This window comes from Asanoa sp. NPDC049475 (assembly GCF_040676915.1).
Classification (GTDB): Bacteria; Actinomycetota; Actinomycetes; order Mycobacteriales; family Micromonosporaceae; genus Asanoa.
On sequence record NZ_JBFAPY010000002.1, the window covers coordinates 331182 to 785422 of the forward strand.

The 454241-nt window shown below is 72.1% G+C and carries 417 protein-coding genes, 10 pseudogenes and 1 riboswitch (2 of these 428 cut by a window edge); of the genes and pseudogenes, 225 read left to right on the plus strand and 202 right to left on the minus strand.

Going from position 1 to position 454241, the window contains the following annotated elements; all coding sequences use genetic code 11:
- From AB0J88_RS07685 to AB0J88_RS07695, 3 genes are all read left to right on the plus strand, one after another.
- Positions 1-1313: the 3' portion of a Na+/H+ antiporter gene (locus AB0J88_RS07685; protein ID WP_364347323.1), read on the plus strand. It extends 265 nt beyond the left edge of the window; only the last 1313 of its 1578 coding nucleotides appear in the window; the start codon falls outside the window, past its left edge; the stop codon is at positions 1311-1313.
- A gap of 53 nt (positions 1314-1366) precedes the next feature.
- Positions 1367-1747 (plus strand): hypothetical protein, encoded by a 381-nt coding sequence (locus AB0J88_RS07690; RefSeq protein WP_364347320.1) that lies wholly within the window; start codon positions 1367-1369, stop codon positions 1745-1747.
- A 171-nt stretch (positions 1748-1918) separates the two neighbouring features.
- Positions 1919-2731, plus strand: a complete 813-nt coding sequence (locus AB0J88_RS07695) for a trypsin-like serine protease (RefSeq protein ID WP_364347317.1) — start codon at positions 1919-1921, stop codon at positions 2729-2731.
- On the opposite strand, the gene AB0J88_RS07700 is transcribed toward AB0J88_RS07695, so the two are convergent.
- Entirely contained in the window at positions 2728-3141 is a 414-nt protein-coding gene (locus tag AB0J88_RS07700; protein ID WP_364347314.1) for an NAD(P)-binding domain-containing protein, read from the minus strand. The genes AB0J88_RS07695 and AB0J88_RS07700 overlap by 4 nt on opposite strands.
- A 145-nt stretch (positions 3142-3286) precedes the next feature.
- Between AB0J88_RS07700 and AB0J88_RS07705 the strand changes: the two genes are divergently transcribed.
- Both AB0J88_RS07705 and AB0J88_RS07710 read left to right on the plus strand, forming a co-directional pair.
- Positions 3287-3565 (plus strand): helix-turn-helix domain-containing protein, encoded by a 279-nt coding sequence (locus tag AB0J88_RS07705; RefSeq protein ID WP_364347311.1) that lies wholly within the window; start codon positions 3287-3289, stop codon positions 3563-3565.
- 34 nt (positions 3566-3599) lie between these two features.
- Positions 3600-4469, plus strand: coding sequence for an alpha/beta hydrolase (locus AB0J88_RS07710; protein WP_364347308.1), 870 nt, complete (start codon positions 3600-3602; stop codon positions 4467-4469).
- Here the strand turns inward: AB0J88_RS07710 and AB0J88_RS07715 are convergent.
- Both AB0J88_RS07715 and AB0J88_RS07720 read right to left on the minus strand, forming a co-directional pair.
- On the minus strand, positions 4466-5419 hold the full coding sequence (locus AB0J88_RS07715) for an NAD(P)-dependent oxidoreductase (protein ID WP_364347305.1): 954 nt from the start codon (positions 5417-5419) through the stop codon (positions 4466-4468). The two genes, AB0J88_RS07710 and AB0J88_RS07715, sit on opposite strands and share 4 nt — an antisense overlap.
- Before the next feature lie 47 nt (positions 5420-5466).
- Entirely contained in the window at positions 5467-6108 is a 642-nt protein-coding gene (locus AB0J88_RS07720) for a tetratricopeptide repeat protein (protein ID WP_364347302.1), read from the minus strand.
- A gap of 83 nt (positions 6109-6191) precedes the next feature.
- Between AB0J88_RS07720 and AB0J88_RS07725 the strand changes: the two genes are divergently transcribed.
- Positions 6192-7031, plus strand: a complete 840-nt coding sequence (locus tag AB0J88_RS07725) for a sugar nucleotide-binding protein (protein WP_364347299.1) — start codon at positions 6192-6194, stop codon at positions 7029-7031.
- 110 nt (positions 7032-7141) lie between these two features.
- Complete coding sequence (locus tag AB0J88_RS07730; protein WP_364347559.1) at positions 7142-7945, plus strand: alpha/beta fold hydrolase; 804 nt, start codon at positions 7142-7144, stop codon at positions 7943-7945.
- 94 nt (positions 7946-8039) lie between these two features.
- Here AB0J88_RS07730 and AB0J88_RS07735 read toward each other — a convergent pair whose 3' ends face one another.
- The 5 genes and pseudogenes from AB0J88_RS07735 to AB0J88_RS07755 form a co-directional block, all read right to left on the minus strand.
- Positions 8040-8378, minus strand: coding sequence for an alpha/beta hydrolase (locus AB0J88_RS07735; RefSeq protein ID WP_364347568.1), 339 nt, complete (start codon positions 8376-8378; stop codon positions 8040-8042).
- Between the two features lie 49 nt (positions 8379-8427).
- Positions 8428-8841 (minus strand): annotated as a pseudogene (locus tag AB0J88_RS07740) (alpha/beta fold hydrolase); the annotation flags it as partial.
- Complete coding sequence (locus tag AB0J88_RS07745) at positions 8730-9089, minus strand: STAS domain-containing protein (RefSeq protein ID WP_364347297.1); 360 nt, start codon at positions 9087-9089, stop codon at positions 8730-8732. The pseudogene AB0J88_RS07740 and the gene AB0J88_RS07745, both read right to left, overlap by 112 nt.
- Before the next feature lie 45 nt (positions 9090-9134).
- Entirely contained in the window at positions 9135-9872 is a 738-nt protein-coding gene (locus AB0J88_RS07750; RefSeq protein ID WP_364347295.1) for an ATP-binding protein, read from the minus strand.
- 21 nt (positions 9873-9893) lie between these two features.
- Positions 9894-10304, minus strand: a complete 411-nt coding sequence (locus AB0J88_RS07755) for an STAS domain-containing protein (protein WP_364347293.1) — start codon at positions 10302-10304, stop codon at positions 9894-9896.
- A 236-nt stretch (positions 10305-10540) separates the two neighbouring features.
- Here AB0J88_RS07755 and AB0J88_RS07760 point away from each other — a divergent pair, with 236 nt between their 5' ends.
- Positions 10541-10777 (plus strand): hypothetical protein, encoded by a 237-nt coding sequence (locus tag AB0J88_RS07760; protein WP_364347292.1) that lies wholly within the window; start codon positions 10541-10543, stop codon positions 10775-10777.
- Positions 10778-10783: 6 nt separating this feature from the next.
- On the opposite strand, the gene AB0J88_RS07765 is transcribed toward AB0J88_RS07760, so the two are convergent.
- The 4 genes from AB0J88_RS07765 to AB0J88_RS07780 form a co-directional block, all read right to left on the minus strand.
- Positions 10784-11620, minus strand: coding sequence for a metal ABC transporter permease (locus AB0J88_RS07765; protein ID WP_364347290.1), 837 nt, complete (start codon positions 11618-11620; stop codon positions 10784-10786).
- Positions 11613-12353, minus strand: coding sequence for an ATP-binding cassette domain-containing protein (locus AB0J88_RS07770; RefSeq protein WP_364347288.1), 741 nt, complete (start codon positions 12351-12353; stop codon positions 11613-11615). The genes AB0J88_RS07765 and AB0J88_RS07770 overlap by 8 nt, the downstream gene beginning before the upstream one ends.
- The gene (locus AB0J88_RS07775; protein WP_364347286.1) at positions 12353-13261 is read right to left on the minus strand and encodes a zinc ABC transporter substrate-binding protein; all 909 of its coding nucleotides are present in this window, start codon (positions 13259-13261) and stop codon (positions 12353-12355) included. Before AB0J88_RS07775 ends, AB0J88_RS07770 begins: the two co-directional genes overlap by 1 nt.
- 137 nt (positions 13262-13398) lie before the next feature.
- Entirely contained in the window at positions 13399-14118 is a 720-nt protein-coding gene (locus tag AB0J88_RS07780) for a sulfite exporter TauE/SafE family protein (protein WP_364347284.1), read from the minus strand.
- 183 nt (positions 14119-14301) lie between these two features.
- Here AB0J88_RS07780 and AB0J88_RS07785 point away from each other — a divergent pair, with 183 nt between their 5' ends.
- The 5 genes from AB0J88_RS07785 to AB0J88_RS07805 all read left to right on the plus strand — a co-directional run bounded on the left by AB0J88_RS07785 (position 14302) and on the right by AB0J88_RS07805 (position 19893).
- The gene (locus AB0J88_RS07785; RefSeq protein ID WP_364347282.1) at positions 14302-14835 is read left to right on the plus strand and encodes a hypothetical protein; all 534 of its coding nucleotides are present in this window, start codon (positions 14302-14304) and stop codon (positions 14833-14835) included.
- Between the two features lie 66 nt (positions 14836-14901).
- Positions 14902-15109: riboswitch (cobalamin riboswitch) on the plus strand.
- A 115-nt stretch (positions 15110-15224) separates the two neighbouring features.
- The gene (locus AB0J88_RS07790; RefSeq protein ID WP_364347280.1) at positions 15225-17597 is read left to right on the plus strand and encodes a ribonucleoside-diphosphate reductase subunit alpha; all 2373 of its coding nucleotides are present in this window, start codon (positions 15225-15227) and stop codon (positions 17595-17597) included.
- A complete protein-coding gene (locus AB0J88_RS07795; protein ID WP_364347278.1) occupies positions 17588-18592 on the plus strand; it encodes a ribonucleotide-diphosphate reductase subunit beta in 1005 nt (334 codons plus the stop codon). The genes AB0J88_RS07790 and AB0J88_RS07795 overlap by 10 nt, the downstream gene beginning before the upstream one ends.
- A 108-nt stretch (positions 18593-18700) precedes the next feature.
- Positions 18701-19420 (plus strand): alpha/beta hydrolase, encoded by a 720-nt coding sequence (locus AB0J88_RS07800; protein WP_364347276.1) that lies wholly within the window; start codon positions 18701-18703, stop codon positions 19418-19420.
- Positions 19421-19572: 152 nt separating this feature from the next.
- A complete protein-coding gene (locus AB0J88_RS07805) occupies positions 19573-19893 on the plus strand; it encodes a nitroreductase family deazaflavin-dependent oxidoreductase (protein WP_364347274.1) in 321 nt (106 codons plus the stop codon).
- Here AB0J88_RS07805 and AB0J88_RS07810 read toward each other — a convergent pair.
- The 4 genes from AB0J88_RS07810 to AB0J88_RS07825 all read right to left on the minus strand — a co-directional run bounded on the left by AB0J88_RS07810 (position 19866) and on the right by AB0J88_RS07825 (position 22260).
- Positions 19866-20135 (minus strand): hypothetical protein, encoded by a 270-nt coding sequence (locus AB0J88_RS07810; protein ID WP_364347272.1) that lies wholly within the window; start codon positions 20133-20135, stop codon positions 19866-19868. The genes AB0J88_RS07805 and AB0J88_RS07810 overlap by 28 nt on opposite strands.
- A gap of 11 nt (positions 20136-20146) precedes the next feature.
- On the minus strand, positions 20147-20704 hold the full coding sequence (locus tag AB0J88_RS07815) for a DinB family protein (RefSeq protein ID WP_364347270.1): 558 nt from the start codon (positions 20702-20704) through the stop codon (positions 20147-20149).
- 132 nt (positions 20705-20836) lie between these two features.
- A complete protein-coding gene (locus AB0J88_RS07820; RefSeq protein WP_364347268.1) occupies positions 20837-21532 on the minus strand; it encodes a TRIC cation channel family protein in 696 nt (231 codons plus the stop codon).
- A 32-nt stretch (positions 21533-21564) separates the two neighbouring features.
- Positions 21565-22260 (minus strand): alpha/beta hydrolase, encoded by a 696-nt coding sequence (locus tag AB0J88_RS07825; RefSeq protein ID WP_364347266.1) that lies wholly within the window; start codon positions 22258-22260, stop codon positions 21565-21567.
- Positions 22261-22418: 158 nt separating this feature from the next.
- On the opposite strand from AB0J88_RS07825, the gene AB0J88_RS07830 reads away from it, so the two are divergent.
- Positions 22419-23075, plus strand: coding sequence for a GntR family transcriptional regulator (locus AB0J88_RS07830; RefSeq protein WP_364347264.1), 657 nt, complete (start codon positions 22419-22421; stop codon positions 23073-23075).
- Positions 23076-23127: 52 nt separating this feature from the next.
- Here AB0J88_RS07830 and AB0J88_RS07835 read toward each other — a convergent pair whose 3' ends face one another.
- Positions 23128-24030 (minus strand): DMT family transporter, encoded by a 903-nt coding sequence (locus AB0J88_RS07835; RefSeq protein WP_364347262.1) that lies wholly within the window; start codon positions 24028-24030, stop codon positions 23128-23130.
- A gap of 540 nt (positions 24031-24570) precedes the next feature.
- Between AB0J88_RS07835 and AB0J88_RS07840 the strand changes: the two genes are divergently transcribed.
- A complete protein-coding gene (locus AB0J88_RS07840; RefSeq protein WP_364347260.1) occupies positions 24571-24777 on the plus strand; it encodes a hypothetical protein in 207 nt (68 codons plus the stop codon).
- 102 nt (positions 24778-24879) lie between these two features.
- Here the strand turns inward: AB0J88_RS07840 and AB0J88_RS07845 are convergent, their stop codons facing one another.
- Positions 24880-25614 carry a cobalt transporter gene (locus AB0J88_RS07845; RefSeq protein ID WP_364347258.1) on the minus strand — a complete coding sequence of 245 codons (735 nt, stop codon included), beginning with the start codon at positions 25612-25614 and terminating at the stop codon, positions 24880-24882.
- Positions 25611-26288, minus strand: a complete 678-nt coding sequence (locus tag AB0J88_RS07850) for a hypothetical protein (RefSeq protein WP_364347256.1) — start codon at positions 26286-26288, stop codon at positions 25611-25613. The genes AB0J88_RS07845 and AB0J88_RS07850 overlap by 4 nt, the downstream gene beginning before the upstream one ends.
- 323 nt (positions 26289-26611) lie before the next feature.
- On the opposite strand from AB0J88_RS07850, the gene AB0J88_RS07855 reads away from it, so the two are divergent.
- From AB0J88_RS07855 to AB0J88_RS07875, 5 genes are all read left to right on the plus strand, one after another.
- Entirely contained in the window at positions 26612-30520 is a 3909-nt protein-coding gene (locus tag AB0J88_RS07855; protein WP_364347254.1) for a ThuA domain-containing protein, read from the plus strand.
- A gap of 59 nt (positions 30521-30579) precedes the next feature.
- Complete coding sequence (locus AB0J88_RS07860; protein WP_364347252.1) at positions 30580-32187, plus strand: SpoIIE family protein phosphatase; 1608 nt, start codon at positions 30580-30582, stop codon at positions 32185-32187.
- On the plus strand, positions 32188-32706 hold the full coding sequence (locus tag AB0J88_RS07865; RefSeq protein WP_364347250.1) for a 2'-5' RNA ligase family protein: 519 nt from the start codon (positions 32188-32190) through the stop codon (positions 32704-32706).
- Positions 32707-32790: 84 nt separating this feature from the next.
- Complete coding sequence (locus AB0J88_RS07870; protein WP_364347248.1) at positions 32791-34236, plus strand: hypothetical protein; 1446 nt, start codon at positions 32791-32793, stop codon at positions 34234-34236.
- 79 nt (positions 34237-34315) lie between these two features.
- Positions 34316-35212 carry an aldo/keto reductase gene (locus AB0J88_RS07875; protein WP_364347246.1) on the plus strand — a complete coding sequence of 299 codons (897 nt, stop codon included), beginning with the start codon at positions 34316-34318 and terminating at the stop codon, positions 35210-35212.
- On the opposite strand, the gene AB0J88_RS07880 is transcribed toward AB0J88_RS07875, so the two are convergent.
- Positions 35207-35785, minus strand: a complete 579-nt coding sequence (locus AB0J88_RS07880; RefSeq protein ID WP_364347244.1) for a cadmium resistance transporter — start codon at positions 35783-35785, stop codon at positions 35207-35209. The two genes, AB0J88_RS07875 and AB0J88_RS07880, sit on opposite strands and share 6 nt — an antisense overlap.
- 40 nt (positions 35786-35825) lie before the next feature.
- Between AB0J88_RS07880 and AB0J88_RS07885 the strand changes: the two genes are divergently transcribed.
- Positions 35826-36188, plus strand: coding sequence for a hypothetical protein (locus AB0J88_RS07885; RefSeq protein WP_364347242.1), 363 nt, complete (start codon positions 35826-35828; stop codon positions 36186-36188).
- A gap of 65 nt (positions 36189-36253) precedes the next feature.
- Here the strand turns inward: AB0J88_RS07885 and aceB are convergent, their stop codons facing one another.
- Together aceB and aceA are read right to left on the minus strand one after the other, a co-directional pair.
- Complete coding sequence (gene aceB, locus AB0J88_RS07890; RefSeq protein WP_364347240.1) at positions 36254-37789, minus strand: malate synthase A; 1536 nt, start codon at positions 37787-37789, stop codon at positions 36254-36256.
- Positions 37789-39054 (minus strand): isocitrate lyase, encoded by a 1266-nt coding sequence (gene aceA, locus AB0J88_RS07895; RefSeq protein ID WP_364347238.1) that lies wholly within the window; start codon positions 39052-39054, stop codon positions 37789-37791. The genes aceB and aceA overlap by 1 nt, the downstream gene beginning before the upstream one ends.
- A gap of 172 nt (positions 39055-39226) precedes the next feature.
- Between aceA and AB0J88_RS07900 the strand changes: the two genes are divergently transcribed.
- Together AB0J88_RS07900 and AB0J88_RS07905 are read left to right on the plus strand one after the other, a co-directional pair.
- The gene (locus AB0J88_RS07900) at positions 39227-40618 is read left to right on the plus strand and encodes a short-chain fatty acyl-CoA regulator family protein (RefSeq protein WP_364347236.1); all 1392 of its coding nucleotides are present in this window, start codon (positions 39227-39229) and stop codon (positions 40616-40618) included.
- A 15-nt stretch (positions 40619-40633) separates the two neighbouring features.
- Positions 40634-42283 (plus strand): RecQ family ATP-dependent DNA helicase, encoded by a 1650-nt coding sequence (locus AB0J88_RS07905; protein WP_364347234.1) that lies wholly within the window; start codon positions 40634-40636, stop codon positions 42281-42283.
- A 48-nt stretch (positions 42284-42331) separates the two neighbouring features.
- Here AB0J88_RS07905 and AB0J88_RS07910 read toward each other — a convergent pair whose 3' ends face one another.
- Positions 42332-43108: a maleylpyruvate isomerase family mycothiol-dependent enzyme gene (locus AB0J88_RS07910; protein ID WP_364347232.1), complete on the minus strand. Its 777-nt coding sequence runs from the start codon at positions 43106-43108 to the stop codon at positions 42332-42334.
- Between the two features lie 97 nt (positions 43109-43205).
- Positions 43206-43352 carry a hypothetical protein gene (locus AB0J88_RS07915; protein WP_364347230.1) on the minus strand — a complete coding sequence of 49 codons (147 nt, stop codon included), beginning with the start codon at positions 43350-43352 and terminating at the stop codon, positions 43206-43208.
- A 181-nt stretch (positions 43353-43533) separates the two neighbouring features.
- Between AB0J88_RS07915 and AB0J88_RS07920 the strand changes: the two genes are divergently transcribed.
- The 6 genes from AB0J88_RS07920 (at position 43534) to AB0J88_RS07945 (ending at position 46945) form a co-directional block, all read left to right on the plus strand.
- On the plus strand, positions 43534-43839 hold the full coding sequence (locus AB0J88_RS07920; protein ID WP_364347229.1) for a hypothetical protein: 306 nt from the start codon (positions 43534-43536) through the stop codon (positions 43837-43839).
- 18 nt (positions 43840-43857) lie between these two features.
- A complete protein-coding gene (locus tag AB0J88_RS07925) occupies positions 43858-44532 on the plus strand; it encodes a hypothetical protein (protein ID WP_364347227.1) in 675 nt (224 codons plus the stop codon).
- 13 nt (positions 44533-44545) lie between these two features.
- Positions 44546-44974 carry a YbaB/EbfC family nucleoid-associated protein gene (locus tag AB0J88_RS07930; protein ID WP_364347225.1) on the plus strand — a complete coding sequence of 143 codons (429 nt, stop codon included), beginning with the start codon at positions 44546-44548 and terminating at the stop codon, positions 44972-44974.
- 3 nt (positions 44975-44977) lie between these two features.
- Positions 44978-45115 (plus strand): hypothetical protein, encoded by a 138-nt coding sequence (locus AB0J88_RS07935; RefSeq protein WP_364347223.1) that lies wholly within the window; start codon positions 44978-44980, stop codon positions 45113-45115.
- 19 nt (positions 45116-45134) lie between these two features.
- Entirely contained in the window at positions 45135-45944 is an 810-nt protein-coding gene (locus AB0J88_RS07940) for an SDR family NAD(P)-dependent oxidoreductase (RefSeq protein ID WP_364347221.1), read from the plus strand.
- Positions 45945-46141: 197 nt separating this feature from the next.
- Complete coding sequence (locus AB0J88_RS07945; protein WP_364347219.1) at positions 46142-46945, plus strand: phosphatase PAP2 family protein; 804 nt, start codon at positions 46142-46144, stop codon at positions 46943-46945.
- Between the two features lie 16 nt (positions 46946-46961).
- Here AB0J88_RS07945 and AB0J88_RS07950 read toward each other — a convergent pair whose 3' ends face one another.
- Both AB0J88_RS07950 and AB0J88_RS07955 read right to left on the minus strand, forming a co-directional pair.
- Positions 46962-47660, minus strand: coding sequence for a suppressor of fused domain protein (locus AB0J88_RS07950; RefSeq protein ID WP_364347217.1), 699 nt, complete (start codon positions 47658-47660; stop codon positions 46962-46964).
- A 30-nt stretch (positions 47661-47690) separates the two neighbouring features.
- A complete protein-coding gene (locus tag AB0J88_RS07955; protein WP_364347215.1) occupies positions 47691-49061 on the minus strand; it encodes an FAD-binding oxidoreductase in 1371 nt (456 codons plus the stop codon).
- A gap of 304 nt (positions 49062-49365) precedes the next feature.
- On the opposite strand from AB0J88_RS07955, the gene AB0J88_RS07960 reads away from it, so the two are divergent.
- The 3 genes from AB0J88_RS07960 to AB0J88_RS07970 are packed head-to-tail and all read left to right on the plus strand — an operon-like array spanning position 49366 to position 52845.
- Positions 49366-50985 (plus strand): ABC-F family ATP-binding cassette domain-containing protein, encoded by a 1620-nt coding sequence (locus AB0J88_RS07960; protein WP_364347213.1) that lies wholly within the window; start codon positions 49366-49368, stop codon positions 50983-50985.
- Entirely contained in the window at positions 50975-52645 is a 1671-nt protein-coding gene (locus AB0J88_RS07965) for an ABC-F family ATP-binding cassette domain-containing protein (protein ID WP_364347211.1), read from the plus strand. Before AB0J88_RS07960 ends, AB0J88_RS07965 begins: the two co-directional genes overlap by 11 nt.
- A 23-nt stretch (positions 52646-52668) precedes the next feature.
- The gene (locus AB0J88_RS07970) at positions 52669-52845 is read left to right on the plus strand and encodes a hypothetical protein (protein ID WP_364347209.1); all 177 of its coding nucleotides are present in this window, start codon (positions 52669-52671) and stop codon (positions 52843-52845) included.
- A gap of 45 nt (positions 52846-52890) precedes the next feature.
- Here AB0J88_RS07970 and AB0J88_RS07975 read toward each other — a convergent pair whose 3' ends face one another.
- Entirely contained in the window at positions 52891-53745 is an 855-nt protein-coding gene (locus AB0J88_RS07975) for an alpha/beta hydrolase (protein ID WP_364347207.1), read from the minus strand.
- A 186-nt stretch (positions 53746-53931) separates the two neighbouring features.
- On the opposite strand from AB0J88_RS07975, the gene AB0J88_RS07980 reads away from it, so the two are divergent.
- Entirely contained in the window at positions 53932-56853 is a 2922-nt protein-coding gene (locus tag AB0J88_RS07980) for a tetratricopeptide repeat protein (protein ID WP_364347205.1), read from the plus strand.
- A 6-nt stretch (positions 56854-56859) separates the two neighbouring features.
- Here AB0J88_RS07980 and AB0J88_RS07985 read toward each other — a convergent pair whose 3' ends face one another.
- Positions 56860-57399, minus strand: coding sequence for a universal stress protein (locus AB0J88_RS07985; RefSeq protein WP_364347203.1), 540 nt, complete (start codon positions 57397-57399; stop codon positions 56860-56862).
- The gene (locus AB0J88_RS07990; RefSeq protein WP_364347201.1) at positions 57396-58646 is read right to left on the minus strand and encodes an ArsB/NhaD family transporter; all 1251 of its coding nucleotides are present in this window, start codon (positions 58644-58646) and stop codon (positions 57396-57398) included. Before AB0J88_RS07990 ends, AB0J88_RS07985 begins: the two co-directional genes overlap by 4 nt.
- 174 nt (positions 58647-58820) lie before the next feature.
- Between AB0J88_RS07990 and AB0J88_RS07995 the strand changes: the two genes are divergently transcribed.
- Both AB0J88_RS07995 and AB0J88_RS08000 read left to right on the plus strand, forming a co-directional pair.
- Complete coding sequence (locus AB0J88_RS07995; protein ID WP_364347199.1) at positions 58821-60377, plus strand: alkaline phosphatase D family protein; 1557 nt, start codon at positions 58821-58823, stop codon at positions 60375-60377.
- A gap of 84 nt (positions 60378-60461) precedes the next feature.
- A pseudogene (locus tag AB0J88_RS08000) lies at positions 60462-60554 on the plus strand (alpha/beta hydrolase); the annotation flags it as partial.
- A gap of 38 nt (positions 60555-60592) precedes the next feature.
- On the opposite strand, the gene AB0J88_RS08005 reads toward AB0J88_RS08000, so the two are convergent.
- Positions 60593-63253: a cellulose binding domain-containing protein gene (locus tag AB0J88_RS08005; protein ID WP_364347197.1), complete on the minus strand. Its 2661-nt coding sequence runs from the start codon at positions 63251-63253 to the stop codon at positions 60593-60595.
- 186 nt (positions 63254-63439) lie between these two features.
- On the opposite strand from AB0J88_RS08005, the gene AB0J88_RS08010 reads away from it, so the two are divergent.
- Both AB0J88_RS08010 and AB0J88_RS08015 read left to right on the plus strand, forming a co-directional pair.
- The gene (locus AB0J88_RS08010) at positions 63440-64255 is read left to right on the plus strand and encodes a cyclase family protein (protein ID WP_364347195.1); all 816 of its coding nucleotides are present in this window, start codon (positions 63440-63442) and stop codon (positions 64253-64255) included.
- A 130-nt stretch (positions 64256-64385) separates the two neighbouring features.
- Positions 64386-65150 carry a PRC and DUF2382 domain-containing protein gene (locus tag AB0J88_RS08015; RefSeq protein ID WP_364347193.1) on the plus strand — a complete coding sequence of 255 codons (765 nt, stop codon included), beginning with the start codon at positions 64386-64388 and terminating at the stop codon, positions 65148-65150.
- Between the two features lie 23 nt (positions 65151-65173).
- On the opposite strand, the gene AB0J88_RS08020 is transcribed toward AB0J88_RS08015, so the two are convergent.
- The gene (locus tag AB0J88_RS08020; protein ID WP_364347191.1) at positions 65174-66382 is read right to left on the minus strand and encodes a M20 family metallopeptidase; all 1209 of its coding nucleotides are present in this window, start codon (positions 66380-66382) and stop codon (positions 65174-65176) included.
- A 162-nt stretch (positions 66383-66544) separates the two neighbouring features.
- Between AB0J88_RS08020 and AB0J88_RS08025 the strand changes: the two genes are divergently transcribed.
- Complete coding sequence (locus AB0J88_RS08025; RefSeq protein WP_364347189.1) at positions 66545-67321, plus strand: hypothetical protein; 777 nt, start codon at positions 66545-66547, stop codon at positions 67319-67321.
- On the opposite strand, the gene AB0J88_RS08030 is transcribed toward AB0J88_RS08025, so the two are convergent.
- Positions 67290-67553: a hypothetical protein gene (locus AB0J88_RS08030; RefSeq protein ID WP_089244473.1), complete on the minus strand. Its 264-nt coding sequence runs from the start codon at positions 67551-67553 to the stop codon at positions 67290-67292. The genes AB0J88_RS08025 and AB0J88_RS08030 overlap by 32 nt on opposite strands.
- A gap of 105 nt (positions 67554-67658) precedes the next feature.
- Positions 67659-68573, minus strand: a complete 915-nt coding sequence (locus AB0J88_RS08035; RefSeq protein WP_364347187.1) for a DMT family transporter — start codon at positions 68571-68573, stop codon at positions 67659-67661.
- Positions 68574-68643: 70 nt separating this feature from the next.
- On the opposite strand from AB0J88_RS08035, the gene AB0J88_RS08040 reads away from it, so the two are divergent.
- From AB0J88_RS08040 to AB0J88_RS08050, 3 genes are all read left to right on the plus strand, one after another.
- A complete protein-coding gene (locus AB0J88_RS08040; protein WP_364347185.1) occupies positions 68644-69561 on the plus strand; it encodes a LysR substrate-binding domain-containing protein in 918 nt (305 codons plus the stop codon).
- Positions 69562-69580: 19 nt separating this feature from the next.
- Positions 69581-70372 carry a methyltransferase domain-containing protein gene (locus AB0J88_RS08045; RefSeq protein WP_364347183.1) on the plus strand — a complete coding sequence of 264 codons (792 nt, stop codon included), beginning with the start codon at positions 69581-69583 and terminating at the stop codon, positions 70370-70372.
- Between the two features lie 186 nt (positions 70373-70558).
- Positions 70559-76021: a biotin carboxylase N-terminal domain-containing protein gene (locus AB0J88_RS08050; protein ID WP_364347181.1), complete on the plus strand. Its 5463-nt coding sequence runs from the start codon at positions 70559-70561 to the stop codon at positions 76019-76021.
- A 234-nt stretch (positions 76022-76255) separates the two neighbouring features.
- Here the strand turns inward: AB0J88_RS08050 and AB0J88_RS08055 are convergent, their stop codons facing one another.
- Together AB0J88_RS08055 and AB0J88_RS08060 are read right to left on the minus strand one after the other, a co-directional pair.
- Complete coding sequence (locus AB0J88_RS08055; RefSeq protein ID WP_364347179.1) at positions 76256-77050, minus strand: maleylpyruvate isomerase family mycothiol-dependent enzyme; 795 nt, start codon at positions 77048-77050, stop codon at positions 76256-76258.
- A 34-nt stretch (positions 77051-77084) separates the two neighbouring features.
- Positions 77085-77999: an arginase family protein gene (locus AB0J88_RS08060; RefSeq protein ID WP_364347177.1), complete on the minus strand. Its 915-nt coding sequence runs from the start codon at positions 77997-77999 to the stop codon at positions 77085-77087.
- 144 nt (positions 78000-78143) lie between these two features.
- Here AB0J88_RS08060 and katG point away from each other — a divergent pair, with 144 nt between their 5' ends.
- A complete protein-coding gene (gene katG, locus AB0J88_RS08065; protein WP_364347175.1) occupies positions 78144-80375 on the plus strand; it encodes a catalase/peroxidase HPI in 2232 nt (743 codons plus the stop codon).
- A 145-nt stretch (positions 80376-80520) separates the two neighbouring features.
- On the opposite strand, the gene AB0J88_RS08070 is transcribed toward katG, so the two are convergent.
- Both AB0J88_RS08070 and AB0J88_RS08075 read right to left on the minus strand, forming a co-directional pair.
- Positions 80521-81237, minus strand: a complete 717-nt coding sequence (locus tag AB0J88_RS08070) for a VOC family protein (protein ID WP_364347173.1) — start codon at positions 81235-81237, stop codon at positions 80521-80523.
- A 34-nt stretch (positions 81238-81271) separates the two neighbouring features.
- Complete coding sequence (locus AB0J88_RS08075) at positions 81272-81853, minus strand: helix-turn-helix transcriptional regulator (RefSeq protein ID WP_364347171.1); 582 nt, start codon at positions 81851-81853, stop codon at positions 81272-81274.
- A 47-nt stretch (positions 81854-81900) separates the two neighbouring features.
- On the opposite strand from AB0J88_RS08075, the gene AB0J88_RS08080 reads away from it, so the two are divergent.
- The gene (locus AB0J88_RS08080) at positions 81901-82686 is read left to right on the plus strand and encodes a class I SAM-dependent methyltransferase (RefSeq protein ID WP_364347170.1); all 786 of its coding nucleotides are present in this window, start codon (positions 81901-81903) and stop codon (positions 82684-82686) included.
- Position 82687: 1 nt separating this feature from the next.
- Here AB0J88_RS08080 and AB0J88_RS08085 read toward each other — a convergent pair whose 3' ends face one another.
- On the minus strand, positions 82688-82897 hold the full coding sequence (locus tag AB0J88_RS08085; protein ID WP_364347168.1) for a hypothetical protein: 210 nt from the start codon (positions 82895-82897) through the stop codon (positions 82688-82690).
- A 111-nt stretch (positions 82898-83008) separates the two neighbouring features.
- Here AB0J88_RS08085 and AB0J88_RS08090 point away from each other — a divergent pair, with 111 nt between their 5' ends.
- The gene (locus AB0J88_RS08090) at positions 83009-83524 is read left to right on the plus strand and encodes a nitroreductase family protein (protein ID WP_364347166.1); all 516 of its coding nucleotides are present in this window, start codon (positions 83009-83011) and stop codon (positions 83522-83524) included.
- A gap of 6 nt (positions 83525-83530) precedes the next feature.
- Here the strand turns inward: AB0J88_RS08090 and AB0J88_RS08095 are convergent, their stop codons facing one another.
- The gene (locus AB0J88_RS08095) at positions 83531-84328 is read right to left on the minus strand and encodes an SAM-dependent methyltransferase (RefSeq protein WP_364347164.1); all 798 of its coding nucleotides are present in this window, start codon (positions 84326-84328) and stop codon (positions 83531-83533) included.
- 85 nt (positions 84329-84413) lie between these two features.
- Positions 84414-85388 (minus strand): saccharopine dehydrogenase NADP-binding domain-containing protein, encoded by a 975-nt coding sequence (locus tag AB0J88_RS08100; RefSeq protein ID WP_364347162.1) that lies wholly within the window; start codon positions 85386-85388, stop codon positions 84414-84416.
- 98 nt (positions 85389-85486) lie between these two features.
- On the opposite strand from AB0J88_RS08100, the gene AB0J88_RS08105 reads away from it, so the two are divergent.
- Both AB0J88_RS08105 and AB0J88_RS08110 read left to right on the plus strand, forming a co-directional pair.
- Complete coding sequence (locus AB0J88_RS08105; protein WP_364347160.1) at positions 85487-86425, plus strand: helix-turn-helix domain-containing protein; 939 nt, start codon at positions 85487-85489, stop codon at positions 86423-86425.
- 31 nt (positions 86426-86456) lie between these two features.
- Positions 86457-86798, plus strand: coding sequence for a VOC family protein (locus tag AB0J88_RS08110; RefSeq protein WP_364347158.1), 342 nt, complete (start codon positions 86457-86459; stop codon positions 86796-86798).
- Here the strand turns inward: AB0J88_RS08110 and AB0J88_RS08115 are convergent.
- Positions 86795-87484: a GntR family transcriptional regulator gene (locus tag AB0J88_RS08115; protein WP_364347156.1), complete on the minus strand. Its 690-nt coding sequence runs from the start codon at positions 87482-87484 to the stop codon at positions 86795-86797. The genes AB0J88_RS08110 and AB0J88_RS08115 overlap by 4 nt on opposite strands.
- A gap of 47 nt (positions 87485-87531) precedes the next feature.
- On the opposite strand from AB0J88_RS08115, the gene AB0J88_RS08120 reads away from it, so the two are divergent.
- From AB0J88_RS08120 to AB0J88_RS08155, 8 genes are read left to right on the plus strand one after another with little or no spacing between them, the layout of a single operon-like run.
- The gene (locus AB0J88_RS08120; RefSeq protein WP_364347154.1) at positions 87532-88332 is read left to right on the plus strand and encodes an FAD binding domain-containing protein; all 801 of its coding nucleotides are present in this window, start codon (positions 87532-87534) and stop codon (positions 88330-88332) included.
- Between the two features lie 14 nt (positions 88333-88346).
- Positions 88347-88844, plus strand: coding sequence for a (2Fe-2S)-binding protein (locus tag AB0J88_RS08125; RefSeq protein ID WP_364347152.1), 498 nt, complete (start codon positions 88347-88349; stop codon positions 88842-88844).
- On the plus strand, positions 88844-90220 hold the full coding sequence (locus AB0J88_RS08130) for a molybdopterin cofactor-binding domain-containing protein (protein ID WP_364347150.1): 1377 nt from the start codon (positions 88844-88846) through the stop codon (positions 90218-90220). The genes AB0J88_RS08125 and AB0J88_RS08130 overlap by 1 nt, the downstream gene beginning before the upstream one ends.
- Entirely contained in the window at positions 90217-91236 is a 1020-nt protein-coding gene (locus AB0J88_RS08135; RefSeq protein WP_364347148.1) for a molybdopterin cofactor-binding domain-containing protein, read from the plus strand. Before AB0J88_RS08130 ends, AB0J88_RS08135 begins: the two co-directional genes overlap by 4 nt.
- On the plus strand, positions 91236-92102 hold the full coding sequence (locus AB0J88_RS08140) for a MoxR family ATPase (RefSeq protein ID WP_364347146.1): 867 nt from the start codon (positions 91236-91238) through the stop codon (positions 92100-92102). The genes AB0J88_RS08135 and AB0J88_RS08140 overlap by 1 nt, the downstream gene beginning before the upstream one ends.
- On the plus strand, positions 92089-93219 hold the full coding sequence (locus AB0J88_RS08145) for a VWA domain-containing protein (protein ID WP_364347144.1): 1131 nt from the start codon (positions 92089-92091) through the stop codon (positions 93217-93219). The genes AB0J88_RS08140 and AB0J88_RS08145 overlap by 14 nt, the downstream gene beginning before the upstream one ends.
- Positions 93212-94123 (plus strand): amidohydrolase family protein, encoded by a 912-nt coding sequence (locus AB0J88_RS08150; RefSeq protein WP_364347142.1) that lies wholly within the window; start codon positions 93212-93214, stop codon positions 94121-94123. Before AB0J88_RS08145 ends, AB0J88_RS08150 begins: the two co-directional genes overlap by 8 nt.
- Before the next feature lie 22 nt (positions 94124-94145).
- Positions 94146-94421: a YciI family protein gene (locus tag AB0J88_RS08155; protein WP_364347140.1), complete on the plus strand. Its 276-nt coding sequence runs from the start codon at positions 94146-94148 to the stop codon at positions 94419-94421.
- Between the two features lie 5 nt (positions 94422-94426).
- Here AB0J88_RS08155 and AB0J88_RS08160 read toward each other — a convergent pair whose 3' ends face one another.
- Genes AB0J88_RS08160 through AB0J88_RS08170 form a run of 3 tightly spaced genes read right to left on the minus strand, consistent with a single transcriptional unit; the run spans position 94427 to position 96771 of the window.
- On the minus strand, positions 94427-95362 hold the full coding sequence (locus AB0J88_RS08160) for a DUF1152 domain-containing protein (protein ID WP_364347138.1): 936 nt from the start codon (positions 95360-95362) through the stop codon (positions 94427-94429).
- Positions 95363-95407: 45 nt separating this feature from the next.
- Positions 95408-96025, minus strand: a complete 618-nt coding sequence (locus AB0J88_RS08165; RefSeq protein ID WP_364347136.1) for a GNAT family N-acetyltransferase — start codon at positions 96023-96025, stop codon at positions 95408-95410.
- Between the two features lie 44 nt (positions 96026-96069).
- Positions 96070-96771 carry a hypothetical protein gene (locus tag AB0J88_RS08170; RefSeq protein ID WP_364347134.1) on the minus strand — a complete coding sequence of 234 codons (702 nt, stop codon included), beginning with the start codon at positions 96769-96771 and terminating at the stop codon, positions 96070-96072.
- 181 nt (positions 96772-96952) lie between these two features.
- Here AB0J88_RS08170 and AB0J88_RS08175 point away from each other — a divergent pair, with 181 nt between their 5' ends.
- The 5 genes from AB0J88_RS08175 (at position 96953) to AB0J88_RS08195 (ending at position 100963) form a co-directional block, all read left to right on the plus strand.
- Entirely contained in the window at positions 96953-97504 is a 552-nt protein-coding gene (locus tag AB0J88_RS08175; RefSeq protein ID WP_364347132.1) for a sigma-70 family RNA polymerase sigma factor, read from the plus strand.
- Positions 97488-98549, plus strand: a complete 1062-nt coding sequence (locus tag AB0J88_RS08180) for a hypothetical protein (protein WP_364347130.1) — start codon at positions 97488-97490, stop codon at positions 98547-98549. Before AB0J88_RS08175 ends, AB0J88_RS08180 begins: the two co-directional genes overlap by 17 nt.
- Positions 98546-99484: an ABC transporter ATP-binding protein gene (locus AB0J88_RS08185; protein WP_364347128.1), complete on the plus strand. Its 939-nt coding sequence runs from the start codon at positions 98546-98548 to the stop codon at positions 99482-99484. Before AB0J88_RS08180 ends, AB0J88_RS08185 begins: the two co-directional genes overlap by 4 nt.
- Entirely contained in the window at positions 99481-100320 is an 840-nt protein-coding gene (locus AB0J88_RS08190; protein WP_364347126.1) for an ABC transporter permease, read from the plus strand. The genes AB0J88_RS08185 and AB0J88_RS08190 overlap by 4 nt, the downstream gene beginning before the upstream one ends.
- Positions 100321-100750: 430 nt before the next feature.
- Positions 100751-100963 carry a hypothetical protein gene (locus AB0J88_RS08195; RefSeq protein ID WP_364347125.1) on the plus strand — a complete coding sequence of 71 codons (213 nt, stop codon included), beginning with the start codon at positions 100751-100753 and terminating at the stop codon, positions 100961-100963.
- Here the strand turns inward: AB0J88_RS08195 and AB0J88_RS08200 are convergent.
- Positions 100960-101610: a hypothetical protein gene (locus AB0J88_RS08200; protein ID WP_364347123.1), complete on the minus strand. Its 651-nt coding sequence runs from the start codon at positions 101608-101610 to the stop codon at positions 100960-100962. The two genes, AB0J88_RS08195 and AB0J88_RS08200, sit on opposite strands and share 4 nt — an antisense overlap.
- A gap of 259 nt (positions 101611-101869) precedes the next feature.
- Here AB0J88_RS08200 and AB0J88_RS08205 point away from each other — a divergent pair, with 259 nt between their 5' ends.
- Both AB0J88_RS08205 and nudC read left to right on the plus strand, forming a co-directional pair.
- Positions 101870-103099: a hypothetical protein gene (locus AB0J88_RS08205; RefSeq protein ID WP_364347121.1), complete on the plus strand. Its 1230-nt coding sequence runs from the start codon at positions 101870-101872 to the stop codon at positions 103097-103099.
- Between the two features lie 21 nt (positions 103100-103120).
- Positions 103121-103990 carry an NAD(+) diphosphatase gene (nudC, locus tag AB0J88_RS08210; protein WP_364347119.1) on the plus strand — a complete coding sequence of 290 codons (870 nt, stop codon included), beginning with the start codon at positions 103121-103123 and terminating at the stop codon, positions 103988-103990.
- 37 nt (positions 103991-104027) lie between these two features.
- Here nudC and AB0J88_RS08215 read toward each other — a convergent pair whose 3' ends face one another.
- Positions 104028-104414, minus strand: coding sequence for a nuclear transport factor 2 family protein (locus tag AB0J88_RS08215; protein ID WP_364347117.1), 387 nt, complete (start codon positions 104412-104414; stop codon positions 104028-104030).
- A 68-nt stretch (positions 104415-104482) separates the two neighbouring features.
- On the opposite strand from AB0J88_RS08215, the gene AB0J88_RS08220 reads away from it, so the two are divergent.
- On the plus strand, positions 104483-105067 hold the full coding sequence (locus tag AB0J88_RS08220) for a TetR/AcrR family transcriptional regulator (RefSeq protein WP_364347115.1): 585 nt from the start codon (positions 104483-104485) through the stop codon (positions 105065-105067).
- Positions 105068-105085: 18 nt separating this feature from the next.
- Here AB0J88_RS08220 and AB0J88_RS08225 read toward each other — a convergent pair.
- The 5 genes and pseudogenes from AB0J88_RS08225 to AB0J88_RS08245 form a co-directional block, all read right to left on the minus strand.
- Positions 105086-105242: pseudogene (locus AB0J88_RS08225) on the minus strand (ADP-ribosylglycohydrolase family protein); the annotation flags it as partial.
- Positions 105243-105289: 47 nt separating this feature from the next.
- Positions 105290-106219, minus strand: coding sequence for an NAD(P)-dependent oxidoreductase (locus AB0J88_RS08230; protein WP_364347113.1), 930 nt, complete (start codon positions 106217-106219; stop codon positions 105290-105292).
- 51 nt (positions 106220-106270) lie between these two features.
- Positions 106271-107062, minus strand: coding sequence for an NAD(P)H-binding protein (locus AB0J88_RS08235; protein WP_364347111.1), 792 nt, complete (start codon positions 107060-107062; stop codon positions 106271-106273).
- A gap of 10 nt (positions 107063-107072) precedes the next feature.
- The gene (locus AB0J88_RS08240; RefSeq protein ID WP_364347109.1) at positions 107073-107837 is read right to left on the minus strand and encodes an SDR family NAD(P)-dependent oxidoreductase; all 765 of its coding nucleotides are present in this window, start codon (positions 107835-107837) and stop codon (positions 107073-107075) included.
- 116 nt (positions 107838-107953) lie between these two features.
- Positions 107954-108505 carry a TetR/AcrR family transcriptional regulator gene (locus tag AB0J88_RS08245; protein WP_364347107.1) on the minus strand — a complete coding sequence of 184 codons (552 nt, stop codon included), beginning with the start codon at positions 108503-108505 and terminating at the stop codon, positions 107954-107956.
- A 118-nt stretch (positions 108506-108623) separates the two neighbouring features.
- Here AB0J88_RS08245 and AB0J88_RS08250 point away from each other — a divergent pair, with 118 nt between their 5' ends.
- Together AB0J88_RS08250 and AB0J88_RS08255 are read left to right on the plus strand one after the other, a co-directional pair.
- The gene (locus AB0J88_RS08250; protein ID WP_364347105.1) at positions 108624-110795 is read left to right on the plus strand and encodes an MMPL family transporter; all 2172 of its coding nucleotides are present in this window, start codon (positions 108624-108626) and stop codon (positions 110793-110795) included.
- 100 nt (positions 110796-110895) lie between these two features.
- Complete coding sequence (locus tag AB0J88_RS08255; RefSeq protein ID WP_364347103.1) at positions 110896-111165, plus strand: hypothetical protein; 270 nt, start codon at positions 110896-110898, stop codon at positions 111163-111165.
- Positions 111166-111301: 136 nt separating this feature from the next.
- Here AB0J88_RS08255 and AB0J88_RS08260 read toward each other — a convergent pair whose 3' ends face one another.
- The 6 genes from AB0J88_RS08260 to AB0J88_RS08285 all read right to left on the minus strand — a co-directional run bounded on the left by AB0J88_RS08260 (position 111302) and on the right by AB0J88_RS08285 (position 116333).
- Positions 111302-112696, minus strand: coding sequence for a hypothetical protein (locus AB0J88_RS08260; RefSeq protein ID WP_364347101.1), 1395 nt, complete (start codon positions 112694-112696; stop codon positions 111302-111304).
- Positions 112693-113184, minus strand: coding sequence for a SigE family RNA polymerase sigma factor (locus AB0J88_RS08265; RefSeq protein WP_364347099.1), 492 nt, complete (start codon positions 113182-113184; stop codon positions 112693-112695). Before AB0J88_RS08265 ends, AB0J88_RS08260 begins: the two co-directional genes overlap by 4 nt.
- A gap of 154 nt (positions 113185-113338) precedes the next feature.
- Positions 113339-113935 carry a hypothetical protein gene (locus AB0J88_RS08270; protein WP_364347097.1) on the minus strand — a complete coding sequence of 199 codons (597 nt, stop codon included), beginning with the start codon at positions 113933-113935 and terminating at the stop codon, positions 113339-113341.
- A complete protein-coding gene (locus tag AB0J88_RS08275) occupies positions 113928-114494 on the minus strand; it encodes an RNA polymerase sigma factor (protein ID WP_364347095.1) in 567 nt (188 codons plus the stop codon). Before AB0J88_RS08275 ends, AB0J88_RS08270 begins: the two co-directional genes overlap by 8 nt.
- 193 nt (positions 114495-114687) lie before the next feature.
- Positions 114688-115302: a DAK2 domain-containing protein gene (locus tag AB0J88_RS08280; RefSeq protein WP_364347093.1), complete on the minus strand. Its 615-nt coding sequence runs from the start codon at positions 115300-115302 to the stop codon at positions 114688-114690.
- A gap of 14 nt (positions 115303-115316) precedes the next feature.
- Entirely contained in the window at positions 115317-116333 is a 1017-nt protein-coding gene (locus tag AB0J88_RS08285; protein WP_364347091.1) for a dihydroxyacetone kinase subunit DhaK, read from the minus strand.
- Positions 116334-116501: 168 nt separating this feature from the next.
- Between AB0J88_RS08285 and AB0J88_RS08290 the strand changes: the two genes are divergently transcribed.
- From AB0J88_RS08290 to AB0J88_RS08305, 4 genes are all read left to right on the plus strand, one after another.
- Positions 116502-118076 (plus strand): glycosyltransferase 87 family protein, encoded by a 1575-nt coding sequence (locus tag AB0J88_RS08290; protein ID WP_364347090.1) that lies wholly within the window; start codon positions 116502-116504, stop codon positions 118074-118076.
- Between the two features lie 358 nt (positions 118077-118434).
- Positions 118435-118956, plus strand: coding sequence for a PadR family transcriptional regulator (locus AB0J88_RS08295; protein WP_364347088.1), 522 nt, complete (start codon positions 118435-118437; stop codon positions 118954-118956).
- A complete protein-coding gene (locus AB0J88_RS08300; protein ID WP_364347086.1) occupies positions 118953-119630 on the plus strand; it encodes an ABC transporter ATP-binding protein in 678 nt (225 codons plus the stop codon). The genes AB0J88_RS08295 and AB0J88_RS08300 overlap by 4 nt, the downstream gene beginning before the upstream one ends.
- A complete protein-coding gene (locus AB0J88_RS08305; RefSeq protein ID WP_364347084.1) occupies positions 119627-121864 on the plus strand; it encodes an FtsX-like permease family protein in 2238 nt (745 codons plus the stop codon). Before AB0J88_RS08300 ends, AB0J88_RS08305 begins: the two co-directional genes overlap by 4 nt.
- Here AB0J88_RS08305 and AB0J88_RS08310 read toward each other — a convergent pair.
- A complete protein-coding gene (locus tag AB0J88_RS08310) occupies positions 121833-122513 on the minus strand; it encodes an SDR family oxidoreductase (RefSeq protein WP_364347082.1) in 681 nt (226 codons plus the stop codon). The two genes, AB0J88_RS08305 and AB0J88_RS08310, sit on opposite strands and share 32 nt — an antisense overlap.
- Before the next feature lie 60 nt (positions 122514-122573).
- Between AB0J88_RS08310 and AB0J88_RS08315 the strand changes: the two genes are divergently transcribed.
- Both AB0J88_RS08315 and AB0J88_RS08320 read left to right on the plus strand, forming a co-directional pair.
- Positions 122574-123338, plus strand: coding sequence for a YaaA family protein (locus AB0J88_RS08315; RefSeq protein ID WP_364347080.1), 765 nt, complete (start codon positions 122574-122576; stop codon positions 123336-123338).
- Positions 123339-123423: 85 nt separating this feature from the next.
- A complete protein-coding gene (locus tag AB0J88_RS08320; protein WP_364347078.1) occupies positions 123424-125595 on the plus strand; it encodes an MMPL family transporter in 2172 nt (723 codons plus the stop codon).
- On the opposite strand, the gene AB0J88_RS08325 is transcribed toward AB0J88_RS08320, so the two are convergent.
- Positions 125592-126410, minus strand: coding sequence for a peptidoglycan-binding domain-containing protein (locus AB0J88_RS08325; RefSeq protein WP_364347076.1), 819 nt, complete (start codon positions 126408-126410; stop codon positions 125592-125594). The genes AB0J88_RS08320 and AB0J88_RS08325 overlap by 4 nt on opposite strands.
- 76 nt (positions 126411-126486) lie before the next feature.
- Between AB0J88_RS08325 and AB0J88_RS08330 the strand changes: the two genes are divergently transcribed.
- A complete protein-coding gene (locus AB0J88_RS08330) occupies positions 126487-127485 on the plus strand; it encodes a hypothetical protein (RefSeq protein ID WP_364347074.1) in 999 nt (332 codons plus the stop codon).
- Here the strand turns inward: AB0J88_RS08330 and AB0J88_RS08335 are convergent.
- The 4 genes from AB0J88_RS08335 to AB0J88_RS08350 form a co-directional block, all read right to left on the minus strand.
- Entirely contained in the window at positions 127475-128605 is a 1131-nt protein-coding gene (locus AB0J88_RS08335; RefSeq protein WP_364347072.1) for a Gfo/Idh/MocA family oxidoreductase, read from the minus strand. The two genes, AB0J88_RS08330 and AB0J88_RS08335, sit on opposite strands and share 11 nt — an antisense overlap.
- The gene (locus AB0J88_RS08340) at positions 128602-130986 is read right to left on the minus strand and encodes a hypothetical protein (RefSeq protein ID WP_364347070.1); all 2385 of its coding nucleotides are present in this window, start codon (positions 130984-130986) and stop codon (positions 128602-128604) included. The genes AB0J88_RS08335 and AB0J88_RS08340 overlap by 4 nt, the downstream gene beginning before the upstream one ends.
- Positions 130983-132857, minus strand: coding sequence for a beta-L-arabinofuranosidase domain-containing protein (locus AB0J88_RS08345; protein WP_364347068.1), 1875 nt, complete (start codon positions 132855-132857; stop codon positions 130983-130985). Before AB0J88_RS08345 ends, AB0J88_RS08340 begins: the two co-directional genes overlap by 4 nt.
- 73 nt (positions 132858-132930) lie before the next feature.
- Entirely contained in the window at positions 132931-133977 is a 1047-nt protein-coding gene (locus tag AB0J88_RS08350; RefSeq protein ID WP_364347066.1) for a LacI family DNA-binding transcriptional regulator, read from the minus strand.
- 259 nt (positions 133978-134236) lie between these two features.
- Here AB0J88_RS08350 and AB0J88_RS08355 point away from each other — a divergent pair, with 259 nt between their 5' ends.
- Genes AB0J88_RS08355 through AB0J88_RS08380 form a run of 6 tightly spaced genes read left to right on the plus strand, consistent with a single transcriptional unit; the run spans position 134237 to position 143149 of the window.
- A complete protein-coding gene (locus AB0J88_RS08355) occupies positions 134237-135640 on the plus strand; it encodes a sugar ABC transporter substrate-binding protein (RefSeq protein WP_364347064.1) in 1404 nt (467 codons plus the stop codon).
- Positions 135637-136587: a sugar ABC transporter permease gene (locus tag AB0J88_RS08360; protein WP_364347062.1), complete on the plus strand. Its 951-nt coding sequence runs from the start codon at positions 135637-135639 to the stop codon at positions 136585-136587. The genes AB0J88_RS08355 and AB0J88_RS08360 overlap by 4 nt, the downstream gene beginning before the upstream one ends.
- 15 nt (positions 136588-136602) lie before the next feature.
- Positions 136603-137454, plus strand: a complete 852-nt coding sequence (locus AB0J88_RS08365) for a carbohydrate ABC transporter permease (RefSeq protein WP_364347060.1) — start codon at positions 136603-136605, stop codon at positions 137452-137454.
- A 3-nt stretch (positions 137455-137457) separates the two neighbouring features.
- Positions 137458-139497 carry a hypothetical protein gene (locus tag AB0J88_RS08370; RefSeq protein WP_364347058.1) on the plus strand — a complete coding sequence of 680 codons (2040 nt, stop codon included), beginning with the start codon at positions 137458-137460 and terminating at the stop codon, positions 139495-139497.
- Complete coding sequence (locus AB0J88_RS08375; RefSeq protein ID WP_364347056.1) at positions 139494-142097, plus strand: hypothetical protein; 2604 nt, start codon at positions 139494-139496, stop codon at positions 142095-142097. Before AB0J88_RS08370 ends, AB0J88_RS08375 begins: the two co-directional genes overlap by 4 nt.
- Positions 142094-143149, plus strand: coding sequence for a glycoside hydrolase family 172 protein (locus AB0J88_RS08380; RefSeq protein ID WP_364347055.1), 1056 nt, complete (start codon positions 142094-142096; stop codon positions 143147-143149). The genes AB0J88_RS08375 and AB0J88_RS08380 overlap by 4 nt, the downstream gene beginning before the upstream one ends.
- Here AB0J88_RS08380 and AB0J88_RS08385 read toward each other — a convergent pair.
- Entirely contained in the window at positions 143146-145074 is a 1929-nt protein-coding gene (locus AB0J88_RS08385) for a glycoside hydrolase (protein WP_364347053.1), read from the minus strand. The genes AB0J88_RS08380 and AB0J88_RS08385 overlap by 4 nt on opposite strands.
- 151 nt (positions 145075-145225) lie before the next feature.
- On the opposite strand from AB0J88_RS08385, the gene AB0J88_RS08390 reads away from it, so the two are divergent.
- A complete protein-coding gene (locus tag AB0J88_RS08390; protein ID WP_364347051.1) occupies positions 145226-146167 on the plus strand; it encodes an NAD(P)-dependent alcohol dehydrogenase in 942 nt (313 codons plus the stop codon).
- 44 nt (positions 146168-146211) lie between these two features.
- Here AB0J88_RS08390 and AB0J88_RS08395 read toward each other — a convergent pair whose 3' ends face one another.
- Complete coding sequence (locus tag AB0J88_RS08395) at positions 146212-146772, minus strand: dihydrofolate reductase family protein (protein ID WP_364347049.1); 561 nt, start codon at positions 146770-146772, stop codon at positions 146212-146214.
- 52 nt (positions 146773-146824) lie between these two features.
- On the opposite strand from AB0J88_RS08395, the gene AB0J88_RS08400 reads away from it, so the two are divergent.
- Positions 146825-147760 carry an RNA polymerase subunit sigma-70 gene (locus AB0J88_RS08400; protein WP_364347047.1) on the plus strand — a complete coding sequence of 312 codons (936 nt, stop codon included), beginning with the start codon at positions 146825-146827 and terminating at the stop codon, positions 147758-147760.
- Between the two features lies 1 nt (position 147761).
- Here AB0J88_RS08400 and AB0J88_RS08405 read toward each other — a convergent pair whose 3' ends face one another.
- Entirely contained in the window at positions 147762-148400 is a 639-nt protein-coding gene (locus tag AB0J88_RS08405; RefSeq protein WP_364347045.1) for a maleylpyruvate isomerase N-terminal domain-containing protein, read from the minus strand.
- Positions 148397-149239: a PhzF family phenazine biosynthesis protein gene (locus AB0J88_RS08410; protein WP_364347043.1), complete on the minus strand. Its 843-nt coding sequence runs from the start codon at positions 149237-149239 to the stop codon at positions 148397-148399. Before AB0J88_RS08410 ends, AB0J88_RS08405 begins: the two co-directional genes overlap by 4 nt.
- A gap of 72 nt (positions 149240-149311) precedes the next feature.
- On the opposite strand from AB0J88_RS08410, the gene AB0J88_RS08415 reads away from it, so the two are divergent.
- Complete coding sequence (locus AB0J88_RS08415; protein ID WP_364347041.1) at positions 149312-150145, plus strand: LysR substrate-binding domain-containing protein; 834 nt, start codon at positions 149312-149314, stop codon at positions 150143-150145.
- Here the strand turns inward: AB0J88_RS08415 and AB0J88_RS08420 are convergent.
- Together AB0J88_RS08420 and AB0J88_RS08425 are read right to left on the minus strand one after the other, a co-directional pair.
- Positions 150138-150608: a PPOX class F420-dependent oxidoreductase gene (locus tag AB0J88_RS08420; RefSeq protein WP_364347039.1), complete on the minus strand. Its 471-nt coding sequence runs from the start codon at positions 150606-150608 to the stop codon at positions 150138-150140. The genes AB0J88_RS08415 and AB0J88_RS08420 overlap by 8 nt on opposite strands.
- A gap of 9 nt (positions 150609-150617) precedes the next feature.
- Positions 150618-151628, minus strand: a complete 1011-nt coding sequence (locus tag AB0J88_RS08425; protein ID WP_364347037.1) for an aldo/keto reductase — start codon at positions 151626-151628, stop codon at positions 150618-150620.
- 55 nt (positions 151629-151683) lie between these two features.
- Here AB0J88_RS08425 and AB0J88_RS08430 point away from each other — a divergent pair, with 55 nt between their 5' ends.
- The 3 genes from AB0J88_RS08430 (at position 151684) to AB0J88_RS08440 (ending at position 153605) form a co-directional block, all read left to right on the plus strand.
- Complete coding sequence (locus AB0J88_RS08430) at positions 151684-152364, plus strand: TetR/AcrR family transcriptional regulator (RefSeq protein ID WP_364347035.1); 681 nt, start codon at positions 151684-151686, stop codon at positions 152362-152364.
- A gap of 27 nt (positions 152365-152391) precedes the next feature.
- The gene (locus AB0J88_RS08435; protein ID WP_364347033.1) at positions 152392-153231 is read left to right on the plus strand and encodes an aldo/keto reductase; all 840 of its coding nucleotides are present in this window, start codon (positions 152392-152394) and stop codon (positions 153229-153231) included.
- 155 nt (positions 153232-153386) lie between these two features.
- Complete coding sequence (locus AB0J88_RS08440; RefSeq protein ID WP_364347031.1) at positions 153387-153605, plus strand: hypothetical protein; 219 nt, start codon at positions 153387-153389, stop codon at positions 153603-153605.
- Here the strand turns inward: AB0J88_RS08440 and AB0J88_RS08445 are convergent.
- Positions 153602-154630: an aldo/keto reductase gene (locus tag AB0J88_RS08445; protein ID WP_364347029.1), complete on the minus strand. Its 1029-nt coding sequence runs from the start codon at positions 154628-154630 to the stop codon at positions 153602-153604. The genes AB0J88_RS08440 and AB0J88_RS08445 overlap by 4 nt on opposite strands.
- Positions 154631-154722: 92 nt before the next feature.
- Here AB0J88_RS08445 and AB0J88_RS08450 point away from each other — a divergent pair, with 92 nt between their 5' ends.
- Positions 154723-155280 (plus strand): TetR/AcrR family transcriptional regulator, encoded by a 558-nt coding sequence (locus tag AB0J88_RS08450; protein WP_364347027.1) that lies wholly within the window; start codon positions 154723-154725, stop codon positions 155278-155280.
- A 28-nt stretch (positions 155281-155308) separates the two neighbouring features.
- Positions 155309-156466 carry a hypothetical protein gene (locus AB0J88_RS08455; protein ID WP_364347025.1) on the plus strand — a complete coding sequence of 386 codons (1158 nt, stop codon included), beginning with the start codon at positions 155309-155311 and terminating at the stop codon, positions 156464-156466.
- Here the strand turns inward: AB0J88_RS08455 and AB0J88_RS08460 are convergent.
- Positions 156441-157007: a TetR family transcriptional regulator gene (locus AB0J88_RS08460; protein ID WP_364347023.1), complete on the minus strand. Its 567-nt coding sequence runs from the start codon at positions 157005-157007 to the stop codon at positions 156441-156443. The two genes, AB0J88_RS08455 and AB0J88_RS08460, sit on opposite strands and share 26 nt — an antisense overlap.
- A gap of 79 nt (positions 157008-157086) precedes the next feature.
- Between AB0J88_RS08460 and AB0J88_RS08465 the strand changes: the two genes are divergently transcribed.
- Positions 157087-158001 carry an SDR family oxidoreductase gene (locus AB0J88_RS08465; protein WP_364347021.1) on the plus strand — a complete coding sequence of 305 codons (915 nt, stop codon included), beginning with the start codon at positions 157087-157089 and terminating at the stop codon, positions 157999-158001.
- Here AB0J88_RS08465 and AB0J88_RS08470 read toward each other — a convergent pair.
- Positions 157983-158825 (minus strand): sigma-70 family RNA polymerase sigma factor, encoded by an 843-nt coding sequence (locus AB0J88_RS08470; RefSeq protein ID WP_364347019.1) that lies wholly within the window; start codon positions 158823-158825, stop codon positions 157983-157985. The genes AB0J88_RS08465 and AB0J88_RS08470 overlap by 19 nt on opposite strands.
- 94 nt (positions 158826-158919) lie before the next feature.
- On the opposite strand from AB0J88_RS08470, the gene AB0J88_RS08475 reads away from it, so the two are divergent.
- A complete protein-coding gene (locus AB0J88_RS08475; protein WP_364347556.1) occupies positions 158920-159357 on the plus strand; it encodes a carboxymuconolactone decarboxylase family protein in 438 nt (145 codons plus the stop codon).
- 1 nt (position 159358) lies between these two features.
- On the opposite strand, the gene AB0J88_RS08480 is transcribed toward AB0J88_RS08475, so the two are convergent.
- The 3 genes from AB0J88_RS08480 to AB0J88_RS08490 are packed head-to-tail and all read right to left on the minus strand — an operon-like array spanning position 159359 to position 163191.
- Positions 159359-159538 carry a hypothetical protein gene (locus AB0J88_RS08480; protein WP_364347017.1) on the minus strand — a complete coding sequence of 60 codons (180 nt, stop codon included), beginning with the start codon at positions 159536-159538 and terminating at the stop codon, positions 159359-159361.
- Positions 159539-159586: 48 nt separating this feature from the next.
- Positions 159587-162352 carry a glycoside hydrolase family 2 TIM barrel-domain containing protein gene (locus AB0J88_RS08485; protein ID WP_364347015.1) on the minus strand — a complete coding sequence of 922 codons (2766 nt, stop codon included), beginning with the start codon at positions 162350-162352 and terminating at the stop codon, positions 159587-159589.
- Entirely contained in the window at positions 162349-163191 is an 843-nt protein-coding gene (locus AB0J88_RS08490) for an SMP-30/gluconolactonase/LRE family protein (protein ID WP_364347013.1), read from the minus strand. The genes AB0J88_RS08485 and AB0J88_RS08490 overlap by 4 nt, the downstream gene beginning before the upstream one ends.
- A 50-nt stretch (positions 163192-163241) precedes the next feature.
- Between AB0J88_RS08490 and AB0J88_RS08495 the strand changes: the two genes are divergently transcribed.
- Positions 163242-163892 (plus strand): class I SAM-dependent methyltransferase, encoded by a 651-nt coding sequence (locus tag AB0J88_RS08495; protein ID WP_364347011.1) that lies wholly within the window; start codon positions 163242-163244, stop codon positions 163890-163892.
- 78 nt (positions 163893-163970) lie between these two features.
- The gene (locus AB0J88_RS08500; protein ID WP_364737837.1) at positions 163971-164939 is read left to right on the plus strand and encodes a hypothetical protein; all 969 of its coding nucleotides are present in this window, start codon (positions 163971-163973) and stop codon (positions 164937-164939) included.
- Between the two features lie 78 nt (positions 164940-165017).
- On the opposite strand, the gene AB0J88_RS08505 is transcribed toward AB0J88_RS08500, so the two are convergent.
- The gene (locus tag AB0J88_RS08505) at positions 165018-166418 is read right to left on the minus strand and encodes an OFA family MFS transporter (RefSeq protein ID WP_364347553.1); all 1401 of its coding nucleotides are present in this window, start codon (positions 166416-166418) and stop codon (positions 165018-165020) included.
- A gap of 179 nt (positions 166419-166597) precedes the next feature.
- Here AB0J88_RS08505 and AB0J88_RS08510 point away from each other — a divergent pair, with 179 nt between their 5' ends.
- Positions 166598-167683: a pyridoxal phosphate-dependent aminotransferase gene (locus tag AB0J88_RS08510; protein ID WP_364347007.1), complete on the plus strand. Its 1086-nt coding sequence runs from the start codon at positions 166598-166600 to the stop codon at positions 167681-167683.
- 17 nt (positions 167684-167700) lie between these two features.
- On the opposite strand, the gene AB0J88_RS08515 is transcribed toward AB0J88_RS08510, so the two are convergent.
- On the minus strand, positions 167701-169476 hold the full coding sequence (locus tag AB0J88_RS08515) for an MFS transporter (protein ID WP_364347005.1): 1776 nt from the start codon (positions 169474-169476) through the stop codon (positions 167701-167703).
- An 84-nt stretch (positions 169477-169560) separates the two neighbouring features.
- Between AB0J88_RS08515 and AB0J88_RS08520 the strand changes: the two genes are divergently transcribed.
- Positions 169561-170412, plus strand: a complete 852-nt coding sequence (locus AB0J88_RS08520; RefSeq protein ID WP_364347003.1) for an arylamine N-acetyltransferase — start codon at positions 169561-169563, stop codon at positions 170410-170412.
- Here AB0J88_RS08520 and AB0J88_RS08525 read toward each other — a convergent pair.
- Entirely contained in the window at positions 170365-171225 is an 861-nt protein-coding gene (locus AB0J88_RS08525; RefSeq protein ID WP_364347001.1) for a DUF4328 domain-containing protein, read from the minus strand. The genes AB0J88_RS08520 and AB0J88_RS08525 overlap by 48 nt on opposite strands.
- A gap of 143 nt (positions 171226-171368) precedes the next feature.
- On the opposite strand from AB0J88_RS08525, the gene AB0J88_RS08530 reads away from it, so the two are divergent.
- Complete coding sequence (locus AB0J88_RS08530) at positions 171369-172595, plus strand: EAL domain-containing protein (protein ID WP_364346999.1); 1227 nt, start codon at positions 171369-171371, stop codon at positions 172593-172595.
- Between the two features lie 312 nt (positions 172596-172907).
- On the opposite strand, the gene AB0J88_RS08535 is transcribed toward AB0J88_RS08530, so the two are convergent.
- Positions 172908-173450 carry a lamin tail domain-containing protein gene (locus tag AB0J88_RS08535; RefSeq protein WP_364346997.1) on the minus strand — a complete coding sequence of 181 codons (543 nt, stop codon included), beginning with the start codon at positions 173448-173450 and terminating at the stop codon, positions 172908-172910.
- 203 nt (positions 173451-173653) lie between these two features.
- On the opposite strand from AB0J88_RS08535, the gene AB0J88_RS08540 reads away from it, so the two are divergent.
- Entirely contained in the window at positions 173654-174838 is a 1185-nt protein-coding gene (locus AB0J88_RS08540; protein WP_364346995.1) for a cytochrome P450, read from the plus strand.
- Positions 174839-174850: 12 nt separating this feature from the next.
- Here the strand turns inward: AB0J88_RS08540 and AB0J88_RS08545 are convergent, their stop codons facing one another.
- The 4 genes from AB0J88_RS08545 to AB0J88_RS08560 form a co-directional block, all read right to left on the minus strand.
- Entirely contained in the window at positions 174851-175237 is a 387-nt protein-coding gene (locus AB0J88_RS08545; protein WP_364346993.1) for a VOC family protein, read from the minus strand.
- A 35-nt stretch (positions 175238-175272) separates the two neighbouring features.
- Positions 175273-176046, minus strand: coding sequence for a D-Ala-D-Ala carboxypeptidase family metallohydrolase (locus AB0J88_RS08550; protein ID WP_364346991.1), 774 nt, complete (start codon positions 176044-176046; stop codon positions 175273-175275).
- Positions 176047-176154: 108 nt separating this feature from the next.
- Positions 176155-177738 carry a non-homologous end-joining DNA ligase gene (gene ligD / locus AB0J88_RS08555; RefSeq protein ID WP_364346989.1) on the minus strand — a complete coding sequence of 528 codons (1584 nt, stop codon included), beginning with the start codon at positions 177736-177738 and terminating at the stop codon, positions 176155-176157.
- The gene (locus tag AB0J88_RS08560; RefSeq protein ID WP_364346988.1) at positions 177732-178091 is read right to left on the minus strand and encodes a DUF3040 domain-containing protein; all 360 of its coding nucleotides are present in this window, start codon (positions 178089-178091) and stop codon (positions 177732-177734) included. The genes ligD and AB0J88_RS08560 overlap by 7 nt, the downstream gene beginning before the upstream one ends.
- 32 nt (positions 178092-178123) lie before the next feature.
- Between AB0J88_RS08560 and AB0J88_RS08565 the strand changes: the two genes are divergently transcribed.
- Positions 178124-178693: a GNAT family N-acetyltransferase gene (locus tag AB0J88_RS08565; protein WP_364346987.1), complete on the plus strand. Its 570-nt coding sequence runs from the start codon at positions 178124-178126 to the stop codon at positions 178691-178693.
- Here the strand turns inward: AB0J88_RS08565 and AB0J88_RS08570 are convergent.
- Together AB0J88_RS08570 and AB0J88_RS08575 are read right to left on the minus strand one after the other, a co-directional pair.
- Positions 178690-179454 carry an isocitrate lyase/phosphoenolpyruvate mutase family protein gene (locus tag AB0J88_RS08570; RefSeq protein ID WP_364346986.1) on the minus strand — a complete coding sequence of 255 codons (765 nt, stop codon included), beginning with the start codon at positions 179452-179454 and terminating at the stop codon, positions 178690-178692. The genes AB0J88_RS08565 and AB0J88_RS08570 overlap by 4 nt on opposite strands.
- 52 nt (positions 179455-179506) lie before the next feature.
- Positions 179507-180112 (minus strand): DUF998 domain-containing protein, encoded by a 606-nt coding sequence (locus AB0J88_RS08575; protein ID WP_364737840.1) that lies wholly within the window; start codon positions 180110-180112, stop codon positions 179507-179509.
- 147 nt (positions 180113-180259) lie between these two features.
- On the opposite strand from AB0J88_RS08575, the gene AB0J88_RS08580 reads away from it, so the two are divergent.
- On the plus strand, positions 180260-182485 hold the full coding sequence (locus tag AB0J88_RS08580; protein WP_364346984.1) for an MMPL family transporter: 2226 nt from the start codon (positions 180260-180262) through the stop codon (positions 182483-182485).
- A gap of 40 nt (positions 182486-182525) precedes the next feature.
- Here AB0J88_RS08580 and AB0J88_RS08585 read toward each other — a convergent pair whose 3' ends face one another.
- The gene (locus tag AB0J88_RS08585) at positions 182526-183956 is read right to left on the minus strand and encodes a caspase family protein (RefSeq protein WP_364346983.1); all 1431 of its coding nucleotides are present in this window, start codon (positions 183954-183956) and stop codon (positions 182526-182528) included.
- The gene (locus AB0J88_RS08590; RefSeq protein ID WP_364346981.1) at positions 183953-184327 is read right to left on the minus strand and encodes a hypothetical protein; all 375 of its coding nucleotides are present in this window, start codon (positions 184325-184327) and stop codon (positions 183953-183955) included. Before AB0J88_RS08590 ends, AB0J88_RS08585 begins: the two co-directional genes overlap by 4 nt.
- 211 nt (positions 184328-184538) lie before the next feature.
- Between AB0J88_RS08590 and AB0J88_RS08595 the strand changes: the two genes are divergently transcribed.
- The 4 genes from AB0J88_RS08595 to AB0J88_RS08610 all read left to right on the plus strand — a co-directional run bounded on the left by AB0J88_RS08595 (position 184539) and on the right by AB0J88_RS08610 (position 189705).
- The gene (locus AB0J88_RS08595; protein WP_364346979.1) at positions 184539-186071 is read left to right on the plus strand and encodes a DHA2 family efflux MFS transporter permease subunit; all 1533 of its coding nucleotides are present in this window, start codon (positions 184539-184541) and stop codon (positions 186069-186071) included.
- Between the two features lie 126 nt (positions 186072-186197).
- Complete coding sequence (locus AB0J88_RS08600) at positions 186198-187076, plus strand: expansin EXLX1 family cellulose-binding protein (RefSeq protein ID WP_364346977.1); 879 nt, start codon at positions 186198-186200, stop codon at positions 187074-187076.
- A 132-nt stretch (positions 187077-187208) separates the two neighbouring features.
- Positions 187209-188210, plus strand: coding sequence for an LCP family protein (locus AB0J88_RS08605; RefSeq protein ID WP_364347551.1), 1002 nt, complete (start codon positions 187209-187211; stop codon positions 188208-188210).
- A 25-nt stretch (positions 188211-188235) separates the two neighbouring features.
- A complete protein-coding gene (locus AB0J88_RS08610; RefSeq protein WP_364346975.1) occupies positions 188236-189705 on the plus strand; it encodes a sugar transferase in 1470 nt (489 codons plus the stop codon).
- Here the strand turns inward: AB0J88_RS08610 and AB0J88_RS08615 are convergent, their stop codons facing one another.
- The 9 genes from AB0J88_RS08615 to AB0J88_RS08655 form a co-directional block, all read right to left on the minus strand.
- Entirely contained in the window at positions 189706-190962 is a 1257-nt protein-coding gene (locus AB0J88_RS08615) for a DUF1501 domain-containing protein (protein ID WP_364346973.1), read from the minus strand.
- Positions 190962-192230, minus strand: a complete 1269-nt coding sequence (locus AB0J88_RS08620; RefSeq protein WP_364346971.1) for a DUF1800 family protein — start codon at positions 192228-192230, stop codon at positions 190962-190964. Before AB0J88_RS08620 ends, AB0J88_RS08615 begins: the two co-directional genes overlap by 1 nt.
- The gene (locus AB0J88_RS08625; protein WP_364346969.1) at positions 192230-193402 is read right to left on the minus strand and encodes a glycosyltransferase family 4 protein; all 1173 of its coding nucleotides are present in this window, start codon (positions 193400-193402) and stop codon (positions 192230-192232) included. The genes AB0J88_RS08620 and AB0J88_RS08625 overlap by 1 nt, the downstream gene beginning before the upstream one ends.
- On the minus strand, positions 193399-194223 hold the full coding sequence (locus AB0J88_RS08630; RefSeq protein WP_364346967.1) for a glycosyltransferase family 2 protein: 825 nt from the start codon (positions 194221-194223) through the stop codon (positions 193399-193401). Before AB0J88_RS08630 ends, AB0J88_RS08625 begins: the two co-directional genes overlap by 4 nt.
- Positions 194220-195335 carry a glycosyltransferase family 4 protein gene (locus AB0J88_RS08635; protein WP_364346965.1) on the minus strand — a complete coding sequence of 372 codons (1116 nt, stop codon included), beginning with the start codon at positions 195333-195335 and terminating at the stop codon, positions 194220-194222. The genes AB0J88_RS08630 and AB0J88_RS08635 overlap by 4 nt, the downstream gene beginning before the upstream one ends.
- Complete coding sequence (locus tag AB0J88_RS08640; protein ID WP_364346963.1) at positions 195332-196429, minus strand: polysaccharide pyruvyl transferase family protein; 1098 nt, start codon at positions 196427-196429, stop codon at positions 195332-195334. The genes AB0J88_RS08635 and AB0J88_RS08640 overlap by 4 nt, the downstream gene beginning before the upstream one ends.
- Positions 196426-197769: a polysaccharide biosynthesis C-terminal domain-containing protein gene (locus AB0J88_RS08645; RefSeq protein WP_364346961.1), complete on the minus strand. Its 1344-nt coding sequence runs from the start codon at positions 197767-197769 to the stop codon at positions 196426-196428. The genes AB0J88_RS08640 and AB0J88_RS08645 overlap by 4 nt, the downstream gene beginning before the upstream one ends.
- Entirely contained in the window at positions 197759-199033 is a 1275-nt protein-coding gene (locus AB0J88_RS08650) for an O-antigen ligase family protein (protein WP_364346959.1), read from the minus strand. Before AB0J88_RS08650 ends, AB0J88_RS08645 begins: the two co-directional genes overlap by 11 nt.
- A gap of 84 nt (positions 199034-199117) precedes the next feature.
- Positions 199118-200269 carry a hypothetical protein gene (locus AB0J88_RS08655; RefSeq protein ID WP_364346957.1) on the minus strand — a complete coding sequence of 384 codons (1152 nt, stop codon included), beginning with the start codon at positions 200267-200269 and terminating at the stop codon, positions 199118-199120.
- 135 nt (positions 200270-200404) lie between these two features.
- On the opposite strand from AB0J88_RS08655, the gene AB0J88_RS08660 reads away from it, so the two are divergent.
- Complete coding sequence (locus AB0J88_RS08660) at positions 200405-200950, plus strand: septum formation family protein (protein WP_364346955.1); 546 nt, start codon at positions 200405-200407, stop codon at positions 200948-200950.
- Positions 200951-200954: 4 nt separating this feature from the next.
- On the opposite strand, the gene AB0J88_RS08665 is transcribed toward AB0J88_RS08660, so the two are convergent.
- Positions 200955-202712 carry a discoidin domain-containing protein gene (locus AB0J88_RS08665; protein WP_364346953.1) on the minus strand — a complete coding sequence of 586 codons (1758 nt, stop codon included), beginning with the start codon at positions 202710-202712 and terminating at the stop codon, positions 200955-200957.
- A 187-nt stretch (positions 202713-202899) separates the two neighbouring features.
- Here AB0J88_RS08665 and AB0J88_RS08670 point away from each other — a divergent pair, with 187 nt between their 5' ends.
- Positions 202900-205959: a discoidin domain-containing protein gene (locus AB0J88_RS08670; RefSeq protein ID WP_364346951.1), complete on the plus strand. Its 3060-nt coding sequence runs from the start codon at positions 202900-202902 to the stop codon at positions 205957-205959.
- On the opposite strand, the gene AB0J88_RS08675 is transcribed toward AB0J88_RS08670, so the two are convergent.
- Positions 205956-206321, minus strand: a complete 366-nt coding sequence (locus AB0J88_RS08675) for a VOC family protein (protein WP_364346949.1) — start codon at positions 206319-206321, stop codon at positions 205956-205958. The two genes, AB0J88_RS08670 and AB0J88_RS08675, sit on opposite strands and share 4 nt — an antisense overlap.
- A 55-nt stretch (positions 206322-206376) precedes the next feature.
- Here AB0J88_RS08675 and AB0J88_RS08680 point away from each other — a divergent pair, with 55 nt between their 5' ends.
- The 3 genes from AB0J88_RS08680 to AB0J88_RS08690 all read left to right on the plus strand — a co-directional run bounded on the left by AB0J88_RS08680 (position 206377) and on the right by AB0J88_RS08690 (position 209432).
- Complete coding sequence (locus AB0J88_RS08680; protein WP_364346947.1) at positions 206377-206793, plus strand: hypothetical protein; 417 nt, start codon at positions 206377-206379, stop codon at positions 206791-206793.
- 871 nt (positions 206794-207664) lie between these two features.
- Entirely contained in the window at positions 207665-208555 is an 891-nt protein-coding gene (locus tag AB0J88_RS08685; protein WP_364346945.1) for an SDR family NAD(P)-dependent oxidoreductase, read from the plus strand.
- 16 nt (positions 208556-208571) lie between these two features.
- Positions 208572-209432: a fumarylacetoacetate hydrolase family protein gene (locus AB0J88_RS08690; RefSeq protein ID WP_364346943.1), complete on the plus strand. Its 861-nt coding sequence runs from the start codon at positions 208572-208574 to the stop codon at positions 209430-209432.
- Here the strand turns inward: AB0J88_RS08690 and AB0J88_RS08695 are convergent.
- The 3 genes from AB0J88_RS08695 to AB0J88_RS08705 are packed head-to-tail and all read right to left on the minus strand — an operon-like array spanning position 209429 to position 211608.
- On the minus strand, positions 209429-210160 hold the full coding sequence (locus tag AB0J88_RS08695; RefSeq protein ID WP_364346941.1) for an SRPBCC domain-containing protein: 732 nt from the start codon (positions 210158-210160) through the stop codon (positions 209429-209431). The two genes, AB0J88_RS08690 and AB0J88_RS08695, sit on opposite strands and share 4 nt — an antisense overlap.
- A complete protein-coding gene (locus tag AB0J88_RS08700) occupies positions 210157-210762 on the minus strand; it encodes a helix-turn-helix domain-containing protein (RefSeq protein ID WP_364346939.1) in 606 nt (201 codons plus the stop codon). Before AB0J88_RS08700 ends, AB0J88_RS08695 begins: the two co-directional genes overlap by 4 nt.
- A gap of 57 nt (positions 210763-210819) precedes the next feature.
- Positions 210820-211608: an endonuclease/exonuclease/phosphatase family protein gene (locus tag AB0J88_RS08705; RefSeq protein ID WP_364347548.1), complete on the minus strand. Its 789-nt coding sequence runs from the start codon at positions 211606-211608 to the stop codon at positions 210820-210822.
- A 47-nt stretch (positions 211609-211655) separates the two neighbouring features.
- Between AB0J88_RS08705 and AB0J88_RS08710 the strand changes: the two genes are divergently transcribed.
- Both AB0J88_RS08710 and pgm read left to right on the plus strand, forming a co-directional pair.
- Positions 211656-212171 (plus strand): DinB family protein, encoded by a 516-nt coding sequence (locus AB0J88_RS08710; protein ID WP_364346937.1) that lies wholly within the window; start codon positions 211656-211658, stop codon positions 212169-212171.
- Between the two features lie 73 nt (positions 212172-212244).
- Positions 212245-213888, plus strand: coding sequence for a phosphoglucomutase (alpha-D-glucose-1,6-bisphosphate-dependent) (gene pgm / locus AB0J88_RS08715; protein ID WP_364346935.1), 1644 nt, complete (start codon positions 212245-212247; stop codon positions 213886-213888).
- Here pgm and AB0J88_RS08720 read toward each other — a convergent pair.
- Entirely contained in the window at positions 213885-214313 is a 429-nt protein-coding gene (locus AB0J88_RS08720) for a DUF1810 domain-containing protein (protein WP_364346933.1), read from the minus strand. The two genes, pgm and AB0J88_RS08720, sit on opposite strands and share 4 nt — an antisense overlap.
- Positions 214314-214438: 125 nt before the next feature.
- On the opposite strand from AB0J88_RS08720, the gene AB0J88_RS08725 reads away from it, so the two are divergent.
- Positions 214439-214915, plus strand: coding sequence for a GNAT family N-acetyltransferase (locus AB0J88_RS08725; protein ID WP_364346931.1), 477 nt, complete (start codon positions 214439-214441; stop codon positions 214913-214915).
- On the opposite strand, the gene AB0J88_RS08730 is transcribed toward AB0J88_RS08725, so the two are convergent.
- The 7 genes from AB0J88_RS08730 to AB0J88_RS08760 all read right to left on the minus strand — a co-directional run bounded on the left by AB0J88_RS08730 (position 214912) and on the right by AB0J88_RS08760 (position 219899).
- A complete protein-coding gene (locus AB0J88_RS08730) occupies positions 214912-215487 on the minus strand; it encodes a TetR/AcrR family transcriptional regulator (protein ID WP_364346929.1) in 576 nt (191 codons plus the stop codon). The genes AB0J88_RS08725 and AB0J88_RS08730 overlap by 4 nt on opposite strands.
- Before the next feature lie 44 nt (positions 215488-215531).
- On the minus strand, positions 215532-216770 hold the full coding sequence (locus tag AB0J88_RS08735; protein ID WP_364346927.1) for an MFS transporter: 1239 nt from the start codon (positions 216768-216770) through the stop codon (positions 215532-215534).
- A gap of 83 nt (positions 216771-216853) precedes the next feature.
- Positions 216854-218038, minus strand: a complete 1185-nt coding sequence (locus AB0J88_RS08740; RefSeq protein WP_364346925.1) for a PP2C family protein-serine/threonine phosphatase — start codon at positions 218036-218038, stop codon at positions 216854-216856.
- Positions 218035-218337 (minus strand): STAS domain-containing protein, encoded by a 303-nt coding sequence (locus AB0J88_RS08745; protein ID WP_364346923.1) that lies wholly within the window; start codon positions 218335-218337, stop codon positions 218035-218037. The genes AB0J88_RS08740 and AB0J88_RS08745 overlap by 4 nt, the downstream gene beginning before the upstream one ends.
- A 4-nt stretch (positions 218338-218341) precedes the next feature.
- Positions 218342-218866: an SsrA-binding protein SmpB gene (smpB, locus tag AB0J88_RS08750; protein ID WP_364346921.1), complete on the minus strand. Its 525-nt coding sequence runs from the start codon at positions 218864-218866 to the stop codon at positions 218342-218344.
- 44 nt (positions 218867-218910) lie between these two features.
- Positions 218911-219117, minus strand: a complete 207-nt coding sequence (locus AB0J88_RS08755) for a hypothetical protein (RefSeq protein WP_364346919.1) — start codon at positions 219115-219117, stop codon at positions 218911-218913.
- A complete protein-coding gene (locus AB0J88_RS08760) occupies positions 219117-219899 on the minus strand; it encodes an oxygenase MpaB family protein (RefSeq protein ID WP_364346917.1) in 783 nt (260 codons plus the stop codon). The genes AB0J88_RS08755 and AB0J88_RS08760 overlap by 1 nt, the downstream gene beginning before the upstream one ends.
- A 263-nt stretch (positions 219900-220162) precedes the next feature.
- On the opposite strand from AB0J88_RS08760, the gene AB0J88_RS08765 reads away from it, so the two are divergent.
- The 4 genes from AB0J88_RS08765 to AB0J88_RS08780 all read left to right on the plus strand — a co-directional run bounded on the left by AB0J88_RS08765 (position 220163) and on the right by AB0J88_RS08780 (position 225274).
- Positions 220163-220345 (plus strand): hypothetical protein, encoded by a 183-nt coding sequence (locus AB0J88_RS08765; RefSeq protein ID WP_364346915.1) that lies wholly within the window; start codon positions 220163-220165, stop codon positions 220343-220345.
- Positions 220346-220386: 41 nt separating this feature from the next.
- Positions 220387-222789 carry an ATP-dependent helicase HrpB gene (hrpB, locus tag AB0J88_RS08770; RefSeq protein ID WP_364346913.1) on the plus strand — a complete coding sequence of 801 codons (2403 nt, stop codon included), beginning with the start codon at positions 220387-220389 and terminating at the stop codon, positions 222787-222789.
- A gap of 68 nt (positions 222790-222857) precedes the next feature.
- Positions 222858-224255 carry a M1 family metallopeptidase gene (locus tag AB0J88_RS08775; RefSeq protein WP_364346911.1) on the plus strand — a complete coding sequence of 466 codons (1398 nt, stop codon included), beginning with the start codon at positions 222858-222860 and terminating at the stop codon, positions 224253-224255.
- Positions 224252-225274, plus strand: a complete 1023-nt coding sequence (locus AB0J88_RS08780; protein ID WP_364346909.1) for a nitronate monooxygenase — start codon at positions 224252-224254, stop codon at positions 225272-225274. The genes AB0J88_RS08775 and AB0J88_RS08780 overlap by 4 nt, the downstream gene beginning before the upstream one ends.
- 497 nt (positions 225275-225771) lie before the next feature.
- Here the strand turns inward: AB0J88_RS08780 and AB0J88_RS08785 are convergent, their stop codons facing one another.
- The 5 genes from AB0J88_RS08785 to AB0J88_RS08805 all read right to left on the minus strand — a co-directional run bounded on the left by AB0J88_RS08785 (position 225772) and on the right by AB0J88_RS08805 (position 231363).
- Positions 225772-226854: a hypothetical protein gene (locus tag AB0J88_RS08785; protein ID WP_364346907.1), complete on the minus strand. Its 1083-nt coding sequence runs from the start codon at positions 226852-226854 to the stop codon at positions 225772-225774.
- Positions 226855-226879: 25 nt separating this feature from the next.
- Positions 226880-228328, minus strand: a complete 1449-nt coding sequence (locus AB0J88_RS08790; protein WP_364346905.1) for a DHA2 family efflux MFS transporter permease subunit — start codon at positions 228326-228328, stop codon at positions 226880-226882.
- Positions 228325-229083: a glucose 1-dehydrogenase gene (locus AB0J88_RS08795; RefSeq protein WP_364346903.1), complete on the minus strand. Its 759-nt coding sequence runs from the start codon at positions 229081-229083 to the stop codon at positions 228325-228327. The genes AB0J88_RS08790 and AB0J88_RS08795 overlap by 4 nt, the downstream gene beginning before the upstream one ends.
- 157 nt (positions 229084-229240) lie before the next feature.
- Positions 229241-229840 (minus strand): helix-turn-helix domain-containing protein, encoded by a 600-nt coding sequence (locus AB0J88_RS08800; RefSeq protein WP_364346901.1) that lies wholly within the window; start codon positions 229838-229840, stop codon positions 229241-229243.
- 74 nt (positions 229841-229914) lie between these two features.
- Positions 229915-231363 (minus strand): alkaline phosphatase PhoX, encoded by a 1449-nt coding sequence (locus AB0J88_RS08805; protein ID WP_364346899.1) that lies wholly within the window; start codon positions 231361-231363, stop codon positions 229915-229917.
- A gap of 191 nt (positions 231364-231554) precedes the next feature.
- On the opposite strand from AB0J88_RS08805, the gene AB0J88_RS08810 reads away from it, so the two are divergent.
- The 6 genes from AB0J88_RS08810 (at position 231555) to AB0J88_RS08835 (ending at position 239887) form a co-directional block, all read left to right on the plus strand.
- Positions 231555-232160, plus strand: a complete 606-nt coding sequence (locus AB0J88_RS08810) for a VTT domain-containing protein (RefSeq protein WP_364346897.1) — start codon at positions 231555-231557, stop codon at positions 232158-232160.
- Between the two features lie 129 nt (positions 232161-232289).
- Positions 232290-234737, plus strand: coding sequence for a glycoside hydrolase family 97 catalytic domain-containing protein (locus AB0J88_RS08815; RefSeq protein WP_364346895.1), 2448 nt, complete (start codon positions 232290-232292; stop codon positions 234735-234737).
- A gap of 30 nt (positions 234738-234767) precedes the next feature.
- Complete coding sequence (locus AB0J88_RS08820; protein WP_364346893.1) at positions 234768-236024, plus strand: sugar ABC transporter substrate-binding protein; 1257 nt, start codon at positions 234768-234770, stop codon at positions 236022-236024.
- Positions 236021-236950 (plus strand): sugar ABC transporter permease, encoded by a 930-nt coding sequence (locus AB0J88_RS08825; protein ID WP_364346891.1) that lies wholly within the window; start codon positions 236021-236023, stop codon positions 236948-236950. The genes AB0J88_RS08820 and AB0J88_RS08825 overlap by 4 nt, the downstream gene beginning before the upstream one ends.
- Positions 236943-237767 (plus strand): carbohydrate ABC transporter permease, encoded by an 825-nt coding sequence (locus tag AB0J88_RS08830; RefSeq protein WP_364346889.1) that lies wholly within the window; start codon positions 236943-236945, stop codon positions 237765-237767. The genes AB0J88_RS08825 and AB0J88_RS08830 overlap by 8 nt, the downstream gene beginning before the upstream one ends.
- Positions 237764-239887, plus strand: coding sequence for an alpha-galactosidase (locus AB0J88_RS08835; protein WP_364346887.1), 2124 nt, complete (start codon positions 237764-237766; stop codon positions 239885-239887). The genes AB0J88_RS08830 and AB0J88_RS08835 overlap by 4 nt, the downstream gene beginning before the upstream one ends.
- Before the next feature lies 1 nt (position 239888).
- On the opposite strand, the gene AB0J88_RS08840 is transcribed toward AB0J88_RS08835, so the two are convergent.
- On the minus strand, positions 239889-240752 hold the full coding sequence (locus AB0J88_RS08840) for an AraC family transcriptional regulator (protein WP_364346885.1): 864 nt from the start codon (positions 240750-240752) through the stop codon (positions 239889-239891).
- A gap of 101 nt (positions 240753-240853) precedes the next feature.
- On the opposite strand from AB0J88_RS08840, the gene AB0J88_RS08845 reads away from it, so the two are divergent.
- The 7 genes from AB0J88_RS08845 (at position 240854) to AB0J88_RS08875 (ending at position 247365) form a co-directional block, all read left to right on the plus strand.
- Positions 240854-241573: an SDR family oxidoreductase gene (locus AB0J88_RS08845; protein ID WP_364346883.1), complete on the plus strand. Its 720-nt coding sequence runs from the start codon at positions 240854-240856 to the stop codon at positions 241571-241573.
- Complete coding sequence (gene dgoD / locus AB0J88_RS08850; RefSeq protein ID WP_364346881.1) at positions 241570-242727, plus strand: galactonate dehydratase; 1158 nt, start codon at positions 241570-241572, stop codon at positions 242725-242727. Before AB0J88_RS08845 ends, dgoD begins: the two co-directional genes overlap by 4 nt.
- On the plus strand, positions 242721-243542 hold the full coding sequence (locus tag AB0J88_RS08855; protein WP_364346879.1) for a hypothetical protein: 822 nt from the start codon (positions 242721-242723) through the stop codon (positions 243540-243542). Before dgoD ends, AB0J88_RS08855 begins: the two co-directional genes overlap by 7 nt.
- On the plus strand, positions 243542-244159 hold the full coding sequence (locus tag AB0J88_RS08860; RefSeq protein WP_364346877.1) for a bifunctional 4-hydroxy-2-oxoglutarate aldolase/2-dehydro-3-deoxy-phosphogluconate aldolase: 618 nt from the start codon (positions 243542-243544) through the stop codon (positions 244157-244159). Before AB0J88_RS08855 ends, AB0J88_RS08860 begins: the two co-directional genes overlap by 1 nt.
- Positions 244156-245091 (plus strand): sugar kinase, encoded by a 936-nt coding sequence (locus tag AB0J88_RS08865; protein ID WP_364346875.1) that lies wholly within the window; start codon positions 244156-244158, stop codon positions 245089-245091. The genes AB0J88_RS08860 and AB0J88_RS08865 overlap by 4 nt, the downstream gene beginning before the upstream one ends.
- A 226-nt stretch (positions 245092-245317) precedes the next feature.
- Positions 245318-247201, plus strand: a complete 1884-nt coding sequence (locus tag AB0J88_RS08870; protein WP_364346873.1) for a Xaa-Pro dipeptidyl-peptidase — start codon at positions 245318-245320, stop codon at positions 247199-247201.
- Positions 247202-247212: 11 nt separating this feature from the next.
- Positions 247213-247365, plus strand: a complete 153-nt coding sequence (locus tag AB0J88_RS08875) for a hypothetical protein (protein ID WP_364346871.1) — start codon at positions 247213-247215, stop codon at positions 247363-247365.
- Between the two features lie 35 nt (positions 247366-247400).
- On the opposite strand, the gene AB0J88_RS08880 is transcribed toward AB0J88_RS08875, so the two are convergent.
- Positions 247401-249734, minus strand: coding sequence for a bifunctional salicylyl-CoA 5-hydroxylase/oxidoreductase (locus AB0J88_RS08880; RefSeq protein ID WP_364346869.1), 2334 nt, complete (start codon positions 249732-249734; stop codon positions 247401-247403).
- The gene (locus AB0J88_RS08885) at positions 249731-251338 is read right to left on the minus strand and encodes an AMP-binding protein (protein WP_364346867.1); all 1608 of its coding nucleotides are present in this window, start codon (positions 251336-251338) and stop codon (positions 249731-249733) included. Before AB0J88_RS08885 ends, AB0J88_RS08880 begins: the two co-directional genes overlap by 4 nt.
- Before the next feature lie 60 nt (positions 251339-251398).
- Between AB0J88_RS08885 and AB0J88_RS08890 the strand changes: the two genes are divergently transcribed.
- Positions 251399-252241, plus strand: coding sequence for a PaaX family transcriptional regulator C-terminal domain-containing protein (locus AB0J88_RS08890; RefSeq protein WP_364346865.1), 843 nt, complete (start codon positions 251399-251401; stop codon positions 252239-252241).
- Here AB0J88_RS08890 and AB0J88_RS08895 read toward each other — a convergent pair.
- From AB0J88_RS08895 to AB0J88_RS08915, 5 genes are all read right to left on the minus strand, one after another.
- Entirely contained in the window at positions 252238-252615 is a 378-nt protein-coding gene (locus AB0J88_RS08895) for a RidA family protein (RefSeq protein ID WP_364346863.1), read from the minus strand. The two genes, AB0J88_RS08890 and AB0J88_RS08895, sit on opposite strands and share 4 nt — an antisense overlap.
- Before the next feature lie 11 nt (positions 252616-252626).
- The gene (locus AB0J88_RS08900) at positions 252627-253379 is read right to left on the minus strand and encodes an SDR family NAD(P)-dependent oxidoreductase (protein WP_364346861.1); all 753 of its coding nucleotides are present in this window, start codon (positions 253377-253379) and stop codon (positions 252627-252629) included.
- On the minus strand, positions 253379-254215 hold the full coding sequence (locus AB0J88_RS08905) for an enoyl-CoA hydratase family protein (RefSeq protein ID WP_364346859.1): 837 nt from the start codon (positions 254213-254215) through the stop codon (positions 253379-253381). Before AB0J88_RS08905 ends, AB0J88_RS08900 begins: the two co-directional genes overlap by 1 nt.
- Positions 254212-255360, minus strand: coding sequence for an acyl-CoA dehydrogenase family protein (locus AB0J88_RS08910; RefSeq protein WP_364346857.1), 1149 nt, complete (start codon positions 255358-255360; stop codon positions 254212-254214). The genes AB0J88_RS08905 and AB0J88_RS08910 overlap by 4 nt, the downstream gene beginning before the upstream one ends.
- 66 nt (positions 255361-255426) lie before the next feature.
- Complete coding sequence (locus tag AB0J88_RS08915) at positions 255427-256179, minus strand: hypothetical protein (RefSeq protein ID WP_364346855.1); 753 nt, start codon at positions 256177-256179, stop codon at positions 255427-255429.
- A gap of 94 nt (positions 256180-256273) precedes the next feature.
- On the opposite strand from AB0J88_RS08915, the gene AB0J88_RS08920 reads away from it, so the two are divergent.
- Positions 256274-257017, plus strand: coding sequence for a methyltransferase domain-containing protein (locus AB0J88_RS08920; protein ID WP_364346853.1), 744 nt, complete (start codon positions 256274-256276; stop codon positions 257015-257017).
- Here the strand turns inward: AB0J88_RS08920 and AB0J88_RS08925 are convergent.
- Both AB0J88_RS08925 and AB0J88_RS08930 read right to left on the minus strand, forming a co-directional pair.
- Positions 257014-257691: an amidase family protein gene (locus tag AB0J88_RS08925; protein WP_364346851.1), complete on the minus strand. Its 678-nt coding sequence runs from the start codon at positions 257689-257691 to the stop codon at positions 257014-257016. The genes AB0J88_RS08920 and AB0J88_RS08925 overlap by 4 nt on opposite strands.
- Positions 257606-258238, minus strand: a pseudogene (locus AB0J88_RS08930) (amidase family protein); the annotation flags it as partial. The pseudogene AB0J88_RS08930 and the gene AB0J88_RS08925, both read right to left, overlap by 86 nt.
- Positions 258239-258333: 95 nt before the next feature.
- Here AB0J88_RS08930 and AB0J88_RS08935 point away from each other — a divergent pair.
- Positions 258334-258885: a TetR/AcrR family transcriptional regulator gene (locus AB0J88_RS08935; protein ID WP_364346849.1), complete on the plus strand. Its 552-nt coding sequence runs from the start codon at positions 258334-258336 to the stop codon at positions 258883-258885.
- A gap of 30 nt (positions 258886-258915) precedes the next feature.
- A complete protein-coding gene (locus AB0J88_RS08940) occupies positions 258916-259314 on the plus strand; it encodes a VOC family protein (RefSeq protein WP_364346847.1) in 399 nt (132 codons plus the stop codon).
- Here the strand turns inward: AB0J88_RS08940 and AB0J88_RS08945 are convergent.
- Both AB0J88_RS08945 and AB0J88_RS08950 read right to left on the minus strand, forming a co-directional pair.
- Positions 259309-259758 (minus strand): VOC family protein, encoded by a 450-nt coding sequence (locus AB0J88_RS08945; RefSeq protein WP_364346845.1) that lies wholly within the window; start codon positions 259756-259758, stop codon positions 259309-259311. The two genes, AB0J88_RS08940 and AB0J88_RS08945, sit on opposite strands and share 6 nt — an antisense overlap.
- A gap of 81 nt (positions 259759-259839) precedes the next feature.
- Positions 259840-260547 (minus strand): GntR family transcriptional regulator, encoded by a 708-nt coding sequence (locus AB0J88_RS08950; RefSeq protein WP_364346843.1) that lies wholly within the window; start codon positions 260545-260547, stop codon positions 259840-259842.
- A 336-nt stretch (positions 260548-260883) separates the two neighbouring features.
- Between AB0J88_RS08950 and AB0J88_RS08955 the strand changes: the two genes are divergently transcribed.
- The 9 genes from AB0J88_RS08955 (at position 260884) to AB0J88_RS08995 (ending at position 272386) form a co-directional block, all read left to right on the plus strand.
- On the plus strand, positions 260884-262005 hold the full coding sequence (locus AB0J88_RS08955; RefSeq protein WP_364346841.1) for a mandelate racemase/muconate lactonizing enzyme family protein: 1122 nt from the start codon (positions 260884-260886) through the stop codon (positions 262003-262005).
- 40 nt (positions 262006-262045) lie between these two features.
- Positions 262046-263605: an ABC transporter substrate-binding protein gene (locus tag AB0J88_RS08960; RefSeq protein ID WP_364346839.1), complete on the plus strand. Its 1560-nt coding sequence runs from the start codon at positions 262046-262048 to the stop codon at positions 263603-263605.
- The gene (locus tag AB0J88_RS08965) at positions 263602-264603 is read left to right on the plus strand and encodes an ABC transporter permease (protein WP_364346837.1); all 1002 of its coding nucleotides are present in this window, start codon (positions 263602-263604) and stop codon (positions 264601-264603) included. The genes AB0J88_RS08960 and AB0J88_RS08965 overlap by 4 nt, the downstream gene beginning before the upstream one ends.
- A 70-nt stretch (positions 264604-264673) precedes the next feature.
- Positions 264674-265564 carry an ABC transporter permease gene (locus AB0J88_RS08970; RefSeq protein ID WP_360149370.1) on the plus strand — a complete coding sequence of 297 codons (891 nt, stop codon included), beginning with the start codon at positions 264674-264676 and terminating at the stop codon, positions 265562-265564.
- Positions 265561-267420, plus strand: coding sequence for an ABC transporter ATP-binding protein (locus AB0J88_RS08975; RefSeq protein ID WP_364346835.1), 1860 nt, complete (start codon positions 265561-265563; stop codon positions 267418-267420). Before AB0J88_RS08970 ends, AB0J88_RS08975 begins: the two co-directional genes overlap by 4 nt.
- 2 nt (positions 267421-267422) lie before the next feature.
- On the plus strand, positions 267423-268514 hold the full coding sequence (locus AB0J88_RS08980) for an aminotransferase class V-fold PLP-dependent enzyme (protein ID WP_364346833.1): 1092 nt from the start codon (positions 267423-267425) through the stop codon (positions 268512-268514).
- Positions 268511-269491, plus strand: coding sequence for a C-terminal binding protein (locus AB0J88_RS08985; protein WP_364346831.1), 981 nt, complete (start codon positions 268511-268513; stop codon positions 269489-269491). The genes AB0J88_RS08980 and AB0J88_RS08985 overlap by 4 nt, the downstream gene beginning before the upstream one ends.
- Positions 269491-270603 carry a zinc-binding alcohol dehydrogenase gene (locus AB0J88_RS08990; RefSeq protein WP_364346829.1) on the plus strand — a complete coding sequence of 371 codons (1113 nt, stop codon included), beginning with the start codon at positions 269491-269493 and terminating at the stop codon, positions 270601-270603. The genes AB0J88_RS08985 and AB0J88_RS08990 overlap by 1 nt, the downstream gene beginning before the upstream one ends.
- Positions 270596-272386: a S9 family peptidase gene (locus AB0J88_RS08995; RefSeq protein ID WP_364346827.1), complete on the plus strand. Its 1791-nt coding sequence runs from the start codon at positions 270596-270598 to the stop codon at positions 272384-272386. Before AB0J88_RS08990 ends, AB0J88_RS08995 begins: the two co-directional genes overlap by 8 nt.
- Here AB0J88_RS08995 and AB0J88_RS09000 read toward each other — a convergent pair.
- Positions 272371-273225, minus strand: a complete 855-nt coding sequence (locus tag AB0J88_RS09000; protein ID WP_364346825.1) for a fumarylacetoacetate hydrolase family protein — start codon at positions 273223-273225, stop codon at positions 272371-272373. The genes AB0J88_RS08995 and AB0J88_RS09000 overlap by 16 nt on opposite strands.
- A 165-nt stretch (positions 273226-273390) precedes the next feature.
- Here AB0J88_RS09000 and AB0J88_RS09005 point away from each other — a divergent pair, with 165 nt between their 5' ends.
- Genes AB0J88_RS09005 through AB0J88_RS09020 form a run of 4 tightly spaced genes read left to right on the plus strand, consistent with a single transcriptional unit; the run spans position 273391 to position 277807 of the window.
- Positions 273391-274656, plus strand: a complete 1266-nt coding sequence (locus AB0J88_RS09005; protein ID WP_364346823.1) for an amidohydrolase — start codon at positions 273391-273393, stop codon at positions 274654-274656.
- Positions 274653-276941: a 1-deoxy-D-xylulose-5-phosphate synthase N-terminal domain-containing protein gene (locus AB0J88_RS09010; RefSeq protein WP_364346821.1), complete on the plus strand. Its 2289-nt coding sequence runs from the start codon at positions 274653-274655 to the stop codon at positions 276939-276941. The genes AB0J88_RS09005 and AB0J88_RS09010 overlap by 4 nt, the downstream gene beginning before the upstream one ends.
- Positions 276934-277269, plus strand: a complete 336-nt coding sequence (locus tag AB0J88_RS09015) for a hypothetical protein (RefSeq protein WP_364346819.1) — start codon at positions 276934-276936, stop codon at positions 277267-277269. Before AB0J88_RS09010 ends, AB0J88_RS09015 begins: the two co-directional genes overlap by 8 nt.
- Complete coding sequence (locus AB0J88_RS09020; RefSeq protein WP_364346817.1) at positions 277229-277807, plus strand: dihydrofolate reductase family protein; 579 nt, start codon at positions 277229-277231, stop codon at positions 277805-277807. The genes AB0J88_RS09015 and AB0J88_RS09020 overlap by 41 nt, the downstream gene beginning before the upstream one ends.
- 38 nt (positions 277808-277845) lie before the next feature.
- Here the strand turns inward: AB0J88_RS09020 and AB0J88_RS09025 are convergent, their stop codons facing one another.
- The 5 genes from AB0J88_RS09025 to AB0J88_RS09045 form a co-directional block, all read right to left on the minus strand.
- On the minus strand, positions 277846-278865 hold the full coding sequence (locus tag AB0J88_RS09025; protein WP_364346815.1) for a LacI family DNA-binding transcriptional regulator: 1020 nt from the start codon (positions 278863-278865) through the stop codon (positions 277846-277848).
- Between the two features lie 79 nt (positions 278866-278944).
- Positions 278945-281320 carry a DUF3376 domain-containing protein gene (locus AB0J88_RS09030; protein ID WP_364346813.1) on the minus strand — a complete coding sequence of 792 codons (2376 nt, stop codon included), beginning with the start codon at positions 281318-281320 and terminating at the stop codon, positions 278945-278947.
- Positions 281321-281405: 85 nt separating this feature from the next.
- A complete protein-coding gene (locus AB0J88_RS09035) occupies positions 281406-281591 on the minus strand; it encodes a UBP-type zinc finger domain-containing protein (protein WP_364347545.1) in 186 nt (61 codons plus the stop codon).
- A 208-nt stretch (positions 281592-281799) separates the two neighbouring features.
- Positions 281800-282267: a hypothetical protein gene (locus AB0J88_RS09040; protein ID WP_364346811.1), complete on the minus strand. Its 468-nt coding sequence runs from the start codon at positions 282265-282267 to the stop codon at positions 281800-281802.
- A 16-nt stretch (positions 282268-282283) separates the two neighbouring features.
- Positions 282284-283525 carry a beta-ketoacyl-[acyl-carrier-protein] synthase family protein gene (locus tag AB0J88_RS09045; protein ID WP_364346809.1) on the minus strand — a complete coding sequence of 414 codons (1242 nt, stop codon included), beginning with the start codon at positions 283523-283525 and terminating at the stop codon, positions 282284-282286.
- A 29-nt stretch (positions 283526-283554) separates the two neighbouring features.
- On the opposite strand from AB0J88_RS09045, the gene AB0J88_RS09050 reads away from it, so the two are divergent.
- The gene (locus AB0J88_RS09050; protein WP_364346807.1) at positions 283555-284133 is read left to right on the plus strand and encodes a TetR/AcrR family transcriptional regulator C-terminal domain-containing protein; all 579 of its coding nucleotides are present in this window, start codon (positions 283555-283557) and stop codon (positions 284131-284133) included.
- A 47-nt stretch (positions 284134-284180) separates the two neighbouring features.
- On the opposite strand, the gene AB0J88_RS09055 is transcribed toward AB0J88_RS09050, so the two are convergent.
- From AB0J88_RS09055 to AB0J88_RS09075, 5 genes are all read right to left on the minus strand, one after another.
- Positions 284181-284957 (minus strand): ABC transporter permease, encoded by a 777-nt coding sequence (locus AB0J88_RS09055; protein WP_364346805.1) that lies wholly within the window; start codon positions 284955-284957, stop codon positions 284181-284183.
- Positions 284954-285901 (minus strand): ATP-binding cassette domain-containing protein, encoded by a 948-nt coding sequence (locus AB0J88_RS09060; protein ID WP_364346803.1) that lies wholly within the window; start codon positions 285899-285901, stop codon positions 284954-284956. The genes AB0J88_RS09055 and AB0J88_RS09060 overlap by 4 nt, the downstream gene beginning before the upstream one ends.
- Before the next feature lie 89 nt (positions 285902-285990).
- Complete coding sequence (locus tag AB0J88_RS09065; protein ID WP_364346801.1) at positions 285991-286833, minus strand: DUF4097 family beta strand repeat-containing protein; 843 nt, start codon at positions 286831-286833, stop codon at positions 285991-285993.
- 31 nt (positions 286834-286864) lie between these two features.
- Entirely contained in the window at positions 286865-287383 is a 519-nt protein-coding gene (locus AB0J88_RS09070) for a toxin-antitoxin system HicB family antitoxin (RefSeq protein WP_364346799.1), read from the minus strand.
- Between the two features lie 65 nt (positions 287384-287448).
- Positions 287449-288627 carry an FAD-dependent oxidoreductase gene (locus tag AB0J88_RS09075; RefSeq protein WP_364346797.1) on the minus strand — a complete coding sequence of 393 codons (1179 nt, stop codon included), beginning with the start codon at positions 288625-288627 and terminating at the stop codon, positions 287449-287451.
- Positions 288628-288740: 113 nt separating this feature from the next.
- Here AB0J88_RS09075 and AB0J88_RS09080 point away from each other — a divergent pair, with 113 nt between their 5' ends.
- Both AB0J88_RS09080 and AB0J88_RS09085 read left to right on the plus strand, forming a co-directional pair.
- A complete protein-coding gene (locus tag AB0J88_RS09080; RefSeq protein WP_364346795.1) occupies positions 288741-289706 on the plus strand; it encodes a Ku protein in 966 nt (321 codons plus the stop codon).
- 25 nt (positions 289707-289731) lie between these two features.
- Positions 289732-290703: a Gfo/Idh/MocA family oxidoreductase gene (locus AB0J88_RS09085; RefSeq protein WP_364346793.1), complete on the plus strand. Its 972-nt coding sequence runs from the start codon at positions 289732-289734 to the stop codon at positions 290701-290703.
- Here the strand turns inward: AB0J88_RS09085 and AB0J88_RS09090 are convergent.
- From AB0J88_RS09090 to AB0J88_RS09105, 4 genes are read right to left on the minus strand one after another with little or no spacing between them, the layout of a single operon-like run.
- Positions 290700-291341, minus strand: a complete 642-nt coding sequence (locus AB0J88_RS09090; RefSeq protein ID WP_364346791.1) for a response regulator transcription factor — start codon at positions 291339-291341, stop codon at positions 290700-290702. The genes AB0J88_RS09085 and AB0J88_RS09090 overlap by 4 nt on opposite strands.
- A 1-nt stretch (position 291342) precedes the next feature.
- Entirely contained in the window at positions 291343-292566 is a 1224-nt protein-coding gene (locus AB0J88_RS09095) for a sensor domain-containing protein (protein WP_364346789.1), read from the minus strand.
- Positions 292563-293852: an ABC transporter permease gene (locus AB0J88_RS09100; protein ID WP_364346787.1), complete on the minus strand. Its 1290-nt coding sequence runs from the start codon at positions 293850-293852 to the stop codon at positions 292563-292565. Before AB0J88_RS09100 ends, AB0J88_RS09095 begins: the two co-directional genes overlap by 4 nt.
- Positions 293849-294538 (minus strand): ABC transporter ATP-binding protein, encoded by a 690-nt coding sequence (locus AB0J88_RS09105; protein WP_364347542.1) that lies wholly within the window; start codon positions 294536-294538, stop codon positions 293849-293851. Before AB0J88_RS09105 ends, AB0J88_RS09100 begins: the two co-directional genes overlap by 4 nt.
- 138 nt (positions 294539-294676) lie before the next feature.
- Here AB0J88_RS09105 and AB0J88_RS09110 point away from each other — a divergent pair, with 138 nt between their 5' ends.
- Entirely contained in the window at positions 294677-296005 is a 1329-nt protein-coding gene (locus AB0J88_RS09110) for an AI-2E family transporter (RefSeq protein WP_364346785.1), read from the plus strand.
- 26 nt (positions 296006-296031) lie between these two features.
- Here the strand turns inward: AB0J88_RS09110 and AB0J88_RS09115 are convergent, their stop codons facing one another.
- Positions 296032-296679, minus strand: coding sequence for an NAD(P)H-binding protein (locus AB0J88_RS09115; RefSeq protein ID WP_364346783.1), 648 nt, complete (start codon positions 296677-296679; stop codon positions 296032-296034).
- 173 nt (positions 296680-296852) lie between these two features.
- Between AB0J88_RS09115 and AB0J88_RS09120 the strand changes: the two genes are divergently transcribed.
- From AB0J88_RS09120 to AB0J88_RS09130, 3 genes are all read left to right on the plus strand, one after another.
- Complete coding sequence (locus tag AB0J88_RS09120; RefSeq protein WP_364346781.1) at positions 296853-297215, plus strand: hypothetical protein; 363 nt, start codon at positions 296853-296855, stop codon at positions 297213-297215.
- Positions 297212-297526: a hypothetical protein gene (locus AB0J88_RS09125; protein WP_364346779.1), complete on the plus strand. Its 315-nt coding sequence runs from the start codon at positions 297212-297214 to the stop codon at positions 297524-297526. The genes AB0J88_RS09120 and AB0J88_RS09125 overlap by 4 nt, the downstream gene beginning before the upstream one ends.
- A 97-nt stretch (positions 297527-297623) precedes the next feature.
- Positions 297624-300581: a glycosyl hydrolase gene (locus AB0J88_RS09130; protein ID WP_364346777.1), complete on the plus strand. Its 2958-nt coding sequence runs from the start codon at positions 297624-297626 to the stop codon at positions 300579-300581.
- Between the two features lie 21 nt (positions 300582-300602).
- On the opposite strand, the gene AB0J88_RS09135 is transcribed toward AB0J88_RS09130, so the two are convergent.
- The 4 genes and pseudogenes from AB0J88_RS09135 to AB0J88_RS09150 form a co-directional block, all read right to left on the minus strand.
- Positions 300603-300941, minus strand: coding sequence for a DUF952 domain-containing protein (locus AB0J88_RS09135; RefSeq protein WP_364737859.1), 339 nt, complete (start codon positions 300939-300941; stop codon positions 300603-300605).
- A gap of 21 nt (positions 300942-300962) precedes the next feature.
- A pseudogene (locus tag AB0J88_RS09140) lies at positions 300963-301496 on the minus strand (GNAT family N-acetyltransferase); the annotation flags it as partial.
- 46 nt (positions 301497-301542) lie between these two features.
- Positions 301543-302373 carry an ABC transporter permease gene (locus tag AB0J88_RS09145; protein WP_364346775.1) on the minus strand — a complete coding sequence of 277 codons (831 nt, stop codon included), beginning with the start codon at positions 302371-302373 and terminating at the stop codon, positions 301543-301545.
- A complete protein-coding gene (locus AB0J88_RS09150) occupies positions 302370-303209 on the minus strand; it encodes an ABC transporter ATP-binding protein (protein WP_364346773.1) in 840 nt (279 codons plus the stop codon). The genes AB0J88_RS09145 and AB0J88_RS09150 overlap by 4 nt, the downstream gene beginning before the upstream one ends.
- A 124-nt stretch (positions 303210-303333) precedes the next feature.
- Here AB0J88_RS09150 and AB0J88_RS09155 point away from each other — a divergent pair, with 124 nt between their 5' ends.
- The 3 genes from AB0J88_RS09155 (at position 303334) to AB0J88_RS09165 (ending at position 306525) form a co-directional block, all read left to right on the plus strand.
- On the plus strand, positions 303334-304275 hold the full coding sequence (locus tag AB0J88_RS09155; RefSeq protein ID WP_364346771.1) for a helix-turn-helix domain-containing protein: 942 nt from the start codon (positions 303334-303336) through the stop codon (positions 304273-304275).
- 100 nt (positions 304276-304375) lie between these two features.
- On the plus strand, positions 304376-305278 hold the full coding sequence (locus AB0J88_RS09160; protein WP_364346769.1) for an MHYT domain-containing protein: 903 nt from the start codon (positions 304376-304378) through the stop codon (positions 305276-305278).
- Positions 305279-305298: 20 nt separating this feature from the next.
- The gene (locus AB0J88_RS09165) at positions 305299-306525 is read left to right on the plus strand and encodes an FAD-binding protein (protein WP_364346767.1); all 1227 of its coding nucleotides are present in this window, start codon (positions 305299-305301) and stop codon (positions 306523-306525) included.
- Here the strand turns inward: AB0J88_RS09165 and AB0J88_RS09170 are convergent.
- From AB0J88_RS09170 to AB0J88_RS09180, 3 genes are read right to left on the minus strand one after another with little or no spacing between them, the layout of a single operon-like run.
- On the minus strand, positions 306515-308749 hold the full coding sequence (locus AB0J88_RS09170) for an FUSC family protein (RefSeq protein ID WP_364346765.1): 2235 nt from the start codon (positions 308747-308749) through the stop codon (positions 306515-306517). The genes AB0J88_RS09165 and AB0J88_RS09170 overlap by 11 nt on opposite strands.
- 21 nt (positions 308750-308770) lie before the next feature.
- Complete coding sequence (locus tag AB0J88_RS09175; RefSeq protein ID WP_364346763.1) at positions 308771-310267, minus strand: GMC oxidoreductase; 1497 nt, start codon at positions 310265-310267, stop codon at positions 308771-308773.
- Between the two features lie 38 nt (positions 310268-310305).
- On the minus strand, positions 310306-311499 hold the full coding sequence (locus tag AB0J88_RS09180; RefSeq protein ID WP_364346761.1) for an MFS transporter: 1194 nt from the start codon (positions 311497-311499) through the stop codon (positions 310306-310308).
- An 18-nt stretch (positions 311500-311517) separates the two neighbouring features.
- On the opposite strand from AB0J88_RS09180, the gene AB0J88_RS09185 reads away from it, so the two are divergent.
- Positions 311518-312081, plus strand: a complete 564-nt coding sequence (locus tag AB0J88_RS09185; RefSeq protein WP_364346759.1) for a CGNR zinc finger domain-containing protein — start codon at positions 311518-311520, stop codon at positions 312079-312081.
- Here the strand turns inward: AB0J88_RS09185 and AB0J88_RS09190 are convergent.
- The 5 genes and pseudogenes from AB0J88_RS09190 to AB0J88_RS09210 form a co-directional block, all read right to left on the minus strand.
- Positions 312048-313025, minus strand: coding sequence for a Gfo/Idh/MocA family oxidoreductase (locus AB0J88_RS09190; protein WP_364346757.1), 978 nt, complete (start codon positions 313023-313025; stop codon positions 312048-312050). The two genes, AB0J88_RS09185 and AB0J88_RS09190, sit on opposite strands and share 34 nt — an antisense overlap.
- Positions 313026-313034: 9 nt before the next feature.
- Positions 313035-314258: an MFS transporter gene (locus AB0J88_RS09195; RefSeq protein ID WP_364346755.1), complete on the minus strand. Its 1224-nt coding sequence runs from the start codon at positions 314256-314258 to the stop codon at positions 313035-313037.
- A 71-nt stretch (positions 314259-314329) separates the two neighbouring features.
- Positions 314330-316033, minus strand: coding sequence for a glycerol-3-phosphate dehydrogenase/oxidase (locus AB0J88_RS09200; RefSeq protein ID WP_364346753.1), 1704 nt, complete (start codon positions 316031-316033; stop codon positions 314330-314332).
- A gap of 69 nt (positions 316034-316102) precedes the next feature.
- Positions 316103-317620 (minus strand): glycerol kinase GlpK, encoded by a 1518-nt coding sequence (gene glpK, locus AB0J88_RS09205; RefSeq protein ID WP_364346751.1) that lies wholly within the window; start codon positions 317618-317620, stop codon positions 316103-316105.
- A 273-nt stretch (positions 317621-317893) separates the two neighbouring features.
- Positions 317894-318658 (minus strand): annotated as a pseudogene (locus tag AB0J88_RS09210) (MIP/aquaporin family protein); the annotation flags it as partial.
- Positions 318659-319228: 570 nt separating this feature from the next.
- Here AB0J88_RS09210 and AB0J88_RS09215 point away from each other — a divergent pair.
- The 7 genes and pseudogenes from AB0J88_RS09215 to AB0J88_RS09245 all read left to right on the plus strand — a co-directional run.
- A pseudogene (locus AB0J88_RS09215) lies at positions 319229-319552 on the plus strand (response regulator); the annotation flags it as partial.
- A 59-nt stretch (positions 319553-319611) separates the two neighbouring features.
- On the plus strand, positions 319612-321111 hold the full coding sequence (locus tag AB0J88_RS09220; RefSeq protein WP_364346749.1) for a HAMP domain-containing sensor histidine kinase: 1500 nt from the start codon (positions 319612-319614) through the stop codon (positions 321109-321111).
- An 84-nt stretch (positions 321112-321195) separates the two neighbouring features.
- Positions 321196-321573: a DUF1622 domain-containing protein gene (locus AB0J88_RS09225; RefSeq protein ID WP_364346747.1), complete on the plus strand. Its 378-nt coding sequence runs from the start codon at positions 321196-321198 to the stop codon at positions 321571-321573.
- Positions 321570-321860, plus strand: coding sequence for a hypothetical protein (locus tag AB0J88_RS09230; RefSeq protein ID WP_364346745.1), 291 nt, complete (start codon positions 321570-321572; stop codon positions 321858-321860). The genes AB0J88_RS09225 and AB0J88_RS09230 overlap by 4 nt, the downstream gene beginning before the upstream one ends.
- A gap of 73 nt (positions 321861-321933) precedes the next feature.
- A complete protein-coding gene (locus tag AB0J88_RS09235) occupies positions 321934-323256 on the plus strand; it encodes an N-acetylmuramoyl-L-alanine amidase (RefSeq protein WP_364346743.1) in 1323 nt (440 codons plus the stop codon).
- A 46-nt stretch (positions 323257-323302) separates the two neighbouring features.
- Positions 323303-323617 (plus strand): annotated as a pseudogene (locus AB0J88_RS09240) (heavy metal-binding domain-containing protein); the annotation flags it as partial.
- A 184-nt stretch (positions 323618-323801) separates the two neighbouring features.
- Positions 323802-324257, plus strand: a complete 456-nt coding sequence (locus AB0J88_RS09245) for a hypothetical protein (protein ID WP_364346741.1) — start codon at positions 323802-323804, stop codon at positions 324255-324257.
- Here AB0J88_RS09245 and AB0J88_RS09250 read toward each other — a convergent pair.
- Positions 324238-325578 carry a diacylglycerol kinase family protein gene (locus AB0J88_RS09250; protein ID WP_364346739.1) on the minus strand — a complete coding sequence of 447 codons (1341 nt, stop codon included), beginning with the start codon at positions 325576-325578 and terminating at the stop codon, positions 324238-324240. The genes AB0J88_RS09245 and AB0J88_RS09250 overlap by 20 nt on opposite strands.
- Before the next feature lie 665 nt (positions 325579-326243).
- Here AB0J88_RS09250 and chvE point away from each other — a divergent pair.
- The 7 genes from chvE (at position 326244) to araA (ending at position 335145) form a co-directional block, all read left to right on the plus strand.
- Positions 326244-327374 carry a multiple monosaccharide ABC transporter substrate-binding protein gene (gene chvE, locus AB0J88_RS09255; protein WP_364346737.1) on the plus strand — a complete coding sequence of 377 codons (1131 nt, stop codon included), beginning with the start codon at positions 326244-326246 and terminating at the stop codon, positions 327372-327374.
- A gap of 71 nt (positions 327375-327445) precedes the next feature.
- Complete coding sequence (gene mmsA, locus AB0J88_RS09260) at positions 327446-328984, plus strand: multiple monosaccharide ABC transporter ATP-binding protein (RefSeq protein WP_364346735.1); 1539 nt, start codon at positions 327446-327448, stop codon at positions 328982-328984.
- Positions 328981-330222, plus strand: a complete 1242-nt coding sequence (gene mmsB, locus AB0J88_RS09265) for a multiple monosaccharide ABC transporter permease (protein ID WP_364346733.1) — start codon at positions 328981-328983, stop codon at positions 330220-330222. The genes mmsA and mmsB overlap by 4 nt, the downstream gene beginning before the upstream one ends.
- A gap of 17 nt (positions 330223-330239) precedes the next feature.
- Positions 330240-331286 carry a LacI family DNA-binding transcriptional regulator gene (locus AB0J88_RS09270; protein ID WP_364346731.1) on the plus strand — a complete coding sequence of 349 codons (1047 nt, stop codon included), beginning with the start codon at positions 330240-330242 and terminating at the stop codon, positions 331284-331286.
- A 3-nt stretch (positions 331287-331289) separates the two neighbouring features.
- Positions 331290-332942, plus strand: a complete 1653-nt coding sequence (araB, locus tag AB0J88_RS09275) for a ribulokinase (protein ID WP_364346729.1) — start codon at positions 331290-331292, stop codon at positions 332940-332942.
- A 2-nt stretch (positions 332943-332944) separates the two neighbouring features.
- Positions 332945-333622 carry an L-ribulose-5-phosphate 4-epimerase gene (locus tag AB0J88_RS09280; protein ID WP_364347539.1) on the plus strand — a complete coding sequence of 226 codons (678 nt, stop codon included), beginning with the start codon at positions 332945-332947 and terminating at the stop codon, positions 333620-333622.
- A gap of 11 nt (positions 333623-333633) precedes the next feature.
- On the plus strand, positions 333634-335145 hold the full coding sequence (gene araA, locus AB0J88_RS09285) for an L-arabinose isomerase (protein ID WP_364346727.1): 1512 nt from the start codon (positions 333634-333636) through the stop codon (positions 335143-335145).
- A 36-nt stretch (positions 335146-335181) separates the two neighbouring features.
- Here the strand turns inward: araA and AB0J88_RS09290 are convergent, their stop codons facing one another.
- On the minus strand, positions 335182-336000 hold the full coding sequence (locus AB0J88_RS09290; RefSeq protein ID WP_364346725.1) for an SDR family NAD(P)-dependent oxidoreductase: 819 nt from the start codon (positions 335998-336000) through the stop codon (positions 335182-335184).
- A 71-nt stretch (positions 336001-336071) separates the two neighbouring features.
- Between AB0J88_RS09290 and AB0J88_RS09295 the strand changes: the two genes are divergently transcribed.
- The 7 genes from AB0J88_RS09295 (at position 336072) to AB0J88_RS09325 (ending at position 341729) form a co-directional block, all read left to right on the plus strand.
- On the plus strand, positions 336072-336974 hold the full coding sequence (locus tag AB0J88_RS09295) for a LysR family transcriptional regulator (protein WP_364346723.1): 903 nt from the start codon (positions 336072-336074) through the stop codon (positions 336972-336974).
- A gap of 82 nt (positions 336975-337056) precedes the next feature.
- Entirely contained in the window at positions 337057-337506 is a 450-nt protein-coding gene (locus AB0J88_RS09300) for a nuclear transport factor 2 family protein (protein ID WP_364346721.1), read from the plus strand.
- Between the two features lie 65 nt (positions 337507-337571).
- The gene (locus tag AB0J88_RS09305; protein ID WP_364347536.1) at positions 337572-338471 is read left to right on the plus strand and encodes a zinc-binding dehydrogenase; all 900 of its coding nucleotides are present in this window, start codon (positions 337572-337574) and stop codon (positions 338469-338471) included.
- A 93-nt stretch (positions 338472-338564) separates the two neighbouring features.
- Positions 338565-338948 (plus strand): MerR family transcriptional regulator, encoded by a 384-nt coding sequence (locus tag AB0J88_RS09310; RefSeq protein WP_364346719.1) that lies wholly within the window; start codon positions 338565-338567, stop codon positions 338946-338948.
- Positions 338927-339259 carry a thioredoxin domain-containing protein gene (locus AB0J88_RS09315; protein ID WP_364346717.1) on the plus strand — a complete coding sequence of 111 codons (333 nt, stop codon included), beginning with the start codon at positions 338927-338929 and terminating at the stop codon, positions 339257-339259. The genes AB0J88_RS09310 and AB0J88_RS09315 overlap by 22 nt, the downstream gene beginning before the upstream one ends.
- 152 nt (positions 339260-339411) lie before the next feature.
- The gene (locus AB0J88_RS09320; protein ID WP_364346715.1) at positions 339412-341361 is read left to right on the plus strand and encodes a translation factor GTPase family protein; all 1950 of its coding nucleotides are present in this window, start codon (positions 339412-339414) and stop codon (positions 341359-341361) included.
- Positions 341362-341426: 65 nt separating this feature from the next.
- Complete coding sequence (locus AB0J88_RS09325; protein WP_364346713.1) at positions 341427-341729, plus strand: hypothetical protein; 303 nt, start codon at positions 341427-341429, stop codon at positions 341727-341729.
- On the opposite strand, the gene AB0J88_RS09330 is transcribed toward AB0J88_RS09325, so the two are convergent.
- From AB0J88_RS09330 to AB0J88_RS09345, 4 genes are all read right to left on the minus strand, one after another.
- A complete protein-coding gene (locus tag AB0J88_RS09330) occupies positions 341730-342263 on the minus strand; it encodes a hypothetical protein (RefSeq protein WP_364346711.1) in 534 nt (177 codons plus the stop codon).
- Between the two features lie 62 nt (positions 342264-342325).
- On the minus strand, positions 342326-343780 hold the full coding sequence (gndA, locus tag AB0J88_RS09335) for an NADP-dependent phosphogluconate dehydrogenase (protein WP_364346709.1): 1455 nt from the start codon (positions 343778-343780) through the stop codon (positions 342326-342328).
- Positions 343781-343896: 116 nt separating this feature from the next.
- Complete coding sequence (locus AB0J88_RS09340) at positions 343897-345777, minus strand: 4-alpha-glucanotransferase (protein ID WP_364346707.1); 1881 nt, start codon at positions 345775-345777, stop codon at positions 343897-343899.
- The gene (locus AB0J88_RS09345; RefSeq protein WP_364346705.1) at positions 345777-346127 is read right to left on the minus strand and encodes a hypothetical protein; all 351 of its coding nucleotides are present in this window, start codon (positions 346125-346127) and stop codon (positions 345777-345779) included. The genes AB0J88_RS09340 and AB0J88_RS09345 overlap by 1 nt, the downstream gene beginning before the upstream one ends.
- 147 nt (positions 346128-346274) lie before the next feature.
- Between AB0J88_RS09345 and AB0J88_RS09350 the strand changes: the two genes are divergently transcribed.
- The 9 genes and pseudogenes from AB0J88_RS09350 to AB0J88_RS09390 all read left to right on the plus strand — a co-directional run bounded on the left by AB0J88_RS09350 (position 346275) and on the right by AB0J88_RS09390 (position 353312).
- Complete coding sequence (locus AB0J88_RS09350; protein WP_364346703.1) at positions 346275-346766, plus strand: Asp23/Gls24 family envelope stress response protein; 492 nt, start codon at positions 346275-346277, stop codon at positions 346764-346766.
- A gap of 11 nt (positions 346767-346777) precedes the next feature.
- Positions 346778-347083, plus strand: a complete 306-nt coding sequence (locus AB0J88_RS09355; protein ID WP_364346701.1) for a hypothetical protein — start codon at positions 346778-346780, stop codon at positions 347081-347083.
- Between the two features lie 5 nt (positions 347084-347088).
- Positions 347089-347304, plus strand: coding sequence for a hypothetical protein (locus AB0J88_RS09360; RefSeq protein ID WP_364346699.1), 216 nt, complete (start codon positions 347089-347091; stop codon positions 347302-347304).
- A complete protein-coding gene (locus tag AB0J88_RS09365) occupies positions 347301-347759 on the plus strand; it encodes an Asp23/Gls24 family envelope stress response protein (RefSeq protein WP_364346697.1) in 459 nt (152 codons plus the stop codon). The genes AB0J88_RS09360 and AB0J88_RS09365 overlap by 4 nt, the downstream gene beginning before the upstream one ends.
- Before the next feature lie 11 nt (positions 347760-347770).
- Positions 347771-348304, plus strand: coding sequence for a DUF6286 domain-containing protein (locus AB0J88_RS09370; protein WP_364346695.1), 534 nt, complete (start codon positions 347771-347773; stop codon positions 348302-348304).
- On the plus strand, positions 348304-348876 hold the full coding sequence (amaP, locus tag AB0J88_RS09375) for an alkaline shock response membrane anchor protein AmaP (RefSeq protein ID WP_364346693.1): 573 nt from the start codon (positions 348304-348306) through the stop codon (positions 348874-348876). Before AB0J88_RS09370 ends, amaP begins: the two co-directional genes overlap by 1 nt.
- A 123-nt stretch (positions 348877-348999) precedes the next feature.
- Positions 349000-351579 (plus strand): rifamycin-inactivating phosphotransferase, encoded by a 2580-nt coding sequence (rph, locus tag AB0J88_RS09380; protein ID WP_364346691.1) that lies wholly within the window; start codon positions 349000-349002, stop codon positions 351577-351579.
- Between the two features lie 27 nt (positions 351580-351606).
- Positions 351607-352886, plus strand: a pseudogene (locus tag AB0J88_RS09385) (AMP-binding protein).
- 6 nt (positions 352887-352892) lie between these two features.
- Entirely contained in the window at positions 352893-353312 is a 420-nt protein-coding gene (locus AB0J88_RS09390; RefSeq protein ID WP_364346689.1) for a hypothetical protein, read from the plus strand.
- A 51-nt stretch (positions 353313-353363) separates the two neighbouring features.
- On the opposite strand, the gene AB0J88_RS09395 is transcribed toward AB0J88_RS09390, so the two are convergent.
- Both AB0J88_RS09395 and AB0J88_RS09400 read right to left on the minus strand, forming a co-directional pair.
- Positions 353364-354347 (minus strand): sporulation protein, encoded by a 984-nt coding sequence (locus AB0J88_RS09395; RefSeq protein WP_364346687.1) that lies wholly within the window; start codon positions 354345-354347, stop codon positions 353364-353366.
- A gap of 134 nt (positions 354348-354481) precedes the next feature.
- Positions 354482-355318: a L,D-transpeptidase family protein gene (locus tag AB0J88_RS09400; RefSeq protein WP_364346685.1), complete on the minus strand. Its 837-nt coding sequence runs from the start codon at positions 355316-355318 to the stop codon at positions 354482-354484.
- A gap of 29 nt (positions 355319-355347) precedes the next feature.
- On the opposite strand from AB0J88_RS09400, the gene AB0J88_RS09405 reads away from it, so the two are divergent.
- Positions 355348-356070: a M15 family metallopeptidase gene (locus AB0J88_RS09405; protein ID WP_364346683.1), complete on the plus strand. Its 723-nt coding sequence runs from the start codon at positions 355348-355350 to the stop codon at positions 356068-356070.
- Here the strand turns inward: AB0J88_RS09405 and AB0J88_RS09410 are convergent.
- Positions 356067-356699, minus strand: a complete 633-nt coding sequence (locus tag AB0J88_RS09410) for a winged helix-turn-helix transcriptional regulator (protein WP_364346681.1) — start codon at positions 356697-356699, stop codon at positions 356067-356069. The genes AB0J88_RS09405 and AB0J88_RS09410 overlap by 4 nt on opposite strands.
- 71 nt (positions 356700-356770) lie before the next feature.
- Between AB0J88_RS09410 and AB0J88_RS09415 the strand changes: the two genes are divergently transcribed.
- Genes AB0J88_RS09415 through AB0J88_RS09435 form a run of 5 tightly spaced genes read left to right on the plus strand, consistent with a single transcriptional unit; the run spans position 356771 to position 360335 of the window.
- Positions 356771-357493, plus strand: a complete 723-nt coding sequence (locus AB0J88_RS09415) for a hypothetical protein (RefSeq protein ID WP_364346679.1) — start codon at positions 356771-356773, stop codon at positions 357491-357493.
- A 25-nt stretch (positions 357494-357518) separates the two neighbouring features.
- A complete protein-coding gene (locus AB0J88_RS09420; RefSeq protein WP_364346677.1) occupies positions 357519-358166 on the plus strand; it encodes an NIPSNAP family protein in 648 nt (215 codons plus the stop codon).
- 40 nt (positions 358167-358206) lie between these two features.
- Entirely contained in the window at positions 358207-359235 is a 1029-nt protein-coding gene (locus AB0J88_RS09425) for a hypothetical protein (RefSeq protein WP_364346675.1), read from the plus strand.
- A gap of 36 nt (positions 359236-359271) precedes the next feature.
- Entirely contained in the window at positions 359272-359823 is a 552-nt protein-coding gene (locus AB0J88_RS09430; RefSeq protein WP_364346673.1) for a class E sortase, read from the plus strand.
- Positions 359820-360335 (plus strand): LPXTG cell wall anchor domain-containing protein, encoded by a 516-nt coding sequence (locus tag AB0J88_RS09435; RefSeq protein WP_364346671.1) that lies wholly within the window; start codon positions 359820-359822, stop codon positions 360333-360335. Before AB0J88_RS09430 ends, AB0J88_RS09435 begins: the two co-directional genes overlap by 4 nt.
- Here the strand turns inward: AB0J88_RS09435 and AB0J88_RS09440 are convergent.
- The 3 genes from AB0J88_RS09440 to AB0J88_RS09450 are packed head-to-tail and all read right to left on the minus strand — an operon-like array spanning position 360294 to position 363480.
- Positions 360294-361070, minus strand: a complete 777-nt coding sequence (locus AB0J88_RS09440; protein ID WP_364346669.1) for an ABC transporter permease — start codon at positions 361068-361070, stop codon at positions 360294-360296. The genes AB0J88_RS09435 and AB0J88_RS09440 overlap by 42 nt on opposite strands.
- The gene (locus tag AB0J88_RS09445; RefSeq protein ID WP_364346667.1) at positions 361067-362560 is read right to left on the minus strand and encodes an ABC transporter permease subunit; all 1494 of its coding nucleotides are present in this window, start codon (positions 362558-362560) and stop codon (positions 361067-361069) included. Before AB0J88_RS09445 ends, AB0J88_RS09440 begins: the two co-directional genes overlap by 4 nt.
- Positions 362557-363480, minus strand: a complete 924-nt coding sequence (locus tag AB0J88_RS09450) for an ATP-binding cassette domain-containing protein (RefSeq protein ID WP_364346665.1) — start codon at positions 363478-363480, stop codon at positions 362557-362559. Before AB0J88_RS09450 ends, AB0J88_RS09445 begins: the two co-directional genes overlap by 4 nt.
- A gap of 111 nt (positions 363481-363591) precedes the next feature.
- Here AB0J88_RS09450 and AB0J88_RS09455 point away from each other — a divergent pair, with 111 nt between their 5' ends.
- Complete coding sequence (locus tag AB0J88_RS09455) at positions 363592-364686, plus strand: sensor histidine kinase (protein WP_364346663.1); 1095 nt, start codon at positions 363592-363594, stop codon at positions 364684-364686.
- Positions 364683-365354, plus strand: coding sequence for a response regulator transcription factor (locus AB0J88_RS09460; protein ID WP_364346661.1), 672 nt, complete (start codon positions 364683-364685; stop codon positions 365352-365354). Before AB0J88_RS09455 ends, AB0J88_RS09460 begins: the two co-directional genes overlap by 4 nt.
- Here AB0J88_RS09460 and AB0J88_RS09465 read toward each other — a convergent pair.
- Positions 365349-366143: a helix-turn-helix transcriptional regulator gene (locus tag AB0J88_RS09465; RefSeq protein WP_364346659.1), complete on the minus strand. Its 795-nt coding sequence runs from the start codon at positions 366141-366143 to the stop codon at positions 365349-365351. The genes AB0J88_RS09460 and AB0J88_RS09465 overlap by 6 nt on opposite strands.
- Positions 366144-366236: 93 nt before the next feature.
- On the opposite strand from AB0J88_RS09465, the gene AB0J88_RS09470 reads away from it, so the two are divergent.
- Positions 366237-366950, plus strand: a complete 714-nt coding sequence (locus AB0J88_RS09470; protein WP_364346657.1) for an SDR family oxidoreductase — start codon at positions 366237-366239, stop codon at positions 366948-366950.
- A 31-nt stretch (positions 366951-366981) separates the two neighbouring features.
- Here AB0J88_RS09470 and AB0J88_RS09475 read toward each other — a convergent pair.
- Positions 366982-367212 (minus strand): annotated as a pseudogene (locus AB0J88_RS09475) (SAM-dependent methyltransferase); the annotation flags it as partial.
- Between the two features lie 160 nt (positions 367213-367372).
- Here AB0J88_RS09475 and AB0J88_RS09480 point away from each other — a divergent pair.
- Both AB0J88_RS09480 and lysA read left to right on the plus strand, forming a co-directional pair.
- Positions 367373-367705, plus strand: coding sequence for an Lrp/AsnC ligand binding domain-containing protein (locus AB0J88_RS09480; protein WP_364346655.1), 333 nt, complete (start codon positions 367373-367375; stop codon positions 367703-367705).
- On the plus strand, positions 367641-368993 hold the full coding sequence (lysA, locus tag AB0J88_RS09485) for a diaminopimelate decarboxylase (RefSeq protein WP_364346653.1): 1353 nt from the start codon (positions 367641-367643) through the stop codon (positions 368991-368993). The genes AB0J88_RS09480 and lysA overlap by 65 nt, the downstream gene beginning before the upstream one ends.
- Here lysA and AB0J88_RS09490 read toward each other — a convergent pair.
- The 3 genes from AB0J88_RS09490 to AB0J88_RS09500 are packed head-to-tail and all read right to left on the minus strand — an operon-like array spanning position 368990 to position 371146.
- Positions 368990-369418 (minus strand): hypothetical protein, encoded by a 429-nt coding sequence (locus tag AB0J88_RS09490; RefSeq protein ID WP_364346651.1) that lies wholly within the window; start codon positions 369416-369418, stop codon positions 368990-368992. The two genes, lysA and AB0J88_RS09490, sit on opposite strands and share 4 nt — an antisense overlap.
- The gene (locus AB0J88_RS09495; protein WP_364346649.1) at positions 369415-369984 is read right to left on the minus strand and encodes a sigma-70 family RNA polymerase sigma factor; all 570 of its coding nucleotides are present in this window, start codon (positions 369982-369984) and stop codon (positions 369415-369417) included. Before AB0J88_RS09495 ends, AB0J88_RS09490 begins: the two co-directional genes overlap by 4 nt.
- Positions 369974-371146 carry a S8/S53 family peptidase gene (locus tag AB0J88_RS09500; protein WP_364346647.1) on the minus strand — a complete coding sequence of 391 codons (1173 nt, stop codon included), beginning with the start codon at positions 371144-371146 and terminating at the stop codon, positions 369974-369976. The genes AB0J88_RS09495 and AB0J88_RS09500 overlap by 11 nt, the downstream gene beginning before the upstream one ends.
- A gap of 124 nt (positions 371147-371270) precedes the next feature.
- Here AB0J88_RS09500 and AB0J88_RS09505 point away from each other — a divergent pair, with 124 nt between their 5' ends.
- Positions 371271-374030 carry a CHAT domain-containing protein gene (locus AB0J88_RS09505; protein ID WP_364346645.1) on the plus strand — a complete coding sequence of 920 codons (2760 nt, stop codon included), beginning with the start codon at positions 371271-371273 and terminating at the stop codon, positions 374028-374030.
- Positions 374030-374659, plus strand: a complete 630-nt coding sequence (locus tag AB0J88_RS09510) for a LysE family translocator (protein ID WP_364346643.1) — start codon at positions 374030-374032, stop codon at positions 374657-374659. Before AB0J88_RS09505 ends, AB0J88_RS09510 begins: the two co-directional genes overlap by 1 nt.
- A 1-nt stretch (position 374660) precedes the next feature.
- Here AB0J88_RS09510 and AB0J88_RS09515 read toward each other — a convergent pair whose 3' ends face one another.
- A complete protein-coding gene (locus AB0J88_RS09515) occupies positions 374661-375614 on the minus strand; it encodes a LysR family transcriptional regulator (RefSeq protein ID WP_364346641.1) in 954 nt (317 codons plus the stop codon).
- 57 nt (positions 375615-375671) lie between these two features.
- Between AB0J88_RS09515 and AB0J88_RS09520 the strand changes: the two genes are divergently transcribed.
- The 7 genes from AB0J88_RS09520 (at position 375672) to AB0J88_RS09550 (ending at position 387445) form a co-directional block, all read left to right on the plus strand.
- Positions 375672-376553 carry a serine hydrolase gene (locus tag AB0J88_RS09520; RefSeq protein ID WP_364346639.1) on the plus strand — a complete coding sequence of 294 codons (882 nt, stop codon included), beginning with the start codon at positions 375672-375674 and terminating at the stop codon, positions 376551-376553.
- A 122-nt stretch (positions 376554-376675) separates the two neighbouring features.
- Entirely contained in the window at positions 376676-377629 is a 954-nt protein-coding gene (locus tag AB0J88_RS09525; protein ID WP_364346637.1) for an MBL fold metallo-hydrolase, read from the plus strand.
- Positions 377626-378171 (plus strand): DUF4232 domain-containing protein, encoded by a 546-nt coding sequence (locus AB0J88_RS09530; RefSeq protein WP_364346635.1) that lies wholly within the window; start codon positions 377626-377628, stop codon positions 378169-378171. Before AB0J88_RS09525 ends, AB0J88_RS09530 begins: the two co-directional genes overlap by 4 nt.
- Positions 378172-378180: 9 nt before the next feature.
- Positions 378181-378810: a LysE family translocator gene (locus AB0J88_RS09535; RefSeq protein ID WP_364346633.1), complete on the plus strand. Its 630-nt coding sequence runs from the start codon at positions 378181-378183 to the stop codon at positions 378808-378810.
- A gap of 323 nt (positions 378811-379133) precedes the next feature.
- A complete protein-coding gene (locus AB0J88_RS09540; protein WP_364346631.1) occupies positions 379134-382232 on the plus strand; it encodes a family 16 glycoside hydrolase in 3099 nt (1032 codons plus the stop codon).
- Positions 382233-382247: 15 nt separating this feature from the next.
- Positions 382248-383438 carry a multicopper oxidase domain-containing protein gene (locus AB0J88_RS09545; RefSeq protein ID WP_364346629.1) on the plus strand — a complete coding sequence of 397 codons (1191 nt, stop codon included), beginning with the start codon at positions 382248-382250 and terminating at the stop codon, positions 383436-383438.
- Positions 383439-383473: 35 nt separating this feature from the next.
- The gene (locus AB0J88_RS09550) at positions 383474-387445 is read left to right on the plus strand and encodes a ThuA domain-containing protein (protein WP_364346627.1); all 3972 of its coding nucleotides are present in this window, start codon (positions 383474-383476) and stop codon (positions 387443-387445) included.
- A gap of 42 nt (positions 387446-387487) precedes the next feature.
- Here AB0J88_RS09550 and AB0J88_RS09555 read toward each other — a convergent pair whose 3' ends face one another.
- Positions 387488-388621 carry an anhydro-N-acetylmuramic acid kinase gene (locus AB0J88_RS09555; protein WP_364346625.1) on the minus strand — a complete coding sequence of 378 codons (1134 nt, stop codon included), beginning with the start codon at positions 388619-388621 and terminating at the stop codon, positions 387488-387490.
- 87 nt (positions 388622-388708) lie between these two features.
- On the opposite strand from AB0J88_RS09555, the gene AB0J88_RS09560 reads away from it, so the two are divergent.
- Entirely contained in the window at positions 388709-389257 is a 549-nt protein-coding gene (locus tag AB0J88_RS09560; RefSeq protein WP_364347533.1) for a carboxymuconolactone decarboxylase family protein, read from the plus strand.
- 68 nt (positions 389258-389325) lie between these two features.
- On the plus strand, positions 389326-390162 hold the full coding sequence (locus tag AB0J88_RS09565) for an NmrA family transcriptional regulator (protein ID WP_364346623.1): 837 nt from the start codon (positions 389326-389328) through the stop codon (positions 390160-390162).
- On the opposite strand, the gene hpxZ is transcribed toward AB0J88_RS09565, so the two are convergent.
- From hpxZ to AB0J88_RS09600, 7 genes are all read right to left on the minus strand, one after another.
- A complete protein-coding gene (gene hpxZ, locus AB0J88_RS09570; protein WP_364346621.1) occupies positions 390120-390539 on the minus strand; it encodes an oxalurate catabolism protein HpxZ in 420 nt (139 codons plus the stop codon). The two genes, AB0J88_RS09565 and hpxZ, sit on opposite strands and share 43 nt — an antisense overlap.
- A 7-nt stretch (positions 390540-390546) precedes the next feature.
- Positions 390547-392121, minus strand: a complete 1575-nt coding sequence (locus AB0J88_RS09575; RefSeq protein WP_364346619.1) for a regulator — start codon at positions 392119-392121, stop codon at positions 390547-390549.
- Positions 392118-392798 (minus strand): cysteine hydrolase, encoded by a 681-nt coding sequence (locus tag AB0J88_RS09580; RefSeq protein ID WP_364346617.1) that lies wholly within the window; start codon positions 392796-392798, stop codon positions 392118-392120. Before AB0J88_RS09580 ends, AB0J88_RS09575 begins: the two co-directional genes overlap by 4 nt.
- Before the next feature lie 10 nt (positions 392799-392808).
- Positions 392809-393498, minus strand: a complete 690-nt coding sequence (locus tag AB0J88_RS09585) for an isochorismatase family cysteine hydrolase (RefSeq protein WP_364346615.1) — start codon at positions 393496-393498, stop codon at positions 392809-392811.
- A gap of 16 nt (positions 393499-393514) precedes the next feature.
- On the minus strand, positions 393515-394831 hold the full coding sequence (gene atzF / locus AB0J88_RS09590) for an allophanate hydrolase (RefSeq protein WP_364346613.1): 1317 nt from the start codon (positions 394829-394831) through the stop codon (positions 393515-393517).
- Positions 394832-394897: 66 nt separating this feature from the next.
- On the minus strand, positions 394898-395542 hold the full coding sequence (locus AB0J88_RS09595; protein WP_364346611.1) for a GntR family transcriptional regulator: 645 nt from the start codon (positions 395540-395542) through the stop codon (positions 394898-394900).
- A gap of 22 nt (positions 395543-395564) precedes the next feature.
- Positions 395565-395936 (minus strand): hypothetical protein, encoded by a 372-nt coding sequence (locus tag AB0J88_RS09600; protein ID WP_364346609.1) that lies wholly within the window; start codon positions 395934-395936, stop codon positions 395565-395567.
- A 339-nt stretch (positions 395937-396275) separates the two neighbouring features.
- On the opposite strand from AB0J88_RS09600, the gene AB0J88_RS09605 reads away from it, so the two are divergent.
- Positions 396276-396965 carry an arylsulfotransferase family protein gene (locus tag AB0J88_RS09605; protein ID WP_364347530.1) on the plus strand — a complete coding sequence of 230 codons (690 nt, stop codon included), beginning with the start codon at positions 396276-396278 and terminating at the stop codon, positions 396963-396965.
- A gap of 44 nt (positions 396966-397009) precedes the next feature.
- Here the strand turns inward: AB0J88_RS09605 and AB0J88_RS09610 are convergent, their stop codons facing one another.
- The 7 genes from AB0J88_RS09610 to AB0J88_RS09640 all read right to left on the minus strand — a co-directional run bounded on the left by AB0J88_RS09610 (position 397010) and on the right by AB0J88_RS09640 (position 405529).
- Positions 397010-398842, minus strand: coding sequence for a xylan 1,4-beta-xylosidase (locus AB0J88_RS09610; protein WP_364346607.1), 1833 nt, complete (start codon positions 398840-398842; stop codon positions 397010-397012).
- Positions 398839-400377, minus strand: a complete 1539-nt coding sequence (locus AB0J88_RS09615) for a glucoamylase family protein (RefSeq protein ID WP_364346605.1) — start codon at positions 400375-400377, stop codon at positions 398839-398841. Before AB0J88_RS09615 ends, AB0J88_RS09610 begins: the two co-directional genes overlap by 4 nt.
- An 8-nt stretch (positions 400378-400385) precedes the next feature.
- Positions 400386-401225: a carbohydrate ABC transporter permease gene (locus AB0J88_RS09620; protein WP_364346603.1), complete on the minus strand. Its 840-nt coding sequence runs from the start codon at positions 401223-401225 to the stop codon at positions 400386-400388.
- Positions 401222-402181: a sugar ABC transporter permease gene (locus tag AB0J88_RS09625; protein WP_364346601.1), complete on the minus strand. Its 960-nt coding sequence runs from the start codon at positions 402179-402181 to the stop codon at positions 401222-401224. Before AB0J88_RS09625 ends, AB0J88_RS09620 begins: the two co-directional genes overlap by 4 nt.
- Position 402182: 1 nt before the next feature.
- Complete coding sequence (locus AB0J88_RS09630) at positions 402183-403448, minus strand: sugar ABC transporter substrate-binding protein (protein WP_364346599.1); 1266 nt, start codon at positions 403446-403448, stop codon at positions 402183-402185.
- Entirely contained in the window at positions 403445-404491 is a 1047-nt protein-coding gene (locus AB0J88_RS09635; protein ID WP_364346597.1) for a LacI family DNA-binding transcriptional regulator, read from the minus strand. The genes AB0J88_RS09630 and AB0J88_RS09635 overlap by 4 nt, the downstream gene beginning before the upstream one ends.
- 117 nt (positions 404492-404608) lie before the next feature.
- Positions 404609-405529, minus strand: a complete 921-nt coding sequence (locus AB0J88_RS09640) for an endonuclease/exonuclease/phosphatase family protein (RefSeq protein WP_364346595.1) — start codon at positions 405527-405529, stop codon at positions 404609-404611.
- A gap of 115 nt (positions 405530-405644) precedes the next feature.
- Here AB0J88_RS09640 and AB0J88_RS09645 point away from each other — a divergent pair, with 115 nt between their 5' ends.
- From AB0J88_RS09645 to AB0J88_RS09660, 4 genes are read left to right on the plus strand one after another with little or no spacing between them, the layout of a single operon-like run.
- Positions 405645-406469, plus strand: a complete 825-nt coding sequence (locus tag AB0J88_RS09645) for an ABC transporter ATP-binding protein (RefSeq protein ID WP_364346593.1) — start codon at positions 405645-405647, stop codon at positions 406467-406469.
- Positions 406466-407449: an iron-siderophore ABC transporter substrate-binding protein gene (locus tag AB0J88_RS09650; protein ID WP_364346591.1), complete on the plus strand. Its 984-nt coding sequence runs from the start codon at positions 406466-406468 to the stop codon at positions 407447-407449. Before AB0J88_RS09645 ends, AB0J88_RS09650 begins: the two co-directional genes overlap by 4 nt.
- On the plus strand, positions 407449-409545 hold the full coding sequence (locus AB0J88_RS09655; protein WP_364346589.1) for an iron ABC transporter permease: 2097 nt from the start codon (positions 407449-407451) through the stop codon (positions 409543-409545). The genes AB0J88_RS09650 and AB0J88_RS09655 overlap by 1 nt, the downstream gene beginning before the upstream one ends.
- Positions 409542-410423 carry a siderophore-interacting protein gene (locus AB0J88_RS09660; RefSeq protein ID WP_364346587.1) on the plus strand — a complete coding sequence of 294 codons (882 nt, stop codon included), beginning with the start codon at positions 409542-409544 and terminating at the stop codon, positions 410421-410423. Before AB0J88_RS09655 ends, AB0J88_RS09660 begins: the two co-directional genes overlap by 4 nt.
- A gap of 51 nt (positions 410424-410474) precedes the next feature.
- Here the strand turns inward: AB0J88_RS09660 and AB0J88_RS09665 are convergent, their stop codons facing one another.
- Both AB0J88_RS09665 and AB0J88_RS09670 read right to left on the minus strand, forming a co-directional pair.
- A complete protein-coding gene (locus tag AB0J88_RS09665; protein ID WP_364346585.1) occupies positions 410475-411596 on the minus strand; it encodes an epoxide hydrolase family protein in 1122 nt (373 codons plus the stop codon).
- Positions 411597-411670: 74 nt separating this feature from the next.
- Positions 411671-412645: a winged helix-turn-helix domain-containing protein gene (locus AB0J88_RS09670; RefSeq protein WP_364346584.1), complete on the minus strand. Its 975-nt coding sequence runs from the start codon at positions 412643-412645 to the stop codon at positions 411671-411673.
- 164 nt (positions 412646-412809) lie between these two features.
- On the opposite strand from AB0J88_RS09670, the gene AB0J88_RS09675 reads away from it, so the two are divergent.
- On the plus strand, positions 412810-413370 hold the full coding sequence (locus AB0J88_RS09675) for a hypothetical protein (protein WP_364346582.1): 561 nt from the start codon (positions 412810-412812) through the stop codon (positions 413368-413370).
- A 9-nt stretch (positions 413371-413379) separates the two neighbouring features.
- Here the strand turns inward: AB0J88_RS09675 and AB0J88_RS09680 are convergent, their stop codons facing one another.
- Positions 413380-413745 carry an MTH938/NDUFAF3 family protein gene (locus AB0J88_RS09680; protein ID WP_364346580.1) on the minus strand — a complete coding sequence of 122 codons (366 nt, stop codon included), beginning with the start codon at positions 413743-413745 and terminating at the stop codon, positions 413380-413382.
- A gap of 123 nt (positions 413746-413868) precedes the next feature.
- Between AB0J88_RS09680 and AB0J88_RS09685 the strand changes: the two genes are divergently transcribed.
- A complete protein-coding gene (locus AB0J88_RS09685; RefSeq protein ID WP_364346578.1) occupies positions 413869-414492 on the plus strand; it encodes an HAD family phosphatase in 624 nt (207 codons plus the stop codon).
- Here the strand turns inward: AB0J88_RS09685 and AB0J88_RS09690 are convergent.
- From AB0J88_RS09690 to AB0J88_RS09700, 3 genes are read right to left on the minus strand one after another with little or no spacing between them, the layout of a single operon-like run.
- A complete protein-coding gene (locus AB0J88_RS09690) occupies positions 414486-414995 on the minus strand; it encodes an SRPBCC domain-containing protein (RefSeq protein ID WP_364346576.1) in 510 nt (169 codons plus the stop codon). The two genes, AB0J88_RS09685 and AB0J88_RS09690, sit on opposite strands and share 7 nt — an antisense overlap.
- A complete protein-coding gene (locus AB0J88_RS09695) occupies positions 414985-415311 on the minus strand; it encodes a metalloregulator ArsR/SmtB family transcription factor (protein ID WP_364346574.1) in 327 nt (108 codons plus the stop codon). The genes AB0J88_RS09690 and AB0J88_RS09695 overlap by 11 nt, the downstream gene beginning before the upstream one ends.
- A gap of 58 nt (positions 415312-415369) precedes the next feature.
- On the minus strand, positions 415370-416296 hold the full coding sequence (locus AB0J88_RS09700) for an NAD-dependent epimerase/dehydratase family protein (protein ID WP_364346572.1): 927 nt from the start codon (positions 416294-416296) through the stop codon (positions 415370-415372).
- 135 nt (positions 416297-416431) lie between these two features.
- On the opposite strand from AB0J88_RS09700, the gene AB0J88_RS09705 reads away from it, so the two are divergent.
- Entirely contained in the window at positions 416432-417379 is a 948-nt protein-coding gene (locus AB0J88_RS09705) for a TAXI family TRAP transporter solute-binding subunit (RefSeq protein ID WP_364346570.1), read from the plus strand.
- On the opposite strand, the gene AB0J88_RS09710 is transcribed toward AB0J88_RS09705, so the two are convergent.
- Complete coding sequence (locus tag AB0J88_RS09710) at positions 417376-418770, minus strand: HAMP domain-containing sensor histidine kinase (protein ID WP_364346568.1); 1395 nt, start codon at positions 418768-418770, stop codon at positions 417376-417378. The genes AB0J88_RS09705 and AB0J88_RS09710 overlap by 4 nt on opposite strands.
- A 6-nt stretch (positions 418771-418776) precedes the next feature.
- On the minus strand, positions 418777-419460 hold the full coding sequence (locus tag AB0J88_RS09715) for a response regulator transcription factor (RefSeq protein WP_364346566.1): 684 nt from the start codon (positions 419458-419460) through the stop codon (positions 418777-418779).
- A 142-nt stretch (positions 419461-419602) separates the two neighbouring features.
- Between AB0J88_RS09715 and AB0J88_RS09720 the strand changes: the two genes are divergently transcribed.
- Genes AB0J88_RS09720 through AB0J88_RS09730 form a run of 3 tightly spaced genes read left to right on the plus strand, consistent with a single transcriptional unit; the run spans position 419603 to position 422615 of the window.
- Positions 419603-420625, plus strand: a complete 1023-nt coding sequence (locus AB0J88_RS09720) for a tripartite tricarboxylate transporter substrate binding protein BugD (RefSeq protein WP_364346564.1) — start codon at positions 419603-419605, stop codon at positions 420623-420625.
- A gap of 2 nt (positions 420626-420627) precedes the next feature.
- On the plus strand, positions 420628-421089 hold the full coding sequence (locus tag AB0J88_RS09725; protein ID WP_364346562.1) for a tripartite tricarboxylate transporter TctB family protein: 462 nt from the start codon (positions 420628-420630) through the stop codon (positions 421087-421089).
- A gap of 20 nt (positions 421090-421109) precedes the next feature.
- Entirely contained in the window at positions 421110-422615 is a 1506-nt protein-coding gene (locus AB0J88_RS09730; RefSeq protein ID WP_364346560.1) for a tripartite tricarboxylate transporter permease, read from the plus strand.
- 141 nt (positions 422616-422756) lie between these two features.
- Here the strand turns inward: AB0J88_RS09730 and AB0J88_RS09735 are convergent, their stop codons facing one another.
- Positions 422757-423299, minus strand: coding sequence for a hypothetical protein (locus tag AB0J88_RS09735; RefSeq protein WP_364346558.1), 543 nt, complete (start codon positions 423297-423299; stop codon positions 422757-422759).
- A 126-nt stretch (positions 423300-423425) separates the two neighbouring features.
- Here AB0J88_RS09735 and AB0J88_RS09740 point away from each other — a divergent pair, with 126 nt between their 5' ends.
- Positions 423426-426863 (plus strand): NACHT domain-containing protein, encoded by a 3438-nt coding sequence (locus AB0J88_RS09740; RefSeq protein ID WP_364346556.1) that lies wholly within the window; start codon positions 423426-423428, stop codon positions 426861-426863.
- Between the two features lie 152 nt (positions 426864-427015).
- Positions 427016-427708, plus strand: coding sequence for a type 1 glutamine amidotransferase domain-containing protein (locus AB0J88_RS09745; protein WP_364346554.1), 693 nt, complete (start codon positions 427016-427018; stop codon positions 427706-427708).
- 441 nt (positions 427709-428149) lie between these two features.
- Here the strand turns inward: AB0J88_RS09745 and AB0J88_RS09750 are convergent, their stop codons facing one another.
- Together AB0J88_RS09750 and AB0J88_RS09755 are read right to left on the minus strand one after the other, a co-directional pair.
- Entirely contained in the window at positions 428150-429094 is a 945-nt protein-coding gene (locus AB0J88_RS09750; protein ID WP_364346552.1) for a hypothetical protein, read from the minus strand.
- Between the two features lie 22 nt (positions 429095-429116).
- Complete coding sequence (locus AB0J88_RS09755; protein ID WP_364346551.1) at positions 429117-430121, minus strand: Gfo/Idh/MocA family oxidoreductase; 1005 nt, start codon at positions 430119-430121, stop codon at positions 429117-429119.
- Between the two features lie 131 nt (positions 430122-430252).
- Here AB0J88_RS09755 and AB0J88_RS09760 point away from each other — a divergent pair, with 131 nt between their 5' ends.
- Positions 430253-431596, plus strand: coding sequence for an FAD-binding oxidoreductase (locus tag AB0J88_RS09760; protein WP_364346550.1), 1344 nt, complete (start codon positions 430253-430255; stop codon positions 431594-431596).
- Positions 431597-431601: 5 nt separating this feature from the next.
- Here the strand turns inward: AB0J88_RS09760 and AB0J88_RS09765 are convergent, their stop codons facing one another.
- Together AB0J88_RS09765 and AB0J88_RS09770 are read right to left on the minus strand one after the other, a co-directional pair.
- Complete coding sequence (locus tag AB0J88_RS09765; protein WP_364346549.1) at positions 431602-433932, minus strand: M20/M25/M40 family metallo-hydrolase; 2331 nt, start codon at positions 433930-433932, stop codon at positions 431602-431604.
- Positions 433932-434573: a response regulator transcription factor gene (locus AB0J88_RS09770; RefSeq protein ID WP_364346548.1), complete on the minus strand. Its 642-nt coding sequence runs from the start codon at positions 434571-434573 to the stop codon at positions 433932-433934. The genes AB0J88_RS09765 and AB0J88_RS09770 overlap by 1 nt, the downstream gene beginning before the upstream one ends.
- A 313-nt stretch (positions 434574-434886) precedes the next feature.
- Here AB0J88_RS09770 and AB0J88_RS09775 point away from each other — a divergent pair, with 313 nt between their 5' ends.
- The 5 genes from AB0J88_RS09775 to AB0J88_RS09795 are packed head-to-tail and all read left to right on the plus strand — an operon-like array spanning position 434887 to position 446073.
- The gene (locus tag AB0J88_RS09775) at positions 434887-437328 is read left to right on the plus strand and encodes a thioesterase domain-containing protein (RefSeq protein WP_364346547.1); all 2442 of its coding nucleotides are present in this window, start codon (positions 434887-434889) and stop codon (positions 437326-437328) included.
- Positions 437325-439451, plus strand: coding sequence for an AMP-binding protein (locus AB0J88_RS09780; RefSeq protein WP_364346546.1), 2127 nt, complete (start codon positions 437325-437327; stop codon positions 439449-439451). The genes AB0J88_RS09775 and AB0J88_RS09780 overlap by 4 nt, the downstream gene beginning before the upstream one ends.
- Positions 439451-442864 carry an AMP-binding protein gene (locus tag AB0J88_RS09785; RefSeq protein WP_364346544.1) on the plus strand — a complete coding sequence of 1138 codons (3414 nt, stop codon included), beginning with the start codon at positions 439451-439453 and terminating at the stop codon, positions 442862-442864. The genes AB0J88_RS09780 and AB0J88_RS09785 overlap by 1 nt, the downstream gene beginning before the upstream one ends.
- A gap of 2 nt (positions 442865-442866) precedes the next feature.
- Entirely contained in the window at positions 442867-443859 is a 993-nt protein-coding gene (locus AB0J88_RS09790) for a GNAT family N-acetyltransferase (RefSeq protein WP_364347527.1), read from the plus strand.
- 9 nt (positions 443860-443868) lie between these two features.
- The gene (locus tag AB0J88_RS09795; protein WP_364346542.1) at positions 443869-446073 is read left to right on the plus strand and encodes a lantibiotic dehydratase; all 2205 of its coding nucleotides are present in this window, start codon (positions 443869-443871) and stop codon (positions 446071-446073) included.
- An 18-nt stretch (positions 446074-446091) separates the two neighbouring features.
- Here AB0J88_RS09795 and AB0J88_RS09800 read toward each other — a convergent pair whose 3' ends face one another.
- On the minus strand, positions 446092-451476 hold the full coding sequence (locus AB0J88_RS09800; RefSeq protein WP_364346541.1) for a type I polyketide synthase: 5385 nt from the start codon (positions 451474-451476) through the stop codon (positions 446092-446094).
- Positions 451473-453143 (minus strand): condensation domain-containing protein, encoded by a 1671-nt coding sequence (locus AB0J88_RS09805; RefSeq protein ID WP_364346539.1) that lies wholly within the window; start codon positions 453141-453143, stop codon positions 451473-451475. The genes AB0J88_RS09800 and AB0J88_RS09805 overlap by 4 nt, the downstream gene beginning before the upstream one ends.
- Positions 453144-453256: 113 nt before the next feature.
- On the opposite strand from AB0J88_RS09805, the gene AB0J88_RS09810 reads away from it, so the two are divergent.
- Together AB0J88_RS09810 and AB0J88_RS09815 are read left to right on the plus strand one after the other, a co-directional pair.
- Positions 453257-453874 carry a GNAT family N-acetyltransferase gene (locus AB0J88_RS09810; protein WP_364346537.1) on the plus strand — a complete coding sequence of 206 codons (618 nt, stop codon included), beginning with the start codon at positions 453257-453259 and terminating at the stop codon, positions 453872-453874.
- 51 nt (positions 453875-453925) lie between these two features.
- Positions 453926-454241: the 5' portion of an amino acid adenylation domain-containing protein gene (locus AB0J88_RS09815; protein ID WP_364346535.1), read on the plus strand. 1136 nt of this gene lie beyond the right edge of the window; the window shows 316 of its 1452 coding nt (coding positions 1-316); it begins with the start codon at positions 453926-453928; its stop codon lies beyond the right edge, outside the window.

Genomic DNA, 454241 nt, shown 5'->3' on the forward strand with positions numbered 1-454241 from the left:
TGCTGGTCATCGTCACGATGGTCGGCGTCTCGTACACGCTGCAAGGGATCGGCCTGGTCGCGTCGGCGGCCTGGATCCTCGGCGCGGTGCTGGCGCCCACGGACGCGGCCGCGGTGGCCGGTCTCGCGAAGCGGATGCCGCGCCGCGCGCTGACGACGCTGCGGGCCGAGAGCCTCATCAACGACGGCACCGCGCTGGTGCTGTTCGCCGTCGCCGTCGGCGCGCTCGTCGACGGACACGTGCCGGGACCGGCCCTCCTGGTCGGCGAGCTCATCTGGTCGTCGGTCGGCGCCGTCCTGGTCGGGACCGTCGTCGGGTACGCGGTCGTGCTGATCCGCCGCTACGTCGACGACCCGCAGCGCGAGGGCGGGCTGAGCATCCTCACCCCGTTCGTCGCGTTCCTGGTCGCCGAGGTCGTGCACACCAGCGGGGTCGTGGCGGTGGTCGTCGCCGGTCTCGTGCTGTCGTGGGCCGGCCCGCGGGTCATTCGCGCCCGCTCGCGCCTGGAGACGTACTCCTTCTGGGACCTGGGCACGTTTATGCTCAACGGCAGCCTGTTCGTGCTGGTGGGCGTGCAGTTCCCGGCCGCCGTGCGGGGCATCACGAGGTCGTTCGGCCACGCGGTCTGGATCGCATTGCTGACGGCCGCGACCGTCATCGTCATCCGGCTGGCGTGGTCGCACGTCGCGGCGATGGTCATCCGGCTCGTCGACCGGCGCCCGGTGCAACGCACCCGCCGGGTCAACTGGAAGGTCCGCACGGCGAGCGGCTGGGCCGGCTTCCGCGGCGCGGTCTCGCTGGCGGCCGCGCTGGCCGTGCCGGCGACCCTCGACGACGGAACGCGGTACGCGGAGCGCGACCTGATCGTGTTCGTCACCTCGGTGGTCATCGTGGTCACGGTGCTGGTCCAGGGCCTGACCCTGCCGATGGTCGTGCGGTGGGCCGGCCTCACCAGCGACGAGGAGCGCGAGGTGGAGACCCGCAACGCCCGCATCCGCGCGACGGAGGTGGCCCTGGCGGCGCTGCCGGACATCGCGACGCGGTTCGGCGCGCCGGACGAGGTTGTGGAGCGGATCCGCGACGAGTACCAGGGACACCTGGACCAGCTCCGCGCGGAGGGCACGGAACACGCGGTGCAGTCCTGGCAGGACCAGGTCGACCGCCGGGTACGCCTGGAGGTGCTCGACCGCAAACGCCGGGCGGTCACGGCGATGCGCGACGACCGCGAGATCGACGACATCGTCCTGCGCGACCTCCAGGCGTCCATGGACATCGAAGAGGTACGCCTCCTCGGCCCGGCACCCACGGACTAGCGCCGGGCCGCGGTCGCGGGTACGCCGAGCGGTCCCCGGGTATCAGTGCGGCCATGCGTAAGGTCGCCAGTGGCTCGGCGCTCACACTCTCCATGCTGGTCTTCCCGCTCGGGCTGGTGGTGCTCCTCGTCTCCGAGCAGGGCTACCGGGTCTGGGGCGTGCCGATGATGCTGGCCGGTGTGGGCCTGGCCTTCGGATGGTGGTTTCTCGTCGGCCAGACCGACGGGACGCGGGGCAGGGTTTCGCCGCGACGACACATGCTGCTCACCGTCGGCGCGATCTTCGCCGTCCAGTTCTTCCTCATCGGTCTGGGTTGGCTCGCCGTCGACAGTTGGACACAGGGCGTCGGACTGCTCTGGATCGGCGCCGCGATTCTGCTCGGCGTCGCCTATTGGCGGGGCGTCGTCCGGCACTATCCGGATTCCGACGACTGACCTCATTTGTCGGCATCAGGTGCACGCCCGCACCTCCCGGTGAGGGTAATCCCTCGACTACACCCCACTCCTTCGCCTGAGGGCCGATCTGGCGTGTCGTTGCCGCGCGTGGTGGCGCTGAGCCAACTGGGGGGACCTTCTCCCCAAGTCGTGAGCGAAGGGACCGTGCCCATGAAACGACTGCTCGCACTGCTGGCCGTTCTGGCCGCGACGCTGCTGGTGGCCTCGCCGGCGCAGGCGGTGACCAACGGTCAGCCGGACAACGGCCGTCATCCGTACGTCGGTCTGGCGGTCTTCGACACCCTGGTGGCGGGCCAGCCCGCGCCGTCCTGGCGGTGCAGCGGCACGCTGCTGTCGCCGACCGTGTTCCTCGTCGCCGGACACTGCACCGACGGCGCCGTCCGGGCGCGCGTGTGGCTGTCCGAGGACGTGCAGAACAACACCGAATACCCCAACGGCGGTGCCACGTCGTACGAGGGCACGCCGTACACGTACCCCGGCTACTGCAACTCGCCGTGTGGCTCTGGCCTGCCGAACTTCGCGCACTTCGACGTCGGGCTGATCGTGCTGTCCGAGCCGGTGCCGACGTCGGTGGTCAGCCGCTACGGGCAGCTTCCCACCGTCGACCTGGTCGACACGCTCGCTACGGGCACCGACGTCGCCATCGTCGGCTACGGCGTGCAGGTCAACCAGCGCGGCGGGGGCAAGCCGGTCTGGACCGGGCCGCGGGTCCGGCTCTACGCGCCGAGCGAGGTCTTCGGCGGCCAGGAGCGCACCGGCGACGAGTTCCTCAAGTTGAGGGCGAACCCGGGCGGCGGGAGCGGCGGCACGTGCTTCGGCGACTCGGGTGGACCGATCCTGCTCGGTGACACCGTGCTGGCGGTCAACTCGTTCGTGACCAACAACAACTGCACGGGCGTGACGTACGCGGCCCGCGTCGACCTGGCACCGGTGCTCGCCTGGATCGACTCGTTCCTGGACTAGCACCCCTTCCCCGGCCGCTCACCAGGAAGCGGGCGGCCGGGGGTGCCGCCGCCGTCCGCGAGTGGGCCGGTCCCTCGCGGTCGGGCTTGATCAGCCCTTCGGCGGTGAGCCGGTCCCGTCGGCTCCTGCGCCAGGTTGGGACACAGCCGGCGGGACGCGAACCCGTCCGGCCCGATCTCGACGGCGTTGGACACGTCGACCAGCACCTTGCCGGCGAGCGCCGCCCGGAGTGGACCGATCGTGTCGACGGACACCGCGCCGGGCAGGGCGTTGACGACGACCTCCGCCGCGGCGGCGGTGGCGGTCAGGGCGGTGCGGCCGCCGACGCGGACGTCGTGGCCGGCCGCGGACAGCGCCGGTGCCAGCGCGCGGGCCACGTTACCGGCGCCGAGGATTCCGATTACAGTCACAGCCCGAACGTAGGTTCGCCCGGCCGGTGCCGGTAGTACGCACTTCAAGGTGCCCGGAGGTCCTCATGCACGACAGGGCGGCCTACCTGGGCCGGATGGCCGACTGCCCGACGCACCGGGTGCTGGACCGGCTGGGGAGCGGTGGGTGAGCCTGATCCTGAACCAGCTCGCGACCGGCCCGCAGCACCACGGCGAGCTGGGCCGCTCCGTCGCGGGCGCCAGCCAGAAGATGCTCACGCAGACGCTGCGCGCCCTGGAGCGCGACGGCCTGGTCGCGCGAGCGTCCGGCGACCGCCGCGTCGAGTACCGCCTGACCGCGCTGGGCGAGAGCCTGATCCCCGTGATGGCCGCCGTGACCCGGTGGGCCGAAGGCCACATCGGGGACATCGACGCCGCGCGCGCGTCCTTCGACTCGCACGTTTGAAGCTCCCGTCCGCGGTGAAAGAAGGCCGCGGAGGTTGATCAGATTGTTCGACGGTTTCGCGCTCGACCAGGTGGACGTCGGTGAGGTGACGTTGCGGGTCAGGCACGGCGGTACCGGCTCGCCGGTCGTCCTGCTGCACGGCCACCCCCGCACCCACACGACCTGGCACGCGGTCGCACCCGAGCTCGCCCGCCGGCACTTCGTGGTGACCCCCGACCTGCGGGGGTACGGCGGGTCCACCCTTCCGCCCGATGCCCCGGACCACGCGCAGTCGAGCAAGCGGGCGATGGCCCGCGATGTCGTGGCGCTGATGGCTCACCTCGGCCACGAGCGGTTCGCCGTCGTGGGTCACGATCGCGGCGCCCTGGTGGCTTTCCGCACCGCGATGGACCATCCCGACGTCGTCTCGCAGCTCGTCGTCATGGACGGCCTGCCGGTCGTCGAGCACCTCGAACGCACCGACGCCGTCTTCGCGCGCGCCTGGTGGCACTGGTGGTTCCTCGGCCAGACCGAAAAGCCCGCCGAGCGGGTCATCTGCCCCGACCCGGACGGGTGGTACCGCACCCCCGACCCGGCCGAGATGGGGGAGGGCAACCACGCCGACGTCTGGGCGGCGTTGCGCGACCCGGCGGTCGTGCACGGCATGTGCGAGGACTACCGGGCCGGCCTCGGAGTCGACCGCGACCACGACGAGGCCGACCGGGCCGCCGGACGGCAGGTCGCCTGCCCGACGCTGCTGCTGGAGTCCGCGGACGACGACCTGGACCTCCAGGGGGACCCGGCGGCGATCTGGGCACCCTGGCTCGCCCACCCGCTGCGCCACCGCGTCGTCGACAGCGGCCACCACCAGGCGGAGCAGGCACCCGCCCAGGTGGCCGCCGCGTTGCTCGACTTCCTCGTCTAGACCGTCAACGCGACGTCGAGCTCCTTGTGGTCGACGAGCCAGCGCACCGACTCCAGGATCGCGTCCTCCGGCTCGTACCGCGGCGCGTAGCCGAGTACCCGCCGGGCCTTCTCGATGCTGAAGTAGTGGTCGCGGACCAGGTGCTCCCAACTGACCTGGGCGGCCTCCTCGCCGGCGCTGGCACGGAACTCGTCCCACGTCACCGACCGCAGCTCCGCCCGCTGGCCGAACCACGACGCCGCGATCTGGGCATAGCCGCGTACGTTCAGGGCCGACGGCGCGACCACGCTGAAGTCCTCGCCGGCAGCCGCGTCGCGGCGAGCCAGCGCCGCCTCGAAGGCCTGCGCCACGTCGTCGGCGTGCACGTGGTGCATGAACTCGGCGCCGATGCCCGGCACGTCGAGCGGCTGCCCGGCCGCGAGCCGCTGCCACACCGTGGGGTCGAGGTTGCCGAGCGGACCGATCGGGTGCCAGCCGGGGCCGACGATGTGCCCGGGGTGCAGCGACGTGGTGACCAGCCCACCGGACCGGGTCTCCTCCTTCAGCATCCGCGCGATGGCGGCCTTGGCGATGCCGTACTCGCCGACCGGCGGTGTCGCGGTGTCCTCGGTGACCGGCACCTTCACGCTCGGCCCGCTGCGCCAGATGGTGCCGCAGTGCAGCAGGTGCCCGGTCACGCCACGCAGCCGCTCGACCAGCGCGGTCGCGGAGTCCAGGTCGAAGCAGATGAGGTCGACGACGGCGTCCGGCGCGAGACCGGCGACCAGGTCGTCGAAGCCGTCCGCGCCGCGGTCCGCCGTCAGCTGCCGCACCTGCTGCCAGGCGGGGTCGTCGACATAGCCCGGGTGCTGCCCGCGACTGATGCTCACCACGTCATGACCGGCGCGGACCAGCCGGGGAACCAGGAACGTGCCGATGTGCCCGCTGCCACCGATGACGACAACTCTCATGGCGCCAGGCTAGCCGCGCCGCCCAAGCCTCCGTCGCAGGAGGGCGCTCAGGAGGCGATGGCCGCGTGTGCCTCCTCAATGGACCGCAGCGTGCCGTGTGCCTCGCTGGCCACCGCGATGGCCCGCGCCTCGTCGATGATCGCACGGGCGTCGTCGTGCCTGCCCTGTCCCGCGGCGATGTACGCCAGCCCCACCATGTTCGCGGCGACGCCCGGCAGGTGCCCCAGCTCCTTGCGCAGCCTGATCGACTCTTCGAGGTGCGCGCGGGCCGTGTCCAGCCGTCCTGCGGCGTGCGCGGCGATGCCCAGGTGCCGCAGCGCGTACGACATCGTCCGGCGGTCGTCGATCTGCTTGGCGAGCGTGTGCGACCGCTCGAACGCCGGGACCGCGGCGTGCTCGTTGCCCTCGACGACCTGGTGGTAGATGCCGATCCAGAAGTGCGACTCGGCCTCGCCGCGGACGTCACCGATCGCCTGGAACAGCACCAGCGCCTGCTCGAAGAGAGCGAGCTCGCGCGGGTCCACGTCGCCCTTCTCGAGGAACCGCCCGTGGACGATCCGGCCGCGCGCGAGGGCGAGATCGGCCCGCACGGCGTCGAGCTGCTTCTCGGCGACCCCGAGCGCCCCGGCGTCACCGCCGAACACGAAGCTGTCGTAGAGGTTCCTGGTCTGCTCGATCCGGTCTTCCATGCCGCCGCCCCCGTCAGGAAAGAGAATGAGGAACCTTAACGTCTTGATCGGACAGAGTCGGACCCGGGCAGTACGGTGGCCGAGTGGATCTTCTCGTGGTGGGCGGCAGCGGCCTTCTCGGGCGTGAAGTGAGCCGGCAGGCGCGGCACGCGGGTCAGCGGGTCGCGGCGACCTTCCACCGCCGGCGTCCGGACGCCGACGCTCACCAGCTCGACATTCGCGACCGCGACGCCGTCATCGCGCTGGTCGACGCGCTCAGGCCGACCGTGGTGGTCAACGCCGCCTACCAGCAGTCGGACTGGGCTACCACGGCCGACGGTGGCCTGCATGTCGCGCTCGCGGCGGCCGCGACCGGTGCCCGGCTCGTGCACGTGTCCAGCGACGCCGTCTTCTCCGGCGCGGCCGGACGCTACGACGAGACGGCCGTGCCGGATCCGACGACGGCGTACGGGGCCGCCAAGGCCGCCGCCGAGACAGCGGTCAAGGGCATCGCCCCGGCCGCGGTCATCGCGCGGACCTCGCTGATCATCGGCCATGGCGACTCCCAGCACGAGCGCCAGGTGCACGCGCTGGCGGGCGGCGCACCAGGCGCACTGTTCACCGACGACCTGCGCTGCCCGGTGGACGTCGGTGACCTCGCGTCCGCGGTGCTGGAACTGGCCGCGTCGCCGCACGCCGGGGTCCACCACGTCGCCGGTGCCGATGCCGTCAGCCGCCACGAGCTCGGGGTGCTCATCGCAAGGCGGGACGGCCTGGACGAGACCGCGCTCCCACGCGCACTGCGCGCGGGCAGTGGCATCCCCGGACCGGTCGACGTGCGGCTGGACAGCACCAAGACCCAGGCGCGCCTGACAACCCGCTTGCGTGGCGCCCACGAGTTCCTCGATCACGAGGGCAGGGTTCAGTCGGGCTCTGGCGGGTAATGGCTCGTTTCAGGCCCCAGCCCTCGTAGGAGAACGCGATCGCCATCGTCGACCGGGTCAGCGGCAGGCTGACCTACACCTTCGCCGGCAGTGGCGAGCCTCTGTTGCTCGTGCACGGTCTCGGCGGCAACCGGCACACCTGGCGTCAGCTCGTCGACACCCTCGCGCTGACGCACACCGTCATCGCCCCCGACCTGCCCGGACACGGCGACTCGGGCCCGCCCGAGGGCGACTACTCGATCGGCGCCCATGCCACCGCCCTGCGTGACCTGCTCGTCTCGCTCGGAGTGCCGTCGGCGACGATCATCGGCCACAGCCTGGGCGGTGGCATCGCCCTTCAGTTCGCCTACCAGTTTCCCGAGCGGACCCAGCGGCTCGTGCTGATCAGCAGCGGTGGGCTCGGCCCGCAGCTCACCCCGGCGCTGCGGGCCACCACCCTGCCGGCCGCGGAGACCGTCGTCGCGGCGCTGGCGCGGATCCCACCCGCCCTGACCGAGCGGGTGTTGCCGGCACTGCCGGCGCTGATCGCCCGCCAGGACGCCACCTCCGTGGCGGCGGCCCTGCACGAGCTCACCGACGCCCGCCGGCGCCGTGCGTTCATCCGCACGGCCCGCACCGTGATCAACTGGCGGGGCCAGACCGTCAGCGCCATCCGGCACCTCAAGGTGTTGGGCGGGCTGCCGATCCTGGTGACGTGGGGGAGTGACGACCGAACCATCCCTCCGCAGCACCACCGGGCGATCGCGGCCGCGACACCCTCGCTGCACACCGCGGAGATCGCCGACGCGGGCCACTATCCACATGAGACGGCACCGGAGCGGCTGTTGCCGGCGATCCAGTCCTTCCTGAGCGCCACCAGGCCTTTCCGGTACTCCGAGGCCGACTGGCGCGACGTCGTCGATGCGGCCGCCTGACCCGCGGGCGGCCCCGGCCGACCGGGACGGGTTCACGAGCGCCTGGACGCGCGTGCGGGGGATGCGGCCGCACGCGCGCCGACGCTCCGGCGCGCTATGCGCCCCCCATATGCCGGAGCAAGCTGGCGGCGACCCGGTCCGCGGCCTCCTCGGGCAGCCAATGGGACACGCCTTCGAACACCTCGAACCGGTAGGGGCCCCGCACGTGGCGCCCGCACCTCAGCGCTGCCGCCCGCGTCACGAACCGGTCACCGTCACTCCACACGAAGAGCGTCGGCACGTCGACGGGGCCGCCGCCGGCCTGCCGACGCTGGAGCGGGATGGCCCGGTACCAGGCGAGCGGCCCGCGCAGGGCGGACGGTTCCGCGGCCCGTGCGGCGTACCGCGACGCGTGGTCCCCGTCCAGCCCGGAGCGCCGCAGCAGCGCGTGCAACCTCGCCGCCGCCGCGGCGGGCGAGCGCGCGCTCGGGGAGGAAGGGGACCTGGAAGGCGGCGATGTAGGAGGACCGCAGCGCCTGTCCGCTGACGAACATCGCCCTGCGCAGCGCCGCGGGGTGCGGCACCGAAAGGCAGGCCACCGACAGCAGGCGGTCCGGGTGGCGGGCCGCCACCTGCCAGGCCACGGAGGCGCCCAGGTCGTGCCTGACCAGGTGGAACCGCTCCGCACCGGCCGCGTAGCCCAGCGCCAACACGTCGTCGGCGAGTGGGTGCGACGCGTACGCCGACCGGGCATCGGTGACGGTGAACGTGAGCCCGTCGTTGGCGAACCGCTCCAGCTCCGTGGTCAGGTGGTCTCCTCCAGCGACTCGGCCAGTTCCCGCATGAGGCCAAGCTGTCCGGTGACCGCCAGGACGCGTCGGACGATCGGCCGCGGGTTGGCGATCGCGAACCCGCATCCGTTGGCGCGCACGGCGAGTCGCAGTCGCACCAGGGCGGCGACGCCGCCACAGTCCATGAAGGTCAGTCGCGACAGGTCGAGGGTGACCTGCTGGAGACCGTTGTCCACCGCCTGGCTCGCGACGAGGTCGAAGAACGCCTCCGCTACGTCGAAGTCGAGCTCTCCGCCCACGACGACGCGCAGGGTGGCTCCCGCCCGGTCGAAGTTCACGACCAGGGGATCGGTGCCAGCCAGGGGTTCGTCCATCAGGATCCAAGTTACATGCTCGCCGACAAGTAACTGGACAACGGCCTAGGCACGCAGCGCGGCCCAGACGACCTTGCCGCCGTCGGTGGGGAGCCAGCCCCACCGGTCGGCCGTCACGTTGATCAGCGGAATCCCGCGTCCCGACCCGGTGTCCGTGGCGTCCGGCATCGCACGGGTCGTCGGCGGTGCGGTGCTTCCGTCCTCGACCGCGATGAGCAGGTAGCGGCTCCGGTAGGACAACCGCAGCGACATGGTGGTGTTCGCGTGCCGGGAGGCGTTCGAGACGAGCTCGGAGACGACGACGCAGGCCGCCGGGAACAGATGCTCGAGCTCCCAGCGCAGGCAGGCGTCAGTGGTGACGGTGCGGGCATGTCGGGCGGCGCCGGCCACGGGCGGAAGAAACTCGCGTACGGTCGGCGACGCCCCACCATCGCGGGCCACCGCCAAGGCTTCACCGGTCGTCGCCAGCAACGGAAAAGTGCGGCCGGCACCGAGCCGGTTGATCGCGTCGCTCACCACACCCCGGGACGCGGCGACCGCGAAGGGCACACCGGGCCAGATGCTCGCCTGACGTGCGACAGCCGGAACGACGGCCAGCGCCGCCTCCTCCACGACCGTGATCTCGAACAGTTCGAGGATCAGTGCCTTCGGCTCGTCGACCAGGCATTTCAACAGCACCCTGCGCAGCCCGGGTGCCGCCGGCCCGTCGAAGGGCCCGGACGCTGAGACGACCGTCGCCTCGGGGAGTTTGTCGATCCGGCAGTCGAGTCCCTGGTGCTTCATGATGGTATGAGTGTGCCCGCGCTAGGCCTGGATTAACATACCGAGCCCGGCCGCCCGCAGCGTCCGACTGACGGTCCTGGTGGCATTGCGGATCTGGAACGGGGCCCCTCGGGCGTGGGCGATCCGGAACGCGCCCGCGACCACCGCGACGCCGGCGGTGTCGATGAACGGCGCCCGCCGCAGGTCGATCGCGCAGCCGCTGTGACACCGGCGTGCGTACAGCTCGAGCGGCGACCTGAGCTGCCGCGCGGTGTCGTGGTCGATCTCACCGCGCACCTCGACGCGGGTCCAGCCACCCTCGGTCGTGCCGGTGATGTCGAGGTCGCCGAGCGGCTCGTCCGCGTCCTGGGTGGGCCATGGCGGCACCACGTCGCTCAGCAGCGCTTTCCGCAACCAGGTCAGGCTCTGGTGCAGGAGCCGGGAGACGTGCATCTGCGACAGTCCGGTCTCGCCGCGATCTCGATCTGGCTGTGGTTGCCGAAGAACCGCAACGTGAGAATCCGCTGCGCTCCCGACCTCGCCCTGGTCGATTCGCATCTGGCGGCGCCGGGCACCATCCGGGCGATCGTCGCGATCCGGGACGCGCAGCCGCGGCTGGTCGTCGCGATGCCGGGGCAGGACGGGCACGATCAGGCTCTGGCGGCTCTGCCGCGGGCGCCGACGGGTTCTTGCCGAAGGCACGTGAGCCGGAGGACGTCGCGCCGATGCTGCGGACGGTGCTTGACGGCTGGTCCGTGTTCCCGACCGACCTGAGGTCGACGGTGCTGGGCCTCGGCGAGCCGCGCTCCTGCTGGTCCCCCTTCTGCCGGGACCACAAGCTGATAGGCCCGCTGGTCAACGCGCGCGCGACGACCTACATCGCCGGCGCGGTGGTCGTGGGCGTCCCGGTGATGGTGGTCCTCTAGTCCAGCTCAGGCTTCCCGGGCCACGGTGCGGCGGGCGCCGATGATGCGACAGGCCACGTAGATCAGGAACGAGATCGTCGTGACGTACGGGCTGATCGGGATCGTGCTGCCCAGCGCGAGCAGGATCCCGCCGACCACCGAGCCCACCGCGAACACCACGCTGAGCGCCGTGACCAGCACCGGGGACGCGGTGACCCGCATCGCGGCGGCGGCCGGGGTGCAGACGACGCTGAGCACCAGCAGCGCGCCGACGATCTGCACCGACATCGCGACCGTCAGGCCCAGCAACACCATGAAGACCGACGACAGGGCAGCCACGGGTACGCCGCGCGCCGCGGCCTGTTCCGGATCCGTGCTCGCGAACGCCAGCGGCCGCCACACCACCACGAGGCCGATCAGCACCACGGCCGAGGTGACCAGCAGCCACGACAGCTGCGGCGTGTCGACCGCGACGATCTGGCCCGTCAGCAACCCGAACTTGTTCGCCGACCGTCCCTTGTAGAGAGCCAGGAACAGCACACCCAGGCCGAGCCCGAACGGCATCAGCACGCCGATGGCCGAGTTGCGGTCGCGCGCCCGGCTGCCCAGCAGCCCGATCACCAGCGCCGCCAGGATCGATCCGGTCAGCGAGCCCAGCACCACGTTGGCGCCGAACAGCAGCGCGCCGGACGCCCCGGCGAACGACAGCTCGCTGATGCTGTGCACGGCGAACGGCATGTCGCGCATCATCACGAACACGCTGATCAGGCCACCGACCAGGCCCAGCACGGCGCCGGCGGCGATCGAGTTGTGCACGAGCGCCAGCAGCTGCCCGTAGTCGGCGAAGTTGAAGATCTCACTCATGGTGCGCCTGCGGGATGCCGGCGACCAGGATCCGGTCCTTGACGGTGACGACCTCGACCGGCACGCCGTACAGGTCGGACAGGGTCTGCGACGTGAACACCTCGTCGACCGTGCCGACCCGGAACCGGCCGCCGGCAAGGTAGAGCACGCGGTCCACATAGGGCAGCACCGGGTTGATCTCGTGCGTCACGAACAGCACCGCGGTGCCGGCCTCCCGGCGGCGCCGGTCGACCAGGGCCGTGACGGTGCGCTGGCTGCGCAGGTCGAGCGAGAGCAGCGGCTCGTCACAGAGCAACAGTCGCGGGCCGGCGACGAGCGCCTGCGCGACGCGTACCCGCTGCTGCTCCCCGCCCGACAGCAGACCGACCGGCCGGTCCGCGAGCTCGGCCGCGTCGACCGCCTCCAGGGCGGCGGCGATCCGGGCGGCCCGCCCGGCGGACCGGCCAAAGCCCCAACGGTGTCCGTCGAGACCTTGGCCGACCACGTCGCGGGCGCGCAGCGGCGTCAGGGGGAGGATCCGGCGCTGCTGCGGCACGTACCCGATGCCGTCGGTCACCCGAACCGTGCCTTCCGACAGCGGCTGGAGCCCGAGGATCGCGCGCACCAGGCTCGTCTTGCCGGAGCCGTTGGCGCCCAGGACCGCGACGAACTCGCCGGGGGAGACCCGCAGCGAGAGCCCGGACCACAGGTGCCGCGACCCGTAGGCGAGACCGGCGTCGACGAGCTCCAGCATCAGCGCAGCGCGGTCTCGATGGCGGACAGGTTGCCGGTCATCCAGGTCAGGTAGTCCTTGCCGGCCGGCAGCGTCTCGGTCACCGGGACCACGTCGACCCGGTGGTCCTTCGCGGCCGCCAGCACCTTCTCGGTCTCGGGGCCGGAGGTCTGCTCGTTGTAGGCGAGCAGCTGGACCTGCTTGCCGGCGAACAGGTCGAGGGTCTCCTGGAGCACGGCGGCCGGGACGTCGGTGCCCTCCTCGATCGCCTCGCTGAACTCCTCGGGCGTCTTGTTGGCAAGTCCGCACGCTTCGAGCAGGTAGAGCGGCACGGGCTCGGTGATGGCCACGCCGGCGCCGCCGTGCGCGTCCCGGATCGCCGCCGACCGCTGCTCCATCCCCGCGAGCTTCTGCTTGAACGCGGTCGCGTTGTCGCTGAAGGTCGTGGCGTTGCCCGGGTCGGCCTTCGACAGCGCGGTGACCAGCTGGTCGGCGAGCTTGCTCATGCTCGGCAGGTCGTACCAGACGTGCTCGTTGAGCTCTTCGCCCCCGGTGGCGGTCCGGCCGGAGATGGTGACGGCGTTGAGCACCGTCGCGTCGCTGCCGGCCGACTCGAGCATCGTGTCGACGAAGTCGTCGTAGCCGCCGCCGTTCTCGATGACGACGTCGGCCTTGGAGAGGTCGAGCTGGGTGCGGGTGTTGGCCTCGTACGAGTGCGGGTCCGCCGACGGGTCGCTGATGATCGAGGTGATGGTGGCCTTGTCGCCGGCGATCTGCTTGGCGATGTCGCCGTAGACGTTGGTGGAGGCGACGACGGACACGCCGGCCGGGGCCGCGGTCGCTTGGTCCGACGACGAGCCGCACCCCACCCCAAGCACAGCGACCGACAGCAGGGCGGCACCGAGGAGAGCCGCGCGTTCATGACGCATGAGCGGCGCCACCTTCCTTGTTGAAAACGAGATTCATTACAGGAAGGAAGCTAGGTGAGGGCGTACGGACGGCACAAGAGACCTGAGAGTGATTTCCGTCAATTTATGGCGGTATCGTGATATCCGCATACCCGCACTCACCGAAGCGCGCTGACGCCCATCCCGACCGCGGCGGCGACGAGCACGACGTCGACGAGCACCGCGAACCGTCGCGGGCTCACGTCCCGCAGAATCCGCCGCGCGACGAACGACCCGGCGAGCAGGGCGGTGCCGATGACGAGACCGCGGGCGAGAACATCGGCCCCGAGTGCCCCGGCGCCCTGGAACGTCGCGAGCTTGCCGGCGTAGAGCAGCAGGGCGCTGGCCGCCTCGGAGCCGAGGAAGGCGCCACCGGTCAGCCCGTACGCGGTGAAGATCGGGACGCTCAGCGGCCCGGTGGACAGGACCAGGCCGGTCAGAAACCCCACGACCGCGCCGGCGACCGCCAGGTGCCACAGGCGCACGCGCGCCCGCACCGCGACCCGACGCAGCGGCACCATTGCGACGAAGAACGCGGCGAGGCACGCGTCCATCAGTCGCGGTGGGACGGTCAGCAGGGTCTGCGCGCCGAGCACGGCGGCGGGAATGCCGGGCAACGCGTACGCGACCACGGGCGGCCACTCGATCCGGCCCCACCAGGCGGCCACGCGGCCGACGTTGCCCATGACCGCGGCCACGGCCATGACGGGCACGGCGACCCGCGGGCCGTAGCAGATGACCAGCGGTGGCAGCAGGATCATCGAGGACCCGGTGCCGACAACACCGCCGAGGACGCCGGCCACGAGGGCGAGCGCGAAGAGCAGGACATGGACGAGCACGCGCGGGACCACCTCACTCCGGTGCGGGCGCACCGGACGGGGATCCTCAAGGCTTTTGTCCCTTTAGATGACCGCGCCCGGTCGGGTGGGGCACGGTGGCGCCGCTCGGACCAGGCGTGCCGCAACGGACACCGGAACCCTAGGCGCTGTCGTTGATCATCTTAGCGCCATATCGTCGTACGCGTGGCGATCGCGTTCGAGCTGGTGGTGAACTTCGGCTCCGAAGGCGATGCGGCGCGTGCGGCCTGCGACCTGGCCCGCTCTGCCGCGGCCATCCCCGTCGGGGAGCGCACCATCCGGCTGCACGAACCGCTCCTCGCATCGACCGCCGGCAGCGACGGCGGTTCCTACCTGGAGCTGAGCGTCCTGCCCGTTGGTGTGGGCTGGGGCGTCGTGCTGGATCGCGGGCACGAGCCGGTGCGGCTCTCGGCCGCCGAGCTCACCACCCTCGGCCGCGCCCTCTATGACCTGCTCGCCACGTTCTCCGGCTACCAGGCGGCCAAGGTCGGATGGGATCCGGAGTGGCAAATCGACCTGGCGGAGCTGCGACAAGACTGGGCCGACGAGCTCGCGACCGGCGACCCCACCTTGTCAGGCCTGGTGCTCGCCGAGGCGGTCCTCGCGGACCTGCGCGGCCGCCGCTTCGTGCCTTTTAGCCCCGGCTTTCGGTGGATTCCGTACCTCGGCGAGCTGTCCTCGACCTTGACGGCCGGTTGAGCGACACACATCACGCGACACGCCGGCACACCATCTGGTGTTGGTGTTTCGGCCCGGCACCCATATATGGTGTTGATCGCAGCTGGTTCGGCCGTCCTTAGCGGAGGGTCGAGGCAACAGGGAACCCGGTGCGAACCCGGGACTGCCCCGCAGCGGTGAGTGGGAACGACCGCCGTCAACGAAGCACTGGGCCTCGGCCTGGGAAGCGACGGCCAGTAGGAGCGTGCACCAGCGCCCACGAGTCCGAAGACCTGCCAGCGCGCCGCACGCCGCCCGGCGTGTGGCGGTCGAAGGCCGCGTGGGACGGCCGACGCCTGCACCGGGCCCGGAGTTCGCACGGGGCCGGTGGCGTCCCCCTGCGCGTCCGCCGAGGTCGTGAGGAGGGGGACATGACGGTCACCCAGGAGAAGGCACCTGCCGCCGTGCCGGAGCAGCGGCGGCACGCGATGCGGGTACGCAAGCGCAACGGCGACCTCGAGGCGGTCGACGTCAACAAGATTGTCCGGGCGGTCGAGCTGTGGGTAGGTGACCTCGACGAGGTCGACCCGCTGCGGGTCGCGACCAAGACGATCAGCGGCTTGTACGACGGTGCCACCACCGCCGAGCTCGACAAGCTGTCGATCCAGACCGCGGCCGAGCTGATCGGTGAAGAGCCGCAGTACTCGCGCCTGGCCGCACGTCTGTTGGCGGCCTACGTCGACAAGGAGGTCCGCGGCCAGGGTGTCGCGAGCTTCAGCCAGTCGATCCGTTACGCGTACGACCTGGGCCTGATCGGTGACGAGACCGCGGCCTTCGTGGCCCGCAACGCCCGCAAGCTCGACGACGCCGTCGACCCCGACGGTGACCGGCGCTTCGAGTACTTCGGCCTGCGCACGGTGGCCGACCGCTACCTGCTGCGCCACCCGCAGACCCGGCTCGTGGTCGAGACACCGCAGTACTGGCTCCTGCGCGTCGCATGTGGACTGTCGACCAACCCGGCCGAGGCCATCGCCTTCTACCGGCTCATGTCCAGCCTCGCCTACCTACCCAGCTCGCCCACCCTCTTCAACTCCGGCACCCGGCACACCCAGATGTCGAGCTGCTTCCTGGTCGACTCGCCGCGTGACGAGCTCGACTCGATCTACGAGCGCTACCACCAGGTCGCGAAGCTGTCGAAGTTCTCCGGCGGCATCGGCATCTCGTGGTCGCGGATCCGCGGCCGGGGCGCGCTCATCCGGGGCACCAACGGCAGGTCCAACGGCATCGTGCCGTTCCTCAAGACCCTCGACGCGGGTGTCGCCGCCGTCAACCAGGGCGGCCGCCGCAAGGGCGCGGCCTGCGTCTACCTCGAGCCGTGGCACCCCGACGTCGAGGAGTTCCTGGAGCTCCGCGACAACACCGGCGAGGACTCGCGGCGTACGCACAACCTCAACCTGGCCAACTGGATCCCCGACGAGTTCATGCGCCGCGTCGAGGCCGACGAGGACTGGTCGCTGATCGACCCGTCCGACGCGCCGGAGCTGCCCGACCTGTTCGGGGAGGCGTTCGACGAGGCGTACCGCGCCGCCGAGAAGAAGGCGGTCAGGACCGTCAAGGCGCGCGACCTGTACGGGCGGATGATGCGCACCCTCGCGCAGACCGGCAACGGCTGGATGACGTTCAAGGACCCGTCGAACAGGCTGTCCAACCAGACCGGCGCGCCGGGCAACACCATCCACCTCTCGAACCTGTGCACCGAGATCCTCGAGGTCAACTCCGACGACGAGACCGCGGTCTGCAACCTGGGCTCGATCAACCTCGGTGCGCACCTCGGCGCGGACGGCGTCGACTGGGACAAGCTGCGCGCGACCGTGCGTACCGCCGTGGTGTTCCTGGACCGGGTCATCGACATCAACTACTACCCGTCGACGCAGGCGGCAACGTCGAACCCGCGCTGGCGGCCCGTCGGGCTCGGGCTGATGGGCCTGCAGGACGCGTTCTTCGCGCTTCGGCTGCCGTTCGACTCGGACGCGGCCCGCGAGCTGTCGACGCGCGTACAGGAGGAGATTCTCCTGACCGCGCTCGAGACGTCCGCCGGCATGGCCGAGCGGTTCGGGGCGCACCCCGCGTTCCCGGAGACGCGCGCCGCGAACGGTGACCTGCACCCGGACCTGTGGGGTGCCACGCCCACCCAGACCGCGCGCTGGAACGCGCTGCGGACCCGGATCGCCGCCACCGGACTGCGCAACTCGCTGCTGGTCGCGATCGCCCCGACGGCGACCATCGCGTCGATCGCCGGCTGCTACGAGTGCATCGAGCCGCAGGTCTCCAACCTGTTCAAGCGCGAGACCATGTCCGGCGAGTTCCTGCAGATCAACACCTATCTGGTACGCGAGCTCAAGGCGCTCGGCCGCTGGACGCCGGAGGTGCGCGACCAGATCAAGCGGTCCGAGGGCTCCGTGCAGGGCATCGACAGCCTGCCCGCCGACGTCCGCGAGCTGTTCCGCACCGCGTGGGAGCTGCCGCAGCGGGCGCTGATCGACCTGGCCGCGGCGCGGGCGCCGTACATCGACCAGTCCCAGTCCTTGAACCTGTTCCTGAGCGCGCCGACCATCGGCAAGCTCTCCTCGATGTACCTCTACGCCTGGAAGTCCGGGCTGAAGACCACGTACTACCTGCGGTCGCGACCGGCGACCCGGATCCAGCAGGCGACGGTCTCCATCGCTCCCGTCGTGGCCCTCCCCGACGCCGAGGCATTGGCCTGCTCCCTCGAAAACCCCGAAAGCTGCGAGGCGTGCCAGTGACCCTGCTCAACCCCGGACTCGACCTGACCCTGCGGCCGATGCGCTACCCGGCGTTCTTCGACCGCTTCAAGGACGCGATCAAGAACACCTGGACGGTCGAGGAGGTGGACCTGCACACCGATCTCGCCGACCTGGCCAAGCTGTCGCCCGCTGAGCAGCACCTCGTCTCACGGCTGGTGGCGTTCTTCGCGACCGGCGACACGATCGTCGCCAACAACCTGGTCCTCAACCTCTACCAGCACGTCAACTCGCCGGAAGGGCGGCTCTACCTGTCGCGCCAGCTCTTCGAGGAGGCCGTGCACGTCCAGTTCTATCTCAACCTGCTCGACACGTACGTGCCGGACGAGCAGCAGCGCTTCGAGGCGTTCGCCGCGGTGGAGAACATCCCGTCGATCCGGCGCAAGGCGGAGTTCTGCTTCAAGTGGATCGACTCGATCTTCGAGCTGCGCGAGCTGAGGACCCGCGACGACCGCCGGGCCTTCCTGCTCAACCTGATCTGCTTCGCGGCCTGCATCGAGGGCCTGTTCTTCTACGGCGCCTTCGCGTACGTGTACTTCCTGCGCTCCCGCGGCGTGCTCCACGGGCTGGCCAGCGGCACCAACTGGGTGTTCCGCGACGAGTCGATGCACATGGCGTTCGCGTTCGACGTCGTCGAGACGGTGCGGCGGGAGGAGCCGGACCTGTTCGACGAGGACCTGGAGAAGCAGGTCACCGCGATGCTGGAGGAGGCGGTGGACTGCGAGGTGCAGTTCGCGGAGGACCTGCTGGAGCAGGGCGTCAGCGGCCTGTCACTGGCCGACATGCGCGCGTACCTCGAGCACGTGGCCGACCGCCGCCTCGCGGTACTCGGCATCGCGCCGCGGTACGGCAGCAAGAACCCGTTCGCCTTCATGGAGTTGCAGGACGTGCAGGAGCTGTCCAACTTCTTCGAGCGCCGGGTGTCGGCCTACCAGGTCGGCGTCACGGGCACGGTCGCCTTCGACGACGAGTTCTGATCGATCGCACGGGCGCCCTTTCCCGGGGCGCCCGCCGCGGTTCAGTCAACGTCAAGTCGGCGGCGCTACGTTCGCCCCGCAGGTGACACCGCGACAGGGGAGACAGACATGACCCGACCGACCATCGTCCTCGTCCACGGCGCGTGGGCGGACGCGTCGAGCTGGAACGCGGTCGCGCCGGCGTTGCGGGAGCAGGGCTTGCGCGTCCTGGCACCACCGAACCCGCTGCGCGGCCTCGCCGTCGACGCGGCCTACGTCTCGTCGTTCCTGGCCCAGCGCACCAGCGGACCGGTCGTGCTCGTCGGCCACTCGTACGGCGGGTTCGTCATCACCAACGCCGTGACCGAGAATGTGCGCGCTCTGGTCTACGTGGACGCGTTCATCCCCGACGAGGGCGAGACCGTCTTCCAGATCCTCGGCGGCTCGGGCTCAGCGCTCGCCGTCGCCGACCCGACCACGGTGCTCGACATCGCCGGCTACCCGGGAGCACCGGAGGGCGACGCGGAAGCCTTCCTGAAGCCCGACACGGTGCACGGCGCCTTCGCACAGGACCTGCCCGAAGCGGACCGCTGGCTGATCGCCGAAGGCCAACGCCCGATCACGCTGAGCGCGAACTCGACCCCGTCCGGCCCACCGGCCTGGCTGAACCAGCCGAGCTGGGCCGTCGTCGGCACCGAGGACCGCGTCATCCCGCCGGACACCAAGCGCCGGATGGCCGAGCGCGCGAAAGCCACGATCACGGAGGTAGCCGGCTCACACGTCTCCATGCTCTCGCACCCGCAGACCACCGTCACCGCGATCCTGGCCGCGGCGGCCGAGCAGGCCTGACCGCCGGGTCGGCCTTCGTCATTCCTCCGTGACCGCGGGCGCCGTCCGGGATAGCGTTTCAGGAAAGCCGCCGTCGTGTCGGGGAGGCTCCTGTGCCGGTGCCGCGTTCGTTCCGCAACGTGGGTAGGACGGTCAACCCATTCATCGTGCCGATGGCGCGACGTGTGCCGCCGCTCGCGGTCGTCCACCATGTCGGCCGACGGTCCGGACGGTCGTACCAGACGCCGGTCATGGCCTTCCCGACGCCGGAGGGCTGGATCGTCGCGCTTTTCTACGGCGACGACGTCCAATGGCTCCGGAACGCGCAGGGACCCGGGAAGGTCGAGCTGACCCGTTCCGGCACGCGACACGAGCTGAGCCAGGTTCGGCTCCTCGACGCGGCGGCGGGGGAGCCGCTGATCCCCGCCTGGGCCCGCGCGGTCGTGCGGCCCGTACGCGTCCGCGACTACGTGTCGCTCGTCGCGACCCGCTGACGATCCAAGCGCGCGAAACCGCCGGCGTACCGCACGGTGTGCCCGGCCCGCTCGAGCAGCGCGCGCACCTCGCCGACGTAGAGCTGCACCAGGTTGCGCGCGGTCCGCGGTGGCTGGTCGCCCCACAGCGCCTCGACGATGTCGTCGACCGGAACGCCATCGGGACCTGATCGAAACTGGACGTCGCCGCCGATGCGCTGACCAGCGCGGCCGCCCGGCAACGAGCAACCGACCGGCAGCATCAGCGGCAGTTCTAGAAGGTGAAGCCTTCCGGCGCGCCTTCGCCCACGCGGCCATCCACGGCCTCGCGCAGGACGTCCGCATGGCCGGTGTGGCGCGCGTACTCCTCGATCATGTCCAAGATCATGTCGCGGACGGTGGGGGTGCGGCCGTTCGGCCAAGTGAAGGACGAGGGTCCGTCGAGTCCACGGTTCGCGACGACCTCGGCGACCAGCACGCGCGACCGCTCGACGGCGCTCCGCCAGGTTCGGTAGAGGTCCTCGGGAACGTCCGAGCTCGCGGTACGCCATTCCCAGTCAGGATCGGCGTCGAAGTCCACCGCGTCCCAGGGTGCTCCGTACTCCTGGCCGGCAAGCTTCACGGCGAGCCAGTCCGCTTCGACCAACGCCAGATGCTTGATCAGGCCGCCGAGCGTCATCGCACTGGCAGCCGTCGTCGCGCGCAGGCCGTCCTCGTCCAGCCCTGAGGTCTTCCACGCGAAGGTTCGCCGGTTGCGTTCGAGAACTGACAGCAGAGCCTCCGCCTCGGTGCGAGCCGCCGGCGGGTCGAGCTGTGAAGCCGCTTCGGTCATCGACGCAGCTTAGGTCGGAGCTGCTCGGACCGCTCGGTCGAGGCCCGCGGAACGGCGCCGGGGTGACGTCGTCAGGCCGGTACTCCGCTTCCCGGAGCCCTGGGTGGCCCGGGGTGACGCTGAGGTCGCGGTTCACGCGTGACCGTGACGATCGTCCGCGGCACGCGGTGCGTTTCGTCCGTTCGGACGTCGAGGCTGTAGCGCGCGCTGTTCGGGGAACGTCCAGCCGAAGCGGACCGCACCCAGACGCACGGCGGTGGTCACGGCCACGCAGGCCAGACCCGCGGCCAAGGTCGGCGTGCCGAGCTCAGCGAGCAGGACGAAGGTCCCGGCGCCGGCCCCGGCGGCCACGGCGCACAGGGTGCCGACCTTGAGGAACGAGATCGGCAGGTTCAGGATGATGTCACGTAGCATCCCGCCGCCGATGGCTCCGACGACACCGACGGCCAGTGCCCCGGCTTCGCCGACGCCCAGCGACAGGGCCTTGGAGGCCCCGATCGCGCCGAAGAGTCCCATGACGACCGCGTCGAGCGCGGTGATCAGCCAGGCCGCTCGTGTTAACGCGGGGTGCAGCAGCATGCCGAGGATGGCTGAGGCGCCGGCCACCAGCAGGTACGTGTTCTTCCAGACCACGACGGGCGGCTGGTCGAGGATGACGTCGCGCAGGAGGCTCCCGCCGAGCGAGACGGCGAGCCCGATCACGATGACGCCGAGCACGTCGATGCGGCGGTGTCGTCGTCCCGCGGCGAACAGGGCGCCTTGCAGGCCGCCGAGTGCCGCGGCCAGCAACTCGATCCACAGCGTCACCTGGAACGGGGCGATGGACATGCGGTCACGCTCCGGGACGGTCCGGGGCCGGCTCAGCGCGTGTCGCGTGCGGCGGTCACGATGACATCGGCGACGACGCCGGGCTGTGTCACGTAGAGGGCGTGGCTGGCCGGGACGGTGGTGATCTTCGCGTCGATCCGGTGGGCCATGTACAGCAGCATCGCCTGGTCGAATGCCATGTCCTGCGTGGCGATGACGGCCCAGCTCGGCTTGTCGCGCCAGGCCGCGTTCTTCACGGGCGTCGCGAATACGGCCATGTTGATGGGCACCTGGGTGTCGCGGAGGAAGGCGGCGTCGGCGTCGCTCGCGTCCGCTGCGAAGCCGGCCTTGAACTTGTCGCGGTTGAGGAAGCCGTACCCGTCCTCGACGTCGATGACGAACTCGGGCGTCGGGGCGAATCCCTCGTACTGCTGGGCGGTGGTCTCGCCCGCGTCGGGCGCCAGGGCCGACACGTAGACCAGCCCGGCGACGTTCGGATGAACGCCCGCTTCGGTGATCACGGTGCCGCCCCAGGAGTGGCCGACGAGGATTGTCGGGCCGTTCTGCTGGTCGAGCACGCGCGTGGTCGCCGCGACGTCGTCCTCCAGCGAGGTGAGCGGATTCTGCACGATCGTGACCCGGTATCCGCGCGCTGTCAGCCTGTCGTACACGCCTCGCCAGCCCGAGCCGTCGGCGAACGCGCCGTGCACCAACACGACGTTCCTGATCTCGTGACCAGTGGTGCTCATGTGGCTGTCCTTCCGCTGCCGCACCCGGCGCCGGCCGGAGCGGGGTTGAGGTGGTTCGGCGATTGCCGGCCCCGATACGCAATATATTGCACATCGGAGGCGTCAGCAAGGCCGGAAGCGGAGTTGTGCCAGGAGGAACAATGTGTGCAATATGTTGCATGCCGATTCCCTCGGGTGTCTCCGCCGTAGACCGCTCACTGCTTCGCGACGACGTCTACCGGCGCCTGCGCGATGCGATCGTCGACGGCACCTTCCTGCCCGGGGAGCAGCTCAGGGACGGCGAGCTCGCGGAATGGCTGGGGGTGAGCCGGACCCCGGTGCGCGAGGCACTGCTGCGCCTGGCCGGCAGCGGACTCGTGGTGGCCCTGCCAGGCCGATCGACAAAGGTCAGCATCATCGACCCACAGGCGGTGCGGGATGCGCGCGATGTCATCGCCGCCATGCACGAACTGGCCGTACGCCAAACCACGGGCCGGCTTCCCGAAGCGGACATCGACCGCATGCGGGAAGCGAACGACCGCTTCGCCGACGCGGTGACCTCGGGTGACATCGCCGCGGCCCTGGACGCCGACGAGGAGATACACCGGATCCCGGTCGCGGCGCTGGGCAATCACGCGCTGGCGGCCGTGCTCGACCAGTTCGATCCGCTGGTACGCCGCGCGGAACGGCTGCGCTTCAGCACGGACGGCCACGCGTCCGTAGACCTCCACACGCAACTGATCGACCTGATCGCAGCCGGCGACGCACAAGCAGCCGCGTCCGTAGCATTCGACATCTGGCACACCCTGCCGGCCGAAGACAGCGCAAACAGCTAAGCCAGGTCCTCGGAATCGGCCGACGGTCGGAGGTCTGGGCTCCCACGGTCCGTCAGGTGTCGGATCGGCTGGTGCGGGTGGCGCCGGCTGACGCGATCACCACGCAGAGCACGGCGATCCACTGCGGCAGGCGCAGCGCCTCTCCGAGCACCAACAGACCCACGAGGGCCGCCACCGCGGGTTCCAGGCTCATCAGGATCCCGAAGACGCGCGCTGGCACTCTGCGGAGTGCTTCGAGGTCCAGCGAGTACGGGATCAACGACGAAAGCACCGCGACGCCGAGCCCCGCGACCAGCACCCACGGCGTGAACAACGCGGTGCCGCTGTCGGCCACCCCGACCGGTACGACGACCAGAGCCGCGACGGCCATGCCCAACGCCAGGCCGTCGCCCTGGGTGGTGCGGCGGCCCAATGCCGCGCCGACAAGGATGTAGATGCCCCAGAGCACTCCTGAACCGACGGCGAACAGCACGCCGACGAGGTCGAGGTCGCCGCCTCCCTTCGTGAGCAGGACCACACCAGCGGCGGCGAGCAGGGCCCAGACGGCATCCAGCCACCGCCTCGAGCCGGCCAAGGCCACCGCCAGCGGCCCGAGGAACCCGATCGTCACCGTGATGCCCAGTGGAATGCGGTCCAGCGACAGGTAGAAGCACAGGTTCATCGAACCGAGGACGATGCCGTACGCGACGATCACCATCCAGGTAGGACGGTCGAACCGGAGAGCCGGCCGCCACAGCAGCATCAGCATCGCCGCCGCGAAGAACAGCCGTAGGGCAACGGTCCCGAAGCTGCCCGCGGTGTCGAAGAGATGCTTGGCCAGGGCCGCTCCGAACTGGACGCTGCCGATACCGAGCAACACCAGAGCCGGCGCCGGCACCGCGTCGAGGGCACGTCGTCGCGGCACCGTCACGTCGCCGCTCGACGTCGGATCGGCCCCGGTCCCCTCGATGTCCATGGCCCCCCGTGGCTTGGCTCCGGCGGACGGCACCGCTCCGTGACGCTTCTCGGCGCCCCTCTGGTCAGACAGCGGATGGCGCCCGCAAGAGACTAGCCTCTCTCTTGCCGTCGCGCCGCCCGCGGCATCGTCCTGACAGGCCTCCAGCTAGCCGCCTGCGCTAGTCACGCGTCGGGCTGCAAGCGAGAGCATGAGCCGGATCGCGCCGGACGGTCCGCGTTGACGAGACTGGGGTCGCGGAACCGCCAGAATCGTTCGCGCCCGACCCGCCCCGAGGTATCGGTCATGACTCGCAAGCGCCTCATGCGGAGGACAGCCCTCCACCCGTTGCGAACGGCTGCTGCCTCAGGGCGGGCAGGCACTACCTGGCCCTGCGATACCTGACCGAGCGGAGGCGCTGCCGCCGCGGACCAGCCGGCATACCCAAGCATGGTTCCGACCCTGGCCGTTCGGCTGACCCCTTGACCGTCGTCCACCCCGCCGAAGGCGCGAACCCGTCGCCCGATCCCGTGGACGGGACCCGATGGACAGAATCGGTCCATGCTGAAGTACACCCCGGACATCGGACTCCTCAAAGCGCTGATCGCCATGAACGACGGGAAGACCAACGTCATCCACACCCCGCCGGACCAGCAGGTTGTGGCGTGGGTGCACAGGCAGGGCTACAACGTGACCCTCGTCGAGGGAACAGCCGAGATCCGGCCGGGCGAGGTCATGAACGTCCCGCTGCATCCGCTGACGTTTTGACACCCGACCGCCGCGACGGAGTGCGCCTGGTCGCGCCGCGTGCAGGCACGCGTTCAATTCGGGCACGAGCCGAGCCGGTGGTGGCTGCCCCGTCGCACACGTCTAGCTGACGGTCGCGAGGTGGACCGCGGCCACCGTGACCAGGCCCGCGCCGAACAGGGTGACGCCGCCGGCGGCCACGACGGGGGTCACCCGGCTCGCGAGCTCGAGGGCCTTGACCGAGCGGGCGCTGCGGTGCACGAGGGTGCTGCCGGCGACGGCGAGGACGCCGACCGCGAACAGCACGACCGCCATGCCGATGCCGAAGACGATGACCAGCAGCAGGGCGAATGCGCCGCGGCCGAGGAACAGGCCGGTGGCCAGGACCAGGAACGCGGCCGGCGACGGCGTGAGCCCGCCCGAGATGCCGAGCAGGAGGATGCCCGGCCGTTTGGACGGCTCGTGATGATGATGATGGTGATGGTGGCGGTGTCCACGCAGATGTCGCCGCAGCATCCAGATGCCGGTGCAGGCCACGAGCACGCCCGCGACGATCTGGAGGGCGGTGGTGAGCTGCTCCATCCGCACCAGGTCGGACAGCGACAGGAACGTCCAGGCGACACCGATGACCAGCACGGAGACGGTGTGCATGATCGCCACCGAGCAGCCGAGCCAGGCCGCGTCGCGGACCCGTCCCTTGGAACCGGCGAGGTAGGCCGCGGCGAGCGTCTTCCCGTGGCCGGGCATGACGGCGTGCCAGGCGCCGGCGAGGAACGCGAACACAAAGGCCACCGCGGGTACGCCCGGCGTGTGGATCAGATCCTGAAGTCGGTCCGAGACGGACGCGGCCGCGCTCATGCCGCGACCCTCCGGCCACGCGCGCGGCGCACCCGGCGCACCGTCAAGAGGCAGGCTCCCGCGACGACGAGGATCAGACCGACCACGGCGCCGAGCTGCACGGCGGCGCTGCGACCCCGGCCGGCATCGGCCTGCGGTGGCGCACCGGCGAGGGTCCAGTCGTGCGTCTCGGCCGACCCGTCGTACACCGCCTTCTGTCCGTCGGGTCCGGTCGCGAGGGTGCGGTACGCAGGATTGAGGTCGGTGAGCATCCGGACCGCGACGGTGGCCGTGGCGACGGGTCCGGCGCAGACGAAGTCGGCGGTGGCGCCCTTGAGCCCGAGCGAGAGCACGGGCGCCACGGTGCCGACGCACGGCCGGCCGTCGCTGGTGATCGTGATCCGGTCCAACAGGTAGCGCCGGAACTCGTCCGACTTGGCGAGGACTCCCGGGTCGGTCGACCGGTAGTCCACCGCGCCGTCGATCATGATGCGGTCCTCGGGCAGCAGCCCGAGCGCGACGCCGAGCACCGTGAGGTCGTCCGGCCCGCCGACCCGCCACGTCACGTGGACGGCGTCGCGGCGCTGCGCGTCGAGGCTGATGGCCACCGTCTGCGGGTCGCCGAACGGGTGCGCGGAAGCGGGGCGCGGGACCAGCATGACCCCGACGGCAGCGGCCGAGAGGACGGTCGTCACCGCACGGGCACGTAACGAGAACACGAACAGACAACTCCGAGTGGCGCGGGCCTGAGGAACGGCCCAGTCTCTCCGCCGTCGCCGACCCGCGCAGGATCTCGAAGGTGTCCGCCGCGTGAACACGTGCCGGCGGAACGGCCGGCACAAGCTCGGCGATGGGCACGTCGTGGCGAAGAGTTCCCGGTGGTCGCCCCCTCGCGGCAAGGAGTTTCCGCTGACGCGGGCGTTCGAGGGATTGACGGAGAGCGCTCTATCGGCCATCGTTTCAGGCACGGCGTGGTCGGCGCACGCTTCATGACCGTCCCCATGAGAAAGGTCCGATCATGTTGCGCAGAGCGCTGCTCTGCGTCGCCCTCGTGGCAGCGGCACTCGTCGGTATACCGGCGACACCCGCTCTCGCGGCCGACTTCTCCGTGCTGGTTTTCAGCAAAACGGCGGGGTTCCGGCATGACTCGATCCCGGTGGGCATCACCGCGATCCAGCAGCTGGGCGCGCAGAACAACTTCACTGTCGAGGCCACCGAAGACGCTACCGCCTTCACGACCGCCAACCTGGCCCGCTTCCAGGCCGTCATCTTCCTGTCCACCACCGGCGACGTGCTCAACGCGTCCCAGCAGACCGCGTTCGAGAGCTACGTCCGTGCCGGCGGCGGCTACGCGGGCGTCCACGCCGCGGCCGACACCGAGTACGACTGGTCCTGGTACGGCAGCCTGGTCGGCGCGTACTTCCTCCAGCACCCGGCCATCCAGCAGGCCACCGTGCGCGTGGAGGACAGCAGCCACCCGTCGACGGCCGGCCTGCCGGCCAACTGGGTGCGCACCGACGAGTGGTACAGCTACCGCACCAACCCTCGCGCCAACGTGCGGGTGCTGGCCAACCTGGACGAGTCGACGTACTCCGGCGGTGGCATGGGTGACCACCCGATCGCCTGGTGCCGCGCCTACGACGGCGGCCGTTCCTGGTACACGGGCATGGGCCACACGCAGGAGAGCTACGCCGACACGAACTTCCGGAACCACCTGCTGGGCGGCATCCGGTACGCCGCACAGGGCACCGGCAACTGCTCGGTGGGCTCGGGACCGGTCGACCCACCGGGCGCCTTCGCCCAGGTGACGCTGGCCAAGGGCGTCGCCGAGACCGGCGAGCCGATGGGCCTGACCGTGCTGCCCGACCGCGGCGTGCTGCACACCTCGCGCGACGGCGTCGTCCGCTACACCGACGCCGCCGGCAACACCAAGGTGGCGCTGACGCTCGCGGTCTACAGCCACGACGAGGAAGGCCTGCAGACCATCAAGGCCGACCCGGCGTTCGCCACGAACCGCTGGGTCTACATCTACTACGCGCCGCCGCTGTCCACACCGGCCGGTGACGCGCCGACCACCGGCACCGCCGCGCAGTTCGCGCCGTTCGACGGCGTCAACCGGCTGGCCCGGTTCACCGTGCGGGCGGACAACACGATCGACCCGGCGTCCGCGGTCACGGTCATCGACGTGCCCGCCAGCCGCGGCCAGTGCTGCCACGTCGGTGGCGACATCGACTTCGACGCCGCCGGCAACCTCTACCTGTCGACCGGCGACGACACCAACCCGTTCGACTCGGGCGGCTACGCGCCGCTCGACGAGCGGACCGACCGCAACCCGGCGTTCGACGCGCAGCGCTCCTCCGGCAACACCAACGACCTGCGCGGCAAGGTGTTGCGGATCAAGCCGTCGGCGTCCGGCGGCTACACGATCCCGTCCGGCAACATGTTCGCGCCGGGCACGGCCAACACCAAGCCCGAGGTGTACGCCATGGGCTTCCGCAACCCGTTCCGGATGAGCGTCGACAAGGCGACCGGCATCGTCTACCTCGGCGACTACGGGCCGGACGCGGGCACGGCGGACCCGAACCGCGGGCCGGCCGGCACGGTCTCCTACGAGCGGATCACGCAGCCCGGCTTCTACGGCTGGCCCTACTGCTCCAACTACAACACCCCGTACCACGAGTACACGTTCCCCAGTGGACCGTCGCTGGGCCAGTACAACTGCGCGGGTGGGCCGACCAACAACTCGCGCAACAATACGGGTCTGACCACGTTGCCGGCGTCGCGGGCGGCATGGCTGCCCTACGGCGGCGGCCAGGACCCGCCGGGCATCTGCTGTGGCAGCCTCTCGCCCATGGGCGGCGCGGTCTACCGCTACAACGCCGGGCTCAACTCGAGCGTGAAGTTCCCGCCGTCGTACGACGGAAAGTTCTTCGCCACCGAGTTCGGCCGCCGGTTCATCAAGACGATCAACATCAACACCAACGGCACGCCGGGTACGATCACGAACTTCCCGTGGACCGGCACGCAGGTGATGGACTACGAGTTCGGCCCGGACGGCGCGCTCTACGTGCTCGACTACGGCACCGGCTGGTTCGGCGGCGACGCCAACTCGGCCGTCTACCGCATCGAATATCAGGTGACCGGCGGCAACCGGCCACCGGTGGCGGTCGCGTCGGGCAGCCCGACCGGCGGCACCGCACCGCTGACCGTGCAGTTCTCCTCGGCCGGCTCCACCGACCCCGACGGCAACACGCTGACGTACGCCTGGGACTTCCAGACGAACGGCTCCGTGGACTCGACGGCGGCGAACCCGACCTTCACCTACACCGCCAACGGCCAGTACACGGCCACCCTGACGGTGCGCGACCCGTCTGGCGCCTCCGCGACGGCCAGCGTGGTGATCGGCGTCGGCGGCCCGACGATCAGCGTGTCGTTGCCGCAACCCGGCCGGCTGTTCAGCTTCGGTGACCAGGTGCCGTTCACGGTCAACGTCACCGACCCGGCCAACCCGACGATCGACTGTTCCCGGGTCACGGTGACCTACGTGCTCGGGCACGACTCGCACGGCCACCCGATCACCAACGGCACGGGGTGCAGCGGCAACATCCAGACGACGGTGGACGGCGAGCACGACGTGTCGGCCAACATCTTCGGGATCATCAACGCCGCGTACACCCCGCCGGGCTCGACCACCGCGATCAACGCGACCCCGGTGGTCCTCCAGCCGCGATCGCGGCAGGCCGAGCACTACGGCAACCAGCAGGGCGTCAGCATCGTGACGTCGACGGCGGCGCAGGGTGGCAGCGCGGTCGGCAACATCGGCAACGGTGACTGGATCTCGTTCAACCCCTACTACCTGTCCGGACTGGCCACCGGGTTCACCGCCCGGGTGTCGGCGCCGGCGGGTGGCGGCGGGACGATCACGATCCGGTCGGGCTCGGCCACCGGCACGGTGGTCGGCACGGCCACGGTCGCGGCGACCGGGTCGTTCGACACGTTCGCCGACGTGAGCGGCACGATCACCGCTCCGACCACGTCCGGGCCGCTGTTCCTGGTGTTCACCGGCGGGTCGGGCACGGCGCTGTTCAACGTCGACTCGTTCACGTTCACCAACGGTGGCACCCCGCCGACCGGCACCAACCTGGCGCTGAACAAGCCGGCGACGGCGTCGAGCCTCGAGGACCCGGTCTACCCGGCGTCGAACGCCGTCGACGCGTCACCCACCACCCGCTGGGCCAGCGCGTTCGCGGACCCGCAGTGGATCCAGGTCGACCTCGGTGCCACGTACTCGATCGACCGGGTGCGGTTGCTGTGGGAGGCCGCGTACGGATCGGCGTACCGGATCGAGACCTCGACCAACGGCACCACCTGGACCGTCGCACGGACGGTCACTGGCGGCAACGGCGGCGAGGACGACAACACGGGCCTCGGCGCCAGCGGCCGGTACGTCCGGATCTACGGCACGGCCCGCGGCACGGCGTGGGGCTACTCGCTGTTCTCGTTCGAGGTCTACGGCGGTGGCGGCCAGCCCCCGACGGCGACCAACGTGGCGCTCAACAAGCCGGCGACAGCCTCGAGCGTTGAGAACGCGGCGTTCCCCGCCTCGCTCGCGGTGGACGCGTCGACCACCACCCGGTGGTCCAGCGCGTTCGCCGACCCGCAGTGGATCCAGGTCGACCTGGGCCAGACCTACTCGATCAGCCGCGTCAGGCTGCTCTGGGAGGCCGCGTACGGATCGGCGTACCGGATCGAGACCTCGACCAACGGCACCACCTGGACCGTCGCACGGACGGTCACGGGCGGTAACGGGGGCGAGGACGACAACACCGGGTTGTCGGCAAGTGGCCGATACGTCCGGATCTACGGCACGGCCCGAGGAACGGCGTACGGCTACTCGCTCTTCAACCTGGAGGTGTTCGGAAGCTGACCTTTCGGTGGGGGGTGCGGTGCCGCGCCCCCCACCACGGTCGGAGTTAGGCTGTGCGCGTGATCGAAGGGGCCGCTGACAGCGACGAGCGCCTGCGAGGCCTCGAGGCCGTCACCGACGCCGTCCTTTCGCACCTCAACGTCGACGAGCTCCTCAGCGAGCTGCTCGACCGGGTCTTCGACCTGCTCCAGGTCGACACCGCGGTGATCATGCTGCTCGATCCGCACGCCCGGCAGCTCGTCGCCACCGCCGCCAAGGGCCTCGACCAGGAGTTCCGACCAGGCGTACGCGTGCCGGTCGGCCGCGGCTTCGCGGGTCGGATCGCCCGTGACCGGCGGCCGTTGATCATGGACGACATCGCCGAGGAGACCGACACCAGCGCCCTGGTGCGCGGCGGGGGAGTCCGGTCGCTGCTCGGCGTGCCGATCTTCGGCGGTGGCGAGCTCGCCGGTGTGCTGCACGTCGGCAGCGTGCGGCCCCGCGCGTTCACGGGCAACGACGTGCGCCTGCTGGAGATGGTCGCCGACCGGGCCAGTGTCGCGACCCACACCCGCGCGGGCACGGTCGACCGCGACACCGCCCTCGCCCTGCAGCGCAGCCTCCTCCCGACTGCCCTGGCAACGGTGCCGGGGGTGGAGATGGCCGCCCGCTACCTGCCCGGCCACGACTCCGGCGTTGGTGGCGACTGGTACGACGTGTTCACCCTCCCGTCCGGCTGGCTCGGCGTGGTGGTCGGCGACGTGTCCGGTCACGGTCTCGCCGCCGCCGTGGTGATGGGGCGACTGCGCAGCGCGCTGCGGGCGTACGCCCTGGTGTGCTCCGACCCGTCCGACGCGCTGACGCACCTCGACGCGAAGGTCCACCACTTCGAGACCGGCAACCTGGCCACCGTGCTGTACGCGATGATCCCGCCCGCGCGGGACAGCATCCACATCTCGCTGGCCGGCCACCCACCGCCGGTGCTGGTCAGCGCTGACGACCATGTCGAGTTGCTGGCCGCGCACACGGACGTCCCGCTCGGCATGGGCCGCCCGGCCACCGACCGGCGCACCACGGTCGTCGACTTCCCGCCGGGCGCCCTGCTGGTCTGCTACACCGACGGCCTGATCGAGCGCCGCCGCGAGTCGATCGACGTCGGCCTGGACCGGCTGCGGGAAACCGTCTGGCCGGGTGAGCCCGACGAGGTGTGCACCGCGCTGATGCTCGTCGTGGGCGAGGAGCGCCCGACCGACGACACCGCCCTGCTCGCGATCCGTCGATCCGGCCCGCCGCCGCGACCGGAGCCTCGGGTGCTGCTCGACGAGGCGTTCGACCGCGCGGGTGTCGCGGCGCTGCGCCGCCGCGTCGCCGACGAGGCCTCGCGGCACGGGATGCCCGACGAGGAGGCTGACGACTTCGTGGCCGCGGTCAACGAGGTCATGACCAACGCGATCCGGCACGGCGGCGGCGCGGGCACCCTGCGCCTGGTCACCGACGGCGGCGGCCTGGTGAGCGAGGTCCGCGACCGCGGCACGGGCTTCCCGGCCGCGGCCTTCCTCGCCCGCGAGGAACGACCGACCCCGTCGTCGACCGGCGGCATGGGCCTCTGGATCGCCCAGCAGACGAGCCACCTGCACATCGAGAGCGGCCCGACAGGCACGCTGGTGCGCATCACCGCGGCCGGCTGAATGGTCGCGGCGCTGGAGCTCTACCTGGACAGCGACGCGACCCGGCGCTTGCGCGCGCTCTGGAAGGCGCTGGAGGCGGAAGGCATCCCGACGCTGGCGTCGCTGCAGGACTCCAAGCACCGCCCGCACGTGTCCCTGGCAGCCGCTTCGCGGCTGTCTCCGGCGGCGGTCGCCGCCGCGCTGGGTGACACCCCGGTCGGCCGGGGTCTGGAGGTGGACCTCGACTTCGTGGGCCAGTTCGTGGGCCGGGTGCTCTGGCTGGGCGTGACGCCGACGGAGCCCCTGTTGGCGCGGCACCGGGAGGTCCACGACCGCTTGGCCGCCGGCGGTGTCGAGGTCTGGGACCACTACCGACCGGGCCTCTGGGTGCCGCACTGCACGGTCTCGCTGCGGGTGCCGAACCCCCTGATGGGCGCGGCGGTCCGGCGCTGCCTGGAGATCCTGCCCCTACGGGCGACCGTCACCGGCGCCTCGGTCACGGACCACGCCAACGACATCGCCCACCCGCTGCCGGGCTGACCCAGCCGACCGGACGCATATCTCGGTCGCCGCCGTCGTATGCCGCAGCGCACAATGGCCCCTGTCAGAAGCGGGGGAGGGCGCATGTCGGGTCCGGGCAGGACGACGGAGACGAGCGAGCTGGCGCAGAGCCTGTTGGAGCTGCCCGCAACCGGTGCCGAAGCCGAACGGGACGCCGCCCTGCGCACCCTGGACGCGGCCGACGCCCGTTGGTGGCTGGGGTTCGACGAGTCGCTGCGGTCGCACTGGTCCTGGGCGTTCCACGGTTCCTGGCCGGTCGTCGCGCGGGTCGCGCGCGGTGGTTTTGACGCCCTGGACGTGGTGCTGGCGGGCTGCCACGCGGACGGTCGGATCCGGGAGGCGGTGCTGGCGCGGTTGGCCACCCTCGGCAGCCCGGCCGCGACGACGCTGCTGGCGATCCGCACCGGCGACTGGGTCCCGCAGGTGCGCGACCGAGCCCGACGCGAGGTCGACGCGCTGCTGCCGACGGCAGGCGAGCGGTCGCTGCTCGCACTGGCTACCACCGCGACCGCGACCCGCAGGCGATTCAACGGTGGTTGGCTGGCCGCTCGGATCGACGGACACGTCACGGGCCTGACCGCCGAGCGGCTCGAGCCCTTGCTGCGGCTCGGGGACTCCCGCCTTCGACGGATCGCCTACCGCACCGCGATCGACCGCCACCTGATTGACGCGGACCACCTCGCCAGGGCCGCCACCAAGGACCACGACCAGGCGATCCGCATCATGGCGGCCCGGGCCGCCGTGGCCGGTGCCAGGAGCCTCGCCACCCTGCACCGGTTGGCGGCGAGCCGGACCGCCGTGGTCCGGGCGGAAGCACTGACCGCCCTGGCGGCCGGGGGCGACACAGCGGCCGCGATCGGCGCGCTGCCGGACCGGCACCCGGTCGTCAGAGACGTCGCCCAGGACGCTGTTCGCGCCACCGGCGGCGACCCCGCCGAGCACTATCGACGTCTCCTCACCGGGAGCGTGCCGCCGCCGGGGGCGGTCGCCGGCCTTGGTGAGACCGGCGGTCCGGCCGACGCTCCCGCGCTGCGCGCGAGCCTGGCCCACCCGCGCGCGCGTGGCCGCGTGGCGGCTCTGCGCGCCCTTCGCCGGCTCGGTGGCCTGACGACCGACGACGCCGTGGCGCTGTTGACGGATCCGTCGAGCGCCGTCGTCAAGAACGCCGTCGCCGCGCTGGTGCCGGCCGCGGCGACGCTCGACGCCGGGTTGCCGGAGCGGTTGCTCGCGCCCGGGCAGGCTCGGCATGTGCGGCTCGCCGGCTACCGGCTCGCCGTCGCGCGCGGCCCGTGGCAGCGGCTGATCGCCGATCTTCGCCTGCTCGACGACCCCGACGAGCAGTTGAACCACGTCGCGCGGGTCGATATCCACGGGTGGTTGTCCCGAGCGGCGACTGTCTACCGGACGCCGACCTCCGCGCAGCGCACCGAGCTGGCCGCCCTGCTCGACCGCGCCGTACCCACGCTCGGGTCCGCCGGTGTGCTGCGCTTCCACGCCGGGCTGACCTGATTCATCCTAGGATGCCTTATGGGATGTGGCGCGGGTGGGTTGGGGTCGGTGCCGGCTGGTCAGGGTGCATGCTGTCTGGGTGGGTTTTGATCGACTGGATCTGACGGTGCCGGTGCACCGGCTCGGGCTCGGGCTCGCGGCGCTCGGCCGGCCCGGCTACATCAACCTCGGCCGCGACCGGGACCTGCCCGCCGAGCGCACCGTCGACGCCATGCGGCGGAGGACCCACGAGGTGCTCGACGCCGCGTACGCCGCCGGCATGCGCTATTTCGACGCCGCGCGCAGTTACGGTCGTGCCGAAGAGTTTCTGGCCAGTTGGCTCGACGGGCACGACGACGTCGTGGTCGGGTCGAAGTGGGGCTACACCTACGTCGCCGGCTGGCGGGTCGACGCCAAAGTCCACGAGACCAAGGACCACAGCGTCAAGACCTTCGACCGGCAGGTGGCCGAGTCGCTGGCCCTGCTCGGCACGCGGCTCGACCTCTACCAGATCCACTCGCTCACGCTGGAGAGCACCGCCCTGACCGACTCCGAGCTGCACCGACACCTCGCCGACCTCGGTGCCGCCCGCGACGTGACCATCGGCGTGTCCACCAGCGGCCCGCGACAGGGGGAGGCCATCCGGGCAGCCATGGAGATCGAGGTCGACGGCGCGCCGCTGTTCCAGAGCTTCCAGGCCACCTGGAACCCGCTCGACCCGTCGGCCGGGCCGGCTTTGAAGGACGCCCACGACGCCGGGCGGCACGTGATCATCAAGGAGGCCGTGTCCAACGGCCGGCTCGCCGACCGGGATGCCGACGTGCTCGCCCACGCGCTCGCCCAGCCGTGGGTCGACGTGGTGCTCTCCGGCGCCGCCACGACCGGGCAGCTCGCCAGCAACCTGCGGGCGCTCGACGTCACCGACCCGGGAAAGCTGCCGAGCCCGGAGACGCCCGACGAGTACTGGCGGAACCGGGCCGCACTGCCGTGGTCATAGCAGTTGCGACAGGATCACGAGGCCGATCGCCACGAAGACCAGCGGCACCAGAGCGTGCCCGAACCGGCCGAGCGCGGCGATCACGCGCCGGTGGCCGCCGAGCCACGAGGCCGCCAGGCACCACACCGCGACCAGCACCGCGAAAACCGCGATCGTGACCAGGCTGTCGACCACCCCGACGGTACGGAACACCGGCGTGTAGACGGCGATGTTGTCAGCGCCGTTGGCCATCGTCACCGCGGCCACCGACACCAGGCCGCTCGCGACCGGCGGTGCGGCGTCGCCGGGGGAGCGGACGGTGGCGATCAGCCCGCGTACGCCCAGCGCCAGCGGGATCAGCCCCAACAGCCCGACCCAGCGGTCCGGCAGCAGCGTCAGCCCGAGGGCCGCCGCGCTGGCGATCGCGACGAGGGCGGCGATGCCGGCGTACTGGCCCGCCCAGATCTGCCACGGTCGCGGCTTTCCGGCGGTGCGGGCCGCGAGGAACAGCACGGTGAGCACGATCAGGTCGTCGACGTTCGTGCCCGCGAAAATGCCGGCGGCGGCCGCCACGGTCCCCGCTAGATCCGTCACCCGACGGACCTTACGCCACGCGGCGCGTACTCTCGGATCCGTGGCCTTTGCCCTGCTCGCGCTCGTGGCGGCCGTCGCGGTGAGCATCGCGGTGGCGGCCTGGCGCAAGGGCGCCGCGGCCCGGCGCTGGCACCTGCTGCGCGCCTGGGCCGACGGCGCGGGCTGGCAGCTGCGCCTGTCCGCGGCCGAGGTCGGCTGGCTGCCGGCGGTCAACCTGCCGATCGCGGTCGTCGACGGCCGGCACGAGCAGCACGAGATCGCCGTCGTCTGGTCGGCAGGCAAGGGCGCGACCACGACCGTCTATCTGCGCGTGGCCGACCACGGTGCCGCGGTCGCCTCGTACCAGCGCTGGCTGGACCCGACGGAGCTCGACGAGGCGGTCCTCACCGCCCTGCCCGGCTGACCACGCGACGGTGCCCCCTGCGGCTGCCGTGTTCCGCAGGGGGCACCGTCGCCGGTGTTGCCGGCTCAGACGAGATAGCGCGCGTACGCCTCCGGCGTGAAGAACGCCGGTAGTTCCTCGGCCAGCGCCGTCTCCAGGAAGATCCGCGCGGCCGCCGGCCGCAGCCCTGCCTCCTCGTCGTCCACGATGGACCGCACCAGGTCCTCGGTGACCACGTCGCCGCCGGCCAGCGGCGTGCGGTGGTGCACCCACTGCCACACCTGGCAACGCGCGATCTCCGCGGTGGCCGCGTCCTCCATCAGGTCGAAGATGGCCGCCGCACCGGTGCCGCGCAGCCAGCTGTCGAAGTAGCGCAGCGCGACGGCCACATTGGACCTCAGCCCTTCGGCCGTGACCGCGCCCGGGGTCAGGTCGACCGCGAGCAGGTCGTCGGCGTTGACCGCGACCTCGTCACGTCGGCGGTCGAGCTGGTGCGGCCGGCTGCCCAGCACGGCGGTGAAGGCGGCCTCGCACGTCGAGACCAGGCCCGGGTGCGCCACCCACGAGCCGTCGAAGCCGTCGCCGGCCTCGCGCTCCTTGTCAGCGCGGACCTTGCCGAACGCGACCTCGTTGACCGCCGGGTCGCGGCTCGGGATGAACGCCGCCATGCCGCCGATCGCGTGCGCGCCGCGCTTGTGGCAGGTCTTGACGAGCAGCTCCGTGTACGACCGCAGGAACGGCACGGTCATCGTCACGTCCGCGCGGTCCGGCAGCACGAAGTCGGCGCGCTGGCCGAACTGCTTGATGATGCTGAAGATGTAGTCCCAGCGACCGGCGTTGAGCCCGGCGGCGTGGTCGCGCAGCTCCCAGAGGATCTCGTCCATCTCGAACGCCGCGGTGATCGTCTCGATCAGCACGGTGGCCCGGATGGTGCCCTGCGGGATGCCGAGGTAGTTCTGCGCGAAGACGAACACGTCGTTCCACAGCCGGGCCTCGCGGTGGCTCTCCAGCTTCGGCAGGTAGAAGTACGGACCCTTGCCCGCGTCGAGCTGCCGCTGCGCGCAGTGGAAGAAGTGCAGCCCGAAGTCGACCAGGCTCGCCGAGATCGGCCGGCCGTCGACCACGATGTGCTTCTCCGCCAGGTGCCAGCCACGCGGCCGGACCACGATGGTCGCGGGGTCGGGGCCGACGACGTAGCGCTTGCCGGAAGACTCGAAGTCGAGCTCGCCGTCCAGGGCCGCGATCAGGTTGGCCTGGCCGCCCATCAGGTTGTCCCACGTCGGTGCCAGCGCGTCCTCGAAGTCGGCCAGCCAGACCCGCGCGCCGGAGTTGAGCGCGTTGACGGTCATCTTCCTGTCCGGCGGGCCGGTGATCTCGACCCGCCGGTCGACCAGGCCGGGCGCGGGCGGCGCCACCCGCCAGCTCGCGTCCTCGCGGATGTGCGCCGTCTCCGGCAGGAAATGCGGCAGCTGTCCGGCGGCGTAGCGTGCCCGCCGAGCCCGCCGGGTGTCCAGGAGCGCCACCCGGCGGCCGGCGAACTCGCTGTCCAACGCGACCAGGAAGTCGAGCGCCTTCGGGTCAAGGATCTCGTCGTACCCCTGACCCAGAACCTCGATCCTCATCAGAACTGCTCCTCTTCGGTCGAGCCGCGCAGCGCGGTGGTCTCGGCGGCGGGGTTGAGCACCGTGCTGATCAGGTCGAAGTAGCCGGTGCCGACCTCGCGCTGGTGCTTGACGGCGGTGTAGCCGTGCTCCTCGGCCGCGAACTCCTTCTCCTGGAGCTCCACATAGGCCGGCATGCCGTCGGCGGCGTACCCGCGGGCCAGGTCGAACATCGAGTAGTTGAGCGCGTGGAAGCCGGCCAGGGTGATGAACTGGAACGCGTACCCCATGTGGCCCAGCTCCCGCTGGAACTTGGCGATGGTGGCGTCGTCGAGGTGCTTGCGCCAGTTGAACGACGGCGAGCAGTTGTAGGCCAGCAGCTGGTCGGGATACCGCTGCTTGATCGCCTCGGCGAACGACCGCGCCTCCTCGAGGTCAGGCGTGCTGGTCTCCATCCAGATCAGATCGCTGTGCGGCGCGTACGCCAGACCGCGCGCGATGCACGGCTCGATGCCCGCGTGGACCCGGTAGAAGCCCTCGGCGGTGCGCTCGCCGGTCAGGAACCGCTGGTCGCGCTCGTCGATGTCGGTGGTGAGCAGGTTCGCGGCGTGCGCGTCGGTGCGGGCCACGATCAGGCTCGGCACCCCGGCGACGTCGGCGGCGAGCCGGGCGGCCTCGAGGGTGCGGATGTGGTGGCCGGTCGGGATCAGCACCTTGCCGCCGAGGTGGCCGCACTTCTTCTCGGACGCGAGCTGGTCCTCCCAGTGCACGCCGGCCGCACCCGCGTTGATCATCGCGCTCATCAGCTCGTAGGCGTTGAGCACGCCGCCGAAGCCGGCCTCCGCGTCGGCGACGATCGGGGCCAGCCACTCGGTGTCGTCGTTGCCCTCGGCGTGCGTGATCTGGGCGGCCCGCAGGAGCGCGTTGTTGATCCGGCGGACCACGGCCGGCACCGAGTTGGCCGGGTAGAGGCTCTGGTCCGGGTACGTCTGGCCGGCCAGGTTGGCGTCGGCCGCCACCTGCCAACCGGACAGGTAGATCGCCTTGAGCCCCGCCCGCACCATCTGCACCGCCTGGTTGCCGGTGAGGGCGCCGAGCGCGTGCACGTAGTCCTCCTCGTGCAGCAGGCTCCAGAGCCGTTCGGCGCCCCGGCGGGCCAGCGTGTGCTCCTCCTGGATCGCCCCGCGCAGCCGGACCACGTCCTCCGCGCTGTAGGTGCGCTCCACGCCACGCCACCGCGGCGCGGTCGCCCACTCCTGCCGCAACTGCTCCGCCGAAATGGTCATCGCCGACTCCTTAAGTCGAAAAGCCTCTGCGGCCACGGTCGCACAGCGCTAAATGAGCCCGCGAGATACGGAACGAGCCAATTGTTGAAAAGTCCGGACCCGGTTTTTGCGAAGTTGCGAATGGCGATTTAGCAACGTGCTAACATCGCGTCAGATGTGGGAGGAGAGGCGCATGGCGACAAAGACCTTCGCGGGTGCGCGGCTGCGCCGGCTGCGCGAGGACCGCAGCGTCTCCCAGATCGACCTCGCCCGCCAACTGGGCATCTCGCCGAGCTACCTCAACCAGATCGAGCACGACACGCGGCCGTTGACCGTGCCGGTGCTGATGCGGATCACCGAGGTGTTCGGCGTCGACCCGGCCTTCTTCGCGCCGCACGACACGCCGCGCCTGGTCGCCGACCTGCGCGAGGCGCTGCCCACCCGGGCCAGCCTGCACGACCTGACCGAGCTCGCGACCAAGCTGCCCGACGTCGCCGAGGCGGTGATCGACCTCTACCGGCGCTACCGGCAGACCGACGACCAGCTCGCCGAGGTGGTCGGCGACCGCGACGTGGTCGCCGGCCGCAGCCCGCACGACCAGGTCAGCGACTTCTTCTACCGCCGGCAGAACTACGTGCCCGCACTCGACGAGGCGGCCGAGGATCTCGCCGGGCGCCTCGGTGCCCGGCGCGGCGAGATCCTCGAGACGCTGCGCGACCGGCTCTCCACCCGGCACGGCGTGCGCATCGTCCGCGAGGACCACGACCGGCTCGGCGGCGACCTGCACCGCTATCATCCTCAGACCCGCACGTTGCATTTGTCACTGTCATTGCGACCGGGCCAAATGGCGATTCGGATGGGCGCCCAGATCGGCATGTTGGAATATGCCGACATCATCGACGAAATCATCGAGGAAGAGAAGTTCGATGACGTCCAGACGCAGATTCTCACGCGGGTCGGCCTAGCCAGCTATTTCGCCGCCGCGTTGATCCTGCCGTACGGCGTCTTCCTCGCCACGGCCGAGCGGATGCGCTACGACATCGGCCTCCTGACCGAGCACTTCGGGATGGGCTGGGAGAGCGTCTGCCACCGGCTCTCGACGCTCCAGCGGCCCAAGGCACGCGGGGTGCCGTTCTCCTTCGTCCGGGTCGACCGCGCCGGCAACATGTCCAAACGCCAGTCGGCCACCGGTTTCCCGTTCTCCCGCTCGGGCGGCACCTGTCCACTCTGGAACGTCTACGAGGCGTTCAACGCGCCCGGCCGCGTGATCACCCAGATCGCCGCGATGCCCGACGGCCAGCGCTACCTGTGGATCGCCCGCACGGTCATCCACCAGCACGCCGGCTACGGCCAGCCGGGCAAGGCGTTCGCGATCGGTCTCGGCTGCGAGATCCGGCACGCGGGCCGGCTGGTCTACTCGGCCGGCATGGACCTCGACGCGGTCGACGGCGCGACCCCGATCGGCCCCGGCTGCAAGACCTGCGAACGGCTGACCTGCCCCCAGCGGGCCGCGGCGCCGATCGGCCGCCGCCTCGATCTCGACGAGAATCGCAGCACGTTCATCCCGTACCCCCTGATGGGCTGAGTTAGCCTCGGGTTGATGGAGGCAGTCGATCAGGTCACCCGCGCGGTGTTCGGCTTCGACCTGCGGCCGGGCCAGCGCGCGGCCGCCGAGTCGATCGTCTCGGGCCGCGACACCCTGGCGGTGTTGCCGACGGGCAGCGGCAAGAGCGCCATCTACCAGGTGGCCGGTCTGGTGCTCGGCGGGCTGACGGTGGTGGTGTCGCCCCTGATCGCCCTGCAGCGTGACCAGGTCGCCGCGCTGTCGCGCCGGCACAAGCCGTCCGGTGAGCCGGTGCGGGCGGTGGCGCTGAACTCGGCGCTCCACAAGGCCGACCGGGCGGCGGCGCTCGAGGGCCTGCGCGCTGGGCAGATCGACTTCGTGATGCTCGGCCCCGAACAGTTGGCCAACGAGGAGGCGATCTCCGCACTGTCGGGGGTCACGCTGTTCGCGCTCGACGAGGCGCACCTCATCAGCCAATGGGGACGCGACTTCCGGCCGGAGTACCTGCGGCTCCCGTCGGTGCACGAGAAGCTGGGCAGCCCGCCGATGCTGGCGCTGACCGCGACCGCGGCGCCGCCGGTGCAGGCCGACATCACCCGCGAGCTCAACATGCGCGAGCCGCGGATCGTCGTCACCGACTTCGACCGTCCCAACATCCATCTGGCGGTCCGGCGTACGCGGCACGACCTGCCCGAAGACCAGGCCATCGACGACCGCACGGTCGAGGTCGTGCTGGCCCACGACGCGCCGGCTCTGGTCTATGCGTTGACCCACGCCCGCTGTGAGTCCCTGGCGGAGCGGCTGTCGCTGGACGCCTACAAGGCCGCGCCCTACCACGCCGGTCTGCCGGCGGCGCAGCGCTCGCAGACGCAGGACGACTTCCTGGCCGGCCGGCTCGACGTCGTGGTGGCCACGAGCGCGTTCGGGATGGGCATCGACAAGCCGGACGTACGCACGGTCGTGCACGCGGGTGTGCCCGGCAGCCTGGACGAGTACTACCAGGAGATCGGCCGAGCCGGTCGCGACGGCCAGCCGGCCCGCGCGGTGGTCGTCTACGACCCGCGCACCATCCGCATCCCGCGCCTGCTGGCGGCCCGCTCCCGGATCGCGGCGGACACCGTGCACGCGGTCATCGACGCCATCGAGGCGGCCCCGGGCCGGGTGGCGGTCAAAGAGGTGGTCAAGGCCAGCGGCGTGAGCCGCCAACAGGTGCTGCGGGTCATCCAGGAGATCGAGGACCTGGGCTTCCTGGAACCGGACGGTAGCGACGGCCTGGTCCGCCCGGACGACCTGCCACCGGACACGTTCGCGCTGGTGTCCAAAGAGGGCGGTCGCCAACAGTCGATCCTGCGATCCCGCATCGAGGCGGCGCGCGAGTACGCGGAGACGATCCGCTGCCGCCGGGCCGAGCTGTTGGGCTACTTCGGCGAGCACTACGACCCACCGTGCGGCGCGTGCGACAACGACGAGGCCGCCGCCGCGGCGAAGACCCAGCCGTCGAAGGCGCAGGTCGGCCGGCGCCACCAGCCGGACCCCTCAGCGCCCCGGGTACGCCACAAACTGTGGGGCGAGGGAACGCTGCTGTCGCGTGACGACCACGAGCTGACGGTCGCCTTCGACACGGTCGGCTACCGCCACCTGACGCCGGCGGTCCTGGAGAACGGCATCCTGACGCTAGAGAAATAGCGGAGCCGAAGGGCGCATCCCGACTGCGTCGCCGGCACCGCTCTTGCGTTAGTCCTCCGGCTCCCAGGCGATCAGCTGGTCGAAGATGCCGCGGTCGCCGGCCAGCCGCAGCGAGTCCATCAGAATGCGGCCGTAGCAGAACATGACCAGCTCATTGGCCGTGCCCCAGGCGGAGACGTCGGCCACCTCCGGCCCTTTGCCGGCCGCGGGCCGCTCCAGGCGGGCGGTCCGTGCGCCGTCGGCGGACAGCCAGATCCGCCAGGAGCGGCCCTCGGTGGCGTGGTAGTCGATGACCGCGGGCTTGTGGGGCCACGCGGCCGTCGTCGCGACGCAGGTGGTCAGGAACTCGTCGACGCCGTCGAGCGCCACGTCGCGCGGCAACGGCTGCGGGGCGCCCACGGCGACCTGGGCGTCATAGGTGTGCACCGCGACCTGCTGGAGCTGGTGCCGGGCGACGGCACCACTGGTCTGTGGCGACTGCGACGAACCCCACCACGTCCAGCAGCCACGGTCGGGGCCGGCCTCCCGCAGGGCGGTCAGCAGCTCCGCAGTCGACTCGGTGAACCAGTCCAGCAGGGCCGCACGCTCCTGGGGCACCACCGTAGCGGGCACGGCAGCAGGAGCGTCGGCAGGCCCTGCGGCGACCATGGCCGCCCACCTGCGCCGCCCCTCGCCGAGGTGCCGCACCAGGTCGAACAACGTCCACTCAGGGCAGGTCGGCACCCGCACGTCGAGGCTGGGCGCGGAGGTCACCGCCGCCCGGAAAGCGGTCGATCGTTCGTCCATCAACCGCAACAGGTCGCCGAATCCCAGAGTCTCTTCCACCGCGGCTTTGTAACACCCGAGCCCGGTAACCGACAGCGGATTTCGCCGCCGCGGCGGCGTCCGGGCGAGCCCACAGCTCGCCCGGGACGATGTCCGACTAGCAGCACTCGAGCCCGTGGCTGACCGAGGCGGCCCACGGCATGTTCGCCGCGGCGGCCGGTGCGGCGAACAGCGCCACCGCGGCCGCGCCGCCGAGGATCACGATCGCCAGGCGGCGGGCCAGGTGCGTGCGGAACCGTGCCATTGGCGTCTCCTCGCGACAAGGGCCAGCCCCCGCTGACCCGGTGACCGCCACCGTGCCAGCGATGCGTGGAAGGCCGGTGGAAACGGCGCTGACGGCGGTCGCTTGCTGACCGGACATCGCGATCGCGGCTCGACCGGTACGGTGGGTGCGACATCGCCGCGAAGGGGAGGGGCGTCGGTCGATGACCAAGCACATCTCGTCCGAGGCGATCAACGCTATCGCCGATCACCTGCGTCAACAGGTCGCCAACGGGCCCAACGGGGTGGCCGAGATCGAGGCGCGGCTGCCCGACACCGAGGTGGGTTTTCCGGGCTTCGGCATCGTGGGCATCCCACTCGACATCGCTTATTCCGGGTTCCGCGACAGCTTCGTCGACTCGCTCGGTGCGGTAAAAGCGTCCGTCGACGACTACATCGCCGAGCTCGGTCGCGCGCGCGACGCATGGGTCGAGGCCGAGAACGCCAACACCGTCGTGGTGTCGGACTGACGGAGAGGACACGGAGCCGTGCCGGGTCTAGAAGGCGCGCTGCTGTACGGCGTGATCATGACAAAGCTGCGGATCAGCGCGAGCCTCGCGCCGACCGCCGTGCTCGGTGTCGCGATGGCCGCCTCGCTGGCCACCAACCCGCTCGGCATGTACGACGCCAAGAGCGAGGGCTGGGACCAGATCTCCAAACGGCTCGGTGGCATGCTGGCGCAGATCGACCAGGCGATGGCGCAGGGCGACGACTGGATCGCCGACGACAAGGACGCGTTCGAGACGTCCATCGTCAACTTCAAGACCGAGCTCGAGGCGTTGAAGAAGGCCGCCGAAGACGCCGGCGGCATGCTGGTCGTCACCGGCACCGCGTTCATCACGATCTACATCGCGATCGTGACGTTCGTCGGCGCGATCCTGGTCTCGCTGATCGCCCTCGCCGTGATGCGGCTCAACCCGTTCACCGCCGCACCGGCGACCGCGCTGACGATGCAGCTCGGCCTGATGATCAATTTCTTCATCGGCAAGGTGACGATCATGTTCGCGGGCCTGGCGACCGCGGCCGCCGCGGGCCTCGCCGCCGTGGGCGTCGGCATGCTGGAGACCAAGTCGGCCCGCAACACGTTGCCCGCGCCCTCGCGGCTGGAGCAGCTGCGCATCGACTACAAGAAGCCGGCCGTGTTCGAGGCCAAGAGCGTCTGAGCGGAGGAGCCACGTGGACAACCCCCAGCTGGAAGATCTCGACCGTACGATCCGCGAGACCGAGCAGCGCATGCAGGGCTTCGGCGACCTGCAACGCACGCTGGAGGAGACGCGCGGGACCTACGTCACCGAGTCCGGCCTGGTCACCCTGACGCTCGGCGCCGACCAGGTGGTGCACGGCATCGAGATCCACCCCGCGGCGATGCGGCTCGCGCCCGAAGACCTGGCGGGTGAGATCGTGGCCGCCTTCGCCGGCGCCCAGGCCGAGCTGGCCCAGGCACTCAACCGGGCGATGGCCGGCGTGCTCGGCAGCGAGTCCCCGGAGGACGTCCTCGCCGACGCCGCCCGCCTCGAGCACACGATGACCGACACCCTCGGCGAGCTGACGCGCTCGATGAACGACGCGATCGTCGCCGTCAGCCGCCTGCGGTCGCGGAGCTAGGCGATGAACGGTTGGGTCGTCTACCTGTGGCCGGTCCTGGTGCTGGTGGTGTGCGTGTGCCTCTGGCTCGCCGTCGCCACGTACGTCAGCTCCCGGCGCAAGGGCAAGCCACCCTCCAAACGGCGCCCGTGGCGGCCGTGAGCCGCTAGCTTCGAAAGCTATGGAGCTGGTCGGCCGCACGGTGGTGTTGACCGGGGCCACCGACGGCATCGGCCGTGCCACGGCGGTTCGCCTCGCGGGCCACGTCGGCCACCTGATCCTGCACGGCCCGCAACCGCGGGCCGAGGAGGCAGGCTTCCTCGAGACGCTGACAGGCCGGGTCACCTACCTCTCCGCGGACTTCGGCCACCTGGACCGGCTCGCCCGGCTCGCCGAAGACATCAGGCAGGCCACCGACCGGGTCGACCTGCTGGTCAACAACGCTGGCCGACCCGGCGCGCCGCGGCGGGAGGTCACCGCCGACGGCATCGAGGCGACGCTGCAGACCAACTACCTGTCCACGGTGGTGCTGACCACGAGGCTGCGCGACCGGGTCGGCCGGATCCTCAACATGGCCTCCGCGACCCACGCGTCCGAGCACCTCGACCTCACGGACCTCGGCCTGGCCCGCGGCACCTACGACGGCGTGACCGCGTACGCCCGGTCCAAGCTCGCCGTCGTCACGTACACCTTTTGGCTTGCCGCCCGGCTGGACCCCTCGACCGCGCAGGTGGCCAGCATGCACCCAGGTGTCATCCGTTCCAGCCTGCTGGCCAGCATGTTCGCGATCGAGGGCCAGCCGCCCGAACGCGGCGCCGCCAACGTCGTGCATGTCGCCACCCGGCCGGGCTCGATCAACGGCCGCTACTTCGACGAGCGCACGCCGTCGCGCCCCAACCCGGAGGCCGAGGACCCGGCGGTCCAGGACGTCCTGCTCGACCGGACCGCGGAGCTGTTGTCCCCGATCGGCATCGACCCACGACAACTGTGAGCGCCGTCGCGCCCTGTGACGAAGGACAAACGCGAACGTTCCTGCTTGATCGGTGACTGCTGAGCTGCGATGGTCGAGGGCGAAGATCCATTTTCAGAGGTGAGATGACCAGCCCGACCGCTGCCGCAGCCGAACAGGGCGAAGACGGGCGAGAGCCCGCGCGGCGGCGCACCGCACGGGTGCCGTGCAGGACGGGCATGCGGGCTCACCGAGCCGGAGGCACAGATTCCCGCCGGGGTCCACGACCCGTCACGGAGCACGAGGCGAGCCCGGGGAGGCTGCGCGCCGCGATACGGGAGCTGATGCTGGTCGCGGTGCTCTTCCTCGCGTACAAGGTCGGCCGTCAGGTCATCTCGGGTCATGTGGGCGAGGCCACCGCGAACGCGACGTCGGTCTGGCACCTCGAGCGTTGGTTGCGCCTGCCGAGCGAGCTGAGCGTCCAACATGCGCTGCTCAGCCATCACTGGCTCGTCGTCGCGGCCGACAGCTACTACGCCTACGTCCACTTCCCGGCGACGGCTGCCGTGCTGATCTGGCTGTACGTGTTCCGCTCGCGGCTCTATCGCAGCACCCGGCGGACGCTGGCCTGGCTGACGGCGGCCGCGCTGGTCGTGCATGTGTGGTTCCCGCTCGCCCCCGGGCGGCTGGTCCCGGCGACCGGGCTGGTCGACACGGGAGCCGTCTACGGCCCGAGCGTCTACGGGCCGCCGGACACGGACACGCTGACGAACCAGTACGCCGCGATGCCGTCGCTGCACGTCGGGTGGGCGCTGGCGGTCGCGGTGGCCCTCGTCGTCGCGACGAGGGGGAGATGGCGGTGGCTGTGGCTCGCCCACCCGCTGACAACCCTGCTGGTGGTGGTGTCGACCGGCAACCATTACTGGCTGGACGCGGTCGTCGCGGTGGCCATGCTCGGCGTGACAGCCACCCTCGTCCTCCCGCACCGCGGCCAGCGCGCGACTCTCGTCATACCGGCCCAGCGACAAGCGCCGTCGGGGTAGCACGTCCGCACGACGATCAGGCGTACGAAGGCCGCCCTGGTTCCAAAAGCTCGGTGATGCGACCGCGATCCAGTAGTTCGATGAGGGCGTTCGTTCCGCGCTCGATCTTGACTGCCAGCTCGTCGGGGTGCAGCGGTATCAGTGCCAGCAACGCGATGTCGACCCCGTCGCGGACCGTGATGGTGCGGGCCTCGGCCGGCACCCGGAGCATCGGCGTGACGACGACGCCGGCGAACGGGGTGTCCGAGGCGTACGACTCCGCGGGATCGCCGTTCGGCACCGAATGCCATTCGCCGATCCAGGTCCCGTACTCGTGCGGCAGCCTGGCGACCTGTTTGAGGACCCGCAGCGGCCAGCCGGCCGGATCGTCGTCCAGCCCGGTGCGCTCCGTCAGGTTCCAGTCCGCCGGCAAGCTGAGCATCAGTTCGGCGTACGGGCTGATGCCGTGGCCTTCCGGGACCGTCATCGGGAGCTCGCTCATCCCCGACGTGATCAGCGTCCGATAGGGGCGCCGCTCGGTCGGTTCGACGACGTAGACATGGACACCGACCAGGTGCGACGCGATCTCGTGATAGACGAACTCGACGGGACCGAAGTGCTCCTCGATGTGCCGGTCGATGGCGTCGGCGAAGCCCTCTTCCGGCCCCGACGCCGGCACGAACCCGTCGTGCGACGGCTGATGCCGGAGGACACCTGACCCGCGCGGATCGCTCATGTCGAGCGAGCCTAGGCCACCCGACAACCGTCAGGCGGTCGGCATCGCGATGTGGCCGACCCGGAACAGGTTGCCGGGGTCGTACGCCCTCTTCACGGCCAGCAGGCGCTCGAACCGCTCCGGCCCGTAGATCGCCGAACCGTCCGTCGCCTCCTCGGGCGCGAGGTTGTTCACCACCCGCCGATCGCCCTTCCACGGCGCCAGTCCGTCCAGAAGCTCGGCGACCGGCTCCGCAGCACCCGACGCGACCCCCAGCATGACGTACGGCAGCCCGCGGGTGGCCACGGCGTTCGGCACCGCCGGCTCCCTGTCCCACGCTCCGCCTAGGGCGCGCAGCTCGGCGAGAACCAGCGTGGTCTCCGAGCCGGGACCGACGAGCGAGACCAACGCGTCCTGCGCCGCCGCCGGGAACTCCCGCAGCGTGATGCTCCGCTCGTAGTAGGGCAACGGCTCGGTCGGCTCACTGTGGATCGACGCGACCTCCGTGTACGGCATGTCCCGCACGGTGTCCAGCACCGCCGGAGCGACCGCCCGCAGCGGCGCCACCAACCGCTCGCCGTCCGCCGTCGTGCCGTTGTAGGCGATCCGCACCGACACGACGAACTTCCCCGCGAGCGTGTCGGGCAGTTCGGGCAGCTCCGGCATCCGCATCACGGCGAAGGACGAGACCATCGTCTCCGGCGTACGCGGATGCCAGGCGCTCCAGGCGCGCAGCACCTCGGCCATCCGGTCACCGGGGAAGTAGAGGGCACCCGCGTAGAGGCGGGGCACCGGGAACAGGTCGAACTCCAGCGCCGTCACCACGCCGAAGTTGCCCTTCGCGCCGCGCATCGCCCAGAACAGGTCCGGCTCGGACTCCGCGTCGACGTGCCGCAGCCGGCCGTCCGCGGTCACCACCTCGAGCGAGCGCACATGATCGGCGGCGTAACCGAGCGAGCGCCCGAGGGTCGGGCTGAGTCCGCCGCCCAGCGTGTAGCCGGTCACCCCCACGGTGGGATTCGACCCGTTCAGCGGAGCTAGCCCGGCCTTGGCCGCCTCGGCGATGACCTCGGACCAGACCACACCCGCTCCGACCCGGGCCGTGCGAGCGGCCGTGTCGACGGTCACGTCGTTCATCCGATGGGTGGAGATCACGACGGCGCCACGCGCCGTGCCGACCATCTGGTGGCCCGTCGTCTTCACCAGGACCGGACGGTCGTGCCGCGCGGCGAAGGTGACGGCGACCTGGACGTCGACCGCGTTCTCCGGCACCACGACCACCGCGGGCATCAGCTCGTGGCTCGTATTGAAGACTGCGCGTTCGTCGTCGTACCCCTCGTCGCCCGCCAGCAGAACAGCACCTGACACCGTGGCCACCAGGGGCGCGGCCTCCTCCGGAGACAGCGAGTCAGTCAAGGTCATGATCTCCACGGTTCCACCGGCCGACCCCGCCTGACCACGACAATCCGGCCCACAAGCACTCCGATCCAGACCCTTGGTCCCTTGTGGAGCGAAGCAGGCCCAGCCCGGGCGGTGCTAGGGTGGTCGAGCAGACAAGCGGAGGAGACGAGACATGGTGGGTGACGACGACATCTCCGGGTGAGACCGGACATGTGATCGACCACAGGAGCGCGCGGCGCCGTGGTCGTTTCGTCGTATCTCCAGGCCATGTCCCCCTGTCGGGCGGCTGAGGTCCGCTCGTCCGCACATCTGAGGTTCTTCCCAAATGTCAAATATTGTCTGTTCCAACCTGTCCTTTTCGTGGCCGGACGACACCCCGGTCTTCGAGGGGCTGTCCTGCACGATCGGCGGCGGCCGCACCGGCCTGGTCGCTCCCAACGGTGCCGGCAAGAGCACGCTGCTCAAGCTGATCGCCGGCGAGCTGCGCCCCACGGCCGGCTCCGTCTCCGTCGAGGGGGTCCTCGGCTACCTGCCGCAGACCCTGCCCCTGGTCGGCGACCTGACCGTGGCCGAGGTGCTGGAGATCGCTCCGCTGATCGCGGCGCTGCACGCCATCGAGTCCGGAGACGCCAGCGAGGAGCACTTCACCACCATCGGCAACGACTGGGACATCGAGGAGCGCACGCGCGCCGAGCTGGACCGGCTCGGGCTGGGCGACCTCGCCTTCGACCGCCGTCTGGACACCCTCAGCGGCGGCCAGGTCGTCTCCCTCGGCCTGGCGGCGCAGCTCTTGAAGCGGCCCGACGTGCTGCTCCTGGACGAGCCGACCAACAACCTCGATCTCGGGGCCAGGCACCGGTTGTACGACGTGCTGGAGCAGTGGAACGGCTCGCTGCTGCTGGTCAGCCACGACCGCGCCCTGCTCGACCGGATGGACCGCATCGCGGAGCTCGACCGCGGCGAGATGCGGTTCTACGGCGGCAACTTCACCGAGTACGAGGCAGCGGTGCGCGCCGCGCAGGAGGTGGCCGAGAAGAACGTCCGCAACGCCGAGCAGGAGCTCAAGCGCGAGAAGCGGGAGCTGCAGGAGGCCCGCGAGCGGGCGGCCCGCCGGGCCAGCAACGCCTCCCGCAACCTCAAGAACGCCGGCCTGCCGAAGATCTTCGCCGGCACCATGAAGCGCGACGCCCAGGAGTCCGCGGGCAAGGCCAACGAGATGCACGCGTCACGGGTCACCGAGGCCAAGGCGCGGCTCGACGAGGCGGGGCGGGCGCTGCGCAACGACCAGAAGATCTCGTTGGAGCTGCCCGGCACGCACGTGCCCGCGGGGCGCACCCTCCTCGCCGGCGAGCGCATGCAGGCGCGGTCGCTGTTCGCCGGCGACGGCGTCGACCTGACGATCCGGGGGCCGGAGCGGATCGCCCTGCTCGGTCCCAACGGCGCCGGCAAGTCCACGCTGATGCGGATGGTCAACGGCGACCTGGAGCCCGAGGGCGGCCAGGTCAAGCGGGCCGACGGCCGCATCGCGTACCTGTCGCAGCGGTTGGATCTGTTGGATCTGGACCGCACCGTGGCCGAGAACCTCGCCGCGTTCGCGCCGCAGACCCCGGACGCTCAGCGGATGAACCTGCTCGCCCGCTTCCTGTTCCGCGGACCGCGTGCTCACCTGCCGGTCGGCGTGCTGTCCGGCGGCGAACGGCTGCGTGCGACGCTGGCCTGCGCCCTGGGGGCCGAGCCGGCACCGCAGCTGCTGCTGCTCGACGAGCCGACCAACAACCTCGACCTGGTCAGCGTGGCGCAGCTGGAGAGCGCGCTGAACGCGTACGAGGGAGCGTTGCTGGTGGTCAGCCACGACGAGCGGTTCCTGCGGGAGATCAAGGTCGACCGCTGGCTGCGGCTGACCGACGGTCGCCTGCTGGAGACCAGCGCCCCCGATGGCGACTGAGGTCGCCCTGCTCGCCCACGATCTGGTCCGCACGCTCGGTGTCCGCCGGGTGCTCGACGGTGTCTCCCTCACCGTCGCACCCGGCCAGCGGATCGGGCTGATCGGCGAGAACGGCACCGGAAAGTCCACTTTGCTGCGTCTGCTCGCGGGGACCGACGAGCCCGACGCCGGCTTCGTGACCCGCCCACCGGAGCTGGGTTTCCTGCACCAGGAGCTGCCCTTCGACCCATCGTCCACAATCGACGACGTGCTCGACGACGCGCTGCGCGAGGCCCGCACTCAGCTCGCCGAGCTCGACCGGGTCAGCGAGGCGTTGGCCGAGACCCCGGAGGACGCGGACCTGCTCGCCGCGTACGGAGCCCGCCTCGACCGCGCGCAGGCCGGCGACGCCTGGGACGCCGACCGGCGCGCGAAGCTGATGCTGGCCGGTCTCGGCCTGGGGACGGTGCCACCTTCCCGCACGCTCGCGTCGCTGTCCGGCGGGCAACGCGGCCGGGTCGCGCTGGCCGCCCTGCTGGTGCGGCGGCCGACGGCACTGCTGCTCGACGAGCCCACCAACCACCTCGACGACGCCGCCGCGGCCTTTCTCGAGGAGCAGCTGCGTGACCTGCCCGGGGTCGTGGTGGTGGCGAGCCACGACCGGGCGTTCCTCGACGCCGTCTGCACGGACGTGGTCGACCTCGACCCGGCGGTGGACGGCCCGACGCGCTACGGCGGCACCTACACGGACTACCAGGCTGCCAAGCGGGCGGAGCGCGAACGCTGGCAGCGCCGCTACGCGGAGGAGCAGGAGGAGCTCGCGGCCCTGCGCGGCTCGGTCGCGATGACCGCGCGCGAGGTCGCGCCGGACCGTGCCCCACGCGACAACGAGAAGATGGGCTACGGACATCGCGCCGGACGGGTACAGAGCCAGATCTCGCGACGGGTACGCAACGCGGCCCGCCGCCTTGACCAGCTGGAGCGCGAGCAGGTCGCTCCGCCGCCGGAACCGCTCCGGCTCCGCGTCCGCTCGGTGGCGGGCAGCGCCGAGGACGGGATCCTGGTGTCACTGCGGAACGTCCGCGTGCCCGGGCGGCTCATGCTCGACGAGCTGGAGGTCCCGGCCACCGACCGGCTCCTCGTCACCGGGCCGAACGGGACGGGCAAGTCGACGCTGCTGGCGGTGCTGGCCGGCCGACTCGACGCGGTCGGGGAGGTGCGCCGGCGGCGGGACCTGCGGGTCGCCCTGCTCGCCCAGGACACCGCCTTCGACCGACCGGGCCGCACCGCCCGGGAGACCTACGAGGCCGTGCTCGGTCCGGAGCGGGCGGATTCCGTACCCCTGCTCTCGCTCGGGCTGCTCGCCGCCGCGGACCTGGATCGCCCGGTCGCCCAGCTCTCGGTCGGCCAGCGACGACGGCTCGCCCTCGCGTTGCTGGTGGCCGACCCGCCCGAGTTGCTGCTGCTGGACGAACCGACCAACCATCTCTCACCGCGACTCTGCGACGAGTTGGAGGACGCGCTGGGCACGGGACCCGGCGCCGTCGTGGTCGCGAGCCACGACCGCTGGCTCCGCGCGCGCTGGCCAGGACGCGAGCTGCGGCTCTCACCCGCCGCTGACATCGACCCTTCCGGCAATCCCGGCCAGGTGTTCACCGGCTCGTTTCCCGAGTGCACCTAGCGTCGGGCGACGAGGGAGGGCCGATGGTTGTCGGCGGCGGCGACGGCTCGGAGATCGGCGGGAGCGCGCAGGTGTGCGGCGCCGAACCGACGACGTACGCGATCTCCGGCGACGCGCGCGACCACCGGGGCACCCGCTTCTTTCTCAACGGACCGACGAAGGCACCTTCGCCGCCGCCTGTGCCGCCTGAGCCGACCTAGGTAGACCGACCCGTAGAGGTCCGCGATCGGCTGGACGCCCGAGCGCTAGACCTGGGCCAGCAGCCGGCTGATCGCGTCCAGGAACCCGTCCGGCTCCTCGATCTGGCCGAAGTGGCCGCTGTTCTCGAGGATCACCAGCTCGGAGCCGGGGATCCCCGCATGCAGCAGTTCCGCCCACACCGGTCCGCAGATGAAGTCGTGGCGGCCCGTGAGCACGACGGTGGGAGCGGTGATCTCCTTGAGGTCCGGGCGGTAGTCGACGTTCTTCGAGTCGAACGGCGTGTGCCACGCGCGGACGTTCTTCCGGAGCGCGTCGAACTCGGCGCGCCGGCGCCAGAAGTCGGCGAAGTAGACGGGCAGGAAGGTACGCAGGATCGCGGTCTGCTGCTCGTCGGTCTTCACCTCGTCCCACTGGCCCACGGCCGCCACGATCTCGGCCGCCTCGGGGACGTCCGGGTGGCGCTCGGCGTACCCGGCGGCGTTGGCCTCCTCGGCGACCCAGAACTCGTCCGTCGTGCACGGGGTCGCGCTGTAGAGGAAGAGGCCGGCCGTTCGAGCCGGGTGCAGCAGCGCGAAGCGCACCGCGACGATGCCTCCGTGGGAGTGGCCGAGCAGGAACGCCCGGGCCACGCCGAGGTGTTCGACCAGGGCGTGCAGGAAGTCGACGTACGTGTCCACATAGGTCGCGCCCGCCGGAAGCGGGCCGGACGCGCCGGTGCCGACCGGCTCGACGTACACCATGGTGAAGCGCTCTTCGAGGCGCGGTGAGCGCAGGTAGGAATAGTCGACGCCCGGTCCACCTGGGTGGGCGATCATCACCGGCCCGGTGCCGGCCACGTGGTAGACCTGGCGCGTCCCGTCCACGGTGAAGCTGTGCGTACCAGGGCTGAGGTTCGTCATGACGTCCGATCTCCTGTCGTTTCGGTCGACACAGGGATGCGGATCTCAGCCGGAAAGTTCGATGCCCGGACGGATCACCTTCCGCGCGTGTCGGTTCCGAGGTGATTTCTGACCTACTGGGTGATCCCGCGTCGGCTACGTGGAGTGAAGTCTGGAGTCGGCTGGTAGTCGGTCGAGGAGTCGCGGATGAATCCGACATGGGCGCGGCACGGGACGCCGGTGGGGGTGTCGACGCTGCTGGCCGTCGTGGTCGGCGCGTTGACCAACCTCGCGACCTCGAAGCCGTCCTGGGCGCTGGTCTTCGGCCTCGTGGTCGCGGCCGGGTGCTGGACGGTCTGGGAGATGCGGCTGCGGCAACGGGACCACCGCGCGGCCGCGGTCGAGGCACGCGCGCGGGTGCTGGCTCCGCTCGACCGGGTCGAGGCCGCGGAGGGTGACGTCTTCGGGCTGCTGGTGGCGGCCCGGCGGGCGCTTCCGCTGCAGGGCCGTCGCGGCGAGCTCGACGAGCTGCTGGCGTGGTGCGAGGGTGACAGCCCGGTCTCGGTGCTGGTGGTCAGTGGGCCGGCGGGGGTCGGCAAGACCCGGCTCGGGCTCGAGCTCGCCGACGAGCTGGCGCCGCGGTGGTTCACCGGGTCGCTGGTGCCGGGGCCGGCCGAGCAGACGCTGCCGGCGATCGTGGCGTGCGGCGATCCGGCCCTGATCCTGGTGGACGACGCCGACACCCGCGTCGACCTGCCCGCTTTCCTCTCGACCCTGTCTGGACACCGCGGCGCTCCGCCCGTGCGGGTCCTGCTGATCGCCCGCGACGGCGCCGGGCTGCTGGCGGGCCTGCGTCCCCTGGTGCCGGACACCACGCGGTCGCTGACCCGGGGTCCGATCCTGGAGCTCGGGGCATACGGCGGGCCGGGGGACCGGGAGCGGTGGTACGTCCAGGCCGTCGGCCGGTTCGCCCGGGACCTCAAGGTCCTCGCGCCGCCCGCGACGCTGCTGGCCGGCCGGGTCGGCGACGACCACGAGACCATGCTGATGATCATGGCCCGGGCGCTGCTCACCGCGCTGGCCGCCGATGCCGGGTCGGTCCGGCGCCTGCCGGTCGACGACGTGATCGGAGAGCTGTTCACCCACGAGGAGGCGTGGTGGGAGTCGGCCGCGACGCCGTCGACGTGGGGCGTGTCGTCGCTCACCTCGCTGACCAGGCAGCGCTGCATCCTGGCGCTGGCCCTGCGGGGCGCCGCCGACGAGGACGCCGCCGTGCGGGTGCTGCGGCGGATCCCGGACCTGTCCGACGCGGCCGAGGAGAAGCTGCGCAACGTCGTGCGGTGGGTCGCGCACCTCTATCCCGATGGCGTACGCATCAAGCCCGACCTGTTCGGCGACTGGTTCATCGCCGACCGGCTGGCCCGGCAGCCCGACCTCGCCGCCAAGCTGCTCGCCGACCTGGACCCGCGTGAGCGCCAATGGGTCACCACGGTGCTGACCCGGGTGGCGAGCGTCTTCCCGGCCGCGCTCCCGGCACTTGTGCAGGTCTGGCGAGACGGGGGTACGGCCGTCGCGTTCCTGGCGATCCGGCTCGTCGCCGTGCAGCACACCGCGGCGCTCGACCAGCACCTCGCCGCGTTCATCGCCGACCTGGACGCCGACCTGCCCACCCTCGAAGCGCTCGACGAACAGGTGACCGACTTCCAACTGCCACGCACGGCGGTCGCCCTGGCGCGGCGCGTGGTCGCCTGCCTGCGCGCGTCCGACGCCGACGACCCCACGCACCGGGACAACCTCGCGATGGCCCTGAACAGCCTGGGCATCCGGCTGGGTGACCTGGGCGCGCACCGGCAGGGCCACGCCGCGACCGAGGAAGCGGCCACCCTCTGGCGGGCACTCGCGGCCGACGACCCCGGCTACCAGGGCAACCTCGCCAGCGCCCTGACCAACCTCGGCACCCGCGAGTGGGCGCTGGGCGAACACCGGCGCGCGCACGCGACCACGGCCGAAGCCGCCACCTTGTGGCGCGCGTTGGCCGCCGGCAGCCCGGCCCACCGACCGAGCCTCGCGGGCACGCTGACCAACCTCGGCACCCAGCTCGCCGCGTTGGGCCAGCACCGGGAAGCCCACGCCATCACCGACGAGTCCGTGACGCTCCGGCGAACCCTCGCGGCGGAGGACCCGGCGCACCAGCCCAACCTCGCCGCGGCCCTGAGCAGCCTCGGCGTCCGCCTGGGCGCGTTGGGCGAGCACCGGCAGGCGCACGTCGTCACCGAGGAGTCCGTCGCGCTGTGGCGCACCCTCGCGGCGGACAACCCGATGCACCAACCCGACCTGGCCATGGCTTTGGACAACCTGGGCATCCGCCTGGGGGCGCTGGGCGACCACCAGGAGGCCCGCACGGTCACCGCGGAAGCCGTAACGCTGCGGCGCGCCCTCGCAGCCGACAACCCGGTGCACCAACCGAACCTGGCGATGGCCCTGACCAACCTGGGCGTGTGCCTGCGGGAGCTGGGCGAGCACCGAGAGGCCCACGCGGCGACGGACGAAGCCGTGACCCTGTGGCGCGCGGTGGCGGCGGACAACCCCGGCCACGAACCGAAGCTCGCCAGCTCCCTGACCAACCTCGGCACCAACCTCGGCGCGTTCGGCGAACACCGCCAGGCCCACGCGGCCACCGCTGAGGCGGTCGCCCTCTACCGGACGCTGGTCGTCGACAACGCCGTGCACCAACCGGACCTGGCGATGGCCCTGACCAACCTCGGAGTCTGCCTGCGGGACCTGGGCGAGACCGCGCAGTCCCACGCCGCCACGACGGAAGCCGTCGCCCTCTGGCGGACGGTCACCGCCGACAACCCGGCCCACCAACCCAACCAGGCGCTGGCGTTGGCGAACCTGGCGATCCAACTGTGCGAGCGCCGAGACCACAAGGCCGAGTTCAGCGCCCGGCAGGAGGTGGTGGAGATCTACCGCGGTTTGGCGGCGACGGACACGGAGCTCTACGACCGCGCCCACCGGCGGGCGGTGGCACAGCTACAGGCGGCCTACTCCCGCCACGGCCGAGACGAGGACGCGATGCGCGTCGGCCTGCGCCCGTACTCGGACGAGATCGAAAGACCCCGCCTCTAGAACCGGTCAGTGATGCGGCGGCGGGGGTGGAGGCGCTGCCTTGTGGGGTGGTGGGGCTGCCTTGTGGGGTGGGGGTGGCGGGATCGTGTCGACCCGGGGTGGGGCTGTCGGCCAGACCAGCAGGACCGCGCACGGGGCGTGGTCGACCACGAACCGGGTCGGTGGGTTCAGGCTGCGCGGACCCAGCCTCGTGACCGGGCCGTCGCGGGCCACCACCAGCAGGTCCGCTCCGTCCGCCGCCGAGACGACCTCGCGTTCCAGGCGTCCGCGTCGTCGCATCGGTGACGACGGGCGGTCGAGTCGCGCGGCCGCCGCCGTGAGCATGGCCTCCGCCGCGTGTGCGGCGGCCGAGTCGACGGCGACGCCGGGATCCCGACCTCCCGAACCCCGACCGACCATCCCCGCGTACGCGTCCGACACGTCGGAGGCCAGCGCCGGGTCCGTGACGTGCAGCAGCGTGATAGACGCGGACGGTGGGGCCACCTCGGCGGCGGCGTCGACGCACGCCTGCCAGGTGCCCTCGGCCAACCAGACGACGACCTTCATAACACTGTGGATAGTTTCAGAGCCACCCATAGCCCCACAACCGCCGCGAGCAGACACGCCGGCACCGAGATCGCGCCGAGGCGCAGGAAGGCCGACGTCGACGGTGGCTCGTCGCGGGCGTGCAGGATGCGCCGCCAGAGCAGGGTGGCCAGCGATCCCACGTACGTGAGGTTCGGTCCGATGTTGACCCCGATCAGCGCCGCGAGCACCAGGCCGGGGGTGTGGGCCACGACCGGCACCAGGACCAGGGTCGCCGGGACGTTGTTGACGATGTTGGCCAGGAGCGCGGCCAGGGCGGCGACCGCGAGCAGGCCCAGGAAGTCGGCGCTGCTCGGGGTCAGCGCCGCGATCAGGTCGTCGAGGCCGTTGCGGCGCAGCGCCAGCACCACCACGCCGAGCCCGAAGACGAAGAAGCAGAACAGCGGGTTCGTCGACAGGGCGATGTCGCGGGCGGTGCGGCGCCGGTCGGTTGCCCGAAGAACCAGCGGCACCGCCAAGACGATCGCGCCGCCGGCGGCGACCCAGGCCGGCGCCACCCCCATCGGCTCCGCGGCGGCGAAGCCGGCGAGCGTCAGCGCGAGCACGACCAGCGCGAACCGGGGCGCCGGGACCGAAGGCACCGGCTCCGGCCGCGCGGGGGTGGCCAGGTCGCCGGCGAAGAACCACCGGAAGACCGCGTACTCGACGGCCAGCACCGCCAGCCACGGCAGCGCCATCATCCCGGCGAAGCCGAGGAACGTGAGCCCGGTCGCGCCGAACGCCAGCAGGTTCGTCAGGTTCGCCACCGGCAGCAGCAGCGAGCCCGCGTTGGCCAGGTGCGTGCACGCGTAGACCTGCGGGCGCGCCCGGACCCCGGCGGCCGCCGCCGTCGCGAACACCACCGGCGTGAGCAGCACGACCGTGGCATCCAGGCTCAGCACCGCGGTGACCGCCGCCGCGATCCCGAAGACCACGGTGAGCAGCCGGGTCGGGCTGCCGCGGGAGGCCCGCGCCGCCAGCGCGCCGGCATAGCCGAACACGCCCCACGAATCGGCCAGGTGGGCCAGGGCCAGGATCGCGGCGAGGAACCCCACCGTCGGCCCGAGCATGATCATCTCGTCGCGGGCGGCCGACCACGGCACCAGGCCGCCGCCGATGGCGATGGCGGCGGCCGGCACGGCGGCGGCCGCCTCCGGCAGGCCGCGCGGGCGGACCACAGCGAACGCCAGCACGACGGCCAGCAGTAGCACGGCCCACACGGTCGACACAGAGCGCCAGGGTACGGCCGGCGCACCCGGTGCGCCCGCTCCGCCCGGCGGCGGCGCGCCGGAAACGGACAGGCGGTCGCCAACCGATGCTCAACCGGACGCAACCCGGCAATCATCTAAGTCTTGATCATCAATGGGGTACGCGTTGTCAAACGGAAGGGCGAACCCCGACCCATGTCGTACCGTATCGACCGACGCCAGCTCCTCACTCTCGCCGGCGCCGGTGGCGTCGGACTGGCCGCGACGATCGCCGGTGTCAGCGCCGCCCCGGTCATGGCCGATCCCAAGCACCACCTCGACCCGTTCACCCTCGGCGTCGCCTCCGGTGATCCGCTGCCCGACGGCGTCGTGCTCTGGACCCGGCTCGCGCCGGAGCCGCTGGTCGCCGACGGCCTCGGTGGCATGAGCCGGCACGTCGTGCCGGTGCGCTGGGAGGTCGCCGAGGACGAGCGTTTCCGGCACGTCGTCAAGCACGGCGTCGAGCGCGCCACCCCGGAGCTCGGCCACGCGGTCCACGCCGAGGTGCACGGCCTGCGGCCCGACCGCGAGTACTTCTACCGGTTCCGCACCGGCGACTCCACGAGCCCTGTCGGCCGCACCCGCACCGCGCCCGCCGCGTCGGCCCGTCCCCGCGAGCTCGCCTTCGCGTTCGTGTCCTGCTCGAACTACCCGACCGGCTGGTTCACCCCGTACCGCCACCTCGCCGCCGAGAACCTCGACCTGGTCGTGCACCTCGGCGACTACATCTACGAGGGTCCGGCCGCGGGAACGCTCGGCCGGGCGCACCTGCCGGCCGCGGAGATCTTCTCGCTCGCCGACTACCGGGTGCGGCACGCGCAGTACAAGACCGACGCCGACCTCCAGCTCGCGCACGCCCGCTTCCCGTGGGCGGTCACCTGGGACGACCACGAGGTCGAGAACAACTACGCCGACGAGAACTCGGAGGACGCCGCGCAGGACCCCGAGTCGTTCCTGCGCCGGCGGGCCGCCGCCTACCAGGCCTACTACGAGCACATGCCGCTGCGCCGCTCCGCCGTGCCGCACGGGCCGGACATGCGGATCTACCGGCGGCTGCGCTACGGCCGGCTGGCCGAGTTCAACCTGCTCGACGGCCGCCAGTACCGCGACGACCAGACCACCGACCCCGCCCAGCTCGACGACCCGGCCCGCTCGATGCTCGGCGCCGACCAGGAGCGCTGGCTGATCGACGGCCTGAGCCACTCGGCCGGCACCTGGAACATCGTGGCGCAGCAGACCGTGATGGCCAAGGCCGACCGCGACCCCGGCCCGGGCGAGCTGCTGCCGAACGACAACTGGAACGGCTACGAGCCGGCCCGCCAGCGCCTCTTCGACAGCGTGGTCCAGCGTCGGGTGGAGAACCTGGTGGTGATCACCGGGGACGCACACTGCGGCATGGTGGCGGACCTCAAGCAGAACTTCGACGACCCGGCATCGCGTACGGTCGGCACGGAGTTCCTGGGCACCTCGGTGACCTCGGGCGGCGACGGCGCGCCGATGGACACCCGCGGCACCGAGTGGCTGGCCTCGAACCCGCACATGAAGTTCTACGACGCCCGCCGCGGCTATGTCCGGTGCACAGTGGACAACCACACCTGGCGCAGCGACTATCGCGCCGTGGCACAGGTGTCCACTCCGGACGCTGCCGTATCGACGATCGCCAGCTTCGTGGTCGAGGAGGGCCGTCCCGGCGTGCACGCCGAGACCGCGTAGGGAACGTGCGGGGTGCGTCGCCGGTGCGGGACGGCGCACCCCGCACCCATGGCCCGTATCACATAGCCACCCGACCGTGCCGCTGGTTACCCGCTGAACGGCGACTCGTGGGAGCGCCAGGAACGCGAGCTGTTGGCTCGCGGCTTCCGCGTGATCACCTACGACCGTCGGGGGTGGATGGGGTGCGCAACGCCGGCGCACCCCATCCGGCGTGTTCAGCTCCGCTGACAGGTGACCGTCGGCGGGGCGCCGGCGGTGCCGCTGCCGAGGAAGCCGAACGTCGTCGTCGCGTTCGGTGCGAGGGTGCCGTTCCACGACGCGTTGCGCACGGTCACGGCCGCACCGGACTGGGTGTACTCGCCTCCCCAGAGTTGGGTGATCCGCTGCCCACCGGCGTAGCTCCAGGCCACCGTCCACGTGCCGGTGGGGGTGCTGCCGGTGTTGCGGACCGTCACCTCACCCTGGAAGCCGCCGGTCCACGAGCCGGTCACCTGATAGGTCGCGCTGCAACCACCGGGGCCGGCCGTGGGAGTGGCGGTCGGCGTCGGTGTCGCCGTCGGGGTGGCCGTCGGCGAGCTCGTCGGCGAGGCCGTCGGCTCCGGGCCGAGGCGGTCGGCGACCAGGATGCCGCGGCCGTTCGTGCCCAGGTAGACCCGCCCGAACACCCTCGGGTCGCCGGTGATCGCCTCGCCCGCGTTCCCGTACTGGTGCTGGTCGTCGTTGATCCGGACCCATGACGCGCCCGTGTCGTCCGAGCGGAACACGCCCGTCACGCCGTCGACCGTGCCGACCAGGAAGACCGCCGGGTACGAGCGGCCCGGTGCCGCCTTGCCGAAGCCCACGTTGACCGCCGCGGTCACGGAGCTGAGCCGCCCGAACGTCGCACCGTTGTCCGTCGACCGGTAGAGGCCGCCGGAGCCCGCCACCCAGACGTCACCACCGACGGTCCGCAGCTTGCCGCCGTCCGGCAGGCCCGACGCGGCGCCGCTGAAGGTCCGCCCGCCGTCCGTGCTCGCGTAGACCCGCCCGGACGCGTACCCGAAGAAGCGCCCAGGGCTCACCCGGCTGGCTTCCACGGCCGCGCCGGCCGGGATGCCCGACGACGCGGTCCACGAGCTTCCCCGGCTCGTCGAGTAGTGCACGCCCGCGCCCTGCGGGCTCCACACGACGGAGCCGGCGTCGGTGGACAGCGCCACCGTGCCGCCGCCGGTCACGCCGCCCGGCTCCTGGCCCTGGTACCACGTCCGGCCGCCGTCCGTGGAGACGCCGATGCGGTTGAGGTTCGGGTTGGCCGCCCGGTCGCCGTTGCCGACCCGGACCATCACCGACGGGTTCGCCTCGGCGAAGTCCAGGCTCGTGTTGCTGCTCAGGTTCGGTGTGTCGTGGAAGCTGGCCGGCACCGCCGTCAGGTCGTCGTGCCGGAAGCCACCGATGTCGCCGAGCGCACTCACCAGCGGCGCACCCGAGGGCGGGCTGGCCAGGTCGAGCACCGCCGTCTCCTCGATGCCACGGGCCATCGGCCGGACCGTGAACGTGCCGCTCGCGGTGTCCCACGCGGTCAGGTTGGTGGTCGCATAGAGGGTCGCACCGGTCCCGTACAGCAACCGGTCCGAGTTGAACGGGTCGATCTCCAGCGACTCCGTCATCCAACCCAGCTTCGGGGTCTGCTCAGGCAGGGACGGCGCGGTGTTGAAGTCCAGCCACGGGTTCGCGGAGATGTCCATCGTGTAGCGGTTGACCCGGTTGGGATAGCTGCTGAAGTCCCACACCCGGGACCACGTGGCGCCACCGTCGCGGGTCCGGAAGAAGATGACGTCGGGCCACCACGAGATCTGCGTCGCCACCACCAGCGTGCCCGGGTGCTGCCTGTCGATGGTCAGTCCACTGTAGCCGAAGTAGTCGTCGGCACTGGTCGACGGCACCGGGCTGATCCGGGTCCAGGCGCCGGTCGACCGGGACAGCTTCCAGACGTCACCTTTGGCCCCGTCGTACGGGCCGCCGGTGTCGCTGGTCGCGATGTAGAGGAAGCCGCCGGCGGGGTCGACGACGGCCTTGTGCGCCAGGTATCCGGTCGGCTGGTCCGGGATCCGCTGCCACGTGGCACCGGCGTCCGTCGAGCGGTAGACCGGGTTCTGCTTGTCGGCCACGCCGACGTAGATGGTCCGCGTCGGCGAGCCGGACGTGCCGGTCGACGAGTCGAAGTCGACCCACGTGACGCCCTGGTTGCCGGTGAGGTAGCCGTTGGGGTCCGACGGGTCCTGCGCGTAGTTGCCGGCGTTGGGGAACGCGGTCACCCGCGCCCAGGACGCGCCGTAGTCGGTGCTGCGCCACAGCCCGTTGCCGCCCTCGGCGCCGTAGTAGAGGACCCGGCCGTCGTTGGGGTCGACGGCGAGCCGTTCGCCCTGACCACGACCGGGCATGTTGCCACCGACCTTGAACGGCAGGTGGTACGCCTGCCAGGTGGTGCCCCGGTCGGTGGAGCGCAGGATCGCCCCGTTGTTCGGGTCCCAGCTGTTGGTGTACATGCCGACCGCGGCGTACACCCTGTTGGTCTGCACGGGGTCGGCGGCCATGCTGAGCACGCCGTTCCAGCCCCACCGGTCCCAACCGACCCAGTCCAGCAGCGGGACCCAGGAGCCCGCGGAGGCGTTCCAGCGGTACGCGCCGCCGATGTCGGTGCGCGCGTAGATCAGGTCGCGCTGGCCCGGGTTGAAGACGATGCCGGAGATGAAGCCACCGCCGTCGATCCGGACGTTCTTCCAGGTGTACGAGTCGGCGGCGGCCGCGGTGGACCGCACCGGCGCGAGGACGAGGGTGGCCGCCGCGGCGAGCACGGCCGCGAGCAAGGCGGGCCACCAGGTTCTGAATGAGCGCATGTCTGCCTCTCGGAGATGTGCGCACTCCGGAGGGCAAGAGGCCGCCGCCACCCGACATGCGCGAAGGAGCGGAACGGTCGCGCGGCGCGCCTGCCCTGTCGCCGCACCCGGCCCGGCTCCCACGCCTCGGCCTCGCCGGTGAGGTTCACACGTGCTATCGGGACCTGTCAATGGTGTGATGTCGGCATGTGTACGACGCAGGAGTGTCCGACACCGACCACCAACTCCGTCACGCGACGGGCCGCCCTGTTCGGGGGTGCGCTGGTCGCCGCCGGCGCGGCCCTCGCGCCAGCCGCCCCGGCGCGGGCCTCGGGCCGGCGCGGCATCGCCGACCTGACCTATCCGCTCACGACTTCGTTCCCGGCGTTCGCACCGGGGGAGGAGGCGGCCAGGCGGACCTACGTGACCATCGAGGACAACGGCTACTACATGCAGGAGTGGCGGATCCTCGAGCACTACGGCACGCACGTCGACGCACCCGGGCACTTCGTCGCCGGCGGCCGGCTGGCCACCGAGATCGGCATCGAGGAGCTCGTCGCGCCGGTCGTCGTGGTCGACATCGCCCGGCGGGCCGCACGCGACCCGGACACCACGGTGACGGTCGACGACCTCGTCGCGTACGAGCGCCGCTACGACCGGATCCCGCGGGGCGCGGCGGTGTTCATGTACTCCGGCTGGGGCGCGAAGGTCGGCGACGCGGCCGCGTACCGGGGAACGGACTCCTCGGGCACGTTGCACTTTCCGGGTTTCAGTCCGGAGGCGTGCGAGTGGCTGTTGCGCCGCAGGGGCATCCGGAGTCTCGGCGTGGACACGCTCAGCATCGACCCGGGTTTGTCGGCCACCTTCGACACCCACCTGGTGCTGCTCGGCGCCGACCGTTACGGGGTGGAGAACGTGGCCAACCTGCACCGCCTGCCCCGCCACGGAGCCACGGTCAACGTCGGGCTCATCCCGTACGAGGGCGGTTCCGGCGGTCAGGCCCGGGTCTTCGCCACGTGGTGAGGGCCCATTTTCTCATTTGAGCACCCTTGATCGCCCTCCTGCGGCGAACTTCGGGAATTTCCGTCATCTCGTGGGAAGAGGTGGTTTTTCGCAGGTCGCGGGTACCGGCGGTGAGAGAGGAGTTGGGCAAATGATCACCAGTCAAGAAGCCGCCAAGCTGGCCGGCCGGGATGTGTTCGGCAGCAACGGCGACAAGATCGGCACCGTCGGTCACGTATGGGGCGACTCTGCCGGCGCACCGGCATGGGTCAGCATCAAGACGGGCCTGTTCGGAGCGAAGGAGTCGATGGTTCCGCTCTCGGACGCGAACCTGCGGCGGGGCCGCCTCATGGTGCCGTTCAACAAGTCGCAGGTGAAGGACGCACCGCGGATCGAGGGTTCGAGCACCGAACCGCTCGCGGCCAACGAGTTCGCCCGGCTGCACGAGTACTACGGCCCGCAGGGCGCGAGCAGGTCGTCCGCCACCACGAGCGGCGGCTACACGGCCGACGACGTGGTCGTCGAGGACAGCGCCACCGGCACCGCCGACTTCCTGACGCGCTCGGAGGAACGACTGACGGTCGGCACCGAGCGTGCGCCGATCGGCCACGCCCACCTGCGCAAGTACGTGGTGACCGAACAGCAGCAGATGACCGTGCCGGTCTCGCACGAGGAGGTCCGCCTGGTGCGGGAGCCGATCACGGGCACGACGGCCAGTGCCGCCGAGCTGATCGACGCCGAGCTCGACGTCGAGCTCTTCGCCGAGCGCGCCGTGATCAGCAAGGAGACCATTCCCGTCGAACGGGTACGGATGGTCAAGGAGACCGTGACCGAGCAGCAGACGGTCAGCGGCGAGGTCCGCAAGGAGCACATCGAAGCGGCCCTGCCGAACGAGGAGAAGCGCGAGCTCGACTGAAGGCTTTCGGTCGGGGCCCGCGCCTAGCCGGACCCCGACCGTTCGCCTTCGCCGTGTCGGCGCAGGGCGCGGATCGCGAGCTCCGCGTGGACGAGCGCGCCGTCGGCGAGCACTCGGTCGTCGAACACCGCCCTCGGGCTGTGGTTGACCGGTGCCGTCGCCGGATCGGCGGAGGCGCTGGCGCCCAGGTGGAGATAGCAGCCGGGCACCCGGTCGAGCACCTCGGAGAAGTCCTCCGCGGCGCTGATCGGATGCTCCAACGGCTCGAACCGGTCCGCGCCGAGCACGTCGGTGACCACGGTGCGGGCGAACGCGTACTCCTGCTTGTCGTTGACCGTCACCGGGTAGCCGTCGACGTAGTCGACCTCGGCGGTCAGCCCGTGCGCCTCGGCGATGTGGAGGCACAACCGGGTCACCTCGGTCCGTAGCCGCGCGTGGTTCGCCGCCGAGAACGCGCGTACCGTCGCCTCGATCACGGCCGTGTCCGGAATGATGTTGGACTTGGCGCCGGCGTGGATCGACCCGACGGTCACGACGACGGGGTCGAAGACGTCGAACCTGCGGGTGACCATCGTCTGCAAGGAGGTCACGATCTCCGCGGCGACGGTCACCGGGTCGAGGCCCAGGTGCGGCATGGAGGCGTGCGCCCCGGCTCCGCGCACGGTCACCGTGAGGTCGGCCGTGGCCGCCATCAGGGTGCCGGGACGGCTGCCGAACCGCCCGGCCGGCCCGTTCGAGCTGACATGCATGCCGTACGCGGAGGAGACCCGCTGCCCAGCGGCGTCCAGGACCCCTTCGGCGATCATGCGGGCCGCGCCGTTCCACCCCTCCTCTCCCGGCTGGAACATGAACACCACGTCGCCGGCCAACTCGTCGCGGTGGGCGCTCAACAGCCGGGCAGCGCCGATGAGCATCGCCGTGTGCAGGTCGTGGCCGCAGGCGTGCATGGCGCCGTCGACCTGACTGGCGTAGTCGAGCCCGGTCGCCTCGGTGATCGGCAACGCGTCCATGTCGGCCCGCAGCAGCACCGCCGGCCCGGGCCGGCCGCCGCGCAGGACGGCGGTCACGGAACTCAACCCTGTGCCCAGGGTGATCTCGAGGCCGCTCAGCTCGTCGAGCACGGCCCGTTGCGTGCGCGGCAGGTCGAGCCCGACCTCGGGGTGCCGGTGCAGGTCACGCCGCACCCGCACCAGGTCGTCCTGGAGCGCCGAGGCGTCGTCGCGAAGAGCCATGTCGTACCCCCATCGTCAGCGTCACCCAAGCGGCGTAGCCGAGGGCCGCACAACCTGTTCGTGGCGCACGTCGCACGGCTAAGCCAGTGTGCGGGTGAGCATGGCCCGTCAGGCGCCGGTCGGGGACGGCGAGTCGGGCGCGGGCGGGCTACCGTGCCTCGGGTGGATGTCGCCCGTACCTTCCTCACCGAGATCGACGCCCGGCAGCCCGGCGGACTCACCGGCCTGTTCCTGCACGGCTCGCTGTGCTGGGGCGAGTTCTTCCCGGGCAGTGACGTGGACTTCGTCGGCGTATGGGGCTCGCCACCCGACCACGTGGCGCTGGCCGAGGCGCACGAGGCGACCAGGGCGCGCCACCCGGACGTGACCTTCGACGGCTTCCACTGCTCGGCGGCCGACCTGGCCGTCTCGTCCCAGACCGTCGGCAAGCGGCCGGCGTTCTATCAAGGCACGCTCGATCCGGCCGGCACGATCGACATCAACCCGGTCACCTGGCACGAGCTGGCCGAGCGCGCCGTGGTGATCCGCGGCTCGCTGCCGCCGGTGCACACCGACCGGGCCGAGCTGCGCGAGTTCACCCGCTCCAACCTCGACACCTACTGGCGGTCCTACCTCCCGCGGATCGAGGAGGCCGGCGTCGCCGCGGTCGGCGGGCACGAGGCGTCCGTCGCGTGGATCGTGCTGGGCGTCGCGCGCCTCCACCATCTGCTGGCCAAGGACGAGCTGACGTCCAAGAGCGGAGCCGGCCGGTACGTGGCCGAGGAGCTGGACCCGCGATGGCACCGCCTGGGCACCGAGGCTGTGCGGATCCGCGAGAGCCCGCAGCGGCCTTCCGCCTACGCCGACCCGGTCGACCGTGGCCAGGAGACGTTCGACTTCCTGCGCTGGGCGGTCGAGGACGGGGTGGCTATTCGACCGGGCGGCGCAGCGAGTACGTGACGCCGTACAACCGATGGGGTTCGTTGGGAAAGTAGGTGGCGCTGCGGTCGTAGGCCTGCCAACCCGCGGCGCCGGCCCGGTTCAGGTGGCGCATGTCGTTGAACCGCTCGTCGGTGCCCCACCGCTGGGCGCCACCGGAGTGGTGAAAGGTGGCGTTCCAGTCCATGAACTGGTCCTCGCCGTAGGTGCCGGCGGCCCGATACTCCAACCGGGCGTACTCCCATGTGGTCACAGCGAGGATTCTGCCCGTCGACGCGCGCCGGGGGCCAGCGCCGCAGGGGAGCAGCAGCCGCCCAGGCCCGTCGATGTCGGCGACGGGCCTGGGCGGCGGCAGGGCTCAGCGACTCGCGGTGGCTAGCTCTACGGGCCTGGCTGGTTGGGGCGTGGGCTCCGGGGTCGCGGTCCGGGTCGGGCGGGTGGAGAGCCAGCAACCCGCGACGATCAGGAGGAAGCCGAAGATCGTGCTGGCGTGCAGGGGCTCGTCGAGGATGGCCACGCCCAGCAGGACAGCGACCACCGGGTTCGCGTAGGTGACCAGGCCGGCCCGGGCCGGGCCGGCCTCGCCGATCAGGCGGTAGAAGGCGAGCAGGGCCACCGCGGTGCAGAGTAGGCCGAGCGCCAGCAGGGCAGCCCACGAGCCGCCGCTGACCGTCATCGTCGGCAGCGAGAACGCCGCGAACGGAGCCAGCACGACCGTGCTGACCGTGGTCGTGCCGGCGACCAGCGCCGTCGGGGGCACGTCCGCCGCCCGTCGTTGCACGTAGACCGTGGCCACCGCGTAGAGCAGCGTCGCCAGCAGGACCATGCCCGCGCCGAGCAGGCCCAGGCGGTCGCCCGAGATGTCGAGGCCGACCAGCACCGCCACGCCCACTAGGCCGAGGGCCAGGCCGGCGCCGCGTACGCGGGTCAGGGGCTCCGCGCGCAGCATCAGCAGCGCGATCAGCACGGGCTCGATCGCGATCAGCAGGCCGGTCAGCGACGAGCTGATGTGCACCTCGCCGTACGTGATGAGCAGGAACGGCCCGACGATGTGGACGAGGCCGAGGAAGGTGAGGGGCCCCAGGTTGCGGCGCAGCGACGAGAGCGTGCCTTGCGCGGTGGCGACCGGCACCAGCACGAGGGCCGCGATGGCCACCCGGCCGAACACGACCAGCAGCGGGGACAGGTCCTCGATGGCGATCTTGATCAGCAGGTACGGGATGCCCCAGAGGACGGCGACCAATGCGAAGAGGATCCAGGCTCGTCTGTTCACACCTTGAGCCTCGTCCCGTACCGTATTCAGCGGTAGTGATGATTTGGGCTGCTCGTGTTAAGGAAAACTGATGATTGATGTGCAGCGGCTCCGGGTCTTCCGGGAGGTTGCCCGGCAGGGCAGCTTCAACCGTGCGGCGGCGGCGCTCCGGCTGACCCCGTCGGCGGTCTCGCAACAGATCAGCGCGCTCGAACGGTCACTCGGCGCCAGCGTGGTCTGCCGCAGCACCCGTGGCATCGAGGTCACCGAGGCCGGCCGGATCCTCGTCGACGCGGCCGACGTGATCGCCGCCGAGCTCGAGAACGCCGAGCGGGAGATCGCCAGGCTGGCCGATGTGGGTCCGCGGCTGACCATCGCGACGTTCGCCAGCGGTGGCCAGCGGCTCCTGCCCGGGGCGCTGACGCGGTTCTCCGCCCTGCACCCCGAGGTGTCGATCACCGTGCTGGAGAGCGAGCCCGACGAGAGCCTGCTCCAGGTGCGCGCGGGCGCGGCCGACCTCGCGCTGAGCTACCACTTCGACGGTCCGGCGCCGGTCAGCCCCGACGACCGGTCCGGCCTGACCTGGACCCCGTTGCTCGACGATCCGATGTGGGTCGTGCTGCCGGCGGGGCACCGGCTCGCCGGCCGCGACGAGATCGCGATGGCCGACCTCGCCGGCGAGCGCTTCGTGCAGGGCTGCCTCACGGCGACCGACATGATCGGCCACCACGCCGCCCTCGCCGGCTTCGAGGTCGACGTGGCCTGCCGCAGCACCGACTACGTGTTCGCCCAGGCGCTCGTCCGGGTCGGGGTCGGCGTCAGCCTGATTCCGCAGACCGCGCTTCTCGCCGACGCCGCCGGTCTCGAGATGGTGCCGCTCGCGCCGCCGCGGCCGTCGCGCCGGATCGGCGTCGCGACCGCCCGACGGCGTTCGCGGGACCCGTTGACCCAGGCCCTGCTCGCGGCGCTGTCCCAAGAGGTAGGAGTGCCCTCCCGGATCGCGGGATGACCGGCGTACGGTCGGCGGCATGGCCGTCTACACCCACGGGCACCACGAGTCCGTGCTGCGCTCCCACCGTTGGCGCACCGCCGAGAACTCCGCCGCCTACCTCCTGCCCGCGTTGACCCCTGACACCCGGCTGCTCGACGTCGGTTGCGGTCCCGGCACGATCACCGCAGACCTGGCCGCCCGCGTCGGGTCGGTGACCGCGATCGAGACGGCACCGCCGGCACTCGACGCCGCCCGGGCGGTCGCCGCCGAACGCGGTGTCGACATCGACTTCGCCGTCGAGGACGTGCACGCGCTCAGCTTCGACGACAACTCCTTCGACGTCGTCCACGCCCACCAGGTGCTCCAGCACGTCGCCGACCCGGTGACCGCCCTGCGTGAGATGGCCCGCGTCTGCCGCCCCGGCGGTGTGGTGGCGGCGCGCGACAGCGACTACGCGGCGTTCACCTGGTGGCCCGAGGTGCCCGCATTGTCCGAGTGGCTCGACCTGTACCGCAGGGTCGCCCGCGCCAACGGCGGCGAGCCCGACGCCGGTCGCCGGCTGCTCTCCTGGGCGCGGGCCGCGGGCCTGCACGACGTCACCGCCACGTCGTCGACGTGGACGTTCGCCACCCCGGAGGACCGTGCCTGGTGGGGTGGCATGTGGGCGGACCGGGTGGTCGGCTCGGCCATCGGCTCGCGGGCGGTCGAGCTGGGCCTGGCTTCCCCGGCCGACCTGGACAGACTGGCCGCCGGCTGGCGGCGGTGGGCCGAGGCCGAGGACGGCTGGTTCGTCGTGCTGCACGGCGAGATCCGCTGCGCGATCTCCTGATCGTCATCGGTTCGGCACGCAGCGTGAGTCGGTCGTTGTTGGATCTCCACAACATGTCGGCCACGCCATGCGCGAGGTGGCGCGTTGGTGTACCGGAGGGTAATCGGGCAGGGTAAGGGCGAGTGTGGGTGTCGGCCCGAGATCCGGGCTTCGCTTTCGCGCATTCGTCAGTGGGAGGCTCAGCCGGTGTTCAGTCGTGTCGCCATCGTCAACCGTGGAGAAGCCGCGATGCGGCTCATCCACGCCGTCCGGGATCTGTCCGCTGAGACCGGAGCGCGCATCGAGACGGTCGCCCTCTACACCGACGCCGACCGCAACGCGACGTTCGTGCGGGCCGCTGACATCGCGTACCCGCTGGGTCCGGCATCCGCCCGTCCGTACCTGGACCATGCCGTCCTGGAACGCGCCCTCGTCGAGACCGGCGCCGACGCCGCGTGGGTGGGTTGGGGCTTCGTCGCCGAGGACCCGGCGTTCGCGGAGCTCTGCGAGAAGCTCGGCGTCACCTTCGTCGGCCCGAGCGCCGACGCGATGCGCAAGCTGGGCGACAAGATCGGCGCGAAGCTGATCGCCGAGGAGGTCGGCGTCCCGGTGGCGCCGTGGAGCCGCGGCGAGGTGGCCACCCTCGAGGACGCGCTGGCCGCGGGTGAGCGGATCGGCTACCCGCTGATGCTCAAGGCGACGGCCGGTGGCGGCGGGCGCGGCATCCGGATGGTGGCGTCGGGGGAGGACCTGGCCGACGCGTACGAGCGGACCAGCCAGGAAGCCCTGCGCGCGTTCGGCTCCGGCGTGGTCTTCCTGGAGCGCCTCGTCACCGGCGCCCGGCACGTCGAGGTGCAGGTCATCGCCGACGGCCAGGGCACCGCGTGGGCGCTGGGCGTCCGCGACTGCTCCGTGCAGCGCCGCAACCAGAAGATCATCGAGGAGTCGGCGTCGCCGGTGCTGTCGGCGTCGCAGGCTCTGGAGCTCAAGACCTCGGCCGAGCGGCTGGCGGTGGCCGTCGGCTACCGCGGCGCCTGCACCGTCGAGTTCCTCTACCACCCCGGCGACAAGCTGTTCGCGTTCCTCGAGGTCAACACCCGCCTCCAGGTCGAGCACCCGATCACCGAGATCACCACCGGCACCGACCTGGTCCGGCTCCAGCTGCACGTGGCCGGCGGTGGGCGGCTGACGGGCGAGCAGCCGACCGAGTCCGGACACGCGGTCGAGGCCCGGCTCAACGCCGAGGACCCCGACCGCGACTTCGCTCCCGCGCCGGGTCGCATCGCGCGGCTGGTGCTGCCCGCCGGCCCCGGCATCCGCGTCGACACCGGCGTCAGCGAGGGCGACACGATCCCGGCCGACTTCGACTCGATGATCGCCAAGATCATCGCGTACGGGCGGGACCGCGAGCAGGCCCTCGGCCGCCTGCGCCGCGCGATGGCCGAGACCACCGTCATCATCGAGGGCGGCGCCACCAACAAGAGCTTCGTGCTCGACCTGCTCAACCAGCCCGAGGTCGTCGACGCGAGTGCCGACACCGGCTGGATCGACCGGGTACGCGCCCAGGGCCGCCTGGTCAGCCACCGTCACTCGGCGGTCGCCCTGGCCGCCGCCGCGATCGAGGCGTACGAGGACGAGGAAGAGGTCAGCCGCCGCCGGCTGCTGTCCACCGCGCACGGCGGCCGCCCGCAGGTCCACCACGACCCGGGCCGCCCGCTCGACCTCAAGCTGCGCGGCAGCGGCTACCGGGTCAGCGTCGCCCGGGTCGGCGCCAAGCGGTTCCGGGTCGGCATCGGCGAGGACTGGGCCGACGTCGAGCTCGACCGCTTCGACGAGCACAGCGGACAGATCGTGGTCAACGGCAACCGGTTCCGGATGGTGTCGGCGACCCACGGCCCGGTGCACCTGGTCGAGGTCGACGGCGTCACCCACCGGATCAGCCGCGACGAGGGCGGCGTCGTCCGCTCGCCCGCGCCCGCGCTGGTGGTCGCCACCCCGCTGGCCGTCGGCGACGAGGTCGAGGCCGGTGCGCCGATCCTCGTCCTCGAGAGCATGAAGATGGAGACGGTGCTCCGCGCGCCGTTCCGGGCGCGGGTCCGCGAGTGCCCGGTGTCCGTCGGCAGCCAGGTGGAGACCGGCGCGCCGCTGATGCGGCTGGAGCCGCTCGGCGGTGAAGAGGCCGTGGCCGCCGCTTCGTCGCCCGCGGTCGAGCTCGAGCTGCCCGCACCGCCGGGCAACGGTTCCGCCGCTGCCCGCGTGACCCGCGGCCTGCAGGACCTGCGCGGCCTGCTGCTCGGCTTCGACGGCGACGCCGGCGACCACAAGCGGGTGCTGGCCGCCTACCTGGCCGCCCGCGCCGAGCAGGGTGGCCAGCCCGTCGAGGGCGAGCTCGGCCTGCTCACCGTCTTCGCCGACCTGTCGGAGCTGAGCCGCAACAAGCCCGGCGGCGAGCTCGACGCCGAGCCCGACAGCCCGGTGCACAGCCCGCGCGAGGCCTTCCACAGCTACCTGCGGAGCCTCGACATCGAGCGGGCCGGCCTCACCGAGAGCTTCCAGGCCAAGCTGGCGACTGTCCTGGCCCACTACGGGATCGACGGCTTCGACCGTACGCCCGAGCTCGAGTCCGCCGTCTTCCGCATCTTCCTGGCCCAGCAGCAGATGACCACGTCCGTCCGGATCGTCTCGGAGGTGCTGCGCCAGTGGCTGGTCGGCACCCCGCCGGCCGAGGCGCTCACCGAACGCGTCGGGCTCACGCTCGAACACGTCATCGCCGCCACCCAGGTCCGCTTCCCGGCCGTCTCCGACCTGGCCCGCGGCGTGGTGTTCCGCTGGTTCGCCCAGCCGCTGCTGCGGCGCAACCGCGCCAAGGTGTACGCCGCCGTCCGCGCCGACCTGCGCTACCTCGACCAGAACCCGTCCGCGCCCGACCGCGCTTCGCGCATTCAGGCGATGGTCGCGAGCAACGAGCCGCTGGTCCGGCTGATCGGCCAGCGCGCGGGCCGGGCCGGTCTGGACCACGCGCCGCTGCTGGAGGTGCTGACCAGGCGCTACTACGGCAACCGGGCGCTGTCGTCGGTGACCGTCCGGGAGACGGCCGGCTGCCGGTTCGTGACCGCGTCGCACACCGGGCCGCACGGTGCCACCCAGGTCGTGACGACGGCCGTCGACATCGCCGCGCTGCCGTCGGCGTTGGGTGCGGTGGCCGCGTTCGCGGCCGACTGCCCGCCGCACGGCCTCGTGGCCGACCTCTACATCACGTGGGAGGACCAGCCCGACGGCGACGCCGTGGCGGCGCGGCTCGGTGAGCTGGTGGGCGCGGCGTCGCTGCCGGCCGGCGTGCGCCGGATCACGACGACGATCGCCGGCACCAGCGGCGCGGTGGTGCACCACCACTTCACCTTCCGCCCGGCCGAGGGCGGCGGCTCTGGTTTCGTCGAGGACCGGCTGATACGTGGCCTGCACCCGCAGATCGCGCAGCGGCTTCAGCTCCAGCGGTTGCGCGAGTTCCACCTCACCCGGCTGCCGTCCGCCGACGAGGAGATCTACCTGTTCAAGGCAGCCGCGCGCAGCAACCCGGCCGACGAGCGGCTGATCGCGATGGGCCAGGTCCGCGACCTGACGCCGCTGCGGGAGGCCGACGGCCGGCTGGTCGCGCTGCCCGCGCTGGAGGACGCGATCACCGCGGGCCTCGACGCGATCCGCAACATCCAGGCGCAGCGGCCGCAGAACAAGCGCTACGACACCAACCGCATCATGATGTACGTCTGGCCGTCCACCGAGCTGACCATGGACGAGCTGCAGGCGCTGGTCGCCCGCATCCTGCCGACCACGGCCGGCGCGGGCCTCGAAGAGGTCCAGTTCATCGCCCGGCAGCGCAACGCCGCGGGTGAGTTGGCCGAGGTGGCGGTGCGGATCACGCTCGACCCGGGCCACGGCTCGACGTTGCACGTCGACAAGCCGACGACGGAGCCGTTGCGGCCGCTGGACGACTACCGGCAGAAGGTGCTCCGGGCGGCCCGGCGGGGCAACGTCTACCCGTACGAGCTGACCGGTCTGCTCGGTTCTTTCGTGGAGCACGACCTCGACGCTTCCGGCGCGCTCGTGCCCGTCGACCGGCCGAAGGGGCGCAACACCGCCGCCATCGTGGCTGGTGTCGTCACGACCCCGACGGAGCGGCACCCGGAGGGGATCACCCGGGTGGTGCTGCTCGGCGACCCGACCAAGGCGCTCGGTGCGTTGTCGGAGCCGGAGTGCGCGCGGGTGATCGCGGCGCTCGACCTCGCCGAGTCGATGGGGGTGCCGCTGGAGTGGTTCGCCCTGTCGGCCGGCGCGCGGATCTCGATGACCTCGGGCACCGAGAACATGGACTGGGTCGCCGCCGCGCTCAAGCGGATCGTGACGTTCACCCAGGCCGGCGGTGAGATCAACGTCGTCGTCGCGGGCATCAACGTCGGCGCGCAGCCATACTGGAACGCCGAGGCCACGATGCTCATGCACACCAAGGGCATCCTGGTCATGACGCCGGACTCGGCGATGGTGCTCACGGGCAAGCAGTCGCTGGACTTCTCCGGCGGTGTGTCGGCCGAGGACAACTTCGGCATCGGCGGCTACGACCGGGTGATGGGTCCCAACGGCCAGGCGCAGTACTGGGCGCCGAACCTGGCCGCCGCCCGCGACGTGCTGATGGCGCACTACGACCACACGTACGTGGTGCCCGGCGAGTCCGGCCCACGCCGCGCCGCGACGACGGACCCGACCAACCGCGACGTGTCGGACTTCCCGCACGTGGTCGCGGGTAGCGACTTCACCACGGTCGGCCAGATCTTCTCCCCGGCCCACAACCCGGACCGCAAGAAGGCGTTCGACATCCGCACGGTGATGCGCGCGCTGTCCGACCAGGACCACGCGGTGCTGGAACGCTGGGCCGGCATGGCGGACGCGGAGACCTCGGCGGTGCAGGACGTCCACATCGGCGGCTGGCCGGTGTGCCTCGTAGGCATCGAGTCCCGCTCGGTCCCACGGCGCGGCTTCCCGCCCACCGACGGCCCGGACACGTACACGGCCGGCACCCTGTTCCCGCGCTCGTCGAAGAAGACGGCCCGAGCGATCAACGCGGCCTCGGGCAACCGCCCACTGGTGGTGCTGGCGAACCTGTCGGGCTTCGACGGCTCACCGGAGTCGATGCGCAACCTGCAGCTCGAGTACGGCGCCGAGATCGGCCGAGCGATCGTCAACTTCAAGGGCCCGATCGTCTTCTGCGTCATCTCCCGCTACCACGGCGGCGCGTTCGTGGTCTTCTCGAAGGCCCTGAACCCGAACATGACGGTGCTGGCGCTGGAGGGCTCGTTCGCCTCGGTCCTGGGCGGCGCCCCCGCGGCCGCGGTGGTCTTCTCGGGCGAAGTCAACAACCGCACGGCAACGGACCCACGCGTCACCGACCTACAAGCCGCGGTGTCATCCGCGAGCGGAGTGGAACGGGCGGCCCTGAACGCACGCCTGGCGGAGGTCCAGTCGGCAGTGCGCGCGGAGAAACTGGGCGAGGTGGCCGCGGAGTTCGACCGAGTCCACAGCATCCAGCGCGCGGTCGAGGTCGGCTCGGTAGACGCCATCATCAGCGCGGCCGAACTACGCCCAAAGATCATCGAAGCGATCGAACGCGGCCTGGCCTAACCCAGGCGTCACGAGCCCGGCCGGGCTCGGCCCGGGTCTGACCCTGGCCTGGCCTGGCCTGGCCTGGCCTGGCCCAGCCCAGCTCAGCCCAGCCCAGCTCAGCCCAGCCCAGCCCAGTCCAGCCCAGTCCAGCCCAGCCCAGCGCATTGTCACGGCGTCGGGCCAAGCACGGGTGTCGTCCGCGTGGGCTTGGTAGCGCGATGACCGAAGCGGGCGAACCTGGCGTGCGCGGCGTCAGTCAGCGACGTGGGCGGTGTTGTCCAGCCAGTGTCGGACCAAGGCTTGGTCGCCCTCGATGTTGATGTCGCCGGCTGTGCCGTCGGTCAGTGGTAGTCGTCGGACCAAGGTCAGGAACAGCGAACCTGCCGGTCCCGACACCGTGACGTCGGCCGGCTGGCGTCCGTGCTGCCAGGTCGCGCCGTCGGGTCGGCGTTCGACGAACCAGGCTCCCGCGTCGTCTGTGGCCAGCCACTGCAAGGTCTGGCCGGTGCCCCGGATCGCGTGGGCCGATGCCGATCGCCGCAGCTCCCACGTAGGCGAGGTGAGCATCGCGAGGTGGTTGCTGATGAGCGCGACCGCGATGTCGGCCTCGACGTCGGCCGGCCTGCCCGCCGCCTCGGCCGCGTCGAAGCCGTGGACCACCGCCTCGTTGAGGCTGCTCGCCAGCCAGAAGCGCGTGCCCGATCGCTCGTCGCCCGCGGCGTTGAACACCGGTGCGTCGAGCGCCTCGTCGGAGCACGCGCTCGCGACGCGCCGCGCGGACTCCGACAGCCACCCCTGCCACGCGGCGGGGTCGGCCGGGAAGGCCGCCATCTCCGTGGGCAGCTTCGTGGGATCGGTGATGCGCTGTTCGACCATCTCGGCTACCCAGTGCTGGGTCTGGCCCACGTGCGCGACCAGCTCAGCGACGGTCCACTCCGGCGTCGTGGGCACGGCGGCGCCGGGTCCGGCGGCGGTGGCTGATGCCGCCAGCCGCCGGCTGTGCTCGATGATCGCCTGGCGGGCACGCTCCGCGTTCAGTTCGGTCACTGGGTCGTCCTTTCCGGTGAGTCGGGCTCGAACGTCATCGTGCCCGGCTCACCTCCGACCCGGTGAGGGACGCGGCCAGCGTGGCCGAAAACCGGGGAAGGAGGTCCGGTTCTGGCGCATGGTCGGGGTTGACCTCGGTCAGCACGAACCCGGCGAACCGCGGGCTGGACGCGAACACGGACAGGCTCGCCGCCAGCTCGGGTAGTCGCAGGCCGATCGGCTCGTCGCCCGAGTCCGGCACGTCGGCCAGGGGAGTGTCGTTGAACGACAGCACGTCGACGTCGCAGTGCACGACGAACCGCGGCCCCGCGGACTCGATCGTCGCCAGTGCCCGCGAGGCGGCCCGCACGGGGTCGGCGTGCACTTCGTCGGCATGCAGGTGGCTGATGCCGAGCTGATCGAGGAGGCCCCGCTCTTGGTCGACCGCCGGCAGTGAATGTCCGAAACACACCACATCCGAAGCGGCCAGCAGCGGCACCGGCCCGACGCCCGCCACAGCGGGGACATGACCGGGGATAGCCAGCAGATGGGCCAGGCCCATCGAGTCGAGGTTGCCGTTGGCCCGCGTAGCCGGCGTGTAGAGATCAGGCCCACCATCGACATAGAGCAACGCCGGAGGCAGACCGGCCCGGACGAACCCGGCCACCACCCCGACCGTTATCGAACAGTCGCCACCGATCACGAACGGCACCTGACCCGCGGCCAGGATGCGCGAGACGCCCGAGGCGGTGTCGGCTGCGACGCGGGCCACAACATCCGCGTGCTTGGCGGTGGGCCGCGACACATCGGGTCTCCAGCGGAACCCCGGCACGTCGCCGAAGTCGCGCACGCCGCCGCGCAGGAGCGACGCCAGGCCCGCGGCACGGATGGCCGCCGGCCCCTTCTCCAGGCCGGGTGTGTGCGCACCGGCACTGGACGGCACACCGAGCAGTCCCCACCGTTCATCCATGTCCATGATGCTCACACCCGCGTACGACACTTTCCGGGTCTGAACCAACGCCGCGAGTAATCTTGAATTGTTCCAGAATGTGCCCTAACGTCATCGCGTGATGGCGATCGGCCTCGTCAAGGCGCGGCTGTGGGAAGGATGCAGATGAGCGACACGAACCAGACCGGCTGCCCGGTCGCGCACGACTCCGTGACCGCGCACGGCAGCGAGAGCGAGAACCCGGCGATCGACTCGCCCACCCCGAAGAACACCAGGCCGCACACCAACCGCGACTGGTGGCCCAACCAGCTCGACCTCTCGGTGCTGCACGCCCACTCGGCCAAGGGCAATCCCCTCGGAGAGAACTTCAGCTACGCCAAGGCGTTCGCGGAGCTCGACGTCGACGCCCTCAAGCGCGACATCACCGACGTGCTCACCACCTCGCAGGACTGGTGGCCCGCCGACTTCGGCCACTACGGCGGCCTGATGATCCGGATGAGCTGGCACGCCGCCGGCACGTACCGTATCCATGACGGTCGTGGTGGTGCCGGCGACGGCGGTCAGCGGTTCGCGCCGCTCAACAGCTGGCCCGACAACGCCAACCTCGACAAGGCCCGCCGTCTGCTGTGGCCGGTCAAGCAGAAGTACGGCCAGCAGATCTCCTGGGCCGACCTGCTCGTGCTCGCCGGCAACGTGGCCCTGGAGTCGATGGGCTTCAAGACCTTCGGCTTCGGCTTCGGCCGCCAGGACGTGTGGGAGCCCGAGGAGATCTTCTGGGGTCCCGAGGACACGTGGCTGGGCGATGCCCGTTATGTCGACGACACCACGATGGCCGACAACGTCGGCGCGACCGAGATGGGCCTCATCTACGTCAACCCGGAGGGTCCCCGCGGCAACGCCGACCCGGCCGCGGCGGCGCATTTCATCCGCGAGACCTTCGGTCGCATGGCGATGAACGACGAGGAGACCGTCGCATTGATCGCCGGCGGCCACACCTTCGGCAAGACCCACGGCGCCGGCATCGCCGACGACCACGTGGGCGCCGAGCCCGAGGGCGCGTCGATCGAGGCGCAGGGCCTGGGCTGGCTGAGCACCCACGGCACCGGCAAGGGCGCCGACACGATCACCAGCGGCCTCGAGGTCACCTGGACCGACAAGCCGACCCAGTGGAGCAACCGCTTCTTCGAGATCCTCTTCGGGTACGAGTGGGAGCTCACCACCAGCCCCGGCGGCGCCAAGCAGTGGGTGGCCAAGGACGCCGAGGCGATCATCCCCGACGCGTACGACCCGGCGAAGAAGCACAAGCCGACCATGCTGACGACCGACCTGTCGCTGCGCGTCGACCCGGCGTACGAGCGGATTTCCCGTCGTTTCCTCGAGAACCCGGACGAGTTCGCGCTGGCGTTCGCCAAGGCCTGGTACAAGCTGCTGCACCGCGACATGGGTCCGGTCAGCCGCTTCCTCGGCCCGTGGGTCGCCGAGCCGCAGCTCTGGCAGGACCCGGTGCCGGCCGTCGACCACGAGCTCGTGGGTGAGGCCGACGTCGCGACGCTCAAGGCGATGGTCCTGGAGTCGGGCCTGACCACGGCCCAGCTCGTCTCGACCGCGTGGGCCTCGGCCGCGAGCTTCCGCTCGACCGACAAGCGGGGCGGTGCCAACGGCGCCCGCATCCGCCTGGAGCCGCAGCGCGGCTGGGAGGTCAACGAGCCCGAGCAGCTGGCGACCGTCCTCGACACCCTCGAGGGCATCCGGCGCAAGTTCAACGAGGCCGGCGGCGCGAAGATCTCGATCGCCGACCTGATCGTGCTGGCCGGTTCGGCCGCCGTCGAGAAGGCGGCGCGCGACGCCGGCGTCGAGGTCACCGTCCCGTTCCGCCCGGGCCGCACCGACGCCACCGCGGAGCAGACCGACACCGAGTCCTTCCGGGTGCTCGAGCCCCGCGCCGACGGGTTCCGCAACTACCTGCGTGCGGGCGAGAAGACCCCGCCGGAGATCCTCCTCGTCGACCGCGCGTACATGCTGAACCTGACCGCTCCCGAGATGACCGTCCTGATCGGCGGCCTGCGCTCCCTCGGGGCCAACGTCGGTGGCGCCAAGCACGGCGTCCTCACCGACCGGCCGGGCCTGCTCACCAACGACTTCTTCGCCAACCTGCTCTCCCCGGGCACGCGGTGGAAGGCGTCGGAGACCGACGAGCACGTGTACGAGATCCGCGACGTGACCACCGACGAGGTCAAGTGGACCGCCACCGCGGTCGACCTGATCTTCGGCTCCAACTCGCAACTGCGGGCGCTGGCCGAGGTCTACGCCAGCCAGGACGCCGGCGAGCGGTTCGTGAACGCCTTCGTCGCGGCCTGGACGAAGGTCATGGAACTCGACCGGTTCGACCTTTCCTGATCACTGCGATCAACGAGCCCGGCCGGTCCCAGCAGGGGCCGGCCGGGCTGGAATGACCCGCCCGGTGTTGCCGACCTGACACACACCGCGCCGATCGTCCAGTCAACGGGACATGAACGGCGGCTGCGCGACCTGGCCCGAGCTACTAGGTCAGCACGATGTCGACGCCCAGGTGCGGGTCGCGGAACGGGATTCCCGCGCCGCCGGCGTACGCCACCCGGGTCACGGCGTCCGTGCCCGTGAACTCCAGGCGGGCCGGCCCGGGCTCCGCGAGGATCCGCAACCGCACGCCCGGGCCGCGGAAGCTGAGCTCATCGGTGCCCGTGACCTGGCCTCCCAGCAGGCGGAGCAACCCCACCATCCGCGAGACCTCGGTGGCCGGCACGGTGACCACCCGCAGCGCGGCCGTCGTCGCACCCGCCGGCGGCAGGTCGGCGGGGGCGGCCGGCAGTGGCGCCGGCCCGGCCTGGGCCAGCTGCACCAGCGTCCCGCCGGCGTCCTTCGGATGGATGAACGCCTCACGCCATGACGGGTCGACGGTGCGTACGCCGAAGCAGGGGTAACCGGCCGTCGTCGCCGCATCGACCGCGGCCTCCAGGTCCGGCACCTTGAACGTCACATGGTGCAGCCCCGGCCCGCCGCGCGAGAGGAACCGCTCCACGAACGGGTTCTCGTCCGTCCGATGTGGCTCCAGCAATTCCAGGCACATGCCGTTCGCGTACCGCAGCGTGCTGAACGTGAATCCCGGCGCGGTGCCGCTGATCGCCCACTCGCCGCCGAGTTGGCCACGGAACAGCGGCCACGCCTGCCGGCCGTCGGTCACCGCGATCGAGACATGGTCGAGCAGGGCGGGTGGCATCATCCCGACAGCTTTCCCGACGGGTCGCCACGCCGCATCAACCGTGTGCCTCGTGCGAAGCCTCGCCGTGGTGGCCCAGGTGGGTGCGTTCGCCTTCGTGGTCGAGGATGCAGAGGATCTCGGCCGGGCCGCCGTGGGCGCCGAAGGCGTGGGGGACCAGCGTCGAGAACTCGGCCGCCTCGCCCGGCCCGACCAGGATCGTGCGCTCGCCCAGCCGCAGCAGGATGGTGCCGGAGAGCACCGTGAACCAGTCGCGGCCCGGGTGCACGCGCAGGTCGTCCGGGACCTTGCGGGTGACCCGCATCTTGCTGACGGTCTGGCCCTTGTCGCGGGAGAGCAACCAGGTGGTGATGCCGCGCGCGTCGTCGCGGTGGGGGCGGATCACCACGTCGTCGTCGCTGTCCGACTCGACCAGGTGGTCGAGCGTGGTGCCGAGTGCCCGGGCGATCGCGGTGAGCTGGTCGAGGGCGATGCGCCGGTGACCGGTCTCGATGCGGCTGAGGGTGGAGGGACTGAGCAGGCACGCGGCGGCCAGCTCGTCCAGCGACCAGCCGCGGGCGACCCGCAGGCCGCGGATCCGCTGCCGGACGCGTACCTCCAGATCATCGTCTTGCTTCATACGCAAGATGCTATGCCATTGGCGCAAGAGACGGCTACCGTCGTCGCATGGCACACGACCACCTGATCGAGATGCTGGACCTGGACGCGTCGGTCCTGCACGAGTACCACCGCGAGTTGATCGCCTGGGTCGGCCGCGAGGCCGGCGACCGTCCCCGGGTCGTCGACATCGGCGCCGGCAGCGGCACCGGCTCCCTGGCCCTCGCCCGTGAGCTGCCCGGATCGATGGTCACCGCGGTCGACGTCGATCCCCAGATGCTGGCCCATCTGCGCCACCGGGCGTCGAGAACCGGCCTCGCGGGTCGGATCCACACCGTCGAGGCCGACCTCGACCAGCCCTGGCCCGCGCTCGGCCCCGCCGACGTGGTCTGGGCCGCCTCCTCGATGCACCATATGGCCGACCCGGGGCAGGCGCTCGCGTCGGCGCACGCGACCCTGAGAGACGGCGGCCTGCTGGTGATCGCCGAGCTCGACTCGTTCCCGTTGTTCCTCGCGGGGACCGCCGACGAGGAGGTCGAGCAGCGCGGGCACACTGCGCTGGCCGAGCTTCGCCACGAAGCCGGCATGCACATGCACGAGAACTGGGGCGACCGCGCCACCCACGCCGGATTCAGCGCGGTGACGGAGCGCCGGTTCGACATCGAGCTGCGGCCGCCGCTGCCTCCGAGGGCCGCGCGTTATGCCGAGATCACCCTGTCTCGCATGCGTGAGCGCCTCGACGGGCGGCTCCCGGCGTCAGACCTGGCCGCCCTGGAGAAGGCCGTCGCGGGCCTGGACGGTCGAGAGGACCTGACCGTGCGTACGACCAGAACGGTGTGGCTGGCCCGGCGCTAGCTCAGCCGCTGCGGCGGCTGCCGTAGTTGCGCGGAGGCTGGAAGCTGCCGCCCTTGCCGGTGAACCCGCCGCCCGAGCCCTGCTGGTGCGCCTGGCCGCCCTTGCCCTTGCCACCCTTGCCCTTGGCGGCGCGCCGCTCGGCCCGGTTGGCGAAGGTCGGAGTCTCCTCCTCCGCCGTCTCGTCCGGCGTGGTGTTCTCGTCGTCGGACATGAGACTCTCCCGGGTCATCGTGGTGCTCGGTCAGCGACAGCGTAGCCCGCGAAGGCTCCTCTGCCACGGTTGGGACACCTGCGGGCGACCGGCGAAATACAGTGGGACCTGATGGAGACTTGGGATGCGATCCGGGCCAGGCGCAACGTTCGCGTTTACACGGCCGACCCGGTGTCCGACGAGCAGTTGACGCGGATCGCCGAGGCCGGGTGGCGGGCGCCCTCGGCGTCCAACCGCCAGCACTGGGACTTCGTTCTCGTGACCGACCGCGAACGGCTGGCCGAGCTCGGCACGGTCTGGCACGCCGCCAGCCACATCGCCAGCGCCGCGGCGGCCATCGCGCTGGTCCTGCCCGTGCCGGTCGACGAGCGCCAACGGCTGCTGGACCAGTACGACCTGGGTCAGGCCACGTACGCGATGATGCTGGCCGCGACGGACCTCGGCATCGGCACCGGGCACTCGTCGGTCGGCAACCAGGGCCGGGCGCGCGCGATCCTCGGCGTGCCGGAGACGCACGAGGTGGCCTATCTCCTCGGGGTGGGCCACCCCGCCGATCGTCCGCTGCGGCCGGTCAAGCGACCCAACCGCAGGCCGTTCGACGAGGTGGTCCACCGCGGCCAGTGGTGAGCGCGGTCAGGGCTTGCGGGCCACCCCGCCGAAGGCGTCGGTCCGCACCGGGTCGGCCTCGTCCGAGTGCCAGGCGGTGATCTGCGCGAGGCCCGGCTCGACCAGGTCGAGCCCGGTGAAGACGGAGTTGAGGTCGGCGAGGCTGCGCAGGTGGTACTCGGCGCCGCCGCTCTCCACCAACTTCTTCGCACCCTCCACGACCGACGGTGTGGTGTCGGTGCTGTCCCAGAAGACCAGGTAGCTCCCGGAGGCCGTCGCGGCGACGACCCGGTCGATGATGGACCGGACCACCGCCAGGTCGGGCTCGTAGCCCATCACGCCCATGAACATCACCGCGATCGGCTGCGTGAAGTCGAGGGTCTTCGCGGCCTCGGCGAGGATCTTCTCCGGCTCGTAGTAGTCGGCGTGCAGATAGGTGACCTGGTCGTTCGAGCCGGCCTCACCGAGCAGCGCCCGAGCGTGCACGAGCACGAGCGGATCCTTGTCGACGTAGACGATCCGGCTCGAAGGCGCGATCTCCTGCGCGATCTGGTGGGTGTTCTGCATGACCGGCAGGCCGGTGCCGATGTCCAGGAACTGCCGGATGCCCTGCTCGGCGGCCAGGAAACGCACGGCGCGGGCCAGGAACTGGCGGGACTGGCCGGCCATGAGCCGGATCTCCGGATACACCGCGGCGACGGCGTCACCGGCGGCCCGGTCGGCGGGGTAGTTGTCGGTGCCACCCATCCAGTAGTTCCACATGCGCGCGGCGTGCGGGATGTCGGGAGCAAGCTGTGCCGTGAGGTCGGCATCCGAGATCGTCATGCACAAACTCCTATGCGAAGGCTCCGCCGATCGTACGGTCTCGGGGCCGAAGCGCAACGTCCTCAATGGATGGACTGCGGCGTCCTCAGGAGACGCGCAGGTGCGTGGACAGGGCGCGCAGGAAGTCGGGCGCGTCGAACATGGCGCCGGCCGAGGCGACGCCGCGCGCCCGGGTCCGGCCGTCGAGGATCCGAGCGACCGCCTCGACCGCGAGCGGTGCGCTGACGGCATAGATGTCCCGGCCGCTGGCAACCATGCGGCGTGACTCGTCGCCGCGCCTCACGACGACGTCGACCGTGAACGTCTGCACCGCGCTGTCGACGGAGGCCGAGGCGGCGGCCAGGTCGGCGGCTGCGACCGCCGTCATGTGCGTGCGGACCTCGGGGACGCGCAGGTGGCTCGGCACGGTGACGACATCGGCCATCGTGAAGCCGCGCAGGACGGTGCGGCGGCCCAGCGGCGCCGGGAAGTCCCACTCCTGAGCGGGCAGGTCGCCCGCCGCGACGTAGTACTCCAGCTTGCCTCCCGTGAAGCGGACCCGCTGGCCGGCGCGCCGGTCTCGCGAGACGGTCCCGGAAGCCAGCGTGCCCGCGGTCGGATACCAGCTGCTCAGCCCGTACGCGACGTCCACCGAGTCGGCCTCCGCCCAGTCGCCCATCGCGGTCGTGGCGAGCAGGTCACCGAGCCCGCCGAAGAACGCCATGGCGGGCACCACGGGGACGCCGGCGCTGTCGGCGAACAGCGCGAACGTGTCGACGTTGGCCTCGATCTCGGCCGCCACGTCGACGTACGGGATCCCGGCGCGCAGGGCCGCGGAGATCACGGGCGCGGCGGTCGAGGCGAACGGACCGGCACAGTTGATGACCGCCACCGCACCCTTCAGGGCGGCATCGATCGAGGCCGGGTCGTCGACCGACGCCACCCGGTGGTCCAGCCCCGACGCGGCGAGCTTCGACGCGTCCCGGCCCAGCAGCAGCGGGACGAACCCGCGCGAAACCAGCTCCGACACCACGAACCGACCGGTGTGACCGTATGCACCGAAGACCGCGACCGTACCCATCAGAATCTCCTCCCAACAAGATCGAACAAGGAAGATCTTCCGGCAGTCGCCGGCCCCGGGGGAGTGTCTGGAACGACAGGCACCGTACAGTTTCGGACATGACCACGATCGCCATCGCCGCCACTGACGGCATGCTGCACTTCGAGATCGCGATGGCCTGCGAGATCTTCGTGCGCGACCCGTCGGGCCTGGCCGACCCGTGGTACGACCTGCTGGTCTGCGGCCCCGGCCCGGTCGGCGTCGGCCGCTTCCGCCTGGATCCCGACGCCGGTCTGGACCGGCTCGCCGACGCCGACACGGTCATCGTCCCGGCCGTCGAGGACGTCGACGCGGAGCTGCCACCCGACCTGGTCGACGCCGTCCGAGCCGCCCGCGCCAACGGCAGGAGGATCGTCTCGCTCTGCACCGGCGCCTTCGTGCTGGCCGCCGCCGGAGTGCTCGACGGGCTCCGCGCCACCACCCACTGGGCCCACACGGACGTGCTGGCCCAACGCTATCCGCGGGTCACGGTCGACCCGGACGTGCTCTACGTCGACAACGGCGACGTGCTCGTCTCCGCCGGCAAGGCCGCCGCGATCGACCTGTGCCTGCACCTCATCCGGCGTGACCACGGCTCGACGGTCGCCAACGCCGTCGCCCGCCGCCTGGTCGTGCCGCCCCACCGCGCCGGCGGCCAGGCCCAGTTCGTCACCACGCCGGTGCCCGCCCGCGACGACCACCCGCTGGCCACCCTCTTTCCGTGGGCGATGGCCCGGCTCGACCACCCGCTGACCGTCGAGGACCTGGCCCGCCAGGCCAACATGAGCTCGCGCAACCTGGCCCGCCACTTCCGGTCGGCGACCGGCACGACGCCGCTGCAATGGCTGTCGACGCAACGCATCCGCCGCGCCCAGGAGCTGCTGGAGAACACCGACGCCAGCATCGACGCCATCGCCGAGGCGGCGGGCATGGGCACGGCCACCACGCTGCGCCGGCACTTCCACCGCACGGTCGGGGTGGCGCCGGACGCCTACCGTCGTACGTTCCAAAGCACCTGACGGGGTGCCGACTAGAGGGAGCCCAATGTCCGTGAGCAGGATCGTCCCGGATCTGAAGACCACCTCGATGGAGCAGGCCAAAGCCTTCTACACGCGGGTGCTCGGGCTGGAGGTGGTCATGGACCAGGGTTGGATCGTCACGCTCGCCGACCCCGCACGTCCCCAGGTGCAGCTCAGCCTCATGACCCACGACGCGACCGCGCCGGTCGTCCCGGTCGCCTCGATCCAGGTCGACGACGTGGACGCGAGCTACCGGGCCGCGCTCGCCGCCGGCGCCGAGATCGTGCACGAGCTGACGGACGAGCCGTGGGGCGTGCGCCGCTTCTTCGTGCGGGACCCCGACGGGCACGTCGTCAACGTGCTGGCCCACTAGCCCGGGAAGCGCACCGCCCGCGCGGTGCCGTGCATGTCGTGGGGGAGGTCCGCGTACGCCCATTGGTGTGCCCGCGTGTGCAGGCAGGCCGCCTCGACGTCGCCGGCTTCGAGCACCCGCAGAAGCTCCGCGTGCTCGTCGGCGACATGTGACAACCGGGGCCTCGTCACCACCAGAGCGATCGCGGTACGCGCCTCGATCTGCAAGCCCTCCCACGCCCGCTCCAGCAGGAAGTTGCTGCCGGCCAGCACCACCCGGCGGTGGAAGCGCGCGCTGGCCAGACCCATGGCGCGCACGTCGTCCGCCTCCGCGCATCGGTACATGTCCGCCACGTCGCCGCGCATCTTGTCCAGGGGGAGCCGGTCGTTCAGCATCGCGAGCCGGGTCGCGGCTTCCTCCAGCGCCGCCCGCACGACGTACGCCTCCCGGATCGTCTGTTCGACGAACGGCAGCACGTGACGCCCGCGCCGGGGGCGGCTCTCGACCAGCCCCAGGCCTTCCAACTCGCGCAACGCCTCGCGCACGGGCGCCTGGCTCGTGCCGAAGTCCGCGGCGATCCGGGTCTCGATGAGCCGTTCGCCGGCCTTGAGCTCACCCGAGACGATCAGCTCCACCAATCCGTCCCGGATGCTCTCGCTCAGGGTCGGCTTCGACGGGCGGGCCGCGGAAGACTCGTTGACCAACATAGAGAGACCGTATACGTTCATTATCGATATCGATAAAGGGGGCGCGCATGTTGACCGAGGTTCACGTCCCCGACGACGTCTCGGCCGCGGTGCGGCTGATAGCCGGGGGAGCCACGGCGATCGGCGGTGGGACCAGCGTGCTCCCGTGGCTCAACGACTACGCGTCGCCGCCGACCGAGCTCGTCAGCCTGCGCCGCACGGGGCTGGCCGGCATCCGGGTGGACGGCACGACCGTCGAGCTCGGCGCGGCGACGACCCTGGCGCAGGTCGAGCACGACGACCGACTGGCCGCCCTGAACCCGGTCGTTCGCAGCATCGCCTCGACGCCCGTCCGCACCCTGGCCACCGTCGGCGGCAACCTCTTCGCCCGCCAGCCGCACGGCGACCTGGCGGTCGCCCTCGTAGCGCTGGACGCCCGGGTGACCCTCGTCGACAGCGCAGGAGCCCGCGAGCTTCCCGTAGCGGAACTCGTCGCGGGCGGCCGACCTTCCGGGCTTGTCACCGCGGTCGGATTTGAGCTCCCGCAGCCCGGCACGTTCAAGTACGTCAAGGCCGCCCGTCGCCGCTACAACTCCGCGTCCCTGGTCACGGTCGCCGCGACCATCACCGAAGCCGACGGGCTCGTCACCGCCGCCCGTGTCGCGCTCGGCGGCGTCGGCCCGCGCGTCATCCGCGCGCACGCCGTCGAGACCGCCCTGATCGGCAGTCCACTCACTGCCGAGACGGTGCGCGCCGCGGGCGAGGCCGGCCGTGGCGAGATCGAGCCGGCCGATGACGCCTACGCCTCCGCGTGGTACCGCACCCGCGTCTTCCCCGTCCACCTTCGCCGAGCCCTGCTCGGCCACTGATAGGGAACAGGACCATGCCGGTCAGGATCGTCAATCTCAAGGTCAACGGCGTCGACCAGGCCTTCATGGCCAAGCCGGAAACCACCCTGCTGCTCGCCCTGCGGGAACAGCTCGGCCTGACGGGTGCCAAGCGCGGCTGCGCGCAGGGCGCCTGCGGCTCGTGCACCGTCCTGCTCGACGGCGCGCCCGTGGTCTCCTGTCTCGTGCCAGCGGCCACCGTCGACGGCTCGGCCGTGGCGACGGTCGAAGGCCTGGCCGACGGTCAGGAGCTCAGCGACGTCCAGCAGGCGTTCATCGACGGGTTCGCTACGCAGTGCGGCTTCTGCACCCCCGGCATGATCATGTCCGCCGAGGCCCTGCTGGCCCGCAACCCCGACCCGACCGCCGACGAGGTCAACGAGGCGATCAGCGGCAACGTGTGCCGCTGCACCGGCTACGCGCCGATCGTCAGCGCGATCCTCGACGCGGCGCGGCGGCGCCGCGAACGCGCAGGACAGGAGGCCACCCGCTGATGGCACGCATCGACAGCGAGTATTTCCGGGACGAGCGCACCTCCGACTTCAAAGTCATCGGCACCGCGGTCCAGCGCTCGGACGTGCTCGGCCACGTCACCGGGCGCACCGAGTTCATGGAGGACCGGACCTTCCCGAACCTGGCCCACCTCAAGATCCACCGCTCGCCGCACCACCACGCGCTCATCGACGACGTCGACTGGTCCGAGGCGCTCAAGGTCCCCGGCGTCCTGCGGGTCATCACTTACAAAGACGTTCCGGAGAACTGGTACGGCGTCCTGCGCCTGATCGGCATCGGACCCGACGACGAGCCCGTCCTGGCCGAAGACCGCGTCCTCTACAAGGGCGAGCCGATCGTCGCTGTGGTGGCCGACTCGGAGGCCGCCGCGCTCGAGGGCGCGAGCAAAGTGAAGGTCAGCTACACGGAGCTCCCAGCCGTCCTCGACGTCGAGGAGGCGATGCTCCCGGAGACGCCGGTCATCAAGCGGGCGGGCACGAACTATTTCGTGTACGAGGGGCACCACGCGCGCCGGATCCGCTTCGGCGACGTCGAGGCCGGCTTCGCCGAGGCGGACCACATCTTCGAGTGGCGCTACAGCTCGGCCCCCATCGAGCACGCGCCGACCGAGACCACCGGCTGCATCGTCGTGCCGCAGAGCAGCGGGCGCCTGCTGATCCACAGCAACACCCAGGCCGCGTTCTTCACCCTCGACAACACCGCGCTGACGCTCAAACGGCCGTTCACCGACCTGCAGGTCAAGGGCGGCACGGTCGGCGGCGGGTTCGGCGGCAAGGTCGACGTCATGGTCGAGCCGCTCGCGTGCATCGCGGCCACGCTCACGAACCGGCCGGTGAAGTTCGTCTACACGCGTGAGGAGGAGATGCAGGTCTCCTCGCCCCGGGCGGCCGAGCGCATCTACATCAAGGACGGCGTGATGAACGACGGGCGGATCGTCGCCCGCAAGATCATGCTCTATGTGGACGCCGGCGCGTACGCCCGCCACTCGCCCTACGGCGCCACCAAGGCCGCCGCGCACCTGCCCGGCCCGTACACGATCCCCAACGTCTACGCCGACTGCCACTGCGTCTACACCAACCGGACCCCGTCGAGCGCGATGCGCGGCTTCGGCGTCACCATCGCCGACTTCGCCATCGAGTCGCAGATGGACCAGGTGGCGCGGGCACTGCGCATCGACCCGCTGGAGTTCCGGCTGCGCAACGCGTACCGCGACGGTGATCTGAAGGCCCACCGCAAGGTCGCGTCCGGCACCGCCCTCATCGAGGTCATCCAGCGGACCGCCGACCTCGTCGGGCACGAGCTTCCCGAGGAGTATCGCTCCATGTCGTCGTCCACACCGAGAGGAGCCGGAGCATGACGCTGCTGTACGGCCGCGGCTACGCCTCCGTCAACTACCCCACGGGGATGAACCTCGGCGGCGACCCGTCGCAGGCCCTGATCCACGCGACCACCATGGGCGGCTTCGTGATCAGCCTGTCCTCCGTCGACCTCGGTCAGGGGCTCAAGACCGTCGTCGCCCAGTGCGCGGCCGAGACCCTGGGCATGCCGATGGAGCAGATCATCGTCGACACGGCGGACACCGACACCGGACCCCATTGCATGGGTACGTTCGCCAGCCGCGGCACCCACCGGGTCGGCAACGCCGTCATCATGGCCGCCCGCGAGGCCCGCGAGGTGATGCTCCAGGTGGCGGCCGACGAGCTCGAGGTCGACGCGGGCGACCTGGAGACCGACGGCTCCGGCTACGTGCGCCTCAAGGGCAGCCCGGCCAAGCAGATCCACATCTCGGACATCGCCCTCGCCGCGCACTTCAAGCAGGGCAAGTCGATCTCGGGTCGGGGCATGTTCCTCAAGGAGCGCAGCTACCCGGTCCCGGAGACGGGCGAGATGGACCCGGACTCCTGCCAGGCACACGCGTGCACGGTCGCCGACGTCGAGGTCGACGACGAGACCGGCGTCGTGCGGGTCCTGCGCCTGCACAACACGTACGAGATCGGTCGCGCCTTGAACCCCGCGATGGCCACGCAGCAGGTCGAGGGCGGCGCGTGGATGGGCGTCTCGCACGCCATCTTCGAGTCGACGGAGCCCTACTACCCGGAGTCGCGGGCGCACGGGCCGGTCGACTTCTCGGAATACCTGATGCCCGGCTCCGGCGAGATCCCGGAGCAGACCAGCGTGATCCTGGAGCGTCCGGCGTCCAACGGACCGTTCGGTGCCAAGGGCATCGGCGAGATGACGGCCAACGCCCCGATCCCGGCGATCGCGAACGCCATCTTCGACGCCTGCGGCGTGCGCCTGACGACGATGCCGTTCACCCCGGAGTCGGTCCTACGTGGACTCGACGCCCTGCGCGACGGCGAGCCTGTCGCCTGATGCTGCTCGACCACGCCGCCCTGAGTCAGCAACTCAAGGACCGCCGGTACTTCGCCGACGAAGGACTGCTCACCGCGGTCCGACTCGCGATCGCCCTCGGCCGGCCGTTGCTGCTCGAAGGCGAGCCCGGCGTCGGCAAGACGCAGATCTCGCACGTGCTGGCCGACGCCCTGAGCCGCGAGCTGATCCGGCTCCAGTGCTACGAGGGCATCGACGTCTCGCAGGTGCTCTACGAGTGGGACTACCCCAAGCAGCTGCTGAGCCTGCGGGCCGCCGAGGTCGAGGGCACCCCGGTCGGCAACCTCTACGCGGGCGAGTTCCTGCTCGAACGCCCGCTGCTGCGCGCCCTGCGCAGTGACGCCGGCGCCGTGCTGCTCATCGACGAGATCGACCGCGCCGACAGCGAGTTCGAAGCGTTCCTGCTGGAGTTCCTCGACACCTTCCAGATCACCATCCCTGAGGTCGGCACCGTGGCGGCCGCCGTACCCCCGCTGGTCGTGCTCACGTCCAACCGCACCCGCGAGCTGCACGACGCGCTCAAGCGCCGGTGCCTCTACCACTGGATCCCGTTCCCGGACCCGGAGCGCGAGCGGGCGATCGTCGAGGCGCAGACACCGGGGCTCAGCGCCCGGGCCGCCGCGCGACTCGTGCGGTCGGTCAACGTCATCCGCTCCCTGAACCCGCTCAAGCGGCCCGGCATCGCCGAGGCCATCTCGTGGGCGCAGGGATCGCTCGCGCTGGCCGACGAGGGCGCGGAATGGACCGACGCGCTGCGCGCGTCGCTGGGGCTGGTGCTCAAGAACGCCGAGGACGGCGCCCTGGTCGCGGCACACGCAGTCGAGGTGTTCGGCGATGACGACCGCTGAGGACCATCTGTTCGGTTTTCTCCGGGGTCTGCACGAGGGCGGGCTGCGCGTCCCGGCCAACAAGCAGAGCGAGTTCTTCGCCGGCATCGAGACCCTCGCCCCGTCGACGGTCGGCCAGCTCTACTGGATCGGCGCCGCGACCCTGGTCACCTCGGAACCCGAGCGACACGTGTACGACGACGTGTTCCGGCGGTTCTTCGGCCTGACCGAGGCCCCCGCGCTGGTGGTCACCGACGAGCCGGCCGACGACACCGCGGACGAGGACGAGCCGACCTCCATGCCCGGATCGGGCGAGGCCGAGTCGGTCGTGGCGGACGCCACCGGCGGGTCCGGGCTCGCGGCCAGCACCGTCAGCCCGGAGAACGTGCGTCGTTTCCCGGCCACCACGCCGCGCGCCCACGAGCTCATCCGCGAGCTGTGCCGCGAGCTGCCCAGGGCCGTCCCCAGCGTCCGGTCCCGGCGCACCCGCCCCGGCGGACGGCGGCAGCGCGTCGACCTGCGTGCGATCTACCTGGGCTCCCGGCGTACCCGCGGCGAGATCATGCGGCTGTACTGGCGCCACCGACCACCGCGCTCCCGCCGGCTGCTCCTGCTCGTCGACGTGTCCGGCTCGATGAAGCAGCACAGCGCGGACTACCTGCGATTCGCGTACGCGGTCGTCGCGACCTGTCCCCGGGCGGAGGTCTTCACCTTCGGGACGCGGCTCACCCGCGTGACGCCGCACCTCCGACTCTCCGATGTGGACACCGCGCTCGCCGCGCTGGCCGAGGTCGTACTCGACGCCGACGGCGGCACCCTGATCGGGACGAGCCTGGCGGCGTTTCTCGATGACCACGCCGACCTCGCCCGCGGCGCGCTCGTGCTCGTCCTCTCCGACGGCCTCGAGCGCGGCGACTGCACGGCGATGGTCGCGGCCACCCGCCGGCTGTCGCTGCTGGCCGCGCAGCTGCACTGGTGGTCGCCGCTGGCCTGCGACCCGGCCTACCGGCCGCTGACCCGCGGCATGTCGGCCGTGCTCCGGGACCTCGATGCCCTGACCGGGGTCGACGATCTCGACACGGCCCTGACCGCGGTACGCGGGAAGTTCGCGACGACGCAAAGGAGCGCGCATGTCTGAGGGCTCGCTGTACGCGGGCGACATCGTCGACTCGCACCACCACGTCTGGCGGCAGGCCGACATGCCGTGGCTGTCCGGCCCGATGGTCCCGCGCATCTTCGGCCCGTACGAGCCGATCCGGCGCGACTACCTGATCGACGAGTACCGAGACGACGCCACCGCGGCGGGCATCAGGACGTCGGTGTACGTGCAGCCGAACTGGCCGCTGGAGCGCGTCGTCGACGAGGTGCGCTGGATCGCGGAGCTCAACGAGCGCACCGGCTGGCCGATGGCGATGGTGGGCTGCGCGGACCTGTTCGCGTCGAACGCGGTCGAAGTCATGCGGGAACAGCAGGCGATCAGCCGCCTGGTGGTCGGCACCCGCTTGCAGCTCCACTGGCACGAGCGTCCGGAGTTCCGGTTCGCCTCCGGCCCGGACACGATGAAGGACCCGGTCTTCCGTGCGAACATCGCCGCCCTCGCCGATCTGGGCTGGCTGTTCGAGCTCCAGGTCTTCTCGGGCCAGATGCACCACGCCGCCGAGCTCGTGGCGTCGAACCCCGCGGTGACGTTCGTGCTCGTGCACGCCGGCATGCTCACAGACCACGAGGACCCGGAGGAGGTGGCGTCGTGGCGGTCCGGCATGCGTGCGCTGGCGGCGCTCCCGAACGTGGTCGTCAAGCTGACCGGCCAGGGCACGTTCGTCCACCGGGTCGACCCGTCCCTGATCCGGTTCGTGGCGGACGAGGTGCTCGACCTGTTCGGCTCGCCCCGGGCGATGTTCGGCACGAACCTGCCGGTCGAGAAGCTCTGGACGACCTCGGCGGAGCTGACCCACGCGTGGAGACAGGCCCTGTGCCACCGCACCGAGGACGAACAAGCCGATGTCTTCTCCCGTACGGCCCGCCGGGTCTACGGGCTCTGACCCCCGCTATCGAAAGGCGACCATGCCCCACTTCATCCTCACGTACGGCTACAACGACACCCCGCTGCGCGCCGAGAAGCGCCCGGACCACCTGGAGCACCTGGCGAAGCTGAAGGCGGACGGCGCACTCGTGCTGGCCGGCCCGCTGGCCGACCTCAGCGGCGGCATCATCGTGCTGGCCGCCGACGACCTCGAGTCCGCGGAGGCCCTGGTCGCGCAGGACCCATACACGCAGCTCGACGTGACCAAGGACCGCGACCTGAAGGAATGGAAGATCACGATCGGTCTCCCGGACTGACCGCGTCAGTGTGGAAAGGCCCGGGGAGTGCGGTGCGCGCCCCGGGCCCGGAACTCCTCGATGCGGCTCCACACCTGCCGCATGCCGACGGTGTCCTCGATGCGGTCGAGGTAGAGGTTCTGTTTCGCCAGCCCCGGCAGGTCGAAGCTGAAGTAGACCGCCATGAGCGGGTTGACGAACAGCACGCTGTCGCGGGTGCGGCGCGTGAACGGCACGTTGCCGTGGCGCCCGTCGAGCGCGGCGGCGATCTGCCCGTTGACGATGCTCGGCCGCAGCGGCGTCAACGCCTGGGCGTGCGCGACCGCGGCACGGTACCGGGCGGCCTCGGCGGACCGGCTCGGCACGGAGAAAGCGCCGAGGTACGCCCCGGCCGCGTCCAGCTCCGCGATGTTCTCCAGGACCTGCGTGTGGTTGACACCGTGGTAGGCGTCGATCCCGAATCCGATGCAGGCCACGAGCCGCACGGGCACGGCGTCGAGCCCCGCCACGGCGGCGAGGCTGGTCATGTCCTCCGCCGGCGTGCCCAGCGCGGCCTCGTCACCGCGCAGGAGGATGTCGGTGCCGCCGTCGACGAGCACGACCGCGTCGATCCCGAGTCGGTCGACCAGCGTCGTGTACGCCGCCCGCAGCGGTCGGACACCGGTCTGCGGGAACGCGTACACGGTCGAGGGCAGGTTGTCGGTCTCCAGCCACACCGACAGCGCGCGTTCGGGAAAGTAGTCGTCGAGGCCCTTCGTGGCGGGGGTGACCGCGGCGATGTTCTCGTCCAGCCAGACGTCGGGATCGAGCAGGTGAAGCTCGGCGAACGACAGGTTGGCCAGGTGGACCCGCTTGCCGTCGGCCATGAGTGACAGGGCGAGCGGCAGGCCGGCGTACACGTCGAACCCACCCCCGGCGCCGGCGATCAGGATGCGCTCGGCCCCTTCGAGGGCGGTGAACAAGGCGTTGGTCTTGATCTCGTGGCTCCTCGTCTAGGCCAGGCCGAATCAGGGCAGGCAGGGCGCCAACCCGTCGACGGCCGTCTCGCCGCCGTGGCGCCACCGCTCGGCGGTCAGCCGCACGTGCTGGAGCCGGAAGACGCCGGTGGTCGAGTCGCTCAGGCTGACCCCGTTGTCGGTGTAGCCGAGGCGCTTGGAAACGCCGAGCGAGGCCGCGTTGTCGTGGCGGGCGGAGCTGATCGCGGCCAGCGCGCCGAGGTGGTCGAAGGCGAGCCCGAGCACGGCCAGCCGCATGGACACCCCGAGGCCCCGCCCCCTGACCGTGGGGACGAGCCAGGACCCCGAGTCGACGGTACGCAGGGTCGGAAAGTCCTCGGCCTCCAACGACTGCACACCGACGAGGGTTCCCTGATGTTCGACGGCGAAGTCGAGCTGCCACTTCGCGGGCGACCAGGTCCCGAGCGACCGCCAATGGCTCTGATAGACGAGCCGGGCACGGTTGGCCGCGAGGTCGAGACCGTCCAACATCTCGGCACGCGGGTCGTGCTCGTAGTCGTCGGGCTGGATCGCGGCGAGCAGCGGCAGGTCGTCGTCCCGCACGGGCCGCAGCCCCACGTCACGACACCGCAACCGAAGCCCGAACAACGGCCAGTGCGAATCACCCATGCCGGCGAGTCTCGCACCGCCCGCTCACGCCCCGCACGCGAGATTCACGCACCTGTGACGACGACCAGGACGACGGACGCGGCAACCGTCGCACGCGCGACCATCGCGCCGCGCGGGTCGAACCAACCGGCCAACGCGAGCGCTGCTCCCCACGGCAGCGAGTAGGTCAACGCGTACTGGCCGACGCTTGTGATGTCCGCGTCGCGGTAGGTCGCACCGAGCAGGAGCGGCACACCGACCGCCACCACGACGCCGAGGACCACGGATCGAGGTCGCGCCGGTCGCAGGAGGATGCGCCAGTCGCCGGGTGCACGCCAGAGCAGCCCGACGGCGACGCAGGTAGCGACCGTGGCGCAGAGAGCGACCGAGGCAGCGAACGTAACCACGGTCGCGAGGTTGTGCGACGCCATGCCGGCAGCACCTCTGGCGTTGAACCAGTCCCGGACGGCCACGACGCCATAGCCCGCGACCTGTGCGGCCACGATCGCCGCCACCAGCGCGGACTCGCGGACCCACGCCGGTCGTCGTGCGATTACCAGCCCGCACCCGACCAGCGCGGCCAACATAGGCCACACCGCCGCCGGATAGATCCAGTCGAGCGGCATGCCGAGGGTGTGGATCTTCGTTTCGTCCCGGTCCGGCACAGCGGCCGAGCCGGCGGCGCCCAGCGCGCAGACCACGATCAGGCCACCGGCCAGCGACGTCGTCACCGACAGTTCGCGCCGCGCCTCCCGCGTCATCTCCATACCGGGACTAACGGCCCGCTGTGCGATCCTGTCGCGGCCGGCGATCGTCAGCTGGCCATTTCCGCGGTTGTCGCCAGGGTCCTGCTGCTGTTTCGCCGGCTCGGCTCGCTCGCCTGGAATAGGCGCTCAAAAGCGGGTGGCCCGAGTGTCACATTCGGCGTCGCGGCGGTGCTATCTGGGTGTGGACGTTGACGTGCTGGTCGGGTGGAAGGGCGGCGTAGTGGTGTCGAGGCCCCAAGCCGTTCGGGCCGACCTCGAACAGGTGTTCCGATCCGCGTATCCCCGGGTCGTGGCCGTCGCGGCTCGGGTGCTCGGGTCCCGGAGCGAGGCCGAGGACGTCGCTCAGGAGGTGTTTCTGACCTTCGGGCGTTCGGCCGTGCCGGCCGGAGAGGCGCTCGGCTGGCTGTCCGTCGCCGCCGCCCACGCCGCGCTCAACCACCTGCGGACCGGGCGCCGGCGGGCGGCGCGCGAGGTGGCCGCCCGTGACAGCGCGAGCTCCGTGCCGGACGTCGCCGACGCGGTGGTCACCCTCGACGAGCGTCGCCGGGTGCGCGCGGCGTTGGCGCGCCTGCCCCGCAAGCAGGCCGTCGCCCTCGTCCTGCGGCACAGCGGCCTCAGCTACGCCGAGGTCGCCGCCGCTCTCGATCTTTCGCCCGGCAGCGTCGGCACCACCGTGCGGCGCGCCGAGGCCGCCCTCAGGGAGGAGTTGAACCGTCATGCGTCATCCGAATGACGGCACGCTGCGCCGGCTCCTGGACGAGCCCGCCGGTGTCGCCGACGCCGACCGTGCCCACGTCGCCGGCTGCCCGCGGTGCCAGGCGGGACTGGCCGCGGTCCAGCGGGATGCGGACGTCGCGAGCGCCGCGCTGCGTGATGAGCCCGGCGTCGATGTCGACGCCGGCTGGGAGCGGCTGTCGGCGACGCGGGCACGACCCGGCAAAGCAGCCGCGCGCCGTTGGCGCCTGCGCAGTCCGCTGGTCGCCGCGATCGGGGTCGCCGCCCTGCTGGCCGGGGCCAGCGCCGCGGCCGCGGGTGACTGGCTCCAGATCTTCCGCACCGAGCGGATCGCGCCGGTCACCGCGCCCGAGGCCGACCTGATCAAGCTGCCCGAGCTCGACGAGTTTGGTGAGCTCGTGCCGATCGAGCCGATCCGCATCCGCCAGGTCGCCGACGCCGACGCCGCGGCCAAGGCCACCGGGCTGGTCGTGCCGCGGGTGACCGACCTGCCCAAGGGGGTCAGCGGTCAGCCGACCTACCACGTCGGCGCGCGGGCGAGTGCGCTGTTCACCTACTCGGCCGAGCGGGCGGAGCAGACCGCGCGCGCCAAGGGCCAGACCCTGCCGCCACCGCCGCCCGGTCTGGACGGCAGTCAGTTCCGGCTGACCGCCGGTCCCGGTCTGGCCGCCGTGTGGGCGGAGGGCCGCCCCGTGCCCGGTCTCGTCGTGGCCCGCGCGGTGACGCCCACGGCGTACTCCACCGGATTCCCCTTCGAAACCGCCCGCGACTATCTGCTGTCGCTGCCCATCCTGCCGGCGAACGTCGCCGCGCAGCTACGGAACTTCTCACCGGAGGGTACGACCTTGCCGCTGTTCATGTCGGTCGAGCACATGACCAGCACGGCCACCGACGTCGGTGGGGTGCCGGCCACGTTGCTCACGTCACGGGACCGCACGATGGCCGCCGTGCTCTGGTTGGACGGCACCGTCGTGACCGCGGTGGCCGGCCCGCTGCGCGCCGACGAGGTGCTCGCGGTGGCCCGCGGGATGGGTTCACGATGACCGCCGTCGAGCAGGTCCTGGCACCCAGCGCCGCCGTCTGGTGCTCGGGCCTGCGCAAGCGCTACCGCAAGCGGACGGCCGTCGACGGCGTCTCGTTCACGGTCGCCCGGGGCGAGGTGCTCGGGCTGCTCGGCCCGAACGGGGCCGGCAAGACCACCGTGATCAAGATGCTGCTCGGGCTGGTCCGCCCGGACGCGGGGGAGGTGCTGCTGCTCGGCCGGCCCTCCCGCGACCCGCGCTCCCGGGCCAAGGTGGGCTATCTGCCCGAGCTGTTCCGCTACCAGCCGTGGCTGACCGCGGCCGAGGTGCTCGACCTGCACGTCCGGCTCGCCGGCGCCTCCGTGCCCGTGGCCGAGCGCCGTGAGTGTCTCGCCCTCGTCGGCCTCGCGGACCGGGCCGGCGACCGGGTCGGCGGCTTCTCCAAGGGCATGCAGCAGCGCCTGGGGCTCGCCGTGGCGCTCGTGGCCCGACCGGACTTCGTCGTCCTCGACGAGCCGACCAGCGCCCTCGACCCGATCGGTCGCGCCGACGTGCGGGACCTGCTGCTCTCGCTGCGGTCCCGGGGCGTTGCCGTGCTGCTCAACTCGCACCTGATCGGCGAGGTGGAACGCGTCTGCGACCGGGTGGTCATCCTCGACAAGGGGCGAATCGCCGCCGCCGGCACGCTCACCGAGTTGCTCGGGCAGCGCGAGCTCAGGCTGCGCCTCGACAAGGTGGACGACGCCGCGACGGCCCGGCTCGCCGCGGCCGGCGAGCTCACCCGCGACGGCGACCTGTTCACGGTCGCACTCACCGAGGACCCGGGCACCGTGCCGGACCTCGTCGCCGACCTGGTCGAGCTCGGCGTGCGGGTGCACGCCGTCGAGCCAGGGCGGATCAGCCTCGAGGAGCGCCTGCTCGACATCCTGCGTACCGGCACCGAGGAGCACCGATGATCGTCCTGTCCGTGGCCGCCCTGACCCTGCGGGAGGCGGCCCGCCGCAAGGTGCTGCGGGCGCTGGCCGTGATGACCCTCGTGCTGCTGGGCCTCAGCGCCTGGGGCTTCTACCGGCTCGACGCCGAGTTCGGCGGGCTCACCAGCGGCGAGGCCAGGCTCGCGGCGTCCATTGTGCTCAATTTGGTGATGTTCGGGTTCAGCCTGATCGCCGCGCTCGGCACCGCGTTCCTGGCCGGTCCGACGCTGTCCGGCGAGATCGAGTCGGGTGCCGCCTTGGCGATGCTGGCGCGCCCGGTGCGGCGCGGCTCGGTGCTGGTCGGCAAGTGGCTGGGCCTGGCGGTGTTCGGCAGCGGCTTCGTCGCCGTGGCCGGGCTGGCCCAGTTCCTGATCGTCTGGTTCACCTTGGACTACTGGCCGCCGGCGCCGGTGACCGGGTTGGCGTTGCTCGCGGCGCAGACCACCGCGTTGCTCACCCTCGGGCTGCTGCTGTCGGCCGTCATCTCCCCGATGGCCTCGGGCATCGTCGCGGTCGGCCTGTTCGGCGCCACCTGGATCGCCGGTGTGGTCGGCGGGGTCGGGCAGGCGCTCAACAACGAGAGCGTGGAGCGGATCGGCGCGGTGTCGCGGGTGCTGCTGCCGACCGACGGCCTGTGGCGCGGCGCCATGAACGCCTTCCAGGACCCCGCCGTGCTGCTGAGCCTCGGCCCGGGGATGAAGGGGCACCCGTTCATGAGCGAATCCTCGCTCACCTGGACCTATCTGGCGTGGACGGCCGTCTGGGTGGCCCTCGTGCTGGGTCTGGCCGGGCTCGCCTTCCAGCGGCGGGACCTGTGAGGCAATCCGCCCCGGAGGCGGCGGCGAATAAGGGTTAGGCGCGATGCGATCGGCTCGCCGCCCCGGACGGGATTGCGAGGCGGACGATGGTCGCGAACCGCTTCAACCGCTGTCTGGCCACGCTGGGAATGGTGGCCGGCCTGGCCTTCGCTGCGGTGGACATCGCGCACGGACTGCACGTGGTGCAGTTGAACCTGTGCAACAGCGGCTGGGCCGGCTGCTACACCGGCCGCGCGGTCGATCCGGGTGCCGCCGTCTCCTTCCAAGCCCGCCGTCGACCGGCGCGTCGGCGACCCGATCCGGTGCCGCGACGGCGAGCCGTACGGGATCGGGCTGCTCGTGAGACGGCCGACCGATCGCGTCGCGCGCGGGGGCACGTACCCCGTGCAGGATCTGATCGCGCCGGCAGTGCCGGCACTTCTTCACCACGGTGGCGGCGGCGTTCCCGGGCCGGGTGGTCGTCGGCGGCGACTTCAACCTCGGAAGCCTGTCGACCTGCCTGCCGAGCGCCTACGCGGACGGCTCGGACGGCGGCCTTCAGCACGTGGCCGTCGCCGGCGCGGGTGGACCGAGCTGGCGCACCGTCATCGACATGGCCGGCACGACGGACCACCCGGCGCTGTCGGTGACGCTGGCAGGCTAGACCAGCTTGCCCAGCACGCCTTCGAGGGTGCCGGGCTTGAAGTCCTTCACCTCCACCTCGTCCGGGGTGTACCCGCGCTTCTTGAGCCAGTGCTGGAGGTTCTCCAGGTCGTCCCTGGTCGCGATGTGACGCCGTGTGACGCCGTTGCCGACGTACACCTTCGTGTCGCCAGTCTCCTGGGCGATGATGAGCCTCATGTCGTCCTCCGGGAGTCGGCGGCGGTCCACGAACGGGTTGTAGCGGCCGATGCTCTTGGCGATCCAGTCGGTGCGGACCGACTCGTGAATGTGGTCGAAATGGTCGTCGGCATCGGCGGGCTGCCAGTCGTTGCGGACGCTGTAGCTCTTGGCCCGCCAGATCAGATACTTCGTCCACGGCCGTCGACCGGCTTTGCAGTCCTCGAGCCACCGTTTGAACAACGTCGCGCAGTCGACGCCGCCAATGCCGTCCATGTAGTCGATCGCGCACACCACATAGCCGTCCGGTTTCGGTGGCAGCGCATCCGGCCACGCCGTGAACGAGAACGGCGTGTGGTCCTCGGGAAACGAGCTTTCCAAATGGGAGGCGTTGGTCTGGATTCCGCCTTTGGTGAGTTTCAGCGCGGGAACACCGACCACCGCGTTCGGGTGAGCGGCCTTGAGCAGCACCTTGGTCTCGGCGATGGGGCGGGCGTCCCGCCATGGCCGGCCATCTTGGACCCATTTGTGGAATGCGGCAGTGGCCACGGGACCTCCTTCGCCTCGAGACAGAATGCGCGGCGCTGACCGGTGTGGCAACCACCATCGGCGGTTCGTCGGGCGCCCCGTCCACCGATCTCATTAATCCCAATGAGGGACAGTCGCGGCGAATTCGAATTCCCCATGAAAATGGGCCGACTAGTCTGGCTGCGCCGGCGAAGGAGTGGAGATGGCCGATTCACCAAAGGTGCCACCGCAGCGGCGATCCGCGGCACCGCCTGTCGCCCTCTTCCTGCCCGGGATCCGCAAGTCGCCACGCAACTCGGCGGCCCGCGTCGCCGAGTTGATCGCCATCAAGGCCAGCAAAGGCCCCGGCACGTACGCGGCACAGGAGCTCCCCAGCGCCAGCAAGCGCATGACCGAGGGCCGACGGATCGTCGACGCGTCCGGCGGCGTGGTTCTCGACATCTACACCGTCGACTACCATGCGGCGCTGGACCTGCCCGACGCGTCCGGCACCGGCGTGACACAGAGCCTGCGCCGGTTCGGAAGGGCGCTGGGGCATCTGCTCGGCGCCGTGCTCATGCTGCTGTCGGCCCGCAAGCGCGCGAAGTCCACCGTGGCCAAGCTCCAACTCGTCATCGGGCTCGGCGCGGTGGTCCTGCTGATGCTGTCCGCGGTGTTCACCGGGCTGGCGATCCTGGTCGCGCTCGGCATCTGGAACGAGCCCGACGTCCCGGACACCGCCGCGGACGCGCTCGCGCTCGGCGGCACCGCCCTGACGACGTGGCTGTTCTTCAGCGTGCGGCCCGCGGTCGCCCGCGGTGCCAAGCTGCTCGAGCAGGTGCTGGCGTACGCGCAGGACGAGCGGCACGCCGCCGGCGTCACCGGCCTGGTCGACAGCGCCCTCGACGACCTGCTGGAGAAGGACCCGGGTCGGAAGGTCCACCTCGTCGGCTACAGCATCGGCGCGCTCATCGCGATGGACTTCGCCTTCCCGCGCCGGTCGTTGGCGCAGCCGCTGGACCCTCGCCACCGCACGTCCGTCGCCGGCCTGGTCACCATCGGCTGTCCGCTCGACTTCGTGCGGCTCTACTTTCCGACCTACGCCGACGACCGCGAGCAACGCGTGCCGGACCTGCCGTGGACGAACATCTACATCCCGGCCGACATCCTCGCCTCGAACATGGTGGACGGCGACGACTACGGGTACGCCCCGGCGGGGGAGCAGGGTCGCGACGTCGTGACGGTGGCAGGTGCGCGGCCCGTGTGCCGTCGCTACACCAGCCAGACGCTGACCTATCGCAACGTCTGGACGCGCACCGGCCTGCTGACCCACGCCGGCTACTGGGACGATCCCGAGCGCGAGAACTGCCTGCACCTCGTCATGCGCCAGATCTGCCCGTCGACGCTCGCGGACGCCGCGCCCGAGCCCGTTGCCGGCGGTTGGCCGCGATGACACGTGGGGGAGGATCCCCACATGAGCTTGGCCTATACCTCGACACCGGGCGACCGGGCGGCGCGGCTGCGGGCCGACCCCGAGTGGGTCGCCGAACGGTTGCGTGCCGGCGATACCCGGATCATCCCGATGTGGCGTGACCGGCCGCTGCTGACGGCCGACGGTCTCCCGGTCACGCTGGACGTCGGCGCGGCACCGGGGGAGACCGCGCTGCTGAGCGTCGACGGGACGACGGCCGTCTTCGCCGCCGACCTCAGCGGCGTCGACGAGGCCGAGGCGCTGCGCCTCACGGCCGCACACGCCACCGCGGACCTGCGGAGTCTGGCGAGCGCGTTGCCAGATCCGGTGCTGGCGACCTTGGCGTACGCGCGCGGCCTGCTCCACTGGAACCGCCACGCCCGGTTCTGCGGCTCGTGCGGCGGCCGGACCGAGAGCGGCCAGGCCGGCCATGTCAGGATCTGCACCGGCTGTGGGCGCGAGCTGTTCCCGCGCATCGAGCCCGCGATGATCGTGCTGGTCGAGCGGTCGGACCGGTGCCTGCTCGCCCGCCACGCCGGCGCCGGCCCGGACGGCTTCTCCCTGCTGGCCGGTTTCGTCGAGATCGGCGAGAGCCTCGAGGGCGCGGTGCGCCGCGAGGTCGCGGAGGAGGCCGGCGTGACGGTCGGCGCGGTGACGTACCGGGGCTCGCAGGCGTGGCCGTTCCCGGCCGGCCTGATGATCGGGTTCCTCGCGACGGCCACCTCCGACGCGATCACGGTGGACGGCGAGGAGCTGCTGGAGGCCCGCTGGTTCACCCGCGCCGAGGTCGTCGCCCGCATCGTCGACGGCCCAGGCTCAGGCCCGGTGGACTCCATCGGCGGCCACCTGCTGCGGTCGTGGGCGGGTCTGTAGCGCTCAGCGCATCTCTTGGGCCGCTGAGACAGGGTGGTCAGGACGCCGGCTCCGAGCGGGTCAGCATGTGCGCTTCGCGCATCCGGCCGTCTGCGGCGAACCGGCCGAAGAAGTGCACGTCGAGCGCGAAGCGACGGCCGCGGTCCTCGACGTGCATGGTGTAGCGGGCGGCGATCCGATCCGCCTGTGCCACCGCCTCGTGCACCTCCAGCCGGGTGCTGGGCCGGCGTTTGCGGATCGGCCGGGTGTGTGCGATCAACTTCTCCCGGTCCATCCGGTGACCGTCGGCGACCTGGACGACGTCGGGGGTGTGGAACCGGTCGACGATCGCCGCGGCGTCCTCGTCGCTGTGCAGGATCGCCTGGCCGAACGAGGAGAAGAAGTCGAAGACGAACCGCTTCGGGTCCGCGCCGAACACCGTCATGCCCCACCTCCGCTATCTTTGACACCTGTAAGATATCCACGATCGCCAACCTTTACAAGGTGTAAAGATTGCCCAATCACCGATCCGACGCCCGGCGCCGTCGACTGTCCATCCTGGATGCCGCCGTCGAGCTGCTGAACGCCCCGACGGACCCCAGCCTGGAGGCCATCGCCGCGGCGGCCGGCGTGACCAGGCAGACGGTTTACGCGCACTTCCCGTCCCGTGAGGTGCTGCTGGCCGCCGCGCTGGAGCGGGTGACCGCCGAGGCGATGACCGAGCTCGACGCGGTGGACCTCGACGCCGGCCGCGCGACCGACGCCCTCCTGCGCCTGCTGGACACGAGCGCCCGCGTCGCCGCCCAGCACCGGCTGCTCTTCCAGCGCACCACGGCCGTCCCCGTGACCCCCGCGCAGGACCAGGAGCGCCACGAGCCGGTTGCCGCCCGGCTCAACCGCGTGATCAGCCGCGGCCAGCGCTCCGGCGAGTTCGACGACCGGCTGCCCGCGGGTTGGCTGGCCACCCTCACCATCCGGATCGGCCACGCCGCCGCGGAGGAGGCCGACGCGGGCCGGATGTCTCGCACCGACGCGGCCGCGGCACTCCGGGTCAGCCTCCTGCGCCTGCTCGGAGCATCGTCATCCGACGAGCAGTGAGCAGTGGTGACGCACTCCCTAATAGGTGGGCACCGGCTCGCGGCTCCGAAGCCACGCCGGCGGCACGCGTCGCGACGATCCCGCCGACGATGGCCGCGGTGGTGTCGACGTCGCCGCCCGCCTCGACGCAGGCCGTGACCGCGGCGGCGTAGTCGTCGAGATGCGTCGCGGCGACCCCCGTTGCCCATGGACCCGCTGCCGTCGAACGCGGCCCATCGACGGTTAGGCGGCGACCCAGGCCCGGAACCCTTCCCGCCAGCTCGGGTAGCGCGGCTCCCAGCCCAGCTCCGCCCGCGCCTTGGCGTTGGAGCAGCCGCGGGCCTCGGTCATCTGCGTGACGACGAACTCGCCGGCCAGCACGCGGCCCAGCCAGGCCGGCACCCGCATCGGCGGTTTCGCTCCCGTCAGCTCGGCCAGGTACGGCAGCCACTCCGAGACCGGCGCCGGCTCGTCGTCGGCGACGTTGTAGACGCCCGGCGCGCCGCGTTCGACCGCCGCCTGCGTCGCCGCCGCGCCGTCGCTGGTCTCGATGAACGACCAGACGCCCGTACCGCCGCCCACCACCGGCATCTGTCGCTTCCGGACGGCGGTGAGCATCGGGTCGACGGCGGGATCGCCGCCGTAGAACGTGCCGTAGCGCAGCACGACGCCCTCCGGCACCGCGCGCGGCACGGTCGTGTCCACGTAGCGGATCGCGGCCATCGCCTGTGCCGCCGAAGGGACCGGCCGCGGGTCGAGGTCGTCCTCCTCTGTCTTCACCGGGCCGCCGGAGCGCGCGTAGACGAAGTTGTGGCCCTGCGCGACGACCCGGCGGGTGCCGGCCCGCTCGGCGGCGGCGAGCAGGTTGTCGGTGCCGCGCGTACGCAGCTCGTTGGTGGCCGCGAACTCCTGGTCGAGCTTGCGCAGGCTGTGTGCGTTGGCCAGCGCGGTCATCTGGTGCACGATCACGTCCGGCGCGGCGGCCACCACCGCCGCGATCACCGCCTCGCGGTCGAGGCCGTCCACGACCACCGGTTCGGCGCCCGCTTCCCGAAGCCTGTCGACCTTTTCCTGCGTACGCGTGGTCGCGGTGACCTGATGCCCCGCACCCACCAGCCCTGGCACGAGGTGCTGACCGAGTGCGCCGGTCCCGCCGGTGACGAAGACTCGCATGGGGTCCGCTTTCCCGTCACGCACCGCGTCAACCGGCCCCTGCGTCAGGTTTTATGCGATGTTTGTCGGGTTCCAGGGAGCCGGGACGGCCGGGTGGCCGGTGAGCTCCAGAACGGCGTCGGAGGTCCGCGACCACCGGCCCTGGCGGATCGACGCGAACATCGAGCAGTAGGCGTAGACCCACCACGGCTCCTCGCCGAGCCGCGCGAGCGTCGCCGCGAACTCGGCGGGGCTGGCGTCGGCATAGCCATATCCGGCCGCCTTCGCGACCTCCGCGACCGGCAGGCTCTCCGGCCCGGTCACGTCGTGGTGGCCGTTGGTGGGCTCGCGCATCGCCAGCGCGGCCAGGCACCGCGCCACGTCGTCGCGGGCGACCAGCGAGATCCGGCCGTCGCCGGCGGGCAGCGCGACCGAGTCGGTGCCGGCGCTGGCCTGGCGCAGCAGGTCGAGGAAGAACTCGGCATAAAGACCGGCCCGGGCGATCGAGTACGGGATGTCGCCGGCCCGCAGGAGCCGCTCGGTGTCGCCGTTGGTGAACGCGTAGCAGAACGGCGAGTCGAGCGCCACGTCCAGCCCGCTGAGCAGCACGACGTGCTCGACCCCGCGGTCGGCGGCAGCCGCGAGGACGTTGCGGTGGTGCACGACCACCCGGGCGGCCTCGCCGTCGCTGGACACGAACACGAGCCGCCGCACGCCGTCGAGCGCGGCGCGCAGGGCGACCGGGTCGTCATAGGGCGCCGTGCGGCTCGACAACGCCACCACCTCGTGCCGACCCGACTCGGAGAGCAGCCGCACCACCTCGCCGCCGACCCGGCCGGTGCCACCCGTGACAGCGATTCTCATCCGTATAGAACTACCAGGCGCTGGCGCCGCCCTCGACGGCGTAGTTCGCGCCTGTGATGAAACCCGCCCGGTCCGAGGCCAGGAAGACCGCGAGCTCCACGACCTCCTCGGGCTTGGCGAACCGCTTGAGCAGCGTCTTGGCGGTGATCGCGTCGCGGGCCGCCTGGTTGTCGCCGAGGTCGCGGTCTGCGGCCGGGGTCAGTGTCGGGCCGGGGCTGATCGTCACCGCCCGGATCCCCACCCTGGCGCCTTCCAGGGCCAGCTGGCGGGTCATACCGATGATGCCGGCGTTCGCCGCGCAGTGACCGACCATCGGCGGGTTCTCGCCGGCGATCATGCCGGCCATCGAGGCCGCGTTGATGATCACACCGCCGCCGCGCTTGACCAGGTGCGCCCACGCGTACTTCGAGACGAAGAACGGGATGTCGAGCTCGCCGGCGATCGTGTAGCGCCAGTCCTCGACCGAGAAGTCGGGCATCGGCCCGAAGCGCAGCGCGGCCGCGTTGTTGTAGACGACGTCGAGGCCGCCGTACGCGCCGGCGGCCTGCTCCACGAACCGGTCGACCTGCTCGGGGTCGGTCAGGTTCACGGGTGCGACGCCGGTCATCTGCCCGCCGGCGCGCCGGACGAGCTCGACCGTCTCGTCGTTGCCAGCGACGTTGAGGTCGCAGCCGACCACCTTCGCTCCCTCGCGGGCGAAGGCCAGCGACGCCACGCGCCCGATGCCGCTTCCGGTGCCGGTGATCAGCACTACCTTGTCGTCGAGAGTCGCCATCGTGGTGCTCAGTCCTCCCACTCGCGGCCCGGGGGAGCGCCTTCGCACCACGCTACGCCGGCCGTCGGTGGCGGCGGATCGAACGTGTGTTTCTGTGGCGGGCGGGGCAGGAGGAGCTAACGGCGCACGGCCAGCACGAGCTCGGCCGACTCGAGCAGGGTCTGGCGCACCAGGGAGTCGGGCACGTCGCCGAGGGTCGCGCCGGCGGTCAGGGCCACGCGGAGCAGGTCCAGCACGACGACCGCGCGGATTCTGGCCACTTGCGACGGTGCCGGGCCGGCGAGCCAGTCCCGCAGGCGCCGGTTGGTCTCCACCACGTCGTCGATCAGCGGTGCCAGCGCCGGCAGGATGCCCGCCGTGTCGCGCAGGAACAGGTTCGCGACGGTACGGTGCGCCAGCAGCGTGTCGACGCACCGGCACAGGGTCCGCCGCACCGTCTCGGGGGAGTGCGGGCTCGCCTCGGCCGCCAGGACGACCTCGCGCCACTGGGTGAGCAGCGGTTCGACGACCGCGACCAGCAGATCCTGTTTGGACGCGTAGTGGTAGTAGAGCGACGCCTTGGTGATGCCCACCCGGTCGGCGATCTCCCGGAGGCTCGCCGTCGCGTACCCCCGGTCGGTGAAGAGAGCGAGCGCCTGCTCGCGAATCCGGTCGCGGGTCGCGTCCACCTGTCACCCTCTTCGCTCAGCCGGCTCTCAGCGCGGCCCGGCGAGAATAACGGGCGGCGCGGGGTGGCGCACCCGGCGTACGCTCTGTCACCTACCGTCCGGCAGGTTGGGGGGAACGATGTTCGAGCGGTTGGGGCGCTTCGTCGTCTACAAGCGATGGTGGGTGATCGTCGCCTGGTTGGCGGCCGCCGCGGCCTCGGTGGTCTTCGCGCCGTCGCTGGTCACGACGTCCGACCAGGCCAACTTCCTGCCGAACAGCTACGAGTCGATCCGGGCGACCGAGATCTCGCAGGGTGCCTTCGGTTCGTCCGACGGCGCCACCGCGACCGTCGTGGTCAAGCGCTCCGACGGCGGTGAGCTGACCGAGGCCGACCAGGCCACCGTCGGCCGGCTCGCCGAGGCGATCTCCGCGGCCGGCATCGACAAGGTCACGGGCGCCGTCACCGCGCCGCAGGCCGTCTCGCCGAACCGGCTCGTCCAGCTCGTCACCGTCGGTCTCGGCGACAACCCGCAGGACCCGGCGCTGACCGCCGCGATCAGAGAGATCCGCACCGCCAGCGACCCGGTGCTCGCCAACACCGGTCTCGAACGCCTGGTCACCGGCGACATCGCGATGTACGCCGACAACGAGGACGCCTTCAACGACGCGCTCGTCATCGTCGGTGCGGCCACCCTGATCCTGATCGTCGTGCTGCTGCTGATCATCTACCGCAGCCCGCTCGCCGCGATCCTGCCGCTGATCACGGTCGGCATCGTCACCGTGGTCTCCACCGGGCTGATCGCCACGATGGCCGACGTGTTCGGCATGGACGCCGACCCGTCGATCGAGATCATTCTGACCATCGTGCTGTACGGCGTCGGCACCGACTACATCCTGTTCCTGCTCTTCCGCTTCCGGGAGCGGCTGCGCGCCGGTGACGAGACGAAGCCGGCCCTCGTCACCTCGGTGCACCGCGTCGGCGAGGTGATCGCGTCCGCCGCCGGCGCCATCGTGATCGCGTTCCTCGCGCTGCTGCTCGCCGTCTTCGGCGCGTTCCGCAGCCTCGGCCCGGCGCTGGCCATCGCGGTCGTGGTGATGGGCCTGGCCGCGGTCACGCTCGTGCCGGCCATCGTGTCGCTGTTCGGCACCGCCGTCTTCTGGCCGTCCAAGAGCTGGAAGCGCACCCCGAAGGGCACCACCTTCCAGCGTCTCGGCCGGTTCACCGGCCGCCGGCCCGCGGTCGTCGCGCTGGTCTCCGGCGGGTTGATGGTCGCACTGGCGGCGGGCGCCCTGTTCATGAAGACCGACTACGACCAGAACGCCCAACTGCCCGGCGGCACGGAGTCGGCCGAGGGCTACGAGGCGTTGCAGGCCGGCTTCCCGGCCGGCGCACTGGCGCCGACGCAGGTCATCCTCCAGGCCGACGGCGACGGCCGGATCGACGCGGCCTCGCTGCCCGCCGTGGCCGACCGGCTGCGCGCCGTGGCGGGCGTCGGCAGCATCATGCCCGGCCCGCAGGGCAGCCCGGCGACGCTGAGCGAAGACGGCTCGGTCGCGCGGTTCGACCTGCTGCTGGCCGGCAGTCCGTACTCGAACGAGGCCCTGGCGCTGGCCGGTGGCGAGCTGCGCGACGTGGCGCACGCGGCGGCGCCGCCGGGCACCCGCGCCTACGTCGGCGGGCTCAGCTCCGTCTTCGCCGACATCAAGGACGCCAACGACCGCGACCTGCGGGTCATCTTCCCGGTCGCCGGCCTGCTGATCGCGGTGATCCTCGCGCTGCTGCTGCGCAGCCTGGTCGCGCCGCTCTACCTGATCGTCGCGGTGGTCCTCGGCTTCTTCTCGACGCTCGGCGCCACCGTGATCGTCTTCCAGGGCCTCGCCGACCGGCCGGGCCTCTCCTTCTCGCTGCCGATCATTCTCTATCTGTTCGTGGTCGCCATCGGCACCGACTACAACATCCTGATGATCGCCCGGCTCCGCGAGGAGGCACGGCTCGGCAACGACCCGCGCACCGCCGCCGATCTGGCCGTCGAGCACGCCGGCCCGTCCGTCGGCGCGGCCGGCCTGATCCTCGCGGGCACGTTCGCCTCGATGCTGCTGGCCGGCGTCTCGTTCCTGATGGAGATGGGCTTCTCGGTCTCGGTCGGCATCCTCATCGCGGCGTTCGTGATGGCGATGTTCCTGGTGCCGAGCGTGACGGCACTGGTCGGCCGCCGCGCGTGGTGGCCGGGCCATGGCGACACGGCCGCACCCACCACCGTGGAGGTCGACCGAGCCCCGGACGAGGCGGTGCTGGCGGACCGGCCATAACCCTGGACGGCGCCGATGGGACGCATTGACAAGTGTCGCGGAACCTGGGACACATGTCAGGTCCATCGGCGCCTTCTAGGAAAGAAAGGCTGTATCCGACATGAATTTCCTCTTCGCCGTCATCATCGGCGTGGTCGTCGGGGTGGTGGGTGGGTTCGCCCTGCGGGGCCGGCAGCCCAACGCCGTGTGGCTCGCACCCGCGCTCGCCGTCGCCGGCGCACTGATCGCCGCGCTGCTCGCGTTGATGTTCGGCGACGACCGTGACTACGGCTGGAAAGAGATCACTCTGCAGATCGTGCTGGCCATTGCCGGCGTGGCCGTGACCTACTTCCTCGGCACCCGTAAGCCCTCGGCGACAACCGCTCCGTGACGACCGTGGCGGCCCGAGCCATCGGGCCGCCACTCCTCCGAGCGTGGCATCAAGCCGACCGGGGACGTCGCCGCCCGGACCGTCTGACCGCGTGCCGACGCCGCGGCGCTTGGTCACCGCGGCGTCGGCGTGACGATCACCAGGTGTTGACCTCGAGGTCGATGCCGAGCGGCGGCTCCGGGGGCATCGTCGCGGTGGTCAACACGCTTCCGTTCCGGTCGAGGGCCTCGAAGGTGAGGTCGGGAGCGTCCGGCGCGTCGACGACCGCGGCCTGGCCGCTCACGTCCGCCGTGTCGATGACCGCGCCGGCGCGTATCGCCCGCACCCGGGTCGCGCCGTCGGGCACGACGACGAGTACCGACACGCTCTCCCCGAGCCGGACGGGCAGCGCGGCGTCCGGGTCCTTCGGGTCGGCGGGCAGCATGCGCCGCACTCCGGTGCCGATGCTGCCATTCGGTTGCTCGGCCGCGTACCGGATGTCGACGGCCAGGGACCATCTGTCGCGTATCCACGGCGCCACCGTCATCACGGCACGGCCGTCGAATGAGACGCTGTTGTCGGGCTGTGCTCCGGTGATCTCGCCACCCCACACGACGCGGGCCGGACCGGTCGCGAGGTTGCGGCCCTCCCAGGTCGCGGAGTGGAGGGCGTCGCGGGCCGCGGTTTCGTCGACCGGGCCGCGGGCGCCCCGCAGTGCGGCGTCGACCTGGTCGTCGGTCAGCGGCTCCTCGCCCGGGATCGGTCTGGCCGGCCCGGCCTCCTTCACGACGCCGGCACACACCACGCGCCACCATTCGGAGCGTTCGGTGTCGCGGGTGCGCAGCACGTAGGACCCGGTGGGCTCCGGCGTCCACACGTCGAGCGCGGGCAGGGGCGCGCTCTCGACGACACACTCGGCCGGAGCCACCGCGAGGGCGACATCGGCGACCGCGTTGCTGTCCTGGCCGCCGAAGTTGGTCAGCTCCGAGAACGGATCGAGCCCGTCGCCGAGGGCGGCAGTCGACGCGCTGACGAGTTCCGCCGCCGAGGCGCCCGGCGGGGCGGTGAACCAGCCGCTGGCGTTCGTCCACTGCCTGACCGGGTCCGGCGTCGCGAGGTGGAACGCCACGAACGCGACCCGCGCCCGATCGACGTCGTCGAGATAGATCACGTTGACCTCGGTCACCGGGGCGTTCATCCGGTACGCGCCCGCGCGCTGCTGTTCCAGGGCGAGGCGAGCCACCTCGTCGACGTAGGCCGGATTGGCCTCGCCGAACGCCCCGCGGACCGGGGAGAGCCGAAGCCGGTCGCCCCACTCGTTGATGCCCTGGACGGTGGTCTGGTCGGTGATCGTCGAGCCACCCCGGTCGGGAAGCAGGGGGAGGGTGGTCGCCACGACCGCGATCAAGGCGAACGCGGCGCCGGCCGAGACCGCACGCCGCTTCCGGACCCGCGAGCGCCGCGCCCGTAGCCGACCGTACGGGTCAGGTGCCGGCCGCACCTCGTCGGCGAGGTCGACGAGGGCCGCGTGAACGCGTTCGTCCACGGTCATCGCTGGTTTCCCTTCATGAGTTCCTGGTCGCCGAGGGCGACGCGCAGCCGGGCCAGGCCGCGGGACGCGTGGCTCTTCACCGTGCCGACCGGCCAGCCCAACATGGCCGCGACGTCGGCTTCGGGCAGGTCGTCGAGATACCGCAGGACCACCACCACCCGCGTACGCGGCGGCAGTGCGCGCAGCGCCGCGACCATGGCCTGGCGCCGCACCACCCGGTCGGCCGGGTCGTCGCCTCCGTGCTCGGGCAGCGAGGTGCCGACGTGCTCACGCGAGCGGACCCGGTGCCACAGACTGATGTGCTGGTTGGCCATGGTGCGGCGCAGGTACGCGAACGGCTCGTCCACCCTGCTCCAGCGCCGCATGACCTTGAGCAGCGCGGACTGCACCAGGTCCTCGGCGTCGTGCGCGGAGCCCGTCAGCAGGTACGCGATCCGCAACAGGTCGGCGTACCGCAACTCCACGAACTCCCGGAAATCCTCCGCCACCCGTGCTCCCTCTCGGCCGTCGCTACCTTCACGACCCGGGCGGCACCGGAAACGTTGCGGGTCAGTCCGACATTCTCGTGGCGAGCAGGAACCTCAGCACCGATACGGTCGCGGGCACGGTCCTCAGTGGAGATCCGCGCCGCCATGCGGCAGGTTAGCCGGTCGGCGCGTCGTCCGCCGGCTTGGGCTCCTTCGTCTTCTTCGGCTTCTTGGTCGGCTTGGGCGACTTCGACGGCTTGCCGGTGCCATGACCTTGGCCCCAGCCGTTGCCGTTCCCGTTGCCGTTCCCAGGACCCGCGCCGGGAGACCCGGGCGCCCCGGGCGACCCGGGTGCTCCGGGCGACACAGGCGGCGCGGTCGTGGCCGGCGCTTGCGGCGCCACGGTCGGCCGGTCTTCGTGCACGACGCCACCCGGCCGGCCCGGCGCGGGCTGGTCAGAGGTCGGCGGCCGGTTCGAGGACGGCGTCGGCAGTGTCCCCGTCGCGGCGGCGACGGCGAGCCCGCCGCCGGCCAGCACCGCGCCGGCGACCGCGACCTTGACGACGAGCGCACGGCCGACGACGCGGGCCTTGCGCCCGGCCGGCAGCGGCGTCGGAACTCGCGCGGCACGGAACGCCGCCAGCGCGGCCTCCTCGCCGCGTAGCTCCGCCGGCTGGGCCGGGGACCGCAGCGCGGCCAGCGCGGGCGGCAGCGGACCGCCGTCGAGCATCCGCTCGAGCTCCGCGTCGGTGAGCGGTTCGCGATCAGCCATGGTGCTGCTCCAGCATCTCGGCGAGCCGGCGCAGCCCGCGGTAGGCCGCCGTGCGTACCGCGCCGGCTCGCTTGCCCAGCACCCGGCCGGCGCTGACCGCGTCGAGCCCGACCACCACGCGCAGCAGGACCGCCTCGGCCTGGTCGCGGGGGAGGGTCGCGATCAGCGCCAGAGCCCGCTCGGTGTCGATCGCGTCGGTCGCCGCACCCGCGGTGTCCGCGGTGGCGGCGAGCGCGGCCAGGTGCGTCTCCGCGGGCACGGTCTCCGGCCGGCGCCGGACGCGGCGCAGGTGGTCGAGGGCGCGGTGCCGGCCGACGGTGGCGCACCACGCCCGGAAGCCGTCGAGGTCGCCGGTGAACGACGGCAGGTCGCGGCAGACCTGCAGCCAGGTTTCCGAGGCGACGTCCTCGGCGTCGGCACCGACGAGCACGCGCAGGTAGCGCAGTAACCCAGGGTGCACGAGCCGGTACAGCGCGCGGAACGCGTCGTCGTCACCGGCCAGGGCCGCGGTCAGCGGATCCGGTTCGGTGGGCGACGAGCGCCGGGCCGCTAGGACCACGGCATGGAGTCGGGCCGCACGGAACGCTCCTCCCCGAGTGGACGCCGGACGCGTGGTGACGATTCCACCACGACGCCCGGCGCACAACCCGGGGGACCCGGCCATGCCCCTCCGCCGGGTCACAACGGGTCCGCTCAGCCCGGCCCCGGGTCGTGATCCCACGACTGGAACAGCGTCGGAGCGGTGCCCCGTGTCACACGAGCCGTGCGGGGTCGGGGAGCTGCGCACGGCCGGCCGGGTCGCGGAACACCGCCAGCGCCCAGAACAGCAGCGCCATGCCCATCGCGCCGGCGTCGGGGGTGCCGACCGCCCGCTGTCCGACGTACGAGGCCCGCCCCATCCTCGGCAGCAGGTCGGCCGTCGCGCGGGCATGGTCGAACGCCTGGTTGGCCACCATCGTCCAGTCGACCGGCGGCCGGGCGGCGCGCAGGTCGTCGACGGTCGGGCCGAGGCAGTCGAGCATGGTCCGGTCGCCGACGCTGGCCTCGCCGACCCGCGAGATCGCCGCGGTGCCCGCCGCCAGGCCGTCGACCAGCGCGTCGTCGCCCTCACCGCCGCGCTCGAGGCTGCCGCCGACGTCGTTGAACAGCAGCCCGATCAGCGGCCCGCTGGTGCCACCGACCTCGTCGAGGAAGTACGTGGCCGCGGTCTCGAACTCGGTGGCCAGGTCCGCGTCGGTCGGGATGCGGGCGACGGTGCCCCGCAGGCCCTCGCGCAGGTTGTCGCCGTAGTCGCCGTCGCCAGCGGCCTGGTCGAGGCGGGTCAGCTCGCCGTACGCGCTCTCCGTGGCCTCCAGGTAGAGGCTCATCAACATGGCCGACCTCACTTCCGGAGCCCTGTGGTCCAGGCCGGCGCGTCGAACAGCCCGGTCCAGCCGCCGGACGGATGCGTCTCGACGGACGGCTCCAGCATGGTCATGGTGATCGAGAAGCCCTTCATGTCCAGCGCCGGCGTGTACGGCCCGACCAGGCTGCGCTCCACCGCGATGTCCCGCGTCGCGAGCGCGTCGACCGCCTCGGCGAACACGTTGTAGAGCTCGATGTACGTGGTCCCGCCGAGCCCGTTGACGAACAGGAACACCGACCGGCCACCGGGCAGGTGGTTGATCACGTCCTCGACCATCCGGGCGACCAGCTCCTCCAACGACGGCCGGGTGATCGTGTGCTTGGCGCGTTCGCCGTGGATGCCCACGCCGTACTCGAGCTGCCCGGGCTCGAGCGCGAAGCCAGGCTCGCCGGTGACCGGCGACGTCTGCGCGAGCGACGCGACCGCGATGCTGCGCGACCGTCCGACGATCGTCTCGCCGAGGGCGACGAGCTCGTCGAGCCCGGCACCGCGGTCCGCGGCGGCGCCGAGCAGCTTCTCGACGAGCACGGTGGCGCCGGTGCCGCGCCGCCCGGTCGCGGTCTCCTGGCTCTCGGTGGCGACGTCGTCGTCGACCAGCACCCGCGCGACCGGGATGCCGTCGTGCCGCAACCGCTCGGCCGCGATGCCGAAGTTGATCCGGTCACCGGTGTAGTTCTTCACGATGTGCAACACCCCGCCGGGTCCGGCGGCCGCGCGGCTGCCTTCGTACACCTGGCGGTTGTGGGGTGAGGCGAAGACCCGACCGGGCGCGGCCGCGTCGAGCATCCCGCGACCGACCAGGCCGACGTGCATCGGCTCGTGCCCGGAGCCGCCACCGGAGAGCAGCCCGACCTGCCGGCGCGGATCCCGGTCGACCGAGCGGACGTAGACGGGATCGGTGCTCAGCTCGACCACGTCGGCATGGTCCCGCGCGAAGCCGAGCAGCGCCCGGTCGACGTACTCGTTCTTGGAGGCATAGAAAGGTTCCGCCATCGGCCTTCTCGATTCCTGGTCGGTATCGGTCACCGGTGCGTTCCCCCCATCATGCGACGGCCGCCGCCGCCCGTCCGGGGATCGGCCGCCAACCGGGGGTGATCTCCACGGCGAAACGGCGCACGGAGGGCACAACCGCGCGAAGCGCGCGGGCGCTAGATTGCCGGCATGCTCCTCACGGGGACGAAAGCGATGGGTAGTCCGGCCCGGCGTGCGGCGGCTCTCTGGGTCCTCTTCGGACTCGTCGCGCTGGTGTCGTGCGCGCTCGTGCTGCGTAGGCCGGACCGCCTCTCGGACCTGCACATCTACTACGGCGCGATGCGGCAGCTGTGGGACGGGCGGCCGCTCTACGACTTCGTCGCCGAGAACGGTGGACCGTTCACCTACCCGCCGTTCGCCGCGTTGGTGCTCGGGCCGATCGCCTTCCTGCCCGAAGGGGTGCTCCAGGCACTGTGGCTGGTCGCGACGCTGGCCGCGCTGGCGGCGATCGCCGCGGTGGTCGGCCGGGGAAGACCCGACCTCGTCGCCGCCGTCGCGTGCGGGCTGCTGCTGTCGGCGCCGGCCCAGAGCAACCTGCGGTTCGGCCAGGTCAGCGTCTTCGTCGTACTCCTGGCCCTCGTCGACGCGGTCGGGCTGACACCGGCCCGGTGGCGTGGCTGCCTGGTCGGCCTGGCCGCGGCGGTCAAGCTCACCCCGCTGCTGTTCGTCGTCTACTTCCTGGCCGTCGGCCGTTACCGGGAGGCGGGGCGGGCCGCCGGTGCGTTCGTGGCCGCCGCGGCGGTCGGCGCGTTGGTGCTGCCGGGGGAGAGCTGGACCTACTGGACCGGCACGGTGCTGGAGACGTCGCGCATCGGTGACCTCGCGTCGCTGGGCAACCAGTCGGTGCAGGGCATGCTGTTGCGGGTCGGCGTGCCGACCTCGGGGCTGCCCCTGGTCTGGGCCGCGCTGGTCGCGGTCGTCTGCGTGGTCGCGCTGCTGCGCGCCCGCCGGCTGTTCCACGACGGACACCGGACCATGGCCGCGGTGCTGGTGGGCTGCGCGACCGTGGCGGCCTCACCCGTCTCCTGGACCCACCACCAGCTTTGGCCCGTGCTGGCCGCGATGCTGCTGATCGGCACGCGCGGCGCCGTGCACCGGGCGGCCGGCGGCGCGCTGCTGACCGCGATGGTCCTCTCGCTCGGCGTCGTGCTGGCCGAGGTCTCGTTCACACCGGGCGTGCAGTTCGTGCTGGAGAACGCCCGCGCCATCGGCACCGTCGGGGTCTGCGTGCTCGGCTTCGGCGCGGCCGTGGCGATGCGCCGCACGGCCCGGCGTTGGACGCTGGTCGGTGCCGCCGCGGTGGCGGTCGCCGTGGTCGCGGTGCAGCCGCTGCCGGCCTCCGCCGACCCGACGTTCAAGGCCTATCGGCTCGCCGACACGGCCAACCCGCGCTACTTCTACGTCTGTCGCGACGAGCCGACCTGCGCGGCGTTCATCGGCGGCCTGTCGATCCGGTTCGGCGTGGTGGCGGAGAAGACCAAGGTCCGGGTCAACGGAGTGGTCGGGCCGGCCGTCGCCCGCCTGGAGTACCGGTCCGCGCCCGGCGGTCGGCCGCGGGAGATCCCGCTGCTGGACGTGTACGCCGCCGGGCGGGTCTTCTCGTTCCGGTCGGCCAGCCTGGCGCACGGTGAGCTGGTCGCCTACGACCCCGCCGGCAACGCGATCGCCAGCTACCGTCGCGAGCTGACCCCCACTCCGGCGTGAGAGCCCGCGCGCCCCGCGCCAGATGACAGGGGGATCATCCGGCGTCGAGGCCCGCAGGCTCCGCAAGGGACCGGCACGCCGGTCCAGGTCCGATCCCGCGGAACCTGGCCGGCGCCAGGCGGACGCCCGTCACGACGTTTTCCGCCTCCCCCGCTCGGCCCGGGCTGACTCTAGGAAACCGTGCCGTCACCCCGACAGGGCAGCGGGACGCATCGCTGCCCCGCTTTCGTGCCCGCACGGCGGTGAGCTGGTCTTTCGTGGCGCCTTCAAGATCACAGACGGATGGCAGCCGGATGGTGCCGCAGGAAGACACTCGGCGTATACCCTCAGCGTATACATGTGGTGTATGGTCCTCGGCATGAGCGTTCCCCTGACCTTGCTCGGCCTGCTCGAGCGCGAGCCCAGCCACGGCTACGACCTGAAGCGCGACTACGACACCTTCTTCGGTCGCGGCAAGCCGCTGCCGTTCGGGCAGGTCTACGCGACGCTGGCCCGGCTGGCCCGCGACGGCAAGGTGGTCATCGCGACCGAGCCCGGCGACGGGCCGGAGCGCAAGCGCTACATCATCACCGAGACCGGAGCGTCCGAGGTGGACGCCTGGCTGGTCGAGCCGCTCGAACCGGAGCCGCACCTGCAGACGGTGCTGTTCGCCAAGGTGGTGCTCGCGATCATGCTCGGCCGTCCGGCGGAGGAATACCTCGACACCCAGCGCCGTGCCCACCTGGCCCGCATGCGCGAGCTCACCGAGGTCAAGCGCGGCGGCAACCTGGTCGACGCGCTGCTCGCTGACCACGGCCTGTTCCACCTGGAGGCCGACCTGCGGTGGATCGACACCACCGTCGCCCGGCTCGACGCGCTCACGAAGGCGGTGACCCGATGATCGAGGCACGCGGAGTGACCCTGTCGTTCGGCGAGACCCCGGCCCTGCGCGGTGCCGACCTGCGGGTGGCCGAGGGCGAGATCCTCGCCGTGATGGGTCCGAGCGGCTCCGGCAAGTCGACCCTGCTGCACTGCCTGGCCGGCATCCTGGTGCCCGACTCCGGCGAGATCCACTTCGCCGGGCAGCGCGTCGACACGCTCGACGAGGGTGCCCGCAGCGCCCTGCGCCGCGACCGGTTCGGCTTCGTCTTCCAGTTCGGCCAGCTCGTCCCGGAGCTCACCGCCGTGGAGAACGTGGCGCTGCCGTTGCTGCTGGCGGGCACCCGGCGGCGCGCGGCGGTGGCCGAGGCGAGCACCTGGTTCACCCGGCTCGACCTCGACGGCCTCCAGGAGCGCCGGTCCGGCGAGCTCTCCGGCGGTCAGGCTCAGCGGGTCGCGCTGGCCCGCGGGCTGGTCGCCCGGCCGCGGGTGCTGTTCGCCGACGAGCCGACCGGCTCGCTCGACTCGCTGACCGGCGAGCACGTCATGGACCTGCTGGTCGGCTCGGCCCGCGAGCAGGGCACCACCGTCGTCGTGGTCACCCACGAGGCCCGGGTCGCCGCGTACGCCGACCGCGAGGTCATCGTCCGCGACGGCAAGGTGACCAGCCTCGACGCGGAACCGGCGCTCTCGTGATCGCACTCGGACTGCGCCTGGCCGTCGCCGGCGGTCGGGAGGCGGCGACCCGGCTCGTCGTCGTCGCGCTCGCGGTCGCCCTCGGCACCGGCCTGCTGCTCGCCACCCTGGCCGGCATCAACGCCACCAAGACGCAGAACCTGCGCTACACCTGGCTCAACAGCGGCGTCGCCGAGGCATCCACCGCCGCGCGGCCAGGCGTCGACCCGGTCTGGTGGCTGGGCCGGGAGAACTACTTCCGCGGCGAGGAGCTGCTGCGGATCGACGTGGCCGCCACCGGCCCGGCCGCGCCGGCGTTTCCGGGCATCCCGGCCGTGCCCGGCGCGGGGGAGTTCTACGTCTCACCGGCGCTGCACGACCTGCTGCGCACGGTGCCCGCCGGCGAGCTCGGCGACCGGTTCCCCGGCCGGGAGATCGGCGTGATCGGCGACGCCGCCCTGCCCTCGCCCGACACCCTGCTCGCCGTGGTGGGGCAGGCGCCCTCGTCACTGGAGGTGCTGCCGTCGGCCGCCAAGATCAGCTCGGTGCTGTCGGGCGACACGACCACCTGCATGCGCTGCATCGTGGGGCTCAACGACACGATGTTCACGGTCTCGCTCTCGGTCATCGCCGCCGCGCTGATCTTCCCTGTGCTCATCTTCATCGGCACCGCGACGCGGCTGTCGGCCGCCCGCCGCGAGCAGCGGTTCGCGGCGATGCGCCTGGTCGGCGCCACACCGCGACAGGTCTCGGTGCTGGCCACCGTCGAGTCGACCGTCGCCGCCTTCGCCGGCGCGCTGCTCGGCTTCGGCGTCTTCTTCGCGCTGCGGCCCGGGCTCGCCACGATCCCGTTCACCGGCGCCACCTTCTTCCCGAACGACCTGGCCCTGACCTGGGTCGACGTGCTCACGGTCGGCGTCGGCATCCCGATCGGAGCGGCGGTCGCCGCCCGGCTGGCGCTGCGGCGGGTGCGCATCTCGCCGCTGGGCGTCACCCGCCGCGTGACACCGAAGCCGCCGCGCGCGTGGCGGCTGATCCCGTTGCTGGCCGGCGTCGCCGAGCTGGCCTGGTTCGTCGGACGCCGGCCCGAGACGACGAACGGGCAGACCTTCGCCTACCTTGCCGGCGCTGTCCTGATGGTCGCCGGCCTGGTGCTCGCCGGTCCCTGGCTGACGATGCGGATCGCCCGGCTGGTGGCCGCCCGCGCTCAGCGACCGGCCGCGCTGATCGCCGGGCGCCGGCTGGCCGACGATCCGATGGCGGCGTTCCGGGCGGTCAGCGGCCTGGTGGTCGCGCTGTTCGTGATGACCGCCGCCAGCGGCGCGATCACGTCGTACGTGGCCGAGCGGGCACGGCCGGCCGCGGACTCGGCCGCCGCCACCTCGCTGACGGAGCACTTCTGGGCCGAGGACCTCGTGCCCGGCGCCCCGGTGCCGTCCGTCTCGGACATTCCCGCCGAGCTGTCCACGATCCAGGGCGTGCGCGCGGTCCTCGCCGTCCGGGAGGGCGACCTGCAACGCGCCCGAAACGGCGACATCCCCGAAGGTCCCGGGGTGATCGCCTGCACCGACCTGGCTCGCTTCCCGGAATACGGCGCGTGTGCGCCGGGCGCCGTCACCGCGGCGGTGTGGCCCGACCTGATCGGCCCGCGCACACCCGGCTACTCACGCGCCCAGCAGCGGGTCTGGCCCGCGTCGACCATCACCGACCTCGACTCGCGGCGGCTGCTGTCGGTCGTGGTGCAGACCGACGGCTCGGACGCCGCGAAGGAACGTGCCCGTACGGTGCTGGCCACGATGCGGCCGTGGGGCTGGTACCCGGCGACCGAGGCGGAGTTCGAGTCCGACTCGGCGCGGACCCTCGTGCAGTTCCAGCGCCTGGCCGACGTGGTGATCCTGGCCAGCCTGCCGATCGCGGGGTGCAGCCTCGCGGTCAGCGTGATCGCCGGCCTGACCGACCGCAAGCGCCCGTTCAGCGTGCTGCGGCTGACCGGCGTGCGGATCCGGATGCTGCGCGCCGTGGTCGGCCTGGAGACCGTGGTGCCGCTGCTGGTGGTGGCCGCGGTGGCGATCGGCGCCGGCCTCCTCGCGGCGACCCTGTTCCTGCGGGCGCAGCTCGACTATCCGCTGCACGCGCCGGGGGGTGGCTACTACGCGATCGTCGGCGGCGGGTTGGTCGCCTCGTTCGCGATCATCGCGGCCACCCTGCCGTTGCTGCGCCGGATCACCGGCCCCGAGACGGCGAGGAACGAGTGAGCAGGGACACCTCGGCGAGGTAGGCGTCCGGGGGAGCGTCCAGGATGGACAGGATCACGGCGGCCAGCGTCTCGGGTCGGATGCTGGCCGCCGGGTCGTACGGTCGCCCGAACGCCGCGCGGACGCTGCGCAGCAGCGGGGTGGCCGTGCCGCCGGGATAGACGGTGCTGACCCGCAACCGTGCCTCCTCCTCGCGGAGCGTGTCGGCCAACTCGCGCAAGGCGGTCTTGCTGGCGCCGTAGGCCGACCATCGGGGCACCCCGCGCACCCCCGGCGCCGCGTTGACGAAGACCACATGGCCACGGGACGCCCGCAGCGCCGGCAGCAACGCCCGGGTGAGCTCGGCCGCTCCGATCAGGTTGACCGCCATCGTCCGCTGCCAGGTCTCGATCGACGTCTCCGCGACGGGCGCCACGTCGGCGACGCCGGCCGCGTGCACCACCGCGTCCAGCCGGTCGATCGGGACCGGCAGCGGCCCGGGTGCGGTCAGGTCGAGCGGCAGCGCGGTGACGTTGGGGCCGACCAGCGCGTCCAGGCGTGGACCCGGCCGGGCGGCCGCGAGCACGTGGTCGCCCCGGGTGGCGGCGGCGCGGACCAGCGCCCCACCGATGCCACCGGTGGCGCCGGTCACCAGCACGCTGCGGCCCACTCGACGATGCTGGCACGGCCCGCCGCCGCTCGCGTACCCCGATGCGGGCAAAATGGGCGGGTGATCATCCTGATGCACAGCTCGAAGACCATGCGGCGACCGAGCGCGGGTAACCGGCCGACGGGCACGCCGGCGCTGGTCGAGAAGGCGCGCGAGCTGGTCGACGAGCTGCGGGCGCTGCCGGCGGCGAAGCTGGCGAAGATCATGAGCGTCTCGCCGGACCTGGCGGACAGGACCCGCCAGCTTTACGCCGATTGGACCACGGACCCGGCCGAGCTCTCGCCGGCCGCCGAGTCGTTCGTCGGTGACATCTACAGCGGCCTCCAGGTCGACACGTTCACCGCCGCCCAGCGCCGCTACGCCGACCAGCACCTGCGAATCCTGTCGGGCCTCTACGGGATCCTGCGCCCGTTCGACGGCATCGCGCCGTACCGGCTGGAAATGGGCTACAAGCTGCCGAGCGGAAACCTCTACCAGTTCTGGGGCCGGTCGATCGCCGACCAACTGCCGGCTCGCGGGCCGATCGTCAACCTGGCCGCCGTCGAATACAGCAAGACCGTCACGAAGTACGTCGACCCCGAGCGCCTGGTCACGCCGAAGTTCCTGACCGTCGACCCGAAGTCCGGCGAGCCGAAGTTCGTCACCGTGCATGCGAAGATCGCCCGGGGTGCGTTCGCCCGCTGGCTGGTCACCAGCGGCGGCAAGGAGCTGACCTCGTTCGAGGAGATCGGCTACCGGCACTCGCCCGAGCATGGGGGTGAACGCGAGCCGGCCTTCGTCTGCGCCGAGTTCGGCGGCAAGGGCCTGTCCATCCGGCTAACCTGACCATTTCCCGGATCTGTGGGTCGGGGTTCGCGTCCGGGCGGGTCCCGGAGGTGTCGAGCGTGGACTCCGGAGCAGGATCTCGGATATGACGCAGACGACCCCGGCCACCACGCGGCCCGACACGACGACGCCGCCGGCGCGGACCACCATGCTCGGCCGGCTCGGCCGCCGGTGCTTCGAGCACCGCTGGACCGTCGTCGGCCTCTGGCTGGTCGCCGTCGTGGCCGGCGGGTTCGCCGCCGGGCCGGTCTTCGCCGGGCTCGACGACGACCGCGGCCCGTCCTCACTGGAGTCGGTGGCCGGCAGCGAGGTCATCTCCGACGCGTCCACGTCGGCCGGATCGATCATCGGGGTGATTCGGGGAGTCGACCCCACTTCGCCGGCGGTACGCGCGGCGGTGACCGACGCCGCTGGCAAGCTCGGCGCCGTCTCCGGCATCACCGGCGTGGTGACGCCGTACGTCGAGAGCCCGGCTGCCGCGGCGCTGCGCGCGACCGACGGACGCGGCCTGCTCGTCCAGGCCCGGCTGGCGGACCTCACCGGCGACGACCTGGACGCCGCGACCGACGGCGCCGTCGCCGAGCTTCGCGCGCTCGGCCCGGCCTTGCGCTCCGCCGGCCAGCCCGACGCCACCGTCGAGGTCGGTGGCGGCCGGCTGGTCAACCGGCAGGCCAACGAGCAGGCGCGGAAGGACCTGTCCTTCGCCGAACAGCTCTCCCTGCCGATCACGCTGCTCGTGCTGGTCTTCGTCTTCGGCGGCCTGCTCGCCGCCGTGATTCCGGTGCTCGGCGCGATCGTCTCGATCGCCGGCTCGTTCTCCGTGCTACTGTTCTTCGCCAATATCACCACCCTCGACCAGAACGCGGTCACCGTCGTGACGCTGATGGGCCTCGGCCTGTCGGTGGACTACGGCCTGCTGCTGGTCGCCCGCTACCGCGACGAGCTGGCCGCCGGCCGCTCGCCGGTCGAGGCGGTCACCGCGGCCTGGGCCACCGCCGGGCGCACCATCTTCTTCTCCGCGCTGACCGTCGCGGCGGCCCTCGCCGGGCTGCTGGTGTTCGGCGTGACGGCCCTGTCCGCCCTGGGCGCGGCCGGCGTCTCGATCGCCCTGGTGGCGATGCTCGTGGCCCTGACGTTCAGCGCGGCCCTGCTGGGCCTGTTCAAGCGCTGGATCAAGCCCGCGAAGCGCGCCGCCCGACGGGACGGCGGCTTCTTCTACCGGCTGGCCCGCGGCGTGCAGCGCCGGCCGCTGGTGACCGCGCTGGCCACCGCGGCGGTGCTGCTCGCCGCCGGCCTGCCGTTGCTGACGATGACGGTCAAGGTCGACGACCTCGACGGTCTGCCGCGCTCGCTCGAGTCGGTGCGGGTGCTCGACGTCCTGGCCGCCGACTTCGCCCGCCCGGCCCAGCCGGCGGTCACGGTGGTGGCCCGCACCGACGCCGCCACGCTGGACTCGTGGGCGCGGTCCCTCGGCTCGGCGGACATCGCCGGCGTCCGTCCGGCCGATCAGATCGCACCCGGGGTCGCGACCGTCGACATCGACGCGGTCGGTGACCCTGAGGGCGAGGCCGCGCTGCGCCTGGTCGACGCCGCCCGCGCCGACCGCCCCGACGGCGTCGAGTCGTGGGTGACCGGCATCGCCGCGATCCACCGGGACCTCAACGACCTGTTGCTCTCCCGCCTCCCGTACGCGATTGCCCTGACCCTGCTCGCGATGGTCGTGCTCCTCTGGGCGATGACCGCCTCGCTGGTCGTGCCGATCAAGGCGGTGCTGATGAACGTGGTCTCCCTCGGAGCCACCTTCGGCGTGCTGAACGCGGTCTTCGAACACGGCTTCCTCGCCGGCGTCCTGCACACCCACGTGGTCGGCGGCCTGAGCCCGTTCGTACTCGTGACGGTGTTCGCGTTCGCCTTCGGCCTGTCGATGGACTACGAGGTGTTCCTGCTCGCCCGGATCAAGGAACACGTGGACCAGGGCGAGCCGAACGACGTGGCGGTGCGCCGCGGCCTGCAAAGCTCGGGCCGCATCATCACGTCCGCGGCCCTGCTGATGGTGGTGGTCTTCAGCTGCTTCCTGACGGGCCGCATCGGCACGGTGCAACAGATCGGCCTGGGCCTGGCGGTAGCGGTGGCGGTGGACGCGACCCTGGTCCGCTGCGTCCTGGTCCCGGCGACGATGACCATGCTGGGCCGCTGGAACTGGTGGTCGCCGCGCCCGCTGGCCCGCCTCCACGCCCGCCTCGGCCTGCGCCACTAGAGGCGCTGGTACTCCTCCCACGTGCGCTTCGTGACCGCCGGGCCGTCGTCGGGGCCGCGGTTGGCCAGGCCGTTCTGGCCGAGGTAGTAGTCGCCAGCCTGGTGTTGGGCGCCGGTCGACTGGTCCGTGTCCGAGATGGCGATCGCGTGGATGTGGTACGGCCAGTCGCCCTGCGAAGGGTTGCGCAGCCACGCCGCGAAGCCCACCGTGCGGAGCTGGCGGACCACCGTCGTGCGGACGGTCGTGGTCAGGCCCGTCACCGAGATGTCCAGCGCGCCGCCACCGTCGTGGGTGCCGGCCGAGGCCGGGGTTCCCGTGTTGTAGGAGCCCTGGGTCAGGGTCAGCGTGCGGCCCAGCAGCCGCTCCGCCTCGTACAGCATCGTGCGCGTGCGGGTGTTGACCTGGACTCCGCGCAGCGTCACGACGCTGCCCGGTGCGATCGCCCGCACCACCGTGTAGCGGCCGTCGCCCAGCGACCGCAGCGAGGTGGGGCCGGGCAGGCCCGTGGCGTCCAGGCCCGTGTAGCCGAGTGACCGCTGATAGGCCGCGTACGCCGCGATCGTGCTCGTGCCGAAATGACCGTCCACATAGGTGGAGGACAGGAAGCCGCGCGCCTGGAGCGCCCGTTCGACCGCGAGCACGCTGTCCCTGGCGCCCGGCGTCAGTGCGGTGTCCGGTCGGCGTGGGTCGATCTGCGCGGCCTTGATGACCGCCTCCATGTCGACCTCCGGCAACGCCCCGTGGGCCGTCTCGGGCAGGGCACCGGCCGCGAGGACGGCGGCGGCGGTGGCGAGCAGGTTCCTTCGGGTCAGCATGGCTGCAGCATAGATCGGCAACCATCGAAGTCGGTAGTATTTTGCGGAACATAGACGATCAAGGGAGCTTTTCGCCATGCGTTTCAGGACTGTTCACGGTGCGGGGCTGGCGGTCGCCATGCTCCTGTCCACTCTGGTGGTTAGCACCCCCGCCGTGGCCGCTGTCCGCACGTTGCGGGTCTACAACAACAACATCGAGAACCTGGTCCGCAACAACGCCGACGGCACGTGTACGCGGGTCTCCGGCCCTGACCACCTGACCTCGATGCTCGTCGACGACGCGGGCCAGACCGGTACCGCCGGCGTGCAGGCGCCGGACATCCTGATCGTCCAGCACGTCCGTGGCACCGGGCAGGCGACCGCGTACGCTGACCAGCTCTCGGCGAAGTTCGGCCTGCCGGCCGGCACCTACAAGGCGATCGTGGCGTGGGACGACCCCGAGCCGTGGGGCGGCACGCACAAGTGCAGCCAGCAGGACCTCGGCGACCTCAAGAAGAAGCAGACCAACGGGATCATCTACAACTCGCAGCGGCTCAGCCTGGCGGCGGGTGACGTCTCCAAGTACTGGAGCGCGGGCTGGCTCAAGCCCGGCACCGCCTACTCCGACGGGGCCGGCTGCACGCTCTACAAGCCGCCGAACAACGACGACGGCAGCACGTACGAGTACAAGTGGAAGCGGACCAGCGCCATCGCGGCCCGGTTCACGCTGCGCGACTCCGGCACGAGCGTGTTCGCCGCCACGATGCACCTGCCCGAGGAGAACCGGCAGAACGCCTGCGCGGGCGACGGCGACAAGGGCCTGGGCTCCACGGGCATCCACCTCGGCGCCGACGCGACCAGCCTGCTCAACGCCTCGACGATCCGGATCGTCGGCATCGACGCGAACCGCACGGGCATCCCGGCCAGCACGCTGTCGAGCTACGGCATGACCGGGTACGGCACGGCGGCCACCAGCGGCTCAAGCAAGATCGACTACCTGTTCGTCCGGGGCACGGTGCAGTCGTCGCCGGTGGGCCACACGGTCGCGGGCACCAAGTCCAACCACAAGGCGTTGTACGGCTTCGTCAGCTACTGACCCGCTCCACCAGCGAGACCACGTCGACCGGGGCCCCGCCGGCCAGTGCGGACCGGCGGACCGCCTCCATCAGGCAGAACGTCTCGATGCCCTCGACCAGGTCCGGGGAGTGGTCGGCACCCGAGACCAGCGCGTCGGCGAAGTACTGGAGGTAGTTGGCGAACTCCCCGTAGTGCATGCCGTGCACCTCGTTGTTGAAGTGGTAGTGCCGGTACTCGTAGAGCATGTCCTCCACCACCTCGGTGCCGTCCGGCGCGGTGTGCAGGTACCGCATGTCGTGGTACTGCGCCATGGACGTGCCGGCCGACCCGTACAGCAGGCATTCGATCGAGTTCCGTGCGCGCGGAAGTTCGTGCATGCCGTAGTGGCCGAACACCCGGCCGATCCGCCCGTCGGCGGTCGTCGCGTTGACCGAATAGATGTCGTACGACGCACAGCCGTGCGCCCGTGCCAGCGCCGACCGGGAGCCGACCGCCGACACCGTCGCGATCGGACCGAGGTACCAGCGCAGCAGGTCCAGCGGGTGGCTCAGCCCGAGATAGACCCAGTCGGTGCCGTCGAGGATCCACGGCGCCCGGTCGTAGTACCAGTCCATCCGGTGCGTGTAGTGGGCTTCCACCACCTCGACCTCGCCCACCTCGCCCCGCTCGAACGCCGCCCGCTGCCGGCGGAACGACTCGAAGAACCGGGTCGACTGCCCGACCAGCAGCCGCCGGCCCGTGCGCCGGGCCGCCGCGAGCACCGACCGGGCCGCGTCGAAGTCGTTGACGATCGGCTTGGTGCACACCACGTCCTTGCCCGCCTCGAAGGCCGCGACGATGTGCTCGGCGTGCAGGTGGTCCGGCGTGTAGACACCGACGATCCGCACGTCGTCCCGGGCCAGCAGGTCCGCGTACGAGGCGGTCATAGCCACCTCCGGCACCTCCGCGGCCACCTCCGCCCGGGTGGCGGGATCGAGGTCGCAGCCGGCCACCGGACGCACGCCGCGGGTCCGGTACGCGGCCAGCAGCGCGGTGCGGCCCTCGTGCAGGCCGATCACCCCGAGCCCGAGCGGTGCCGGATCCGAGTCGTCCCGGGGGTACGAGTGCACGCCGCGGGCGACGCGGGGAAAGTGGCTCACGACGGCTCCTCGGTGCGGTGGACGGTCGCCCACACCTCGCGGTGGGCGTCCAGGTCCCGGGACTGCTTGCCGGCCTCGACCAGGTCCAGCACGACGGTGGTGATCTCGAACGGCCGCAGCGTGACCGTGACCCGCGATCCGGCGACCGGCAACACCTCGCGCAACTCGCCGAGCGTGCTCGCCCGCCAGGCACCCGCGACGGTGCCGGAGACCACGAGCTCGGCCTCACCCGCAACACCGGCGAACTCGACGAGCCGGACCAGGACCGGCCGGTCCAGCCTCGCCGTTGCATGCCCGGGCAGGCCGGTCCCGGCGTACCCCGTCTCCCGGTAGACGGCCGTGACCACGGCGCCGGGCAGGCCGTCCAGCCGCAGCAGCGAATAGACCGGGGGTTGGTCCCCGTCGGTCCGGTCCGCGCCGGCGACCAGGACCGGCCGGGTGAACTCCTGCGCCAGTCGCCAACGGGTGGCGGAGTCCAGGCCCTGGTGCGGCACCAGCCGGACCCGGGCGTGCAGCTCAGCCGAGAACTGTTCCTCGTCCCAGGGATCGCGCATGGACAGCACGTTCCAGAAACCGGTTTCGGCCCGCAGGAACCCCTGGCTGCCGTCGTGCAACCAGAGCAGCCCAGCGCCGTCCGCGTCGAGCAGGTCGACGAGCTGCAGCCCGGTGAACGGGTCGACGATCTCCTCGAACTCCTGGTGCGAGGTCATCCAGTCGCCGGTCGGGTACTTGCGCTGGTAGCGGCCGCGACCGGTGACCGGGGTGACCGCATACGGCGTGTCGTGCAGCACGGTCCGGACGTCCAGGTCCGGCTCCACCAGCGTCATCAGGCTGGCGTGGTGCCGGCCGTCCGGCGGTGCGATCGCGTCGGAGTCGAAGGACAGGTCGACCGCGTCGAGCTCCGGCGCGAGCGCCACGGTCAGCTGGATCTCGTCACCGGCCGGCGATCCGAGCCGCACCAAAACCCGGTCGCCTTCGAGGTCGACCGAGACCGGTGTGTAGGAGACCTCGGCGCGGCGCAGCCCGCCGACCCCAGAGGGTCCACAGTCGAGCGTGTCGATCCGGGCGACCACACCGCGTCGCCGGTCGACGGTCACCGCGAAGTCGCCCCGGCGCAGGGTCACGGCGTCGTCGGACTCCTCGACCGTGACGGCCGGTGCGGCCGTCCCGGCGAGCACCGTCCACCCGAGCGCGGGCACCGTGACGCGACGGCCGGAGACCACCGCCGACCGCTCCCAGCCGAGCGGGTTGACCACCACGGTGCGACCGACCCGCGCGGCGAGGTGGGCCACGGTCCGGTCCAGCACCGCGCGGCCCAGCGCGTGCCCGCGCTCCAGACCGGCGTAGCCCACGTGGCCGCACAGCCCCTCGCACTCGTCGTTGTCGTGGTGCTGGAACGCGAGCAGCTCCCGCCAGCCCTCCTCGAGCTCCCAGACGGGATAGACGTCCCAGTGCGGGTACGGCCGCCCGAGCCGCCCGGCGAGCACGCTCAACGACTCGCCGGACAGCAGCACCTGCTCGGTCTCCCGGCTGCGCCGGTGGCCACGGTCGCCGTTCTTGCCCAGGCTCATCCCGTGGAAGACGTCGTCCATCGTGTACGCCCGCACCGGCGCGTCCGTGCCGACCGCGTCGAGCACCTCCGACAGCGTGCCGAACCGCACGTCGAAGCCGGGCGTGGCGAGCAGCTCCTTCATCCCGTCGAGCAGCAGCTCGGACCGGCACATCCAGTCGGTCGACGGCAGCAGCTCCAGCCACTGCTGGATGACCGGCGCCGGCGACTCGGCGAGCAGGGGGTTGGCCCGGAGCGCGGCGAAGTCCTCCGGCCACTGGTGCAGATTCAACGGGCCGCGCGGGGTGCTGAGGATCCGCGTGCCGTCCAGACCCTCCCACCGGATGGCGGGGGCGTCCTCGACGGGCACGTGCGGGGTGTGCCAGGTCCACTGGAAGAACAGCGACGCGTAGCGGTATCCGGTGTCGGCGAGCAGCTGCGGCAGTTGGGGATAGAAGGAGAACTCCTCCTCCCAGAAGCTGACCGGCCGCACGCCGAGCAGCCGCTGGACCGCGCGGATCCCGTAGGTCAGCTGCCGCACCGCCGACTCGCCGTGGTGGAACAGCGGGTACGGCTGCCCGTAGCTGGCGCCGACGATCTCCACGGTCCCGTCGGCGACCGCGCCGCGCAGCACCGCCAGCGCTTCCGGCTCCTCGGCCGCCATCCGCTCGAAGCCCACGCCGTCGACGTTCAGGTTGCCCCGGGCGCCGGTGGCGGCGGTGAAGGCGAGCATGTCCCGGACGGACGCGCCGAGCACGCCGTACCCCCACAGCCATTGCATGTCGACCCAGTGGAAGTGGTTGCCGAACGTGTACCAGACCGGCCGGCTCACCGCGCCGCCAGGGGAATGAACACCCGCATCTCACCGGGCTCCCGGTTGGCCCACGCGTAGTAGGGGACGGCCGTCACCGGTGCGGGCGAGGTGGGTTCCGGGTTCCCGGAGTAGGGCCGGTACAACGGTCCGTCCTCGACCGCCGCGGCCGCGCCGACCGTGGTCAGCGTGGTGACCCCGCCGAACAGGTCCGGCCGGTGCTCGGCGGCCCATTCCTCGTTGCCGTGCAGCCGGATGGCCGCGACCGCGGTGTCGTGGTCGGCCTGCTCGACGCAGTAGACGAGCGGCCCCCGGGCCAGCGCGACCCGGTGGTGGGTGGCCGCCACGCGCGGGTGGGCGACGAGCGCGCGGACCTCGGTGCCGAACGTCAGCTCCACGGTGTCGCCGGCTGCCCAGGTGCGCCGCAGCGCGACCTGTCGCGACCCGGCCGGCACCGTGACGTCGTCGCCGTTGACCCGGACCGTCACGTCGTCCCCGGCCCACCCGGGCACGGGGAGGAAGAGCGTGAACTCGGTGGGCGCGGCCGGCGACACGGTCACGCCCACCGCGCCCCGCCAGGGCAGCCCGGTGCTCAGCTCCACCCGCACCGGCGTCCCGTCGGCCAGCCGCAGGTCGGCCTGGTTGGCGATGTAGAGCTGCACCCACAGCCCCTCGTCGCTGGTCGTGTAGAGGTAGCCCGGCAGCGAGGCGAGCAGCCGCGCGATGTTGGGCGGGCAGCAGGCGCAGCTGAACCACGGCTCCCGGCGGTGCCGGCCGGCGTCGGCGAGCGGGTTCTGGTAGAAGAACTCCGTCCCCGACTGCGACAGGCCGGGCAGCACCCCGTTGTGCAGCGCGGTCTCGACCACGTCGCGGTACTGCGGCTCGCCGGTGAGCAGCAGCAGGCGCCAGGCCAGGAAGATGTGGGCGATCGCCGCGCACGTCTCGTTGTAGGCGCGGTCCGGAAGCTCGTACGCGTCGCCGAATGCCTCACCGTCCCAGCGCGCGCCCACCCCGCCGGTGACCGCGGTCTTCCCGCCGGACAGATCGGCCCAGAGCCGCTCCAGCGCACCGCGAAGCTCCGCGTCACCGGTCTCCAGCACGACGTCGGCCATCCCGGCGTAGAGGTAGAGCGCCCGGACGGCGTGCCCGGTCACCCGCGACTGGGTCCGCACCGGCTCGTGGTCGATCAGGTACTCGCTGCCGTCCAGCACGCCGGCCCCGCGCGAGTCGAGTTGCCAGGTGGCCAGCGTCAGCCAGCGCTCGTCGCCGGTGGTCCGGAAGAGCTCGACCAGGGCCATCTCCAGCCCGGGGTGGCCGCACGTGCCGGGCACCTCGCCGGGCGCGAACCGCTCCGCGATGTGCGTGCACGCCCGCAGCGCCACGTCGAGCAGCGCGGTCTGGCCGGTGGCCCGCACGTGCGCCACGGCCGCTGCCACGAGGTGCCCGATGCAGTACATCTCGTGCCGCACCACGAGGTCGGTCCAGCGCTCGCCGACCCGGTCGACCGAGAAGTAGGTGTTGAGGTAGCCGTCGGTGTCCTGCGCGCCGGCCACCAGCTTGATGACCGCGTCGAGCCGGTCCGCCACCTCCGGCGACGGGTCGGTGGCGAGGCTCCAGGACGCGGCCTCGATCCACTTGTAGACGTCGGAGTCCGAGTAGTAGCGGCCGCTGAAGTCGCCGCCGACGCTGCCGGCGGCGCGGGCGAAGTTGCGCAGCGCGCCGGTCGTCTCGCACTGCTCGTGCTGCGCCGGGATGGTCACCTCGCGGTTGCGACGCAGCCGGGGCGCCCAGAAGTCGTCCGTGACCCGCACGTCCTGCGGCGCGACCGGCCGGAGCCGCGCGTGCCGGCTGGCCGAGGTGTCGACGACGGGTCCATGGCGGTTTTCAGACATGCGGAGCTCCAAGCGCGGTGAGGTGCCGCCGAGCCCGTGCGGGCCGGCGTGAGGTGTGACAGGCGGAGAGGGTCTAGGCGTCGGGGACCAGAGGGCTGTCGTCCAGCCACTCGGTGGTGTCGGTGATCGGGGCGGGACAGGAGGCGCGGATCGCCAGCGAGCACGGCAGCCGGCGGATGCCCGGCTCCGGGTTGCCGTCGATGGCGCGCAGCAGGCTCTCGGCGGCCAGCCGGCCCAGCCGGTAGAGGTTCATGTCGACCGAGGACAGCCCCGGCCGGGTGGCCTTGGCGATCAGCGTCCAGTTGTCGAAGCCCACGAGGGCCACGTCGTCCGGGATCCGCACGCCCATGCCGCCGAGCGCGTCCGCGACGCCGCGGCCGATCTGGTCGCTGCCGCAGAAGATGCCGTCGACCTGCTCGTTGGCCATCAGCTTCTGCGCGGCCTGGAAGCCGGTGTGCTCGGCGAACGGTCCGTACGTGACCAGGTTGTCGGGCAGCTCCAGGCCGGCCTCGGCCAGCGCCCGCCGCGCTCCGGCGATGCGCTCCCGCACGGCCAGCACCGAGACGGGGCCGGTGATGTGCGCGATCCGCCGGCAGCCCTGGCGCAGCAGCTGCCGCGCCGCCAGCCAGCCGCCGTGCTCGTCGTCGACCGTGATGCTGCTGTCGTCGGGGTTGCTGGACGTCGTGTACGCGTACAGGACCGGGAACGGCAGGGTGCGCGGCAGCGGTGGGGCCGGGTCGGTCGCCCGGCCGGTGACGATCAGCCCGTCGACCCGGCGGTCCGCCAGGACGTCGAGGTAGTGCCGCTCGCGTACGGCGTCGCGACGGGCGTCGCAGAGGAGCAGGCTCGCGGTGTCGACCGACAGCGAGTCCTCCACGCCGCCGAGCAGCGGCGGCGTGAACCGGCCGTAGCCGTCGCGGGTCAGCAGCCCGACCGTGTACGTGCGCCCGGTGGTCAACGAGCTCGCGTTGCGGTTGGGCCGGAAGTCGAGCTCCCGCGCGGTGTCGAGGATGCGTTGCCGGGTCTCCGGGCGCATCCGGCCCTTGCCGTTGAGCCCCTTGGACGCGGTGGCCACCGAGACGCCGGCGGCGCGGGCGATGTCACGGATCGTTGGCGCCACTACCACCCCTTCAGGCCAGTGCGGGAAACCCCTTGCGCACGCTCGGCGCCGGTTGGCTATCGAACGTAGAGGCGCCGAGCAGGGAATGCTAGAGGGTCGCAGCGGTTCAAATTGAGAAACTGGTTTCCCACAGCTCAACCATTGACGCAGTTTCCCTGCGGTGGTTACGTTCCCTGCCAAGTTTCCGACGGAACGCTTCTGGCGACAGGCGAGGAGTCGGCCCTCGTCGCGCCCCCCAAATCCCCCCGGCAGGAGCGAGATGAACGACAACGACGTGCGTAGCTCGGTGAACCGCCGAGCGCTGTTGCGCTGGGGACTCGGCGCCGGTGCCGTGGCCGCCGCCGGTCCGTTGCTGGCCGCCTGTGGCTCCGGCGACGACGAGGCCACGGCCGACGGCGAGGTCACGCTGAAGGTGGTGGGCTTCCAGGTACCGCCAGAGGAGAAGGGCTCCGAGCTCGACAAGGCGTACCAGAAGTTCCTCGCCGATTTTCAGACCGCGAACCCCAAGATCAAGATTGACCCGATCCAGGCGCCGCCGAACTTCGACACGCAGATCATCGTCGACCTGGCCTCCGGCAGCGCCCCTGACCTGTGGTCCCAGGACGCCTCCAGCCTGGCTCCGCTGATCAAGCGCAACCTGCTTCTCGACATGCGCAAGGTCACCGAGGCGCTGCCGGCGCTGACCACCGACCGGTTCTTCCCGCAGGTGCTCGAGATCCACAAGGGCGAGGACGGCGGCATCTACGGGCTGCCGAACGACTTCACCCCGATGGTCGTCTACTACAACCCGACGCTGTTCACCAAGGCCGGCATCACGCCGCCGCAGCGCGGCTGGACCTGGGACGACCAGCTCGCCGCCGCGCAGAGGCTCACGCTCGACAAGAACGGCCGCAACCGGCTCGACCCGGCCTTCGACGAGGCCAACGTCGTGCAGTGGGGCTACCGCCTCAGCCAGTACGCGTACCAGTGGGTCTACCGGATCTGGCAGAACGGTGGCGACGTCGTCTCGCCGGACCAGAAGACGGCTACCGGCTTCCTGGACGCACCGGCGGCGGTCGAGGCCATCCAGTGGTACGCCGACCTGGTCCTCAAGCACAAGGTGGCGCCGTCACCGTCCACACTGGAGAAGATGACCAACGCGTCGGACGCCAACGCGCTGTTCCTCGACGGCAAGTTCGCGATGTACGACAGCGGCCACTGGGCACTGGTCGGCCTGACCGGCGCCAAGGGCTACTCGGCCGACAAGGTCGGCGTGGTGCCGCAGCCCAAGCGGGCGACCGAGGCCACCGCCCTCTACGAGTCGAGCTTCGTGCTCCGGCACGACCTGCCGAAGGCGAAGTACAAGGCGGCCGCGCAGTTCATCGAGGCGGCCACGAACCGCGGCTACCAGGACACCAAGGCGATCACCGGCATCGCGATCTCGGCCAACTCCCAGGCTGCCAGCGGCTCGCTGACGAGCGCCGACGCCAAGTTCGCCGCGCTCGACAAGGTCTTCGTCGACGCGACGACGGCCGGCCGACCGCCCTACGGCTCGAAGATCGGCGTCTACCCGACGATCGAGAAGGCGCTGGACGGGATGATGGAGAAGATCCTCCGCGGTGCACCCGTCGCCGGCACGATCGGCGAGACGATCACCGCGATCAACCGTGAGCTAGCCAAGTGACCAGCGCCGTCGAGGCCGCTGCCGGGCTGGACGTCCCCTCGGGGCAGCGTCCGGCCCGGCGCCGCCGGCGCCGGCGCAACGAACGGGTCGGCTACCTGTTCATCCTGCCGGCCACCGCCCACCTGGTCCTGTTCGCCCTGGTGCCGATCCTGTTCAGCCTCTATCTCTCCTTCCACGAGTGGACGTCGCCGAGCTTCCTCGACGCGCCCTTCGTCGGGCTCGACAACTACGTCTCGCTGTTCAGCGACGACCCGTTCTGGCACGCGATGTACAACACGGCGTACTACACGGTGCTGTCCGTGCCGATCGGGATGGCGGTCAGCCTCGCCCTCGCGGTCGTGGTCAACCAGAAGCTGCGCGGCGTCAACGTGTTCCGCGCGGTCTTCTTCATGCCGGTGATCACCTCGTGGGTGGCCGTCTCGGTCATCTGGATCACGCTGCTGTCGCCGGACGCCGGCCTGGTGAACTACCTGTTCCGGCTGCTGCACCTGCCGCAGCAGAACTGGCTCGACGACCCGCACGCCGCCATGTTCGCGATCGTCCTGATCAACACGTGGAAGACGGCCGGTTTCAGCATGGTGATCTGGCTCGCCGGCCTGCAGGCCGTGCCGCGCGAACTGCTGGAGGCCGCCTCGATCGACGGCGCCGGCAAGTGGCGGCAGTTCTGGAACGTGACGCTGCCCCTGCTGGCCCCCACCACCATCTTCCTGGTCATCACTGGCGTGATCGGCGGGTTCCAGGTCTTCACCCCGATGTACGTGATCACCGAAGGCGGTCCGCTCGGCGCCACCGACGTCGCGGTCTACCACATCTACCAGCGGGCCTTCGAGGAGTTCTCGATGGGCTACGCCTCCGCGCAGGCCTGGGTGCTGTTCGCGGTGATCTTCGTAGTGACCCTGCTGCAGCTGTGGTTCATCCGCCGGCGCGGCGAGTCGAACCTGATCTGACGACGGAGAACCCAGATGTCCCGACGCAAGACCCTGCTCGGTGCGCTGCGCGCCCTGCCGACCTACGTGATTCTGGCGGGCGTCGGTGCCTTCATGCTGGTGCCGTTCCTGTGGATGGTCACGACGTCGCTGAAGCCGTCCGGCACGACGTTCTCGTACCCGCCGGACCTGATCCCGGACACGTTCGACTTCGGCAACTACGTCAACCTGTTCACGCTCGCGCCCTTCGGCACCTACGTGCTCAACAGCGTCGTGGTCACCACGTTGACGGTGGTCGGGCAGGTGGCGTTCTGCGCCACGGCCGCGTACGGGTTCGCCCGGCTCAGCTTCGCCGGCTCGAAGTCCATCTTCGTGCTGTTCCTGGCCACGATGATGATCCCGTTCCAGGTCACGATGATCCCGCTGTTCCTGATCGTCTTCAAGCTGGGCTGGGTCAACACGTACCAGGGGCTGATCGTGCCGGGCATCTCCAGCGCGTTCGCCATCTTCCTGCTGCGCCAGGCGTTCCTGACGATCCCGCGCGACTACCAGGACGCCGCCCGCATCGACGGCGCCGGCGAGTTCACGGTGTTCTTCCGCATCTTCCTGCCGCTGGTGAAGCCGGCCCTGGCCACCGTCGCGGTGTTCGCCTTCATGGGCACCTGGAACGACCTGCTGTGGCCGCTGCTCATCGGTCGCGACGAGAACATGCGGACCGTCGAGCTCGGTCTGGCCTACTTCAACGTCACCTCCTCGGCGTACGAGCAGCCGAACTGGCCACTGATGATGGCCGCCTCGGTCGTCTCGCTGCTGCCCGTCGTCGTGGTCTACCTGTTCGCGCAGCGCTATTTCGTCGCCGGCATCTCGCTGTCCGGCGTGAAGGGCTGATCCTTGTTCCCGATCGACGACTACACCCCGCACGGCTACCTCGACATCCCTACCCACACCCGCAAGCTCAGCCCCCAGGGCGTGGTCCGCTCGCACGACATCGGCTTCCGATGGCATTTCCCGGCGTACGCGCGTGCGTACGGCGGTCGCCGGGAGGTCTACCGGGCCGGCGTGCGGATCGCGGCCGACGGGGTGACCACCCCCGAATTCTCGCCGTACCACTCCAAGGACCGCGTGGAGCTCCGGGCCGGTCCGCTTTCGGTCGAGTTCCACCTGGCCGGCCCCGACGTGCTGGTCGCGCGGGTGCGCGGCCGGGTCGCCGAACGGCTGACGATTCGGGCCGACTACACGCGGCAGATCGGTGCCGACCTCGGCTGGGGCGAGTCGGGGCTGGTCGGGCGGCAGGACGGCGACACCGTGCTGCTCCAGGGATTCGAGGACGGCGAGGCGTTCGCATTGTGGGTGTCGGAGCCCGGCGGCACGGTCGCCGTCACGAGCTCAGAGGTCCCGGATTCCGCACCCGGCCCCGTCACCGCGCTCGGCTCGCGGGGCGAGCGGGTCAGCCTGGCCGCGGTGGTGGAGCTGCCGGGGGCGCGCGACCACGACCTGACGGTGCTGCTGGCCCGCGGGCACACCGCGTCGTCGGCCCGCGAGCGGCTGGCCGAGGCCCGCCAGTGCCACGCCACGGTCCGCGCCGCCCTGGTCGAGGAGGACCGGCGATTCTGGGCGACCGCGCCCGTGCTCTCCGGCGACTGGCCGGACCACTGGCGGCGCGGGCTCGTCTACGACCTCGAGACGCTGCGGATGATGCTCAAGCCGCCGGTGGGCATCTACTCGCAGCCATGGGACGCCATGCAGGTGCAGGCTCCCCGGGTCGTGCTCGGCGAGGCCGCGATCGACGCGCTGCTGCTCGGCTATGCCGACCCCGCGCTGGCCCAGCGTCTGCTGCTCGGCACCTTCGCGGACGCGCCTGAGCCCAACGTGCCGTGCTCGCGTGAGGACGGCAGCTACAACATGGTCTCCGCCGACGGCAGCGTGTGCGGCACCGGTCCACAGTGGGGTTACCCGTGGCTGGTTCTCGAACACCTGTGGGACGCCAACCCTGACCGGGACTGGCTGGAGCGGATCTACCCGCACCTCGCCTCCTACCTCGACTGGTGGCTGGCCCACCGTTCCGACGACGCCGGTTGGCTGTCGCACGCGTGCAGCTGGGAGTCCGGCCAGGACCTCTCGCCGCGGTTCGGCGACCAGCCGCTCGGCGGCGGGCACCCGACGCGCCATCTGCGCCCGGTCGACCTGCACGCCTCGGTAGCACATGCCGCCCGGACGATGGCCCGGTTCGCCCGCGTCCTGGGCCGGGACCGCGACGTGGCCGGCTGGGACAACCTCGCCGCGCGATACACCGATGCGACCGAGGCGTTGTTCACCGGCACGCGGTACGCCGACGTGGACGCCGGCACCGGGAAGCCGACCGAGGTCGACGACGTCATGCTGTGGTCGCCGCTGGCCCTCGGCCTGGCCGGCCCGTCGCAGACCGAGGCCCTGCGCGCCGCTGTCCGGGCCGTCGACCCCGCCGACCTCGTGTGGCCGATGTTCGTCTGGACCGTCGTCGACGCCGCCCGCGCGGCCGGCGAGCACGAGACCGCCGCGACGGTGGCCGCCGACATCGTCGACCGGGCCTACACCTTCTGGGACGCGCGGACGACCGACGACGACCGGACCCTGCCCGGGATCGCCTGCGAGTACTGGCCGCTGTCGGGACGCTGCGGCGGCGAGGGCTACGGCTGGGGCGCCTTCGGCGTGCACCTGCTGCTCGGTGTCCTGGTCGGAGCCCGGTTCGTCGGTGACCGTCTGCTGGTCCGCCCGAACCTGCCCGACTCCCTCCGGGTGCCCGGGAAGTCGTACTCGGTGCGGCTGAGCCATCGCGGGCGGCCGGTCACGGTCACGCTGCGACCCGTCGCCGACGCGTGCCAGGTGGAGGTGGCCGGCCGGACCGTCTCGCTGGCCTGGGCCGACGAGGACAGTTGGGAGCTGGGGTCGTGAGCCTCGTATCCGGTTGGGAATGCCGGCTGGTCGGCACCGACGACTGGCGTGCGGTGCCCGTGCCCGGCTCGTGGGAGCAGGCCGGCATCCCGTTGGACCACCCCGGACCGGTGGAATACCGCGCCAGCTTCGTGGCGCCGCCCGGTGACCGGATCCGGCTGCGGTTCGGCGCCGTCAGCTACGCCTGCGAGGTGCTGGTCGACGGTCGGTCGGCGGGTCGGCATGTGGGCATGTGGGACAGCTTCGACGTCGACATCACCGGGCTCGTGACCCCGGGCCGGCCTTTCGAGCTCGTCGTCGTGGCGGAGAAGCCGGCCAGCCTCACCGGCGGGCCGGACGCGCCGCCGGTGCCGGGGACCTATCCCGCCCGCGAGACGCTCGCCGGCTTCCTGCCGTACGTCTGGGGTCATTCGCACGGCGGCGTCTGGCAGCCGGTCGAGCTGCTGGTGACCGGCGCGTGCGCGCTGGGAGCCGTCGACGTGGCCGGCACCGCCGACGGCTCCCTCTCGGTCTCGGCCGAGCTGCTCGCGCCGGGCTCGCTCACGGTCGAGGTGCACGACCCGGACGGCAAGCCGGTCGCGTCGGAACATCGGGACGGCGGCGGCTCGATGACCCTGAGCATTCCCGACCCGCGGCCCTGGTCGCCGGACGACCCCGCGCTCTACGCGGTTACCCTGCGCACCTCCGACGGCGACGAACGTACCGTCCACACCGGACTGCGCACCTTCGCCGCCGACGGCTCGCTGCTGCGGCTCAACGGTGACCCGGTCTTTCCTCGGATGATCCTGTCCTGGGGCTGGTATCCGGACCGGCTGCACCCGGACCCCGGCCCGGACCAGGTGCGGGCGGACCTGCTCGAGTTGCGCCGGCTCGGCTTCAACGGCGTCAAGCTGTGCCTGTGGTTCCCGCCCGACTACTACTTCGCGCTCGCCGACGAGCTCGGGATGCTGCTCTGGGTCGAGCTGCCGATGTGGCTGCCGCACCCGACGTCGCACTTCCGGGAGCAGCTCTTCGCCGAGGCCGAGCGACTGGTCCGGGCCGCCGCCAACCACCCGTCGGTCGTCCTGCTCACGCTCGGCTGCGAGCTTTCCGCCGCCGTCGGGGCCGACGTGCTCGGGCCGCTCTACGACCTGGTCAAGCGGCTCGCACCGGGCACGCTGGTGCGCGACAACAGCGGCTCGGGGGAGGCGTACGGCGGGCTGCTCGACGAGTTCGCCGACTTCGACGACCACCACTTCTACTGCGAACCGGCGTACTTCCGGTCGACCCTCGAGCATTTCGCGCCGCGATGGCGTACCCCCCGGCCGTGGTTGTTCGGTGAGTTCTGCGACCTGGACACGTTCCGCGACCTGCGCCGCTTCGACGCCGTAGGCCGGCCGTGGTGGACCAGTGCCGACCCGGCGGTCAACCCGCAGGGCGCCCGCTGGCAGTACGACGTGCCCGCCCACGAGGAGACGCTGCGCGCCAACGGCTTCTGGGAGCGGGGCGAGGAGCTGGAGCGCACCTCGGCCCGGCAGGCCGTGCTGCACCGCAAAGTCACCCTGGAGGCGGTCCGGGCGCGGGCCGACACCAGCGGTTACGTGATCACCGGGGAGCGCGACACCCCGATCAGCACCGCCGGCCTCTGGGACGACCTCGGCGTGCTCAAGGTGTCGCCGGCGGAGTTCGCGCAGTTCAACGGCGACCTGGTGGTATCGCTCGACTGGGACCGTCGGCGGGCCTGGGTCGCGGGCGGCGACCGGCCGGCACCCTGGGACACCTGGAGCTACGTGGCCGGAGCGCCGGTCCGGCCCCATCTCGTGCTGGCCAACCACGGGCGCCGTGGCGGTCCGGCCGAGGTGGCATGGCGGCTCGAGTTCGTCGACGGGGCGCGGGTCGCGTCCGGGCGGCTGGCGGCCGTCGCGGCGCCGGGCAGTGTGACCGGCCTGGGCATCGCCGAGTTCGTCGCGCCCGAGGTGGACCACCCGCGCCGGGCCGTGCTGCGGGTCGACGTCGACTGCGCCGGCCAGCACACCTCCAACAGTTGGTCCTTCTGGCTCCTGCCGGACAACGGCTGGACCGACGCCGGGCCGGTCGCGGTGGTCGACCCGGCCGGCCGCCTGGTCGACCTGCCCGTGGCCGCGGTCGACGCGGTGGACTCCCCGGAGGCGGTGCTGCTGGCGACCGCCTGGACCGAGCCGGTGCGCCGGCACGTCCGGGTCGGTGGCAACGCCGTGCTGCTGGTCGACGCCGCGTGCGCCAACCCGCCGCTGCCGGTCGCGGAGATGCCCTTCTGGCGCGAGGCGGTCAAGGTGATCGAGCCGCACGAGGCATGGGGCGACTTCCCGCACGACGGCTGGACGGACCTCCAGTTCGCCGGGCTGGCCCCGGACCTGGCTCTTTCCACGGCGGCGCTGCCGGTCGGCGCCCGGCCGCTGCTGCGACGGGTCGACACCCGCACGGGCGTCCTGCACGACTACGCGGTGGAGGTGCCGCACGGCGCCGGTCGGCTGCTCGTCACCACGCTGCGCTTCGACGGCTCCCGCGGCGACCAGCCGCTGGGGCTGCGCCGCAACACGGGTGCGGCCTACCTGCTCGGGCAGTGGGTGAGCGCGCTGTGACCCTGGGTCCGTCGCTGCTGACCACGGGCCGGACCCGGTCCGTCAGTCCCGAGAACCCGACTGGCGGCAAGGGCGCGGGCGGCGGCGCCACCACCGGCACCGGCGCGGCGGCGGCCCGTGACCTCGGCCCCGGTTGGAAGATCTCGCCGAGCGTCGAGGTGCCGGCCGGAGCCACGCATCTGCTCGGCGACCTGCCCGGCCCGGGTGTGATCCGGCACCTGTGGTGCACCACGCATCCCCGGCACTGGCGGTCGCTGATCCTGCGGATCCACTGGGACGGCGCGTCGGAGCCGGCGGTCGCGGTGCCGCTCGGTGACTTCTTCTGCTCGGGGTGGGGCGAGTTCGCCCAGGTCAGCTCCGTCCCGGTAGCGGTCAACCCGCACGGCGGGTTCAACGCGTACTGGGAGATGCCGTACCGGGCCGGTGCCCGGTTGACGGTCGAGAACCTCGGACCCGACCCGGCGCTGCTGTTCTACCAGATCGACTACGAGCTCACCGACGTGCCGGAGGACGCCGCGTACCTGCACGCTCTCTGGCGGCGGAGCAACCCGCTGCCTGACCGGGCCGTGCACACCATTGTGGATGGTGCCACCGGCCCCGGGCACTACGTCGGCACGTATCTGGCCTGGGGCGTCAACAGCTCCGGGTGGTGGGGCGAGGGCGAGGTCAAGTTCTATCTGGACGGTGACGACGAGTTGCCTACCATCTGCGGCACCGGCACCGAGGACTACTTCGGCGGCGCCTGGAACTTCGACGTTCCCGGGCAGGGGTACACCGCGTACAGCACGCCGTACCTGGGAATGCCGCAGGTGCTCCGCCCGGACGGCCTTTACCGCAGCCAGCAGCGGTTCGGGATGTACCGCTGGCACCTGCCGGACCCGATCCGCTTCTCGGAGGACCTGCGGGTCACCGTGCAGGCGCTCGGCTGGCGCTCCGGCGGTCGCTACCTTCCGTTGCGGGACGACATCGCCTCCACGGCCTGGTGGTACGCCGCCGGGCGCGACCACGGCCCGGTGCCGTCGTTCGACCCGGACCACCTCGAGGTCGTCTAGTCGCTGAAGCTGGCCTGGTCCACGTCGAAGAGCTCGCCGCGGCCGCCGCGGAACACGAGGTACAGGTCGTGGAAGCCGTTGGCTGCCCCGGGACTCGTGTCGACCCACGTGGTCGCCGTGACCCGGGCCGCTCCGTCGCCCGCGGGCACGGTCATCGAGCCGACCACCTTTCCGTGTGGGCTGTCGACGCGGGCCTCGATGACGCCGCCCGCCCGCGGTGCGACGGTGGCGTGCAGGCGGAGCTGGCCTTTCTGGTCGGCGAAACCGGCCGCCGAGCCGTCGGCGAAGTTGACGTTCGCCCACCGCAGGTAGCTGCCGTCGCGTACCCCCGTGATGGTCTGTCCCCGGGCGCGCAGGCCGTGTGACTGGCCGTCGTTCTCGGTGGCGGGATAGGTCGAGAAGACGTCCTTGCGGTCCGGCAGCGCGGGCAGCGCGGCCTCCGCGGGCACGAACGTCGTGACGCTCCCGCCGCGCAGCGTGGCGGTGAACGTCCGGTCCCGCACTCCGATGGCTTTCAGCTTCCTCATGTTCTCGCTGGCCGAGGTGCGGTAGGGCACCACCTTGGCTCCGCGCGGGAACCCGCCCCTGAGGTCGACGTCGATGGTGACGTCGGCGACGTTGTCGTTGACCACGACGACGGTGAAGTCACGCCGTCCTTTGTAGGCGGTGACGGTCACGCCGGGGGCCGGTGACTTCGTCGCGCCGATCATCACGTCGCCCGGGTCCAGGAACCGGCTGTACTGGCCGATCGTGTAGTAGCGCTTGAAGATGCGGTACTGGCCGTTCTCGGTCGGGTTGCCACTCTGCGGCGTGCCGGTGTTGACCAGCCGGATCAGGTCGGAGCCGTCCGCGCCGTTGTTGGCCGCCGGCCACCACCAGAAGTACGCGTTGAGCCGGGTCTCGTCGAACAGGTTGCCGATCAGCTTGGCGTAGCGGAGCCCGTCGCTGATCGTGTTGTTCACGAAGAGCCGGTCCCGCGGCGCGCCCTGGTTCATGTACTCGGTCTGCCAGAGGGTCTTGCCCAGCGCGTGCGTGTTCGTGAACGCGTCGGGTGCCGCCCGCGTCGCCTCGTCGACCAGGCCGGCGTAGCCGTGCGCGGCGACGACGTCGACGTGCTCGTTGGCGGCCGGGTCCGTGATCGCCGGCAGGGCGAACCGCTCGTCGAACGCCACGCCCTCACCGAGCACGATCTTGGCGCGTACCCCGCGGCGCTCGAACGTCGGGCCGAGGTGGTCGCGCACCAGCACCCGCAGCTCCTCGGCGGTCCACTGGCTGCTCGAGTAGCCGGTGGTGACGTCGGGCTCGTTGGTCGGTGAGACGTGCGTGATCCGGATGCCGAACTCGCGCTCGTAGCCGATGACGTACTCGGCCAGGTAGTCCGCGTACGCCTGGAGCATGTCGGGCCTGATCTTGTTGGGTGGACCGTCCGCACCGGACGAGACCACGCTGTTGTTCTGCTTCATCCACGCCGGCGGGCTCCACACGCTCGCCAGGAACGTCGTCACGCCCCGCGCCTTCGCCTGGCGCATCAACCAGATCTGGTCCGTGTCGAAGGCGGCCTTCGCCTGCTCCCAGCCGGGCTGGTCCCAGACGAAGACGCCCGGCTCCGGTTCGATCGTCTGGGTCGGGCCGTCGTAGAGCGGGTCGCCCCAGGTGCCGCCGTCGCCGACCATGACGCGCACGATGTCGAGTCCGATGCCCTCGCGGTCGTCGAAGATCATGTCGAGCACCTGCGAGGTGAGCGGCTCACCCAGACGGCGGATCGCGCCCGCCTTGTGGAACGCGAAGCTGCCGCCGAAGCCGTCGATGGTCTGGCGCTCGACGCTCCAGTCGACGACGGCGGTCGGCGTTGATTGCCGTGCGGCGGCGGTGGTGGTGGTCAGGAGGGCGACGGCGCTGATCACCGCGGTGATGGTCCGTCGCATGTGCCGACCTCCCGGTCGATTCATTAACGTCTATGAGTCAACCTAGGAGCGGGTTCGGCTGGCCGGCAATACTCCCGGGTTGTCTAACATTTCCGGAAATCGGACGTTCCAGGACGTCCGCGGGTTGCGGGCGGGGTGAATACTGCGTGCCATGAAAGCGGTGACGTACGACGCGTACGGCCCACCTTCGCTGTTGCGCTTCGTGGAGGTCGACCGGCCGGTGCCGCGGGCCGACGAGGTGCTCGTGGCGGTCCGCGCGGTCTCCGTCAACGCCTCCGACTGGGAGACGCTGATCGGCCGCCCGCTCTACTCGCGGATTGGCGGCCTGCGCCGGCCGCGGTTCCCGACGCTGGGCTCCGACATCGCCGGCGTGGTCGAGGCGGTCGGTCCGGAGGTCACCCGCTTCCAGGTCGGCGACGAGGTCTTCGGCGACAACCTCGAGCGCAAGGGCGGTTTCGCGGAGTACGCCGTCGCGCGCCAGCGGGTGCTCGCCCGCAAGCCGCCCGCCCTGACGTTCGACGAGGCGGCCGCGATGCCCCAGGCGGCGGCCATCGCCCTGCAGGGCATGCGCGACGCGCGGGCCGGCCAACGGGTGCTGGTCAACGGCGCGGGTGGTGGCGCCGGCGCGTACGCGATCCAACTGGCCAAACGCGCCGGCGCCGAGGTGACGGGCGTCGACAACGGCTTCAAGCTCGACTTCATGCGCGCGGTGGGCGCGGACCACGTCCTGGACTACACGGTCACCGACTTCACCCGCGCCGGCGTGCGCTACGACCTGGTGCTCGATCTCGCCGGCCACCACTCGGTGCTGGCGCACCGCCGAGCACTGACCCCCGGAGGCCGCTACCTGTGGGTGGGCGGCGCGGTCGGCACGCTGTTCCAGGTACTCCTGGCAGGTCCGCTGGTCGGCAAGCAACGGCTGCTGGTGGTCCGCAACAACCCTGACGACCTGCTGGCGATGGCGGACCTCTGCCTGGCGGGCACGCTCGTCACCCACATCGACCGGCGCTACCCGCTGACCGAGGTGCCGGCGGCCCTGACCCACCTCGGCGAAGGCCGAGCCCTCGGCAAGGTCGTCGTGACGGTCAGCTGAGTGGAGGCTCGTGACAGGTACTGACCGTGGAGGGTGGCGGCATCCTAGAAACGGACAGTTCGATAGGTCAGGAAGGTGAGGTCGGTGCCGAGCCGGCGGGCTGCCACCAGGCGCAGGGAGTGCGCGGTCTCGCCGAAGATCCGGTCGCCGGCGCCGAGCACGAACGGGAACACCGTCAGGCGCACCTCGTCGACCAGGTCCTGTTCGAGCAGGGTGTGCACCAGGTGCCGGCTCGCGTACACGACGATGTCTCCGTCCACGGTGTCCTTGAGCTTCGCGACCTCGGTCGGGGTGACGACCGTCGAGTTGGCCCAGCTCGGCTCGTGCAGCGTGGTGGACACGACGTACTTCGGCATGGTGTTGAGCCGGTCCGCCCACTCTCCGGTGCGGCTCGCCCAGCGGGTCGCGAACCAGTCGTGGCTGCGCCGGCCCAGCAGCAGCGCCGTGGCGGCCATCGCCTCCGCCTGCTCGGCCTCGGTCCACGCGGACCGGTCCGCGTCCGAGATCCGGGTGAACCAGCCGCCCCGGTCGAAGCCCTCCTCGCCGGTCGGATCCTGTCCGACACCGTCGAGCGTCACGTTCTCACTCACAATGATCTGTCCCATGCTGGTACCGACACCGTTGCGGCCGGAAAGGGGGCGGTGGAGGGTGGGAGACATGACAGCCCCGGCCGGCGACGACGCGGCGTTCCGGGAGCTGACGGACCCGTACCGGCGGGAGTTGCTGGTCCACTGCTACCGGATGCTGGGTTCGTTTCAGGACGCCGAGGACGTTCTGCAGGAAACGCTGCTGGCGGCGTGGCAGGGCCTCGCCGACTACGAGGGCCGCGCGGCACCGCGCACCTGGCTCTACAAGATCGCGACCAACCGGTGCCTGAACGCCCGCCGTGCGGCCGCCCGGCGCCCGGCCAAGGCATGGGACGTGCCGCAGGTCGACCCGCCCGAGCCCACCCGCCTGGGCGAGGTCGTCTGGCTGGAGCCCTTCCCGGACGCCATGCTGCCGGAGGCGAGCGTCGAGCGGATGGAGTCGGTCTCGCTGGCCTTCGTCACGGCGCTGCAGACCCTGCCGCCACGCCAGGTCGCCGTGCTCATCCTGCGCGACGTCCTCGACTTCCGGGCGGCTGAGGTGGCGCAGATGCTCGACACCAGTGTGGAGTCGGTCAAGAGCGCCCTGAAGCGAGCCCGGGCCGCCCTGCCCGCGCCTCCGTCGTCGGCCCATCCGGTCGTCGAGGACGCGGTGGTGGCGCGTTTCGTCGCCGCGTGGCAGTCGGCCGATGTGGACGCTCTCGGGGCGCTGCTCACCGACGACGTGTTCATGTCGATGCCGCCGATCCCCTTCGAGTACGTGGGCCGGGACGCGGTGGCCCGCTTCAGCGCCACCATCTTCGGCGCGGGCCGCCGCTTCTACCTGGTGCCGGCACGAGCCAACGGCCAGCCGGCCTTCGGCGCCTACCTGCGCGGCACCGACGGCCTCAGCCACGGCGTCGGCCTCTACGTGCTGACGCTGGCCGGCGACAGGATCAGCGCCCTGACCCGCTTCGAAAACGGCGTCCTGCCCCGCTTTGGGTTCTCTCGCTCGATCCCGACCTCCTAGGTCACAACGCGGCGACGGTGTCCGGCGCCCGTTCCGCGCGGCTCAACGTGCGCAGCAGCGCGACCGGGCCGTGCCTGCGGACGGCCAGCCGCGAGAGCAGGTCGAGCACCGGCTCGGTGACCCAGGGTGGCAGCGGCGGGGTGGGTAGGTCCACGCTCACTGCCAGGTCGTCGATGTGGACCGCCAGCTCCACGAGACGGCTGCGCAGAAAGTCGTCGAAGGTCAGCGTCCATCGCCACGTCGGCAGCTGGACCAGCCGGGAGGCAGGAGTCGCGGCGAAGAGGTCCGGCAGGCGGTCGACGGCGGCGGCGGCACGCGCCGCCAGGTCGGCGGGTCCGGCGGCGGCCGCCTGTTCGCTGCCGCGCCGGATGCGCACGTGTTCCGGACTGTCGTGACCGGTGGTCATCCACGCCACGCGCGCGTAGTAGTCGAGGATCGCGAGGGGAGCGGTCCCGGGCTCCGGCCCCGCCAGCGCCCGCTCGGCGAAGAAGATCTGGCCACCGAGGTGCCCGGCCAGCCCGCTGACCGCGTAGCGCTCCAGCGCGCTCGGCCGGTCCCAGCCGGCGGCGACGGCGGGCGAGGCCAACAGCATGGCCGCGGTGCGCGCGGCGACGACGTACGCGGCCCGGACGTCGGTCATCGGGGAAGCTCCCGCAGCCGTCCGTCGGCGAGCAGGACGACCTCGCCACCGACCTCGATCGACCGGATGTCGTCCGGTCGACCGTGCGCGGTGACGGTCAGCTCGCTCGGACGGCCGGCGAACCGGCCCTGCCGCAGGATGGTCGGCACCGCGTCCGGGATGCGGTCGTGGCGCCGCAGATAGGCAGCCGCGCAGCCGCCCCCGCTTCCGGTGGCCACGTCCTCCACGACCCCGTCGTTGTTCCAGTGCCGCCCCTCAAGGCCCGCGGCGTCGAGCAGGTAGGCGAACTCGGCGCCGAGGGCGGCCAGCGGCGCGGTGAGGTCCGTGGTGATCCGGGCGCGGGCCAGCGCCTCGCCCCGGACGGGCAGCACCAGGTAGGCCAACCCGGTCGACACGATCTCCGGCGCCAGGGTCGGGTCGAGGTCGTCCGGCAGCAAGGAGAGCCTCGGCAGGATGTCGGCGACGTCGGCATCGCCCAGGAATGCCGGCCGACCCTGGTCGAGAACGCCGTTGTACCGACCGGACGCGAGCCGCCTGGTGGTCACGCGGACCGCACGGGTGGGCAGGCGCAACGTCCAGGTCGCGTCGGCCGCGCCGCCCCGCAGGGCGTGCAGCACACAGGCCGCGCCGATCACCGGATGGCCGGCGAAGTCGAGCTCGCCGTCGAGGTCGAACACCCGGGCCGCTTCGCCGACCAGGAAGATCGACTCGAAGTGGCGCAGCTCCTTGGTGATCGCGGCCATCTGCTCCGGGCGCAGCCCCGCCGCGTCGGGGAACACCGCGAGGCTGTTGCCGCTGTACGGGCCGTCCGCGAACACGTCGACATGGTGGAATCGCACGGCGCCGACGCTAGGCGGCCGGCGAGCGGATCGGAACCGCGCTTGTTCGGCGAGCCCCTATAAGCTCACGTTATGGCCGCCGATCTTGAGACGGCGCTGCTGCGGGCGTTCCTGACCGCTGCTCGCGCCGGCAGCATCAGTCGGGCCGCGGTGGCGCTGGGCCATACCCAGCCGGCGTTGAGCCAGCAGCTGCGGCGGCTCGAGCGCGCGGTCGGTGAGCCGCTGCTGCACCGCACCGCCCGCGGCGTCGCGTTGACGAGGGCCGGTGAGACGCTGCTCCCGTACGCCGAGCGGATCCTGGCCCTGTCGGCGCAGGCGCTGCGGGCACCGCGCCAGGCCTTGACCGGACACTGTGGAGTCGGCCTGATCGAGGACCTGGCGGGGGCGCCGCTGTCGCTGGCCCTGGCCGACTTCGCCCGGCTGCATCCAGGCGCCACGCTGGAGGTCTTCACGGCGCCTGGTCCGGCGACTCACAAGGCGTTCGCCACCGGGCGTCTGCACCTGGCGCTGTGCGACCCGTCCTATTTCCCCGACCCGCCACGGTGGATGGTCCGGCTGCCGCTGACCTGGGTCGGCGGTCCCGACCTCGACGCGGACGCCGAGCCGCTGCCGTTGGTGCTTTTCTCCCATCCGTGCCGGTGGCGGGCGCCGCTGCTCGACACCCTGGAAGCGGCGGGCCGTCGTTGGCGGATCGCCTTCGAGAGCACGAGCCTCGCCGGTGTGCTCGCCGCGGTCCGGGCCGGGCTCGGCTTCGCCGCGGTGCTGCCGGCCGTCGCCGATCCGGGCACGGTGGTGTCGGGCCTGCCGGATCTGCCCGACGTCGAGCTCGGCCTGGTCCGCCGGCCGGGCACCGAGGGCGACCCCCTGGTCGACGCGGTCGAAGGGGTCCTGCGCCGGCTCAGCTAGGCGCGCGGTCGGCTGGGAAGCCGCCGGTCGCGATCGGACCCCACGAGTCGATGGTGATGCGGATCAGGGACTTGCCCTGGCGGCGCATCGCCTCCCGGTACTCCGCCCAGTCCGGGTGTTCGCCCGCGATGCAGCGGAAGTACTCGACGAGCGCGTCCTCGGTCTCCGGCGACGGCATGTCGAGGACCTCGGCCGTGCCGTCGACCTGGACGTACGGGTCGTTCCAGTCGTCGGAGTGCACAAGCACGCTGGCGGCCGGGTTGCGGCGCAGGTTGACCGCCTTCGCGCGGTCCGGGTAGGTGGAGATCACGATCCGCCCGGACTCGTCGACGCCGCCGCTCACCGGGGAGAGCTGCGGGCGGCCGTCGCGGCGGATGGTGACCAGGGTGAGCCGATGCCGGGTGCGGACGAACTCGATCAGCTCGGCCCGCCCGACCCGGTCGGCGGTTGCGATCTTAGGCACCGAGCAAGGCTAGCGCTCGCTGTCCAAGAGGTGCAGCTGCTGGTCCATGTAGCGGCCGCCGGCGGCGGAGCCGGCCGGGATCGCGGCCTCGATCCGGGCCAGCACCTCGGGGGAGAGGGTCAGCTCGGCCGCGCCCAGTGACTCCTCGAGCCGGTCCCGGCGGCGGGCGCCGACCAGCGGGACGATGTCCGTGCCCTGTGCCGCGACCCAGGCGATCGCGACCTGGCTGGTGGTCGCGCCGAGCTCCGCGGCGACGCGGCCGAGCTCTTCGACCAGCCGCAGGTTGGCGGCCAGGTTCTCGCCGTTGAACCGGGGCAGCGCGGCCCGGAAGTCCCGGGCGCCGACCTCGCGGTCGACCGACCAGTGACCGCTGAGCAGGCCGCGGGAGAGCACCCCGTACGCCGTCAGCCCGATCCCGAGCTCGCGCAGCGTGGGCAGGATCGCCTCCTCCGGGCCGCGCGACAGCAGTGAATACTCGATCTGCACGTCACTGATCGTCGCGACCGCGGCCGCCCGGCGAATGCTCTCGGCGCCCACTTCGGACAGTCCGATGTGGCGGATGTAGCCGGCCTCCTGCATGTCCTTCAGCGCACCGACGGTCTCCTCGATCGGGATCGACGGGTTGAGCCGCGAGGGCCGGTAGATGTCGATGTAGTCGGTGTCGAGCCGGCGCAGCGACTGGGCGAGCCGGTCGCGCACCGCCGAGGCGGACACGTCGTACGGGACCGGCTGGAAGGTGCCGTCCGGGTTCTTACGGCTGCCGAACTTGACGCTGATCACGACGTCCTCGCGGCGCCGGCCGCGCAGGGCGCGGGAGACCAGGAGCTCGTTGTGGCCCGATCCGTAGAAGTCGGCGGTGTCGATGAGGTTCATGCCGGCGTCGAGGGCGGCGTGCACGGTGGCGATGCTCTCGTCCTCGTCCGCCGGGCCGTACATGTCAGACATGCCCATGGCGCCGAGGCCGAGGGCGCCCACGACCGGTCCGGTCGTGCCGAGCTTGCGGGTGCCGATTGTCGTCATGCCACCGACGTTAGCACCGATCACACGCTGGCGTGATCGATGCTAACATGTGGTGATGACAACACCGCGGCAACGGATCCTCGACGCGACGGAGGCCCTGCTGTCCCGCGGCGGTCGCGACGCCGTCTCGACGAGAGCGGTCAGCGCGGCGGCCGGCGTGCAGGCGCAGACGATCTATCGCCAGTTCGGCGACATGGCCGGGCTGTTCGACGCGGTCGCCTACGAGGCGTGGACCCGCTACCTGACGCTCAAGCAGGCCGAGGAGCACCGCGCCGACCCGGTCGAGGACCTGATCGCCGGCTGGAACCTGCACGTCCAGTTCGCGCTGGACAACCCGGCGCTCTACAAGCTGATCCACGGCGACCCGCGCCCCGGCCAGCCCTCGGCGGTCAGCGGCAAGGGGCACGAGCTTCTCAGCGGCATCCTGCGCCGGGTCGCGGACGAGGGCCGGCTGCGGGTCCCGGTCGAGTCCGCCGCGCCGATGGTCTACGCGGCCAGCGTCGGCGCCGCGCTCGCGCTGATCGCGGCCCAGGGCGACGGCACCCTGGAGGCGCACGCCGGCCTGTCCGCCGACCTGCGCGACGCCGTGCTGGCCACCGTGCTGACGGGATCAGTGCCGCAGGGCGCGCAGGAGCGCGCGGTCGCCCTCAAGGCCGCCCTGCCCGCCGTCGCCGACCGGTTCAGCGCGGCGGAGCGGGTGCTGCTCGGCGAGTGGCTGGACCGGATCGCCCGCTGACGCACCCCTGGTCCTACGCTGGGGATCATGGCACCGATCTCCATTCCGACCCGCACGCTCAACGACGGCCGGGAGATGCCCTGGCTCGGGTTGGGCACCTATCCCGCGAAGGGCCGAAAGGCGACCGAGGCGTTCCTCGTCGCGATCGAGGCCGGCTACCGGCTGCTCGACACGGCCTACAACTACGGCAACGAGGACGCGGTCGGCGCCGCCATCCGGGAGAGCGGGCTGCCCCGCGAGGAGTTCTTCGTCACCAGCAAGCTCGCGGGCCGGCACCAGGGCAAGCCCTACGTCCGGGATGGCTTCTCCGCCTCGCTGGAGCGGCTCGGCCTCGACTACGTCGACCTCTACCTGATCCACTGGCCGCTGCCGAAGGTCGGTCGCTACGTCGAGTCGTACGTGGAGATGGTGGCGCTCCAGCAGGAGGGCCTGATCCGCTCGGTCGGTGTGTCGAACTTCCTCGACGAGCACATCACCGCCGTGGTCGCGGAGACCGGCGTCGTGCCGGCCGTCGACCAGCTCCAGGTCTCGCCGACGCACGCGCAGGTCGACGTCGTCGACGGTGTCACCCGTCACGGGACGGTCGTGCAGGCGTGGAGCCCGCTGGAGCGCAACAGCGGCATCCTCGAGCACCCCACCGTTCTCGACATCGCCGAGCGGCTCGCCGTCGCGCCGCCGCAGGTCGTGCTGCGTTGGCTCGTCGACCGCGACATCACCAGCGTGCCGGCGTCGACGAACCCCGACCGGCAGCGGCTCAACGCCGACATCTTCGGCTTCGCGCTCGCGCCCGCCGACGTCGCGGCCATGACGGCCATCGACGTCGGCAAGCCCGTCAAGCAGGACCCGCGCACCTGGGAAGAGTTCTAAGGACGCAGCGTCTTCGTCCAGAGCACGGCGCCCTCGAGGTCGCGTGGAATAACGCATCCGCAAGTCTGGATTAGATGACTGTTAATTCGGCGTCGGTCGCCGCGCCGCCCGGTTAGCGTGAGCGCGTACCCCCGGACGCCCACCGGAGGCCCGCTATGTCCCCCCTGGTTCGCCGGCTGCTCCGCGCCGTGCCCATCGCGATCGTCGTGGTCGCCGTAACCGTGCTGTTCTTCGCGCCGTCAGCCGAAGGGCGCGCCCGCCCCGCGGCCGTGCCGCCGTCGGAGTGGCCGATGGTCTCGTTGGTCGCCCTCGCCGTGCTCGCGCTCGTGGTGCCGACCGGCGCCGTCGTGCTGTTCCTGCGCCGCCGCTACTAGCCGGCCACGCGTCGCCGCAGGGCCTTGTCGAGCAGGGCCGGTGGTGCGTCGAACTTCTCGTGCGCGGCCAGGTCGACCCCGGGTGCGACGACCGCGTCGATGGCGTCGAGCACGTCGGGCGGGAGCACGGTGTCTGCGGCGGCGAGGTGCGAGCGCAGGTGCTCCAGCGTGCGCGGGCCGATGATCGCGCTGGTCACCGCCGGGTGCGCGGTCACGAAGCCGAGCGCGAGCTGGACCATGGTGAGGTCGGCCTCGGCGGCGATGCCGGCCAGGCGCTCGACGGCGTCGAGCCGGGCCTGGTTGGCGGGGCGGGTGAGGTCGAAGCGCTCCGGCAGGACCGTCGAGCGGCTCGTGTTGATCTCCTGGCCGGCCCGGATCGCGCCCGACAGCCAGCCCGAGGCCAGCGGGCTCCACGCCAGCACGCCGAGGCCGTACTGCTCGGTCACGGGCAGCACATGGCCCTCGATGCCCCGCTGGAGGATCGAATAGCTGGGCTGCTCGGTGACATAGCGACCCAGGTGGTGGTCGCGGGCGGCCCATTGCGCCTGGACGATCCGGTACGCGGGGAACGTCGACGAGCCGAAGTAGCGGATCTTGCCCGCCGTGCGCAGGTCGGTCAGCGCGGCGAGGGTCTCCTCGTCGCTGGTCCGCGGGTCCCAGCGGTGCATCTGGTAGAGGTCGACGTGGTCGACGCCGAGCCGGCGCAGGCTGTCGTCGAGGGCGGTGACGAGCCAGCGGCGGGAGCTGCCCTGGTGGTTGCGCTCGTCGCCGATCGGCATCGTGGCCTTCGTCGCCAGCACGAGGTCGTCGCGGCGGCCGGCGATGGCCTTGCCGACCATCTCCTCCGACACGCCGGCGCCGTACATGTCGGCGGTGTCGATGATGTTGATGCCCGCATCGAGGGCGGCGTCGACGATGGCGGTGGCCTCGTCCTGGGTGGTGCGGCCGATCGGGCCGAAGTTCATGGCGCCGAGGGCCAGCGTGCTGACCTGGACGCCGGTCCGGCCCAGGGTGCGGTACTGCATGATTCCTCCGGGGTGTGGCACGATGGCAAACGGAACGTTGCTCCGTTAACGATACGGAGCTCTGTTCCGTTTAGCAAGGGAGGCTGGAGACGATGCCGAGGGCGGACGCCCGGCGCAACCAGAAGACGCTGCTCGACGCGGCCGCCGCGGTCTTCGTCGAGTCGGGCGTCGACGCGCCGGTACGCGAGATCGCGACCCGGGCGGGCGTCGGGATGGGCACGATCTACCGCCACTTCCCGACGCGGGCGGACCTCATCGTGGCGGTCTACCGGCACCAGGTCGACGCCTGCACCGAGGCGGGCCAGGCGCTGCTGGCCGGGCCGGCCGACCCGTACGACGCGCTCGGGCAGTGGATCGACCTCTTCGTCGACTTCCTCGTGACCAAGCACGGGCTCGCGGCCCTCATGCGGTCCGACAACACCAGTTTCGAGGCGTTGCACACCTATTTCCTGGATCGGCTGGTGCCGGTCTGCGCCGACCTCCTGGCCGCGGCGGCCGCGGCGGGCACGATCCGCGCCGACGTGGCGGCCTACGAGCTCCTGCGCGGTGTCGGCAACCTCTGTGTCGGCGCCGGCCGGGACCCGGGCTATGACGCACGTCGCCTGGTCACGATCCTCATCGCGGGACTGCGTCACACTCCCGTCGCATGATCTTGGGTTTTGTGATGATGTTGCCGTTGTGATCGTGATCCGACGGCGGTTGGTCGGCGGTGCCGTCGCCGCGGCCGTGACCGGGGTGTTCAGCACCGCCGGCGCCGGCTACTACTTCTCCGGTGAGCTGCTCGGTGTCGACCGGACCCGGGACCTCGCGGTGCGGGTGCTGGCGGTGGACGGCGACGAGGTCACCCTCAGCCGCGACCTGGACACGGCGAAACCCATCGAGCTCGGCCTGATGTGGCCCGAGGGCGCCGCCCGGCTCACCACGTCGGTCCGGGTGGTCGGCGACACCGTGGTCCGCGAGATCGCCGAGCGCGAGCTCGGCCACCTGCGGCCCGGCCTCGCGGTCCACGTCGACTACAACGTGTTCAGCACCGACCCCAAGGCCGCGTTCGGGCTGGACTACGACACCGTGCCGGTGCCCGGTGAGCTGGGCGACCTGCCCGCGTGGCTGGTGCCGCCGCCGGGTGCCGAGCGGCCGGGCCACTGGGCGAACCAGCGGCCCGGCCGCTGGGCGATCGCGATGCACGGCCGGGGCGCGAGCCGGCACGAGGCGCTCCGGGTGCTGCCGACCGTGGCCGGCGCGGGGCTCACCACGCTGGTGCTCGGCTACCGCAACGACCCGGACGCGCCCGCCAGCCCGGACGGCTACTACCACCTCGGCGACACCGAGTGGCGCGACCTGGCCTCCGGCATCCGCTACGCGCGCGAGAACGGCGCGACCGAGGTCGTGCTGCTCGGCTGGTCGATGGGCGGCGGCGCCGTCCTGACCGCGCTGCGCCGGCTGCCGGTGGCCGACGCGGCGCTGGTCCGCGGCGTGGTGCTGGACAGCCCGGTGCTGTCCTGGGACGCGGTGATCGACTTCCAGGCCGCGCTGCGCCACCTGCCGGCCCCGATCACCTGGTCGGCGAAGCGGTTCACCGAGTGGCGCGGCGGCCTGTCGCTGGCCAGCCTCGACCAGGACCCCGCCGAGCTGACCGTGCCGGCGCTGATCTTCGTCGACGAGTCCGACCAGCTGGTCCGCACCGACCGGGCACACGCGTACGCGTCGGCCCGCCCGGACCTCGTCACCCTGGTCTCGACCCGCGACGGCGGCCACGTCGCGTCGTGGAACGTCGACCCGCGGGGCTACGCGGCCGCGGTGACCGCCTTCCTCAGCCGGGTCGCGTCAGCGTCCTGAGCTCGTCGAACGACTCCCGCACGAGGTCCGGCAGGCTCCGTCGGCCGGTGTCGCCGATCCAGCGCTCGAACGCGACCCGGAAGACACCGATGCCGGCCTGGGCGGCCAGGCTCGCCGCCGGCTCGGTGATGCCGCGGTCGCGCAGAGCCGACGTGACCGCGTTGGCGAGCGTCGCGAGCTTGACCACCTCGCGCTCCTGAAGCTCCGGGTTCGCGTCGATGACGACCTGCCGCGCCCGGGCCAGGTCACGGCGCTCCTCGAGCAGCGCGCCGGCCGCCGCCAGGGCCGTGCCGACCACGTCGATCGGTGCCGCGCCGTCGGCCGCCTCGGCGACGCCTTTGACCAGGACCTCGCGGAGCAGGCTCGAGCCGGCGAACAGCACCTCGCGCTTGTCGGCGTAGTGGCGGAAGAAGGTCCGCTCGGTCAGCCCGGCCCGCGCGGCGATCTCGGCCACGGTGACCTGTTCGTACCCGCGTTCGCCGTACAGCGCGAGTGCGGCCTCCTCCAGCCGCCCGCGGGCGTTCGGCTCCCATCGACCCATGCCTCGATCATAGGTGATGGCAGCCGCTGACATCACCGTGCTAGCGTCCATGTCAGTCACTGACATGGAGGTACCGCTCATGCGGGTTTTCGTCACCGGGGCGTCAGGCTGGATCGGGTCCGCCGTCGTTCCCGAGCTCCTCGGCGCGGGTCACCAGGTCGTCGGGCTCGCCCGCTCGGCCGACTCGGCCACGGCCCTGACCGCCGCCGGCGCGGAGGTGGTCCGCGGCACCATCGACGACCTCGACGTCCTCGGGGCCGCCGCGGCCGACTCAGACGCCGTGATCCACCTGGCGTTCAAGCACGACATCGCCTTCGCGGGCGAGTTCGCGGCGGCTGCCGCGGCCGACCGCCGTGCGGTCGAGACCTTCGGCACGGCGCTGGCGGGTTCCGGCCGACCGCTGGTGATCGCCTCCGGGCTGGTCGGGCTTTTCCCGGGCCGGGTGGCCACCGAGCGTGACAGACACGCCGCCGCCATGGGTGCCGGCGGCGGTCCGGGAGTGCGGCAGGCGACCGCCGACCTGACGCTCTCGCTCGCCGAGCGGGGCGTGCGCTCGACCGTGCTGCGGCTGCCCCCGACCGTCCACGGCGACGGCGACAACGGCTTCATGGCCGCCATCGTCGGCATCGCGCGGGCGAGGGGCGTTTCGGGCTACCTCGGCGACGGTGCCAACCGCTGGCCCGCCGTCCACCGCCTCGACGCCGCGCGGTTGTTCCGGCTCGCGCTGGAGGAGGCTCCGGCCGGGTCGGTGCTGCACGCCGTCGCGGACGAGGGCGTGCCGATCCGGGCCGTCGCCGAGGTGATCGGCCGACAGCTCGGCGTCCCCGTCGCCGAAGTGACCGAACCCGGCGCTCACTTCGGCTGGCTGGCGCACGTCATCGGGCTGGACAGTCCGGCCTCCAGCGCCCTGACCCGCGACCTGCTCGACTGGCGGCCGATGCGGCCGGGGCTGCTCGAGGACCTGGAGAAGGGTCACTACTTCCAGGCCGGCTGAGCCGGCAGGTCGAGGGCCGCGAGCCGGGCCGGGTCGCTGATCGCCGTGATGGCGGTGATCCTCCCGTCGGCCACCGTGAACGCGAGGAGGGTCAGCGGGCTGCCGTCCGCATGCCAGGCCAGGAAACCCGGCCGGCCGTTGACGAGCACCCCGCGCCCTCGCGCCCCGTCCCGCGCGCCGAAGCGCGCCCCGGCGGCGACCGACGTGGCGCCGATGGTCACGGTCACGCCGTCCGCGGTGTCGGCGGTCAGCCGCACGTCCGGGTCGAGCACCCGGAGCAGCGCGGCGAAGTCGCCACCGCGGGCGGCGGCCAGGAACGCCCTGACCACCTTGCGCTCCGCCGGCCCCGCGGGATGCGACGTCCCGCCCACCTTGCGGCGCGCGCGGCTGGCCAGCATCTTGGTCGCGTCGGTGGATCTGCCGATGATCTGGCCGATCTCGTCGAACGGCACCGCGAACAGGTCGTGCAGCACGAACGCCAGCCGCTCGCTCGGCGACAGCGACTCCAGGACGACCAGCAGCGCGAGGCCGACCGAGTCGGCCAGCACGGCGTCGTCCGCCGGCTGCGGGCCGCCGTCGTCGACCGTCACGACCAGCTCGTCGTACGACGCCGACGGGCGCCGCGACCGCAGGACGTCGAGGCTGATCCGGCCCACGACCGTGGTCAGCCAGCCGCCGAGGTTGTCGATCGTCGCCGGGTCCTGGCGCCAGAGCCGCAGCCAGGCCTCCTGGACCACGTCCTCGGCGTCGGCGTGCGAGCCGAGCATGCGGTAGGCGACCGCGTGCAAGCGGTCGCGCTGGGCTTCGAACGCTTCGGCCGTCATGGCTGTTACCTTCCCTCGCGCTGCTCCGTCATGGGTGATGACGGGCCCGGGAGGGCGGAGGTAACCGATCAGGGGGAAACCCGTGCCAGCACGCATGAAGAGCCGGAGCGATCCGGCCGTCGTCAGCGCGATCCAGCAGCTCGTCAAGGCGATCCACGCCGGTGGCGCCGACCCGCTCGTGCTCGAGCTGGTCCACCTGCGGGCCAGTCAGATCAACGGCTGCAGCCCGTGCGTGTACGCCGGTGTCGCGTCGGCGAAACAGCACGGCGAGACCGACGAGCGCCTGCACAGCGTGGTCGCGTGGCGCGAGACCGCGCTGTTCACCGAGGCGGAGCGGGCGGCGCTCGCGCTGGCCGAGGCCGCGACCCGGATCCAGGACGGTGCACCGGGCGTGACCGACGAGGTCTGGGACGCGGCGGCCGCCCACTTCGACGAGGCGCAGCTGTCGGCGATCGTCACGGAGATCGCGCTGACCAACTTCTTCAACCGGATCAACCGGACGCTGCAGGAGCAGGCCGGCAGGACGTGGTGACCTAGGACGACCGCCAGGCGTCGTCGTCGGGGTGGTGGTCGGGCCGGAGAGGGCGGGGCTCGGTCTCCTGAAGCTCGACCAGCTCGTCGGGGAGCACCCTGGGCGGCAGCTCGCCGAACCGGGCGTGCCGCAGGAAGGCGGCCTCGTCGTCGGTGAACACCACACGGTCGTCGTCTTCCATGCCCACATGATGCATCCGCCGGCCACCCGTGGGCGGCCCGGCGGAGGATCAGATCGCGCGCAGGGTGACCATCAGGTCGAACGGCTCGGCGCGCAGCCAGGCCTCGGGCGCCGGCGGCGGGCCGCAGGCGGCCGTGCCCAGCCCGTGGTGGCCGTGGTCGAGGTGGAGATGCACGTCGCGACCCGGCGCGAGGTCGTCGGTGTGCCGGGCCGCGGTCAGCTCGGCCGTGCTCCACCGGCGGGCGGTCAGCTCGAACGTCGGATGCCCGGTGATCTCCAGGCCGGCACCGGTCGGGTCGGTGAACGAGGCCTGCCGCACCCTGGTCCGGTTGCCGTTCTCCTGCGGCCGCACATAAGGGGTGTGCAGCCCGTCCACCGTGGACGCATAACGGCCGACCAGCGCCGCGGCGTGCGAGTCCACATAGGCCTCGCCCGGCCCACCGCCGAACCATTCCACCTCTCCGAGGCGGCCCGGGATCGCCATGGACACGCCGGCGCGGGGGAGGGGGAACGACCAGTCGCCGGCCGGCTCGACGTGCAGGGCGAGCGTGACCGCGTCGTCGTCGGCCGTCCAGGAGGAGGTCGCCAGCAAGGCCCGGTCACTGCCGGCCGGCGCGACCCGGCTGGTGACGACGAGGGCGTCGGTGGTGCCCGCGACCTCCAGCACCCGGTGCGTCATCCGGTGCAGGCCGGCTGCCCGCCACCGGGCGGCGACCGGGTCGGGACCGAGCTCGTCGTTGTCGATCGGCGCCCGCCACACGTCCAGGCGTGGGCCGCGCAGCGTCAGGTCGCCGAGCGAGACCAGCTCGCCGTCGCGGAACCGGGCCGGGCCGAGGGCGGAACCCGCGGGCCGTCGACCGGTCCGCGGCGGGCGCGGCGCCGCCTCGCGCAGCAGGAGCTGGCCGGCACCGACGGTCGTGCCCCCCAGCCGAGCGGTCACGGTCAGCCAGGCCTCGCCCTTGCCCGCGGGAAGGACGGCGTCCGGCGGGGCCATCGGGGCCGACGCGGCCGGTTCGAGAGAGGGCGCCGCTTGGGAACCGGCGGCGACCGTCGTCCCGTCCACCTCGATCGTCCAGTCGAGGGTGACGCCGGTCAGGTCGCGGTGGTCGTAGCCGTTGCGGACGGTCAGCTTGTCGCCCTCCGGCACGAGCCGGACCGGCGCGAAGACGGCGCCGAGCTCGGTCAGTCCTGGCGACGGGGTGCGGTCCGGGAAGACCAGGCCGTCGATGACGAAGTTGCCGTCGTGCACCGGCTCGCCGAAGTCGCCGCCGTACGCGAAGTGGTTGCCCCTTCGGATGCCGTGGTCGAGCCACTCCCAGATGAAGCCGCCCTGGCAGCGCGGGTAGCGCTCGAACAGCTCGCGGTAGGTGCTCAGCAGACCCGGGCCGTTGCCCATCGCGTGCGCGTACTCGCACAGCACGAACGGCAGCCCGTCGGGCGCGGCACCGATCTCGGCCACGTCGTCCGGCGTCGCGTACATCCGGCTGTGCACATCGGTGTGCTCGCACGAGCGGTCGCCCTCGTAGTGCAGCGGCCGGTCAGGGTCGAGCTCGCGCGCCACGGCCGCCATCGACGCGAGGTTGCGGCCCACGCCGGCCTCGTTGCCCAGGGACCACATCACGACACTCGGGTGGTTCCTGTCGCGGTGCACCGTGCGCCGCATCCGGTCGACCAACGCGTCCGTCCACCGTGGATCGTCGGTGGGGTTGTCCCGCCAGCCGTTCTGCTCGAAGCCGTGCGTCTCGAAGTCGTTCTCCACCAGGACCCAGAAGCCGAGCTCGTCGCAGAGGTCGAGCACGGCGGCGTCGGGCGGATAGTGGCTGGTCCGGATCGCGTTGACGTGGTGGGTCTTCATCAGCTCGAGCTCCGCGCGGACCACGTCCTGCGGCACGACCCGGCCCAGGTCGGGGTGGAACTCGTGCCGGTTGACGCCGCGGAAGAAGATCCGCTGGCCGTTGGCGGTCAGCAGGCCGTCGACGACCGCGACGGTGCGGAAGCCGATCCGCAGCACGACCGACTCGGACCCGGTCGACACCGTTGCCTCGTACAACGTGGGTGTCTCGGGTGTCCAGGGTGCGACCGTGTCGAGCGCGTGGTCGGTGTTGACGGCGACGTTCTGCAGCCCGAGCTCCGGCACCGTCAGCAGCGCGCCCTCCGGCGCGTCGACCCGGAGCGTGCCGCGCCCGCCGTCGTACGACGCGTGCACGAACAGGTCGTCGATCCCGCCCGCCGGTCGCACCTCCAGCGTGACGGCGCGGAAGATGCCGGGCAGCCACCACATGTCCTGGTCTTCGAGGTAGCTGCCGGCCGACCACTGGTGCACCCGCACCGCGACGAGGTTGGCCTCGCCGGGCCGCAGGTGCGCGGTCACGTCGAACTCGTGGGTGAGCCGGCTGCCCTGGGTCGAGCCGACCTCGGCGCCGTTGACCCAGACCCGCCCGTGCGAGTCGACGCCCTCGAAGCGCAGCAGCACCCGCTGCCCGGCCCAGCCGGCGGGCACCTCGACGACGCGGCGGTGGTCGCCGGTCGGGTTCTCGGTCGGCACGTGCGGCGGGTCGACCGGGAACGGATAGGTGATGTTGGTGTATGCCGGCTGCCCGTACCCGTGCATGGGCCAGCTCGACGGCACGGGCAGCGCGTCCCAGCCGGAGTCGTCGTAGTCGACGGCCCAGAACTCGTCCAGGCCGGTCGCGGTGGGGGACAGCCGGAACCGCCATGCCCCGGACAGGTCGATCGACGGCGCGTCGCTGTGCAGCGCGGCCCGGGGCGGAACGGTGCCGTGCGGCCGGCCGAAGTCGCCGAGGTGCCCGGTCATCCGGCGAAACCGTAGTCCGCGAAACCGGAAACGCCCGGCCGGGCGCGGAACAGGGCACCGCTGGGCGCCGGGTCGTCGTCCGACGGACGCGACGTGGTGATGTAGAGGTCGGTCAGGTCCGGGCCGCCGAACGCGCAGGCGGTCGGGCGGCCCACCGGCATCTCGACGACCGCGTCGAGCGTGCCGTCGGGACCGTAGCGGTGCACGGCGGCGCCGTCCCAGAGCGCCACCCAGACGCCGCCCTCGGCGTCGAGGCACAGCCCGTCGGGGGTGCCGACCTCGGCGGGCACGGTCACGAACGGGCGCCGGTCGGAGAGATCGCCGTTGAACAGGTCGATCCGTTGCGTGCCGGAGTCGACGTAGTAGGCGGTCCCGCCGTCCTGCGACCAGGCCAGCCCGTTGGAGATGGTCACGTCTTCCAGCACGACGGTCACGGTCAGGTCCGGGTCCAGCCGATAGAGCTTGCCGGCGCCCTTCGACTCGTCGGTCGCCATCGAGCCGCAGTAGAACCGGCCCTGGGGGTCGCAGCCGCCGTCGTTCATGCGGACCGGACCGGCGGGCCACAGCTCGGGCAGGATCCTCGGCCCGTCCGAGCCCGCGTCGAGCAGCGCGAAACCGCGTTCGACGGCCAGCACGAGGCCGCCCGCGCGGCGCGGGCGGATGGCGCAGACCACGGACGAGACGGGGGTACGCGTGACCGCGCCGCTCTCGGGATCGAGCGCGAGCATGTCGCCGGCCAGCATGTCGACCCAGCGCAGGCGGCCGGTCGCGGCGTCCCACGCCGGACCCTCACCGTGCCCGGCGATCCGGTCGGTGACCTGTTCAACGTTGATCTTCATAACCGCCTCATCCTGTCACCCTCGGCCCCGCACGATCTAGGCTGGAGATCATGCCCGACATCACCAGCCCAGCCATCAGTGACTACCTGCTTGCCCACTCCTCGCCGGCCGACAACCTGCTGCGCGAGCTCGCGATCGAGACCACCCGCGCGTTTCCCGACGCGGCCGGCATGCAGATCTCGCACGACGAGGGTGAGCTGCTGACCATGCTGGTCCAGCTCGTCGGCGCCACCCGCGCGGTCGAGGTGGGTGTGTTCACCGGCTACTCCTCGATCTGCATCGCCCGCGGGCTGGCGCCGGGCGGCTCGCTGCTGGCCTGCGACGTGAGCGAGGAGTGGACCTCGATCGCGCGGCGCTACTGGGACCGGGCCGGCGTCGCCGACCGGATCGACCTGCGGATCGCGCCGGCGCTCGAGACGCTGCGGGCGCTGCCGGCCGAGGAGAACATCGACTTCGCCTTCATCGACGCCGACAAGCCGGGCTACCCCGCGTACTACGAGGAGCTGGTCACCCGGTTGCGCCAGGGCGGGCTGATCGTGCTCGACAACGTGCTGCGCGGCGGGCGGGTCATCGACCCGACGGCCACCGGCGAGGCCGACCTCGCGATCCGCGAGATCAACGATCGCGTCGTCGCGGACCCGCGCGTCAGCGTCGCCATGCTGCCCGTGCGCGACGGCGTCACCCTCATCCGCAAGCGCTGACCGGCGGCTGCTCGACCGTCCATCGAGGATGCCGGATGCTGCCACGTGAGGAAACCCCGAACCGGTAACCTCGCAAACGTGGCAGGCCCGGTCAAAATGCCAGCAAACCTCTTCAGCACGGCGTTCGGGTTGACCGGCCTGGCGGGGGCGTGGTCCACGGCGCACGGGTACGGCATCTCGCCGCGCGGCGTGACCGACGCCTTGCTGGTCCTCGCCGGCGCCGTCTGGGTGTTGTGCTGCGTGCTCTACTTCCGGCGCCCCCGGTCCGTGCGCGCCGACCTGACCGACAACATCTTCTCGCCGTTCATCTCGCTCGCGCTGATCACACCCCTGCTGCTGGCCGTCCTCGGCCTGCAACCCCGGGCGCACACGGCGGCCGTGGTGGTGGTCGACGTCTTCATCGGCCTGACCGTGCTCTACGGCGGCTGGATCACCGGACAGTGGATCTACGGGCCGATCGAGGCCGGGAAGATCCATCCGGGTTACTTCCTGCCCACCGTCGCAGGCGGGTTCGTCGCGTCGATCGCGGCGACCGGGGTCGGCCAGCGCCGGCTCGGCGAGTTCCTGTTCGGCCTCGGCGCGATCTGCTGGCTGGTGCTGGGGTCGATCATCATGAACCGGCTGTTCGTCAATCCGTTGCTGCCACCACCCCTGTTTCCGACCCTGGCCATCGAGGCGGCGCCGGCGGCGGTCGCCAGCGTGGCGTACTTCGCGCTCAACGGATCCCGGATCGACGCCTTCGCCGCCCTCCTCGCCGGCTACGGCGTCCTGTTGGTGATCGCACAGTTCCGCTTCCTGCCGGCGTTCCTGCGCCTGAAGTTCAGCCCCGGCTTCTGGGCCTTCACCTTCGCCTACGCCGTCGTCGCCAACGCCACCATCACCTGGATCAACGTCGGCCGGCCGGCCGGGCACCGCGCGCTGACCTGGTTGGTCCTCGGCGCCATCACCCTGCTGGTCGGCGGCGTCGGCCTCCGCACGCTGGTCGCGGTCGCCCGCGGCACCTACCTGCCCAAGCCGACGCCGCCTCCGGTCACTGGAACAGCTTGACCGCGGTGATCACGGTCTCCACCACCCCGTAGCCGAGCAGGATCGCGACGAGCGTCCAGGACACGACCAGTCGTCCGCTCATGCCGCCGCCTCCTTCACCGGCTCGGCCGCCTCGGCCTGCCTGGGTTCGTGATATTGCTCCGGCACCGGCCGGATCAGCAGGTTGGCCAGGAACCCGATCGCAAGCACACCGACCATCGTGAACAGCGCCGGCCGGTACGCCTCGGCGGTCAACGAGCCCGGCTTGCCCTGCGCGTCGAGGAAGCCATTGATGATCAGCGGCCCGGCCACGCCCGCCGCCGACCAGGCGGTCAGCAGCCGGCCGTGGATCGCGCCGACCTGATAGGTGCCGAACAGGTCACGCAGGTACGCCGGCACGGTCGCGAACCCGCCGCCGTAGAACGACAGAATCACGCCGGCGAGCAGCACGAACAGCGCGGTCGCGGTGTGCCCGACCGCGGCCAGCAAGGTGTAGAGCACCATGCCGACGCCGAGGTAGACCATGTAGATCGGCTTGCGGCCGATGAGGTCCGAGGTGGACGACCAGGCGAACCGGCCGGCCATGTTGAACAGCGAGAGCACGCCCACGAAGCCGGCCGCCGCGGAGACGGCGACGGTCGACGTCGTACCCTCCCGGAAGAAGTCCTGGATCATCGGGCTGGCCTGCTCCAGGATGCCGATGCCGGCGGTCACGTTGCAGAACAGCACGATCCAGAGCAGCCAGAACGCGCGCGTCTTGATCGCGTTGGCGGCCGACACGCTGGCGGTCGTGACCAGGGGTTTCGCCGCGACCGTGGCCGGGTCGAAGCCGGCCGGCCGCCAACCCTCCGCCGGCACCCGCACGTTGAACACCCCGAACATCATGATCAGGAAGTACCCGATGCCGAGCGTGAGGAAGAGCGCCACGAGCGCGCCGCCGGACGCGACCGAGGAGCTCACGTTGGGGTCGTAGCCCGCGTCATAGAACGACAGGAGCTGGCGGGAGGCCGGGCCGGCGATCAGCGCGCCGCCGCCGAAGCCCATGATGGCCAGCCCGGTCGCGAGGCCCGGCCGGTCCGGGAACCACTTGATCAGGGTCGAGACGGGGGAGATGTAGCCGATGCCGAGGCCGATGCCGCCGATCACCCCGTACCCGAGGTAGACGAGCCAGAGCTGTTTGGTCGCGATGCCGAGGGCGCTGACCAGGAAGCCGGTGGCCCAGAAGGAGGCCGAGACGAACATCGCCTTGCGCGGCCCGTTGTTCTCGACCCAGGTGCCGGCGACCGCGGCCGACAGGCCGAGCATCACGATCGCGATGCTGAAGATGATGCCGATCGCGGTCTGGCTCGAGCCGAAGTGCGCGACGAACGAGTTCTTGTAGACGCTGGTGGCGTACGCCTGGCCGATGCACAGGTGCACGGCAAGGGCCGCGGGGGGAATCAGCCACCTGCTGAACCCCGGTGGTGCGACGGTGTGCTCACGATCGAGAGCGGATAACAGGGCCATGGGGTGCCTCCTGCCGCATGAATCGTTCTCAATGTAAGGCGATCATGGACGGGCCGCATGTCGAAGCTCGCGGCCGGCGCGCAGCGGTGAGCGGTCACCACGGGTCGCCGACCGGGCCACCGGGCGCCGATTGGCTCTGCCCGTGGTGCTCCGCGGGTGGTCACCATCGTGGGATGGAGCGCTTTCCGCCTACGCCGATGTCCGACCTCGTCGACTCGCCGTGCGTCTACGACCTGGCGGAGAGCACGAGCCCGCCGCTGCTGCTCAGCTCGCTGCCGATGCCGGCGGACCTTTCGCTCGGGTACGGGACGACGCCCGGCTCTCCGGCGTTGCGTACCGTCCTGGCCAAGGACGTGGGGGTCGACCCCGACCAGGTGCTGCTGACACCCGGGGGTGTCGCGGGGATGTTCCTGCTCGGTCTCGTCACCTGCGAGGCCGGCGACCACGCGGTGGTGACGACACCGTGCTTCCCGCCGGCGGTGTCGGTGCTGACGTCGCTGCGGGCCGAGGTGACCACGGTGCCGCTGTCGTTCGACTCGGGCTACCGGCTCGACGTGGCGGCCGTCCTGGCGGCCGTGCGCCCCTCGACCCGGCTGGTCTCGGTCGCGTCACCCCAGAACCCGTCCGGCGTACGGATGGCCGAGCGCGACCTGGCCGACCTCGTGGCCGGGGTGGCGGCGGTGGCCCCGGACGCGGTGGTGCTGGTGGACGAGACGTACCGGGACGGCGCGTACGACGGTGTGCCGGCACCGTCGGCCGCGTCCCTCGGTCCGTCGGTGGTGACGTGCTCGTCGCTGTCGAAGGCCTATGGGGCGCCGGGTCTGCGGGTCGGCTGGCTGACCGCGTCGCCAGTCCTTTACGAACGCCTGCGCCGCGCCAAGTTCACGACGCTGCTCACCGGCTCGGGCGTGGACGAGGCGTTGGCGTTGGAAGTGTTGCGACAGCGGGACGAGGTGCTGGGCTCGCGACGGGTGGGTTTGACTTCGGCCCTGGCCACTTTGACGTCGTGGGCGTCCGGGGTGCCGTCGGTGGAGCTGCTGCGACCGGACGCCGGTGCGCTCTGTTGCTTGCGGTTGCGGCCTTCGGTGTCGGTGGAGCGCTTTTACGCTGCGCTGCCGGCCCTCGACGTACGGGTGGGGCGCGGGTCGTGGTTCTTCGAGTCGGACCGGGTGTTCCGGGTGGGGTTCGGCCACCTGGCGCCGGATCTGTTCGAGGAGGCGCTGGAACGGCTCGGGTCCGCGATCAGCGCGGCCCGCTGACCTTTCGGGTTGGGCGGTCAGCGCGGCATGGTGGCCTCGGTGGTAGCCGGGCGGGCCGCGGCGGCGGTCGCCACATCGGTGCGGTAGGTGCGGCGGGCTCTGAGCAGCAGCAGGCCGTTGAGCAGCAGCGGCACCAGCATGATGAGGAACGCGGCGCGCAGCCCGCCGCCGCGTCCGGCCGCGCCACCGAGCTCGTCCGCGACGAAGCCGAAGGCGATCGGACCGGCCGCTTCGGCGGCGAGCTGGAGGACGGTCCGCACGCTCTCCGCGCGGCCCCACAGCGACGCCGGCACGATGTCGAGCCGGGCGGCGCCCAGCGGCGGGTTGGCGGCGGCCAGGCAACAGGCGCCGAGGGTGAAGAAGGCGATCGACACCCAGATGTCGGCGACGATGAGGCCGGGCAGGAAGAACAGAGCAGCCGCCGAGTACGCGACCGCCGGCACCGTGACCCGCGCCCGCGTGTGGCGACGGCGTAAAGCGAGGTCGGTCAGCCGACCGCCGAACAGGGTGCCGGCCACCGCACCCAGACCGATCGGAATGATCACCAGGCTGACCAGGCCCTGCGACAGCCCGTAGCGGTCGAGAGCGAAGATCAATGCGAAGGTCCGCAGCCCCGCGAAGAAGAAGTAGCCGACAGCGGTAGCGATGATCAACGTCCGCACGGTACGAATGCGAAGCACGAACCGAGCGGCCTGCCAAAAGGTCATGGCGTTCGCGTCGTCGCGCAGCACCCGATCGGGATCGGGCGACACGCCGCCGTCAAGCACCGCCTCCCGCCCGCGGTCGGCCTCTTGCTCCAGGTCGCGGTCGGGCTCCCGCTGGCCCACGGCCCGTCCCGGGCCATGGCCCGGCGCCCGCTCCCGCCCAAGGCTCGCGGTGTGTTCCCGGCTGGAGTCTGGCGTTCGCTCTCGGTCGTGGTCCGCTGGTTGCTCGCGGTCGTGGTCGCGCGTCAGGCGCCGGTCATGGTCCGCGGCCTGTCCGCGGCTGGGGTCGGGCGGCTGTTCGCGGTCGTGGTCTGGCGTCTGCTCTCGGTCGTGGTCCGCTGGTTGTTCCGGATCGTGGTCTCGCGCCAGGCGCCGTTCATCGTCCGGGGTGTGCTTTTGGCCGTGCTCCGGCGTCTGCTCGTGGCCGTGGGCCTGTCTTCTGTGTAAGCCCGCGGCGGGTGGCAACCGGCTTGTGCCGGTGCGGCTGGGTTCTGGCATCAGGCGCCACAGGGCGGCCGCCAACCCGAGGCTGAGCACCGCGAGACCGAGGAAGGGTGCCCGCCAGGACAGCCAGGCCGCGATGTCGCCGCCGATCAGCAGGGCCAGGCCGGCGCCGACCAACTCGCCGGTGAGTACCCAGCCGTAGATCTTCGCTCGTTCGCCCGCCGGGAAGAGGTCGCCGATCAGCGACGCGACGATCGGACCCGAGGCGGCCACCGCGGCGCCGAGGGTGATTCGGGACAGCAGCAGCCAGAGGTAGTCCGGCGCCAGACCACCGACCACCATCGAGATGCCCCAGACGGCGATCGCGGTCGCGAGCAGCCGGACCCGGGCGGTCCGGTCGGCGAGCACGCCGGCTATCGGGGCGGCGACGGCGCCGACCCCGGACGAGACGGTCGCGAAGAGGCCGAGCTGAGCGTGCGAGATGCCGAGGTCGGCCTCCAGCGGCGCGCCGACCGCTCCGATCGTCCCGCTGTCGGCCGAGTTCAGCGCCAGCACCAGGGCCAACAGCACGATGACGCGGGCCCGGACCGGCCCGCCAAGGGCTTCCGACAGTCGGGCGATCAGACGCCTCGGCCCGGCCCCCACGCCTGCCGCATACCCGGCGCACCGCCCGGGATGCGTGCGGCACAGGACAGAAAAACGTCATACCCTCGCGTTAGCGTCAGCGACATGATCGACGTGTCCGCCTACCTCCGCCGGCTGGGCCTGCGTGCGGAGCCGCCGAGCGCCGCCGCCCTCGCCACACTGCACCGCGCCCATGCCGAGCGCATCGCCTACACCACGTTCGACATCCAGCTCGGCCGCACCACGACCGTCGACCCGGTCGAGTCCGCCGACCGGATCGCGCGCCTGGGCCGAGGCGGCTACTGCTACCACCTCAACGGCGGCATGTCCGCGCTGCTCACGGAGCTGGGCTACGACGTGCGCTGGCACCTGGGCGGCGTCCAGGGCCACGCGGCCACCGAGCCGGTCGGTGCCAACGGCAACCACCTGGTGCTGACGGTGCACGGCCTGCCGACACCAGACTGCCCGGCCGGCGTCTGGTTCGCCGACGTGGGCCTGGGCGACGGCCTGCACGAGCCGGTTCCCTTGACACCAGGCCCGATCCGGCAGGGGCCTTACATGTTCGACCTGGGCAGGTCGGTGGTCGAGCCCGACGGCTGGCGCCTGACCCACGCCCCGTTCGGCGCCTTCGTCGGCATGGACTTCCGCGACGCCGAAGCCAAGCCCGCCGACTTCGCGGCCAAGCACGTCGAGCTGTCCACGTCGCCGGAGTCCGGCTTCGTCCGCACGCTGACGGCCCAACGCCGCCACGCGGCCGGCGCCGACATCCTCCGCGGCCTGACCCTGACAACGGTCACCGCGACCGGCGTCGCCCGCCGCGACGTCACCAACCGGGAGGAATGGTGGGCGATGCTCGCAGGCCTGTTCGGCCTAGGCCTGGACGACGTGACGCCCGCGGAACGCACGGCCCTATGGGACAAGGTCCGCGCCACCCACGACTCGCGGGTGACGACCTAGGCCCAGACGGACCTCTCTGATGACGCGCACGCTGCGATTGACCGTTCTCACGAACAGGATGGTGGTGATGGTCCACAAGGGATAGGCCACGAACCGCATGTCCACCTGGGTCCCGTGCAGGGAGCCACCGTTCGCGGTAGCCCGCTCGTAGAGCCACCGCAGCACCGCGAACGCGAGGGTGACGAGGACGAGCGTCCACCAGCGACCGATCCGGACGCGGCGGTCCGGATCTGGCCGGATCGCCCGGCGCGGCCGCGAATCCCACCCCGGGCCGCCTGCGCCGGGCAGTGCGCCGCCGGTACCCGGCAGTGCGCCGGTGGTGTCGGGCAGCGGACCGCTGCGCACCTCTTGCTGTTCGCCGAGGCTGATCCGGTCGACCGTTGACCGCGGGCCGCTGGCGGAGTGCACGTCGCGGACGACAAGGTACGGGATGGCCAGGTTGGCGAACGGGACGAACCAGCCGGCCACCGCCCACCGGGGTGCCCACGCCGACGTGTCGTCGATCCGTTGGGCCGTCCGGGACGCGTCGTACAGCCAGGCTACGAAGGTGGCCCCGGCGACCAGGGCAGCGGCGAGCCACGCCTGCTTGGCCACTGTGGACGGTTCCACGCCGTGGGGAAGGAAGTGGTCCACGAGGAAATAGAGGTACAGGGCGGGTGTGACCGGGTCGGTGTTGCCGTGCGTCACCGATTCGATCCCGTGCTCGTAGCGGCCCATCGCGAGCGCGGTGCGCACGACCTCGGCGACGGCCAGCGTGAACAGCGCCCACACCGCCAGCCGGCTCGTCGTCGTGGGCACGGGCGGGTTCGCCACCGGGCGACACCTCCTTCGCGGGTTCCCGAGAGTATGGCGGTCGTCCCGCTATGGGTTCTTCCTGGCTCTTCGTCGGGATAAAAAGCGGACCCGAGCTACCAGAAGCGGTGGCGGCGACACGGCCTTCCCCGCAGGCTCGAGGTATGGGCTTCGAGGTAGACCTTCCGCTCGACGAAGAGTTCGACGACATCATGCGGGAGCGGCTGATCGAGCCGGTCTTCCAACCGGTGGTGTCGCTCGTCGACCAGCGGCCGGTCGGCTACGAGGCGTTCGCCCGCGGGCCCGAAGGTCGGCTGCGCACACCGGCCGCATTGTTCGCTGCCGCCGCGGAGGCCGGGCGGGCCGCCGAGCTCGACGAGCTGTGCGCCGTCCTGGCGAGCCGGGCGTTCCACGACGCCGGGATGCGGGAGCTCGCGCTGTTCATCAACTTCAACCCCGACACGCTCAGCAATGAGACGGAGGACGGGGTGACGCCCCCGTACGCCGAGGTGATGGGCGACAGCAACGTGGTCGTCGAGATCACCGAGAAGGCGGTGACGCGCCGCCCCGCCGGGCTGCTCGACGCCGTCGGCGACGCGCGCAAACGCACGGCCCGCATCGCGCTCGACGACATCGGCGTCGACCCCGCGAGCCTGGCCGCGATGCCGCTGATCAACCCCGATGTGATCAAACTGGACCGCACGATCATCCAGGACACCACGTCCGACTCGTACGTCATCAACGCCGTACTCCAGGACGCGCTCCTGCGGGGTGCGCAGATCGTGGCCGAGGGCGTCGAGCGGCACGAGCACGTCGACGTCGCCCGGTCGCTCGGCGCGACCCTCGGCCAGGGGTGGCTCTTCGGTCGGCCCGGGCCACTGCCGAACGCCGTCCGCCCGTCGGACCAGCTGCTCGCCCGGGTCGGCCCGCGGCCGGCGTCGCGAACGACCCCGTACGACGTGCTGGCCCGCACCGAACCGGTCAGCCCGATCAGCGCGGACGAGCTGGCCGCGATGTCGGCTCAGATCGAGAACCAGGCCACCCAGGCGAAGGACGCGGCGATCCTCGTCGTCAACATCGGCGACCTGCGATACATGGCGGTCGACAGCCTGATCACGTATGCGTACCTGAACAGCCGCGGTGTCGAGGTCTTCCTGGTCGGCCACGGGGTGCCGTTCACCCCGGGCGGCCGGGTGCGCGGCATCCCGCTGGCCGAGGACGACCCGCTGCGCCAGGAGCGGACGACCCTGCTGGTGGGCAGCAGCTACGGCAGCGGAGTGTTCGCGCGGCGCCAACCCGGCAGCGACTCCTTCGCGGCGGGCACCTGCTACGAGTGGGACCGCGTCGTCGAAGCCACGCTGCCCCTGGTCAGCCGCGTGGAGCAGATCTGAGCAGGAGACCCCGGCGACGTCATCGCCCTGCCCGGCCATTCAGGACATCAAGACCGACCGGGCGCCGCGCCGGAAGGCCCGCCAGACCCGGATCGGCTCGGCAGAGCGTAGGACGGCGGTAGCCGCGGGCGTCGCCACCAGGCGCGAGGCGATCCGCTCCTTGCCGGCGCCGCGCGCATGGTCATCCGCATCCGCCCGGCGGTCCGCCCACGACCCGAGGTCACCAGCCACCTTGCGCCGCCCCAACCCAGCGAAAACGGGGAGAGCCCCGGTGGCAGCAGCCACCGGAGCCCTCCCCGAACCGAGCCTGGGTCAGCAGGCGACCCGGCCCAGCCCGTCCCGGTCGCGCGGGCCGCGGCCGTCGCGACCGTCGCGGCCACCGTCACGACCGTCGCGGACGTTGCGCTCGCGGTACGAGCAGCTGTCGATCGTCCGGCCACGCGGGCCGCTCAGGACGGCCGTGTCACCGTCGTTGTTCCAGATGTGGTTCCCGCTCCGCCAGTAGACGTCCCGGCTGGTGTTCCGGCCGTTGCCGGTGTGCAGCCGGACCGTGCCACCGCGGCCCTCGAGCCACACGTTGCCGAACCTGTAGACGTGGTTCGCCCGGTCGGAGACCTCGTAGCCGTTGAGGTTCACGGCCCGGCGGCCGTGGTTGACCAGCGTGACGAACTCGCCGTTCAGGCTCTGGTTGGTGCGGGTGTCGCGGCCGGGAGCGTCGTACTGGATCGACTGGATCTGCACGACGGCCGGAGCCGGACGCTGCGGACGTGGGGCCGCAGAGGCCGAGGCGGCACCGACGAGGACGGACCCGAGGGCGACCAGTGAAGCGGAAGCGATTCCGACGATCTTGCGCACAACTTCCTCCGAAGATGTCCTTGGTGGAACGGGGATGTTCAGATCATTGCGGACATCCAGCACCAAAAGCACGCGGAAAACCTCCCTCTACGTCCGAATCGTCCTTTTCATCCTATTGCGGTCGTCGGATCAGACATGATCAGCTGGCCGCTCGGCACTGGCGCTCGACCGTTAGGGTGGCTGGCGGCAGGGAAGGGCATGAAATGGACTTGCAGACCGCTGTGACCTCGCTGTTCACGCCGGAGGGGCGCCTCGATCCGTACCCCGCGTACGACGTCCTACGCGCCCACGCGCCGGCCTTCGCCGCTCCGGACGGCCGCTGGTTCGTCACCACCCACGCGCTGACCAGCCGCCTGCTGCGCGACCCGGGCCTGCGTGTCGCGGACGCCGCCGACTACGACGGGTTCTGGCCGACCTGGCGGGACAACCGTGGTGTCGCCTCGATCGTGCTGTCCATGTTGAACACCAACGCTCCGGACCACACGCGGGTACGCCGTGCGGCCGCCGCGACCTTCACGCCCCGGCGTGTCGCGGCCCTCCGCGAGGTCATCGCCGGCCAGGCGGAAGACCTGATCAAGGCGATGCCGAGCCGGGCGGACTTCATGACCGCGTTCGCGTACCCGCTGCCGATCGGGGTGATCTGTGCCCTGCTCGGCATCCCCGAGGCCGACCGCCCGTGGTTCCGCCAGCGGGTCGCCGACCTGACCGTGGTGCTCGAGCCGATCAGCACCGAGGAGGAGATGCGACTCGCCGACGTGGCCGGGCGCGACCTGGAGGACTACTTCATCGGCCTGATCGCCGAGCGCCAGCGGTCACCCCAGGAGGACCTCACCAGCGCCCTGATCGCCGACAGAAGCCTGACCGGTGCGGAGCTACTGGCCAACCTCGTGCTGTTGCTGGTCGCCGGCTTCGAGACGACCACCAACCTGCTCGGCACCGGCATCGCGGTCCTGCTGGAGCGTCCGGACCTGGCCGACCGGCTGCGCACCGACCCGGACCTGGCGCCGGCCTATGTCGAGGAGATGCTGCGGTACGACTCGCCCGTGCAGCTCACGTCCCGCTCCACGACGGAGCCCGTGGACGTCGGTGACGGCCGCACCGTGCCGGCGGGCGTGGAGCTGACCATCCTGCTCGGCGCCGCCAACCGGGATCCGGCCCGGTACGCGGACCCGCACCGCTTCGACCCGGAGCGAACCAACGTCCAGCCGGTGTCGTTCGGCGGTGGCGCCCACTACTGCCTCGGCGCGCCGCTGGCCCGGCTCGAGGCCCAGGTCGCCTTCCCGCTCCTGCTGACCATGCTGCCCCGGCTGGCCCTGGCCGAAGGCGCCGAGCGCCGCGACCGCCTGGTGCTGCGGGGCTACGCCACGCTCCCGGTCACCACCGGCTGACCCGGACGCACGTCAGCGCGGGTCGCGGCGCAGCGGGTGGTCGGCTGGCACCTCGACCAGGACGATCCGCACCCCGTCGGGGTCTGAGATCGACATCTCGACCAGGCCCCAGGGCTCCGTCCGCGGCGGACTGGTCACCGTCACGCCGGCCGCGACCAGACGGGCGTGCTCGGCCCGCACGTCGCGCACCTGGAGCCAGATCTGCACCGGTCCCGGCGGCTCGCCGGGCGAGCCGCCGGACACCTCCAGGAACCCCTGGCCGAGGAAGAAGACCAGCCCCGGATGCGAGGGTGGCCCGAACTCGCGGTAGACCGCGAGTCCGAGCACCTCCCGATAGAACCGCTGGCTGCGCGCGGCGTCGGACGGTCGGAGCAGGACGCGGCTGCTGAGTACCTCCATGCGTCCAACATGCCGTGCCACGGCGCGAAACGGGGTCAGTTGTCGTCGAGCGGGTCCCGCATCGAACGCCCACCGACGCCGCAGTTCGGGGCCGACCAGAACCGGCTCGGGCGTCCGTCGACGTGGGTGTGGTCGTTGTGGTCCGGGTAGCCGGGGCCGAGGATGCCCGCGAACCCGTGGTTGCGGGCCGCCTGCGCGAACGTGCACAGCGAGAGCGGCCCGGCGCCGAGGTCGGCCGCGTCGCCGTACAGGTGCCGGCTGCTGCTCGCGCCGCCGACCGCGGAGTTGCACGCCTGGCTGCGGAAGCCGCTGGTCACCCGGATCTGCTGGTCGCCGAGCGCGTGCCGCATGGCCTGGAGCTTCCACATGGTCACCAGGGCGTTGAACCGCGCCGTGGCCGCCGAGACGTTCCCGCCGGCCCAGGTGGTGTTGCAGTTGTTGAGTTCGGCGTAGGAGAAGTTGACCGGCGTGCAGTCGTCGTCCTGCAAGGCGTAGAACCGGTTGAACGTGTTGGGGCCGGCGATGCCGTCCGCGGCCAGCCCGTACGCCTGCTGGAAGCGGATCACCGCCGACCGGGTCGCCGGGCCGAACGCGCCGTCGATGCCGAGGACCGCGCCGGTGCCGGGGTAGCCGGCGACCCGGATCTGAAGTTGGCGCACGTCTTCGCCGGACATGCCCTGGGACAGCGTCCTGCCCCAGGTGTAGCAGCCGTCGGCCTGCGCGGCGCCCGCGGTGGTGACCAGGCCGACCGTCGTCGACGCGACGGCGAGGGAGAGGACAGCGAGAAGCTTGGTGAGTACGCGGCGCATGGAGCGCCTCCCGTCAAGTGGGAAACATTGACGGATGGAAGTATCTCCATGCGAAGTGACGGCGTCAATAATCGCCGGTTAACGAAGGCAGCGCGGCAAAAAGTTCCGTCAACGCAGCCGGGGCAGCTTCTGCCGGGCCACCAACACGTCGTGGAACGGGTCGCCCTCGGTCGCCAGCCGCCGCAGGATCGTGCGCAGGGTCCACTTGTCCGGCCGCAGCGCCCGATCGGAAAGCTCGTCCCAGTGGATTGGCGCCGACACCGGCGCACCCGCCGCCGGACGCGGGCTGTACGGCGCGACCAGCGTGTTGCCGATCGCGTTCTGCGTGTAGTCCAGCCTCGCCAGACCGTCCCGCTCGGATTTCTGCCACTTCCAGCTGACCAGCTCCGGCGCCGCGGCGGCGACCGTGCGCGACAGCTTCTCCACCCACGCGCGGGTGGTCGCGTACGACGGGCCGCGGGTGATCGGGATCCAGATCTGGATGCCGCGCTTGCCGGTCACCTTGGCCCGGGACAGCACGCCGAGGTGGTCCAGGGCCTCGCGGTGCAGCCGGGCCAGCTCCACCAGGTCACGCCACGAGGTCGACGTGCCCGGGTCCAGATCGATCAGGGCGTACGTCGGCTTGTCCGGCTTGTCCACCTGGGACGCCCAGGGATGCCACTCCAACCCGCCGAAGTTGGCCGCCCACAGCAGCGCCGCCGGCTCGTCCGCGACAAGGTACGTGCGCGACTCGCCTTCAGCGGCGTCGGGGTTGTCCCAGCGTGCGAGCCACGACGGCGCGTGCGCGGGAAGCTCCTTCTGCCAGAACCCCCGGGTGCCCGCGCCGTCAGGATAGCGGTGCAGGTTGAGCGGCCGCCGGGTCAGGTAGGGCAGGACCGTCGGCGCGATCTGCGCCGTGTAGCGCAGGAGCTCCCGCTTGGTGATCGGCTTGCCCCGCCCGCGCCCCGGGAACAGCACCTTGTCGAGGTTGGTCACCCGCAGGTCCCGGCCGAAGACGTGCCAGGTGCCCTGGGTCTTGAGCCGGTCCAGTGCCTTGAGCTCGTCCGGGTCGGCCTCGGTCGCGGCGTCGGGCTTCAGGGCGAGGCTGGCCGTCGCCGCCGGCAGGTCCGACCGCCACAGCCGGTCCGGGTCCGCCTTCACCTCGTCGTTGGTGCGCCCCGACAGCACCGACCGGGGATGCTTCTCCGGATCCCAGTTCGGCTTGGCGTACGCGTCCTTCTTGTGCAGCAGGATCCAGTCGTCGGCCCGGGTGCGCACGAACACGAACCGGCCCTTGAGCTTCTCGCCGTGCAGGTCGGCGTGCAGCTCACCGTCGGCGAGCGCCTTGGCCGGGTCCTGCTCCTGCGGCTCCCAGGTGCCGGTGTCCCAGACGATCACGTCGCCGCCGCCGTACTCGCCGGCCGGGATGACCCCTTCGAAGTCGATGTACTCCATCGGGTGGTCTTCGACGTGGTACGCGCCGCGGCGCACCCCGGCGGAGAGCGTCGGACCCTTCGGCACCGCCCAGCTCACCAGCACGCCGTCGATCTCGAGGCGCACGTCGTAATGGAGGTTGCGCGCGCGGTGCCGCTGCACCACGAAGCGCCGACCGTCCTCGCCTCCGCTGGGCCGGCGTTGCCCCGACGGCTCCGGCGTCCGGCCGAAGTCGCGCTTGCCCCGGTACGGCGCGAGCTTCTCGCGCGGGGTCACCACGGTCGGGACCGTTTGCGCCAGCGCGGGGCGGCGGTGCGGCCGACGAACCAGGTCATCATGGCGAGCGCGGCGACGACACCCAACGCGGCCACGCCGGGTCGGTGCCACATGATCAGCATCAGCGGCGTCAGGGCGAGCAGCGCGACGATGACCGTCAGGGGCACCACGAGCCCCACCCATTGCCGGCTCCGCCCTCGCATCCGTCTGGCGAACCGCGGATCTTCGGCCGCCAGGTGGCGTTCGATCTCGGCCAAGCGCTGCCGGTCGCCCTGACTGAGCACGGCCATCGCCTCCGTACACACCTGAAAGTCATGCCGTACACCCGGGCGCATACCCACCCCGGCCACCTTCATGCCGCCCTTACTAGCGCGGATATCGTCGCCGGGTGCCTTCTCTAGCAACTCCCGCGGTGCCGCCCGGCGCCATGTCCGCGACCCGCCAACCCGAGATCGACGGCGACGGTGTCCGGTTGCGGCCCTGGCGTCCGGATGACCGCGAGGTCGTGCTGGTCGGGTACGCCGACCCGGCGGTCCAGCGTTGGCACTGTCGGTCGATGACACCGCTGGAGGCCGACGCCTGGATCGCGTCGTGGCGGGGCCGGTGGAGCGGGGAGAGCGGTGCCGGCTTCGCGATCGAGCGCGAGGGCGCGGTCGTCGGCCAGATCAGTCTCCGCCGGATCGACCTGGCCGAAGGCCTGGCCGAGGTCTCCTACTGGGTGCTGCCCACCGCCCGCGGTGCGGGGGTCGCCGGGAGGGCACTGACCGCGCTCACGGGTTGGGCGTTCGGCAAGCTCGGCCTGCACCGGGTCGAGGTGGCGCACTCCACCGCCAACCCGGCGTCGTGCGCGGTCGCCGAGCGCGCGGGCTTCGTCCTGGAGGGCACCAAGCGGGCCGAGGCCAAGCACGCCGACGGCTGGCACGACATGCACCTGCACGCCCGCCTCGACACCGACTAGGCCCCGGCGAAGCGGATCAGCCGGTCCTGCATCTCCGCGTACGAGGTCGCGGCCGGGAGCGGCTGGCCGTCGCGTACACCGGTGGCCACGGCGACCGCGGCGTCGAGGGCGGCGCGGTAGGGGAGCGAGCCGGTGCTGACCCGGCGGATGCCCAGGTCGGCCAGGTGCGGCAGGGACAGTTCCGGGATCACCAGCACGTTGACCGGCACCGGCACGTTGACCGCGAGGTCGCGCAACTCGGCCGGATTCGTCGCGCCGGGCACGAAGATGCCGTCGGCACCGGCCGAGACGTACGCCGCGGCCCGCTCCAGCGTCGCCGACAGCGTCGCGTCCTGCCCCAGCCAGTACGTGTCGATGCGGGCGTTGACGTACACGAGCGGGTTGCGGGCCTTGATCGCGGTGAGCTTCTCGACGTGCGCCGCCGGTTCGAGCAGCCGCCCGTCGCTGCTGTCCTCCACGTTGACGCCCGCGACGCCGAGGCTCGCGACGTAGTCGGCCACCTCGCCCGGATCGGTCGAGTAGCCGTCCTCGATGTCGACGGAGACGAAGGCCGGCAGGGCGGACAGGGTGTGGGCGAGGGCGCGGGAGGCGTCGCGGCTCGCGGCTCGGCCGTCGGGCACGCCCAGGCCGGCCGAGATGCCGAAGCTCGTGGTGCCGACCGCGGGGAAACCGGCCTCGACGAACGCGAGCGCCGAGGCGACGTCCCACGCGTTGGGCAGCAGCAGGGGCAACGTACCGTCGTGGAGGTCTCGGAACGTCATGCTCGGACGCTACCGGGCCGGGCTGGGCGGCGCGGCGGCAATCGGAGCGAGCCTAGGTCTTCTCCGAGGCGAGCGCGACGAAGATCGGGTTGAGCTGGCGGGCGTTGAAGACCACCACGACCGGCCACAGGGACTCGGCCCCGGCCAGGAAGCGCTCGGTGAGCCCGATCTGGTCACCCCGGTTGAACAGCTCGTAGGCGAACCAGAACAGCAGCACGATCATCACGCCGACCGCGAGCAGGGACGCGGTCGGCCGCAGCGACCACGGCGCGTACGGCTCCGTGCGAAAGGCGAAGGCCGGCCAGACCATGAGGGCGACGAAGCCCGCGCCGGCGACGAGCCCGTGCATCGCCGAGGTGCCCTGAACCGGCTGCGGGAAGAACGCGGAGGCCAGGGTGACCACGCCGCCGAAGGCCATCACGACGCGGCCGGCCAGCATGGCGGGTCGCAGGCCGATGGCGGTCAGGACGAAGCAGATGCCCATGCCCGTGAAGCCGACCACCATGATCCAGCGGTCGGTGGCAGCCAGCCCGCCGAGCGCGCTGATCGTGTCGCGGGTCGTGCTGTAGCTGGCCGACTGGCGGGCGGTGGCCAGCACGAGTCCACCCAGGAGAAAGATCGGGGCCAGGATCGCCGAGACCACTGCCCACCCCGGCACCGCACGCACCGCGCCAGTTTTGCACGATTTGCACCGATCAGATCCGGTTTCCGATTAGGACGTTTTTCACATCAGGGGCAAGCTGAGAGCCGATAATCAGCTTGGCCAGTCATGGTCCATGCCACCCCCGCCCTTGATGAGGGAGACATGGCTACCGTCCTTTACCGCCTCGGCCGCGCGTCCTTCCAGCGGCGCCGGCTGGTGGTCGCCCTTTGGCTCGTCGTCCTGGTCGCGCTGGGCGGTGCCGCGGCCGCCTTCATGAAGCCCACGACGAACGACTTCACCATGCCGGGTACGGAGTCGCAGCGCGCCATCGACGCCCTCGCCCGCGAGTTCCCGGCGGCGAGCGGCACCACCGGCACGATCGTGATCGCCGCCCCGCAGGGCCGCACCTTGCAGGACGCCGACGCCAGGGCCGCCGTCGAGGCGGTGGTGCGCGAGGCGGGTTCCCTGCCGGGTGCGGTCGCCGCCGTCGACCCGTTCAAGGCCGGCGCGATATCCCAGGACGGCCGCCACGCGCTGGTCCAGGTGCAGTTCGCGGCCCAGGACGACGCGATCACCGACGCGCAGCGCGACGCGTACGCGCACTCGGGCGCGGCCGCCGAGCAGGCCGGCCTGCGGGTCGAGCACGGCGGCGAGGTCATGCACAACGAGCCGGAGATGGGCGGCACCGAGGGCATCGGCGTGCTGATCGCGCTGGCCGTCCTCGTGGTCACCCTCGGCTCGCTGGTCGCCGCCGGGATGACCATGCTGACCGCGCTGATCGGGGTCGGCGCCGGCATGGCCGGACTGTTCGCGCTCAGCGGCGTCGTGGGGCTGACCAGCACCGCGCCCATCCTCGCGCTGATGCTCGGCCTGGCCGTCGGCATCGACTACTCGCTGTTCATCACGTCCCGCTACCGCCAGCACGTCCGCGACGGGGTGCCGCCGCCCGAGGCCGCGGGCCGGGCGCTGGGCACCGCCGGCTCGGCCGTGCTCTTCGCCGGCGGCACGGTGGTCATCGCGTTGGCCGGCCTGGCCCTGGTCGGCATCCCGTTCCTGACCGTGATGGGGCTGGCCGCGGCCGGCACCGTCGCGGTCGCGGTGCTGGTCGCGGTGACGCTGCTGCCGGCGCTGCTCGGCTTCGCCGGCCGGCGGGTGCTGTCCCGCCGGGAGCGTGGGCTGGACCGCGAGACGGGTCATGGGCCGGCCGGGCGATCGACCGCGCGGCACGGTGCGTCCCGCCGCGAACCGGCCGGCTTCCGGTGGGCCGGGCAGGTGATCCGCTTCCGGGTGCCGTTGCTGCTGGTCGGCGTCCTCGGGCTCGGCGCGCTGGCCCTGCCGGCCCTGGACATGCGGCTCGCCCTGCCCGACGCCAGCACCGCGCCGGCCGGCAGCCCGACCCGGGCCGCCAACGACCTGATCACCGAGGGCTTCGGGCCGGGCTTCACCGGGCGGCTGGCCCTCGTCGTCAGCACCGACAGCGCGGCCACCGCCAAGGCCGCGGTGGCGGAGGTCTCCCAGGATCTCGCGGGTACGCCCAACCTGCTGGCCGTGACGCCGCCCAACCTCAGCCAGGACGGGAAGACGGCACTGCTGGGCGTGCTGCCGAAGACCGGCCCGACCGACCCGGCCACCGAGACGCTGGTGCACGACATCCGGTCCACCGCCCGCGGAGTCTCCGGCGCCGACATCGCGCTGACGGGCCAGACCGCCGTCGGCATCGACGTGTCGGCGAAGCTGTCGCGCGCGCTGCCGACGTACCTGCTGCTGGTCGTCGGCTTGTCGGTCCTGCTCCTGGCGGTGGTGTTCCGGTCGGTGCTGGTGCCGGTCAAGGCGGCGCTGGGCTTCCTCCTCACCGTGGGGGCGACGTTCGGGCTGACGACGCTGGTCTTCCAGCAGGGACACCTGGCCGGGCTCGTCGGCCTCGACACGCCCGGCCCGCTGGTCAGCTTCCTGCCGATCCTGCTGATCGGCATCCTGTTCGGCCTGGCGATGGACTACGAGGTCTTCCTGGTGTCCCGGATGCGCGAGGACTTCGTGCACGGCGACACACCGACCCGGGCGACCGTCAACGGGATGGGCCACGGCGCTCGGGTCGTGACCGCGGCCGCCCTGATCATGACCGCCGTGTTCGCCGGCTTCATCCTGCTGGACGATCCCGTGATCAAGTCGATGGGCTTCGCGCTCGCCGTCGGTGTCGCCGTCGACGCGTTCGTCGTGCGGCTGACCCTCGTGCCCGCCGTGATGTCGATGCTCGGCCGGTCGGCGTGGTGGCTGCCGCGCTGGCTCGACCGGATCCTGCCGGACGTCGACCTGGAGGGCGCGAAGCTGCGCCGGCACCTGGACGCGGCGGCGGAGGACCGGGAGCTGGCCGACGCCTCGACGCGCTGACCAGTCTCGCGGCGGGCCGCCGGACACCCTGTGCCGCGTGTCACCCGTCGTTGAACGCGGACCGCATCCGGTCGTAGAACTGGCCCTGCGCGGGTCGCCGGGTCAGCGTCAGGTGCACCCGCCGGACCCAGTCGTCGAGTTCGCCGGCCGACGAGACGACGCCGTCGGCGCCGGACGCCTTGGCCCGGGCGCGCGAGTCGTCGGTGACGCGCGCGGTGAAGAAGACCGCCGGCCCGCCGTAGCCGGTGGCGCGGATCCGGGTCAGGTCGTCGAAACCGACCTCGCGGCCTTTTCGGGTGACGTCCGAGATCAGGGCGTTGAAGCTGACCGCGCCCAGGAGCTGGACGGCCTGGTTCGCGGTCATCGCCGGGTAGACCACGGCGCCGCGCGCGGTGAAGGACCGGATCAGAATCTCGTTGCTCTCCGGCGCGTCGTCGAGCCACAACAGGCGGATGCCGTCGAGATCGTCTTTTGACGGCGGCCGCGCGCCCTGCTCGCCGAGCAGCTCGCGAGCCTTGTCGCCGACCTTGGGCAGGTCCTCGGCGGCGATCCGGTGCAGCTCGGCGCGGGCGGCGAGGATCTGGGCCGGCTGACCGCCGCCGAGCCACTCGCCGAGCGTGTCGAGCGCGGCCGCGCGGATCCCTGGCCGCGGGTGGTCGAGCAGGGCGCGCAGATCCGGCGGGACGGTGGCGGGGGTAACCCGCATGCCGGCCGGGTTGCGGGCCAGCACGATGGGCGCCTCGGTGCCGAACGACCACCGCTGCGGCGTCTGTCCGGGCGTCGTGGCGACCACCCGCCGGTGCGCGAACGCGAACGCCTCGTCGACCGTGATCAGCCCGTCGTCATCGGTGTCGGCGGCACCGGTCCGCAGGCCCTCGACCAGGGCAGCGGTGAACACGGAGGGGTGCGGTTCGAGGGGTTCGCCCTCGAACGAGTACTCGGTGGCGCGGGAGGCGGTGAGCACGACCGTGCCGCGGGCTCTCAGCTGGGCCGCGAGGTCGTCGTCGCCCTTGGCGTTGTGCGCGAACGCGCCGCTGAAGCAGCAGTCGAGGACCACGACCTGCGCCCGCGCGCGGCAGTCATCCATCCGGTCCATCAGCCAGCTCGCCTCCACGGCGGTGGCCGCGAGCTGCGCCTTTACGGTGTCGGAGGACGCGAACCAGAGCCTTCGACGGGCGTCGAGCAGGCCGTGGCAGGACAGGTAGACCAGCGCCAGGTCGTCGCGGTCGCAGCTTGCGGTGAAGTCGACGATCCCCCGGCGTACGTCACCGGCGCCCTGGTCGGTCAGCTCGGTGACCTCGAACCCGCCGGCGGCCGGATCGGCGAGCACTTTCCCGAGTGCGGCCGCGTCGTGCGCGGGGGAGCGCAGGCGGCGCAGCGCCGGGTCGGCATAGGTCGCGGTGGCGACCACCAACGCCCGGCGTGGGCCGGCCGGCAGCGGCGGCGCCGCCCAGGTCCGAGGTGCGGTCATGCCTGGTCGTCGGGGGGTGCCACGCGAGCGAGGTAGGCGTCGACCAGCGCCCCGCGCTGCTTGCGGGTGAACGTGCCGGCGATCTTCTGGCCGTCGATCTCGACGGTGACGTCGGAACGCTGCCGCGACAGCCAGGACGTCACGACCGCCATGACCCCGTCCACGATCGACGGTGCGACGGCGACGAGCAGGGCGCCGACCGCGAGCGCCTCGCCGGCCTTGCTGCCGCCCGGCGGCGGGCCGGTTGGACGGGTGACCGACTCGACATCGAGCTCGAGCAACTCGGCGCGCAGGTCATCGGCCATCCGGGCGAGCAGGTCGTCGTCGACGTCGGCGGCCACGTCGACCCGAATCCGCAAGGTGTCGACCATCGGATCAGGCTACCGCCGAAAGCCCCGGGACTCAGCCCTCGCCATCGATGACGGCGAGTAAGCGGATCAACGCCTTCAATTGTGGATCTAAGCGGCGGCCCAAACGTGAGCGCCGTCACCCAACGTGAAATTCGCTTCGGGATTCGTACGCGTGTCTGGGAACATCGTGGCGCCTCGATCGGGGCAGGTCGATCCTGGGGGGAGATCGCGGATGACAACGCAGGCCGTGCCGGCGGCTGGGTCCGACAAGCTCGACAGCGGTGTGCTCAAGGTAGCCGGCGTGGTGGTGCTCGGCGCCATCATGTCGATCCTCGACATCACTGTCGTCAGCGTCGCCTTGCCGACGTTCCAGCGCGAGTTCAACGCCACGTACGCCACCGTCGCCTGGACGATGACGGCCTACACGCTGGCCCTGGCGACGGTCATCCCGATCACCGGCTGGGCCGCCGACCGGTTCGGCACCAAGCGCCTCTACCTGCTCTCGCTGGTGCTGTTCGTCGGTGGCTCGGTGCTGTGCAGCTTCGCCTGGGACATCGGCCCGCTGATCGTGTTCCGCGCGATCCAGGGCCTGGGCGGCGGCATGCTGATGCCGCTCGGCATGACGATCATGACGCGGGCCGCCGGGCCGGACCGGGTCGGCCGCGTGATGGCCGTGCTCGGCGTGCCGATGTTGCTCGGCCCGATCGGTGGCCCGATCCTCGGCGGCTGGCTGATCGAGGCCGAGAGCTGGCAGTGGATCTTCCTGATCAACGTGCCGATCGGCGTCGTGGCGTTCGTGCTGTCCCTGCGGATTCTGCCGAAGGACCAGCCGCAGCCGTCCGAGTCGTTCGACTTCCTCGGCATGCTGCTGCTCTCGCCGGGTCTGGCGCTGTTCCTCTACGGCGTCTCGTCGATCCCGGGTGAGGGCAAGGTCGGCTCGGCCAAGGTGCTGATCCCCGCGCTCGTCGGGCTGGCGCTGCTGATCGCGTTCGTGCTGCACGCCCTGCGCAAGCAGCACCCGCTGATCGACCTGGGCCTGTTCAAGAACCGCAACCTGACCGTCTCGACGGTCACGCTGACCCTCTTCACGGTCGCGTTCATGGGCGCCATGCTGCTGTTCCCCAGCTACTTCCTCCAGGTGCGCGGCCAGTCGACGCTCGACGCCGGCCTGCTGATCGCGCCGCAGGGCCTGGGCGCGATGGTCACCATGCCGATCGCCGGACGCCTGACCGACAAGATCGGGCCGGGCAAGCTGGTGCTGCCAGGCCTGCTGCTCATCGCGCTCGGCATGGCCACGTTCACCCAGGTGACCCCGGACTCGTCGTACGTGCTGCTGCTCGGCTCGCTGTTCGTCAGCGGCCTCGGCATGGGCATGACGATGATGCCGATCATGTCGGCCGCACTCGCCTCGCTGACTCACCAGCAGGTGGCGCGCGGCTCGACGATGATGAACATCATCCAGCAGACCGCCGGCTCGATCGGCACCGCGGTGATGTCGGTGATCCTCACCAACCGGGTGCTCGACAGCCAGGAGGCCACGGCCTACAGCGCGGTCACGCAGGGCCAGGTTCCGGCCAGCCAGGTGCCGCCGGCGGTGCTCGAGCAGGGTCAGGCGTCGCTGGCCGACGCGTTCGGCCACACCTGGACGATCGCCGTCGTGCTGCTGGTGCTGTGCCTGGTGCCGGCGCTGTTCCTGCCCCGCAAGCGGATCGAGAAGGCGGACACCCCGGACGACGCGCTCGCGGTCCCGGTCCCGATTCACTAGCTGGTCAATGCGGGCGGGACACGTCCGCATTGGCTGGACGACCATCCCGGACGAACCGGGCGGACTACGCCGGGCGGCTGACGCTCGCCTGGCCAGGTCCGCCCGCGTACGGCAGGATCGATCGCCGTGACCGGAGGATGGCAACGGCGCTGGTGGCTGGTGGGCGGTGTGATCGCCCTCGCCGCGGTCGTGACAGGCGTGTTCGCCCTGCGTGGCGCGGGCAGCGCGTGCGCGGCGGCGGCCCAGGCGACCACCGGCAAGGCGACCTTCTACACCGACGACGGCGGCAACTGCTCGTACCCGAGCCCGCCCGCCGACCGGCTCTTCGTGGCTCTCTCGCCGTCGGAGTACGCCGACGGCGCGAAGTGCGGGGGATACCTCGACGTCAAGGGGCCGAACGGCAGCGTCCGGGTCAAGGTGGTCGACCAGTGCCCGCCGTGCACGTCCGGCCACATCGACCTGAGCCGCGAGGCGTTCGCCAGGATCGGTGACCCGGTCGACGGCATCATCCCGGTCACCTACACGTTCGTGGCCAACCCGAAGACGAGCAACCTGACCTTCCGCATCAAGGAGGGCTCGTCGGCGTACTGGTTCGCCGTCCTGGTCGACAACACCGGCAACGCGCTGAAGACGGTCGAGGCCAAGGCTCCGGGCGGCTCCTGGCGTTCCGCGCACCGCGAGCCCTACAACTACTGGCTGATCGACAGCGGCATCGGGTCCGGCCCCTACAGCGTCCGGGTCACGGACGTCCGCGGCCGCTCGGCCACCGCCACCGGCATCAAGCTCGCGCCCGGCTCGACCCAGACCTCTCGGGTGCGCCTGGGCGGCTCGGGCGCGCCAACCGAGTCCAAGACGCTCCCGACGAAGAAGCCCACGCCCCGGCCGAGCGCGTCCGCGACGCCGACCGCGTTGCCGTTGACGACGCCGTCGGCGGGAGCGCCGCCCGAGGCTGCGGTCCTCGCCGACGTGCCGGCCGCGGCGGGCCTAGGGAGCCGCTGCGACTGACCGGGAAAACGTGGCGCGGTTCACTGTGGACGGCCAGTCCAGGGGCGATACATTTCCACGTCCTTGCGTACGATCGGTCCCGTGCCTGGACCGGAGCTCATCGACGTCGATCAGGGGACGACCTCGCCGGTCATGTCCGAAGCGCCCGCACCGCCGAAGCGAAAGCGCCGCAAGCTGCGGCTCTTTCTGCTGATCACCGGTCTGGTCCTGGTGGTGCTCGCCGGTGGCGGCGCGCTCGCCGGTGTGATCTACGTGCGCTCGGTCGAGAAGAGCATCGACAAGGTGGACGCGTTCACCGAGGTTCCGGCGCAGCACCGGCCCGACAAGCTGGTCGCCGAGGCGATGAACATCCTCCTGCTCGGCAGCGACTCGCGGGATCCCGACAATACCGAGGGCTCGCGCAGCGACACGATCATCGTGCTGCACCTGCCGGCTGACCGGGCCACCGCCCAGCTCATCTCGATTCCCCGTGACACCTGGGTGCACGTGCCGGCTTCCAAGGACGGCCGCCACGGCAACCGCGACGGGAAGATCAACGCATCGTTCGCGTGGGGCGGCCTGCCGCTGATGGTGCAGAGCGTCGAAGACTTCACCAAGGTCCGCATCGACCATGTGGTGCTGATCGACTTCGCGGGCTTTCAGCAGATCGTCGATGCCCTGGGCGGCATCGAGGTCGACGTGGACCAGAGCTTCACCTCTCACCACCCGCCCTACCGCAAGTTCACCAAGGGCAGGATGCACATGGACGGCACGGTCGCGCTCGACTTCGCCCGCCAGCGCAAGCAGTTGGTCGACGGCGACTTCGGTCGGATCCGTCACCAGCAGGCTGTGATCAGGGCCATTCTCGACAAGGCGGCCTCCGGCGGGCTTCTGACCAACCCGGGCGGCCTCAACAGTTTCCTTCGGGCGACCGCCGACGCCGTGGCGGTCGACAAGACACTGTCGATCGTCGACCTCGCACCGCAGCTGCGTCACCTGCGCAGCGACAGCCTGGCGTTCCTGACCACGCCGACCAAGGGCACCGGCACAGTCGGCTCGGAAAGCGTGGTGTTCGCCGACGCCACGAAGTCGAAGCAGCTCTATGACGCCGTGCGCCGCGACGCCGTCCGGGAGATCCTGGACAAAGCCAGCTAACCGGGGGACCAGCGGGGGAACGGGAATGGCCACACAGTCGCAGGCCGCGGCCGACAGCGGTGTCGCGGTGTCGGCGCAGCGGCCTGCGGGCGACGGACCGGTGTCCAGCGATGGATGGTCCACGGCGCCGACCGAGGTGCTGCCCTACGTGGGCTCGCCCGCCTCGACCCGCACCCGCGCGTTGCGCGCCTGGATGATGACGGCGCCGATCGACCTCGCGGCGTTGGTGGCCCCGCTGCTCTGGACCGTCCAGTACTGGCGGGGCACGCTCGTGATGGCCGGCCTGACCATCGTGTTCTTCGCGTTCGGCGGCCTCTACGCGGCGCGCCGGCACGTGAGCCTGCTAGACGAGCTGCCGATCCTGGTCGGCCGCATGCTGGCCAGCGGGGCGGTCGTGGCGATCGTCGCGGCGTTGCGGCACGAATCGGTCTACTACGTGGCGGGCTTCGTCCGCGGGCTGGCCCTGGCCGGCTGCCTCGTGCTGGCCGGGCGGGTGGCGTCCCGCTCCCTGATCGTGCTCGCCCGGCGGCGGCGGTGGGTCGAGCACAACACGATCATCGTCGGCGCCGGCCCGACCGCGGTCGAGCTGGCGCGGCTGCTACGCCGCGACACGCGCTACGGGCTGCGCTTCGTCGGCCACGTTGACGACGCGCCGCGGTCTGGCGGCCCGCCGCTGCTCAGTGACCTCGACGGTCTGGAGCGGGCCATCGCGCTCGCGGAGTGCGACGTGCTGATCTTGTCGCACCCCGACTGTCCGGAGTCGACGCTGATGGACACCCTGCGGCGCCCGGCCGCGTCGGCGTGCGACCTGTGGGCCGTGCCGCGGCTCTGGGGCTCCCGGTCCCATGGGGGCGGCATGGCCGACCACATCGGAGCGATCCCGGTCATCCACGTCCGGCACACCACGCTCGCGGGACCGCGCTGGTGGGTAAAGCGCGCCTCCGACATCGTCGTGGCGGTCCTTGGGCTGGTGCTGCTGAGCCCCGTGATGCTGCTCTGCGCCGCCGCTGTCTTCGTCGAGGGCGGTCGCGGGGTGCTGTTCCGGCAGGAACGCCTCGGCCAGCGTGGGATCCCGTTCCAGCTCATCAAGTTCCGCTCGATGCGGCCGGCGGACGAGACCGAGTCGCGCACCATGTGGACGGTCTTCGGCAACGCCCGGATCGGCCCGGTCGGCCGGTTCCTGCGCCGCACCTCGCTGGACGAGCTTCCGCAGCTCTGGAACATCCTGCGCGGCGACATGACGGTGGTCGGCCCGCGGCCCGAGCGGCCGTACTTCGCGGAGAAGTTCACGGCCGAGCACCCGGACTATGCCCGGCGCCATCGCGCGCCGGCCGGCCTCACCGGCCTGGCGCAGGTCAGCGGGCTGCGGGGCGACGTGCCGATCTCCGACCGGGCCCGCTACGACAACTACTACATCGAGAACTGGTCGCTCTGGCTCGACGCCAAGGTGATGGTCCGCACGGTGGGCGAGGTGTTCCGCGGCAGCGGCCGCTGATCAGCTCGCCGGGAAGATCGGCAACGCCTGTTTCGGCTGGTAGCCGTCGAGGTAGCGGGCCGGCTCGACACCCAGCACGGTGGACAGCACCGCGCTCAGGACGTCGCGGAAGTCCACGGTCGCTTTGAGGTCGCCGTCGTCCAGGTCGCGCAGGCTCGGCTGCACCCCGTAGAGGCCTCCGGCGACCCGCGGACCGGCCACGAAGACCGGACCGGCCGTGCCGTGGTCGGTGCCGTCGGAGGAGTTGGCCCGCACCCGGCGGCCGAACTCGCTGTAGACCAGCACCGAGACCTGCTGGCCGTTGGCCGATGCGGTCATCCGGTCGACGAACGAGGTCAGTGCGGTGTCGAGTTCCCGGAGCAGCATCTCGTGCCCGACCCGCTCCTGCGCGTGCGTGTCGAAGCCGCCCAGGCTGACTGAGTAGACGGACGTCGGCACGCCCGCCTCGACACAGCGGGCGACCAGGGAGAGCTGGGCGGCCAGCGAGCTGGCGCCGCCGGTCGCCGTCGCGGGTGGGTGGTCGGCGGCGGCGGCGGGCGAGGTCGTGGCGGCGGAGGCGTCCCGGACCATCGTGTCCATCTTGACCAGATCGGCGTACGAGAGCGCGGCGCGTGCCTGCAACGCCGACTCACCCGGCTCGGGCTGCCCGAGCGCGCCGATCATGCCTGTGGTCAAGCTGGACGGCAGCGCCAGGCCGCCGACGCTGATGCACGCACCGGAGCGGGTCTCCCCGGCCAGCAGTGGCGGCAGCACCGACTCGAAGCTGACCGCGGCCTCCACCGGCGCCGCCGTGCCGTCCAGCCAGCGACCCACCCAGCCCGTCGGGACGGGGCGGACCGGGTTGGCCGTCTGCCAGATGTCCATCGAGCGGAAGTGGCTGCGGTCCGGCCGCGGGTAGCCCACACCGGCGACGATCGCGAGCCGGCGGCTCTGCCACAACCGGTGCAGGCCAGCGAGCATCGGGTTGAGCGCGAGCGCGGTGTCGAGCTGGAGCACCCGCTCCTGCGGGTAGGCCAGCTCCGGTCGGGCGCGGTAGTAGGCGGGATCGGCGTACGGGATGACGGTGTTGAGTCCGTCGTTGCCGCCGTAGAGCGTGACCAGGACGAGCTTCGGGTGCGTCGGGGCCTGCTGCCGCGTCTGCGGGGTCGACGTCGACAGGAGCTCGCTGATGCCGAGGCCCGCGAAGCCGGCGGCCAGCGCGCTCGCGCCCACCACACCGGAAGCCCGGAGGAACCGTCGCCGCGTGATCGGGTCCATCACGTCACCAGGTATTCCGGGCTGACCAGGCCGAGCGTCAACAGGCCGCGGGGGTCGGAGACGCCCTTCAGCGCGGCGTAGGTGCGGTCTGTCCACCCGTCGACGCAGAGCAGCGCGGCCAGCGACTCCGGTGTCAGCGGGCCAATCGGGGCGAGGCTGGCCAGTCGGGCGGCGATGCCGAACCGGACCTGGGCCGTGCCTGGCGTCAGCCACGCGGCGCCGGCCGGCCAGCCTCCGACGCTGGGCGGCGCGAACGGCACCTGCCCGAGCCGGTCGAGGCTGTAGAGGATCTTGTGCAACGTGTCGTCGTCCCAGCTGCCAGGGCGCACGCCGAGTTGCCGGGCGGCTCCCACCAACCACTCGACGGGCTGCTTGACCTGGTGGCCGGCGCTGGCCCGGAAGGCGTCGTCCAGCAGGAGCGCGGCGAGCATGGCGGCTGGGTCGGGGAACCGCGCCGCCACCGCTTCATGGGTGCCGGCCGGTATCGGCTCCTCGGAGGAGCCGTATCGGTGCCACAGTCGCGCGGCGACGAATCGCGGGCACTCCTCTTGCCCCAGCAGGAGGTCGACGAGGCCGTCCGCGTCGAACGCACCGGTCATGCCGAGGATGGTCTTGCGGCCGTGGTCGTGGGCCGTGGGGGACAGCCGGGCGCGGACCTCGTCGTACTCGATCTTCCAACCGGTCAGCGCGCGCCCGGCCTCCTTGACGTCGCGCTCGGTGTAGCTGCCGATCCCGAGGAGGAAGAGCTCCATGAGCTCGCGGCCAAGGTTCTCGTTGGCGGCCTTCCGGTCGTTGAGCTGGCCGTCGAGCCAGTAGATCAGGGCGGGGTCACGGATCATCGCGTGCGCCATCGCCCGAAAGTCGCGGCTGTCCCGCAACGTGCGGTGCTGGTGCAGCATCAACGTCGGGCGGATCACCTTGCGGATCGAGGTCGCCCAGTGGCCGTGCCAGAACCAGATCAGCTTCTCCCGGGCCTGGTGGTCGGCCGCCGTGAGCCGGTCGAGCCACCAGCGGGTGAGCTGCGCGGTCTGCGCCTCGCGCGTCCGGTCGGCCCGCGCGCGCCTGGCGGGCGACGGGTTGGTCAACCCGCTGAGCGGATCGGGGGGCAGCGACGGCAGCGGCGTCGCCGACGCGCCGATGTCGGGTGCCGCCGGCTGGAGCAGGGCGTGGACGGTCGCCTCGTAACCCGATCTCGTCGCGGCCGCCAACTCGGCCGCGGTCGGTCCGAAACCGGCACGCCGCAACAAAAGCGCCACCCCGCCGGACATCACGTCAATGTATGCGATGGCGACGCGACGGGGAAACCGGGCGCGGACAATGTGGAGTACGCGGCGGCGAGCTGGTCCCGCACCGCCGACCGGCCGTGGTGTGCGACCGCCCAGGCCCGACCCGCGTCCGCGAGCCGGCCTGCCAGTGCGGGACTGCCGGCCAGCTCGGCGATCGCGGCCACCCACTCGGCCGGCGTCCCCGCGACGAGCGCGTGCTCGCGATCGCGCACCTCCGCCCGGTCGGCGACGGTGGGCGTGACCACCGCCGGCACGCCCGCGGACAGCGCTTGGATGAGCTTGAGCTGCACACCCGTCCCGCGCAAGATCGGAGCGATCGCGACGGCCGCGCGCGCGTAGAAGGGCGCGACGTCCGGCACGTCCGCGTGCAGCGTGACGTCGCCGCCAGCCCGGCCGGAGAGCTCGGCCGGCGGCTCGGAGCCGACGACGGTCAGCCGCACGCCGGGCACCGCGGCGCGGATGCCGGGCCAGCACTCGTCGAGGAACCAGCGCAGCCCGGCCACGTTGGCCTCGTAGCTGAGCCGGCCCACAAAGAGCACCTCGGGCGGCCCGTCCGGCGGGCCGGTGCGGCGGGGGAGGTCGCAGGGGCTGCGCACCACGTAGGTGCCGGGCCGGTCGTCTCCGGCCGCCGACACGATGATCGGCACCCCCCGACCCACCAGGTCGTCCTCGCGTGCCTTCATCCGGCGGTGCTCGACGCGGCCAAGCGCCCGCCACAGCGGGTTCGAGCCGGTCGCGGCGAGCTGGGCGTAGTAGTCGCTGCGGAACTCGTCGAGGTCGATCAGAACCGGCGTGTCGCCGCACGCCTCGACCAGGTGGGCCGTGCGGAACACGTTGAGGTGCACGACGTCAGGGCGCCACCCGGCGAGCTCGGCCCGCAGAGCGGACCGCAACCCGCGCGGGTCGGCGTACCCCGTCTGCAGCGACCGGCCGGTGACCAGCGCGCGGGCGCTGCGCACGAGGCGACCCCAGCGATTGTTGCCGACCAGGACCGGGTCGGCGACCGGCAGCTCGCGGGCGAGTGCGGCCTCGCCGGCATCGTGCACCAGGCCGAGGAACCGCACGTCGTGCGACTCGGCGAGCAGCTCGAGGATCGTGTGGCTGCGCGGCCGGATGCCAGCCGGGATCCACGGTGCGACGAACAGGATCTTCATCCGGGAAACCTCCGCAGGGCATGGGCCGAGAGCCGTTGGGCGCGGCCACCGTGGAGTCCGAAGTAGACGGCCATGCCGTCGCGATACAGGCGCTTCTTGCCCACGGCCGCGGTGCTGGTGCTCTCCTTGTGCTCGGCGACACTGGCGCCGGCGGCGCCGACCCGCCCGCCGGCCGCCCGCAGCCGCACACACAGGTCGACGTCCTCGAAGTAGAGGAAGAACCGCTCGTCGAAGCCGCCCGCGGCGCGGAACGCGTCGGCCCGGACCAGCATGCAGAACCCGGAGACCCAGTCGACGGCGGTCGTGCCGGCAGCCGGTGCGACGTCGAGATAGGCGAGCATCGGCACCAGGCTGCGCAGCACGCGGGACGCGGCCAGCCGCCGCTTCAGCCCGGCCGGCACGACCTCGTCGAGCCGGAGCGCGGCGATCCACTCCTTGGCCATCGACGGCGCGGACCCGGAGGAGACGCCGAACCGGCCGTCGGGGTAGCGCATCCGCGGCGCGACCGCGGAGAAACCCTCCTTGAGCGCCGCCCGCAGCGCCGCGAAGTCGGCCGGACCGATCCGGCAGTCCGGGTTGAACAGCAGGTAGGCGTCGGCGTCCGGCGCACTGGCGGCGGCCGCGTTGACTCCGGCGCCGAACCCGTCGTTGGCCCGGCGCAGCACGTGTGGCGTGTACGCGGCGGCCACCCGCGCGCTGTCGTCGGTGGAGGCGTTGTCGGCGACAACGACGCGGTCCAACGGCAGCGCCGTCAGGCTGCCCAGGCTGTCCGGGAGGTCGCGCGCCGAGTTGTGCGCGACGACGATCGCGACGACCTTCATCGGGCGGCCGCCGTGGCGTACGCGTCCAGGTAGCCGGCGACGGTATCGTCCCAGCGGAAATGGGCCGCGACGTGCTCCCGGCCGGCCGCGCCGCCGGCCGGGTCCGCGAGAACCGTCTCGACCGCCGCGGCGAGCTCCTCAGGCGTCCGACCGACGACCAGCGGGCCGCCGATCGCGGCCGCCGGCCCGGGCGAGGTGACCACCGGCATGCCGAGCGCCATCGCGTGCAGCACCTTGAGCAGTACTCCGCCTCCAAGGATCGACGGCAGCAGCGCCGCGTGTGCCGAGCGCAGCTCGGTGGTCAGGTCCGGCACGGTGCCGGTGACCACGACGCCTGGCCCGGCGAGGGTCGTCACCTCGTGGCCCGGGCGCGCTCCGACGATCCGTAGCTCGGCTTCCGGGTGGGTGCGCCAGACCAGCGGCATCACGCTGGTCACCAGGTGCCGGGCGACGAGCGCGTTGGCCCGCCGCCACATCGCGCCGCAGAAGACCAGCCGCGGCGGTGTGCCGGGCGCGGGCGGGCGCCAAGGCTCGGTCGGGGGGTCGATGCCGGGTGGGGCCAGCACGACCCGCGGGTTCTCGGCGGCGACCACGGCGCGGTCGGCCGGCGAGAGGGTGACCACCGCGTCCGCCAGGCGGATGGCCGCCCGCTCGAAGCGCCGCGTCCGCAGGAGCTCGGCCATCCGGTACGCGCGCGCCGGACCCGTGGCGGCCCGGACCGATTCGGCCATGACCGAGGCGGTGATGTCGTGCAGCCCCAGCACGGTCCGGGGGAGCCGGCCGACGACCTCAGCCGTCTGGAGGTACTCGGCGTGCACCACGTCGGGACGGAGGCGGTCGACCAGGACGGATACCTCGCGAGTGGCCTGGCGCGGCCAGGCCTGGCGCAGCCAGCCCGGCCGGACGCCGAGCCGGTCGGTGAACCCACCGCCCGGTGCGGCGCCGGGCAGCAGGGTGTAGCCGTCGCGATCGGCGCCCACGGTCGCCTGCGGCGAGTAGACGAACAGCTCGGTCCGGGCAGCCAGCCGCGGCACGAGTTTGACCAGCGTGTCCGCCGCCGCGTGGTCGTGGTCGAGGTCGGGCGCGAACGGCGACAGGAGCAGCACTCTCACCCGCGCACCACCTCCGCGACGAACCGCTTCGCCACCACACCCTGGGCGACGAGCCGCTCGGCGGCGGCCGCGAATCCGGCGGTGTCGCCGGCCGCCCGGAGCGCGATCCGGTGCAGCGTGGCCGGGTCGACGTACGGGTCGACCACATAGCGGCCCAGGCCGAGGTCGACGAACGCGTCGTGCACCTTCCGCTCGTAGGCGATCGCCACCGTCGGGACACCCATCGCCACCGCGAGCAGCACCGCGTGCAGGCGGACACCCAGCACCAGGCGCCGCTCTGCTACCCGGCGCAGCCAGTCGTCGAGGCCCGTGGCGAACGGTGCGGCGCCGTCCAGCGGGTTCGTGACCACGTCGGTGAGGTCGGGCAGGGCGCGGGCGTGCACGGCGTCGTCTTCGCCCCGCGCCCCACGCCCGTACGCCATCGGCAGGAACGCTCCGGACCAGCCGTCGGCGGTCAGGGCACCCACCACGCCGTGGAGTGCGCCGAGCAACGCACGCTCCACCGGTGCGGCGAGTGGACGCATCGAGACCGCGAAGCTGCGGCCGTTCGGAGCGGGCCGCTCGGGCAGCGGCAGCGTGTACGCCAAGTCGCCGATCACCCGCGCGGAGGCGCCGAAGCAGGCGCCGCTGCGGGCATCGCGGACACCGACGGCCGTGCAGGCGGAGCCGATCACCTGCAGGAGTCGCCGGCCGGCCGCGGTGCCACCCTCCCGCACACCGGCACCGGCGACGGCGACCGGGGTGCCGGCGAACCGCGCCATGGCCACGATCCGAGCGAACATCGGTAGCGTGCCGGGCCAGGGCAGATTGGGGGAGCGTTCCTGGAAGACCGTGCCCGGCCCGAGCAGCAGCAGGTCGCTGCCGCGCAGCGCCTGGTGGGCGACGCCCTGCCGGCCCGCCGAGCCCCGGGCACGCAGGGTCGGCAGATGGACGGCGTCGACGCCGTGCACCCGCCTGACCCGCTCCGGCTCGGGGCAGAGCACGACGAAGCCGGCGTCCGGTGCGGCGGCGCGCACAGCGCCCATCAGCGCATGCAGCAAAAGCTCGTCGCCCAGGTTGTCGGAGCCGAACCAGCCGGCGATGGCGATTCTCATGGGCGCACCTCCGGGGAGACAAGAGCCCGCGCCTGCCAGGCGGCCAGCCCCAGCAGCACCCCACCCGTGGCCAGCACCGCCGTGGTCGGGCCGAACCGGCCGAGGACGACCAGCACCGTCGCCGCGGCGGCGACCATGGCGACCCCGGCCACGACCGGCCGCACCAGGGTGCGCTCGCGGATGAACCAGAGCATCGAGCCGGCCACGATCAGCTCTGTGAGGACCGTCGCCCACGCGGCGCCGGTCGCGCCGTACGGGCCGTCGAGGAGCAGGTTGAGCAGCAGGTTCCCGGCCACGCAGCAGACCAGGACGAGCAACCGGGAACCCGCGCCGCCGGCCGCGAGCAGGATCGCCGACAGCCCGTAGTTGGCGAACCGGAGCGCCAGGAACAGCGCGAGGACGGCAGTGAGGGAAAGCACCTCGGGTGCGGAGCCGAACAGGACGGTAACGCCGACCGGCAGGGCGACCAGCAGGAGACCGGCGACGGCGGTCCCGGCGAGCCGGAAGAACCGGTGGATCGCGGCGGGGTCGTCCTCGCCACCCCGCGCCGCGAACGCCAGCGCTCCGACGCCCATCGAGGCCGCGACCTGCACCGCGGGCCCGACGATGCCGGCCGCGGCGACGTACGAGCCGACCTCGGCCGCGGTGACGAACAGCGCCAGCACGAACACGTCGCCGCGGAAGTAGAACAGCCCGAGCAGGTCGGCGGCGAAGTAGGGCAGCGACTCCCGCAGCCGGCGTCGCAGCGCGACCGGGGCCGGACGCACCCGCCACGCGCCGGTCGCGGCCAGCGCGGCCGCGGACCGCACCACCGCGGCCGCCAGCACCAACACGGCCGCCCTGTCGAGCGTGAGTCCGCCGCGGATCGCGGCCAGCCCGCAGCCGGCGACCAGCAGCGCGCCCGCGCCACCGTTGACGGCCGCTTCCCGCCAGGCGCCGCGGGTGCCGCGGACCAGCACCCACGCGGTGTCGTTCCACTGCTCGAGCAGGCTGGCCGCGAAGAACATCAGCAACGCGGGGCCGAGCACCGGCCACGCGCACAGCACCGCGACGGCGAACAGCGCCAGGCGTCCGGCGTGCAGCCGTGCGACCTCGTCGGCCGGCACCTGCCCGGCGGCGGTCTCGCGGGTGAGGTGGGTGACCAGTCCGAAGGACAGCGCCGCCGCGGTGAGCGTGGCCCCCAGCGTGGCCAGACCGTAGCGGCCGACCGCCTCGGCGCCCGCGCCGCGGACCAGCAGCGCCATCACCGCGAGCGTGGCGAGCCGGCTCGCGATGCTGGACAGTCCGAGCAGTCCGGACGCGACGGTCAGCGACGGGCGCCGACCGGCGTCAACGGTCATCCGACCGCAACCATCCGCCGAAGAAGCCGACGACCAGCAGGAACAGCAACAGGTACGGCCCCTGCATCAGCCCCCAGCCGGTCATGCCGATCAACAGGATGCCCGGGGTGGCGCTGACCAGCACCCGCGCCGGCAGGTCGGCGCCCCTGGTCAGCCACGCGCGCCGGACCGCCAGCACCAGCACGGCGACCACCGGTGCCCACCAGAGCAGCGCGCCGGCGATGCCGGTCTCGGCGGCGGTCAGCAGGACGATGTTGTGTACCGGAACGCCGGTCTGGGTGAGCCGGTCGAGGTCGCCGACGACGTCCACGTAGCCGTTGGGGCCAACACCGGCCCACGGGTGCCGGGCGATGGTGTCGAACGCCACGCCGGTCACATGCCCGCGAGCACCGCCGCCGGGATCGGACGCGAAGCGCGCGATCAACCAGGGCAGCGACACCGCGCCGAGGACGGCGGTCATCCCGATCGCGAGGAAGTGCCGGCGCTGCCATCGCCCCGCCGCCACCGACTCCAGCAGGACCGAGCCAGCGACCAGGGCCACCACCGCGACCAGCACCGTGCGGCTCTGGGTCAGCCAGACGCCGGCGAACACGGCGCCGAGCGTGAGCCAGATGGCCCAGCGTTCGAGGCGACCGCGCTGAGGCAGCGCGAGGACGGCGAGGCCACAGAGGAACAACACCTTGGACAGTTCGCCGGGGTGCGCCGTCAGGCCGGTGGCCCGGCCGAGCACGTCGAGCGCCTGAGCACCCTCCACCCGCCGCAGGGGCAGGCCCGCCGCGGCCAGCCCGACGGCGAGAAGTTGCAGCCAGGCGACGGCGGCCAACGCCCAACAGAGCGGCGCGCGGAGGCGGCCCGCAGCGGCGCCGACCGCGAACGCGGCTGCGCCCATGGTGAAGGCCGCCAGCCCGGAGACGGTCAGCGCCGACTTCGGCCAGACCGTGAGCGCCAGGAGGGCGAGCCAGGTCAGGAAGGGTGCGAAGAGCAGCAACGCCCGTCCGACGTCCCGCGGCGCGCGCCAGGCCAGCACGCCGATCGCGACCAGGACGGCGACCGTGTACGTGTGGAGCGTCGGCCGTAGGTTGGCGATGCCGGCGTAGACCGGGCTTTCGGCGGGCAGCAGCGCGACCGGTCCGACCGCGACGGTGGCGACCAGCATGACGACCGCGGCCGCCGCCCAGGGGTCTGTTCGCTGCCACCACCGGGTGCCTCCGTCGGTGGCGACCGCAGGCAGATCGACTATGGCATGCGACGTGCCGGACGGCATGACGAAACTCCCGAGCCCCGTGTGACGCGAGCCTTCCTCGCGCTCAGCGAGTCTGCCACAGCCGTCGATGCCTGCCGGCACCGGTCAGAACTTGGCGGCGCCGCGCAGGCCGTTCGTCAACCGGCGGAGGTCGTCGACCCAGTTCCGAGGCGCGGTCATCCGCAGCACGACCTGCCGGTCGACGGCTCCGCCCGGGGTGCCGGCCCAGTAGCCGATCACTACGAGGCCGTAGCGGTCACCGTCGAGGGTAAGCGTCTCGGCGAGAGTCGCGTTCGGACCGGCGTAGCGCCACTGCGCCCCCCAGGCGTCCTCCACGGACCGCAGTTCGTCGCGATGCGCCTCGTCGCAGATCGGGGTGCAGTTGCGGACGGTGAGCTCGCCGCCGATCGGGCCGTCATCGGTGTTCCGGCCGCAGTTGTAGCGGACACTTCCGGCGCCGACCGCTGCGGCCGCGCAATCCCAGCGGGCCGGGAGCGTCAGCGTGAAGCCCAATCCGTCGAGGTTGACCGGACGCACCGGGTCGGTCGGGCCAAACACCGGCCACTTGTCGGGCCAGTCGCCCGGCCGCGGCGGCTCGATCCCGGGCCGCACGGGCGGTGAGGTCGGCTGGAGCGCGGCCACCGTGCCGCCGCCGCTGAGCGTCGGTGCCGGGTCGTCGCCACCTTCTTCGCCGGCGAGCGCGAACACGACGCCGCCGGCGGCGAGGACGACGACCACGGCGGCCGCGATGCTCACCCAGAGGGCGCGCGGCCGGCGTTTCCTGGTTGCGGAAAAGGCGATCCGCCGGCCGGGCGCGGCGAACGGGTCCGGTGCCATCGGATCGGTCGGCTCCGCCGGGTGTACGACGACGTTGGCCGGCCTCACGATCGGCGGTGGATCCTCGAACACCCCGTCGTCATAGGAGACTTCGCGGGGTGCGTCGGGCCGGTAGTCCCGGCCCAGTGCGACGAACACGCGCTCGGCACCCGGGTCCTGGTCGCCAGGGTAGGCGACCCATGGGGTGGCGCCGGTGAAGTCGGCCCGGAGGAAACCGGTGGGTTGCTCGGGCTCCGTCGAGACGGTGGTGCTGGCCGCGAACGCGTCGCGCCACTGCTGGTCGGCAGCTACCGCCTCGTCGAGCACGGCGACGGTAACGGCGTTGCCGGCTTCGTCGCCCTCGTCAACCGCCAGCCAGACGCTGCCGATGTCGCAGGCGCCCAACCGCCCGATGACGCGAAATGGAATGTCCGGCCGCATGTCCACCCTCCCCGGTAGCCGCAAGGGATGCTAGCGGTCGAGGCCGAGGGTCAGAGATCCGGTCGCGACCGGCCACCGGTATCGACCGAATCGGATGATCCACGTAGCGGCCCCGGCCCGATACCGTGCCGCCTCGTGAGTGATCTTGACGACGGCGCGACAGCGCGGCTGATCGCCCGGCTGGCACCGTGGCGGCTCCACGAGGACGACCCACGGTTTCGGCCCCCACTGCGCCCGGCGGTGGTCGGCCTGGTCGCGGTCCTGCTGGTGGTCCTGCCCGTCTGTGGCTTCCTCTTCCTGCACGGCGAGGACGAGATCGCGGTGGATCGGAGCCGGGTCGGAATCGAAGAGATGCTCACCGGGCGTTGCTTCAACGAGGTCAACGACCGCATGCGCCTCGACAAGGCGATGCCGGTCGCCTGCACGGAACCCCACGAGGTCGAGGTCGTGGCGATCGTGAACCTGCCCTACGGCGGCACCGACCTGGCGATGCGGGACGAGGCGGAGAGCCGGTGCGTCCACGCGTTCGAGGCGTACGCGCCCGCGTTCGTCGACGACCCGGGCATCGAGATCAGCTACGTCTATCCCGACGACCCGTTCATGTGGCACGAAGGGGACACCCGCCGGGTGGTCTGTATCGCGGGCGACCCGGCCCGCGAGCGGGCCGGGTCGCTGCACTGAGCGGTCACCAGCCGACGGCCACCAGGAGCCACTGGGGGCTGCCGTGCGAGATGAACGACGACTGTTCGGCGTAGTCGTCGTACGGGAACCCGTACGCCAAATTGTTGATCGCGCGGTCGTGCCAGAACTTGGCGTAGTAGTTGGCCGGGGCGGCCTGGTAGAAGTTCGCCGGGTTGGACTGCTGCGCCGCCGGCAGGTGCGCCACGTGCCGGTTGAGGGCCGCACAGCCGGCGGCGTTGTTGGCCAGCGGCCCGGCGCACCCGAAGATGTCCGACGTGGCCGCGGGCAGCCCATTCTGCGACGCGTACGCCGACAGGTAGTTCTGGTACTGCCCACCCGCGCGGAACTGGGGCGAGTTCCCCGGTGACGGGATCCGGTACGGCGCCTGGATCGTCGCCAGGTGCTTGAACTCCGCCGGCATCGCGTCGCTGAACCGCTGGAACGTCACCGCCCGGTCCTCGGCGAAGGTGGCCTCGGTCTCGCCCACCGCGGCGTCGTAGCCGTCGCGGGAGTGCAGGCGCATCGCCAGCTTCAGGGCGAACGCGTCGACCCGGGTGGTGTTGCCGTTGAACACGTTCGGCCCGACGGTGAACTCGATGAAGTCGTTGTACTCACTCGTCGGCGATCCGAGGTGGAAGTACATCCGGCCGGCGGTGTTGGCCGGCATGTCGAAGTACGGCTGCTCGGCGATCGAGTGCACCTGCCCGTTGTAGCTCCAGTAGACCTGGCTGTCGGGGTAGCGGCCGTTGGTCCGGTTCAGGATCTTGACCATGACCACGTTCTGCGCGGCGGGGATCGTCGAGGTGTCGCCCCAGAAGCCGCCGGTCGGGGGGTTCGATGTCGGCGGCGGGGTGGGACCACTGCCGGTGGTACGCACGACGAACTCCCACAACGAGTACCCGTACGCGGTGGCCCGCGCGGTGCCGTTCATCCGCACGTAGCGACCCGAGCCGGAGACGGACAGCGTCTGCGTGCCGCCGGTGCCGGTGGTGGTCGAGTAGACCGTGGTCCACGGACCGTCCGGTCCGGAGGAGACCTGGATCTGGAACGCCCGGGCGTACGCCGCCTCCCATTGCAGCACCACCTGGCAGAGCGTCTGGGTGCTGCCGAGGTCGACCCGCAGCCACTGTGGGTCGGCGAAGGCGCTGGACCAGCGGGTCGCCGTGTTGCCGTCGACGGCGGCCGACGCGGGCGACGCGGCGTTCTCGGTCGTCGAGGCGGCCGCAGGCCGGTTGAGCGCCGCGTTGCCCGCGCATCCGGTGTCGATCTGCCCGTAGACCTGGAACTCCCAGAGTGAGTAGCCGTACGGCGTGCCGCGCGCGGTGCCGTTCATCCGCACGTAGCGGCCGGACCCGGTGACGGTGAGGGCCTGCGTGCCGCCGGCCCCGGTGGTGGTCGAGTAGATGGTGGTCCACGGCCCGCCGGCCGCGCCGGACACCTGGATCTGGAAGGCGCGCGCGTACGCCGCCTCCCACTGCAGCACGACCTGGCCGACGGACGTGGTCGCGCCGAGGTCGACCTGGATCCACTGCGGGTCGCCGAAGGCGCTAGACCAGCGGGTGCCGGCGTTGCCGTCGACGGCGGCCGACGCTGGCGACGCGGCGTTCTCGGTCGACGAGGCGGTGGCCGGCTTGCCCTGGGAGACCAGGACGAGGGCGGCGTCCGCGCGCGACCGGGTGGTCACGACGAACAGTGCGGTGACGAGGGTGGCCGCGGCGACCACGGCCAACGCGGCGCGGCGGCGGGACAGGGCATGAGGCATCGCGACTCCTGCGGGGACGGAAGCAGGGTGAGAGAGCGCTCTCAGGCGAGACGCTCGTCCCACCGGGCGGCCTTGTCAAGAACCAATTCGACAACGGCGAATATTCGTGCCCTTGACTGGAGCGGTCCGAGTCGTGACCCTGTGGGAGAGCGCTCTCCAAATCCGACCGTCCCGTATTGGAGTGCACATGCCAGCCCCACCCCGCCGCCGGCTGCTCGTCGCCGGCGCGATCCTCACGCTGCTCCTCGCCGGCACGCTGGTCGCCACCCCGGCCGCGGCCGCCGGCCCCCTCATCTCCCAGGGCAAGACCGCCACGGCGTCGTCCAGTGAGAACGCCGGCACCGCCCCGTCCGCCGCGGTCGACGGCAACGCCGGCACCCGCTGGTCCAGCGCCTTCACCGATCCGCAGTGGATCCAGATCGACCTGGGCGCCACCTACGCCGTCGACCAGGTCGAGCTCGTCTGGGAGACCGCCGCCGCGCGGTCGTTCGAGATCCAGGTCTCCGCGGCGGCCGGTGGCCCGTGGCAGTCGATCTACTCGACCACGACCGGCGCGGGGGGCACGCAGACGCTGGCCGTCTCCGGCTCGGGCCGCTACGTCCGGATGTACGGCACCGCCCGGACCACCGGCTACGGCTACTCGCTGTGGGAGTTCCGGGTCTTCGGCACCAGCGGCGGTGGCGGGCCGACCGACCCGCCACCGGCCGGCGGCACCCCGATCTCGGCGTTCAAGACCGTCACGGCCTCGTCGTACGAGGGCGGCAACGCCCCGGCGGCGGCGCTCGACGGCCGGACCAACACCCGTTGGTCCAGCTTGTTCGCCGATCCACAGTGGATCAGCATCGACTTCGGCGGCACCGCCACCATCAACCAGGTCGTGCTCAACTGGGAGGGCGCCTACGCGTCGGCGTACCGGCTGGAGACCTCGACCAACGGCACGACCTGGACCACCGTCTACTCGACCGCCGCCGGGCGCGGCGGCGTCGAGCGACTCGCGGTCAACGGCACCGGGCGGTTCCTGCGGATGTACGGGACCGCGCGCGCGACCGGCTACGGCTACTCCCTGTGGGAGTTCCAGGCGTTCGGCTCCCTGGACACCAGCGCGACGACCCCACCACTGCTGTCCGGCCCGACCCGGCCGCCCGCGACGACGGGCCAGTTCGCGCTGACGGCCCCCGCCGACGCCGCGATGGTCACCACCACCCGGCGCCCGACGCTGTCCTGGGCCGCGGTCGGGGGCGCCACCAGCTACCAGGTGTGGATCAACGTCAGCCGCACCGACTACGACTTCTCCGCGTCCGGCAACCTGATCGACCTCTACACGAGGGTCGCCACCGCGAGCGGCACCAGCTACACCCCGAGCTGGGACATGGCCGACCGGTGGACCTACAAGTGGTACGTCACCACGGGTTCCAGCACGTCGACCATCCGGCGCTTCAGCGTCTACGTGCCCACGCTGGAGACCGTCGCCGACGGCGTGAACATCGTCGCCGGTGCCCGGGACCTCGACCGCAACGGCTCGATCGCGCCGTACGAGGACTGGCGGCAGCCGATCGAGACCCGGGTCAACGACCTGCTCGGCCGGATGACGGCGGAGGAGAAGGCGTACCAGATGTTCTACAACGCGCAGGCCTTCCCGCGCGCGGGCTGGCACTTCGGCCCGGCCGGCGCGGCCGACCTGCACGCGGCGCTGCTCGGCTCCTCGGGCACGCGGCTGGGCATCCCGTTCGTCTCGGCCGGCGACACGATCCACGGCTACCAGACGACGTACCCGACCCAGAGCGCCCTCGCCGCGGCCCGCAACTACGCGCTGGACTACAAGCTCGGCGACATGCAACGCCGCGAGCAACTCGAGGTCGGCACCCGCGGTGTGCTCGGCCCGCTGGCCGAGGTCGGCACCAAGGTGCTCTACCCGCGCATCCAGGAGGGCAACGGCGAGAACGCGTACGTGGCCGCCGCCCAGACGCGGGCGCTGGTCGCCGGCTTGCAGGGCGGTCCGGAGCTCAACCCGGCCTCGGTGCTGGCGACCGTCAAGCACTGGCCCGGTGAGGGCGCCGGCGGTGAGGCGCTCATCGTCTACGACGGGGTCACGATCAAGTACCACATGATCCCGTTCCGCGCGGCGATGGAGGCCGGCGCGGTCAACATCATGCCCGGGTACGCCGGCTCGTCGCTGCTGGACCCCGGCGGCCCCGGTGCGGGCGACAGCGCGCCGATCCTCGCGTACCTGCGGCAGAACCTGGGCTACCAGGGCCTGATCACCACCGACTGGCTGCCCTGGGGCTCCTGGATCGGCGCGGCCCGCGCGGGCTCCGACGTGATGGGTGGCGCCGACCCGGGCGCGTCAGGCTTCTCGATGACGTCGTTCATCGCCGGTGTCCCCGCCAGTCGGATCGACGACGCCGTGCGCCGGGTGCTGCGCATCAAGTTCCAGCTCGGCCTCTTCGAGAACCCCTACGGCGACCCGGTCAACGGCCCGTACCGGATGCACCAGCCGTCGTACACGGCGTTGGCGAACCAGGCCTCCCGCGAGGCGATGACGCTGCTCAAGAACGACGGCGCGGTGCTGCCGCTGCGGCTGTCGGCGGGCGACACCGTGGTCGTCGCGGGGCCGCGCGCGACCGACACCTCCGCGTGCTGCATCTGGACCAGCTACTTCCACCAGGAGTACGGGTCGCAGACCATGCTGGACGCCATCAGGGCCAGGGGTGCGCAGGCCGGGGTGAACGTGGTCTCCGGCGACGCCCCCAACCCGAAGGTGGCGATCGTCGCCGTGGGGGAGGGGTCCTACACGCACGGGACGCAGTGGGTTAAGGAGCAGCCGTACCTGCCCCCGGACCAGCTCGCCCTGATCCGTGGGTTCCGCGCCCGCGGCATCCCGGTGGTGGTCGCGCTGGTGCTGCCCCGGCCGTACGTGATCACCGACTGGAACGCCGACGCCAACGCGATCGTGGTCACCTACCGCGGTGGCGAGGAGATGGGTCCGGCGCTGGCGAGCCTGCTGTTCGGCGACTACGCCCCGACCGGCAAGCTGCCCTGGCAACTGCCGCGCAGCCTGGGCGACGTGCTCAGGGCGGGCGGCAGTGACGTGCTGGCCGACGCCACCGAGGCCTGGGACCTGCCGTACGACCTGGGTGCCACGGCCGCGCAGCGGGCGACGCTGCGGGCGCAGATCGACGCCGGCCAGCAGCCGACGCCGACCGGCAACCCGCTCTACCAGTACGGAGCCGGACGGACCGGCTTCTAGCGCGTCTGCGTGAGGGCGAGGTTGTGGCCGTCCGGGTCACGGAAGAACGTCATCCACAGCTCGCCCTGCTCGTCCCGGTGCACGACATGCGGCTCGTCGAGGAAGGTGACCCCTTCCTTGACGAGCCGCTCGCGCTCGGCCACCAGGTCGTCGACCGTGAAGTAGAGCGTCACCTTGCTGGCGAACGCCTCGGACTCGGGCACGCCGAGGTAGAGCCGCACGTCGCCGCTCTGGAAGAACGCCATCGACTGCCCGGGCACGTCGAAGAGGAAGGGCACGCCGAGGACGTCCCGGTAGAACCGGACTGACCGCTCGAGCTCGCTGACGCTGACGTGGATCTGCGAAACCGCACCGACCGACATACCCTCAGCTCACCAGCCGTGACCAGGAGTCGCAACCGCACACGATGGTGGCATTGTGGACGATGAGGTGTTCGACCGGACGGTCAAGCGCGCCCTGGCCAGCCCCGAGATCGCGAACGCCCTGGACCGGCTGGCCGTGGGGCGCGCCGACCGGCGAAAGTCGCTCGAATCGGAACTGACCGAGGACCTCAGCGCCCGACGGGCGCAGATGCGCGCGCTCGTCGTAGCCGAGGCCGACGCCTACGAGGCGGCCGACCATGACGACCTGGACGACGCCCTGCAGGATCTGGCCGGGTTCGGCCCGATCATCGAGGTCCGCGACGCGCTGGTCAAGATCGTGCGGGTGTCGGCCCAGTCCGTGATCGCGACGACCTGGCGCCAGTCGGTCTGGGCGCGGGCCGCCGTGCGCAGGGCGTGCAGTTGGGCGCGAGCCTGCTCCGCGCATACCTGGTGGGCGAGATCGCCGATCTGATCGCTGGGTGACCGTTCGCGGGCGGCGACCGTCGCGCGGACCACACGGACGAGACACCGGCGGCGAGCAAGGCGACTCCGCCGGCCGCGGTCAGTATGGCGACGAACACGACGACCTCGGGCGCGACGACCCGGGCATGCCGAGGTGTGTCCGGCTCCTCCGCGTGCGGGTCGACCCGCAGGCAGAGCGAGGCGAACAGGTGCAGGAGGAAGTCCCGGGGGACGTACTCGACGGGCGCCGGGACGAATACCCCGTGGTACCGACGGCCACGGCCGAACCACAGCGGTCCGCAGGCCGATCGGACCAGCGTGGACTTGCCGATGCCGCGCGGTCCGGAGATGCCGATCGCACCGCCGCCGATCTGCCGCATAAGGGTGCGGAGCCGCGTGAACGAGCTGGTGGCAAGCTCGTGTTCCGGCGCCGACATCTGGCGTAGGCCGGACGTGTCGGCGGCCTCGAACCGCGGCCGGTAACGGAGCGCGTGGTCACGCTCCAGCGCGACGTTGATCCACTCGCGTGCGGCTGGCAGCACCGCCCGCTCCAACAGCGCGACGACGTCGCCGAGGTCGCCAACCTGCCGAAGGACGTCGACGACCCGGCGGCGAACGCGCTGCTGCTGGCCCACGCGACCTCCCTCTACCACCTCGCGACCGTGGCCACCTTCCTCGCCACCGCCGACAGCGCCCGCCCGCGAGCGCGGGGAGACCGGCACCGGTGTCGAGACCCTGGCCCTGGCCCGGGCCGAGATGGCGGCGAGCTGGGCCCTGGCCTGGCGGCGCGTCTCGGAGTTCCGTGCCGCGTGGGGAATGCCGGTGATCGAGCCGCCCGAGTCCTGACTGTTTCGATCATCAGAACCGGGGAAGTGCCAGGTATGGCATTCGGGGCGGAGTCCACCGCCGCCGAGGTGGTGGCGGATGTCGACCTGACCGGGCAGCGGGCCGTGGTCACCGGGGGCGGTTCCGGGATCGGGTTGGCCACCGCGAAAGCCCTCGCGAGCGCGGGTGCCGACGTCACGGTCGCGGTGCGGAACCCGGCCCAGGGCCGGGCGGCGGGCCTGCGCTGGGAGCTGCTCGACCTCGCCGACCTGGGCTCGGTGCGGGCCTTCGCCAGCCGCTGGACCGGCCCGCTGCACATCCTGGTCAACAACGCGGGTGTCATGCGTACCCCCGAGGCACACACGCCGCGGGGCTGGGAGCTGCAGTTCGCCACCAACCACCTCGGCCATTTCGCCCTGAGCGTCGCGCTGCACCCGGCCCTGAGCGCGACCGACGACGGCGGGCGGGTCGTATCCGTCACTTCGGCGTCGCATCTGCGCGCGCCGGTCGACTTCGACGACATCAATTTCGCGCACCGGGCGTACGACCCGACCGTCGCCTACGACCAGTCGAAGACCGCGAACGTGCTTTTCGCCGTGGAGGCGGCCCGGCGCTGGGCGCACGACGGGGTCACGGTCAACGCGGTCAACCCGGGCGGCGTACGCGGCAGCCTCCAGCGCCACCTGTCGGCAGCGGAACTGTCCGAGATGGACGCCCGCGCCGCGGCAGGCCCGGGCTGGAAGTCGCCGGAGCAGGGCGCCGCGACCTCGGCCTACGTGGCAACCGCACCCATGCTCGCGGGCGAGTCCGGCCGGTACTTCGAGGACTGCCACGAGGCGGGCCTCAACCAGCCGGGCACCGCGGGCGGCGTCGCGCCGTACGCCGTCGATCCCGCGAACGCCGCCCGCCTCTGGGAGATCTCGGTTGAGGCGGTCGGCGCCGGGTAGCCGTACGCTGCCGGTCATGCACATCGTTCGGTATCGCCGCGAGCACGATGACACCGCCCGCGTCGGTGTTCGCGCCGATGGGGTCGTCCGCGAACTGCCCGTGCCGTCCGTCGCCGCCCTGCTCCACGAGTCGGTGGCCGACCTCCGCGAGCTGCTCGCCGCGCCCGGGAACGTGGTCGACGACGCCCGGCTGCTCGCGCCGGTCGACGGTGCGACCGAGGTGTGGGCCGCCGGAGTCACCTACCAGCGGTCGCGCGAGGCCCGGATGGAGGAGAGCAGCGAGGCCGACATCTACGGCCGGGTGTACGACGCCGCCCGCCCCGAGCTCTTCTTCAAGTCCGCCGCCTGGCGCGTGGTCGTCGACGGCGAGCCGATCGCGATCCGCGCCGACTCCGGCCTCGACGTGCCGGAGCCCGAACTGGCCCTGGTGATCAACCGGTTCGGCGAGATCGCCGGCTACCTCGTCTCCAACGACATGAGCTCGCGCTCGATCGAGGGCGAGAACCCCCTCTACCTCCCGCAGGCCAAGGTGTACGCCGGTGCGTGCGCACTGTCGGCCGGCATCCGCCCGGTGTGGGAGGTCGACGGCAGCGACCTGGCCGTGGCCGTGCGGGTCACCCGGGAAGGCGTGGCGGTCTGGTCCGGCGCGACGTCGACCGCCCGCCTCAAGCGCCCGTTCGCGGAGCTTGTCGACTATCTCTTCCGGGCCGACAACTTCCCGGACGGCGCCGTCCTGTCGACCGGCACCGGGCTGGCGCCCGCGATGGACTTCACGCTGCGCCCCGACGACGTCGTCACGATCACGATCGACGGCGTCGGCGAGCTGACCAACCCGGTCGTCGTCGGCAAGGAGCACTTCGACTTCCAGCGCCCTTAGGCCAGGCCGGTCAACCAGTTCTGCCACGCCGCGGTCTCCGTCGACGGGTCGCGGTCGTCGAAGTAGTGCGCTGTCGCGAAGACCATGTTGTTGTAGCCGTGGATCAGCGTGTAGATCGCGTCGTCGGTGCGCATGCCCACGAAGCTTCGCGGGATCACGACCTCCACGGTGCCGTCGACCGGCGCGATCCCGGGCACGGTGAGCCGCGCCGGTTGGCCGTCGGCCGCGTCCGGGCCGGCGCCGACCGCCGCCGTCATGGCCGCCCACGAGTCCTCGGTGACCGGCCCCGGCAGGAACACCGAGTGCGTGGCGGTGCGGGGCGCGAAGTGCTTCAGATAGACGGCGAGCTTCGTCATGTACGCGCGGTCGCCCACGGACAGGCCGTTGTACTCAGCCTCCCAGTCGTCGCCGAGCTGACCACTGTGGACGAAGCGCACCACGGCACCGCCGCCGTCGCGCGACTCGATGAGCCACTCCATGGCCATGAACGTGCCGTCGGAGTTCTTGTCCTCCTGCGTCGCGAAGTGGCGACCGGGCTCCCAGGCCGTGATGGTGGAGTGGGCCACCTGCCCAAACATGTCGAACGTGCTGGTCTTGGTGGCGCTGTCGATCTCGGTGCGCCCCATGAGCCAGGAGTCGACCGCCGCCCCCGAGGTGATCGCCTCCCAGACCTGATCCGGCGTGGCGTCGACGGTGAACTCTTCGCGTACCTCGAACGGGTGCGTCATGACTGCTGCTCCTTGGCTGGTGGGTCGGCGTCTTCGGTGATGCTGGGATGCACCGCGACGATCAGGCGGTGCGGCCGACCGGTCTCGGTGTGATATTTGCTGATAATTTCCGCGATCGCGTCCGCGAGCTCACCCACGAACGCGGCGCGGTCGGCCGGCTTCGCGAACCGCACCTCGGCATCGAGGCCGAAGGTGGCCAACGGCTTCTTCGCCCGCGCCGCGCCGTTGATCAACGTGCCCGTCTCCCGCACGAGCCGCGCGGCGAGCGCGAGCAACCAGCGCGCGGACAGCCGGTCGGGGGACTGCGCCGGATCAGGGGCGACCGCGGCGAGCGCGGCCGGCGAGATCACGTAGGCGGCCGCGGTGGCCCGTACGACCCGCTCGGTCATGTTGCCCTTGCGACGCTCCTCGACCAGCTCGACCAGGCCGTGCTGCTCGAGGGTCTTGACGTGGTAGTTGACCTTTTGCCGGGCCAGTCCGAGCCGCGCGGCGAGGGTGGTCGCGGTGTGCGGCTCGGCCAGCTCGGCGAGCATCCGGGCCCGGATCGGATCGAGCGAGACCTCCGCGACGGCGGCATCCTCGATCACTGCGACGTCCTGCATGACGTAACAGTGTCACCGACAATTAATTTTGTCAAGGAGGGCGTTGTTGTCCGTGAACTAGTCGCTCAGGTCGGCCACCACCGCGGCGTGGTCGGTGGGCCAGACGCCGTCGACCGCGGTGGTCCCGGCGCGGTGTACGCCGAGCACGCGGCCCGCCCGGTGGGCGCTCTGCAGCACGTGGATGTAGTCGATCCGGCCGCTCGGCGCGACCCAGGCCGCCGCGTGCGGGTTGGCGCGGTCCCAGGTGAAGCCCGGGTCACCCGGTTCGGCGAACCACCAGGCGTCGAGCAGCACCTGGTCGGGCACGAAGCCGACGGTCAGCACGCCCGTGAAGCGGCGCAGCTCGTCGGAGTCCGGCAGCGCGTTCAGGTCGCCGACCACCAGCGGCGGGTGGCCGTCGTGCGGCAGGCCGGCCACGTGGCGGGCGAGCCAGTCGAGCTGGGCCGACCGGCCGGCCGAGCCCGACAGCACGCTCAAGTGGGTGGTGACCACCGGGACGGTCCCCTGCGGAGCGTCGACGAGCACGCTCAGCGCGGCGCGGCTCGGGTCGCCGGGCAGGTCGTACGCCTTCTCGGTCGTGATCGGCCAGCGGCTCAGCACCGCGACGCCGTTGCGCAGGCCCGGGCCGCCGTCGACGCGGACCCGCCAGGTCTCCTGGTCGCTGCCCGTGCCGAAGGCCCAGTGCAGCCCGAGCTCGTCGGCCAGCCAACCCGCCAGGTTCTCGTCGTCGTCGGCCCAGACCTCCTGGAGGCCGACCAGGTCCGGTCGCTGCTCGCGCAGCACCGACAGGATCGCCGCCCGCCGTCGCTCGGGGTCACCGAACCGCCACCACAGGTTCCACGTCATCACCCGCACACCGATCACGGTGCCACACGAGGCGTAACCTGCCCGGCATGAGCTTCAACGGCATGTTCGTCAGCCCGGACGAGGACCCCCGCTCCGACACCGGTTGGGTCTCGGAGCGCGACAACCTCGTCGGCTACCTGCGCGACTACCGCCTGACGCTCGAGCTCAAGTGCGCCGGCCTCGACGCCGCCCAGCTCGCCGCGCGGGCGGTGCCGCCGTCGACCATGTCGCTGCTCGGGCTGGTCCGGCACCTCGCCGGCGTCGAGCAGTACTGGTTCCGGATCTACTTCGACGGCCAGGACGTGGCCAGGCTGTACCGCGCCGACGGCCGGACCGAGTGGGACGTCGAGCCCGAACAGGCGATGGTCGACGAGGCCTGGCGCACGTGGCGCGGCGAGGTGGCGTTCGCGGAGGCGTTCGTCGCGGCGTCGGACCTGGAGATCGTCGGCAAGGGCGGCGAGAACCTGCGGTCGATCCTCATCCACATGATCGAGGAGTACGCGCGCCACATGGGACACGCCGACCTGTTGCGCGAATGCGTGGACGGTCGGGTCGGCCAGTAGATCGCGCACGACGACGCCCGGGCCGGCCCCGCAGATCCCGGCCGGTCCGCTGGACCGGCGATACGATGCGGGCGTGTCCAACAACCCCCGCGCCGGGCAGCCGGCGGAGCCCGGTGACCTGATCGACGTCGCGGCCGTCCTCGCCGCGTACCACGAGGAGCACCCCGACCCGTCGGTTCCCGCGGAGCGCGTCGCGTTCGGCACCTCCGGCCACCGCGGCTCGAGCCTGAAGCGGGCGTTCAACGACGACCACATCGCGGCGACCAGCCAGGCGATCGTCGAATATCGCGCGGAGCAGGGCATCACCGGCCCGCTCTTCCTCGGCCGCGACACGCACGCGCTCTCCGAGCCGGCGACCGAGACGGCCCTCGAGGTGTTCGCCGCCAACGGGGTGACGGTGCTGATCGACAGCCGCGACGGGTTCACCCCGACGCCGGCCGTCTCGCACGCGATCCTCACCTACAACAAGCGCGGCCCGGCCGCCCGCGCCGACGGCGTCGTGGTCACCCCCTCGCACAACCCTCCGGACGACGGCGGCTTCAAGTACAACCCGCCGAACGGCGGCCCGGCCGACACCGACGCGACGGGCTGGATCCAGGACCGCGCCAACGAGCTGCTGGGGGCGAAGCTGGAGGGGGTGCGCCGTATTCCTTACGGCCGGGCGCGGGCGGCCGAGACCACCCAGGAGTTCGACTTCACCTCTTCCTATGTGGACGATCTGCCGTCGGTGGTCGACCTCGTGGCGATCCGCGACGCCGGCGTGCGGATCGGCGCCGATCCGCTGGGCGGCGCCAGCGTGGGCTACTGGGCGGAGATCGCCGAGAAGCACGGGCTCGACCTGACCGTGGTCAACCCGGCCGTCGACCCGCGGTTCGCCTTCATGACGCTCGACTGGGACGGCAAGATCCGGATGGACTGCTCGTCGCCGTACGCGATGGCGTCCTTGATCGCCAAACGTGATCAATATGACGTGGCCACGGGCAACGACGCCGACGCCGACCGGCACGGCATCGTCACGCCGGACGCGGGTCTGATGAACCCGAACCACTACCTGGCCGCGGCGATCGACTACCTGTTCCGCAACCGCGAGGGCTGGCCGGCCGACGCCGCGGTGGGCAAGACGCTGGTCTCGTCGTCGCTGATCGACCGCGTCGCCGCTGACCTCGGCCGCACACTGCTCGAGGTGCCGGTCGGCTTCAAGTGGTTCGTGCCCGGCCTGCTCGACGGCTCGGTCGGCTTCGGCGGCGAGGAGAGCGCGGGGGCGTCGTTCCTGCGTCGCGACGGCGGCGTGTGGACCACCGACAAGGACGGCATCCTCCTCTGCCTGCTCGCCTCGGAGATCATCGCGCGCACCGGGCGCACCCCGTCGCAGCACCACGCCGACCTGGTCGCCCGCTTCGGCAACCCCGCGTACGCCCGGGTCGACGCGCCCGCGACGCGCGAGCAGAAGGCGGTGCTGGGCAAGCTGTCGCCGTCGCAGGTGACCGCGACCAGCCTGGCCGGCGAGCCGATCACGGAGATCCTGACCGCGGCCCCGGGCAACGGAGCGGCGATCGGCGGGCTCAAGGTCACCACGGAGAACGGCTGGTTCGCCGCCCGCCCGTCGGGCACGGAAGACGTCTACAAGATCTACGCGGAGTCCTTCCTCGGCCCCGAGCACCTGGCCCGCATCCAGGAGGAAGCCCGCGGCGTGGTGGGCGCGGCCCTGGCCGCCTAGTGGAGTCGCGCTAGCGTCGCGTCGTCCTCGACCCCGCCGTAGAAGCGGTCGAGGACGGCGCGGAACACCGGCTCGGCCGGCGCGGCGTGCGCGAAGAGCGTCATCGACGAGCGCAGCTTGAGCGCGTCGACGGGGCCGAAGATCCGCACCTCGTCGTTCTCCGCTCCGTCCACGAGGATGCGGGCGCACTCGCGCAGCCGTGGGCCGAGCACCGGGTGGTCCAGGTAGGCGCGGGCCTCGTCGAGCCCGGAGATCGCGTACGCCTGCGCCATGGAACTGCGCCCGAGGCCGGCGATCTGCGGGAAGACGAACCACATCCAGTGGCTGCGCTTGCTGCCGCCGCGAAGCTCGGCGGCCGCGCGCTCGTAGGTGCCGTCCTGCGCCTCGACAAAGCGCCGTAGCTGCCACGGGTCGTCATCGCTCACCGGGCCAGCCTGGCCAGCCGTTGCCGCGAAGGTCAAGCCGCCGCGCTGCGTTGTCAGGTGCGGGCACGCCGCGGGGTGTGATCCACGAATGGCGAGTATCGTGCCCGCACTACCCTCGACGCATCATGACTTTCTCTCTGGTTGCGTTCACGGCGGATCGGGCAGCCATGGTCGCCGGGTGGGTGCGGTCGGCCGACGAGGCCGACAGGTGGTGCTCGCGGGCCGAGCACCCGTTCCCCGCCGAGGTGGTCGCCGACTGGTCCACACAGGACGACGTCGCGGCGTATCTGCTGCTCGACGGCGGTCGGCCGGTCGGCTACGGCGAGGTCTGGTCCGACGACGAGGAGGACGAGGCCGAGCTCGCCCGGCTGCTGGTCGCGCCGGGGGAGCGGGGCCGGGGCGTCGGGAAGGCGCTGACCCGGGCCCTGGCGGCGCGGGCCGGCTTCGACGACGTCTTCCTGCGGGTGAGACCGGACAACGCGGCCGCGCTGGCCACGTACCGGGCCGCGGGCTTCGCCGACGTCGCGCCGGAGCTCCAGGCGGAGTGGAACGCGCCGCAACCCCGCCCGTACACGTGGCTGCGCTGGACCGGAACGCCCTAGTCGAGGGCCGCGGCGAGGAGGGTGCGGACCAGCTCGAGGCCCGCGGCCAGGTTCGCGGTGCGGTCGTGGTCCATGCGCATGCCGACCGCGATCCCGTCGTAGATGACCTGGAGCTGCTGGCCCAGGGACTCGGGGTCGGGCGCGCCGGCCTGGCGGGACAGGTCGGTGAACAGGGCGCGTACCCAGGCGCGGTAGTCGTCGGCGGCGGACACCGACGCCGCGCCCGGGAGGGCCTCCGCCGTGGCCGAGACGAACGGGCAGCCGCGGTACTCCGGGTTCGTGAACCGGCCACCCTGGATATCGAAGACACCGATGATCTTCTCGCGGGGCGAGGCGTACGCGGTGAGTCCGTCCGCGATCCGCTTCTCGATCGCTTTGTGCCGGCCCTGCAGGTAGGCCCGGATCAGCTCGTCCTTGCTGCCGAACGTGTTGTAGAGCGTGGCCTTGGCGACGCCGGCGTGCTCGATCACCCGGTCGATGCCGACGACGTGGACGCCCTCGCGGTAGAACAGCTCGTCCGCCGACGCCAGCAGTCGTTCGCGGGCCGAGGGCCGCCGGGTGGTCACCGCCATCTCACGCACCGCCTTTCACCAAGACCTTCGCCATCGTACGTTCGTCAGCCGGCTGCCTGGATCCTCGGTGCGCGGCGGCGCATCAGCGCCAGGCCGGCGAGCGCCGCCAGCACGATCACCGCGATTCCGTACTCCCGAGCGGTGTCGAGCAGGCCGCCGGCGTGCACCACCAGGTAGCCCGCGATCACGGCTGGGACGCCCAGGCCCAGGTAGGACACCACGTACAGCAGGGCGAGCACGCCGGCGCGCTCGTGCGCGGCGACCAGCGGCACCACGATCCGGATCGCGCCCTGGAAGCCGCTGCCGAAGCCGATGCCGGCCACGCCGGTCGCGATCAGGAAGGCCACGGTGGAGCCGGCGGAGATCGCGAACAGGGAACCCGTGACGCCGACGATGAGGCCCACGATGCCGACCGCGAGCGCGGTCCTGGCCGGGCGCTTGTCGATGGCGAGCACGCTCAGCGCGGCCACCGCCGCCAGCACGAACAGGCCGAGTCCGCCGTAGACCGCCGACGTGGAGCCGGCCAGCCCGCGGACCAGGGACGGGCCGAGCGAGGCGTAGAAGCCGGCCAGCGCCCACACCGCGAACAGCACCGGCGCCGCGATCGCGACCGGGCCGCGGACTTGGCGGGGCAGCTTGACCTCGGGGATCAGCGAGTGCCGGGCGCCGGGGGCGCGGGTGACCGTCTCGGGCATCAGGGCGACGCCGACCGCCTGCACGAGGATCACGCCGAGCAGCGCCAGGTAGATCAGGTGGGTCGGCGCCGGCAGGAACTGGACGACCAGGGCGGACAGAAGTGCGCCGCCGCCGGTGCCGATGCCGGGCGCGACCGCGTTGGCGGTGGTGCCGCGGGCGCGGTCGATGTCGAGCATTCCCGCGCCGAGCGCGGCCAGCGCCGCACCGGTGGCCAGGCCCTGGACGACCCGGGCGGCGAGCAGCTCGGGCACGCCGCCGGCGAACGCGAACACCACCAGGGCGGCCGCCTGCACCAGCAGCGCCACGAGCAGGACCGGCCGTCTCCCGACGTGGTCGGAGAGCCGGCCGAAGACGAGCAGGGACAGCAGCACGGCGACCGCGTACACGCCGAACACGACCGTCGTGGTCATCGGGGAGAAGCCCCACTCGGCCTGGTAGGTCGCGTAGAGCGGGGTCGGCGCGCTGGATGCCGCGAGCAGCGACACGACGATGGACGCGAGCAGGACGAGCGAGCTGGTGCGTCCGAGGCGTCTGATGGCGGGGGGACGGGTCCGTGGCCGCTGCGTGACGGTGACGGAGTGACTCACGGATACTCCCTGGGTAGACCGGTCTGTCTATTGCACGGCCAACGCTAGACAGACCGGTCTACTCCGTCAACGTGATCCCCGTCTTACGGGACGGCCCGGCTGGCGGCCGCCTCCGACCACTCGAGCAGGACCAGGGTGGCGTCGTCATGGGGCGGCCCGGCCTGGTGGTCGATCACCGCGTGCGACAGGCGACGCAACGTCTCCGGCGCCGGCAGGTCGGCGTCGGCCACGCTCTCGGCCAGCGCGACCAGCCGGTCCAGGCCGAACTGAACACCGTCGTGGTCGCGGGCCTCGGTCACCCCGTCGGTGTAGAGCAGCAGCCGGTCGCCGGGCTCGAAGCTGGTCTCCGCCAGGCTCGTCGGGCCCCCGAGGACGCCCAGTGGCGTGCGGCCGCCTCCGTCGAGCGTCCCGACCGCCTGCCCGGCGCGGAACAGGACCGGCGGCGGGTGGCCCGCGTTGACGTAGCGCAACCGGCCGTCGGCCAGGGAAAGGTCGGCCAGGACCGCGGTGACGAAGCGCGCGTCCGTGAACTCGTCGGCCAGGACCCGGTCGACGGCCGTCGCGATCTCGGTGAGGCCGGCGTCGGCGACCCGGTGCGCCCGGGCCGCGCCCAGTGCGGCGGCCGTGGCCAGGCCCGCCCGCATCCCCTTGCCCACCGCGTCGTAGATCGCCAGGCGAACGGTGTCACCGTCCACGGCGTAGTCGAAGGCGTCGCCGCCCACGTCGTAGCACGGCTCCAGCACCGCCGTGATCACCATCTGCCGGTTCGCGAACGTCAGCGGCGGCAGCAGCCTCCACAGCAGCTCCGCGGCCGGTGTCATCGGCGCTGACCGGCGTACCCGCTCCAGGTCGTCGCCGTACTGGGTCTTGGCGGTGATCAGGTGACCGACCATGCCGGCGACCAGGCGGCATCCGGCGAGCACCGGGTACGGGTCCGCGCCGGGCGGTGGCACGACCCGCAGGACGCCGAGCCGCTCGGTGCCGTTGACGACCGGCACCCAGGCCGGCGGCCCCGGCACGCTCCGGCCGATGGTGAACGCCTCGCCGGCCGCGCTGCCGTCGACCGGCTCCGGACCGCCCGGGACGGGCGGCAAGGGCCGCAGGGCGCGCTGTTCGTAGTCGACCAGGTAGAGCACGGCCTGCACGCCGGTCGGCGCCACCGCCTCGGCGACCAGGGCCCCGAGCTCGGCCGGCCCGGTCCGGTGACCGGCCTCGACGAGGGTCGCCAGGACCGTGTGCCAGCTGTCCGGCGCGTTGGCCACCGTCATGCGGACGGGAGGCCGAACAGCGGGGCGACCTGGGTCAGCCGCAGCACCTGGGCGACGATCGGCTGGGGGTCGCGCACGGTCAGCCGGACCTCCAGCCGCAACGCCTCGTTGCGGGCCTGCAGGAGGGCGCGTACCCCGCTCGAGTCGAGGAAGGGCACCTCGGAGAGGTCGACGACGACTGAGTCGGCGCCGGTCTTCAGGGCTGCGACGATCGTGCGCTCCACCTCGAGATGGGTGTCGAGGTCGACATCGCCACGCAGGCGGATCACGGTCTCCTTGTCAGGCTGCTCCTCGGTCACCGGGTCAGCGTAGGTCACCTCGTGCCCGCCGGCCCTTCAACCGTCGCCCCAGTTCGCGGGCGATCTCCCGGTTGGCGTCGCGCTGGGCCAGGACCTGGCGTTTGTCGTATTCGCGGCGGCCCCGGGCGATGCCGAGCTCGACCTTGGCCCAGCCGTTCTCGATATAGAGCGCGAGCGGCACCAGGGTCAGCCCCGGCTCGCGGATCTTGTCGAGGATGCGGTGGATCTCGGACCGGTGCAGGAGCAGCTTGCGGATCCGCCGCGGCCCGTGCGCCGACCAGCCGCGCATGCCGTATTCCGCGATGTGCAGGCCGTGGAGATGCAGCTCACCGTCGCGTTCCTGGGCGAACGCCTCGGCCAGCGAGGCGTGCCCGAGCCGCAGCGACTTGACCTCGGTGCCGAGGAGCACGAGCCCGGCCTCGTACGTCTTGAGGATCTCGTACTCGTGACGGGCCTTCTTGTTCGACGCGACCATCCTGCGTGGCGTCTCCCGGCGCGCCCGCTCCGGGCGTGGCGTGTCGCGGCTCATGGCCGATCAGTCTGCCAGCGGAACACGCCGGGCACCCGTGATTATCAGCGCTCGCGGAAGCCGTCGCGCATGCGGCGGAAGAACCCGCCCTCGCGCGGCAGCGCCGGAGCTGCCGGCACCGGACGGCTGGCCCGGCGGGCCACCGGCTGGTCGTAGTCGGTGTTGGCGATCGCGTCGATGACCTGGGCCTCGGTGAAGTCCTCGGAGCCCGGGATCCTGGGCACGAACCCGACCAGCATGCCGTCGCGCATCACCTGCGCCTCCAGCCCGGCGGTGCCGTCGGTGTCCCAGAGGGCCTCGCGATCGCCAGGCAGCACCACCCGGACGCCGGTCTCGGAACGGCCGGCGCTGGCCTGCGCCATGTGTGCGGGAACACCCCGGTCGCGGAGGGCGTCGACCACCCGGCGGGCACGGTTCTCGTCCATGCCCTGCAACGTAGCGCGGGCCGGTGTGAATCGGCTGAAAGCGGGCCGGTGTGAAGCTGAAGACACCCTGAGGACTCGTCAGTCGCATGAGGCGTGCGCCACTCCCGCTCGATCGCGGCCGCGTGGGCGTCGGGTCGCAGCCGCGTGCGGTCGAACTCGTCGAACCAGCGCTCCAGCGAAGCCAGCGAGTCGGGGATGCCCGCGATGTCCATGTGCTCGCCCAGCTCGCGGTAGAACCGGTAGGTGGCCTCGCGCTCGTGACAGCAGGGCCGGCGCCAGCCGTAGCGGTCGAGCCAGCGCAACGGGACGACGGTCAGGCAGGCCAGGACGTAGACGAACTCCTCGGCCGGGACGCCGCGGTGCGGCCGGTGCAGCTGGTTCATCCGGCGAATCGCGGCCCGGCCGCGCGGGTGCTCGAAGCCGTGCAGCACGATCTCGAACATCAGCAGCGCGGTGTCGTCGACCCGCCGATGCGTGCGCTCGGTCAGCTCGCCGGTGCAGGCGAGAACGGCCGCGACGGTCGGGGTCGAGAACGTGCGGTTGAACGCCAGGTTGAGCGCGAGCTTGAGGTCCCACGGAAGCTCGAGGTCCGCCTTTGACCTGGACAAGGCCGTGATCGACGTGCCGCCCCACCCGTTCGGCCATCGTCTGTCACAATGAGTACGGTCGGCCGACGAAGACGTCGCGCTGCGCAGGACTCCCGCGAGCGCGTCGATGCCCCTTCGCACCCGGAGCCGGCACCTCGCAACGCGACGACGCTGTCAGCAGCAGCGCGACGACCACGGCCACAGCCAACGGCGCCACCAGCACACGCACGGCGATCGCACGCCGGTGGGCCGATCTCCAGTGAAACCACGCAACGAGGACCTTGATGACACCGAACCACGACCACGCGAGTCTCTTCCTGGCGGCGGACACCCCTGCTCCCGAAGCCTCCGACGAGGCCGGGCAGGTTGCCGAAGCCGGGGCCGAGGCGATGCGCCAGCTGCGCGACCCGTTCGCGGTGCGGCCGGAGAAGACCACGGAGCGCGTCACGCCCGCCGCGACCGCCTAGCCGTCCGCCAGGCATGGTCGGGCACCCGACAAGATGGTGCCGTGCTGCCCCCCGAGCCTGACCTGCCGATCCGCCGTGTTCTGCCGCGGGTGCGGGAGGCGTTGGACGGGCACGGCAGTGCCGTGCTCGTCGCGCCGCCCGGCACCGGCAAGACCACGCTCGTGCCGCTCGACCTCGCCGGTCACGGCCGGGTGCTGATCGCCGAGCCGCGGCGCCTCGCTACCCGGGCCGCCGCCCGGCGGATGGCCGCGCTGCTTGGCGAACGGGTCGGCGAGCGCGTCGGGTACGCCGTGCGCGGCGAGCGTCGCAGTGGCCCTGCCACCCGCGTCGAGGTCGTCACCACCGGCCTGCTGGTGCGGCGGCTCCAGCACGACCCCGGCCTGGAGGGCGTCGACACCGTCATCCTCGACGAGTGTCACGAGCGGCATCTCGACTCGGACCTCGCGCTGGCGTTCTGTGTCGACGTGCGCGCCAACCTGCGGCCCGACCTGCGCCTGCTGGCCACCTCGGCGACCGCCGACACGACCCGGCTGGCCGAACTGCTCGGCCCGACCGTCACCGCCGACGACGCGCTGCACCCCGTCGACGTGGTCTTCGTGCCACCGTCCAAGGTGGATCCGCCGCGCGGGCTGCGGGTGGACCCGCGGCTGCTCGACCATGTCGCCGCCACCACCCACCGGGCGTTCGCCGAGCGGGACGGGGACGTCCTGGTGTTCCTGCCGGGTGCCGGTGAGATCGCCTCGGTCGCCGAGCGGCTGCGTGACCTGCCCGTGTGGACGCTGCTCGGCCGCCAGGACGCCGCCGAGCAGGACGCGGTGCTGCGCCCTTCCACGCGACGCCGGATCGTGCTGGCCACCGCGGTCGCCGAGAGCAGCCTGACCGTCCCGGGCGTACGCGTCGTCGTCGACGCCGGGCTCTCCCGGGTGCCGCGCACCGACCACGCCCGCGGGCTGGGCGCCCTGGTCACGGTGCCGGTCTCGAAGGCGGTCGCCGAGCAGCGCGCCGGTCGGGCGGGGCGCGAGGCGCCGGGAACCGTCTACCGCTGCTGGTCGCAGGCGGCTCAGGACCGGCTGCCGGCGTTCCCCGAGCCCGAGATCGCGGCCGCCGACCTCACGGGGTTCGCCCTCGACCTCGCGCTCTGGGGCGCGCCGGGCGGGCAGGGGCTGGCCCTGCCCGAGGCGCCTCCGGCCGGGCCGATGACGGTCGCGACCGAGACGCTGCGGGCGCTCGGCGCGCTCGACGGAGACGGCCGGGTCACCGACCGTGGCCGGCGGATCGCCGGGGTCGGCACGCATCCCCGGCTGGCCCGGGCGCTGCTCGACGGCGCGCCGGTGGTCGGCGCCGACCGGGCCGCCGAGGTCGTCGCCCTGCTCGACCGCGAGAGCGCCACCGAGGACCTGGTGGCGGGCTGGCGCCGCGTGCGCGGTGACGCCGTCTACCAGCGGGAGGTCAGGCGGCTGCGCGCTGACCTCGGCACCGTGCGCGGCGGCTCGCGGCTGCCGGACGACCTCGCCGCCGGGTTGCTGGTCGGGCTGGCCTACCCGGAGCGGCTGGCCAAGGCCCGTGGCGCCGGCGCGTCCGCGTACCTGATGAGTGGCGGGACCGCCGCCGACCTGACGCCGGGTTCGCCGCTGGCCGGCTCCGACTGGCTGGCCGTCGCCGCCGCGGACCGCCCGCCGGGCCGCGCCTCCGCCCGGATCCGCTCGGCCGTCGTCATCGACGAGGCGACCGCGCGGGAGGCCGGCGCGGCGCTGGTCGACACGCGCGAAGAGGTGGCCTGGTCCGGCGGCGACATCGTGGCCCGCCGGGTGGAGCGCCTCGGCGCGATCCCGCTCGTCGAGCGTCCACTGTCGGCAGCGCCGGTCGACCTCGTCGCCGCCGCGCTGCGCGACGGGCTCGCCAAGGAAGGACTCGGGTTGCTGCGCTGGGACAAGGCGGCGGTCGCGCTGCGGCAGCGGCTGGCCTTCGCCCGGCAGGCGCTCGGCGATCCGTGGCCCGACGTGAGCGACACGGCGTTGCTCGACAGCGTCGCCGACTGGCTCGGCCCGGAGCTGGCCCGGGCGCGGCGTCGCGCCGACCTCGCCCGCGTCGACGTCGCCGCCGCTCTGCGCCGGCTGCTGCCGTGGCAGGTCGCCGGTCGGCTGGAGGCGGTCGCGCCCGAGCGGGTCGCCGGGCCGGGGGAGCGCAGGCTGCGCGTCGACTACACCGACCCGGAGGCGCCGGTCGTCGCGCTCAAGGTGCAGGAGGCGTTCGGCTGGCGCGACACGCCGACGGTCGCCGAGGGTCGCGTACCCGTGCTGCTGCACCTGCTCTCGCCCGCCGGCCGGCCCGTCGCGGTGACCCGCGACCTGGCGTCCTTCTGGCGCACCGGCTACCCGCAGGTGCGGGCCGAGCTGCGCGGGCGGTATCCCAAGCATGCCTGGCCGGCCGATCCGACGGCCTGATCGTTGCTGGATTTCTCCTGTGGACCGATGCGAGGATCGGCTGGCAGCTCTCGATGAGGAGGACCGCCTTGCCGTCTGTCCTGTTGCGACGTGCCGCCACCGCTGCCGTCGCCGCCTTGACCGCGCTCGCCGTCGCCACCCCGGCTCTCGCCGGAGGTGGCTCGACCATCGGCTCGCCTGGCCTCGGCGACCCGTACTTCCCGCTGGCCGGCAACGGCGGCTACGACGTGCGGCACTACGCGCTCGACCTCGACTACAACCGCACCGGCAACCACCTCGACGGCACCGCCGTGATCACCGCTCGGGCCACCCAGAACCTCACCCGGTTCGACCTCGACCTGCGCGGCTTCGGGATCAGCTCGCTGCGCGTCGACGGCGCCAGGGCCACGTTCACCCGCGACGGCCAGGAGCTGATCGTCACCCCGAGGAAGATGCTGCGCGCCGGGCGTACGTTCACCGTGCGCGTCGACTACGCCGGTGAGCCGACCGAGGTGATCGACCCGGACGGCAGCAGCGAGGGCTGGGTCACCACGCCCGACGGGGCCTTCGTGGTCAACGAGCCGCAGGGCTCGCCCGGCTGGTACCCGGCCAACGACAACCCCCGCGACAAGGCGACCTACGAGTTCGCGATCACCGTGCCCAAGGGCATCACCGCGATCGGCAACGGCCGGCTGATCGGCAAGCACGACCACAACGGCAGGACGACCTGGCGCTGGCGCGAGGACTCGCCGATGGCGCCGTACCTGGCGACCGCCACCAACGGCGTCTTCGAGCTGCGGGTCAGCAAGGTCGGACGGATCCCGCTCTACCACGCGGTCGACCCCGTCGAGGTGCCCAAGGGCGCGTTCGAGCGGCTCGCGGCCGAGGCCGAGATCATCACGTTCTTCTCGAAGGTGTACGGGCCGTACCCGTTCAGCAGCGGCGGCGGCATCGTCGACCACGCGCCCGAGGTCGGCTACGCGCTCGAGTCGCAGACCAAGTCGCAGTACGACGAGACGCCGGGCGCCGGCACGGTGGTGCACGAGATCGCCCACCAGTGGTTCGGCAACAGCGTGAGCCTGACGGTGTGGCCCGACATCTGGCTCAACGAGGGCTTCGCGGCCTGGTCGGAGTGGTACTACGACGAGCGGCACGGCGGCGACACCGCGCAGCAGTCGTTCGACGCGTCCTTCGCCCGGCCGGCGACGAGCTCGTTCTGGACCCGCCCACCGGCCAACGTCGGCGGACCGGCGGTCATGTTCAGCTCCCCGGTCTACGATCGAGGTGCGATGACACTGCAGGCCCTCCGCGTGAAGATCGGTGACAAGGCGTTCTTCGCCCTGCTCCGCGACTGGTACGCCCACAACCGCGACAGCAACGTCACCACGGCCGACTTCGTCCGGCTGGCCGAGAAGCGCGGCCACCAGGAGCTCGACGCGTTCTTCCAGACCTGGCTCTACGAGCCGTCGAAGCCGACCACCTGGTGAGCACCGCCCTTCCCGACCTGGCCCTGCCGGTCGTCGCGGCGCCGATGGCCGGCGGCCCGGGCACACCGGCCTTCGTGGTCGCCGCCGGCCGGGCGGGCGGGATGGGCTTCCTCGCCGGCGGCTACCAGCCGCCGGAAGCGCTGGCGGCGGAGATCGCCATGGTCTCCGCCACCGGTCTGCCGTTCGGGGTCAACCTGTTCGCGCCGAACCCGGTGCCCGTCGACCCGGCGGCCTACCGGGGCTACGCGACGCTCCTCGCACCCGAGGCGGCCCGGTTCGGGGTGGAGCTTCCGCCGGACCCGGTCGTCGACGACGACGCCTGGCGGGCCAAGCTCGAGGTGCTCCAGCAGTGGCCGGCCCCGCTGGTCAGCTTCACCTTCGGCCTGCCACCCGCGCCCGACCTGGCGCTGCTGCGGGCGACCGGCGCCGTGCTGGCCCAGACGGTGACGTCGGTGACCGAGGCCCGCGCGGCAGCCGCCGCCGGCCTGGACGTGCTGGTCGTGCAGGCCGCGGCCGGCGGCGGGCACTCGGGCACCTTCACGCCGGAGCGGGCCGTGCCGATGGTGCCGTTGCCCGCCCTGGTCGCGGAGATCTGCTCCGCCGTTTCGCTGCCGCTGATCGCCGCCGGCGGTGTGGGCACCGCCGCCGACGTCGCCGCCGCGCTGGGTGCCGGCGCGACGCTGGTCGCGGTCGGCACGACGCTGCTGCGCGCGACCGAGGCCGGCACGTCCGCCACGCACCGCGCCGCTTTGGCCGACCCGGCCCGCACCACGACGGTGGTCACCCGGGCGTTCACGGGCCGACCGGCCCGCGGCCTGCGCAACGACTTCACGGACCGCTACAGCGCCCTGGCCCCGGCGGGCTACCCGGCCCTGCACACCCTGACCCGCCCGATCCGCCGCGCGGCGGCCGCCGCCGGCGACCCGGAACGCCTGCATCTGTGGGCCGGCACGGGCTTCCGGCACGCCACCGACGAACCGGTCGCGACGATCCTGGCCCGACTGGCATCAGCGGCCTAGGTCGTGGCCGCACCGGTCAGCGTCTTGAGGTCGCGGGCGGTGATCGAGAACGAGAGGCCGTTCGACGGCTCGTCGGTGCGGGTCGCCAGGACGGCGTCCGCGGTGCCGAGGAGGGACGTCTCGACGCGGACGATCCGTCGTTCGCCTCTAGGGTCGTCGCGACCACCTCAACGTGACGACGCAGTTCGCCGAGTCGCTGCCGACGGAGGACCAACCCGCGCCGGTCATCTGGTACGACCGGTCGAAGGCCAAGCGGTGAGCGACGCGACCGTCCAGATCGGACTGACGGCGTGGTCGGCCCTGAACCCGTTCGGTGAGCCGACCGCCTTCGTGCTGGTGCACCCGATCTCCGCCGAGGACGACGGGACCTTCGCCGACGCGGTGGCGGGCCTGGGGATGCGGCGCCTGGACTCCGACGGGGACATCCTGCCCATCGGCACCGACACGCTGTACGCGATGCGGGTCGAACTGTGCGGGCCGGACGGCTGTGGCGTTGGTCAAGATCCGGGTTCGGTTCGACCGGAGCTGACCGGCCGCCCGAGCACCAGGGTCGCGGCGGCGAACACCGCCACGCTCGAGACGCACCAGATGGCGAGCTTGCCGGCGGTCCAGGCGGCCGAACCGGCGGGGAAGTAGACCACCGACCGGATCACGTCGGCACCGAGGCCGGGCAGGTCCCACTCGTGGATGCCGCGGAAGAAGCCCGGCAGGAACTCGGGCGGGTAGATGCCGCCGGACCCGGGGTTGCCCAGCACCACCACCAACATGATGATCAGCGTGGTGCCGACGCGGGCGAGCCAGCTCTGCACAGCGGCGGCGAAGAGCGCGGCGGCGAACGCCAGCAGCATCCCGACCGCGAAGAGTCCGAACAGGTTCTGGTGCCAGATGCCCAGTCCCGGACCGACGATCAGGGTCCCGGCGAGCGCGAGCAGCAGCGCGTGCAGAGCGAGGCCGGCGACGCGCACGCCGGCCCGGCCGATGGTCCGCGGCACGGTGCCCAACGCCAGGCTCAGCGCGATGCCGCCGAAGTAGCCGCCGATCACGAGGCCGATCGCGAGGTAGAACGGCACCACGCCGCGTGGGTCGTCCGGGTCGACGGGCACGGCGTCGGTCACGGAGAGCGGCACGCCCGCGCGGCGGGCCGCCACGGCCAGGATCGCGGCCGTCGCGGTGGTGGCGGTCGGCCCGGCGGCGGTGGCCACGGTCAGCGTCAATCCGGCGGGTGCGCTGGTGAGCGCCGAGTAGACGTCGCCGCGGCGCACCGCCTGGTCCGCGTCGCCGGCGGTCCCGTAGTCGACGGCCCGCAGCTGGGGAGCGGTCGCGGCCAGCAGGGCCTTCGCGGTCTGGTCGCCGCGCACCACACCGACGGGCACGCCGTGCGGCTTGGGGTTGTGCAGAGCGCCGACGAACGCGGCGATGAAACCCACCCCGACGAGCAGGGCGAGCAGCAAGGGGCCGGCGCCGGCGATGATCGCCTTCCGCAGCGGCACCAGTGGACGCGGTTCGCGCCGCGGGCGGAACGCACCGACGATCTCCTGGGCGGTGATCCGCCACCACCGGCCCGGCTCAGTCCCGCCCATTTCATGATGATATGGGCGGGATCACCTAATGAACGGCCACGAGGTCCGGAGCGTCTTCCGCGGCCGGGGTGTGCCGTGGCGACCCGGCGTTCACCAGGACCGCGGTGGCCAGGGCCGCGGCGACGACGACCGCGGTGGCCAGCCAGTAGGCCAGCGAGAAGCCGTGCACTTGCGCCTCGGCCGCGGTGGCCCCTCCGTGCGACACCAGGTACGCGGCGGCCGAGCCGGTCGCGACCGTGTTCAGCAGGGCGGTCCCGATCGAGCCGCCGACCTGCTGCGAGGAGTTGATCAGCGCGGACGCCACGCCGGCGTCCCGCGGCGCGACGCCGTGGGTCGCGACGCTCATCGCCGGCATGAGCGCCGTCCCGACGCCCAGGCCGACGACGGCCTCGGCGACCCCGATCTCGAGGAAGCCGCTGCCACTGTCGAGGAGGGCGAGCAGCACTAGCCCGACCGCCGTGACGAGATAGCCGCCGACCATGATCGGCTTCGGAGACACGCGATGCGCGAGCCGCGCCCCGACCTGTGTCGCCCCGACGACCTGTGCCACGGCCATCGGCATGAAGGCCAAACCCGCCACCACCGGCGACCAGCCCTTGACCTGCTGGAAGTAGTAGCTCAGCAGCAGGAACATCCCGAACATGCCGACCGCGACAAGAGCGACCGAGAGGTACGCGGCCGCCCGGTTGCGCTCGGTCAGCACCCGCAGCGGAAGCAACGGCGACGCCACCCTCGCTTGCACGGCGATGAACCCGGCCAGCAGCAGGACGCCGACGGCGAACGACGCGACGGTCATGGCGCCGGTCCAACCGTCACTCTCGGCGCTGCTGAACCCGTAGACCACGGCGACGAGGCCGAAGCTGGCCAGCAGGACGCCGCGAACGTCGAGGCGGGCGCGGTGCCGCTCGGCCGTGTCGTGAACCGTCGGTATGGCGCCGAGGATGCCGATGACGGCGATCGGCACGAGCACGAACATCGAGAACCGCCAGCTCAGGTACTCGGTGAGCAGGCCGCCGGCGATGAGGCCGACGACACCGCCTGCGACGGAGACCGCGCTGAAGACGCCGAACGCCGTCGCCCGTTCCCGCGGCCGGGTGAACGACAGCGAGATCAGCGACAGGGCCGCCGGTGCCAGCAGGGCCGCGAAAACACCCTGCGCCGCCCGGGCGATCAGCAGCATCGGGGCGTTGACCGCGAGGCCACCGATCGCCGAGGCGACCGCGAAGCCGGCGAGGGCGCACAGGAACACCCGCTTGCGCCCGAGCATGTCGCCGATCCGGCCGCCGACGAGCAGGAGCGCGCCGAACGCCAGGCCGTACGCGGTGACCACCCACTGCCGGCTGCCGTCGGAGAAGTGCAGGGCCTGCTGCGCCGAGGGGAGCGCGATGTTCATCACGGCCGAGTCGAGCACGACCATCAGCTGGGCGATGGAAATGAAGAAAAGGGCCTTCCACCGCCGGGAGGCGGGCGTCATGCGGCGGTCAGCCCGCCGTCGATGGCGAGCGCGGCACCTGTGATGAACGCGGCCTCGTCGCTGAGCAGGAAGGCCGCGAACGCGGCGAGCTCCGCCGGCTGGCCGATCCGGCCCACCGGGTGCATCGCGTTGGCGAGCTCGAGGGCCTCCGCGGGGTTCGCGCCCATGTTGCGCCGCAGCAGCGGGGTGTCGACGCCGCCGGTGACCAGCGCGTTGATCCGTACGCCCGTGGTCGCCACGTCGAGTGCGGCCGACCGCGTGAGCCCGACGACGCCGTGCTTGGCGGCGCCGTACGCGGCCAGGCCCGCCACGCCGGTGACGCCGGTGGTCGAGGCGTTGTTGACGATCGCGCCGCCGCCCGCGGCCTGGATCGCGGGAATCTGGTACTTCAGTCCGAAGAAGACGCTGTCCAGGTTCAGCGCGAGCTCCGCGCTCCAGGCCTGGTGGTCGATCTCGGTGATCGGCCCGAGCGCGGTGGCAGCGCCGACGTTGTTGAACGCGCCGTCGAGTCGGCCGTAGTGGTCGAGCGCGCGCCGCACGAGCTTCTCGACCTCGGCCCGGGCGGTCACGTCGGTCGGCACGAAGAGCACGTCCCGCCCCGCTGAGCGCAGCTCGGCCGCGAACGCCTCGCCGGCCTCCTTGCCGCGTGCGGCCAGAACGACCCGCGCGCCCTCGGCGGCGACCCGCTCGACGACGGCCCGGCCCATGCCGGAGGTGGCGCCGGTGACCAGGATGACTTTGTCTGCGAAACGCATGGTGGGGCCCTCGATCTCGAATTCAGGCGGACGACCATCGTCCGGTTCGAGAAGCTACCCCAACGGGACGAGCATCGTCCGCTTAATCTGGGCCTGAATACGAGTGAGCCCAGCCACCCTCGAGTCGGGACGAGGGGACTGGGCGGGCTGGTGGGGCTTACGGTGCCAGCGGGGTGCGCCCGGGGGCCCGCATGCCGTCCAACAGGAGGATCAGGATGCGGCGCCAACCTTCGGGGCCGCCGTCCACACCGAGGCAGTGGTCGGTGTCCAGCGGTGCGCGGGAGCAGAGCAAGAGGTCCTGCCAGGTCACATCCGGGCGCAGGTCACCGGAGTCGTGGGCGCGCTCGGCCAGTAGCCGCACCGCGTCCTGGAGGGCGCGGGTTCGCTGCGCGATGTCGGGCGACTGCCGCTGGTCGTGGGCGGTGAACTCGGCCAGCCCGACGCTGTCGCGGTGGGCCGCGACGAGCTCGGTCATGAACTCCGTGAGTCCGTCCCACGCGTCCGGGCGTTGCAGGCAGGCCGTGGCGAGCTCCACCATCTCGTCGTACAGGCCGATCACCACGGCGTCGAGCAGGGCTTCCTTGGTGCCGAACCGCCGGTAGAGCGTGCCCACACCGACGCCGGCCGCGGTGGCGATGTCCAGCGCGGAGACTTCGAGCCCCCGCGTGGCGATCGCCGCACGCGTGGCGTCGATCAGCTGGCGCCGGTTCTGCCGCGCGTCCGCGCGAATGCTGGGCGACGTGTTCTCATCAGGCATCGGCTGAAAGCTAGCACTCGGGACGGCCCGCCGGCCGAGGGTCGGGACAGGCCCGACCCTCGGCGGCGTTCCGGTCAGCCGAGGTACTTCTCCCACGGGCCGGTGATGGCCAGGGTCAGGCCCGGGTCCTGCATGTTGACGAAGAGCACCTTGCCGTCGGCGGTGAACGTCGGGCCGCAGAACTCCGAGTCGTTGAGCTCGTTGCGGGCGATCGCGTAGGTCGGGCCGCCGGGGAACGAGCTGAGCACGTGCGACGCGCCCTCGCCGTCCTCGGCCAGCACGAGGCTGCCCCACGGCGTCACGGTGACGTTGTCCGGGCCGTCGAAGGTGAGGTCGGTGTACTTCGGCGCCGCGCCCTCCTCGGTCGTGGCCTGGTGCGGGAAGTACGTGACGAGCTGGATGGTCTGGTTCTTGAAGTTGTAGAACCACACCATGCCGTCGTGGGGCGCGGCGTCCTTCGGGAGGTCGCCCTCTTCCCAGGCGTACGAGTTGACGACGTACACGCCCTCGTCGGTCGCCCAGACGCCCTCGAACTTCTTGCCCCGGGTGACCTGGCCGTCGGCGAACTGCTCCCGCACCGGCTTCGACTGCGCGTCGCGCTCCGGCACCTCGATCCAGCGGACCGGGAACGGGCGGCCGAGCTGGGCCGAGGTCAGGTAGGCGACGTCCGGCAGCACCGAGCCGTCGTCCATGATGATCTGCATCGCGGCGAGGGTGCCGGCGTTCGGGGCGAGGCGGGTGAGCACGCCCGGGCCGAGCTTGACCCCGCGCGGCGCGGTCCAGCGGTAGAACAGGCCGTTGGGCTCGCTGGCGTCCTCGGAGAGGTAGACGCTGGCCTTGTCGTTGCCGATCGCCAGCGCCTCGTGGGCGTACCGGCCGAGGCACTTGATCGGGCGCGGGTCCGACTTGCCGTCCGAGGAGACCTCGAAGACGTAGCCGTGGTCCTTCTGGAAGACGCCCTTGCGGCCGCCGTCCGACTCCCACTCGTCGCCGGCCTGGTCGTCCGTCTCCTCGCAGGTCAGCCAGGTGTGCCACGGGGTCGGCCCGCCGGCGCAGTTGGAGACGGTGCCGGAGATGCCGACGAACTCGCCGTAGTTGCGGCCCGCGCGGTCGGTCGTGATGACCGTGCAGCCGCCGGCGTCGATCGCGCCCGGGTCGTAGACGGTGCCCTTGACGTGCGGCACGCCGTGCTCGTCGCCCGGGTCGATCTCGTGGTTCTGGATGATCGTGTAGCGGTCGCGCCCGGCGTCGAAGACGGCCATGCCGTCGTGGGAGCCCGGGGTGCGGCCCTGGCCGTGGTCGAGCTTGCTGACCCCGGTGCGGGTCACGATCGTGTACGTGAAGCCGGCCGGAAGGGCCAGGATGCCGGCCGGGTCCTTCACCAGCGGCGGGAAAGGCTTGTGGTCGTCGGACGGCCGGGGCTTGTTGGGGTGGGCCTGAGCCAGCGACGGCACAGCACCGGCCACAGCAAGGCCGACACCGGCGGCGCCGCCGGCGAGCAGGGCACGACGAGAGGTAGACACGTGTTGTTGCTCCTTGTTCCGGAGGAGAGACAACCTGAGCCAACGCTGGCAGACCGACAGCGCAACGCCATCCAGGTGAGCTGTCGGCAACGCCGACGTGAAGACTCCGGGTCCACCCCGACCGTCAGGTCCGGGGATCGACAGGGACTCTCCCGGTGCCCGGCGGCGCCCGCGTCGCGAAGGGTGGACGCATGGATGTCGTTCTCGACGCTCTGCACGCACTGATGTCCGGACCGTGGCTCTACCTGCTGGTCTTCACGCTCGCGACCCTCGACGGCTTCTTCCCGATCGTGCCGGCCGAGACCGCTGTCATCACCGCGGGCGTGTTCGCTGCGAGCGGGCAGCCCGACCTGCTGCCCCTGATCGCGGTCGCGGCCGCCGGCGCGTTCGTCGGTGACCACGTCTCGTACGCCCTCGGCCGGGCCGCCTGCCGTGGACGTTCGCCTCGGTCACGGGCGCTGACCTGGGCCCGGTCGGCCGTCGCCGAGCGCGGCGGGCTGATCCTCGTGATAGCCCGGTACATCCCCGGCGGTCGGACGGCGGTGACGCTGTCGATGGGCGCGTTACGTTATCCACGGTCGCGGTTCGCCGCGTTCGACGCCGTCGCGGCGGTCACCTGGGCTCTCTATTCGGCGCTGATCGGCTACGTCGGTGGCGCGGCCTTCGAAGACGACCCGCTCCGCGGGCTGCTGCTGGGCCTGGCGTTGGCGATGTCGGTGACCGTGGTGGTCGAGACGGTGCGGTTCGCGCACCGCCGGCGCGGTGCGCCGGCAGTGCCTGGCGCCACCCGCCGATAGGAGGCCGCCAGATCGTCGGATCGTCCATGCAACAAGTAAGAAACCCCATGTGGGCGAGCATGTCGGGACCTATACCGTCGCACCGGAACACGTCAGGTGCACGACCCGGCCGCATCACATGGAGCAGTGTTGAGCGACGAGATACGCCCTCGCCCGGTGGGCGCCGCCGTCCGGAACGCGGACGCCGGCGTGGAGCTGACCGTGACGTGGCACGGCGAGATCGTCCTCGACCGGATCCCGCTCGGCTTCGCCGTCAACGGCGTCGACGTCGGCGCGGACGCCGAGCTCGTCCGGGTCTCGGAGCGCAGGGTCGCCGACCGTTTCCGGCTTCGTTCGGGCAAGTCGGTGGGATGGCACGCGTACGAGCACCACGAGCGCGTGCACACCTTCCGCACGGGCGACGGGCTCGAATGGCAGGTCGTCGTCCGCACCGCGCGGGACGGCGTGGCGGTCCGCTACGTCCTTCCGGCCCTCGACGGCACGGCCCGCATCACGGGCGACCGCACCGCCGTCACGCTTCCGGCGAGCTCCCGCAACTGGGTGCTCGACTACCAGACCTGGTACGAGACGCCCCGATTCGCCGTCGACACGGCCGACCTGGCGCCGGGCGCGTACGGCTTCCCTTTCCTGACCCGCCTGGACGACGACCTCCACATCCTGGTCACCGAGTCCGGCATCGACGGGCGGTTCTCCGGCGCGCACGCGATCGTGGACGGCCGCCGTACGCTGCGGTTCACCCTGGCCGACGACAGCGTGGAGGTCGCCCGCGGCCCGGTCACGCCGTGGCGCGTCCTCCTCGTCGGCACCCTGCCCGACCTCGTGTCCTCGCTCCTGGTCGAGGAGCTCGCGCCGCCGGTCTCGCCGGAGCTCGACGACGCGACCTGGGTCCGGCCGGGTCGGGCCGCCTGGTCGTGGTGGTCGGACTTCTACTCCGGCGCGCAGCTCGACAAGCAGAAGCACTTCGTCGACGTCGCCGCCGACCTCGGGTGGGAGCACCTGCTCATCGACTGCGGATGGGAGGAGACCTGGGTCCCCGAGATCGTCGCCTACGCGAGCCGCCGCGGCATCCAGGTGCACCTCTGGACCATCTGGCGTGACCTCAACAGCCCCGAAGACCTGCGCAAGCTGGCGCTCTGGCGCTCCTGGGGCGTGGCCGGGATCAAGGTCGACTTCATGGAGTCCGAGTCGAAGGACCGTTACCGCTGGTACGACTCGCTCCTCACGGAGACCGCCCGGCTCGGCCTGATGGTGAACTTCCACGGCTCGGTCATCCCGCGCGGTTGGGGCCGAACCTTCCCCCAGGTCATCGGGTACGAGGCCGTCCGCGGCGCCGAGTACTACGTGTTCTTCGAGGACCAGGCGCTGACCGCGGCGCACAACGTGATCCAGCCGTTCACCCGCAACGTGGTCGGCGGCATGGACGCAACCCCGGTCGCGTTCGGCGCCCCGAACCGCACGACCAGCGACGGCCACGAGCTCGGGCTGTCGGTGGCGTTCGAAGCCGGGATCACCCACTTCGCCGACCACGTCGACGCCTACACCGACCGCCCGCTCGCGGCCCGCTTCCTGGCGGAGCTGGCGCCGGCCTGGGACGAGACGGTCCTGCTGGCCGGCGACCCCGACAGCCACGCGGTCATCGCGCGGCGGTCCGGCGACCGCTGGTTCGTGGGATGCGTCGCCACGGGGGAGGCCCGCACGATCGGCGTGCCGCTCGGCCGGCTGGAGCTCGGACCGGACGCCCAGGTGTGGATCGTCGGTGACGACGCGGCGACCGGGCTCGCGGAGCGCACCGTCACCGTCGCGGACGCGTTCACGGTCGAGGTGGCCCGCGACGGCGGCTTCGTCGCCGTGGTGGCACCGGCCGGCACCGAGCTGTTCCGGGCCGCGTCGAGGCCGACCTACGCCCCGCCTGCCGTACACCCCGAGGTGGTCGAGGTCGGCCCGGACGGTACGGCGTCACTCACGACCGACGCGGACGCCCGCCTGCGGCTGCCCCTCGGCTGGTCGGCCGAACGAGCCGGCGGGACCGGCTGGGTCATCCGTCCGGACGCGTCGCCGCGACCCGGCCACCTCGGTGTGGTCACCGTCGAGCGCGTCGGCGACGGGGTGGTTCCCGTGGTCGCTCACGCACGGGTCGTGCGTCCCCTGACGCCGGGGGACCACGCGCTGTCGGACCTCCCGATGCTCTCCTTCGCCAACGCCGACGGGCCCGTCGAGCGCGACCAGTCGAACGGCGGCGGCAACCCCCGCGACGGGCAGCGGATGCGGGTCGCGGGCCAGGAGTTCGAGCGCGGTCTCGGCATGGCGCCGCCCTCCGAGGCCCGCTTCCACCTCGGCGGCCGGGCCGAGATGTTCACCGGCGCCGTCGGCGTCGACGACGAGTCGACCGGACGCGCCAGCGTGACCGTGCTCGCCGACGGGCTCGAGGTCTTCACCGCCGTCGTCGAGGCGGGCAAGCCCGTCACGACCTTCAGCCTCCCGATCGCCGGAGTGCGGACGCTGTGCCTGCGCGGCGAGACCGCGACGCCCGGCGTGCACGTCGACTGGGTCGACACCACCATCCACGTCCCGTTCTGAACCCCTTCCCCCGTTAATCAGAGGAGCACCATGAAACGTAGGTGGATCGCGGCCTCGGCCCTGGTCGCGGCAATAACCCTGCTCACCGCCTGCTCGGGCGGGTCCGGCGAAGCGTCGGGTGAGAAGGTCACGCTCACGTACGCGAACTGGAGCGAGGACCAGACTCCCGCGATGCAGCAGATCGCCGACGAGTTCCAGAAGGCGAACCCGGACATCACAATCAAGATCCAGACGCTGCCATGGACGGAGTACTGGACGACGCTGCAGGTCGGTGCCGCCGGCGGCACCGCGCCGGACGCCTTCTGGATGCTCGCCGACCACTTCCGCGAGTACGCCAAGGGCGGCCAGCTGGTCGACATGTCCGACACCGTGAAGTCGAACAACATCGACCTGGGCGTGTACCCCAAGGCCGTCTCGGACTCCTACACGTACGAGGGGAAGCTCTTCGCCCTGCCGAAGGACTTCGACACCAACGGCATCTGGTACAACAAGGCGTTGTTCGACGCCGCGGGTGTGAAGTACCCGGACGACACCTGGACCTGGCAGGACGCGCAGGACGCGGCGAGGAAGCTGACCGACCCGGCCAAGGGCGTGTTCGGCATCGCGGCGCCGATCGACGCGCAGGGCGGCTTCTACAACACGATCCTGCAGGCGGGCGGCTCCATCATCAACGCCGACGGCACCGCGTCGGACTTCGGCAGCCCGGCGGGCGTCGAGGGCCTGAGGTTCTGGACCGACCTCCAGGCCGCCAAGGCGTCGCCGACGCTGGAGCAGCTCTCGGACACCGAGGCCGTCTCCATGTTCGAGAACCAGAAGGTCGCCATGTACTTCTCGGGTGCCTACTGGGCGCTGCGGTTCCACAACAACGCGGCGCTGAAGGGCAAGGTCGACGTCGCCCCGCTGCCGCAGGGCGTCAAGCGCGCCACCGTCACCAGCGGCATCGGCAACGCGGGCTACGCCGGCAGCAAGCACCCGGAGCAGCTCAAGAAGTTCCTCGCCTTCCTCGGCGGGTCGAAGGCCGCCGAGATCCAGGCGGCCACCGGCACCGTGCTTCCCGCCTACAAGGGCACGCAGCAGCCGTGGCTCGACTCGATGCCGGAGTACAAGCTCCAGGTCTTCATCGACGCCATCGACTACAGCGTGCCGCTGCCCGTCGCGGGCAACGCGTCCGAGTGGCAGGGTCTCGCCACCCAGTACCTCGGCCCGGCGTGGAGCGGTAAGAAGCCCGTGGCGGACGCGGCCAAGGAGTACCAGGCCGCCGTCGACCAGGTGCTCGCCAAGAAATGACGTCCTCGGCAACGAAGCTTCCGCGGCGGCCGTCCGGCCGCCGCGGGGGCGTTTCCACTCCCAGCGGGTGGTGGGCGCTGGCCTTCATCGCCCCGGCGACGATCGGCCTGGTGCTCCTCTACGTGTGGCCGTTCCTGCGCACGGTCGTCGACAGCTTCCAGGACGTGCCGGCGTTCGGGGACGCGACCTGGGTCGGGACCGACAACTACACGGCCCTGTTCCACGACCCGGAGTTCTGGAAGGCGTTCGGGAACTCGGCGCTCTACACCGCGATCGTCCTGCTCGGCGTGCCGGTCGCCATCGCCCTGGCCGCGTTGATCGAGCAGGTCGGGCGGGGACGCGCGGTCTACCGCGTGCTCTTCTTCCTGCCGGTGGTCACCCTGCCCGTCGCGATCGGCATGGTCTGGCGCTTCATCTACAACGGCGACTTCGGGCTCCTCAACACCGTGCTGTCCTGGTTCGGCGTCGACGGCCAGTTCTGGGTGGCCGACCCGCGGTTCACGATCTACGCGTTCGGCGTGGTCGGCATCTGGATGGGCCTCGGCATCAACCTGATCATCCTGGGTGCGGGCCTTTCGGCCATTCCCAAGGCCGTGTACGAGGCGTCCGCATTGGACGGTGCCGGCCGGGTCCGCCAGTTCTTCCGGATCACCGTGCCGCTGCTGAGCCCGAGCATCTTCTTCGTCACCGTGCTGACCGTGATCGGCGCGCTGCAGATGTTCGACCTGAACTTCATCATGCTGCGCGGCGTGAACAACACGGCGCTGGCCGACTCGAAGACCATCGTCTACCTGTTCTACGAGAAGGCGTTCGTCCAGTTCCACCAGGGCTACGGCGCCGCCATCGCGGTGGTGCTCCTGCTCGTCATCATGATCGCGACGGCGCTCCAGTTCCGTCTGCAGAGATCCTGGGTCTTCTATGACTAAGCCCACCGCCCGGCGCTGGCACATCCATCTCTTCCTCGCCGCCGCGGCCGCCTTCATGGTGGTGCCGTTCGTCTGGCAGCTCCTCACGGTGTTCAAGTCGACCGCCGAGGTGACCCGGATCCCGCCGACGATCCTGCCGCACGGCTACAGCCTGCACTCGTTCGAGACGTTCTTCTCGACGGTGCCGTTCTGGTCGATGTTCGCGGTCTCCACCGGCGCCCTCGTGCTGCGGGTCGGCGGGCAGATCATCGTCGCCGCGCTCGCCGGGTACGCGTTCGCGCGCATCCCGTTCCGCGGCCGCGGCATTCTCCACGGCCTGTTCCTGGCCATGCTGATGGTGCCGAGCCAGCTGTTCCTGATCGGCCAGTACGGACTCGTCCGCGACCTGAAGCTGCTCGACACCCTGCCGGCCCTGGCCATCCCCGGCCTGTTCTCCGCGTTCGGCACGTTCCTGATGCGGCAGGCCTTCCTGAGCATGCCCAACGACTACGAGGAGGCGGCGCGGCTCGACGGTGCCAACCCGTTCCAGGTCTTCTGGCACATCATGCTGCCGATGGCCCGGCCGACCGTCGCCGCGCTCGCCGTGCTCACCGGCCTCTACTCCTGGAACGACCTGCTCTGGCCGCTCATCGTCTCGCCGGCGGGGGAGAACCGGCCGCTGTCGGTGGGTCTCGCGGGCCTCCAGGGCCAGTTCGGCACGGACTATCCGACGCTCATGGCGGGAGCGTTCGTCTGCTCGATCCCGCTGATCACCGTCTTTCTCGTTCTCCAACGACAGTTCTTCGCGGGCATCGCGGGAAGTGGGATCAAGGGATGACAGACACCATCCACCTGCGGGCGGGCGGCACCAGCCTGGTCGTCGCCGTCGACGGCGGCCGGCTGCCGCGCATCCTGCACTGGGGGCACGACCTCGGCGCGCTCGACGACCGCGCCCTGGACGACGTGCGACGGTCGGCGCTACCCGCCATCGGGGACAGCGCCGTGACCTACCCGCAGCCGGTGCCGGTGCTGCCGCAGCTCGCGGAGGGCTGGCTCGGCCGCCCCGGCCTGGTCGCCGACAGCGACGGGCGCCGCTGGGCACCGAAGTTCCGGGACGCGACCGCGCGGGTCGACGAGACGCCCGACGGGCCGGTGCTGGTGAGCTCGGCCCAGGACTCCGAGTACGGCCTCACCCTGGAGCTCGAGCTCCAGGTGCTCGCGGCCAGCGGGCTCGTGCGGCAGCGCGCCGTGGTCACCAACGCGGCGGGGGCGGCGTACCGGATCGGCGGTCTCGAACTGGCCCTCCCGGTGCCGTCGGACGCGACCGAGATCCTCGACCTGACCGGCCGCTGGGCGCTGGAGCGGGTGCCGCAGCGCCGTCCGTTCCACGTGGGGGAGTGGGTCCGGACCTCGCGCGGCGGCAAGCCCGGGCTGGAGCACACGCTGCTGCTGGCCGCGGGCGAAGCCGGGTTCGGCTTCCGGCACGGGCTGGTGTGGGCGACCCACCTCGCGTGGAGCGGCAACCAGGTGCTCGCCGCCGAGCGGACACCGGCGGGCACGCGCCACCTGAGCGCGGGCGAGGTGCTGCTGCCGTCCGAGGTCGTGCTCCAGGCCGGCGAGGCCTACCGCAGCCCCTGGCAGTACGGATCGTGGGGCGTCGGACTGGACGACCTCGCGGCGCGGTTCCACCGGCACCTCCGGCGGAACCCTCGCTCGCCTCGCCCGGTCGTGCTGAACACGTGGGAGGCGGTCTACTTCGACCACGACCTCGACACGTTGACAGCCCTGGCCGAACGCGGCGCGGAGGCCGGCGCCGAGCGGTTCGTGCTGGACGACGGCTGGTTCCTCGGCCGGCGCGACGACACCACGTCGCTGGGTGACTGGACGGTCGACCCGGCCGTGTGGCCTGCCGGGTTGCAACCCCTGGTCGCCCGGGTACGCGAGCTCGGCATGGACTTCGGGCTCTGGTTCGAGCCGGAGATGGTCAACCTCGACTCGGACCTGGCCCGCGAGCATCCAGAGTGGATATTCGACGCCGGGCACGGTGCCGGCTTGCCCTCGCGCCACCAGCACGTGCTCGACCTCGGGCACCCAGGCGCGTACGCCCACGTGTTCGAGCGGACGAGTGAGCTGGTCGGGGCGCTCGGCATCGACTACATCAAGTGGGACCACAACCGCTACCTGCTCGACGCCGGCCACACGCCTGACGGCCGGCCGGGGGTGCGGACCCAGGTCGAGCAGGCGTACCGGTTGATGGCGGAGCTCAAGGCGGCCCATCCGGGACTGGAGATCGAGTCGTGCGCCAGCGGTGGCGGGCGGATCGACCTCGGCGTCCTAGAGCTCACCGACCGGGTCTGGCCGAGCGACTGCAACGACCCGCACGAGCGCCTGGAGATCCAGCGCTGGACCGCGCTGCTGGTCCCGCCGGAGATGCAGGGCACCCACCTAGGGGCTGAGGAGTCGCACACCACCCACCGGACGCATCCGCTGGACTATCGGGCCGAGAAGGCGCTGTGGGGTCATCTCGGCATCGAGGTCAACCTGCTCACCGCCGACGACGAGACCCGCGCCGCGATCGCGAGGTGGGTCGCCTTCCACAAGCGGCACCGCTCTCTCCTGCATTCGGGTGACGTCGTCCACGCCGACCTGCCCGACGCCGCGCTGCGCCTCGAGGGCGTCGTGGCGGCCGACCGGGGCGAGGCGCTCTACGCGTTCAGCGTGGTCGAGCGGCCGTCGACCTGGCCGCCCGGGCGGATCCGCCTGCCGGGCCTCGACGACGACCGGTCGTACGCCGTGGAGGCCGTCTACCCGGGCTCCGCACCCGCGGCCGGCACCGTGCTGCCGCCGTGGCAGCGCGACGGCGTGGTGCTGCCCGGCCGGGTGCTGCGGTTGGTCGGCGTCGAGGCGCCGTCCCTGGACGTCGACCGCTCGGTGCTGTTGCACCTGGTCGCCAGGTAGGTCAGCCCTTCGCGCGGTTGCGGTATTCGCTGGGGCTGGCCTCGTGCATCCGCTTGAAGTGACGCGAGAAGTAGAACGGGTCCGGGTAGCCGACCTCGCGGGCGATCGCGGCCACGGTCGCGTCCGTCGTGTCGAGCAGGTTGCGGGCCTGGGCCATCCGGAGGGCGGTGTGGTGGGCGAGCACACCGCCCCCGGTCGCGTGGCGGAACAGCGCGCTGAGGTGGGAGGGCGAGACGCCGACGAGCGACGCCAGGTCGGCCACCCGCACGGTGCTGTCCAGGCGCTCGGCCAGGTAGGCCAGCGCGCGCTGAAGCGGGTCTCCGGGCTGGGGCATCGCGCGGTCGACCACGATCTGCGTGAGGAGCTTCCAGGCTGCCCCGGCCGCGCCGGTCAGGCTCGCCGGCGAGTGGTCCCGCTCCAGGGTGGTCACGATCTCGTCGAGCATGGCGACCGCGCGGTCGAGCCGCCGGATGGGCACCACCGGCCTGGCCGCGCTCGCGCCGATCTCGTCGATCAGCTCGGGGAGGTCGGTGCCGCGCAGGTGACACCACCAGATTGTCCAGGGATTGCCCGCCGAGGCGCCGTATGCGTGTGGCGTCCCGCTGGGGACCACCAGCGCCATGCTCGCCCCGACGCGGTGTCGCTCGCCCGCGACGTTGGCCCAGCCGGTGCCCGCCGCGCACACGATGAGGACCGACTCCTGGATGCCGGAAGGCCGCTCCATCAGGTGATCCGCTGCAGCGGGATAGTAGCCGGTGTCCGTCACCATCAGCCGCCGGGTCACCGGTCGGGCGCCGGTCTCGACCACTACGCGGCGCGGCACGACGGTCAGTCGCTGGTTGCGGAACCCCTCCTGGATCGGCATCGGCCCAGTATTGGCAAACGCCATCGGATTGTCCAGGTAGAGGCGAGCATCCGCCATTCCGCACGCGGCCGCGCGCGGGTTGACTTCGCGGTGTGGGAAACATGTTGTCCGGAAAGGTCGCGGTGGTGACCGGCGCGGCCTCCGGCATCGGCGCCGCGGTCGTCGAACGGTTCGTGGCCGAGGACGCGCGGGTGATCGCCGTGGATGTGGCCGACCGGCTCCCCGACCGCGCCGGCGTCCTGGCGATCACCGGAGACGTCGCGGACGCCGCGACCTGGCGACGGGTCGCCGACACGGCGCGCGGCGAGTTCGGGCGGCTGGACGTGCTGCACAGCAACGCGAGCGTCTCGGTGCGGGCCGCGGCCCACGAGCTGCCGGAGGAGAGTTGGGACCGGCAGATCGCGGTCAACCTCAAGGCGACCTACCTGGCGATGCGCGAGTGCGTCGGGCTCCTCGGTGAGGCCAGGGGCGCCGTCGTGTTGAGCTCCTCCGTGCACGCCCTGGCCGGGCTGCCCGGGCATCCCGCCTACGCCGCGGCCAAGGGCGGCCTGGTGGCGCTGGGCCGCCAGCTCGCGGTGGAGTACGGGCCGCACGTGCGGGTCAACACCGTCCTGCCCGGACCGATTCTCACCTCGGCCTGGGACGGCGTCAGTGAGGCCGACCGCCGGCGCAGCGTTGCCGCCACCGCGGCCGCGCGGTTCGGTCGGCCCGAGGAGGTGGCCGCCGCGGTGACGTTCCTGGCCGGCGACGAGAGCTCGTACATCACGGGCGCGTGCCTCGTGGTCGACGGCGGATGGACGGCCGTGAAGGACTCCGCGTGAGCGTCGCCGGCCGGATCGTCAGCGTCGAGACGTTCGTCGTGCCGCCGCGCTGGCTGTTCTGCCGCGTCGAGACCGACCAGGGCGTCGTCGGCTGGGGTGAGCCCGTTGTGGAGGGTCGGGCCGAGGCCGTGCGCGCGACCGTCTCGGTGCTGGCCGAGTACCTGATCGGTCAGGATCCGCTGCGCATCGAGGACCACTGGCAGGTCATGGCCAAGGGCGGCTTCTACCGGGGCGGGCCGGTGCTGTCGAGTGCCCTGGCCGGCCTCGACCAGGCGTTGTGGGACATCGCGGGCAAGGCGTACGGGGTCCCGGTCCACGCGCTGCTCGGCGGCCCGGTCCGCGACCGGGTCCGCATGTACGCGTGGGTCGGCGGCGACGACCCGAGCCAGCTGGCCGAGAACGTCGGCGCCCGGATCGAGCAGGGCTTCACGGCGGTCAAGATGAACGCCACCGGCCGCATGCCCGCACTGGCGAGCGCCGCCGACATCGCCGCTGTGGTCGATCGGGTCGCGTTGGCCCGGGAGGTGCTCGGCCCGACCCGCGACGTCGCGGTCGACTTCCACGGCCGCGTCGGCGCGGCGGACGCCCGGCGGATCCTGCCGCTCATCGCGCCGTTCCAGCCGATGTTCGCGGAGGAACCGGTCCTGCCGGACCGGCACCACCTGCTGCGCGATGTCGTGACCGCGAGCGCGGTGCCGGTCGCCACGGGGGAGCGGCTGTATTCGCGATGGGACTTCCGTCCGGCCCTGGAGGCCGGGGTGGCGGTGGTGCAGCCCGACCTGTCCCACGCGGGCGGCATCTCGGAGACCCGCCGTATCGCCACCCTCGCGGAGGTGTGGGACGCCAAGCTGGCCCCGCACTGCCCGCTCGGCCCGATCGCTCTGGCGGCCAGCCTCCAGGTCGCGTTCGCGACGCCGAACTTCCTGATCCAGGAGCATTCGATCGGCATCCACTACAACGAGGGCGCCGACCTGCTCGACTATGTGGCCGACACGAGCGTCTTCGCGTTCACTGACGGGCATGTCTGTTTGCCGACGGCGCCCGGGCTGGGCGTCGAGATCGACGAGGCCGCGGTGAGGCGGGCGGACCGGACGGGACACGCGTGGCGCAACCCGGTCTGGCGGCACGACGACGGTGGGTTCGCCGAATGGTGACGATCCCCTTGGTCCCGCGCTTCGACCTGGCCCAGGGTGGTCGCTGGACCTCCCTGGCCGGCGGCGGCCGCGAGTGGCTGTGGTCCCGTACCGACCCCGCGCGGTCCACGGTGCGGCCAGGAGCGTCCTTCGTGGATGCCGGTGGTCTCGAGGAATGCCTTCCGACGGTCCGCGGGCTGCCCGACCATGGCGACGTGTGGAGCCGTCCGTGGACCGGGTCCGCCGCCTGCTCCCGGGTGTCGTGCGACGACTTCGAGCTGTCGCGCGCCGTCGCGGGCGAGGCCGGTGCGGTCGTCGCGACCTACCGGCTGTCCGCGGACCCGGGCTACCGCTTCGTCTGGGCCGCCCACGCGCTGCTCGACCTCAGCTCGCGGGCACGGATCGTGGCACCTGACGGCACCGTGGCACGGCTCTATCCCGAAGCGGCGCCGCTGCTCCCGGGCGCCTGGCCGGCCGGTGCCGCCTACCTGGACAGCTCGTGGCCGGCGCCGCACGGCTTGGAGCTCGACCAGCTCGGCGTCGAGGACGGCACCGCCGTGGGCGCCGTGCTGTTGTGCGCGGCCGCGCGGGTGGTCGACCGGGCCGACGCGCTCGACCTGCGGGTGGAGGCACCGTCGGACGTCCCGGTGGCCACCGCCCTGTGGCGCAACCTCGGCGGCTTTCCCGAAGGCTCGCCATACCGCAGCATCGGCGTCGAACCCATGCTCGGCACCGTGTTCGACCTCGCCCAAGCCGGTCCCGACGACGCGGCGACGGTGCCGGCGTCGGGCGAACTGACCTGGCGGCTCGTGCTGGCCGCGGAACGGATGGAGTGATGGAGCGTTTCCTGGAGACGTTGGCGGACCGCCGGCTGCTGGCGATCGTCCGAGGGCCGGACTCGCGCGCGGCCGTGCGTACCGTGATGACGTTGTTCGAAGAGGGTGTCGACCTGGTCGAGGTCTCGCTGGTGACCCGGGACGCGTTGACGGTTCTCCGCGACGTGCGCGCCGCGCTGGGCGGAAACGTCAACCTCGGTGCCGGCACGGTCGTCACCGCGAACGACGCCCACGCCGCGGCCGAGGCCGGCGCCTCGTTCCTGGTCACTCCGGCCGTGAGCGAGGCGGTGTCGGCGGGGCACGCGCTGGGCCTGCCCGTCCTGGCCGGCGCGCTCACCCCGACCGAGGTGGTGGCCGCGCTCGATGCCGGGGCCACCGCGGTCAAGCTGTTCCCGGCCTCGCTCGGCGGGGTGCGTCACCTGCGCGCGCTGCGCGACCCGTTCCCGTCGGTGCCGTTCGTGCCTGTCGGTGGGGTCGGGGTCGCCGAGGCGAAGGACTACCTGGCCGCCGGCGCGGTGGCGGTCGGGGTCGGCTCGCCGCTGGTGGGCGACGCCGCCGCCGGTGGGAGCCTCGACGACCTGCGCGGCCGGATCCGGGACTTCCGGGCGGCGCTGTGAGCGACGTCGTCACCTTCGGCGAGACGATGGCGGCCCTGCGGGCGGACGGACCGATCCGGCTCGGCGGGACGATGCGGCTGTCGGTCGCCGGTGCCGAGTCCAACGTCGCGATCGGGCTGGCCCGGCTGGGTCACCAGGTTCGCTGGGCCGGTCTGGTCGGAGGAGACGAGACCGGTGAGCTCGTGCTGCGTACGCTGCGGGCCGAGGGGGTCGACGTCGGGCACGCGCGGGTTGACGAGCGAGGGCCGACCGGGCTCATCCTGTTCGAGCGCCGGCTCGGCGACGTCGTCCTGGTCACCTACCATCGAGCGGGTTCCGCGGCGTCGTTCCTGTCGGCCGAGGACGTCCTGCCCGCCCTGGATCCAGCCCCTCGGCTGGTGCACGTCACCGGCATCACCCCGGCCCTCGGCCCTGGACCCGCGTCGGCGGTGCGTGCGGCCGCTCTGAGCGGCGTGCGGGTCTGCCTCGACGTCAACTACCGAAGCCGCCTGTGGGACCGCGAACAGGCTGCCGCCGCTTTGCGTCCGTTGGTGCCGTCGCTGTCGGTGGTCGTCGCGTCCGACGACGAGTTGGAGCTTGTCGCGCCACGCTCGGCCACCACCGAGCGCGACCGGGTTTCGGCGCTGCTCGACGCGGGGGTGGCCGAGGTGGTCGTCAAGCGCGGTTCGGACGGGGCGACCGGCCACACCGCGCAGGCGAGCGTCGACATGCCGGCCCGGCGCGTCCCCGTCGTCGACGTGGTCGGAGCCGGAGACGCCTTCGTCGCGGGCTACCTGTCGGGCGTGCTCGACGACCTGGACCTGGCGGGCCGCCTCGACCGCGCGGTGAGCACGGGAGCGTTCGCCGTGGCCTCACCGGGCGACTGGGAAGGGCTGCCGACGCGGTCCGAGCTCGACCTGCTCGAGGGCGGGCCGGAGTCCACAGTGCGCTAGCGCCCTCTTCCACGAACGGCGGAGAACCGTGCGGTCTGTCGCGGTACGAGTACGGAGAGGAGCAGGTGTACCGCCTCTACGTGTACCGGTTGTAGCCCACGACCGTGATCATCTTCATTTGTCGTAGGACGAGCCAAACGCGAGAACGGGCCTAACATGGCCAGTGGATCATCGTGATCCACCACCGCCGATACCCTCGGTGAGCCCCTCTCGAACGGAGACGTTCATGCGCAGACCTCACAGTCTGGCTTTCCTCGGCGTCGTGATATCCGGCACGCTGGTCGCGGCCGCCGCCTCTCCGGCAGCGGCCGGACCGGCCGCCGGCACCCCGTCCCCCCACATCGTCGTCACGGACGGGATGACCCAGCCGGTCTTCTCGCTCGCCGACGCGATCGAGGAGCGGGTCTACGTGCAGACCCCGACGGACACCGACCACGACGGCAACCTCGACAAGGTCGCGATCGACATCTCCCGCCCGAGGGAGACCGCCACCGAGGGCTTCAAGGTGCCGGTCATCTTCGAGCACAGCCCGTACCGCAAGGACACCTGGGACGACGTGCCGTACCCGAGCGTGCTCGTCGACGACCTGCCGCAGAACGGCCAGTCGAGCCGGTCGCGCGCCCTCGCCGGACCGACCGCCAACCCCAACGCGGCGGCCAAGGCCAACCTGCCCGGCTCGCTCGACGACTACTACGTGCCCCGCGGCTACGCCGTGGTGCTCGGCCAGAGCGTCGGCACCGCCGACTCGGACGGCTGCCCGACCAGCGGCGACCAGGCCGAGACCCTCGGCACCAAGGCCGTCATCGACTGGCTCAACGGCCGGGCCAAGGCGTTCGACGCCTCCGGCGCGCCGGTCCAGGCCACCTGGACCACCGGAGCGGTCGGCATGACCGGCGTCTCCTACAACGGGACGCTGCCCAACCAGGTCGCCACCACCGGCGTCAAGGGCCTCAAGACGATCGTCCCGGTCTCCGCGATCAGCAGCTGGTACGACTACTACCGGGCCAACGGCCTCGTCGTGGCCCCGGGTACGTTCCAGGGCGAGGACCTGGACATCCTGGCGCAGTACACGGCCGGGCAGACCCGGGCCGAGGGCACGTGCCTCGACGAGCTCGCGAACATCACCCAGGAGCAGGACCGGGTCACCGGCGACTACTCCAAGTTCTGGGAGGACCGTGACTACCGCGACGCCAGCGACGTGAAGGCCAGCGTCTTCGTCGTGCACGGCCTGAACGACTGGAACGTCAAGACCGAGAACTTCGCGGGCTGGTGGGACGAGCTGGCCAAGAACGACGTCCCCCGCAAGATCTGGCTGCACCAGGGCGGCCACGGCGGCCCGGGCAACAGCGCGGCGGTGACGCTGCCGAGCGGGCAGACCTGGACGTACAAGCAGACCGAGAACCGCTGGTTCGACTTCTGGCTGTGGAACGTCCAGAACGGCATCATGGACGAGCCGACGGCCGTGGTGCAGCGCGAGGACCGCAACTACACGACGTACGCCAACTGGCCGGACAAGGCCGCCAAGGAGGTCGCACTCCGCTTCGCCGCGACCGACTCCGCGGGGACCGGCACGCTGACGACCGGCAAGGCGCCGAAGGGCAAGGTCGAGCAAAGCTTCGTCGACGAGGGCCGCACGATCGCCCCGCCTACGCTGGTGGCCGGCCCGGAAACGGCGAGCCCGAACCGACTCGCCTACCTGTCGCCGGCACTCGACCAGAGCGTTCGCATCTCCGGCCGCCCCGAGATGCGCCTGAAGATGGCGATCGAGAACAAGCCGGACGCGAACCTGACCACCTACCTGGTCGACTACGGCCAGGCGGGCTCGACCGCCGCGCCGGTCGTGGTCACCCGCGGCTGGATGGACCCCCAGAACCGCAAGAGCGTGTCGCGCAGCGAGAAGCTCAAGCAGGGCAAGATGTACGACTTCACGTGGACGCTCGAGCCGAAGGACTACATCTTCCAGCCGGGCCACCGCATCGGCGTGGTGGTCTTCTCCAGCGACCAGGACTACACCCTGCTCCCGCTGGGCGGCACCGAGCTGACGGTGGCACCGAACGAGAGTGAGCTCCGCCTGCCGGTGGTCGGCGGCAAGGACGCGCTCAACTTCTGAGGTTCGATCGGGTGCCCGGGGTCACCACGACCCGGGCACCCGCCGTACCCCGCAAGGTTAGCTACAACTCCGCCGGCAACCGGTGGTACTCGGTCCGGTACACGGGCGAGTACGAGGTGTACCGCGGGATGATGTACTGCGCGAACCTCACCGCCGGCTGCTGACGAACGGCGGGGATCGAAAGCGACGCTCCGGCATGTCAGCGGTCCGGGCGCCAGCGGCGGTGGCGGGTCTCCGGTTCGCTCGTGCGGATCAGGTCGAGGCGTGGGCGTGGGCCGTCCGTTCGGCCGCTCTGTGGGCGGCGTGCACCCGCCTGCCATGGCTGCGGCCACACCGCGCCCGGGCCCGTGTAGCCCTGTTCCGCCGCCGCGTGCAGCGTCCAGTTCGGGTTGTACAGGTGGGCTCGGCCGATCAGGCACAGGTCCGCGCGGCCGGCCAGCAAGATTGAGTTCACGTCGTCGTACGACGAGATCATGCCCACCGCCATCGTGGCTATGCCTGCCTCGTTGCGGATGCGGTCCGCGAACGGCGTCTGGTAGGAGCGGCCGAAGGCCGGTCGTTCGTCCGGTGTGACCTGGCCCGTAGAGACGTCCACGATGTCCGCGCCGGCGTGGGCGAACGCGCGGGCGATCTCGACCGCGTCGTCGCCGTCGATGCCGTCCGGGCACCAGTCGGTCGCCGAGATCCGGACGCTGGTCGGCAGTTCGGCCGGCCACACCGAACGCATCTCGGCGAAGACCTCCAGCGGGAAGCGCAGCCGGTTCGACAGGGAGCCGCCGTAGGCATCGGTCCGGTGGTTCGTCAGCGGCGAGATGAACGACGACAACAGGTAGCCGTGCGCGCAGTGCAACTCCAACAGGTCGAAGCCGGCGGACGCCGCGCGTCGGGTCGCCGCCACGAACTGGTCCCTGATCACGCCCAGGTCGCGCACCGACAGCGACCGTGGGGTCTGGTTGACACCCGGGCGGTACGGCAGCGCCGAGGGCCCGACCACCTCCCAGTTGCCCGCCGGCAACGGCTCGTCCATCCCCTCCCACATCAGCCGGGTCGAGCCCTTGCGACCCGAGTGTCCCAACTGGACACCGATCTTCGCCGCCGAGTGCTCGTGCACGAACGAGACGACGCGCGACCAGGCGGCCGCCTGCTCGTCCGTGTAGAGGCCCGTGCAGCCGGGCGTGATCCGGCCGCTCGGCGAGACGCACACCATCTCCGTCATCACCAGGCCCGCGCCCCCGAGGGCCTTGCCGCCCAGGTGGGTCAGGTGGAAGTCGTTGGGCAGGCCGTCCCGCGCGCAGTACATGTCCATCGGTGACACGACCACGCGGTTGACCAGCTCGACCCCGCGCAGCCGGAAGGGTTGGAACATCGGCGGGCGGACCTCGCCGTCGCCGGCGAACCAGGCGTCGACGCGGGCCACGAACTCCGGGTCGCGTACCCGCAGGTTCTCGTAGGTGACCCGGCGGCTGCGCGTCATGATGTTGAAGGCGAACTGCCGCGGATCCTGGTCCACGTACTGCCCCAGGTTCTCGAACCACTCGAGACTCGCCTGCGCCGCCCGTTGCGTCGACACCACGACCGGCCGCCGCTCCGCCTCGTAGGCCGCCAACGCCGCGGACACCCCGGGCTGCTCGCGCAGGCACGCCGCCAGCGCCAGCGCGTCCTCCATCGCCAGCTTGGTGCCCGAGCCAATGGAGAAGTGCGCGGTGTGCGCCGCGTCGCCGAGCAGCACCACGTTCTCGTGGCACCACCGTTCGTTGCGGATCGTCGCGAACGTCAGCCACCGCGAGTTGTTGACGTGGAGGGAGGCGTCGCCGAGGACGTCCTGGAACAGCTCGCGGACCAGCTCCACCGACTTCTCGTCGGACTCGCCCGGGGCAAGGTCGTGGTCGACGAACCCGGCGCGGCGCCACACCTGCTCGTTCATCTCGACGATGAAGGTGCTCGACCGCGCGTCGAACGGGTACCCGTGTATCTGCATGACGCCGTGCGGCGTCTCCTTGACGTAGAACTTGAACGCGTCGAAGACCTTGTCGGTGCCGAGCCACATGTAACGGCACCGCCGGGTCTCGACCGACGGCCGGAACACGTCCGCGTACCGGGCGCGCACGGTCGAGTTGACGCCGTCGCTGGCGACCACGAGGTCGTACGAGCGCCGCAGCAACGAGACGTCGGGCGCGGCGGTGGAGAACCGGAGGTCGACGCCCAGCTCGCGGCAACGCTCCTGGAGCACCTCCAGGAGACGCCTGCGGCCCATCGCCGCGAACCCGTGCCCGCCGCTCGTGTGCACCTCGCCGCGGAAGTGGACGTCGACGTCGTCCCAGCGGGCGAACTCCCGCTCCATCCGCGCGAAGATGCGCGGGTCGGCGTGCTCGATGCCGCCCAGCGTCTCGTCGGAGAACACCACGCCGAACCCGAACGTGTCGTCGGCGGCGTTGCGCTCCCAGACGGTCACCTCGTCGGCCGCCGCGAGCTGCCGCACGAGCGCCGCGAAGTAGAGGCCGCCGGGACCGCCCCCGACCACCGCGACCCTCATGCGGGCTCGGTGAAGACGGAGGCGGACGCCTGCCGCAGCACGTACCGCTGCACCTTGCCCGTGCTGGTCCGCGGCAGGCTGGCGATGAACTCGACGGCACGCGGGTACTTGTAGGGCGCGATCTGCCGCTTCGTGAACTCCTGGAGCTCCGCGACCAGCTCAGGTGTGCCTTCCGAACCACCACGCAGCACGACGTACGCCTTGACGATGTGACCCCGCTGCGGATCAGGCGCGGCGACGACACAGCACTCGTCGACCGCCGGATGGCCCGTCAACGCCTCCTCGACCTCCGGGCCGGCGATGTTGTAGCCCGACGACACGATCATGTCGTCCCGCCGCGCGAGGTAGTGGAAATACCCGTCCCCGTCCTGCACGTACGTGTCGCCCGTGAAGTTCCATCCACTCTGGACGTACGTGGCCTGTCGCGCGTCACGCAGGTAACGGCATCCCGTGGGACCTTTGACAGCCAGCCGTCCCGGTGTGCCCCGCGGCACGGGCAAGCCGTCGTCGTCGAGGACGGCGGCCCGGTAGCCGGGCACCTCCAGGCCCGTCGCGCCGGGCCGGATGTCGTCGTCGGCCGCCGAGATGAACACGTGCAGCATCTCCGTGGAGCCGATGCCGTCGATCAGCCGTACCCCGGTCGCGTCGAAGAAGTCGTGCCAGGTGGAAGCGGGCAGGTGCTCGCCGGCCGAGACGGCCCGCCGCAGGCTCCGCAGCCGCTCCAGCCGGCCGGCGCGCAGCATCGCCCGGTAGGCCGTCGGCGCGGTGAAGCAGACGGTCGCCGCGTGCCGCTCGATCAGGTCGGCCAGCTGGTCGGGGGTGGCCTTCTCGATGAGCAACGTCGAAGCACCCACCCGCAGCGGGAAGACCAGCAGGCCGCCGAGCCCGAAGGTGAACGCCAGCGGGGGAGTGCCGGTGAAGACGTCGTCGGGCCGGGGTCGCACCAGGTGTTGGGAGAACGTGTCGGCGATCGCGAGCACGTCGCGGTGGAAGTGCATCGTCGCCTTGGGGCGCCCGGTCGTGCCGGAGGTGAAGGCCAGCAGCGCGACGTCGTCGGCGGAGGTGTCGACAGCCGTGAACTCGTCGCCGGCATCGAGGACGAGCTCGTCGTAGGTGACGACGGGGGCGCCGCCGAGCGAGGCCAGCCGCAGGTCGTCGACGAACCGCGCGTCACACAGGGCGAGATCCACCTGGGCGATCGAGGCGACGGCGGTGAGCTCCGCCGGGCGCAGCAGCGGCATCGTCGTGACCACGACGCCGCCGGCCTTGAGCACGGCGAACCAGCACGCGGCGAGCCAGAGGTTGTTGGGGCCGCGCAGCAGCACGCGGTTGCCGGGCACGACGCCGTGGTCGCGGGTCAGGACCGTCGCGATCCGGTTGGACGTGCGGTCGAGCTCGCCGTAGGTCCACGTCTCACCGGCAGGCGTGAGCAGGCAGCGGCGGTCGGGGTCGGCGGTCAGCAGCTCCACGGCGCAGTTGAGCCGGTCGGGATAGGCCGGGTCGACGAGCATCTCGGGCCACTCGGTGAAGGGCGGGAGATGGTCGCGGCAGAACGTGTCCAGGTGTGCGGACGGTTTGAGCGCGGTCGCATAGTCCCACGTCATTCTCCAAGTATTCGTATTCCGTGACGGCAGTCAAGAGAACGCATCAGATATGGTTTCTCCGTGGTGGTGGAGACGGACGATTCGGGCGGTCGCGGCCAGAAACCCCGAGCGCTGATCGTTTCGGTGTACGGGTTGTACGCCCGCGAGACCGACGGCTGGATGAGCGTCGCCTCGATCATCAGGTTGCTGGCACAGTGCGCTGTGGACGAACCGGTCGTCCGGTCGGCGATCTTCCGACTGAAGCGGCGCGGCCTGCTCGACGCGGTCCGGGTCGACGGGGTCGCCGGCTACGCGCTCTCCGCCGACGGCCGCGAGATCCTCCACGAGGGCGACCGGCGGATCTTCACCCGCCGCCGCGCCACTCCGGCCGACGGCTGGATCCTGGCGGTCTTCAGCGTGCCGGAGAGCAGGCGGGACCAGCGTCACGTGCTGCGGTCCCGGCTTTCCTGGCTGGGGTTCGGCACGGTGTCCGCCGGCGTCTGGATCGCGCCGGCGCACCTCTACGACGAGGCCAGGGAGACGCTCGAGCGCGACGGCCTGGATGTCTACGTCGAGCTGTTCCGCGGCGACCACCTCGCCTTCGGGGACACCGCCGCGCGGGTTTCGCAGTGGTGGGACCTGCCCCGGCTGAGCAAGCTGAACGACGACTTCCTGCAGCGGTACGAACCCATGGCCGCCCGACTCGGCCGGATCGACGACGCACAGGCGTTCGCCGACTACGTCAACGCACTGACGGATTGGCGCCGGCTGCCGTACCTCGAACCGGGCCTGCCCCTGGAGACTCTGCCGGTCGACTGGAACGGCGTCCGTGCGGCCGACGTGTTCTTCGCGCTGCACGACCGCCTGGCCGGGGCGGCACACCGGTTCGTCGACTCGGTGCGGGCGGACGTCCGCCCGGGCTAGACGACCGCGAACCCCTGCACTTCGACGAGCGCCTCGGCATCCCACAAGCGGGACACCCCGATGCCGGCCATCGCCGGGTAGTCGCTGCCGACCAGCCGCCGCCAGACCCGGCCGATCTCGGGGGAGCGGGCGCGGTAGTCGGCCAGGTCCGTCGCGTATACGGTGAGGCTCGCGAGCTGGTCGGGTCGGCCGCCGGCGGCGTCCAGCGCGGTCAACAGGTTGGCCAGCGCCTGCTCGAACTGCGCGACCACGTCCGCCCCGACGATCCGCCCGTGCGCGTCCAGCGCGGTCTGCCCGGCCAGGAACACGACGGTGCCGCGGCCGACGACGGCGTGCGAGAACCCGCGTGGTGCGGCCAGTTCCGATGGGTTCACCCGTTCCAGGGTCACTGCACCGCGCCTCCGTCCACATTGATGGCCTGGCCCGTGACCGCGCCGTTGGCCAGACAGAAGAGCACCGCGTCGGCCACCTCGTCCGGCCGGATCAGCCGGCCGATCGGCTGCTTGCGCTCCAGCAGCCGCCGGGCCTCGTCCGCGCTGCGTCCGGTGGTCGACGCGATGGTCTCGACGGTGGCGTCCGTCATCGGGGTGTCGACGTAGCCGGGCGCGACCGCGTTGACCGTCACGCCCGTCCCGGCGAGCTCGGCGGCCGCGGACCGCACCAGGCCCAGGACACCGTGCTTGCTGGCCGTGTACGCGGCGATGTACGGCTCGCCGACGTGCGCCGCCGAGGACGCGATGACGACCACCCGACCCCAGCCCGCCGCGCGCATCGCCGGCACGCACCGCCGGACGCACCGGAAGGGGGCCGTCAGGTTGAGGTCCAGCATCCGCTGCCAGTCGGCGTCGGACGTGCGGTCGAGGCGGGCCGAGTGTCCCGCGCCGGCGCAGGCGACCAGCATCTCCACCGGGCCCCAGGCCTGCTCGACGGTGGCGTACGCGGACTCGACCTGCGCGGGGTCGGTGACGTCGGCGGGGATGGTCAGCACCGGCCCGGAGCAGCCCGCCGCCGCCTCGTCCAGCGGTCCTTTGTCGCGCGCGACCAGGGCGACCCGTGCGCCGACACCGCTGAGCCGGTGGGCGACAGCGCGGCCGATCCCGCGACTCGCACCGGTGACCAGCGCGACACGACCCTCCATCAGCGCCCTTGCCAGCGCGGCGGGCGCCGCTGCGTGAAGGCGGCGTGGAACTCCGCGTGGTCCTTTGTGGTCATCAGCAAAGCCTGGGTCATGGCGTCGAGCTCCATCGCCGCGGACATGGGCATGTCCAGCTCGCGGGTGAGCAGCGACTTGGTCTGGGCGAAGGCGAGCGTCGGGCCGTCGGCGAGCGTGCGGGCGAGGGTGGCCACCTCGGCGTCCAGGCCGTCGTCGGACACGAGTCGTGACACCAGGCCGTACCGGTCGGCGGTGGCCGAGTCGATGGTGGCGCCGAGCATCAACAGCTCCGTGGCCCGGCCGAGGCCCACCACGCGGGGCAGTAGGTACGCGGCGCCCATGTCGCCACCGGACAGCCCGACCTTCGTGAACAGGAAGGCGAACCGGCCGGACGTGCTGACCACCCGGAAGTCGGACGCCAGCGCCACCACGGCCCCGGCTCCCGCGGCGATCCCGTGGATCGCGGTCACGATCGGGATCGGGCACTCGCGCATCGCGCGGATCACGTCGCCGGTCATCTTGGTGAACCGCATCAGGTCGCGCGGCTCCATCGTGACCAGCTCGCCGATGATCTCGTTGACGTCGCCGCCGCCGCAGAATCCCTTGCCCTCACCCCGGATGACCAGCGCGCGTACGTCCTGGTGGTGTGGCAGTTCGGCGAGCAGGTCCCGCAGGTCCGCGTAGCTCTCGAAGGTGAGCGCGTTGAGCTTGTCCGGCCGGTCGAGCGTCACCGTGGCCACCCCGTCGGCCTTGGTGAACCGGAAGTGCTCCCACGACGTGGTCAGCCGGGGCGAGGCGTGGAACCGGTAGGGCTCGGTCATCCTGTGTCATCCAAGTAGATGAGGTCGCGGGCGATGATGGTGCGCTGGATCTCGGAGGCGCCTTCGTAGATGCGCAGGGAGCGCACGTCCCGGTAGAGCTGCTCCAAGGGGTGACCGCTGCGCAGCGCGACGGCGCCGTGGAGCTGCACGCAGCCGTCGACGATCTGCTGCGCGGCCTCGGTGGCGAACAGCTTGGCCATCGCCGAGCGGCGGCGCTGGTCGCGCGGTTGGTCCCCGGCGTCGTACGCGGCCGCGGCGGCGTAGACGAGCAGCCGAGCGGCTTCGAGCTGGGTGGCCAGGTCGGCGATCCGGTGGGCGACCGCCTGCTGCCGGGCCAGCGGGCCGCCGTGCACCTCCCGGGTCCGGACGTGCGCGACGGTGGCGTCGAGGGCCGACTGGGCCATCCCGACCGCGAAGCCACCGACGCTGGGCCGGAACAGGTCCAGGGTGCGCATCGCCACGGCGAAGCCGCCGTCGACCTCGCCGAGCAGCGCGTCCGGGCCGACGTACACGCCGTCGAAGACCAGCCGTCCGATGGGGTGGGGCGACAGCATGTCGAGCGGCTCGCCGGACAGCCCGGCGCTGTCGCCGGGCACGGCGAACGCGGTGACGCCCTTGCCGCGCGCGTCGGGCGTGGTGCGGGCGAACACCGAGTAGACGTCGGCGTCGGGCGCGTTCGAGATCCACATCTTCTCGCCGGTCAGCCGCCATCCGGCACCGTCACGCTCGGCCCGCAGCTTCAGTGCCGCGGCGTCGGAGCCGGCGTCGGGCTCGGAGAGGGCGAACGCCGCGACAGCCTCGCCCGAGACGACCCGCGGGATCCACCGGGCCACGCACTCGGCCGTGCCCGACTGCAGGATCGGATAGCTGCCGAGTCCCTGCACCGCCAACGCGGTCTCGGCCTCGGAGCTGACCTGGGCGATCGTCTCGCGCAGCAGGCAGAGCTGGAGGGCCGCGGCGTCGCGCGGCTGGCCGCCGACGCCACCGAAAACGGCGCGCAGCAGCCCGAGGTCGCCCATGGCTCGCAGCAGCGGCCGGTTGACGCGGCCGTCGTGCCGGGCCAGTGGGACGAGCCGTTCGGCCGCCGTCGCCCGAGCCCAGCCGACGAACCGCTGATGCTCGGCACTCAGGCGAAACTCGACCATCGGCGTCCCTCCGTAGGGGCGTCGCTAACTCTAATGCATCCGTGACGCCCGTCAACAGACCGCAATCTATGGTGCGGCGGTGACGACCAGAAGCCGGTCGTGCTCCTCGGGCGTCCCGATCGCGGCGCGGTGTTCGGGATGTTCGGCGTAGTACCTGATCGTGTCGGCCAGGAACCAGGGGTGGATGTCGAGCCAGGGGAGCGGGACGAGGGCGAGTCCCCTCCGGCGTGCGCCGTGTCCTCGCTCGACGGCCAGGTGCAGGAAGCGGTCCTTGCGGCCCGGCCGGCGCGGGTAACCAGGTCGCAGCGCGTCCCATGGCACCACCCGGTAGCCGAGCGGGGACCGTAGCCGCACTCCGTGCGTGCTCAGCACGACGGCCGGAAGCCCGGCCCAGAGCGTGTAGAGCTGGACCCCGAGGAATGCGAGGGTCGCCAGGCCGAGCGTTGTCGTGGCCACGACGTCGACCACCGTGAGCTGCCACTCCGCCGGGTCGGTGCTGTCCTCCCATGTGGACGGTGACACGCTCCAGAAGGCGGCGGTGACGCCCACCGCGACGAGGGCGGGCCACCACACGGCTTCCGGCTTCAACCGGGTGCGGAGGGCCTGCTCGTCCTCGACGAGAGCGAACTCGACCGTGCGTGACGGGCGAGCCTCCAGCACCGCCAGGACGACCATCGGCACGAGCAGCAGCGCCCACGGCAGCATCCGGACAACCAGGCTCTCCCACGAGCCGGGTTCACCGGAGTAGGTGAGCTCGAACCACAGCGCCGAGACCGCGACGACACCCGTGCCGACGGCGAGCACCTTCCGGAACACCATCCCGACATCATCGACACCCGCGTGTCGCGCGGGCATGGGCCGGGCGGCGCGAAATCCGTTCGGCAATGGAGCCCCGAGCCGCGAGGATGTCGCCATGCGTACGTTCAACGGGCTGGTCGACGAGGCAGCCGCGGCGGATGTTTCCGGTTGGTCGTTCGACTGGCTCGACGGCCGGGCGACCGAGGAGCGGCCACCGTGGGGTTACGCGCGGTTGTTGGCCGGGCGGCTGGCTCGGGTCGGGTCCGCGCTGGACATCGACACCGGTGGTGGAGAGGTCGTCGGTGAGGCGCCGCGGTTCCCGGCGCGGATGGTCGTCACCGAGGGCTGGGCGCCGAACGCCGAGCGGGCCAAGCGTCTCCTGTCGCCCAGGGGTGTCGAGGTCGTGCTGGTCGAGCAGGGGCGGGCCTTGCCGTTCCGCGACGGCAGCTTCGAGCTCGTGAGCAGCCGCCATCCGGTGAGCCCGGACTGGCCCGAGATCGCGCGCGTGCTCGTCGACCGCGGCAGCTACTTCGCCCAGCATGTGGGGCCGGGGTCAGCCTTCGAGCTCATCGAGTGGTTCCTCGGCCCGCTGCCGCGCGAGGGCCGCGACCCCCAGCGGGAGGCCGCGGCCGCGAGCGCGGTGGGGCTGCGGATCGTCGACCTGCGGACGGCCCGCTGCCGCATGGAGTTCTTCGACGTCGGTGCCGTCGTCTACCTGCTGCGCAAGTGCGTGTGGTGGGTTCCTGACTTCACCGTCGACCGCTACGCCGAGGGCCTCGAGCGACTCGACGCGCACATCCGTGAGCACGGTTCCTTCGTCGCCCACTCCACCCGCACCTTGATCGAGGCCGCGCGCTAGATGGCCGGGTGCAGATCGCGGACCGGGCTCACCGACTCCAGCACCGAGGCCAGGTGCAGGATCGCCGACTCGGCGTGCCAGTCGGCGACGAGTTGCACGCCGATGGGCATGCCGTCGTGGGTCGTGCCGAAGCGCATCGACAGGGCCGGCAGGCCCGTCAGGTTGAACGGGACCGTCGTCGCGCTCACGTGGAACGCGTCCACCGTCCGGCCGTCGACGGTGGTCTTCGTGAGCCCGTGTGCGTGCGCCGGGAACGTCGTCACCGGGAGCAGCAGCAGGTCGTACCGCCGGAAGTAGTCGGCGAAGCCGTCCCGGAGCCGGTCGCGGCCTTCCTCGGCGTCGACGTAGTCGGTCACGGGCGTCTCCGGCAGGTCCATCATGGCCTTGGAGTAGTCGAACATCTGGTCCTCGTGACCCGTGGTCACCTCGCGCACGGCAGGCCTCATCTTCATGACGTGCTCCCGCATCCACAGGTCGAGGGGGTTGTCCCGCTCGAGGGCCGGGATGCTCACCTCGTCGACCTGAGCTCCCGCCCTCCGCAGGGCGTCGGCGGCCGACGCGCCGTTGCCGCGACCTCGGGTCGACCGGGCCGAGTCCCGAGTCGACGAGCCAGCCGACGCGCACGGGGCGGTCCGGCGACGAGCCCAGGCCGGCGTCGAAGTCGCGCGGCACATCGGAGTAGCCGTCAAGACCGTCCGGACCGGACAGCAGCCCGTACGCGAGTCGCAGGTCGCGGATCGTGCGGGCCATCGGGCCGGCGTGCCAGTCGAGCCGCGGCTCCCGCGGCCAGATGCCCGTCATCAGGACGCGCCCGTGCGTCGCCTTGAGCGCCACGATGCCGGTGTCGGCCGCCGGACCGCGCAGCGAGATGGACAGGTCGCTGCCGAGCCCGATCGGGGACATGCCGGCCGCGATCGCCGCGGACTCGCCGCCGCAGGAACCGCCGGACGAGCGGTCGAGGTCCCACGGGTTGTTCGTGCGGCCCGTCAGGAGGTTGTCGGACTCGATCCAGTAGGAGAACTCCGGCAGGTTGGTCTTCGCCAGCAGGATCGCGCCGGCCTGCTTCATGCGGGCCACGGCGGTGGCGTCGGTGTCGGGGACCCGCCCCGCGAAGATCGGCGAACCACGCTGGGTCGCCACTCCGGCGGTGTCGAACGAGCGGACCCACCTCCGCGCCCGACCTGACGGCCTCGTCGGCCGCGCGTGCGGCCTCCAGCGCACCGTCGGCGCGGGTCACGATCGCGTTGGTCTTCGGATCGACGGCCTCGATCCGGTCCAGGTGTGCCCGCACCACCTCGACGGAGGAAACCTGCTTCGTGCGGATCAACTCGGCGATCTCGGTCGCGTCGAGGTGGTCGAGCTCGCTGGTCATGATGATTCCTCCTCGGGTGGTGACGTTGCTGTTCCGTGAGCGCGGCGTGGCCCAGGTGAGCGTCGCCGACGTGATGGCGGGCGCCGGGCTGACGCATGGCGGCTACTACAAGCACTTCGCGTCGAAGGACGCCCTGGCCGTGGAGGCGCTGAACCAGGGGCTGGCCGAGGTCGGCGCGCGGCTGGACGACATCGGTGAGCCCGGCGACGAGAGTGGCCGGGCCGGCTTCCTGGACTACTACCTCTCGGCGGAACACCGCGACTCCCCGGGCGAGGGGTGCCCGCTCGCCGGCTTCGCGCGCGACATGCCCTCGGCCAACCCCGACGTGGCCGCCGCGTATGCCGAAGGAGTGGCGTACTACGCGGGGAAGCTGGGCGACACGGCCGCGGTGAGCACGGCCGTGGGTGCCCTGCTCCTCGCCCGCGCGACCGCCGGCACGGAGCTCAGCGACCGCATCCTGGCCGAGGCCCTCGCCGCGTTGGCGAAGGACCGCTAGCCCGCTCGGCGCCGTGAGAAGGTGTGGTGCATGCCGTTGAGCGCGCATCACGTCAGAGCTTCGGTCGCCGTCTCCGACATCGGTGAGGCGGTCGCCTTCTACGAAGGCAAGCTGGGACTGCGGGCGTTGTGGTCAGGCCCGAGCGCCGCCATCACCGAGGGCAGCCGCGTCTACGGCTCCGGTGGTGGGCCGGCGCTCAACGTCTACCAGTCGACCACCGCCGGGCAGACCGCGGCGACCTTGGCGACCTGGTACGTCGACGACATCGACGAGATCGTCGACGAGCTGACGGCTGCCGGGGTCGCGATCACCCGCTACGAGCAGTTCGAGCACGACGCCAAGGGAATCACCGCGCGCGCCGGTGGTGGACGCATCGCGTGGTTCCAGGACCCTGACGGCAACACCTTCGCCGTCGAAGCCGACTCATGAGGCGGGTGCGCGACCGGCCAGGCGCGAGGTGACCTCCTGGAGCGTCCAGCCGTTCCCGTCGGGATCGGTGAACGAGGCGTACGACTCGTAGCTGTTCCGCTCCGGGTCGGGTCCCGGGATGCGTTTCTCGGGCGCGAACACGCTGCCCGCGCCACCGTGGTAGACCTCGGTGATGTCGACGCCGCGGTCGGCGATCTCGTCACGCGCGGCGACGATGTCCGGAGTCGCCAGTTCGAGATGGCGTAAGGATCCCGCCGGTGCGGGCATGGGCAGGCCGAACACGATCGACGCGTGACCACCGCCGGTCGGCGTGATCTCCACGATGTGGGTGTCCCCGTCCTTGATCTCGATGTCGACGCGCCAGCCGAGCTGGTCGCGGTAGAACTCCACGGCTTTGTCGACGTCCGACACCGGAATGCTGACGACCTCAAGATTCACGTTCATGCTGTTGCTCCCCGTCCGTGTGCCCCCCGGAGCTTTCGGACCCCGTCCAGGCTAGTCCTTCGGCGCGGGGGGCGTGGCGGCTTAGATCGCGTCGGCGGGGGCAGCGTCCGGCGTCGCCATGAGCTCGGCCGGTGCCGAGGCGAGCAGGGCGCTGGTGGTGTACGAGATGTGCTTGGTCAGGGCCGCCACCGCCTGGTCCTCGTCGCGGGCCAGCACCGCGTCGCGCAACGCCCGGTGCTCGCCGGCGATGTCCCGGGTGTCCTCGCTGCCCAGGTGGCGCGACCAGCGCCGGTAGAGCTCCGCGGCGTCGCGCAGCGAGGCCGCGATGTCGCGCAGGCGCCGGCTCGGGCAGCCCTCGAGGACCGCGGCGTGGAACGCGGCGTGTGCGGTGGCCCAGTCCTCGTTGACTGTGCCCGGCTGGACAACCGCCAGTTCCGGCGTGCGGTCCAGCGTGTGGAATGCGGCGACGACGCGGGACTCCCATGCGATGTCGCCTTGGTTGATCGCGTGTCGCAGGCAGAGCGTCTCGATGTCGATCCGCGTGCTCGTCAGGTCGCGCAGGTCTTCTTCCGAGACCGGCGTGACGCGGAAGCCGAGCTGCGGCTCCGAGAGCACGAGGCCCTGCTCGACGAGTCGGGACAGCGCCTCACGGAGGACGCCGACGCTCGTGCCGTAGCGGGCTCCGAGGTCCGCGAACGGCAGTCGCTGACCGGGGAGCAGTCGCCCAGTCAGGATGTCGCCGCGGAGGTTGGCATAGATGCGCTCCGCGCGGGTCTCACCACGTGGCATGGTTGACAGTGTAGGAGAACTTTGAGACATCGGCACAATCTCGAAACCTCAGCCGGATGTCGAACCTTCCTCGCCGGCCGCGCTAGACCCGGTTCAGTGTGCCGAAACCCGCCCTAACGCGCCGTACCGTCCCCGCTGTGCGTCGCCAATCTGACCCTTTCGTGGCCACAAGACCGGCAAACCGGATACCCCACTGTCAGTGAAGGTGAAGGTTGAAGTAACAGATCCCCTCGCGGATTCGAAAATGTATTGACACCTCGAACGTCGGCTGAACATACTCGGCGATCAAAGGGGCCCGCCGACGCGGGCGGCTTTGGCCGACGAGGAGCGTGGGTTGTGGCGATCCAGCGAGTCGAGGTTTTCCAGCTCAGCCAGCCGATCTCCACGCCCACGGGACCGTCCGGCGCCACCTACCGCGAGCGCCGCAGCGTGCTCGTGCGACTCCGCGACAGCGACGGCGGCGGCCTCGACGGCTGGGGCGAGACCTACGCCCGGGCCGGCGTCGCCGCGGTCATCGAAGAGGTCGGCGCGCTGCTGGTCGGCCGCGACGCCACCCAGGCGAGGTCCCTGCTGGACACGCTGCGCGTCGCGACCGGTGACGGCCTCGCGATCAGCGCCCTCGCCATCGCCCTCGACGACCTGCGCGCCCGCCGCCTCGGCGTGCCGGTGTCCACCTTGTACGGTGGCCGCCGCCGTGACAGCGTCCGTGGCTACGCGTCCAGCGGCGGCTACGTCGACGGGGTCGACCCCGAGCAGAGCTGGCCCGCCGAGGTCGCCTCCGCCGTCGCGGACGGCTTCACCGCCTGCAAGATAAGGATCGGCCGGTACGCGCCCACCCGCGAGCTGCCGATCCTCGCGAAGGTCCGCGACCAGGTCGGCCCCGACGTGGAGCTGATGGTCGACGCGAACGGCGCGTACACCGTGCCGCGCGCCCGCGAGGTCGCCCGCGGCCTCGCGGAGCTGCACTTCCGCTGGCTGGAGGAGCCGCTGATCCGGTTCCGCGGCGGCCTGGCGTATCCCGGCTACGAGCACCTCGGTGGCCTCGGCATCGCGATCGCGGCCTACGAGGGCCTGGAGACGCGGGGCGCCTTCGACTCCTACCTGAACCACACGCCGATCGACATCGTCCAGCCGGACGTGGCGATCTGCGGCGGCATCGGCGAGCTGCTGTTCGTCGCCGAGCTCGCCGCCCTGCGCGGCCGGCAGTGCGTCCCCCACGCCTGGGGCGGCGCGGTCCTGCTGGCCGCCACCCTCCAGGCGATCAGCCTCCTGCCCGAACCCTCCGAACTGGACGGACCGGAGTCACCCGTGCTCGAGGTGGACCGGTTCGAGAACCCGATGCGCACCCGGCTCGCCAACGAGCCGCTCACCCTCACCGCCGGACGGATGCCCGTCCCGGACGGTCCCGGCCTCGGCATCACGGTCGACGAGGACTTCGTTCGGCACGCCGCCGGCTGACCAAGTACGCACGAACCTGATCGCGATCGGAGACCCCCTCATGACGAATGTGATCAATCGACGGACGATGCTGAAGACGGGTGCCGGCGCGGCGCTCGGCGTCGGGCTCTTCGGGCTCGCCGCCTGCGGCGACGACGACTCCGGGGCGCCGGTCGCGGCCGGAGCGGCGGGGGCGCCCAAGAAGGGCGGCACGCTGCGTTGGGCCGTCGCCGCCGGCAACGCGACCCAGGTCGCCGACCCCGCCAAGGCCGGCGGCACGATGCCCCTGCTGATCGCCACCAACTGCTACGACACGCTGGTGCGGGCCGACGAGAACTACCAGCTGACCCCGGCGCTCGCCACCGAATGGTCGTCCACACCGGACGCTCTGACGTGGACGTTCAAGCTGCGGCCCGGGGTGAAGTTCCACGACGGGAGCCCGCTGACCGCGCAGGACGTCGTCTACTCCTTCAAGCGGATCCTCGACCCGGCCCTGGCCGCCGTCGGCCTCGCCCAGATCGGGCCCTACCTCCAGGCGTCCGGGATCGCGGCGGCCGACCAGAGCACGGTGAAGCTGACGCTGAGCAAGCCCAACGCGTTCATCCCCGTGATGGTGTCGCACGCCGGCTTCAGCATCGTCAAGGACGGCACCACCGACTTCAGCAAGGGCAACGGCACCGGGCCGTTCACGCTGGCCGGATTCGACGCCGCCGCCCGCACCTCGCTGACCCGGTTCGACGGCTACTGGCAGGACGGCAAGCCCTACCTCGACGCGGTGCAGATCGTCGTCATCGCCGAGGACGCCACCCGCCTGCAGGCGGTCACGTCCGGCAGCCAGGACGTCGTCGACAACATCACCGGCGCCAACACCCTGCTGCTCAAGGGCAGCGTCGAGCCGTACATGCTGAAGAACGGCGGCTGGGTCGGGCTGACCATGTTCGGCGACACCGCGCCGTTCGACAACCACAAGATCATCGAGGCGATGCAGTACGCCGCCGACCGCAAGAAGATCATGTCGGTCGTCGCGCCGGGCATCGACATCATCTCGCCCGACATCCCGATCCCGCCGAGCGACCCGTTCTTCCCGTCCGGCCTGCAGCCGCGTCCCTATGACCCCGACCGGGCCAAGGCACTGCTCAAGGAGGCGGGCGTCAGCGGCAACTTCACCTTCGACGTGTACGCGTACGAGGGCGACAAGCTCGACACGGCGGTGAGCTTCAAGAGCACGGCCGAGGCCGGCGGCATCAACGCCAACGTGATCACCTGGCCGCACGCCACGTTCTTCACCGACATCTTCAAGAAGAAGCCGGCGATCGGCATCAGCGTGGCCCGCCTGCACGTCTCACAGGCCCTGCCCCGGCTCTACAGCAAGGGCGGCGACCTCAACATCACGCACTTCAGCAACCCGCAGTTCGACGAGCTCGTGGCGCAGGCGACCGCGACGGCCGACGAGGCCAAGCAGAAGCAACTCTTCAGCGACGCGCTGACCATCGTCAACGACGGCGCCGCCAACGTGATCCCCGGCTGGGAGGGCCAGGTGTACGGGAAGAACAAGCGTGTCCAGGGTCTTGACGCGTCCAACGGCGCGCACATGTACCTGGCCGGCGCCCACCTGGCATGACGGCAACCGCACAGCAGGCCGGGCGTCCTCGCACGACGAGGGCGCCCCGCCGCCTGCCCTACCTCGTCCGGCAGCTCATCACGCTGCTGGTGACCCTCTTCGCGATCACCATCGTGATCTTCGGGCTGACCGCGATCGCCGGCGACCCGGCGCGTGACATCCTCGGCCAGTACGCGACCGACGAGCAGGTGGTCGCGTTCCAGCAGCTGCACCACCTCGACCAACCGGTCTTCGTGCGCTACTTCGAGTGGCTGGGCGGGGTGCTGACCGGCGACCTCGGCACCTCGTACCAGTCGAACGGCCCGGTCTGGGACGTCATCTCGCCGCGGCTCGGCCCGTCGGTCGTGCTGGTGCTGCTCTCCTGGGTGCTCACCGTCGTCATCTCCGTGCCGATCGGGCTCTGGTCGGGTGTCCGCCTGCGCGGCAAGCGCGACGCCTCGCTGACGTTCGTGACCTTGATCGTCGCGGCGTTCCCGGAGTTCGTGCTCGGCCTGATGCTCGCGATCCTGCTCGGCGTCTGGCTCGCCTGGCTCCCCGTCGACTCGACCGCCGTGAGCTACGGCGGCCTGTTCGACAGTCCCTCCGCCTATGTGCTGCCGGCCATCACGATCGCGCTCGGCACCATTCCGTACATCATCCGGCTCATGCGGGCGAACGCCCGCGAGGTGGCGTCGGAGACCTACGTGCGGGCGGCGGTGCTGCGCGGCGTCACCGAGCCGTCGCTGTCGCTGCGGCACATCCTGCCCAACGCGGCCCCGCCGGTGGTCACCGCGCTGGGCCTCCAGTTCGCCGGTCTGATCGGAGGCGTGGTGGTCGCGGAAACCCTGTTCGGCTTCCCGGGCATGGGCCAGTTGCTGGCCCAGTCGGCGGCCTCCCGGGACGCGCCGGTGGTCGAGGCGCTGGCCCTGATGATCGGCGCCCTGTTCGTGGTCGCGAACCTGGCCGCCGACGCGATCGTGGTCTACGTGACCCCTAAGCTCCGGGACGCCGTCCGATGAGCGAGCGAAGCGAGCGCAGGCAACACAGCGCCTGGCGCTCTTGTGCCGCCGACCGAAGGGAGGTGGCGGCATGAGCGCCGACGTCCTCAACACGGTCACCGCGGCGGACGTGTCACTGCCGAAGCAGCGCAGCCTGCGAGGGTTCCTGGCGATCCCGCAGGGTGGGTTCGGGGTCGGGTTGCTCCTGCTGCTCCTGGCGCTCGTCGTGGTCGGGCCGTTCATCGCGCCCGACTCGCCCAACGAGATCAGCGACCAGCCGATCCTCGGACCGTCGGCGCAGCACTGGCTCGGCACCGACTCCTACGGCCGCGACATCCTCAGCCGGGTGCTGCACGGCGGCGCGTCGGTGATCCTGCTGCCGCTGCTCGCGGTCTCCGCCGCGATGGTGGTGGCCACGCTGGTCGGCCTGGTCTCCGGCTACCTCGGCGGCAAGGTCGACTCGGTGGTCACCTGGGTCATCAACATCGCCCTGGCCATCCCGTCGTACCTGGCGGTGCTGGTCGTGGTCGCGGCGTTCGGCGGTGGCGGGGCGGTGGTGGTCACCGCCGTCGCGGTGGTCTACGCGCCCTACATCACCCGGGTCATCCGGTCGGCCACGCAGGCGATCGCGCCCCGCGAGTTCGTGCTGGCCGCCCGCGCCCGGGGCGAGTCGCTCGGCTGGATCCTGTTCCGCGAGATCACGCCGAACATCGGCCCGACGCTGCTCGTCGAGATCGCGCTGCGGTTCACGTACGCCATCATGTTCATCGCCTCGCTGAGCTTCCTCGGCCTCGGCGTCCAGCCGCCCAGCGCCAACTGGGGCGTGATGGTCGCGCAGAACCGGGCGCTGCTGCTGGTGTCCCCGGTCGGCGTGCTCGTGCCCGCGCTGCTGATCGGCGTGCTGGCGATCGCCGTCAACCTCATCGCCGACGCGCTCACGCAGTTCTTCGGCGACCGCATCCACGAACGGCTGATGGTATGACGACGACGCAGACCGCCCGCCGCGACGGCGACCTGGCCGCCGAGGGCCTGTCCGTCGGCTATCGCGGAAGGGCCGGGCTGACCCAGGTGCTGGCCGACGTCTCGGTCCAGCTCCACTCAGGACGGATTCTCGGGCTGGCCGGCGAGTCCGGCTCCGGCAAGAGCACCCTCGCGCTCTCGCTGCTCGGCTACCGGGTGTCCGGGCAGGAGATCCTGGCCGGACGGGTCGCTTTCGACGGCCGCGACCTCGACCGGGCGTCCGTCAAGGAGCTCCGCAAGGTGTGGGGCGCGCGCCTGGCCTACCTTCCTCAGGACACGGCGACCTCGCTCAACCCGGCCCTGACCATCCGCCGCCACTTCGTCGAGGGGCTGCGCCGGCACCGGGGCCTCGACAACGCCGCGGCCCTGGACCGCAGCGCGCAATGGCTGGCCCGGGTGGAGATCCCCGAGCCGGAGACCGCGCTGCACAAGTACCCGCACCAGTTCAGCGGCGGGCAGCAGCAGCGGATCGCCCTCGCGCTGGCGCTGTCGGTCGAGCCCGAGGTGCTGATCCTCGACGAGCCCACGACCGGGCTCGACGTGGTCACCCAGGCGCACGTGAACCGGCTCATCGTCACGCTGGCCCGGGACGCCGGCATCGCCGCGCTCTACGTGAGCCACAACCTGGCTCTGCTGGCCACGGTCTGCGACGAGCTGGCCATCATGTACGCCGGCCAGATCGTCGAGCAGGGCGTGGCCTCCCAGGTGTACGCCGCGCCGCGGCACCCGTACACGGCGGCGTTGATCGGTGCCGTGCCGACCATCGCGTCGGACCGCCCGCTGCACGGGATCCCCGGCATCCCGCGGCCGTCGGTGCCGGTGCACGCGTGCGGGTTCGCGGACCGGTGCCGGTTCCGCACGGACGCCTGTGACACCGACATCCCGCTGGTCGCGTTGGCCGAGGACCGCGCGGCCCGCTGCATCCGGCTGGCGGAGCTACCGGCGTTCGACCCGGGTGCCGAGCACGCACCGGCCACGGTCGCGGACCGCGCCGCCGTGCCGGCCCGGAACCTCGACGCGATCCTCACCGTCGACAACGTCGGCGTCGTGTTCGCCCGCCCCGGGTCCGGTGAGCCGTTCGTCGCCGTCGACGACGTCTCGGTGCGCGTGCCGGCCGGCCGCGCGCTGGGCATCGCGGGGGAGAGCGGCAGCGGCAAGTCCACGCTGCTGCGGTCGATCGCCGGGCTGGTGCGCCCGTCGTCCGGCTCGATCAGCTACCGCGGCGCGACGCTGGCCGGCACGGCGGGGGAGCGGCCGGTCGCGCTGCGCCGGGCCATCCAGATCGTGTTCCAGAACCCGGACGCCACACTCAATCCGCGCCACACGGTCTACCAGTCGCTGGAGCGGCCGCTCAAGCTGTTCCGGCCCGACATCGCCAGGCGCGAACGGCGCGACGCGGTGGCGGAGATGATGCGCCAGGTGCGGCTCGCGCCGGACCTGCTCGACCGCTACCCGCGCAACCTCTCTGGCGGGCAGCGGCAGCGGGTCGCGATCGGGCGGGCACTGCTGGCCGAGCCCGAGGTGCTGCTCTGCGACGAGGTCACGTCGGCGCTCGACGTGTCCGTGCAGGCCTCGATCCTGGAGCTGCTGGTGGGCCTCCAGGCCGAGCGCGACCTGACGGTGGTGTTCGTGACACACGACCTCGGTGTGCTGCGCGCGGTCGCCGACGAGGCGATCATCCTGCAGAACGGGGCGATCCGGGAGGCGGGGCCGACCACCCGGCTGCTGCGCGAGCCGAGCCACCCGTACACGAAGGAGCTCATCGCGGCCGTGCCCGACCCGGACCGGGCGGCCGAGTTCCTGGGTGGAGGGTCCTGACCGTGCATCCCGCCGCGCGGGCCGAGTTCGCGCCCCTCGACCGCACCTACCTCAACACCGCCGGCTACGGTCTGCCCACCGCGCGCACCGTAGCCGCCCTGACGGACGCGCTCGTCGCATGGCAGGAGGGTTCGGCCGACTGGGTGCGCGACTGGGACGCACCCGCCGAGCGCGCCCGGGCCGCCGCGGCCCCGCTGCTCGGCGCGCCCGTCGACGAGATCGCGCTGCTGCCCGCGGTGTCCGTCGGCGCGGGTGTCGTGCTCGGCTCGCTGAACGCGGGGGACGAGATCCTGGTGCCGGCGGGCGAGTTCGCCTCGGTGCTGCTGCCCGCGCTGGTCGTCGCGGAGGCCCGCGGCGTGCGGGTCCGGCAGGTGCCGTTCGACAGGCTCGCCGACGAGGTCCGGCCTTCGACGACCCTCGTGGCGACCAGCCACGTGCGGTCCGACGACGGGCGGGTGCAGGACCTCGCGGCGGTCGCGGCGGCGGCCCGGGCGGTGGGCGCGGCCGTGCTGGTCGACGCCACCCACGCGGCCGGCGTGCTGCCCGTCGACGCGGCGGCGCTCGGGCTCGACTACGTGCTCGTGGCCGCCTACAAGCATCTCCTCTGCCCGCGCGGTGTCGCGCTGATGCGGGTCGCGCGGGAGCGTTGGGAGCAGGTGCCGGCCCTGGTCGCGTCGTGGCGTTCGGCCGGCGACGCCTACGCGCACTACTACGGTCCGACGCTCGCCGCCCTCGCGCCGACGGCGGCCCGCTACGACGTGTCGCTCGCCTGGCACGCCTGGGTCGGCGCGGTGCCGGCGCTGGAGTTCCTGGCCGGCGTGGCGCCCGGCGAGCGGCGCGACTGGTGCGTGGGTCTCGCCGACGAGGCGGCCAAGCTGCTCGGCCTGCCGCCGACCGGCTCCTCGGTGCTGGCCGTGCCGGTCACCGCCGGTGGCCCGGAGGCCTTGCGGACCGCGAACATCGTGACCTCGGTGCCGCCCACCGGCGCCGCGGCCCTGATCCGGTTGTCCTTCCACCTCTACAACGATCTGTCCCAGGCCCGGCTCGTCGCCGACGTGCTGGCGCCGCACCTGGAAAGAGGGAGCACCCGATGAGCACGGTCGTGCAGCTCGAGTACGTCGGCGACCTGGCACCCTACGACGAGGAGGAGGCCGCGCTCGCCGAGGCCGGCGCCACGCTGAAGGTGGTGCGCGCGGCAGACGGCGACGCCCTCGTCGAGGCCGCCGTCGACGCCGAGGTGATCTGGGTCGAGTGGACGCCGCACCTCACCCGCGACGTGCTGGAGCGGCTGCCCAACCTCGGCCTCGCGATCCGCTGGGGCGTCGGCTACGAGCAGATCGACGTCGTCGCGGCCACGGAGCTCGGCATCGCCGTCGCCAACGCGCCCGCGTACTGCACCGAGGACGTCGCCGAGCACGCCCTCGCCATGCTGCTCGCCGTCTCCCGGCAGGTGGTCTACCGCGACCGCCAGGGCCAGCAGGGCCTGTGGCGGCACGGTCCCGCGCGGCAGAAGCGGCTGGCGGGCAGCACGGTCGGCGTCGTCGGCCTCGGCCGGATCGGCCGCCACGTGGCCCGGGTCGCGGCCGCGTTCGGCGCCACGGTCCTCGGCTACGACCCCGTCGTGCGGTCGAGCGACCCGGCAATCCGGCAGGTCGGCTTCGAGGAGCTGCTGGCGTCCTCCGACTTCGTCAGCGTCCACGTGCCGCTCACCGCCGAGACGCACCACCTGTTCGACGCGGACTCGCTGTCGCTGATGCGGCCGGACGCCGCGCTGGTCAACACCAGCCGGGGCGGGGTGGTCAGCCAGGCGGCGCTGGTGGAGGCGCTCGACGCCGGCCGGATCGGTGCGGCCGCGCTCGACGTCTTCGAGCAGGAGCCGTTGCCCGCCGAGAACCCGCTGCGGGGCCGTGACAACGTCATCCTGACTCCGCACGAGGCCGCCAACTCGCCTCAGTCCGGGCGGGATCTGCGCCGCGCGGTCTACGGCGCCACCGTGGAGTGGCTCCGCACCGGCTGGACCGACGCGATCGTCAACCCGCAGGTCCGTCCCCACGCCCGGGCGGCGCGCTGATGCCCCGCCGAGTGCTCGCCCAGGGCGGCGAGATCATCCTCCGGGAGGTGCCGGATCCCGAGGTCGGGCCGGGCGACGTGCTCGTGCGGCCCCGCTATTCGGTGATCAGCCCGGGCACCGAGCGCTCGATCGTGCGCGCCACCCGCACCAGCGTCGCGGAGGCGCACGAGTACCCCAACGCGTCGTACTCCTGGCGCACGGTCCGGTCCGGTGCCGTGCGGGGCCAGACCCGGCTGCCGGCGATGCCGCCCGACGACGCCGCCTCGCTGGGCTACAGCCTCGCCGGCACCGTCGTCGCGGTCGGTACGGACGTGCTCGACCTGCGACCCGGTGACCTGGTCGCGTGCAGTGGCAGCCAGTGCGCGTACCACTGCGAGCTCGTCGCCGTGCCCCGCAACCTGACCGTCCCGGTGCCGGCCGGCGTCGACCTGGCGGCGGCCGCGCACGTCACGCTCGGCGCCGTGTCGATCGAGGCCCTGCGGCGCACCGAGTGCCGGTTCGGCGAGACCGTGGCGACCTTCGGCAGCGGCATGCTCGGCCTGCTGATCGCCCAGCTCGCTGCGTCGGCGGGCGTCTACGTGGTCGCCCTCGACACGAACCCGGCCCGGCTCGAGCTGGCCAGTGCGCTCGGCGCCGTCGCGACGCTGACCGACACCTCGTCGGAGGCACTTTCCCGGGTACGTGCGCTGACCGGCGGGTTCGGCGTCGACGCCGTGATCGTGGCCGCCGCCGACCCGGGCAGCACGCTGGTGAACTTCGCGTTCGACCTGCTGCGGCCCGGCGGGCGGGTGGTCGCGCTCGGCGACTTCGGGATGGACCTCGACCGGGCACGGTTCTTCGGCGCGCAGGCGACGTTCGTGCCGTCTATCGCGTACGGGCCGGGCCGCTACGACCCGGTCTACGAGGAGAACAACGTCGACCTGCCGATCAGCGTCGTGCGCTGGACCGAAAACCGCAACATGGGCCACTTCGTGCGCCTGCTCGCCGAGGGGCGCATCGACCTCGACGTGATGAAGGCGGTCCGGGTGCCGTTCGCGGAGGCGCCCACGGCCTACCGGGCGCTGTTCGGCGACGACTCGCCGCTGACCGCGGTGCTCGACTTCGGTGACTGACCTACGCTGGCTCGCCGACCCGCGGCCGTCACCCGACGGAACGCGGGTCGCGTACGTCGAGCGCTCCCTCGACCCGGACGCGGACGCGGTGGTGTCGCGCGTCGGCGTGGTGCCGGCCGGTGGCGGACCGACGGTCTGGCTCGGTGCGGGCACGGCGCCGCGCTGGTCGCCGGACGGCCGCCGGCTCGCGGTGTCCCGCGGCGATGGGCTCTGGCTGGTCGACCCCGCGACAGGCGAAGGCCGGGAGCTGGCCCGGCAGGGCGGCGGAGAGGTCACGGAAGCGGCCTGGTCTCCGGACGGGCAGCTTCTGGCGATCGCCCGCTCCGCGCTCGTCGACGCGCTCGACGGGATCCGGGTCGACGGGCTGCCCGGCCTCTACCGCCGCCATCGGCGCGTCCAGGTCGTCGACGTGTACGGCCGTCCGCGATGGACGTTGCCGGGCGACGCGCACTCTCCACAGTGGTCCGGTGAGCGGATCGGCTTCCTGACGGACCGGTTCGGCGGCCGGGAGGACCTGTGCGTCGCGACCGGGCCGGACCGGATCGTCCGGGTCACCGACGGCGCCGGTCCCGTCCGCGGCTTCGCGTGGAGTCCCGACGGCGCCCGGCTCGCGTACCTCGGCCATCGGCACGGCGACGCCGCCGACGTCAACCTGCGGCTGTTCCTGACCGACCCGGGCATGGAGCTGACGGCGGACTGGACCTACGGCCTCGGCAACCCGGTCCGCGGCGACGACCCGCGCGGCACCGGCGCCGCTCCCGTGGTCTGGTCGGCGGCCAGCGATCGGATCTACACCGAGGTCTCGGTCGGCGGGCGCGGCCCCCTCGCCTGGTTCGCACCCTCCTCCGGGCGCGGCGGCCGGGTCTTCGACGGCCCGCACACGTGCCTGTCGCCGGCCGTGGGCGGCGGCCGCGTCACGTTCGTCCGCAGCGACGCGCTCAACCCCGGCGACGTCCACGTGGCCGACGAGCCGACGGGCCGATCGCGGGCGCTGACCGAGGCCAACCCGTCCGCGGTGGCCGCGGCGGCACCGATGACCCCGGTCGCCGTGGAGGGTGTCGACGCGTGGCTGACCGCCCACGACGGCGACCGCCGGCCGCTGCTGGTCAACGTGCACGGCGGACCGCACGGCGCCGTCGGCTGGCGGCACACGGCCGAGGTGCAGCGGTTGGCCGCGCGCGGCTATGCCGTGCTCACGCTCAACCCCCGGGGCAGCCAGGGCTACGGCGAGGCGTTCGCGACCGCGATCCGCGGCGACTGGGGCGGCGCCGACTGGCAGGACGTCACGGCCGTGGTGAACGCGGCGGCGGCGCTGCCCGGCGTCGACCGGGAGCGGATGGCGATCTGGGGCGTCAGTTACGGCGGGTTCATGGCGCAGTGGGCGATCGCGCACACGAGCCGCTTCGCCTGCGCGGTCAGCGAGAACGGCATCAGCGACTTCGTGGCCGCCTGGCGCTCGCCCTTCTGGGACCTGCCGATGGGCGGCGCGCCGTGGACCTCACCGCGCTATGTGGACCGGTCGCCGCTCATGAAGGCCGACCGGATCCGCACACCGTTGCTGCTGGTGCACGCCGAACACGACCAGGTCTGCCCGGTCGCCCAGAGCGAGCAGCTGCACGCGGCGCTGCGCGCGCTCGGCCGCGACGTCGAGCTGGTCCGGATCCCGGGCGAGGGCCACCTGATGAACCTGCACGGCCGCCCCTCGCACCGGGCGCGCCGGGCGGCGGCGGTCGACGCGTTCCTCGACCGCCACCTGAAGCCCCAGGCTCAGACGAACACGTGAGCGGCGGCCACGCACCGCTGGCGGATCGCACCGATCCGCTCGATCGTGCTGACCACCTCGTCGCCGGGGCGCAGGAAGACCGGTGGCGTGCGTCCGGAGCCGACGCCTTCGGGCGTGCCCGTGAAGATGAGGTCTCCCGGCAGCAGCGGGCAGACGGCCGAGAGGCGCGAGACGAGGCCCGGCACCGAGACGATCATGTCGCGGGTGCGGCCCGACTGCATCAGCGCGCCGTTGACGGTGCACTCCAGCAGGAGGTCGTCGACGTCGTCGAACTCGTCGGGGGTGACCAGCCACGGGCCGGTCGGGCCGAAGCCAGGGAACGACTTGCCGAGGCTGAACTGCGGCGTCTGCCCGAGGGTCTGCACCCGCCGTTCCGAATAGTCCTGCCCCACGGTGAGCCCGGCGATGTAGGACCAGGCGTCGTCGACCGCGACGTTGCTGGCGCGCCGGCCGACGACCGCGACGAGCTCGACCTCCCAGTCGACGGTGTCGCCCGGGATCGGGAGCTCGCCCTGCGGGCCGGTGATGCAGGTCGGGAACTTGGTGAACGTGATCGGCACGTCCGGGACGTCGTAGCCGGCTTCGAGCGCGTGCGCGCCGTAGTTGAGGCCGATCGCGAACACCTGCGCCGGCCGGGGCGACGGAGCGCCGAGGGCGTCCTCGTCGATCGGCGTGGCTCCCGCGGTGTCGAGCCCGTCGGCCCACGCCGTGAACTCGGCCCAGCGCGCGTAGACCGCGGCGGGATCCGCGGAGAAGTGTCCGGCGCTCGCGCGCTCGACGTCGATGCCGCCGAGGGGCGTGAGGACGGTCAACCGGCCGGCGACGTTGGCAATCCGCATGTGCCGCTCCTTGCTTCCCGGGCCGGCCACCCGGCCCGCTTCAGCATCAGGCCCGAGTGTTCGACTCGTCAATAGAGTTTCGAAATTGAGCGACTCTTTCCTTGAGCACGCCGGAGAGCGAAAGCTAGGCTGTCGCTCGAACTCGTTCCACAGGGGAGGCATCCGATGGCCACCGACTCACCGCAGGAGGCAGCCGGCCGGGCGCGCGCGGTCCTCGCCGGCCTCGACGGGCTGATGCCCGAGGTCGACGCCCTCTACCAGGACCTGCACACGCACCCCGAGCTGTCCGGTGCCGAGGTCCGCACGGCCGGCGTCATCGCCTCGCGTTACGCGGCGGCGGGGCTCGAGGTGACGGCCGGCGTCGGCGGTCTCGGCGTCGTCGGCGTGCTGGCCAACGGCCCGGGGCCGGTCGTCGCGGTCCGCGCCGACTTCGACGCCCTGCCGATCGTCGAGGACACCGGGCTGCCGTACGCGAGCACCGCAACCGGGGTCATGCACGCCTGCGGCCACGACCTTCACACCGCGAGCCTGGTCGGCGCCGCGCGGCTGCTCGCCGAGCACCGCGACCGGTGGCGCGGCACGCTGCTGCTGATCGCGCAGCCCGCCGAGGAGACCATGCAGGGTGCCAAGGCGATGCTGGGCGACGGGCTCTACGACCGCTTCCCGCGGCCCGACGTGGTGCTGGCCCAGCACTGCGCGGTCACCCGCACCGGCATGGTGCACCACAAGGCGGGGATCGCGTACTCGGCGTGCCGGAACTTCCGGATCACCATCCACGGGCGCGGCGCGCACGGTGCCGCGCCGCACTGGTCGGTCGACCCGGTGCTGCTGGCCGCGCAGACGATCGTGTTGTTGCAGGGCATCGTGGCCCGCGAGGTCGATCCTGACGAGATGACCGTGCTGACCGTGGGTTCGGTGCACGCCGGAACCCGGCCCAACATCATCCCGCCCGAGGCGGTGCTCGAGGTGACGCTGCGCGCGACCAGCGAGCGCGTCATCGAGGTGCTCCAGGCCGCCATGGAGCGGGTCGTCAACGGGGTGGCGGCGACCGGCCGCTCACCCCGGCCGCCCGAGATCGAGCTGTGCGAGCACACGATCGCGGTGGACAACGACGCGGAGGTGACGGCCCGCGTCCGCGCCGTGCACGCCGAGCTGTTCGGGGAGGACGACGTCATCGACCTGCCCGAGGCCAACAAGGGCAGCGAGGACTTCGCCTACCTCGGGCGCGGCATCCCGGCCACCATGTGGTTCTACGGCAGCACGGCGGCGGCGCTGTGGGATGCCGAGACCGGCGAGTTGCGCGAGCGGATGGCGAAGATGCCGGGCCAGCACACGCCGTTCTACGCCCCGGACCGACTGCCCACCCTGCGCCGTGGGGTCGAGACCCTGGTCGGCGCCGCGCTGGCGTACCTGCCGGGGCGGCCGGCATGAGCGCTTCGCTTCGGGAGATCGAGCGGCGGGTCCTCTGGCTCGCCGTGCGGATGGTGGACGCCGCCAACCGCGAGCGCGACACCGGCGACGGCGTGAAGGTCGGCGGCCACCAGGCGTCGTCGGCGTCGCTGGTGTCGGTGCTCACCGCGCTCTACTTCGCGCACCTGCGGGCCGGCGACCGGGTCTCGGTCAAACCGCACGCGGCGCCGGTGTTCCACGCGATCGCCTATCTCCTCGGGAACCTGGACCGGTCCTACCTGACCCAGCTGCGGGCCAAGGGCGGCCTGCAGGCGTACCCGTCGCGCACCAAGGATCCCGACGGCGTGGACTTCTCCACCGGGTCGGTCGGGCTGGGTGCGGCCGCGCCGCTGTTCGCCGCCGCGACCCGGCGCTACGTGGACGCGCACTTCGGCCCGCGCTCGCCGAGCAGGTTCGTCGCCGTCCTCGGTGACGCGGAGCTCGACGAGGGCAGCGTCTGGGAGGCTGTCGCCGACCCCGCGACGGCCGGCCTCGGCAACGTCATGTGGGTGGTCGACCTCAACCGGCAGTCGCTCGACCGGGTCGTGCCGGGCATCCGGGTGGCGCAGTGGGCCGGACAGTTCGCCGCGGCCGGCTGGCACGTGGTCGAGGTCAAGTACGGGTCGAAGCTGCGCGCGGCGTTCGAGGGCGGGCCGGAGCTACGGGAGTGGCTCGACCAGATGCCCAACGAGCACTACCAGTCGCTGTTCGGGCTGACCGGTGAGCCGCTGCGCAAGCAGTTCCTCGACGGGGCGCCGGCGCCGGTGGTGGCGGCGATCGCCGACGTTCCGGACGACGAGCTGGCCGCGCTGCTCCAGGACCTCGGCGGCCACGACGTCGACGCGCTCCTGGCCGCCTTCGCCGAGTGCGACCGGGTGACGGACCGGCCGAGCGTCGTGTTCGCGTACACGGTGAAGGGTTGGCACCTGCCGGCCGCCGGCCATCCGCGGAACCACTCGGCGCTGCTGACCGGCGAGCAGATCGACACGCTGCGGGCCGTGAGCGGGCTGACGGAGTCGACCGAGTGGGACCGGCTCGACCCCGCGACACCCGCCGGCGCACTGGTCGCGGAGCGGCAGGCCGCGCTCGCCCGGCCGGTGCCGCCGGCGCCGAAGCGGCCGGTCGTGCCCGCGCGGTCCGGCGTGCGGGTCGGCGCGCGAGCGTCCACCCAGGAGACCTTCGGCCGGGTGCTCACCGACCTCGCGCGGGACCCGGCGGTGGCGCCCTTCCTGGTGACCACCGCACCCGACGTGGCCACGTCGACCAACCTCGCCGGCTTCATCAACCGCACGGGCATCTTCGCGCCGGACGCGCGCACGACGTGGTCCACCGACCCGGTGCTGCGCTGGGTCGAGGGGCCGCAGGGGCAGCACATCGAGCTCGGCATCTCCGAGATGAACCTGTTCATGCTGCTCGGCCAGCTGGGCCTGGCCGGGGACCTGTCGGGCCAGCCGCTGCTGCCCGTCGGCACGGTCTACGACCCGTTCGTGCTGCGCGGGCTGGACGCGTTCATCTACGCGACCTACAGCGGTGCCAGCTTCGTCGTCGCCGGCACGCCGTCGGGCGTCACGCTGGCGCCGGAGGGCGGTGCGCACCAGTCGACGCTGACCGCCTCGGTCGGGCTGGAGCTGCCGGGCGTGACGTTCGCGGAGCCGGCGTACGGCGCCGCGCTCGACTGGCAGCTCTGCCCCGCACTGGGCGAGGTCGCGGCCGGCCGCGGTGCCTTCTACTTCAGGCTCACCACCCGCCCGATCGACCAGGCACCGTTCGAGGCCGCCCGGGCGCGGCTGGGCGACGTGGTGCTGCGGCGACAGGTGCTGGCCGGTGCCTACCGGCTGCGTGACGCCGGCGGGCCGGCCGCGGTCCAGCTCGCCGCCAGTGGCGCCGTGCTGCCCGAGGTGCTCGCGGCCGCCGACGAGCTGGCCGAGGAAGGGGTCGCCACCCACGTCGTCGACGTGACCTCGTTGGACCGGCTCTACGCGGACTGGCAGGCCGCGGTGCGGTCGGGCATCCGGTCGGCGCGGGTGCCCGACCTGCCCGGCGCGCTGCGCACCGCGTTCGCGCCCGGCGTGCCGCTGGTCACGGTGCACGACGCGGCCTCGCACGCGATGGCCTGGCTGGGCTCGGCTCTCGGCGTGCCGTGCGTGCCGCTCGGAGTCGACGGGTTCGGGCAGTCCGGCAGCGTCGCCGACCTCTATGCGCTGCACGACCTCTCGCCGGGCGCGATCGTGAACGCCGCGCTGTCGGCGGTGGCGCTGCGTGGCTGAGCTGCTGCTGGCCGGCGGCACCGTCGCCGACGGTCGCGGTGGCCCGCCGGTTGCCGCGGACGTGACCGTCGAGGACGGCCGGATCGCCGCGGTCGGCGCGCCGGGGACGCTGAACGGGCGGCGGACGCTCGACGTCTCCGGCAAGGTGGTCAGCGCGGGATTCGTCGACATCCACTCGCACGCGGACTTCACGCTCGCGGTGGACGGCCGCGCGCAGACCGGGCGACGCTGTCGGATCTGGGCCAAGGTGTTCGTAGCACTGACGAACGCCTACCGAGGAGAACATCGTGAGCGCTACGTACACCTTCGACGTCTTTTCCAGCCTTGACGGCTACGGGGCCGCCGGCGGCGACTGGGGCGGCTACTGGGGCAAGCAGGGTCCCGAGCTGCTCGAGCACCGCCTGGCCTTGTACGGCGAGGACCAGCGGATGGTGTTCGGCGCCAACACGTACCGGATCTTCGCGCGGCTGCTGGCCGAGAGCACCGAGGACTCCGAGGTCCGCGACCCGTGGGTGACCCGGATGCGGCACCTCCCGACGACGGTGGTCTCGAGCACCCTGCGGGACCAGCTCGACTGGCCAGACGCGACCGTGGTCAGCGGTGACGCCGTCGACGTCGTCGCCCGGCTCAAGGAGGTGTCGCCGGTGCCGCTGCGCTCGCACGGCAGCCTGTCGCTGAACCGGGCGTTGATGGCCGCCGGCCTGGTCGACCGGGTCCAGGTGACGCTGTTCCCGGTGATCACCGGTCAGACGGGGATGGACGCGATCTTCCAGGGTGCGGCCGACTTCGACCTCGAGCTGATCGAGACCCGCACCCTCGACGGTCGGATCCAGGAGCTGACCTACCGGCCCACACTTCACGCCTGAGGCCCGGCACCACGCCGCACGGTGTAGCGGATGACCAGTCACCGGCCGGGTTGGGCGGTGCTGCCTCGGACCACCAGGTGGGTGGCCAGCTCCATCCGGGTCGACTCCAGGCGTTCGCCGTTGAGGATGCGGAGCAGCGTGCGGGCCGCGGCCACGCCCATCTCGTGCAGGGGCTGCCGCACCGTGGTCATCGGGGGAGCGGTCCATTCCGCGAAGTTCAGGTCGTCGAAGCCGACCACGCTGATGTCACCGGGGATCGTCCGGCCCGCCCGGCGCACCGCCTCGTAGACGCCTGTCGCCTGCTGGTCACTGCCCGCGAAGATGGCCGTCGGCGGCTCGGTCAGGGCCAGCAGCGCCTCGGCGCCGCGCAGGCCGCCCTCGTGCATGAAGTTGCCGTAGCGGACCAGTTGCCGGTCGGCGGGCAGGCCGGCCGTCTCCAGCGCCGCCCGGTAGCCCGCGATCCGGGCGCGGGTGCACTGGAGGCGCTCCGGACCGCCGATCGCGGCTATCCGGCGGTGACCCAGGCTGATCAGGTGCTCGGCGGCCGCGTACCCGCCGGCGAAGTTCGTGGCTCCGATCGACGCCACCTCCGGTGGTGGCTGGCTGACGCCGTCGACGACGACGATCGGGAGGCCGCGCCGGTCCAGGTCCGCCTGTTGCCGGCCGGTGAGCTCCGAGAGCACCAGGATCGCGCCCTGGGAGCCGCGGGCCAGGGCCGAGTCGACCCAGCGGCGGGTCAGGGACTGCCGGTTGTGCACGGTGGAGACGACCAGGGCATGGCCGGCGGCTTCCAGGACCTCCTCGACGCCCGAAAGTATTTCGAGGCCCCAGACGCTGTCGAGGTCGTTGATGACCAGGTCGACGAGGTCGCTGCCGCGCCCGGCCCGGCGCACGGCGCGCGGGCGCCGGTAGCCCCGTTCCGTGAGCAGGCGCTCGACGCGGCTGCGGGTGGCCGCCGAGACGTCGGTGTGGCCGTTGAGCACTTTGGACACCGTGGAGATCGCGACATTGGCCTCCTTGGCGATCTCCGCCATGGTGGGCCGGCCGGTGGCTGCCATAAGTTTCGAAAACCTTCGATCCAAGGGCTGTGTCGGCACCGTACACCCCTGGTCGGCAAAGCGAAACAACTCTCGAAACTCAGGAGTTCACGACCGGTTCGGGCGGCGGTGGCTCCGCCGCGGCCAGCGTCCGCAGGGCCGCCGTGAGGAATCCGACCAGGACGGCCAGCACGAGCCCGAACGCCGTCCAGCGGAACACCGGGTCGCCGCCGTGGTAGAGCGCCACGGCCCCACCCACCAGGCCGCCGAGCGCGAACACCACCCCGGCGAAGCCGAGCAGCACCAGGAGCGACCGGTTCCGCAGCCGGGTGGCGACCCGCGCCGGGTCCTCGCGCAGCGCGCTCCAGAGGCTGGACCGCAGCGGACCGGTGCAGGAACGCGCCAGGCGGTTGAAGAACGACAGCGCAGCGGGGCGGTCCTCGGCCACCACCGCCTCTAGGGTGTGCTGCCAGGTGGCCCGGGCCGGGTCGACCGAGGCGAGACGGCCGTGTGTGAGCAGCCGGGTCACCGACCGGGCCACCCCGGTCGCGGTCGCCCGGCCGGCGTCGGTGCGCAGGAACGCCCTGGCCCGCTCCCGGGTGTCGCCCGTGACGTGCTGGTAGGCCGTGGCCAGCCGGGCCACCAGGGCGGCACCGTCGGCGGCTCCGGCCCGGCCCGCCTCGTCGTCCAGTAAGGACATCTGGACCTGCGCGACCCGCCGCGCGACCTCTGCCTCGGGCTGGCCGTGCAGCACGAGCCGGACCAGGTGGGCCGCGGCGTCCAGCCGGCCCCACAGCCAGTCGTGAGCCCGCCCGCTCTCGGTGGCGACCACTCCGGACAGCTTGCGCCCACCGGCGTCGCGGTAGTCGCCGAGACCGACCAGCGGGCTGTCCACGTCCGGACTGATCCGCACGAGGTCGAACGGCGGCGTGTGCGGCCGCGCCGACGGCGCCGCGAAGGCCCGCGCCAGCACCTCGGCCGCCAGCGCCCGCTCGACGACCACCGGCGCGGGTGTGCCGACCGACTCCGCGTAAGCGGCGGTCGCCGCGCGCAGCACGACCAGCAGGTGCTCCCGTACCCGCTGCTCGACGATCACCGCGTCGACCAGGGTGGCGAGGTCCTCGTCCGACGCCTCAGGGCCGATCCCCGCGGCGGCGGCCCGGGACCGGGTCGCGCGGCGCACCGCGTCGTCGATCGCCAGGATCTTCGTCAGTGCCGCACTCAGGCTCAGTGCCAACTGCCGCGGTGCGGCGCACTCCGGCGCCGACTTGTCGCCGTCGAGGTGTCGCCGCACCTCGCGCAACAGGGTCGTGACGACCTGCCGGGCGGCCGGCATTCCCCACGTCCACAAGGGACCGTCGAGCGCCTGGTCCAGCCGCGCGCCGACCGGGGGCACCCACAGCGCTTCGAGACCGACGACGTCGACCCGCTCCTGGCGGCCCAAGTCGGTGGCGAGCAGGCGGCGAGCCTGCCAGATCCCGTCGACGGTACGCGTCCGCCGGTACTCCTCGACCAGCCCGGTGGCGGTGGCCTGCAGGCCGTCGTCGGGCAGCCGGTCGAACAGCCGGTCGACGGGCGACTCCGCTGCGGCCGCGAGGCGGTCATCGAGGGCGTCGACGTCGCCGCGGAAGCGGGACAGACCGAGCGAGCTGGAGACGGCCGAACGCAGCGGAGAGCGCGGCCCGACATGGGCGAGGACACGCCGGTACGGCCCGTTGACCGTGCGCTGACCCATCTCCTCGACCACCGGCGCGCTGTCCGGCGCGCCGCTGTCCACGAGGAACCCCGGCAGGTCGTGCGGTTGTCGCGCGTCCGGGTGCACGCGCAGGGCCAGCAGCGGCTCCTCGCTGACCGGCTCGAAGGCGCCCGGCAGGCCCGCCGCCGCCCGCGCCGCGGTGACCAGGGCCTCGTCCGCGGTGAAGTCGTTGCGAACCGTCGGGTGCGGACCGACCTCCGGGTCGTGCACCTGCCGCTGGGGGTCGGCGACGAACCGGTAGAGCCGGCGGTGGTCCGGGTAGCTTCCGCCGGTGGCCGTCGCCCCCACGAACAGGGTGACCGGTTCGCGGGGCACGCCGCCGCGTTGCGCGACGCGCTGTGCCCGGGGGCGGACGGCGGAACGGATCAGCCTCGTGAGGTACGCGCCGTCGAGCAGGCTCCGCGGTCTCTCGGCGGTGTCGTCGAGCAGTTTGCCGGTGGCCAGCACGGCGTCCCGCACCCACAGGTCGCGCAGCTCGGTCGGCAGCGGCTCGCCGGCGGCGACGGCGCACGCGAGCAGGGTGCCGTTGAGGCCGCCGGCGCGCGTACCCGCGATGATGTCGACCGTGACCGTGGTGTCGGCGTCCCGGCACAGGTCGCGCCACGGTCCTTCGGCGCGGCGGAGCCGGTCGATCTCGTGGGTGACGCCGCCCAGCCAGACGGCGTGGCTCACGCCCCCGTCGAGGACCAGCGCCAGGCGCAGCTCGGTGTTCGTCGACATCGCTCGCTCCTGCTCGGTGCCCGTGCCGGAAATCCGGGCATACCTCGCAAAAGTTTTGCATGACCGGCGGGTGCCGGTGGCGGGTTCAGCCGAGCAGCTCGTCCGGATAGCACCAGCGCCACGACTCGCCGACCTCGGCCGACTGGATCACCGGATGGCCGGTCGCGTGCGAGTGCTTCGTGGCGTGGCGCGGCACGGACGAGTCGCAGCAGCCCACGTGCCCGCAGGTCAGGCAGACCCGCAGGTGCACCACCGGCTCGTCCGTCGGCAGGTGGTCCTCGCAGGTGGTCGGACGGCCGACGTCACGGGCCGGCGCCTCGCCCAGGTGCTCGCAGAGCTCCGGCTGGTAGACCGGCAGCTGTCCGGACCGCGCGAGCTGCCGGAACAGGCGCAACGGCTTGTCGTGGCGTTCGTCGTCCGGATCTCCACGGTGGCGCCTCAGCACGATGTCGCTCCCACAAGGTCAACGTAGCGCGCCGTCATTCGGCGTGCTGGGCCAACTCGGTGGCGGCGCGCTCGAGTCGCGCCGCGAACGTGGCGGGATCGACGAGGTGCGCCACCAGCAGCACGCCGTGCCGGGCGGAGACGTCGGCCGGCAGCGGCGGTTCGTCCGGGTCGGGTTCGTGCACGCCGAGCGCCCCGGCGAGCAGCAGCAGGACGACCTGCGGGTCGACCGCGGCCTGCCATTCCCGGGCTCCGGTCACCACCGCGGTCAGCGTGTCCTGCACGTCGGAGCTGTCCAGCCCGTCGGGATGGCCTTCTTCGAGCGCGTGCCGCGTGACGGTGCCGAGCAGCAGGCCCACCTGCGCCGGGTCTCCGGCGGCCAGCCGGGCGATGGCGGACTCGAACGCCTCCGCGTCGCGCGCCCCGGCCGCCAGCACCGCGTCGTCAGCGGCGTCCGCGATCGGTCGCGCCACCGCCGGCACCGCGTTCCACTGTCGTCTCACCCCCGAACCCTAACGGTCAGGCCGGAGCGAAGATCACGGACACGTTCTGGCCGCCGAAGCCGAAGGAGTTGCTCAGCACCGGACCCGGGCGGACCGTGCGCGTCCCGCCGGTCACGACGTCGAGGGCGACCTCGGCGTCCTTGGTCTCCAGGTTGAGCGTGCGCGGGATCACGCCCTCGACCGCCGAGAGCAGCGCGACGATGCCCTCGACCGCGCCGGCCGCGCCGACCAGGTGGCCGATGCTCGACTTCGGCGCGGTCAGCACCGCGTCGGGGCCGAGCGCCGCCGAGACGGCGGCCGACTCGCCGATGTCGCCGACGACGGTGGACGTGGCGTGGCAGTTGACGTGGACGATGTCGGCGGGCTCGAGGCCGGCGTCGGCCAGCGCCCTGCGGATCGCCCGGATCTGGCCCGCGCCCGTCGGGTCCGGCCCGGTGATGTGGAAGCCGTCGGCGGTGACGCCAAAGCCGGCCAGCCGGCCCAGCACGCGGGCGCCGCGCGCGGCCGCGAAGTCGGCGCGCTCGAGGATCATCGCGCCGGCACCCTCGCCGAGCACGAAGCCGTCGCGGCCCGTGTCGAACGGCCGCGACGCGGCGGCGGGGTCGTCGTTGCGCCGGCTCAGCGTGCGGGCCTGCGCGAAGCCCGCGATGGTCAGCGGTTTGATGGCCGCCTCGGTGCCGCCGGCGATGACCACGTCGGCCTCGCCGTCGCGGATCAGCCGGGCGCCCATCGCCAGCGCCTCGGCACCGGACGCGCACGCCGACACCGGTGTGTAGACGCCGGCACGGGCGCCGTACTCGATGCTGATCCAGGCCGCCGGGCCGTTGGGCATCAGCATCGGGATGGTCAGCGGCGAGACCTTGCCCGGCCCGCGCTCCTCGATGAGGTCGTCCTGGTCGAGCAGGGTGGTGACGCCGCCGATGCCCGTGCCCATCGCCACGGCCAGCCGCTCGGGCTCGACCTCGGGCGTGCCGGCCGCGACCCAGGCCTCGCGCGCGGCGACGAACGCCGCCTGCTCGGCGCGGTCCATGCGGCGGGCCTGCACGCGGGTCAGCGCGTCGGCGGGGGAGACCGGCATCGGCGCGCCGATCTTCGTCGGCAGGTCGTCGGCGAAGGCGAACCCGTCGACCAGGTCGTCGATCCGGCGGACGCCGGAGCGGCCGGCGAGCATGCCCTGCCACAGGGCGTCGACGTCGCCGCCGAGCGGGGTCGTCGCGCCGAGCCCGGTGACGACGACATCGACTGGAGAGGTGGACATGCGTTAGTTGTATCGCATACAACTAAGGGGTGTCCACCGCCGTGCCGCCCAGGGTCCGCGGGCGACGCACCCGTGCGCTGATCCTCGACCGGGCCGTCGACCTGTTCGCCGAACGCGGGTTCGACCAGGTCAACGTCGCGCAGATCGCGGCGGCGGCGGGTGCGCACCCCAACCAGATCACCTACTACTTCGGCTCGAAGGACGCCCTGTTCGTTCACGCGGCGTTCCTCATGTTGTTGCGCGACGCGGCCCGGCTGGAGCCGATCGGCCGCCGCCAGCGCACCCCGGCCGCCTTCCGCGCCGCGTTGTCCCGCACCGCCCTCGCGCTGCCCTCCCTGCCGGCGGTGGTCGAGGCGATGTCGATCACGCGCCGCCGCCCGGAGTTGCGGACGCTGGCCGAGCAGAACCTGACGGTCCTGTTCCGCCAGGCCGAGCACTACCTGACCGCGATCCTGAACCGGCGCGGGTGGTCGATCGACCGCGGCCCGGAGGTCGAGGCCCGCACGTTCTGGAGCGCGGTGCTCGGCGCCCGCCTGATCGCCGAGTCCGGCTACCCGGGCACCTCGGCCGACGTCGACGTGGCGGGCGTCCTGACGGTGCACGACTGACAGCACGGACCCGGCGGGCCAGGTGGCCGCGCCGGGTCCGGAGGGGATTACGCGCCGCGGGGGCGGTTGTACAGAGCCCGCGACCAGAAGAAGCCGACCGCCGCGAGCACCACGCACCAGCCGATCGCCCACCAGACGCTGGTGCCGATGCCCGAGCCCATCAGGAGGCCGCGCAAGGTCTCGATGATCGGCGTGTACGGCTGGTGCTCGGCGAACCAGGCGACTCCGGCGGGCATCGAGTCGGTCGGTAGGAAGGCGCTGGAGATCAGCGGCAGGAACTGCAGGATCAGGGTGAGGCTGTTGGCGCCCGCCACCGTCTTGGTGGCCAGCCCGAACGCGACCGCCATCCAGGTCAGCGCGAACGTCAGCATCGCGAAGACCCCGAACGCCGCCACGTATTCGACCGGCGTCGCCGACGGGCGGAAGCCCAGGGCGACGGCGACCAGGACGACCAGGACACCGCTGATCAGCGTACGGACGAGGCTGCCGATCACCTGGCCGGTGAGCACCGACATGCGGGCGATCGACATCGTCCGCAGCCGGGCGATGAAGCCTTCGAGCATGTCCTGGTTGATTTTGATGGCCGTCGCCGCCGTGCCGGTGCCGGCGGCCATCAGGATGACGCCCGGCGCCACGTAGTCGATGTAGCGGCCGGCGCCCGCCGGCAGGAAGTCGGCGCCGAGCGCGTTGCCGAAGACGCCGACGAACAGCAGCAGGAAAAGCACCGCCGTGCCGATGCCGCTGACGGTCATCACCGGGTAGCGCAGGGCGTGCTTGAGGTCCCGGCGGAACATCGTCACCGAGTCGATCACCGTGGCGGTCATCGGACACCGTCCTTCGTGTACGCGGCGGGGGCTTTGGCAGTGAGGGCGAGGAAGACGTCGTCGAGGTCGGGGGTGTGCACCGAGAGGCCGTCCGGCTCGACGCGTTCGTGGGCCAGTCGGTCGAGGAGGGTACGCAGCGTCGTCACCCCACCGTCGCCGGGCACGTCGAGGGTGAGCGCGTCGTCATCCCGCGTGCCGTCGGCGAACCGGCGGGCGGCGTGGTCGAGCCGGGCCGGATCGCTGAACTGGAGCCGCACGTGGCCGCCTGGCACCAGCCGCTTGAGCTCGGCCGGCGTGCCCTCGGCCACCAGCAGCCCGCCGTTGAGCACGGCGATCCGGTCGGCGAGCTGGTCGGCCTCGTCGAGGTACTGCGTCGTCAGGAAGATCGTGGTGCCGGCGGCGACCAGCTCCCGGACGCTCCGCCACATGGTGTGCCGGCTGCGCGGGTCGAGCCCGGTGGTCGGCTCGTCGAGGAAGATGATCCGGGGCCGGCCGACCAGCGTCATGGCCAGGTCGAGCCGGCGCCGCATGCCGCCGGAGTACGTGACCGCGGTCCGGCCGGCCGCGTCGACCAGGTCGAAGCGCTCGAGGAGCTCGGCCACGCGTTCCCGGCCGGCGCGCCGGCCCAGGTGCAGCAGGTCGGCCATCAGCTGGAGGTTCTCGGTGCCGGTCAACATGTTGTCGACGGCGGAGAACTGGCCGGTGACACCGATCGAGCGGCGTACGCCCTCGGGGTCGGTGGCCAGGTCGTGCCCGGCGACGGTGACGGTGCCGGCGTCGGGCGCCTGCAGGGTGGTCAGGATCTCGACGGTGGTGGTCTTGCCGGCACCGTTCGGGCCGAGGAGGGAGTAGACGGTTCCCTCGGCCACACGCAGGTCGATGCCGTCGAGCACGGTGTGCTTGCCGTACGCCTTGCGCAGGCCGGACACCTCGATCGCGCTCATGGTGTGTTCCTTCCTTTGGTACCAGGGCAGCATTGGTAGCCATGGCAGCATCGCTGCCGCGGCTCGGTGGGTGGTGAAGCGGGCGGCGGTCAGGCCCGGTGGATCACGATGTCTCCGAAGTACGTGCGGGCGCGCACCTCGACGGTCTCCTCGCCCTCGGCGGGTCCGGCCGAGCCGTCCAGCGTGTTGCGCACGGCGCCGTTCTTGACGTCGAGGTCGAGCCAGGCGGCGGTGCCGGTCGGGATGCCCACCTCGAGCGAGCCGGCGGCGGTCTCGAGGGAGACCCGGCCGCGCACCGCTTCCAGCACCCGCAGGCTGCCGTTGGCGGTCTTGAGCGCTGCGCCGCCCCGAGCCCGGTCGACCGCGATGTCGCCGTTGGCCGCGTTGGCCCGCAGCGCGCCGCCGACCTCGCCGACCCAGGTCTCACCGCTGGAGTTCTTGACCGTCGCGGTGCCCTCGACGGCGCCGATGTGCAGCCGGCCGGTGCCGGTCGTGACGTCCGCGTCGCCGGCGACCCGGGCGACCGTGATGTCGCCGGCGCCGGTGTCGAGCCGGAGCTTGCCGGTCTGGTCGAGCCGGATGGCGCCGAACCCCGTCTTGTAGCGGGTCTCGCCCAGCGTGCCCTCGGCGTCCAGGTCGCCGGCGCCGTTGTCGCCGTCGAGCCGGGAGCCCGCGGGCACGGCGAGCTCGACCTCGATGCGGCCGGTCTTGGCGCCGAGCCACCGGGTGAGGTTCTTGGGCGTGCGGATCCGCAGCTTGCCGTTGGCGTAGTCGACCTGGGTCTCCTCGGCCATCTTCTTCGAGCTGGCGGCCGAGCTGCCCGGGCGCACCTCGACCTCGGTGGTGTCACGGTCGCCGGCGGTGATCCGCACCTGGGCGACGACCAGGCTGAGGTTGACGTCGATCGGGTCGGGAGTGGTGAACGTGGGCATGGTGGTCCCCTCGGGTGGAGTCGGAACTGGGTCAGCGGACCCAGCCGGTGAAGCGCTGGCCGCTGTCGTCGACGACGTGGGTGGTGGCGGTGCGCTGTTGCTGGTCGGCGTCGAGGACGCTGGCGGCGGCCCGCACCAGCCAGGTGTTGACCGAGACGTGGGCCCGGCCGGCTGCCGCCTCGACGCGGGCCTTGAGCTCGTCGGGGAGGCGGAGGTTGATCCGGGCGGAGGCGGCGCCGGCGGTGAGCGCGTCGTCCACCGGGGCGGCGGTCGGCTGGGCCGCCCGTGGTGCCTCCGTGATGCCACTTGGCATCACCGACACCACGAACTGCGGGTCGCGGCCGCGCAGCCGCACGTCGACCGAACCGGGCGCGAGCTCGCGGGTGATCTCGTCGGCCGCGGCCGACAGCGCCTCGAGAAAGGCCAGCCGGACGGCCGAGTCCAGCGGAGCGGTGAGTCGCTCGGCGAGGGCGCGGGCGTCGTCGCCACCGGCTTCGGCGGCGACCGCCAGCTCCTCGCGGAGCTTGTCGACGTAGGGCGTCAGGTCCATGGCACTACTATGGCACCACGATGGCACCACACGCAAGGGCGCGTGGTGCCATCGTCGGAAGAAACTCAGTAGGTCGGCAGGTCGATCGCCGTCGCCGCGCGGTGGATCGGCTCGACGACCTTCGCGAGCAGGCGCTCCTTGCCCGGCAGGCGGTTCATGACGGCCAGCAGGCGCATCGACATTCGCACCTGGCCCCGGCTGCCCAGCACCATCCGCTTGATGTTGGCCGGCCCGAGTCGCTGGTTGCGCTCGACGAACGGGCGCATCCGCCCCTCGTAGCGGCGCGGGCCGTCGTCGAGCCCGGCGGCCGCGAGCTCGCCGGCCAGCACGTAGGCGCCGACCAGCGCGAGGCTGGTGCCCTGGCCGGACGCGGGGGAGGCGCAGTAGGCGGCGTCGCCGACCAGCGTCACCCGGCCACGGGACCAGCTGTCGAGGCGGGCCTGGCTGATCGAGTCGAAATAGAAGTCGTCGGCCCCGGCCAGCCCGTCGAGCAGGCGCGGCACCTCCCAGCCCTCGTGCGCGTACGCGTCGGTCAGGAACGCCTCCTGCGCCTCGCGCCCGCGCGGACGCTCACCGCCCGGGTCCGTGAACAGGAACATCGCCTTGGCGTCGGCCTGGCCGGCGGTGCTGTAGACCAGCGTGGTGCGGCCCGGCCCGACGTAGGTCAGCTCCTCGCGGTCTAGCCCGAGGTGGTTGGGCACCGAGTAGATCGCGACGTAGTGGCCGAGGTCGTGCACGCCGCCGTCGCCGAAGGCCAGCGCGCGGGTGTGCGAGCGCAGCCCGTCGGCGCCGACCACCAGTTCGTATGCCTCCTGCCGCCCGCTCTCGAAGGTCACGACCGGGCCGATCGCGGTGATCGCGTCGCCGAACCGGTAGTCGACCCGGCCGCCGGTGGCCTCGCGCAGGAGCCGGGCCAGGTCGCCGCGGAGAAGCTCGGCGTCGTCGTGCGCCCGCCCGCCGAAGGTGTCGGCGTCCATGCTGGCCACCCGTCGCCCGGTCGCGTCGACCACCGAGCCGGTCCGCACGCCGGTGCGGTGGGCACGGACCGCGTCGAGGAGGCCCATCCGCTCGACAACCGTGAGGGCCGCGCCGCGGAGGTCGACCTTGTAGCCGCCATCGCGGGGTGCCTCCGCCCGCTCGACGACGGTCACCCGCGCGCCGTGCTCGGCCAGCCACCAGGCCAGCGCCGTCCCGGCGATGCCAGCGCCCGAAACCAGGACCTTCGCGTTCGCGATGCGTGTCATGACGAAGATGGTACGCACGTCTTAGACAGCTGTGCAAGACGCTTGTTTGTCAGCGGCTGGCCGGGTTCCGATGCGAGGCTCACGGGTATACCGATTCGCGGGAGGTGGTGGCGATGGCGCGTCCGATCTGGAGCGGTGTGATCAGCTTCGGGCTGGTGGCGGTCCCGGTGCGGATGTACTCGGCGACCCGCGAGCACGAGGTCTCGTTCCATCAGTTCGAGAAGGACACCAGCGACCGCATCCGCTATCAGCGGGTCAACGAGCGCACCGGCAAGGAGGTCGAGTACGCCGACATCGTCAAGGGCGCGGACGTGGGCGGCGGCGACTACGTGATCCTCGACCCTGACGAGCTCGACTCGATCGCGCCCGGCCGGTCGCGCAGCCTGGAGATCCACACCTTCGTCGACCTCGACGAGATCGACCCGATCTCGTACCAGAGGGCCTACTATCTCGGCCCCGGTCGCGAGGAGTCGGCCCGGACCTACGCCCTGCTCCGCGACGCGATGGCCGACGCCAACCGCGCCGCGATCGGCACCCTGGTCATGCGCGGCAAGGAATACCTCACCGCGATCCGCGGCGTCGGCGACGTCCTGGTGCTCCAGACCATGTACTTCGCGGACGAGGTGCGCGACCCGTCGGACATCGGCGACATCCCAGGCAAGATCAAGCTCAAGCCGGCCGAGGTCAGCATGGCCGGGCAGCTCATCGACTCGATGACCGGCGGGTGGAAGCACGAGGAGTACCGGGACACGTACACGGACCGGGTCAACGAGCTCATCGAGGCCAAGCAGGCAGGCCAGGAGATCACCGCGACCGAGGCGGCACCGGCGGCGACCGGCGTCAGCGACCTGATGGACGTGCTGCGCCGCAGCGTCGAGGACGCCCGCTCCCGCCGCGGCAGCGCCAAGAAGGCGCCCGCCAAGAAGGTTCCGGCGAAGAAGGCGCCCGCGAGGAAGACCGCCGCGAAGAAGGCGCCGGCGAAGAAGACGACTGCCAAGAAGACCGCGACGAAAGGTACGACCAAGAAGGCGGCAGCGAAGAAGACCACGGCGAAGAAGTCCGGCCGCCGGGCGGCGTAGCGGCACTCACGAGCGGGGGGCTCTGGTGAGTCGGTCAACGGAGCAGATCGGTGTCGGCATCATCGGCACGGGCTACATCGCCACCGCCGGTCACGGGCCGGTGGTGACCGCGGCAGCCGGCGCGCGCCTGGCGGGAGTGCTGTCCCGGCGGCTCGACGCGGCCCGGGAGTTTCTGACCACGATGGAGGTCGACGCCGCGAGGCCCTACGACGACCTCGACGCGTTCCTCGCCGACCCCGGCATCGGTCTCGTCGTCGTGGCGTCGCCCGACGGGCTGCATTTCCCGCAGGCGGAGGCGAGCCTGCGCAGTGGCAAGCACGTCATCGTCGAGAAGCCGATGGCCCTGAGCCTCGCCGAGGCACAGACCCTCGTGGACCTGGCGGCGGAGCGCGGCCTGGTGCTCGCGGTCAGTTACCACCTGCGGTGCCACGCCGGGCACGAGCTGCTCCGGCGGCGGATCCTCGACGGCGCGCTCGGCGCCCTCCGCTACCTGCGGCTGGCCTGGTCGTATCCGATCGACGAGTCGAACTGGCGGGCGCGCGGCGACATCGCGAGATGGTGGTCGCTGTCCGCGACCGGCACCCACTGCATCGATCTGGCCCGCTGGTTCGCGGACGACATGGGCGACTGGACCCGCTTCGAGGCGGTCCTCAACAACACGCGGTGGGGTGGCCGCGACGAGTCGGCGGTCATCGCCGCCCAACTCGCCTCCGGAGCCAGCGTCGACGTGCTGGGCTCGATCCAGTTCGACGAGTACACCCGCATCGAGCTCTTCGGCGACCGCGGCTCGGCGTTCTGCGAAGGCACGCTCGGTCCCGAGGGCGGCGGCACGATCGTCCTCAACGGAGAGCCGCTGGACTTCTCGCCGACGAACCCGTTCGCGGAACAGCTCGATCGGGTCCTGGCCGCGATCGACGGCCGGGCCGACGGGCCGCCCGCCGACGGCGCGGTCGGCCTGCGAGCGGTCCGCGACCTGCTCCTCGCCGAGCCGGGCTAGCTGGCCTCCAGATAGCGCAGGACCGCCCGGACGCGGCGGTGGTCCTCGGCGGACGGCGGCAGGTCGAGCTTGGTGAAGATGGCGGTCACGTGCTTCTCGACGCTGCGGCCGGCCAGGTGGAGCTCGGCGGCGATCGCCGGGTTGGAGCGGCCCTCGGCGACCAGCGCGAGGATCTCCCGCTCGCGCGCGGTCAGCCGGGCCAGGCCGGCGTCCGGCGCGGCGAACAGCTGCCGGATCACCTCCGGGTCCAGGGCCACGCCGCCGTCCGCGATCCGGTGCAACGCGTCGAGGAACGCGGCCGTGCTGACGATCCGGTCCTTGAGCAGGTAGCCGACCCGCTCCGGATGGTCACGCAGCAAAGCGTTGGCGTAGACGGTCTCGACCCACTGCGAGAACACCAGGACGCCGGTCGCCGGGTGGGCGGCCTTGATCGCGATCGCGGCCCGGACGCCCTCGTCGGTGAACGTCGGCGGCATCCGGACGTCGACGACGGCCACGTCCGGGCGGTGTTCCGCGACGGCGGCGAGCAGACCGGTGGCGTCGGAGACGGTGGCCAGCACGGTCACGTCGTGGTCGGTCAACAGCGCGGCGATGCCGTCGCGCATCAGCGCGTTGTCCTCGGCGATGACGACGCGCATCTCAGGCCGCCGGCAGGCTCATGGTCACGGTGGTCGGTCCACCGTCGGGGCTGGCCACCTCGAGCCGGCCGTCCAGCGCGCCCGCGCGGGCGACCAGCCCCCGCAGGCCCGTACCCGAAAGCGATGGTGCCGCACCCCCGCGGCCGTCGTCGGTCACGACCAACCGTAACCAGCCGCCGGCGCTGGTGAGCGAGAGCCGCACCGTGGTCGCGTTCGCGTGCCGGGCGGCATTGCTCAGCAGCTCGGCGGCGGTGAAGTAGAGCGTGGTCGCGGCGTCCGGCGGCGGAGGCCGGTCGAGGTCCACGGAGAGCGACACGGGCAGGCCGCTACGCGCCGCCAGGGTGCGCAGCGCCGTCGGCAGCCCGGCGTCCAGCGCGGGCGGGTGGATGCCACGGACGATCTCGCGCAGCTCGTCGAGCCCTTCGGTCACTGTCGACCGGGCCGCGCCGACGAGATCCTTGACGTCACCGTCCGCGGGGTCGAGCCGCTTCTCGATCCGGGCCAGCGTCATTCCCAGCGCCACGAGCCGGGCCTGGGTGCCGTCGTGCAGGTCGCGTTCGAGCCGGCGCAACGTCGTCGCGGCGTCGGCGGTCAGCGCCGCGCGGCTGGTCACCAGCTCGCCGATCCGCCGTTCGGCGGGGCCGGGCGCGAGCAGCAGGAGGGCCAGGTTGCGGTCGACCGCGACCAGTCCGCGCAGCAGCCACGGGCACAGCAGCAGTGCGGCCGCGCCGACCGCCGCCGCGTAGCCGGTCTCGGGCCGGCTGTCGACGCCCGGCAGGCCCAGATCCCGGGTGCCCGCCTCCCACCACAGCGGCGAGGTCAGCAGCAGAGCCCCGAAAACCGTGCCGAGCAGGGTGATGTACGCGGTGACGGCGGCCAGCGGCGCCTTGGCGAACGCGTACACGGCCGCCCGCCACGCCCGCCCGTCGGTCAGCACCTCGCGGCCCCGGGCGACCGCCGTGCGGCCGGACAGCGGCGGCGGCGCCGACAGGTCCCATCCCAGCAGCGGGCGGGCCACGAAGCCGAACCAGCCGGGCAGCTGCCGGGCCAGCAGCAGCACCCCGACCAGCAGCGGCAGCCCGACGACGGTGAGCGCCATCGGCGCCGCGACCAGCAGGGCCGCCGGCACCAGCACGGCCGGCGCCGCGAGCAGCAGGCTGGCCAGCGCGTACGCCATCTCGCGCCAGGTGCGCGCCGCGAACGGAGCGAGCAGCACCGCGCTCACCCGATCTCTCCGATCGGCGGGCGCCGGGTCAGCAGCGCGGCCGGGAGCACGGTGCCGGCGGCGACGACGACGGCGGTCGCGAGCGCGCCGACGGTGAGGGTGGCGGCCGGCACATAGGGCACGTGGACCATCGGCACCAGGGTCACGCCCGCCACCGCGGCGGCGAGGACCAGCCCGGTGACCGTCACGATGCCAGCTTCGCAGACCACGACCGCCAGCACGCGCCCGCGCGTCGCGCCGGCCAGCTCCAGCAGGGCGAGGTCCCGGCGCCGGCCGACCAGGACGGTGGCCAACGTGTTGACCGCCGCGACGGCCGCGAACAGGCAGTAGACCGTGGTGCCCGAGTAGTCCAGCCAGGCCTCCGCCGCCGGACCTTCCCGGCCGGTCACGTGCGCGGTCGTGGTGTGCACCGCCACCTTCACGGCGGCGAACGCGACCGTCAGCACCAGCGGCACCAGCGCGCCGGACAGTGCCCGGGACAGCACCGCCACGCTGTCGGCGGCCAGCCGACCGGTGCCACCGGCGAGGGCGAGCAGCGGGCGACCGAGCACGACCGAGGACCGGAGCACGAACGGGCCGAGCAGCCCGACGCCCACGCAAAGCGCGAGCATGACGAACAACGCCGCGTCGTCGGCCGCGTCGCCCGGCAGATCGGCGATCGACACCGAGAGCGTGCCGCCGCCGGCCACCAGCAGCAGGCCGAGCCCGGCCCGGACGGCGGTGAACCGGTGCCGGCGGGTGGCCGCGTCGGCGAGCGCGACCGCGGGCCGGACCCGCGCCGGGCGGACGGCGGCGACCAGCGCGCCGATCGCCGACGTGACCACGAGGACGGCGAGGATCAGCGGCAGCAGCAGCGGCTCGGGCGTGAACCGCGCGCCGACGGGTGCGAGGCCGTGGTCGACCAGGCTGCCCAGCCAGGCCCAGCCGGCCGGCAGCCCGAGCAGATAGCCGGCGATCCCGGCGGGCACCGCCACCACGGCCGCCTCCAGTGCCACCGCACGCCGGATCCGGGCCGGTGTGGCGCCGACGGCACGCAGCAGCGCGACGTCCCGCGCCTGCTGGGCGATCGCCGCGTTCATCGTCACCCCGACCAGCAGGATCGTCAGGTAGACGGCGATCAGGGCAAACGCCGTCAGGGTCTCCGACAGCTCAGGAACGCCGTCCACGGAAGCCTGGACGGTCAGCGTCGCGCTGAGCACCATGGCGGCCACGAGCTGGGTGCTGGCCGGGCCGGCGAACGCCCACCGGTGCGCGCGCAGCGCCTGGGCCGCGATCCCCGTCCTCACGACGCCATCGCCGCGATCGAGGTGACATCCGGGGTGCGGGTGTCGGCCACCAGCCGCCCCTCCCGCAACAGCAGCAACCGGTCGCTGTGCGCGGCGGCGAGCGGGTCGTGGCTGACCATCACCACCGTCACCCCGTCGCGATCGACGGCGGCCCGCAGCAGCCGGAGCACCTGGCCGCCGGTCGTCGGGTCGAGCGCGCCGGTCGGCTCGTCGGCGAACACCACCGCCGGACGGGTGATCAGCGCGCGGGCCACCGCCACCCGCTGGCGCTGCCCACCGGACAGGTCACCGACGGGCCGGTCGGCGAGCCCGCCGAGGCCGACGGCGTCGAGCATCGCCGCGAGCGCGGCCGGGCTGACCCGCGGTCCACCCAGCCGGGCCGGCAGCAGCACGTTGCGGGCGACGGTCAGCGTCGACAGCAGGTTGTAGGACTGGAACACGAAACCGACGCGGTCACGGCGCAGGCGGGTCAGCGCCGCCTCCCGTAGCCGGGTGATGTCCCGGCCGGCCAACCGGACCCGGCCCGCCGTCGGCCGGTCCAGCCCCGCCAGGCAGTGCAGCAGCGTGCTCTTGCCGGAGCCGGTGGCGCCCATCACCGCCACGAACTGACCGGCCGGCACGGCCAGCGAGACGTCTCGCAGGGCCCAGGGCCGCTGTCCGTACCGCCGTCCCAGGCCGTCCGCCATCACCGGTGCGTCATCATCCATGCCGATCAGCCTCGCCGCCGGCAGGCGCCGGCACGACCGGGCCGTCCGCCCAGCAGTGGTGCGGTCGACCGCACCCTCGGGGTTTCCGGGCTGGCCCGGATGGGCAACGCTGGCGGCATGACATGGGTCGAGTCCGTCCGCTCGCGGGCGCGCAGCACACTGAGCTCCGCCGGGCGGCGCGGCGGGCCGCCACCCTTCACACCCCCGCAGCGGCTGGCGCCTCGCGAGACGCCGGTCGTGCTGGTCGACAATGCACCCACCGTCGACGACGGCATTCCCCGTGGCGTACGCGTCGCGGGCGCCTGGGCGTGGCGGATCGTCCTCTTCGTCGCGGCCGCGTACCTGCTGCTGCGGGTGATGGGTCTGCTCCGGGTCGTGCTCATCCCGGTCGTCGTGGCCATCCTGCTCGCGGCGCTGCTGGAGCCGATCGCGGCGGCGATGCGGCGGCGCGGCATGAACAAGTCGCTGGCCGCGGCCCTGGTGCTGATCGGCGGCTTGATCGTCGTGTTCGGCGGGCTAAGCCTGATCGTGCAGACCTTCATCTCCCAGTTCGACAACCTCTCGGACCAGGTCGGCCAGGGCATCGACGAGGTGCAGAAGTGGCTGGCCCAGAGCCCGCTGCACATCTCCCAGGCCCAGGTCAGCGACGCGATCGAGCAGTTGCAGCGGCAGTTCACGGACAACCGCGACAGCCTCGCGACCGGCGCGCTGAGCACGGCCACGACCGTCGGCGAGGTCGTCACCGGGTTCTTCCTGGCGCTGTTCACGCTGTTCTTCTACCTGCGGGACGGCGAGCAGATCTGGACGTTCCTCTGCCGGCTGCTGCCGAGGGGCGCCCGGGTGCCGGTGGCCCGGGCTGGTCACTACTCGTGGCACACGCTTGTGTCGTACGTGCGGGCCACGGTCCTGGTCGCCTTCGTCGACGCGGTCGGCATCGGCATCGGCCTGGCGGTGCTGCGGATCCCGCTCGCGCTGCCGCTGGCCGCCCTGGTCTTCCTGGGAGCGTTCGTCCCGGTGGTCGGTGCCACGGTCACCGGCGCGGTGGCCGTGCTGGTCGCACTGGTCACCCAGGGACCGATCAGCGCACTGATCGTGCTCGCCATCGTGATCGGCGTGCAGCAGCTGGAGGGCCACGTGCTCCAGCCCCTGATCATGGGTCGCGCCGTCGCGCTGCACCCGCTGTCGGTCATCCTGGCCATCGCCACGGGCATCGTGGTCGGCGGCATCGTGGGTGGTCTGGTCGCGGTGCCGATCCTCGCGGTGGCCAACACGGCGGTGCGCTATCTGGCCGACCACCCGACCGGTGAACCGACCCCGGACCGGGAGCCACCCGGCACGGAGCCGGCCGACGAGCCCTCGGACGAGGACGAGGACAAGCCCGACCCGGACGACCCGCCGACGGTGGAGTCGTCGGTCGACCCGCCGGCGCGCCCGGCGCCGGCCTAGCGGCGGGTGCCTGGTTCAGGGCCGGCTTAGAGGGCGGCGATCGCCGTCTCGATCGGGGTGTCGCCGGCGGTGACCTCGAACTGGCGGCGCACCGCCAGGTTGCCGGTCACCACCGCCGCGATCACCGCGGCCACGTCCGCCCGCGGGATGCTCGCGCGGGCAACGGTCTCGCCGACGGTCACCTTGCCCGTGCCGGGCTTGTCGGTGAAGCCGTCCGGTCGCAGGATCGTCCAGTCCAGGTCGCGGCGGCGCAGGTCCGCGTCGGCTGCGCTCTTGGCCTCCAGGTAGACCTCGAAGTCGTCGTCCAGGGCCGGGTCGAAGTCGTCGGCGCCGATCGCGGACAGCAGCACGACGCGGCGCACGCCCGCCGCCGTGGCCGCGTCGGCCAGCAGGATCGCCGCGTCCCGGTCGACCGTCTTCTTGCGGGCCGGGCCGCTGCCCGGGCCGGCGCCCGCGGCGAACACGGCGGCGTCGGCCCCGCGCAGCGCCTCCGCGACGGCATCCAGAGAGGTCTTCTCCAGGTCGAGCACCACGGGCTCCGCGCCGGACGCGACCACGTCGGCGGTCTGCGCGGCGTCGCGGAAGATGGCGACGGGCGTGTGGCCGGCGTCGGCCAGCCGGCGGTTGAGCAGCCGGGCCACCTGGCCGTGGCCGCCGGCGATGACGATCCTCATGCCCCCGACGCTACGCCTGGCCGCCAGGGGAGCGGGCGAGGTGGGCCGGTGGCTCGCCGAAGTCGATGATCAACGGGACGGCGCGCGGCACGGTGGCCGCCCTATGATGAGCGCCTGCCCGGACGATGATCGTCCGGGCTTTCCGTCTACTCAGGACTGTCACGGGGAGAGCGGTGTTGACGTCGTTGGTGCTGGAGTCCCTACCTGAGGCTCTGGTCCTCGTGACCGGGCTGGTGCTGTTGTCCCGGCGGCGCCAGGAACGGATGGCCTCCGGCGCGTTGGCGATGCTGCTCGTCGCGCTGGTCGCGAGCACCACGATCATGGTGCTCTGGCTGGGTCCGATCCTGGACGCCGACCACGACGTGGTCCTCGGCTTCGTGCGGTGGGCGGCCCCGATCGGCACGGTCCTCGAGCTCCTGACCGTGGCCGGCATGCTGCTGCTGGCCGCGTCCATTCTCGGCGGTCACCGGCGGAGCGAGCACCAGATTTCGGTCCGCGAGGACGGCCCGGTCGACCTCGGCGGGGCGGCAAGGTGATCCTGGATCTCGCGTACCCCACGATCGTGCTGGTCGGCCTCGTGCTGGCGGTCCGGCTGCGCCGCCGGCTGGGTCGGGCGGCCGGCGTGGCGATCGCCGGCTTCGCCGTGCTCGCCGCCACCGAGGCCCTGTCCTGGTGGTGGGACGGCATCGCGGAGGAGTGGGCGCGCGGCACCGACTACAGCGGCGGCACGTTGCCCGAGCTGCCGGTCTGGTTGACCGCGACCAGCGCCCTGGGTGCCCTCGCCCAGGCGGCGGGTCTGGCCCTGCTTATCGCAGCCGTCCTCCGCAGGCGACGTCCCCAGGTGTGAGAGCGCTCTCTCGCTCACTGAGAAGCCATTGACATCTGCCGCTGGGTTTGGTGACCTGCTCAGCAACAGAACGCCCCCGACCGTCCCCGGAGGCACCATGAGAACGCTTTCCACAGGATGGCGCGCGACCGCCGTCGTCCTGGCCGTGGCGCTCGTCGCCACGGTTCTCTCCTTCACGATGATCGACCGGGCCGGCGCCGCACCCCTGGGCGCCGGCAGCTACGCCACCAGCCGTCCGGCCGGCGCCGCCGCACCGGTCGCCTGCGCCGGCGTCTCGGCCAACCCGCGCCTCTACGTCACCGCCAACGCGCCCGCCGGCGCCGTGCCGACCAACGACTGGTGGTCGTCGCTGCTCTACAAGCGCGACAACGTCGGCTGCCAGTACTCGGCACCGCTGCACGCGCACCCGATGTCGTTCCAGCCCGCCGCCGACGGCCTCGGCGTCTCCTACACGACCACCGCCACCGTCTCGGGCACGCCGACGACCGTGGGGGAGTACCACTACCCGTACAGCCGGGAGTTCACCCTCGGTGTCGCCGGGCTCAGCTCGCCCGACGTGAAGGTCGACGGCTGGACCGACTGGACCGTCTCGCCCTACTGGTCCGGCAACGGGCGCACCCTGCGCACCACCATCGGGCACGGGCTGCCGTTCGTGTACGCCCAAGTGACCGGAGGCAACGCGGTGCTGAGCTTCCCGAGCACGCCGGCCGTCTGGGTCAACAGCGGCACGCGGGTCGGCTTCACCATGCGTGGCCACGACTACGTCGCCTTCGCGCCGGCCGGGGCCACCTGGACCGTCAGCGGCACCACCATCACGTCCACCCTGGCCGGTCGCGGCTACCTGTCGGTGGCGCTGTTGCCGACCACGTCGTCGACGCCGGCCGCCGAACGCACGGCGCTGGCCGACAGCTATGCGACCTACGCGCACCGGCACGTCACCGGCACCACGGTGAGCTGGTCGTTCAACCAGTCCACCAGCACCGTCAACGCGACCTACGCGTTCGCCACCACCGCCCGCGAGGGCAGCGGCAGCGGCACCGTGGTCAGCCTTTACCCGCACCAGTGGAAGAACCTGGCGGCCGGCACGCCGATCACACCGACGTACGTCTCCGCCCGCGGGCCGATGCGGACCCTGGTCGGCGTGAGCTCGTTCACCACCGCCACGAAGTTCACGGGCGTGCTGCCCGAGGTCCCGGCCGTCGCCACGTCGACCGGCGCCGACCTGGCCACCCTGGGCGGCCTGCTGGACCAGGCGGCCAACAGCGACCCGCTCGCCGGCTTCGGCAACGACACCTACTGGACCGGCAAGGGACTCGGTCGGGCCGCCCGGCTCGCCGAGATCGCCGACCAGCTCGGCCGCACCGCGCAGCGGGACCGGATGCTCGCCGCGATCCGAACCCGGCTCACGGACTGGTTCACCGCGTCATCGGGCAAGACCCAGCGCGTCTTCGCGTACGACGCCGCCTGGGGCACGCTGGTCGGGTTCCCGGCCTCGTACGGCTCGGACACCGAGCTCAACGACCACCACTTCCACTACGGCTACTTCATCGCGGCGGCGGCCACCCTCGCCAGGTTCGACCCGGGGTGGGCGGCGCAGTCCCAGTACGGCGCGATGGTCAACCTGCTCATCCGTGACGCGAACAGCTGGCAGCGCAACGACCCGATGTTCCCGTTCCTGCGCGACTTCGACATCTACGCCGGACACGACTGGGCCTCCGGGCACGCCGCGTTCGGCGCCGGCAACAACCAGGAGTCGTCGTCGGAGGGCATGAACTTCGCCAACGCCCTGATCCAGTGGGGCATCGCCACCGGCAACACCGCGATCCGCGACGCCGGGCTGTTCATCTACACGACGCAGGCCCAGGCGATCCAGGAGTACTGGTTCGACTCGTCGGACACCAACTATCCGGCGGCCTTCGGGCACAGCACGGTCGGCATGGTCTGGGGCGACGGCGGCGCGTACGCCACGTGGTTCAGCGGCGAGCCGGAGATGATCCAGGGCATCAACCTGCTGCCCGTCACGGGTGGCTCGCTCTACCTCGGCCAGCGGCCGTCCTATGTGAACACCAACTGGGACGAGCTGGTACGCAACAACGGCGGTCAGCCGACCGTCTGGCAGGACGTGCTCTGGTCGTTCCGTGCCCTCGGGTCCGGGGGAGCGGGTGACGCGGCACTGGCCGCGCTGCGGGCCAACCCCAGCTATCCCGTCGAAGAAGGGGAGAGCAGAGCGCACACCTTCCACTGGGTGCGCAACGTCGCCGCCCTCGGGACCGTCGATGCCACCGTCACCGCGGACACGCCGCTGTACGCGGTGTTCAGCAAGAACGGCGCCCGCACGTACGTGGCGACCAACGTGACCGCCAACCCGGTGACGGTGCGGTTCTCCGACGGCCGGACTCTCAGCGTCGCGGCCGGACGCACCGCCACCACCGGGGCCTTCACCTGGAGCGGGGGAGGAGGGGTGGCGAACCCGCCGACAGGCGAGCCGACCGACCCGCCGACGAGCAACCCGCCGACCAGCAACCCGCCCACGAGCAACCCGCCGACCAGCAACCCGCCGGTCGGATCCAACCGGCTCTTCGTGCGGTCAGGCGGCCTGCTGTCCACGTCGGCCGGTGCCGGCGCGACCACGGTCACCCTCGCCGCGGCCAACGGCAACTGGGACGGTACCCCGCACAACCAGGCCACCTTCACGCTGTGCGGGCTGCGCGGCCCGGTCAGCGGCGCGACGGCGTTCGCGTTGCAGGTCGACGCGGGCGGCGCGGTGGCACAGGGCGTGCAGGCGCGGATCTCGTACGACCCGTCCGGCACGGGCGCCTACAGCCGGGTCGAGACCTACAACTACTTCGCCACGGACCCGGTCGTCGGCACCGAGACCTACAGCCAGTCGGCCGGGCTGCGCTCGTCGTCGGGGACTCTCGCGGCGATGAACGGCGGCTGTGCGCGGCTGGAGCTCTGGAACGCGATCGGCAACGCGTCGACGACGGTACGGGTCGACGCCACCGCCGCGCAGGGGTGGCAGTCGACGGTGACCGTGCCGTTCACCGTCTCGTAGGCACAGAGGTGGTCGCGGCCCTCACGGGAGGGCCGCGGCCACCGCCTCGTCGACCGGGATGTCGTCGCGCAGGTTGATGGCGGCGACGACCGCGGTCAGCGGCATCGGTGCGTACAGGTGCGGGAAGAGAGCCCCGCCCCGGGAGACCTCCCAGCGTAGGTCGTCGCCGAGCACGTCCGCGTCGACGGCGAGCAGGGTCAGGCCCGTCTGCCCGGCGAACACCCGGGCGGCGGTCTCGACGACCTGGTCGGCGCCGGAGAAGTGGATGAACCCGTCGCCGCGGTCGAAGTCGGAGCCCTCGTAGACCCCGGCGGCCTCGGCGGCACGCCACTCGGCGGTGGCCAGCAGCTTGTAGATCATGGGGGTCGAGCCTACCGGCGCGGTCGGCACCCAGAACCGCAGCTTGCCGGCGCGCTCGTCCTCGAACACGCCGCCGTTGGCCTCGATCACCTTGCGTGAGCCCACGTTGTCGACGTCGCAGGTGACCAACGCCGACGCGATGCCGAGCGAACGGGCGACAGGCAGCGCCGCGCGCAGCATCGCGGTGGCGTGGCCGCGACGCCGGGCCGCCGCCCGCACGTCGTAGCCGATGTGCCCGCCGCCTTCGCGCAGCCCGTCGGTGAGCCGGTGCCGGATCGCGAGCCGCCCGAGGTAGGCGTCGCCCTCGACGAACCACAGCGTGGTCGCGGGCACGAAACCCGGCCGGCGCGGCGTCTCCTCCAACGCGTCGGCCCGCAGGCCGGCCACGTAGTCCGCGAACACGGCGGGATCCGCCCAACGGTCGCCGTGTTCGCGGATCTCGTAGCCGATCATCGTCTGGTCGTCGGCGGAGCCGCGCCCTTCGGCCTGGAACTCGGCCATGGCCGCGAGGAACGAGCGGTGCACGTCGACGGTGGGTGGCAGCAGTTGAGGCACGCCCTGTTTCCTATCGTGTGACCGGGTCCGCGCGCACCAGGATTTTTCAGCCGACCCGGCGCAGTGCCCGATCCCGGCGGGCCGCGACCAGCGAGCCGGACTCGCGCCGGGCCATCCGGCGCAGCACCACCGGGGCGAGCAGCAGGCCGGCCACCGCCCAGGCGGCCAGCACGCCGACCGTCTCCGCGTGCCGCCACGAGTCGCCGAGCTCGACCGCCACGGCCGCGTCCGGCAGGAGCGCCGCCCGCATGCCCAGCCCGAGCCAGTAGACCGGGAAGGCCTGGCCGACGGCCTGCAGCCAGCCGGGCAGCGCGGCCAGTGGGTAGAAGATGCCGGAGACGGCGACCAGGCCGAGGATCGGCAGGGTGAGCAGGCCCTGCGCGCGGGCCGTGCCGAACGCGGCGCCGAGCACCACGCCCAGCGGCAGCGTGGCCACCAGGGCCAGGGCGAGCAGGCCGGCGACGGTCGCGGCGGTGCCGACGCCGCCGGTGACCAGACCCGGCACCAGCAGCGCCGCCGGCACCAGGAAGATCGCGAGGTCGGCCAGCAGCCCGCCGCCGACCAGCAGGAGGGTGCCGATCAGGTACGCCGGCATGCCCTGCGGGGTCGCCCGGGCGCGCAGCAGCGTGCCGTCCTCACGGTCGGCGGTGAGCTGCTGGCTCAGCGAGACCATGCCGAACGCGGCGTTCATGCCGAGGATGCCGGGCACCGCCAGCGCGCCGAGCGAGAACGCACCGAAGTCGCGGCCGCGCAGGGCGACCGCGGCGCCGACCATGAGCAGCGGCCAGAAGAGGTGCGCGAAGAGCTCGGCACCGTTGCTGAACGACTGGCGCAGCAGGATCAGACCGCGGCGCCAGCCCGCGCGCAACGCGATCACGAGGCCACCTCCGCGTGGCGCACCAGCGCGAGGTATGTCTGCTCCAACGAGGCCCGGTGCACCTCGAGCTCGGCGATCGCGGTGCCGTGCGCGGCGAACAGCTCGCGGACGAACGCCGTCGAGTCCGGCGTCCACTCCTGGAACCGTCGGCCGTCGCGGCGCCAGCGCACTTCGTCGGCGCCGACGATCTCCCGGGCCAGCGCGGCCGGCGTCCCGTCGGCGACCACCCGTCCGCGGTCGAGGATGACGATCCGATCGGCGAGCCGTTCCGCCTCGTCGAGGTCGTGCGTCGTCAGCAGCACTGTGGTGTCCAGCCCCGCGACCAGGTCGTGGAACTCGCGGCGGGCGACCGGGTCGAAGCCAGCGGTGGGCTCGTCGAGGAACAGCACGTCGGGGCGGCCGACGACGCCGATCGCCACGTCGAGGCGGCGTCGCTGCCCGCCGGAGAGCGTGCGGATCTTCTGCCCGGCCTGCCCGGTGAGGCCGACGGCGGCCAGCAGGTCCGCGGTCGGCCACGGCCGGGGGTAGTAGGAGGCGAGGTGGTCGAGCAGCTCGCCGACCCGCCACTTGCCGTGGTCGCGCCAACTCTGCAGGACGATGCCGACCCGTGCCCGCCACGCGTCGCCACCCTGCGCGGGGTCGGTGCCGAGCACCGCGACCCGGCCGGCCGAGGGACGCCGGAAGCCCTCCAGGATCTCGATGGTCGTGGTCTTGCCGGCGCCGTTCGGGCCGAGCACGGCGAGCGTCTCGCCCGCGTCGACCCGGAAGGTCACGTCGTGCAGCACGTCGGCCGCGCCGTAGCGCATCCGGAGGCGGTCGACGTCGATGACTGTCATACCGGCGGACAGTAGGTTTCGTTCACGGCACCGTCAACGGTAAAGTCCTTTGCTGACAACAGGATTCGGCAATCATTGCAATGGCGATGGACGGAAACGCAACAGGCGTTGCAATGGGCTGACGGTGAACGCAACGGAGGTCGCGATGCCCGGTGGCCGGCTCACCCACGACGAGCGGGTGGCGATCGCGGCCGGGCTGGCCGAGGGCGAAGGCTACGCCGAGATCGCCCGCGGGCTGGGCCGGCCGACCTCGACGGTGACCCGGGAGGTGGCCCGCAACGGAGGCCCGCGCGGCTACGCCGCCGACCGGGCGCATCGGGCGACCACCGGGCGGGCACGCCGGCAGCAGCCTCCGCTCGGCTCCGGCGAGCCGGCCACCGTGGACAACGCGGAGGAGCGGCGGGCATTCGTGGAGGAGTTCGCCGCGATCCTGGCCGCCGCCGGCATCCCGCGGATGGTGGCCCGGGTGCTCTCCTGCCTCTACACCACCGACGCCGGGGCGCTCACCGCCGGCGAGCTCGTCGACCGGTTGCGGGTCAGTCCGGCGTCGGTGTCCAAGGCGGTCGGCTACCTCACGGCCCTCGACCTGGTGCGCCGCGAGCGCACCGGCCGGCGCGAGCGCTACGTGGTCGACGACGACGTCTGGCTGCGGTCGTGGGAGACCAGCGCGCGGGCGCACCTGGTCTGGGCCGACGCGGCGGCCCGCGGCGCGGCGGTCTTCGGCCCGCGTTCCCCGGCCGGGGTGCGGCTCGCCGAGATGGCGGGCTTCTTCGGCCGGCTCGGCGACGACATGTCCGGCGGACCGTCCGACGCCGCCGTGGCCGACGTCGTGACGGTCACGGCCGCGCTCGTGCACGCCGGCGTCGCCCTGACGCCGGCCACGTTGAGTGCCGCACTCGACTGGCCGGGGACCCGGGTCGACACAGCACTGCACGACGCCGTTCGGCGCGCCGACCTGACCGGACCGGTGGTAATTCGCCGGGAGCGGGACAGCGGTTACCGGGCCATACCCCGGCTGACCCGGACACAGCGGACCGCATTGACGGCCCTCGTCCCGTCATCTTGACGCTACCCAGCGGTTTATGGCCGAAAGTGTCATGGTCATCGTCCCGTTGGTAGGACATTGTTGATCTCGCAACCAGACGCCGGGACAACGGAAGCGAATAATGGCGCACATAGACCAATTCGGGTATGGCTGGATCACCCCGGCCTTGAGCTACGCGCTGTCGGTGCTGGGTTCGGTACTGGGCCTGATCTGCGCCCAGCGGGCGCGCGAAGCGCACGGCACCGCACAGCGGTCCTGGTGGCTCATGCTGGCCGCCTGGGCGATCGGCGGCACCGCCATCTGGAGCATGCACTTCATGGCGATGCTCGGGTTCTCCGTCACCGGCGCTCCGATCCGCTACGACATCGGTCTTACCGCGGCCAGCGCGCTGCTGGCGATCGTCATGGTCGGCATCGGTCTGTTCATCGCCGGGACGGGCCGGCCCATGCTGGTAAAGGTGATCATCGGTGGGGTGGTCGCCGGGCTCGGTGTCGCGGCGATGCATTACACGGGAATGGCCGCGATGCGGCTCAATGCCGACGTCCATTACGACACCACGCGCGTCGCCCTCTCGATCGCTATCGCCGTTGTCGCGGCCGCCGTCGCACTGTGGCTGGCGACCAATGTCAAAGGCACGCTGGCCGTCATCGGCTCGGCGTTGGTGATGGGCGTGGCGGTCAATGGCATGCACTTCACCGGCATGTACTCGATGTCGGCCCAACTCCACGAGGAGCGCGGCTCGCTGTCCGGAGCGACCGCCTCCAACCTGCTGGTGCCGATCGTGCTCGCCGTGATCCTGGTGGTCATCGGCCTGGTCTACGCGGTGCTCGCCGCACCCACCGCCGACGACCGCGCGGGCGCCGAATACCTCCAGAACCGGATGGCCGGCCGGACCGACGGCCCGACGACCGTCGCTCCCGCTCCCGACCCGCACGGCCTGGCCGCCCGGGTCGACGGCGCCAAGCCGGCCCAGCCGGGTCCCGACCCGCAGGGCCTGGCCTCCCGGTTCCAGAGCCGCCGCTGAGGCGATTAGGTTTGGTGCCCATGGAGTTCAACTGGGCACGCAGCCACCAGTACGGCGCCGCCAGGCTGGCCAGTCCCGTGACCGTCGACGAGGCACGGGAACTGGTCGCCGGTGCCGAGCGGGTGCGCGCGCTGGGCACCCGCCACTCGTTCACCGGCCTCGCCGACACACCGGGGCTGCTGCTGTCGACCGCCGGGCTGCCGATGGACCTCGTCGTGGACGAGGCCGCCGGCACCGCGACGGTCGGCGGCGGCGCCCGCTACGGCGAGGTCGCGGTGGCGCTCGACGCGCGGGGCTGGGCACTGGCGGCCATGGCGTCGCTGCCGCACATCTCGGTCGCCGGCGCCGTCGCCACCGGCACGCACGGCTCCGGTGACCGCACCGGGTCGCTGGCCGCGGGCGTACGCGCGGTCGAGATCATCGGTCCGGACGGCACCCTGCGTCGCGTCTCCCGGGGCGAGCCGGACTTCGCCGGCAGCGTGGTCGCCCTCGGCGCGCTCGGCGTGGTGACCCGGGTCACCCTCGACATCGAGCCGTCCTATCTGGTCCGGCAGGCGGTCTACCGCGACCTGCCCTGGTCGCTCCTCGACACCGACTTCGACGCCCTGACCGGGGCGGCGTACAGCGTCAGCCTGTTCGTCGAGTGGGACACCGACCGGATCGCCCAGGTCTGGCTGAAGAGCCGGGGCACGTTGCCGGCCACGCTCTTCGGAGTCGCGGCGGCCGACGAGCCGGTGCACATGCTCGCCGGCGCGACGACCGAGGCGGTCACCGGCCAGCGGGGCGCGCCCGGCCCGTGGCACGAGCGGCTCCCGCACTTCCGCCTCGCCTTCACCCCGAGCCGAGGCGAGGAGCTGCAGAGCGAATACCTCCTGCCGAGGCAGGCCGTCCCGGCGGCGTTCGCGGCGCTGCGGCCCCTCGGCCCGCGGATCGCACCCGTGCTCCAGATCTCCGAGATCCGCACGGTCGCCGCCGACGACCTCTGGCTGAGTCCCGCCTACGGCACCGACGTGGTCGGCATCCACTTCACCTGGGTCAAGGACGCCGACAAGGTGTACGCGCTGCTGCCCGACATCGAGGCCGCGCTGCTGCCGCTGCGTGCGCGGCCGCACTGGGGCAAGTGCTTCGCGACCACCGACGTCGCGGGGCTCTATCCGCGCATGGCCGACTTCCGTGCCCTGCGCGACCGGGTCGACCCGGCCGGCAAGTTCGGCAGCGCGATGGTGGACGAGCTGCTCAACCCGTGACCGCGTGGGGCTTGGTCGCCTCGGCCAGCCGGGCCGGCTCGACCAGGCTCACCTCCAGCCGGCGGGCGGCGTCGATGTGGTCGGCGGTCCAGATCACCCGCACCGCCGTCGAGGTCGCGCCCTCGTCGCCGCTGCGCAGGTCCTGCCGCACCGCGTCGGCGAGCTGACCGTCGGCGACCAGGTCGGGCGGGGCGGGCGCCGGCGTCGGGCCGTCGCCGCTGATGCTGTCGGCGAGCCGCGCGTACCAGTTCTCGACGTCCCGGCTCGTCCGGAGCAGCAGGGAGCGGGCGGCGCTGCGGTCGCCCGCCGCGGGCCGGCCGCGTTGCCACAGGTCGAGCACCGCGTCGGCGGCGATGCGCAGGCCGGCCACGCCGTTGACCAGGCTGGTGATCTGGGCGAGCGGCATCGGCTTGGCGCCGCGCTCGGACAGGTACGTGCGGAACGTGTCGTCGAGCCGCCGGGACGCGGCCAGCGCCCGCTGTGCCTCGGCGGCCGGCACCGGTGGGAGCGCGGTGCCGTCACAGCACTCGGCCGCGTACCCGATGGCCGCGTGGAGATAGCGGGAGCTGTCGGAGTACGCGTCCGCGAGGGCGCTGCGCAGCTCCTTGCGCGCGCCGCGCGGCCAGAGCAGCAGCCCCACGAGCAGGCTGATGCCCACCCCGATCGCGATGTCCTCGATCCGGATCAAACCGAGCTGCCAGCCGGCCGGCTGGATGATGTTGAACAGGATCAGCAGCGTCACCGTGAACGCCGCCTGCCCGGCCGCGAACGAGATCAGCGCCGGTGCGATGCCGGCCATCAGCACGGCGACCGGCAGCAGGAACCAGAGCACGGTCAGGTCGGTGTCGATGCCGATCAGGATCACCGCGCCGATCACGAAGCCGACGACCGTGCCGAGGATGGCCCGCACCGCGTTCTGGCCGGTGGCCAGCGCGTTGGAGCGCAGCACGGCGAGCGTGCCGAAGATGACCCAGAACGAGTGCTGCACGTCCGTGTAGTGCACGACGACGACCGCCGCGGCCACCCCGACCGCGCCGCGCAGGCTGTTGTGCAGCCAGGTCGAGTGCCGTTCCAGGTGCGCCACGGCCCGGTCGCGCGCGGTGGCCAGCGGCCCGGCCAGCCCGCCGGGCTGCTGCCCGAGGAAGCGCTGCACCCAGGTGCGCCGCTCGGCGGCCACGCTCAGCTCGACGTCACGGGCCACGAGGCGGATCGCGTACGCGACCTCCTGCACGCGGAAGCTCGGCGCGAGGGAGTCGACGAACGTGGCCATCCGACCGGTCGGCAGCGCCGCGGTGGTCTCCCGGCCCAACCGGCTCAGCGCCGCGTCGAGCCGGCGATGGGCCGCGTGCAGCGCGTCGGGCGACGTCTCGGGCCGCTCGAGCAGCGTCGCCGCCTCGTCGAGCACGTCACCGGCGGCCTCCTTGGCGGCCGCGGCGGCCTCGGTGCTCACCCTGCGCGCCGTCGGGTGCCGGACGACGTCGCGGATCCAGGTCAGCTCGTCGATCAGCCGCACGCGGGTGCGGGCAGAGGTGGACAGGCCGGTCGGGCGCACGGGCGTCGCGAGGAAGGCGCGGTGCAGCGCGGTGACCGTCTCGTCGGCCCGGTCGATCAGCGCCTGGTGCCGCTCGTCGGAGAGCCCCCCGCCGCGCCAGATCGCCGCGCCGGCGTGCAGGGTGCCGGCCAGCTCCCGGCAGGCGGCCACCGTTGGCGGGCGCAGCGGGTCCCGGGCCGGCGCCGGCCAGAGGAACCGGACCGCGAGCAGCGCGGCGCCGGACGCCAGCCCCCAGCCGGCGAGGCGCGGGATGACCTGGTCGGGGCCGGCCGGCAGGGACACGGCGAGGATCACCGCGAGCAGCAGGGAGATGCTGGCGCTGGCCAGCACCGAGCTCACCACGCCGGAGAACAGGATGGCGAACGCGATCAGCGCGGTGATCGGGGCGGCCAACCAGACGTGCCGCGAGATGAGCGTGCCGACCGCGATCAGTGCGCCGCCCGCCAGGATCAGCCCGATCTCGGCCTCGATCCGCTCGTGCATCGGCCCGCCGAACTCGACGAGCAGCAGCAGGCAGAACACGCCGATCGCAGCGAACGTGCCGATGGCGACGTTGCCGATGCCCTCGAGGCCGATCGCGAAGACGCTGGGCGCCACCACCGCCGCGCGGGCGGCCCGGCGCACCGCGACATCGGTCCAGAGCCGCTTGACGGACCCGGTCGTCAACCGCACCGAACCTCCACAAAGCGGAGGTTAGCCGATCAGGCTGGCGGCGCGCTCCGCGATGGCCAGCGTCGGCGCGTTCACGTTGCCCGAGACGATCGACGGCATCACCGAGGCGTCGGCGACCCGCAACCCCGCGATGCCGTGCACCCGCAGCCTCGGGTCGACCACCGCCGCGCCGTCGATGCCCATCCGGCAGGTGCCGACCGGGTCGAAGGAGCTCGTGGCGGTGTCCCGCACGTACTGGGCGAGCACCGCCGAGCTGGTCACCGTGGCGCCCGGGTACTCCTCGCCGGCACGCAGGCCCGCCAGCGCGGGCGCGTCGCCGATCTCGCGGGCCGCCCGCAGCCCGGCCACCATCCGCTCGACGTCGCGGTCGTCGGTGAGGAAGGCCGGGTCGATCAGCGGAGGGTCGAACGGGTCCGCGTCGGGCAGCCGGACCGTGCCGCGGCTGTCCGGCGACATGAGCGAGAAGACCACCGAGAAGCCGGGCTCGTCGCCGGGCGTCCACCGTGGATGGATCGGCTCCGCCACGAAGGCGAGTTGGAGGTCCGGCGGACCCTCGCCGGAGCGGGCCAGCACGTGCGGCCGCCGGGCCAGGGTGCCGTCGCCGACCGGCCGGCTGGCGGCGTACGCGACCTGCGACCTCGGATGGTCCTGCAGGTTCTCGCCGACGCCCGGCAGGTCCGCCACCACCGGCAGCCCGACCTCGCGCAGGTGGTCGCCGGGGCCGATGCCGGAGAGCAGGAGCAGCCTCGGCGAGCCGATCGCGCCGGCGGCCAACAGCACCTCGCGGTCCGCGTACGTGACGCCGGTGTGCCCGTCGACGCGGTAGGCGACGCCCCGGCAGGTGCCGTGCTCGACCACCAGCCGCACGGCGGCCGCGTCGACGAGCGCGGTCAGGTTGGGCCGTTCCGCGGCGGGCGCGAGATACGCCTCGGCGGCACCGCTGCGCACGCCGTCCCGGACCGTCACCTCGTTCCACGAGGTGCCCTCGGCGTTGGGGCCGTTGCTGTCGGAGTTGGGGTGGTGCCCGGCCTCGACCGCCGCCGTGAAGAACGCCTCCCAGAGCGCGTCGGTGGTGGCCGGCGGGTCTACCGGCACCGGGCCGGCCTGGCCCCGATAGGCCGGATCGCCGCCGAGAGTCGTCTCCGTGCGCATGAAGAACGGCAGCATCGACTCGTACGTCCAGCCGATCGCGCCCGCCTCGTCCCACGCGTCGTAGCTCGCGGGGGCGCCGCGCACGTGCGTCAGCCCGTTGATCTCCCCGGAGCCGCCGAGCACGCGGCCCTGGGGATACGGCAGCCGCTGCCGGTCGGCGCCCGACTGCGGAACGGTGGTCCAGCGCCAGTCCACCTCGGTGCCGGCGAGCTCGGGCCAGGCCAGTGGGTCACGAGCGAGCGCCGGTGGGAAGGCGGTGCCGGCCTCCAGCAGCAGGACGCTGGCGTCGGGATCCTCGGACAGGCGGGTGGCCAGCACACAACCGGCGGTGCCGGCGCCCACCACGATGTAGTCGAAGGAGCGCATGGCGATCCTCCCAAGGGATCAGCCCATCGCGTCCGATGCTAGGCCGCCGCGCGGCCGGCTGTCCGGGGAATGGCAGAACGCGCCGCGCCGAGCAGGGGGAGCAGGGCGACGAGCTGGGCGGTGCCGACCAGCAGCACGACGCCGCGCGGCGGCAGCCAGGCGGTCACCGGGCCGGTGGCGGCGGCGCCGAGGGCGTACGCGCCGACCTTGACGCTGGCGGCCGTGGCGACCACGTGGCCGTAGCGTCCAGAGGGGACGGACCGCTGGCGCACCGCGAGGGTGGCCGCGAGCATCGGGCCGGTCGCGACCCCGCCCACGAGCGCCACGGCCAGCGCGAGCGGCAACGTCGGCGTCGCCGCGACGCCGGCCAGCGCCAGCCCGAGCACAGCGAGCGCGGTGGCCAGCACCGGCACGGGCGCGTAGCGGCTCAGCAGCCGGGCCGATGCCAGCGCACCGGCCAGCGAGCCGGCGCTGAGGGCGGTGAGGAACCACGCGCCGTGCCCGGCCGGATGTCCGAAGTGGATAGCCAACAGGGGGAAGGTCACCGGCAGGAGGCCCAGCGCGGCGTGGCCGATCGTGGTCGCCGCGGTGGTCGCCCGTAGCTCCGGCACGCGCCACAGCAACACCAGTCCCTCGTGCGGCGGGGCCGGCTTCCCGGGGTCGGTGGTCGGCCCCGGCATCGGTGCGAGGGCGACCAGGGCGAGCGTGGCGGTGGCCACGGCCGCGGTGGCGGCGAGCGCGGGTCCGGCCCCGGCGAGGCTGGCGACCACCGCGACCAGCGCGGGGCCGCCCAGCCCGGCCACGTCGTAGCTGGCCGCGTCGAGGGCGTTGGACCGGGCCAGCCCGCGCTCACCGGTGCGCGGCACCAGGGCGCTGTAGCCGCCGGTGAGGATCGGTGCGGTCACGCCGGCGAGCAGGCCGAGCCCGATCAGCACGGGTGCGGGCGCGCGGCCGGCGAGCAGCAGGATGCCGGCCAGGGCGGCGGCCAGCGCGACCTGGTTGGCCAGGAACAGGGCGCGGGGTGCGCGCAGCCGGTCGAGCAGGGCGCCGAGCACCGGGCCGGTGACCAGCGTCGGCAGCGCGAAGGCGGCGACGACCAGCCCGGCGAGGCCGGCGTCGCCGGTGCGCGCGACCACGTGCAGCGCGACCGCCACGGCGGCCGCCTCGTCGGCGAGCCGCGAGCCGGTCGCGGCCACCAGCAGGCGGCGCGTCGTTGCTGTAACGGGTTGCACGCAGAGTACCGTAACACCGTGTTCGGATTCTCGCGCTGGGCGGCCCTCGCGACGGCGCTCGCCAACACCGCGCCGGGCCAGCGGCATCCCGACCTGCTGACCACGCCGGCGGACCTGGCCGCGCTGCTGCGTGCCCATGACGAGCCGGATCCGGTCGACGTCGCCGCCGCCGACCTGCGCGACGCGCTGGCCGCACGGGAGGCCTTCAACGGTGTCTTCGACGCGGCGGACGAGCGAACACTGGCCGAGCGGCTCAACGCGATGCTGGCCGACAGCGCGCGGCCCCGGCTGGCCGCCCACGCCGGGGTTCCGCTGCACCTGCACGTCGACCCGCCCGGCTCCTCGTGGGGCGGGTGGCTCGCCGCGTCCGGTGCGATGGGGCTCGCGTTGCTGGTCGCCGAGCACGGCGCCGGGTTCCTCGGTCGTTGCGCGGCCGAGGACTGCCGGGACGCGTTGCTGCGCACCGGGCCGGGGCCGGCCCGCCGGTTCTGCTCGACGACCTGTGCCAGCCGGGTCCGGGTCGCGGCACACCGGGCCGCGGCCCGCCGTCAGGGCCGCAGTGGCAGCCCGGCGGCCTCGTAGATCGCGTCGATCAGCGACATCGTCGCGACCGCGTCGGCGGGCGGGGTCAGGTTGGTGTGCTTGCCGTCGACGGCGGCCACGAACGCGCGGAGCTGGTGCACGTACGTCGGCTCGCCTCCGAACCGCTCCTGCCGCCGCCGTCCGTCGACGGTCAGCGAGAACCGCGACGGCAGTTGGGGTGTCGCGTAGTTGAACACCGACATCGTGCCGCGGGTGCCGACGACCCGCGCGCGGATCCGGAGCAGGGTCGAGGACCACATCGACGCCTGGATCCGCCCGGTGCCACCACCGGGCAGCGCGAGCTCGGCGGTCATCGCCCGGTCGATCCGGGGGTCCCGGCGCAGCGTCAGCGCCTTCGCGGCCGTCACCGTGGGCTCGCCCGGGCTGAGCATCCGCAGGCAGTGCACGGCGTAGCAGCCGGCGTCCATGAGCGCGCCGCCGGCCAGGTCGTACTGGTAGCGGATGTCGTGGAAGCGGGGGAGCGGGAAGCACATCGAGGTCTCGACCCGCTCGATCGCGCCGAGCTCGCCCTCCCGGACCGCGCCGGCCATCCGCCGCGCGAGGGGGTGGTAGCGGTAGTGGAACGCCTCCATCACCACGAGCCCGCTGCCGGCGGCCGCGTCCCGCACCTCGACCGCCTGCGCGGCGTTGCTGGTGAACGGCTTCTCGCAGAGCACGTGCTTGCCGGCCGCGATCGCGGCGAGCGTCCAGCGGTGGTGCAGCCCGTTGGGCAGCGGCACGTAGACGGCGTCCAGGCTCGGATCGGCGACGAGGTCCTCGTAGGACCCGTGCACGGTGGCGATGCCGTGCCGCCGCGCGAACGTGGTCGCCCGCCCGCGATCCCGCGCCGCGACCGCGGCCACGTCGACACCACCGACGACGCGCGCCGCCCGAACGAGCGCCGCCGGCGCGATGCGCGCGGCACCCAGGATCCCGATCCTCACCGCCGCAGTCTAGGCCGGCACCTCCGCGGCGCCGACGGCCTCGAGGTCGGCGGCCTGCACCGGAGCCTCGGCGCGGCCGATCAGGGTGTGTCCGGTGGCCAGTACCGCGATCGCCAGCACGAAGGCCACGCCGCCCAGGTAGAAGGGGACCGACAGGGAGAACGCGTCGGCCAGCTTGCCCGCGACGAACGGCGCCAGGCCGCCGCCGATGAACCGGACGAAGCCGTACGCGGACGATGCCGTCGGGCGCTCGACCGGTGAGACCAGCATGACCGCCTGGGTGGTCAGGGTGTTGTTGATGCCGATGAACGCGCCGCTGACGATCACGGCGACGATCACCGTGGTCGGGTCGTCGACTCCGGCGCCGATCACCGTCATCACGACGCCGAGCGCGGCCAGGTTGACGTACAACACCTTGGCCGTGCCGAACCTCGCCTGCAGCCGCGGCGCGAAGAACACGCTGAACAGCGCGACCAGCAGACCCCAGCCGGTGAACACCAGGCCGAGCTCGTGGGCCTCCAGCTCCATCGGGTACGGCGCGTACCCGAGCATCGTGAAGAAGCCCCAGTTGTAGAGCAGCGCCGTCAGGCCCATGATGAGCAGCCCGCGGTGGCGCAGCGCCTTGATCGGCGCCGCGATGCCGGTCGGCCGCGCGGGTTTGGGCAGCGCGGGCACGAACGCGACGGTCGCGACCAGGGCGACGAACATGAGCGCCGAGACGCCGAAGAACGGGCCCTTCCAGCTGATGCTGCCGAGCTCGCCGCCCAGCAGTGGGCCGACCGCGATGCCGAGGCCGAGCGCCGTCTCGTAGAGGATGATGGCGCCCGCGAAGCCGCCGCTGGCGGAGGCGACGATGACCGCGAGGCTGGTCGCGATGAACAGCGCGTTGCCGAGCCCCCAGCCGGCCCGGAAGCCGACGATCCCGCCGATGGAGTCGGAGGCGCCGGCGAGCGCGGCGAACACCACGATGATCACCAGGCCGACCACGAGCGTCCGCTTGGCGCCGATCCGGCTGGACACGGCGCCGACGACCAGCATCGCCACCGCGGTGACCACCAGATAGCTGGTGAACAGCAGGGACACCTGGCTGGGCGTGGCGTGCAGGTCGTCGGCGAGCGCCGGCAGGATCGGGTCGACGAGGCCGATGCCCATGAACGACACGACGCAGGCGAAGGCCACGGCCCACACGGCGCGGGGCTGCTTGAACGGACTGGTGGTTGGTGCCGATGACATAGCTGTACTATACAGCTTGTTGGGGCGGGAGAAAGGGCCCCCCGACCGGGAGGGACCCTTCCTTCGTGGGCTCAGCCCAGGTCGACCGCGACCAGGCGGGCGGCGTCGGCCGCCGCGTCGTCGCTGGCCTCCTGCGCCTTGCGGTCCGCCTCGATGGCCTGTTCGTACGCGGCCACCTCACGGTCGACGTCGACGTCGGTCCAACCGAGCACCTCGCCCATCAGCCGGGCCGCGTCCGGTGCCGCCTGGACACCCCGCGAGAACGTCTCGAAGTACGCCCGCGTGCGCCGGGCCAGCACGTCGTCGAGGTGCAGCGCCCCCTCGTGGCTGGCCGCGTAGACCGCCTCCGCCCGCAGGTAGTCGTCGGCGCCCGGCAGTGGTTCGGCCAGGCCGCGGTCCTGCGCGATCAGCCGCAGCACCTCGAAGATGAGCGAGCCGTACCGGTTGAGCAGGTGCTCGATCCGGTGCACGTGCAGACCCCAGACCTCGGCGAGCTCGTGCCGCTGGTTCCACAGCGCCTTGTAGCCGTCGGCGCCGACCAGCGGGACGTCCTTCGTCGGGGACTCCGGCACGTTCTCCTGGTCGAGCGCGCGCACCGCCAGGTCGACCGTGTCCTCGGCCATCTTGCGGTAGGTCGTGTACTTGCCGCCCGCCACCACGACCATGCCCGGCACCGGACTGGCCACCGAGTGGTCACGGGACAGCTTGCTGGTCGACTCGGCGGCGCCGGCCACCAGCGGGCGGAGCCCGACGTAGACCCCCTCGATGTCGGCCTCGGTCAGCGGGTTGACCAGAACCCGGTTGACGTGCTCCAGGAGATATTCGATGTCGGTCGCCGTGGCCGCCGGCCGGGCCTTGTCGAGCTCCCAGTCGGTGTCCGTGGTGCCGATCAGCCAGTGCCGGCCCCACGGGATGACGAACAGCACGCTCTTCTCCGTACGCAGGATCAGCCCCGTGTCGATCGGGATCCGATCCCGTGGCACGGTGAAGTGCACACCCTTCGAGGTACGCACGTGGAACTCACCGCGGGTGTCGGCGAGCTGCTGGGTGTCGTCGGTCCAGACGCCGGTCGAGTTGATCACGACCTTGGCCCGCACCTCGCGGGTCGCCCCGGTCATCAGGTCCTCGACCAGCGCGCCGACGACCTGCTCGCCCTCGCGCAGGTAGTCGACGACCCGCGCGCGGTTGGCCACCATCGCGCCGTAGCTGGCCGCGGTGCGGACCACGCTCATCGTGTGCCGGGCGTCGTCGACCTGGCCGTCGTAGTACTGCACGGCGCCGATCAGCGCCGACTTCTTGAGCCCCGGCGCCACCTTGAGCGCGCCCCGGCGGGTCAGGTGCCGGTGGTGCGGCACGCCACGGGCGGTGCCCGACGTGAGGCCCATCGTGTCGTAGAGGATCAGGCCGCTGCCCACGTACGGGCGCTCCCAGATCCGGTGCTTGAGCGGATAGAGGAACTGCACGGGGTGCACCAGGTGCGGCGCGATCCGTTGCAGGAGCAGTCCGCGCTCCCGCAGGGACTCGGCCACCAGCCCGAACTCGAACTGCTCCAGATAGCGCAGGCCACCGTGCATCAGCTTGCTGGAGCGGCTGGACGTGCCGGACGCCCAGTCGCGCGCCTCGACCAGCCCGGTCGACAGGCCACGAGTGACCGCGTCGAGGGCGCAGCCGGCGCCGACCACACCGCCACCCACGACCAGGACGTCCAGTTCGCGCTCGGCCATCCCGGCCAGGGCCCGGCTGCGTTGTGCTGCGGATAGCGCCACGGCCTCCACGTCAACCTCCTGCTGTCGTGCGGTGGGGCGCCGCATGCGACGTACGCAGGCGGCGCCCCGGTCGGTTCCTCAGTCGACCTCGAGCCAACCCATGGTTCGCTCGACGGCCTTCTTCCACATCTTGTAGCCCTCGGCGCGCTGCTGGTCGTTCCATTCGGGCGTCCAGCGGCGATCCTCGTGCCAGTGCGCCCGCAGCTCTTCCACCGAGTTCCAGTACTTCACGGCCAGGCCGGCGGCGTACGCGGCGCCCAGCGCGGTGGTCTCCGCGACCACCGGCCGGCTCACCGGCACACCCAGGACGTCGGCCTGCATCTGCATCGCCAGGTCGTTGGCGGTGATGCCGCCATCGACCTTGAGGATGTCGAGCGTGACGCCGGAGTCCTTCTGGGCCGCCTCCACCACGTCCTTGGACTGGTAGCAGATGGACTCCAGAGTGGCCCGGGCCAGGTGTGCGGCCGTGTTGAACCGCGACAGGCCGACGATCGCGCCCCGCGCGTCGGACTGCCAGTAGGGTGCGAACAGACCGGAGAACGCGGGTACGAAGTAGACGCCCCCGTTGTCGTTGACGCTGCGCGCCAGGGTCTCGCTCTCCGATGCGTTCTTGATGATGCCGAGCTGGTCGCGCAGCCATTGCACGGCCGAGCCGGTCACCGCGATCGAGCCCTCCAGTGCGTACACCGGGTCCTGGTCGCCGAACTTGTAGCAGACCGTGGTGATCAGGCCGGCGTTCGACCGGACCACCTCGTTGCCGGTGTTGAGCAGCAGGAAGTTACCCGTGCCGTAGGTGTTCTTCGCCTCGCCGACGGCGAAGCAGACCTGGCCGACCGTGGCCGCCTGCTGGTCGCCGAGCGACGCGGGAAGCGCCACCTCGCCACGGAACGGGCCGTCGGCCTTCGTCATCCCGTACAGGTTCGGGTCCGACGAGGGCCGGATCTCCGGCAGCATCGCCCGCGGAATGTTGAAGAACCCCATGAGCTCGTCGTCCCAGTCGAGCGTCTCCAGGTTCATCAGCATCGTGCGGCTGGCGTTGGTGACGTCGGTGATGTGCAGACCGCCGTCCCGTCCACCGGTGAGGTTCCACAGCACCCACGCGTCGGTGTTGCCGAAGAGCGCCTCACCGTTCTCCGCTGCCTCGCGGACCCCGTCGACGTTCTCCAGGATCCACTGGATCTTCCCGCCGGAGAAGTACGTCGCCGGCGGGAGACCGGCCTTGCGCCGGATGACGTCGCCCCGGCCGTCGCGATCGAGCGCGGCCGCGATCCGGTCCGTCCGGGTGTCCTGCCAGACGATCGCGTTGTAGTAGGGCCGCCCGGTGCGGCGGTTCCAGACCACGGTCGTCTCGCGCTGGTTGGTGATGCCCACCGCGGCGAGGTCACTGGCCGACAGGTTCTGCCGGGACATCGTCGTGGTGATCACCTCCTGCGTGCGCTGCCAGATCTCGAGCGGGTCATGCTCGACCCACCCGGCCTGCGGCAGGATCTGCTCGTGCTCGACCTGGTGGCGACCGACTTCGCGCCCCTCGTGGTCGAAAATCATGAACCTCGTGCTTGTCGTGCCTTGGTCGATAGCGCCTACGTAATCCGCCATCTCAGTCGTTCCTTCCGGGTCTGTCGGTCCGGTTGCCTACCTCGTACTGGGGCCTGGCCCCGGATCGATCGGGCCGGAACCCGGATCTCGCCCGGTACCCGGGTCGTCGAGCCGTCCTGTGCCGGGATCGAAGCCCCGGTCAGGTCGACGCTCCGTCGGCTCGATGTAGCCCCGCTCGCCGCGCGGCGTGGAGGTCTGAGCCTGGCCGCTCGCGTCCACCGGAGTCTCGACCTCGCCGCCACGACCGGCAGGCGGTGCTTCACCCTGCAGGTACGGCAGGACCCGGCCGATCAGCGTCACGTAGATCAGACCACCGATGAGGCCACCGATGATCGGCGCGGCAATGGGCACCCACCAATAGAGCTGGTTGTACTGATCTCGCCACGCCGTGCCGTATCCGGTGATGTACGACGCCAATCGAGGCCCGAAGTCACGAGCCGGGTTGATGGCGTAACCGGCGTTCGTGCCCCACGCCATACCGATCGCGACAACGACCAGACCCACGATGAACGGTGTCAGGTTCGACAGCGGCGGGTCGTTGAGGCGGTCGGTCAGCACGAAGATCAGGAACACCAGGATCGCCGTGCCGATGACCTGGTCCAGGAAGCCGCCCCACAGGCTGACCGGCAGGGTGCCGTTACCAGGCAGCGTGGAGAACACCGTCTGCGTCTTGGCGGTCAACCCCGGGTCCGCGTTGTGCAGCACGGAGTTGTAGGCCCAGCGCACCAACAGCGCGCCACAGAACGCACCTAACACCTGAGCGAAGATGTAAGGCACCACGCTCTTCCACGGGAACTTGCGGAACGCCGCCAACGCGATCGTGACGGCCGGGTTGAGGTGGGCGCCGGAGATGCGTGCCGCGGTGTAGACACCGAGCACGACACCGAGGCCCCACGCCCACGAGATGCTGTCGTGATCGCCGAGGCCGGAGCCACCGGCCACGACCTGAGCGACCACTCCGATACCGAACAGCAACAGAATCATCGTGCCCAGGAACTCGGCGATCATCTGGACCACGATGTTCTGTCTGCTGAGAATTCCTCGAATTCCAGCCACAGCTTTTAGCCCCCCAACAGTGCGATCTGGCGAATCGTTGGTGGCAGTCACCGCCAGGAGCGCGCCTCAGGGCCAACAAAAAGGATGAAGGCCCCAACCGGGGAATAGACACGTAACTAACGGCTATGTCTGAATATTCGGATTCGCCCTCTCTCACCGTCAGTCAAGCACGGGACCTCCGATAGGGCCACGGGCAACGGCTTTAAACCCGAGAATTGCTCTTTTTTTACGGCTCCGTGGGGCGGATGCGAGGTCTCGCCCGGTTCTCGGCGGCCGGGATGACGGCCGCAACGGATCACCTATGTCAGGCTAACCCGCCCGCCAGTGCCGGGAGTCCGGATCAATTTCATCCACAATGGTTGGTGACCCGCATGGCCCGGGGCGGCTGCCGGGTCCGGTGTGGCCGGTCGCGGCGCCTTGGGTCCGGGACCGGTGCGGGCGACGAACCGGACACCCGCGCCGCCGCCGGACATCGACGGCCACGAGATTGTCACAGCGTCTTCCTAGCCCGTTCCCAGGCAGTTCCGAGCGTCGACCCGTAAGAGATACGGTGTGCCAGCTCGAGCCACCCGCGTGCTCGTCGTCGACGACGAGCCGAACATCCGCGCCCTGATCTCCGCCACGCCGCCGCTGGTGGACTTCGACGTGCGGGTCGCGTCCGGCGGCTTCGAGGCGCTGGCCGCCGCCGAGGAGTTCGCGCCGGACCTGGTCGTGTTGGACGTGATGCTGCCCGACCTCGACGGGTTCCAGGTGGCGCGGCGGCTCCGTGCGGGCGGTGGGGCGAACGTGCCCGTGCTGTTCCTGACCGCTACGGACGCCGTGGCGGACCGGATCTCCGGGCTCACCGTCGGCGCCGACGACTATGTCACCAAGCCCGCGCTGATCCACAGTGTGCGCGGCGTCGGTTACGCCCTGCGGTTGCCGCGGGAACTGCGATGATCCGGCCGCGGCGCTGGCGGCACTGGACGCTTCGTGCCCGGCTGGTGGTCGCGGTCGCCACGCTGACCGCGTTCGCACTGCTGATCGCCAACGCGATCGGCCTGGCGCTGCTGCGCCGCAACCTGACCGACCGGGTCGACGAGCAACTGCGCGCCATGGGCCAGGCGGCCACCCAGCGGCGGGCCTGGGAGGCCCCGCCGCCCAACCCGATGTTCCCGCGCGGGCGGTTCGACGTCGACCGGGCCGTGGCGCTGGTGCTGCCCGACGGCGACCCGCCGCTGCTGGTCGTCGCGACGGGGGTTCCGGCGCCGGAGCTGCCGACCTACGCGGCGCTGCTGGAGCGGGCCGGTGGCGAGCCGTTCACGGTGCGGGCCGTCGACGGCACGATGACGTGGCGGCTGCTCGTGGTCGCCAACCGGGACGGCAGTCTGACCGTCTCCGGCGTCTCGCTGCAGGCCGTGGACGCCACCGCCGACCTGCTGCTGGCCATCGACGTCGTGGTGATGCTGGTGGTCCTGGCCCTGTTGGCGGCGATCGCGGCCCTCGTGGTCCGGATGGGCCTGCGGCCGCTGACCCGGATGGAGCGCACCTCGGCCGAGATCACCGGCGGCGACCTGTCACGGCGGGTCCTGGACGCCGACCCGCACACGGAGCCCGGCCGGCTCGGGATCGCGCTCAACTCGATGCTCGACCGGATCGAGGCCGAGGTGTCCGCGCGCACCACGTCCGAGCGCCGGCTGCGGCAGTTCGTCGCGGACGCGTCGCACGAGCTGCGTACGCCGCTCACCTCGATCCGGGGTTTCGCGGAGCTCTACCGGCGCGGGGGAGCGGTGCCCGGGCCGCGGCTCGACGAGATGATGGGGCGAATCGAGGCCGAGGCGGCCCGGATGGGGCTGCTGGTCGAGGACCTGTTGCAGCTCGCCCGGCTCGACCTGCAGCGCCGCCCTGAGCGCCAGCCCGTCGACCTGCTCGCGATCGTCGCCGACACGATCCGCGACGCGCACGCCCGGCAGCCGGACCGCCCGGTGGAGCTCGCCGCGCTCGACGGCGCCGGCGAGGACACCCCGGTGACGGTGCTCGGCGACGACCACGGGCTTCGGCAGGTCGTCACCAACCTCGTCGCCAACGCGCTCCAGCACAGCGCGGCCCCGGCCGCCGTCGTGGTGCGGGTCGGCCGGCGGCTGCCCGGTGCGGCGGGCATTCCGCCCGCCGCCGCCGTCGGCGACGTGCCGGCGGACCGCCCGCTGGCCGTGCTGGAGGTCGCCGACGCCGGCCCGGGCGTGCCGGCGGAACACGCCGAGCGGGTCTTCGAGCGCCTCTACCGGGCGGACCCGAGCCGCAACCGGCGCAGCGGCGGCTCCGGCCTCGGACTGTCCATCGTGTCCGCGATCGTCACGAGCCACGGCGGCCGCGTCGAGCTGCACCCGACACCCGGCGGCGGTGCCACCTTCCGCGTGCTGTTGCCCGAGGACGGTCGGATCCCGGGCCGTCCCTGAGCCTTCGGCACGAAGATCACCCGTCCGGGTGACTGGCGACGCGGATGCCGGCGGGAGCCGTCGCGGCGATGAGTAGGTTGACGGGTGAGCGTCGAGGAGCGGGTCAGCGACGCCGTCAACGTGCTCGTGACGATCGTCGAGGCGGGCGGCGCGATCATCATCGGCGTGGGCGCGGCCTACGCCTTCTGCCGGCTGCTGTGGCTCGCGGTGCGCGACCGGGACACGGCCTCCTTCGTGCAGGTCCGGCTCGACCTCGGCCGGTTTCTCACACTGGGCCTGGAGTTCCAGCTCGCGGGCGACATCCTGCGCACGGCCATCTCGCCGTCGTTCAGCGACATCGGCCAGCTCGCGGCGATCGCGGCCATCCGCACGGCGCTCAACTGGACGCTGCGCCGCGAGATCGAGGAGGAGCGCCGGCAGTTGGCCGCCGGACACCGCGACGACCGGTCGGCGCGACCGTGAGCCTGGGCGAGGTCACCGAGGCCGCGAGCGCGGTGGCCGTGGCGATGGGCATAGGCGTCGCCGCCGCGGTGCTGGCGGCGAACCGGACGCCGATGGCCGCGCTCGCGGTGCTGCTCGACTTCCTGACCGTGGCGGGCATCCTGCACCTGGCGGCGGACCCGACGTATCTGCGGGCGCTGTCGGCGGGGATCGTGCTGGGTGTCCGGCACCTGATCACCTGGTCGCTGCAGACCGGCTCGCGCGGACTTCTCGCGCCGATGCCGCACCGGCCTGGCAAACGTCTCTGAAGGAAATATTCGCCTTTACTCGGATCGGTGGACATCCTTTACATCGATGGGCATCACCGTATACGGTGCCCGCATGGTTCGCCGTCTGCTGCTCTCCGCCGCGCTGGTGGTCGGCCTCGTCGCCGTGCCGGCCGTCCCGTCCGACGCCGCCTCCGACCGCTCGTTCGCCGCCGCGGCGGAGCGTTACGACGTACCCCCGGATCTGTTGGTGGCATTGGGTTTCGTCCAGTCCGGGCTCGACCATCGAGCCGCCGGCCGCGCCGGTGGGCACGGCATCATGCAGCTCGCCGACAACGCCGTGGTGCGCACGCTGTCGTCGGCGGCCGCGCTGACCGGCCGGTCCCGGTCGTCGCTGATGACGAGCGAAGCGGCCAACGTGGCCGGAGCCGCCGCGGTGCTGCGGTCCTATGCCGACGCGGCGGGGCTCGACGCGGTCGCCCGCAGGAACATCAACCGGTGGTACGTCCCGGTCGCCAGGTTCGCGGGCGCGGTCGACGACCAGCTGGCGCGGCTGTTCGCCGACACCGTCTACGACCGGTCGGCGGTCGGGCTTATCGGCCCGATCAGCCTCGCGCCACGACCCGTCGCGCCCGACCGGGGCAAGCTCGCCGGCGTGCCGGCCTGGGGAGCCGGCGACGTCGGTGTTCTCAGCACCGACTACGGCCCGGCCGTCTGGGCGCCGGCCAACGCCGGCAACTACACCGTCTCCAGCCGGGAGGGCGGCTATCCGATCGACTACGTGGTCATCCACGTGACGCAGGGGTCGTACGCGGGCAGCATCGCCTGGTTCCAGAACCCGGCGTCCAACGTCAGCGCGCACTACACCTTCCGCTCGTCGGACGGCGCCGTGACGCAGTCTGTACGGGAGAAGGACATCGGCTACCACGCGGGCAACTGGGACTACAACACGCGTTCGATCGGCATCGAGCACGAGGGCTTCGTCGACAACCCGGCCTGGTTCACCGACGCGATGTACCGGGCGTCGGCCTCGCTGACCCGCAACCTGACGGCGAAGTACGGCATCCCGCGCGATCGGGCGCACATCATCGCGCACCGGGAGGTGCCCGGCGCCACGCACACGGACCCGGGGCCGCACTGGAACTGGACCTACTACATGCAGCTCGTCAACGGCGTCACCGGCACGGGCAGCGGCACGGTCGACACCGCGTCGACGAGCCTGAACGTCCGAAGTGGACCGGGAACCGGCTATGCCGTCGTGGGCTCCGTCGCCGACGGCGCCGCGGTGACGGTCTGGTGCCAGGCGACCGGCACGACGGTCACGGGCACGTTCGGCACGAGCAACGTCTGGAACCGGATCGGCACGGGCCGCTGGGTCTCCGACACCTACGTGCTGACGGGCCACAACGGATTCATCCCGGGCGTACCGCGCTGCTGAGCGAAAGCACCCACCTGGCCGGGCGGTGCGGGCCAGGATGGTAGGCATGACGACGACTGAGTTCCTCGCGTCCACGACGTTCGAGGTGCCCGGCTATCGGGTCGAGCGGACGTACGGCATCGCCTGGGGCATCATCGTGCGCAGCGTAGGCGTGGTTCGTGGGGTGACCGGCGGGCTCAAGGCGTTGCGGCAGGGTGAGGTCCCCGAATACACGCAGGTGGTCGACGCCGCTCGGCACACCGCGTTCGAGCGGCTGGTCGGGCACGCGCACGAGCTCGGCGGCAACGCGGTGATCGGGGTGCGGTTCGACTCGTCCGACATCGGCAATGGACTGTCCGAGATCGTGGCGTACGGCACCGCCGCCCAGGTTACGCGAGTGTAACGACGCGGCTGCCGTTCGCCGCCGTGCGGGTTGCCACGCGGAGCCTGTGTCGCCGCAGTTACAGCAGGTCCGGGGCCGTGGGATATCCCACGCGCGGAGGTGCCGGGGCCACGTGACCGGCTAGCCTGGCCGCTCGGAATCCCAGTATCTAGGAGCGGCTGGTATGCGGCGCGGTATCGCGACGATGTTCGTTGTCGGGCTCGTTGGACTCGGGGTCGCCGGGTGCGGCTCCGCCGATGACGCGGCCGGGTCCGCGTCGTCGGGCGGGTCCGACGAGGTGAAGGCCGAGGACAAGGCGGTCGTCACCGCTTCGGCCTGCGACGAGGCGATCGCCGACAGCGAGGCCAGACTCCAGGACCTCACCGCCGCGCTCGACAAGCTCGGTGACGGCGGCAGCGAGGGCGAGGCGGCGGCGCCGGCCCAGAAGTCCGTCGACGACACGCTGAAGTGGTGGGGCTACCAGCTCGACCTGCTGTCGAACCAGGACATCGACGCCGACGTCAAGACCGCGATCGCCGACGCGGCCAAGACCGTCTCCACGCTGAGCAAGTCGCCGTTGGAGCAGGCCATGCCCACTTTGGAGGGCATACCGACCTCGCTCAAGAACGTCTGCGTGTAGGACCCGACAGGGCCAGCCGCCCGAGGTGCGTCCAGTCGAGCGCGGCGCGGGCGGCGCGTACGCCCGGCCGGTCCCGCGGCACCCTGACCCGCAGCGCGCCGGGCCGGATGCGGGCGACCAGCGGCGTGTCCAGCAGCAGCGACTCGCCGTCGACGCCGACCGGCACCGGCTCGCCGCCTGCCTCGACCACCGCCTCGGGCGCGCTGCGCATGGTGACCGGCGCGGCACTGCGCCCGCGCAACAGCCGCAGCGCGTCGGCGGTCGAGTCGACGGTGACGGAGATGACGCCCAGCTTGCCGCGGTCCAGCCGTGGCCGGTGGCCGAGACCCGCGACGTCGTCCACGGTGTACGGATTGTTGCTCACCAGGATCGCCTGGGGTCCGGCACACACGGTGTCGCCGACGCGCAGGCACAGCCGCGGCCCGACCTGCTGGGTGAGCAGGTCCGGCAGCAGGGCGAGGGCGGTGCCGGCCTTGTCGGCACGGTAGGCGTCGCTCTGCACGATGGCCGCGTACACGCCGAACGAGGCGTTGTTGACGAACGTCCGTCCGCCCAGGTCGCCGAGGTCGACCCGCACCTCGACGCCGTCGGTCAGCGCGTCGAGGCAGGCGGCCGGGTCGTCCCGGTCGAGGCCCAGGTCGAGCGCGAAGTGGTTGCGGGTGCCGGCCGAGATCACCAGGAACGGGATGTCGTGCTCGGCGGCCACCCCGGCGACGATGGCCTGCGTGCCGTCGCCGCCCGCGACGCCGAGCAGGTCCGCGCCGCGCCGCACGGCATCCTGCGCGAGCGCGGCCACGTCGGTGGTGCCGGTGGTGTCGAGGAGCACGACCTCGGCCCCCAGTGCGCGCGCCCGCTCGGCGAGGTGGAAGCGGCCGACCTTGCCGCCGCCGGAGCGCGGATTCATGATCAGGAAGGGCCGGCGGGGCGGGGGAGTGTCGATCTCGTGGGGTGCGCGCACGGCCTGGGCCAGCGCGCGACGGCCCGTGCCGCCGGCCAGCACCAGCAGCCCGGCCGACACGGCGGCGACCCAGACGAGGTGGTGCAGCGCGTAGACGAACAGCATGGCGAGCGGCGCGGCCACCAGCAGGACGGCGGCGAGCCAGCGCAGCACGCCCGAGTGGGCGAGGAACCACCAGACGGCGGCGACGGTGGCGACGAGACAGCCGGCGGCGATGAGCAGCATGGCCACGCTGCCCTTGGCACCGGCCACGATGACGGGGACCGCGAAGGCCGCCAGCACGAGCACGAGGGCGGCCCGAGCGAGCCACCGGTGCAGCAACGACGACCCCGCGTGGGGCGAGGTCGTCGACTGCGTAACCATATCGATACATTTTACGCCTACCCCGCATTCCAGGCAGGGCGGTTTGTTCAGGTCAGTGTCACCACCCGGTCGAGGCCGAGGTCTCCCGGAGGATCGCCGCCACCACCGTGGGTCGACGACGCCGGCCAGCGGCTGGACCGCGTCGTGGTGGGCGGCGAGCCGGACCGCGGGCTGCGAGTGGCCGGTCGCGACGACCGGCTCGGGGCGCACGCCGATGACCGGAGCCGAGCGCACCGCCCGGGCCGGCGGTGACGTCGAGCGCGCCGGGGCTCCACGCGCGCAGCACGGTCGACGAGTGCGCGCCCGCCGGCTACGCGGACATCCCTCGCGCAGGAAGTGCTCGTGCGGCTGGGATCAGTCGACCTCCTGGTCCCACCGTTCAACGCCTTGGCGGAGGCCCGGGCGACGGGCCCAATTCCGACATGTCCGTCCATGATGGGCTGAGGGTGGTGTCACGCTGGGTGTCCGGTGAGTCGCTTTGCTGTTAACGCTCACACCCCCTTTGTCGCCCTGCCTGGGAGCGCGTCACCAGCGCATGCCTTGTTACGAGACCGTGACCGCCAGATGTCGGTGAGAGGGCTTGACGCCATTGTTGTTAGCGCTAACACTGTGGTTCGTTGTAACCCGGAAACGTTGATGGCACGAACCCCGGAGGGGGGACAGCTTTGAACAGACGACTTCTGGCCGCTCTGGGCGCCGCAGCGGTGGCGTTCAGCCTCGCGGCTTGCAGCGGTGAGGGAGCCGGCAGTGGCACCGACACCGCCAACCAGGCACCGACCGAGCTGACGATCGGCGTTTCGATGCCGACGCAGACGTCCGAGCGCTGGATCGCCGACGGCAACTCCGTCAAGGAGAAGCTGACGGCCAAGGGCTACAAGGTGGACCTGCAGTACGCGGGTGACGACATTCCTACCCAGTCGCAGCAGGTCGACCAGATGATCACCCAGGGCGCCGACGTCCTGATCATCGCGGCCATCGACGGCACCGCGCTGAGCAGCCAGCTCCAGGCCGCGGCTGACAAGAAGATCCCGGTCATCTCGTACGACCGGCTGATCCGCGACAGCAAGAACGTCGACTTCTACGTCAGCTTCGACAACTACAAGGTCGGCGTCGCGCAGGCGACGGCGCTCCTCGTGGGTCTCGGCGTGCTCAACAAGGACGGCTCGGAGGGCTCGGCCAAGGGCCCGCTCAACGTCGAGCTGTTCGCCGGTTCGCTCGACGACAACAACGCGCACTTCTTCTTCGACGGCGCGATGGACACGCTCAAGCCGTTCATCGACAAGGGCACCCTCGTCGTGAAGTCGAAGCAGACCTCCATCGAGCAGGCGGCGACGCTGCGGTGGCAGCAGGAGACCGCGCAGAAGCGGATGGAAGACCTGCTGACCTCCAGCTACAACGACGGCTCGAAGGTGGCGGGCGTGCTCTCGCCGTACGACGGCCTCTCCCGCGGCATCATCACCGCGCTGCAGAACGCCGGCTACAAGGGCAAGATGCCGGTCGTCACGGGCCAGGACGCGGAGATCGCGTCGGTCAAGCTGATCAACGACGGCGTGCAGAGCTCGACCATCTTCAAGGACACCCGGCTCCTGGCCGAGCAGGCCGTGATCGCCGCCGAGGCGTTCCTGAAGAAGGCGACGCCGGAGGCCAACGACACCAAGACGTACGACAATGGCGTCAAGGTCGTGCCTTCGTACCTGTTGCCCGTCGAGACGGTCTACAAGGATGACATCCAGAAGTCCCTGATCGACTCGGGCTACTGGACGGCCGACGAGGTCAAGGCCGGCCAGGCCAAGTGACCGACCGACAGGCCCGGTGACCCGCGAGGGTCACCGGGCCTGTCGCCCGCAAGCACGCAGAAGGAGGACGGATGACCGACGTGCTGCTGGAGATGCGCGACATCACCAAGACTTTCCCCGGTGTGAAGGCGCTCGAGAACGTGTCGCTCGCCGTCAAGCGGGGCGAGATCCACGCGATCTGCGGTGAGAACGGCGCGGGCAAGTCGACGCTGATGAAGGTGCTCTCCGGTGTCTACCCGACCGGCTCGTACACGGGCGAGATCGTGTTCGACGGCCAGCCGGTGCACTTCAACGGCATCCGCGACAGCGAGGCCCAGGGCATCGTCATCATCCACCAGGAGCTGGCGCTGGTGCCCTACCTCTCGATCGCCGAGAACATCTTCCTCGGCAACGAGCGGCGCGGCACGGGCGGCCTGATCGACTGGAACCGGGCCAACGCGGAGGCGGCGTCGCTGCTCAAGTCCGTGGGCCTCGACGAGAACCCGACCTCGCCGGTGATCCAGCTCGGCGTCGGCAAGCAGCAGCTCGTCGAGATCGCCAAGGCACTGTCCAAAGAGGTCAAGCTGCTGATCCTGGACGAGCCCACGGCCGCGCTCAACGACATCGACTCAGCGCACCTGCTCGACCTGCTCCGCCGCCTGCGCGACCGGGGCATCACCTGCATCATGATCTCCCACAAGCTCAACGAGATCACCGCGATCGCCGACTCGACCACCGTGATCCGCGATGGCCACACCGTCGAGACGCTCGACATGAGCGACGAGGACTCGACGCAGGGCCGCATCATCCGGGGCATGGTCGGCCGCGACATCGACAGCTTCTACCCCGACCGCGAGTCGCACCCGGGCGAGGAGGTCTTCCGGATCGAGGACTGGACCGCCTGGCACCCGACCCAGGACCGCAAGGTCGTCGACGCGGCCAACCTCAACGTGCGCGCCGGCGAGGTGGTCGGCATCGCCGGGCTGATGGGCGCCGGGCGCACCGAGCTCGCGATGAGCGTGTTCGGCCGGTCCTACGGGCGCGACGTCAGCGGCCGCATCTTCATGCACGGCAAGGAGGTCCGGGCGCGCTCGGTCGCGGAGGCGATCCGCAACGGCATCGCGTACGCGACCGAGGACCGCAAGCGCTACGGGCTCAACCTGATCGCCGACGTGTGCCGCAACATCTCCGCCGCCGCGCTGGGCAAGCTGTCCCGCGGTGGCTGGGTCAACGGCAACGAGGAGATCAAGGTCGCCGAGCAGAGCCGGCGTGACATGAACATCAAGACGTCCAACGTGATGGCGACCGTCGGCACGCTCTCGGGCGGCAACCAGCAGAAGGTCGTGCTGTCCAAGTGGTTGTTCACCGACCCGGACGTGCTGATCCTGGACGAGCCGACGCGCGGCATCGACGTCGGCGCCAAGTACGAGATCTACACGATCATCAACAAGCTGGTGGCGCAGGGCAAGGCGGTCATCGTCATCTCGTCCGAGCTTCCCGAGCTGCTCGGGATCTGCGACCGCATCTACACGCTCTCGGCCGGCCGCATCACCGGTGAAGTCCCGGTGCGCGAGGCCACCCAGGAAAACCTCATGGCGCTCATGACCAAGGAGAAGGAGCTCGCCGGATGACCGACACCAAGCCCCCCGAGACGCGGGAGTCCGGCACCGCTCCGGCGGTCGCGCTGCACACCGGCGTCAGCGACCCGCGTACGCTGATCATGCGTAACCTGCGGCAGAGCGGCATCTACGTCGCGTTCGTCGTGATCGTCGGGCTGTTCGCGATCCTCACCGACGGCGTCTCGCTGAGCCCGGGCAACATCACCAACATCCTGCTGCAGTACTCGTACATCCTGGTCCTGGCCATCGGCATGGTCATCCTGATCATCGGCGGCCACATCGACCTGTCGGTCGGCTCGGTGGTGGCGCTGACCGGCGCGGTCTCCGCCGTGCTCGTCATCCAGCAGGGCATGCCCTGGTGGGTCGGCGTGGTCGCGGCGATCGCCGTCGGCCTCGCGGTGGGTGTCTGGCACGGCTTCTGGGTCGCGTACGTCGGCATGCCGGCGTTTATCGTGACGCTGGCCGGCATGCTGCTCTTCCGCGGCCTCACGCTCCAGGTGCTCGACAACATCTCGCTCTCGCCGTTCCCGGCCGAATACCAGAAGATCGCCAACGGCTTCCTCAACGGCCTGCTCGGCGGCCAGGGCTACGACGCGTTCACGCTGATCATCGGTGCGATCGCGGTGGCCGGCATCGCGGTCAGCGGCTACCGCACCCGGGTCGCCCGGGTCCGCTACGAGCAGTCGGTCGAGTCGTTCCCACTGTTCGTCCTGCGGATCGTGCTGGTCGGCGCGGTGATCATGTACTTCGCGTGGCAGCTCGCCCACGCCCGCGGCCTGCCGATCGTGCTGATCATCCTGGCCGTCCTGGTCATCGCCTACGGCATGGTCACCCGGCGCACCGTCTTCGGCCGCCAGGTGTACGCGATCGGCGGCAACCTGTCCGCGGCGCAGCTCTCCGGCGTCAAGGTCAAGTCGGTCAACTTCTGGATGTTCGTCAACATGGGCTTCCTGGCCGGCGTGGCGGGTGTCATCTACTCGTCGCGGTCCAACGGCGCGCAGCCGGCGGCCGGCAACATGTTCGAGCTCGACGCCATCGCCGCCGCCTTCATCGGTGGTGCGGCCGTGGCCGGCGGCGTGGGCACCGTGGTCGGCGCCATGGTCGGTGGTCTGATCATGGCTGTGATGAGCAACGGCATGCAGCTCATGGGTATCGACCAGTCCGTACAGTCCGTGGTCAAGGGCCTCGTGCTGCTGTTCGCCGTCGCGTTCGACATCTACAACAAGCGCCGCGTCGGCGCCAACCGCTGACGTCGCTGACCGGACCGATGGACGCACCGACCGCGGACTCCGCCCCGACCCGGCCACTGGCCATGTCGGACGTGGCCGCCCGCGCGGGCGTGTCGCACCAGACCGTGTCGCGGGTGATCAACCGCCACCCCAACGTGGCGGTGGCCACCCGGGCACGGGTCCTGGCCGCGATCGCGGAGCTCGGGTACCGCCCCAACGGGGCGGCCCGGGCCCTCGCCACCGGTTCGACCCGCACCATCGGCCTGGTCACCTCCAACATCAGCCAGTACGGGCCGGCGCAGACGATGCTCGGCCTGGAGCACGCCGCCCGCGAGGCCGGCTACTTCCTTACCGTCTCCGTGCTCGACGACGCCAGCGCCCGCACGATGACCGAGGCGATCGACCGGTTGGCGACCCAGTCGGTCGACGCGATCGTCGCGCTGAACACCTACGACGAGGCGGTCCGGGCGCTGCGCAAGGTGCGCTCCGCCGTCCCGCTGATCGCGGTGCAGGCCGGCCGCGACGGGCACGACCCCGCGGTCTGGGTCGACCAGGAGACCGGTGCCGCGCTGGCCACCCGGCACCTGCTCGAGCTCGGGCACCGCACCGTCCACCACGTCACCGGGCCGGCCGGGTCGATCGAGGCCGCCGCCCGGCGGCGGAGCTGGCAGGCCGAGCTGGATGCCGTCGGCGCGCCCGTGCCGTCGGTGCTGCGCGGCGACTGGTTGCCCGCCTCCGGGCACGCCGCCGGCCGGGAGCTCGTGGCCCGCCGGCGTGGCGGCGAGTCGGTGACCGCCGTCTTCGTCGCCAACGACCAGATGGCCTTCGGGCTGCTGAACGCGTTCCATGAGGCCGGCCTGCGGGTGCCGGACGACGTCAGCGTCGTCGGGTTCGACAACGTGCCGGAGGCGCCCTACTACATCCCGCCGCTGACCACGGTCCGGCAGGACTTCGCCGAGTTGGGGCGGCGCGGCGTGCAGCTCGTGCTCGGCCTGCTCGGCGGTGAACAGGCACGACCGGGACCGGTCGTGCCGCAGTTGTTGGTGCGGGCCACCACCGCGCCGCCGACCCGGGGGAAAGGGTGACTCATGTACGTCGTCGGAGTCGACTTCGGCACGCTGTCCGGGAGGGCGGTCGTCGTCCGGGTAGCGGACGGGGCGGAGCTGGGCAGCGCCGTCTCGGTGTACGACCACGCCGTGGTCGAGAACCGGCTGCCGGCCACCGGTGAGCAGCTGCCGCCGGACTGGGCGCTGCAGATGCCGGGGGACTGGCTGACCGTGCTGCGCGACGCCGTGCCGGCCGCCGTGCGGGCCAGCGGGGTCGACCCGGCCGAGGTGATCGGCATCGGCACCGACTTCACCGCCTGCACCGTGCTGCCGACCACCACCGACGGCACGCCGCTGTGCGAGCTGGATGCCTTCCGCGAGCGGCGGCACGCGTACCCGAAGCTGTGGAAGCACCACTCCGCCCAGCCGCACGCCGACCGGATCAACGCGCTGGCCGCCGCGCGCGGCGAGACCTGGCTGGCCCGCTACGGCGGCAAGATCTCCAGCGAGTGGGAGTTCGCCAAGGCGCTCCAGGTGCTCGAGGACGACCCCGAGGTGTACGCCGCCATGGACCGCTGGGTCGAGGCCGCCGACTGGATCGTCTGGCAGCTCTGCGGCACGTACCTGCGCAACGCCTGCACGGCCGGCTACAAGGGCATCTACCAGGACGGCGCGTACCCGTCGCCGGACTACCTGGCCGCGCTGAACCCCGGTTTCGCGTCGTTCGTCACCGACAAGCTGGAGCACGAGATCGGGCAGCTGGGCGCGCTGGCCGGCCGCCTCACCGCGGAGGCCGCGGGCTGGACCGGTCTGCCCGAGGGCATCGCGGTCTGTGTCGGCAATGTGGACGCCCACGTCACCGCTCCGGCGGCCAAGGCCACCGAACCCGGCCAGATGCTGATGGTGATGGGCACCTCGACCTGCCACGTCATGAACAGCGACCGGCTCGGCGAGGTGCCGGGCATGTGCGGCGTCGTCGACGGCGGCATCGTGCCGGGGCTCTACGGCTACGAGGCCGGGCAGAGCGGCGTCGGCGACATCTTCGCGTGGCACGTCGACAACTTCGTCCCGCCGTCCTATGTGGAGGCAGCAGCTGCCGCCGGCGTCGGCGTGCACGACCACCTGACCGCCCTGGCCGCCTCGCAGCAGGTCGGCGAGCACGGCCTGGTCGCGCTCGACTGGCACGGCGGCAACCGGTCTGTCCTGGTCGACCACGAGCTGTCCGGCGTGCTGGTCGGCACGACCCTGGCCACCCGCCCCGAGGACGTCTACCGGGCGCTCCTGGAGGCCACCGCGTTCGGCACCCGCACGATCGTCGAGGCGTTCGAGAGCAACGGCGTCGAGGTGTCGGAGCTGGTGGTGGCCGGCGGGCTGCTGCGCAACGCGTTCCTGATGCAGCTGTACGCCGACGTGTGCCGGCGTCCGCTCTCGGTGATCGACTCCGAGCAGGGTCCGGCGCTGGGCTCCGCGATCCACGCGGCCGTCGCCGCCGGCGCCTACCCGGACGTGCACGCCGCCGCGCAGGCCATGGGCAAGGTCCGGCGGGCCGTGTACGTGCCGGACGACCAGCGGGCGGCCGCCTACGACGCGCTGTACGCCGAGTACCAGTTGCTGCACGACCACTTCGGCCGGGGCGGCAACGACGTGCTGCACCGGCTGCGCGACATCCGCCGCACCGCCAAGGAGTCATCGTGACGATCCCCGCTCAGCGCTCGGAGAACGGCTCACACCGTGACCAGCGCACCCACGTGGCCACGCTGCACAACGAGCTGGTCCGCTACGCCCTGGTCGCCTGGACCAGCGGCAACGTCTCGGAGCGGGTGCCCGGTGAGGACCTGTTCGTGATCAAGGGCAGCGGCGTCTCGTACGACGAGCTTGCCTGGGACGGCATCACCGTGTGCGACCTGGACGGCAACGTCGTCGACGGGGTACGCGCGCCGTCCAGCGACACCGCCGCGCACGCCTACGTCTACCGGCACCTGCCGGAGGTCAACGGCGTCGTGCACACGCACAGCCCGTACGCGACCGCCTGGTCCGCCCGTGGCGAGGCGATCCCGTGCGTCATCACCGCGATGGCCGACGAGTTCGGTGGCCCGATCCCGGTCGGTCCGTTCGCCCTCATCGGCGACGACTCGATCGGCCAGGGCATCGTGGCCACCCTGGCCGGCCAGCGCTCGCCGGCCGTGCTGATGCGCAACCACGGCGTCTTCACCATCGGCGGCAGCGCCCGCGCCGCGGTGAAGGCGGCGGTGATGTGCGAGGACGTGGCCCGCACCGTGCACCTCTCCCGGCAGCTCGGCGAGCCGATCCCGATCGAGCAGGCCGACATCGACTCCCTCTACGAGCGGTACCAGAACGTCTACGGGCAGCGTTGAAAGGACAGAACGTGATCGACGACCCCTTTGCCGGCAGGGAAGTGTGGTTCCTGACCGGCAGCCAGGGCCTGTACGGCGAGGACACCCTCCGTCAGGTCGCCGAGCAGTCGCAGCGGGTGGCGGCCGCACTGGACGATTCGGCCGACCTGCCGGTGCGGGTCGTCTGGCAGCCGGTGCTGACGAGCTCCGACGCCATCCGGCAGATCATCGGCCGGGCCAACGAGCACCCGGCCTGCGTCGGCGTGATCACCTGGATGCACACGTTCTCGCCGGCCAAGATGTGGATCGCCGGCCTCGACGCCCTGCGCCGCCCCCTGCTGCACCTGCACACCCAGGCCGACGCCGCCCTGCCGTGGGCGACCATCGACATGGACTTCATGAACCTCAACCAGGCCGCGCACGGCGACCGGGAGTTCGGGTTCGCCCTGACCCGGCTGCGCGTCCCGCGGACCACGGTCGCGGGGCACGTCAGCGACCCGGTGGTGGCCGCCCGGATCGGCTCGTGGGCGCGGGCCGCGACGGGTGTGGCCGAGGCCCGCTCGCTGCGGCTGGCCCGGTTCGGCGACAACATGCGGGACGTCGCGGTGACCGAGGGCGACAAGGTCGAGGCGGAGCTGCGGGTCGGCGTGTCCGTCAACGGCTACGGCGTCAACGACCTGGTGTCCGTTGTGGACTCGGTCTCCTCCGCTGCCGTGGACGAGGTCGTGGCGTCCTACGTGGACTCCTTCGAGGTCGCGCCGGACCTGCGTCCGGGTGGTGACCGGCACGAGAGCGTGCGCTACCAGGCGCGGATCGAGGCCGGGCTGCGCTCGTTCCTGACCGAGGGCGGCTTCCGGGCCTTCACCACGAACTTCGAGGACCTGGGCGGGCTCCGCCAGCTCCCGGGGCTCGCGGTGCAGCGGCTGATGGCCGACGGCTACGGCTTCGGCGGAGAGGGCGACTGGAAGACCTCGGCCCTGCTGCGCATCCTCAAGGTGGTCGGCGCCGGCCGGCCGGGTGGCACGTCCTTCATGGAGGACTACACGTACCACTTCGGCCCCGGCACCCCGAAGATCCTGGGCGCGCACATGCTCGAGGTCTGCCCGACCATCGCCGGCGACCGCCCCCGCGTCGAGGTGCACCCGCTGTCGATCGGTGGTCGCGAGGACCCGGCCCGCCTGGTCTTCACGGCGGCCACCGGCCCGGCCGTGACGGTCGGCTGGGCGGACCTGGGCGACCGCTTCCGCTGGGTGGCCAACGACGTCGACCTGGTCGAGCCGGACGAGCCGCTGCCGAACCTGCCGGTGGCCCGCGCGGTGTGGGAGCCCCGACCGGACTTCTCCACGGCCACGGAGGGCTGGCTCACCGCCGGCGGTCCGCACCACACGGTGTTGTCGACGGCGGTGACGGCCGAGGAGGTCGGCACGCTCGCCGACCACCTGGGCATCGAGCTCGTGCACATCGAGGCCGGCACGACCCGGCGCGGCCTGGCCAAGGAGCTGCGCTGGAGCGCGGCGTACCACCGGCTGGCCCAGGGCCTCTGAGGTGAGGGGGCGCGGCCGGTGCCGCGCCCCCTCCGTTCAGATCGCCGTCGAGCGGCTGAGGTGCTCCCATTCGTCGACCTCGGCCAGCAGCGCCTGGTGATGCTCGCGCAGGCCGTCGACCGCGTCGTCGCCGAGCAGCAGCCGCAGGGGCGGGTTCGGGCTGTCCATCGCCGTCAGGATGGCCGCCACGCCTTTGACCGGGTCGTTCGGCTCCGCGTCCGCCAGTTCCCGGGTGAACCGGCGGGTCGCGCCGGCGGTCGCGTCGTACGCGGCCAGCTCCCGGGTCACGTACTTGTTGCTGTTGAACTCGGTGCGGAACGCGCCGGGCTCCACGATCATCACCCGCACGCCGAGCGGTGCGAGCTCCGTGGCCAGCGTCTCGGAGAAGCCCTCGAGGGCCCACTTGGCCGCGTGATAGGCGCCGAAGGCCGGGTACGTCTTGCGCCCGCCCAGCGAGCTCATCTGCACGATCGTGCCGCTGCCGCGCTCCCGCATGAGCGGCACGACCGCCTTGGTGACCTCGGCCGCGCCGAAGAAGACGACCTCCAACTGCTCGCGCAGCTCGGACATGGTGATCTCCTCGACGGCGCCGAGCACGAGCGAGCCAGCGTTGTTGACCAGGACGTCGATCCGGCCGTACGTGGCGAGGGTTGTCTCCACGGCGGCGGCTATGGAATCCGGGTCGGTGACGTCCAGCGCCGTGGTCGTGATCCGGCCGTGGCCGGCCAGCTCTGTCAACGCCTCCGGCCGGCGTGCCGTCGCCATCACCCGGTCGCCGGCGGCCGCGGCGGCGAGGGCGAGCTCCCGGCCGAAGCCCGAGGAACATCCGGTGATCAACCAAACTCTGTTCTGCATGCGTCGATGCTGCGGTCGCCCGGTTGGCCGCGGCCAACACCGGTTGCCTGGCGCAGCGGTAGGTTCAGGCTGTGACCCCTGATCTTCGGCAGTTCAGGTACTTCGTGGCTGTCGCCGAGGAGCTGTCGTTCACGCGGGCCGCGACCCGGCTGATGATCGCGCAGCAGTCGCTCTCGCAGCAGATCACCGCGCTGGAGCGGAACCTGGGTGCCAAACTGTTCGAACGTGACAGCCGGGGCACCAGACTGACCGAAACAGGCACGTTGTTCCTCCCGGAGGCACGCGCGGCGCTGGCCCGCGCGGACGAGGCCGTGGCCGTCGTCGCACGGGCGCGCCGCGGCGAGGTCGGCGAGCTGAGCCTCGCGTTCCTGGCGACCACCGCGAACCACCTGCTGCCGCCGATCGTCCGGGCCGCCCGGTCGCAGCTCCCGGAGGTCACGGTTCGCACGACCGAGACCGGCATCGGGCCGCTGGTGGACGGGGTGCTCGACGGCGCGTTCGACGTGGCGTTCACCCGGCCGCCGCAGGTGCCGGGGCTGGCCACGGCGACCATCGCCACCGAGCAGGTGTGCGCGGTCCTGCCGGCCGGGCATCCGCTCGCCGGCCGCGCCTCGCTCGCGCTGGCCGACCTGGCGGGGGAGCGCTGGGTGATGACGCCGCGCAGCTCGTGGGAGCCGTGGCACCGGTCGTTCGACGAGAGCTTCCGCACGGCGGGTTTCACCCCGGACGTCGTCGCCCGCGACGCCAGCGTGCAGGGCCTGCTGGGCCTGGTCGCAGCGGGGGTCGGCGTGACGAGGCTGGGCTGGTCGGCCCGCCATCTGCGCCGCACGGGCGTCGTCTTCGTGCCGTTGGCCGGCGAGCTCATGCCGACGGACATGGTGTGGCGACCCGGCAACACCGCACCGGCCCTGCACCGCCTCCGCGACGTGGTCACCGACCTGGCCGCGAGCACGGACCTCACGGAGGCCGGCTGACCGTCGGCCACAGGCTGTGCCTGGCGGCGTGTCAGGCAACGGGTGTTGGCCGGTCGAGCCCGGTCCGCCGCAAGATCGGTTCATGACCAACCACGAATCGGACCGGGCAGCTCTGCGCGACCTGGTCGACGCGTACGCCCGGCTGGCCGACCGCCGCGACCCGGCGGGGCAGGCGGCGCTGTTCACGGAGGACGCCCGGGTCACGGTCGTCATGGGCGGCGGCCCGGACGCGGGCGAGCCGGCCCAGGTCGTCGAGGGCCGGGCGGCGCTCGAGTCGGAGTTCGGCGGCCTCCGCAACTACGAGCAGACGACCCACTTCAACGGCCAGAGCACGGTCACGCTCGACGGCGGGAGCGCCACGGGCGAGACCTACTGCCTGGCCCACCACCTGTGGACCGACAACGGCCAGCGCGTGCTGATGGTCATGTCGATCCGCTACCACGACCGCTTCGTGCGCCAGGACGACCGCTGGCTCTTCGCCGAACGCCAACTGATCGTCGACTGGGTCGACCGCCGGCCCACCACGGCCTGAACCTGGCCCTACGCGAAAACGGTTTGCCCCGGTCCGCTGGCCCGACCAAGATCAATGACGTGCGGATGCTCAGTTTCGCGGGTGGCGCGGCGTCGGTCGTGGCGGTGGCCCGGCCGGAGCCGGCGGCCGGCCAGGTGTTGATCCAGGCCGAGGCGGTGGGCGCGGGAGTCGGGTTGCTCCGGTCGCTGGCCGGCGACCCCACCGGTTCACCGGGCGGCGAGGTCGTCGGCACGGTGGTCGCGGTCGGCCCGGGCGTGAGCGGATTCGCCAAGGGTGACAGGGTCGGCGGGGTGGTGTTCGCGAACGCGTACGCGGAGTTCGTCGTCGCCGACCCGCGGCTGATCAGCACGGTCCCGTCGGATGTTTCCCCGGGCGCCGCCGTGGCCGTGGTCCGCGGTGGCCTGGTGGCGCTGGCCGCGTTGCGCACCGGCCGTTTCGCCGCCGGAGAGTCACTGCTCGTCACCGCGGCCGCGAGCGGGGTCGGCCACCTCGCGGTGCAGCTGGCGCGGGCACTCGGCGCGAGCCGGGTGGTGGGGGCGGTGAGCTCACCCGACAAGTCAGACTTCGTGCACTCCTGCGGCGCCAACGCGGTCGTCACCTACGCGGACCCGTCCTGGGGCGGCCCGGTCGACCTGGTGCTGGACGGGGCGGGAGGCCCACTGGCCGCCCGCGGCATCGAGGCGCTGGCGCCGTTCGGCCGGTTGGTCGCGTTCAGCGCCGGTGGCGGCTCCGTCGACGCGGGCACGCTGCTGCCGGGGATGAAGACCGTCATGGGCCTGACGATCGGCACTCTCCACCGCACACAGCCGTCGTTGATCGAGGCCTTGCGGACGGAGCTGTGGGCACTGCTCGCCGCAGGTCGCCTCGACCCGCGGCACGTCGACGTGCCGTTCGAGGCGGCCCCCGACGCCCTCGCCCTCCTCGCGAGCCGCGCCAACCCCGGCAGGGTGGTCCTGCTGCCGTGACCGCCGCTGCGGCTGCCTATGCCGCCGACGGCGTGATGGGCGCCTCGTTGGCGGTCTTGCCTTGACGTCGGCGGCAAGGTTTAGCGTCGGGTCATGCTGATCGGGGAGTTGGCCGAGCGGGCCGGCACGAGCACCCGGGCGCTGCGCTACTACGAGACGCACGGGCTGTTGCGGGCCGCGCGTTCGGCCAACGGCTACCGCGTCTACGACGACGCGGACCTGCGGGTGGTGCGGGAGATCCGGACCTTGCTCGGGATCGGGTTCGCACTCGACGACATCCGTCCCTTCGTCGACTGCCTGCGGGCCGGGCATCCGTCCGGTGATGTCTGCCCGGACTCGGTCGCGGTGTTGCGCCGCAAGATCGCTGAGGTGGACGCCGGGATCGACCGGATGCGCGCCGTGCGGGACCGGCTCCACGCTCAGCTGACCGTCGCCATCGAGAGCCGGGAGAGCACATGCTCCAGCAGGACCTGCTAGTCACCGTCACCGACGAGACCTTCGCCGACCTCGTCCTCGCGTCACCGAGGCCGATCGTCGTCGACGTCTGGGCCGAGTGGTGCCCGCCCTGCCACGCGATCTCGCGGAGCCTGGCCGAGCTGGCCGTCGAGCTGGACGGCCGCATGACGGTGGCCACTGTGGACGCGGACGCGAATCCCGAGACCTGCCGGGCGTACGCGGTGCGCTCCCTCCCGACCCTGCTCGTCTTCAGCGCCGGCGAACTGGTCAGCGCCACCGTCGGCGCCCGTCCCAAGTCGGCGTTGCGAGACCTGCTCACCAGCCAGCTCTGAAGCCGCGCCCGCACCTCCTGCCGTAAATCCGTTGCCGGCCGCTTCACTGATGTGTTGAGGTGACATCGACTGGAAGGGGAGCTCAGAGATGCGTGCAGCTCGCGTGTTCGTTCCGATGGCCCAGACCGACGCCTTCGTTAAGGACCGCTCGCTTGCGCACGCTCAATCTCGGAATCCTCGCCCATGTCGACGCCGGTAAGACCAGCCTGACCGAGCGGCTCCTGCACGCCGCCGGTGTCATCGACCACCCAGGCAGCGTCGACGACGGCAGCACCCAGACCGACACGCTCGCGCTCGAACGCCAGCGCGGCATCACGATCAAGTCGGCGGTGGTGTCGTTCCCGATCGACGACGTCACCGTCAACCTGATCGACACGCCCGGCCACCCGGACTTCATCGCCGAGGTGGAGCGGGTTCTCGCCGTGCTCGACGGTGCGGTCCTGGTGGTCTCCGCCGTCGAGGGAGTCCAACCCCAGACGCGTGTGCTGACCCGGGCGTTGCGTCGGCTGGGCATCCCGCTGCTGGTGTTCGTCAACAAGGTCGACCGTCGGGGCGCGCGTCCGGCCGAGCTGCTCGCCGAGCTGGAGCGGCGCCTCGACCTCAGACCGCAGTCGATGGGCGCCGTCCGGGACGCCGGGACCCGCACCGCCGCGTTCGTGCCGGGCGAGTCCCGCCTGGCCGACCTGCTCGCGACCCGCGACGACGCGATCCTCGCCGCGTTCGTCGAGCACGGGGGCGTCCCCGCGCACCGACTCCGCGCCGAGCTCGCCGCCCAGACCGCCAGGACCTGGGTGCATCCCGTGTACGCGGGTTCGGCGATCACCGGCACCGGCGTACCCGAGCTGATGACCGGCATCCGCGACCTGCTCCCGGCGACGCGCGGCGACGACACCGCCCCGCCCTCCGGCACGGTGTTCAAGGTCGAACGCGGCCCGGCCGGCGAGAAGCTGGCGTACGTCCGGATATTCGACGGCACCCTCGCCGTGCGCGACCGGGTGTCCCTGCGCGGCGCCGACGGGAAGATCACTGGCATCGAGGTGTTCGAGGACGGCGCCCTGACAGCACGGGCGGTGGTGAGCGCCGGCCGGATCGCCGTCGTGCGCGGCCTGTCCGAGGTGCGGGTCGGCGACACCCTCGGCAGGCCGCGGCCGGGTGCCAGCCGCCACTTCGCGCCGCCGTCCCTGGAGACCGTCGTCGTGCCGGACCGCCCGGGCGACGCCGGCGCGCTGCACGCGGCCCTGACCGAGCTCGCGGAGCAGGACCCACTGATCAACCTGCGCCGCGACGACGTGCGCGACGAGACATCCGTGTCGCTCTACGGCGAGGTCCAGAAAGAAGTGATCGAGGCGACCCTGGCCGACGAGTACGGCCTGGCCGTCACCTTCCGCGAGTCGACCACGATCTGCGTCGAGCGGGTGGTCGGCACGGGCGCCGCCCACGAGCTCAAGCACGAGGCGCCGTTCCTGGCAACCGTCGGCCTGCGGGTCGAGCCCGGCCCGGTCGACTCCGGCGTCACGTTCCGGCTCGGTGTCGAGCTCGGGTCGATGCCGCCCGCGTTCTTCGCCGCCGTGCAGGAGTCGGTGCACGAGGTGCTGGGCGCGGGGCCGCACGGCTGGCGGGTGGTCGACTGCGTGGTGACGATGACGCACTCGGGCTACTTCGCCCGCCAGAGCCATGCCCACGGCACGTTCGACAAGAGCATGTCGAGCACAGCGGGCGACTTCCGCAACCTGACACCGCTGGTGCTGATGGCCGCGCTGCGGCAGGCCCGGACGATCGTGCACGAGCCGGTGCACCACTTCCGCCTGGAGCTGCCGGCCGACCTGCTGGGTGCGGTGCTGCCCGTGCTGGCCAAGCACCGCGCCCTGCCGACCGACACGACGACGAGCGGCCCGGTCGCGATCGTCGAGGGCGACATCCCGGCCGCCCGCGTCCACGCGGTGGAGACCCGGCTGCCGTCCATGACCCGCGGCGAGGGCGTGCTCGAGAGCGCCTTCGACCACTACGCCCCGGCGCCCTGCCCGTGGCCGGAACGCCCGCGCACGGACCACAACCCGCTGGACCGCCGCGAGTACCTGCTGCACGTACAGCGGCGCGTTTGACGCATCCGGCTGCGAAGCACGGTGGAGACCGGCTGAGATGGACCGATAGCGACAAGGAGGGCGACATGCCAACCAAGATCACTTTGATCGTCGACAACCCGGCGAACCCAGACGAGTTCGAATCGGCGTACGCGGAGGTCCGGCAGGCCGCGGCAACGCTGCCGAAGCTTCGGCGGGTCGAATCGGCCAAGGTGTGGCCGAAGGAGGACGGCACGCCCACCCCGGCGTATCGCACGCTCGACCTGTACTTCGACAGCTACGAGGACGCTTCGGCCGCGGTCGCCACCCCCGCCGCCGCCGCACTGTTCGGCGGGCTCGCGGGAACGCAGGTGACGTTCACCGGGCTGTTCTCGGACATCGAGCAGTAGCTAAGGCTTGGTCAGCTCCGCCGGCACCGGCAGGTCGACCTTGCGCAGCACCGTCGCGATGGCCTCCTCGACCCGCGTGGCGTGTTCGACCAGGTCCGCGATCGCGTAGCCGCCGAAGAGGTCGCACGGCTTGTCGAAGGTCAGCGTCGCGTCGTTGTCGGGCTGTTCGGAGATGGTCAGCCGGACCGGCAGGTACTCGATGATCGCCGGGTCGTGCTTGTAGAGGCCCTCCTCGATCACCAGGTTGTCGGCCAGGTAGGTGACCGCGCGAAGTTGGTGGCCCGCGAGCCGCATCACGGGGCTCGGGTCGAACGTCGAGATGTTGACCAGGCCGTCGCCCGCGCTGCGGTCGGAGAGGTTCTCCAGGGCCGGCCAGCCGCCGCCGCCTTTGGCCTCCGCCACCGCCGTGCCCCAGGACCAGGACGGCACGGCACGTTCCCATTGCTTGCGGAACCGGTCGTACGACCGCCCCGTGTAGATCACGAAGCGCCGGACCGGCCGGCTCAGCACCGTTACATCCTGCTCGCTCATCATCCTCGCCTCTCCCCGTCGCCGCGGCCCCAGGATGGTTGGGGCCGCGGCCGGAGGCGACACCGCTAGGCGTCGACCTCCCGCTTGTCTTCGGCCCACATCGTGTGGAAGGAGCCGTCGCGGTCGACGCGCTGGTAGGTGTGCGCGCCGAAGTTGTCACGCAGGCCCTGGATCAGCGCTGCGGGGAGCCGGGGGCGGCGCAGCGCGTCGACGTAGGCCAGCGAGGAGGAGAAGACGGGGGTCGGCACGCCGCCGCGGATCGCGGTGACGAGCACCCGGCGCCAGCTGTCGAAGCCGTTGGCGACCGCCTCGGCGAAGTACGGCGCCACGAGCAGGCTCTCGAGGTACGGGTTCTCGGCGTACACCTCGCGGATCCGGTCGAGGAACTTGGCCCGGATGATGCACCCGCCGCGCCAGATCGTCGCCATCGCGCCGGGGTCGATGCCCCAGTCGTTGTCCTGGCTGCCGGCGCGGATGTGGTCGAAGCCCTGCGCGTACGCGACGATCTTCGACGCGTAGAGCGCGTTGCGCACGTCCTCGACGAACTGCTTGCGGTCCTCGACGAGGCCGGCGATGTCGGTGTCGGCGGCCCGGCCCGCGTAGGTCTCCTGCGCCTTCTCGCGCTGCGCCACGTGGCCGGACAGCGACCGGGCGAACGTCGCCTCGGCGATGCCGGTGATCGGCACACCCAGGTCGAGCGCGCTCTGCACGGTCCAGCGGCCGGTGCCCTTCTGCTCGGCGCGGTCCATCACCACGTCGATGAACGGCTGGCCGGTCTTGCCGTCGGTGTGGGCGAGCACCTCGGCGGTGATCTGGATCAGGAACGAGTCGAGGTCGCCGCTGTTCCACTCGCGGAAGATCTCGGCGATCTCCGCCGGAGAGGCACCCAGACCCGCGCGGAGCAGGTCGTACGCCTCGGCGATGAGCTGCATGTCGGCGTACTCGATGCCGTTGTGCACCATCTTGACGAAGTGGCCGGCAGCGCCGGGACCCACGTGGACGCAGCACGGCGTGCCGTCGACCTGGGCGGCGATCTTCTCGAAGATCGGGCCGAGCTTGCGGTACGACTCGGCGGAGCCGCCGGGCATGATGCTCGGGCCGAGCAGCGCGCCCTCCTCGCCGCCGGAGACGCCGGTGCCGACGAAGTCCAGGCCCTTGGCGGCGAGGTCACGCTCGCGGCGGGCCGTGTCGACGAAGTGGGCGTTGCCCGCGTCGATCACGATGTCGTCCTTCTCCAGCAGCGGCACGAGCTCGTCGATCACGGCGTCGGTCGCCTTGCCGGCCTTGACCATGATGATGACGGCGCGCGGGCGCTTCAGCGACGCCACGAAGTCGGCCATCGACTCGCTCGGGATGAAGTCGCCCTCGTCACCGTGGTCCGCCACCAGGCTGCGGGTGCGGGCGACGCTGCGGTTGTGCAAAGCGACGCTGAACCCGTTGCGGGCCAGGTTGCGGGCGAGGTTGCGACCCATCACCGACAGGCCGGTCACGCCGATCTCGGCGCGAGCTTCCGTGCTCATCTACCCCTCCGTGCTCTTCTGTCACGCGGGCCGGCTCGTCGACGCTGACCGGTGAGCCGCCGTCCGTATTGACGCGGGTGCCCCTGTGGGGCAATAGCAAACCCTGTTTGCCCGATTTAATCCAGCCTCCGCGAAGGCCGCGCCGCGGCCAGCAGACGCGCGGTGGCGCGTACTCCCGGATGCTCCTGGATCTCCTCCCGAGACAGCGGTAACGGCAGCCGCCAGTTGGGGTACTGGTCGGTCGTGCCCGGCAGGTTGGGCTGGCGGGTCTCGCCGAGGACATCGTAGAGCGAAGCGGTGATCAAACGGGCTGGGCTGGCCGCCAGTGCGGCGTGCATCGCAGTGACGATCGAGTCGTCGTCCTCTTCGGACAGTAACCCGGCGTCACGCAGCATCGCGGTCAGTGCCCGCCGGTCGGCCCGCGCCCGCTCCCGTTCGGCCGCCTCGCCGGTGGCCAGCAGCCCGAGGCGGGCGCGGACGTCGACGTGCTCCTCGGTGAGGAAGCCCTTCGCGGTCGGCAGGTCGTGGGTCGAGACGGACGCGAGGGCGGTACGCGGCCATTGCCGAGGTGGCACGAACGCCTCGCCGTCGCGGGTGAACCAGAGCACGGTCGAGCCGAGCATGTTGCGGCCGCGCAGCGCCCTGGTCACCGACGGTTGCACGGTGCCGAGATCCTCGCCGACCACCACCGCTCCGGCCCGGTGCGCCTCGAGGGCGAGGATGCCGAACATCGCGTCGGCGTCGTACCGGACGTAGGTGCCCTCGGCCGCGCCGGCGCCCGGCGGGATCCACCACAGGCGGGACAGGCCCGCGACGTGGTCCACGCGCAGGCCGCCGCCGTGCCGGAGCAGCGCGCGGAGCATGTCCCGGTACGCGGCGTAGCCGGTCGCCGCCAGCCGGTCGGGCCGCCAGGCGGCCAGCCCCCAGTCCTGGCCGAGCTGGTTGAACGCGTCCGGTGGCGCGCCGACCCGGACGCCCTGGGCGAGCACGTCACCGAGCTCCCACCCGTCCTCGCCGCCCGGGTCGACCCCGACGGCCAGGTCGTGCACGATGCCGACCGACATGTCGCGCGCGGCGCCGGCGGCTGAGGCGAGCTGCTGGTCGCAGAGCTGCTGCAGCCAGGCGTAGAAGCCGACCCGGTGCGGGTCCGCGGTGGCGGTCGCCGGATCGCGCAGGTGCGCCGGCCAGTGTCGCCAGTCGGACCCGTGCTCCTCGGCGAGCGCGCAGTAGGTGGCGAACGCCGGCGCTTCCGGCCCCGGCCCGGGGTAGAGCAGCTCCAGGGCGGCCCGCTTGGCGGTCCAGACCGCGTCGTAGTCGATCAGGTCGGTGTCCTCCGGCCGCAGGGCGTCGACCTTGGCCTTGAGCGCCGCGTCCGCGTCGCGATACTCGGCCGTGTCGGTGACCCGGATGTAGAGGGGATTGGCGAACCGGCGGCTGGAGGGGGAGTAGGGGGAGGCCTGGACGGGGTGGTTCGGCCCGATCGCGTGCAGCGGGTTGAGCAGCACCAGACCGGCGCCGGTGCCGGCGGCCCAGCCAGCGAGCTCGCGCAGGTCACCGAGGTCACCCATGCCCCAGGAGGCGCGCGAGCGCAGGGCGTAGAGCTGGATCATCCAGCCCCAGGCCGGCGGTGGTGGCGCCAACCGGCGCGGCGCGACGACCACGGTGAGCTCCTGGTCGCCGGCGGCCAGCCGGTGCCAGCCCAACGGCAGGTCGGCGAGCTCGGTGACCTCCCGGGTCGTGCCGTCCTCGAGGGTGAGGGTGCCGGCCAGGTCGCGACGGTCGCCTTCGCGGAGCACGATCGTCGGCGGCAGCCTGCGGTCGGTGGTCGCGGCGGCCAGGGCCGCGCTGATCGCCGATGGGCTGGTCGCGTCGACGTCGAGGAGCCCGAGCACGCGCACGACGATGTCCCGGTCGACCTGGGTCCGCCGCCCGTCGGCCGCGTCGTAGGCGGTGACCACCCCGTGTGCCGCGGCCAGGCGGCGCAGGTCGCGTTCCATCAGCCGGTCACCTTGTCCAGGTGCTGCAGCAGGTCGTGCGCGGCGAGCTCGACCTCCTTGTGCTTCCACGACGACGCCCGGTAGACCACCGCGATCAGCCCGGATCGGTGCAGCCGGCGCAGGTCGCCGTAGACGAAGGCGTAGCGGGCCTTGGTCTCGCCGGCCGCGCCCTCGGTCAGCCCCAGGTGCCACTCGGCCAGCTCGGCCCACGAGTGGCGCTCGAGGTAGGAGTTCTCGTCGTCGGCCCGGGGCTGCACGACACCCCAGTCACTGTCGAGCACGTACTGCTTCGCGTCGATGAGCTGGCGCGCCTTGCGCACGGCGTCCTTGTTGAGCGAATACCTGGCCATGCGGCCATGTTCCCCGAACGACGCGACAGCATGCCCCACCCACGCCGGGCGGACTAAACCCTTGCGTGAGGGTTTAGCAGCAATGATTACGGTAAGTCAGGTGTCATTGCACAAGCTGTGTTCAATCCTCACGAACGGGACGTAGTGATGACGCAGACTGCCAGCAGGATGGACCAGCGGTCCGACACCCAACAGCACCTCCGCGGCGGCGGCCACGACGGTGGCAAGATCACCGTTGCCGACGGCGTGGTTCAGAAGATCGCCGGGATGGCCGCCCGGGAAGTGTCCGGCGTGTACGCCATGGGCAGCGGCGCGGCCCGCACGATGGGCGCGGTGAAGGATGTCATGCCCGGGACGGCCTCGAGCGTCTCGCAGGGCGTCGGGGTCGAGGTGGGCGAGAACGAGGCCGCCGTCGATCTCGACATCGTGGTGGAGTACGGCGTGTCGGCCAACGAGCTGGGCAAGGGCATCCAGCGCAACGTGAAGACGTCGATCGAGCGGATGACCGGGCTTGACGTCGTCGAGGTGAACGTCAACATCAACGACGTGCACCTGCCGGACGACGGCGGCTCTTCGAGCGGGAGCGGGACCTTCACCTCCAGTGACAGCTCGAGCAGCGGTCAGACCCGGGTGTCATGACGGCGGCGCCCATGGCGGATGCCGACGCCACGGTCGACGGTGTCGACATCGACCGGGTCGCGGCCGCCGCGGAGGACTGCCCGGCCGTCGACGCGCTCGTCGAGGGTCCGCCGGCGATGGCGGCGACGTATCTTCCCCGGCGCCGGGTCACCGGGATCCGGATCGAAGACGACGTCGTGACCGTCCAGGTGCGGCTCCGATGGGGGTCGACGGTCGGGCAGCTGGCCCAACAGGTCTGGTCGGCGGTCCGGCCACTGGCCGGGCGGCACCGGGTCGACATCGTGGTCGCGGACATCGCGGAGCCCACGGGGAGTTGAGAGAGATGACCAAGACGATTTTCGGTACGGCGATCGGCATCGCGCTCGGGTTCGCCGTCGCGTTCGGGAACTTCGGCGACCTGGCCTTGGTCGGTCTGTTCGCGCTGGTCGGATACGGGGTCACCAAGGTGATCACCACCGGCCGCGTCGACGTGGGCGCCACGATGCAGCCGATCCAGCGCCGCTTCCAGCGGAGCAACCTCTCGCGGAGCAACCAGTGACCCAGGACCGGCCGGTCGGCACAGCGCAGGCCACGACGACGCCGCGGGTCGAGCGCCACCTGGCCGAGGCGTCGCCCGCACCGCCGCCTGTGCCGCCCGATCCCGACTACCTCGGTGAGGTGGTCATCTCCGAGCGGGTGGTTGCCAAGATCGCTTCACAGGCCGTCTACGAGCAGCCGCACGCCGGTGGGGCCGCGCCGCGGGTGTTCGGCAGCGTCGTGCCGGGCGCCGGCCACATGGGCATCCGCGCCTCCGACCTGACCGCGCGGCCGAAGACCAGCGCGCAGATCGACGCGTCGGTGGTCTACGTCGACATGGCGATCAGCGTCCGCTGGCCCGAGTCGCTCGCCGACGTGACCGAGCGGATCCGGGACACGGTCGAAGACCGGATCAAAGCCTGGACGGGGCTGACCGTGGCCCGGGTGCGCATTTCCGTGACCGACCTCGTCGCCTGACGGAGTTTGCCATGAAGAAGTTCAACCGGATCCTCGCGATCCTCTTCGCGCTCGGCTTCATCTTCCTGGCGGTCCTGATCGTCGTCGAGCTGATCTTCGAGCGGGCCGGGGCCGGGCCGGCGATCGTCAACTGGAACAGCATCTACGACTGGGCGGCCACCCACACCTGGAACTCGCGCAGCGTACGGATCATCGGCGGCCTGTGTGCCCTCGGCGGTCTCGTGCTGCTCGGCCTTCAGCTCATCCCGCGCAAGAAGGAACGACTGAAGGTGAGTGGCGGACGCGACGAGATCGACGCGGCGATCGACCGCCGCAGCGTGGTGCGGACGGTGCAGCAGGCGGTCGGCGACATCGACGGGATCAGCCAGGCCAGGGTCGCGCTCCACGGCAACAAGGTCACCGTCGACGCCCGGCGCAGAGCCGAGGCGTCCGAGGGGATCACCACGCAGACGGTCGCCGACGCGACCCACCGGGCGGTCGACGACCTGCACCTGCGCCGACCACCCCGGATCACGATCAAGCTGGCCACGGCGAGGGAGCGGTGATGCGCGGACACGCCGACCGGATCAACCGGATCATCATGATCGTGCTCGGCGCGATCTTCGCGGCCATCGGGGGCGCGATCATCGCGGCCAACACCGGGCTGTTCGCCAGTGGTTTCCCGGACCGGACGCTGCTGGAGAACCCGGCGGCACAGTGGATCGGCGGGCACAGCACCTGGTTCTGGCCGATCGCGGCCGCCGTGGCGACGCTGCTCGGGGTGCTGGCGCTGATCTGGTTGATCAAGATCCTGCGCGGGCCGCCGAAGGCGCACGACATCTCGATCGACGGCAGCGCGCGGACGACTGTGGGTGCGACCGCCTTGCGGGACGCGTTGACCAACGAGATCCAGAGCTACCGCGGCGTCGACTCGGCCAGGGTGCGGGTCTACGGCGACCCGATCCAGCCCCGGCTCGGCGTCAAGGTCAACCTCACCGCGGACGCCCGGGTCGCCGAGGTGCGCAACCGGATCGAGCAACAGGCGCTGGCGCACGCGCGCGAGGCGCTTGACGCGCCCCAGATGCCGGTCACCTTGGATCTGGGCGTCAGCAAGAAGAGCGGCCCACGCGTCGAATAACCGGCCGAAACAACGACGAAGGGCAAGGAGATCTCTCCTTGCCCTTCTTAACGTATAGCGCACCTGGGGGCTTGCGGCAAGACCCGTGTCGTACCGCAGAATCGTCGGCTCGGAGGTGTCGCAATGCGCGAGCAGTACGTTTTGGATCTTCAAGAGGTCGACGAATCCCACGTCGCGGTCGTCGGGGGCAAGGGCACCCACTTGGGGGAGCTGTCGAGAATCGACGGAGTCGCGGTGCCCGCCGGCTTCTGTGTGACGACGGACGCCTTCGCGGCCGCCGCGCCGGCGATCGACGAGCGACTGGAGCGGGTGCACCCGGACGCCCGGGACGAGATCCGCGCCCTCAGCGCCGAGGTCCGCCGGACGATCGAAGCCGTCGACATCCCGGACGACCTGGCGGCGGCGGTCGGCGAGGCGCTCGCCCGGCACGGCGCCGACGCGACCTATGCCGTGCGGTCCAGCGCCACCGCCGAGGACCTGCCGACGGCGTCCTTCGCGGGCCAGCAGGACACGTACCTGAACGTGCCGGGTCCGGAGGTCCTCGCCCACGTACGCCGGTGCTGGGCGTCGCTGTTCACCGAGCGGGCCGTCACCTACCGCCTGCGCAACCGCTTCGACCACCGCAAGGTCCACATGGCCGTGGTCGTGCAGCGGATGGTCGTGCCGCGGTCGTCCGGCATCCTCTTCACGGCCGACCCGGTCACGGGCGATCGCACGGTGTCCGCTGTGGACGCCGGCTTCGGCCTCGGGGAGGCGTTGGTCTCGGGCATCGTGAACCCGGACGTCTTCAAGGTGCGCGGCGGCGAGGTCGTCGCCAGGGAGATCTCCACCAAGCGGGTCGCCGTGCGGGCCGTGGCGTCGGGCGGGACCGAGGTCCTGGACGTCGACCCGCGAGAACGGGAGCTGCCCGCACTGACGGATGCGCAGGCCGTGCGGCTGGCCGCACTCGGCCGGCGGATCGAGGCGCACTTCGGCCGCCCGCAGGACATCGAGTGGTGCCTGGTCGACGACGACTTCCGGATCGTGCAGAGCCGGCCCATCACGACGCTGTTCCCCGTGCCCGAGCACGCGCGCGACGGGAGCAATCACGTCTACCTCTCCGTCGGGCACCAGCAGATGATGACGGATGCCATGAAGCCGCTGGGCTGGTCGATGTGGCAGCTGACGGCGATGGCACCGATGACCGAGGCCGGCGGGCGTCTCTGGGTCGACGCCACGCGGGTGCTGGCCACGCCGGCCGGTCGCGCCGGCTTCCTCGAGCTGGCCGGCCGCGCCGACCCGCTGACCAGGGACGCGCTGGAGACGGTTCTCGACCGGGGCGACTTCCTCCCCACGCTGCCGGACGCGGAACCCAGCGCCCCGCGGGTCCTGGCCCCTGGCGAACCGATCGCGAACGACCCGGCCGTCGTCACCGCGCTCGTCGCGCGCAGCGAGGCCTCGGTGGCCGCCCTGCGGCGCGACATCGCCACCAAGACCGGTCCCGCGCTGTTCGAGTTCCTCCTGGAGGCCTTCCAGGAGCACAAGCGGGTCCTCGCCGACCCGCTGAGCATGCAGGCGATCATGGCGGGGATGGAGGCCACCTGGTGGCTCAACGACCACCTGCTGGAGTGGCTGGGTGAGCGGAACGCGGCCGACCAGCTCACGCTCTCCGCACCGGGCAACATCACGGCGGAGATGGGACTGGCGCTGCTCGACGTCGCGGACGCGATCCGCCCCCACGACGAGGTCGTGACGTTCCTGCGGGCCGGGGTCGACGACGGTTTCCTCGACGAGCTGCCCAAGCTGGCAGGCGGGACCGAGGCACGCGACGCCATCGAGGCCTACCTCGACCGGTACGGCATGCGCTGCGTCGGCGAGATCGACATCACGAGGCCGCGGTGGAGCGAGCACCCGAGCGCACTCGTGCCGCTGATCCTCGACAACGTCACCTTCTTCGAGCCGGGTGCCGCAGCACGCCGGTTCGAGGCGGGACGCCGGACGGCGGAGGAGAAGCGGGCGGAGGTGCTGGCCCGCGTGCGTGCCCTGCCGGACGGTGCGGCGAAGGCCGAGGAGACGGAGCGGATGATCGACCGGGTCCGGATCTTCACCGGCTACCGGGAGTATCCGAAGTACGGCATCATCGCCCGCTACTGGGCCTACAAGCAGGCGCTGACGGCGGAGGCGGACCGTCTCGTGCGGGCCGGGGTGCTCACAGCGCCGGAGGACGCTTTCTACCTCACGTTCCAGGAGCTCCACGAGGTCGCGCGGACCGACCAGGTGGACCCTGGGCTCGTCGCGACGCGCAGGGAGGCGTTCCGGTCGTACGAGGCGCTCACCCCACCCCGGGTCCTCACCTCCGACGGCGAGGCGCTGAATGGCGCCTACCGGCGCGATGACGTGCCCGCGGGTGCCCTGATCGGAGTGCCGGTCTCCGCCGGAACCGTCGAGGGCCGCGCCCGGGTCATCCTCGACCTGGCCACAGCGGATCTCGAACCGGGCGACATCCTCGTCACGGCGTACACGGATCCCAGCTGGTCGCCCCTGTTCGTCGCGATCGCCGGGCTGGTGACCGAGGTCGGCGGGCAGATGACCCACGGTGCGGTGATCGCACGGGAGTACGGCCTGCCCGCCGTCGTCGGCGTGCCCGGCGCGACCCGGCTGATCCCCGACGGGCAGCGGATCCGCCTGCACGGAACGGACGGCTACATCGAGCTCCTGGAGTGACGTAGGTTGCCGGATAGAGGAGGCGACATGAGTGAGCTCGCGTACGCCAGTGGACCGTCCGACACCACCCTCCTGGCCGACACCATCGGGCAGAACCTGGCCCGCACCGCCGCCCGCTTCCCCGATCGCGAAGCCCTCGTCGACGTGCCCAGCGGCCGCCGGTGGACCTACCGTTCACTGGCGGCCGACGTCGACGAGCTGGCCCGGGCGTTGCTGGCGCTCGGGGTCGGCAAAGGCGACCGCGTGGGCATCTGGTCGCCGAACCGTCCGGAGTGGGTGCTAGTCCAGTACGCCACGGCCGCGATCGGCGCGATCATGGTCAACATCAATCCGGCGTACCGGCGGCACGAGGTCGGTTTCGTGCTCCGGCAGTCCGGGATCTCGGGATGGTGATGGGCAACCTGGCGGCGACGTCGCACGGCGCGTGCATGGTCATCCCCGCGCCGTCGTTCGAGCCGGCGGCGACCCTGGCCGCCGTCGCGGCCGAGCGGTGCACCTCGCTCTACGGTGTGCCGACCATGTTCATCGCCGAGCTGGACCTGCCCGACTTCGCCGCCTACGACCTGAGCAGCCTGCGTACGGGCATCATGGCCGGCTCGCCGTGTCCGGTCGAGGTGATGAGGAAGGTGGTCGACCGGATGCACATGTCGGAGGTGTCGATCTGCTACGGCATGACCGAGACCTCGCCGGTGTCGACGCAGACCCGGGTCGACGACGACCTCGACCGCCGCACCGGCACGGTCGGCCGGGTGCTGCCGTTCCTCGAGGTGAAGGTCGTCGACCCGGCGACCGGGGTGACCCTGCGCCGCGGGGAGCCGGGGGAGCTGTGCACCCGGGGCTACTCGGTGATGCTCGGCTACTGGGACGAGCCGGAGAAGACGGCCGAGGTGCTCGACTCCGCCCGCTGGATGCACACGGGCGACCTCGCGTCGATGCGGTCCGACGGCTACGTCAACATCGTCGGCCGGATCAAGGACGTGATCATCCGGGGCGGGGAGAACGTCTACCCGCGCGAGATCGAGGAGTTCCTCTACCGGCACCCGAAGATCGCCGACGTCCAGGTGATCGGCGTGCCCGACGACAAGTACGGCGAGGAGGTCATGGCCTGCGTGATCCTGCGCGACCCCGGCGACGCGCTGACGGTCGACGAGGTGCGCGCGTTCTGCCAGGGCCAGCTCGCGCACTACAAGGTGCCGCGCTACGTGCGGGCCGTCGAGTCGTTCCCGATGACGATCAGCGGCAAGGTACGCAAGGTCGAGATGCGCGAGTGGGCGGTCGGCGAGCTGGGCCTGTCTTCGATAGATTGACGCGCCGTGGGATACCTGGTGTGGCCATCGGGCCGACTTCATCTGCCTGCCTCTGACGACCTCGCCGCGGTCGCGGCCGCCACGGCCGCGTGGGCGCGCCACGACGGCTGGTTCGGGCCGGGCGACTCGGCGCCGGGCGACACCCTGGCCGACGTCGCCGAGTTCGCGGCGGCCTCGATCACCCGCGACGGCGACTGGATCGAGTTCCGCTACGACGACGCGGGCGACCCGAAGTGGTCGGAGCAGGCGACCGCCTTCTACGTGGCGATCGCGCCGTTCGTGCGATCGGGGACGGTCAAGATCGAAGGTGAGGACGGGTCCACCTGGTCCTACACCTACGCCGATGGCAAGGTGACCCAGGACGGCTGGAACGGGTGGGACGGCTCCGTCGAGCCGTTCGGCGAGTCCGTGGACTTCCCCGGCTGACAGCGGACGGACGCGGGGGCGGCCCGCACCGGGCCGCCCCCGCCGATCCGGCTATTCGCCGAAGTCTCCGAAGTCGCCCCCGTCGTCCTCGAACGCCTCTTCGATCATCTCGCCGGCGATCATGCCGCCCGCGACGCCGAGCGCCGCGCCCGCGACCATGCCGCCCATCCCGCCGCCGCGGTGACCGCCGTGCCCGTGGCCCTTGCCGTGGCCGCCCATGCCCATGCCGGGGAAGCCGCCGCGGCTCGCGAAGAAGGTCTGGCGCTGGTCGACCGCCTGGCGCACCCAGCCGTCGACGACCTGCGCCCAGTCGGCGGAGTCGGCGTGGCTGTGCGGCACGGTGTAGCGCCCGTAGGCGTCGTGACCGCCGACGAACATGCCGCCGCGCTTGTCGAACTCGAGCACGACCTCGACGGTCTGCGGGTTGGCCACGAACGTCAGCTCGAGCTCGCTGATGCCGTGCGCGTACGCGGGTGCGGCGAAGAACTCGATCTCCTGGTAGAACGGCAGCGTCTGGTGGACGCCGTGCAGCCGGCCGTATTCGAGGTCGGCGCCCTTGAACCGGAAGCCGAGCCGGCCGAACGCCTCCAGGATCCGCTCCTGCACCGGCAGCGGGTGCACCGCGACGTGGTCGAGGTCGCCCTTGTCGACCGCGCGGTCGATCGCCACCTCGGTGCGCAGGCCCATCGTCATGCCGTGCAGGCGCTGCCCGTAGACGTCGGTGACCGGCGTCTCCCACGGCATGTCGACCTGGAACGGAATGGACAGCTGCTGGCCCGCCGCCAGCTTGGTGCGCCCGGCCACGGCGGTGCGGTGGAACTCACCGACCGTGCTGTAGTCGCCGCCGCCACCGTCGACCTCGATGCGGGTGACCAGGCCGAGCGTGATGTGCGCGAGCTCCACGTCGCTGTTGCCGCCGGTCAGGTTGACCTGACCGGTGAGCGGCAGGCCCGGGCGGGTGTTCGGGTTGGACAGCACCGTGTCGACGCTGGGGCCGCCGACTCCGAGGGCGCCCAACATCTTCTTGAAGACCACGTTGTTCTCCTGAGTCGTCAGTCAGGGCCGCGATCCGTTGGAGCGCAACGCATTCCGCGCGGCGCTCCACATCGGAGGATGCGGCCGTGCGGGGGACCGTACCAGGCGAATCTGACAGTTCGCTGAGAGTAACCCTAATAGCGGTCGAGCTCGCTCGCCGGTGCCATCACGATCCGCGGCTTCGCCGCCGGGTCGAGCCAGCGCAACACCTTGACCAGGTCGGACTCGTCCAGCGCGACGCATCCGGCGGTCCCGCGGTCGACCGACACGTGCAGGAAGATGCCGCTGCCGCGCGGCGGGTCGGCCTCGCGTACCGGGATGTTGTAGTTGATGACCGCGAAATAGCGGTACTGCGGGTCCGTCTCCCACAGCGCCTCGCTGGCACCGCCCGGGTCGGCGCCGTGGAAGAACGAGTTGTAACCCTCGGTGGCCGGGTTCTCGTTCCACCAGTCGTTCTCGACCAGCTTGTGGTAGCCGTAGCGGACCCCCGGGTTGCCGGCGATGCCGTACATCGTGCCGCCGAAGCTGTAGACGCCGGTCGGCGTGGCCAGGTCGCCCTCGATCTTGTTGTCCTTGAAGCCCTTGGTGCCGAGGCGGGCCGGCATCGAGTCGAACGCCGGGGTCCAGTTGCCGCCGCGCTTGCCGAACGCCTGCAACGTGCCGGTGCTCGTGCCGAAGCCGCTGGCCTTGACCACGATGACCTGGGTGGTGTCGGCGGGCAGCGTGCGCAGCCGCGACGCGTCGTTCGTCGGCTTGGTGCCCGCGGGCCTCGGGGTGGGCAGGCGGGTGAGCGCCGGCTTGGCCGTCGCGGTCGGGACGTCCGCCCGCCGGGCGAGCCGGTCGCGGGCCTCCACGAGGTCGGCCGCGCCCCGCGTCTGCGGGGCGGCGCTCGGCTCCCCGGTCACGGTGCCGCAGGCCGAGAGGGCCAGCACGGTCAGGACTGCCAGCGTCGACCGCCGCAGTGCGCCCACCTGGAACCCCGATCCGTATCGTATGGACGATGGTGCGGTCGAAACCTTACCGGTTGGCGGTCCTGGTCGTGGCCCTGGCGATCTCGGGCTGCGCTGGGCAACCGTCCGGATCCGCCGCGTGGTCACCGCCGCCGGCTTCGCCGTCCCCGGCGCCGTCCCCGGCGCCGTCTCCGTCGGCGTCGACGCCCGCCTTCTCGGCCGCCACCGAGAAGGTCACCGCGGCCGACCTCGGCGCGAGCTGGAAGACCGGCTGCCCGGTCGGCCCGGCGAGCCTGCGCCTGCTGCGGCTGAGCTACTGGGGCTTCGACGAGGAGCCGCACACCGGCGGGATCGTCGTGCACAAGGACGTGGCGGCGGACGTGACCAAAGTGTTCCGCACGCTCTTCGCCAAGCGGTTCCCGATCAGAAGCCTGAAACCCGTCAGCGAGTACGGCGGCAGCGACGACAGGTCCATGGCGGCCGACAACACGTCGGCGTTCAACTGCCGCAACGCGGTCTCCTCAGGCGCGCCGTCGTGGTCGGTGCACGCCTACGGGAAGGCGATCGACGTGAACCCGGTGGAGAACCCGTACCTGTTCGGCGACGACGTCCTGCCGCCGGAGGGCCGAGAGTTCGTCGACCGCTCGCCGTACCGCCCGGGCATGGCAGTCAAGGGCGGCGTCCTGGTCAAGGCGTTCGCGACGGTCGGGTGGAAGTGGAACGTGGGCGGCGCGAACCCGGACTACCAGCACTTCAGCACTACGGGCCGCTAGTCGCGGCCGAAGCTCCGGAAGAAACGCTCCGCGGCCCTGCGATCGCCGGTCAGGTCCAGGTCGCCGGTGGCGATCGCGGCCGCGACCGTCAGGTCCGTGAAGATCAACCGCCATAGCGTGGGTACGTCGGCCCGGACGGTCGCGTCCACCTCGCCGTGCCCGCCGCGGCTCACGCTCACCGAGTCGCGTGCCGGCTCCACGTCGAACGCGTCGGCGCCGACCAGCAGCCGGACGGCCGGTGGTCGGGACGACGGCCGGTGCAGCGCCTTGAGCAGCAGCATGAACGCGTCGGTGCTCATCTCCGGGCCGTGTGCACCCGGCGCGTCGGCGCCCCACCGGCTCAGCTCGATCAGCACCGGCTCCAGCGCCCGTCCGCGGTCGGTCAGCTCGTAGGCCGACGCGCTGACCGGTGGGCCGAGCTCGACCCTGCGCACCACGCCGCTGTCCTCCAGCTCGCGCAGGCGCTGGCTGAGCACGTTCTGGCTGGCCTTGGGCAGGCCGGCACGCAGGTCGCGGAACCGCTTGGGGCCGAAGACCAGCTCACGGACCACCAGCAACGCCCACCGCTCGCCGACCACGTCGAGGGCCAGGGCGGTGCCGCAGTCGTCCTCGTAGCTGCGTTGTGACATGGATCAAGTGTACGAACCCGCACCGCTCGGTGCTAGTGTCGCACCTACTGGTCCTAAATTAGGAGTGAGACATGGACGCACTGCTCGGCCGCGTGCTCGACGCCCACGGTGGGCTCGACCGGTGGCGCACCCTCACCACCTTCACCGCCCGCATCACCTATGGCGGCCCGTTCTGGGAGTTCAAGGGCCACCCGGGCTTCGTGGGGACGAGCTTCGTCGAGGCGAGCCTCCGGGACCAGCGGATCCGCCACCGCGACGAGGCCACCGGCCGCGAGCTCGTCTTCGACCGCGCCGGCGACCGCCTCACCGTCACCGACGGCGACGGCGCCGTGGTCGAGAAGCTCGAGAGCCCCCGCTCGACCTTCGCCGGCTACACCCCCGAGACGACGTGGAGCCTGGCCCAGATCGGCTACTTCCGCGCGTACGCCACCTGGCACTACCTGGTCGAGCCGTTCCTGTTCACCTGGCCGGGAGTCGAGGCCCACGAGATCGAGCCGTGGACCGAGGGCGGCCAGACGTGGCGGGTGCTGCGGGTGACGTACCCCGAGACGATCCACACCCACAACCCCACCCAGCTCTACTACTACGACGAGGCCGGGCTGCTGCGCCGGATGGACTACGCGCCCGAGGTCAACGGCAGCACACCGGTCGCCCACTACGTCCGCGAGCACCAGCTGGTCGACGGCGTCCCGGTGCCGTCGCGGCGGCACATCCAGCTCCGCAACGCCGACGGCACGCCGGACCTGTCCTGGACCCCGATCACGCTCGACCTGACGGACATCGAACTCCGCTGACGGCGATCCTGGCAGAATCGCCGGCGTGACGATCGTTGAGCTTCGGCAGTACACCCTCGTGCCCGGCGAACGGGACACCCTCGTCGACCTCTTCGACGCGAACTTCGTCGAGTCGCAGGAGGCCGAGGGCATGCGAATCGTCGGTCAGTTCCGCGACCTCGACCGTCCCGACCGCTTCGTCTGGGTGCGCGAGTTCGCTTCGATGGACGCACGCCAGGCGGCACTCACCGGGTTCTACTCGGGACCCGTCTGGAAGGAGCACCGCGACGCCGCCAACGCCACGATGCTGGACTCCGACAACGTGTTGCTGATGCGGGCGATCCAACCCTTCACCGGGTACGCGCCCCGCGACGCTCCGATCCCGCCGGGCCGCGTCGTCGTCGCGGGGCTGTCTCCGCTCGCCCGCACCGACTACGCCGAGCACTTCGACCGCGTGGTCCGGCCGGCGCTCGGGGCCACCCTGCTCGGCACCAGCCAGACGATCCACGAGCCCAACACCTTCCCGGCGCTGCCGGTGAGGGAAGGGGAGGACGTGTTCGTGTGGTTCGCGCGGGTCGACGCCGGTGACGTCGACGCGTTCGCCGATCGGGTGGCCGGCCTCGACGCGTCCGGTCTGGCCGGACCGGTCGAGCTGCTGCGGCTCGCGCCCACCACGCGGTCCGCGCTGCGCTGACCGCTGACGGGTGTGGTGACGGCGGCGAGGAGCGCCGACAATGGACAGCGTGCCCGACGTCATCAGCTTCGGTCCGGACGAGCGTCCGCGGCGGCCGGTGCGGTGGGTCGTCGCGGCCGGCCTGGTCGCGGTCGCGCTGGGTGCGGTGGCCGTGCTGGCTCTCCGCGACGATCCCGGACCCTCGCCGACGGCATCCCTGCCCAGCGCGAGCCCCGGTCCCGTCGTGACGTCGCGGCCACCGAGCGCGCCCGAGCATCCCGGCCCGCCCTGTCTCGCGGTCGGCTGGGGACAGCGACCGCCGCCGGCCGTCTCCGTTGCCGGGCTGCGCATCGACCAGGCCGCTACGGCCGGCGCGGGCCTCGACCGCTGTGACCGCACGGCCGTCGACGGCCCCTGGACCGTCGTCGTGCGCGGTCCCGGTGGCTCGCTCGGCCGCAACGGCGCGGTGGTGACCTTCCCGGCCGCACCGCTGCGGACGGGTCGCGCCGTCGCCGTGGGCGCGGTGCGGGCTCGCGCGGCGAGCGGTGTCGTCACCTGGCCGATCGGTCGCGAGCACGCCCGCGTCCGGGGCGACCTGGCCGAAGCCGAGCTGGTCAGGCTGGCCGCGCTGACGACCGTGGTCGACGGTCGCCCGGCCGTGCAGCCGCCTGCCGGGTTCACCGTGGTGGCCAGTGGTCCCTACCGGGCGCCGACCCTGCACGAGGTCCGCTACGGCGGCGCGGACGTCGGCGAGCAGGACGCGCTCGGTGCGATGGTCTACACCGGAGTGACCAGCGGTGGATGGTTCGAGGACCAGCTCTACACGCAGTCCTCCCGCGACGGCGGCTCGGTCGGCGGGCGACCGGCGGTGATGTCGGGCGTCTCGGGCGGCAGCGCGACCCTCGCGTGGGAGCCGGCGCCAGGGCTGGTCGCGTTCGTCGGCTACAGCGGAGGTGAGCCGGGCGACGCGGCCCTGGCCGCCCTGCGCCGCCTCGCCGAGCGGGCCAGGATCCTCGACCGCGCCGCCTGGCAGGCCCTCGGCCCGGTCGTCGCGGACCAGTCGATCAGTTTGTCTGGAATCGCCGATTAGATAAGGTACGCACCGTTTGGGCTTATCGTCCATTGAGTGAGGGCCGGCCGGTGGACAGGCAGCGCCTTGTCGGGCGCGGGCCTCGTGCTGCTCGCGGTTGCTGTCGTCCCCGCGCCGCCGAGTCCCGTCGGGAACGGCATCACCTCCCGGGCGACACCCGGCACCCCGATCGCCCGGCTCGGCATCCCGCGCCTGCGTGAGCGCTGGACGGTGGTGGAGGGCGTCGACGCCGCGTCGATCGCGGACGCGCCCGGCCACTACCCGCAGACCGCGCCGCCAGGCCAGGTCGGCAACTTCGCCGTCGCCGGACACCGCGTGCCCGGGCTGTTCTGGGACCTCGACCGGCTCGCCCCGGGCGACGAGGTGATCGTCGAGTACGGGTCGCGCACCTTCACGTACGCCGTCACCGGTTCGCGGGTCGTCGCTCCGACCGCGGTCGAGGTCCTCGCGCCGGTGCCGTCCGCGCCCACCACCGCCGCCACGAAGGCCGTCCTCACGCTCACGACCTGCGAGCCGAAGTGGTCCGACGCCCGGCGGCTCGTCGTGCACGCCGCACTGCTGTCCTCCGGAGAGGTGGCTACGACATGATCCTGTCCCGCACGGCGATCGGCCTCGGTGCCGCAGCGCTCACTCTCGCGGTGACCGGCACGGCGGCGAGCGCCGTCGAGATCACCACCGCGACCTCCACCGATGGTGACGCTCTCGCCGTGTCCGGCGGTGACGCCCGACCCGGCACGACCGTCGTGGTCACCGGCGCGACCGGCAGCGGTCCCGAGATCGACGTGGCGTCCTGCGAGGCACCGGTCGGCGCCGGCGGCACCTGGTCGTGCGACCTGACGGGGCTGCGCCCTGGCGCCTGGACGCTCAACGCCGCCGGCACCGACGCCGACGGCCACGCCGAGACCACACCGTTGCGTGACCTCCAGGTCGGGGCCGCCGGCCCGCCGGCTGAGCCGCCGGCACTGGCCACGACCGGCGGCTCACCCGACACTCCGCTGGCGGTGGCCGGCGCCGCCCTTCTCCTGCTCGGCGCCGGCGTCCTCCATCGCGTCCGCCGGCTACGCGTCCCGAAGCCGCAGCAGCAGACCGCCGAGCACTAGCGCGCCCGCCGACCACAGGGCCAGCACCCCGAGCCCGGGCCAGGGACCGATCGGCAGGGACGGCAGGTCGATCGTGTGCTGGATGGCCGCGCCCGCGTCGCTCGGCATGATCTGGTGCAGCCGCCGCTCCCAGTCCGGGTCGGAGACCACCGCCGCCAGGATCGGTGCCAGGTAGAGCAGGCCGAGCACGACGCCGACCCCCGTCGGGGCGTCGCGCACGGCCGCTGCGATGCCGAGGCTCAGCAGCGCGACCAGCGTCAGGTAGAGCGCCGAGCCGGCGAACGCCCGCAGCGTCCCGCCGTCGGTGAGCGACAGCGGCGCGTAGCCATGCTCCGCCGTGAAGCCCCGCCCCGGCATGATCAGCCGGGCGGCCAGCCACGCGCCGAGCACGCCTGGCACCGCCGCGGCCAGCGTCGCGCCGGCGACCACCACGCTCTTGGCACCCAGCAGCACCGCCCGCGACGGCGTCGCGGCCAGGGTGGTGCGGATCATCCCGGTCCGGTACTCGTCACCGACCACCATCACCGCGAGCACCGCCACGACGGCCTGGCCGAGCTGCACTCCCGTGAGGGCGATCAGCGGCGCGTCCACCCCGCAGCCGGCCGCCGCGCAGCTCACCGCGCGGGCCGTCACCGCGCTCAGCGCCGTGGTCAGCACGGCGGCGAGGGCGACGAGCCAGAACGGCCCGGCGACGGTACGCAGCTTCGTCCACTCGGCGTACAGGGCCGTGCTCATGCGTCCCTCCGGCGCAGCAGTGCGGCGGCGACGACCAGTGCCACCGCCGTCCAGCAGCAGAGCACCGCGAAGCCGCCCCAGGCCGGGAGGGGGAAGAAGCCGAAGGCCGGCGTGTACGCCTGGTCCACCTGCGGCCACTCCGGCACGGTCTGCTGCACCGCGAACGCCGCCGCCGGGGTTATCCGCAGCACCCAGTCCGCTGTCGCGGCGGGCAGCACCGCCGCCGCCGAGAGGATGTACGGCAGCGTGATGAGCACGACGACCGCCGCCACGGCACCCGCACCGCGTCGCAGGATCGTGCCGATCGCCAACGCGAGCACCGTCGCGACGGCGATCAGCGCCGCGGTGCCGACCACGATCCGCACCTGGGTCAGCGCGTCCGCCGGATAGTGGTTGGCGCCCCGGATCGCGGTGCCGACCAGCAGCGCCGCGGTCGCCGCGACCAGGCCGACCGCGAACGTGACCGCGCCGAGCACGACCGCCTTCGCGGCGAGCACCCGGACCCGCGACGGCGTCGCGGCGAACGTGGTGCGGACCAGGCCGCGCCGGTACTCGGTCGTGACGAAGAGGACGCCGAGCACCGCCAGCACGGTCAGCGCCAGGAAGCCGCCGCTGAGCAGCTGTTCCTGCTTCGGGCCGGCGCCGCCGTCGATCGGTGCGATGTCGCCGGCGCCGCGCAGGACGAACGTGTCGCCCTCGCGGGTGGAGGTGCTCTCAGGGCGGTTCGGCGAGTCGTCCGCGCCGACGCTGACCATGGTCCAGTCGCCGCCCGGGCCGGTGCCGGCCGCGCTCAGGTTGTCGAACGTGCCCGTCGCGATCGCTCCGCCGCCGACCACGCTGGTGCCGCCCAGGAACTGCTCGTACTCCTGGTGCGGTGGCGTGGCGACGAAGATCCCGGCGCTCACCGCACCGGTGGCCAGCGGGGCGCTGCCGACCCGCGTCCAGGCGGCGCCGTCCGTCGAGGCGTACGCGGTGACCGTCCCACCGGTGCGGACCAGCCGCAACCACCGGGCGTCCACCGGACCGGCCACGTCGTGGACGAAGTCGTGCTGCATGCGTACGCCGTGCGACCCGGTGACCATCACCGCCGTGTAGGGCGAGCCCGGCGTGGTGCCGGCCTTGATGATCAGGCCGGCCTTGGCCCATGGCTCGGTGGTCGCCTCCTCTTCCGAACCCGAGGGCGCCTCCGGCGCGGTGTCCCCGGGCGTCGGCGGCCGCAGCGCGACGCCGGACAGCGACGCCACCCGCACCGTGAGCGTCCCGTCGCCGTCGAGGGGCCGCTGGACGAACGTGAAGCCATCGAAGACCGGCGTGCCGTCCGACGAATGCGGCAAGGCGCCACGCGCGCGCGGCCCGCCGACGCGGGCGTCGGTGCCGGCGGCCGCCACGACGGCGAGCAGCACCATCAGCACGGCGGCGATGCCGCACCCGACCAGCCAGCCGCGTACGGAGCGGAACTTGGTCAGCTCGGCCCGGACCAGCCCGATCATCGGGACACCTCCGTCGCCCGGAACTCGACCGCGTCGCGGGTGAGCTCCATGTACGCCTCCTCGAGCGTCGCCCGATGCGCGGCGATCTCCGAGAACGGGACGCCGGCCTCGCTGAGCACGGTCACCACGCGGTCGGCCGACAGCCCGTCGACGGTGAGGGTGTCGCGCTCGGTCACCGCGACCGTGGCGCCGACCCGGGCGAGGGCCGTCATCGCCTCGGTGCGGGCGGCCGTGCGCAACGTGACCCGGTCGCTGGACGCGGCGGCGATCAGGTCGGCGACGCTGGTGTCGGCGACCACCTTGCCCCGCCCGACGACCACCAGATGCCCGGCGGTGTCCTGAAGCTCGCTCATCAGGTGGCTGGAGACCAGCACGGCGCGGCCCTCGGCGGCCAGCGCGCGCAGGAAGCCGCGCATCCACCGGATCCCCTCGGGGTCGAGCCCGTTGAACGGCTCGTCGAGCATCAGCACCGGCGGGTCACCGAGCAACGCGCCGGCCACGCCGAGGCGCTGCCGCATGCCGAGCGAGTAGCCGCCGGCCCGGCGCCGGCCTACGTCGGCCAGCCCGGTCAGCGTAAGCACCTCGTCGACCCGCTGGCCGCGCAGCCCCTGCGAGTGCGCCTGCCACAGCAGGTGGTCGCGGCCGCTGCGGGCCGGGTGCAGAGCGGACGCGTCCAGCAGCGCGCCGACGTGCTTCAAAGGCGTGCGCAGGCTGCGGTACGGGCGGCCGCCGACCAGGGCGGTGCCCGCGTCGACCCGGTCGAGCCCGAGCACGACACGCATGGTGGTGGACTTGCCGGCCCCGTTGGGCCCGACGAACGCGGTGACCCGCCCCGGAGTGACGGTGAACGTCATCCCGTCCAACGCGACGGTCGACCCGTACGCCTTGCGCAGGCCGTTGACCTCGATGGTGGCTTCCATGACAGCTCACGCTACGAACCGGGGCGGCCCAGGTCGTCCCGCGTGGGAGCCATCTTCGAAGTCCCTGACACGAGGGACGACCCCGGCGGCGGGTGAGGCGAGAATGGCAGCGTGAACCTTCGGACGGCAGTCGCCGCGCTGTCGGCGGCCGCCGCCGTCGAGGCGTTGGCCCGGTCCGTCCCGACGGACGTCGCGGGCGCGTTCCTGGTGCTGCTGGCCGCGCTGGCGGTGGCATCGACGGCGCCACTCGCGTTGCGCAACACCACGGCCGCGGCCCTGCTGGTCACCGCCGCGTCGGTGGTGTCCCTGGCGGGTTTCGGCCTCTGGACCGTGGCCGGCGTGGCGGCGCAACTGCTGGTCGCCTTCCGCGTCGGCCGCCGCGGCAGCGTGCTGGCGGCGGTCCCGCTCGGCCTGCCGTACCTCGTGCTGGCCTTCTTCACCCCGGTCGCCGTGCTGCTGGCCGGGCTGGTGCCGGTGTGCGCGCTGGCCGGCGTGGCCCGCCGGGTCAGTCGGGCGGACGCGGCGCACCTGGCGGCCCAGGACGCGTTCGCCGGGACGCTGGTCGAGCACACCGCGCGCGGCGAGCGGGCCAGGATCGCCCGGGAACTGCACGACGTGGTCGCCCATCACATCTCGATGATCTCGGTGCAGGCCGAGAACGCGCGCCTGACCACACCCGGGCTGCCGCAGGCGGGCGCGGACCGGTTCGCGGCGATCGGCGGCACGGCCCGGTCGGCCCTGACCGAGATGCGCCGGCTGCTGGGCGTGCTGCGCTCGGACGCGCCCGCGGAGCCGGAACGCCAGCCACAGCCGGGCCTGCGTGAACTGGCGGCGCTGCTGGACGAGGCCCGGGAGGCCTCGGGCGCCGGCACCCGCCTGATCCTGCGCGGGCCACCGGTGCCGTTGGATCCCGGGGTCGAGCTCGCCGCGTACCGGATCGTCCAGGAGGCCCTGACCAACGCCCGCCGGCACGCCGCGGGTGCCGCGGTCGACGTGGAGCTCAGCTACCGGCGCGACGGCCTGCTGCTGCGGATCCGCGACAACGGCCCGGGACCTTCGGCGGCGTCGGACGGCGGACACGGCCTGAGCGGCATGCGAGAACGCGCGGTGGCGGTAGGCGGCCGGCTGCGCACCGGAGTATCCGGCCCGGCGGGCGGCTTCGTCGTCGAGGCCACGCTGCCCGTGCCCATCGAGGAGGAACGATGATTCGCGTGGTGGTGGCGGACGACCACGAGGTGGTCCGCGGAGGGTTCGCCGGCCTGCTGGCCACGCAACCGGACATCGAGGTGGTCGGCACGGCCGCGGACGGAGCCGAGGCGGTCGAGGTCTGCGCTTCCTTCACGCCAGATGTGGTCCTGATGGACGTGCGCATGCCAGGCATGGACGGCATAGAGGCGACGCGCCTGCTGACGGCGACGGTGGCCCGCCCCCGGGTGCTGATCCTGACGACGTTCGACCTGGACGAGTACGTCTACGACGCGATCCGCGCGGGCGCCAGCGGCTTCCTGCTGAAGGACGTGCGAGCGGAGGCCCTGTTCGACGCGGTACGCGTGATCGCGGCCGGCGAGGCCCTCCTGGCCCCGACGGTGACGCGGCGGTTGATCGGGGAGTTCGCCCGCCAGCACCGCCCGTCGTCCCCATTGCCGGTGGCGCTGTCGGCCCTGACCCCACGCGAGACCCAGGTGCTGCGCCTGGTGGCCGAGGGACTGTCCAATCCGGAGATAGCCGCCCGCCTGGTGGTGACGGAGGAGACGGTCAAGACCCACGTGAGCCGCATGCTGACGAAACTGGGCCTCCGCGACCGCACCCAGGCGGTGGTCGCCGCCTACGAGACCGGCCTTGTCGTCCCAGGCACCCGGGACGGCGGGTCATAGCCGGGCGAGGGCCTCGGCGCTGCGGCTCCCGGGCTCGGGTGTGCCCACCAGGAGTTGCTGACCGGGCGCGTCACGCACGTCGAAGGTCTGGTAGGTGAGCTCGATCCGGCCCACCCGTGGGTCCTGGAAGACCTTGAACAGCCGGGTCAGGCCGCGGGCGGTCTGGTCGGCCCAGAGAGCCCTGAAGTCGGGGGAGTCGCGGCGGAGGTCGGTCACCACCGCGCGGATGTCGGGGTTGTCGGGGAACAGACCGGCGTTGAGACGCAGGGCGTGGACCGTGTTCTCCCGCAGGATCCGCCAATCCACGAACACCTCGCGCGCTCGCGGGTCCTCGAACAGCACCCGGACCATGTTCCGCCCGAATCCTTCCAGCAGTGCGGCGGCGACCCGGTTGGTCGCCAGCACGTCGAAGGCCGGGCCGAGCACGTAGGCGGCCGAGCCGGGAAACCCGGCGAGCAACTCCAGCAGCGCCGGATGCACCAGGTCCCAGGGCCCCGGGTCGTGCGTGGGGTGCAGGCCGGCGAGCCGGAAGAGGTGGCCGCGGGCGTCCGGGTCGAGCCTCAACGCCCGGCCGATCGCGGAGAGCACCTGCGGCGACGGGTTACGCTCGCGGCCCTGCTCGAGGCGAGCGTAGTAGTCCGCGCTCACTCCGGACATCACGGCGATTTCCTCGCGTCGCAGCCCCGCCACACGGCGGTCCCCGCCGCTGTGCAGTCCCACGTCGGCGGGGTCGACCCGGGCCCGGTGGGCCTTGAGGAAGTCCCCGATCCGGTTGTCGGCGGCGGGCATGCCCACCAGCCTAATCACGCGGCTTCCTGGGTGCGGCACACCTAGGAAGTCCCGCCCTTCCGGTGCCGGCCCGCGGTGCGGATCGTTGCCGCCATGAAGATTGTTCTGATCACCGGGGCCAGCAGCGGCATCGGCGCGGCGACCGCCCGCCGCCTGGCCGCCGACGGGCACCACGTCGTGCTCGGCGCCCGTCGGGTCGACCGGCTGGCCGATCTGGTCGCCGAGCTCCGGGCCGCCGGCGGCAGCGCCGAGGCCAAGGAGCTCGACGTCACCAGCCTCGCCAGCATGCGCGCGTTCGTCGACGCCGCCCACGACCGGCACGGGCGCGTCGACGTGCTGGTCAACAACGCCGGCGTCATGCCGCTCTCGACGCTCGCGAGCCTTCGGGTCGACGAGTGGAACGAGATGGTCGACGTGAACCTGCGCGGTGTGCTGCACGGCATCGCCGCCGTGCTGCCGCTGATGCGCGAGCGTGGTCACATCGTCAACATCGCCTCGACGTCCGGACATCGGGTCGACCCGACGGCCGCGGTCTACAGTGCGACCAAGTTCGCGGTGCGAGCCGTCAGCGAGGGGCTGCGCCAGGAGAGCAGCGCGTTGCGGGTGACGCTGGTCAGTCCCGGCTACACGCGCTCGGAGTTGGCCGACCGCGGCGGCGATCCCCAGGTGCTGGCCGCGGTCCGGGAAGCGACCGAGCAGCTCGGCATGCCGGCCGGTGCGGTCGCGGACGCCATCGCGTACGCCGTGTCCCAACCGGACAGTGTGGACGTCAACGAGATCGTGCTGCGGTCCACCGCCCAGGGCTAGGACTTGCGGGCAACGCCGCCCATGCCGTCGAGTCGATGAACTGCCGGATGCCGCGGTCAGCCGCGAGGTGGCGCACGGCCCGGCCGAGGAACGCCCGCTGCGCCCTGGCGTTGTCGACGATCGCGGGGAAGAACGCGCGAACCCGGTCGCCCGCCTCCCGGTCGACGGCGAAGTTGTCCTTGCCGCCCAGCCAGTAGTTCCAGACCCGGGCGCTGTGCGGCACGCCGGTGTCGATCGTGGACACCCGTTCCTCGTCGGTCATCGGCCTGGCTCCCGTACATCCACGGTTCGCTGTCCGTTTCAGTCCTGGAGCATAGTCGTTGCGAAGATCGCGTCAAGGACGAGTCAGGAGCGGGGTCCCGCGCGTAGCGACGGCGTCAAGGTCCTTTTGACCACCGCCGGGCCGTCGCACGATCGAACCCATGAGCGGAGAGGTCGAAGCGGTGGTTCTGGTGTGGCTCAACCACACCCAGGACGCGCCCTGCCTGGAGGCCTACCTGGCGCGCCGGCCGGAGGTGGTCGACGCCTGGTGGGTCGCCGCCGACAGTGACGCCGTCGTCCGGGTGCGGTGCTCGGACATGGCGGCCCTCGACGGCCTGGTCCGTGGGCTCCGGCATCACGCCGGGGCCGGGCGCACCTCGACCCACCTGGTGCTGCGGCCGTTCGGCCCGCACGAAGCAAGGAGCTGGCATGAGCCTCTCGGATCTCATCCCGTCACTGCGCACGTCGCTGCCGCCGCAACGGCTCTGCGCTGACATCTGGCCGGCGTCCACCCGGCACACCGGGCACGGCGCGATCAGCGTCGGCGGGGTCGACCTCGCCACGCTGGCCGAGCAGCACGGGACCCCGGCGTACGTCATCGACGAGGGAGAGGTCCGGGACCACTGCCGGGAGTACGCGGCGGCCTTCGGCGACCGGGACGTCGTGTACGCGGCCAAGGCGCTGACCAGCCGGGCCGTGCTCCGCTGGGTGATGGAGGAGGGGCTGGGGCTGTCCGTCTACTCCGAGGGCCAGCTCTCCGTCGCGGCGGCGGTCGGTTTCCCGGCCGAGCGGATCGTGTTGCACGGTGACGCCAAGACGCCGGCCGACCTGCGGGCGGCCCTCGACTACGGCGTCGGCCGGGTGGTGATCGAGTCGGCGTCCGAGGTGACCCGGCTGGCCGCGCTCGCGACCCGCGGGCAGAAGGTGCTGATCCGGGTGCTGCCGGCGCACGACGACCTGTTCGACGGCGTCGCCGGGATCCCCCCGGCCAGCGACGCCGACCGGTTCGGGGTGGCCGCTCCGAGCGAGGCGTTCGACGACCTGGTGTGCCGGATCATCGCCCAGCCCAAGCTGGAGTTGTACGGCCTCGACTGCTACGTCGGCTCGCAGATCAGCCGGTTCGGCGGCTACGAGCGGGCGATCCAGCGCCTGGTCGGGGTGGCCGGACATCTCGCCCGCACCAAGGGAATCGTGGTGCGGGAGCTCAACATCGGTGGGGGTCACGCCGCCCCCGCCGTCGACGGCGAGTCCCCCTTCGCCGTCGCCGCGTTCGCAGGCCGGGCCCGGGCGGTCCTGGGTCTGGCCTGCGAACGCCAGGGTGTGCCGGAACCGGTGCTGGTGGTGACACCGGGTCGGGCGGTCGTCGCCCGCGCCGGGGTGGCCCTGTACCGGGTCGTGGCGGTTCGCCGCGAGCCGGGGGGCTGCCAGTTGGTCGCCATCGACGGAGGGCTGAGCGACAACCCCCGGCCAGCCCTCTACGGCGCCCGCTACACGGCCGTCCTGCTCGGCCGGGCCGGCACCGGTCCAGCGGTGTCGAGCACCATCGTCGGCCGTCATGACGAGGCCGGCGACGTGCTCGCCCGCTCGGTGCCGCTCCCGGCCGACCTGCGCCCGGGCGACCTGCTGGCCGCGCCCGGGGCCGGCGCCTACCACCTGCCGCTGGCGTCGAACTACAACCTGGTCGGCCGCCCACCGCTGATCGCCGTGCGGGACGGCTCGGCCCGGGTGGTCGTGCGCCGGGAGACGATCGACGACGTCCTGTGCAGAGACGTGGAGAGCTAGATGGTGATCCACTCGGTGACCACGACGGCGTCTCCGGCCCGCAGGTGCAGCCGGAACATGCCGCGGGGGACCGGGCCGAGCACGAACCAGCCGAGCTCGTCGACCCGCGCGACCGCCACCACCCCCGTGCGGTCGCGCAGCTCGATCTCGCCGGGGCGCGGCGGCACCACCTGACCGTGCAGCGCGTCGTCGGTGACCTCGACTTCGATGGTCAGGTCGCGGGCGGCGAAGGTCAGCGCCCGCACCGCGGCCGGTTCGGCGCGGGTGCCGACCGCCGCGTCGGTGTCGGCGGAGAGGGCGGCGAGCTCCGCGTCGACGGTCCGCCAGGCGTACGCGGACCGGCCGATCTCCCGGATCCGCTCCGGCACCTCGGCGGCGGCGCGCCGGGCCTCGGCCAGGGCGGCGACGATCTCGGCATCGTTCATCGCCGCTCCACCTCCACGACCGCGGCCAGCGTGGGGTCGCGCCGCAGCCGGTCCAGGCAGCGCCGGCGCGTCGGCCCGATCGCGCCGACGGGGGTGCCGGTGCTGCTGCTGATCTGAGCGTACGGCGCCGGCGGGTCGTCGAACAGCAACGTCAGCAGGTGCCGGCAGTGCTCGGGCAGGTTGTCGAACGCGGCCCGTAACGCGATGTGCCGCTCCTGGGCCAGCAACAGCTCGTCGAACTCCGGGTCGTCCACACTGTCCAAGTTGGACTCGTCGCCGACCGGCACCTGGTGCTTGCGTCCCCGCAGCGCGGTCAGGCACTCCCGGCGCACCGTCGTCGCGAGCCAGCCGGGCAGGGCGGCCGGCTCGCGGATCGTGTCGAGGCGCTCGACCAGCCGCAGCCAGACGCTCGCGGCCACGTCTTCGGCGTCGGCGCCGCCGAGCCCGAAGCGCCGGCAGACCGCCCACACCAGCGGGGCGTAGCGGTCGACCAGCGCGTCCCAGGCCCGCGCGTCGCCCAGCCTGGCCCGCTCGACCAGGTCGATGACCGACGGGTCATTCCGCATGACCCGCCGCCGGCAGCGCGAACCGGGTGACGCCGGAGTCGGGATCGCTCAGCAGCCGCTCGAGCGTCTCGGCCGGCCGCTCGCCGGACCGCAGCGCCGCCGCGACCGCACCGCTGACGTTCGCCGCCGCGAAGGAGGTGCCGCTCCAGGTCGCGTACCCGGTGAAGTCCATGGTCGTGCCGTCGATGGTGAGCGAGACGTCGGTCAGGTAGGTGGACGTGACGCCGGAGCCGTGCGCGACGCAGTCGACCCAGGGCAGGCGCGGCGTGATCTCGGCGAGGTCTTGGTCGAAAGTGGTCGCGCCGACCGCGATCACACCGGGGAACGCCGCGGGCCAGACCGGCGTCGTGGGCTTCGCGCTCGCGCCGTGGTTGCCCGCCGCGGCGACCAGCAGCGTCCGCCGGCCGTGCCGCGTGACGGCGCGGCGCAACGCCAGGGGCCCGTCGGGACCGCCGAGCCGGCAGCCCAGCGACAGGTTGACCACGGTGTAGCCATGGGGGTCGTCGGCGAGCTCGGCCAGCGCGATGGCAGTGTCCCAGTTGGTCGCCCGGCCGTTGGCTCCGAGCACGCGGTGCACCACGATCTCGCAGCCCGGCGCCCGCTGGGCGATCAGCCCGGACACGAAGGTGGCGTGCCCGGCCCAGGCCTCGACCGGGTCCTGGCCGTCGCTGGCACCTCCGGGGGACTCGGTCACGTGACCCTTGAGCGCCGGGTGGTCGACCAGGCCAGTGTCGAGCACGGCCACCCGCACGCCCGCGCCGAGCGTGCTGTCGGCAATGGGCACCGCGGGAGCCGGCGTGAGGTCGGTGGTGAAGAACATCGGCTTGGTGTGCGGGTAGCCCACGATGCCGGTCACGGTCGGGTCCGGTGCCATCTCGGGCACCCACCCGCCGAACTCGGCCGCGAACCCGCGTCGCAACTCGTCGATCACGAGCTCGATGGCGGCGGCGTCGTGCTCGGCGAGACCCTTGCTGGCGCCGAACGCGCCGACGCCCTCGAGGTGCAGGCGGCTCAGGCCGAGCGCCTCGCTGTGCGCCACCTCGGTGACGTCGAGCAGCGGCCGGATGTCCCGGATGCGGTTCTTGACCAGCTCGCGATGCTGATGGTCGACGACGAGGTCGCCGGCGGAGTAGTCGTCGGAGGGCGGTAGGAAGTCGGTCACTGGGTTCCTCCAGCGGAACAGACGGACGACGCGGTCGACCCACGGACACACTATCGGTCGCGGTTGATACACCCACGGCTAAATTCGCTGGAGTACGGACAGCGTCCCCCGCGAGGATGAGGGCGTGGACGCGCGGGCCGAGGCGGACGCGGTCGCGCTGCTCGCCGACACCCATCCGGGCCGGGTGCCGCCGCTGGCCGCGCGGGCGCTGGTCGCCGCACGCCGCTCGGGCGACGCGGCCGCCGCCGCGATCACCCAACGGGCCTGGGGCCATGCGCTCCTGCAGACCGGCGAGATGGACGACGCGATCCGGCATCTGCGCTCGGCTGTCACCCTCGCCCGGCGGGCGGGCCTTACCACCGGCGAGGCTCGGGGCAAGTTGGCGTACGCGCTGGTCATGCGCGGCCGCCCCCGCCAGGCGCTCGCCGAGGTCGAGGCGGCGCTGCGCACCCTCGACGGGGTCGCCGCCGACCGCGCGCGGGCGCAACGGGCGGTGATCCTGACCGAGATCGGCCGGCATGACGAGGCCTTGGCCGACTTCCAGGCGGCGCTGCCCGGGCTGCGCGCCGCCGGTGACGAGATCGCCGTGTCCCGCCTGCTGACGAACCGGGGCGTGCTGCACACCCACCGGTACGCGTTCGCCGCCGCGGTGGCGGACCTGCGCGCCGCCGAGGCGATCTCGGCCCGGCTGGGCCGCCCGCTCGCGGTCGGCATCATCGTCGAGAACCTCGGCGTTGCCGAGGCGCTGCGCGGCGACGTGCCGGCCGCACTGGCCCACATCGACCGCGCGGAGGCGTTGATCGCGGCCAACGGCGGCCATGTCGGGATGGCCGTCTACGACCGCGGCGTCCTGCTGCTCGCCGCCGGGCTGGCGACCGAGGCGCGGCAGGCGGCCGAGCGGGCCGCGACGATGATGCGCCGCGAGGGGCACCGGCTCAAGGTGCCTGAGGCGCGGCTCCTGCTGGCCCAGGCCGCCGCGGCGGCCGGCGACTGGCGTTCGGCGGCCGAGCACGCCCGGCGGGCGACCCGCGAGTTCACGGCCCAGCACCGGGTGGAGTGGGCCGCGCTGGCCCGGCTCACGCTGCTCCAGGCCGGCGTCCGTTCCGGCGCCGCGCGCCCCGCCCGCGGCGCCGACGACCTGGTCGCCACCCTCACGAACGCCGGCTGGCCGGCGGCGACGGTGGAGGCACACCTGGTCGCGGCCGCGCTGCGACCCCGGGCGGCCGACGCGCACCTGGCGGCCGCCGCTCGGTGGGCGCACCGCCGGGTGCCGGCCGCCGTCCGGGCCAGGGGCTGGTACGCGGAGGCGCTGCGCCGCCAGCACACCGAACCCGCCCGCGCGGTCGCCGCCATCCGCGCCGGGCTGCGCATCCTCGACGAGCACGGCGCCTCACTCGGCGCGGCCGACCTGCGGGTGCACTCGGCCGCCCACCGCCGCGAGCTGACCGCGCTCGGGGTCCGCCTGGCCCTGCGCGACGGGCGACCGCGGCGGTTGCTGGAGTGGGCCGAGCGGGGCCGGGCGAGCCGGCTCGGCCACCGCCCGGCCCGGCCGCCGGCCGATCCGCTGTTGGCGGACCTGCTCGCCCAGCTCCGGGGTGTCGCGTTCGAGCTCGCCGACGCCGGCGCGGCCGAGACCGCCCGGCTGGTGCCGCGCCAGGTCGCGCTCGAACGCCGGATCCGTGACCACGTCCGGACCCACCGCGCGACCGGCGACGTCTCACCGGGGCGGCCGGTGCCTGTCGACGCGCTGGCCGCCGCGCTGGGTGACCGGGCACTGGTCGAGTTTGTCGAGTCCGACGGCGTGCTGCATCGCCTGACCCTGGCCGGCGGCCGGCTCACCGCGCGCCCGCTCGGCCCGGTCGCGCCGCTGGCCGACCTGGTCCGCCGGCTGCCGTTCGCGCTGCACCGGCTCGCCCGTCCCGGCGACGCGCGCCGGGCGGCCGCCGAGGCACTGCTCTCCGGCGCCGCCGCGCGGCTCGACGCGGCGCTGCTGCCCGGGCTGCCGGACGGGCCACTGGTGATCTCACCGACCGGCGCGCTCCACAGCGTGCCCTGGTCGATCCTCCCGTCCTGCGCGGGCCGCCCGATCGCGGTTTCCCCGTCGGCGACCCTGTGGTGCGCTGCCGACGCCGCGAGCCAGGGCGGTGCCCGCACGGTGGCCGGTGACTCCCACGGCGCCCGGACAGCCGAGACCGGCGTCGGCGTCCGCGTGGACCGCGCGGGATTCGCTCGCCCAGACGGCGTCCAGGCTTCCGGTGCGGGCGTCCTCGTCGGCGGGGATGCGGTGGCGTTCGCCGGCCCGCCCGGTCGCCCGGAGGTGGCGGTGGTCGCGGGTCCGAGGCTGCCGGGAGCCAGGGAGGAGGCCCGGCGGGTCGCCGGCATCCACGGCGTCACCCCGCTGCTCGAAGCGCCGGTCGACCAGGTGCTCGGCGTGCTGGCCAGGGTCGGCGTGCTGCACCTGGCCGCGCACGGCCGCCTTTCCGTCGGCAACCCGCTCTTCTCGGACCTGCTGCTCGCCGACGGACCGCTCCTGGTGCACGACCTGGAACGACTGGAGCGCACCCCGCACACGGTCAGCCTGGCCGCCTGCGACAGCGGCCGGGCCGCCGTCTACGCGGGTGACGAGCTGCTCGGGCTCAGCGCCACCCTGGCCGCCCGCGGCACGGCGCAGCTCGTGGCGCCGGTCCTGCCGATTCCGGACCTCGCGACCGAGCCGGTGATGGTCGGCTATCACGAGCGTCTCGCGGCCGGCGCCCCGCCGGCCGTCGCGCTGGCCGCGACCCAGCGGGCCCTGCGTGGGGCCGACCCGCACGTGCGCGCGGCCGCCGCCGGGTTCAACTGCTTCGGACACGGCTTCGTCGCACCGTTCCCAGGAGGTCCATAGTGGATACGCATCTCGTGCTCGCCTTCGTCGCCGCCTGCACCCTGCTGTCGCTGGCGCCCGGGCCGGACCTGCTGTTCGTGGTCGCCAACGGCGCCGCGGGCGGCCGGCGGGCCGGTGTGCTCGCGGCGCTCGGCATGTCGACCGGCCTGGCCGCGCACACCGTGGCCGCCGCGTTCGGGCTCGGTGCCCTGATCAGCGCCGCCCCGCAGGCCCTGACCGGGGTGCGGATCGCCGGCGCGCTGTTCCTGCTCTACCTGGCGGTGGCGACGTGGCGGAGCAGCCAGGCCGAGCTCCACCGGGAGGAGGTGCCGCGCCGGTCCCTGCGCCGCACGTACCTGATGGCGACCCTGACCAACCTGGCCAACCCGAAGGTGATCCTGTTCTACCTCGCGTTCGTGCCGCAGTTCGTCAGCACCGGAGGCGGCGCGTGGCCGGTGACCGCCCAGCTCCTGCTGCTCGGCCTGGTCTTCATCGTGATCGGGCTGGCCGTCGACGGCACCGCCGGCCTGCTCTCCGGCACCTTGTCGGAGAAGATCACCGCTCGCCCCGGCGTCCGCCGGTGGATGGAGCGGGCGTCGGCGACCGTGTTCGCCGGACTGGCCGCGCGGCTCGTGGCCGACAGCAGGTGACTCAGGGGTAGACGACCGACCAGGGCTGCACCCGCTCCGGTCCGGCGACCGGCTGCCCGAGCAGCTCCGGGCCGGCGAGGATGGCGGCGGCGACCGCTGCGAAGGCCGGCGCGGCCGGATGCGGCGAGCGGTCCGGCCAGACCGCCGACGTACGGCGTTCCAGCACCGCGCCGGCGATCGGGCGCCAGGCGACCCGGGTCTCCCGCCGGGCGGTGGTCTCCGGCTCGAACGCCACGCACTGCCGGGCGAGCACCAGGCCGAGCAGGAAGTCCGGGTTGTGCGCGTGCCGCACACGCGTCGGGCGGAACCCGTGGCGGCCGCAGGCGTCGAGGATCTCGTCGTACCACTCGGGCGCCGTGGCCCGGGGGAAGATGGCCAGGTCGTGCCCGGCCAGGTCGGCCAGGTCCAGCTCGCGCAGCCGGGCCAGCGACGACACGCGGGGGAGGACCACGCCGAGCCGGACCGCCACCACCGGGCCGGCGCGCAGCCCGTCGCTCAGGTCCACGGGGTGGTGCACCAGGCCGACGTCGAGCCGGCCCTCGGTGAGCATCCGGAGCTGTTCGGCGCTGGTCAGCTCGTGCAGGTCGACCTCGAGCCCCGGTGCCCGCGAGGCCATCCCGGCCAGCAGTGCCTGCAGCGTCACGGCGGGCGTCTCCGGCGGAACGCCGGCCCGCAGGGTGCCGAGCTCGCCGTCACCGGCCTTGCGCATGACCAGCCGGATCCGTTCCTCGGCGGCCAGCAGCGCCGGAGCCTCCGTGCACAGCAGCCGGCCGGCCACGGTGAGCGCGACCTGGCGCCGGGAGCGGTCGAACAGCGGGGCGCCGAGCTCGCGCTCCAGACGCTGGATCGCCTGGCTGAGCGGCGGCTGCGCGATGCCCAACCGGTCCGCGGCCCGGCCGAAGTGCAGCTCCTCGGCCACGACGAGGAACTGCCGCAGGTGCCGGGCGAGGTCCATCCGCCCGAGGATATGCGTTCGGATATCGTTCGCGGTGGCGCGGTACCGTCGGTCCCCGTGTCGGACACGGACAAGATCGCCGGAATCTTCGCTGCCGTCGGGGTCGACGCGCGGCTCCACGCCGTCGACGTCGACCGCGGGGCCGAGCTGTCGGTGGGCGGCGACGAGCGGGTGGTGCTCGCCTCGATCTTCAAGATCCTGCTGGTGCTGGAGTTCGCGCGGCAGGCGGCCGCCGGACAGCTCGACCCGACAGAGCGGGTCGTCGTGCGGGCCACGGACCGGATGGGCGGCTGGGGCGTCTCCGGCTGTGCCGACGACGCCGAGCTCTCGCTGCGTGACCTCGCCTGGTTCGCCATGTCGGTCACCGACAACACCGCGGCCGACCTGCTGCTGCGCCGGGTCGGCCCGGACGTGCTCCCGCTGCTCGCGGCCGAGCTCGGCCTGACCGCGACGCGGATCACGGGAGGGCCGCGCGAACTGCTGGAGTCGATGTACGCCGACGTCGGCGCGGCCGGCGACGAAGAGTTCGTCGCGATCTTCCCCACGCTGGACGCGGAACGGGTGCGCGCGATGCGCGTCTTCGACCCTGACCGGACCACGTCCAGCACGCCCCGCGAGGTCACCCGGCTGCTCGAGCTCGTCTGGCGCGACGAGGCCGGGCCACCGGCCGCGACCGCGATGGTCCGCGCCCTGATGGCCCGGCAGATCTTCTGGACCCGGATCGCCTCCGGCTTTCCGCCGGGGGTCCGCGTGGCCGCCAAGACCGGGACGCTGCCGGGCCTGCACATGGAGGCCGGGGTCGTCGAGTACCCGGACGGCGGGCGGTACGCGCTGGCCATCTTCGCGCGGGCGCGCCAGCTCGACGTGCGCCGGATCGACATCGACCTGGCGATGGGGGAGGCCGCCCGCACAGCCGTCGAGGCGCTCCGGTCGCGCTGAGTTTCCACCCGCGAGACGCCCGCGACGACCACCCTGACCTGCTCCGATACGCGTATCCATATCGGCCGTTAATGATCTTGGTCTTGGACGCCGCCGGACCGCCGGTGATTCAGTCTCTCCCCATGACGAACCTCAACCGCCGAGGCCTGCTGCGCACCGCGGCCGCTGCCACCGGACTGGCCGCCACGGGGGCGGCCGGTCTCGCCGGCCCCGCCGAAGCCGCACCCCGCCAGTGGCGAGCCGGCGCCGCGACGTTCCGCTGGTTCGGCACGGCCGGCTGGCGCATCGACATCGGCGCCCGCACCGTCCTGGTCGACCCGTACCTCAGCCGCTACGAGACGGGCCTGTTCGCGGGCGCCATGAACGCGGCGACCCCGCTGACCGTCGACAAGGCCACCGTCGACGCGCACGTCGGGCGTCCGGAGACCGTGCTCGTGACGCACTCGCACTGGGACCACTTCAACGACGTGCCCTACATCGCGACCCGCACCGGCGCGCGGGTGCTCGGGACCATGACCACCTACCAGCTCGGCCTCGCCTCCGACATCCCGTCGGGCCAGCTCGGCCTGGTCAAGGGCGGCGAGGTGCTCGACTTCGGCGACTACACGGTCGAGGTGGCCGGATCCCTGCACAGCCGCAACGCGGCCTACTCGATCGGCATCCCGGGCGTCCGGCTGAGCCTGCCCCCGCGGCCGGCGACCGTCACCGACCTGCCGGAGGGCGACACCCTGGCCTATCTGCTGAGCGTCCGCAACGGGCCGTCGGTGTTCTTCATGGGAGCCAGCGACTTCGTCGCCCGCAACGTGGACGGAATGCGGCCGGACATCGCGATGGTGGCCATGGCCTCGGCGACGACCACCCACAGGTACGTCCCGCGGCTGCTGGAAGCGCTCGGCAAGCCGCCGGTGGTCGTGCCGGTGCACTGGGACAACTTCGAGCGGCCGCTCGAGAACCCGCCACAGGTCGCCCCGGCCGACCGCGAGCGCCTGGATGCGATGATCACTACGATCCGGCGGGTCGCACCGCGGACCCGGATCGTCCTGCCCGACTACCTGAAGACGTACACCTTCGCATGATCCCCGTCTCCCGGCGCCTCGGCGCGTTGCTGTTCGCGAGCACCGTGCTCGCGGCCTGCGACGCGCCGGGGCCGGCCCCGCTTCCGCCCACCCCGCCACCGAGCGCGACCGCGCCCGCCTGCGCCGACGGCTTCCGGCTGTCCGCGGGTCCGGTCGACGGCGCGTCCGGCCTGCGCGCGATGGGCATCGTGTTCGAGAACTGCGGCACCCGTCCGTACCCCCTGAAGGGCTTCCCGGTCGTCCGGGCGCTCGACGGGCAGCGCGCCGCCCTGGCGGTGACCGTCGGCAACGGCTCCGAGCCGGTCAGCGCGAAGGACGCCTGGGACGCGCCGGCGCACGCCCTGACGGTGCCGCCGGGCGGCACCGCCCGCGCCCGGGTGCTGTGGCGCAACACCGTGACCGAGGGTGACCCGGTCGACGCCACCTACCTGTCCGTCGCGCCGGCACCGGGCGCCCCCGACCAGCTCGTCGCTCCCGACGGCGGCCTCGACCTGGGCACCACCGGCCGGCTGGCCGTGAACGCGTGGACCGACGCTGGGTAAGGTCGGGTGATGAGCTGGAGCGCCTACGGGTCCTTCGTGGTCTTCGCGATCGTGCTCATCGCGATCCCCGGCGCGGACTTCGCGGTGACGGTGCGGAGCACGCTGGTCGGCGGCCGCCGGCAGGGCCAGTGGAGCGCTGCCGGCATCGCCTCGTCCAATGTGGTGCAAGGCCTGCTCGCGGTGGCCGGCCTCGGCGCGATCGTCGTGCGCGTCGAGCCGTTGTTCCTGGCCGTCAAGTGGGCCGGCATCGGCTACCTGCTCTACCTGGCCGCGCAGTCGTTCCGCTCGGCCGCCCGCGGCGAGTACGCCTCCCTGGACGCCGACTGCCCGAGTGCCACCGGCACGGCCTGGACCGGCTGGCGGCAGGGCTTCCTGTCCAACATCACCAACCCGAAGGTGCTGGTCTTCTACCTGGCGGTCCTGCCGCAGTTCCTCGGCCCGTCCACCCCGGTCGCGGTGCTGCTGGTGTTCGCCCTGACCCACGCCGCCCTCGGGCTGCTCTACTCACTGCTGGTCGTGGCCGGCCTGCACCGGGTGCGGCGGGTGTTGAGCCGGCGCCGGGTCCGGCGTGCCCTGGATGCCGCCACCGGCACCGCGTTGACCGCGTTCGGCGCCCGGCTGGCCGTCGAGAGCGCCTGAACGTCCCTGTTCCCGCGGCGCCGGCCGCTGTCCGTGTTGGACGTACAGATCCTAACGATCGCGATCGCCCGTACTTTTGCTGCGCCAGATAAAAGTCTGCTCAAGCTGATCGAAAGATGTTTACATGTTGATGATCAGCGATTAGGGTCGGTCGCACACCACAAGGTTTCATCAATGTAAACGGCGCCACGAGCTGTGCACCTCTGGCGTCGTTCACGCGCCCACGTCCCCGACCCCCAGGCATCGCCGACCCGCGTCAGCGGGCGGGCGAGGTCTGCCTTGCCATGTCATCCGTCGGTCGACTTGCGGAAGGTATGCCGGACATGCCCATTGTTTCCAGGCGAAGGCGCCTGCTCACGAGACTCGGACAAGGCCGGTTCACCCGGCCGTCCGCCGCGTTCGCGGCCGTAACCACCATGCTGGCCAGCGTCGTGCTGGCCGGGGTCCTCTCGGGCACCAGCCCCGCCGCGGCCGTCGCGCCCGCGGCGTCCCAGCTACAGGCCCAGGTGCTCACCTGGACGGCCGGGGACAGCTTCCAGGCGTACGCGTCGGTGCCTACCACCGCCACCGCCGGACCGACCACCATCGTCTTCGAGAACAGCGCGGCGACCGGCAACACCACCGGGATGCAGCACACGCTGACCTTCGACACCGGTGACCCGCGCTACAACAGCGACGTCAACGTCAACATCATCGCCGACCCGTCCGATGCCAACGGCGGCCGGCACACGGTGGACGTGACGCTGACCCCGGGCACCTACCGCTTCTTCTGCGCGATCCCCGGGCACGGCCAGATGACCGGCCTGCTGGTGGTCACCGGCGACGGCGGCGACACCACCGCGCCCGAGGTGACCGCGCAGGTCGCGGGCGACCGCGACGACGACGGCAACTACGTCGGCGCGGCGACCGTCACGGTCAACGCCACCGACGCGGGCTCCGGCGTGGCCCGCATCGAGTACGCCCTCGACGGCGGCCCGTTCGGCACCTACTCGGCGCCGGTCACCGTCAACAGCCCCGGCGCGCACACCGTGCAGTACCGGGCGACCGACGAGGCCGGCAACACCTCGACCATCGGGTCCAGCCAGTTCACGGTCGTCGCGGTCTCCGACCCGGACACCACGGCGCCCACGGTGACCGCGGCGGTCGACGGCGACCAGGACGAGAACGGTGCCTACCTCGGCTCCGCCACCGTCACGGTGACCGCGAGCGACACCGAGTCCGGTGTGGCCTCGGTCGAGTACTCGCTGGACGGTGGCGCCTTCGCGGCGTACACCGCGCCCGTCACCGTCAACACCACCGGTGCGCACACCGTGCAGTACCGGGCGACCGACGTGGCCGGCAACACCTCGAGCGCGCAGTCGCTCGCCTTCACGGTGGTCGACCCGCCGAACCCGGACAACACGGCGCCCGTGGTGACCACCACGGTCGCCGGCGAGAAGGACGACGACGGCGCCTACGTCGATGTCGCGACGGTCACCGTGGCCGCCACCGACGAGGGCTCCGGCGTCGCGTCGATCGAGTACTCCCTGGACGGCGCGCCGTACTCCGCCTACACCGCGCCGTTCGCGGTGAACCAGCGCGGCGTGCACACCGTCAGCGCCCGGGCCACCGACGAGGCCGGCAACACCTCGACACCGACGACGGTGCAGTTCACCGTGGCCGAGGGTCCCGCCGGCGACAACACCCCGCCGACCGTGACCGCCTCGGTCGCCGGCGACCAGAACGAGCAGGGCGCGTACGTGGGCAGCGCCACGGTCACCGTCACCGCGACCGACGCGGAGTCCGGTGTGGACACCGTGGAGTACGCGGTCGACGGCGGCGCCTGGACCGCGTACACCGCACCGGTGACGGTCACCGCCACCGGCTCGCACACTCTCACGTTCCGGGCCACCGACGAGGCCGGCAACACCTCGACGCCGGGCAACGTGCAGTTCGCCGTCGCCGACGCGCCGAACCCGGACCAGACCGCCCCCACGGCGAACGCGACCGTGGCCGGCAACCGCGACAGCACCGGCGCGTACGTCGGTGCGGCGACGGTCACCGTGACCGCCAGCGACGCGGACTCTGGGGTGGCCACCGTGGAGTACTCGCTGGACGGCGCACCGTACGCGACCTACACCGCGCCGGTCAGCGTCAACCAGCCGGGCAGCCACACGGTGAGCTACCGGGCGACCGACCGGGCCGGCAACACGTCGACCCCGGCCGGCGTCGAGTTCCGGGTGGTCTCGGCCACCGCCGACACCACGCCGCCGACCGTCAACGCGGCCATCAGCGGCCAGCTCAACAGCAGCTGGGCGTACGTCGGCAGCGCGACCGTGACGCTCACGTCGAGTGACGCGGGCACCGGTGTGCTGCGCACCGAGTACGCGGTCAACGCCGGCGGCTACCTGGTCTACACCGCCCCGGTCACCATCAACACGCCCGGCACGTACACCTTCACCTACCGCGCCACCGACCGGGCCGGCAACGTCTCCAGCACCGCGTCGGCCACGTTCGTCGTGGTCGAGAGCGTGCCGCCGCCGCCGAGCTGCCGGGTCGCCGACAACCGTGCGACGGTCTGGATGGGCACCCTCAACACCGCCGTCGCGAACCGCGTCGTCGAGGGTGGCTGCAGCATCAACGACCTGGTGCTCGACGAGTCGCCGTGGGCCAGCGCCGCGGAGTTCGTCGACCACGTCACGGCGCTCGCCGACCGGTGGCACCAGCGCTCGCTGATCCCGCTCAAGGATCGCAACGGTCTGGTCCGCGGGGCGCGCGAGTCCAACGTGGGCAGGTCCGAGGCGGTGCAGGGCTACGCGCCGCTGCTGGACACCAAGGCGGCCTCGTTCAAGCTCTGGGAGCAGGTGGGCGCCGGCGGCTTCCGCCGCAACGCGGACGGCTCGATCACCAGCAAGCAGGTCGACGGGCTGGGCATGCTCTGGTTCCCGGTGCGCACCTACGGCGACTTCTCGCTCAAGCTCCAGTGGCGGGACGACGCGGCGGGCACGGGCCGGGCCAACAGCGGTGTCTTCGTCCGCTTCCCGCAGGTGCACCAGCACCCGCAGGAGCCGCGGCCGGAGTGGGTGGCCATCAAATACGGCCACGAGCTGCAGATCTTCGACAGCCCGACCGGCGATCAGTACAAGAGCGGCTCGGTCTACGGGTTCGACCAGGTCGACCTGGCCGACGCGGGAGTGACGGCCAAGGGCACCTGGAACGACTACGAGATCCGGGTGGTCGGCCAGCACTACTCGATCTTCCGCAACGGCAAGCTGATCAACCAGTTCACCAACGGGCCGGGCCAGCTGTTCAACCCGCCCCGCGCCGACGACCCGGGCACCGACGGGCGCCAGAACGCGGAGGGCTACATCGGCCTCCAGAACCACAGCGCGGCGGACACGGTCAGCTTCCGCAACATCCGGATCGCTCCGCTGACCCCGTAAGCAAAGGACAGACCAGTGGACAAGGACAACGCACGCCTTGGCTTTGCCGGTGGCCCGCGCCTGTGGGCCGTCGCGATCCTGGCCGTGACGCTGGTCGGCGCTGGGGTCCTCCGGTTCGGCGGCCAGCAGGCCGCCGGGCCGGGGGCACCCGCCGCGGCACCGGCCGCGGTCGCCGCCGAGAAGGCCGCCCTGGCGGCCCTCGCGCCCGGTGACCGCCCCGACGGTTGCATCCAACCGGACCGACGGATCCAGCTGTACGCCGTCGAGCTGCCCAAGGACGGCACCCAGATCCGGCTGGGCTACGGCCTGACCCCGGAGACGGCCTCCTACCCAGGGCCGCTGATCGAGATGATCGAGGGGGAGTGCCTCGCGATCACGCTCCACAACCAGGTGCCGGAGGCCACCCTCGCGGCGCTGCGGCAGGATCCCAACCTCCCGTTGGGCGTCTCGCTGCACACCCACGGCGTCAAGTACACGCCGACCTCCGACGGCACCATCCACACGGACTCGTGGGTGCCGCCGGGCGGCCAGCGCACGTACATCTGGTTCGCCAAGCCCCGCAACCCCACCACGGGCGCGCAGGGCACGGCCGGCTACTGGTGGTACCACGACCACATGGTCGGCACCTCGCACGGCACGCGGGGGCTGAGCTCCGGCCTCTTCGGCGGCCTGGTCGTGCGGCGCCAGGGCGACATCCGGCCGGACCGGACCTACGTGACCGTGTTCGGCGACCTGCAGTCGATCAACCTGCGGCGAGGTGCCGCGACCGACACCTGTGACCCGGTCAACCCGGTCCCCGGCCCGACCTGCCTGATCGCGAACAAGGGCGAGCGGATCGAGTTCCTGGTGGTCGGCATGGGCAACGACATGCACACCTTCCACCTGCACGGGCACTCCTGGGCGGACACCCGCACCGGGACGCTCGACGGCACCAACAAGGCGCTGGTCGACTCGGTGCCGGTCATCGACAACAAGACGCTCGGCCCCGGCGACTCGTTCGGGGTGCAGATCGTCGCCGGTGACTCGGTCGGTCCGGGCAACTGGATGCTGCACTGCCACATGCAGTTCCACTCCGACCAGGGCATGGCCACGATGCTGCACGTCCTCAATCCCGACGGCACCCTCGCCGCGCACTCGGCCGACCACGCGCCGGTGTCCGCGGCAGGTGCCCCGGCCGCGCACGCCGGACACGGGAGCACGAAGTGACTTCAGGATTCCGGGAGCCTCACGAAGGAGCAGGAATGGCCCATCGAAAGCGGCCGACACTGCGCCGCGCGATAGCGCTGGCGTCGGCGGCCGTGCTCACGCTCGGCATCATGACGGGACCGGGATCTCCACCGGCCGCCGCGGCAGCGGCACCCACCTGGGGCGCCAGCGCGGTCAACGTGCTCGTCTTCCACGGCCCGGTCGACCAGCAGGACGACCCGGTCACCAAGGCGGTCGCCGCCGTGCGCAAGCTCGGCACCGAGAACGGGATCACCGTCCGGGTGTCCACCAACCCGGCCGACTTCAACCGGGACAACCTCGCCAAGTACCGCGGCGTGGTCTTCCTGTCCGCCAACGGCGTCACGCTCAACGACGCGCAGGAGGCGGCCTTCCAGGCGTACGTCAAGGGCGGCGGCGGCTTCGTCGGCGTCCACGACGCGGCCCGCGCGCAGCCCGGCTCGGAGTGGTTCACCGGGCTGGTCGGCAGCCGGCCGGCGCCGAGCCTGCCGAACGCCGAGAAGGTCGTCGAGTCGGCGGCCAGCGCCCAGAACACCCCGAACGAGGGTGTGGCTCAGCTCTTCGACGGGCGCACCGGCACCAAGTGGCTCACCTTCGCCCGCACCGGCTGGGCGCAGGGCAAGCTCGCCGCCCCGACGGTGATCAACCGGTACGCGCTCACCTCGGCCAACGACTTCCAGGGTCGCGACCCGCGGGACTGGAAGCTGCAGGGCTCCAACGACGGCCAGACGTGGACAGACCTGGACACCCGCACCGGCCAGGTGTTCGACCAGCGGTTCCTGACCAAGCAGTACTCGTTCACCAACACCACGGCGTACCAGTACTACCGGTTGGACGTCTCGGCCAACAGCGGTGAGCCGATCATCCAGCTCGCCGAGCTGTTCCTGATCGGCCCGGACGCCGGCCCGCCGCCGGAAGCCAACGTGCAGCAGGCGACGGTCAGCGTCACCGATCGCCAGCACCCGGCCAACGACGGTCTGCCGCTGACCTGGACCCGGTCGGACCAGTGGATCAACTGGGACCCGAACCCGACCGGGAACGTGCACACCATCGCCCAGGTGCAGGAGAACACGTACAACGCCGGCCTGTCCGGCAACGGCGCGTTCCACCCGATCTCCTGGTGCCGTGACTACGACGGCGGCCGCTCCTTCTACACCGGGATGGGGCGCACCGACGCCAGCTACACCACCGACACCAAGTTCCTCGGCCACCTGCTCGGCGCGATCAAGTGGACCACCGGCCTCGTGCGCGGTGACTGCCAGGCGACCATCGCGTCGAACTACAAGGTCGAGCGGCTGACCGCGGCCAACCAGCCGGGTCAGCTCGACCAGATCGGTGAGCCGCACGGCCTGACCATCGCGCCCGACGGCACGGTGTTCTACATCGGCAAGGCGGCCTGCGCGACGCCGGCCGTCGTCGACTGGAACGACCCGAACGTCGGCCTCGGCTGCGGCACGATCCACTCCTGGGACCCGCGTACCAAGCAGGTCAAGCTCCTCACCACCCTGAAGGTGATGGGCAACCGGGGCAGCGGCAGCGAGCTGGTCAAGAACGAGGAAGGTCTGGTCGGCATGACGCTCGACCCGAACTTCGCGGAGAACGGCTGGTTCTACGTCTTCTGGATGCCGCACGAGTCGATCGACCGGGAGAAGCGGGTCGGCCAGCGGACCATCTCGCGGTTCACCTACGACAAGGCCACCCAGAGCATCGACCAGGCCACCCGCAAGGACCTGCTGCACTGGGACACGCAGATCCACAGCTGCTGCCACGCCGGTGGGGGCATGGCCTTCGACGAGTCCGGCAACCTGTACGTCGGCTCCGGTGACAACAACTCGTCCGGTGGCTCCGACGGCTACTCCGGCAACAACTGGACGCAGGAGTTCGCGGGGCTGTCCTTCCAGGACGCGCGCCGCACCGCCGGCAACACCAACAACCTCAACGGCAAGATCCTCCGGATCCACCCCGAGGCGGACGGCACGTACACGATCCCCGACGGCAACCTGTTCACCGGCCTCGAAGGCGGTGGCGGCAAGGCCCGCCCGGAGATCTACGTGATGGGCGTGCGCAACATCGCCCGGATCGCCTGGGACCCGGTGAACGACTGGCTCACCGCCGCCTGGGTCGGCCCCGACGCCGGTGCGCCGAGCCCGGAGCTCGGCCCGGCGAAGTACGAGACGGCGACCATCATCACCCAGGCCGGCAACCACGGCTGGCCGTACTGCATGGGCAACCGGCAGCCGTACCGGGACCGCAGCAACACCGACGCGACGGTCCTGACCGGCTGGTACGACTGCGACAACCCGAAGAACGAGTCGCCGCGCAACACCGGTCTGGTCAACCTCCCGCCGGTCCGCAACAACATGATCTGGTACTCGCCGCAGGGCGGTGGACCGGTCTTCCCGAAGCGGACCGACGGCAGCGGGCTGCCGACCTACGTGCAGTCCGAGACCACGTACACCCAGCCGTACCTCAGCGGCGGCGGTCAGGCCATCATGGACGGCCCGACCTACCACCACGAGAACGTCGACGCGAACAGCGGCGTCGCGTGGCCGGCGTACTGGGACAACAAGTGGTTCATCGGTGACGAGTCCAACGGCAACAACCGTGTCGCCATCACGGTCAACCCGGACACCGCCCGGGACGCCGGTGCCCCGGCCTTCGCCGAGGACCTGCGCCGGATCATCCCGCCGGGCACCAACGGCACCACCCAGCTCCAGTCCTGGATGGACGCCAAGTTCGGTCCGGACGGCGCGCTCTACATGCTGGACTACGGAGGCGGCTTCTTCACGCTGCACGGCAACCAGAAGCTGATCCGGATCACGTACCAGGGCGGTCAGGCGACCCCGAACCCCAGCCTGGCCACGGCGATCTCGGCGACCCCGACCACGCCGCGCACCATCGACTTCTCCAGCAACCGGGTCGGTGGCGTCGCCTGGAACTGGGACTTCGGCGACGGCACCAACGGCTCCACGGCGCCACACCCGAAGCACACCTACAAGCGCTACGGCACCTTCACCGCCAAGCTCAAGGTGACGTACGCCGACGGTGAGGTCGTCGAGTCGAGCATCCCGGTCACCGCCGGGTGTGTCGCGCCCGACGCCCGTCCGACGGTCTACTTCCTGGAGACCGACAGCACCGTGGCCAACCGGCAGGTCGGCGGCGGCTGCACGATCAACGACCTGATCGACGACGAGACGACGTGGCCCAACCGCGGTGCCTTCGCCGACCACCTGGAAACGGTGATCGCGGAGCTCACGGCGGCCCACGTCATCGACACCAGGGAGGCCAACACGCTGCGGCGGACCGGCACCCAGTCGCCGATCGGCGCCACCAACGGCTACCAGACGATCTTCAACGGCACGGCGTACTCGCTGGCCGGCTGGCGGCAGGCACCCGGTGGCTCGTTCGGCCTGCGGCCGGACGGCTCGATCCGCAGCAGCGGCGGCCTGGGCATGCTGTGGTACGCGGACCAGGAGTTCGCGGACTACTCGATCAAGCTGCAGTTCAAGGACGTCGCACCGGAGGGCTTCCGGGCCAACGGTGGGGTGTTCGTCCGGTTCCCGGACCCGCGCACTCCGCTGGAGCAGCGGCCGCCGGGAAGCTGCGGCACGGTCGGGTCGGCACGGTCGTCGCAGGCCTGGGTCGCGATCTTCTGCGGACACGAGATCCAGATCTACGACGGCGAGACCGGTGAGCCACAGAAGACCGGGTCGGTCTACAACTTCGACTCGAACAACCTGTCGCAGGCCGGCGTCACCGCCAAGAACGTCTGGAACGACTACGAGATCCGCGTGGTCGGCCAGCACTTCACGATGATCCGCAACGGCGTGGTGATCAACGAGTTCGACAACACGCCGGGCAAGCAGTCGTCGCGCGCGGGTGACCCCCCGACCGACCTGCGCCAGTTCGTCAGCGGCTTCGTCGGGCTGCAGAACCACAGCAACAACGACCTGATCGAGATCCGCAACGTGCGCGTGCGCACCTACTGATCTCTTTCCGGCGACCGGGTACGGGCTTCGGCCCGTACCCGGTCACCGCATTTCCAGCCGTTTCGGGAGCGCCTTGATCGGAGCCGGCAGCTGGAGCGGCTTGGCCCCCGGCGTGATCGCGCCGGCCACCCGCGGCCCGCGTGCGCCGGTCGCGGCCGGAACGGCACCCGGCAGCCCGTGCCAGGTCAGCCAGCCGATCAGCGCGAACAACACCGCCTCCTTGGCGTCGGCCGGCAGCCCGAGCTCCTCGGACCGGTGCAGCGCCGTGCCGGGCGCGCGGGCGGCGAGGCGGTCCAGCAGCGTCCGGTTGTGCACGCCGCCGCCGGAGAGCAGCACGTGGTCGAGCCGGTGCCGGCGGAGCTCCGTCGCGACGGTGGCCGCCGTGAGCTCGGTCAGCGTGGCCAGCAGGTCCGCCGGCGGGTAGCCGCCCGCACCGTCCAGGTAGGCCGCCGAGAACAGCTCCTTGCCGGTCGACTTCGGAGGCGTCCGCGCGTAGTACGGCTCGACGAGCAGCCGGTCGAGCAGCTCGGTGCGCACGGTGCCGGCGGCCGCCAGCGCTCCGCCGCGGTCGTAGGGCTCGCCGGTCACGGCCAGCGCGGCGGCGTCGATCAGGGCGTTTCCCGGGCCGGTGTCGTACGCGGTCGCCTCTGCCGGCACCGCCACCGTGAGGTTGGCGATCCCGCCGAGGTTGACGGCGCCCCACCGGCCCTCCTGCCCGGCCAGCAACATCAGGTCGAGCACGGGCACGAGCGGCGCACCCTGCCCGCCGGCGGCGACGTCGCGGACCCGCACGTCGGCGACGACCGGCAGCCCGGTGCGCTCGGCGATCCACGCCGGCTGCCCGAGCTGCAGCGTGCCGTCGGTGGCCGCGTGGAAGATCGTCTGCCCGTGCGAACAGATGAGGTCGGCCGGGCCGGCCGCGTCCAGCACGGCGGTCGCCGCGCCGGCGAACGCCTGCCCGAGCCGCGTGTCCAGCGCGCACACGGCGCCGAGCCCGACCTTTCCGGGCGGGAGCGCCTTGCGGATCGCGGCGCGCAGCTTCGGCTCGTACGGCGTGGTGGCGTGGTGCAGCAACCGCGCCCGCAGCTCGTCGCCGTCGGCTGTCCGGGAGAAGGACACCAGCGCTGCGTCGATGCCGTCGTGCGAGGTGCCGGAGCTGAGGCCGAGTACGCGCATCGACTAACCCTGTTCCCCTCGCCGGTGCGCGTCAACCGGGCGGGTGGGCGGAGAATGGGCACGACACCGAATGGGGAGCGTGACGTCATCGCACACATCGACCTGGGGTTCGACGAGAAGGAGCTGCCGGGCATCTCCGGTCTGCTGCGGTACCGGCCGTTGACCGGCGGCCCGCTGGCGGCGCTGGCCGACGCGCTGCTGACCGCGCCGAACTCGCTCTCGCGCGGCGAGCGGGAGCTGATCGCGGCCCAGGTGTCGGCGCGCAACGAGTGCGGGTTCTGCCGCGACTCGCACGCGGCGGCCGCGGCGGCGCAGCTCGAGCCCGGGATGTCGCTCGTCGAGCAGGTGCGGGCCGACCCCGCGACGGCGCCGATCTCCGACAAGCTGCGGGCGCTTCTGCGGCTCGCCGACGTGGTGCGGGAGGACGGCCGGGCCGTGACACCTTCCTTGGTCGACGACGCCCGCGCGGCCGGTGCGACCGACGTCGAGATCCACGACACCGTGCTGATCGCGGCGGCGTTCTGCATGTTCAACCGCTACGTGGACGGCCTCGGCACGGTCGCGCCGGACGACCCGGCCGCCTACGCGGCCTCGGCCCAGCGGATCGTCGCCATGGGATACGGCCGGCCCGCCTGAGACGCAGGCTTATGCGGGTGAGTGCCTGAGCCATTCAGGCGCGCACCGATCCGGGCTGTACTCGACTCATGACTGCAAACGACATTCTCGTGATCGGCGGCACCGGCAAGACGGGCCGGCGCGTCGCCGAACGGCTCACCGCGCGGGGCGTCCCGGTGCGGATCGGCTCGCGCGGCGGCGACCCGCGCTTCGACTGGGGCGACCGGTCGACCTGGGCACCGGCGCTGGCCGGCGTCCGGGCCGCGTACGTCTCCTTCTATCCGGACCTCGCCGTGCCCGGCAGCCCGGCGCTGATCGGCGACCTGACCCGGGTCGCGGTCGCCGCCGGTGTCGGTCACCTCGTGCTGCTCTCGGGGCGGGGCGAGGAGGAGGCCCAGGCCGCCGAGGCGGCCCTGGCGGAGGCGGTCGCCGGCACCGCGACCGCGTGGACGGTGGTGCGGGCCAGCTGGTTCATGCAGAACTTCAGCGAGGCGTTCATGGCCGACGGGGTCCGCGAGGGCACGCTGGTGCTGCCGGCCGGCGACGTACCCGAGCCGTTCGTCGACTGCGACGACATCGCCGACGTGGCGGTGGCCGCGCTGACCGGCGCGGCGCCGTCCGGCCAGGTCTACGAGGTGACCGGGCCGCGGGCGCTGACCTTCGCCGAGGCGGCCACGGAGATCGCGAAGGCGAGCGGCCGCGAGGTCACGTTCGTTCCCGTGCCGCTGCCGGCCTACGCCGACGAGCTGCGCGGCTACGGGCTGCCGGACGACGAGGTCGCGCTGATCAGCTACCTGTTCGGCGAGGTGCTCGACGGCCGCAACGTGCGGACCACCGACGGCGTGCGCGCGGCCCTCGGCCGAGAGCCGCGCGACTTCGCCGACTACGCCCGCGATGCCGCGGCCACGGGCGTCTGGGGCGGGTGAACCACCGGTACGACGGAGACGTGGGCGGAGACGATGCGCCACCCTTCCGGGAGGCGCACCCACGTCTGCGTCTGGCGGCCGACGGCCGGGTCGTCGGGGTAGCGGAAGAACGTGGTCACCACGGCGGTGTCCGCGCCGAACGCGGTGACCCTCGTGTCGTCCAGGGTGCGGCCGGGCGGGAGCGCGGGTTGGGCCCGCCGCCACGTCCGTTGCTCGGCCGTCCCGACCTGGTGGTCGGCGACGCCGAAGCGGACGACGGCGGCGGAGTCCCAGAAGAAGTCCACGACGGCGTCCGGGTCGTCGCCGACCAGGGCGGCCTCGTAGGCGGCGAAGGCGGCGGCCACCTCCGCCACGATGTCGGGACGGTCGATCTCCATGCGCGCGTCAGGCCTTCGCCGCGACCGGTTCCGGTGCCTCCGCCACGACGGCGGGCTGCGGCTCCCGGGCCGGGGGACGGCCGAGGGCGACCAGCGCGCACACCGCGGCCACGAACAGGTAGCCCAGCGCGACCTGGCCGTTGGCGTTCCACTCCACCTTCTCGCCGTGGATCAGGCCCACGAACGACAGCACCGCCCCGGCGCCGGCGAAGGCGGCAGCGTGGAGCAGCCGCTTGTCGATGATGAACGCCACGATCGCACCGAGCACGAGTCCGGCCAGGATCGCTCCCTGACCCAGCACCATCAGCCCGTGGTAGAAGACGCCCGCGCCCTGCAGGGCCGCGTCGCCCACCTGGAGCGCGGTCGTGCCGGCGGCGGCGAGGGCGTTGTCCATCTGGCCCGTGGCCCACGCCGCGATGTTCGGCACCAGCGCCGCGACCACCGCCGGCGCGTGCGCCCGCGGTGAGGCCTGGAACGCCTGCGCGCCGATCAGGAGTCCGATGTAGAGCAGGATCGGCACGATGGCCGGTGTGGGGAAGACCGCGCCGAGCAGTCCGAACAGCCCGAAGAAGCAGAGCAGCGCGATCACCACTCCGGTGGCCATCGAGTAGCCGGTGCGGCCGCCGGCCGCCTTCCAGCCCGGATGCCCGACGTAGACGGCCGGCGGGAACGGCGAGCCCAGCGCCGAGCCTACGATCGCGCCGAACCCGTCGGCCAGCAGCACGCTGCGCAGGTTGTAGTTGTCGCCCGCCGTGGCCGCCGACTCGACGTTGGTCATCGCCTCGGTGAAGTTGTAGACGCCCAGCGGGATCGCGGTCGCGAGCAGGGGCGCCATGTCGCCGAGACCGTCGAGCAGCAGACCGACGCGCAGGTCAGGCACGGCGATCGCGATGTCGCGGGCGGCGGCCGAGACGTCGGGCACCGACATGAACCCGCCGATCCAGCCGATCGCGGTGCCGAGCAGCAGGGCGGCCAGGCCGATCGGTATGTTGCCGGGCAGCTTCACGTCGGTGAGCAGGCCGATCAGCAGCAGCGCCAGCACGGGCAGTGCGATCCAGGCCGCCGCCCACATCTGTGCCGCCGGGTTCATCGAGATGAAGGTGACCGAGATGCCGGCCAGGGTGCCGAGCAGGGCCGCCCGCGGCGTCCACTTCCGGATGTACGGACCGACGAACGCGCCGATCAGGACGATGACGCCGATGATGAAGGCCCACGCCAACCCCGCCTGCCAGGCCCGGACCGGATCCTGCGTACGCAGGTAGATGGGCAGCATGATCACGAAGATCACGATGAACATGTGCGGCACGCTCGGCCCGTACGGCAGCGCCGTCACGTCGGAGCGGTTCTCCCTGCGGGCCAGCCGGCGCGCCAGGTAGGTGTAGTAGACGTTGCCGAACACCAGCGCGATGCCCAGCGCCGGCAGGATGGTGCCGAAGACGACGCCGGAGGCCAGGTGCACGACGCCGAGGCAGAGGCCGGTCAGCGTGAGGACGTTGACCAGCACGTTGACGCCGAAGCCGAAGAACGCGTTGGTGTCGCCCCGGACCCACCACGGGATCCGGAGGGCCGTCGGTTGGCTCATGAGATCTCCTCGAGGTGCCGGGCGGGGAGTGCGGCGAGGAACTCGGTGGAGGTGGCGACCCAGCCGAAGATGCCGCCCTGCGCGGCGATCATCTCCAGGCCGACCCGCTGGAACTCGGGGAAGTACGAGCCGACGCAGTCGGCCAGCACCAGGCACTCGAAGCCGCGGTCGTTGGCCTCGCGCACCGTCGTGTGCACGCAGACCTCGGTGGTGACACCGGCGACGACCAGGCTGCGCACGCCGGCCAGCAGTTGGGCCAGATCCGTCGCGTAGAAGGCGCCCTTGCCCGGCTTGTCGACGACCGGCTCGCCGGGCAGAGGAGCGAGCTCGTCGACGATGTCGTGGCCGTACTCACCGCGGACCAGGATCCGGCCGTTCGGCCCTGGGTCGCCGATCCGCAGGTCGGGGGCGCCGCGCAGGAGCTTGGCCGGCGGGCAGTCGGACAGGTCGGGCAGGTGGCCCTCCCGGGTGTGGATGATCCGCAGGCCGGCCGCGCGGCACCCGGCCAGCAGGGCGGCGGTGGGTGCGATCACCCGGCGCAGCTGGCCGACGTCGTTGCCGAGGGTCTCGCCGAAGCCGCCCGGCTCCAGGAAGTCGCGCTGCATGTCGATGACGAGCAGCGCCGTCGTGTCGGGTTCGAAGTGCAACGGCGCGGGCCGCGCCGGGACAGTGGCCATATCGGCGTCCTCAGTGGAGAGTCGCGGCGATGACGTCGGTGCTGGCGGCCACGCACCCGAAGACGCCGCCCTGCATGGTGACCATGTGCAACGCCGCCGCGTGGTTGCCGGCGTCGGTGGCGCCCGTGCAGTCCGAGAGGATCAGGCACTCGTAGCCACGGTCGTTGGCCTCGCGCATGGTGGTGTGCACGCACACGTCGGTCGTGATGCCCGTCAGGATCAGGTGCGTGATGCCGTGCGTACGCAGGACGAGGTCGAGGTTGGTGGCATAGAACGCGCCCTTGCCGGGCTTGTCGACCACGACCTCGCCGGCGACCGGCGCGACCTCGGGCACGATCTCCCAGCCGGGCTCGCCCCGCACGAGGATCCGCCCGCAGGGGCCGGCCGCACCGATCTCGGCGCCGATCTGCCGCGACCGCCAGCGCTTGTTGGCGGGCAGGTCGGTCAGGCCCGGGTCGTGCCCCTCGCGGGTGTGCACCACGAGCATGCCGAGCGCGCGCACGTGGGCGAGCAGGACGGCCGTGGCCGGCAGCCCGGCCCGGGTCAGCGAGATGTCGTAGCCCATGCTGTCGACGTAGCCGCCCGGTCCGCAGAAGTCGGTCTGCCAGTCGACGCAGAGCAGGGCCGTCCGCTCGACGGGCACCTCGCCGTCGTACGGCCAGGGGTAGGGCTCGGCCTTGACCGGCCCGATGTGTGCCATGGGTCCTCCCGGTGGATCAGGCGAGCGCGGCGGCGAACCGCAGCAGGGTCAGGTCGCTGCCGGCCGGTCCGATCAGCGACAGGCTGGCCGGACGGCCGTCGGTGGTGAACCCGTTGGGCACCGCCACGACCGCGAGGTCCAGCAGGTTGGCGAAGTGGGTGTAGCGGCCGAGCGCGGCGTTGTGCCCGATCGGGTCGGCGGCGACCTCGGCGTGCGTGACGGTGGTGCCGACGGTCGGCAGGACGAGCAGGTCGATGTCGCGCCAGCCGCGGTCCACGACGGCGGCGAGCTCGCGCAGCCGGTGCTGCGCGCGGAACGCGTCGACGGCGGAGTGCCCTCGCCCGGTCTCCAGCACCGTGCGGGTGACCGGCAGCACGCTGTCGGGCTTGGCGTCAAGGAAGTCGCCGACCGCGACCAGCCGCTCCGCCACCCAGGGCCCTTCGTAGAGCAGGTCGCCGGCGGCGAGGAACGGGCGCACGTCGACCGGTCTCGTCCGCGCGGCCAGCGCGGTCGCGCGTTGCCGGCCGCGGGCGAAGGCGTCGGCCTGACCCGGGTCGGCGTCCAGCGGCGCGGACGGCACGCCCAGCCGCAGCGTCCCGGGAGCCCGCCGGGGCAGTGCCACGGACCGGCTCCAGGGGTCGGCGACCGAGCGCGCGAGCGCCACCTCGAACACGGCGGCGGCGCCGGCGACATCACCGGCGAAGACGGAGACGCAGTCGAGCGACCGGCACGCCGGAACGACTCCGGCCGCGCTGAGCAGTCCGCGGGTGGGCTTGAGGCCGACGATCCCGTTGAGGGCCGCCGGCACCCGGCCGGAGCCGGCGGTGTCCGTGCCCAGCGCGAACGAGACCGTGCGGGTCGCCACCGCGAGCGCCGACCCGGAGCTCGACCCGCCCGAGACCAGCCCGCCGCCGAAGACGCTGGAGCACGCGCCGTACGGCGACCGCGTCCCGGTCAGGCCCGTGGCGAACTGGTCGAGGTTGGTCTTGCCGACCAGCATCGCGCCGGCGTCGAGCAACCGGGCTACCACCTCGGCCGTCCGGTCGGGCCGGTAGGCGAAGTCCGGACAGCCGGCGGTGGTCGGCAGCCCGGCCACGTCGATGTTGTCCTTGACCGCGAACGGGACGCCGTAGAGCTTCGGTCGGTGCGGCGCGGCTTCCAGCTCGGCCGCGCGTTGCCGCAGGTCGTCGGCCCGCACCAGGGTGATCCAACTGTGGTCGTCGGCGATCCGGCCGAGCACGTCCTCGACGACGTCCGAGGGCCGCAGCCCGCCGGTGTCGTACGCGGCGCGCAGGGCGGTGACGCGAAGATCCGGGACGGGCCGCCGAGGCATGCTGTCTATTGTCGACAGAATGATTTTCAGGTAGTTCGCCGTGCCGTAACAGCGGTGTTTCGGCGCCTAACCCAGGTACGACCTGGCCCCGTGCCCGTCGAGCACCGCGAGCACGCCGGCCGGGTCGCCGCCGGCCACCGCGTCCAGCAGGCGGGCGTGCCGGTCGACCCCGTCGGGAGCGTGCGCGGTCTCGGCCTCCCGCCGCAGGTTGACCGCCATGTAGAGCTGGATCTTCTCCAGCGTCGCCGCGTAGGCCGCGGTCAACTGCCGGTTGCCGGCCAGCGCGACCACGGCGACGTGGAACTCCCGGTGCGCCTCGGCGACCGAGAGCCGGTCACCGGCGGTCGCGGCGTCGGCCATCGCCCCCAGCGCCGCGCGCAGGTCGGCGAGCCCGTCGGGCGTGGCCGGCAGCGCCGTCCGCACGACGTGCCGTTCCAGCACGTCGCGCAGGTCGTAGAGCTCGCGGACGTCGCGCTCGGACAAGGTCGCGACCCACACGCCCCGCCGGGGCACGTGCTCGACCAGGCCGCGCTGGGCCAGCAGCCGCAGCGCCTCCCGCAACGGTGCCCGGCTGATCCCGTACCGCCGGGTGATCTGCTCCTCGACCAGCTTCTCGCCCGGACCCGGACGGCCGCTGAGGATCTCCCGGCTCAGCCGGGCGACGGTGAGGTCGACCAGGCTGGGCACGGCGAGCGCGTCCGGCTCGGTCATGCCCCCTCGAACTCGACGAGGCTCAACTCGCGTCCGCCGCGATCGCCGCCAGGAGCTCCGCGCCCGAGCGCATCCGGCCGGCGGCGTCGACCTGGCCGAGTCGTTCGTACTGGGCCGCCGCGGCCATCCGGTCCGCCACCTCGGCGCGGACGATCCGCAGGATCTCGTCGTCGTCGAGCGCCCGGCGGGTGGCCTCGGCGGCGCCCACGCCGACCGTGCCGAGCGGGTTGAGTGACAGCCGGCCGTCGGCCCCGACCGGCACCGCCTCGGCGTTGTCGATCGCGGAGATCGCCGAGCGCAGCGCGCCGGCCGCCACGGCGTCGCGGGCCCGCAGGGCGTCACGGAGCGTACGGCGGAGCCGCTCGCGCAGCGCGGACGGTTCGGTGGTGGGCACGGCGGTAACGCTAAGCCACGGGGGCGCGCTGTGCCAGACGCGCTCTTCAGCCAACGGCCAGCTTCCACCCATGTTTCGGTCAGCCGTGCCCGGCACGCTGGTTGCCGATGAGCGACGACGCACGCCCGCGGGTGACCCGGCGCCGGCTTCTCGCGGGCGGCGCGGGGCTGGCGGCGGTCGGTGGTGGCGGTTTCGCCTTCGGGCGGTCCGGCCGGAGCACGCCCGCACCACCACCTCCGGCACCGCTCCGGCCGTTCGTGACCCGCCCCGACCTTGCCGCGCCGATCGTCGACGTGACGGTGACCGGTCCGATCGCGCCGGGCCTGGCACACGTGGACGATCTACAAGATCGACCGGGGGACGGGCGCCGTCCGCTGGCGGCTCGGAGGCAAGCGGGGCGACTTCACGATCGGCCCGGACGCGGCCTTCGCGTGGCAGCACGACGCCCGCCGGCGCTCGGACGGCACACTGGGGCTGTTCGACAACGAGGCCGGCATCACGAACCGCTCGAACGCGTCGCGCGGCCTGATCCTCGCCGTCGACGAGACGGCCCGCACGGCCCGGTTGGTGCGCGCGCTCCAACACCCCGACGCGCTGCTGGCCCCGAGCCAGGGCTCGATGCAGGAGCTACTTGCTCGGGGTTCCCTGGTGGGCTGGGGTCAACAACCGAGCTTCACCGAGTACGCCGCCGACGGCACCCTGGTCGCCACCGGCACCCTGCCGGCGGACAACGGCTCGTACCGGGCGTACAAGTTCGAGTGGTCAGGCATGCCCGCGGACCGGCCGACCGTGACCGCGGCCCGCGGCCAGGTCCACGCGAGCTGGAACGGCGCCACCGCCGTGACCCGCTGGCAGGCCCGCGCGGGCCGCCAACCCGACCGCCTGACGACGGTCACCACCGCCGACCGCACGGGCTTCGAGACCACCGTCCCGCTCGCGGCCGAAACGGTGTTCGTCGTGGTCGAGGCCCTCGACCACGCCGGCACCGTCCTCGGCTCGTCCGCGCTCACCATGGTCCCGCAGGAGTGACGCGGGGAAGGGACCCCGGTGGCCGGGGTCCCTTCCGAGCATACTCAGCCGACCGGCGTGAGCTCGACGAAGGCGATCGACGGGTTGGGCAGGTCGACTGTCAGCTCGACCACCCCGCCCTCGGCCTCCACGATCGACGCTGACTCGGGCAGGACGTCGGCCTCGGTCAGTGCCGCCCACTGGTCCTCGGTCGGCCAGTCGCCGCCGCCCATCGACCGCCAGCGGGCAGCTACGTTGCCGTGGTCGGCGTCGACCCGCCACCGGTGGACCTCGTAGCGGCCGGCCGCCACGCCTTCGAAGCGGATCGTCACCGTGCGGTCCAGGGACCTGTCTCCGTCGCGCTTCGAATGGTCCAGGGTGCCGTTCCAGACCAGGGCGCCCACCTTGCCGGCGGTGTCACGGGCCGTCCAGATCTCGACCAGGCTGTCGGCGCCGTCGCCCGAGAGCTCGGCCGGGACCGCCGTATCGCCGAGGCGCTGTGCCAGCCACAGTGCCCAGAACTTCGGTTTCGCCAGGTTGCCTACCGTCAGCAGGCCGAAGCCGCCGTGCAGGAAGCGGGGCGGGCGGCCCAGTTCCTCGAAGTGGTCCGAGGCCACCCACGGCGCCAGGGACTCGATGCGGCCCGCCGCCGAGCGCATCCCGCGCAGCAGGAACGTGGCGGCGAAGACCGTGTCGTTGATCTCGTTGCCGTGGGTCGCCGTGACGCCCCACTCGGTCCACCACAGCGGGCGGTCTCCGGTGATGGCGCGCAGATCCAGCGGCGGGCTGCCGTAGATGTGCGTCGACACGAAGTCGACCGGCGCGTCGACATCGAGCTGCCGGTCGACCCAGCCGACGGCGGCCGTCGCCGGGCCGCCGACCCGCAGGCCCGGGTCGACGGACTTGACCGCGCGGGCGGCCAGCTCGTAGAGCCGCCAGTACTCGGCCGGCGTGCCGGACCAGAACACCGACAGGTTGGCCTCGTTCCACACCTCGAACGCCCAGTTGTCGCGCACCTCGTCGAGGCCGTACCGGTCGACCAGGTGCCGCACCAGCGACGAGACCAGGTCGGCCCACCGGTCCCAGTCCTTCGGCGGCGAGATGATGCCGCGGTACGTGAAGACCGTGCGCGACGGGTCGCTGGCCAGGTCCCGGGGCATGAAGCCGAGCTCCACGATCGGCCGCATGCCCAGCGCCACCACGGTGTCGTAGACCCGGTCGATGCCCGTCCAGTCGTACACCGCCGAACCCGCGACCTCGCGGTAGACGCCGAGGTCGTCGTCCAGGATGCCGTGCGCCCGCACCGTCGCCACGCCGAGCTCGTCGTGCATCCGGGCCAGCGCGGCCCGCAGCTCCGACCCGATCTCCCGGCCACCGGTGCGGTCGGTCGACAGCAGATGGGACAGGTGCTCCGATCCGACCATGAACCGCCACGGTCGCTCCAGCGGCCCGGCGTCGGAGGACGCCTGGACCCGCAGCACCAGCGGCGCGACCTCCGAGTCCGCGCCGAGCGCCGCGCCCCGCACCGGGGTGCACAGCGGACCCATCGCCGTCACGGTGGCCAGCGGCGCGACCGCGTACCAGTACTCGCGTTCCGGCTCCACGGTCGTGTCCGCGTACGGCCCGTGCGGCACCGCGAGCACGTCACCGCCCCCGTGATCCACGACCGTGAACGGGCCCGTGGACGCGGACGCGCGGTGCACCGCGTACCCGATGGCGCCCTCGACCGGTTCCCAGTGCAGGGTGACCTGGCCGCGGCCGGTGACCGCGGTGAGCCCCACCGGCGCGGGCAGGTCGGCCGCGTCGGGCTCGCCGGGTGCGCGGTCCTGCGCCCCACCGCTGCCCATCATCGCGACCCACTGTGCCCGCGCCTGCGCGGCGATGTCGCCGACCGTCATGCGCCCGCCCCACGCAGCTGGGGGAGAGGCTGGTCGGCCGGGATGTTGAACGTCTCCTGCCCGATCAGCGGTCGGATCCGCTGCTCGAACCGCTTGTCGACGAACGAGCGCCGGATCACGTCGTTCGAGAGCTCGTTGCCCAGCGCACCCATGATCATCGCTTGGTCCAGGGACAGGTAGCGCTTGGCCACCTTGCCGCTGCCCACCGCGACCGCGTCGTAGAACCCGCCGGGGCCGTACGAGTCGAAGTTGGCCTTCAAACGACCGAGGTTCGAGACCACCGGACCCTTGGCGTACGGCAGTGCCAGGAACGCCGCGTGCGGAGTCACCACGCCGTCGCCGTAGTCGGGCGCAGCGCCCGCCGGCCGGCAGTCACCGAAGCCGGCGTCGTACTTCGACTTCTCGACGTCCGAGGGGTAGCCGTCGGTGTCCATGCCCATCGCGTCCACGCCCCACACGGCGTACCCGCCGTTCGGGTCGCTGGCGGGCGAGAAGCCCCAGTAGCCGTAGCCGGCGTCGTTCATGCCGTGCTCGATCTGGCCGGCCACCGTCGCGCGATGGTTGCGGCCCCAGCTGTTCGGCGCCCATCGCTCCTCGGGCACGAACAGGTCGGGCATCAGGGCCTCGAACATGTCGCCGCCCCAGCTCGGCACGAACTGGATGCCCCGGTAGCGGTACGCGCCCTCGTACACCGGCACGCCTTCGTAGGTCGTGTCGAAGCCGACCGGCTGCATCTCGTGCCAGCTCCAGTCGCAGGTGGCCGGCAGCGTGCGCATGGTGTTGTAGTAGGCCTCGGCCGGGATCTGGCCCGCGCCGATGCCGAGGTAGGTGGCGATCCGCGGCTCGGTCACCGTGATGTCGTAGTGGTTGCAGGTGAACCAGACGCCGTCGCGCTGCTGCGAGCAGCCGGGCGGCGCCTCGTCCCAGAACCCGCCGGCGATCAGCCCGCTCGCGCCGAACGGCGTCGTGGCGGCGGGGTTGTAGTAGAAGCCGAAGTTCATCTTCGACAGGATCCCGTCGGCCTTGCCGCGTAGCTCCGGCACCGCGCCCTTGACCACGCGCAGCGCCGCCGCGAGCCAGCCGTTGTCCACACTGGACATGAACGGGTAGACGGTGTTGCCGTCCTCGGGCCAGACCCGCACGACGGAGCCGTCCTTGGGGTCGTACCAGTTGTAGTACATGCCGGACGGCTCGTGGTGGTCGAGCCGCGCGAGGGTGTCGAGGGTGAGCGAGATCCGGTCCCGGGCCTCCTTGCGCGAGATGAAGCCCAGGTCGCGGGCGACCACGGCCGACCACATGTAGCCGCCGATGTTGGTCGGCGAGGTGTAGGCCGACGGGGTCTTGAGGTCACCGCTGATGTTGTCGGCGACCAGGCCGGTCCGGGGGTCGGTCATGGCGACCATCGACCGCCAGGTGTCTTTCGCGTAGGCGGTCAGCGTGCGGTCCGCCCCACGCTCGGCCGGTGCGGCAACGGCTGCTGAGCCGCTCACCAGCACCAGCGCGAGCGCGACGACGGGGGCGAGGATGCGTCGCATGAGTCTCCTTACTTGAGTCCGGTGGTCGCGATGCCGCGCATGAAGTGCCGCTGGAGGAGCAGGAACACGATGAGCACCGGCACGACGACCACCACGGCACCGGCCAGCAACAGGCCGAAGTCGGTGCGGTTCTGCCCGATGCTGTAGAGCGCCAGGGCGACCGGCAGCGTGTACTTGTCCTCCGTGCTGGCGACCACGAGGGGCCAGAGGAAGTTGTTCCAGGACGCGAGGAACGTGAGGATCCCGAGCGTGGCCAGCGCCGGCCGGCACAGCGGCAGCACCACCCGAGCGAAGATCCGGAACTCGCCGGCTCCGTCGACCCGGGCGGCCTCGATCAGGTCGTCGGGGATCGACTGGAGGAACTGGCGCATCAGGAAGACGCCGAACGGGCCGACCAGGAACGGCAGGATCAGGCCGGCGTACGAGTTGGTCAGGCCCATGTTGCTGACCAGCACGAACTGCGGGACGAAGGTCACCATGCCGGGCACCATCAGCATGCCGAGCACGGCCAGGAAGAGGACCTTCTTGCCGGGGTAGCGCAGCTTCGCCAGCGCGTACCCGACCAGCGAGCAGAACAGCAGGTTGCCCAGCGTCACCGCGACGGCGACGAAGGCCGAGTTGAAGAAGAACAACGGGAAGTCGAGCCGGGAGAACAGGTCGCGGAAGTTGTCCAGCGTCCACGTCTCGGGCAGCCAGGTCGGCGGCACCGAGCGGATCTCGCCCTCGGGCTTGAGTGACGAGAGTGCCATCCAGACGAACGGGCCGACGACCACCACCAGGCCGACGGTCAGGACGGCGTAGAGCACCGCCTTGGCGACCCGGTCCCGCTGCCGGACCTGGGCGTTCATTTCCGGTCTCCCAGGAAGCGGAACTGGATGACCGACAGCGCGACGATCGCGATGAAGAGCACGTAGCTCGCCGCGGCCGCGTAGCCGTAGTTGCCGAAGCCGAACTGGTTGTAGATGTGGTACGACACCGACAGCGTCGACGAGAGCGGCCCGCCCTGCGTCATCACGAACGGCTCCTCGAAGAACTGGAGATAGCCGATGCCGGTGACCACCCCGCCGAACAGCAGCGTCGGGCGCAGCAGGGGCAGCGTGACGTTGCGGAACTGCTGCCACCGGCTCGCGCCGTCGAGGGTGGCCGCCTCGTAGAGCTCGCCCGGGATGGCCTGCAGGCCGGCCAGGAAGATCACCATGAGGAAGCCGAAGTTGCGCCAGGCGGCCATCACGATCAGCGAGGGCAGCGCCAGCTTGGTGTCGAAAAGCCAGCTCGGCCCGTCGACGCCGACCACCCGAAGCAGGTTGTTGATCAGGCCGACCTCGGGGTCGAGCAGGAACCGCCAGACCACCGCGACGGCCACGATGCTGGTCACCACCGGCAGGTAGAACCCGACCCGGAACAGGGCCCGGAAGCGCAGCAGGCCGGAGTTGAGCGCGGTGGCGGCGGCCAGCGCCAGCACGATGGTGAGCGGCACGCCGATCACGACGAACACCAGCGTGTTGACCGACGAGCGCAGGAACAGGTCGTCGGAGAACAGCCGGGTGTAGTTGTCGAGGCCGACGAAGTTGACCGCGAACGGGTTGCGCAGGTCGGTCGAGCGCAGGTCGGTGAAGCTCATGACCAGCGAGACGACGACCGGCACGGCCATGAAGACCAGGAACAGCACGGTGTACGGCGCGGAGAAGGCCCAGCCGGTCAGCGCCCGCCGCAGGCGCTGGCGCCGCCGAATCGACCCGGCCGGCCGGTCGGGGGAGTCCCCGACCGACCGTGCCGGCGCCGTCGCCACGGGGGCGCTGGTCATCTCAGGCCCCGGTTCCGATGGCGGAGGCCTTCTGCTGGATCGCCTTGGCCGTCGTCGCGGCGTCCGCCTGGTTCTTGCACAGCTTCTCGACCTCGAGGTCGAACGCGGCCGCGACCTGCTCCCAGGTCGGGATCGCCGGCGGCGCCTTGGCGTCCTCGAGCTGCTTGCCGAACACCGCCAGGTACGGGTCGCCGGACAGGGCGCTGTCGTCCCACGCCGACTGCACCGACGGCAGGTCGTTCACCGCCTGGTACCACTTGACCTGGATCTCGGGCTTGCTGAGCCACTGGACGAACTTCCAGCCCGCGTCGCGGTTCTTGGCGTCCTTGAACACCGCCAGGTTGCTGCCGCCGATGAACGAGGTGCCCGACTTCTTCGTCGGCATCGGCGCGATCGCGAACTTGTCCTTGAACGCGGCGCCGCCCTTCTCCTCCAGGATCCCGATGTGCCACGGGCCGGAGATGAACGCGCCGATCTTGCCGCTGACGAAGTCGGGCTCCTGCTGCCCCTCGGGCAGGTTGGCGTTGGACAGGCCCTCCTTGAAGAAGGACTGGTAGTAGGTCAGTGCCTCGACCATCTCCGGCGAGTCGAAGCTGAGCTCATCGGCGCCGAGCCCGTCGAAGCCGTTGGACCAGGCGAACGGCATGATCGACTGCCAGGTGCCGGTCTTCGCGCCCTGCAGGTGGAAGCCCTCACGGACCCCGGCCTGCTTCATCTTGGTGGCCATCGTCTTGAGGTCGTCCCAGGTCTTGGGGCCGTCGGGGAAGCCGGCCGCCGCCGCCAGGTCCTTGCGGTAGTAGATGCCGCGGGTCTCGACGTACCACGGCACGCCGTACGACGTCTCGTCGACGACCGTGGTGTCCCAGGCGCCGGGGAAGAAGTCGTCCTTCTTGATCAGGTCCGGCGGCGTCGGGTCGAGCGCGCCGGTCTTGGCGAACTCGCCCTGCCAGGTCGTCCCGATCATCGACACGTCCGGCGTCTGCTTCGCCGCGATCGCGCTGGCGATCTTCTGGTGCGCCGCGTCCCACGGCACCGCGGTGACGTTCACCTTCGCGTCCGGGTTCTCGGCCGAGAACGCCTTGGCGAACTCGCCGAGCTTCTCGCCCTCGGTGCCCATCGCCCAGACCGTGATCTCGCCGCTGGCCTTGCCCTCCGCCACCGACTTGGCCTCGTCCTGCCCGCCGCCCGAGTCGCGACCGCAACCTGTGAGGGCGACCGACGCCGCCAACGCGACCGCCGCCACGGCCGCGAACCTGCTCCTTCTCATGCCGTACCTCCGAGGGGAATGGGTGTTTCCACGGGGTGTGACCCGCAGCTGCGTCGCACGACGAGCTGCGTCGGTAGGACCCGGCGCCGGGGTGCGGCGCGCTCCGGGCCCGTGTTTCGTTCGGCGATGCGCCCGTCGAGCCAGCGCGCCGCGGTGGCGCCCAGCTCGCGCATCGGTTGCGAGACGGTGGTGAGGCCGGCGAACCGGGCGGCGAGCACGTCGTCCCATCCGGTCACGGCCACGTCGTGGGGCACCGAGCGGCCGGCGGCCTCGGCGGCCAGGTGCACGCCGAGGGCGACCTCGTCGTTGGCGCAGACCACGGCGTCCGGCGGGTCGGCCATCAGCTCGGTGCCGATCCGCTCGCCGGCCTCGACGTCGTACGCGCACGGCCGGCAGTCCGGCCGGGGGAGGCCGTGTGCGCGCATCGTCTTCGCCAGGCCGGCATAACGGCCGGCCATGTCGGGCGCGGCCTCGGGGTCGCCGACGAAGACGATCCGCCGGTGCCCGTGCGCCAGCAGGTGAGCGGCCAGCTCGGCGGCGGTGCGCTCGTTGCGGGTGCGGATCGTGTCGACGCCGTCGACCGGCGGACGAGCCAGCAGCACCAACGGGACGCCGGTGGCGGCGATCGCCCGCACGGTGTCGTCACCGACGGTGTTGCCCATGACGGCCAGGCCGTCGACCCGGCCGGCCAGGTCCTGCACGGCGGCCTCGGCGTCGCGGCGGCCGTGCGTGGCGAGAATGAGCACGCTCCGACCCAGCTCGGAGGCGGCCTCCTCGTAGCCGAGCACGACCTCGGCGTAGTAGGGGCCGGTCAGGTCGGGGAAGACGATCCCGTTGGCGGCGTGCCGCCCTTCGGCCAGCGACCGACCCAGTTGGTTCGGTGTGTAGTTGAGCGCTTCGACGGCGGCCCGGACGCGGGCGCGCGTCGCCTCGGTGACGAGATCCGAGTCGCGCAGAGCACGCGAGACGGTGGCTATCGACACGCCGGCGTGCCGGGCCACTTCGTAGATCGTCGCCGCCTTCGGCTTTGAAAGCGCTTTCATTTCCACGGCGCCGAAGCTACCCGTCCTTAACGTGCCTGAAACTTCGCGTTCGCTATCTGCTGCTGGCGACAAATCGGACAAGACACAGTGGACTCACGATCCATCGTGGACGCTGGATCAGCCGAAGTGAAAGCCTGCCACCACGGCCCGATGGTCGGTCGCCGGTGTGTGCACCACTGTGGACATCGTCGCGACGAGACCGCGGTAGAAGATCTGGTCCGGCCGGATCACCGGGAGGGATGCCGGCCAGGTGGCGCCCGGGCCGCGCCCGGCGTCTTCCTGCGCGTCGCGCACGTGGTCGCGCAGCGGGGCGATCACCCGGTCGGTGATCGCGGTGTTCAGGTCGCCCAGCACGACCAGCCGGTCCGCCGGGTCGGCGGCCACCGCGTCGGCCAGCGCCCGCAGCGAGCGGTCGCGGGTGGCGGTGACGCCGGGGCGGGCCGAGCCGAGGTGCACGGCGTACACGGTGACCTCGCCCTCCGGCGTGGCGACGACCGCGCGGAGGGCGCGCTCCCAGCCCAGCGCGGTGTCGACCGGCGCGTAGTCGAGGATCGGGTAGCGGCTCCACAGCTCCACGGTGGAGACCCGCACGTGGTGGTCGTAGTGCCCGGCCATCGTCTCGGCCGTCGAGTCGCGCAGGCCTTCGGCCACTTCGACCAGCGCGACCACGTCGGCGTCGGTGGCGGCCACCGCGTCCGCCGTGGCGGCCGGGTCGGGGTTGGCGGCGTTGACGTTCTGGCTGGCCACCCGGAGCTGGGTGGCGCCCGGATCGCCCTTGGGCAGCCAGGCCCGGCCGAAGAGCAGACCCCAGACCAGCAGGGGCACCAGCACCGCGGCGACGGCCAGCTTGGTGCGGGCCGCGACGGCGCCGAGGATCAGCACCGGCACGGCGAGCAGCAACAGCGGCGCCGCCGTGTCGAGCACGCTGCCGAAGCCGGCCACGTTGGGCACCGAGCGGTGGAAGGCGAGGGCGGCCGTCACGACGATCGCGAGCAGCACCGTCAGTGCGGTGACGAGTCGTCGGGGCAGCGAGAGCACCGCATGACGGTATCCGGTGTTGTCACGCCGCGTGGGCGCAATCGGGCGGTGTCGTCACAGCGAGTGCGCTTAGAGGTTAGGTTGACCTCGGCAGAAGATAGGCTAACCTAACCTCGTGTCCAAGGGGGAACTTCGCGGCGCGGGGCTCGACCTCGCCTACCACGGTGCGGCCGTTGTCCACGGCGCGTCGATCACGCTGCGTCCTGGTCGGGTGACCGCTCTGGTCGGGCCGAACGGCAGCGGCAAGTCGACGGTGCTGCGGGCGTTGGCCCGGTTGCACAAGCCCGTCAATGGCGACGTGCTGCTCGACGACGCCTCGGCGCTGGCCTTGTCGCCGCGCGATTTCGCCCGGCAGGTCACGCTGCTCGCCCAGAGCCGCCCGGTGCCGGCCGGCGTGAGCGTGCACGACGTCGTCGGATACGGGCGGCATCCGTACCGGGGTCGTTGGAAGGCCGACGACCCGGACGGGCCGCGGGCGGTCGCCTGGGCGATGGAGGTCACCGGCGTGACCGGCATGGCCGACCGCGCGGTCGACGAGCTCTCGGGCGGCGAGCGGCAGCGGGTCTGGCTGGCCACCTGCCTGGCCCAGGACACCGGCGTGCTGTTGCTCGACGAGCCGACCACCTTCCTCGACCTGCGCTACCAGGTCGAGATCCTCGACCTGACCCGCGACCTCGCCGACGAGCACGGCGTCGCGGTGGGCGTGGTGCTGCACGACCTCGACCAGGCCGCGGCCGTGGCCGACCAGGTCGTGCTGCTCTCCCAGGGCCGCGTGGTCGCCGCCGGCGAGCCGCGTGACGTGTTCACCGAGGCGGCGCTGACCGACACCTACGGCATCCCGGTCGAGGTTCTCGTCGACCCCGAGACCGGCCACCTCTCCACCCGACCCGTCGGCCGGCACCACCGCCGGTCGCGTACCCCTGAAAGAGAAACCGTATGAAGCGATTCCCCCTGCTCGCCGTCGCCGCTGTCGCGGCCCTGGCGGTCGGCGCCTGCGGCACCACGGAGGACGCCGGCGCACCCGCGCCCGCGGCCTCGTCGGACGCCGCCACCGGACCGGTCACCGTCACGGACGGCCGGGGCAAGGAGATCACTCTGCCGAAGCCGGCGACCCGGGTGGTCAGCCTCGAGTGGGGCGAGACCGAGATCCTGGCCAGCCTCGGCGTGATGCCGGTCGGCAGCGCCGACAACAAGGGATACGCCACCTGGGTCACGTCGACGCCGTTGGACGCCTCGGTCAAGGACGTCGGCACCCGCGGCGAGCCCAGCGTCGACGCGGTCGTCGCGCTGCAGCCGGACCTGGTGGTCATGGAGGCCGAGCGGGGCGCACCGATCGTGGCGCAGCTCGAGAAGTACGTGCCGGTGCTCGTCACCATCGGCAGCGACGCGAAGCGCAACCTCGACCGCCTGCGCGACGACGTCACGATGATCGCGACCGCGGTCGGCAAGAAGCCCGAGGGCGAGACGCTGCTCTCGGACCTCGACGCCCGCATCGCGTCCGCGAAGACGGAGCTCGCGGCGGCCGCCGGCGGCAAGCAGTTCGCGATGGCCGACGGCTGGAAGGAAGGCAGCACCGTCTCCATCCGGATGTTCGGCAAGGGCGCGCTGGTCTCCGATCTCGGCACCGCGATCGGCCTGGAGAACGCCTGGACGGCGGCGGGCGACCCGCAGTGGGGCCTCGGCCAGACCGACGTCGAGGGCGTCAAGGCACTCGACGGCAAGGACGTGCGGTTCTTCTACAACGCCTCCGACGGCGTCGACGTGTTCGCCGACGGCCTGTCGGGCAACGCGATCTGGGACAACCTCTCGTTCGTCAAGTCCGGCAAGGTGACCAAGCTGCCCAACGGCATCTGGACCTTCGGCGGTCCGAAGTCGTGCACGCAGTGGATCGACGCGGTCGTCGCGGCGTACAAGGGCTGATGAGCGTTTCCACAGTGGAGTCGGCGGCCCCACCGGCCGCCGACCTCCCCGCTCCGCGGCGGGCCAGGGTGGCGGTGGCGTTCGCCGTCGCCGGCACGCTGGCCCTGCTGTTCGCCGCCGTCCATCTCACCCAGGGCACGTCGTCCATCGGGGCCGCCGACCTGGTCCGCCTGCTGTTCGGCGGCGACGACGCGGCCACGACCCAGGTGCTGGTCGCCTCCCGCCTGCCCCGGCTGCTGGCCGCGCTGGTGGTAGGCATCGCCCTCGGCGTCGCCGGCGCGGGGCTGCAGTCGCTGGCCCGCAACGCGCTCGCCTCCCCGGACACCCTCGCGGTCAACGCCGGCGCCTACCTCGCGGTGGTCGCGGTGTCCGCGTTCGGCGTCAGCCTCGGCGTGCTGCCCTCCGGCGGCCTCGCGTTCCTCGGTGGCCTGCTGGCCTCCGGCGTCGTGCTGGCCCTCTCCGCCGGCGGGCGGGCGGGACCGACCCGGCTGATCCTGGCCGGCACCGCGGTCGCCCTCGCGCTCGGCTCGCTGACCACCGTGCTCCTGCTGCTCTTCGAGCAGAACACCATCGGCCTGTACGCGTGGGGCAACGGCTCGCTGGTGCAGAGCGACCTGTCCGCCGTGGCCCGGCTCAGCCCGGTCGTCGCTCTGGCCCTGGTCGGGCTCCTGCTCGCCGCCCGCCGCCTGGACATCCTGGCCCTCGGCGACGACCCGGCCACCTCGCTCGGCGTCGACGTGCGCCGCACCCGGCTCGTGGTCGTGGTGCTGACCGTGCTGCTGTCGGCGGCCGCGGTCACCCTGGTCGGCCCGGTCGGCTTCGTCGGCCTGTGCGCACCGGTGATCGTGCGGCTGCTCGCCCGCGTCGTGCCCGGTGTGCTGCGGCACAAGGTGCTGCTGCCGCTGTCGGGCATCGTCGGCATGCTCGTCGTCGTCGGCTCCGACGTGCTCCTGCGGGCGATCGTCGGCGCGCAGGCCGGCGTCGAGGTGCCGACCGGCGTGGTCACCTCGCTGTTCGGCGCCGCCCTGCTGGTCTGGCTGGCCCGCCGGCACCGGGACGCGGGCAACACGGCCCAGACGACGTCCGGCCGCCTGCGTACGCGTGGCGCGTTCCTGGTGGTGCTCGGGATCTCGGCGGTGCTGGTTCTTGGCGCCCTGGTGGCGGGCATGCTGTTCGGCGACACCTGGGTGCTGCTCGGCGACGTGGTCAACTGGCTGTCCGACAAGACGGGGCCGGCGTACACCTTCGTGCTCGACCAGCGGTATCCCCGCGTGTTCGCGGCGCTGCTGGCCGGTGCGGCGCTGGCCGTCGCCGGCACCACCGTGCAGGCGGTCTGCCGCAACCCGCTCGCCGAACCGGGCCTGCTCGGCATCTCAGCCGGTGCCGGTGTCGGCGCGGTCACCCTGATCTCGTTCGTCCCGCTCGCCGGTGTCTGGGCGATGTCCGGTGTGGCCGGCCTGGGCGCGCTGCTGGCGTTCGCGATCGTCTACCGGCTGTCGTGGCGCGGCGGGCTCAGCTCCGATCGCCTGGTGCTGGTCGGCATCGGCATGCAGACCGGCCTGTTCGCGGTGATCACGATGATCATCGTGGCCACGGATCCGTGGAACACCGGCAAGGCGCTGACCTGGCTGTCGGGGTCGACCTACGGCCGCACCGCCGGCCAGCTCGTGCCGGTGCTGGTGGCGCTGCTGCTCGCGCTGCCGCTGTTGGCTCACGCGCGGCGCGACCTGGACCTGCTAGCCCTCGACGAGGACACGCCCCGGGTGCTCGGGGTGCGGCTGGAGCGCACGCGCATGATCGCTCTGGTCGCCGCGGCCCTGCTGACCTCGACCGCCGTGTCGGCCGTCGGTGTGGTGGGCTTCGTCGGCCTGGTCGCGCCGCACGCCGCCCGCGCCCTGGTCGGCGGCCGGCACGCCCGGGTGCTCCCGGTGGCCGCCCTGCTCGGCGCCCTGATGGTCAGCGCCGCCGACACCGTCGGCCGGACCGTCATCGCGCCGGCCCAGATCCCGGCGGGTCTGATCACCGCGCTCGTCGGCACTCCGTACTTCGTCTGGCTGTTGTGGCGGTCCCGGACCGCGTCTGGAGGCGTTGCATGACCCCCTCGTGGCGGTTCTTCCCGGTGACGGTCGGCGCGGTGCGGCGGCTCAGCCCGTCGTTCATCCGGGTCACCTTCGTCGGCGACTGTCTGAAGTCGTTCGCCGACAACGGCTTCGACCAGCGGATCAAGCTGTGCCTGCCGGTGCCGTCGCACGGGTTCGACTTCCTGCCGATGCACGAGGACTGGTGGGCGTCGTGGCGTGCGTTGCCGGATTCGCAGCGGAACCCGATCCGGACGTACACGGCGTCCTCGGTTCGGGCGGACTCCTGCGAGATCGATGTGGACATGGTCCTGCACGGCGACGGCGGCCCGGCTTCCCAGTGGGCGCTGCTCGCCGCGGCCGGCGACTCGCTGGTGCTGCTGGGCCCGAACGCCGAGTACGACGGTGACCACGGCGGGCTGGAGTTCCGGCCGCCGACCGGCGCCCGCCTGCTGATCGCGGGGGACGAGACCGCGGTGCCGGCGGTGGCGGCGATCCTGTCGCGCCTGCCGTCCGATGCCCGTGGAGATGTGGTGCTGGAGGTCCCGGTCGCCGAGGACGCTTCGGACCTGCCGGCGCCGACCGGGATGCGGGTGCAGTGGGTGTGCCGCGACGGAGGGCACGACTACGGCGCTCGGCTGGTGGCTGCGGTGCAGCACGTGGTGGCGGGCAGGCCGATCCCCGCCGGCGTGCGCGCGGTGGTCGACGAGCTCGACGAGGACGGCGACATCTGGGAGGTCCCGGAGGAAGGCGCGGTCGGCGACCGGTACGCGTGGCTGGCGGGGGAGTCGGCCGCGATCACGACCCTGCGCCGGCACCTGGTGAAGGAGCTGGGCTGGGACCGCAAGTCGGTGGCCTTCATGGGCTACTGGAAGAACGGTCGAGCCGAGTCCTGAGCGTCCCGCCGGCGCGGTCCCCCGTCCATGCCGCGCCGGCGGGCCTTCTCCCTAGGCGAGTGGGGCGAAGAACGTCCGCAGGTCCGCGGCCAGTTCCGCCGGGGCCTCCATCGCCGGGAAGTGCTTGCCGCGCGGGAACTCCGACCAGTGGGTGCCGGCCGGCGCGGGGATGATCCGGCGGACCGTCTCGTCGGCGCCGAAGACCGCGAAGCCCTGCGGCACCGCGGCCGGGGGACCCCAGTCCGCCGAGTGGGCCTGCTCGTAGAGCGTGTGCGCGGTGGTCATGCCGCTTCGCGTGAACCAGTACAGGGAAACGTTCGTCAGCAGCTGGTCGGCGTCGACGGGCAGGTCCGTCCACTCGTGGACCTTCTCGGCGATCCAGGCGAGCAGCAGCAGCGGCGAGTCGACCAGGCCGTACCCGATCGTCTGGGGTCGGCTGTTCTGGATCGCGAGGTATCCCGATCCCTCCCGGCGGAACGCGTCCATCCGGTCCAGGATGGCCTTGTCCACCGGGTCGGCGGGGTCGAGGCGGTCGGCCAGGCCCGGCAGGAAGGTCGCGACGTTCGCGGCGGTCAGCGGGTCGGTCACCACGTGCGCGCCCATGACGTGGTCGCCGTCGAGCCCGGCGACGGTGCCCGAGACGCCGGCGCCGACGTCACCGCCGTGCACGCCGTAGCGCTCGTAGCCGAGGCGGCGCATCAGCTCGACCCAGGCGGCGGCCGTGCGGCCCATCGTCCAGCCCGGGCCGGACAGCGGTGTCGAGAAGGCGTAGCCCGGCAGGGACGGGGCGATCACGTGGAACGCCGGTTCCGGCTCGGTCAGCAGATCGATCAGGTGCAGGAACTCGGCGACCGAGCTCGGGTAGCCGTGGGTGACCAGCAGTGGTTTCGCGTCCGGGTGGGGCGACCGGACGTGCAGGAAGTGGATGCGCTGGCCGTCGATGGTGGTGGTGAACTGGGGGAAGGCGTTGAGCCGGGCCTCCTGCGCGCGCCAGTCGTAGCCGGTGCGCCACCGCTCCGCGAGGGTCCGCAGATGGTCGTGCGGCACGCCGCGGGACCAGCCGTCGCCGCCCGGGGTCTCGTCGGGCCACCGGGCGGTGGCGAGCCGAGCGCGCAGGCCGTCGAGGTCGTGCTGCGCGACTGCGACGCGGAACGGCGCGATGTCGTCACCCATCGCCCCACTCTGGGGCCGGCGCCAGAGGGCTGGGGAGCTGTTTCCATGCTGGTGGAAAGAGCCTGCTCGCGGGGTCAGGGTCGGGTGTGGCGGCGGACCAGCGCGTCACCGAGGCGGCTGCGGGTGTGGTGGACGGCCGTACCCGAGCGGCTGCTGGCCACGAGTCCGGCGTCCCGCAGGACGCCGATGTGGTGGCTGGTCGCGGGCGCCGAGATCCCCACCCGCCGCGCGAGCTGCCCGGTGCCGCAGCCCTGGTGGATCGAGATCAGCACCGCCGCGCGGGTCTCGCCCAGAAGCCTGGCCAGGGCCTGGTTGTCGCCCGTCTCCGCCGTGTGCCGCACGGGGTAGACGATGACCTGCGGCAGCGACCCGTCGTAGACGGTGAGGGGATGGGTGCGGCAGAAGTACGAGGGGATGAGGCGCACGCCACGGCCTTGGAGGTAGACGTCGCGCGGGGACGGGTGTGACGGCAGCTCCAGCACCGGGTAGCGCCACCGCATCAGCGGCTCGTAGCTCGCGAGCAGCCCGTCGACACCGGCGGTGTGGACGGCGGTCCTTCTGGTGGCGAGGTCGCGGTCGACGGCCTCGGTGATCTTCTCGCGGATCCGGTCGACCGCGGCCCGGTAGTAGGACCGCATCAGGTCACCGCAGGCGCGCAGGTCGCCGGCACGGCCGGCCCTCAGCCTCTCCAGGTGGGCCCGGTTGGCCCGATCGGGTTTGAGCTGGTCGATCTCGTGCACGATGCGGGTACGCGGTGTGCACAGCATGGCCTCGATGCCGGCGTCGATCCCGAGCGCGCCTTCGAGCGGGGTGACCAGGTCAGGGAAGTAGGCCGCGTGCGGCACGAGCGGGAAGAGCTGGTGGCGCACGGCGGCGGCGAGCTGACTGCCGCGCAGGTCCTGTGCCACCTGGGCACGCCACTGTCTCAGGTCGGCCTGGCTGTAGCGACCCTGCAGAGCCTGCAGGCTGTTGACCGTCTCCCACATAGGATCCGGCCCGTCCGCGAGCTGGGTGCGCGCCAGGTCGAGCCGGGTGAAATGGATGCGCATGATGGCCCCCCGCGAATCGTCGCGCAACCGTCCAGCAAGCACCATCCTCCAAACCTGGAGGACGGCTGTCTATAAGCAAGGCGACCTTCGCCGTGGGCATTGCCCCAGTGTCGGCGAACCGACTTCTCTTGCTCGGTCTCGATCCGCGCTTCTACGGTGACGCGGTGGAGCAGATTTCCGAGCAGCTTCCGGCGCTCGTCGGCGTCGCGTTGGGCGCCATCGCGGCCTACGTGGCCACGGCGCTCAACGAACGCTCCCGCTGGCGTCGCCAACAGTCGGTGCGATGGGATGACAAGCGGCTGACCACGTACGTCGACTACGCGAACGCCGTCAAGAAGCTCATCTCGGTAGCCGTGCGGCTGGCGAGCGAACGGGGAGTGGCCCCCGTTGACGAGTACTCGACGAACCAGGCCGCCAACGGCCTGCCGGAGGCGGAAGAGAACCGCACCCTCAAATGGGAAGCCGTGCTGATGCTGGGCAGCGACGGGGTGATCCAGGCTGGACGGCGTTGGCACGAGACCGCGTTCGCCCTGATCCGGGTCGCCTCCGGCATGGACACGACGACGCCCTGGGCGGACGCGGTCGAGGCGTCGAGCCAGGCGCGCCGCCAGTTCTACGAAGCCGCGCGCCGCGACATCGGCTCGGTGCCGATCGCCTCGCCGGAACGGTTCGAGTGGCAGTTCGCCAAGGTGGTCCGCGAAGCCGCGACCCGCGAGCCCGCATAGCGGCGCTGATCAGCAGGTGGAGTGGAAGAGCCCGCCGACGGGAGCGGTAGCGATCAGGTCGTTGTAGGCCGCTACGGCGGCGCGGGTCTCGGCCACGTGGACGGTCACGCCCCGCTCGTGAAGCCAGGCCAGCGCCTCAGGCGTGACCTGAAGGACGAGATCCATGCCGCGGGACAGCACCACCGTGGTGGCACCGGCCGCGACGAGTTCCTCGACGTCGGCTATCTGAACGCCCGGGCGATGCCGGGTGCCGGTCTCGTTCCAGTCCCAGGCCCGCCCACCACCGGGGTACAGCTTGGCGTCCTTCACGATGCCGATGCCCTCGACCTCGATCCGGCCCCACTCGACGAGCAGGATCCGCGGCGATTTGTCCATGCCGGTCAGCCTATGGCCATGCCGCCGTGGACGGTCACTCTCTGGCGGAAGCGCACTCGCGGTGTGGTTGGCGGGTGTTTGCGAAGATCAGGTATGGCTTTGCCGGTGTGCGTTGATGCTGTCGTGTTCGACTGTGATGGGCTGCTGGTCGACACCGAGGCGGCCTGGACGCGCGCCGAGACCGCGATCTTCGCTGAGCACGGGTTCTCGTTCGGCGTCGAGCAGAAGCGGATCGTCATCGGTCGCACGCTCGACGCCGCAGGGGAGGCGATGGCCGACTACTTCGGACCGTCCGACGACGGGTCCGTCCTCGCCAAGCAGCTGCATGACCTCGTCGCCGTCGAGCTTGCTGCCGGGGCCGAGCCGCTGCCCGGCGCCCGCGCGTTGGTCGAGGTGCTGCGCGGGCGCGTGCCGGTCGCTGTCGCCAGCAACAGTCCGCGGGCCTTTGTCGACACCGCGTTGGCCTCCGCCGGGCTTGATGACCTGTTCGACCACGTTCTCGCCGCCGAGGATGTCGTCAACGCCAAGCCCGCGCCCGATCTCTACCTCGCCGCCTGTGCGGTCGTGCGAGCCGAGCCGGGCCGCAGCGTCGCGTTCGAGGACTCGTCGACCGGCGTCGCCGCCGCGCGGGCCGCCGGCATGTTCGTCGTCGGCGTGCCGTCGCTGCCGGGTGTCGTGCTGGACACCGACGCGACCTTCTCGACAGTGGCCGACGAAGCCCTCACTTCATGGGCGGCCGGTCACTGATACGCCGGCGCCAACAACGAGTACAACCGGTTCCAGTTCGGGATCTCCTCCTCGGCCAGGTGCGCGGCCAGGCGGTCCAGGAAGGCGTGCGTGCCGGGCAGGAAGCCCTGGGCGTTGCGCAGTCCCAGCCCGTGATGCGTGAAGACCAGCACCGTCCCGTCGCCGTCTTCCGTGAGCTCGTAGCGCACCACGCCGGCCTCCACGATGCGCTGGTGCCACTCGTGCTCCAGCACCGCCGTCCGCGCCCCGGCACCCGACGGCGGTTGCCACGTCAGGATCCGGCCCGTCATGCGCTTCGCGTCCGGCGGTGCGGGCGGGTCGTGCGGCATCATCGCGATCGTGCCGTCCGCGATCGTCGTCGTGCCGAACCACGTCTCGCGCGCGGCCGGGTCGGTGATCGCGGTCCAGACCGCATCGATGGAGTACGGCAGCCGGCGCCGGAACCTCATGGTGACGGACTCGCCGTCCACCTCCAGCGAACCCAGTCGGTCGTCAACGGTCATCGTCGGCTCCTTCTGAAGACGAGGCCAGGTGCGCCTCGATCGCGTCCAAATGGCGTGCCCAGTGCTCCCGATATCGCCCGAGCCACGCGTCGACCTCGGCCAGCGGCTCCGTGCGCAACGTGTAGATGCGGCGTTGCGCCTGCGCCCGCACCTCGACCAGCCCGACCTCGCGCAGGACCCGCAGGTGTCGGGAGACCGCCGGCTGGGTCAGCGCCGGGAACGCCGACACCAGGTCGCCGGCCGGGCGTGCGCCGTCGGTCAGCAGGTCGAGCATCGCGCGCCGGGTCGGATCGGCCAGCGCGGTGAAGACGTCCACCCGGCCAGTATCACCGTACAGCCATATAAGCGCAAGCTGATACTGGCCAGGCGACGACTCAGGCCAGTAGCCGCCTCTCGTCAGAGGCGGCTAGTGGCTCGATGCCGTCCCGTGGGCCGCCCCGGGCGTTGTCCCACGCCAGGACGTCGGCCACCGTGTCGGTGACCGGCCGATGGGTCAGGCCGGCGGCGACGGCGCGATCGCGGGAGACCAGGTTCGCCGCACCCCATTCCGGATCGGCGATCCAGAGCGGCACTCCCATCCACGGATCGGCGCCCGCCGCCAACAGCCGGGCGCTCGGCACCCACACCAGCTCCTCGCGGGAGCCGGTCACCGCGCGACAGGCGGCGAGCAGTTCGCCGAAGGGCACGACCGGCCCGACCACGTTGAACACGCCACTGGCGGTGGCGCCGACGAGAAAGTCCGCCAGATCGCGTACGTCGACGAACTGGAGCGGATCGGCGTGGTCACCAGGCGCCAGGATCGGTCCCGGCCGCTGGAACCGCCGCGGCCAGTACGAAAACCGCTCCGTCGGATCGTGCGGTCCCACGATGAGCCCGGGACGAGCGACCATCGCGCGGGAACCGAAGACCTCCGACACGACCTGTTCGCAGAGGGCCTTACGGCCGCCGTACGAGTCGTCGGACAACACCGGAGCGCCTTCGACCGGTGGCACGCTCTGGTCGGCGTACACCGAGACCGAGGAGACGAACACATACCTGTCGACGGAGTCCCGCAGCGCCGACGCCGAGAGCGCCACCACCGACGGGAGATAGCCGGCACAGTCGACGACCACGTCGAACCGCCGACCCGCGAGAGCCGACAGGTCGACGGTGCGGTCGCCGACCACGGTCTCCAGGTGCGGATAGAGCTCCGGGGCCGTCTGCCCCCGGTTGAAGAGCGTTACCGACGCGCCGCCGGCGAGCGCCCGGTCGACCACGGCACGGCCGACGAAGCGGGTGCCGCCAAGAACCAACACATGCATGGTGAGCTGTCCTTTACGAGTGGTGAGAGGGCATGCGAAAGGAGGCCGTGCGCAGACATAGCCTCACCTCGATATCTCACCGCTCGCCTCCATCGACGGAGGCGGTGCTCGCCGCAGGACACTAACATCTCGCCCATGGAGGCGCGGTCGAGGATCACGCGGCGGTCGGTGCTGATATCGGTCGGTGGCCTGCTCGTCGGCTGCACGCCGGATCCGCAGCCGGGAACGGTGCGGCTGCGCCTCGCGACCGGTCCGGCCGGCGCCGTCTATCGCCGCATCGGCGGGGCCTTGGCCGCACACATCACCGAGCAGGTGCCGGGCGCCACGGTGACCACCGTGCCCAGCGGGGCGTCCACCGACAACATCCGGATGTTGCGAGCCAACACAGTCCAACTAGGTCTGTCGAGCCTGGACGCCGTCATCACCACCGGCGGCACAGCCCCGGACGGCATCTCCGCGGTGTGCCGGCTCTACGACAGCCACCTGCACCTGGTCGTCCTGGCCGGCTCGGCGATCGACGAGTTCCGCGACCTCGCGGGCAGGCGCGTCTCGCTCGGCGCGCACGACTCCGGCACCGAGTTCACGTCGTCGCGGGCGCTCGCCCTCGGCCCGGTCGACGCCGACGGCCGCAACCTCAGCCAGGCCGAGTCGGCCGCGGCGCTGCGCGCCGGTGAGATCGACGCGATGTTCTCCCTGACCGGGGTGCCCACGCCCGCCATCACGGAGCTCGCGCAGCAGCACCCGATCCGGCTGATTCCGCTGGACCGGCAGGCCGACGCGCTCGTCACCGCCTACCCCGGCCCGTACGCGCCGGCGACGATCCCGGGCACCGCGTACGCCGGCGTCCCCGCCACCCGTACCGTCGCCGTGCCGAACGTCCTGCTGGCCCGCAACGACCTGCCCCACGACCTGGTCTACGCGATCACGGACACGATCTTCACCCAGACGATCACCGCCGCGAGCCGGGGCGACTCCGAGGCCATCCCGGAGGCGTGGCAGATCAACGTGCGCACCGGCATCTCCACCGGGTCGATCCCGCTGCACCCGGGCGCCGCGCAGTGGTTCCGGGACCGCAAGCGCTAGTCGGCCACGAGCGGCAACGCCACGACAGCGGCGAAGCCAGGACCAGAGCCGTCCGGCCGAGGCAGCCCGTCGGTTAATCGCAACGAACCGCCCGCCGCGCCCACCAGGTCGGCGCAGATGGCCAACCCCAGACCGGTCCCGGGTACGTTCTGGTGGCGCGGCGACCGCCAGAACCGCCCGAGTGCCTTGGAGCGGTCGGCCTCGTCCATGCCCACCCCGTCGTCCCGCACGGCGATGGTCACCACCGGGCCGTCCACGGCCGCCGTCACCGCGACGACCGACGCGTCCGAAAGCCGCAACGCGTTGCTGATCAGCTCGTCGAGCACACTGCCCAGCCCACCCGGCGGCTCCAGCAACCGCAAGCCGGGCGGCACCGACACCGACAACGCCTGTCCCGCGGAGAGCGTCAGCGCCCGCCAGCGGTCGACCCGCGTCGCCAGCACCGCGTCCAGGTCGACGGGCGACGCCGTGCGCATGCTCTCCATCCGCGCGCTGGCCTGCAGCGCGTTGAGCATCCGCTGCATCGCCTTGAGCTCGTCGACGGCGACGTCGAAGACCGGCCGGCCGGGATCGGCCAGGTGCGGCGACAGGCTCTCCACCGCCAGCCGCAACGAGGTCAACGGGTTGCGCAACTGGTGCGACGCGTCGGAGACGAAGGCCCGCTGCCGCTGCACGGCGTTCTCGACCGCGTCCATCATGGTGTTGAACGACTGCGCCAGCCGGCGCAGCTCGACCGGCCCCGCCTCGGAGTCGGCGCGGATCGTCAGGTCGCCCTCGGAGATCCGCGCGGTCGCGGCGTCGAGCTTCCGCACGGGACGCAGCACCCACGCGGAGACCGGCCAGGCGACCGCGGCCAACGCCACCAGCGGAAGCAACCCGAGGCCGGCCAGCCGCCCCCACCGCAGCAGGATGCGGTCCCGGGTCTTCGACAGGTCGGAGATGGCGACGACCGCGCCGACCACCTCGCTGTCTCGGCCGACCGGCTCGGCGACCACCAGCGCCGAGTCGTCCCAGGGCGCCCAGTCGCCGGACGGCTCGGACCGCGCGCCGGCCAACGCCGCGGTGACGATCCGGACCAGGGCCGGCTCGGAGCGGGCCGCCTCCTCGTAGGCGCCCGTCGGACCGAGCAGCACCGACCCCGAGACGTCGATGACGACGACCGGGATGCCGTACAGGTCGTGGTAGCGGGACAGTTCCTGGCGCAGCGCCTCGGTGCGCCCGGTGGACAGGGCGGTCTCGGCCAGCGAGGCGAACCGGCCGACGTCGTTGAGGCGGTCGACGTACGTCTCCTGCATCTCCCGCTCGGCCACGGTGATGCTCAGCGGCACCCCGAGCGCGGCGACGAGCAGCACCGCGAGCGGCACCAGCACGACCAGCAGGCGGCGATGCACGCCGGATCAGCCGATCAGCTCCGGCGCCTCGGCGAGGAGCCGGTAGCCGACGCCGTGGATGGTGCGGATCAGCACGTCCGGACCGAGCTTGTGGCGCAGCGCCGCGATGTGGGTGTCCAGGGTGCGGCTCGACGACTCCCAGGTCGCGCCCCAGATCAGGTCGAGGATGACGTCGCGGCTGACCACGTTGGGTGACCGGCGGGCCAGCAGGAGGAGCAGCTCGAACTCCTTGCGGGTCAACGTGACCCGGGTGCCGTCGACATTGACCTCGCGCGTCCCGACGCCGATGCGCATCGGGCCGACGACGAGCGGGCCGTCCGGACTTGACGCGGCGCGGGCTGCCCGGGTGCGCCGCAGCACCGCGTCGATGCGGGCCAGCAGCTCGGGGACGCCGAACGGCTTCACGATGTAGTCGTCGGCGCCGGCGCGCAGGCCGCGTACCCTCTCGTGCTCCTCGGACCTGGCCGTGACCGCGATGACGGCCGTCTCCGGACGGTCCCGCAGCCGGCGGATCACCTCGATGCCGTCACCGTCCGGCAGGCCGAGATCGACCAGGACCACGTCGGCGGGCTCGGCGCGGGCCGCCTCGGCGGCGGTCGCGATGCGGTGCACCTCGAAGCCCGCCTGGGCCAGGACGGTCACCAGACCCCGCGCCACGCGGTCGTCGTCCTCGATGACCGTAACCCGCATACCGGCGGATTCTACGGCCCGACAACCATCCGGTCAGCCATCGAAGTCTTGGGATTCCTCTGACACCATGAGCCGCCGCGCCAGCCGAAACTGAGGCCGCGCATCGACGACGTTGAAACGCTCTGACGAGGAGGGCGCTCATATGAGACGAAACAGCCGGGCCGTCGCGGGGATCGTCGCCGCGATCGGTGTGGTGTCGCTCGTCGCCGCCTGTTCGGACGACGGCGGTGGCGGCGACGGTGGCGGGGGCAACGCCTCGAACTACCCCAACCAGAACATCACGTTCGTCGTGCCGTTCAGCGCGGGCGGCCCGACCGACACCGTCACCCGCATGATCGCCGAGCCGATGGGCAAGAAGCTCGGCGCGCAGATCGTCGTGCAGAACGTCGAGGGCGCCGGCGGCACGGTCGGTGCGGGCGAGGTCGCGCGGGCCGATCCGGACGGCTACACGGTGCTGATGCACCACATCGGCATGTCCACGGCGCCGGCCTTGTACGCGAACCTCGACTACAAGCCGCTCGAGGACTTCGAGATGATCGGGCTCGTCACCGAGGTGCCGATGACGGTCGTCGCGCGCAAGGACTTCGCGCCCGCGACGTTCCAGGACCTGGTGACGTACGTGAAGGCCAACTCCGACAAGGTGACCCTGGCCAACGCCGGCATCGGGGCGGCGTCCCACCTGTGTGGCCTGCTGTTCCAGTCGGCCGCCGGCGTCAAGCTCCAGGAGGTGCCGTACCAGGGCACCGGCCCAGCCCTGACCGACCTGGTCGGCGGCCAGGTCGACTTCATGTGCGACCAGACGACGAACACCAGTGGACAGATCACCGCGGGCAAGGTGAAGGCGTACGCGGTGACCACGCCGGAGCGGGTGAAGAGCCTGCCGGACGTGCCCACGACGACCGAGTCCGGCATGCCCGACCTGAAGGTCAGCGTCTGGCACGGCCTGTACGTGCCGAAGGGCACGCCGCAGGAGGTCGTCCAGAAGCTGTCCGAGGCGCTCAAGGTGGCGCTGGCCGACCAGGCGGTCATCGACCAGATGGCCAAGCTCGGCACCGCGCCCGTCCCCGCGACGGACGCGACACCGGAGGCGCACCGCGCGCACCTGGACGAGCAGCTCAAGACCTGGGCGAAGATCATTGCCGACGCCGGGGTCAAGGCCTCCTGACGATGGAACGCGGAAAGTCCCTCGCGGACATCCTCGCCGGGGGAATCTTCGTCGCGATCGGCGGAGCATTCGTGGTGGGGTCGCTCGGCTACTCGCTGGGCACCCCGCTGCGGATGGGACCCGGCTACTTCCCACTGCTGGTCGGCGCCGTCATGGCTGCCCTGGGCCTGGCGATCGTCGTCAAAGGACTGGTCGCCGGCGAGGTGATCACGCTGACCGCCGTGCCCTGGCGGGCCGTCGCGGCCATCGTGGTCGCCGTGGTCTTCTTCGGCTTCACGGTGCGACGCCTCGGTTTCGTGCCGACGTCGTTCGTGGCCGCTCTGCTCACCACGCTGGCCAGCTCCCGCGTGCGCCCCTGGTGGGCGCTCGCGGTGGCGGCCGGCCTGACCCTTGGCGCGACGCTCATCTTCGTCGTCGGACTCCAGCTGCGGATCCCGTTGTTCGGCCCGTGGCTCCAGTTCTGACGCGTCACCCGGATTGAGGCATGGAACTTCTCGACAACCTCGCGCTGGGCTTCTCGACCGCGTTCCTGGTCCAGAACGTCCTGTACTGCTTCGTGGGCGTGCTGCTCGGCACGGCGGTCGGCGTGCTGCCTGGCATCGGCCCGACGGCGACGGTGGCGATGCTGCTGCCGATCACCTTCAACTTCGAGCCGGTGACGGCCCTGATCATGCTGGCCGGCATCTACTACGGGGCGCAGTACGGCGGTTCGACGACGGCCATCCTGATCAACCTGCCGGGTGAGTCGTCGGCGGCGGTCACGGCGCTCGACGGGCACGAGATGGCCCGGCAGGGCCGCGCCGGACCCGCTCTGGCGACCGCGGCCATCGGGTCGTTCTTCGCGGGCACGGTCGCCACCCTCATCCTCGCCGTGGCTGCGCCTCCGCTGGCCGACGTCGCGTTGAAGTTCGGGCCGGCCGAGTACTTCTCGCTCGTACTCCTCGGCCTGATCGTGTCCATCGCCCTGGCCCGCGGCTCGGCGTTGAAGGCGCTGGCGATGATCGCCCTGGGCATCCTGTTCGGAACGGTCGGGCAGGACATCTACACGGGTACGCCGCGGTTCACGTTCGACCAGCGCTCGCTCTACAGCGGCATCGACTTCGTGTCGGTGGCGGTGGGTCTCTTCGGTGTCGCGGAGATCCTGCGGAACCTGGAGAACGAGTCGACGCGAGCGGCGGTCGTCAGCAAGGTCCGCGACCTGTGGCCGACGCGGGAGGACCGGCGGCGCATCGTCGCACCGATCCTGCGGGGCACGGGTCTCGGGTCGGCGCTCGGCGTGCTGCCCGGCGGTGGGCACGTGTTGGCGTCGTTCACGTCGTACGCGGTGGAGAAGCGGGTCTCGAAGCGGCCGCAGGAGTTCGGTCGCGGCGCGATCGAGGGCGTCGCCGGCCCGGAGTCGGCGAACAACGCGGCGGCACAGACGTCGTTCATCCCGCTGCTGACGCTCGGCCTGCCGGCACACCCGGTGATGGCGCTGATGGTGGGCGCGTTCATCGTGCACGGCATCACTCCGGGCCCGAACGTCATCAACGACGAGCCGGCCCTGTTCTGGGGCCTGATCGCCTCGATGTGGATCGGCAACGTCCTGCTGGTGCTGCTGAACCTGCCGCTGATCGGCATGTGGGTCCAGATGCTCCGCATCCCGTACCCGGTCCTGTTCCCGATGATCATCCTGTTCGCGGCGATCGGCACGTACTCACTGAACTTCAACGCCTGGGACGTGTACGCGATCGTCTTCTTCGGGCTACTGGGCTACATCCTGATCAAGTGCGGCTGCGAACCGGCACCGATGCTGCTGGGCTTCGTCCTGGGACCGCTGCTGGAGGAAAACCTCCGGCGAGCCCTGATCATCTCCCGCGGCGACGCGACGGTCTTCCTGACCCGCCCGATCTCCGCGGTCCTGCTGACGGTAGCGGTGGCGGCCTTGGTGATCGCGGTGCTCCCCACGATCCGCAAACGGCGCGAGGAGGTCTTCACCGAGGACGAGTAGAGCGACGCAGCGAGCAGCCGGCCCGCACCGTCGGTGTGGGGCACGGTCATAGGCTTGGCTGTGTGGACAAGTCGCCGCGGACGAACTGATCGCCACCACTCCTGTCGGCGGCCTCTTCCACTCCACCTGCTGACCAGCCCCTCACCACGTTTGGAACGCGCGTCCCTCGTGCCAGCGGCTCATCCAGTCTCCGGGGTGGTTGACGCGGAACTCGGCCAGGGCCTCGTCCGTGCGGGCGGCGATGACGATGAGGTCTTCCGATCGCCGGAGGATGACGTCGGGGCTCACGTGCCACGGCATGTTCCACTCCATGGCCGGCAGGATGGTGGACAGCGGGGTGAACCCGTCGAAGAGGCCGCGGTCGTAGTCTGTCAGTTCCCGGCCGTCGCTGCGGTCCCCCGCTTCGACCGCGTCACACATCACCAGCTCGACCAGGTTGATCGAGAAGCGGTCCGTGTAGGGCTCCGGGTTGTACGGGAAGTTCCCGATCAGCTGGTAGGCCTCTCGGATCACCTCCGGCAGCCGCACCCCGAGTCGTTGCTCGGCCTCGTCGAGTTCCGCCCGGGTCACGTCGTCCGCCTCCCGGATCGGCTCGGCCCACTCGGCGGCGAACGACCTGATGAAACGCCACACGTCTGCGTACGTGTCGAGCGAACGCAGACCGGCGACGACGTCGAACCCCATGGGGCGAGAGCATAAGAGTCGGTTGGCCGACACGGAGCAACTCCCGGCTGGAGTCGGTCGGCGACTGCGGCGAAGGGTCCTGACCAGAGTCGGCCGCGAACAGGTCCACGTCGGTACGATCCCGGCGTGGATCGCCTCGTCGCCTGGTTGGACACCGGCGACAAGGTCGCGTCTGTCGTTGGCGCGGTCGCCGCGGTGGTGGCGCTCTACCTGGCTGTGCGCGGTGGGCGGCGCGTAAGAAGGTCACGCCGCGCCGTTGACGGCCCGCTGGCCGAGTTGCTGCACGCCCAGCAGGCCGACGCGACCCGGCACCGCTACCGCTTCTTCGGCTACCACGCACCCGCGCTGTCGGACATCTACGTGCGTCCGCGGGCGACGGTCGGCGGCACCGTCGACAGCAGCGTCGCCGATGTCATCGGTCGTGACGCGCACGCCGTGCTGATCGGTGGGGCGGGTGCCGGGAAGTCGACGCTGGTCGCCACCGTCGTGGCCGAGCTCGCCCGGGACGCGATCGCCACCGGGAGTGACAGCGCTGTCGCGATCTCGGCGCTGGACCTCACCGGGACCAGCCTCGCCGCCGCCGGTGTGTCCGCGGCCCGCCGCGACCTCAACGTCGAGCTCCCCGAGGCGCTGTTCAAGCTCCCTCCCCGGCGCGGCGGCCGCTGGCTGGTGCTCGTCGACGGCCTCGACGAGGTCATCGACCGGGACCAGCGGTCCCAGGTGCTGTGGCGACTGCGCTCCATTTTGGACAATAAGAACAGCCACTACCGGCTGGTCGTCACGACCCGTCCGCTGCCCGGCGCCGAGATGTCCGAGCTGGAGCGCGGCGGAGCCGTCGTCTACGAGCTGCGTCCCTTCAACCGCGCCGAGTTCGAGGAGTTCGCGCGGCGGTGGTTCGCCTCGCGCGGATCGCCGAACGCGAGCCTGTTCCTCGCCCGGGTGTCGGGTGCCCGGCTCGGTCCCGTCGCGCGCGTGCCGCTCCTCGCGACGATCGCGGCGCTGGTCTTCGAGCAGGCCGGGGGCGCGGCACTGCCGACGAGCCGGACCGCACTGTACGAGCGCTTCGTCGAGCACCTGCTCGACGGCCGCCGGGAGCTGTCCGAGCTTCGCGGATCGCTCACTGGTGCGCTGAGCGGTCGGGGCCGGTTGAGCGAGGCCGTCGCGACCTGGCTCGAGGCCGACTTCTACGGCGTCGTCAACGACCTCCTGGACCACCTCGGGGCCACCCAGCTCGCGACGGTCGACGCGGATCTCGGCGCGGCCGCGACGGGCTGGTTCGCCGCCCACGCACCGACTCCGTTGGGCGGGCTCGTGCCCGACGCGGATCGACTGGTGCGCGACCTGCTGGTGGCGACCGGGCTGCTCGAGGTCCGGCAAGGACGGCTCCGGTTCGCGCACCAGAGCTTCGCCGAGTTCCTTGCCGCCCGCGGCCAGGCGGACCGCTTCGACGAGGTCGGCTGGCGCGCGGTGGCGCTGAACCCGGCGACGCGCAGCCTGGCCGGGTTCGCGGCCGCCCGCCGACGCGACGCCGACCAGCTGGTGGCCCGGCTGCTCGACGAGTCCGGCGACGTCGTGGCCGCCGGCGACCTGGTGGCGGACGGCGTGCCGGTCGGGGAGACGACCTGGAACCGCGTGGTCGAGTCGCTGCTCACACAGCTCGCGGCCGACGCCGGGGTCGCGGCGGACTGCCTGCGCGTCCTGCGTGAGCTCAGTGTCGACGCGGCGGTGTTGGACCGGCTGGTGGGGCTCGCGCGGGACACCACCGTCGACTTCTGGACGCGGGCGGTGGTGGCGGACGCGGTCGCGGACGTCGACCGCACCCAGGGTGTCCAGCTGCTGCGCCTGGCCGCCCGGGACTTTCCTCCGGAGGTGTCGCGGTGGGCGGCCACCGCGCTCGACGGGCGCGGTGTCGCGCTCGACCTGTCGGCCCGGCGGTCGTTGCAGGACTCGGCGCCGCGCGACTCCGGTGGGTCCCTGGGACGGATCGCCCGGCACGTGCTCACCGAGCGCGTGGGCGACCATTCGCTGACGCACGACGAACGCGTGCAGGCGGCCATTCGGCTCTGTCGGGACGGCGAGCCGGGGCCGCTGCGGGCGCTCGTCGACGAGCCTGGTGTCGAGTACCTGGTGCGTGCCCAGGCGGCGAGCGAGCTCGCGAAGCACGGAGACGACTCGGCGCTGCTCCGCCTGGCCGCGCCGACGCCCGGCGCCGAACCCGAATACTCATGGGGGCTCCCGCGCGCGACGAAACTCCGGTACGCGGTGGTGTGCGAGCTGGTCGACTCCGGACATCCCGCCGCGTACGCGTTGCTGCAGGCCTTGGCCGACGACTGCGCCAACACCCCGATGGCGTACGGGGTCGCGGCCCGCATCGCCGGCTTCGGAGACTTCGGGCGGCTCGAGGAACTGGTCGCCGGTGGAACGCCGGAGCTGGGCGCGGCGGCCGCGTACGCGTTGGTGGCCCGTGCGGGAACGCCGAGCCTCAAACGGGTGGCCGAGTCCGCTCCGACGGGCCGCGTCCGGGCGGTCATCGTGGCCGAGCTCGTGCGCCGCGGCGAGCGTGACGCCATTCCCGCGCTGCGCGAGCTCGTCCGGCGCCGCGGGCTGCCGCCGATCCTCCGCGTCCACGGGCACCACGTGCTGGCGGCGGGGGACGACCCCGCATCCGTGCGCTGGTTGCGCAGGCGGGCCAGGACGCGCGGGATCGCCGCGGCCACGGCGCTGCTGCACCTCGACGACCCGCTCGGCGCCGAGACCCTGCGGGCCGTGGCCGGCTCGCGCCTGAGGTCCGCCCGCAGCCGGGTCAGGGCCGCCACCATCCTCGCCGCGGGTGGCATTCCAGCCACCCTGGTCCGCCTCGCCGTCGGCCCGGCGCGCGGACGCGTGCGCCTGGACGCCTCCGTGAGCATGGCCAAGCACCTGCGTGACCACAGCGCGTTGGCCGCGCTGGTGACGGACGAGAGGGCTTCGACCACGATCCGCCGGCTGGCGGTGGAGCGCCTGGTCATGATGGCGAGCACCCCATCGGCGCACGAGCAGGCGGCGTTGCCGTACGAGGTGCGTGTCGAGCTGTTGCGGGGTCAGTCCCTTCCTGCCCGTGCCTTCGGGCTGGCGTCGGTGGTCACCACGGCGGGTGCCGGTCGCGTCGCGGCCGACCCGTCGCTGCCGGCGGCCGTCCGGATGGGTGCCGTCGCGGCCCTCCCGGACGCGGCGGCGATCGACGTGCTGACCGCGGTCGCCGGCGACAGGTCGGCGCCGACCCGGACCCGGTCGGCCGCGATCGCGGACCTCGTGGATCGCGCGCCCGACGCCGCGCGACCGGTTCTCCGGGACGTCGTCACCAACCTCCCTTTCGGACGGTTGGCGACGTGGCGCCTGCTGTTCCACCTCGTCGCGGGCGTGCTCCCGTACACCGGTGAGCGCCCGTGGCCCGAGTTCGCCGACATCCGCCGACGGGTGGAGAAGGTGTACGACCGACCGTGGCCGGCAACTCCGTTCCGACTCGTCGCACTGCTCGCTCGACCGCCCCGACTGGTCGAGGCCCCTAACCGCGAGACGAGCTGAAATGCCTCCTCCGGCTGCGTATCGTGGCCACGGTCGCACTGTCCGCTCACGCCACGGACGGCGGCAGATCGTCGGCGCGCGCTATTCGCGTCCGCGGTGCGAATGACCGATTCAGATCCCGTTTCCAAATGGGTACGAGGAGGACGAGCGACATGGCGAAGGTACTTTTCATCGTGAGCGGCGCGACCTACTGGGTGCTCAAGGACGGCACGAGGTACGCGACCGGGTATTGGGCCGAGGAGTTCGCGAACCCGTACAAGATGCTGACGGATGCCGGTCATGAGGTCGTGGTCGCCACCCCGGGCGGGGCCATTCCGAACGTCGACATGATGAGCCTGCGGCCCTCGATGGCGGGCGGCGAGAAGGGCGCCCTCGAGCTCGAAGAGATCATCCGCGATGCCGAGGTGATGCGCCGACCGCTCCAGCTCTCGAACGTGCGCCTGGCGGACTACGACGCGGTCTACCTGCCGGGTGGTCACGGACCGATGGCAGACCTGGCCTGGGACGCCGACGTCGGCCGCCTGCTCACCCAGCAGCTCCTGTCGGGCGACCCACTCTTCATCGTGTGCCACGCGCCCGCCTCCATGCTGGCCACGAGGATCCACGGTGACTCGCCGTTCGCGGGCAGGAAGGTCACGGGCTTCAGCAACGAGGAGGAGGAAGAGGTCGGCCTGGCCTCCCGCGCCACCTGGCTGCTGGAAACGGACCTGAAGGAGAAGGTCCGGGTCAAGTACAGCCGTGGCCCGAAGTGGGAGCCGTACATGGTGGAGGACGAGAATCTGGTCACGGGCCAGAACCCGCACTCCGCGGCGGTGCTCGGCGACCGGATGCTGCAACTTCTCTAGTGGCCCGCGCTCTGACCACCGTCGACATGGGAGATCTCGCCGGTGACGAACGGTGCCTGTTCCAGATCGCGGATGCCCGGCCGGCACGTGGGCATCGGCGTTGCCGACCAGGCTGGTGGAGACGTTGACCACGTGTCCGCCACCGTCGCGGGGGAGCATCGCCGCGATCGCACCGCGGGGGATGTCGAACAAGCCCCGCGGGTTCACGCCGACGACCGTCTCGTAGTCCGCGCCGGTGTACTCCGTGAACGGCTTGGGGACCGAAGAGCCCGGCGCAGTTGACCAGCGTGTCGACGCGGCCGAACCGATAGCCGGCGACCACTCCGATGCCGATCCCTCCCGACGCGCCGGTGACGACGACAACCTTCCGGGTGAAGTTCATGGCGCCATCATTTCGCACAAATCCCACCGAAGTGCGAAATGATGGCGCTCCCAGGCGGGCTAGGCGGCGATGTAGCCGTTGAAGACGTGTACGCCGTCGTTGGCGGCGGTTTCGCTGGCCCGGTTCGTGCTGAAGTAGAGCTTTCCGTCGCTGATCCCTACCCCTTCGATCTCGAACAGCTTCGAGTAGGCCGACGACGTGATGCGGAACGACAGGTCCGTGGCCGCCGGGGCGGTTCCCGTGGTCGTCGGTCCCACGTTGCGGTAGACGAGGACGATGCTGCGGTTGTCCTTCGTCAGCGGGTAGTAGAGCACCCGCTTCGGCGCGTCGTAGAAGAAGCCCTGGTTGAGGAACGTTGCCAGGTCCGGCACCACCGCCCCGTTCACCAACGCGCCCTCGACCTGCAGGTCGAACGCCTTCGTGAGGTTGATCGTCCCCGACGACGCGCGCAGGGGGAGGCTGGCGTTGTAGACCGTGCGGCCGCTCTTGAACAGGAACCTGATCGTGGTGTCGGTGACCGCGACCCGGTGGATCCCCGACGGCTTCGCCACCGCGCCGTTGAGCCGCACCTGGTACGACCCCGCGTGGTAGTAGGTGGTGCCGTCGTAGCGGAGCCGCACGAGCTGCGCGCCCGTGTCCTTCATCGTCACGACGAACAGGTAGTGCTGGCCGTCGATGTCGACGATCGTCATGTCGTTCGCGTGCCCGAGCCACGGGTTCGTCGACGTGTTGTCGGTGCCGTTCGTCATCAGCACCCGCGCGCCGGTGGTCTTGTGGATGCGGTATATGACGGACACGTCGTCCACGTTGGTGTGGTTCTTGACCGAGTAGAGGTACGTGGATCCGGCCGCGAACCCCTGGACGCCGGTGCAGCAGCTCGTGTCAGGCGTACTGGCGATGTCGGTGTACGTGTTGTAGTAGGCGGCCTGAGCCGCGTTCACCGACAGCGCCAGTAGACCGACCACCAGCGCGACCACAATCGACAGTCGTTTGGCGAATCGCACGATCGTCCTCCCCGGATACGGGTCAAAGCATGATCGTCGCACCTGTCGATGCGCTCGCGCGAGCCGCGTCCAGCACCTCGATGTCGCGGACCACGTCCCACGGGTCGACGGGGAGCGGACCCTCGCCGCGGACGGCGGCCGCGAACGCCGGGTAGTAGAGATCCCAGCGACCCCGCTCGGTCGGCACCGTCTCGACGTCCGGGCCGCCGCGATAGAGCCGACCCCAGCGGTCCGAGGGCTCGGCGCCCCACCGGTCGCCGAGAGTCGCGGGCGTGTGGCCGGCGACGAGCTGCTCCTCCTGGATGTCCATCCCGCCCACGACGTAGGTGCCGGTCGTGCCGGTGACACGGAAGCGCGGGCCGGGCGCGCCCTGGACCCAGCTGCCCCAGAGCAGCGACGAGACACCGCCCGCGTGCTGGAGGCTGACGAAGAAGTCGGCGTCCCGGGCGTCCATCCGCGCGTACACGTGTGTCGCCGGTCCGAACAGCAACAGCGCCTGGTCCACCAGGTGTGCGCCGAAGTCGCGCAGGTTGCCGCCGCCGGCCGCGGGCGGGCCGGGGTCGGGCGAGAAGCGCTCGAACCGGGACTCGAAGCGGGTGACGTCGCCCAGCGCGCCCGAGGAGATCAGGCGCCGCACGGTCAGCAGGTCCGAGTCCCACCGGCGGTTCTGGTAGACGCTGATCGGAACGCCGGCCTCGGACGCCGCATCGAGAGCGGTGCGGGCCGATGCGGCGTCGAGGGCGAACGGCTTGTCCACGACCACCGCCAGGCCGAGCTCGATGGCCTCCAGCGCGAGCGGGACGTGGGTGTCGGCCGGGGTGGAGATCGCCACGGCCTGGACACCGTCCGCGGCCAGCGCCCGCAGCGAGTCGTAGGCCTTGGCGCCGGGACGGTCGGCGGCCAGCTCGGCCCGGCGGTCCGGTGACCGGGTCACGACGCCGGCGAAGTCGATCTCCGGCGCGGACGCGAGAAGTGGGGCGTGAAAGTAGCGGCCGCCGAAGCCGTAGCCGACCAGTCCGAATCGCATGGGCTTCAGGTTAGAAGCACCGGCGCCGACGGGGGCGGCCGAGAGATCCGCGTCACGGCCGGCGTGACGCGAGCGGCGACGCGGTTACTCTCACTGTGAGAAGAACATCGGATACACGGGGGAAACCAGACATGAGCCTTGACAAGGGACTGGCCGGCGGCGGCGTTTTCCTGCCGGACGACGAGGGGTACGACCAGGCGCGGACGACCTGGGCGCTGGCCGTGGACCTGCGGCCCGCTGCCGTGGTCTTCCCGCGTACCGCCGACGAGGTGGCCGCCGTCGTGCGGGCCGCCGCGAAGGAGGGCCTGCGGGTAGCGCCGGTCGGCACCGGGCACAACGCGCACCCGCTCGAAGGGACCGACCTCTCGGGCACCGTGCTGATGCGGATGTCCGAGCTCAAGGGCATCGAGATCAACGGCCACACCGCCCGCGTGCGGGCCGGCGAGGTCTGGCTGCCGGTCGTCGAGGCCGCCGCCGAGCACGGCCTGGCCGCGCTGCACGGCTCGAGCCCCGACACCGGGGTCGTCGGCTACCTCCTCGGCGGCGGCCTGAGCTGGTACGCCCGCGCCCACGGCCTCGGCGCCAACACCGTGACCGCCGTCGAGCTCGTCACCGCGGACGGCACCATGGTCCGCGCCGACGCCGAGCACCACACCGACCTGTTCTGGGCGCTGCGGGGCGGCAACGCGGCCAACTTCGGCGTCGTCACCGCGATCGAGTTCACGTTGTTCCCGATCGAGACGGCGTACGCCGGGATGATGGTCTGGGACATCACCGAGGCCCAGCGGGTGATGGAAGCCTGGGCGCCCTGGTCGGTCACCGCGCCCGACGCCGCGACCACCTGCCTGCGGCTGCTGAACTTTCCGCCGATCCCCGAGGTCCCCGAGGTGTTCCAGGGCCGTCACCTGGTCGTCGTCGACGGCGCCGTGCTCGGTGACGACACGGAGGCCCAGGCGATCCTGGCGCCGCTGCGCGCCCTCGAACCCGAGTTCGACACCTTCGCCCGCGTCCCCGCGAAGGCCCTCGCGCGCCTGCACCTCGATCCCGAGGAGCCGGTCCCGGGCGGCGGTCGGGCCGTGCTGCTCGACCAACTCCCGCCCGAGGCGATCGGCCGGCTGCTCGAAGCGGCCGGACCGACCTCCGGCACCATCCTGAACGTGATCGACATCCGCCAGCTCGGCGGCGCGCTCGGACGGGTCGAGCCCGATGCCGGCGCCACCGCCCGGTTCGACGGCAAGTTCCTCATGCTGGCCGCCGGCATCCTGGTCGGCGATCTGGCGAAGCAGACGATCGCCGACTGCGAGCGCACGGTCGACGCCGTGGCGCAGTGGTCACGCGGACGGATGTACCTCAACTACGACGAGGTCGGCGGCGACTCCAGCCGGGCCTTCGAGCCGGACGCCTGGGACCGGCTGCGTCGCATCCGCGCCGCCGCCGACCCCGACCGGCTCTTCCAGGCCAACCACGAGATCTGAGACCGTCAGAGCTCGACGGTACGCACGACGAACGTCTGGGCGGGAATGACCGGCCAGCTCGACCACGAGGCGTCCGCCGGCAGCGCCGGGGCGCCGACGTCGGGCGGCAGGCCCGCCGCGGACGAGACGACCCGCAGCCGCAACGGTCCGGGGTCCCGCGTGCGCAGGGTGAGCTCGACGCCGTCGGCCGGTGGTGCCGAGTAGCGCAGTTCCCACGGGGAGGCGGCGCTTCCCGCCAACGGGGCGCCGTCCACCGTGGCGCTCAGGATCGCGGTGTCGGCATACACGTCGACGGCGTACGCGCCGGCCGGCGCCGTGATCCTGACCCGCACGGACCTGACCCCGTCGCCCTCGTCGGTCGGCGCCGCCACGGGGGAGACCTCCGGCGGCGTCAGCGCGGCCACCGGTGCCGGGCCGCTGTTCACGGGCTCCTGGCCGATCGGTGGAACGCGGTCGGCCAGGTCGATCTGCCCGGCCGTCAGCAGCCGGCCGACCTGCGGCTCGTCGGGGCCACCGACGCTGACCCACGTCGCCGTGCCCGAGTCGGTCTCCAGCACGTAGCCGAGGCTGACCGGGCGCGGCCGGGTCGCGTCGTATCCGTCCGCCGCCGCGCTGACGCCGATCGTCGCCGCGGCACCGACCGCGAGCGCGAGGGTCGCGGCGGTCAGGGGCCGGCGTCTGGGCAACGGCTCCAGCACGGCCAGAAGCACGCCCGCGAGGAGCGCCGCGAACAGCAGCGGGACCGCGCTGAGTCCGATGCCGAGCGCGGGCACGAGCAGCAGGACGACCGGCAGCAGCAGCGCCATGCCGGGCACGGCCGCGGCACAGCCGGCGAGCGTGCGCACCGGCGAGCCGGCGTCCGTGAACCGCAACGCCGCCGCCAGGGCCACCACGCCGATCAGCGCGGGCCAGGTGAACAGGTACGCCCCGCCGGGGAGCAGCACCGCGAAGACCACCGTGAACAGCGTCAACCAGCCGAGTACGCCGGCCGCCACCTCCTCCGGGCTGGCCTTGCGGCGCGCGAAGCGGTACCAGGCCACCAGCACGGCCAGCAGCAGCACCACCTCGGCCAGCGCGTAGGGGGTCGGCCGGTAGATCCCGCCGAGGCCGACCGTGAGCTCCGGACGCAGCGTGGTCAGCAGCAGCCAGCCGCCGATGCCGATCACGACCGCGCCGGGCACCATGACCGCGAACGTGCCGGCGGCCCGGCCGACACCGCCGAGGCGCAGGCCGTGGCGCCGGCCCAGGACCAGCAGCAGGACATAGGCGACGAGCGTGAGCACGCCCAGGGGCAGGACGAGCCAGCCGGGGTACGAGACGACGGTGCCGAACAGCGAGAAGTAGGTGGAGTCGCCGCCCGTGGCCGAGAGGTCGGCGGCGGCGAGGTCCCGGGTCGCGGCCAGCACCGACTCGCCCATGTCCTGCACGCTGCCGGCCGACACGTGGGCGATGTCGTCGTGCGGCGTGTGGTAGTGCGCCGAGCCTTCGATGAACGCGAAGTTGAGGCCTCGCATGCCGGCCTGGTCGAAGACGGTGAGGTCGGTGTCGTTGGGCAGCACCTGGTAGACGGCGGCGGCGAACGACGTCGTGACGGGGTCGGCGGCCCGCACGGCCGGGGTCAGGCCGGTCCCGGCCATCTGGAACATCACGGCCGCTCCGGAGACGCCGCGCGCCTCCAGGTTGACCACCACGACGCGGGCCGGGTCGCCGGCGGCGCCAGAGTCCACGAACGCCTGCGCGCCGAGCAGTCCGGCCTCCTCGCCGTCGGTGAACAGCAGGTCGACGTCGTTGCGGGGGGCCGGGCCGGTGCGCAGGGCACGCGCCACCTCGAGGATCGCGGCGACGTTCGCGCCGTTGTCCGAGGCACCCGGCCCGGTCGGCACGGAGTCGTAGTGCGCCACCAGCAGCACCCGACCCGTCGGGTCGGTGCCGGCGATGCGGGCGTGCACGTTGGAGACGGTGCCGGCGCTCTGGTGACCGCCCTCCGGCGACCGCGCGGCCACCGAGGTGCGCACGTCGGGCTGCAGACCGAGGCCGCGGAGCTGGTTCGTCAGGTACGCGCGCACGTCCGCCGCGGCCGCGGACCCGCTCGGGTGCGGCACGGAGGCGATGCCGGGCAGCAGCGCGGTCGCGCGGTCGGCCGAGAACGCGTCGGTCGGTGCGGAGGCGGGCCGGGCCGAGGGTGTGCGCAGCGACAGTGTCGCCGCCACGCCGACCAGGGCCACCACGATCAGCACGACCAGGGCCGCGATCCGCTGCCGCCCGGAGCCGCCGATGCCGGTCCGCTCCGGCGCCGGGTCCGCGAGCTCCGGTCCGGCCTCGAGTTGGCTGGTCATCAGGCGGCCGGTGCCTGGGGCGCGACGTCACCGGGTGCCGGGTCGGGTTGGCCGACCAGCCGGCCGAGCAACGCGGCCCGGGTGAGCTCGGCCTTGTTGCCGGCGCCGAGCTTCGCGCGGATGCGCTTGACGTAAGTGTCCACCGTGTGCGGACTGATCCCGAGCCGGGTGGCGATCTGCCCGTGCGTGAGGCCGCGGGAGATCTGACCGAGCACCTGCTCCTCGCGCTCCGAGAGGTGGCAGCCGGCGATTGTGCGCTCCGCCGCGGCCCGCCGGCCGCCGTCGTCCGGCCCGACGTGCGTGCCGGCGATCACCGCGCGTACGGCCGCGACGATGTGCTCGCCGGACTCGCACTTGCTGACCACAGCGGACGCTCCGGCCCGCAGGTAGGGACCGGCGCAGGGGACCCGCTGGCCGCTCAGCACGAGAACGGGCGTGCTCCGCGCGGCCCGCGTGATCGGCGTGAGGTCGTCGGGTGAGGCCAGCGCGTCGACGTCGACGACCACGGCGTCGGCGAGCCAGGACGGTTCCTCGTCCGGCGTCGTCCGAGCCGCGACGACCTTGATCCCGGCCTGGGTCAACGTCTGGACGAGCCCTAGAAGGTAGATCGGCGAGCTGACAAGGATGTCCGTCCTGATCATGGCTATCCTCACTCTTTGTCCAGCTGGGGGCGGGATCTGGCCGCTCACCGGCGCGCACCGTGGAACGGCAGGCGCCAGCACGCTGGACAACGATTGATTTCCCCCGATTCGAGACGCTAGCCGGGGACCCGTCGCACGGGCGGGTCCCCGCTTTAGGGGACGGCACGTCACCGGGGCGTACGACCGCCGAATCCAAGGGGTCAGCCGCCAGGTCGCCGGTTCCGGCGACACGACACCCCCGCGCGGGCGCCCGTAGCGTCCCTGACACGCAAGGCCCGGGTTTCGGGCGGCGGTCGGCCCAGGGGAGATAGCCGTGCTGGACTCGGACGATGCCGTCGCGATCGTCGGACTGGCCGCGCGGCACACCGGCGCCGACGACCTCGAGCGGCTCTGGCTCGACCTCGTCCGCGGTCGGGAACCCGACGGTGCGCTGCCGGAGCCCACAACCGTGGCGCTCGCCGAGGTAGCGTACGCCGCCCTCGAGGACGCCGCAGCCCGCCCCACTGTCGGAGTCTTCGCCGCCGACGGTGCGGCCGAGGTGGCGCGGGCGCTCGGCGTGACCGGTCCGGTCGTCGCCGCCGACGGTTTCCGTGCGGTCCACCTGGCCGGTGCGGCGCTTCGCGATAGGACGTGCGCGCTGGCGCTGGTCGGCGGTGCGGGCCATCCCGGCGGTGTCTGTGTCGTCGCGCTCAAGCGACTGTCCGACGCGCTCGCCGACCACGATCACGTCTGGGCCGTGATCCGCGACGGCGTGCCCGCCGGGGGCGAGCTCCCGAGCGACGTCGGGTACGTGGAGGTGTGCGGCGACGTCACCGCCGTGGCGGTCGCGGGCCACCGCGTCGGGCAGGTCTCCGGCGGGGGCCTCGCCGGCATCGTGAAGGTCGCGCTGGCGCTGGAGCGCGAGCAGCTGCCCCCCAGCGCCCTCGACCCCCGACTCGAGCTGGCGGGGACGCCGTTCGTCGGGCAGGACCGGGTCGCACCCTGGCCCCGCGACCCGAGCGCCCCGCGGGTCGCCGCGGTCGCGGCGGGGGAGGCGGGGTTCGTCGTGCTGTCGGAGGCGCCGGCGCGGGCGCTCACGATGCACGCGGAGGAGCCGCGCGTCCTCGTCTGGTCGGGGCGGACCGCCACCGAGGAGCGGGTCGTGCGGGAGCGCCTCGCCCACCACCTCGTCTGGCGCGGCGAGGAGGTGTTCGCGGACGCCGTGGCCACGCTGCAACACGCTCGGACCGTCCATCCCGTCCGCGCCGCCGCGGTCTGCACGGGTGCGCTGGACGCCGCGGGCGTGCTCGGCGCCGTCGACAGCCCGCGGGTGCTGGCGCCGGCCCCGACCGAAGTGACCCTGGTCTTCCCTGGTGGCGCGCCGGCGACAGCCGTCGCCGCGCTCCACCGTGCCGTGCCGGCCTTCGCCGAGGCATTCGACGGCTGGCTGGAGCTGCTCGGCGATCCCGGACCTCCCGAGACGGTCCTCTTCGCCGCCGAGGCCGCGCTCGCCCAGGTGTGGCTCGCCGCCGGCGTGCGACCCGCGGCGCTGGCCGCCGACGGCGTCGGTGTGCTGGCCGCGGCAGCGGTCGCCGAGGTGCTCACGCCGGCCGACGCGGCCGCGCTGGTGCGGGTCGTCGCCGACGCCGGAGAGCTCGAGCGCGCGGTGGCCGGTGTCGCCCTCAAGCCACCGACGATCCCCCTGCACTGCGGCCCGGGCGGGCCGGCGGTCACCGCCACCGACGCGGGCGATCCCGCCTTCTGGGCACGGGCGGTGCTGGCGCGACCCGGCCACCGGGGCGGCGTGTCCACCGCCCCTGTGCGGCCCGGCGCGCTGCTGACCAGTGCCGCTAGCCTGTGGACCCAGGGCCACGACCTCGACTGGACGGTGCTGGGGCAGCAGCCGCTGCGGCACCGCGTGCCGATGCCCGTCACCGGGCTCCGGCCCGCCACCCGGACCCCGTCCGGCCACCCGCTCGAAGCGGCGCGCACCAGGGTTCGCCGCGGCGCGGCGCCGCTGGGCATCGACCTGCTGACCGAGCCGGGTTCGGGACCGTTGGTGCTGGCGATCCCGTACGCCGGCGGCTCGGGCCGGGCCTTCCAGGCGATGCGCCGCTACCTGCCGTCCGGTTGCGGGCTGGCGTTGGTCGACCTGCCGGGACACGGCCGGCGGATGGGCGACCCGTGTCTCCGCGACGTCGACGCGGTCGTCGACGAGCTTCTGGCGGTGCTGCCGACGTTGCCGTCGGAGCGGCTCCTCCTGCTCGGCTACAGCCTCGGCGGCTCGTTCTCGTACGAGCTGGCCGCACGCCTCACCGATGCCGGCACACCGCCGGAGGGCGTGGTGGTCTGCGGCTCCCGGTCACCGCAGACGGGAGTCGGTCACCCGCCGGTCGCGCACCTGCCGTTGGACGACTTCCTGCACGCCGCAGTCGACATGGGACTCGCGGCGCGGGAGATGCTGGAGCTGCCCGAGCTGGCCGCGTCGTTCGCCGCGCCGCTCCAGGCCGACCTGGCCATGGTCGAGACCTTCCCGTACCGGCCGCTGCGTCCACCGGTCCCGGTGCCGGCCGCCGTCGTGGGCCTGCGCGGCGACTGGATCGTGCCGGAGCCCTCGCTGCGCGCGTGGGACGACCTGTTCCGCGACCCGCCGCTGCAGCTCCGGGTCGACGGCGGCCATCTCGCCCTGCACGAGCGCGAGCAGGAGTTCGGCGTCACCGTCCACGACGCCGTGGAGCACCTGCTCGCGGAGACCGTGAGGAGGCCGTTGCCGTGACCGACTACCCGCCGTCCGACTGGAACGCCACCGACCGGCCCTACCGGGACGACGCCGTGCCGGCCGGGCTGGTGGCCGAGGCCGCGCGCCGGGCGCCGGACGCGCCCGCCGTCCTCGACGGGACAGGCACGGCGTACACGTACGGCGAGCTGCTCACGGCGGCCAACCGGCTCGCCCGGCTGTTGCAGGAGCACGGTGTCGGAGCCGGCGACTACGTCGGCGTCGTGGGCCGGCGTCACCCGGACACCGTGGTCGGGCTGCTCGGTGTCGCGCTCACCGGCGCCGCGTTCGTGCCGTGTCACCCGGACTGGCCGCCCAACCGGCTCGGCTATGTGCTGTCGTCGACGGGTGCGCGCTGGCTGGTCGGCGGCGCCGCGGACCTGTCGCGCGTCGACGCGGCGCCCGGCCTCACCGACCTGGTGCTGATGGACGTGCCGGCGGCGGAGCACCAGCTGCCGGTGCCCGACGCCGGCGAGCCGTGGGACGGCACCGACGCCGAGCGGGTGAGCGCGCTGGTGCTGGCCGAGGCGCCGTCGGCGGTGCTGGAGCTCGGCTTCGGCTCCGGATCGGTGCTGCGGCTGGTGGCGCCGCACGTCGACCTGTACGCCGGGCTGGACCCCTCCGAGTCCGCGGTGCGGGCCGGCACGGCCTGGGCCAAGGACGAGGGCCTGTTCGCCGACCTGGTCACGGGGCACGCCCACCAGGTCGCCGAGCTCCTGCCCGGTTCGTACGACGTCGCGGTCGTCGCCGGCCCCGCACGGATCCCCTACCTGCGTGTCGTGCTCGACGAGCTGGCGGAGCTCGTGCGGCCCGGCGGGTCGGTGGTCCTGGCCGACGTCGCCGATCCGGCCTCGTTCGCCGACCTGGCGGGTGGAGACTGGTCCCCGGCGCGGGCGGGGGAGCGGGACGTGGTCCTGCGCCGGTCCACCGTGGACAGTGGAACCCCGGGGCTGCGCGTCTGGACCCGTTGGCACGTGGAGCAGCGGCCCGGCACGGACCTGCCGGCGCGCGGGCGGCCGGGCGACGTCTCGTACGTCATCTTCACCTCGGGGTCGACCGGCAACCCCAAGGGCGTCTCGGTCTCGAACACGGCGCTGGTCAACATGCTGGAGTGGGTGACCACCACCTACGGGGTCAGCGCCGCGGACCGGTTGTTCCAGGTGACCTCGTTCTGCTTCGACCTGTCGATCTACGACATCTTCGGCCTGCTCAGTGCCGGCGGGTCGGTCCGGCTGGCCAGCGCGGAGGAGCTCGCGGAGCCGGCCCGGCTGGCCGAGGTCATGCTGTCCGAGCCGATCACCTTCTGGAACTCGGCGCCGCCGCTGTTCGCGTGGGTCCTGCCGTTCCTGACCACCTCGCGCCTTGCGGGTCCCGGCCGCGAGTCGATGCGGTTGATGTTCCTCGCCGGCGACTGGATCGCCCTCTCGGTGCCCGACGAGATCCGCACCGTCTTCCCGAACGCGCTGGTCGTCAACTACGGCGGCGCGACGGAGACGGCGGTGTGGTCGACCTACTACGACATCGGCGAGGTCGATCCGGCGTGGCCGAGCATCCCGTACGGCCGCCCGATCGCGAACGCGCGGTACTACGTCCTCGACGAGCACCGCCGCCGCGTGCCGATCGGCGAGCCCGGCGACCTGTACGCCGCCGGCACGGTGCTCGCGCTCGGCTACCACGGTGACCCGGCCCAGACGGCCCAGCGGTTCGTCCCGGACCCCTTCGTGCCCGGCGAGCGCATGTACTTCTTCGGCGACCGGGGCCGCTGGCTGCCGGACGGACAGCTGCAGTTCCTCGGCCGGATCGACCACCAGGTCAAGATCCGTGGCTATCGGGTCGAGCTCGGTGAGATCGAGTCCGTGATCGCGGCGATGGAGTCCGTGCGCGAGGCCGTCGTGGTCACGGTCGACCTGGCCGGTGCGCGCTCCCTGGCCGGGTTCTACACGTGCCGCCCGCCAGGCGTGGCGGTCGAGCGCGTACGCGAGACGCTGGTCGACCGCCTGCCGGAGTACATGGTGCCGGCGCGGCTGGTGGCGCTCGACGAGCTGCCGCTGACCTCCAACGGCAAGGTGGACCGCGCCGCGCTGGCCGAGCTGGCGCTGGCGCAGCGGGAAGGCGAGGCGTGATGGGTGCGGAGGACGCCGCCGTCGCGGCCAGGGTGCGCGCCGCGTGGGCCGACGTGCTGGGCGACGACGCGGGGACCGACGACGAGCAGGCGTTCGTGTCCGCCGGCGGGCACTCGCTGGCCGCCGCGCGGCTGATCGCGCGCCTGCGCACCGACCTGGCCGTCGAGCTGCCCATGTCGGCGATCCTGCGCGACGACCCGACCCTGGCCGACCTCGTGGCGGCCGTGACCAGCCGCCTCGACGGACAGGTGGAGCCGGCGCCGGCCGCCGAGCAGGGACCGGCGGACGTCACCGACCGTCCGGCGGAAGCGCCGTTGGGGCCGACGCTGCGCCGCATCTGGACCTGGCACCGCCTCCAGCCCGACTCACCGGCGTACAACGTGGTCCGGGTGTTGTCGATCGCCGGCCGCCTGCAGCCCGCCACCCTGCGGGCGAGCCTGGCGGACCTGGCCGCCCGCCACGAGGCCCTGCGCTGCGCCGTCGTGGAACCGCGACCCGGGCAACCATCCATCGTGGTGGGTGACGCGGTCACGGTGCCGCTCGCCGTCGAGGTCGTGCGCACCGCCGATGGCGACCCGGCCGAGGCGGTCGACGAGGCGCTGTACCGCTTCGCGAACCGGCCGTTCCCGATGGCGTCCCCACCGCTGTGGCGGGTCGGCCTCGTCTACGCGCCCGCGCTCGACCGCACCTTCCTCGTGCTGGTCATGCACCACCTGATCTCCGACCTGCGCACCACCGACCTGGTGCTGACCGAGCTCGCCGAGGCCTACGCGGCGCGGGCGGCGGGTGAGCAGCCCGCCGTTGCCCCGGCCGCGCCGAGCCTGCTGGCCCATCTCGCGCACGAGGCCGGGCTCGTCGGGACCCCACGGTGGCAGGACGACCTGGCGTGGTGGGAGGGCCGGCTGGCCGGGGTCAGCTCGGCCGCACCGCTGCCGCTGTCGGCCGCCGAGCGCGACGAGAGCGTCCACCTCGCGACCACCCGCACGCTCGGGCTCACCGCCGAGGAGTCGGCGGACCTCGACGCCGCGCTGCGGTCGCGCGGTCTCACCCCGGCGCTGTTCTTCCTCACGGCGGCGAGTGCGGCCCTGGCCGCGTGGAGCGGTCAGGAGCGCACCGAGGTGGTGGGCCTGCCGAGCGTGCGGCTCAGCCGGCCCGAGGACGAGCGGCTCGTGGGCTTCCTGCTGGACACCCTGCCGCTGCCCGTGGTCCCGGACCGCCGGCACGCCTTCCTGCGGACCTACGACGCGCTGCGGGACGCCTATTCCGACGCCACCGACCACGCGCTGCCGGCCTTCGACGACATCGTCGACCGGCTCCGGCTGCCCCGCACCACGCGCAGCCCGCTGATCCGGCTGTGGTTCAGCGACCTGACCCAGGAGGTCACTCCGCCCTCGTTCGGCGACGCGGCGGTGGTCGAGCACGACCTGCCACCGGCGTGGGCGCTGTTCGACCTCGGGCTCTACCTGGTCCGGCGCGGCGGTGCCGGCTACCGGCTGCACCTCGTCAGCCCGCAGGGACTGGTGGACCCGGCCGACGCGACGGCGCTGCTGGCCCAGATCGTGCGGCTCGTGACCCGGGCCGCGGCCGACCCGGCCCGCCCGCTCGGCGAGCTGCTGGAGGTGCCGGCGGACGCGTCCCGCGCCGCCGCCGAGCCGGCCGTCCCGACGGTCGAGCTGGTGCGGCGGCACCCCGGAGCGGCCGCGATCGCGGACGAGCACGGCGTCATCTCCTACGCGGACCTGAGTGAGCGGGTGGCCGAGGCCGCCGCGGAGCTCGCACCGTCGGCCGTCGTGGCCGTGCCCGCCCGCCGGGAGCGCGAGTTCGTGGTCCGGCTGCTGGCGTGCTGGCGGGCCGGCGCGACCGCGGTGCTGCTCGACGCCGACTGGCCCGAGCAGCGACGCCGTCGCGCGTTCGACATCGCCGGCGTGACCCACGCCTACCCGTGGTCCGGCGTCGGGCCGGCCACACCCGTGGAAGGCCTGCCGGCGCCGTCCGCCGGCCCCGCGCACGTGCTGTTCACGTCGGGCACCACCGGCGACCCGCTCGCCGTGCGGGTGGCCACCCCGGTCGCCGAGGAGGCGCTGGCGGACCTGGCGAACCTGCTCGGGGTCACGGCGGCGGACCGGGTGTCGATGCTCAGCGGCCCGGCGCACGACCCGGTGCTGCGCGACATCGGGCTGGCCCTGCGGGCGGGTGCGACGCTGTGCGTGCCACCGCCCGACGCGTTCGGCAACCCGGGCCGGCTGGCCGCCTGGCTGCGCCGGGAACGGATCACGGTGGTCGACGCGACGCCGGCACTGCTGTCGCTCGTGCTCGGCGCCGACCCGGACCCGCTGCCCGACCTGCGGGCGGTGGTCTGTGGCGGTTCGCCGCTGTCGGTCGCGACGGCCGAGCTGATCCGGTCGCGCGCGGTCAACGCGGTCGTCGTCAACGGCTACGGCTGCACCGAGACGCCGCAGATCGTGGTGGCCAACCGGATCGGCCCGGCCGAGTCGCTGCCGCCGACCGCGCAGGTGCCGATCGGGCGGCCGCTGCCGCGCCGCCGGGTCGAGCTGCGGGCGCCCGACGGCCGGCGGTGCGACACCGGCCAGCTCGGGGAGCTGTGGGTCGCCGAGCCGCACATCGCGGAGCGCTACCTGGAGGGTCCGCGGCCCCGCGTCGAGCGTTTCCTCACCGACGACCATGGTGTGCGCTGGCTGCGTACCGGCGACCTGGCCCGGGCCGACGCGGCCGGCCGGCTGCACCTCGCGGGCCGGACGGACCGGCAGGTGCTGGTCTACGGCTACCGGGTGATGCTCGAGGAGCTGGAGGCCGTGGCGCGGGGGTGCGCCGGGGTCGCCGACGCGGTCGCGCAGGTGGTCGACGACGGCAGCCGGCAGGCGATCCGGGTCTGGGCGCAGCGGTCTGCGGGTGCCGAGGTCGGCGAGGACGCCGTGCGGGCGCACCTCGCCGGGGTGCTGCCCGCGAACGTCGTGCCGGCGCGCGTGATCGTCGTGGACCGGCTCGAGATCGGCGACACGCTCAAGCCGATCGCGCCCGAGCGCGAGCCCGGTGCGGCCGAGCGCGCCGCGCCGCCCGACGCGCGGGTGCGGGAGCTGGCCGAGTCCGTGCTGGGTCGGGGGCTCGACCCGGCGGCGAACTTCTTCGACGCCGGCTTCACCTCGATCTCGCTGCTCCAGATGAGCGCCGAGCTGACCGAGCTGCTGGGGCGGCCGGTGGAGGCGCTGAGCCTGTTCCACCATCCGAACCTGCGGGCGCTGAGCTCGTACCTGTTCGGCGAGCCGGTCGACCGGCCCGCGCCGGCTCCGTCCACAACGGACCGCTCCGACCGCCTCGCACGCATGGGTGCCAGCCGCCGGCAGGTGCGCAGCTGGATCCAGGAGTCGGCCAACGGCCCGAGCGAGGCGCATTGACGGTGGACGTCGAGGAACTGACCCGGCTCGACGACGACCTGCTCGACGAGCTGGGCGTGGCCTCCACCCGGTTCTACCGGGCCGAGCTCGAACGCATCCAGCTAGCGCAGCGCGGCCACGGCACGACCACCTATGTGGTCGCACGGGATGCCGCGGGTCGGGCCGTCGGCATGCTTCCGGTGTACGTGACGACGCCGCCGTGGCATCCGGTCTGCAACCCGGCAGCGTTGTTCGGCTCCGCGTACGCCGACGGGCCGAGGCTGTGCGTGGCCGGCTCGTACGGCCTGTACGAGAACTACTTCACCGCGACGGACGCACCGGTGGCCGGCGCGCTGGTCGACCGGGCGCGCGCCCTGGCCCGTGCGGCCGGTTGTGAGCAGGTCCTGCTGCCTCACCTCGACCCGCCGCAGGCGCGCTGGGTCGGCGCGTACGAGACCGCGGCGGTCGAGTGCGACAAGGCGGTGCTGCCGGTCATCTGGGGATCGTTCGAGGAGTACGTCTCCTGGCTGCCCACCCGGCGCCGCACCCCGGTCCGGCGCGAGCGCAGGCGGTTCCGCGAGAGCGGCGTCGAGGTGCGCGAGCGGCCCATGTCGCAGGTGGTGGGGGAGCTGGCACCTCTGCTGGCGGCGACCGAACGGCGCTACGGCCATGCCGCGGACCTCCGCCAGATCGAGTTCCACTACACGCTGCTCGCGATGGAGCTCGCGGACGACTTCGTCGCGCTGGTCGCGTACCTGGCCGACCGGCCCGTCGCGTGCTCCCTGCTGCTCGCCTGTGGCGACCGCTGGATCTCCAAGGCCTGGGGCTGCGACTACGCGGCGGCCGGCGACCAGTTCCTCTACTTCAACCTGCTGTTCTACGAGCCGGTCCGGCTGGCCATCGAGCGGAGCGTCTCGGTGCTCGACTACGGCACCGGAGGTCTGGAGACCAAGACCCAGCGCGGCTGCGTCCGCGAGCGGCTCCGCTCGATGCTGGTATCCGCAGCTGCCGACTAGGGGGATCGCGTGGCCGACGAGCACCGCACGGAACTCGACCGGGGTTGGACTCTGTGGCGACTGGCCGCGTTGCGCTCGGCCGGCCTGCCCATCGAACGCCTGGACGTGTTCGCGGCTCCAGCGGGCGACGACGCGAGGCAGTCCCGGCGCGCCGCCTTCGACGCGCTGATCGGCGACGACCGCTTCCTCGCGGCGCTGACGTGGCAGAACCCTGACGCGATCGACACCTGGGCGGGGGCGCACGCGGCGGAGCTCAAGGCCGGCCGCCAGCCCCGGGTGAGCGGGCACCGGTTCGGCAACCGGATGGCGGTGATCACCCGCTACGCGCAGCGGTACAGCGCCAAGAACGACACCATCGGCTTCTTCGGCCCGGTCGCGTGGGCGCGGCTCGGCGGCGCACACTCAGGCCACACCGGCGGTGGCGGGATCCGGCACAGCCAGGTCTACGTCGAGGTCTGGGCGGTGCAGGCGATCGCCGCCGCGTGGAGCGCCGACCCGGCCCTCCGCGACCACCTGCCGGTCCGGCTCGATCCGTCGTGCACGGTCCGCGACGGCTCGGTTGTCCGACCCTACCGCCGCCCGTACGCGCTGACTCCGGAAGAGTCGCTCGTGCTGGTCGCGCTGGCCGACGGCGCTGACCGGGTCGGTGCCCTCGCCGCGCCCGCGGGCGTCCTCGACACGCTCCGGGACGCGGGCGTCGTGCAGGTCGGGTTCCGCGTGCCGATCAGCAGCCATCCGCTGGACGGCCTGGAGCGTCAGCTCGTCGGCTTGCCCGACCGGCTGCACCGCATCGCTCGCGTCCGCGAGTCGTGCGCGGCAGTGGCCGCGGCGGCCAACCCGGAGGAACTGCGCGCGGCCCTGGCGGACGCGGCCCGCGTGCTGGACGAGGCGGCCGGCGTGCCCGTCCGGCGCGACGCGGCCTTCACCGTCGGCGGGCGGACCCCGTTCTACCTCGACTGCCGCCGTGACCTCGACGGAACGGTCGGCGACGACCTGCTCGACGACCTGGCCCGGCCGCTCGGCGTGCTGCTGGACAGCGCGCGGTGGCTCTGCGGCCAGGTCGCCGACGTCGCGGAGGAGGAGCTGACCGCGCGGTTCGAGGCGCTCGCGGCCACCCGCACCGAGGTGACGCTCGCGGAGCTCTACCTCGCCGCCGCGGACCTGCTGGAGCCCGGCGGCGGTGGCTTCGCGGACGTCGTCACCGACTTCCAGCTCCGCTGGGCGGAGATCATCGGCCCGGGCGGCGACGTCGACGCCGCGGTCGCCCGCCGCATGGCCGACGCGCTGTTCCCCGCGCCGCGGCGCACCTGGGCCGCCGCGCGGCTGCACAGCCCCGACCTGCTGCTGCGCCGCCGGGCCGACGGCTCGCTGGCGTGGGTGCTCGGCGAGCTGCACGTCGCCCTCAACACCCTGGAGAGCCGCTTCTTCAGCGCCCAGGCCGACGACGCGGGGGAGCTGGTCGCGGCGATGGCCGCCGACATGGCTCCCGGCCGGGTCGTTCCGCTCTACCCCAGCACCGCACGGGACGTCAGCTCGCGGAGCTACCCGCCGCTGTCGCTGGATCCCGCCGGCCACTACCGCTACGTCTCGTTCGGCTCGGACGACGGCCATCCCGCGGGCGTCCACGGCACGCCGGCGACCGCGATCACGGTCGCCGAGCGCGACGGGGTGCTGGTCGCCACCTCCCGGCGCGACGGGTGGGAGGCGCCCGTCCTGGAGTGCTTCGGCGAGCACCTCAGCTCCGTCGCCGTCAACCTCTTCAAGCTGCGGGCTCCGGCGGTACGCGCGCCGCGCGTCGCGATCGGATCCGTGACCGTGTGCCGGCAGAGCTGGCGCGTCCCGCTGGCGGAGCTGGCCGACATGGCCGGTCGCGACAAGGACCCGGCCCAGAGCCGGCTGCGCACCTGGCTGACCGGGCTGGGCCTCCCGCGGCACGTGTTCGCCCGGGTCCCCGGCGACCCGAAGCCGTTCTTCGTCGACCTGATGGCGCCACCGCTGGCCGACAACCTGGCGCGGGCCGCCCGCCGCGCGGCCCCGAAGGCACCGGCCGGCGCCGAGGTCGAGCTGGTCGAGATGCTCCCGGCGCCGGACGAGCTGTGGGTGCGGCTGCCGGACGGGTCGTACACGTCCGAGCTGCGGCTGGTGGCCGTCGACCCGCAGCCGGCCCGGCCGGTGTCGTGGTCGCTGGCGGAGGCCGCCGGCCGGGCGCGCTGAGCGCGCCCGGACCGGTCGTCAGCCCTCCGCCGCCAGGCGGGTGATCTCGACCGACAGTGCCCGGACGGTCGGGCAGTCGAACAGCACGCCGATGCTCATCTGCACCCCGAACCGCTCCCGGACCCGGCGCATCAGCTGGACGGCGCTGAGCGAGTCGCCGCCGAGCTCGAAGAACTCGTCGTCGGGGCCGAGGGTGTCGACGCCGAGCGCCTCCCGCCACATGTCGGCCAGCTCCGCCTCGACGGTGCCGGCCTGCGGGCCGGCCTGGGTCGCGGCGGCGGGCTCCGGCGCGGTGACGGGCTCCAGGGCCACCGGCTCCACCGTGAGGAGCGGCGCGGTCGCGCGGGTCGCGATCGGCACCGGCCGGCCGCCGACGTACGGACGCACGAGCACCTGGTGCGGTGTGCGGGCGCCGAGCAGCAGGGTGAGCAGCCGGCCGCCCTCGTCGGGGTCGATGCCGTCGGCCAACGGCGCCGGTGCTTCGGCCGCGGGAGGAGCCTCGACTTCCACGGCCGCGGGTGCGGCCTCGCCCTCGGCCGGCTGGTCCAGGAACCGTGGGTGCCGGCCGACCTTGCGCATCGTGTAGCCCTCGATCTCGGCAAGCAGCGTGCCGTCGGGGGCGACCACGGTGATGTCGGCGACCAGCACGCCGGGCTTGTCGGGGCGGCGCAGGACGTGGCTGAACATCGCCTGCGGGAACGGGCGGTGGAAGACCGCGCGCCGGTACATGAAGGGCAGGTGGATGTCGTCGGCGTCGTCCCGGACGCTGGCGGTGGCGCCGTCGAGCAGCGCCGGGTGGGCCTGGGAGGTCTCCAGGTCGCCGACGTACGGGTCGGGCAGCACGATCTCCACCATCCGGTCCCGCCGGTCGTCCGAGCGCCACATCCGCGTGATGCCCTGCCAACGGCCGCCGAGGGTGAACAGCCGGCCCGGGCCGGGCTTCAGCGAGGGCGGCTCGACCTCCGGCAGCCGCTCGATGAACGGCTCCGGCGGTCGCACGTCGTCCTTGCGGGCGCAGCCCGCGATGCGGCCCTCGACGTGCCGCAGCCACTCGTCGTCGCCGGCGCCCTTCGGCCGGGACCGCACCTCGAACCGCCAGGTGTCGCGGCTGGGCGCGAACCGCACGTGCACCTCGCGCGGCGAGTCCACCACCAGCGCGTTCTGGAAGATCGCGTCCTCGAGCAGGATGGCGTCGTCGGGGCTGATCAGGTCGAGGCCGCGGAACGCGGTCATCACCAGGTCGAGGTGGCCGGTGCCGGGCAGCACCGGGCGACCGTCCAGGCGGTGCTCGTCGAGCACCCAGTCGCGGTCGGGGTCGAACGTCACCTCGACCTGCTTCGGGCCGAGGCCGGCCGGGTGTGCGTGGTCCGCGGCCATGCCGACCGTCGACCAGGCCGGCCAGTTGACGCTCAGGCGCCGGTGGCGACCCGGTCCGGCCGCCGCGAACGCGTCCAGCACGGCGTTCGCCGCCGCGTAGTCGCCGCTGCCGGTCAGGCCGCGCAGCGCGGCACGGCTGGAGAACGAGACGAAGAAGTCGAGCGGTGGACGGTCCCGCAGGGCCGTCTCGAGCACCAGTGTGCCAAGCACCTTGGGGTGCAGCACGGCGCGGGCGTCGGCCGGCGCGCGCAGCTGGAGCATGCCGTCGCCGGCGACGCCGGCCAGGTGCAGCACGCCGTTGACGGGGCCGAACTGCGCGGTGACGACGTCGAGGACCCGGTTGACCTGGCGTGGGTCGCCGATGTCGCAGGCCATCGCGCGGACCTCGGCGCCAAGCTCCGTCATCTCCTCGATCTCGTCGAGGATGTGCCGCAGCCGCGGATCCCGGTCGGCCGCCGTCTCGGCGTCGGCGGGCAGCCCGGCGCGGCCGACCAGCACCAGCTTGGGCCGCTGGCCGGTGCGGGCCAGCGCCTTGCCGGTCGCCAGGCCGAGGCCGCCGAGCCCGCCGGTGATCAGGTAGACGCCGCCTGGTCGCGGCTCGGTGGCCGGCGCGGCCAGGTCGAGCGGCTGCTCGTCCGGGACCCACCGCCGGTGGCCGCGCAGCGCGACCAGCTCCTGGCCGTCGGTGGTGGCCAGCTCGGAGACCAGCGTCTCCTCGGCGGTGTTCGGTCCGATGTCGACGATCTTGCAGGCCACGCCGGGCGCCTCCCGGGCCAGCGTGCGGGTGAGCCCGACCAGGGTCGCCTTCACAGGGTCGAGCGGCTCGACACCCGAGACGTCGGCGAGCCGGCTGGCCAGCACCACCACGCGCGGGAAGCGGCCGTTGACCGCGCGCCGCGTGCCGTGCTGCACGAGCGCGAGCAGGCTGACGAACGACAGGTCGAGCTGGGCGTCGACCGTGCGGCTGGTCGGGTAGTCCCAGGCTGGCACCCCCCAGGCGTGGATAAGCACCTCCGGGGACCGGCCGTCGGCGGCCAGGCGGGCGAACACCTGCTCGATGTCGCCGGCCACGCCGGGCCGCACGCGGATCTCGTCGCCGGAGACCGAGAACTGGTCACCGGGCCGTACGCGGACCACGCGCGTGCCGCCGCGCAGCAGCGGGCCGAGCACGATCATGCCCGCCTCCCGGTCCGCGGGCAGGAACGCGAGCGCCAGGGCACCGGGCTCCGCGCGGTCGGCGGCCAGAACCGGCGCCTCGATCCAGGTCACGGTCGAGAACGGGCTGGCCGACGTGACCTGGTCGGGCTCGGCCGCCGGCGGCTCGACGTCGACCTGTGCCTCGGCCTCGACCTCCGCCTCGTCAGCCCGGCGGGGCGCGGCGGGGCCGGTGGTGGGAGTGACCCAGTGGAGCTTGCGCTGGTACGGGTAGCCCGGCACCACGACGCGCTGCCACTCGTGCTCGCCGTCGACGCCGGACCAGTCGACGTCGTGGCCGGCGACCCAGAGCCGGCCGACGCTGTCGAGCACCCGCTCGAGCTCACCGGGGCCGTCCTCGCGGCCCGCGTCCAACGTGGGCACCACGGCACTGCGCTTGTCCCGCACCCCGGCGTGCCGGCGCGCGAGCCCGGTCAGCACGTGGCCCGGTCCGACCTCGACCAAGGTCCAGGCGTCGGCCAGCAGGGTTTCCAGGGCCAGGTCGAAGCGCACGGGCTGGGACACCTGGTCGGCCCAGAAGGCCGGGTCGGTGGCCTGCTCGTCGGTGACGGTCGCGCCGGTGGCGGCGGACACGATCGGGATCTGCGGGGGCCGCAGCGCGACGCTCCGCATGGTCTCGCCGAAGGCGCGCGCGGCGTCGGCCATCATCGGGCTGTGGAACGCGTGTGAGGTGGCCAGCCGGCGCGCGGCGATGCCCCGCTGCGTCAGCTCCCGCTCGTACGCGGCGACGTCGTCCACGGGGCCGGCGACGACCGCCTGGTTGGGCGCGTTGCGGACGCTCAGCACCAGCGAGTCCGGCAGCGTCGCGGCGACCTCGTCGGCCGGCACGGGCACCGACAGCATCGCGCCGTGCGGTGCGTCGCCCATCGCGTCGGCCCGCGCGGCGACGAGCCGGATCGCGTCGTCGAACGAGAAGACCTCGGCGACGGCGGCCGCGGTCAGCTCACCGATGCTGTGCCCCAGCAGGGCGGCCGGCCGCAGACCCCAGTGCCGCAGCGTCGCCGCCAAGGCGTACTCGAGGGCGAAGAGCATCGGCTGGGCCAGCCGCGTGTCGGTCAGCGCGTCGGGCTCCTCGGACTGCCAGGCCTCGCGCAGCTCCAGGCCGTGCGCGCGGAAGCCGTCCAGGCACCGGTCCATGACGTCGGCGAAGACCGGAAGCTGCCGGTAGAGGTCCGTGGCCATCCGGCTGTGCTGCGCGCCCTGGCCCGGGAAGAGGAACGCCAGCGGGCGGTCGGCCGGCGGGGCGTCGTCGTTCGTGGTGAACGCGCCGGACTCGAGTGCCGCGGCGGCACCGGCGGCGTCGCGACCGACGGCCGCCGCGCGGACCTTGTGCACCGTGCGCCCGCGCTGCAGGGTGCTGGCCGCGTCCTGGAAGGTGGCCGCGCCGTCGCCGCGGAAGTAGTCGACCAGGCGGTCCCGGCCCGCGTCGACCGCGTCGCGGGTGCGGCCCGACCAGACCACGACGCGCGGGCGCTCGTACGCCGTCGGCACCTGCCGTGGTGACGCCTCCTCGAGGATCGTGTGCGCGTTGGTGCCGCCGATGCCGAGCGAGCTGAGGCCGGCCCGGCGCGGCGTGCCCGGGGTGCGCGGCCACGGCCGGAGCTTGTCGTTGACGAACAGCGGCGTCCGCTCCAGCTCGAGCTTCGGGTTGGGCTCCGTGAAGTTGACGGTCGGCGGGATCTCCTCGTGCTCCAGGGCGAGCGCGACCTTGACGATCTGCGAGACGCCGGCCGCCCAGACCAGGTGGCCGATGTTGGACTTCACGGAGCCGATGCCGATCGACTCGCGCGGCAGGTCGCCGCCACCGAGCCGGCGGTACGCCTCGGCCAGCGCGGTGACCTCGATCGGGTCGCCGAGCGCGGTGGCGGTGCCGTGCGCCTCCACATAGGAGATCTCGCTCGGGTGCACGCCGGCCATCGCCATCGCCTCCATGATCACGGAGGACTGGCCGTTGATGCTGGGCGCGCTGAAGCTGACCTTGTCGGAGCCGTCGTTGTTGATGGCGCTGCCGAGCACGACCGCCCGGATGTTGTCGTTGTCGCGCTGCGCGTCGGAGAGCCGCTTGAGCACCACGGCCGCGCTGCCGCTGCCGAACATCGTGCCCGTGGCGTGCGCGTCGAAGGGCCGGCAGTGCCCGTCGCGGGACCGCACCGCACCCGGCACCCACATGTGGCCCTGCCCGTAGGGCGCCTCGACGTTGGCGCCACCGACGACGGCCGCGTCGCATTCGCCGTAGCGCAGCGACTGGCAGGCGACGTGCAGCGAGACCAGCGAGCTGGAGCACGCGGTCACGATCGTCATCGCCGGACCGCGCAGGTTCAGCTTGTACGCGGTCAGCGTCGCCGAGTAGTCGGTGTTGTTCAACGTGGACAGCTGGAAGATGTCCGCGCCCTTGTATTTCAGGCTCTGCCGAAGGTAGATGTCCTGGTAGTCGCAGGGACCCGAGGCGGAGAAGACCCCGAAGCCGTCGCCGACCTTGGTGACGTCGTAGCCGGAGTTCTCGATCGCGGCGTGCGCCACCTCGAGGAACAGCCGCAGCGCCGGGTCGCAGATGTCGGCCTCGCGCGCCGTCATGCCGAACAGCCCCGCGTCGAAGGACTTGACGTCGGGGACCAGCGGCACGGCCTTGACGTAGTCGGGGTTGGCCAGCTCGTGCGGCGACACGCCGTTCTGGAGCAGCTCCTCGTCGTCGAGGAAGGAGATCGTCTCGCGCCCCTCGCGCAGGTTCGACCAGAACTCGCCGACGTCCCGGGCACCCGGCAGGCGGGCTCCCATACCGATGATCGCGATCGGCTCGACGTGGTCGTTCATGGCCGGGTCTCCTTCACTGCCGGTGGGTCGAACACGGCCAGCCCGGGGTCGGCGTGCGCCGCCGCGAGCAGCCCACCGACCTCGTCGATCAGCAGCCGCATCCGCGCCTCGTCGTAGCGGTCGGCGTCGAACTCGAGCTCCAGGCTGAGGTGGCCGTCGAGCTCCTTGCCGGTGAGCACGAAGTCGAGCTTGCTGGGCATCACGGGGGCGTCCATCGGCTCGTCGTCGATCTCGCCCAGCCCGGTGTCGCCCGCCGCGTGCTCGACGACGTTGAGCACCACCTGGAACAGGGGAGTGCGACCCTGCACGCGCGGCGGCCGGACCTGGCGGACGATGAGGTCCAGCGGCACGTCGGCGTGGGCGTAGCCGCCCAGCGCGCTCTCCCGTGCCCGCGTGAGCACCTCGGCGAAGGTCGGGTCGCCGTCCAGGTTCACGCGGACCGGCAGGGTGTTGAAGAACAACCCGATCAGGTTCTGGGTGCCCACGTCCGTGCGGCCGGTGATGGGCACGCCGAGCACGACGTCCCGCTGGCCGGCCCAGCGCGCGAGCACCGACGAGACCGCGGCCAGCAGCGCCATGAAGACCGTCACGTCGTGCGTACGACACAGCTCGTGGAGTCTCTTGGTGTCCTCGATGGACAGTGCGGCGCGGATCCGGCCGCCACCCAGCCCGGTCGGCGACTCGGTCGTCGGCAGCGTCAGCTCCGCCGGCGCTCCGGTCAGGTGCTCGCGCCAGTAGTCGAGCTGGCGCTCCGTGCCCTGGCCCTCGAGCCAGCCGCGCTGCCACACCGCGAAGTCGCGGTACTGGAGCGGCAGGTCGGGCAGCCCGGCCCGCTCGGGGTCGCCGCCGGCCCGGTACAGCGCCGAGAGCTCCCTGATGAACAGCGCGACGGAGCCGTTGTCGCAGACCGTGTGGTGCGCGGTGATGCCCAGCACGTGGTCGGTCGGGGTCAGCCGGACCAGCAGGCACCGGAACAACGGACCCGTGGCGAGGTCGACGGACGCCATCGCGTCGGCGTCGAGCAGGCGCTCGGCCGCGGCCATGCGGTCCGGCTCGGTCGTCACGTCCTCCACCGGGAGGCGCCAGCCGTCGTCAGGATCGTCGACGATCTGCAGCGGGTCGCCGTCGATGTCCGGGAACCGCGTGCGCAGCGTCTCGTGCCGCGCGCGGATCGCCCGGATGCTGGCCTCGAGGACCGGCACGTCGAGCGGGCCGAGCAGGCGGCGCCGGCCGTGCACGTTGTAGGCGCCGCCGGGCACGATCTGGTCGACCAACCACAGCCGGTGCTGGTCGAAGGAGAGCACCGGCTCGGCGTCCGCCGGCCGGCGCGTCACCACAGGGCGTTCGGCGGGTGCTTGCGCGGCCACCACGGCCGCGAGCGCGGCGACCGTCGGCGACTCGAAGAAGTCGATCGCGCGGACGCTGACGCCGTACGTCTCGCGGATCCGTGTGATGACCTTGATCGCGTGCATCGAGTTGCCGTCGAGGTCGAAGAAGTCGTCCAGCACACCGATGTCCGGGCGCTCCAGGATCTCGCGCCAGATGGTGACCATGGCCTCTTCGTGGGGCGTGCGCGGCGGAACGGGCGGGCTCGTTCGGCGGGCGAGCGCGCCGAGATCGGCACCGTCCGGTTCGCTCGCGGCCTCGGCCCGGGCAGGGTGTGCCATACCGGAAGGCTAGGTAGCGGCACGCGATCGGTGCTGTCGCCGATACACAGGACAGCCTCGCGCGGACCGGCACGGTACGATTTTTTCGTCGCGGGAGAGGACGGTGGGACGGCATGGCTCCGAGGGCCAGGTTGTTGGCGGACGCCACGCTCACCATCCGACCCGCCAACGAGGCGACGTGGGACGACCTCCAGAAGATCCTCAGCGCCACCGCGCCGGCCAACTGCCAGTGCCAGCGCTACAAGATGCAGCCCAAGGAGTGCCTCGTCTCGTTCCCGGCCGAGGAGCGCGCCGACCGGCTGCGGGTGCAGACCGACCCCGGTGCCGCCGACGCCCCGACGACGACCGGCCTGGTGGCCTACCTCGACGACGAGCCGGTCGGTTGGTGCGCGGTCGAGCCGCGGACGGCCTACGTCAGCCTCGTGCGCGGCGGCCGGGTCGCCTGGACCGGCCGCGACGAGAACCGCCACGACCCTGACGTGTGGGCGGTGACCTGCTTCGTCACCCGGGCCGGGTTTCGCCGCCGGGGGATCAGCCGGGCGCTGGCCCGCGCCGCCGTCGACTTCGCGCGTGACAACGGCGCCAAGGCGATCGAGGGCTATCCGCTGACGTCCAAGAACGCGGTCGCCGACGAGCTGCACGTCGGCTTCGAGAGCACGTTCGCCGCCGCCGGTTTCACCGAGGTCTCCCGGCCGTCGGTGCGCCGCGTGGTCATGCGCGTCGACTTCTGACCCCGCAATCGGGGACGCCTGCCCCGCCGGTGGATCGGCGACGATCGGCGCGTGTATGGCTCCCTCACCGAGTGGTTCTTCGCGACCTGTGCCCAACAGCCGGAGCGCACCGCGGTGGTCTGCGGCACCGACAGCCTGACCTACGCCTCGCTGGCCGCCGAGGCCCGCGCGCTGGCCGCTGAGCTGCGGCGCCGCGGTGTCGCACGCGGTGACCTGGTCGGGGTGCGGGTGACGCGGTCGATCGACGTGCCAGTGGCGATCATGGGGACGCTGTTGAGCGGGGCGGCCTATGTCCCGCTCGATCCCGCGTACCCTGCTGAACGCCTGGATTTCATCACCGCGGAGGCCGGCATCCGGCACGTGGTGG

Coding starts and splice junctions, on each gene's coding strand:
- AB0J88_RS07690 (WP_364347320.1), top strand. CDS start 1,367: ATGCGTAAGGTCGCCAGTGGCTCGGCGCTCACACTCTCCATGCTGGTC.
- AB0J88_RS07695 (WP_364347317.1), top strand. CDS start 1,919: ATGAAACGACTGCTCGCACTGCTGGCCGTTCTGGCCGCGACGCTGCTG.
- AB0J88_RS07715 (WP_364347305.1), bottom strand. CDS start 5,419: ATGAGAGTTGTCGTCATCGGTGGCAGCGGGCACATCGGCACGTTCCTG.
- AB0J88_RS07720 (WP_364347302.1), bottom strand. CDS start 6,108: ATGGAAGACCGGATCGAGCAGACCAGGAACCTCTACGACAGCTTCGTG.
- AB0J88_RS07745 (WP_364347297.1), bottom strand. CDS start 9,089: ATGGACGAACCCCTGGCTGGCACCGATCCCCTGGTCGTGAACTTCGAC.
- AB0J88_RS07750 (WP_364347295.1), bottom strand. CDS start 9,872: ATGAAGCACCAGGGACTCGACTGCCGGATCGACAAACTCCCCGAGGCG.
- AB0J88_RS07755 (WP_364347293.1), bottom strand. CDS start 10,304: ATGCACGTCTCCCGGCTCCTGCACCAGAGCCTGACCTGGTTGCGGAAA.
- AB0J88_RS07765 (WP_364347290.1), bottom strand. CDS start 11,620: ATGAGTGAGATCTTCAACTTCGCCGACTACGGGCAGCTGCTGGCGCTC.
- AB0J88_RS07770 (WP_364347288.1), bottom strand. CDS start 12,353: ATGCTGGAGCTCGTCGACGCCGGTCTCGCCTACGGGTCGCGGCACCTG.
- AB0J88_RS07775 (WP_364347286.1), bottom strand. CDS start 13,261: ATGCGTCATGAACGCGCGGCTCTCCTCGGTGCCGCCCTGCTGTCGGTC.
- AB0J88_RS07790 (WP_364347280.1), top strand. CDS start 15,225: ATGACGGTCACCCAGGAGAAGGCACCTGCCGCCGTGCCGGAGCAGCGG.
- AB0J88_RS07800 (WP_364347276.1), top strand. CDS start 18,701: ATGACCCGACCGACCATCGTCCTCGTCCACGGCGCGTGGGCGGACGCG.
- AB0J88_RS07805 (WP_364347274.1), top strand. CDS start 19,573: ATGGCGCGACGTGTGCCGCCGCTCGCGGTCGTCCACCATGTCGGCCGA.
- AB0J88_RS07810 (WP_364347272.1), bottom strand. CDS start 20,135: ATGCTGCCGGTCGGTTGCTCGTTGCCGGGCGGCCGCGCTGGTCAGCGC.
- AB0J88_RS07815 (WP_364347270.1), bottom strand. CDS start 20,704: ATGACCGAAGCGGCTTCACAGCTCGACCCGCCGGCGGCTCGCACCGAG.
- AB0J88_RS07820 (WP_364347268.1), bottom strand. CDS start 21,532: ATGTCCATCGCCCCGTTCCAGGTGACGCTGTGGATCGAGTTGCTGGCC.
- AB0J88_RS07825 (WP_364347266.1), bottom strand. CDS start 22,260: ATGAGCACCACTGGTCACGAGATCAGGAACGTCGTGTTGGTGCACGGC.
- AB0J88_RS07830 (WP_364347264.1), top strand. CDS start 22,419: ATGCCGATTCCCTCGGGTGTCTCCGCCGTAGACCGCTCACTGCTTCGC.
- AB0J88_RS07835 (WP_364347262.1), bottom strand. CDS start 24,030: ATGGACATCGAGGGGACCGGGGCCGATCCGACGTCGAGCGGCGACGTG.
- AB0J88_RS07840 (WP_364347260.1), top strand. CDS start 24,571: ATGCTGAAGTACACCCCGGACATCGGACTCCTCAAAGCGCTGATCGCC.
- AB0J88_RS07845 (WP_364347258.1), bottom strand. CDS start 25,614: ATGAGCGCGGCCGCGTCCGTCTCGGACCGACTTCAGGATCTGATCCAC.
- AB0J88_RS07855 (WP_364347254.1), top strand. CDS start 26,612: ATGTTGCGCAGAGCGCTGCTCTGCGTCGCCCTCGTGGCAGCGGCACTC.
- AB0J88_RS07865 (WP_364347250.1), top strand. CDS start 32,188: ATGGTCGCGGCGCTGGAGCTCTACCTGGACAGCGACGCGACCCGGCGC.
- AB0J88_RS07870 (WP_364347248.1), top strand. CDS start 32,791: ATGTCGGGTCCGGGCAGGACGACGGAGACGAGCGAGCTGGCGCAGAGC.
- aceB (WP_364347240.1), bottom strand. CDS start 37,789: ATGAGGATCGAGGTTCTGGGTCAGGGGTACGACGAGATCCTTGACCCG.
- aceA (WP_364347238.1), bottom strand. CDS start 39,054: ATGACCATTTCGGCGGAGCAGTTGCGGCAGGAGTGGGCGACCGCGCCG.
- AB0J88_RS07900 (WP_364347236.1), top strand. CDS start 39,227: ATGGCGACAAAGACCTTCGCGGGTGCGCGGCTGCGCCGGCTGCGCGAG.
- AB0J88_RS07905 (WP_364347234.1), top strand. CDS start 40,634: ATGGAGGCAGTCGATCAGGTCACCCGCGCGGTGTTCGGCTTCGACCTG.
- AB0J88_RS07915 (WP_364347230.1), bottom strand. CDS start 43,352: ATGGCACGGTTCCGCACGCACCTGGCCCGCCGCCTGGCGATCGTGATC.
- AB0J88_RS07920 (WP_364347229.1), top strand. CDS start 43,534: ATGACCAAGCACATCTCGTCCGAGGCGATCAACGCTATCGCCGATCAC.
- AB0J88_RS07935 (WP_364347223.1), top strand. CDS start 44,978: ATGAACGGTTGGGTCGTCTACCTGTGGCCGGTCCTGGTGCTGGTGGTG.
- AB0J88_RS07940 (WP_364347221.1), top strand. CDS start 45,135: ATGGAGCTGGTCGGCCGCACGGTGGTGTTGACCGGGGCCACCGACGGC.
- AB0J88_RS07945 (WP_364347219.1), top strand. CDS start 46,142: ATGCGGGCTCACCGAGCCGGAGGCACAGATTCCCGCCGGGGTCCACGA.
- AB0J88_RS07950 (WP_364347217.1), bottom strand. CDS start 47,660: ATGAGCGATCCGCGCGGGTCAGGTGTCCTCCGGCATCAGCCGTCGCAC.
- AB0J88_RS07955 (WP_364347215.1), bottom strand. CDS start 49,061: ATGACCTTGACTGACTCGCTGTCTCCGGAGGAGGCCGCGCCCCTGGTG.
- AB0J88_RS07960 (WP_364347213.1), top strand. CDS start 49,366: ATGTCAAATATTGTCTGTTCCAACCTGTCCTTTTCGTGGCCGGACGAC.
- AB0J88_RS07965 (WP_364347211.1), top strand. CDS start 50,975: ATGGCGACTGAGGTCGCCCTGCTCGCCCACGATCTGGTCCGCACGCTC.
- AB0J88_RS07970 (WP_364347209.1), top strand. CDS start 52,669: ATGGTTGTCGGCGGCGGCGACGGCTCGGAGATCGGCGGGAGCGCGCAG.
- AB0J88_RS07975 (WP_364347207.1), bottom strand. CDS start 53,745: ATGACGAACCTCAGCCCTGGTACGCACAGCTTCACCGTGGACGGGACG.
- AB0J88_RS07980 (WP_364347205.1), top strand. CDS start 53,932: ATGAATCCGACATGGGCGCGGCACGGGACGCCGGTGGGGGTGTCGACG.
- AB0J88_RS07985 (WP_364347203.1), bottom strand. CDS start 57,399: ATGAAGGTCGTCGTCTGGTTGGCCGAGGGCACCTGGCAGGCGTGCGTC.
- AB0J88_RS07995 (WP_364347199.1), top strand. CDS start 58,821: ATGTCGTACCGTATCGACCGACGCCAGCTCCTCACTCTCGCCGGCGCC.
- AB0J88_RS08005 (WP_364347197.1), bottom strand. CDS start 63,253: ATGCGCTCATTCAGAACCTGGTGGCCCGCCTTGCTCGCGGCCGTGCTC.
- AB0J88_RS08010 (WP_364347195.1), top strand. CDS start 63,440: ATGTGTACGACGCAGGAGTGTCCGACACCGACCACCAACTCCGTCACG.
- AB0J88_RS08015 (WP_364347193.1), top strand. CDS start 64,386: ATGATCACCAGTCAAGAAGCCGCCAAGCTGGCCGGCCGGGATGTGTTC.
- AB0J88_RS08020 (WP_364347191.1), bottom strand. CDS start 66,382: ATGGCTCTTCGCGACGACGCCTCGGCGCTCCAGGACGACCTGGTGCGG.
- AB0J88_RS08040 (WP_364347185.1), top strand. CDS start 68,644: ATGATTGATGTGCAGCGGCTCCGGGTCTTCCGGGAGGTTGCCCGGCAG.
- AB0J88_RS08045 (WP_364347183.1), top strand. CDS start 69,581: ATGGCCGTCTACACCCACGGGCACCACGAGTCCGTGCTGCGCTCCCAC.
- AB0J88_RS08060 (WP_364347177.1), bottom strand. CDS start 77,999: ATGGATGAACGGTGGGGACTGCTCGGTGTGCCGTCCAGTGCCGGTGCG.
- katG (WP_364347175.1), top strand. CDS start 78,144: ATGAGCGACACGAACCAGACCGGCTGCCCGGTCGCGCACGACTCCGTG.
- AB0J88_RS08070 (WP_364347173.1), bottom strand. CDS start 81,237: ATGATGCCACCCGCCCTGCTCGACCATGTCTCGATCGCGGTGACCGAC.
- AB0J88_RS08075 (WP_364347171.1), bottom strand. CDS start 81,853: ATGAAGCAAGACGATGATCTGGAGGTACGCGTCCGGCAGCGGATCCGC.
- AB0J88_RS08080 (WP_364347170.1), top strand. CDS start 81,901: ATGGCACACGACCACCTGATCGAGATGCTGGACCTGGACGCGTCGGTC.
- AB0J88_RS08085 (WP_364347168.1), bottom strand. CDS start 82,897: ATGTCCGACGACGAGAACACCACGCCGGACGAGACGGCGGAGGAGGAG.
- AB0J88_RS08090 (WP_364347166.1), top strand. CDS start 83,009: ATGGAGACTTGGGATGCGATCCGGGCCAGGCGCAACGTTCGCGTTTAC.
- AB0J88_RS08095 (WP_364347164.1), bottom strand. CDS start 84,328: ATGACGATCTCGGATGCCGACCTCACGGCACAGCTTGCTCCCGACATC.
- AB0J88_RS08100 (WP_364347162.1), bottom strand. CDS start 85,388: ATGGGTACGGTCGCGGTCTTCGGTGCATACGGTCACACCGGTCGGTTC.
- AB0J88_RS08105 (WP_364347160.1), top strand. CDS start 85,487: ATGACCACGATCGCCATCGCCGCCACTGACGGCATGCTGCACTTCGAG.
- AB0J88_RS08115 (WP_364347156.1), bottom strand. CDS start 87,484: ATGTTGGTCAACGAGTCTTCCGCGGCCCGCCCGTCGAAGCCGACCCTG.
- AB0J88_RS08120 (WP_364347154.1), top strand. CDS start 87,532: ATGTTGACCGAGGTTCACGTCCCCGACGACGTCTCGGCCGCGGTGCGG.
- AB0J88_RS08125 (WP_364347152.1), top strand. CDS start 88,347: ATGCCGGTCAGGATCGTCAATCTCAAGGTCAACGGCGTCGACCAGGCC.
- AB0J88_RS08130 (WP_364347150.1), top strand. CDS start 88,844: ATGGCACGCATCGACAGCGAGTATTTCCGGGACGAGCGCACCTCCGAC.
- AB0J88_RS08135 (WP_364347148.1), top strand. CDS start 90,217: ATGACGCTGCTGTACGGCCGCGGCTACGCCTCCGTCAACTACCCCACG.
- AB0J88_RS08140 (WP_364347146.1), top strand. CDS start 91,236: ATGCTGCTCGACCACGCCGCCCTGAGTCAGCAACTCAAGGACCGCCGG.
- AB0J88_RS08145 (WP_364347144.1), top strand. CDS start 92,089: ATGACGACCGCTGAGGACCATCTGTTCGGTTTTCTCCGGGGTCTGCAC.
- AB0J88_RS08150 (WP_364347142.1), top strand. CDS start 93,212: ATGTCTGAGGGCTCGCTGTACGCGGGCGACATCGTCGACTCGCACCAC.
- AB0J88_RS08155 (WP_364347140.1), top strand. CDS start 94,146: ATGCCCCACTTCATCCTCACGTACGGCTACAACGACACCCCGCTGCGC.
- AB0J88_RS08165 (WP_364347136.1), bottom strand. CDS start 96,025: ATGGGTGATTCGCACTGGCCGTTGTTCGGGCTTCGGTTGCGGTGTCGT.
- AB0J88_RS08170 (WP_364347134.1), bottom strand. CDS start 96,771: ATGGAGATGACGCGGGAGGCGCGGCGCGAACTGTCGGTGACGACGTCG.
- AB0J88_RS08180 (WP_364347130.1), top strand. CDS start 97,488: ATGCGTCATCCGAATGACGGCACGCTGCGCCGGCTCCTGGACGAGCCC.
- AB0J88_RS08185 (WP_364347128.1), top strand. CDS start 98,546: ATGACCGCCGTCGAGCAGGTCCTGGCACCCAGCGCCGCCGTCTGGTGC.
- AB0J88_RS08190 (WP_364347126.1), top strand. CDS start 99,481: ATGATCGTCCTGTCCGTGGCCGCCCTGACCCTGCGGGAGGCGGCCCGC.
- AB0J88_RS08205 (WP_364347121.1), top strand. CDS start 101,870: ATGGCCGATTCACCAAAGGTGCCACCGCAGCGGCGATCCGCGGCACCG.
- nudC (WP_364347119.1), top strand. CDS start 103,121: ATGAGCTTGGCCTATACCTCGACACCGGGCGACCGGGCGGCGCGGCTG.
- AB0J88_RS08215 (WP_364347117.1), bottom strand. CDS start 104,414: ATGACGGTGTTCGGCGCGGACCCGAAGCGGTTCGTCTTCGACTTCTTC.
- AB0J88_RS08230 (WP_364347113.1), bottom strand. CDS start 106,219: ATGCGAGTCTTCGTCACCGGCGGGACCGGCGCACTCGGTCAGCACCTC.
- AB0J88_RS08235 (WP_364347111.1), bottom strand. CDS start 107,062: ATGAGAATCGCTGTCACGGGTGGCACCGGCCGGGTCGGCGGCGAGGTG.
- AB0J88_RS08240 (WP_364347109.1), bottom strand. CDS start 107,837: ATGGCGACTCTCGACGACAAGGTAGTGCTGATCACCGGCACCGGAAGC.
- AB0J88_RS08250 (WP_364347105.1), top strand. CDS start 108,624: ATGTTCGAGCGGTTGGGGCGCTTCGTCGTCTACAAGCGATGGTGGGTG.
- AB0J88_RS08255 (WP_364347103.1), top strand. CDS start 110,896: ATGAATTTCCTCTTCGCCGTCATCATCGGCGTGGTCGTCGGGGTGGTG.
- AB0J88_RS08260 (WP_364347101.1), bottom strand. CDS start 112,696: ATGACCGTGGACGAACGCGTTCACGCGGCCCTCGTCGACCTCGCCGAC.
- AB0J88_RS08270 (WP_364347097.1), bottom strand. CDS start 113,935: ATGGCTGATCGCGAACCGCTCACCGACGCGGAGCTCGAGCGGATGCTC.
- AB0J88_RS08280 (WP_364347093.1), bottom strand. CDS start 115,302: ATGAGCCTCTACCTGGAGGCCACGGAGAGCGCGTACGGCGAGCTGACC.
- AB0J88_RS08285 (WP_364347091.1), bottom strand. CDS start 116,333: ATGGCGGAACCTTTCTATGCCTCCAAGAACGAGTACGTCGACCGGGCG.
- AB0J88_RS08290 (WP_364347090.1), top strand. CDS start 116,502: ATGCTCCTCACGGGGACGAAAGCGATGGGTAGTCCGGCCCGGCGTGCG.
- AB0J88_RS08295 (WP_364347088.1), top strand. CDS start 118,435: ATGAGCGTTCCCCTGACCTTGCTCGGCCTGCTCGAGCGCGAGCCCAGC.
- AB0J88_RS08300 (WP_364347086.1), top strand. CDS start 118,953: ATGATCGAGGCACGCGGAGTGACCCTGTCGTTCGGCGAGACCCCGGCC.
- AB0J88_RS08320 (WP_364347078.1), top strand. CDS start 123,424: ATGACGCAGACGACCCCGGCCACCACGCGGCCCGACACGACGACGCCG.
- AB0J88_RS08325 (WP_364347076.1), bottom strand. CDS start 126,410: ATGCTGACCCGAAGGAACCTGCTCGCCACCGCCGCCGCCGTCCTCGCG.
- AB0J88_RS08330 (WP_364347074.1), top strand. CDS start 126,487: ATGCGTTTCAGGACTGTTCACGGTGCGGGGCTGGCGGTCGCCATGCTC.
- AB0J88_RS08345 (WP_364347068.1), bottom strand. CDS start 132,857: ATGTCTGAAAACCGCCATGGACCCGTCGTCGACACCTCGGCCAGCCGG.
- AB0J88_RS08355 (WP_364347064.1), top strand. CDS start 134,237: ATGAACGACAACGACGTGCGTAGCTCGGTGAACCGCCGAGCGCTGTTG.
- AB0J88_RS08365 (WP_364347060.1), top strand. CDS start 136,603: ATGTCCCGACGCAAGACCCTGCTCGGTGCGCTGCGCGCCCTGCCGACC.
- AB0J88_RS08385 (WP_364347053.1), bottom strand. CDS start 145,074: ATGCGACGGACCATCACCGCGGTGATCAGCGCCGTCGCCCTCCTGACC.
- AB0J88_RS08390 (WP_364347051.1), top strand. CDS start 145,226: ATGAAAGCGGTGACGTACGACGCGTACGGCCCACCTTCGCTGTTGCGC.
- AB0J88_RS08395 (WP_364347049.1), bottom strand. CDS start 146,772: ATGGGACAGATCATTGTGAGTGAGAACGTGACGCTCGACGGTGTCGGA.
- AB0J88_RS08400 (WP_364347047.1), top strand. CDS start 146,825: ATGACAGCCCCGGCCGGCGACGACGCGGCGTTCCGGGAGCTGACGGAC.
- AB0J88_RS08405 (WP_364347045.1), bottom strand. CDS start 148,400: ATGACCGACGTCCGGGCCGCGTACGTCGTCGCCGCGCGCACCGCGGCC.
- AB0J88_RS08415 (WP_364347041.1), top strand. CDS start 149,312: ATGGCCGCCGATCTTGAGACGGCGCTGCTGCGGGCGTTCCTGACCGCT.
- AB0J88_RS08425 (WP_364347037.1), bottom strand. CDS start 151,628: ATGACGACAATCGGCACCCGCAAGCTCGGCACGACCGGACCGGTCGTG.
- AB0J88_RS08430 (WP_364347035.1), top strand. CDS start 151,684: ATGACAACACCGCGGCAACGGATCCTCGACGCGACGGAGGCCCTGCTG.
- AB0J88_RS08435 (WP_364347033.1), top strand. CDS start 152,392: ATGGCACCGATCTCCATTCCGACCCGCACGCTCAACGACGGCCGGGAG.
- AB0J88_RS08440 (WP_364347031.1), top strand. CDS start 153,387: ATGTCCCCCCTGGTTCGCCGGCTGCTCCGCGCCGTGCCCATCGCGATC.
- AB0J88_RS08445 (WP_364347029.1), bottom strand. CDS start 154,630: ATGCAGTACCGCACCCTGGGCCGGACCGGCGTCCAGGTCAGCACGCTG.
- AB0J88_RS08450 (WP_364347027.1), top strand. CDS start 154,723: ATGCCGAGGGCGGACGCCCGGCGCAACCAGAAGACGCTGCTCGACGCG.
- AB0J88_RS08460 (WP_364347023.1), bottom strand. CDS start 157,007: ATGGGTCGATGGGAGCCGAACGCCCGCGGGCGGCTGGAGGAGGCCGCA.
- AB0J88_RS08465 (WP_364347021.1), top strand. CDS start 157,087: ATGCGGGTTTTCGTCACCGGGGCGTCAGGCTGGATCGGGTCCGCCGTC.
- AB0J88_RS08470 (WP_364347019.1), bottom strand. CDS start 158,825: ATGACGGCCGAAGCGTTCGAAGCCCAGCGCGACCGCTTGCACGCGGTC.
- AB0J88_RS08475 (WP_364347556.1), top strand. CDS start 158,920: ATGAAGAGCCGGAGCGATCCGGCCGTCGTCAGCGCGATCCAGCAGCTC.
- AB0J88_RS08480 (WP_364347017.1), bottom strand. CDS start 159,538: ATGGAAGACGACGACCGTGTGGTGTTCACCGACGACGAGGCCGCCTTC.
- AB0J88_RS08485 (WP_364347015.1), bottom strand. CDS start 162,352: ATGACCGGGCACCTCGGCGACTTCGGCCGGCCGCACGGCACCGTTCCG.
- AB0J88_RS08490 (WP_364347013.1), bottom strand. CDS start 163,191: ATGAAGATCAACGTTGAACAGGTCACCGACCGGATCGCCGGGCACGGT.
- AB0J88_RS08495 (WP_364347011.1), top strand. CDS start 163,242: ATGCCCGACATCACCAGCCCAGCCATCAGTGACTACCTGCTTGCCCAC.
- AB0J88_RS08510 (WP_364347007.1), top strand. CDS start 166,598: ATGGAGCGCTTTCCGCCTACGCCGATGTCCGACCTCGTCGACTCGCCG.
- AB0J88_RS08520 (WP_364347003.1), top strand. CDS start 169,561: ATGATCGACGTGTCCGCCTACCTCCGCCGGCTGGGCCTGCGTGCGGAG.
- AB0J88_RS08530 (WP_364346999.1), top strand. CDS start 171,369: ATGGGCTTCGAGGTAGACCTTCCGCTCGACGAAGAGTTCGACGACATC.
- AB0J88_RS08540 (WP_364346995.1), top strand. CDS start 173,654: ATGGACTTGCAGACCGCTGTGACCTCGCTGTTCACGCCGGAGGGGCGC.
- AB0J88_RS08545 (WP_364346993.1), bottom strand. CDS start 175,237: ATGGAGGTACTCAGCAGCCGCGTCCTGCTCCGACCGTCCGACGCCGCG.
- AB0J88_RS08550 (WP_364346991.1), bottom strand. CDS start 176,046: ATGCGCCGCGTACTCACCAAGCTTCTCGCTGTCCTCTCCCTCGCCGTC.
- AB0J88_RS08560 (WP_364346988.1), bottom strand. CDS start 178,091: ATGAAGGTGGCCGGGGTGGGTATGCGCCCGGGTGTACGGCATGACTTT.
- AB0J88_RS08570 (WP_364346986.1), bottom strand. CDS start 179,454: ATGACGTTCCGAGACCTCCACGACGGTACGTTGCCCCTGCTGCTGCCC.
- AB0J88_RS08580 (WP_364346984.1), top strand. CDS start 180,260: ATGGCTACCGTCCTTTACCGCCTCGGCCGCGCGTCCTTCCAGCGGCGC.
- AB0J88_RS08585 (WP_364346983.1), bottom strand. CDS start 183,956: ATGACCGCACCTCGGACCTGGGCGGCGCCGCCGCTGCCGGCCGGCCCA.
- AB0J88_RS08590 (WP_364346981.1), bottom strand. CDS start 184,327: ATGGTCGACACCTTGCGGATTCGGGTCGACGTGGCCGCCGACGTCGAC.
- AB0J88_RS08595 (WP_364346979.1), top strand. CDS start 184,539: ATGACAACGCAGGCCGTGCCGGCGGCTGGGTCCGACAAGCTCGACAGC.
- AB0J88_RS08605 (WP_364347551.1), top strand. CDS start 187,209: ATGTCCGAAGCGCCCGCACCGCCGAAGCGAAAGCGCCGCAAGCTGCGG.
- AB0J88_RS08610 (WP_364346975.1), top strand. CDS start 188,236: ATGGCCACACAGTCGCAGGCCGCGGCCGACAGCGGTGTCGCGGTGTCG.
- AB0J88_RS08615 (WP_364346973.1), bottom strand. CDS start 190,962: ATGGACCCGATCACGCGGCGACGGTTCCTCCGGGCTTCCGGTGTGGTG.
- AB0J88_RS08620 (WP_364346971.1), bottom strand. CDS start 192,230: ATGTCCGGCGGGGTGGCGCTTTTGTTGCGGCGTGCCGGTTTCGGACCG.
- AB0J88_RS08625 (WP_364346969.1), bottom strand. CDS start 193,402: ATGAAGATCCTGTTCGTCGCACCGTGGATCCCGGCTGGCATCCGGCCG.
- AB0J88_RS08630 (WP_364346967.1), bottom strand. CDS start 194,223: ATGAAGGTCGTCGCGATCGTCGTCGCGCACAACTCGGCGCGCGACCTC.
- AB0J88_RS08640 (WP_364346963.1), bottom strand. CDS start 196,429: ATGAGAATCGCCATCGCCGGCTGGTTCGGCTCCGACAACCTGGGCGAC.
- AB0J88_RS08645 (WP_364346961.1), bottom strand. CDS start 197,769: ATGACCGTTGACGCCGGTCGGCGCCCGTCGCTGACCGTCGCGTCCGGA.
- AB0J88_RS08650 (WP_364346959.1), bottom strand. CDS start 199,033: ATGCCGTCCGGCACGTCGCATGCCATAGTCGATCTGCCTGCGGTCGCC.
- AB0J88_RS08655 (WP_364346957.1), bottom strand. CDS start 200,269: ATGCGGCCGGACATTCCATTTCGCGTCATCGGGCGGTTGGGCGCCTGC.
- AB0J88_RS08665 (WP_364346953.1), bottom strand. CDS start 202,712: ATGCCTCATGCCCTGTCCCGCCGCCGCGCCGCGTTGGCCGTGGTCGCC.
- AB0J88_RS08670 (WP_364346951.1), top strand. CDS start 202,900: ATGCCAGCCCCACCCCGCCGCCGGCTGCTCGTCGCCGGCGCGATCCTC.
- AB0J88_RS08675 (WP_364346949.1), bottom strand. CDS start 206,321: ATGTCGGTCGGTGCGGTTTCGCAGATCCACGTCAGCGTCAGCGAGCTC.
- AB0J88_RS08685 (WP_364346945.1), top strand. CDS start 207,665: ATGGCATTCGGGGCGGAGTCCACCGCCGCCGAGGTGGTGGCGGATGTC.
- AB0J88_RS08690 (WP_364346943.1), top strand. CDS start 208,572: ATGCACATCGTTCGGTATCGCCGCGAGCACGATGACACCGCCCGCGTC.
- AB0J88_RS08695 (WP_364346941.1), bottom strand. CDS start 210,160: ATGACGCACCCGTTCGAGGTACGCGAAGAGTTCACCGTCGACGCCACG.
- AB0J88_RS08700 (WP_364346939.1), bottom strand. CDS start 210,762: ATGCAGGACGTCGCAGTGATCGAGGATGCCGCCGTCGCGGAGGTCTCG.
- AB0J88_RS08705 (WP_364347548.1), bottom strand. CDS start 211,608: ATGACGTGGAACCTGTGGTGGCGGTTCGGTGACCCCGAGCGACGGCGG.
- AB0J88_RS08710 (WP_364346937.1), top strand. CDS start 211,656: ATGAGCTTCAACGGCATGTTCGTCAGCCCGGACGAGGACCCCCGCTCC.
- AB0J88_RS08725 (WP_364346931.1), top strand. CDS start 214,439: ATGACTTTCTCTCTGGTTGCGTTCACGGCGGATCGGGCAGCCATGGTC.
- AB0J88_RS08730 (WP_364346929.1), bottom strand. CDS start 215,487: ATGGCGGTGACCACCCGGCGGCCCTCGGCCCGCGAACGACTGCTGGCG.
- AB0J88_RS08740 (WP_364346925.1), bottom strand. CDS start 218,038: ATGACGGTGGCCAACGCGCCGGACAGCTGGCACACGGTCCTGGCGACC.
- smpB (WP_364346921.1), bottom strand. CDS start 218,866: ATGAGCCGCGACACGCCACGCCCGGAGCGGGCGCGCCGGGAGACGCCA.
- AB0J88_RS08755 (WP_364346919.1), bottom strand. CDS start 219,117: ATGCGCGACGGCATGCTGGTCGGGTTCGTGCCCAGGATCCCGGGCTCC.
- AB0J88_RS08765 (WP_364346915.1), top strand. CDS start 220,163: ATGACACCGAACCACGACCACGCGAGTCTCTTCCTGGCGGCGGACACC.
- AB0J88_RS08785 (WP_364346907.1), bottom strand. CDS start 226,854: ATGGGCGGGACTGAGCCGGGCCGGTGGTGGCGGATCACCGCCCAGGAG.
- AB0J88_RS08790 (WP_364346905.1), bottom strand. CDS start 228,328: ATGACGCCCGCCTCCCGGCGGTGGAAGGCCCTTTTCTTCATTTCCATC.
- AB0J88_RS08795 (WP_364346903.1), bottom strand. CDS start 229,083: ATGCGTTTCGCAGACAAAGTCATCCTGGTCACCGGCGCCACCTCCGGC.
- AB0J88_RS08800 (WP_364346901.1), bottom strand. CDS start 229,840: ATGCCTGATGAGAACACGTCGCCCAGCATTCGCGCGGACGCGCGGCAG.
- AB0J88_RS08810 (WP_364346897.1), top strand. CDS start 231,555: ATGGATGTCGTTCTCGACGCTCTGCACGCACTGATGTCCGGACCGTGG.
- AB0J88_RS08820 (WP_364346893.1), top strand. CDS start 234,768: ATGAAACGTAGGTGGATCGCGGCCTCGGCCCTGGTCGCGGCAATAACC.
- AB0J88_RS08825 (WP_364346891.1), top strand. CDS start 236,021: ATGACGTCCTCGGCAACGAAGCTTCCGCGGCGGCCGTCCGGCCGCCGC.
- AB0J88_RS08830 (WP_364346889.1), top strand. CDS start 236,943: ATGACTAAGCCCACCGCCCGGCGCTGGCACATCCATCTCTTCCTCGCC.
- AB0J88_RS08835 (WP_364346887.1), top strand. CDS start 237,764: ATGACAGACACCATCCACCTGCGGGCGGGCGGCACCAGCCTGGTCGTC.
- AB0J88_RS08840 (WP_364346885.1), bottom strand. CDS start 240,752: ATGCCGATCCAGGAGGGGTTCCGCAACCAGCGACTGACCGTCGTGCCG.
- AB0J88_RS08845 (WP_364346883.1), top strand. CDS start 240,854: ATGTTGTCCGGAAAGGTCGCGGTGGTGACCGGCGCGGCCTCCGGCATC.
- AB0J88_RS08855 (WP_364346879.1), top strand. CDS start 242,721: ATGGTGACGATCCCCTTGGTCCCGCGCTTCGACCTGGCCCAGGGTGGT.
- AB0J88_RS08860 (WP_364346877.1), top strand. CDS start 243,542: ATGGAGCGTTTCCTGGAGACGTTGGCGGACCGCCGGCTGCTGGCGATC.
- AB0J88_RS08870 (WP_364346873.1), top strand. CDS start 245,318: ATGCGCAGACCTCACAGTCTGGCTTTCCTCGGCGTCGTGATATCCGGC.
- AB0J88_RS08880 (WP_364346869.1), bottom strand. CDS start 249,734: ATGAGGGTCGCGGTGGTCGGGGGCGGTCCCGGCGGCCTCTACTTCGCG.
- AB0J88_RS08885 (WP_364346867.1), bottom strand. CDS start 251,338: ATGACGTGGGACTATGCGACCGCGCTCAAACCGTCCGCACACCTGGAC.
- AB0J88_RS08900 (WP_364346861.1), bottom strand. CDS start 253,379: ATGGAGGGTCGTGTCGCGCTGGTCACCGGTGCGAGTCGCGGGATCGGC.
- AB0J88_RS08905 (WP_364346859.1), bottom strand. CDS start 254,215: ATGACCGAGCCCTACCGGTTCCACGCCTCGCCCCGGCTGACCACGTCG.
- AB0J88_RS08910 (WP_364346857.1), bottom strand. CDS start 255,360: ATGGTCGAGTTTCGCCTGAGTGCCGAGCATCAGCGGTTCGTCGGCTGG.
- AB0J88_RS08915 (WP_364346855.1), bottom strand. CDS start 256,179: ATGGTGTTCCGGAAGGTGCTCGCCGTCGGCACGGGTGTCGTCGCGGTC.
- AB0J88_RS08920 (WP_364346853.1), top strand. CDS start 256,274: ATGCGTACGTTCAACGGGCTGGTCGACGAGGCAGCCGCGGCGGATGTT.
- AB0J88_RS08925 (WP_364346851.1), bottom strand. CDS start 257,691: ATGTGCCGCGCGACTTCGACGCCGGCCTGGGCTCGTCGCCGGACCGCC.
- AB0J88_RS08940 (WP_364346847.1), top strand. CDS start 258,916: ATGCCGTTGAGCGCGCATCACGTCAGAGCTTCGGTCGCCGTCTCCGAC.
- AB0J88_RS08945 (WP_364346845.1), bottom strand. CDS start 259,758: ATGAACGTGAATCTTGAGGTCGTCAGCATTCCGGTGTCGGACGTCGAC.
- AB0J88_RS08950 (WP_364346843.1), bottom strand. CDS start 260,547: ATGCCACGTGGTGAGACCCGCGCGGAGCGCATCTATGCCAACCTCCGC.
- AB0J88_RS08960 (WP_364346839.1), top strand. CDS start 262,046: ATGACGAATGTGATCAATCGACGGACGATGCTGAAGACGGGTGCCGGC.
- AB0J88_RS08965 (WP_364346837.1), top strand. CDS start 263,602: ATGACGGCAACCGCACAGCAGGCCGGGCGTCCTCGCACGACGAGGGCG.
- AB0J88_RS08970 (WP_360149370.1), top strand. CDS start 264,674: ATGAGCGCCGACGTCCTCAACACGGTCACCGCGGCGGACGTGTCACTG.
- AB0J88_RS08975 (WP_364346835.1), top strand. CDS start 265,561: ATGACGACGACGCAGACCGCCCGCCGCGACGGCGACCTGGCCGCCGAG.
- AB0J88_RS08985 (WP_364346831.1), top strand. CDS start 268,511: ATGAGCACGGTCGTGCAGCTCGAGTACGTCGGCGACCTGGCACCCTAC.
- AB0J88_RS08990 (WP_364346829.1), top strand. CDS start 269,491: ATGCCCCGCCGAGTGCTCGCCCAGGGCGGCGAGATCATCCTCCGGGAG.
- AB0J88_RS09000 (WP_364346825.1), bottom strand. CDS start 273,225: ATGCGGATTGCCAACGTCGCCGGCCGGTTGACCGTCCTCACGCCCCTC.
- AB0J88_RS09005 (WP_364346823.1), top strand. CDS start 273,391: ATGGCCACCGACTCACCGCAGGAGGCAGCCGGCCGGGCGCGCGCGGTC.
- AB0J88_RS09010 (WP_364346821.1), top strand. CDS start 274,653: ATGAGCGCTTCGCTTCGGGAGATCGAGCGGCGGGTCCTCTGGCTCGCC.
- AB0J88_RS09025 (WP_364346815.1), bottom strand. CDS start 278,865: ATGGCAGCCACCGGCCGGCCCACCATGGCGGAGATCGCCAAGGAGGCC.
- AB0J88_RS09030 (WP_364346813.1), bottom strand. CDS start 281,320: ATGTCGACGAACACCGAGCTGCGCCTGGCGCTGGTCCTCGACGGGGGC.
- AB0J88_RS09045 (WP_364346809.1), bottom strand. CDS start 283,525: ATGTCCACCTCTCCAGTCGATGTCGTCGTCACCGGGCTCGGCGCGACG.
- AB0J88_RS09055 (WP_364346805.1), bottom strand. CDS start 284,957: ATGACCGCCACGGTGATCGACTCGGTGACGATGTTCCGCCGGGACCTC.
- AB0J88_RS09060 (WP_364346803.1), bottom strand. CDS start 285,901: ATGAGCGCGATCGAGGTGTCCGGCCTGCGCAAGGCGTACGGCAAGCAC.
- AB0J88_RS09065 (WP_364346801.1), bottom strand. CDS start 286,833: ATGCCCACGTTCACCACTCCCGACCCGATCGACGTCAACCTCAGCCTG.
- AB0J88_RS09070 (WP_364346799.1), bottom strand. CDS start 287,383: ATGGACCTGACGCCCTACGTCGACAAGCTCCGCGAGGAGCTGGCGGTC.
- AB0J88_RS09075 (WP_364346797.1), bottom strand. CDS start 288,627: ATGACACGCATCGCGAACGCGAAGGTCCTGGTTTCGGGCGCTGGCATC.
- AB0J88_RS09080 (WP_364346795.1), top strand. CDS start 288,741: ATGGCGCGTCCGATCTGGAGCGGTGTGATCAGCTTCGGGCTGGTGGCG.
- AB0J88_RS09090 (WP_364346791.1), bottom strand. CDS start 291,341: ATGCGCGTCGTCATCGCCGAGGACAACGCGCTGATGCGCGACGGCATC.
- AB0J88_RS09105 (WP_364347542.1), bottom strand. CDS start 294,538: ATGGCGGACGGCCTGGGACGGCGGTACGGACAGCGGCCCTGGGCCCTG.
- AB0J88_RS09110 (WP_364346785.1), top strand. CDS start 294,677: ATGACATGGGTCGAGTCCGTCCGCTCGCGGGCGCGCAGCACACTGAGC.
- AB0J88_RS09115 (WP_364346783.1), bottom strand. CDS start 296,679: ATGAGGATCGTCATCGCCGGCGGCCACGGCCAGGTGGCCCGGCTGCTC.
- AB0J88_RS09130 (WP_364346777.1), top strand. CDS start 297,624: ATGAGAACGCTTTCCACAGGATGGCGCGCGACCGCCGTCGTCCTGGCC.
- AB0J88_RS09135 (WP_364737859.1), bottom strand. CDS start 300,941: ATGATCTACAAGCTGCTGGCCACCGCCGAGTGGCGTGCCGCCGAGGCC.
- AB0J88_RS09150 (WP_364346773.1), bottom strand. CDS start 303,209: ATGACAGTCATCGACGTCGACCGCCTCCGGATGCGCTACGGCGCGGCC.
- AB0J88_RS09160 (WP_364346769.1), top strand. CDS start 304,376: ATGGCGCACATAGACCAATTCGGGTATGGCTGGATCACCCCGGCCTTG.
- AB0J88_RS09165 (WP_364346767.1), top strand. CDS start 305,299: ATGGAGTTCAACTGGGCACGCAGCCACCAGTACGGCGCCGCCAGGCTG.
- AB0J88_RS09175 (WP_364346763.1), bottom strand. CDS start 310,267: ATGCGCTCCTTCGACTACATCGTGGTGGGCGCCGGCACCGCCGGTTGT.
- AB0J88_RS09195 (WP_364346755.1), bottom strand. CDS start 314,258: ATGTCATCGGCACCAACCACCAGTCCGTTCAAGCAGCCCCGCGCCGTG.
- glpK (WP_364346751.1), bottom strand. CDS start 317,620: ATGGCGGATTACGTAGGCGCTATCGACCAAGGCACGACAAGCACGAGG.
- AB0J88_RS09220 (WP_364346749.1), top strand. CDS start 319,612: ATGATCCGGCCGCGGCGCTGGCGGCACTGGACGCTTCGTGCCCGGCTG.
- AB0J88_RS09235 (WP_364346743.1), top strand. CDS start 321,934: ATGGTTCGCCGTCTGCTGCTCTCCGCCGCGCTGGTGGTCGGCCTCGTC.
- AB0J88_RS09245 (WP_364346741.1), top strand. CDS start 323,802: ATGCGGCGCGGTATCGCGACGATGTTCGTTGTCGGGCTCGTTGGACTC.
- AB0J88_RS09250 (WP_364346739.1), bottom strand. CDS start 325,578: ATGGTTACGCAGTCGACGACCTCGCCCCACGCGGGGTCGTCGTTGCTG.
- mmsA (WP_364346735.1), top strand. CDS start 327,446: ATGACCGACGTGCTGCTGGAGATGCGCGACATCACCAAGACTTTCCCC.
- mmsB (WP_364346733.1), top strand. CDS start 328,981: ATGACCGACACCAAGCCCCCCGAGACGCGGGAGTCCGGCACCGCTCCG.
- AB0J88_RS09270 (WP_364346731.1), top strand. CDS start 330,240: ATGGACGCACCGACCGCGGACTCCGCCCCGACCCGGCCACTGGCCATG.
- araB (WP_364346729.1), top strand. CDS start 331,290: ATGTACGTCGTCGGAGTCGACTTCGGCACGCTGTCCGGGAGGGCGGTC.
- AB0J88_RS09290 (WP_364346725.1), bottom strand. CDS start 336,000: ATGCAGAACAGAGTTTGGTTGATCACCGGATGTTCCTCGGGCTTCGGC.
- AB0J88_RS09300 (WP_364346721.1), top strand. CDS start 337,057: ATGACCAACCACGAATCGGACCGGGCAGCTCTGCGCGACCTGGTCGAC.
- AB0J88_RS09305 (WP_364347536.1), top strand. CDS start 337,572: ATGCTCAGTTTCGCGGGTGGCGCGGCGTCGGTCGTGGCGGTGGCCCGG.
- AB0J88_RS09310 (WP_364346719.1), top strand. CDS start 338,565: ATGCTGATCGGGGAGTTGGCCGAGCGGGCCGGCACGAGCACCCGGGCG.
- AB0J88_RS09315 (WP_364346717.1), top strand. CDS start 338,927: ATGCTCCAGCAGGACCTGCTAGTCACCGTCACCGACGAGACCTTCGCC.
- AB0J88_RS09325 (WP_364346713.1), top strand. CDS start 341,427: ATGCCAACCAAGATCACTTTGATCGTCGACAACCCGGCGAACCCAGAC.
- AB0J88_RS09330 (WP_364346711.1), bottom strand. CDS start 342,263: ATGATGAGCGAGCAGGATGTAACGGTGCTGAGCCGGCCGGTCCGGCGC.
- gndA (WP_364346709.1), bottom strand. CDS start 343,780: ATGAGCACGGAAGCTCGCGCCGAGATCGGCGTGACCGGCCTGTCGGTG.
- AB0J88_RS09340 (WP_364346707.1), bottom strand. CDS start 345,777: ATGGAACGCGACCTGCGCCGCCTGGCCGCGGCACACGGGGTGGTCACC.
- AB0J88_RS09345 (WP_364346705.1), bottom strand. CDS start 346,127: ATGGCCAGGTATTCGCTCAACAAGGACGCCGTGCGCAAGGCGCGCCAG.
- AB0J88_RS09350 (WP_364346703.1), top strand. CDS start 346,275: ATGACGCAGACTGCCAGCAGGATGGACCAGCGGTCCGACACCCAACAG.
- AB0J88_RS09355 (WP_364346701.1), top strand. CDS start 346,778: ATGGCGGATGCCGACGCCACGGTCGACGGTGTCGACATCGACCGGGTC.
- AB0J88_RS09360 (WP_364346699.1), top strand. CDS start 347,089: ATGACCAAGACGATTTTCGGTACGGCGATCGGCATCGCGCTCGGGTTC.
- AB0J88_RS09370 (WP_364346695.1), top strand. CDS start 347,771: ATGAAGAAGTTCAACCGGATCCTCGCGATCCTCTTCGCGCTCGGCTTC.
- amaP (WP_364346693.1), top strand. CDS start 348,304: ATGCGCGGACACGCCGACCGGATCAACCGGATCATCATGATCGTGCTC.
- rph (WP_364346691.1), top strand. CDS start 349,000: ATGCGCGAGCAGTACGTTTTGGATCTTCAAGAGGTCGACGAATCCCAC.
- AB0J88_RS09405 (WP_364346683.1), top strand. CDS start 355,348: ATGGTGCGGTCGAAACCTTACCGGTTGGCGGTCCTGGTCGTGGCCCTG.
- AB0J88_RS09410 (WP_364346681.1), bottom strand. CDS start 356,699: ATGTCACAACGCAGCTACGAGGACGACTGCGGCACCGCCCTGGCCCTC.
- AB0J88_RS09415 (WP_364346679.1), top strand. CDS start 356,771: ATGGACGCACTGCTCGGCCGCGTGCTCGACGCCCACGGTGGGCTCGAC.
- AB0J88_RS09425 (WP_364346675.1), top strand. CDS start 358,207: ATGGACAGCGTGCCCGACGTCATCAGCTTCGGTCCGGACGAGCGTCCG.
- AB0J88_RS09435 (WP_364346671.1), top strand. CDS start 359,820: ATGATCCTGTCCCGCACGGCGATCGGCCTCGGTGCCGCAGCGCTCACT.
- AB0J88_RS09440 (WP_364346669.1), bottom strand. CDS start 361,070: ATGAGCACGGCCCTGTACGCCGAGTGGACGAAGCTGCGTACCGTCGCC.
- AB0J88_RS09445 (WP_364346667.1), bottom strand. CDS start 362,560: ATGATCGGGCTGGTCCGGGCCGAGCTGACCAAGTTCCGCTCCGTACGC.
- AB0J88_RS09450 (WP_364346665.1), bottom strand. CDS start 363,480: ATGGAAGCCACCATCGAGGTCAACGGCCTGCGCAAGGCGTACGGGTCG.
- AB0J88_RS09460 (WP_364346661.1), top strand. CDS start 364,683: ATGATTCGCGTGGTGGTGGCGGACGACCACGAGGTGGTCCGCGGAGGG.
- AB0J88_RS09465 (WP_364346659.1), bottom strand. CDS start 366,143: ATGCCCGCCGCCGACAACCGGATCGGGGACTTCCTCAAGGCCCACCGG.
- AB0J88_RS09470 (WP_364346657.1), top strand. CDS start 366,237: ATGAAGATTGTTCTGATCACCGGGGCCAGCAGCGGCATCGGCGCGGCG.
- AB0J88_RS09480 (WP_364346655.1), top strand. CDS start 367,373: ATGAGCGGAGAGGTCGAAGCGGTGGTTCTGGTGTGGCTCAACCACACC.
- lysA (WP_364346653.1), top strand. CDS start 367,641: ATGAGCCTCTCGGATCTCATCCCGTCACTGCGCACGTCGCTGCCGCCG.
- AB0J88_RS09490 (WP_364346651.1), bottom strand. CDS start 369,418: ATGAACGATGCCGAGATCGTCGCCGCCCTGGCCGAGGCCCGGCGCGCC.
- AB0J88_RS09495 (WP_364346649.1), bottom strand. CDS start 369,984: ATGCGGAATGACCCGTCGGTCATCGACCTGGTCGAGCGGGCCAGGCTG.
- AB0J88_RS09515 (WP_364346641.1), bottom strand. CDS start 375,614: ATGGACCTCGCCCGGCACCTGCGGCAGTTCCTCGTCGTGGCCGAGGAG.
- AB0J88_RS09525 (WP_364346637.1), top strand. CDS start 376,676: ATGACGAACCTCAACCGCCGAGGCCTGCTGCGCACCGCGGCCGCTGCC.
- AB0J88_RS09530 (WP_364346635.1), top strand. CDS start 377,626: ATGATCCCCGTCTCCCGGCGCCTCGGCGCGTTGCTGTTCGCGAGCACC.
- AB0J88_RS09535 (WP_364346633.1), top strand. CDS start 378,181: ATGAGCTGGAGCGCCTACGGGTCCTTCGTGGTCTTCGCGATCGTGCTC.
- AB0J88_RS09540 (WP_364346631.1), top strand. CDS start 379,134: ATGCCCATTGTTTCCAGGCGAAGGCGCCTGCTCACGAGACTCGGACAA.
- AB0J88_RS09550 (WP_364346627.1), top strand. CDS start 383,474: ATGGCCCATCGAAAGCGGCCGACACTGCGCCGCGCGATAGCGCTGGCG.
- AB0J88_RS09555 (WP_364346625.1), bottom strand. CDS start 388,621: ATGCGCGTACTCGGCCTCAGCTCCGGCACCTCGCACGACGGCATCGAC.
- AB0J88_RS09565 (WP_364346623.1), top strand. CDS start 389,326: ATGACTGCAAACGACATTCTCGTGATCGGCGGCACCGGCAAGACGGGC.
- hpxZ (WP_364346621.1), bottom strand. CDS start 390,539: ATGGAGATCGACCGTCCCGACATCGTGGCGGAGGTGGCCGCCGCCTTC.
- AB0J88_RS09575 (WP_364346619.1), bottom strand. CDS start 392,121: ATGAGCCAACCGACGGCCCTCCGGATCCCGTGGTGGGTCCGGGGCGAC.
- AB0J88_RS09580 (WP_364346617.1), bottom strand. CDS start 392,798: ATGGCCACTGTCCCGGCGCGGCCCGCGCCGTTGCACTTCGAACCCGAC.
- AB0J88_RS09585 (WP_364346615.1), bottom strand. CDS start 393,498: ATGGCACACATCGGGCCGGTCAAGGCCGAGCCCTACCCCTGGCCGTAC.
- atzF (WP_364346613.1), bottom strand. CDS start 394,831: ATGCCTCGGCGGCCCGTCCCGGATCTTCGCGTCACCGCCCTGCGCGCC.
- AB0J88_RS09595 (WP_364346611.1), bottom strand. CDS start 395,542: ATGACCGAGCCGGACGCGCTCGCCGTGCCCAGCCTGGTCGACCTCACC.
- AB0J88_RS09610 (WP_364346607.1), bottom strand. CDS start 398,842: ATGACGGTCGGCGACATCGCCGCGCAGGCGCGGGCACAGTGGGTCGCG.
- AB0J88_RS09615 (WP_364346605.1), bottom strand. CDS start 400,377: ATGCGACGCATCCTCGCCCCCGTCGTCGCGCTCGCGCTGGTGCTGGTG.
- AB0J88_RS09620 (WP_364346603.1), bottom strand. CDS start 401,225: ATGAACGCCCAGGTCCGGCAGCGGGACCGGGTCGCCAAGGCGGTGCTC.
- AB0J88_RS09625 (WP_364346601.1), bottom strand. CDS start 402,181: ATGACCAGCGCCCCCGTGGCGACGGCGCCGGCACGGTCGGTCGGGGAC.
- AB0J88_RS09630 (WP_364346599.1), bottom strand. CDS start 403,448: ATGAGAAGGAGCAGGTTCGCGGCCGTGGCGGCGGTCGCGTTGGCGGCG.
- AB0J88_RS09635 (WP_364346597.1), bottom strand. CDS start 404,491: ATGAAAGCGCTTTCAAAGCCGAAGGCGGCGACGATCTACGAAGTGGCC.
- AB0J88_RS09650 (WP_364346591.1), top strand. CDS start 406,466: ATGAAGCGATTCCCCCTGCTCGCCGTCGCCGCTGTCGCGGCCCTGGCG.
- AB0J88_RS09655 (WP_364346589.1), top strand. CDS start 407,449: ATGAGCGTTTCCACAGTGGAGTCGGCGGCCCCACCGGCCGCCGACCTC.
- AB0J88_RS09660 (WP_364346587.1), top strand. CDS start 409,542: ATGACCCCCTCGTGGCGGTTCTTCCCGGTGACGGTCGGCGCGGTGCGG.
- AB0J88_RS09665 (WP_364346585.1), bottom strand. CDS start 411,596: ATGGGTGACGACATCGCGCCGTTCCGCGTCGCAGTCGCGCAGCACGAC.
- AB0J88_RS09670 (WP_364346584.1), bottom strand. CDS start 412,645: ATGCGCATCCATTTCACCCGGCTCGACCTGGCGCGCACCCAGCTCGCG.
- AB0J88_RS09680 (WP_364346580.1), bottom strand. CDS start 413,745: ATGGACAAATCGCCGCGGATCCTGCTCGTCGAGTGGGGCCGGATCGAG.
- AB0J88_RS09690 (WP_364346576.1), bottom strand. CDS start 414,995: ATGACCGTTGACGACCGACTGGGTTCGCTGGAGGTGGACGGCGAGTCC.
- AB0J88_RS09700 (WP_364346572.1), bottom strand. CDS start 416,296: ATGCATGTGTTGGTTCTTGGCGGCACCCGCTTCGTCGGCCGTGCCGTG.
- AB0J88_RS09705 (WP_364346570.1), top strand. CDS start 416,432: ATGGAGGCGCGGTCGAGGATCACGCGGCGGTCGGTGCTGATATCGGTC.
- AB0J88_RS09715 (WP_364346566.1), bottom strand. CDS start 419,460: ATGCGGGTTACGGTCATCGAGGACGACGACCGCGTGGCGCGGGGTCTG.
- AB0J88_RS09720 (WP_364346564.1), top strand. CDS start 419,603: ATGAGACGAAACAGCCGGGCCGTCGCGGGGATCGTCGCCGCGATCGGT.
- AB0J88_RS09725 (WP_364346562.1), top strand. CDS start 420,628: ATGGAACGCGGAAAGTCCCTCGCGGACATCCTCGCCGGGGGAATCTTC.
- AB0J88_RS09730 (WP_364346560.1), top strand. CDS start 421,110: ATGGAACTTCTCGACAACCTCGCGCTGGGCTTCTCGACCGCGTTCCTG.
- AB0J88_RS09735 (WP_364346558.1), bottom strand. CDS start 423,299: ATGGGGTTCGACGTCGTCGCCGGTCTGCGTTCGCTCGACACGTACGCA.
- AB0J88_RS09745 (WP_364346554.1), top strand. CDS start 427,016: ATGGCGAAGGTACTTTTCATCGTGAGCGGCGCGACCTACTGGGTGCTC.
- AB0J88_RS09755 (WP_364346551.1), bottom strand. CDS start 430,121: ATGCGATTCGGACTGGTCGGCTACGGCTTCGGCGGCCGCTACTTTCAC.
- AB0J88_RS09760 (WP_364346550.1), top strand. CDS start 430,253: ATGAGCCTTGACAAGGGACTGGCCGGCGGCGGCGTTTTCCTGCCGGAC.
- AB0J88_RS09765 (WP_364346549.1), bottom strand. CDS start 433,932: ATGACCAGCCAACTCGAGGCCGGACCGGAGCTCGCGGACCCGGCGCCG.
- AB0J88_RS09770 (WP_364346548.1), bottom strand. CDS start 434,573: ATGATCAGGACGGACATCCTTGTCAGCTCGCCGATCTACCTTCTAGGG.
- AB0J88_RS09785 (WP_364346544.1), top strand. CDS start 439,451: ATGGGTGCGGAGGACGCCGCCGTCGCGGCCAGGGTGCGCGCCGCGTGG.
- AB0J88_RS09800 (WP_364346541.1), bottom strand. CDS start 451,476: ATGAACGACCACGTCGAGCCGATCGCGATCATCGGTATGGGAGCCCGC.
- AB0J88_RS09805 (WP_364346539.1), bottom strand. CDS start 453,143: ATGGCACACCCTGCCCGGGCCGAGGCCGCGAGCGAACCGGACGGTGCC.
- AB0J88_RS09810 (WP_364346537.1), top strand. CDS start 453,257: ATGGCTCCGAGGGCCAGGTTGTTGGCGGACGCCACGCTCACCATCCGA.